Raw genomic sequence first — 447,747 nt, 5'->3', positions numbered from 1 at the left:
AAGACTTCGGCCACGAAGAACGGCTGGGACAGGAAGCGCTGGATCTTACGAGCGCGCGATACCAGCTGCTTGTCCGACTCGGACAGCTCGTCCATACCGAGGATGGCGATGATGTCCTTCAGTTCCTTGTAACGCTGCAGCACGTACTGAACGCCACGAGCGGTCTCGTAGTGTTCGTTGCCGATGACGTTCGGGTCCAGCTGACGGCTGGTGGAGTCCAGCGGGTCAACGGCCGGGTAGATACCCAGCGAAGCGATGTCACGGGACAGTACCACGGTGGCGTCCAAGTGGGCGAAGGTGGTCGCCGGGCTCGGGTCGGTCAGGTCGTCCGCGGGAACGTAGACGGCCTGGATCGAGGTGATCGAGCCTTTCTTGGTGGAGGTGATGCGCTCCTGCAGAACGCCCATCTCTTCGGCCAGGGTCGGCTGGTAACCTACTGCCGACGGCATACGGCCGAGCAGTGCGGATACTTCGGTACCGGCCAGGGTGTAACGGTAGATGTTGTCGACGAACAGCAGTACGTCGCGACCTTCGTCACGGAACTTCTCGGCCATGGTCAGGCCGGTCAGCGCCACGCGCAGACGGTTGCCTGGCGGCTCGTTCATCTGACCGTAAACCAGGGCTACCTTGTCGAGAACGTTGGAGTCCTTCATCTCGTGGTAGAAGTCGTTACCCTCACGGGTACGCTCGCCCACACCGGCGAACACGGAGTAACCGCTGTGCTCGATGGCGATGTTACGGATCAGTTCCATCATGTTCACGGTCTTGCCGACGCCGGCGCCACCGAACAGACCGACCTTACCGCCCTTGGCGAACGGGCAGACCAGGTCGATTACCTTGATGCCGGTTTCCAGCAGCTCGTTGCCGCCGGCTTGCTCGGCATAGCTCGGCGCAGCGCGGTGGATTTCCCACTGCTCTTCTTCGCCAATCGGGCCGGCTTCGTCGATCGGGTTGCCCAGCACGTCCATGATCCGGCCCAGGGTCGCTTTACCGACCGGTACCGAGATGGCCTTGTGGGTGCGGGTGACGTCCAGGCCACGCTTGAGGCCTTCGGTCGAACCCATCGCAATGGAACGCACCACGCCGTCGCCCAGCTGCTGCTGGACTTCCAGGGTGGTTTCGGCGCCGACTACTTTCAGCGCCTCGTATACGGCTGGCACCTGATCACGCGGGAATTCCACGTCGATAACGGCGCCGATGATTTGAACGATACGTCCGCTACTCATCTTTGGTTCCTCTGAATATTTGAACCGTTCTTAAACCGCGGCAGCGCCGCCGACGATTTCCGAAATCTCTTGGGTGATCGCTGCCTGACGCGCCTTGTTGTAGATCAGCTGCAAATCGCTGATCAGTTCACCGGCGTTGTCGGTGGCGTTCTTCATCGCGATCATCCGCGCAGCCTGCTCGGCCGCGTTGTTCTCGACCACCGCCTGGTACACCTGCGATTCGACGTAGCGAACCATCAGACCGTCGAGCAGCTCCTTGGCATCGGGCTCGTACAGATAGTCCCAGTGATGCTTGAGCTCTTGATCCGGATCGGCCACCAGCGGAATCAGCTGTTCCACCGTCGGCTTCTGCGTCATGGTGTTGATGAACTTGTTCGAGACCACGGACAGACGGTCGATACGCCCTTCGAGGTAGGCATCGAGCATGACCTTGACGCTACCGATCAGGTCGTTGATCGACGGTTCCTCGCCGAGGTGGCTGATCGCAGCGACGACATTGCCACCAAAGTTGCGGAAGAATGCCGCGCCCTTGGAGCCAATCACGCAGAGATCGATCTCCACGCCTTGCTCGCGATCTTTCGCCATGTCCCTGACCAGGGCCTTGAACAGGTTGGTGTTCAGACCACCGCACAGACCGCGGTCACTGCTCACCACCACATAACCGGCACGCTTGACTTCGCGCTCGACCATGAAGGGATGGCGGTATTCCGGGTTGGCGTTGGCCAGATGACCAATCACCTGGCGGATACGCTCCGCGTAGGGACGGCTAGCTGCCATGCGCTGTTGTGCCTTGCGCATCTTGCTGACCGCCACCTTTTCCATGGCGCTGGTGATCTTCTGCGTGCTTTTGATGCTCGCAATCTTGCTGCGAATCTCTTTTGCGCCTGCCATTTGACACCTATCGGGTTAGCAGGCGGGCGTCTCGCGACGCCCGCTGCGGCTTACCAGGTTTGGGTGGCCTTGAACTTCTCGATACCAGCCTTGATGGCGGCGTCGATTTCGTCGTTGAAGTCACCTTTCACGTTGATCTTGGCCATCAGATCGGCCAGCTCACGGTTGAAGTAGCCCAGCAGGGCCGCTTCGAAGGCGCCAACTTTGTTCACTTCCACGTCGGTCAGGAAGCCGCGCTCGGCAGCGTACAGCGATACGGACATGTCGGCGATCGACATGGGCGCGTACTGCTTCTGCTTCATCAGTTCGGTGACACGCTGACCGTGCTCGAGCTGCTTGCGGGTGGCTTCGTCCAGGTCAGAGGCGAACTGGGCGAAGGCCGCCAGTTCACGGTACTGAGCCAGGGCGGTACGGATACCACCGGAGAGCTTCTTGATGATCTTGGTCTGCGCGGCACCACCGACACGGGATACCGAGATACCGGCGTTGACGGCCGGACGGATACCCGAGTTGAACATGGCCGATTCCAGGAAGATCTGACCGTCGGTGATCGAGATCACGTTGGTCGGAACGAACGCGGAAACGTCGCCAGCCTGGGTTTCGATGATCGGCAGAGCGGTCAGCGAACCGGTCTTGCCAGTCACGGCGCCATTGGTGAACTTCTCGACGTACTCTTCGGAAACGCGGGAAGCGCGCTCCAGCAGACGGCTGTGGAGATAGAACACGTCGCCCGGGTAGGCTTCGCGGCCCGGCGGACGGCGCAGCAGCAGGGAGATCTGACGGTAGGCCACGGCCTGCTTGGACAGGTCGTCGTACACGATCAGGGCGTCTTCACCGCGGTCGCGGAAGTATTCGCCCATGGTGCAACCGGCGTACGGCGCGAGGAACTGCAGGGCCGCCGATTCCGAAGCCGAAGCCGCCACCACGATGGTGTTGGCCAGGGCGCCGGCTTCTTCCAGCTTGCGCACCACGTTGGCGATGGTCGATTGCTTCTGACCGATGGCCACGTAGACGCAGCGGATGCCGCTGTTCTTCTGGTTGATGATGGCGTCGACGGCCAGGGCGGTCTTGCCGATCTGACGGTCGCCGATGATCAGCTCGCGCTGGCCACGGCCGACCGGGATCATGGCGTCGACCGACTTGTAGCCGGTCTGTACCGGCTGGTCGACCGACTTACGCCAGATCACGCCCGGAGCGACTTTCTCGACGGCGTCGGTGGCTTGAGCGTTGATCGGGCCTTTGCCGTCGATCGGGTTGCCCAGGGCATCGACCACGCGGCCCAGCAGTTCCGGACCAACCGGGACTTCCAGGATGCGGCCGGTGCACTTGGCGCTCATGCCTTCGGCCAGGCTGGTGTAAGCACCCAGCACGACGGCGCCGACGGAGTCTTGCTCCAGGTTCAGCGCCATACCGTAGACGCCGCCCGGGAACTCGATCATTTCGCCGTACATGACGTCGGCGAGACCGTGAATGCGCACGATGCCGTCGGAGACGGACACGATGGTGCCTTCGTTGCGGGCTTGGGAGGCGACGTCGAGTTTCTCGATGCGCCCCTTGATGATTTCACTAATTTCGGAAGGATTGAGTTGCTGCATAGCTCTGCTGCCCCTTCAAACTCAAGATTTCAATGCTTCGGCCAGCTTCGCGAGTTTGCCGCGAACTGAGCCATCGATAACCAGGTCGCCGGCGCGGATCAGTACACCACCGATCAAGGTGGCATCTTCCGCGGCGTGCAGACGCACTTCTCGGCCGAGCCGTGCACTGAGAACCTTGGCGAGTTTGTCTTGCTGTTCATCGCTCAATGCGAAGGCACTGGTGACATCCACGTCGATCGACTTCTCCTGCTCGGCCTTGTACAGCTCGAACTGGGCGAAGATGTCCGGCAACAGGGCCAGACGGTCGTTCTCGGCGACGACATGGATGAAGTTCTGTGCCTGGGCGTCGAACTTGTCGCCACACACCTCGATGAAGGCGGTGGCCTTTTCTGTACTCGTCAGACGCGGGGCCTTGAGCACGCGCTGCATGGTGTCGTCGAGCGACACCGCTGCAGCCAGGCCGAGCATGGCTGACCAATTGGCCAGTTGCTGGTGGGCCTGGGCGTGCTCGAAGGCAGCCTTAGCGTAAGGTCGGGCCAGCGTGGTCAGTTCTGCCATGATCGCGCCCTCGCTTAAATTTCGGCTGCCAGTTTGTTAACCAGCTCCGCATGCGCGCTTTGGTCGATGGATGCGCCCAGGATCTTCTCCGCACCGCTGACCGCCAGGCTGCCCACTTGGGCGCGCAGGGCGTCTTTGATGCCGTTGATTTCCTGTTCGATCTCGGCCTGAGCCTGAGCCTTCACACGGTCAGCTTCGCCACGGGCCTGATCACGGGCTTCGTCGACGATCTGCGCCGCGCGCTTCTTGGCCTGCTCGATGATTTCGGCAGCCTGACCTTTGGCGTCGCGCAGTTGCTGGGCCACTTTCTCGTGGGCCAGCTCCAGATCACGAGCCGCGCGGTTGGCAGCGTCCAAGCCGTCTGCGATCTTCTTCTGGCGTTCCTGCAGAGCCGTAATGACCGGAGGCCATACGAACTTCATGCAGAACAGCACGAAGATGAAGAAGGCAACGGACTGGCCAATCAGGGTTGCATTAATGTTCACGCCAACACCTCGCTCGTTCGTTGTCCGTCACACCAATTCACTCGAAAGCGAGTGAATCAGCCTGCGATTTGACCAACGAAGGGGTTCGCGAAGGTGAAGAACAGTGCGATACCAACACCAATCATGGTCACGGCGTCGAGCAGACCGGCGACGATGAACATTTTCACTTGCAGCATCGGAACCATTTCCGGCTGACGCGCGGCGCCTTCCAGGAACTTGCCACCCAGCAGACCGAAACCGATGGCGGTACCCAGGGCACCCAGGCCGATCAGCAGTGCAACGGCGATAGCGGTCAAACCAACTACAGTTTCCATTTTTCCTCCCGACTTACAGTCGTATTGGTTAAGGTTTTTGTTGAAGCGGTAAAGCGAAATCGTTTGTTTACAGCGGCCCCGAGGCCGTGGCCGCGGGGTTTGTCCTGGCAGGCGCCGCCTGGGGCGACGCCGCGGAACTTGTTACGGCTTAGTGGTTATCTTCGTGGGCCATCGACAGGTAGACGATGGTCAGCATCATGAAGATGAACGCTTGCAGCACGATGATCAGGATGTGGAAGATGGCCCAGGCCAGCTGCAGCACACCGCCCAGACCGCCGAGCAGCAGGCCGCCGCTGTACATGATGGCGATCAGGATGAAGATCAGTTCGCCGGCATACAGGTTGCCGAACAGACGCAGGGCCAGGGACACCGGCTTGGCGATCAGGGTGACGAACTCGAGCAGGAAGTTCACCGGCACCAGCAGAATCTTCACGGCGATGTTCTTGCTGCTGAACGGGTGCAGGGTCAGTTCGCCGAGGAAGCCGCCGATGCCTTTGACCTTGACGCTGTAGAACAGGATCAGAGCGAACACCGACAGGGCCAGGCCCAGGGTGGCGTTCGGGTCGGTGGTCGGTACCACGCGGAAGTACAGGTGCGGATCGCCGGCGATGGTAGCGGCCAGCATCGGCAGCCAGTCGACCGGGATCAGGTCCATGAAGTTCATCAAGAAGACCCAGACGAAGATGGTCAGGGCCAGCGGGGCGATCAGCGGGTTACGCCCGTGGAAGGTGTCCTTGACGCTGCCGTCGACGAACTCCACCAGCACTTCGACGAAGTTCTGCAGGCCGCCCGGTTGCCCGGAGGTCGCTTTCCTCGCCGCCAGGCGGAACAGAAGAATGAAGATCAGGCCAAGCACCACCGACACCGCCAGGGTGTCGACGTGGAAGGCCCAGAAACCCATTTCCTGGGCTTCCTTTGCGGAGTGGGCGAAACTCCAGCCATTCACCGGATGCTGACCGAAGGTCAGGTTCGTCAGGTGGTGCTGGATGTAACCCGAAGCGGTATCTGCTGCCATTATTTGCCTCGAACGCTTTAAGGTCTTGAAAATTTTGTTATCAGCAACGGGGCGAACCAGCTGACCAGCAGGGTCAGCAGGTAGACGCCGAACAGAACCGGCGCCTCCAGGGGTTTCACGCCCGCAAACGTCAGTGCAAACAGCACGAACGTCAGAATCAGTTTTCCCGCTTCGCCCGCATAGAACGAACGGACGATCTCTCGAGCCGCCCGCGCGCCGCTGAAGCGGAACGCCTTGTGGGCGAAATACAGATTCGGCAACCAGGCGATCATGCCGCCCAACAGCGCCGAATATCCGGCAACGCTCCCCAGCGCTTGCCAGGACACCACTGCGGCCAACAGCAGCACGATCAACTGTGCCAGCAGAACCGGGAACACCGGCAGACGATGGAAGGGCCGGCGCTTCGGCATACGGCGTTCCATCAACTGGGTTCCTCGACTCTCGACCGCTTTAAATCAATGAATTGGCATAAAAAGTGCCAACAAAATTGCGCGCAGAGTATAGGGGGCCTATCCCCCCCATTCAACTGCCGGGTAGTGATTTCCGACCGTGCGCTACATGGCCAGATGTGGCCAATTGTTTCAGCGGATATGGGCGAGCACGCCCTGCAATTCGTCGAGGGAGTTGTAGCGGATCACCAGCTGACCCTTGCCCTTGCTGCCGTGTTTTATCTGCACAGGCGAGCCTAGACGCTCCGCCAGGCGCTGTTCGAGGCGACTGATGTCCGGATCGGCCTTGGCCTTGGTCGGCGCCGGCTTGGCCGTCAGCCACTGGCGCACCAGGGCCTCGGTCTGACGAACGGTGAGGCCGCGTGCGACAACGTGTCGCGCCGCTTCCACCTGCTGTTCCAGGGGTAAACCGAGCAGCGCACGGGCATGGCCCATCTCCAGGTCGCCGTGCGACAGCAGGGTCTTGATCTCCTCCGGCAGGGCGATCAGGCGCAGTAGGTTGGTGATGGTGACGCGCGACTTGCCGACGGCATCGGCGACCTGTTGCTGGGTCAGCTCGAATTCCTGCTGCAGGCGCTGCAGGGCCACGGCTTCCTCGATCGGGTTGAGGTCTTCGCGCTGGATGTTCTCGATCAGCGCCATGGCGATGGCGGCTTCGTCCGGCAGCTCGCGGACCATGGCCGGGATCTTGTCCTGGCCGGCCAGCTGGCTGGCGCGCCAACGGCGTTCGCCGGCGACGATCTCGAAGCGACCGCCGCCGATGGGGCGCAGGACTATGGGTTGCATCACGCCCTGGGCGCGGATCGAGGCGGCGAGTTCTTCCAGGGCGGTCTGGTCCATGTCGCGGCGCGGCTGGTACTTGCCGCGCTGGATTAGCTCCAGCGGCACGTATTGCAATTCGCGCGTATCGACCTGGGCGGCTTCTTCCTGCAGCGCGCTGACGGTGTTGCCGCCGAGCAGGGCGTCCAGGCCTCGGCCCAGACCTCGTTTCTTCGCAGCCATGCGGATGTTCCTTAAGCGGTAGCGGTTTTCGCGGCGGAGCGCTGACGACGCACCAGTTCACCGGCCAGCGCCAGGTAGGCGATGGCGCCGCGGGATTGTTTGTCGTAGACCAGCGCCGGCATGCCGAAGCTCGGCGCCTCGGCCAGGCGCACGTTGCGCGGGATCACCGCGTCGTACAGCTTGTCGCCGAAGTGTTCCTTGAGCTGGGCGCTGACGTCGTTGGTCAGGCTGATGCGCGGGTCGTACATGGTGCGCAGCAGACCTTCGATCTGCAGCTTGGGATTGAGCAGCTGGGCGATGCGCTGGATGCTGTTGACCAGATCCGAGAGGCCCTCGAGCGCGTAGTACTCGCACTGCATGGGGATGATCACGCCATCGGCGGCGACCAGGGCGTTGATGGTCAGCATCGACAGCGACGGCGGGCAGTCGATGAGGATGTAGTCGTAGTTCTCGCGGATCGGCGCCAGGGCGTAACGCAGCCGACTCTCCTTCATCTTCATCTCGAGCAGGGCGACTTCCGCGGCGGTGAGGTCGCGGTTGGCCGGCAGCAGCTGGTAGCCGCCGTGCTCGGAGAACTGCATGGCCTGGCCGAGGTCGCATTCGCCGATCAGCACGTCGTAGATCGAGTGCTCCAGCCCGTGCTTGTCGACGCCGCTGCCCATGGTCGCGTTGCCCTGCGGGTCGAGGTCGATCAGCAGCACGCGGCGCTTGGTCGCCACCAGCGAGGCGGCCAGGTTGATGCACGTCGTGGTCTTGCCCACCCCGCCTTTCTGGTTGGCGATCGCGAATACCTTGGCCATCTTCTTTCCCCTTAGACCGAGCGACGCAGTATCAACAGATGGCGTTGGCCTTGGCAACCGGGAACCCGCAGCACGTGGGTGGCGCTGAGACGGAAGTCCGCCGGCAGGGCCTGCAGCTCGTCGTCCGGGTGCACGCCTTTCATCGCCAGCCAGTGGGTGTCGACGCTGCCGAGGTGGCGGGTCCAGTCGCTGAAGTCCTGCAGGCTGCTGAAGGCGCGCGAGCTGATGCCGTCGAACGGCCGCTCGGGCCGATACGCCTCGACCCGGCTGTGGACAACTTCGAGGTTGGCGAGTTTCAGCTCCAGCTTCACCTGGATCAGGAAACGGGTCTTCTTGCCGTTGGAATCGAGCAGGGTGAAACGCCGCTCGGGGAACATGATCGCCAACGGAATGCCGGGCATGCCGCCACCGCTGCCGACGTCCAGCCAGTTGTCCCCACGCTCGGCGACGAAGGGCAGCACCGACAGGCTGTCAAGCAGGTGGCGCGACACCATCTCGTCGGGATCGCGCACGGCGGTGAGGTTGTAGGCCTTGTTCCACTTGATCAGCAGGCCCAGGTAAGCGAGCAGTTGTTCCTGCTGGCGGGCGCTGAGCTCGATGCCCTGTTCGCGGGCGCCCTGCAGCAGTTCTTCGGCGTGACGCTGAGTGACCGACATCAGGCGCTGTGCTCCAGCTTCTGCCCGGCGCTGCGCTTTTTCAGGTGAATCAGCAGCAGGGAAATCGCCGCCGGGGTGACCCCGGGGATGCGCGAGGCCTGGCCGAGGGTCGCCGGGCGGGTGTTGCCGAGCTTGAACTGGATCTCCTTGGACAGCCCGGAGATCGAGGCATAGTCCAGATCATCTGGCAGCTTGGTGTCCTCACTGGCGCGCAGCTTGGCGATTTCGTCCTGCTGGCGGTCGATATAGCCGGCGTACTTGGTCTTGATCTCGACTTGCTCGGCCACCTGGTTATCCACAACCGGCGCGTCGGTCAGCTCGACCAGGGTGGCGTAGTCGATCTCGGGACGCGCCAGCAGGTTGAGCAGGTTGTATTCGTGGGCCAGCGGCGTACCGAAGCGCGCGGCGATGGCATCGCCCTGCGGCGTACCCGGGCGCACCCAGGTGCTCTTCAGGCGCTGCTCCTCCTGGACGATGCCCTCGCGCTTGGCCTCGAAGGCGGCCCAGCGCTCGTCGTCTATCAGGCCCAGCTCGCGGCCTTTTTCAGTCAGGCGCAGGTCAGCGTTGTCCTCACGCAGGATCAGCCGGTATTCGGCGCGCGAGGTGAACATGCGGTAGGGCTCCTGGGTGCCCAGGGTGATCAGGTCGTCGACCAGCACGCCGATGTAGGCTTCGTCGCGGCGCGGGCACCAGGCCTCCTTGCCCTGCGCGCGCAGCGCGGCATTGCAGCCCGCCAGCAGGCCTTGAGCACCGGCTTCTTCGTAGCCGGTGGTGCCATTGATCTGGCCAGCGAAGAACAGCCCGCCGATGACCTTGGTTTCCAGGCTGTACTTGAGGTCGCGCGGGTCGAAGTAGTCGTACTCGATGGCGTAGCCGGGACGCACGATATGGGCGTTCTCCATGCCACGGATGCTGCGCACGATCTGCAGCTGCACGTCGAACGGCAGCGAGGTGGAGATGCCGTTGGGGTACAGCTCGTGGGTGGTCAGGCCCTCGGGCTCGATAAACACCTGGTGGCTGTCCTTGTCGGCGAAGCGGTGGATCTTGTCTTCGATCGACGGGCAGTAGCGCGGGCCGACGCCTTCGATCACGCCCGAGTACATCGGCGAGCGATCCAGGTTGGCGGCGATGATCTCGTGAGTACGCGCGTTGGTGTGGGTGATCCAGCAGCTGATCTGTTTGGGCTGATGTTCACGCTTGCCGAGGAAGGACATCAGCGGCGTCGGGGTGTCGCCCGGTTGCTCGGTCATCAGCGAGAAATCCACCGAGCGGCCATCGATGCGCGGCGGGGTGCCGGTCTTCAGCCGGCCGACACGCAGTGGCAGCTCGCGCAGACGCTGAGCCAGGGCGATGGAGGGCGGATCGCCGGCGCGACCGCCGGAGTAGTTCTGCAGGCCAATGTGGATAAGTCCGCCGAGGAAGGTGCCTGTGGTCAACACCACGGAATCCGCGTGGAACCTGAGTCCCATCTGGGTGACCACGCCTTTGACCTGGGCGTTTTCCACAATCAGGTCATCGGCTGCCTGTTGAAAAATCCACAGGTTGGCCTGGTTTTCCAGAATCTGGCGAACAGCTGCTTTGTAGAGCACACGGTCGGCCTGGGCGCGGGTGGCGCGCACTGCCGGGCCCTTGCGGCTGTTGAGCACGCGGAACTGGATGCCGCCCTTGTCGGTAGCGGTGGCCATGGCCCCGCCCAGGGCATCGATCTCCTTGACCAGGTGGCTCTTGCCGATGCCGCCGATGGCCGGGTTGCAGCTCATCTGGCCGAGGGTCTCGACATTGTGGGTGAGCAGCAGGGTCTTCACGCCCATGCGTGCGGCAGCCAGGGCTGCCTCGGTACCGGCATGACCGCCGCCGATCACGATCACGTCAAAACGGGAAGGGAAATCCACCACGCACCTCGTGCCTGTTGAGAAAGGGGGTTTTCAGAAAGGCGGCAAGTATAGGGACTTCGGCCTCTTGAATGAAGCCTTCTGCACAAAAAATAGCCAGCCTGGTACAGCCGGTTTGGCCTGGATGCCTATGCCCTCTCACAGCTCTCGCTCGGCTTTGAGCGCTGTGAGCTTATAAAGAAAAGAAAGAGAGATTTTTTATAAAGCTTGTTCTTTATGTTTATGTATAGCGCAGGGCCTTTCTGTGGATAACAGGCTGTAGCCCTTGCCATTCCTGCTGTACAGCCAATGATAAGTCTGTGCCGTTCCTGCAGGGTTCCACTGGGAAAGCTGGTCATCCGCTGTGGGTGAAACAGCAGGTTACCCACAGGGGGATTTACGCCCAGCTTTGTCAGCGGGTTATGGGCAGGGCTTAGGGGCTGTTTTCCACAGGGTTCAATGGGCTGTAGATAGTGAAAAGGAGGTTTGCAAGTCGAGAACCAGACGGGCTGCCTTGGGAGCTGCCCGTCTGTCGATGGGAGGTGTTCGGTGGGGGCTATCGATCGCTGCTGAGGCGTGGGGACGGAATATTGTCGGCGGCTCAGGCAAAGCCGTCCGCGGTTTGCTGCAGCCAGTCCAGCTCGCCTGCCCAGTGCAGGCGCTCGGCGGCCTCTCGCTCGAACAGCGCCGGCGTCTTTTCCAGCACCAGGGTATAGGGCCGTCCGCTGCGCCGGGTCTCGTGGCGCACGGGGAGTTCGTAGCGCTCGATGAGCTGGTGGATAAGCTGCCGCTTGCTCTGAGCCAAGGGCCATTCCAGGCGTTGCTGCGCCGGCGCGCTGAGAAACCGCGCCAGGGGCGGACCAAGCTCCGCAATCCGGGCGCACTCGGCCGGTGGCGGGATCGACCAGTCATCGGCGGCACGAGCTGGCCGAGCCAGCCGAGCGGTCAGTATCTGCCTGCAATGGGCATGCAGCGGCGCCAGGCCCAGGTTCGGCGCATCCGCCAGGTTCGCGGCCGCCGCGTGCAACACGCCGAGCGCCATCTGCAAGGGCAGATCGGCGCTGCGCAGGAAGTCGATGATCTGCTGCTGCAGTTCAGGGCGGCGGGCGTCGCAACCACCGCGAAGCAATCCCAGCAGAGCGCCGCACGCGTCTGTCACAGCCTGGATCAGAGCGCCGGGGCGGGTATGCTGCGTCAGTGTCTGCTCGAGGTGTGTCTGTAGCCAGTTCCAGCGTTCTGCCAGCAAGGTGGCGGCCAGCACCGAACCATCGTTGACCTGCGCGACGCTCCAGGCATGGGTCAGTGCCGGCAGTGTCTGCGCCAGCCAGTCCAGTTGGCCGGAGGATGCCGGGTCATGCCCTGCCCACTGACGGAGGCGCTCTGCGCACCAGGGCGATCCGTGGCGTTCGAGCAGGCGCAACAGCCATGGCGACATCGGGGGTGTCAGTTGCTGCAGCGAGAAGGGGGCCAGCAGACCTGCGGCAGCCTGCTCGTTATCCAGCGCCGCGGCCACGGCCAGGGTGTCGCCCAGCAAGGCATAGTCCCGTGCCACGCCAGGGTGCCAGATGGGCAGCAGGGCCTGCGCCCATTCCAGCGCCTGCGCCGGATCATCGGCAGCGAGCCGCTCGGCGATCCGGGCGATGGCCCAGCGCGGTGACTGCCGGGCGCGAATGACGAAGGCGCGTTGGCGCGGCCACAGCACGACGGCCGCGCGGTGATACCAGCGATCGACGGTGTTGCCGTAGTTGCCCATGTAGCCTTCGTGCTCGGACTGGAACGGCGTGCAGTCGGCCGATGCTCGGGTGAGGCACAGCTCGCCATGGGCAACGCTATTGGCGGTCTCCGACGCCAGCGCCTCGCCATCGAGGGCGAGCCAGTGGCGCAGTTCGACTTCGCTGTCGATCAGTTCTCCCAATATCGGGTCACCGGTGTCGTCCTCAGCCTCGTCTTCTTCCTCGTCCGCATAATCCCAATGGCCGTAGTACTGATAGTCGTCCTCGGCCGACCAGGTTTCATGCACGTCGGCCAGGGCCAGGAAGATCTCCGCATCCAGTTGCTCGGCCACCTTGCGCAGTGCCGCGACGCGCAAGGCGTCGGCGCCCTTGAGGTGGGTCCAGGACAGGCCGCTCTGGGTGTACTGGTGATCGAGCAGGTAGACCAGCCGATCCGGCGACTCGCCCGCCTCATCGCCGGGCCAAAGCGGCGGCGCAGGGCGATGCCAGAAGGCATGCACGGCATCGGCCAAGGCGCCGATCTTCTCAGCCGGCAGCTCGGCGACTGGTCCCTGGTGCTGCGCGATCAGGTTGTAGGTCAGCGCGACTCGATAGCCCTGCTTGACCGGACGCACTTCGTGATGGCAATCGGCATAGAACGCGATCAGGCTCAACCGGCTCTCGGAGCCACGGGCACGCAGCGTCTGGCCTTGGTGCGAGACGACGAACTCGCCGCCGGTGAAGCGCGAAGGCAGGCTGATGACCAGCGTTCCCAGCATGCCCTCGGCCTTCTCCGAATCCTGATGCACGGCGAAGAACTGACCCGGCGCATACACCAGCAGATTGTGCAATTCGGCCTTGAGTCGAACGTCGGATGGTAGACCCAGGTCGCGCCGGGTGCGTAGCAGTGCCTGATCGAGCACGGACGCCCACTGCGGGGAATCGAAGCGTATGGCACCGGCTGGAATTTCCCAGGTATCGCGTACACGGGGATCGAGCCGCGTCTCATCCTTGTAGCCATGGTATGCCGGCTGCGCTACCGCGCACAGGCGATGGGCGGTATGGATGCTTATTGGCAGCGATACGCTGCCGACCCCGTCGATATGCAGGCGTGGATCGGCTTGCAGGGTGAAGCGGGTGGCGAAGTTGTCGGCGCCACCCAGCGTGGCCAGCAGCGAGGAAAGTGCTTGGGCGGGCGTGCTCATTTTTTCTCCATGTAGAGTCAGGCACGTATTGAACTGACCCGGTAGCTGCCGGATCCTAGTGTCGCGTCAACCATGAGATGTCGGGTCAGTGTGGGTTAGCGGTGCCCCCCGTCTCGCGCATCTGGGCGATGGACCGAAAAGGTTCGCAAGGAGTATCTGGCGGGCATCTATCCGTGCCTCGCCTCGAAACCCGGATCGATGAAGGTTCAAACGCCAGCAGTTCGCCGACGCCCATCAGGGCCCCGTTTCGCCTCCTGCACCACCACCTTGTCCCGCTCGATGATCTGTCGAAACGACTCACTGGTGGTTGCCCAGTCGACAATATCCACCTTCCAGGGCAAATCCGATTCGGAAAAATCGTCGGCCAGCGCCGCGCTGACGGACAATGGCAGTGGGGTGTCGGTGACGATGGCCAGATCCAGGTCGGAATAGGGCTTGGCCGACCACTTGGCCCGTGAGCCGAAGGCCCAGACGGCGTAGTGCGGTACAGACCTGTGCAGAATGTCGCGGACGATTGCCCAGTGATCGGGGCGAATGTCGATGGCCGGGGTGGATAGGCTGGTTCCGGTCACGCTTGGGCATCCTGCAACTGTTCAAGGAGATAGGTCGCTTCGCGTTGGAAGTCGGGAATGCTGGCCACCACTTGCAGGGCGATGTCTTCGTCGTAGGTGTGGCTGGTCTTACCGCGCATATCGCGGAAGCGGCGCCACTCTGGCCAACTGCTCAGCAGCAAGCCGCGCTCGTTGCCCGTGCGAATCAAGTCCGGAAAGTTCATGCTGTCGAACTCTGCGGGGCTTGCCGAGGTGGCTTCGAGGTGGCGCTTGAGCATCTTGTGGCTGATTTCGTAGGTGAACTCGAAGCGCTGGATCAGGCCATCGCGAATCTGCGTGTCGCTGATGTCCAGTTGATAGCGCTTCCAGCCTTCGTCCAGGCGCTGAATGGCGCGTTCCAGCGGGGTCAGGTCAAGGGTTTCGTCTGCCATGGTCGTGCTCCGCTCAGAAACCGAGTGCTTACAGGTTTGTCTGGATGGCGTCATTGATCAACTGCTGCTCGATGCGTTTGGCAGCCACCTCGGGTTCTCGAAAGGCGCCGTACAGGCTGTCGCCTTCGCCGCGTATCATCCACATCCGTGTCACACGAACCTCACAGATTTTCAGAGTAGAGCGGGGTGATGAAGTGTCCTACTTTACGGCACTGCTCGACATCATCAAGTTTCACTTGCCGATGCAGAAGCTGGAGAAGATCCGCCCCAGCAGGTCGTCCGAGCTGAAGGCGCCGGTAATCTCGCCCAGGGCCTGCTGGGCCAGGCGCAGGTCCTCGGCGAGCAGTTCTCCGGCGCCCATCAGGGTCAGCTGGTGGCGGCCGTGCTCGAGGTGCTGCTCGGCCTGGTGCAGCGCCTCGAGATGACGGCGCCGCGCACTGAAACCGCTCTCTGCGGTTTGTTGATAACCCATGCAGGCCTTGAGGTGCTCGCGCAGCAGATCCAGGCCGTCCGCCGACTTGGCCGACAGGGCGAGGGTGACATGACCGTCGGCGCAGGTCTGCAGCGCCACGGTTTCGCCGGACAGATCGGCCTTGTTGCGGATCAGGGTGACCCGCGTCGGATCGGGACGCTGCTCGAGAAATTCCGGCCACAGGGCGAAGGGGTCGGCGGCTTCCGGCGCGGTGGAATCCACCACCAACAATACGCGGTCTGCCTCGCCGATGGCCTTGAGCGCGCGCTCCACGCCGATGCGTTCGACCTGATCGTCGGTGGCACGCAGGCCGGCGGTGTCGACCACGTGCAGCGGCATGCCATCGATGTGGATATGTTCGCGCAGCACGTCGCGGGTGGTGCCGGCGATCTCGGTGACGATGGCCGCCTCGCGTCCGGCCAGGGCGTTGAGCAGGCTGGACTTGCCGGCATTGGGCCGGCCGGCGATGACCACGGTCATGCCGTCGCGCAGTAGGGCGCCCTGACCGGCCTCGCGCAGCACTGTGGATAAGTTTGCGCGCACGCCGTCGAGCTGGCTCAGCACATGGCCATCGGCGAGAAAATCGATTTCCTCCTCGGGAAAATCGATGGCGGCTTCGACGTAGATGCGCAGCTGGATCAAGGATTCGGTCAGCGCATGCACGCGTTTGCTGAACTCGCCCTGCAACGAGCGCAGGGCATTGCGCGCGGCCTGTTCGGAGCTGGCCTCGATCAGGTCGGCGATGGCCTCGGCCTGGGCCAGGTCGAGCTTGTCGTTGAGGAAGGCGCGCTCGCTGAACTCGCCGGGGCGAGCCAGGCGTGCACCCAACTGCATGCAGCGGCGCAGCATCAGGTCGAGCACCACCGGGCCGCCATGGCCCTGCAGTTCGAGCACGTCTTCGCCGGTGAAGGAGTTAGGCCCGGGGAAGTAGAGCGCCAGGCCTTCGTCCAGCGGCAACTGCTGCTCGCCGAAAAACGGGCCGTGGTGGGCGAAGCGCGGCTTCAGCTCGCGTCGGCAGATGGCGCTGGCCAGTTGCCCGGCCAGCGGCCCGGACACCCGCACTATGCCGACGCCCCCCCGGCCCTGGGCGGTGGCGACGGCGGCGATGGTGTCTCGGGCGTTGTGCATGGGTAACGGTCTCTGTTGGCTGTCCTGGGTAGGAGCGGCTTTAGCCGCGAAGAGGGAGTTGCGCGGTTCGTGGTTGAAGCCGCTCCTACGGGATCTGGTGAATAGCAAAACGCCCCAATCATGGGGCGTCTGCTTGCAACTGGGAAGCCTTGGCCAATCAGGCGCTAGCCATCTTCGCGGCTGCTTCGATCTTGCGGGTGATGTACCACTGCTGGGCGATGGAGAGGATGTTGTTGACCACCCAGTACAGCACCAGACCGGCCGGGAACCACAGGAAGAAGAAGGTGAAGATGATCGGCATCAGCTTCAGCACGCGCGCCTGCATGGGGTCCGGCGGCGTCGGGTTGAGCTGCTGCTGGATGAACATGGTGGCGCCCATGATGATCGGCAGGATGAAGAACGGATCCTTGATCGACAGGTCGGTGATCCACAGCAGCCACGGGGCCTGACGCATCTCCACGGATTCCAACAGCACCCAGTACAGGGCGAGGAACACCGGCATCTGCACCAGGATCGGCAGGCAGCCGCCCAGCGGGTTGATCTTCTCCTTCTTGTACAGCTCCATCATCGCCTGGGACATCTTCTGACGATCGTCGCCGAACTGCTCCTTCAGTGCCTGCAGTTTCGGCGAAACGGCGCGCATGCGGGCCATGGAGCGGTAGCTGGCGGCCGACAGCGGGAAGAAGATCAGCTTGATGATGATGGTCAGCACGATGATCGACCAACCCCAGTTACCCAGCAGGCCGTGGATCACTTCCAGCAGCCAGAAGATCGGCTGGGCGAGGAACCACAGGAAGCCGTAGTCGACGGTCAGCTCCAGACCCGGCGACAGGGTGCCCAGGTGCTCCTGCAGCTTGGGACCGGCATAGAGGATGGCGCCGGTCTCGCCCTGACTGCCGGCGGCGACCTGCACGGCCGGGCCGGTGAAGCCGACGATGTAGTTGCCCTGGCTGTCCTTGCGGGTCTGCACCAGGTTGCTGCTGTCCTTGCTCGGCACCCAGGCGGTGACGAAGTAGTGCTGCAGCCAGGCGACCCAGCCGCCCTGCACGGTTTCCTTGAAGGGCTGCTTGTCGATGTCCTTCATCGACACCTTCTTGTACGGCTCCTCGCTGGTCCACAGCGCCGCGCCCAGGTAGGTGGCGGTGCCGGTGGCGGTGGTGGAGGACGGATCGCCGCTGCTGTCGCGCTTGAGCTGGGCGAACAGGTTGCCGCTCCAGGCCTGATCGCTCTGGTTGTCGATCAGGTAACGCACGTCGACCTGATAGGCGGACGGATCCACGCAACCGGGTTTCTTCAGCTGCTGCTCACGCGCCGAGCACTGCGGGTTGAGGCCGCGCTTGAAGCTGTAGCGCTTGATGTAGCTGACCCCGTTCTCGCTGTAGGTCAGGTCGACCACCAGGCTGTCCTGGCCGTCGGCCATCGCGTAGCTGGTTTTCTCGCTCGACCACAGCGCGCGACCGCTGGACTTGTCCGGGGCGTTCTGGCCGATCAGGCCGCTCTGCGCCAGGTAGGTGCGTTCGCCGCCATTGTCGAACAGCTGGAAGGGCACGTCCGGGCGATCCTGACGCCGCGGGTACTGTGGCAGGCGCAGTTGCACCACGTCGCCACCGCGCGGGTCGATGGCCAGCTCGAGCACGTCGGTCTTGACCCGGATCAGCTCGTCGCTGGCGGCTGCAGTCGGCGCGACGGCTGCGGCGCTGGGTTCGGCCACGGCAGTGGGGATGTCGTCGCCGGCGGTTGCGGCAGTGGCCGGGGTGTCCGGCAGGGCGGGCGTCGCGGCGGTCGAGGACTGTACCTCGGCCGGCAGGGCGGCCTGGCCGTAGTCCTCGTTCCATTGCAGGACCATGAGGTAGGACACGACTGCCAGGGCGACGATCAGGATCGAACGTTGGATATCCATGATTATTCGGCCATCGAAGGGGAACGGGAGGTTTTCGCGGGAGGCACCGGGTCGAAGCCGCCGGCATTCCAGGGGTGGCAGCGACCGAGCCGGCGCGCCGCCAGCCAGCCGCCACGCAGGAAGCCATGTTGCTCGATGGCTTCGTAGGCGTAGCAGGAACAGCTGGGATAGAAGCGACAATGACTGGCCATCAGCGGGCTGATGGCGTAGCGATACACCTGGATACAGGCTAGGGCCGCTTTACGCATGGGGATTGTCGCTTGTCCCGGGGGAGGCATCTGCGTCGCGACTGGGCCGGCTACGGGCCAGGCGTCTCCAGAGCTTGCCGAACTGCTGCGCGAGTTCGCCATTCTGCAGATCGCCGAGGCCCTTGCGGGCGACCACCACGATGTCCCAGCCGATCAGGTCGTCCTGGTTCAGGCGGAAGGACTCGCGGATTTGACGCTTGATGCGGTTGCGCTCGACGGCGAGCTTGACGCTCTTCTTGCCGATCACCAGACCCAGGCGGGGATGATCGAGTTGGTTGTCGCGCGCCAGCAGCAGGACACTTTTGCCCGGAGCTTTGCCGCTTGGGGAGTCGAAGACTGCCTTGAATTGCCGGGGGGTCAGCAGACGCTTTTCCCGGCCGAAGCCTCGACTCACCACCTGTCTGGATGAATTAGACAGTCAGACGCTTGCGGCCCTTGGCGCGACGACGCGACAGGACGGCACGGCCGTTCTTGGTGGCCATGCGGGCACGGAAACCGTGGGTACGAGCGCGCTTGATGGTGCTGGGTTGGAAAGTGCGTTTCATGGTGCGTTACCTGGGTGATCGAACTAGGGTCGGAATGACCCTGGTTTAAAGAGACCGGCAATTCTAGAGAAAGCCGCGCGGCAGGTCAATTTCCAACCAGCCTTTTCGCCAAATAGGAATAGAAAGAAGGAAAGGTTTAAAGCTCTTTTTCTATGTTGATGATGATTAGGCCGGCCTCTGCCTGTGGAGAACTGCCCGCAGCGCCCGCCATTCGCGGCCTTGCCGGGATGATAAGGCTGTCAGGAAAGGGTGCCGGGCCTGTGTGTCCCCTGCGCACAGGCTGGGGGCAATTTGACCGGTTACCCACAGGCAGGTTATCCGCTGTCCTGTCCCCAGGCTTTTACAACGACTTCGCGGGGCCTTATCCACAAGCTTGGACATGGCCCTGATAAGCCTGATGAATGCCAATAAGGCTTTGATTTTACTTGGCCATCTGCTCTGCGCCGTGTGGATAACTCCGCCTTGGGCGGCTACAATGACGGCTGTTTTTTGCATCGCCGCCTGGAAAGGGGATAGTCAGTGTCAGTGGAACTATGGCAGCAGTGCGTCGAGCTTCTGCGCGACGAATTGCCGGCCCAGCAATTCAACACCTGGATCCGTCCTCTGCAGGTCGAAGCCGAAGGCGACGAGTTGCGCGTCTATGCGCCCAACCGCTTCGTGCTCGACTGGGTCAACGAGAAGTACCTGAGTCGCCTGCTCGAGCTGCTCGGCGAGCGTGCTAACGGCCTGGTGCCGGCGCTCTCTCTATTAATAGGCAGCAAACGCACTGCCGCGGCGCGGGTGGCGCCGAACGCGCCCTTGCCGGCGGCCGCCCGAGCCGCCCAGGTACAGGCGGCCGCCGCGGCGAGCAAACCGCCGGCGCCGCCCGCGCAGGAGGAACCTTCGCGCGCCAGCTTCGACTCCATGGCCGGGGCTGCCCCGCAGGCGCCGACGCCGGCGGTGGCGCCACGCACGGAGCGCACCGTGCAGGTCGAAGGCGGTCTCAAGCACACCAGTTACCTCAATCGCACATTCACCTTCGACAACTTCGTCGAGGGCAAGTCCAACCAGCTGGCTCGCGCCGCGGCCTGGCAGGTGGCGGACAACCCCAAGCACGGCTATAACCCGCTGTTCCTCTATGGCGGCGTCGGCCTGGGCAAGACCCACCTGATGCACGCGGTGGGCAACCACCTGCTGGCGAAGAACCCCAACGCCAAGGTGGTCTACCTGCATTCCGAGCGCTTCGTCGCCGACATGGTCAAGGCGCTGCAACTCAATGCGATCAACGAGTTCAAGCGCTTCTACCGTTCGGTGGACGCGCTGCTGATCGACGATATCCAGTTCTTCGCCAAGAAGGAGCGCTCCCAGGAGGAGTTCTTCCACACCTTCAACGCCCTGCTCGAAGGCGGCCAGCAGGTGATCCTTACCAGCGACCGCTACCCGAAGGAGATCGAGGGCCTGGAAGAACGCCTGAAGTCGCGCTTCGGCTGGGGCCTGACCGTGGCGGTGGAGCCGCCGGAGCTGGAAACCCGCGTGGCGATCCTGATGAAGAAGGCCGACCAGGCCAAGGTCGAACTGCCACACGACGCGGCGTTCTTCATCGCCCAGCGCATCCGCTCCAACGTGCGCGAGCTGGAAGGCGCACTGAAGCGGGTGATCGCTCACTCGCACTTCATGGGCCGCGACATCACCATCGAGCTGATTCGCGAATCGCTCAAGGACCTGCTGGCCCTGCAGGACAAGCTGGTGAGCATCGACAATATCCAGCGCACCACCGCCGAGTACTACAAGATCAAGATCACCGATCTGCTCTCCAAGCGCCGCTCGCGCTCCATCGCCCGGCCGCGCCAGGTGGCCATGGCGCTGTCGAAGGAGCTGACCAACCACAGCCTGCCGGAAATCGGCGTGGCCTTCGGCGGCCGCGATCACACCACGGTGTTGCACGCATGCCGTAAGATTGCTGAACTTAGGGGATCCGACGCGGACATCCGCGAGGACTACAAGAACCTGCTGCGCACCCTGACTACCTGATACCGCAGCTCCACGAGGCAAGGGACTAGACCATGCATTTCACCATTCAACGCGAAGCCCTGTTGAAACCCCTGCAACTGGTCGCCGGCGTCGTGGAACGCCGCCAGACCCTGCCGGTGTTGTCCAACGTCCTGCTGGTGGTCGAAGGCCAGCAGCTGTCGCTCACCGGTACCGATCTGGAAGTCGAACTGGTCGGCCGCGTCACCCTGGAAGAGGCCGCCGAGCCAGGCGAAATCACCGTGCCGGCGCGCAAGCTGATGGACATCTGCAAGAGCCTGCCGTCCGACGCGCTGATCGACATCCGCGTCGACGAGCAGAAGCTGCTGGTCAAGGCCGGGCGCAGCCGCTTCAGCCTGTCCACCCTGCCGGCCAACGACTTCCCCACCGTCGAGGAAGGTCCGGGCTCGCTGACCTTCAACCTGCCGCAAGCCAAGCTGCGTCGCCTGATCGAGCGCACCAGCTTCGCCATGGCGCAACAGGACGTGCGTTACTACCTCAACGGCATGCTGCTGGAAGTGCAGAGCGGCCTGCTGCGTGCGGTGGCCACCGACGGTCACCGCCTGGCCATGTGCTCGATGGAGGCGGCGATCCAGCAGGACGGCAAGCACCAGGTCATCGTGCCGCGCAAAGGTATTCTCGAACTGGCCCGCCTGCTCACCGAGCAGGACGCCGAAGTCGCCATTGTCCTCGGCCAGCACCACATTCGCGCCAACACCGGCGAGTTCACCTTCACCTCCAAGCTGGTCGACGGCAAGTTTCCCGATTACGAGCGCGTGCTGCCGCGCGGCGGCGACAAGCTGGTGCTGGCTGATCGTCAGGGCCTGCGTGAAGCCTTCAGCCGGACCGCGATCCTGTCCAACGAGAAGTACCGCGGCATCCGCCTGACCCTGGCCGCCGGCCTGCTGAAGATCCAGGCCAACAACCCGGAGCAGGAAGAAGCCGAGGAAGAGATCGTCGTCGACTACAACGGCGCCAGCCTGGAGATCGGCTTCAACGTCAGCTACCTGCTCGACGTGCTGGGCGTGATGGGCACCGAGCAGGTGCGCCTGATCCTCTCCGACTCCAACAGCAGCGCCCTGCTGCAGGAAGCCGACAACGACGATTCCGCCTATGTCGTCATGCCGATGAGGCTCTAAGCCTTTCAATGTCTCTTAGCCGTATCACGGTCACCGCGGTGCGCAACCTGCACCCGGTGACCCTCTCCCCCTCCCCCCGCATCAACATCCTTCACGGCGCCAACGGCAGCGGCAAGACCAGCCTGCTGGAAGCCATCCATCTGCTCGGCCTGGCCCGCTCCTTTCGCAGCTCCCGTCTGCAGCCGGTGATCCATTACGAACAACCGGCCTGTACCGTGTTCGGTCAGGTACAGCTGGCCGAAGGCGGCAACAGTAACCTGGGTATTTCCCGCGACCGCCAGGGCGAGCTGCAGATTCGCGTGGATGGACAGAATGCGCGCAGCGCAGCGCAGCTGGCCGATTTGCTGCCGTTGCAGCTGATCAATCCGGACAGTTTTCGTCTGCTCGAGGGGGCGCCGAAGATTCGCCGGCAGTTCCTCGACTGGGGCGTGTTCCACGTGGAACATCGTTTCCTCGGCGCCTGGCAGCGCCTGCAGAAGGCCCTGCGGCAGCGGAACTCGTGGCTGCGCCATGGTACACTTGACGGCGCTTCGCAGGCCGCGTGGGACCGCGAACTGTGCACTGCCAGCGCGGAGATCGACAGCTATCGACGGGCCTATATCCAGGCGCTGAAACCGGTATTCGAACGTACCCTGGCAGAGCTGCTGCAACTCGAAGGGCTGACCCTGAGCTACTACCGCGGCTGGGACAAGGAGCGTGAGCTGAGCGAAGTGCTCGCCGCCTCCCTCCTCCGCGACCAGCAACTCGGGCATACCCAGGCAGGCCCCCAGCGCGCCGATCTGCGCTTGCGGCTGGCCGGGCATAACGCCGCGGAGATCCTTTCGCGAGGGCAACAGAAATTGGTGGTGTGCGCGTTGCGCATCGCCCAGGGCCACTTGGTCAACGAGGCCAAGCGTGGCCAATGTATCTATCTGGTCGACGACCTGCCGTCGGAACTGGATGAGCAGCACCGGATGGCATTGTGCCGGTTGCTGGAAGATTTGCACTGCCAGGTGTTCATCACCTGTGTAGACCATGAATTGTTGAGGGGCGGCTGGCAAACGGATACGCCGGTTGCCATGTTCCACGTGGAACATGGCCGTATCACCCAGACCCACGACCACCGGGAGTGAAGGCATGAGCGACAACCAAACGTACGACTCCAATAACATTAAGGTCCTCAAGGGCCTGGATGCCGTACGCAAGCGGCCTGGCATGTACATCGGCGATACCGACGATGGCAGCGGTCTGCACCACATGGTGTTCGAGGTGGTCGACAACTCCATCGACGAGGCCCTGGCCGGGCATTGCAGCGAGATCGTCATCACCATCCATCCGGACGAGTCGATCAGCGTGCGCGACAACGGCCGCGGCATTCCGGTGGACATCCACAAGGACGAAGGGGTCTCCGCCGCCGAGGTCATCATGACCGTGCTGCACGCCGGCGGTAAGTTCGACGACAACAGCTACAAGGTTTCCGGCGGCCTGCACGGCGTGGGCGTCTCGGTGGTCAACGCACTGTCCAAGGAGCTGGTGCTGACCATCCGTCGCAGCGGCAAGATCTGGGAACAGACCTACGTGCATGGCGTGCCCCAGGCGCCGTTGGCCGCGGTTGGCGACACCGAAGGCACCGGCACGCAGATCCACTTCAAGCCGTCGGAAGAGACCTTCGCCAATATCCATTTCAGCTGGGACATCCTGGCCAAGCGCCTGCGCGAACTGTCCTTCCTCAACTCCGGCGTCGGCATCCTGCTCAAGGACGAACGCAGCGGCAAGGAAGAGCTGTTCAAGTACGAGGGTGGTCTGCGCGCCTTCGTCGAGTACCTCAACCACAACAAGACCACGGTCAACCAGGTGTTCCACTTCAACGTGCAGCGCGACGATGGCGTCGGCGTGGAAGTGGCCCTGCAGTGGAACGACAGCTTCAACGAGAACCTGTTGTGCTTCACCAACAACATTCCCCAGCGCGACGGCGGCACCCACCTCGCCGGCTTCCGCTCGGCGCTGACGCGTAACCTCAATACCTATATCGAGCAGGAAGGCCTGGCCAAGAAGTTCAAGGTCAGCACCACCGGCGACGATGCCCGCGAAGGCCTGACCGCGATCATTTCGGTCAAGGTGCCGGATCCGAAATTCAGCTCGCAGACCAAGGACAAGCTGGTCTCCAGCGAAGTGAAGACCGCGGTCGAACAGGAAATGGGCAAGTACTTCGCCGACTTCCTGCTGGAGAACCCCAACGAAGCCAAGGCCGTGGTCGGCAAGATGATCGACGCCGCCCGTGCCCGCGAAGCCGCGCGCAAGGCCCGCGAGATGACCCGCCGCAAGGGCGCGCTGGATATCGCCGGGCTGCCCGGCAAACTGGCCGACTGCCAGGAAAAGGACCCGGCGCTGTCCGAACTCTACATAGTGGAGGGTGACTCCGCGGGCGGTTCTGCCAAGCAGGGCCGCAACCGCAGGACCCAGGCGATCCTGCCGCTCAAGGGCAAGATCCTCAACGTGGAAAAAGCCCGCTTCGACAAGATGCTCTCCTCCCAGGAAGTCGGCACCCTGATCACCGCTCTCGGCTGCGGTATCGGGCGCGAGGAGTACAACATCGACAAGCTGCGTTACCACAACATCATCATCATGACCGACGCTGACGTCGACGGTTCGCACATCCGCACCCTGCTGCTGACCTTCTTCTTCCGCCAGCTGCCGGAGCTGATCGAGCGCGGCTACATCTATATCGCCCAACCGCCGCTGTACAAGGTGAAGAAGGGCAAGCAGGAGCAGTACATCAAGGACGACGAGGCCATGGAAGAGTACATGACCCAGTCGGCCCTGGAAGACGCCAGCCTGCACGTCAACGAAGGCGCTCCCGGCCTGGCCGGCGAGGCGCTGGAGAAGCTGGTGGGCGAATACCGCGGGGTGATGAAGACCCTCAATCGCCTGTCGCGTCTGTACCCGATCGAGCTCACCGAACACTTCGTCTACCTGCCGCGCGTCAGCGTCGAGCAACTGGCCGACCAGGGCGCCATGCAGGCCTGGCTGGCCCTGCTCGATACGCGCCTGAAGGTCATGGAGAAGTCCGGTCTGGTGTACAAGACCAGCCTGCGCGAAGACCGCGAGCGCCACCTGTGGCTGCCCGAGGTGGAGCTGATCTCCCACGGCGTCTCCAGCTACATCACCTTCAACCGCGACTTCTTCGCCAGCAACGACTACCGCACGGTGACCGCGCTCGGCGAGCAGCTCAACAACCTGCTGGAAGATGGCGCCTACGTACAGCGCGGCGAGCGCAAGAAGCCGGTCGCCAGCTTCAAGGAAGGCCTGGAATGGTTGATGGCGGAAAGCACCAAGCGCCACAGCATCCAGCGCTACAAGGGCCTCGGCGAGATGAACCCGGAGCAGTTGTGGGAAACCACCATGGATCCGGAAGTGCGCCGCATGCTCAAGGTGACCATCGAGGACGCCATCGCCGCCGACCAGATCTTCAACACCCTGATGGGCGATGCCGTGGAGCCGCGCCGCGACTTCATCGAATCCAACGCCCTGGCGGTGTCCAACCTGGACTTCTGATCGGCATGTCGACGGGCAGGTTAATTGGCATGATTTAACGAGTTATTGTCATGACAATTTCTGTCACTACCCCGGCCTAGCGCCGGGGTTTTTCTTTGTAGATCAGGCTTTTAGGCATAGCCACATAACCATGCATAGGCGAGTTGTGTAGTGAAGCTACAAGGAAGAGGCGGAAAATCTCGTTTTGGCGTGGGCGAATTCTGGGAGATTCGGTGGGGCAGCTAGGGCGCTTCAATTTATGCCAATCAAAAGGGCATCGCCCATCAAGTCATCACTGATGGGCAGTACGATGCGACACGCTTGCTGCTTCTTTAAAACGAACCGCATGCTGATGTGCCTGCCACCCTGCCACCCTGCCACCCTGCCACCCTGCCACCCTGCCACCCTGCCACCCTGCCACCCTGCCACCCTGCCTGGAGGTGGGCAAAGTTATTTGCCCATTCGGACAAAGTTAGGTGGTTCGGCCAAAGTTAATGGGCCATTGCCCCGCTGGCAAACCCCGGTTGACTGAAAGGTCTGCCGGGGTTTTGTCGTTCAGGGGGAAGTGATTTTTCGGGCTTCAAGTGGCGTTGACTTGTAGAATCGAGCCCACATTTTTTCTGATGCGCCTAGGCGGCATGGCAGCAATCGCCAGGTGCTGGGCGTCGTGCTTTGTATAGGGATTGATTTACCCATGGCTGACAAGCTGTCACTCGAAACGCTGGAGTCCTGGCTCTGGGAGTCCGCCAACATCCTGCGCGGTTCCATCGACTCCTCCGACTTCAAGAACTACATTTTCGGCCTGCTCTTTCTCAAACGTTACAACGACGTGTTCGAAGAGCGTATTGCCAAGCTGATGAAGAGCGAAGGCTTGAGCTTTGGCGATGCTCAGGACGAGATTGAGGACAAATGGGGCAAGTTCCCGATCAGTGCCCGTTGGTTCGATTTGATCTCGCGCACCGAGAATATTGGTGAAGCCCTCGACAAGGCCTTCGCGACCATCGAGGCCAACAACCCTGAACTGCAACATGTGTTGACCGCTACGCAGTACGGCGATAAGCGGGTGCTGTCGGATGCCACTTTGCAGCGTCTGCTGCGCCACTTTAACCAGTACAAGTTGGGCAATGATGACCTGTACAAGGCCGACATGCTGGGCGATGCTTATGAGTATCTGATCAAGCAGTTTGCCGACGACGCGGGTAAAAAAGGTGGCGAGTTCTATACGCCTAAGGCTGTGGTGCAATTGGTGGTTGAGCTAATTGACCCGCAACCCGGTCACAGCGTGTATGACCCCACCTGCGGCAGCGGCGGCATGCTGGTAGAGAGTGCCCATCATGTATCCGCTTTGCCCAATGGCACTCTGATGGGCAAGCCTAATGTTTTGCTGTATGGGCAGGAAAAGAACCTGGGGACTTGGGCCATCGCCAAGCTCAACCTTTACCTGCACAACATGCGTGCGGAAATTGAACGCGGCGATACGTTAGTCGAGCCCAAGCACCTCGACGGTGATTACCTGAAGACCTTCGACCGGGTGATCGCCAATCCGCCGTTCTCGGCCAAGTCTTGGTGGACTCCGCTGGAGTTAAGCAAAGAGAACGAGCAGGAGAGCGGCAAGAAGGCCAAAGCTCCCAACTATAAATTGGTCAGTGATCCTTATGGCCGGCTGGTCTATGGTATCCCACCACGCGGTTATGCCGACCTCGCCTTCGCTCAGCATATGCTGGCCAGCCTCAAGGCTGATGGCCGCATGGGTATTATCCTGCCCCATGGTGTGCTGTTCCGCAGTGGCGAGGAAGGCAAGATTCGCGAGGGGTTGCTGTTCGGCACCGACGCCGCTAGTGGCAATCAGCCGGGCGATTTGATCGAGGCCATCGTTGGCCTGCCCTCTGCCCTGTTCTACAACACCGGTATCCCGGCCTGTGTACTGGTTTTGAACAAGAACAAACCGCGCGGTCTTAAGGGAAAAGTCATCATTATTGATGCCAGCCGTGACTACTTAGAAGGCAAGGCGCAGAACAGCCTACGCGTTGAAGACATCACGCGCATTATCAGCACACATAAGGCGGCATTAGAGCAGCAAGTCGAGGTCGAGAACTACTGCCGCGTGGTGCCGCTGGAGGAAATTCGCAGCAACAACGGCAACCTCAACATCGTTCGGTATATCGATAACGGCGAAACCGAAGAGACCGTGGACGTGTATGCCACACTGGCGCAATTGTCAGCTCTGGCCAATGAAGAAGCGAAAATCGATGCGCGACTGAATGGATATCTGATGGAGTTGGGGTTGCTGGAGGCCAAGGAATGAATGCTCCTCAACACCTGGAGATACTGCCTCAAGACTGGCGGCTTCAACGCCTATCTTCCTTGACCAATAGCTATGCTGGGGGGACTCCAGACAGGAGTAAACCTGAATACTTTGGTGGCAATATTCCTTGGGTAAAATCCGGAGAAGTTAATCTTAGAAGTATTACGAAAACAGAGGAGAAAATTTCGGAAATTGCTCTCTCAGAGTCAGCGGCAAAAATAGCTGAAAGTGGCTCTGTACTGGTCGCAATGTACGGCGCAACAGCTGGAAAGGTTGCTCGGTTGAAAATCGATGCTGCTATCAATCAAGCAGTGCTCTCTATTCGAACTGTGGGATACGACCTCGACAATGATTATCTGTTCTGGGTGATGGAAAACAGCGCGGAAAAGCTGCTCTCGATGTGTCAGGGCGCTGCGCAACCTAACTTGAGCAAGGGGCTTATTGACGGATTAGAAATTGCCACCCCACCACTCCCAGAACAACAGAAAATCGCAGCCATCCTTACAGCGGTGGATGACAAGCTAGACATAATTGCCCACCAGATTGAAGTCACCCAGACCCTAAAAAAGGGCCTGATGCAAACCCTGTTCAGCCGTGGCGTGGGCACCCAAGATGCTACTGGTCGTTTAAATCCGCGCACTGAGTTCAATGACGGTGAGCTGGGGGCGATTCCTGAGCGATGGTCTGTAAAGGAAATTGGTGAAGTCTTAAGCGTTGTAGAACGCCCTATCAAAATGGCAGACGATCAGCTTTACCGGAGAGTGACGGTGAAGCGGCGTTATGGTGGGGTCGAGCTTAGGGATGAGTTACCTGGAGCAAATATCAAGGTCAAGAACCAGTTTCTTCTTGAAGCAGGAGACTTCCTTATCTCAGAGCGTCAGATTGTCCATGGCGCGTGTGGAATTGTTCCCGAGCACCTTGCGGGCGCATTGGTTTCAAACGAGTATCTTGTGCTTCAAGCAAAAGAAGGATTTGACGTAACCTATTTCAGCTATCTGGTTCAGTTACTGAAATATGCAAAGCTGTTTCTTGTTTGTAGTCAGGGTGTGGACATCGAGAAGTTTCTCTTCAAACCCAAGGACTGGCTGAAAAAGCGGATTCCTGTACCTCCGCTCGCGGAGCAGCAACGAATCGCTGAGATATTGGGAGCCAGCGAAGAGAAAACTAGTGCCCTGCAAAGGAAGCGGTCTGAGTATCAAAACCTCAAGCGTGGCCTGATGCAAAAACTGCTAACCGGCGAATGGCGGGTCAAGCTCGATAGCCCTAGTGGCATAGCCTGAGCATTTCTTCATGGACGAAATCATCCCCCTACCCTCAGATCCTGTGCCTGAGCTTCAGCGCACCGTGCAGCGCAAGCTCGGGCGCTGCATGTTGCAGTTGCAGCAGTACGAGCGGTTGCTCAAGGCCATGGTGGCCCATAGTGAGTTGAGTGGCCCTCCAGAACGACTTCAGGCGATTCGTGACGAGAAGGTCGCCTGCGCCCATAAGAAGACCTTGGGCACCTTGGTGGGGATGCTGACCGAGAGCTATCTGAAACTGCCGGATTTAGCTGACGAGTCAGAGCAGGTTGAGCCTATTGAACAGATATGGGTTAGCTTCCGATGTCAGATGGAGTTACCCGAGGAGCGCTACGCCGAAACCAAAACTGCGCTCAAGGAGTTGGTTAACCTGCGTAACGAGTTGGTTCACCACTTTCTTCAGCGCTTCGACCTTTGGAGTGTCGATGGCTGTATAGACGCAGATTCTTATCTCGATGAAAGTTACGAAACCATCGACGGCCACTACCTGACACTGCGCGATTGGGCCAAATCCATGGATGAGGCTCGACAGCTCATGGTGTCTTTTATGCAGACCCCGGAGTACAGGGATTTCGTTATCAACGGTATTGGGCCGGGTGGCACCGTACACTGGGCTAGCAGCGGTATAACCAACTGCTTACGTGAAGCGGAAACCAAGCTGGCTCAGGCAGGGTGGACACCCCTTTTTGAAGCCATTCACTGGATAGCCAAGACCTACCCCGAGCAGACGCCCAAGCGCTATGGCTGCGGAAGCTGGCGTCATGTCATCCATGAGTCCCAGCAGTTTGAAATTCGTAAGCAAAGCCAAGCCGATAAAGGCGCTACGGTGGTTTGGTATCGCAGTCGTCCGAGGGAAACCTCCAAGGAACAGGAGTAAGCAATGAGCCAGTCACCAGAGAAGGTCGGGGTCGAGCTGCCCGCTATCAACTGGCTGATCAAGCTGGGCTACACCCATCTGCCTGGTACCCAGGTACAGGTGGAGCATCGCCATCTGGCTCCGGTACTGGATGATGTGTTGCAGGCTCGGTTGCTCATCCTCAACCCATGGCTGGCGAGCGCCCCCGGTGGTAGCAGCGCGGCGTTGATCGAGCTGCGCAAGCGCGTCAATGATGAGCTGTTGCCTGCCAATAAAGCGTTCTGGGAACAGGTGATTCACCGTTCGGATATTCAGGTGAAGGATGTCGAGGGTAAGCCGCGCAGTGTGCGTTTCTTCGATGCCAGTGATGCCAGCAACAACGACTTTCATGTGGTCGATCAGTACGTGGGGCGCAATGCGGATGGGGATGTTTTCCGCCCAGACCTGCTGTTGTTTGTGAATGGCTTGCCGCTCGCCATCATCGAATGCAAAGCCAGCCATCACCGTTTGGACGAAGCCTTGGGCCAGTTGGATGGCTACCAAAACACCTTCCCTACCCAGTTTGTATTCAACCAAGTCTGTGTTGGGCTTAATCGGCGTGAAGGGCTGTATGGGGCGATCCTAACCAAGCCTGCCTATTACGCCCGCTATCGTTTGCAGGCGCTGGAGACTGCCGCTGTTACCGCCCTGTTAGGAGAAGCGCCAAGTGAGCAGGACAGTCTCCTGTGGGCCTTGTTCGAGCCGAGCCGCTTTCTGCAACTGATCACCCATTTTGTGCTGTTCGAAACCCGCGACGGCAAGACCGTGAAGAAGCTGCCGCGCTATCAGCAATGGCGGGCCGTACGCAAAACGGTAGACCGGCTGTGCGCGCCGAAACCCATGGGAGGTGTTGTTTGGCATACCCAGGGTAGCGGCAAGTCACTGACCATGGCCCTGCTCGCGCGCATGCTGCGGGCCGATAGCACGGGTTTGAACAATCCTACTGTGCTGGTACTGACCGACCGTAAAGACCTCGACAAACAGATTTTAGATACCTTCCATGCAGTAGGTATCACGGCAGCTCAGGCCGTGTCGGTTGATGGCTTGCTGAAGATGCTGTCCAACGACTACGGCAGCGTGTTCACCAGCACTGTGCAGAAGTTCCAGGAGAACGATCAGCCCAGTGAGCAGGCCGCTGAGACTCCGGACGAAGAAGATGATGCCCTGCAAGCGACTCGTCACCGGCGGATTCGTGAGGAAAAGGACTTCTTCATCGTGCATGAGCGCAACGTTCAACACCTGGCGGTGGATGAGAACGGTGCTTCGGTAAAAGCCAAGTGGGAAGAGATCAGCCGGGAGAAGGTGCACTTCCGCGTACTGAGCACCAAGCCCAACTTCTATGTGCTGGTCGATGAAGCTCACCGTAGTCAGTACGACTTCCTCGCCGCATTTATGCGTGCCAGCTTGCCCAACGCAAAGTTCATCGCCTTTACCGGTACGCCTTTGTTGCAAGAGGACAAACACACGCTGGGCGAGTTTGGCGGTGGCGAGTACATCGACGAATACCGCCTGCATGAAGCGGTGGCGGATGGCGCAACCCTGCCAATCAAATACCAGGATGCCTGGGTGGCGCTGTCAGCCAATTCTGATCTGGATGCCGCGTTCAAAGAGCAGTTCGCCGACCAGAGTGAAGTTCGCCAGCACGAGTTGAAGCGTGAGCTGTTGCGCCGCTGGCGTCAGGCCGGTGACCGCATGGAGCAGGTCGCCGAACATCTGGTTGAGCATTTCCTCAGCAGCGTAAAGACCAAAGGTTTGAAGGCCATGCTGGTGTGCGATGGCCGCGACATGGCGGTGCGCTATAAGGATCTGCTCGATGCGATCATGGTCGAACGGGCGAGCAAGGGACTGCCCACTTTTGACAGCAAGGTGGTGATATCCCTTGCCAGCATCACCTCTTCCCGTACGGGCGCTTCTGCCATGGAAGAGGCGGCAGCGTACGAGATTGAGACCGACAAAATTCGCAGTATCGAGGAGCGTATCAAGGCTGAGTTGAAAGCCGGAAAGTCCCCGGTGGCCATGCCGTCTGAGCAGATCGGCAATTTCGTCAGCAAGCTGTTTCCCCTGCCCTACGGGGAAGAAAGTAAAGGGCTTGATGGTAAGCCGCAGGCGAACAATGTCGGGCTGATCATCGTTTCTGACATGCTGCTGACCGGGTGGGATGCCCCAATTGTCGGCACCATGTACCTTGATAAGCCGTTAAAAGAACACACCCTGTTGCAGGCCATCGCACGAGTGAACCGCACCCTGCCTGGCAAGAATGCTGGCTACATCGTGGATTACCATGGGGTGGTTGATCACCTTGATCACGCCCTGAAAATTTATGGCGGCGAGGTGAAACCTTCGCAGGTCTGGGAAGGTGTTGAAACCGAACTGCCTAAACTGCAAGCCACGCTCGACCGCATCCTCAAGTTGCTGCCGAAAAAACATGACCCAGTGGCGCAGCGCGAGGCCTACAAAGACGACGCCGAGCGCTTCCTTGATCCTGCCACCCGGCTGGACATGGTCGAAGAGTTCCTCGATTTGGTGAAGCAGTTCAACCGCTCAGTGGACATCATCCTGCCGGACGTACGTGGCGTACCGTTCAAGCCCTATTTCACCCTGCTAGGTGAGATTCGCCTGATGCTGCGCGACAAACTGCCGGGTAATACCTACAAGGAACGCATCACCAAACTGGAGTCCGCGCTGCTGCAACAGCTGCTGGATGAGTACATCGCGGCCAGTCCGGCCAAAAGCCTACTGGGTCATGAGGTGTCGATTCTGGATGCCAGTGATATGGAGCGTTTAAAGAAACTGGCGAGCCCCGGTAGCCGTGCTCTGGTGATGAAAAACCAGCTGAAGCAAACCATCGTCACCGGCAAGGACAAGGATCCTGCATTCTTCGACAAGATAGCTGAGGAGCTGGAAAAGCTGCTGGAAGAAGAAAAGGCGGGTCGCATTACCCAAGCCAAGTTTCTGGAGCAACTGGAGCTCTTCAGCCAGCGCATTCAGGACAAGGACAAAACTGGTTTTGAAAAGCCCGCACACTCGGCGGTCTACCACTACCTTGCCGCCCAACTGGCCGAGGACACGGCAAGAGTGGCAACGACCAAGCTGTTCGAAGATGAAATGCTGAGCCGTGCGTTGGCGACTGAAAACTGGAAGAAAATGCCAGATACGCACCCTGACTTTCGAGACCACCTGCGTGGGGTATTGATGCCTCTGGCAGGCTGGGAGCGTTCAGTGGCGCGTGATCACGCCAAACGTATCTTCGATATCTTGCTGAAAAACTGAAGCGGCGCCATCCATGCCAGTATTGAATTACGGCCAAACGGCTATCGAGTGGTACTTCCAGCTCGATAGCAAACTCAAGCGCCATTACGTGACCGTAGAACGGGGTCGGCCTGTTCTATTGCGTGGGCCGCAGGTGGATGAGCGTGAGCAAGAGGCTTTGGTGCTGCGCCGCGCACGCTGGATTCGGGAAAAATTGGCGCAGGTGAATCAGCCTCTGGCTAGTGAGCCTATCGTGACGGGTAGCCGCTTACGCTATGCAGGGCGCACCTATTACACCGAAGTTCGTCATGTGCCAGACGCCCTCAAACCTCGGTTGGCCTTCACTGCGTCACGCTTCATCGTTGATAACCCTGAAGGCTTGAGTATTCATCCCGACGCACTGATGCCCTTGCTGGAGCGGTTCTATAGGGATCGGGCGTACGAGAAGCTGCCGCTACGTGTTCGCCACTGGCAACGCGAGACTGGACTCCTGGCTGCGGGGGTACGTATCCGTCATTTCCAAAGCCGTTGGGCAAGCTGCGATGCGAACCACATCCTGGAGTTTCATCCTCGGGTAATGGAGCTACCGGCCAGAGTGCAGGACTACGTCATCGTCCATGAGCTGTGCCATACGGTGGAAAAGAATCATACCAAGGCCTTTTGGGCGCTAGTGGCCAGCCATATGCCGGATTGGCAGAGGCAGCATCAGGTGTTGGAACAGGCGGTGTTTGGGGATGCAGTGTGATGTTCAGTACAGACTTTGTAGTTCTTTACTCAGTGGAAAGTTAGCGTGTAGACACTCTGAAATAGCTTTGGCTGGAGAAACGCATGGAGCAGAAAACCGCGTGGGAGTCGGCAGTCGAGGTTGAGGCTAAAACAGAATCCGAACGTTATCTGGCAAAGCTGGCCCGCCGAGCGTTCCTCAGCCTATGGAGCTATTCCAACGTACACACCGATGAGGGACGTTCGCAGGGAAAAGGTGATGGCAAAGAGTTGTGCGACCTACTGGTTGTGTTCGGCAACGACGTCCTGATTTTTTCTGACAAAGCGTGTGAGTTTCCTGATCATCCAGACATACAGGTGGCCTGGGGACGCTGGTACAAGAGTGCAGTTGAAAAATCCGTACGGCAGCTCATCGGTGCGGAGAAATTCCTAAAGTCCCATCCAGGACGTATCTTCCTGGACAAGAATTGTTCCGTCCCCTTCCCCTTCCAGCTTCCTGACCCAACCTCAGCCAGGTTTCATCTGATAGCTGTGACGAGAGGGTCATATGCTGCTGCCCATGAGTATTGGGATAAGCAAAGTTCTGGCAGCTTGATGATCGACACTAGCCTGGAGGGACGAGCTCATTTGCAGGAGCCGTTTCGCATTGGTTGGCCTGCCGGTAAGAAGCGCTTCGTCCATATCCTGGATGAAATGACTCTGGACATTCTCCTAGAGGAACTCGATACCGTTCCTGACTTAATTGCCTATTTCGATGCCAAGGAGCGTTTTCTAACCTCTGTTCCTCTGGTTACGGTTGCGGGGGAAGAACAGCTGATTGCACGTTACCAAATGAGTTTTGAGGACGGTCAGCACGTTCTACCCGCAGTTCCCGATGGAGTTAATTATGTAGCCTTAGTGGAGGGTGACTGGGAGCACTATCATGCAAGCCAGCAGCGAGCTCGTTGTCAGGCCGATGCAGGGAGCTACATGTGGGATGCGCTTATCGAGTATCAGAGTCGATTCATTCGGTCTGGAGAGGCGGGCTCCCCATTCTTCGAGAGCGCTTCAATTGATGACCACGAGCGTGTGGTGCGGGCTCTAGCTGGTGAGACACGTTTTTCTAGGCGCATCCTCGCAGAGGCGTTCAGGTATGCATTGAGTCAGTCTAAGCCTGGGCATAAATTTGCCAGGATAATGCCCAGTGCTGCCCACCCCCATCGCCAGTACGTGTTTCTGACCGTTCCTAGGGTAGCCACACTCGATTATCAGGACTATCGCGCTGCTCGTGTGGAGTTGCTGCTGACCTACTGCAATGGATTGAAGCTTAAGTTTCCCGACACTCTTGAGGTTGTAGGTATCGCTTCAGAGCCGTTGGTTGAAAAAGCATCTTCGCAAGATTTTCTGTTCGTTTCCCTAGACCAACCACTGATCCCAGAGGAAGAGCGTGCGCTAAGAGAAGCATGTGATGAGGTGGGTATTTTTCAAGACTCCACCATGGTGGCGAAGCCATTCCAAGCGTTTGAGTATCCCCAAGCCTCTCGCCCCACTATGTCAGCGGATCTGGGACAGCCAGCATTCATGAATCGCGCAATGCGCAGGGCTTATGAGAGCCAGCAGAAGAGAGCAAAAGGTAAGCCTAAGAGGGGGCGCTGATCGGGTTGTCTTGCTGGGATAAGAGCCTTGGACGGCGCCATCGCCCATGGCTGTCTCTATGACAGAAAACCATACCAAGGACGTTCAGTTTGCGCGCGGACGGCAGGACGACAGGTGGAAAGGCACTCGCATGCTGAAGCAAGCTGCTCTCGGGTGAGCATTCAGCGTGATAAACTTGATTAAACTTGATTTTTCTGAGCCGGGCACTACACTGGCCAGCTATGCAAAATACCCTTCATGTTGAGTCGCTCCGTGCGGCTCTAGCCCAGCGTGGCTGGACACAAAAATACCTGGCAGAACAGTTGGGGGTTTCGGCGCAGTCCGTAACCAACTGGTTCAACGGTAAGGACTTCCCGCGTCCTGATAAGCTGCTCAAGCTGGCGACAACCTTATGTCTGTCTTTTGCTGAGTTGGTGGAGCCGCCGAAGGATCAGCCCGTCGTGGCTTTCCGCAAGCGGGCTGGCACCAAGACCACGGATGAGCACATTGCCAAAGCCATCGGCATCGGAGGCCTGCTTAAGCCCCTCGTGGACTTCTTGCCAAAACTGCCGACCTTGCGTACCCAGATTTCTTCGCCTTCTACGTCTTATGCGCGGCTGCAAAGTGATGCGTTGCAGGTGCGCAGTAAACTGGGAATTGGCGAGCGCAGCGTCCTTGGCTATCAAGCGCTGATTGGCGAGTTCAAGTCGTGTGGTGCTGTGCTTGTGCCCGTGCTCTGGGGGCAAAAGCAGCAGCACAAGAATGCTCTGCATATCTTGCTACCGTCTTCAGACGTGACGTTCGTGTTCGTTAACCTGGACACGAAGCTGGAAGACTTCAAATTTTGGATGGCCCATGAGCTGGCGCATGTCTATACCCCAGAACTGGCTGGCAGTGACGAAGGGGAAGATTTTGCGGATGCCTTAGCAGGTACGGTGCTATTTCCGGAAGCCTGCGCTGAGTTAGCGTATGCCGAAGCGGCGAAAGCGTCTGGCGCTGCGGGGGAAATTCCTGTCCTGCAAAAATACGCGACACAGCATCAGATTTCGTTGAATACCGTGTTCCAGCAGGTGCAAGCCTATGCACGGGAGCATCAACGCCAGCCGCTACGCGTGGCTGACAAGACCATTCATGCGGTGCGCAACAGTTCTGCACCTCAGTGGGTGAGCGCGGCCTTGTTTGACCCCGCTCCGCCGAAGCCCGAACAGTACATAGCAGCCGCAGAAAACGTTTTCCAGTCGGCGTTTTTCCATGCGCTGAAGTGCATGATTCACGAGCACGGCACGGGCGCCTCGTATGTTCAGCAAATTATGGACATTTCTCTTGTGGATGCAGTGGGGATCCATGAGGAACTGGCGAGTTGAGTTCTGCGCAGACGCTGGTACTGCTGGATACGAATGCCTATCTCCGTCTCGCTAAGCGTGTTAGGCCGATGCTTGGCGTCGCGTTTGGTCAAAAAAACTATGCACTGACCATTCTTAAAGACGTAGAGACGGAAGTGCATCGCAATGGTGCGCTGAGGTTTAAGTACCCCTGGTTTGACGGCGAGGAGGTTGCTGCTGAACGGGGTGCGAAGCAGGTACGCCTCAAGGCAGAAGAAAAGGCCCAGCTGGATGCAGCGCAAAGCGTGCTGCACGGTTGGGTCTTGATGAACCCAGTCCCCTATACCACGCTAAAGCGCTCTCCACCGTCCACCACAGACTGTCGCGTGTTGGCCTTCGGTCAAATCAGAAATGCCATTGTGGTCACTGATGATCTGGGGATGCATCAGCTGGCCACCGTCTTTGGCATTACGGTCTGGCATGGCCATGAGTTGCTGAAAAAAATGCTCACGGCGAAATTGATCACCAACGATCAGGTTAGGGAAATTTTTGAAGCCCTTGAACTCAATGGCGATTTGACCGAAACCTGGCGCGAAGCCAAGCATTCAAGCTTTTCCAAGCTCTTTGGTAAGGCTTAAAAAGCGAGTCCTTAAAGCCTCGTCTGACGTATGTGGAATCTGCTGAGGCAGATGCGGCTGGCGGCAAAGTCAGCGGCCTGAGGAGCCCATGGCGCTATCAGCAGCGAATTTACAGCTCTACCGTCAGCGCCTTGATCCCTATCCCTGCACAAAACCGGCCCACCGCCGTCAGCGAGCGCCACAGCCGCACTGGTTCGCGCCGCGAGCGCACCGGTAGCCATTTCACCCCGAGGCGAAGCTCCAGGCGCCAGGCCTCCCCTTCGCGCAGCACGCGAAACTCTCGCGCCGCCCCAGTCTCGACCAGTGCTTGCAACGTCTCCTGCTCGATGGCTCGTTTCATGACCTACCCCTGCATCCGCAGCCAACCAGTCCCCTGGTCTCTGGTATAGCGCAGAGCCGTAGTCCGGTGACCGCAGTAGGCCGAGCGGTCACCGATCCAGGGTCAGATGAGGGGGCGAATTGAACAGAACGTCCTATTACGCGCAGTCCTGCGGATCATGCACGGCTACAGGCCGAGATCGACCTCCAGGGCGCCGCGCCTTTCAACTGGGCTTGCGTTAGCCTCTTCGCCCACGGCCTTGATACGGGATTGGACGACTTCGCGGAACAGTCGGCTTTTGGTGGGATGCTTCGGCAGCTTTAACAGCGGACGTAAGGCCACCAACTCGCCAGAGGGTTGCCCATCGGCAGCCTCTATCGAGCAGTACAACTCCGCCCGCTCAATCAGCCCTGCGCCAGTCCGAAGCTGTTTGATCAGTTGGGTGAAGTACTGTTCGAACAGCACCTCTAGCACGCCATGGTCGTCGAAATGCGCCAAGTACAGCCACTGCCCTTTGGGGTCATAAGGTGAACCGCCCCAATGCAGGCTCAGTTCGGCCAGGCGCTGGAGTACCACGTTAGCCCGCTCGAACACACACCAGATGTGCGGTGCCACCGCGCGTTGCGACAGCGCGTGCTCATAGAGCTCCCGTGCTGCGGTGGCTGGATCGCGCCACGCACCCGGCTGAATGCATAGCACCACGCAGGTGAGCTTGCCTTTAGCGTTGTACACATAGTAACCACCTGGAGCGCCCAAGGTGCTGCGCCGACGTAGCACGCGCCCTTGGTAGGCATCAAACGCGTACAGGTCTGAGGCGCTAAAAAAGTCTTCCATGCGCTGGTACAGCGCGTGTTTAGAGGCGGTCGCGCGGAGGGGGCGTAGAGCTGGATTTTCCGCTGTGGTGGTAGCCTGGTTGCGAACCAGTGCTTCGAGATCATGCAATTTCAGCTGGTTGCTCAGTACCGCATGGAGTACCTCTTGCGCGACCTCGGGGGCAATCGATCCCAGCTTGGCCAGGCGCTCTAGGGGAGCATAACCGCAGTGCAGGCTGGCCCTGTCAAAGGCCGGTGTGAGTCCATCCAAAAAGCGCCCGGCGATTTTGATGCGTGACCAAGTCTTGGGTTTCAGGCCCAGTTGAGTGGCGACTTCCGGATCGCTGAAGCGCTGTTCGCGGGGTTGCTGCTCCAAAGCGATGCCCTCTTGGTAGGTGTCATACCAACTGGTGTCGACGCGGCGGCCCATAGCGGATTCTCTGGTTTAAGTTGGACGGTCATTTAAATTTGTTGACAACCCTACCAAGGTTGACTATGAATGTAAATGTCCTTTCTAGGAGATTCCACTAAAAATGCCTTCCAGAGCCAAAAACCGTAAACCTTTCCGCGATGTAGCCAAGCGCGTTAAGCGTGGCCACAAGGCCTATGTCGTGCCAACACCGCGTAATGACGCGGGTTGGGTTGCAGGTCAAAGCTTTCTGGAGCGCAACCACCTGCTGCTGTTGAGCGTGCAAGTGGGAATCAAGCGGCTGTGCGATCAGGCGGTGTGCATCGATCTGGACAATGAGACTCTGGTGGATCGTCTGGCTGACTTGCCCAAGCGTGGAGGGAAAACTGTCAGACGCTACACCGTCGACAGCGCATACGAGCGCGACGATGGCCAGCAGGGTGTGTGTGAGAGCAAGCCACGTGCGTTTCTGGAGCAGCATGCGGAGAAGCACGCGCTGGCCGAAAAAATCCTCAACAAATATGGCCAGTCGTTCACCACGTTGACGGAGGAACAGTTCACCCCGGTTTTCATCTCGAATATCGAAAATCTACTTAAGGCTAGCAGTGAGGGGCAGCGGCGCCACGCCACGGTAGCGATTGAAAAACTCCACCGGGCTCTGGCGCAGCAAGAGCGTTGGCTAACCCTGGAGCTCAAGCAATCTGCCGGTTTGTCTAGCGCCGACATCTTTTTTGGCTTGGCTCATGGCGTGCTGCGCGCCGATCTGCGTCAGTCCCTGTTTAGCAGCAGCAGTTGCGTTGAAGCGGCACATGGCAGCCTCGATCACCTGATGTTCGTGGAGCTGTGATATGGCCGTAGTCAATGACAGCTATCTCAGTCCACGGCGCTATAAAGTCGATGGTCTCGTTGCCGGTAGTGATGGCCGGCAGTACGTCATTGCGAACATCCACACTAAGGCGCGCCAAGTCGTACTGCTTGGCCCGGTGGGTGAGACGTACGTTTTTGAAAGCGATGAGTTCCGCAATAAGGTCGCAGCGGGTGAGCTTCGACTGGTGGTCTGCAAGCAGAACGCCGAAGGTGTCGAAGAAGTTTTCGAGCCCCGGAAACTCATGGGCAATGAAAGTAAAGTGCTGGAGGAGCGTCAGCAGTACATCGAGATTATTCTGAAATACATCGATAACAGCACTTGGGATTATATCTACGAGAAAATTAAGGAGGAATACGGCGGCAAGCGAAAAATTCCAGGGCGGCGGAGTATTGAAAGATACTGGCAAATCTATAAGCAGGCTAAGTCACCAAGTTGTCTAGCGCCCAAATATTCACTTCGAGGTGTACACCGCTCGTTGTCGCTGGATCCACATGTTGAAGACATCATCATCAATGTGTTGGAAGAGAAATACTGCAATAGCTCAGGGTTCAGTGTTAAAGACATTGTCGAAACCATTAATATTCGGTGCGACAAAAAATCCTCTGAGTTAAATGTTGAATTGGGCGGTATTTCACGGCGCGCAGTCGGTCGAATTATTGAAAGCCTCAATATTAAGCAATTGAAAGGCCGACTGAACCAAAAGACGTTTCGTTTGATCATGCGCAATGCCTTGCACTTTTTCGATGTGCAAGAGCCTTATGCGCGAGTTGAACTGGACTCAACCGTATTGGATATTTTGCTCGTCGATGCGTTCGGTAACATCATCGGAAGTCCGACTCTTTACGCGCTTATCGACACTGCGACGCAGACGATTGTCGGTATTTTTCTGACCATTCAGCCGGCCAGTCAGATCGGCGTTCTGCAAGCTCTCCAGTTTGCTTTTTCACCGAAAGGTGAAGCGTTTCGTCAACAGCACGGTTGTATTCACTTGTGGCCTGCTCCCGCTGATATCCGCACCTTGGTAATGGATAACGGCGCCGATTGCCATGGCCCGATGGTCGTAAAGGCAGCCCGTTATTTGTCGATGATGCTCGAATACTGCATCGCTGGCGCCCCCTACCAAAAACCCTTTATCGAACGGTTTTTTGGCACCTTGCACACGATGTTGATCAAAAAATTGCCTGGCGCGAAATACTCGCATGACAAGCGTGAAGAGCATGCCTTAGAGAATTCTGAGAAAACGGCAAAGCTCACACTCGATGAATTGAATTCGCTGATTATCCGCTGGATCACGGACACGTATCACCTAAAAAATAGCGACCGTCTAACGAGTAAGTTTAATCGTGCTTGCTCCCCGGCTCAGGCGCTAGAGATCTTGAGCCAGCAATATGTGCTATTTCCAGCGCCCTCAGCCGAAGAGCTGCTGGAAGCCTGCCGTCATCATCTAGAGGTCAAACTCAATGTGACGCGGGAAGGCCTAAACTATCAATGCCAGCAATATCAGAGTGAATATATTTCTGGTCTCTATAAGACAAATGGCAGGCAGAAAGTTGAAGCGTATGTGAATCCTATCGATTGCAGTGCAATTCATGTTCTAGATAGCGACAGCAAAAACTGGCATGTGGTGCCGAACAAAAATCCGCATATGCCGGCGATGAGTTTTGAGCAGGCCAAGTATTACCGCAGTTTGAACTACAAAACGGATCTTGAGATTTCAAGAGCCGAGTATGTACAGAGTCAACACCAGATTATCGAAGACGCCCATGCCAGCAAGAGCAAACGGGGGCGTATTAACCGCAATCGCCAGGCCGAGCGCGACATCGAGCGCGCTCAAGCGGCAATTGCGACATCCGCTCAGCAGCCGGTGGTTGATGTGCCGCTGGTATCGCCTGAACCCAGCGAGGCGGCAGTGAAACCCCACCGGAGGAAAAAGTAATGACGAATCTGGCGACGAAGGTGGTGCGTTCGGAGGGCTTTTTCCACGGCCATCTGCTGCGAGCGTATGAGCGCGGTCGCGGGGTGATTGAACAATCGCTGCGGGGAGAGCGCCTGATTTTTGCAATGTTTGGTAGCGCGGGTGTGGGCAAGACCGAGACGGTTACGGGTTGGGTATCCGAGTTCCCTCAACAGCAGTCGGCGCAAGGCAAGATCACCAGGCCGGTGATCCACGTGATCTGCCCTGTAGAGCCCAATCAGCGATCCATGGCTTTGAGCATTATTCGAGGCCTTCAAGGCCGAACGTTGAGTAGAAGTAGCACCACGGACGTAGTTGAGCAGGCAGTTGCGCAACTGAAGGTCGCTGAGGTCAAGACGATCATCTTCGATGAAGTTCAACACCTCGCCGAAAACCTCAGTGCTGCGAAAATGAAAATTGCAGTGAACTTTCTGCAATTCATCCTTGATCAGTGTGACATCTCTTTGATCCTGGTGGGATTACCAACGGCCCAGCGCTTTATCAATGTTGACCCTGCGTTTCAACGGCGTTGCCTGGCTACGGAGCTGATTTATCCGTACGCCTGGAGCAGTGATAGGCATCGCCAGGACTTTGCCGAAGGGGTGTCGTTAATTGCGGAGGCGTATCGCGAGCATGGCTGGAAGACCGTGCTTGATGACCCTGATTCACTTAAGTGCCTATACGCCGCGTGCATGGGGCGGTTTGGTGTCCTGATCGACTTCCTCAGCCATGCCGAGACAGACAACCCCCGCAAAGTAATCGACCTGAAATGTCTGGCCAAGGCTTACGCGCATGGCATTAACCATCAGCCCTTCACCGGAAATCCGTTCTCGCCGAGCACTCACATCTCGGAGCAGGAGCTGAATGCGGAGTACATGAAAGTGCTCCAACAAGCGCACCTGCCGATTCCTAAGTTGTAAGGAGGCGACGCCATGTCATTTTTTCAGAGTGTCAACCTCAAGCCTGGTGAAAGCTTGAACTCCTTGCTGATGCGCAAAGCCGAGCTAAATGGTTACGGAACGGCGCATGCACTGCTAGCAGATGTCGGCATGACCATGAAGGTCAGCTATCTACCGGAAGAGCCGGAGCGACTTCGAGCATGCTTTGAGCTGACTGAGCATGACCTGATGCCAGCGAGTGCAGGCCAGGCGCCCTACCTGGGACAAAAAGCGTTTTTGCGCAGCCAATGTTCGCCTGTCTGCCCTCAATGCCTGGCTGATGAGGGAGTGGCACAAGAGGCGTGGTCTCATGTGCTGGTAATCGCCTGCCATAAGCATCAGACAGAATTGCTCAGCCAATGCCCGCAGTGTGCAGAGCCGATCTGTCTGACGCGCCGAGCGTTGATGCACTGTGACTGCGGCTATGAGTATTGCCATGCCATCAGTGAGCCTGCGTCAGCGTTTTCTGCTGGGCTTTCAGCCCTGTTGGAGAATGTGGATGCACCAAGCCGGCAGGCGCTACCCCTGCCCCTTCACCAACTGAGCTTTGAGCCTTTGCTACCCGCTTTTTTGCTGATGCTGGCGAAAGCGCAGGGGCGCATGAGTGATCAGCTTCCCCCCAAATTTCGCTTTGCTGCCAGCTCCTCTTTTGAAGACTCCGTGGCGATGGTGGGGTATTTGGAGTCGCTGTTGGGTGAGTGGCCTCATTGTTTCGATGACGTTTTGGAAGACCTCCTCATTCAGGGTGAAGGGGTCAGCTTGGCCGGGCGAATCGGTACTTGGTACAGGGAACTTTTCAGTACCTATGCGGCGCCGAGCTTTGATTTTCTGCGGGATCGCTTCAAGGCACAGGTGGCTGAGCACTTCGATGGGAGGCTGGGCGTCAGCGCACGCGCCCAGATGTTTGGGGCTGGCAACGCAGATGCCATGCAGTGGTTCTCGGCGGCAGAAGCTGCACGGCTGCTAGGCGTGGCTCCCGACATCCTGGCCAATTTGGTGATTACGCAGCAGATTCAGGGAAAGGTTCATCAGGAGGGGAAAAGTCGTTTTATTGTCGTCCACCGCGCAACCCTCGACCAGATTGCCGCTGATCGAGCGAGCTATCTCTCTGCGACGGAAGCCCGTCAACGCCTGAACGTCTCGAAGAATTTCTTCGAGCGGTTTATCCAGGCTGGTGGTTTGCGCCGCTACAAGCGCAGCGAGCGACCGGTACTCGTGGCCGGCGAATTCCGAGTCGCAGATGTCGATCAGGTGATTCAGCAACTAGTGGGATGTGTCCGCAAAAAGCCCAGAGCAGCACAGCTGATCGGCATTCAAGACATCTCCGCCAAGCATGGCATTTCTAACAGCAAGATCGCGTCGGTATTGCAGGACATCCTGCAAGGGATTGTGCGGCCCGTGGCTCACATCAGCTCACTCGCGGGGCTGGCCGGCTTGCAATTCAACAAGACGGAGATCGAGCAACGGGTTCGCGACAACGACCCTGACGTAGTGCTGAGTGTCGATGAACTGGCTCAGGTGTCTGGCTGGAAACCTGGTGTGATCAAAAAGTGGATCCAGGGTGGATACCTCAAAAGCATCGTTCAGACGCATGGCAGAGCCGAGCGTGATGTCATCCAGGTATCAGCGTTGATCGAGTTTTTGCTGACTTACAGCCCCACCGCTGAGCTCTCCAAGCAGCTCAAGACCAAGACCCTGTACCTGACGAAGACGTGGCGTTCCGCCAAGATTGAAGTCATCACGCCACCTCAGGATTCGGTGGGTGGCCAGCGAGGGTTGTTGGTACGCAATGCAGACTTGGCGCTTACGGCGCAGCTGCGCAAGCCCACGATCCGGGAGCTCGCTGACCAGTATGAGGATTCCACATGCTGACGCTACTCAAGAAAGCCAAGCTGGCCGACGCCTTGCTGGATGATTACCCCGAAGTCATCACGGGTTACATCGTCGACGCCACGGTGGTGTCCGGATGTCTGGTCGGGGAGGCATACAAAACCTGGGGCTATGCGACGGGGGAAAAGCTGATCTCCGGGAGCATTACTCAGATCATCGACTGCGGCTCGCGCTGGCTGATCAAAACGCGCGAGCAGGATTGCCTGGTCGTTGTGAATTTTTCCCGTGGGGGGCGGCAGGCGCTGCTGCACCTGATCGATCTTTTTGATTCCGCGCGCCTTGCCCAATCGCGGCGTTGTCTGCACTGAGGAGCGACGGAAATGAAGCCTTTAAAGCAACGTTTCAGTGACATCAAAGCCAGCCCGGCAAGCAACTGGATTGTCGATGTTGCCATTCTCCGTACAACTGACGGTCTGCTGCATTGCGCACTTGTTCAAGACCTCAAAACCGAGCGAGTGCTGGGCTGGTCGACGGCACTTGAGGCTGATCCGACGCTGATGATGCGCGCTATCGAACTAGCAAGCGCGCGGTATATCAGGACGCGCCCGACCAACCTCTTTCTCTATCAGATCAGCGAGAACATTGCTCCAGATGTAGTGGCGTCTTTGCTGTGTCAGGAGTTTCAGCTTCGGTACATCAATACTCCTGATTACAGCCTGGCCTTATCGATGGATCGCTTCTGGGCGGAACTTCAATGTCTTTTCAGTCAGCCGTTGTCAAGGCCGGCCCAGTTTCAAGACGATCTGGATGACTGAGGGCAGTGCCATGGACGACCTCCAAACGATCACTGACCTGCTTTTTAGTCCTGGCGAGCCCATGACCGGCTCGCCGATGACGGATGAGCAGGCCCTGGTTTTTGCGCGTGAGCGCTTCCCCTATTCCGTATTTTGTCTTGTCCGCGGCTGGCGTTGGATCGATCTCGATGTGAGCGAAGCCCAGCGCATCGAACTGGAAAAAACGCAGCGTCAGCCGGTGATCTTGTATGCCCACAGTGTGGTGTACGACTCGTCCCGCAGGTGGGACGTGGGCGATGTTGTGCGTACCTCTCCTCTGTCGGTTTTGGAGGAGGGTTTCCTGTTCAGATCGTTGAACACCACTTATCTGATGTTGGGCGATGGCCAGCGCAAACGCGCGGCCTTGGAGACGGTGGGCCGCATCCGTTTCTGAGCCAGGCCTTCCTTGGGGGATTCGAACCGGGCTTCGCATAACACCGGATCCGTTAAAGGGCGGGACGACCCAGGGTCGCCGAATTCGCCCAGGACATGAGGAGTGACCGTGATGAGTGAGCAAGGCCAGAGTGATTCCGACATCCGTTGCGCCGTGTGTGGAGGCGCCACGCGTGTACCGGGTTACGGCCAGCAATTCGGTACCTTGCAGGCGTTGTGGGGGTATGGCTCGCAGCATGATGGCGAGCGGTACCAGGTACTTCTTTGTGAATCCTGCTTCTTCGGTGCGTTGGCCTATCTGCGCCAGGAGCGGCGTATCCACTCTTTGTTTGATGACGATCAACCAGCAGACGACCAAGTGTTTGGTCGGATTGCGCGCGATGACTTTTTCGGCGAGTCGTAACTCACTTTCAACGCCATGGACATGACGATGCGTATCCACTTGCTGTCCGATCTGCACAATGAGTTCAGCGCATTTACCCCGCAGGTGCTGGACGCTGACGTGGTCATCTTGGCCGGTGACATCGATGTCAAAACGCGTGGAGTGGCGTGGGCCAAACAGACCTTCTCTGGCCCTGTTCTATACGTGCCGGGTAACCACGAATATTACGGTGGCCATCTGAGTCGCACCCTAGAAAAGATGCGTATGGCTCAGGATGAGCGGGTGCGGGTGTTGGATCGAGATGAGGCCATCATCGCGGGTGTCCGGTTTCTCGGCGCAACGATGTGGACGGATTTTGCGGCCACTGGCAATCCACCCATCGCGTCCTTCAGTGCGCAAAATGCGATGAACGATTTCCGGCAGATCCGTACGGATAACTACCGCCGTATCCGGCCCGCTGACTTGGTGGAGCAGGCCGTGAAAACCCGCGATTGGCTGCGCACCAAGCTGGCTGAGCCTTTTGACGGGCTCACCGTGGTAATCACCCATCACGCTCCTACCCTGCGTTCTCTCCAGGACAACCCCCATGCTGGGGGGCACATGGATGCTGCGTATGCCAATCGTTGGGAAGACCTGATGGGGGACGACCAGGTGGCATTGTGGGTTCACGGTCATTCGCACACGGCAGTCGACTATGACGTGGCGGGTACTCGCGTCGTGTGTAACCCCAGGGGATACCCCGGTGAGGACACGGGCTTCAATCCAGGTTTGGTACTTACTTTGCCAGCAAGGGGACAAGTCGCATGAGTCCCACATCGCCATACGCGGCGCGACGCTTGGCCCAGGCATTTAACTATCCCTTCTGTGAGCCTGTGACCGCATATCTAACCGAAGTAATGGTGGTCGCCTGTTGTGGTTTTGGTGTGATGTTCCGGCATAGCAAAGCGGATCCGTTTGGGCGCTTTCAAGACGGCCATCGATTGAGAACATCCGACATCCTTCGTGCGGAACAGCACGGATCGTTTTGGGTGTTGCGTACACGTAGCGGTAGCTTTTACGTGATTGCCAGCTTCCATCTGCATGGCGGTCGTCAGTCACTCCAGGCGTTTCTCAAGCTTCAAGAAAAAGGCGTGTATCTGACTCCTCGGCATGTTCAGTAGTCCGGTCTTTCAGGGCAAACCTAGATGCAGGTGTATGTGTGCTCACCAGCAGAAGGAGCTATCTAATCCTGGTATTGAGGGGTAATGCACCATGGCCATTAGGACGCTGTACCTCGACACAGAATTTACGAGCCTCAGCATCGCCAGGGAGTTGATTTCTCTTGCGCTGGTATCTGCTGATGACGCCGAGTTCTATGTCGAGCTGCTGGACGGTTGGTCGGAAGACGCATGCAGTGATTTCACACAGAAAACGGTCTTGCCTCAGCTTGATTTAGATAGGTACGGAGTAAGCCGAAAGGAGGCCTCGCCCAGGTTACAGGCATTCCTGCTGCAACAAGGATTCGTCGAGATCGTGGGAGATGCGCTGAATTGGGATTGGCCCTTGCTGCTTGAGCTGCTTGGATCTTCAGGGCTTCCGGAGAATGTGGTGGGTTGTCGTGAAGTGGATATGGCAGCCCACGTTGGTGACGCTGATCCAGAAGCGCCTCCACACCATGCGCTTTTGGATGCGCGTCTGATCTGTCGAGTTGCATCCAGGGGGAAGGATTCTTGAACAGGTGTTGATTGCGAATACTCACACGTACTCGTTCGAGCCCTAGTGTGCCCTGGGGCAAATCAATCGGTAGGTGGGTCAGCTTTCAATCGGCGCGAACACGGGTGTGAGTAAGGGGTTACCCAGATGGCCACGTTGGCGGGGGTGAAGCCAATGGTGCACCCGCCGCAGGTTTTGAAGTGGGATTCATTAAGTTCGAATCAAGTGAGGATCCGATGCTTCATCGCCCTATCTACGACGAAGTCATGAGCCGAGCTGCACGCTGGGCAAATGGCTGCCATCCCTCAGTAGCAGAGCGCTATGCCAATGAGCTGGCACGATACGCACGACTAACGTCCGCGTGCGACGCGCTGGAGTGCTTCATGGGGTGTCGTCCACTTGCGGATGAGGATGTCTTCAGCACACTCGCGCAACGTCGCAGCCAGATCGCTGATCTACTCGCACAGGCTAATCTCGAAGCCTTCGAGCAGGAGGCAGAGCCAGGGATCTATCTGACTATTCCTTACTTCTTGCGCTGCTCTGACAAACAGCCTGTGTGGCTGTTGAATCGTACTGCACAGCAAGTTACTTACATCCGACGATCTTTGTACGCTTATGCGAGCACAGACGACGGTGTCGACGAATACCAGGAGTCTGGCAGTGCATTCGCCGATGGCATCGCTGCGGGTGCAGTGATTGAGCCCGGTGAAAAACTTCAGATCGACGAGTACTCCATGAGCTGGGACGGGGACTTTGTCAGCAATCGACGGATTGTGTTGTTAGCTGAGGGCGAGCGCGGAGAATGGTTCGCAAGCATTTCAAAGCTAGCAGGCTATTTGTGGGATGAGCAGTTGCATGGGCTGCATATGCTGAAAATGGTTAAGAGTCTTTAAGCCGCTATGCAAATGCGCGCGACACGTACGGCATGGCGCACCGAATACTTCAGGGGCTTGCACCCGCTGTAGTGCCGTTTCTATCCAGCGATGGAGGCCTCTGCAATGAGAGAAGAGTACGACCGCGCCCACCTGTTAGATGAGGTCTGGGCTGAGCCGGTGACGCTGGTTGCCCCACGCTATGGATTGTCTGATGTTGGACTTAAAAAGCTCTGTCGGCGTTTGCAGGTGCCAACACCGGCGCGTGGGCACTGGGCCAAGGTAAAGTCAGGGCGAAGCATTCCCCCTAAACCACGGCTTAAAGCCTACAACGGCGATCCTCGGTATTTGCTGAAGCCATTGAAAGTCCATCGCCCTCGTTCGGAGGCGACAGAACTGGTTGATGAACGATTGGCCACCGTAATTGCCTACGAGCAGGATCCTGCACATCTCATCAACGTGCCGACACGCGGTACGCGTTGGCATCCGCTTGTCGCTGCCACACGTGATGGCTTTCAGGCCAAATATAAAGACAGCCGGGGTCTGCCGTTGCCTGGTGGCAAGGGGCTCAATATTGCTGTCTCAGACGAGCAACGTCCGCGTGCATTGCGCATCGCCAATGCACTGGTGAGGGCCTTGGAGAAGCGCGGGTATTCTTTGGTGCCGGGCGAGCATCACCTGGATGTACAAATGTTTGGTGTATGTCTGTCTCTGAGCATTTTTGAAGCGACGAAGCGCTCGGACTATGTGCCTAGTGATGCAGAGCGTGCGGCCAAAGCGCGGGGCGACTGGGCGTACTGGCCGCGCTATCGCTATACCCCGTCTGGACGATTGGAGATTCGCAGCGGTGGAGGTTATGGCGGCTCGGTCAAAGATGGCTCGCACCAGGTTGTGGAGGATCAGCTGAACAAACTCATCATCTGGATGGCCAAACGGGCTCTGAGCATCTTGCAGTTCCGCGAAGAGTGCGCGCGCGCGGAGGAGCTGAGACAGGCTCAGCGACGTGAGGCATTGGCACAGAAAGCCATGCAGGATGCAGAGAAGGAGAAGCTGGAGGTTCTCAAGGTGGCCGCGCTTCGCTGGCAGCAAGCGCAGGTGATTCGGTCTTATCTGTTGGCCATGGAAAACCGGGCGGCTGGCGACACCGGGTTGAATGATGAGCAACGTGAATATTTGTCTTGGGCTCGGGCCAAAGCGGACTGGCTGGATCCGCTGGTGGCGCAGCCGGATGCCGTTCTGGATCAAAAGATAGTGATTCCTTACTGATCCTTCAGCGAAGGGTTTGATGGGCGCAGGTATGACTGTTGTGAAAGCAGGGGATCACACCCCAAGAGGCTAGAAGGGATCGCGATGAATGGGCCGTGTCAGACTTTGCGACTTCCGTAAGAGCCTATTCAGTTTCTCTTACCCAATCATTGAGACGAGCCTGGATGTAGTCTTGATTGAGGAACTCCTGCTCCAGGCGTCCGATACCGTATTTGCCATTGAGCAATCCCTCAAATAAGCGGCGCTCATCTGGCAACAATCCAGTCTCTGGTAGTGCAGCTGGCTCAGGCTCGGGCCCACCTTGGTCACGGTGTACCGATAAAGTTGCGTCATCCATCATCAAGGCTTGTAGATTGGGATGTACCTGGCGCGCCTCGGCGAGAATTCGGAGGCCCCACGTGTCCAGATCACCCCAGTAGGCTAAATGCCGGCCTTTTAGCCAGGATGCCTGTAACCAACGTGTATTGCGCCCACCGCCGAAGACCGCGACAGTGTCAGGTAGATCAGGCAGGGCGTACCCAGCTTGAGTATTCTCTACCACCAGTACGCGCCTGCCCGGCAGAGGTTGCTCCAGAAGTTGTTCCAGCGGCAGTTGCAGAATCGTGAACCCCCCCATCTGCTGGCATATATTCGCGCACAGTGGTCGGACGTAGATCCAGTTACTTGGCGTCGCCCGGCACCCCAGCCAGGCTTCCAAGCCACCGGCAGCGGTGACTGCCCCATCATGCAAGGCATCAAGCAGTACACTGAGCAATGCCTGGTAGGTCTCCAGGAACTTCGTATCTATCCCCCGCACAGAAAGTGCGCGCAGGTATCGCCCCTCGCCCATATCCCTTTTTAGCTGTAGTAGTACCCCGGCCAAGCGTTCGACCTCATTGATAGCTAAGGTTTCAAGAAGGTGGATATGCCGGATCAGTGTCTCGTAAAGGCTCTTGTCCAGTGTTAGCAACGGTTGCATGCGAACCTGCCAGCCGTGGGCACGTTGTACGGCTTCAGCACCGAGCGCTTCGATCAGGGCTTGCACAGAGTTGAGCTCCACTCGTTCGGGAACCTCAATCTCGCCACCCAGGGCCCGATACTGTCGGGTTATCCAGATCACCTGCTCCTGCTTAGGCCAATGCCGCCAGGCATCGATCCAGGCATGAAAGTGGTTGATATCAGTCAGTGCGTGGCTAGCGGTGGGCGGTTTCAGCGGCTGACTGATCGGGAAACCACGAAGGCCCAGCAGGCGATCTCTCAGACGGCCAGCGTTATCCCATTCGAGCCGCCGGAGATCTTGAACCACATCCGATGGTAAGCGTCCCCAGTTACGCATCAGATCGACCCTACCTCGATGCCCAGATCTGCGGCGGCCTTGGCTTGTCGCGCCGCTTTTCGAGCGGCCTGCTGATGATCCAGTTCTTCCCAGGTAATTTGGCTCAACCGACTTTCGTGCCGCTCGGCATCGCGTTCGGCGATCAAAAGTGATCGTGCCGAGTCTCTTGCCAGGTTGAGGTTCTTATAGGGAGTGATCAAGTTGACGTGAATCTTCAGTTCGCGGAATACCCGGAGCACCCGACGACTGACCGCCTCTGCGGTATTGGAGAAGGCTTCATCGAGGAACACCGTGCAGTACACCGGATGACTGCTGCCATCTGGAGTCAGTACATAGGCGAGGCTAGCGGCAACGATGATGCCGGCGAAGGACTCCTTCTCACCACCGGACTTACCGGAGGAAGACTCCAGTACGTCGCGTACCCGCAGAGTATCCTTCTCAACCTCCTCAGCAAAAAATGACATGCGGTAGCGCGAATCGAGTAGGCGCAGACTCTCCAGGTTGCTGGCAGTGGCTGAGTTGGTGGCCTTCTCCAGTTTCTCGACCAAGCTGCGGAGCTCCTGAAAGCGCCATTCGTGGTCGGGGCTAGTGGCATGCTTCAGTACTTGGCCCAACTGGTCGGTAAACGCCTTAACGTGCGGGTAGCTTTCATTGCGGATTCCCAACCGCAGAAAGGTGCCACGTCGGAAATCGGTGCGTTCCAGTACATCATTGATTGTCTCGATTCGATCCTGGATGTCCTCTCGCTCGTCATCAATGGCGCGTTGCATGCGCCCGAGCGACTGGGTGGTGTTCGTGTTCAGGCGCTCCTGGAAGCGCTCCACAAGTACTGGTAGGCCTTCATGATCTAGTTGCTCAAGGTAGTCGATGTAGTCCTGCCGACCATCAACACTGTCCACCCAATCATTAGCTACCAGCGGCCAATTGGTCTTAAAGGTGGTAATCACGCTTGTAATCTTGCCAACCAGCCGACCCTCCCGGTTGCTCACCGAGCGCTGGGCTTCGCCTAGGTATTCGCGCTGCTGATTCTCCAGTGCATCAATTCGTTCCAGGTCATCCAGATTCAATTGCCCTACTCGCAGGCTGAGCGACGCTCGGACGCTATCTTCAAGTGCGATCTGGGCAGCACTGAAGGCCACTTGGCGTCGCTTGTTCGCTTCCTCGATGTCACGCCCAAGGGCTCCGACCTGTTGAAAGTTGTGTTTCTGTGCAGCGCGTACGGACTCGCGTTCGTCCTTTGCTGCCTCCCAGAGTTTTTTCGCTTGAGCCAAGTCGCTATCCGGTTGCTCTAGGGCTTCCAGGTCAGCCTTCAATGATTCATGCCTGGCCTGCGCCGAGTTGACGTCGATCTTTTCCCACTGCGTGTCCAACAAGCGCTTCCATGAGCTTTCCGACTCGGTCAGGTTGTCCAGCGCCTGGCGTGTTTCGTTTTCAAGTTTCCTGGTGACGTCAAGGTCTTCCCGCAGGGCCAGGCCATCACTTTTAAGCGCTGCCAGGCGATGTGCGTTATTGAAGCCCAGGTACCAATTACGGCGATCATCGACGTGCGTCTGATCTTTCTTCTCGAATCGACCCTTCTCCATTTGTACCAAGCCCTCACGGGTCATAGAGAAAGGTGTGTCGTTGAGAGCGTCGGCAGAATCAACGCAGTGCAGATCAAAGCGGGCCAGATGCTGTTTCAGCCAGTCGCGATAGGGGTGCTCTTTCCATTCTAATTTCCGCAAGAAACCATCACCGAGGAACTCTGCGCTGCGCTCGATCCTGTTCACCACCTGAACCCGCACATGTAGACCTGTATGGCGTCCGTTTAACCAGCCAGTAACCAGGCGGTACTTAGACTCAGGTACCAGTAGGGTGGTACGCAGGCCACCGAGGGCCCGCTCAATGGCGCCGCGCCAACGTGCTTCGTGATCACGCACATCGAGCAGTTCGCCGATGAACACCACCCCGTTCTTGTCCAGTTGTAAGCTGTCCACCAATTCGTCGCGCAGCTTCTGGAATTTCGGGTCGATGTTTGAGTTTGGGCGCCGCTCGATTTCCTGGATTTGCTCTTCAAGCGTCCGGATCTGTTTGAGGATTGCGCTTAGAGAGCCTTTGGCCTCGCCGAAAGCGTTCTGGGCTTCGTATATTTGTGCAGGCAAGTCGTTCAGGACTTGCTGAGCCTTGTCCAGGTTGGAACGGACAACAGCAATGCTCAGGGCGTCTGGCAGACCGAGGTCGCGTGCGTCCATTTGGTAGGCGCGTGCCGAGCTGGCTGTTTCTTTATAGGCATGTTCTGCCTCGCGCAGTTCGCGACGCAGGCTTTCGAGACGCTCCCCTCCCTGCATCTGGTAGGCCTGGTAGAGCGAATCAACCCGTTCGTTGGCCTGGATCTCTAGCTCCTGAAGCCGGGCCTCCTCTGCTTTCAGATTGGACTGCGTCTTTTCCAGCTGTTCACTGCGTAGGCCCCATAGGCGATACCCCAGCTCGCCAAAGAAAGCCGAAAGGCCGGTGCTCTCGGCCTGAACCCGCAGTCCTTCCTCGCGCACCTTGTTGAATTGCTCGCTGAGCTCCGGCAGCGGCTCCAGTACTTCCCGCTGTTGGCGGGCAGTGATCAACTCGGTATGGATGCTGATCAGGTCGTCAAACTCTTTCACCACCCCAGCAGCCATTTCTCGAATTTTGCTCGGCTCTAGCACCAGGTCGCGGATAAGGCTGGTGAGGTCGTCGATTTTCTTCAGGCCAAGTGCGCGCTGTAGCAGGGCTGGTGCGTTGCTGTTTTCCATACGTAGCAGGCGTGCGTAATACTCCTGGTAGGCAGTGAAGCTGTTATCGAAGTGCTTGAGCATCGGGTCAGCCTCGACATACTGCTTGAGGTGGCGCAGATTCACTTCGCCGAACTCTCTAATTAGTTCCTCCAAGTGCAGGTTGCGTTTGCCGACCACGTAGAAGCGCTTGAGGTCACCCAGTGAGTTGCCGGCGTGGTGGATCCAGAAAAGCACCGCGAGAGTGATCTGTGACCCATCGTCAGCCTGGTACAGCGCGCGTAAACCGGTCAGGGTGGCCCCATCCCGCTTCAGCAAGTTTGCAGTTTGTGTTCCGTCATGAGCCTTGCCGAAGTTGCCTCGGATATAGGACATCAGTGTGCGATCCGAACGGTCGCCCTGTGCTGCTGCAATGTTGAAGGTTGTCTGGGTAGGCCGATTGAGCAGGGCCATGTGGCCGTCGATCAGGGTTGATTTACCCGCACCGTTGTCGCCGGTGACCAGCGTGCCATCCGGATCGAAAGTCGCAGTGTGCAGGCCATGGAACGAGCCCCAGTTATACACGGAGAGTTCGGCTAGACGGATTTGCCCGGTGCTGAATAGCTCACTCAGGTTGGTATTGGTCATTTCAGACATCTTCGCCAACCTCTTGTTGCAAAGCGCCGCTCTGTGCGGCCAGTTGTTCATATTCGCTGAGCAACTTAGTTAGAAAATCGGCATTCACGACGTAGCGAATCACCGGGGTGATCTCGACCCGATCATCGCTGCCGCGTATCGAGGCCAGCAGGCGTTTTTCCCGCATCAGCCTGAGTGAGCCGTTGAGTTGCTTACGTTCCAGGGCGCTGTTGTTGGTCAGCTTGACGAAGGGGGTGAGCAGCGCCGCGATGCTATCGATGTCGATAACAACCTTCTGCTCGCCGGCGCTTTCGCGTTCCTGGTAGTACTTGCGCAACACCAGCAGTAGGAGGGTGTCATACAGGCTGAGGGTACGCTTGCCGACCAGGCCCGAGCCCTCGTCTTCATCTTCTTCATCACTATCGGGGTCAGTTACCTCCTGCTCTAGGAGGATGGCTATGCCAGCTTTCTGGTCGAGCAGCATGTATAGGTACATGTTGCCGAGATGCTCGCCGATCAGCTTCTCGTGGCGGCACAGGCTCTCGAAGGTCAGTCGCTTCTTTTCTTCCCTCACCACACCAGTGTTGAGTAAGTAGCGCATTGCTCGACGGGCATCACCCGGCATGCTCCCGGTTTCACTCTTGCAGGTGATCAAGGGTTCAGTGGTATCGAGCTCCTCGTCTTCATCTGCCAGCGCGGCGTCGTCCTCCGGCAGGCGGATATCCAACTCTTCGGCGGGGTTCTCCCATTCAGTTGCTGCTGGCGCCTCGGCTGGGCGGAATTGGTCGAATAGCGACGGGGCCGTGGCAATCTGGTCGTCTTTATCACTCATAGGGCGAGCGTCTCCAGATCCTCGGGAAATTGATCAGCGCTAAGCAGCAACTGGGGGATGCTGGCAAGAATCTGTTGGCCATCACGGTCTCTCACCAGAACCTGTTCGCGGTCTTCCAGTGTTATGGCGTCGACTGCTTTAGCGATGCGTATATGGGCAACCAACTCTTCCAGGCCACCTTGAATGGGCCTGTGCCAGAGCAGTTGGCCTACAGTCATCGGCCCGTTGGCATCAAGTAGTACGCGTAGGCCCGTTGCGACCTCCAGGATCTTCACCGTCTCTAGGCTTTCGAGCATGGTGTCGCTGGCGCTACTACTGTTGGTGTGTGCGACTACCTTGCTGGTATCCAGGCGTTCTCCTGGCAAGCGCAGGCGAATGCTTGAAGGTGAGCGCACCGTGAAGCTGCCGCTCGGTAAATACACTGCCAGTGGGGTGCGCAGGCCGACCTCTTGATCCTTGAACGTCACCGCCAGCTTTTCCAGTTGCCGCAACACGCGCTCCACCGCTCGGCGCTCCTGCTGGGTGCCACTCTCGATGAAGGCGCGCAAGCTTTCCTGGGTGCGTCGACGCACGGCGATCACTCGCTGGCTTTCGCCACTTAGCTCGCGCACCAAGTGGGCGAGAAAGTACGTCTCATCGTGGTCAAGATGCTGATGAGCCGCAGGCCTTTCCAAGATCGACCGCAGCTGTTCGCGGAATTCGACGCTACGGTGCTCATCGCAAAGCAGCCGGAAGAAGCCGTCAAAGGCTTGCCCCGCATCGGTTTGGAGCAATATGTCTTCACGGTCGAGCAGTGCCTGGAGCACTGTACCCCGTCCTCCTTCGGACTCGATCATCTGCACTCGCAGGTTCTGATCTAGCAAGCGAATCTCATCTTCCAGGCGCCGGAAGTCGCCGGTCAGCACCGAGGCTAGCTGATAGATCCCTCGAATCCGCTCACGCTGTTCCGAGCTGGACAGCTCTGGCACTACGCCGGCCTTTAGCAGCCTGATCTCTTCATTCAGTTCGTCCACCCGGCTTTCCAGCACGCGCAAGCGCTCTTCCGGATTTGGGCTGAGTGCTACAGACAGATCTCGCACTGCATCTTGGACGATGCGCAGGTGTGAGGCAGTGGCACTGCTGTCCCGTTGTTCCAAACCGTGGACAAAGCGCAACGCCTGTTCAAAGGCATCGGTGCAGGTTAAACGGTCATCGTGCTCACGTAGCCAGCCGGCATGAATCCAGTTACGCAGGTAGGTGTTGGCGTTGTCCTGCATGCCGTAGGCTTCGTGCCAGGCTGGTAGCTCTGCTTCCAGAGCAACCCTCGCCTTGGTGTAAGACACCTCCTGTTCGGAGAACAAGTCATCAAGGAATGCCAAAATGATTGGTGCGGAGTCAGCGCGCAACAGCCGCCAAGACGCCTGCTCGCCATGCAGTCTTCGGTAGCGCGCTTGCTTTTCATAAAGGCTCATCGTGCTTCCCTACTCGATGGTGCTCAAATTTAGAATTAAGTCTTAAACATAGTCTGGGTCAGGCATTCAGACCAATGAGCTCACAATGCCTCTATTTGAACTTGGCCCTTGCACAGGTGGAGTCTATCTTCCAGGTTGCGTCCTGCCGGATCCCTGCCCTGAGTCAAATTCAGTCGGCAGAGTGGTCGAGATTTTCTTAACAGGATTGTTAATAAATTCCTGAGCAGCTCGGTGGCAGGTATGAGCCTCATGCCCGTCAATGAATCGTGATCGAGCGGTTGCCAAAAAAACGTAAGAGTGTCATTGTAATGACGAATGTCTTTACGTGGAGGCCGCTACCATGGCTTCGATCAATATCCGCATCGACGATGAGCTGAAAGTCCGCGCGTATCGGGAACTGGAGAAGCTTGGCGTCACCCCTTCTGAGCTGATGCGCCAAGCCCTGCAATACGTGGCCGAACGCGGTCAGCTCCCCTTTCGCCCGGTACTGATGACCGAGGAAGATGAGGCTCTAATTGCCACGGTGCGTGAACGCCTTGCTGCTCCGCAGCGCGTGAAGGTTACGCTGGATGACCTATAGCCTCGAATTTGATGCGCGGGCACTGAAGGAGTGGCACAAGCTGGGGGACACCGTCCGCGAGCAGCTCAAGAAAAAGCTCGCGGAGGTGCTGGTCAACCCGCGCGTCGAGGCGAATCGCCTTCACTCACTACCCGACTGCTACAAGATCAAGCTGCGTAGCAGTGGTTATCGCCTGGTGTACCAGGTGATTGACCATGAGGTGGTGGTGTTTGTGGTCGCGGTGGATCGGCGTGACCGTGAGCAGGCGTACCGCAAGGCCGCTGAGCGGCTCAAATAACGCGTAGCCTGCGTCATACAGAGTCTGGTTCCGATGCGATGAGTGATGACGATCTGCTTGAGCAACTGCGGGCTGAGAATGCTCGTCTGATTGCATTGCTGGAAACGCATGGCATTGAGTGGCGGCTACCGGCTGAGCAACCAAAGCCTGAACAGACCGTGGCGCTGCCACCGCTAGTCCCGGTTCTGGATACCAATGAGAAGCTGGCGCTGTTCAAGCGTCTGTTCCGAGGGCGTGCCGATGTCTTTCCCTTGCGCTGGGAAAGTAAGGCCGGGAAATCCGGTTACTCACCTGCATGTGCGAATGAATGGCGCCCAGGTGTGTGCGAGAAGCCCAGGATCAAATGTGGCGATTGCTCGTACCGGCAGTTGCTACCGCTGACCGACCAGGTGCTCTACAAGCATTTGGCCGGAGAGATCGTCGTTGGCGTTTACCCACTGCTGCCGGATGACACCTGTTACTTCCTGGCGGTGGACTTTGACGAGGCTGACTGGCGTGAAGATGTCATGGCCTTTGCCCAGTCATGTCGCGAGTTGGGTGTGCCGGTCGCGGTGGAGGTTTCTCGCTCAGGCAACGGTGCCCATGCCTGGATATTCTTCGAGAGTAACGTCTTGGCCTCCGAGGCGCGGTTGCTCGGCTCGGCGATTATCAGCCACACCTGTGAGCGCACCCGGCAGCTGACACTGGGCTCGTATGATCGGCTCTTCCCTAATCAAGACAGCATGCCCAAGGGCGGTTTTGGCAACTTGATTGCCTTGCCCTTGCAGAAGCGGGCTCGCGCTCAGGGCGGCAGTGTTTTTGTCGATGAGAAGCTGGTGCCCTATCCCGATCAGTGGGCATTTCTGGCCAGTGTCCAACCTATGCCGGCGAGGGACATTGCACCGGCTACGCTGCGAGCCAGTGGCGGTCGCCATCCGTTGGGTGTCGCTGACCTAACAGATGATGATGGTGCTAAGCCTTGGCAGCGTACACCGGAAAAGACTCAGAAACTGACCTGTCCGTTGCCAGCATCAGTGAGCGCCACCTTGGCCAACCAGATCTATTTCAGCAAGTCCGAGCTACCCCAGCCCTTGGTCAACAAGCTCATTCGGCTGGCGGCATTTCAGAATCCGGAGTTTTACAAGGCTCAGGCCATGCGCCTTCCTGTATGGAACAAGCCCCGCATCATCGGATGTGCCGAAAACTATCCGCAGCATATTGCCCTGCCGCGCGGATGCTTGGATGACGTCCAGACTCTGCTGGATGAGAACAAGGTAGAGCTGGTGCTGAACGATGAGCGCTTCGCTGGGGAGCCCATCGATGTCCATTTCGTCGGCAAATTACGCCCTGATCAGGAGGCAGCACTGGCGGGCATGCTAGTGCACGACACCGGCATCCTTTGTGCTCCGACCGCATTCGGCAAAACTGTTACGGCTGCCGCGCTGATTGCCCGGCGTGGTGTGAACACGCTGGTGCTGGTTCACCGAACGGAATTGCTCCAGCAGTGGAAGGAACGGTTGCAGGCGTTTCTGGGGGCTGACAAGAAGACAGTTGGTAGCATCGGTGGTGGTAAGGCCAAGCCGACCGGCATCATCGATGTGGCGGTCATGCAGTCGCTATCGCGGCAGGGCGAGGTCAGCGAACAGGTAAAGAACTACGGGCAAATCATCGTAGATGAATGCCATCACCTGTCGGCGTTTTCGTTTGAGGCCCTTCTCAAGGCGGCCCCTGCGAGATATGTGCTGGGGCTGACCGCAACGCCCATCCGGCGCGATGGTCAACAGCCGATCATTTTCATGCAGTGCGGGCCAATTCGACATACCGCAGCGAGGCCTGAAAGTGCGCCTGCTGACTTGACGGTGATCCCTAGGTGGTTGCCCCATTCTATCCTCATGCCAGAAGGCGCTGGTATTCAGGATGTCTTCTTGCAGGTGTGCAGCGATGCGGAGCGGACAGACAAGATTGTGGCTGAGGTCGAAGCCGCTTTGGGGCAGGGGAGAAAGATTCTGCTGCTGACGGAGCGAACGGATCACCTCAGTTCCATTGAAGAGAGGCTGGTTGGTCGGGTCGAAAACCTATTTACCCTTCATGGGCGGATGTCCAAGAAGCAACGTGCTGCGCTAATCAGTGAGTTGGAAGCATTGCCACCCGATGCAGCCAGGGTGATCCTGGCCACTGGAAAATTGGTCGGGGAGGGATTCGATCATCCTGCGCTGGATACCTTGGTACTGGCGATGCCGGTGTCCTGGAAGGGCACCCTTCAGCAGTATGCAGGTCGCCTGCATCGGGAGCATTCAGATAAGGCGGATGTTCGCATCATCGATTTCATCGACTCCGGACATCCAGCCTTGCTACGGATGTGGAGCAAGCGCCAGGCCGGCTACAAGGCAATGGGCTATGAATTTGCCGATTCATCCAGCTCAATGGAGCTTCTTGCGCAGGACTGACACGGTCTTGAAACCTGCGACGGATGGGGATTCCGCAAAGCTAGGAACCCCGTTACGCTGCTTGCATTGACACTTTGGCAATCCGCTTAGCCCAGCATGCTCCTGGTGTGGAGGCCACGCTTTTTCAGGCTTGTAGTGCCCGGAATGCAGGGCATACGGAAAATGCCATTTATTCCGGTCATTTCGACGGAAAATGCCACTTTATGTGGCTCAAGCATGCCAATAATGGCGCCCATTTATTTTCGTAACTCATTGATTTAATTGGATCTACTGGTGGTGCCGAATGCCAGGTTTGTCGCCCGTCGACACGGCAGCAAGATCAGGCCAAGCAGATGATTGGCCGCGTCGTAAACGGAAAGCCCCGGCTGAAAACAGCCGGGGCTTTCGTTTAACAGGATTTTGTTGAATGCACTTTAAGTTGCTCGGTGACTATCGAGTTGCATAAAGCATTAGATGTAGGCATCGTAAATACAGTTGTCACTACGTCGAGGGGCCACTCATGGCTACCATCAATATCCGCATCGACGATGAACTTAAAGCGCGTGCTTACCGTGAGCTGGAAAAGCTCGGTGTCACCCCTTCCGAACTGATGCGCCAGGCTTTGCAGTATGTGGCCGAACACGGCCAACTACCCTTCCGTCCGGTGCTGATGACCGAGGAAGACGAGGCATTGATTGCCACCCTGCGCGAACGCTTGGCCGCTCCCCAGCGCGTGAAGGTTACGCTGGATGATCTATAGCCTCGAATTCGACGCACGGGCACTGAAGGAGTGGCACAAGCTGGGGGATACCGTCCGCGAGCAGCTCAAGAAAAAGCTCGCGGAGGTGCTGGTCAACCCGCGCGTCGAGGCGAATCGCCTTCACTCGCTACCCGATTGTTACAAGATCAAACTGCGTAGCAGTGGTTATCGCCTGGTGTACCAGGTGATTGACCATGAGGTGGTGGTGTTTGTCGTGGCGGTGGATCGACGTGACCGTGAGCAGGCTTACCGCAAGGCTGCTGAGCGGCTCAAATAACGAGCTGCCTGCGCCATACAGAATCTGGTTTCGATGCGATGAGTGATGGCGATCTGTTGGAGCAACTGCGGGCTGAGAATGCTCGCCTGATCGCATTGCTGGAAACGCACGGCATTGAGTGGCGGCTACCGGCTGAGCTGCCAAAGCCTGAACAGGCCGTGGCGCTGTCACCGCTAGTCCCGGTTCTGGACACCAATGAGAAGTTGGCGCTGTTCAAGAGTCTGTTCCGGGGGCGTGCCGATGTCTTTCCTCTGCATTGGGAAAGTAAGGCTGGGAAGTCCGGCTACTCACCTGCATGTGCGAATGAATGGCGCCCAGGTGTGTGCGAGAAGCCCAGGATCAAATGCGGCGATTGCTCGTACCGGCAGTTACTACCGCTGACCGACCAGGTGCTCTACAAGCATTTGGCCGGGGAGATCGTCGTTGGCGTTTACCCACTGTTGCCGGATGACACCTGTTTCTTCCTGGCTGTGGACTTTGATGAAGCCGACTGGCGTGAGGATGTCACGGCCTTTGCCCAGTCATGTCGTGAGTTGGGGGTGCCGGTTGCGGTAGAGGTTTCTCGCTCCGGTAATGGCGCGCATGCCTGGATATTCTTCGAGAGTAACGTCTTGGCCTCCGAGGCGCGGCTGCTCGGCTCGGCGATTATCAGCCACACCTGTGAGCGCACCCGGCAGCTGACACTGGGTTCGTATGATCGGCTCTTCCCTAATCAGGACAGCATGCCCAAGGGCGGTTTTGGCAACTTGATTGCCCTGCCCTTGCAGAAGCGGGCTCGCGCTCAGGGAGGCAGTGTTTTTGTCGATGAGAAGCTGGTGCCCTATCCCGATCAGTGGGCATTTCTGGCCAGTGTCCAACCCATGCCGGCGAGGGACATTGCACCGGCTACGCTGCGAGCCAGTGGCGGTCGCCATCCGTTGGGTGTCGCTGACCTAACAGATGATGACAGCGCGAAGCCTTGGCAACGCACACCGGAAAAGACACGGAAACTGACCTGTCCGTTGCCAGCGTCGGTAAGCGTGACCCTGGCCAACCAGATCTATTTCAGCAAGTCCGAACTACCCCAGCCATTGGTTAACAAGCTCATTCGGCTGGCGGCATTTCAGAATCCCGAGTTCTATAACGCTCAGGCCATGCGGCTGCCGGTATGGAACAAGCCCCGGATCATCGGCTGTGCCGAAAACTATCCGCAGCATATTGCCTTGCCGCGAGGATGCCTGGATGACGTCCGGGCACTGCTGGGTGAAAACAAAATAGATCTGGTGCTGCATGATGAGCGCTTCGTAGGAAAAACCATCGATGTCAGATTCGTGGGCAAATTGCGCTCGGATCAGGAGGTTGCACTGGCGGCTATGCTGAGGCACGACACCGGCATCCTCTGTGCTCCGACCGCATTCGGCAAAACTGTCACTGCTGCTGCACTGATTGCCCGGCGCGGCGTGAGCACGCTGGTGCTGGTTCACCGCACGGAACTGCTTCAGCAGTGGAAGGAGCGATTGCAGGCGTTTCTGGGGGCGGACAAGTCGACTGTCGGTAGCATAGGCGGTGGTAAGGCCAAGCCGACCGGCATCATCGATGTTGCGCTCATGCAGTCGTTATCGCGGCAAGGTGAGGTTAGCGAGCAGGTGAAGAACTACGGGCAAATCATCGTGGATGAATGCCATCACCTGTCGGCGTTCTCCTTTGAGGCCCTTCTCAAGGCGGCCCCTGCGAGATACGTGCTGGGGCTGACCGCAACGCCCATTCGGCGCGACGGCCAGCAGCCGATCATTTTCATGCAGTGCGGGCCGATTCGGCATACCGCATCGAGGCCCGAGGGTGCCCCCGCAGAGTTGACGGTGATCCCTAGGTGGTTGGCCAGGCCTATCTTCATGCCAGAAGGCGCTGGTATTCAGGACGTCTTCTTGCGCGTATGCAGCGATGCGGAGCGGACAGACAAGATTGTGGCTGAGGTCGAAGCCACTTTTGGGCAGGGGAGAAAGATTCTGCTGCTGACAGAGCGAACGGATCACCTCAGTGCCATTGAGGAGAGGTTGGTTGGTCGGGTCGAAAATCTGTTTACCCTGCATGGGCGGATGTCCAAGAAGCAACGTGCTGCGCTAATTAGTGAGCTGGAAGCACTGTCGCCGGATGCACCCAGGGTAATCCTGGCCACTGGGAAATTGGTTGGCGAGGGTTTCGACCACCCGGCACTGGATACCTTGGTGCTGGCGATGCCGGTGTCCTGGAGGGGCACCCTCCAGCAGTATGCGGGTCGACTGCATCGTGAGCATTCAGATAAGGCGGATGTTCGCATCATCGATTTCATCGACTCCGGACATCCAGCCTTGCTGCGTATGTGGAGCAAGCGCCGGGCGGGCTACAAGGCAATGGGCTATGAATTTGCCGATCCAGCTAGCTCAATGGAGCTTCTGTCGCAGGACTAATAATCCCTTGAAACCCTCGGTGTAGGGCTGCAAACCTTACAAGCCAGGATGTTAGCCCTGCCCTGTTCCTAAAAAACTTATGCCCGGCCGCAGCGAAACCGCCTCAGAGAAAAATATCAATAAAAATCAAATAGCTGCCTGAGAAAATGGCGCCTTGCCGGTATTTCGCCCACAGCTTATCCACAGCGGACCGGTCAGACCTGCTCGGCAAGGCTGGCCAGTTGCGGCGCGGCGCCGCGTAGTTCGGTCTGCCGTTCGCAGACCCAGGCGAAGGCGCGTTCGTTGAGTTCGGCAATGGCGCGCGGGCCCTCGCCTTCGGCGTGCATCGGCGCGCCGATGATCACCTGCACGGTGCCGGGGCGCTTGCCCCAGCCCTGCTTGGGCCAGAACTCGCCGGCGTTGTGGGCGACGGGCAGCAGCGGCAGGCCGGCGTTCACCGCCAGCGACGCGCCGCCGCGGGAGAACTTGCCGATCTGGCCCGGCGGAATGCGCGTGCCCTCGGGGAAGATCAGCACCCAGGCGCCCTGCTTGAGGCGTTCGTCGCCCTGCTTGGCCAGTTGCTTGAGCGCCGCCTTGGGGTTGCTGCGGTCGATGGCGATGGGCCTGAGCAGGGCCATCGCCCAGCCGAAGAACGGCACGCGCAGCAGCTCGCGTTTGACCACCTGGCTCAGCGGCTCGAACAGCGCGGAGAGGAAGAAGGTCTCCCAGGTGCTCTGGTGGTTGGCCAGCACCACGCAGGGGCGCTCGGGAATATGTTCGAGGCCGCGCACCTCGTAACGAATGCCGACTATGACCTTGGCCAGCCATACCGCGCAGCGGCACCAGTTCTGGATGACGAAGCGGTAGCGCCGGCGAAACGGCAGGAAGGGCGCCGCCAGCACGCTGACGATGCACCAGAGAAAGGCGCTGGACGACAGGAGCAGGTAGAAGAGTGTGGTTCTGAGGGCCTGCGTCATGGAGTCTTGCACCTTAAGAAAGCAGTTGATCGGCGACGGCCGCCAGATCATCGAATACCAGGGTTCCCGGCGGCAACGGTTTGCCCAGGGTACGTTCGCCCTTGCCGGTCTTCACCAGCACGGGCTGACAATCGACGGCTTGCGCGGCCTGCAGGTCACCGCTGCTGTCGCCGACGAACCATACGCCTGCCAAGGGCGTGCCGTAGTGCGCGGCAATGCCGTGCAGCAGGCCCGGTTTCGGCTTGCGGCAGGCGCAGCCGTCGTCCGGGCCGTGCGGGCAGTGGAGGATCAGGCCGAGGTCGCCGCCCTGCTCCGCCACCAGTTCGCGCAGGCGCGCGTGCATGGCTTCGAGGGTGGCCAGGTCGTAGTAGCCGCGGGCGATACCGGACTGGTTGGTGGCCACCGCCACGGTCCAGCCGGCGCGCGACAGGCGGGCGATGGCGGCGATGGACGAAGGGATCGGAATCCATTCGTCCAGGTTCTTGATATAGGCGTCGGAGTCCTGGTTGATGACGCCGTCGCGGTCGAGAATCAGCAACTTCATAGCTACAAGCTCCAAGGCGCAAGCTCCAGGTCAGAGCGGACAGCTTGCCGCTCGACGCCTGGAGCCTGCCGCTGCCGGGCGTCAGCCCAGCACCGAGATATCCGCCACGCCGAGGAACAGCCCGCGCAGGCGGGCCAGCAGGGCGTAGCGGTTGGCGCGCACCTTGGCGTCTTCGGCGTTGACCAGCACCGCCTCGAAGAAGGCGTCCACCGGCTCGCGCAGGCTGGCCAGCTGGCTCAGCGCCTGGCTGTACTGACGCGACGCGGCCAGCGGTTGCACGGCCTGGTCGGCCTGCTGGATCGCGGCGTTGAGGGCGAATTCGCTGGGGCTGTCGAAGTAGTGCGCCTCGACCTGGGCGGCGATGCCGCCTTCGGCCTTGCTCAGCAGGTTCGACACGCGCTTGTTCGCCGCGGCCAGGGCGGCGGCCTGCGGCAGCGCGCGGAACGCCTGCACCGCCTGCACGCGCTGGTCGAAATCCAGCGGCGAGGTCGGGCCGACCGCGCGCACCGCCTGGTACACCGCGACCTCGACGCCTTCGTCTTCGTAGCGGGCGCGCAGGCGGTCGAAGATGAACTCCAGCACCTGATTGCCCAGCCCATCGGCCTTGATCTTGTCCGCGAACTGCTCGATGGCGAAGGCCACGGCGGCGGCCAGGTCCAGATCCAGGCCCTTCTCGATCAGGATGCGCAGCACGCCGAGGGCGGCGCGACGCAGGGCGTAGGGGTCTTTCGAGCCGGTCGGCAGCATGCCGATGCCGAAGATGCCGACCAGGGTGTCGAGCTTGTCGGCCACCGCCACGGCGGCGCCGGTCAAGGTGCTCGGCAGTTCGGCGCCAGCGCCGCGCGGCATGTACTGCTCGTTCAGGGCCAGGGCGACGTCCTGCGGCTCACCGTCGTTGAGCGCGTAGTAGTAGCCGGCGATACCCTGCATCTCGGGGAATTCGCCGACCATCTCGGTGGCCAGGTCGCACTTGCTTAGCAGGCCAGCACGGGCGGCACGCTGGGCGTCACCACCGACTTCACGAGCGATGAAACCGGCCAGGGCCGATACCCGCTGGGCCTTTTCAAATACCGAACCCAGCTGGGCCTGGAACACCACGTTGGCCAGGCGTTGATTGAAGCCTTCGAGCTTCTGCTTCTTGTCCTGCTTGAAGAAGAACTCGGCGTCGGTCAGGCGCGGGCGCACCACCTTCTCGTTGCCCGAGACGATCTGTGCCGGGTCCTTGGACTCGACGTTGGCCACGGTGATGAAGCGCGGCAGCAGCTTGCCGTTCGCATCGAGCAGGCAGAAATACTTCTGGTTGTCCTGCATGGTGCTGATCAGCGCCTCCTGCGGTACCTCGAGGAAGCGTTCCTCGAAGGAGCAGACCAGCGGCACCGGCCATTCCACCAGGGCGGTGACTTCGTCCAGCAGCGCCGGCGGCACGATGGCGCTGCCCTGCTCGGCGGCAGCCAGTTCGTCGACGCGGCGGCTGATGAGCTCGCGGCGTTCGGCGAAGTCGGCCAGCACGAAGGCGCTGCGCAGGTCCTCGGCGTAGTTGGCCGGGCTGCTGATGCGCACGTCGCGGTTGGCGTGGAAGCGGTGGCCACGGGACACGCGACCCGCTTTCTGCGCGAGGATCTCGCAGTCGACCACGGCGTCACCGAAGAGCATCACCAGCCACTGGGTCGGACGCACGAACTCGTCACGGCGGGCGGCCCAACGCATACGCTTGGGAATCGGCAGGTCGTTCAGCGAATCCTGCACGATGGTCGGCAGCAGGTTCACCGCCGGCTGGCCAGGGATGTGCTGGGCGAAACGCAGTTTCGCGCCGCTGCGGTCGATCTCGGCGATGTCCACACCGCACTTGCGGGCGAAGCCCAGGGCGGCCTGGGTCGGGTTGCCGTCGGCGTCGAAGGCGGCCTGGATGGGCGGACCGTCGAGGTTCATGCTGCGGTCGGCCTGCTGCTCTTCGAGCTGCTCGACCAGCACCGCCAGGCGGCGCGGCGCGGCGTACACGCGGCTGGCGGCGTAGTTCAGGCCAGCGGCCTTGAGGCCTTTCTCGATACCGGCGAGGAAGGCGTCGCCGAGGCTTTTCAGCGCTTTCGGTGGCAGCTCTTCGGTACCCAGTTCGACCAGGAAATCTTTCGCACTCATGCTTGTGCCTCCAGCTTGGCCAGTACTTCGTCACGCAGTTCGGGGGTGGCCATGGGGAAGCCGAGCTTGGCGCGCGCCTGCAGGTAGCTCTGCGCCACGGCGCGGGCCAGGGTGCGCACGCGCAGGATGTACTGCTGGCGCGCGGTCACCGAAATGGCGCGACGGGCGTCGAGCAGGTTGAAGGTGTGCGAGGCCTTGAGCACCATCTCGTAGGTCGGCAGCGGCAGCTCCAGCTCGATCAGGCGGTTGGCTTCGCTCTCGTAGAAATCGAACAGCTCGAACAGCTTCTCGACGTTGGCGTGCTCGAAGTTGTAGGTGGACTGCTCCACTTCGTTCTGGTGGAACACGTCGCCGTAGGTCACGGTGCCGAACGGGCCGTCGGTCCAGATCAGGTCGTAGACCGAGTCGACGCCCTGCAGGTACATGGCCAGGCGCTCCAGGCCGTAGGTGATCTCGCCGGTCACCGGGTAGCACTCGATGCCACCGACCTGCTGGAAGTAGGTGAACTGGGTGACTTCCATGCCGTTGAGCCAGATCTCCCAACCCAGGCCCCAGGCGCCGAGGGTCGGCGATTCCCAGTTGTCCTCGACGAAGCGGATGTCGTGCACCAGCGGGTCGATGCCGATGGCCTGCAGCGAGCCGAGGTACAGTTCCTGGAAGTTCTCCGGGTTGGGCTTCAAGACCACCTGGAACTGGTAGTAGTGCTGCAGGCGGTTGGGGTTCTCGCCGTAGCGGCCGTCGGCCGGGCGGCGCGAGGGCTGCACGTAGGCGGCGTTCCAGGTCTCGGGACCGACGGCGCGCAGGAAGGTGGCGGTGTGGAAGGTGCCGGCGCCCACTTCCATGTCGTAGGGCTGCAGCACTACGCAGCCCTGCTCGGCCCAGTAGTTCTGCAGGGCCAGGATCAGGTCCTGGAAGGTGCGCACGGCAGGCTTGGTCTGGCTCACGAAAAATTCACCTGTTGAGGCTGCGACGGAAAGCCGGGGAGTATATCGAAACTGGGCGCAGGCCGCAGGATCAGGCGCGCCCGGCTTTGCGAGGCTGTATTTATATCCAGCTATTTTGCCGCTATAGTCCGGGCCATCTCCCGCGACCGAGGCCGAGACCATGCCCCGCTGCTTCTGGTGTACCGACGACCCGCTGTACCAGGCCTACCACGACGAGGAATGGGGCGTGCCGCTGCGCGAGCCGCGCGCGCTGTTCGAGCTGCTGCTGCTGGAGGGCTTCCAGGCCGGGCTGTCGTGGATCACCGTGCTGAAGAAGCGCGAGCGCTACCGCCAGGTGTTGCACGGCTTCGATCCCGAGCGCCTGGCGCGGCTGAGCGACGAGGAGATCGAGGTACTGATGCAGGACCCCGGCATCATCCGCAACCGTCTCAAGCTCAAGGCCGCGCGGCAGAATGCCCGTGCCTGGCTGGCCCAGGACGATCCGGTGGCGCTGCTCTGGTCGTTCGTCGGCGGCGCGGCGAAGATCAACCACTTCGCCGAGCGCGGCCAGGTGCCGGCGGTCACGCCCGAGGCCGAGGCGATGAGCCGCGCGCTGAAGAAGGCCGGCTTCACCTTCGTCGGCCCGACCATCTGCTACGCGCTGATGCAGGCCAGCGGCATGGTCATGGATCACACCCGCGACTGCGACCGTTATGCCGAACTGGCCGGTGCCTAGGCTGGCTTGAGGCGCGCAGCGACGAAGCCCACCAGAGCTCTGTAGCCCGGATGCAATCCGGGAGCGCCCGGGCAGGACATCCCCGGATTGCATCCGGGCTACGCCGTCTGGCCATGACGGGTACAATGGCGGCCTTTCCCGCAACGCCTGGAGTGATCCGTGGAAGCATTCAAAGGCCGCCTGGTGGTCGGCTTTCTCCGTCTGTTCGCCCTGCTGCCCTGGCGCGCCGTGCAAGCGGTGGGCAACGCCATCGGCTGGCTGATGTGGAAGCTGCCCAATGGCTCGCGCGACGTGGTGCGCATCAACCTGGGCAAGTGCTTTCCCGAGCTGAACCAGGCCGAACTGGATCGGCTGGTCGAGCAGAGCCTCAAGGACATCGGCAAGACCCTCACCGAGAGCGCCTGCGCCTGGATCTGGCCGGCGCAGAAATCGCTCAAGCTGATCCGCGAGGTGGAAGGTCTGGAGGTGCTGCAGCAGGCGCTGGCCTCGGGCAAGGGCGTGGTCGGCATCACCAGCCACCTGGGCAACTGGGAGGTGCTCAACCACTTCTACTGCAACCAGTGCAAGCCGATCATTTTCTACCGCCCGCCGAAGCTCAAGGCGGTGGACCAGCTGCTGCAGCGGCAGCGTGTGCAGATGGGCAACCGCGTGGCGCCCTCGACCAAGGAGGGCATCCTCAGCGTCATCAAGGAAGTGCGCAAAGGCGGTGCGGTGGGCATTCCCGCCGATCCCGAGCCGAGCCGCTCGTCCGGGGTGTTCGTGCCCTTCCTCGCCACCACCGCACTGACCAGCAAGTTCGTGCCCGGCATGCTCGCCGGCGGCAAGGCGGTCGGCGTGTTCCTGCATGCGCTGCGCCTGGAAGATGGCAGCGGCTACAAGGTGATCCTCGAGGCGGCGCCCGAAGGCATGTACAGCGAGGATGTCGAGCAGGGCGTGGCAGCCATGAGCGAGGTGGTGTCGCGCTACGTGCGCAGCTATCCGAGCCAGTACATGTGGAGCATGAAGCGCTTCAAGAAGCGACCCGAGGGCGAGGCCAAGTGGTACTGAAGCAAGGCGCCGCGATGGCGCCTTTTTTCCGCTAATCCTTGGGGTTTGCCGAGGTTTTGCGTTATTAAAGGCGGCATCCTCCGCGCCGAATGGAAGCCCCGCCATGTCGAATCAGCGTCACCAGGTACGCACCCCGATCAAGTGCCGGATCAAGATCTGCCACCCCAGCTTCGGCGAATTGGTGGCGCAGACCCGCGACCTGTCCGACAGCGGCGTCTACGTGCGGCATCCGCAGATGGCGGCGCTGAGCGTCGGCGACCGGGTCAGCGGCCAGGTGCAGGACCTGCCGATCGAGGCGCCGGTGCTGCAGATGGAGGTGGTGCGGGTGGATGGCGAAGGGGCCGGGCTGCGCTTTATGCAGGCCTGAGCGCTGTACAAGAAATGACCGCCCGTCCGCCCTGGGTTAAAAACTTACCCTGCGAGTCAGGAAATCGCTAGAATGCCGGCCGCCGCGCCAGGTCGCGGCCCGACCATGGGTTCCCTCACCCCATCGCCCTCAAAAAGGATCGACATGCACAGCCTCACCCCTTCGGCCCGCCGTGCGGCGCTGGCCGTTCTGATCGCCTTCCATATCCTCATCATCATCGCCAGCAACTACCTGGTGCAGCTGCCCATGAGCCTGTTCGGCTGGCAGACCACCTGGGGCGCGTTCAGCTTTCCCTTTATCTTCCTCGCCACCGACCTGACCGTGCGCCTGCTCGGCAAGGGCCCGGCGCGCCAGGTGATCGCCCGGGTCATGCTGCCGGCGCTGCTGGCGTCCTACGTGGTCTCGGTGCTGTTCCACGAGGCGCGCTTCGCCGGCTTCGCCGCCCTCGGCGAGTTCAACGCCTTCGTCTTCCGCATCGCCCTGGCCAGTTTTCTCGCCTATGTGCTGGGGCAGCTGCTGGATATCCAGGTGTTCGACCGCCTGCGCCAGCTGCGCCAGTGGTGGGTGGCGCCGGCCGCCTCGACCCTGCTGGGCAACCTGCTGGACACCTACGCCTTCTTCTCCATCGCCTTCTGGCGCAGCGGCGACGCCTTTATGGCCGCCAACTGGGTGGAGATCGCCACGGTGGACTACGCGATCAAGCTGGCCATCAGCCTGATTCTGTTCGTGCCGCTGTACGGCATGCTGCTCGGCGCCATCGGCCGGCTGCTGCCGCGCCGGATCGCCAACGCCTGAGGCGAGCCCGGTGCGCGTGGCCTGGGCGGCCCCGCGACACCCTACAACGCGGGGCGCTCAGCGCCCCTTGTCCAGCTTGCGCAGAAACACCGTCATTTCCTTTTCCGCCTGCTTGTCGCCCTTGGCCTGCGCGGCGGCTATGCCCTGCTGCCAAGCCTGGCGCGCGCCGTCGTGGTCGCCTGCGGCCTGCAGGGCCTTGCCCAGCAGTTTCCAGGCCGCCGAGTAAGCCGGGTCGAACTCGACGCAGCGGCGCAGGTGTTCGGCGGCCTGGGCGGCCTGGCCGCCATCCAGCTGGGCCTTGCCCAGGCCGAAGCGCAGCAGGGCGTTGTCCATGCCCTTGGCCAGCATCTTTTCCAGTGCCTCTGTGCTCATCGACCTTCTCCGGGCTACGACTTGATTCAGAAGAACGTCAGGCCGGCCTGGAACAGGCGCTCGACGTCGCGGATGTACTTCTTGTCGACCAGGAACAGGATCACATGGTCGCCGGACTCGATCACCGTGTCGTCGTGGGCGATCAGCACTTCCTCGTCGCGGATGATGGCGCCGATGGTGGTGCTCGGCGGCAGGGCGATGTCCTCGATCATGCGGCCGATCACCTTGCTCGACTTGGCGTCGCCATGGGCGATCACTTCCAGCGCCTCGGCCGCGCCGCGGCGCAGGCTGTGCACGCTCTCGATATCGCCGCGGCGCACGTGGGTCAGCAAGGTGCCGATGGTGGCCAGCTGCGGGCTGATGGCGATGTCGATCTCGCCACCTTGCACCAGGTCGACGTAGGCCGGGTTGTTGATGATGGTCATCACCTTGCGCGCACCGAGGCGCTTGGCCAGCAAGGACGACATGATGTTGGCCTCGTCGTCGTTGGTCAGGGCGAGGAAGATGTCGGCGTCGTTGATGTTCTCTTCCACCAGCAGGTCGCGGTCCGAGGCGCTGCCCTGCAGCACTATGGTGCTGTCGAGGGCTTCGGACAGGTAGCGGCAGCGCGCCGGGTTCATCTCGATGATCTTCACCTGGTAGCGGCTCTCGATGGCCTCGGCCAGGCGCTCGCCGATATGCCCGCCGCCGGCGATCACCACCTTCTTGTAGCTGTCCTCGAGGCGGCGCATCTCGCTCATCACCGCGCGGATGTGGGCCTTGGCGGCGATAAAGAACACCTCGTCGTCGGCCTCGATCACGGTGTCGCCCTGCGGCATGATCGGCCGGTTGCGGCGGAAGATCGCCGCCACCCGGGTGTCGACGTTGGGCATGTGCTGGCGCAGCTGGCGCAGCTGCTGGCCGACCAGCGGGCCGCCGTAGTAGGCCTTGACCGCCACCAGCTGCGCCTTGCCCTCGGCGAAGTCGATCACCTGCAGGGCGCCGGGGTGTTCGATCAGGCGCTTGATGTAGTTGGTCACCACCTGCTCGGGGCTGATCAGCACGTCGACCGGGATCGCCTCGTTGTCGAACAGGCCGCTGCGGGTCAGGTAGGCCGCCTCGCGCACCCGGGCGATCTTGGTCGGGGTGTGGAACAGGGTGTAGGCCACCTGGCAGGCGATCATGTTGACTTCGTCGCTGTTGGTCACCGCCACCAGCATGTCGGCATCGTCGGCGCCGGCCTGGCGCAGCACGGTGGGGAAGGAACCCTTGCCCTGCACGGTGCGGATATCCAGGCGGTCGCCGAGGTCGCGCAGGCGGTCGCCGTCGGTGTCGACCACGGTGATGTCGTTGGCCTCGCTGGCCAGGTGTTCCGCCAGGGTGCCGCCGACCTGGCCGGCGCCGAGAATGATGATCTTCACTGATGGGCTCCGTTAGCCGCGCGCGGGCGCGGCAGTCTTGCTCAGCTTGGCATAGTAGAAGCCGTCGTGGCCGTCCAGCTGTGGCAGCAACTGGCGACCGTGGGCCGGTTGCAGGCCGAAGTCGCCGGCGATGGCCGCTTCCTGCGCATCCGGGGTGCGGGCGAGGAAGGCGGCGATGGTTTCGCTGTTCTCGGTCGGCAGCACCGAGCAGGTGGCGTAGAGCAGCACGCCGCCCGGCGCCAGGGTCGGCCACAGGGCGTCGAGCAGCTCGCCCTGCAGCTGGGCCAGGGCGGGAATGTCCTCGGGCTGGCGGGTCAGCTTGATATCCGGATGGCGGCGAATCACCCCGGTGGCCGAGCAGGGCGCATCGAGCAGGATGCGCTGGAACGGCGTGCCGTCCCACCAGGCTGCGGTGTCGCGGCCGTCGGCGGCGATCAGGGTGGCGTCGAGCTGCAGGCGTTCGAGGTTTTCGCGCACGCGCGCCAGGCGCTTGGCTTCCAGGTCGACGGCCACCACTTCGGCCAGCCCAGGTTCCACTTCGAGCAGATGGCAGGTCTTGCCGCCGGGCGCGGCGCAGGCGTCCAGCCCCCGTTGGCCGGGGGCCAGGTCGAGCAGCTCGGCGGCCAGCTGCGCGGCCTCGTCCTGCACGCTGACGCGGCCTTGCTGGAAGCCGGGCAGCGCGGTCACGTCGCAGGGCTGCAGCAGGCGCACGCCGTCGCGACTGAAGCGGCACGGCTCGGCTTTGATGCCGGCGCCGCGCAGTTCGTCCAAGTAGGCGTCGCGCGAACCGTGGCGGCGATTGACCCGCAGGATCAGCGGCGGGTGGGCGTTATTGGCGGCGCAGATGGCTTGCCAGTGCTCGGGCCAGTGCGCCTTGAGCGCCTTCTGCAGCCAGCGCGGGTGGGCGGTGTGTAGCACCGGGTCGCGCTCCAGTTCGGCGAACAGCGCCTCGTGCTCGCGCTGGGCGCGGCGCAACACGGCATTGAGCAGGCCCTTGGCCCAGGGCTTCTTCAGCGCGCCGGCGCAGCCGACGGTCTCGCCGATGGCCGCGTGTTCCGGGATGCGGCTGTGCAGCAATTGGTAGAGGCCGATCAGCAGCAGCGCCTCCACGTCCTTGTCGGCGGCCTTGAAGGGTTTTTCCAGCAGCTTGTCGGCCAGCAGCTGCAGGCGCGGCTGCCAGCGCGCGGCGCCGAAGGCCAGGTCCTGGGCCAGGGCGCGGTCATGGTGTTCGACCTTGTCCAGCTGCGGCGGCAGGCTGCTGCCCAGCGAGGCCTTGCCGGACAGTACGGCGGTGAGGGCGCGGGCGGCGGCCAGGCGTGGGTTCATTGACCGAGCACCAGGCCGGCGGCGAACTGCTCGCGGCGGCTGTTGTACAGATCGCTGAAGGCCAGCGGCTTGCCGCCGGGCAACTGCAGGCGAGTCAGGCGCAGCGCGCCCTCGCCGCAGGCCACGGTCAAGCCGCGCTTGTCGGCGACGAGGATGCTGCCGGGCGCACCGCTGCCCTCGCCTATCTCCGCTGCGTGGACTTTCAGGGCATCGCCCGCCAGCGTGGTATGGCAGATCGGCCAGGGATGGAAGGCGCGCACCAGGCGCTCCAGCTCCTCGGCCGGGCGACTGAAGTCCAGAAGCGCCTCGTCCTTGTTCAGCTTGTGCGCGTAGTTGGCCAGGGCATCGTCCTGCACTTCGCCGACCAGGGTGCCGCCGGCCAGGCCGTCGATGGCGGCAAGCACGGCCTGCGGGCCGAGCTGGGCCAGGCGGTCATGCAGGCTGCCGCCGGTATCCTCAGCACTGATCGGCGTGCTGACCTTGAGCAGCATCGGCCCGGTGTCCAGGCCGGCTTCCATCTGCATCACGGTGACGCCGCTCTCGCTGTCGCCGGCTTGCACCGCGCGCTGGATCGGCGCGGCGCCGCGCCAGCGCGGCAGCAGCGAGGCGTGGCTGTTGATGCAGCCCAGGCGCGGGGTGTCGAGCACCGCCTGCGGCAGGATCAGGCCGTAGGCCACCACCACCATCAGGTCCGGCTGCAGCGCGGCCAGCTCGGCCTGGGCCGCTTCGTTGCGCAGGCTGGCCGGTTGGTAGACGGGGATGCCGTGCTCCACGGCCAGTTGCTTGACCGGGCTGGGCGCAAGCTTCTGGCCACGGCCGGCCGGGCGATCCGGCTGGGTGTAGACGGCGACGATTTCATGCTGGCTGGCCAGCAGGGCCTTGAGGTGCTCGGCGGCGAATTCCGGGGTGCCGGCGAAGACGATGCGCAGGGAGTCAGACATGGGGGCTCGCTAAAAGAAAAAGGCTTGCCGCGGCAAGCCTTTAGGAATCTGGTGGATCAAGCCCGCTGGCGGTGCTGTTTTTCCAGCTTCTTCTTGATCCGGTCGCGTTTCAGGCTGGACAGGTAGTCGACGAACAGCTTGCCGTTGAGGTGATCGCATTCGTGCTGGATGCACACGGCGAGCAGGCCTTCGGCGATCAGCTCGAAGGGCTGGCCGTCGCGGTCCAGCGCCTTGATCCTGACCTTCTGCGGGCGGTCGACGTTCTCGTAGAAGCCGGGCACCGACAGGCAGCCTTCCTGGTACTGATCCATTTCCTCGGTCAAGGACTCGAACTCGGGATTGATGAATACCCGCGGCTCGGACTTGTCCTCGGACAGGTCCATCACCACCACGCGCTTGTGCACGTTGACCTGGGTCGCCGCCAGACCGATACCGGGCGCGTCGTACATGGTCTCGAACATGTCGTCGACCAATTGACGGATGGAGTCGTCCACGACGTCCACCGGTTTGGCGATGGTACGCAGGCGTGGATCAGGAAATTCGAGGATATTCAGGATCGCCATATGCGTTTGTGATGCACTTGTGGAATAAAGTCAAAATCCGCTGCTAAGATGATGAACAGCATTGAAAAACGGCTTCAGGCCGCGGATTCAGCGGGTTTGGACGCGGCGCTAGGGCGCTTCACGTGAAGACACATAATAAAGGGATTCACCGTATGAGGAAATCACTACTCGCCCTGCTGCTCGTGGCAGCCGGCGGTTTGGCCCAGACCGGCCTGGTCCAGGCCGAAGTGCAACTCAAGGACGGTCACCCGGACCGCTACACCGTGGTCAAGGGCGATACCCTCTGGGATATTTCCGGCAAGTTCCTGAGTCAGCCGTGGAAGTGGCCGGAAATCTGGCATGCCAACCCGCAAGTCGCCAACCCGCACCTGATCTACCCCGGCGATACTCTCAACCTCGTCTATGTCGACGGCCAGCCGCGCCTGATGCTCAACCGCGGCGAGTCGCGCGGCACCATCAAGCTGTCGCCGCAGGTGCGCAGCACGCCGATGGCCGAGGCGATCCCGACCATCCCGCTGGAAGCGATCAACAGCTTCCTGCTGTCCAACCGCATCGTCGACACCCCCGAGCAGTTCGCCGGCGCCCCCTACGTGGTGGCCGGTAACGCCGAGCGCGTGGTCAGCGGCGCCGGCGACCGCGTCTACGCCCGCGGCAGCTTCGACGAAAGCGCGCCGGTGTACGGCATCTTCCGCCAGGGCAAGACCTACACCGACCCGGACACTCAGGAGTTCCTCGGCATCAACGCCGACGATATCGGCACCGGCGAGATCGTCGCCGAGGAAGGCGATATCGGCACCATGCTGCTGAGTCGCTCGACCCAGGAAGTACGCCTCGGCGACCGCCTGTTCCCCACTGAGGAGCGCGCGATCAACTCCACCTTTATGCCCAGCGAACCGGCCGGCGAGATCAACGGCCTGATCCTCGACGTGCCGCGCGGCGTGACCCAGATCGGCCAGTTCGACGTAGTCACCCTGAACAAGGGCGCGCGCGACGGCCTGGAGATCGGCAACGTGCTGGCGGTGTACAAGACCGGCGAAACCGTGCGCGACCGCATCACCGGCGACAGCGTGAAGATTCCGGACGAGCGCTCCGGCCTGCTGATGGTGTTCCGCACCTACGACAAGCTCAGCTACGGCCTGGTGCTGGGGGCGACCCGCTCGCTGGCGATCATGGACAAGGTGCGCAACCCGTAATCCCGACAAGCCCCGCGAATGCGGGGCTTGTGCTTTCTGCCGGTGCCGCCAGGACGGCGGCACCAACGATCACGGACGATCTGCCATGCCTACTCCCGCCTCGCTTTCTCCCGCCGTCTCTCCCGCCGTCTCTCCCGCCGAGCTCGAAGCCCGTCTGCGTCTGCACCTGTTGCCGGAGCTGGGGCCGCGGCGTTTTCGCAAACTGCTCAGTGCCTTCGATAGTGCGTCTGCTGCCCTTAGCGCGCCGGCCAGCGCCTGGCGTGCCCTGGGTCTGCCGGCCGGGTGCGCCGAGCCGCGCCGTAGCGCCGAGATCCGCGAGCGCGCCGCGGCGGCGCTGGCCTGGCTGGAACAGCCCGGACAGCAGCTGCTGATGTGGGACGATGCGCGCTACCCGGCGCTGCTGGCCGAACTGGCGGACGCCCCGCCGCTGCTGTTCGTCGCCGGCGATCCGGGCATTCTCGAGCGCCCGCAACTGGCCATGGTCGGCAGCCGGCGCGCGTCGAAGCCGGGCCTGGATACCGCCCATGCCTTCGCCCGCAGCCTGGCCGGCGGCGGCTTCGTCATCACCAGCGGCCTGGCCCTGGGCATCGACGGCGCCGCCCACCAGGGCGCGCTGGATGCGGGCGGGGCGACGGTGGCGGTACTCGGCACCGGCCTGCAGTGCCTGTACCCGGCGCGGCACCGGCGCCTGGCGGCGCAGATCGCAGAGCAGGGCGGCGCGCTGGTCTCCGAGCTGCCGCTGGACTGCCCGCCGCAGGCGAGCAACTTCCCGCGGCGCAACCGCATCATCAGCGGCCTGTCGCTGGGCGTGCTGGTGGTCGAGGCCAGCCCGTCCAGCGGTTCGCTGATCACCGCGCGCCTGGCCGCCGAACAGGGGCGCGAGGTCTATGCCATTCCCGGTTCCATCCACCATCCCGGGGCGCGCGGCTGTCATCAGTTGATCCGCGACGGCGCGACGCTGGTGGAGAGCATCGAGCATATTCTCGAGGCCCTGCGCGGTTGGCATGCGCCCGTGCCGAGCCCTGCCCCGGCGGTGGCCGTGCATCCCCTGCTGGAGTTGCTGCATGCCGCGCCGCAGAGCAGCGAGGCGCTGGTGCAGGCCAGTGGCTGGGCGCTGAGCGAGGTGCTGGCGGCACTGACCGAACTGGAGCTGGATGGACGGGTGTGCAGCGAGGCGGGACGCTGGCTGGCGCGCAAGCCGTAGCCGCATGCATCCGGGCTACAGTCGCATGGCCGACTTGGATAGACTGCCGGCCATTGATTCAGCGGGAGACAGTCGATGGCCGGCAACTGGCAGGTGCAGCAAGCGGCGCGCGTGGTGCGCGAGGGCGGGGTGATCGCCTATCCCACCGAGGCGGTCTGGGGCCTGGGTTGCGATCCGTGGAACGAAGAGGCGGTGGATCGCCTGCTGGCGCTTAAGGAGCGGCCGATGCACAAGGGCCTGATCCTGGTGGCCGAGGATATCGAGCAGTTCGACTTCCTCCTGCAGGACCTGCCGGCGATCTGGCAGGAGCGTCTGGCCGGCAGCTGGCCGGGGCCCAACACCTGGCTGGTGCCGCATCAGGAGCGCCTGCCCGAATGGATCACTGGCCAGCACGACAGCGTCGCCCTGCGCGTCAGCGATCATCCGCTGGTGCGCGCGCTGTGCCGCCACACCGGGCCGCTGGTGTCGACCTCGGCCAACCCGGCCGGGCGCCCGGCGGCGCGCTCGCGGCTGCGCGTCGAGCAGTATTTCCCCGGCGAACTGGACAAGGTGCTCGGCGGCGCCCTCGGCGGGCGCAAGAATCCCAGCCTGATCCGCGACCTGCGCACGGGCGACGTGATTCGCCCGTCCTGAAGAGAAAAAACTCGCGGCTAAAGCCCCTCCCACAGCCGACACAAGCGTGGGAGGGGCTTTAGCCGCGTTGGCCTGTGCGCCGTAGCCCGGATGCAATCCGGGAATGTGGGCCTGAATCGGCCCCGGATTGCATCCGGGTAACGGGCTCTTAAGGCAGCAGAATGGTCGAGCCGGTGGTCTGCCGGGCGCTGAGGGCGTCCTGGGCGGCGGCGGCGTCCTTCAGCGCATAGCGGTTGCTGATCTCCACCTGCAGCTGGCCGCTTTCGATCATGGCGAACAGCTCGTCGGCCATGGCCTGCAGGCGCTGCGGCGTATCGGCGTAGCCGGCCAGGGTCGGGCGGGTGACGTACAGCGAGCCCTTCTGCGCCAGGATGCCGAGGTTGACCCCACTGACCGCGCCGGAGGCGTTGCCGAAGCTGACCAGCAGGCCGCGTGGCGCCACGCAGTCCAGCGAGGTTTCCCAGGTGTCCTTGCCGACGCCGTCGTAGACCACCGGGCACTTGGCGCCGTCGGTCAGCTCCAGCACGCGCTGGGCGACGTTCTCATGGCTGTAGTCGATGGTCGCCCAGGCGCCCTGCTCTTTCGCCCGCGCCGCCTTCTCGGCCGAACTCACCGTACCGATCAGCTTGACCCCCAACGCCCGCGCCCACTGACAGGCGAAGGAGCCGACGCCGCCGGCCGCGGCGTGGAACAGGATGGTCTCGCCGCCCTTGAGCTCATAGGTCTGGCGCAGCAGGTACTGCACGGTGAGGCCCTTGAGCATCACCGCGGCGGCCTGCTCGAAGCCGATGCCGTCCGGCAGCTTGACCAGCCTGTCCGCCGGCAGCACGTGCAGCTCGCTGTAGGCGCCGAGCGGGCCGGTGGCGTAGGCGACGCGGTCGCCGACGGCGAAGCCGGTCACCTCGCTGCCCACCGCCTCGACCACCCCGGCGCCTTCGGTGCCCAGGCCCGACGGCAGCGCCGGCGGCAGATAGAGGCCGCTGCGGAAATAGGTGTCGATGAAATTCAGGCCGATGGCGCGGTTGGCCACCCGCACTTCGCGCGGGCCGGGGGCCGCCGGCTGGTAGTCGCGGTACTCCAGCACCTCGCTGCCGCCGTGCTGGCTGAACTGGATACGCTTGGCCATTTCGGATTCCTTCTCTGATCGAGCCGCCGAGGGGCGGCGAAAGGGTCTATCCAACCGCCCCGATCGACCGGCGTCAACTGCGAAGGCGCGCCCGTGAGTGCTATGCTGCCCGCCGATTTCGATTCGCTCCCGCTCAAGGTGCCGCCGTGACTGACCGTACCGAGGCCGTGAAGGCCTACCTGCTCGACCTGCAAGACCGCATCTGTGCCACCCTCGAGGCCGAAGACGGCCAGGCCCGGTTCGCCGAGGACGCCTGGCAGCGTCCGGCCGGCGGCGGCGGGCGCACGCGGGTGATCGAGAACGGCGCGCTGATCGAGAAGGGCGGGGTCAACTTCTCCCACGTGTTCGGCGACAGCCTGCCGCCCTCGGCCAGCGCCCATCGCCCGGAGCTGGCCGGGCGCGGTTTCCAGGCCCTCGGCGTGTCGCTGGTGATCCACCCGGAAAACCCCCATGTGCCCACCTCCCACGCCAACGTGCGCTTCTTCAGCGCCGAGAAGGAGGGCGAGGAGCCGGTCTGGTGGTTCGGCGGCGGCTTCGACCTGACCCCTTACTACGCCAATGAGGAAGACTGCGTGCACTGGCACCAGGTGGCCCATGACGCCTGCGCGCCGTTCGGCGCCGAGGTCTATCCCAGGTTCAAGGCCTGGTGCGACCGCTACTTCCACCTCAAGCACCGCGGCGAGCCGCGCGGCATCGGCGGGCTGTTCTTCGACGACCTCAACCAGTGGGACTTCGACACCAGCTTCGCCTTTCTGCGCGCCATCGGCGACGCCTACCTGGCGGCCTACCTGCCGATCGTCCAGCGCCGCAAGCTGACCCCCTTCGGCGAGCGCGAGCGCGAGTTCCAGGCCTTCCGCCGCGGCCGCTACGTCGAGTTCAACCTGGTGTTCGACCGCGGCACCCTGTTCGGCCTGCAGTCCGGCGGACGCACCGAGTCGATCCTCATGTCGCTGCCGCCGATGGTGCGCTGGGGCTACGACTGGAAGCCCGAGCCGGGCAGCGAGGAAGCGCGCCTGACCGAGTATTTTCTGACCGATCGCGATTGGCTCTCGAAGCTGTCGTGAACGCGTAGCCCGGATGTAATCCGGGGCAATTTACCGACCGCCCCCGGATTTCATCCGGGCTACGGACTGGCGCCTACACAAACAGGATTTCTCATGGACCGCTACTGCGTCTTCGGCAACCCCATCGGCCACAGCAAGTCGCCGCTGATTCACCGCCTGTTCGCCGCGCAGACCGGCCAGCAGCTCAGCTACGAGGCGCTGCTGGCGCCGCTGGACGACTTCGCCGGCTGTGCCCGCGCCTTCTTCGCCGAGGGCCTGGGCGGCAACGTCACCGTGCCGTTCAAGGAAGAGGCCTTCCGCCTCGCCGACCAGCTGAGCGAGCGCGCCCGCCGCGCCGGTGCGGTGAACACCCTGAAGAAGCTGGAAGGCGGTCGCCTGCTCGGCGACAACACCGACGGCGCCGGGCTGACCCGCGACCTGCAGGACAACGCCGGCTTCGCCCTGGCCGGCCAGCGCATCCTCGTGCTCGGTGCCGGCGGCGCCGTGCGCGGCGTGCTCGAGCCCTTCCTGGCCCAGCGCCCGGCGCTGCTGGTGATCGCCAACCGCACGGTGAGCAAGGCCGAGCAGCTGGTGCGCGAGTTCGCCGACCTCGGCCCGCTGGTGGCCGCCGGTTTCGACTGGATCGATGCGCCGGTGGACCTGATCGTCAACGGCACCTCGGCCAGCCTCGGCGGCGAGCTGCCGCCGATCGCGCCGAGCTTGATCCAGCCGGGGCACACCGTCTGCTACGACATGATGTATGCCAAGGAGCCCACCGCCTTCAACCGTTGGGCGGCCGAACAGGGCGCGGCGCGCTGCCTGGACGGCCTCGGCATGCTGGTCGAGCAGGCCGCCGAAGCCTTCGAACTGTGGCGCGGCGTGCGCCCGGACACCGCGCCGGTGCTGGCCGAACTGCGCCGCCAGTTGGCGGCCGGATAACGAGGAACGGGACATGGGCGACGACGCGCTGCCGCGGATCAAGGGCTACCACGCCCATGTCTACTTCGACGCCGCCAGCCTGGAGCAGGCCCGCGCGCTGTGCGAGGCGGCGGCACGGCGTTTCCCGCTGAAGATGGGCCGGCTGCATGAGCGCCCGGTCGGCCCGCACCCGGACTGGAGCTGCCAGCTGGCCTTCCGTCCCGAGCTGTTCGGCGAGCTGCTGCCCTGGCTGCTGCAGCATCGCGGCGGGCTCAACGTGCTGGTGCATCCCATCACCGGCGATGAGCTGCGCGACCACCGCGACTGGGCGCTGTGGTTGGGCCAGTCGCGCCCGCTGGATCTGAGCGTGCTCGACGCCGACCCAGACTGAACCCTTGCCCCGCGGCTTGCACCGTCGGTAGGTGCGTCGGTAGCGCGCTGATCGGGGCGTTGGTTGGTGCGTAGGTTGGCGCTGAGCGCAGCGAAGCCCAACAGGGAGCACACCGTGCTCCGCCCGACGATCTGACCTCCCGCCACGCCGCCAATCCGCCGCCCCATACACCCCTGTTGGGCTTCGTCGCGGGCTCCTCAACCCAACCTACGGAGCGCGGTCACTCCTCGAACTGCACCGGGCAGCGTTCGGCGCCTTCCAGCTTGAGAATTTCCTCCACCACGCGGCCGCGCCTGGTGCGTAGGTTGGCGCTGAGCGCAGCGAAGCCCAACAGGGAGCACGCCGTGCTGACCTCCCGCACGCCGCCAATCCGCCGCCCCATACACCCCTGTTGGGCTTCGTCGCAGGCTCCTCAACCCAACCTACGGAGCGCGGTCATTCCTCGAACTGTACCGGGCAGCGTTCGGCGCCTTCCAGCTTGAGGATCTCCTCCACCACCTGCGGCCGCGCCTGGCGCAGCACCAGGCTGCGCTGCAGGGCCTGCAGGCGGCGCGCCTCCTGGTGCAGCATCTCCACCCCGGCGTAGTCGATGAAGTTGATATGCCGCGCGTCGATCACCAGGCGCTGGCCGCGGCTGCGCTGCAGCAGCTGCTGGAGGTAGTGGCAGGCGCCGAAGAAGATCGAGCCGTCGATGCGCAGCACCTCGTCGTCGCCGTCGTGCCACAGGCGCACGCGCGGCTGCGAGGTGCGCTTGAGGTAGAAGAACAGCGAGGCCAGCACCCCGGCGTAGATCGCCGTCTGCAGCTCCAGCAGCAGGGTCGCCGCCAGGGTCAGCAGCATCACCGCGAACTCGGCGCGACTGACCCGGCGCAGCGCGCGGATCGCCGCCAGGTCGACCAGGCCCGAGCAGATCAGCAGGATGCCGGCGGCCATCACCGGCAGCGGGATATGCGCCAGCAGCGCGGCGCCGAACAGCGCGAACAGCGCCACCAGCAGCGCCGAGAACACCCCGGCCAGTGGCGTGCGCGCGCCGGCCTGCAGGTTCAGCGCCGAGCGGGTGAAGGAGCCGGCCGACAGCGAACCGGCGAACCAGGGCCCGAGCATGTTCGACAACCCCTGGGCGCGTACCTCCTGATTGGCATCGAGGAACTGCTGCGACTTCACCGCCAGCGCGCGGGCGATGGACAGGCTGGTGACCAGCCCGAGCATGCCGCAGGCCACCGCCGCCGGCAGCAGCTGCAGCAGGCTGGTGAGGTCGAACTGCAGCGGCGTGAAGGGTGGCAGGCCGCCGGCGAAGGCACTGACCAGGGCGATCTCGCCGACCAGCCGCGGCGGCAGCAGCCAGACCAGCAGGCTGCCGCCGACCAGGCCCAGCAGCAGCGCCGGCGCCTTCGGCCACAGCCGGCGTATGCCCAGGCTGAACAGCAACGTGCCGGCCGCCACGGTCAGGCTCGGCCAGTGCGCGTCGCCCAGGTGCTGGCCGATCTGCAGCAGGCTGGCCAGGGCGGTGGCCTGGCTGGCCACTGCCACGCCGAGCAGGTTGGGCAACTGGCCGATGGCGATCACCAGCGCCGCGCCGAGGGTGAAGCCGAGCACCACCGACTGCGAGACGAAGTTGACCAGGGCGCCGAAGCGCAGCAGGCCGAGCAGCCACTGGAACAGTCCGGCGAGAAAGGTCAGCAGCAGGATCAGGGCGATGAACTGCTCGCTGCCCACCGCGGCCATGGGACTGACGCTGGTGAACAGGACGATGGAGATGGCCGCCGTCGGCCCGCAGATCAGGTGCCAGGACGAGCCCCACAGGCAGGCGATGATCACCGGCACTATGGCCGCGTACAGGCCGTACTCGGCCGGCAGCCCGGCGATCAGCGCATAGGCCAGCGACTGCGGCAGGGCCAGCACGGCGCCGGTCAGGCCCACCAGCAGATCGTTGCCGAGGGTCTTGCGGCCGATACCGGGCAGCCAGCGCAGGAATGGCAGCAGTGTCTGGAGGTCGGGTAGCGGCATCGAGATCAGGCTCGGCAGGGTGGGCAGGCTGGCCCCACCCTACGCAATTGCCCCGGCTATTTCAAAGTCGCGCCTTGACCGCGGCCAGACCGTCGCCGCCGTCGCGGCTGGTGACGCCGTCCAGCCAGGCATCGAGCACCTGTGGGTTGGCCTGCAGCCAGGCCTTGATCGCCTCGGCGTTGCTGGCCTGCTTGCTGAGCACCCGATCCATGATGCTGTTCTCCATCTCTTGGGTGAACCTGAGGTTACCCAGCAGCTTGCCGGCATTGGGGCACTGCTGGGCATAGCCCTTGCGCGCCAGGGTGTTGACCTGGCCGCTGGCGCCGAAGTACTTCTCGCCGCCGCGCAGGTAGTTCATGGCGTACTGCACGTTCATCGGGTGCGGGGTCCAGCCGAGGAACACCACGAACTGCTCGCGCTTCACCGCGCGGCCGACCTGCACCAGCATGGCCTGCTCGCTGGACTCCACCAGGGTCCAGTCGCCCAGGCCGAACTCGTCGGCGGCGATCATCTGCCTGATCGATTCGTTGGCCGGCGAGCCGGAGGCGATGCCGTAGAGCTTGCGGCCGAACTTGTCGGCATGCATGTCGAGGTCGGCGAAGGTGTTCACCCCGGCCTCATAGGCATAGGTCGGCACGGCCAGGGTGTACTCGGTGCCGTGGAGGTTCTGCGCCAGCTGGTCCACCTCGCCGCTGGCGACGAACTTGTCGTAGTTGCTCTGCTGCGCCGGCATCCAGTTGCCGAGGAAGACGTCGATCTGCCCCTTCTGCAGCCCGGCGTAGATGATCGGCACCGCCAGGGTCTGGCTCTGTGTCCGGTAGCCGAGGCCCTCGAGAAGGAAGCTGGCGATGCCGTTGGTCACGGCGATGTCGCTCCAGCCCGGGTCGCCCAGCTTGACCGTGGCGCAGGCCGCGTCCTCGGCCCAGACGTTGGTGGTGGCGGACAGCGCCCCGGCCAGTAGCAGCGCATTGAGTCGGTTCATCGGGTCTCTCCTTCTTCTTCTGGTTGGCGGCGACGATGTTTCAAACCTGGGGAAAACGGGCGCGGCGTTCCAGATCGTCGAGGTCGATATGGTTGCGCATGTACTGCTGGCTGGCGTCGACCCAGGGCTGGTGGTCCCAGCTGGTCAGCTTGCCCTGGCTCAGGGCTTCGGCCACCAGGCGCCGACGACGCTGGCTGGCCAGGGTGGCGGCGTGGATGGCCGGGATATTCCAGCGCGCCCGCGCCTCGGCGAGAAACTCGGCCAGCACGCCCTGGTGATCCGCCGACTGGGCGAGGTTTTCGCGTTCCTGCGGATCGCGGGCCAGGTCGAACAGCAGCAGCGGGTCCTGCTCCGAGTAGACGAACTTCCACGGCCCGCGGCGGATCATCATCAGCGGGCTGGTGCTGCCCTCGGCCATATATTCGCCGAGCACCTCGTCGTGGCCGCCCGCGCCTTGCAGGTGCGCCAGCAGCGAGCGGCCGTCCAGCGCCAGGCCGGCGTCCACTTGGCCGCCAGCCAGCTCCACCAGGGTCGGCAGTAGGTCGAGGGTGGACACCGACTGGCTCACCCGGTGCGCGGCGAAGCGTTTGGGCGCATGCACCAGCAGCGGCACGCGGGCGGCCATCTCGAACCAGTGCATCTTGTACCAGAGGCCGCGCTCGCCGAGCATGTCGCCGTGGTCGCCGGAAAACACCACGATGGTGTCCTCGGCCAGGCCGCACTCCTCCAGGGTCCTGAGCAGCTTGCCAATATTGTCGTCGATATAGCTGCAGGCACCGAAGTAGGCGCGTCGCGCGTCGCGGATCTTGTCCGCCGGCAGCGGCTGGTCCCACAGGTCGATGACCTTGAGCAGGCGCTGCGAATGCGGGTCCTGCTCGGCCTGGTCGAGGCTCTGGCGCGGCAGGGGAATCTCCACGCCCTCGTAGCGATCCCAGTATTCGGCCGGGATGGTATAGGGGTCGTGCGGGTGGGTCATCGACACGGTCAGGCAGAACGGCTGCTGCGGGGGCAGGCGCACGTGGTCGTAGAGGTACTGGCGGGCCTTGAACACCACCTCCTCGTCGAAATCCAGCTGGTTGCTGCGCACGCAGGGGCCGGCCTGCAGCACCGAGGACATGTTGTGGTACCAGCTGGCGCGCACCTCCGGCTCGTCCCAGTTCACCGCCCAGCCGTAGTCGGCCGGGTAGATGTCGCTGGTCAGGCGCTCCTCGTAGCCGTGCAGCTGGTCCGGGCCGCAGAAGTGCATTTTGCCCGACAGCGCGGTGCGGTAGCCGAGGCGGCGCAGGTAGTGGGCGTAGGTCGGCACGTCGGCGGGAAAGTCGGCAGCGTTGTCGTAGGCGCCGATCTGCGACGGCAGCCGCCCGCTAACCAGGCTGAAGCGCGACGGCGCGCACAGCGGGCTGTTGCAGTAGGCCGAGTCGAACACCACGGCGTGTTCGGCCAGCTTCATCAGGTTGGGCATCTGCACCGGCGAGGCGGCGTCATGCAGCGGCAGAATCGGCGCGGCCATCTGGTCGGCCATGATGAAGAGGATATTGGGGCGGCTCATGGCGGCGGCTATTCCATACTGTGGGTTTATGCGACAGTGCGGGCTTCATGATTCCGCTAGAACGGCGACGGGGTAAACCCGCCTCAAAGACATGACTCGGATAACTTCAGCTTATGCATAAGGCACTCGACGGCGTGGCCCTGGATGCCCTGCGGGTGTTCGAGTCGGCGGCGCGCCAGCTCAGCTTCACCGCCGCCGCCAGCGAACTGGGCAGCAGCCAGCCGGCCATCAGCCAGCAGATCAAGCGTCTCGAGCAGCAGCTGGCGACGCGCCTGTTCGATCGGGTCTACCGCGGCATCGTCCTCACCGAGGCCGGCGAGCTGCTGCTCGGCCACGTGCAGGAGGGCCTGGCCAGCCTCGACGCGGGGCTCGCCGCGGTCACTGCGCGGCAGCAGCACGAGGTGCTGCAGGTGGCCACCGACTTCGCCTTCGCCGCCTACTGGCTGATGCCGCGCTTGCAGCGCTTCAACCGCCTGTACCCGGAGGTGGACGTCAGCCTGATCACCAGCGAGCGCGACCCGGCCAGCGTGCCCAGCGATATCGACGTGGCCATTCGCTTCGGCGACGGCCGCTTCAAGCACGGCGAGGCGCACCTGCTGTTTCGCGAACAGGTGTTCCCGGTGTGCAGCCCGCGCCTGCTCGGCGCGCGCCAGCCGCCGCTGCCGGCGTCGGTGCTGGCCGAGCTGCCGCTGCTGCACCTGCGCCCCGAGCACCGCTCGCGCTGGTTCGACTGGGACGGCCTGTTCCGCGCCCTGGGCATCGCCGCGCTGCCGACCCCCGGGGCGCTGCGTTTCGACAACTACACCCTGCTGATCCAGGCGGCCATCGCCGGCCAGGGCGTGGCCATCGGCTGGCGCCATCTGGTCGACGAGCTGCTGACCCAGGGTTTGCTCTGTCGCTTGACTGAAGCCGAGGCGCACTCGGCGCTGGGCTATTACCTGGTGCTGCCCGAGCGCAAACGCCGCCAGCGCCTGACCGCGCGTTTCGTCGACTGGCTGCAGGCCGAGCTGGAATCGCCGGCGCAAAGCCTCTGAGCGGGCCATACTGCAAGAGCGTGCGGCGAGTCCCTATACTGGGCGCCGCCGCATTCGCGGCCCCTCTACTCAACCGGTGAAGTGAACCGTGAAACTCCGTCATTCGATTTTGGCCCTGCTGCTGTGCGGCGGCCTTGCAGTTTCGAACCTTGAGGCCGCCCCGGCCAAGCCCCAGCAGGAACTGGCCGCCGGCAGCGCGTTGCTGGTCGACCTGAAGACCGGCCAGGAACTCTACGCCAGCAACCCCGACCTGCGCCTGCCGGTGGCCTCGGTGACCAAGCTGATGACCGCCATGGTGGTGCTCGACGCCAAGCTGCCGCTGGACCAGGTACTGCCCATCACCATCCGCGACACCAAGGAAATGCAGGGCGTCTATTCGCGGGTGCGCATCGGCAGCGAGGTCAGCCGCCGCGACATGCTGCACATGGCCCTGATGGCCTCGGAAAACCGCGCCGCCGCCAGCCTCGCCCATCACTATCCGGGCGGCCACGCGGCCTTCGTCGCGGCGATGAACGCCAAGGCCAAGGCGCTGGGCATGCACAGCAGCCGCTTCGTCGAACCCACCGGCATGTCCGAGCAGAACGTCGCCACCGCCCGCGACCTGGCGCTGATGATCAAGGCGGCGCAGCAGTACCCGCTGATCGGCCAGTTCAGCACCGATTCCGAGGCCACCGTGAGCTTCCGCAAGCCCGCCTACAGCCTGGGCTTTCGCAACACCAACGCGCTGGTGCGCAAGGCCGACTGGGACATCGACCTGAGCAAGACCGGCTTCACCAACGCCGCCGGCCGCTGCCTGGTAATGCTCACCTCGATGAACCACCGCTCGGTGGCCTTCGTCGTGCTCGGCGCCTTCGGCAAGTACACCCATATGGCCGACGCCAACCGCCTCAAGCGCTGGATGGAGACCGGCAAGGTCACCCCGGTGCCGGCCGCCGCGCTGAGCTACAAGCGGCAGAAGCTGGCGGAGTGGAACCTGCAGGCCGGGCAGTGAAGCAAGGGCGACTCGATGAGTCGCCCTTTTTCGTTGGCTTCTGATAGGTCGATGCGGCGTCCCTTACCTGCGGTTGACGCCGCGCGCCGGGTTGTAGGGTGCGCCGTGCGCACCGGCCATTCGCCGCCGGTTGCTAGCCGTGACTGCCCAGCCGCTCGCTCAGGAAATCCAGGAAGCAGGTGATGCGCGAGGCCAGCGCGGTGTTGCGGTAGTACACCGCATTGATCGGCTGGCGCACCTCGACCCGCTGCTCGGCCAGCACCTCGACCAGATCGCCCCGGGCGCGATCTTGCTCGGTCATAAAGTCCGACAGGCACACCAGGCCCTCGCCGGCCAGCGCCAGTTCGCGCAGGGTGTCGCCGCTGGAGGCGCGCAGGCTCGGGCTGATCCGCCAGCGCTCGCCGAGCGCATGACGCAGCGGCCAGTCGTTGAGCCCGTCCGGCTCGGTGAAGCCGATCAGGCTGTGCCCGCTCAGGGCCTCGACGCTGTCCGGCGTGCCGTGGCGCGCGAGATACCCCGGGCTGGCCAGCACCCGTCGGCGGCTGTGGCACAGCGGCCGGGCGTGCAGGCTGGAGTCCGGCAGCGGGCCGATGCGGATGGCCAGGTCGGTGCGCCGCTCCAGCAGGTCGATGATGCGGTCGTCGCTGTGCAGCTCCAGCTCGATCTGCGGGTAACGCGCGCGAAATTCGCCGATCAGCGGGACGATGACGTGCAGCATAAAGGGCGAGGCGGTATTGACCCGCAGCCGCCCGGCCGGCGCCTGGCGGCGCAGGGCCATCTGCTCTTCGGCCTCCTCGACGCTGGCGAGGATGCGCCGCGCCTGGGCGAGAAACAGCTCGCCCTCCTCGGTCAGCTCCAGACGCCGGGTGGTACGGCGCAGCAGGGTGACGGCGAGCTTTTCCTCCAGCCGGCTCAGCGCGCGGCTCACCCCGGAGGCGGTCTGTTCCAGCTGCGCGGCGGCGGCGCTGATCGAGCCGCTGTCGACCACGCGGACGAAGGCGAGCATTTCTTCCAGGCTGGTTTTCATTGTTGATCTTCGGGCAAGGGTCTTGGCGCACTGGCGGCATACGTGCAGGAGTCTGGCGTGCATGGGCCGCGCCGGCAATCGCGCGGCGGTCAGCGTCCGCCGGCGATATCGACCAGCGCGCCGGTGGTGTAGCTGGCCTTGTCGTCGAGCAGCCAGAGGATCGCCTCGGCCACCTCTTCGGCCCGCCCGGCGCGGCCCAGCGGGGTCGCCTTGCCCAGGCGCTCGGCACGATCCGGCTGGCCGCCGCTGGCGTGGATCTCGGTATCGATCAGCCCGGGGCGCACGGCGTTGACCCGCACGCCCTCGCCGCCCAGCTCCTTGGCCAGGCCGCGGGTCAGCACGTCCATGGCGCCCTTGGCGCCGGCGTAGTCGACGTACTCGAAGGGCGAACCGAGGCTGGCCGCTACCGACGACACCAGCACCATCGCACCACCCTGGCCGCCGCGGCTGCGGGCCATGCGCCGGGCGCCTTCGCGCGCGGTGAGGTAGCTGCCCAGCACGTTGACCTCGAACATGCGCCGCAGGCGCTCGCCGCTCATCTCCAGCAGCGGCAGGGGCGGCGCGACTATGCCGGCGTTGACCACCAGGCCGTGTAGCGGGCCGAGTTTGTCCATGTCCTCGAACAGGCGCAGTACGTCCTCTTCTATGGCCACATCACCGGGCAGGGCGACGGCTGTGCCGCCCATGGACTCTATCTGCGCCACCACCTCATCGGCGGCGGCGCGGTCGCTACGGTAGTTGACGCCGACCGTCCAGCCGCCAGCGGCGGCCAGCAGGGCGGTGGCGCGGCCGATGCCGCGGCTGGCACCGGTGATCAGCAGGTTCTTGCGCATGGGACGAGACTCCGGGGTTACGGATGCCGCGGTGATAGCACGGCGCGTACGTTCGGGCCAAGCCCGTCGATCCCGGCAGCGCGGTGCGACTGGGCAGAGAACCGCCGCGGGGCGCGACAGATGTTGCAATCATTGCTTTATGGAATCGATCTTGATGCTTTGATAGTGTGCGTCGATTGTTTTTTCGCCTCAGCCGCCCCGGCGTGCCCGGTCGGCCCCTGAATCAAGGAGGTGCCATGGAGCACAACATCTCCCTTATCAGCATGCTCGCCGGCGGCTTCGGCATGGCGTTGATCTGCGGTTTTCTCGCCGAGAAGCTGAAGCTGCCGGCGCTGGTCGGCTACCTGCTCGCCGGTATCGTCATCGGCCCGGCGACCCCAGGCTTCGTCGCCGACATGGAGCTGGCGCCGCAGCTGCTGGAAATCGGCGTGATGCTGCTGATGTTCGGCGTCGGCCTGCACTTCTCGCTCAAGGATCTGCTGGCGGTGAAGAAGATCGCCCTGCCCGGCGCGGTGGTGCAGATGGGCCTGGCCACGGCGCTGGGCATCGGCGTCGCCAGTTGGTGGGGCTGGACCTTCGGCGAGAGCCTGCTGCTCGGCCTGTCGCTGTCCTGCGCCAGCACCGTGGTGCTGCTCAAGGCCCTGGAAACGCGCGGCATCCTCGATTCGATGAACGGCCGCATCGCCGTCGGCTGGCTGGTGGTCGAGGACCTGGCCACGGTCTTGGTGCTGGTGCTGCTGCCGCCGCTGGCCGGGGTGCTGGGCGGCAATCCGGCCACCGGCAGCGGCGATGCGCCGCTGTGGCAGGTGCTCGGCGTGACCCTGCTGCAGGTGGCCGGCTTTATCGCCCTGATGCTGCTGGTCGGGCGCCGGGTATTGCCCTGGCTGCTGCTGCAGGTGGCCAGGACCGGCTCGCGCGAGCTGTTCACCCTGTCGGTGGTGGCCGCGGCCATCGGCATCGCCTACGGCGCCTCGGTGCTGTTCCACGTGTCCTTCGCCCTCGGCGCCTTCTTCGCCGGCACGGTGATGCGCGAGTCGGACCTGTCGCACCGCGCGGCGGAAGAGTCGCTGCCGCTGCGCGACGCCTTCGCCGTGCTGTTCTTCGTCTCGGTCGGCATGCTGTTCGACCCCGCCGTGCTGCTCGACGAGCCGCTGCGGGTGCTGGCAGTGGTGGCGATCATCGTCCTCGGCAAGGGTCTGGCGGCCGCCGTGCTGGTGCTGGCCCTGCGCTACCCGCTGAACACCGCGCTGACCGTGGCGGCCAGCCTGGCGCAGATCGGCGAGTTCTCCTTCATCCTCGCCGGGCTGGGCTTGGCCCTGGGCCTGCTGCCGCAGGAGGGCATGAGCCTGGTGCTGGCCGGCGCGCTGATCTCCATCGCCCTCAACCCGCTGCTGTTCGCCTGCATCAAGCCGTTCAAGGCCCTGGCGCTGCGGCGCTCGGCTTTGGCGCGGCGCCTGGAGTTCCGCGAGGACCCGCTGGCGGTGCTGCCGGCCAGCACCGAGCTCAAGTACCTGGAAGGCCAGGTGGTGGTGGTCGGCTACGGCCGGGTCGGTCGGCGCATCGCCGCGGCCCTGCTGGCGCGCGGCATACCCTTCGTGGTGGTGGAGCAGAACCGCGAGCGGGTCGAGCAGATTCGCGCCCAGGGCCTGGTCGCGGTCAGCGGCGACTCGGCCGAGCCGGGCAGCCTGATCCAGGCGCATATCGCCAAGGCGGCGATGCTGGTGATCGCCACGCCCGACCCGCTGCACGTGCAGCGCATGGTGGAGATCGCCCGCACGCTGAACCCGCAGATCGAGGTGGCGATCCGCACCCACAGCGCCGACGCGGTGGAGATCTTCCGCCGCGAAGGCCTCGGTGCGGTGTTCTTCGACGAGGAAGAGCTGGCGCGCGGCATGCAGGAGCATATCCTCGCCAAGTTCGCCCCGGCCGCCGCCGGCGGCCACTGAGGGCGCACGAAAAAGCCGCTGGCGGAGCGATCCGGCAGCGGCTTTTGTTTGCCCGTGGCGTTAGCGCCGGGCGCCGCGCACCCCATCGGCCAGCTCGCGGCACAGGCCAAGCACGCCGTCGATGGCCTGCTGCGGGCTTTGCGCCGCGGCGATCTTGTCGATCAGCGCCGAGCCGACCACCGCGCCCTCGGCGCGCTTGGCCACTTCGGCGGCGTGCTCCGGGGTGCGGATGCCGAAGCCGATGCACACAGGCAGGTCGGTGTGGCGACGCAGGCGCGCCACGGCTTCTTCGACGTGATCGAGGGTCGCCGCTCCGGCGCCGGTGACACCCGCCACCGACACGTAGTAGACGAAGCCGGAGCTGCCGGCGAGCACGGTGGGCAGGCGCGCGTCGTCAGTCGTGGGTGTCGTGAGGCGGATGAAGTCGATGCCTGCGCTCTGCGCCGGTTCGCACAGCTCGTCGTTATGCTCCGGCGGCAGGTCGACCACGATCAGGCCGTCGACGCCGGCGGCCTTGGCGTCGGCGATGAAGCGCTCGACGCCGTAGACGAAGATCGGGTTGTAGTAGCCCATCAGCACCAGCGGCGTGCTCTGGTTGCCGGCGCGGAATTCGCGCACCATCTGCAGGGTCTTGGCCAGGGTCTGCTTGGCCCCCAACGCGCGGATATTGGCGAGCTGGATGGCCGGGCCGTCGGCCATCGGGTCGGTGAACGGCATACCCAGCTCAATGACGTCGGCGCCAGCGTCCGGCAGGCCCTTGAGGATGCTCAGCGAGGTGGCGTAGTCGGGGTCACCGGCGGTGATGAAGGTCACCAGCGCGGCGCGGTTTTCCGCTTTCAGTTCGGCAAAACGGCTGTGCAGGCGGCTCATGCGTGCTTCTCCTGGTTGTCCTGCATGTGGTGCATCACGGTCTGCATGTCCTTGTCGCCACGACCGGACAGGTTGACCACCATCAGGTGGTCCTTGGCCAGCTTGGGTGCGCGCTTGAAGGCTTCGGCCAGCGCGTGGGCGCTTTCCAGGGCCGGGATGATGCCTTCCAGGCGGCAGCACTGGTGGAAGGCCTCGAGGGCTTCGTCATCGCTGATCGGCACGTACTCGACGCGCTTGATCTCGTGCAACCAGGCGTGTTCCGGGCCGACACCGGGGTAGTCGAGGCCCGCCGAGATCGAGTGGGCGTCGGTGATCTGGCCGTCGTCGTCCTGCAGCAGGAAGGTGCGGTTGCCGTGCAGCACGCCCGGTGCGCCGCCGGCCATGCTCGCCGCATGCTTGCCGGTGTCGATGCCATGGCCGGCGGCTTCGACGCCGACAATCGCAACGCCCTGATCGTCGAGGAAGGGGTGGAACAGGCCGATGGCATTGGAGCCGCCGCCGATGCAGGCCACCAGCGAGTCGGGCAGGCGGCCTTCCTTCGCCAGGATCTGCTCGCGCACCTCGTTGCCGATCACCGACTGGAAGTCGCGCACCATGGCCGGGTACGGGTGGGGACCTGCGGCGGTGCCGATCAGGTAAAAGGTGTTGTGGACATTGGTCACCCAGTCGCGCAGGGCTTCGTTCATGGCGTCCTTGAGGGTGCCGGTGCCGGCGGTGACCGGGATCACCTCGGCGCCGAGCAGCTTCATGCGAAAGACGTTGGCCTGCTGGCGATCGATGTCGGTGGTGCCCATGTACACCACGCACTGCATGCCGAAGCGCGCCGCGACAGTCGCCGTCGCCACGCCATGCATGCCGGCGCCGGTCTCGGCGATGATGCGCTGCTTGCCCATGCGCTTGGCCAGCAGGATCTGGCCGATGCAGTTGTTGATCTTGTGCGCGCCGGTGTGGTTGAGGTCTTCGCGCTTGAGGTAGATCTTCGCCCCGCCGAAGTGCTCGGAGAGGCGCTCGGCGAAATACAGCGGGCTGGCGCGGCCGATGTAGTCGCGCTGGAAGTAGGCCAGCTCGTCGAGGAAGGTCGGATCGTTCTTGGCCTTCTCGTATTCGGCGGCCAGCGAGTTGATCAGCGGCATCAGGGTTTCGGCGACGAACTGGCCACCGAAGCGGCCGAACAGGCCGCGGGCGTCGGGGCCGGTGCGAAATGAGGTCATGACATGCTCCTGCTTGGGCTCCCCGCTCGAGGGGGAAGGGATGAGCGATGGCGCCATTCTACCCCTGGCGGGCCCGCTGAAAAGCGATTAGATTGCCCAGACATGTCAGGAAAAGTCACGTATTTATGAGCCGCGAACTGCCCCCGCTGAATGCCCTGCGCGCCTTCGAGGCCGCTGCCCGCCTGCAGAGTGTCAGTCGTGCGGGTGAGGAGCTGCACGTCACCCATGGCGCGATCAGTCGGCAGATTCGTGCGCTGGAAGAACAGCTCGGCGTCAGCCTGTTCGACAAGGACGGCCGCGGCGTGAAACTCACCGATGCCGGCATGCGCCTGCGCGATGCGGCCAGCGACGCCTTCGAGCGCCTGCGCGGCGTCTGTGCCGAGCTGCGCCAGCGTCAGGACGGCGCGCCCTTCGTTCTCGGTTGCCCCGGCAGCCTGCTGGCGCGCTGGTTTATCCCGCGCCTGGATCGCCTCAACCGCGAGCTGCCGGAGCTGCGCCTGCAGCTGTCGGCCAGCGAGGGCGAGCTGGACCCGCGCCGGCCCGGGGTGGACGCCACCCTGTGCTTCGCCGCGCCGCCCTGGCCGGCGGATATGCAGGTGCACGAGCTCGATATCGAGCGGATCGGGCCGGTGCTGAGCCCGCGCTTTGCCGGCTATGCGCGCCTGCAGGGCGCGCCCGCCGCGGCGCTGCTCGACGAGCCGCTGCTGCACACCGCCTCGCGCCCCCAGGCCTGGCCGCAGTGGGCCGCGGCGCAGGGCCTGGAGCCGGCGCGGTTGCAGCAGGGCCAGGGCTTCGAGCATCTCTACTACCTGCTCGAGGCGGCCGCCGCCGGTCTCGGCGTGGCCATCGCGCCGCAGCCGCTGGTGGCCGACGACCTGGCCGCCGGCCGCCTGGTCGCGCCCTGGGGCTTCGTCGCCACCGAGGCGCGTCTGGCGTTGTGGGTGCCGGGGCGCGTCCGCGATCCGCGCGCCGAGCGCCTGGCCGCCTGGTTGGCGCGCGAGCTGCAGGCCTAGCACACGACGCGGCGCAACCCCCGCGGCGCTGGTCTAGGCTTGCTGCAGGCCCACTGCGGAGCGCACAGCATGTCCGACCATCGCACCTACAAGAAGATCGAAATCGTCGGCACCTCCAAGATCAGCATCGAGGACGCCATCCAGAACGCCCTGGCCGAATGCGCCAAGAGCGTGCGCAATATGGACTGGTTCGAGGTCATCGACACCCGCGGGCATATCGTCGACGGCAAGGTGGCGCACTACCAGGTCGAGCTCAAGGTCGGCTTCCGTCTGAGCGGTAGCTGATGCCCTGCGCGGCGAGGAAGGCGAGGAAGGCTTCGCGGCTGGAATAGCGCGGCTGGTAGCCGAACTCCTGCTTCAGCCGCTGGTTGGCCAGCACCGGCCGGTAGCGCAGGAAGTCCAGCTGCTCCGGACCGTACTGGCTCAGCCCCAGCGGCTTGAGCAGGCGCAGCGCGCCGCCGAGCAGCGCCGCCGGCAGCGGCCGGTAGGGCTTGCCGAGGATCGCGGCGATCTCCTTGAGGCTCAGCGCGCCGTCGCCGGCCAGGTTGTAGATGCCTTCGCGAGCCTCCTCCAGGCCCTGGCGGATGATGCCGACCACGTCCTGCTCCCAGATGAACACGAAGCGGCTGGCGTGACCGCGCACGCCGAGCACCGCGCGTTTCTTGAACAGGTCGCTGATCGGGTTGTTCAGCCGCTTGCCGAGGATGGTGCCGGGGCGCAGCACCAGTTGGCGCAGCTGCGGATGTTGCTCGCGGCAGCGCGCCAGCAGTTGCTCGATCTCCAGCTTGTGCTTGGCGTAGGCGAAATGCGGGTGGCCGCGCAGCGGCTGGTCTTCGTCGATCCACTCGGCGTTGTCCGCGGCGTAGCCGTAGGCGGCGCCGGAGCTGGTCACCACCAGCTGGCGCACGCCGTTGGCGACGGCGCTGTCCACCAGGCACTGGGTGCCGCCGACCTCGATGGCGTGCAGGTGCGCCTCGCTCATCTCGCGCGGCGGGCGGATCACCGTGGCCAGGTGGACGATGGCGTCCGGCTTCCAGCCGCTTATGCAGGCGCGCACCTGCGCCGGGCGGCCCATGTCCAGCAGCACCGGCTCGACGTTGGCCTTCAGCCCGCGGCTGTCGAGCGGGCGGATGTCGGCGGCGATCAGCGTCCAGTCGGGATGCTGGATGGCCAGCTCGTCGAGCAACTGATGGCCGATAAAGCCGGCGGCGCCGGTGATCAGAACGCGCATAGCAGTCTCCCGGCGGATCGCGGCATCCGCCCTGGCCCGTTCAACTGCCGAAAGGGCCCCGCCGCGACGGGCGTGGCCCCTTGATAAACGGGCCTTGTGGTTATTGTTTTCAGCCCGGCGCCAGGCTAGGCATCGGCTCGCCGTCTGGCAGTGGCGGAACCCGCCAGCGGCCGTGGCGATTCACGCCAGCGGGACGAATGGTGTGGCGCCGCGCACAGCCGGGGCGGCCGCGGCTGGCGGGGCGTGGGCGGATCGGGCAAGCTGGCGGGGCTTATTCAGGGAGGAAAGCCATGTTCAGGATGCTGCTGGTGTTGTTCGCCGCGTTGTCGCTCGGCGGTTGTTTCGACAGCGAACCGCCGCTCGCCGAGGAGCGCCGCCTGCTGCTCAGCGCCGCGGATTTTGCCGCCTACCAGGCGCCCGCCGCGGGGCGTTACGAGAAGCTGGTGAGCTACGCCGCGCGCAGCATCGACCTCAGCTTCGAGAGCGCCGGCAGCGACTGGTTCTACCTCTACAGCGGCGTCTCGCTCTACCCGCGCGCCAGCGATGCGCTGATGACCAGCTACGCCGAGACCTTCGGCGCCTCGTTCGGCTTGCGCGACAGCGGCCTGGTCGAGCAGGAGCTGGAATTCGAGCTGGAGCTCGCCAGCCGCGCCAGCCTCAAGCTGCTGACCGAGGACGGCGAACCGGTGGGCAACCTGTTCTATGCCACGGTCGGCAACAAGTCGCTGTTCGCCATCTTCACCGGCGTCTACTTCGAGCGCGGCGAAGACTTCGCCGCCTTTATCGCGCCCAAGCTCGCCGCGTTGCGCGCCTACCGGCACACCGACCCGCTGTTGAGCTGGGCCGGCAGCACGCTCGGTTTCGCCGAATGAGCGGCCTCAGCCGAAGAACCAGTAGGTCACGCCGATAGCCGCCACCACCCCGGCCAGCTCGGCCAGCAGGGCGCAGCCCACGGCGTGACGCACGCGCTGGATGCCGACCGCGCCGAAGTACACCGCCAGCACGTAGAAGGTGGTTTCTGTGCTGCCCTGGACGGTCGCCGCGGCCAGCGCCGCGAAGCTGTCGACGCCGTGGGTCTGCATGGTTTCGATGAGCATGGCGCGCGCCGCGCTGCCGGAGAACGGCTTGACCAGCGCGGTGGGCAGGGCGTCGACGAAGCGGGTGTCCCAGCCGCCCCACTCGACCAGCCAGCGAATGCCGTCGAGGCCCAGCTCCAGGGCGCCGGAGGCGCGCAGCACGCCGATCGCGCAGAGCATGGCGACCAGGTAGGGCAACAGGCTCTTGGCCACGTCGAAGCCCTCGCGGGCGCCTTCGACGAACTGTTCGTAGACCGCCACCTTCTTCAGCGCGCCGACCAGCAGGAAGGTCAGGATCACGCCGAACAGGGTCAGGTTGCCGAGCAGCGAGGACAGCGCCGCCAGCGCGCTGGCGCTGAGGCTGGCGAGCAGCGCCATGAAGCCGCCGAGCAGCAGCGCGCCGGGAATCAGGTAGGCCAGCACCACCGGATGCCACAGGCGCAGGCGCTGCATCAGCGCCACCGACAGCAGGCCGACCAGGGTCGAGGCGCTGGTGGCGAGCAGGATCGGCAGGAACACCAGGGTCGGGTCGGCCGCGCCCTGCTGCACCCGGTACATGAAGATCGACACCGGCAGCAGGGTCAGCGACGAGGCGTTGAGCACCAGGAACAGGATCTGCGCGTTGCTCGCCGTGGTGCTGCTGGGGTTGAGCTCCTGCAGGCTGCGCATGGCCTTGAGGCCGATCGGCGTGGCGGCGTTGTCCAGGCCCAGGCCGTTGGCGGCGAAGTTCATGGTGATCAGGCCGAGCGCCGGGTGGCCGCGTGGCACCTCCGGCATCAGCCGGGCGAACAGCGGGCCGAGCAGCCGCGCCAGGGCATCGACCAGGCCGGCCTGTTCGGCGATGCGCAACAGGCCGAGCCACAGGGTCATGGTGCCGAACAGCAGCACCATTACCTCCACCGACAGCTTGGCCATGGCGAACAGGCTCTCGACCATGGCGCCGAACACCGCCGGGTCGCCGCCGAGCAGCCAGCGCGAGAAGCCCGCCACCGCTGCCACCAGGAAAAAGCTCAGCCATAGGCCGTTGAGCATCTCGGTCCCCCTTAGCTCGAAAGTCGCGACGCCCTCCTGGCTGTCCCTCTCCCGACGGAGACGGTGGCGCGCAAGGGCATGCCGTTATGGCGGGGGATGATAACGCGGCGGCGGCCGGCCCGGGGCCGCCGTCGTGAGCCTCAGAACCAGTTGGGGTCGCTGCGCAGCTGTTCCTCGAGCAGCCGGCGCACTTCCTCGTCCGGCTCGCCCAGCCAGCGCAGGCTGGCGTGCTCGCTCGGCGCGCGGTCTTCCGGCAGGTTCTCGGGCACCTGCACGTAGAGCGCGTAGGCGTTGTCCTTGTCCCAGTCGAAGGCGAGGTAGAGACGCTGGTTGAAGCAGTTGTGCGCCTCGCACAGCTGGCCGACCAGGAAGCGGTCGTTGGCGCTTTCCACCGCCTGCATCGGCGTCGACGGGCCGCTGAGGTTGAGCAGCCAGTCGGGCAGGCGCTGCTCGTCCTCCACCAGTTCCTGCCAGGCGGCGCGGTACCCGTCGTCGCTGCTCAGCAGTTCGCCGGGGTGGAAGGTCGCGTCGCGGTCGGCGGCCTGGGCCGCCAGGGCGCCGCCCAGCAACAGGGCGGCGGCGATGGCGTGAATGCGCATGCAGACCTCCTTACAGACGTGGGCGACGGCCCATGACGAACGAGATGATGAACAGCACCAGGAACACCACGAACAGAATCTTGGCGATGCCCGCAGCGGTGCCGGCGATGCCGCCGAAGCCCAGCACGGCGGCGACGATGGCGATGATCAGAAAGGTCAGTGCCCAGCTCAACATGGCGTTTCTCCCGTTGCGATGGAGGCCGATGGCGCGGGTTCGTGCGCATCAGGCCCTTTTCTTGGCATTGCGACCGGAACGACTCCGGCCACCCGCGAGGGTCGTTGCAGCGCCCGTGCCAGCTCCTGGGTCAGGGTAAAAATCTTGAAAATCAGTGATTTGCGATATCAGGAAAATGACGGCGGCGGGCATCCTGCCCGACGGGGCCGCTGGCGGTCGTGCGTTTTGCCCGACAGCCCAGGCGCCACGCCGCCCGCGCGGCCGCCAGAGTGGTCGCCCGCCGACCGCTCAGTCGGTATACTCGCAGCGCCCGCGTGCCGCGCGGGTTCCGCGCCCAGAACAACAACCGCGCCGCGAGCCTCGAGCCGATGAACGACTACGAACAGGAAGACCCGATCCCCCAAGGCGACCTGGCCTTGCAGATCACCGCGTTGCCGCGCGAGACCAATGGTTTCGGCGATATCTACGGCGGCTGGCTGGTGTCGCAGATGGACCTGGCCGGCACCGCCATGGCCAGCAAGGTCGCCGGCGGCCGCGTCGCCACCGTGGCCATCGACCGCATGGCCTTCCTGGTGCCGGTGGCGGTGGGCGCGCAGCTGTCGTTCTACACCCAGGCCCTGGAAGTGGGGCGCAGCTCGATCCAGATGATGGTCGAGGTGTGGAGCGACGACCCCTTGTCCAACGAATGGCGCAAGGTCACCGAGGCGGTGTTCGTCTTCGTCGCCATCGACGGCAGCGGCCGCACCCGCCCGGTGCCGCCGCGCCGCGGTTGAGCGCAACGCCCGCAGCAATGAAAACGCCGGCTAGCAGCCGGCGTTTTACTGTGCGCTGAACGCTTAGCCGCGGATGTTGTAGATGTCCTTCTCGTTGAGCTCCGCGTAGTCGTACAGGCGCTTGAGGTAGGCCTTCTGGTGTTCCCAGACCTTGGCGGCAGCCGGGTCGGCGGCGGCGCTGGCGTCGACCACCTCGGCGGCGACCTCCTTCAGGCGGGCCAGCACCTCGTCCGGCAGGCGGCGCACGTCCACGCCGTCGGCCTTGAGCTGCTCCAGGGCTTCCATGTTCTTGGCGTTGTAGTCGTCGAGCATGTCGCCGTTGACGTCGCGGGCGGCGGCGCGAACGATGGCCTTGAGGTCGGCCGGCAGGGTGTCCCAGGCCTTGAGGTTGACGTCCAGCTCGAACAGTACGCTCGGCTCCTGCCAACCCGGGGTGTAGTAGTACTTGGCCGCCTTGTGCAGGCCCAGGGCCAGGTCGTTGTACGGGCCGATCCATTCGGTGGCGTCGATGGCGCCGGTCTGCATGGCGGTGAAGATCTCGCCGGCCGGCATGTTGACCACGGTGCCGCCCATCTTGGTCAGCACTTCGCCGCCCAGGCCCGGGGTGCGCATCTTCAGGCCCTTGAAGTCGTCGACCGAGTTGATTTCCTTGTTGAACCAGCCGGCGGTCTGCACCCCGGTGTTGCCGCAGGCCATCGGCAGCACGCCGAACGGCTTGTACACCTCTTCCCACAGCTGCTGACCGCCGCCGCGGTGCAGCCAGGCGTTCATTTCCTGGGCGTTGGGGCCGAACGGCGAGGCGCAGAAGAACTGCGCGGCCGGCACCTTGCCTTTCCAGTAGTAGGGCGCGCCGTGACCCATCTCGGCGGTGCCGCGGGACACTGCATCGAACACTTCCAGGGCCGGCACCAGTTCGCCGGCGGCGTAGACCTTGACCTTCAGGCGGCCGTTGCTCATTTCCTCGACCAGCTTGGCGAAGCGCTCGGCCCCCACGCCGACGCCGGGGAAGTTCTTCGGCCAGGAGGTGACCATCTTCCAGTTGAAGGTCTGGGAACTCGAGCCCTCTTGGGGCGCAGCGGTGCTTTTCGCCTCTTCTTTGCAGCCCGCCAGTGCGGTGGCTGCGAGGCCGACGCCTGCTGCGGCGAGTATGTCGCGACGTTTCATGCAATGCTCCTTCTTGTTGTATTGGTCTGACCACGGGATCGCCGAAGGTAGACCGGGCGTGAATAACATAGGGGGTCGTGACCCTCAAGCCTAGCTGCTACGACTAAAGTTGTATGAGCATTGCTGCATCGCCAGCAGCCTGCCTAGAATCGCCGGCCCGCGACCCACAAGGATGCGAGCGGCGTGACGTGCGACCGACCGGGCCGGCGTCCTGTCCCCCTACCCATAACGATAAAGGACTCACTATGTCCGACAAGCCATCGCTTCCCCTCGCGCTTGCGTACCTGATCGATGCTCTCAACGCCTGGTTCGGCAAGGCCTGTGCCTGGTTGACCCTGTTCCTGGTGCTCGGCACCGCCGTGGTCGTGGTGCTGCGCTACGGCTTCGGCATCGGCGCCACCGCCCTGCAGGAAGCCGTGCTCTACGCCCACGCCCTGGTGTTCATGGGCGCCACCGCCTGGGTGCTGCAGCGCAACGGCCACGTGCGCGTGGACATCTTCTTCCAGAACTTCAGTGGCCGCCGCCAGGCCCTGGTGGAGATCTTCGGCAACCTGCTGTTCCTGTTGCCGGTATGCCTGTTCCTCGGCTGGGCCAGCTGGGACTACGTGAGCAGCTCCTGGGCGACCCTGGAGGCGTCCAGCGAGTCCGGCGGCCTCAAGTTCGTCTACCTGCAGAAGAGCATCATCCTGGTGCTGGTGGTCGGCCTGGTGCTGCAGGGCATCGCCAACCTGATCAAGGCGCTCTACGTCATCAGCGGTCGCCTGCCGGCTCCGGAGGTGAAACATGGCTGAGTTGATGGCGATTCTGCTGTTCGTCGGCATCTGCCTGGCGTTGATGGCCGGTTACCCGGTGGCCTTCACCCTGGCCGGCGTATCCTTGCTGTTCGCCGGTATCGGCGTGTTCACCGGCACCTTCGACGCCGGCTACCTCAGCGCCCTGCCCAACCGCCTGTTCGGCATCATGAACAACCAGACCATGCTGGCGGTGCCGCTGTTCGTGTTCATGGGGGTGATGCTGGAACGCTCGCGGGTGGCCGAGGACCTGCTCGAGTCGATGTCGCGCCTGTTCGGCACCCTGCGCGGCGGCCTGGCGATCTCGGTGTGCGTGGTCGGTACCCTGCTGGCCGCGTCGACCGGTATCGTCGGCGCCACCGTGGTGACCATGGGCCTGCTGGCGCTGCCGACCATGCTGCGCCGCGGCTACGACCCGGCCATCGCCACCGGCACCCTGGCCGCCACCGGCACCCTGGGGCAGATCATCCCGCCGTCCATCGTCCTGGTGCTGCTGGGCGACGTGATGTCCAGCGCCTATCAGCAGGCGCAGCTGAAGATGGGCATCTTCTCGCCGAAGACCGTGTCGGTCGGCGACCTGTTCGTCGGCGCCCTGCTGCCCGGCCTGCTGCTGGTCGGCCTGTACATTCTCTACATCATCGCCACCGCGATCTTCCAGCCGAAGAAGCTGCCGGCGCTGCCCAAGGAGGAGCTTGGCGATGTCGAATGGGGCAAGCTGCTGCGCGCCCTGGTGCCGCCGCTGATCCTGATCGGCGCGGTGCTCGGCTCGATCCTCGCCGGCTACGCCACGCCCACCGAAGCGGCCGCCCTCGGCGCCGTCGGCGCCATGCTGCTGGCGCTGAGCAAGCGCAAGCTGAACTTCACCCAACTCAAGGAAGTGGCCTACGGCACCACCGAGATCAGCGCCATGGTCTTCATGATCCTGATCGGCGCCTCGCTGTTCTCCCTGGTGTTCCGCGGCTTCGGCGGCGAGGCGCTGATCGAGGACGTGTTCGCCCAGCTGCCCGGCGGCGTGCTCGGCGCCTTCTTCCTGGTGATGCTGGTGATCTTCCTGCTCGGCTTCATCCTCGACTTCATCGAGATCACCTTCGTGGTGGTGCCGATCGTCGGGCCGGTGCTGCTGGCCATGGGCCTCGACCCGATCTGGCTGGGGGTGATGATCGCGCTGAACCTGCAGACCTCCTTCCTCACCCCGCCGTTCGGCTTCGCCCTGTTCTATCTGCGCGGGGTGACGCCGAAGTCGGTGGCCACCAGCACCATCTACAAGGGCGTGCTGCCGTTCATCCTGATCCAGCTGCTGCTGCTGGTGATCGCCTACATCTTCCCGGGGCTGATCACCTGGCTGCCGGAGCAGGTCTACGGCAAGTAAGGCCGATCCATGGCAAGCAAAACGCCCGTCCTCGCGACGGGCGTTTTGCTTTGTGCGCCATCCGGGGTTCCAATAGAGGCAAGCCCTCTGTCGCGAGAATGCCGTCATGAACACTGCCCAAGTCGAACGCGTGGAACTGGACCAACTGACCTGCTGGCGCGTGCGCACGGCGCATGCCGAGCTGCTGGTGGCCCAGCAGGGCGCGCAGATCCTCAGTTACCAGCCCGACGGCCAGCCGCCGCTGATCTGGCTCAGCGAGCAGGCCGCCTACCAGCGCGGGCAGAGCGTGCGCGGCGGGGTGCCGGTGTGCTGGCCCTGGTTCGGCGACCTGCGCTGCAATCCGCCCGCCGTGCAGGCCGCCTATCAACCCGGGCTGGCGCCCAGCCATGGCCTGGTGCGCGACCTCGACTGGCAACTGCTGGGGATCGACGAGGACGGCGATGCGGTGACCCTGCGCTTCGTCTTCGACAGCCGCCAGCACCTGCTGCCCGGCTGGCCGCATGCCGCCCGCCTGCAGCTGGACATCCGCCTCGGCGAGGACCTCGCGCTGACGCTCGAGACGCATAACCAGGGCGACGAGCCGCTGGTCGTCAGCCAGGCGCTGCACAGCTACTTCGCCGTCAGCGACGTGCGCCAGGTCGGCGTCGAAGGGCTGGACGGCTGTCGCTACCTCGACACCCTCGACGACTGGCGCGAGCGCCGCCAGGACGGCGCCCTGCAGTTCGCCGGCGAGACCGACCGCATCTACCTCGGCACCCCGGCGCGGCTGAGCATCGTCGATCCGGGCTGGGGCCGGCGCATCCACCTGGACAGCAGCGGCTCGCGCTCGGCGGTGCTGTGGAACCCCTGGATCGACAAGGCCAGACGCCTGTCGCAGTTCGCCGCCGAGGCCTGGCAGGGCATGCTGTGCATCGAGACGGCCAACGTCATGGAGGACGTGGTGCGTCTGGCCGCCGACCAACGGCATGCTCTGCGACTGCGCCTGTCCAGCGAGGCCCTGGCCGGCTGAGCCATTGCCAGGTCGAGCGAGTGGTTGCGCCCGGCCTGGCACAACGGCGTCCGGCGAACAGTGGCCAAAGTCACAAAAGACACTATCAAAGTGCCATTAATTGTGATGCGCCACTAATTTGCCAGTAAGACATTTCCTACAAGTTCGAAACAACTTCTCCTACAGTCGAAACACCGATAGCAACTTGCTCTGTGGGCGCGACAAATTAGCGGAACTGACGTTCCAGTAATAATTTGTAAGATGTCGTCGAATGTTAGGTATTTCACACTTCGGGCGGTTGCCCACCTGCTGGCATATGGCTAGGATGCCCGTCCCATAAGGATCTTGCGCAAGTTGTTGCACAAACAACTGCGCAAAAAGTTGCGCACTGCGGTGTTTTGGCAAAGGCCGGATGGCCATTTGCACGGCCGTGGAAGTTGCCCACTTAATTATTTGAGTCATGGAATGACCTACTCCAGCAAGCTCACTGCGCATTATCTCAATCTGGCCAAAACCCCTATTAATGAAGGGAACTTCGCCGGCGAAGACGTGCGTTATTCCAGCGAATACGAAATGCTGGAAACCGAGCTGGGCAAGGCCGCTTCCTTGCATGAAACCGGCGCCATCGACTGGCAGAAAGTGCGCGAGGGCAGCGAGAGCCTGCTGACCAGCCAATCCAAGGATCTGCGCGCCGCCACCTGGCTCACCTGGGGCCTGTTCCAGCGCGAATCCTTCGCCGGCCTGCAGGCCGGTCTCAACCTGCTGCACTACCTCTGCGAGCAGCACTGGAGCGAACTGCACCCGCGCAAGCCGCGTACCCGCGCCGCCGCCATCAACTGGCTGCTGCCGCGCCTGGAGCAGGCGCTGGCCGAGCACGTGCCGATCGGCGAGCAGCTACCGTTGTTTCGCAAGCTGCTCGAGGACCTGCGGGGCCTGGATGAAAGCCTGTTTGCCCAGCTTGGCGATGATGCGCCACTGCTGAAACCACTGTGGCGGCGCCTGGACGAGCAGATCAAGCGCGCCAGTCAGGGCCAGGCCGAACCCGGTGCGGTGGGCGCCGCCATCGCCCAGGTCAAGCAGGTCGCCACCCAGATCATCACCGGCAACGGCCCCATCGAGAGCGAGAAGGACGCGCACAAGGCCCTGCGCGCCCAGCAGGATGCCGCCCGCCCGCTGTGCGCCTGGTGGCTGAAGAACAAGGCCACCGACCTCAAGCCGCTGCGCCTGGCGCGCACCCTGCTGTGGCTGCCCATCGAGTCGCTGCCCGAGCGCAACGCTGAACAGATCACCGCCCTGCGCGGTTTGCCGGCCGACAAGCTGGCCTCCTACGCGGAGCGCTTCGCCCAGGGCGCCTACGCCGACCTGCTGGCGGATCTGGAAGCCAGCATCGCCCGCGCGCCGTTCTGGCTCGACGGCCAGCGCCTGGTCTGGGAATGCCTGCAGGAGCTCAAGGCCGAACAGGCCATGCGCGAGGTGGAGATCCAGCTCGCCCTGTTCCTGCAGCGCGTACCCGGCCTCGACGAGCTGCGCTTCCACGACGGCGTGCCCTTCGCCGACGGCGAGACCCGCGCCTGGATCGGCGCCTACGTGCTGCCCCATCTGCAGGCGCCGGAAACCGAGAAGAAGCCCGCCGCCAGCGAACAGGGCGCCACCCCGCCCTGGGAAGAAGCCTTGCAGCAGGTGCTGCCCGGCCTGCGCAAGGACGGTCTGAAGGCCGCGGTGCAGCAGCTCAAGCAGGGCCTCAATCGCGCGCGCGGCGGCCGCGAGCGCTTCTTCTGGCAACTGACCCTGGCCCGCCTGTGCTTCGCCGCGAAGAAGTACGAACTGGCCAAGACCCAGCTCGAATCGCTCGACCAGACGCTGCAGGCTTCCGGCCTCGGCGAGTGGGAACCCGATCTCGCCCTGGAAGTGCTGCGCCTGCTGCACAACTGCTGCGAGCTGCTGCCGCAGAACCATGCGGTGCGCGACAGCAAGGACGAGATCTATCGCAGGTTGTGCCACCTCGACCTCGAGGTGGTGCTGGAGTAAGGCGCCAACACGCCAATCAAGGCCCCCGGGCCATCAACGCAAAGGAGAACACCCATGGCCAAAGAAGGCTCGGTAGCCCCCAAGGAACGCATCAACGTCACCTTCAAACCCGCCACCGGCGGTGCCCAGGAAGAAATCGAACTGCCCCTGAAGCTGATGGTGCTCGGCGATTTCACCCAGCGTGCCGACGAGCGCAAGATCGAAGACCGCAAGCCCATCAGCATCGACAAGAACAGCTTCGACGAGGTGCTGGCCAAACAGGAACTGAACCTGACCTTCGCCGTACCGAACCGTCTGCAGGACGAGCAGGAAGGCGACGAGCTGGCCGTACAGCTGAAGATCAACTCCATGAAGGACTTCAACCCGGCCAACCTGGTCGAGCAGGTACCGGAGCTGAAGAAACTGATGGAACTGCGCGACGCCCTGGTCGCCCTCAAAGGCCCGCTGGGCAACGCCCCGGCCTTCCGCAAGGCGATCGAGAGCGTGCTCTCCGACGACGACTCGCGCGACCGCGTGCTCGGCGAACTGGGCCTGGCCGCCCAAGACAAACTGGATTCCTGATTCCCACCGACAAGGACGCATATTCATGAGCACGACTAGCGCAGCCGTAGAAAGCAGCCACAGCGCCGCCGACCTCGGCATCCTCGACCGCATCATCGCGGAAACCAAGCTGACTCCGGACGACGAGGCCTACGACATCGCCAAGCGTGGCGTGTCGGCCTTCATCGAAGAGCTGCTCAAGCCGCAGAACGAAAACGAGCCGGTGAAGAAGGCCATGGTCGACCGCATGATCGCGGAGATCGACGCCAAGCTCAGCCGGCAGATGGACGAGATTCTCCACCACCAGCAGTTCCAGGCCCTGGAATCCTCCTGGCGCGGCCTCAAGCTGCTGGTGGACCGCACCAACTTCCGCGAGAACATCAAGCTGGAGATCCTCAACGCCTCCAAGCAGGACCTGCTCGATGACTTCGAAGACAGCCCGGAAATCGTTCAGTCCGGCCTGTACAAGCACATCTACACCGCCGAGTACGGCCAGTTCGGTGGCCAGCCGGTCGGCGCCCTGATCGCCAACTACTTCTTCGACCCGAGCGCCCCGGACGTCAAGACCCTGCAGTACGTCGCCTCGGTGGCCTGCATGTCCCACGCCCCGTTCATCGCTGCCGCCGGCCCGAAATTTTTCGGCCTGGAGACCTTCACCGGCCTGCCGGACCTGAAGGACCTGAAAGACCACTTCGAAGGCCCGCAATTCACCAAGTGGCAGAGCTTCCGTGAGCAGGAAGACGCCCGCTACGTCGGTCTGACCGTACCGCGCTTCCTGCTGCGCAACCCGTACGACCCGGAAGACAACCCGGTGAAGACCTTCGTCTACAAGGAAAACGTCGCCAACAGCCACGAGCACTACCTGTGGGGCAACACCGCCTACGCCTTCGCCAGCCGTCTGACCGACAGCTTCGCCAAGTTCCGCTGGTGCCCGAACATCATCGGCCCGCAGAGCGGTGGCGCGGTGGAAGACCTGCCATTGCACCACTTCGAGAGCATGGGCGAGATCGAGACCAAGATCCCCACCGAAGTGCTGGTGTCCGACCGCCGCGAGTACGAGCTGGCCGAAGAAGGCTTTATCGCCCTGACCATGCGCAAAGGCAGCGACAACGCCGCGTTCTTCTCCGCCAACTCGGCGCAGAAGCCGAAGTTCTTCGGCATCAGCGAAGAAGGCAAGAACGCCGAGCTGAATTACAAGCTGGGCACCCAGCTGCCGTACATGTTCATCGTCAACCGCCTGGCTCACTACCTGAAAGTGCTGCAGCGCGAGCAGATCGGCGCCTGGAAGGAGCGCACCGACCTCGAGCTGGAGCTGAACAAGTGGATTCGCCAGTACGTCGCCGACCAGGAGAACCCCAGCGCCGAAGTGCGTAGCCGTCGTCCGCTGCGTGCCGCCCAGGTCATCGTCAGCGATGTCGAAGGCGAGCCGGGCTGGTACCGCGTCAGCCTGAACGTGCGCCCGCACTTCAAGTACATGGGTGCCGACTTCACCCTGTCCTTGGTCGGCAAGCTGGACAAGGAGTAAGCACGCATGGCCTACGGCAGCCTGTTCGAGCGCCTCGGTGGCGAGGCCGGCCAACGTGCCGGCTGGAGCCGCGAGGTCGCCGCCATGGCCTCGGTGGCTGCCCATCTGGCCAAGATGCTCAGCACCCGTGCGGGCAGCGTGCAAACGCTGCCCGACTACGGGTTGCCCGATTTGAACGATATGCGCCTGTCGCTGCACGACTCGCTGCAGCAGGCGCGTATCGCCATCGAACGCTTTATCGAAGCGTACGAACCCCGTCTGACCCAGGTGCGCGTGATTTCCCTGCCGCGCACTCATGACCCGCTGCGTCAGGCCTTCGCCATCGACGGCCTGCTGGAAATGGACGGCATCAAGCGTCACGTCAGTTTCTCCGCGAGCCTGGATGGCAGCGGTCAGGTCAAGGTCAACCCAGGAGCCTCACATGTCCGGTAAACCCGCAGCCCGCCTCGGCGATCCCACCGCCTGCCCGATTCCCGGCCACGGCAGCAACCCGATCGCCGCCGGCTCGCCCGACGTGCTGTTCGACAGCCTGCCCGCCGCCCGCATGGGCGATGCCTCCGCCTGCGGCGGCGCCATGGCTGGCGCGGTGATTCCTACCCTACTGATCAACGGCATGCCGGCGGCGGTGGTGGGCTCGGTGGGGAGCCACGGCAATGTGGTGATTGGCGGATCGGGGACGGTGATTATTGGGACTAGTGGGGGTGGTGCTTCGTTTGTCTCTCCTGCTCCTGTGGATATCAAAGGTGTGTTCGATGAGTTTTTCGTCCTGCTCGACCAAGACTCCGGGGCCCCACTGAGTGGGGTTTCGTATGTGCTCCGCAGCGCATCTGGCAAAGAGATCCATGGGACCACCGGTGTGGACGGGAGAACCGACAAACTCCGCTCTTCGAGTGGAGAAGCCATTGAGCTAGTTATCGCCGAACAGTCCGAAGTAGTGATTGCCTGACTGCGTGGAGAACTGCACATGTCCGATATCGTCCTGAAATCCACGCTCACACCAAGTTCGCAAAACTCACAAGGAACGACCGCGCAGGTTCGTCTGTTCAAGATCACGGATATTCCAGCAGCCATGGACAAAATGGGCTGGCCGATTTCCGCGAAGCTTATGCGGCACTGGTTCCAAGGAAAGCCCTGGGGCACACCCAGCGGCGGTATGACAGCCGAGGTGAAGAGCCATGTGCAGATGCCCCCTCCTCAATATATGGAGGAGACCATAGTCACGTACAAATGGTTGATGGGGTTTCCGCGGGTGGTGAGGGCCCGCAACGAACTAAGAACTGCCTGGAACAATCCCCAGGCGACCAAACTCATCCGTAGAAACATCCTCAGGGAGTTCGGTCAGCACTCTGGCGGATGCTTCCCGTTGTCGTTCAATGGCCAAGGCAGCAAAGCCGAGGCTTTCGGTTACGCCAACAGCCGTTCGGTCACTTTCGACACCTTTGGCGATGAGCTCAATGATCTGCGCGGCGCACTGGCCAACTTCAATCTGCGAGTCACAGTCGAGGGTATCGTCAACGCGTTCCCGGACAAGGTGACCTTCATCGCCGAGCGCATTGGGTTCTATGCCGAAGATGCATATGACTTTAACGATGAGGGTCTGCTCAGCCAGCCACTCGGCTACTGGAACTTCGATGGTATTGCACAGGGCGTGGCAGACAGTCTCAGCAACAACGCCAATATCGATTACGAAAAAGCGAAGGTGGTTGCCACAGCGCCGTTCACCGGCGATGACGTTGACCAGCGTTTCAAGGATTTAGAAAGCAAACGCTATTTCTTGATCACCAACGGCCACTTTGTGGAATACCGCTCAAGGCATAAGAAAGGCGGCGACTTCGTCGTCTATTCCAATATCGGCTACGAAACTATTACTCCAGTTGCCTTTGAGTTTAAGAAATGAATATTCGAAAGCTCTCTGTGGCGCTGCTGTTGCCAATATCCCTCCTGCTCCTGCTTTTTTGGGGGGCTGTTCACCTCGCCACCACTCAGAAAGCGCAGTACTCGTATCCGAGCCCCTCGGGAAGATTCATTTTGCAGAGCGTGTTGCTGGCACCTTGGCTCGGATCTTGGAGCGATCTCGCCTATATCCGCGTCATCGACACCCATGCACCGGGCTCCACCTTCCGTACGCCGCTCTACGACAAGCACTACACGGACATGCGTTCGCACGAAGATGACAGAACCGTAGGCATTGTTTGGTTCGACTTCGACAAGCAGCAGCAGACCTTTGAGATCGGCGTGCCGGAATGGCAAGACAGCTGGCTGAACCGGTTCATCAGCAATACCCCTTACAGAATTATCGAGAATTGACGCCGTGGCCGTTAATCCGCAAAACCAGTTCGGTTTTCCTACCCAGCCAAAGATGAGTGCGCCTCTACTCCTAGCAGCGCTAACTACACTCGGTGCCTGCGTCCCCTATCCACATTCGGTGACCCGAAGCCCTGCCATCGAGGGCCGAGTGCTGTCTGCCGAAACGGGGCGGCCCGTGATGGGCGCCAAAATTGAGCTGGAAATCGGCAGCGACGAATTCTGGGGCGATGAAACGGTCAGCGACGCCGAAGGCCGTTTCGCCTTTGCCGAGCAACGCGACTATCGCCTGATTGCCCTGCTGGCCGATGCGCCACGCTGCTGGACCAGGCTTTCGGTCAGTGCCCCCGGTTATCACACGCGTCGCTGTGGCTCGATCAGCATGCATGGGTGTTCGTCAGTACCGATGAAGCTGCCGCATCTGACTCTGCAGCCGGACTACCTCGCCGACCTCGAAGAAGAGGCGCCAGACAACCTCTGGCATTGCATCGAATCGGCCATGGAGAAGGCCAACTAATGTCTTTCAACCACTACTACCAAAGCGAACTCACCGCCCTGCGCCAACTGGGCAAGCGTTTCGCCGAGCGCAGCCCTGCGCTGGCGCCGTTCCTCGGGCAGGCCGGGCGTGACCCGGACGTCGAGCGCCTGCTCGAAGGTTTCGCCTTCCTTACCGGGCGCCTGCGGCAGAAGCTCGACGACGAGCTGCCGGAGCTGACCCATTCGCTGATGCATCTGCTGTGGCCGAACTACATGCGCCCGCTGCCGGCTTTCAGCATGCTGCAGTTCGACCCGCTGACCCGCCCCGGTCCGGCGCTGCCGGTTGGTCGTGGCACGCCGGTGGAAGCCAAGGCCATCGAGGGCGTCACCTGCCGCTTCCGCACCTGCTACCCCACCGAGGTGTTGCCGCTGGCGCTGAGCGGCCTGGACTACTCGGTGAAGGGCGACGGCGCGCTGCTCAGCCTGCGCCTGGGCATGAGCGCCGACGGCCATATCGGCGAGATCGGCCTGAACAAGCTGCGCCTGCACCTGGCGGGGGAGCGTTATATCGGCCAGATGCTCTACCTGGCGCTGCTGCGCAACCTCGGCGGTATCCAGCTGGTGCTGCTCGATGCCGCCGGCAAGCCCATGCAGGATGCCTTCGGCCAGACCCTCGGCACCCTGCAGCTCAAGCCCGAGCAGGTGCAGCCGGTGGGTTTCGCCGAAGACGAGGCGTTGATCCCCTACCCGCTGAATACCTTCCGCGGCTACCGCTATCTGCAGGAATACTTCGCCTTCCAGGACAAGTTCCTCTTCGTCGACCTGCTCGGCCTGGATGCCATTCACAGCTTGCCCGAGGATCTGCTCAAGCAGGCGCGCGGCCTGGAGCTGCGCTTCGATATCCACAAGGCCGGCGTGCAGCGCATCCGCCCGACCCTGGAGAACGTGCGTCTGTATTGCACACCGGTGGTCAACCTGTTCCAGCACGACGCCATCCCGATCCGCCTCGACGGCAAGCAGGATCAATACCTGCTGCTGCCGGCCGAGTACGATTCGCAGCATTGCGGGGTGTTCTCGGTGGACCGCGTCACCGGTTGGAAGCCGGGCGGCATGGGCTACGAAGAGTACGTGCCGTTCGAGTCGTTCGAGCACGACCCCAGCTTCGACGTGCCGGTGGCGCGCCCGCACTACAGCGTGCGCCAGCAACCCTCGATGCTCGGCGATGGTCTGGAAACCTGGCTCAGCTTCGGCCTGCGCAACCTCGACCAGCACGAGACGCTGTCCATCGAGCTGACCTGCACCAACCAGAATCTGCCGCGTCAGCTGCGCCTGGGCGATATCTGCCTGCCCAGCGAGGACACCCCGGATTTCCTCAGCTTCCGCAATATCAGCGCCGTTACACCCAGTTATGCACCGCCGTTGCACCGCGACTTCCTGTGGAAGCTGATTTCCAACATGTCGCTGAACTACCTGTCGCTGGCCAACGTCGAGGCGCTCAAGGTGATCCTCGAGACCTACGACCTGCCGCGCTACTACGACCAGCACGCCGAGCGCGTCAGCAAGCGCCTGCTCGGCGGCCTCAAGAGCATCGGCCACCGCCATGTCGACCGCCTGCACCGCGGCCTGCCGGTACGCGGCGTGCGCACCGAACTGAGCATGAACCCGGAAGGGTATCTGGGCGAGGGCGACCTGTTCCTCTTCGCCTCGGTACTCAATGAGTTTTTCGCCCTCTACGCCAGCCTCAACAGCTACCACGAGCTGCACGTACAGAGCACACAGGGAGAGTTGTACAAATGGACGCCACGTATGGGGCAGCAGCCCCTGCTCTGAACCGGCTCAGCCGGGGCATCCGCGAGTACAGCCTGTTCCAGGCCGTACAGCTGGTGCTGGAGCGCCTCAAGGTCGCTCATCCTGAACTGAAGGACGAGGAGCGCCTCTACGAGTACCTGGAGTTCCAGGCCAACCCGAGCCTGGGCTTTCCCGGCAGCGATATCGATCGCGTGCAGTTCTTCGAGGAGCACGGCGAGCTGCGCGCGCGCATGCGCGTCAACCTGGTCGGCCTGTTCGGCGGCGGCTCGCCATTGCCGGCCTTTTACAGCGAGCAGGCCCTGGGCGACAGCGAGGACGGCAACCCGACCCGCGACTTCCTCGACCTGTTCAACAGCCGCCTGCAGCGCCTGTTGCTGCCGATCTGGCAGAAGTACCGCTATCGCGCCAGCTTCCAGAGCGGGGCGATGGACCCCTTCTCCGCGCAGCTGTTCGCCCTGATCGGCCTGGGCAGCGAGCAGATCCGCCAGGCCCAGGAGCTGAACTGGAAGCGCCTGCTGCCCTACCTCGGCCTGCTCAGCCTGCGCGCCCACTCGGCGGCGCTGATCGAGTCGGTGCTGCGTTACTACTTCAAGCACGCCGAGCTGTTCATCGAGCAGTGCCTGGAGCGCCAGGTGGTGGTGCTGGAAGAACAGCGCAACCGCCTCGGCCGCGCCAACAGCCTGCTCGGCGAAGACACCGTGCTCGGCGAGCGCGTGCGCGACCGCGGCGGCAAGTTCCGCATCCACGTGCGCCAGCTGGGCTGGACGCGCTTTCACGAGTTCCTGCCGATCGGTACGGGTTACCAGCCGCTCTGCGCGCTGGTGCGCTTTACCCTGCGCGATCCGCTGGACTACGACATCCGCCTGGAGCTGCGTCAGGACGAAATCCGCGACCTGCGCATCGGCGAAGGCAACCCCTGCCTGCTGGGCTGGACCACCTGGCTCGGTCGCGAGAACGCCGACGGTCTGGTCACCCTCGGCAGCAAGATTCATTAAGGACAGATGAAATGATCAACGTCGACCTGCAACAACTGGTTCAAGCCCTGGACGCCGCGAGCAAGCGCGACCTGGAGATGGCCGCCGAACGCTGCGTGGTACGCGGCGGCAACAAGATCCTCGTCGAGGATCTGCTGCTGGGCCTCCTCGAGCGCCCGCAAAGCCTGCTGGCGCGCGCCCTGCAGGATGCCGAGATCGATGCCTTTGATCTGGCCCAGGCGCTGCAGCCGCGCGGCGAGCACAGCGAGTCGCGCAACCCGGTGTTTTCTGCCGAGCTGGTGCAGTGGCTGCAGGACGCCCTGCTGGTGGCCAACCTGGAGCTGGGTGCCAGCCAGATCGACCAGGCCGCGCTGATCCTCGCCCTGCTGCGCAACCCCATGCGCTACGCCGGTAGCCGTTACCAGGCGCTGCTGAGCACGCTCAATGCCGAGCGTCTGCGCGACTTCGCCCTTAGCCAGCAACAGACGCAGCCATCCGGCAAGCCGGCGACGGGTGGCGAGTCCAATCTGGCGCGCTTTACCCACAACTTCACCCAGCAGGCCCGCGACGGCAAGCTCGACCCGGTGCTGTGCCGCGACGGCGCGATCCGCCAGATGGTCGATATCCTCGCCCGCCGGCGCAAGAACAACCCCATCGTGGTCGGCGAGGCCGGCGTGGGCAAGACCGCCATCGTCGAGGGCCTGGCCCTGCGCATCGCCACCGGCGAGGTGCCGCAGGTGCTCAAGGGCGTCGAGCTGCTGTGCCTGGACCTCGGCCTGCTGCAGGCCGGCGCCAGCGTCAAGGGCGAGTTCGAGCGCCGCCTGCAGGGCGTGATCGACGAGGTCAAGGCCTCGCCCAAGCCGATCATCCTGTTTATCGACGAGGCCCACACCCTGATCGGCGCCGGTGGCCAGGCCGGTAGCGGCGATGCCGCCAACCTGCTCAAGCCGGCCCTGGCCCGTGGCGAGCTGCGTACCATCGCCGCCACCACCTGGAGCGAATACAAGAAGTACTTCGAGAAGGACCCGGCGCTGGCCCGTCGCTTCCAGCCGGTGCAACTGCACGAGCCCACTGTCGACGAGGCGGTGACCATTCTTCGCGGCCTGGCGCCGGTGTACGAGAAGAGCCACGGTATTTACCTGCGCGACGACGCGGTGGTTGCCGCCGCCGAGCTGTCGGCGCGCTACCTGGCTGGTCGTCAGCTGCCGGACAAGGCGGTGGATGTGCTCGATACCGCCTGCGCCCGCGTACGCATCAGTCTGGCCGCCGCACCCGAGGCGCTGGAGCGCCTGCGCGGCGAGATCGCCGAGGGCGAGCGTCAGGGCGAGGCGATGCGCCGCGATCTGGACGCCGGGCTTGCCATCGACGGCGAAGCGCTGGATGCCCTGGAAACCCGCCTGGTCGCCGCCCGCGCCGAGCTGGAGCAGGTGGAAACCCGCTGGGCCGTGCAGCGCGACCTGGCCGAGCGCCTGCTCGAGCAGCGCAAGCATTGCGCCGCGGCGCGTCTGGGTAACGATGTAGAGGCTAGCGACGAACCCCGCCCGAGCCTGGAAGAGCTGGAAGCCGAACTGCGCGCCCTCCAGGCCGAGCTGGCGGCGGCTCAGGCCAGCGAGCGCCTGGTCACCTTCGAGGTCTGCCCGCGCCTGGTGGCCGAAGTGATCAGCCATTGGACGGGCGTGCCGCTGAGCCAGCTGGCGCGCGAGCACAATACCAAGGTCATCACCTTCGCCGCCGACCTGCGCCAGCGCGTGCGCGGTCAGGAGCAGGCGATCCAGGCGCTGGACAAGGCCATGCGCGCCACCGCCGCCGGCCTCAACCGGGCCGATGCGCCGGTGGGCGTGTTTCTCCTGGTCGGCCCCAGCGGCGTGGGCAAGACCGAGACCGCCCTGGCCCTGGCCGACCTGCTGTACGGCGGCGAGCGCTTCCTCACCGTGATCAACATGTCCGAGTTCCAGGAAAAACACACCGTTTCGCGCCTGATCGGCGCGCCGCCCGGCTATGTCGGTTACGGCGAGGGCGGCATGCTCACCGAAGCCGTGCGGCAGAAACCCTACTCGGTGATCCTGCTCGACGAAGTCGAAAAAGCCGACCCGGACGTGATGAATGTCTTCTACCAGATCTTCGACAAGGGCGTGGCCAACGACGGCGAAGGGCGCGAGATCAACTTCCGCAACTGCCTGATCCTGATGACCAGCAACCTGGCCAGCGAGCGCATCGCCAGTCTGTGCGCCGGCGGCGAGCGCCCGGCCGCCGAGGACCTGGAGCTGGCCATCCGCCCGCAGCTGAGCCAGCACTTCAAGCCGGCCCTGCTCGGGCGCATGCGCGTGGTGCCCTACTACCCGATGGACGGCGATCTGCTGCGCCAGCTGGTCGGCCTCAAGCTGGCCCGTTTCGGCGAGCGCCTGGCCCGTCGTCAGCTCGCCTTCAGCCACTGCGACGGCCTGGTCGAGCACCTGGCCGAGCGCTGCACCCATGGCGACAGCGGCGCTCGCCTGATCGATCACCTGATCGACCAGCACCTGCAGCCGCTGGTGGTCGACCGCCTGCTCGATGCCATGGCTGCCGGCGAAAGCCTGCAGCGCGTGCACGCCACCCTGGACGCCGACTCGGCGGTGACCTGCGAGTTCGCCTGAGGTGCTGCCGATGTTCGCCGAAGTCCCGCAACCGCTGCGTTACGCCGAAGCCCTGCTCGGCCGCTACGCCACGCTGGCCGGCGCCGCCAGCAGCGAGCGCCTGCTCGCCGAGCTGGTGCGCGCCGCCGCCGAACTGGCCGACTGCGCGCTGGGCCAGCTGTATCTGCTGGACCATACCAACACCCGCCTGACCCTCTCGGCCGAGTGGCTCGACGGCCTGCTGCAACCGCGCGAGGCGGCCAGCCTGCCCAGCGACTACGACGGCGAACAGCTGCTGCAGTACTGCCTGTGCCAGAACCAGGTGCTGTGTATCGATGAGCTGGACAGTGGCCTGCACAGCATCGCCTGCCTGCCGGAAGGCGGCCGCGCCTGGCGCAGCCTGCTGTGCCTGCCGCTGCACGACGGCGCCGGCCATACCCGCGGCCTGCTGCTGGTGGCCAGCCATGAGCGGCGAATCCTGCAGGGCTTTGCCGCCTCTTTCGCCCAGCTTGGCAGTTTCGCCTTGGCTCAGCTGCAGCTGTTGCAGCGTCTACGTGCACCGACTGTCGATGGTGCCGCCAATGCTGCAAGCGTCTCGTCTGTTCCAGGCACGCCCTGCGCCAGCGGCTATGGCCTGCTCGGCCAGAGCCAGGCCATGCGCCGCGTCTACCAGTTGATCGGCAAGGTGCTGCACAGCCCGGTCAGCGTGTTGCTGACCGGCGAGACCGGCACCGGCAAGGAACTGGTTGCCCGCGCCATCCACGATTGCGGCGCGCGGCGCAGCAAGGCGTTTATCGTGCAGAACTGTGCGGCGCTGCCGGAGAACCTGCTGGAGAGCGAACTGTTTGGCTATCGCAAGGGCGCCTTTACCGGCGCCGACCGTGACAAGCCCGGCCTGTTCGATGCCGCCGACGGCGGCACGCTGCTGCTCGACGAGATCGGCGATATGCCGCTGACGCTGCAAGCCAAGCTATTGCGCGTGCTGCAGGAAGGCGAGGTGCGCCCGCTGGGCAGCAGCGAGACGCACAAGGTCGACGTGCGCATCGTCGCCGCCACCCACCAGGAACTGCGCAAACGTGTCGAGGAAGGGCGTTTCCGCGAAGACCTGTTCTATCGACTGTCGCACTTCCCCATCGAGTTGCCGCCGCTGCGCGAGCGCGACGAAGACATCCTGCTGCTCGCCCGTCACTTCGCCAGCACCGCCAGCGGCCTGCTGCAGCGCGACGCCTGCCGCTGGAGCGATGCCGCCCTGGAGCACCTGGCCGGCTACGCCTTCCCCGGCAACGTGCGCGAGCTCAAGGGCCTGGTCGAGCGCGCCGTACTGCTCTGCGAGGGCGGCGAGTTGCTGCCCGAGCACTTCAATCTGGAGCAGACCCAGAGCGAAGGCAGCGAACCGCTGAGCCTGCGCGAGCGCATGGATCGGCTCGAGCGCAACCTGCTGCTCGACTGCCTGCGCAAGAACCGCGGCAACCAGACCAATGCCGCCAACGAGCTGGGCCTGCCCCGGCGCACCCTGCTGTACCGCATGCAACGGCTGAAGATCAGCCCGAGCGAGGTCTGAGCATGCCCGTCCCTCTTCCCTTCACTTCCACCCAAGGAGCGCATTCCATGCTGCATCGCTACCGGACCGCCGCCCTGCTGGCCCTGGCCATCGCCCTGGCCGGCTGCACCGGCAACTACAAGTTCAGCGACGACCAATACCGCCCGCTGGGCGATCCGCAAGCCGAGAAGCGCGGCCACTGACCGCGAGGAGCACAGTCACCATGGAACTGGTATTCGAGATGGTCAGCGCACAGCAGTTCGTGCCGGGTCTGTTGACCACCAAGACCTTCAAACAGGCCGGCGGCGTGATCGGCCGCGCCGAGGAGTGCGACTGGGTGATCCCCGATCGCAAGCGCATCCTCTCCAGCCGCCACGCCGAGGTCAGCTATCGCGATGGTGCGTTCTTCCTGACCGACACCAGCAGCAACGGCATCGCCCTTAAGGACAGCGGCGCCAGCCTGGCCAAGGGCCGCCCGCAGCGTATCGAACATGGCAGCGTGTATTGCCTGGGCGACTTCGAGATCCGTGCGCGGCTGGTGCGCGACCCGGCCATGTTCGAAGGCGATGTCGGCCTGCCCCAGGCGGCCGGCAGCATCATCCCCGACGACGCCTTCCTCGACCTCGACCCGCTCACCGCGCTGGAGCAGCAGGAGCGCGTCTACGCCGAGGTGGACGATCTGACCGCCGTGCTGCGCCCCAGCATGGCCCAGGCGCAGCAGCGCGACTACGCGCAGATCGACGAGGAAAACCTGCTGGTGCCCGAGCTGGTGATGCCCACGCCCGCGCCGCAGCCCAAGCCGGCGCCGGAGCCCGAGCGCCTGCCGCCGAGTTTCTGGGAGAAGTTCGCCGATGCCCTCGGCGTGCGCCTCGACGATCTCGATGACGATGCCCGCGAAGCCCTGGCGCTGAATGCCGCCAAGCTGCTCAAGCAGAGCGTCGCTAGCCTGCAGCAGGCCCTGCGTACCCGCGGCGAGCTGAAGAACGAGCTGCGTCTGGCCCTGACCACGGTGCAGGGCGCCGGCAACAACCCGCTCAAGCACGGTCTGGACTCCGGTGAGACATTGACCGCCCTGCTGCGTGGCGGCAAACCCGGTCAGCTGCCTGCCGAGCAGGCCATCAGCCGCGGCTTTCGCGACCTGCAGGCGCACCAGGTGGCGCTGCTCGCCGCCAGCCGCGCGGCGGTCAAGGGCATGTTCGAGCAGTTCGCCCCGGAGCAACTGGCCATGCGCTTCGAACGCAGCGGCCGCAAGCCGCTGCTCGCCACCGCCGGCAGCCGCTGGCGCGCCTACCGTCGTCTGCATGCGGACCTGCAGCAGAACGACGATTGGAGCGAGCGCCTGTTCACCCGCGATTTCGCCAGCGCCTACGAAGAGCAGGTTCGCCTGATCGCCACCCTCAATACCGACCTTCAAGGATGATGCCCATGCCTCGCCTGCTTTCCCTCGCCTTCATCGCCGCGCTGCTGAGCCTGGCCGGCTGCGCCGCGCTGTCGCCCTACTCGAGCATGACCAAGCTGGACCTGAGCCTGGCCGGCAGCGACCAGCTCAACCCCGATCTCAACGGCCGCCCCTCGCCCATTGTGCTGCGCCTGATGGAGCTCAAGCATCCGGTGGCCTTCGAGAACGCCGATTTCTTCTCCCTCTACCAGCGTCCCAAGGAGGCCCTGGCGCCCGATCTGGTGACCCTCGAGGAACTGGAGCTGCGCCCGGGCGAGACCCGTGAACTGAAGGTGTCGGTGGCCGAAGGCAGCCGCTACGTCGGTGTGCTCGCCGCCTACCGCGACCTGCCGGAAGCCAGCTGGCGCTACGTCATCGCCATCGACGCGCAGCAACGCAACGTGGCCAACCTGCGCCTCGACGAGCGCGGCATCCGCAACCTCGACGCCGAGCAGGAGCCCAGCCGATGAGCCAGCACAAAGTCATCTGGCAGGAGGGCATGCTGCTGCGCCCGCAGCACTTCCAGCAGAACGATCGTTACTTCGAGTACCAGCTCAAGGTGCGCACGCAGAAGCTCGACAGCTACGCCTGGGGCTTCTTCGAGCTGGAGATCGACCGCCAGTTCCTCAACATGGGCAAGCTGGTGGTGAGCAAGGCCAGCGGCGTGCTGCCAGACGGCAGTCTGTTCGACCTCGGCGCCGAGCGCGAGCCGCTGGGCCTGGACGTGCCGCCGAATACCGGCAATACCCCGGTGTACCTGGCGCTGCCGCTGGTCACCGGCAACCACATCGAGAGCCGCCGCCCGGAGCAGAAGGACGTGCTGGCGCGCTACGTCGCCTTCGACGAGGAAGTCGCCGACTGCAACGCCGGCGACAGCAGCCACAGCCAGGTCAGCACCGGCCGCCCGGATTTTCGCCTGCTGCTCGGCGAGCAGCAGAGCGACCAGGCCTACGTCAAGCTCAAGCTGTGCGAAGTGCTCGACACCACGCCGGACGGGGTGATCAGCCTCGACCCCGAGTTCAGCCCGACCTACGTCAACTTCCAGGCCTCCGGCTACCTGCTGAGCTGCCTCAAGGAAGTGATCAGCATGCTCGCCCACCGCGGCGACATCCTCGCCGAGCGCATCCGCGCCACCGGCAAGGTGGGCGGCGCCGAGGTCGGCGACTTCATGATGTTGCAGCTGATCAACCGCTACGAGCCGATCCTGCGCCACCACCTGGGCGTCGAGCAGGTGCACCCGGAGCAGATCTACCGCGAGCTGGTCGGCCTGCTCGGCGAGCTGGCCACCTTCTCCAGCGAGACCAAGCGCCCGCGCCTGGAAGGCCGCTACCTGCACAGCGACCAGGGCATGAGCTTCCGCAAGCTGATGGACGCCATTCGCCAGGTGCTGTCGATGGTGCTCGAACAGCACGCCATCGAAATGCTCCTGCAGCAGCGCCAGTACGGCATCCAGGTATCGCCGCTGCACGACCACAAGCTGCTCGGCACCTCCAGCTTCGTCCTCGCCGCCAGCGCCCAGTGCGACTCCGAGGAGCTGCGCCAGCGCCTGCCGGCGCACCTCAAGGTCGGCCCGGTGGAGCGCATCCGCCAGCTGGTCAACCTGCACCTGCCGGGGATCAAGGTCAAACCGCTGCCGGTGGCGCCACGGCAGATTCCCTTCCATTCGGGCAAGACCTACTTCGCCTTGGAGCTCAGCTCCGAGGAGCTGGCGCAGCTGGAACGCTCCGGCGGCTTCGCCTTCCACGTGTCCGGCGAGTTCTCCGGGCTTGAGCTGAAATTCTGGGCGATCAGGAACTGACCATGACAACCAAGGAAATGGAATACGGCCAGGATGACAAGACGGTCATCCTCAACCGCAAGGGTGAATCGCGCGCAGAAAGCCCGCTGACCGACTTCAGCGCGCCGCCGAAATTCGAGCAGCTGGAAGAGCGCATGATCTTCGCCGCGCGCTTGCGCCCGGCGGAGAGCTTCAACATCAGCCTCAACCCGCTGGTGGCAGCGGCGTCCTCGCTGCTCTCGGAAGTGGTGCGCCTCAAGCACAGTTTCGACAGCGAGGACATGGATGCGCTCAACCAGCGCCTGACCCGCGAGATCAAGGTGTTCGAACACCGTGCCCTGCACGATGGCGCCGAGAGCAGCCAGGTGATGGCCGCACGCTACGTGCTATGCACCGTGGTCGACGAAGCGGTGGTGACCACGCCCTGGGGCAACGAGAGCCAGTGGTCGCAGATGAGCCTGCTGTCCTCCTTCCACAACGAGACCTTCGGCGGCGAGAAGTTCTTCCAGCTGCTCGAGCGCCTGTCGCGCAACCCGGTCAAGCACCTACCGATGCTGGAGCTGATGTACCTGTGCCTGTCGCTCGGTTTCGAGGGCAAGTACCGCGTGCTGCCGCGCGGCATGCTCGAACTGGAAGCGGTGCGCGACAGCCTCTACCGGCAGATCCGTCAGCTGCGCGGCGACGTGCCGCGCGAAGTCTCGCCGCACTGGCAGGGCCTCAAGGACACCCGCCGGCGCCTGGTGCGCATCGTGCCCTGGTGGCTGGTGGCGCTGTTCACCCTGATGTGCCTGGTGATGATGTACGCCGGTTTCGCCTGGGTGCTCGGCGAGCAGCGCGACACCGTCCTCAAGCCGTATCAGCAACTCGACCCGGCCTCGGGTGTCAGCATGGATGACGTGAAATGAAGAGCTTCTTCGCCAAATTGGGCGCCTTTTTCCGCAAGACCTGGGTCTGGAGCCTGCTGCTGGTGCTGGTCCTCGCCCTGCTGGTGTGGTTCGTCGGCCCGCTGCTGGCGGTCGACGACCATAAGTTCTGGGAGTCGGCCACCAGCCGCCTGCTGACCATCAGCCTGCTGTTCCTGCTCTGGGGCCTGGCCATGGTGTTCGCCAGCTGGCGCGCCACCGCACGCAAGAAGGCCGAGGAGAACGACGCCGACGCGCAGGAGCGCCTGCGCCGCGAGGGGCAGATCGGCGAGGAACAGGCCGAACTGCGCCACCGCTTCAAGGACGCCCTGCGCACCCTCAAGCGCTCCAGCCTGTACCGCGGGCGCAGCGAGAAGTGGCGCAACGACCTGCCCTGGTACCTGCTGCTCGGCCCGCAGGGCAGCGGCAAGACCAGCCTGCTGGACTTCTCCGGCCTGGACTTCCCGCTCAACCGCGGCGACAGCCAGCGCCTGACCAAGGACGTGTCCGGCACCCGTTATGCCGACTGGTACTTCGCCGACCACGCCGTGCTGATCGACACCGCCGGGCGCTACCTGACCCAGCCCGACGCGCAGGTCGACGGCCGCGCCTGGGGTACTCTGCTCGGCCTGCTGCGCCAGCGCCGCGCGCGCCCGCTCAACGGCGTGCTGGTGAGCATTCCGGTCGAGCAGCTGCAGGGCGGCAGCGAGGTGGAGCTGGAAACCCTGGCCCGCCAGACCCGCCAGCGCCTGCACGAGATCCATCAGCGCCTGGGCGCCGACGTGCCGGTCTACCTGGTGCTGAGCAAGGCCGACCAGGTGCTGGGCTTCGACGAGTTCTTCGACCAGCTGTCGCGCGAGGAGAGCGAGCAGGTGCTCGGCGCCAGCTTCCGCAAGGAGCAGAACGCCAGCGACGTGGGCGTGGTGCGCCAGGAATTCGAGGAACTGCTGCGCCGCCTCAACAGCCAGGTGATCCTGCGCATGCACCAGGAGCGCGACACCCAGCGCCGTGGTCGCATCCTCGACTTCCCGCACCAGCTCGGCCAGATCGGCGAGCGCCTGTGCCTGTTCATCGAACTGGCCTTCGCCGGCAATCGCTACCAGCGCGCCAGCAAGCTGCGCGGCTTCTACCTGACCAGCGCACCGCAGCTGGGCGAACAGCTCGACCCGCTGACCGCCGGCATCGGCCGCAACCTCGGCCTGGCCGGCAGCGCGTTGCCGACCTTCCGCAGCGGTCGTGCACGCTTCATCAACCAGCTGCTCAGCCGGGTGATCTTCCCCGAAGCGGAGCTGGCCGGGCTCGACCAGAAGGAAGTGCGCCGCATCGACTGGGGCCAGCGCGCCATGTATGCCACCGCCTTCGCCGTGCTGGCGCTGTTCGGCGTGCTCTGGGCCAGCGGTTTCTCGGCCAACCACGGGCGCCTGGAACAGCTGCGCGAGATCGCCCAGAAGCTCACCCGCGAGCACCAGGCGATCAACCCGCAGGACGACGCCCTGCAGACCCTCAAGGCGCTGGACAGCAGCTACGCCGCCACCCTGGTGTTCCCGCCCAAGGGCGAGGTGTCCTACCTGCAGCGCACCGGCCTGTTCCAGGGCGAGGCGGTCAACCCGCCGCTGTATTCGACCTACCGCGCCGAGCTGGAAAACCTGCTGCTGCCGCGCGTGGCGCGTCAGCTGGAAGCACAGATCCGCGCCAACCTCGGCGACCGCGAGCGCCTGCTCGGCAGCCTGCGCGCCTACCTGATGCTCAACCTGGAAGAGCGCCGCGACGCCGCCTTCCTCGAGGAGTGGGTGGCCGCCGACTGGTCGCTGCGCTACGCCGGCAACAGCCCGGCGCAGCATGGCCTGAACACCCATTTCGCCCGTCTGCTCGACGAGTCCTTCGCGCCCTATGCGCTCAACGCCCAGCTGGTCGCCCAGGCGCGCCAGGTGCTGCGCAGCGAGTCGTTGGCGGCCGTGGTCTATCGCATGCTGCGCGAACAGGCACGCAGCCTGCCGGACTACCGCCTGAGCCAGAAGCTCGGCCCGCAGGCCGGGCTGATCAACGGCAGCGACTACGCCATTCCCGGTTTCTACACCCAGAACGGCTACAGCAAGACCTTCACCGCCCAAGGCGGCAACCTGGTGCGCGAGATTCTGCGTGACAACTGGGTGCTGGGCGAGGGCGAGACCCTCAGCGCCGGCGACCTCGGCCGTCTGATGGTGGAGCTGGAGCAGCTGTACTTCCGCGACTACGGCAACTACTGGGGCGAGGCCGTCGCCCAGCTCAGCCTGGAGCCGATCGGCAGTGCCGGCCGTGGCGCCGCCCTGCTCGGCGGCCTGACCGCGGCCAATTCGCCGCTGCTGCAGTTGCTGGTGGAAGTGCGCGACAACACCCGCTTCAAGGGCCTGGCCGAGGCCGCCGACGATGCCGGCGCCGCCGCCGAGGCGCTGGAAGGCGCCAAGGGCAAGCTGGGCAAGGCTGCCAAGCTGGCCAGCGCCGCCGCCGAACAGACGCAGCAGGCGCTGGCCAAGAACACCCCGGACACCGCGCGCAAGACCCTGGAGCGCCGCTTCGAGGTGCTGCACAAGCTGCTCGACGACAACGGCGGCGCCGGCGTCGACCTGGCCGCCAGCCTGCAGGCATTGGACGAACTGCAGCGCCAGCTGGCCAGCCTGGCCAATGCCGGTGCCAGCGACCAGGCTGCGTTCGAGATGGCCAAGGCGCGCATGGCCGGCAAGCGCGATGCGATCAACCAGGTACGCAGCGCCGCCGCGCGACTGCCGCAGCCGGTGGGCAACTGGCTGGCGCTGCTGGCCGAGGACAGCTGGACCCTGGTGCTCAACGACGCCTACCACTTCCTCAACCAGCGCTATCAGAGCGAGCTGTACGCCGCCTACGACAACTCGCTGAAACAGCGTTACCCCTTCAGCGCGCACAGCGAGAGCGACGTGGCGGTGGCGGATTTCCGCGAGTTCTTCAAGGCCCAGGGCATCGCCGAGCGCTTCTTCGACAGTTACCTGCGCCCCTTCGTCAGCGGCAGCGCCGACGAGTATCGCCTGCGCCGCGTCGATGGCCGCGGCCTGCCGCTGTCGCGCGAGTTCCTCCTGCAGATGAGTCGCGCCCAGGTGATCCGCCGCAGCTTCTTCGCCGAGAATCCGGCCGAGCCGCAGGTGCTGTTCAAGCTCGAGCCCTACTCGCTGGACTCCAGCCTGAGCCGCGCCGACTTCCGCTTCGGCAAGCAGCAGCTGGAATACCGTCACGGCCCGATCGTCGCCACCGCCTTCCGCTGGCCGGCGGCGAGCGAGGAGGATCGCACCAGCCTGGTGGTCGAGGAGCTGGGCGGCCGCCGCGTCGGCATCGAGAAGAACACCGGCCCCTGGTCGCTGTTCCGCCTGCTCGATCTGATGGACGTGGACTATCACAGCGGCCGCGACGTGCTGATCCTCAAGGCCGACCTGGGCGGTCTGCGCGCCAACTACCTGCTGCACAGCCAGCGCTCGCCGAACCCGTTCGACATCGGCCTGCTGCGCAGCTTCAAGCTGCCGGCGACGCTCTGATGCCGGCAGTCGCCAGCGCCTGGCGCAGCGCCGCGCGCACCGATACCGGCAAGGTGCGCGCACGCAACGAGGACGCCTTCCTGGCCCTGCCCGAGCAGGGCCTGTGGGTGGTGGCCGACGGTATGGGCGGGCACCAGAACGGCGCCCTGGCCAGCCGCCTGGTCGTCGAGCAACTGGCCGAGCTGGCGCAGGGCAGTCTGGAGCAGCGCCTGGTGGAGTTGCGCCAGGCGCTGCACCGGCTCAACCATCGTCTCGGCCAGGAGCTGACGGTGACCGCCGAGCGCCCGGACACGCTGATCGGCAGCACCGTGGTCGCCCTGCTGCTCGACGGCGACCGCGCCGCCTGCGTCTGGGCCGGCGACAGCCGCTGCTACCTGTGGCGTGGCGCGCGGCTGTACCAGCTCAGCCGCGATCATTCGCTGCTGCAGCAACTGATCGACGAACAGGGCCTGACGCCGCAGGAGGCCGCGCGCCATCCGGCGGCGCATGCCCTGACCCGCGCCATCGGCGCCAGCGAGACCCTGCAGCTGGATATCCTCGAACTCGACGTGCTGCCCGGCGACGTCTTTTTGCTGTGCAGCGACGGCCTCTACCAGGGTGTGTCCGCCGACGAGCTGGGCGCCTGCCTCAACCTGCCTTCGCCGCACCTGGCCGTGGAGCGCCTGTTCCAGCGCGTGCTCGACGGTCCGGCCCGTGACAACCTCAGTGCCGTGGTGATCCGCCAATGATCGAAGCCGCCGAAGCCAGCGACCTCACCTACTTCGCCCTGGCCGCCACCGCCGCCAGGGAGCCCGTGCGCGAAACGCCGCGCCAGGCACCCGGCGAGCTGCCGGAGGTGCTCGGCGGCCGCTACCGGATCGAGCGTCTGCTCGGCGTCGGCGGTATGGGCGCGGTATATCGCGCCCGCGACCTGCTGCGCGAGCAGTTCGGCGACCCCGAGCCCTATGTCGCGCTGAAGACCCTCAGCGACGACTTCGCCGAATACCCGGACGCCAACGCCCTGCTCTACAGCGAGTTCGCCCTCACCGCGCGGCTCAGCCACCCCAACGTGGTGCGCCTGTTCGGCTTCGAGGTGGACATACCCAGCCAGCGCGCCTTTATCACCCTGGAACTGCTGCGCGGCCTGACCCTCGATCAACTGCTCTGCGAACGCCCCGAGGGCCTGCCCTGGGACGAGCTGCGCGGTATCGCCATCCCGCTGCTCGAAGCCCTGTGCTATTCGCACCAGCTGGGCGTGCTGCATGGCGATCTCAAGCCCAGCAATGTGATGCTGGCCGAAGACGGCCTGCGCCTGTTCGACTATGGTCTCGGCCAGCCCGTGGAGGGCCTGCTGCCCGGTCTGCCACGCCTGTGCCGCAGCCGCATCGCCGCCTGGACACCGCGCTACGCCGCGCTGGAGTTGCTCGAAGGCGCGCCGCTGTCGGCGGCTGCCGATGTCTACGCCCTGGCTTGTGTGCTGTACGAGCTGGCCAGTGGTCGCCATCCGTTCAACCGCCTCAGCGCCAAACAAGCCAAGGCCATGGAGCTGAACCAGAAGCTGCAACGCCCCGGGCAGTTACCGGCACATTGCTGGCCCGCTCTGCGTACTGCGCTGGCGTTTGAGGAGGCGCAGCGCAGCATCAGCTGCGCGCAGTTGCTTGAGGTATTTCGCCAACCTACGTCTAGCGGCTGGCGGCACTGGTTCCGACGCCGCAACTCGTAGGTTGGCGCTGAGGCACGAAGCCCAACGGCTCTTCGCGGCATCAATGGATGATCTCTTCACAAGGAAATGACTATGTTCAACCCGGCCAACGAAACCCATTTCAGCCTGACCATCGAAGGCCTCGAGCACGACCTGCAGGTGCTCGAATTCAACGGCCGCGAGGCCATCAGCCAGCCCTATCGCTTCGACGTCGAGCTGATCAGCGAACGCCCGGATCTCGATCTGGCCAGCCTGCTGCATCAGCGCGCCTTCCTCGCCTTCAGCCCCAGCGGCGATGGTATCCACGGGCTGATCCACCGGGTCGAACAGGGCGAATCCGGCAAGCGCCTGACCCGCTATCGCCTGGCCATCGTGCCGCAGCTCGCCTACCTGGCGCACCGCACCAACCAGCGCATCTTCCAGCACCTGACGGTGCCGCAGATCGTCGCCCAGGTGCTGGAAGAACACGGCATCGTCGAGGGTAGCTACCAGTTCCAGCTCGGCCCCAGCGTCTACCCCCAGCGCGAGTACTGCGTGCAGTACGACGAGAGCGACCTGCATTTCGTCCAGCGCCTGTGCGAGGAGGAAGGCATTCACTACCACTTCCAGCACGGCGAAGACGGCCACGTGCTGACCTTCGGCGACGACCAGACTGCCTTCGCCAAGCTCGGCCAGCCTACGCCCTATATCCAGGACAGCGGCATGACCGCCGACGATCCGGTGATCAAGCGCCTGGCCCTGCGCCTGGAAACCCGCACCCGCAGCACCACCCGCCGCGACTATGACTTCGAGCAGCCGCGCCTGCTGCTGGAGGCGACCTACCAGGGCGAACAGGCCGGCGAGAACGACGGCCTGCCCGATCTGGAAGACTACGACTATCCCGGCCGCTACACCGACCGCACCCGCGGCAAGCACCTGGCCAAACGCGCCCTGGAACGCCACCGCGCCGACTACCAGCAACTGCAAGGCCAGAGCGACCAGCCGCGGCTGGTCACGGGGCATCTGCTGGAAATCTCCGAACACCCGCGCCGCGAATGGAACGACCTGTGGCTGCTCACCGAAGTGCTGCACGAAGGCAAGCAACCGCAGGTGCTGGAGGAGTCGGTACTTAATCTCTCCTCTCCCATTCATGGGAGAGGAGCCGGGGGAGAGGCTGCATCAGGCGACGCCGACTTCCACCAAGGCTACCGCAACCGCTTCCTCGCCACCCCCTGGAACGTGCCCTACCGCCCGCCACTGGAACACCGCAAACCCAAGGTACTGGGCAGCCAAACCGCCGTGGTCACCGGCCCTGCCGGCGAAGAAATCCACTGCGACCAATATGGCCGGGTGAAGGTGCAGTTCTTCTGGGATCGCGAAGGTCAGGCCGACGACAAGACCAGCTGCTGGCTGCGCGTCAGCTCCAGCTGGGCGGGTGATCGCTACGGCGCCATCAGCATCCCGCGCATCGGCATGGAGGTGCTGGTCACCTTCCTCGAAGGCGACCCCGACCAGCCCCTGGTCACTGGCTGCCTGTACCACGCCGAACACGTCGTGCCTTACGACCTGCCGGCTAACAAGACCCGCAGTGTATTCAAGACCCTGAGCAGCCCTGGCGGTGGCGGCTACAACGAACTGCGCATCGAGGATCGCAAGGGCGCCGAGCAGATCTATATCCACGCCCAGCGCGACTGGGACGAGAACATCGAACACGACCAGAAGATCCGCGTCGGCAACGAACGCCACGACACCGTCGAGGCCAACAGCTACACCGAGCTAAAGGCCGAGGAACACCTCACCGTCACCGCCGAGCGCAAGGTCGAGGTCAAGCCGCAGGATCACCTGACGGTGGCGACCGACCAGCACATCAAGCTGGGCACCGCGCAACTGACCAAGGCCGGCCGCGAGATCCACCTCAAGGCCGGGCAGAAAATGGTCATCGAAGCGGGTATCGAACTGACCATCAAAGCCGGCGGCAGCTTTATCAAACTCGACCCCGGCGGCATCACCCTCAGCGGCCCGCTGGCCAGGATCAACGCCGGCGGCTCGCCGGGCAAGGGCTCGGGGCTCAAGATCAAACCGCCCGTGCTGCCGGGGATGGCCGATAGCGACAAGGCGGGGAGTTTGTTGGAGCAGGCGCAGCCGGGCGAGTTGGCCAGTACGCCGCTGAAGCGTAAACGGACGCTCAACTTCTCCGGTTAAGACAGGGATAAACGCCGGCCGCCCAGACAGCCGGCAGTCAAGGTAAAGGACGGATTTAAGATGGCCGAGAACAAACCGATCAATTGGGCTTATCCTTTTCCCAGCAAGGAAACGAGCAGCAATCCGCTGCAGCTTCTTACCCATATGGCCAAGGCCAAGGGCGGCTACTACCCGACTGGCGAAAATGGCCTGTGGCATGGCGGGGTACATTTCGATGAAGGCACTGCAGCCGTATTCGATCAGTCGAGTGTGCGTTGCATCGCCGATGGTGAAGTGATTGCTTACCGTATCGACGAGCGCTATCCGATCAGCGAGTTCACTGATGAAATTCCAAGAGTCAAGCGGGCGCTATTTTCCACAGGATTCGTTCTGGTCAAACACATTCTTCAGCCGCCACAACCCAAGAAAGCCGAGGGCGACGCAACTGATGAGCAAATACCTCCGAGTCTGACTCTCTACAGCTTGTACATGCATTTACAGGATTGGGAGAGCTATCAGGCTAAACTCGATCTGCCACGACCAGCCTTTTGGGAGGCCAAGAGCTATATCGTCAATACCCAAAGTGGAGGCTTGGGCGTCCGTGCTAACCCTGACGCCAACTCCACTAGATTGTCCGAACTCTCCAAGGGTGCAGAAATCACGGTGAGCGCCGCAGAGGGTGGTTTTGTCAAACTTGTCAGCATCATCAGCGGCGCAGCAAGCTCAGCCCTTACGGCCGATGGTGAAGGCAATCTACCTGGCTATGTTTCCTCCAAATTTCTGACCCCTCGGAGTGAGCCCAAAGATCCAGGCACGCTCGTCATCCTAGGCGAAGGCATCTCGATCAAGGCGGGCGAACTGATTGGCCACCCTGGGATTTATCAGAATCACAATGGATCAGCTCATCCTCTCGTCCATCTCGAAGTCTTCAGTTGCGACGATGTGCCTGGTTTTATCGCGCAGAGCCGCGCCTGGGCCAATCGGTTGCCCGCAGATCAGAAAACCCTGCTCAAGGTCTATAAGGGCGCGAGTAAATTGATTGCCCATCGTGATGACATCAATGCGGGCAACCCACCCAAGCTAAGCGACAACGGCAGCCAGATCGGCGTCGACCTGATCATTCCCCAGGCACTGCTGGATGGCCTACCAGCGGCGAACAAAATTCAAGTCAAAGCTTCTGTTGGAGGCGGCATCACGCCTAGCACAACCTCCTGGTGGCGGCTGGATGGATTGTTCGCTGACGAGAATGGCAATTCCATCGACGGCTGGTTAGCCGAACAAGACATGATCACCACTCGTCATAGCCCTTGGGAATGGCTGGATTTCCAATGGGTTGAGGACACCGGAACACCCTTGGAGAAACTGGCCTATGCCTTCAACGCCAGGGGCATGCTGAGTACGGACGAACAGCACAACTATCGTGCCCAGATCAGCAAGGCTGATGGCGGCCCTATCGTGGCGCTTGCTCGACTCTACGATATCGTCGACACCGATGAAGATGGTGTATTGACCAGCGATGAAATCCGAGCAGCGCTGGCCAGGCCTTGGCATGCCCAAGTGCTCGGGCAGTTGATCGTCAAGTATGAAAGCGAGTGGTTCTGGAATAAGGCCAAATGGGATGAGCTTGATCCGTTGCTGGCGGAAGAGCCGGGTAAGCCGAATCCGATCTGGGAAGTTGAAAAGCAGCGGATCGAGAAGCTGAGTTGGTGGAAAGAGTTGGCGGGGAAGCATGGGATTAGTGGGGGTGGGAAGGCTTGGTATTTTCAGCCTATAGATCTAATTGCGAATTTACACACGCACAAACAGCTACTTGTTTCAAGGAAGGTGCTCGCTGCAATAATGTTGTCTGCTTCAGAAGAAACAATAGACAAATACCTAGCCCCAATTAATCACACATTAAATGTCTTCGAAATAAATACACCGCTCAGAATTGCTCATTTCTTGGCTCAAGTAGGACATGAAACCGGAGAATTAAAATTTTCAGAAGAGCTAAGTTCAGGAACGCAATACGAAGGCAGGGCGAGCTTAGGGAATAGCCAATCGGGTGATGGCCCAAGGTTTAAAGGACGAGGCCTCCTTCAAGTTACAGGGCGTGCCAATTACTCAGAGTGCGAGGCATATCTGAAAACTTTATCAGAATATGCGGATCTAGATATAACATCCTCAACAGAGAAAGCCGAGCAACTATCTACGAATCCTGAGTTGGCTGCACTCGCCTCAGGTTATTACTGGGCCAAACTAAAGCCAAAACTAAACGCCGTAGCGGATGCAGATGATTTATTCTGGGTCTCAGTCTATGTAAATGGATGGCAAGCTCAGGTGAATCCGTTTTACCCTACTCGTCCCAAAGAACCAAATAATATGCACCATCGATCACTAATGCTAGATCGAGCTAAAAATGCACTTGGAATAACGCCATGAAGAAAAGTATTTTTTATTTAATGTTTTTTCTACCGCTCAACTCTTTAGCAGGGGATTTAGAGATAAGTGAGATCATCGCCTATGGCGGAACCATTTCCAACAAAAATATAATCATGACACTGAGCGCCCAAAAAGGAAACGTGAGCGGGGATTATTTCTACAGCAAATATAAAGTGTCAATTCCTCTACATGGCAGTATTTCAGACTCAAAGCTACACCTCGTAGAAAAAACTCTTAATGGCGACGCATATATTGACGCAGAGAAAAAAGAAGGCACCATAGACGGAACATGGGAGCTCAATGGGAAAGCACATAAAATTCATGCCCAAGCACTAAGCAAATCATACGAGGATATAATTAAGGGGGTTGATGTTACGAAGCAAGACGATCCGAACAAGACCCTGAACATAATTTTCAAAAACGGTATAAATCAAAGCATAGATATTTCAACATTAGAAGATTCAACACTAATCATTTTTGAAGACTTCACCTTCGACGGTTATCCTGACATGCGAGTTCTTGAACTTGAGGCCGGAGGAAATAGTTCATTTATATATTTTGAGTACGATGTCACAACTGGAACGTACGTAAATTCTTCCGCCGAAATAAGAGATTTAGTCAACCCCAGGATCATTCACAGTGAAAATACCATAATGTCGACCTCAAGAGATGGTTGCTGTGTTTATTATGTAAAAAAGATACTACCTAAAGAATCTCATTTTGCCATTTATGACTTTGAATCAAAATCTGGACATGTAACTATAACTAACAAAGCAACAGGAGATGTGTCAACAAAGCCAATAGGGAAAGATTATTTTGAAGATAATTACCTGAGTTTCACTGGCTCTATAAAATCAAGCCGCGACCAGTAGACCAGCTAATGAACCATCCCCTCCTACCCTGACGCTTTACAGCCTGCACTTGCAGGATTGGGCGGGTTATCAGGCCAAATTCGATCTGCCACGACCAGCCTTTTGGGAGGCTAAGGGAAAATGTTTCTCGTTGTATCAGGCCAAAATAGAAAGTGACCACAAATATATCCAGGACAGCGGCATGACCGCCGACGATCCGGTGATCAAGCGCCTGGCCCTGCGCCTGGAAACCCGCACCCGTAGCACCACTCGCCGCGACTATGACTTCGAGCAGCCGCGCCTGCTGCTGGAGGCCTCCTATCAGGGCGAACAGGCCGGCGAAAACGACGGCCTGCCCGATCTGGAAGACTACGACTATCCCGGCCGCTACACCGACCGCACCCGCGGCAAGCACCTGGCCAAGCGCGCCCTGGAGCGCCACCGTGCCGACTACCAGCAACTGCAAGGCCAGAGCGACCAGCCGCGGCTGGTCACGGGGCATCTGTTGGAAATCTCCGAACACCCGCGCCGCGAATGGAACGACCTGTGGCTGCTCACCGAAGTGCTGCACGAAGGCAAGCAACCGCAGGTGCTGGAAGAGTCCATCACGAACGATCTACGCGGAACGGCTCCCTCGCCCCTCCGGGGAGAGGGCTGGGGAGAGGGGGCGGAGGGTGACACCGATTTCACCCAAGGCTACCGCAACCGCTTCCTCGCCACCCCCTGGAACGTGCCCTACCGCCCGCCACTGGAACACCGCAAACCCAAGGTACTGGGCAGCCAGACCGCCGTGGTCACAGGCCCTGCCGGCGAAGAAATCCACTGCGACCAATATGGCCGGGTCAAGGTGCAGTTCTTCTGGGACCGCGAGGGCCAGGCCGACGAAAAGACCAGCTGCTGGCTACGCGTCTCCAGCAGTTGGGCCGGTGATCGCTACGGCGCCATCAGCATCCCGCGTATCGGCATGGAAGTGCTGGTCACCTTCCTCGAAGGGGACCCCGACCAGCCCCTGGTCACTGGCTGCCTGTACCACGCCGAACACGTCGTGCCTTACGACCTGCCGGCTAACAAGACCCGCAGTGTATTCAAGACCCTGAGCAGCCCTGGCGGTGGCGGCTACAACGAACTGCGCATCGAGGATCGCAAGGGCGCCGAGCAGATCTATATCCACGCCCAGCGCGACTGGGACGAGAACATCGAACACGACCAGAAGATCCGCGTCGGCAACGAACGCCACGACACCGTCGAGGCCAACAGCTACACCGAGCTAAAGGCCGAGGAACACCTCACCGTCACCGCCGAGCGCAAGGTCGAGGTCAAGCCGCAGGATCACCTGACGGTGGCGACCGACCAGCACATCAAGCTGGGCACCGCGCAACTGACCAAGGCCGGCCGCGAGATCCACCTCAAGGCCGGGCAGAAAATGGTCATCGAAGCGGGTATCGAACTGACCATCAAAGCCGGCGGCAGCTTTATCAAACTCGACCCCGGCGGCATCACCCTCAGCGGCCCGCTGGCCAGGATCAACGCCGGCGGCTCGCCGGGCAAGGGCTCGGGGCTCAAGATCAAACCGCCCGTGCTGCCGGGGATGGCCGATAGCGACAAGGCGGGGAGTTTGTTGGAGCAGGCGTTCGCCAATCTGCTCAACCCCAGCAAGAAAGTGAAGAGAACCATGAATTTTTCGGGCTGAACCAAACGATGAATACCAGGATCAAGAAACACCCCTTGCAACGCCGCGCAGGCCAGGCACTGTTGTTCATCCTGTTCTGTGGGTACTTGGCGGGTTGCGCCGCCCTCGAACTCGAACCCATCACCTACCAAGAAGCCGTCACCCAGTACCAGGAAGGGGGCGGCATCGAGAACTACCGTTGCGCGCTGGTACCGGCCGATGAGCACTACGGGGCGCTGCCCGGCGCCCAGCCGATCGCCGTGGAAATCGACGAGGTGCTATTCGTCAAGATCGCCGGCACCGTCCAGGAACTGCAACAGACCGAGATCACCGAGACCGGCGCGGCATACGCCCATGCCGACATGAGCGCCACGCTCACGACCGTCGGGCAGTTCAATCACTCGGAATACAACGAGTCGGATGACCGGCACGTCGACCTCACCTTCGACTCGGGCGGCAAGACAGAGACATACAAGACCTTCGGAGCGGCCTGCGGCCTCTGACCGTTCAACACGATTAAAACCCAGGACAAGACATGACAAGGCGTCGCTACAAAATCGTTGAAAGTGTTGGAAAGCGCATTGAGGACGTGAACCGCTACGAAGACCTCGCTAAGCACCATCCCTCCAAAGAGCGCGAAGCCAACCGAGACTATGAGGTCATCAACGGAAAGCTTGAAGAGGTGCGTTATATCGGTGGGCGCACACTTATCAAGAAGGATTTCGTGCTGCTGGTTGATGGCAGTAACCGATCTGTCCCGGTTCCCAGCCCGTTGTCAGGCTACGCCAAGACCAGCCGCTCCTTCGGCACATTGAAGATCTACGATGCGCCCAGAAACGGCCAGTTGCTCGGGCAAATTCTGCACCTTCATCCTACGTTTAAGGTCAACGATGGCGATGCCATCACTTATGGCCAGCACATAGGCATTCAAGCTACAACAGATAGATCGGGGGAACAGGTAGGCGCCATCCACGTTCATGCCGAGCTCGAGGAAGGCGATTTCAAACGCTACATCGCTGACATGGTCAGCGGCACCCTCAACCCGGACGAGGAAAAACCGGACGTTGTCGGTGGCGGCGAAAGCGCAGCCAAGGGGGACTGGTGCTACCCATGCACGGCGTCCGCCGGCCATGCGCTGCAACACCTGACCGCCTTGAGCAAGGCCAGGGCCGGGTTCTACCCCATCGGTGGAAACGGCCTATGGCACGGCGGCATCCACCTGGACAAGGGCACCTCTGAAGTATTCGATCAGCGCCGTGTCAACTGCATGACCCATGGTGAAGTGGTCGCTTATCGCATCGACGACGAATACCCCGTCAGCACCTACGCCGGCCGGCCACCGCTGCAGGTCAGGGCGCCGTTCTCCACCGGCTTCGTTCTGGTCAGGCATACGCTGCAGCCCAAGGTACCCGCAACCGCTGACGAGTCGAAGCCCAAGCCGCCGGCGCTGACCCTCTACAGCCTCTACATGCACCTCAAATGTTGGAAAGACTACCGACAGGACGAGAAGCTGGAGCGGCCAGCCTTCTGGGGTTCCGGCATCTATACCGTCAACACCCGCAGTGGCGAACTCAACGTCAGGGCCGAAGCCCGCAGTAATGCGCCGATCATCGGCAAACTCAGTAAGGGCGCCCAGGTTCGCGCCTCGGGCGAGGGCGCCTTCCTAAAGCTCGAACAGGTGATCAGCGGCAATGACCAGGCCGCCCTCACGCCAAGAGAGGACGGCAGCCTGCCGGGCTATGTCGCCTCCTCCTTCCTGACGGCTCAATCGCAGCCCAAGGCCACGGGCTCGGTGGTACTCCTCGATCCGCCCGCGCCGATCAAGGCCGGCGACCTGATCGGCCATGTCGGTAAGTACCAGAATCAGAGCGACGGTTCGCTTCAGGAACTGCTGCATCTGGAAGTCTTCAGTTGCGAGGACGTGCCTGCGTTCGTCAGCCAAAGCCGCAGCTGGGCGCAGAGCCTGCCGGACGAGGAAAAGACCCTGCTCAAGATCCACGCCGGAGCCAGCAAACTCATTGCGCACCGCGATGACATCAAAAGCGATAATCCGCCGAAACTGAGCGATGAAGGTACTGAGATCGGCGTCGACCTGATCCTGCCGCAGAGCCTGCTGAATGCGATCCCGGCCGAGGCCAGGGTTAAGGTTCCTGCCAGCAACACAGCAACCGGCTGCACGCCCGAAGTCCACTGGTGGCGACTCGACGATCTGCTGGCCGACAAGGACGGTAAGCCGATCAACGGCTGGCTGGCGGAGCAGGAACTGATCACCACCCGCCACAGCCCATGGGAATGGGAAGGCTTCGATTTTCTTGAAGATGCCGATCCCCCCAGCTCGGGGCTGGCCTACTACCTCAATGCGGCTCGCCGCCTCTCCGAGGATGAACAGGCAAGCTACCAGGGCGCCATCGACCAGTCCGACAAAGGCCCGGTGCGCAGCCGTCTTTACGACATCATCGACACCAACCGCGACGGCAAGATGACCTCCGAAGAAGTCAAGGCAGCACTGGAAAAGCCCTGGCATGCCCAATCCATCTCGCAGCTCGTCACGCGCCATGACAGCGAGTGGTTCTGGGATGCTGCGCGTTGGGACGAACTCGACGATCTGATGGGCCACGCAGCCGATGACCCCAACCAGGACTGGGTCGAAGAGAAGAAGCGCATCCAAGCCCTGAGCTGGTGGAGCGATGTGGCTGGGAAATATGGTATTAGCACGGACGGAAAAGCATGGCACTTGCAAGCTCTCGCTCTTATCGGTGCGTTTAGTACAGCCGAAAAAGTTATCCCCACGATTAAAGAAGGGCAAATAACGTTTGACGCTGAAGGGAATAATATTCCAACTTCTCCATACTTCAGTCGTGTCATTCACTGGCCAGGAAACGATCTGTCAGGGGTAACTCTGGGGCGCGGTTATGATATGGGTTCCAGAACCGAGTCAGAAATCTACAGCCATATGAAAAATGCCGGAATCAAGGATGATCAGGCAACGAAAATTTCTCAGGCTTTCGGGAAGAAAGGCGCGGCTGCTCAGCAATTTGTAAGAGAGAATAAGGCAAGCATTGGGGAAATAACCGTAGAGCAGGAAATTATTCTCTTCAATACAATTTATCCAGACTATGTAGAGCGTGCTATTAAAAACTACAATTACTGGACTTCGATCGAGTCGAATAGGGTCGAATGGAGCGCTCTTGACCAAGCTATCAGGGATGTGCTGGTGGATTTTGTTTATCAAGGCTTTACTAAGGGGCCAAATCCGATGAAGGCCGGGATGAAAAATGACAAGGAAGAATTGATTCGCTATATAGAAAACACACCTGCTATTAGTCAATACGAACCGGGAAGAAATAGAGTCCGCTATCTCAGGAATAATTAGAGCTCTTAGTATGAAAAAAATATATCCATTTCTCTTGCTATTTTGTACATTTCCAGCGCTCAGCAACACCGTTGAAGATCCATGTGAAAGAGTTGAAGCCTCTCAACAGATCGCGCAGTGTGCAGAATATAGAAAAATTATATCGGATAAGCTTCTGAATTCAGCCTACAAGGCTGCCCTTGATCGAATCAGACATCAGTACATGCAAGCGCCATCGTTGGCGGATCAATATATTTCTCTGCTGAGGGGAGCGCAGCGAGAGTGGATAAAACTACGAGACGCCGATTGCAAACTTGAGGCTTTTGAAATAGAAGAAACTGCAGAAGCGTATCGGGTAACGATTGACAACTGCCTGTCAAGGATGAGTAACGATAGGGCGGATTATTTGAAACGCATCGCGCCTGACATATGAGCACCGCTAGCATCCATGGATAGGGTAGTTACACCTGCTATTACTCGATACATGAGCTGTGAATAAAATTCCAGGGGCACATATGCCAAGATTGCATGGAAGTAAACGTGACAGCCGATATTTGGCGCTCACCTCCATCCTGATGCTGGCCGGTGCCCTGGCCCACGCCGAAACGATACGCCACGAAGGCTTGTCCGCGCTGCAGGAGCTGCGCATTGCAGAGGGTGATAGAGGTGAACAGCACCTGCTGATCACCGATCACGCGGGCGCGTTGGTGCTCGACACGGACAAGGCCCTGCCACGTATCGAGAACGCATACTCGCCCCACAGCTACGACGGCTACATGGCGGACCTGCTCGCCGAACGCCAGGGCAAGTCGACGGTGATCGATCTGCAGGGTGAACGCCATACCCTGCTTTCACCCGTGAACAAGGCCGGGGATTACCTGCTGCTGACCACCCGTGAAGAGGGCAATGGCGCCTACAACTTCAACCTGAAGTTCAGATACGACAGCTCCGCGAAATCCTTCGACCTGACCCAGATACTGCTCAACGAGAACGACACCCAGTGCGACCAGTCTCTGCTGAGCAGCTATGCGATCGACAGCAAGGCCCTTGGCATCACGTCGATCACCGATCTCGATGGCGCCCTTGCCTTCGGCGCATTGAGGGCGTTGCGCCTGGCGCATCAGACATCATCGGCAGTCACGGCGGAGAAACTGATGCCGGAGACGGTCGCCAGCAACTTCGACGCGGCTCTGAAGGCCTACAAGGCCGGTAACGAGCAGGAACTGAAGACCCTCGTCGGCTACTTTCTCGCCGGCGATGAGGACGGCGCCTGCGCGCCCGGCAACTACGTCGTCGAGAAATACTACTTCCCGCAAAGAGTCGGCTGGTCGAACGACCTGGGCTTCCTGTTCGAGCAGGCCGGTCATTACCCGGAGGCGGTCGAACTGCTGAAACACATCACCCGTAAACACCCGGACAGGGTCGTTGCCTACCTCAACCTGGCGGATGCCTACTGGGCGCTGGACGAGCGGGAGCAGGCCGGGGAAGCCTACAACCAGTACTACGAGAAAATGCTCGCCGCCCAGAAGCAGTCGAGGATTCCGCCGCGCGTGCTGGAGAGAAAGTAGCGCGCTGCGATCAGTGCAGCTCTGCGGCCAATGCCTGCTCCAACGCGCCCGCCTCCTTGAACTTCCGCTGCGCCACCAAGCGCCCATCTTGCAACTGCAACCACAGCACATCGCCCTCGCCAGTCGGGTAGCGCGGGGCGATGCGCGTGTCGCGGTCGAGGAGGATGCGGTAGTCGTAGTCGCGCGTCTTCGGCAGCGCGACAAGGGTGGCGATGACGCTGGGCATGCGGCTGATGCCGGCGAGGAAGACCGCCTGGCGTTCGTCCAGATAGCCCTCGGACTTGCCTTCCAGAGCGGTGTTGACCAGCTTGGCGCCGTCCATGTCGCGGGCGACCAGCAGGATGCGGGTTTCCTCGTTCAACGTGTAGGGCACATCGAACTGATCCAGCAGCGTCCAGGGTGCCAGGCGCTCGCCGGGTTCCAGAGCCAGCGCAGCGGTGGAGAGCAGGCCCAGCAGCAGGAGCGTGATGATTTTCATGTGCGGCGGCTCAATAAAGGTCTTCGTCCGTCACCAGCCGCACTTCGCCCGCCTCCATGGCATAGGCCGCATCGGCCAGCTCGTTGCTGACCTTCTCCACCTTCAGCGTGCCGCTGACCCACAGCGGGGCGTAGATGTCGTCGAGGGGGATGCCCTTGGGGTAGCGCACCAGCACCAGTTGGTTGGGCGGCGGTGGCGGTACGTGGATGCAGGCGCCTGGATAGGGCACCAGGAAGAACAGGGTGCTGTTGCCCTGCTCGTCGTTTTCCAGCGGTACCGGGTAGCCGCCCAGGCGGATGGCCTTGCCGTCCAGGCCGGCCACGGTTTTGCTCGAGTACATCACCGCCGGCAGGTTCTGCTCCTGCTGGCGCAGGCCGCCCGGGGTATAGAAGGTGCTGTCGCCCTCCGGGCCCTGGTGCTGGAGTTCGGGCATTTCTTCGAGAGCCTGGCGGTCCTCGGCGGGCATTAGGTCGAGCCAGTCGGTTTCCGGCAGTTCGGCATGGGCCAGACCGGTGAATAGCAGCAGGGCGAGTAGCAGATGACGCATGGTGCATGGAGTCTCGTGACGGCGGAAAGCCAGAGCCGGCTAAGCTGGCGATTGTCGATGGCAACACGCTGGCCAACCGGCTCCTACAGAACGGGTGGCTAGCCCTTCTTGATCGCGCCGTAGATTATCAGCAGAACGATGGCGCCGATCACCGCGCCGACGAAACCGGCCGCCTGGCCGGCCTGGTAGATGCCCAGCGCCTGGCCGCCGTAGGTGGCGGCGATGGAGCCGCCGATGCCGAGCAGGATGGTCATGATCCAGCCCATGCTGTCGTCGCCCGGCTTGAGGAAGCGGGCGATCAGGCCGACGATCAGGCCGATGAAGATGGTGCCGATGATACCCATGTGGCGTTTCTCCTTGAGGGGGCCGCGCGTGCGGCAGACGTGCATGAGACAGGCGCGAGGCGCTGTCAGTTCGCCATGTCCGGCGCCGGTACGCCGTAACGGTGGTAGATCAGGCTGATTTCGCCCTGCTCGCGCATGCGCTGGAGTTCCTCGCCCAGGCGCTCGTAGAGGGCGTGGCGGTCGCTGCGGTAGCGCTTGAGCGAGGCGCCGAAGTGGTTGCCGAGCAGCTGTTGGTGGGCGTACTGCGCGTAGCTGTAGTCGTGGAACTTCATCGCGGCGAACTGCGCCTCGATGGCTGCCGGGTCGAGAATGGCCAGGGCGTCCAGGCGGCCGGCGCGGAACATCGCCGCGAGCTGCGCGTCGTCGCTGGCGTAGACGCGACCGAGTCGGTCGTCGCTGTCGAACGGCTCGAAATAGGCGGTGCCGCGTTTGACCCCCAGGTTCTGCTGGTACAGGTCGGCGTAGCGCGCCAGTTCGGCTTCGCGTCCCGGGCGGACGATAAAGCGCACGTTCAGCCGCTGGCTGCCAATGCTCGGCAGGTAATGGATATAGGCGCGACGTTCTTCGGTGAGCAGCACCCGCGGCACCAGGTCGACGCGCCCCGAGCGCAGGTCGTCGAGGCTGCGTAGGAAGGGCGCCTGGCGCCAGTGCAGGCGCACGCCGAGGCGTTGTGCGGCGGTTTCCAGCACGCTGATCAGCGGGCCGCTGGGCAGGCCGTCGACGGCGCGCATCTCCGGCGGGCGCTCGCGGAAATCGACGCGCAGCACCTCCTGTGCAGCGACGCCGGTCATGGCGAACAGCAGGGGCAGCAGGGCGAGCAGGCGCTTCATGGAGGGGGCTCTTGGACGACGGCCGTCGTCCAAGAGCTTAGTCGCCAATCGCCGTTTCAGCCCTTGGCGATCAGCGCTTCGACGGCCGCGATGCCGGCGTCGAGACTGGCGCGGTCGGCGCTGCGCAGGGTGGCGTGGCCAACCTTGCGGCCGACCTTGAAGGCCTTGCCGTAGTGGTGCAGATGGCAGTCGGCGACGGCGATCACCTTGTCCACCGGCGGCACAGTGCCGATAAAGTTGAGCATCGCGCTTTCGCCCAGCTTGGCGGTGGAGCCCAGCGGCAGGCCGGCGACGGCGCGCAGGTGGTTCTCGAACTGGCTGCACTCGGCTCCTTCGATGGTCCAGTGCCCGGAGTTGTGCACGCGCGGGGCGATCTCGTTGGCCTTGAGGCCGCCGTCCACCTCGAAGAACTCGAAGGCCAGCACGCCGACGTAGTCGAGTTTCTCCAGCACGCGGCCGACGTAGTCCTCGGCCAGCGCCTGCAGCGGATGCGCGCTGCTGGCGACGGAGAGGGCGAGGATGCCGCTGTCGTGGCGGTTGTGCACCAGCGGGTAGAAGCGCGTTTCGCCGTCGCGGGCGCGCACGGCGATCAGTGACACCTCGCCGGTGAAGGGCACGAAACCCTCGAGGATGCACGGCACGCTGCCCAGCTCGGCGAAGGCGCCGACCACGTCATCGGGCTTGCGCAGGACCTTCTGGCCCTTGCCGTCGTAGCCCAGGGTGCGGGTCTTCATCACCGCCGGCAGGCCGATGGCGGCCACCGCGGCGTCCAGATCGGCCTGCGACTGGATATCGGCGAAGTCCGGGGTGGGAATGCCCAGGTCCTTGAACATGGATTTTTCGAACCAGCGGTCGCGGGCGATGCGCAGCGCCTCGGCCGAGGGGTAGACCGGCACGAACTGGGAGAGGAAGGCCACGGTCTCGGCCGGCACGCTCTCGAACTCGAAGGTGACCAGATCGACCTCGTCGGCCAGCTGGCGCAGGTGATCCTGGTCGCCGTAGTCGGCGCGGATATGTTCGCCGAGGGCCTGGGCGCAGGCGTCCGGCGCCGGGTCGAGGAAGGCGAAGTTCATCCCCAGCGGGGTGCCGGCCAGGGCCAGCATGCGGCCGAGTTGGCCGCCGCCAATTACACCGATCTTCATCGCATCAGGCCTCGCGCGGGTCCGGATTGTTCAGCACGGTCTCGGTCTGCTCGTCGCGGAACTGCTTGAGCGCCGCGTGGAACTGCGGGTGCTGGTGGCCGAGGATGCTGGCGGCGAGCAGGGCGGCGTTGACCGCACCGGCCTTGCCGATGGCCAGGGTGGCGACCGGGATGCCGGCCGGCATCTGCACGATCGACAGCAGCGAGTCGACGCCCGAGAGCATCGACGACTGCACCGGCACGCCGAGCACCGGCAGGTGGGTCTTGGCCGCGCACATGCCGGGTAGGTGGGCGGCGCCGCCGGCGCCGGCGATGATCACCTGGATGCCGCGTTCCTCGGCCTGTTCGGCGTACTGGAACAGCAGGTCCGGGGTGCGGTGGGCGGAGACCACCTTGACCTCATGGGGGATGCCCAGCTTGTCCAGCATCTCGGCGGTGTGGCTAAGGGTGGACCAATCGGACTTGGAGCCCATGATCACGCCAACCAGTGCGCTCATCGTCGTGCCTCTTCTCTCGGGCGCCTTGCGGCGCGGCAAATATCGGCGCCTTGCGGCGCGTTAACTATCGGCGCCATGCGGCGCGTCAAAAACCAACAAGCCACGCGGGCGGACCGGCGTGGCTTGTGAGCGACAGGTGGCCGGGTGCAGCCGGCCGAAGGCCGCGCAGTATAACGCAAAGCCGCGGCTGGCGGGCAGCTGCCATGACCGTCCGTCATGCGCCGCTCGGGCCGCGACGCAAGCCGCCCGAACATTGCTCTGGAGCAATGCCGGCGCGCCCAGGCGGCGCACACTGCTGGTTCCGCATCGACAGGAGCAGAGCATGAACCAGAGCATGAAAGCCGCGGTGGTGCACGCCTTCGGCGAGCCGCTGCGCATCGAGGAAGTGAAGACGCCGCTGCCCGGGCCCGGGCAGATTCTGGTCAAGATCGAGGCCTCGGGCGTCTGTCACACCGACCTGCACGCCGCCGAGGGCGACTGGCCGGTGAAGCCCAGCCTGCCCTTTATCCCCGGTCACGAGGGCGTCGGCTACGTCGCCGCGGTCGGTCGCGGGGTGACCCGGGTCAAGGAGGGCGACCGCGTCGGCGTGCCCTGGCTGTACAGCGCTTGCGGTTGTTGCGAGCACTGCCTGACCGGCTGGGAAACCCTCTGCGAGAGTCAGCAGAACACCGGCTACTCGATCAACGGCGGCTACGCCGAATACGTGCTGGCCGACCCCAATTACGTCGGCATTCTGCCGAACAACGTCGATTTCCTGGAAATGGCGCCGATCCTCTGTGCGGGGGTGACGGTGTACAAGGGCCTCAAGGTCACCGGCGCGCGGCCCGGCCAGTGGGTGGCGATCTCCGGCATCGGCGGTCTCGGCCACGTCGCCGTGCAGTACGCCAGGGCCATGGGGCTGCACGTGGCGGCGGTGGATGTCGACGACGCCAAGCTGACGCTGGCGCGCAAGCTCGGCGCCAGCCTGACGGTGAACGCGCGCCAGGAGAACCCGGCCGAGGTGATCCAGCGCGAGATCGGCGGCGCCCATGGCGTGCTGGTCACCGCGGTGTCCAACGCTGCCTTCGGCCAGGCCATCGGCATGGCGCGCCGGCGCGGTACCGTGGCCCTGGTCGGCCTGCCGCCGGGCGATTTCCCCACGCCGATCTTCGACGTGGTGCTCAAGGCCATCAGCATCACCGGCTCCATCGTCGGCACCCGTGCCGACCTGCAGGAGGCGCTGGACTTCGCCGGCGAAGGTCTGGTCAAGGCGACCGTGCACGGCGACAGCCTGGATAATATCAACGCCGTCTTCGAGCAGATGCGCGGCGGGCAGATCGAGGGACGGGTGGTGCTGCAGTTCTAGCCTGCGCAGACCGCGGTGCTGCCGCGGTCTATACTGCGCACTCTTCACCCGTACAAGGACGTATCGCCATGAAACAGCACGTTTCGTTGTTTGCCCTTGCGCTGCTCTCGCTGCCGGCCGCCGCCCTGGAGCTGGCCAAGCACCCGCAGGCGTTCGACGCCGGCCAGGGCGTCAGCCTGATCCTCGCCCCCAGCGCCGACGGCCGGCAGGCCCTGGTGCAGGTCAGGGGCATCAATCATCCGCTCGACGAGGTGGTGCTGCTCACCCAGGTGCGCGAGTTGGGTCACGAGCAGCGCGACTACGCCATCCGCCTCGACGGCCGCGACTACAACCTGGTCAACCGCCGCCGCGCCTGGGGCGGCGAGAGCTATCAGCTCAATCTGCCGGACACTCCGGGTTTCGAGCTGGGCTACGACCAGGCGCAGACCCGGGCGCTGAATCTCGACGAGCTGCTGGCGCTGTATCAGCGCCAGGAAAAGGCCGGGCTGCAGGCGCGCTTCGCCGCTTTCGACCGCAAGAAGCGCCTGCAGGACTACAGCCAGCGCCTGCAGCAGATGGATCGCGAGGCCTCGCAGGCCTGCGACACGCCGCTGGCGACCCGGGTGGACTGGAACGCCATCGACGACGAGCGCTTGATGAGCCTGAGCGTGCCGCACTTCTGCGGCGAGGTGGTCAGGCAGCTCGCCTACCTGTGCGAGCGCGCCGCGCCGTACAAGGCCGAGGCGCGCAGTATCAAGGGCGTCGAATGCCGCTTCGGCGAGGCGATGAAACTGCGCGAGGACAACGGCCAGCTGCTGTTCACCACGCGCAAGGACGAGCCGAACCAGGGCGACTTCATCAACGCCATTCTGCGCAATCGCTGATAGCCTCCGACGGGTAGAACCCGCCCCCGCGGCATGCTTCTTGCGTTCGTTCGCTGACCTGCGCCAACGGAACGCCCCATGCTGCACGCCCACCTGACCACCCTGCACGTGGTCGCCCTGATCCTGCAACGCTTCGCCACGCAGCCCGAGCTGATCCCGCGGCTGCTCGACGGCAGTGGTATCGCACCGGAAGATCCGGGCAGCGGCGAGGCGCGCATCACACGGGTGCAGGAGCTGCAGGTGTGCGCCAATGCCCTGGCCCTGCGCGCCGACCTCGGCCTGGAACTGGGGCGCAGCCTGCATGTGTCGTCCTACGGCCTGCTCGGTTACGCCGCGCTCTCGGCTGCCACCTTTGGTGACGCCTGGCGCCTGCTGCTGCAGTACCCGGCGCTGCTCGGCACCTACTTCGACCTGCAACTGCAGGTGGAGGACGGCCTGGCCTGGGTCAGCGCCGGCGACTACCGCGACGCCGCCGCGCTGGAGGTGTTCAACGTGGAGATGTGCCTGGCCTCGCTCAAGCTGATCGGCGACGAGCTGCTCGGCCGGCCGCTGCCGCTGGTGCGCGCCGAATTCCGCCATGCCCGCCCGGCCTATGTGGCGCGCTACGCGCCGAGCTTCGACTGCCCGCTGGGCTTCGGCGCCGCGCGCAATGCCTTCGCCTTTCCCGCCGAACTGCTGACCCGGCGCCTGCCGCTGGCCGACCCGGTGACCCACTGCGAGGTGGTCGAGCGCTGCCGCCGGCAGAACGCCGAATTCACCAGCCGCCAGGCCTGGCTGGAGCGGGTGCGCCAGGCGCTCGCCGCGCAGCTGGCCGCGCCGCCGGGGCTGGAGGCGCTGGCGCAGCAGCTGCACTGCTCGCCGCGCACCCTGCGCCGTCACCTGCAGGAGCTGGGCACCAGCTACCAGGGCCTGCTCGACGAGCTGCGCTTCGAGCGCGCCAAGGCCCTGCTCGGCCAGCAGGACTGGCCGGTGTACCGCATCGCCGAGGCGCTCGGCTTCAGCGAGACCGCCAGCTTCCGCCATGCCTTCCAGCGCTGGAGCGGCGTGCCGCCGAGTCGCTTTCGCGCGTAGCCGCAGGGTGTGCTGTGCGCACCGGGGCGATTGTCAGGCGGTGCGCGCGGCGCACCCTACGGGGCGTAGCGGCCATCCGGGCTACGACGGCAGGGCCAGCGCAGTTTGGCCATTTCGATCCCCTTTTGGCCGTTGCCAGTGTTTTCCGCCGGGGCGCGGCGGGCGAACAATTGAGGCTCGACAACAAGACCGGAGCCGCCTCGCATGCTCACCTACTACAGCGACGACCACCACCTGCACCACGGCAAGTGCGAGCTGATCGACGGCCAGCTGATGCCCTGCTTCGAGAAGCCGCAGCGCGCCGACCACATTCTGGCCCGCGTGAAGAATCGCCAGCTCGGCGACGTCCGCGCGCCGAAGGATTTCGGCCTGGCGCCCATCGAGCGCATCCACAGCACCGCCTACCTCGATTTCTTCCAGGGCGCCTGGCGCCGCTGGCAGGAACAGGGCGGCCAGGGCGACCTGCTGCCCTTCACCTGGCCGGCGCGCACGCTACGCCGGATGATCCCCAACGACCTGCACGGCCAGCTCGGCTACTACAGTTTCGACGGCGGCGCGCCGATCACTGCCGGCACCTGGCAGGCCGCCTACAGCGCCGCGCAGGTGGCGCTCAGCGCCCAGGCCGAGATTGCCGCCGGCGCGCGCAGCGCCTTCGCCCTGTGCCGGCCGCCGGGCCACCACGCCGCCGGCGACCTGATGGGCGGCTACTGCTACCTGAACAATGCCGCCATCGCCGCCCAGGCCTTCCTCGACCAGGGCCGCAGCAAGGTGGCCATCCTCGACGTCGACTACCACCACGGCAACGGCACCCAGGACATCTTCTACCGCCGCGGCGACGTGCTGTTCGCCTCGATCCACGGCGACCCGGCCGAGGAGTTCCCGTTCTTCCTGGGGTACGCCGACGAGCATGGCGAGGGCGACGGCGAGGGCTGCAACCACAACTACCCGCTGCCCATGGGCAGTTCCTGGGAGGTATGGAACCAGGCGCTGGAGCAGGCCTGCCGGCGCATCAAAGAGTACGGCGCCGAGGTGCTGGTGGTGTCGCTGGGCGTCGACACCTACATGGAAGACCCGATCTCGCAGTTCAAGCTGGACAGCCCGGACTACCTGGCCATGGGCCGGCGCATCGCCGCGCTGGGCCTGCCCACCCTGTTCGTCATGGAGGGCGGCTACGCGGTGGAGGCCATCGGCATCAACGCGGTCAACGTGCTGGAAGGCTTCGAGGGCGCGTAGGGCGGCCCGCCCGGCCAAGGGTGGACAAGGCTGCGCCATGTCCACCCTACGAATTTCATAACGTCTGCAAGGGTGAATACGATGACAACGATCAAACACCTGCTCGGCGCCGCCCTGTGCGGCGCCACCCTGCTCAGCGGCGCGCTGCAGGCCCAAGAGCTGCGCGTCTACAACTGGGCCGACTACATCCTCCCGGAGGTGCCCAAGGACTTCCAGAAGCAGTCCGGCGTGCAGATCACCTGGGACACCTTCGAGACCAACGAGGCACTGGAGGCCAAGCTGCTCACCGGCAACTCCGGCTACGACCTGGTGATCCCCTCCAACCAGTTCCTCGAAACCCAGATCAGGGCCGGCGTGTTTATGCCGCTGGACAAGTCCAAGCTGCCCAACTGGAAGAACCTCGACCCGGTGCTGCTCGGCCTGCTGGAGAAGAACGACCCGGGCAACCAGTACGGCGTGCCCTACATGTACGGCACCGTGCTGCTCGGCTACAACCCGGACAAGGTCAAGGCCGCGCTCGGCGAAGACGCGCCGGTGAACAGCTGGGATCTGGTGTTCAAGCCCGAGTACATGGAGAAACTGAAATCCTGCGGCGTGGCCATGCTCGACTCGCCCACCGAGATTATCCCCATCGCCCTGCACTACTTGGGCCTGGACCCCAACAGCGCCAACCCGGCCGACTACGACAAGGTCACCGAGCTGCTGCTCAAGGTGCGCCCCTACGTGGCCTATTTCCATTCGGCCAAGTACATGACCGACATCGCCAACGGCGACATCTGCGTGGCCATCGGCTACTCCGGCAGCTTCTACCAGTTCGCCAACCGCGCCAAGGAAGCCGGCAACGGCGTGGTGATCAACTGGCGCCTGCCCAAGGAAGGCGCGCCGATCTGGTTCGACACCTGGGCCATCCCCAAGAGCGCGAGCAACGTCGACGAGGCGCATGCCTTTATCAACCACCTGCTCGAGCCCCAGGTGATCGCGCCGATCAGCGATTTTCTCGGCTACCCCAACCCCAACGTGCCGGGCATGCAGCTGGTGGGCAAGGCGATCGCAGGCGACGCCGACCTGACCCCGACCCCGGAGCTGCAGCAGTCGCTGTACGTGGTGCAGCCGCTGCCGCAGAAGATCGAGCGGGTGCGCACGCGGGCCTGGACCTCGATCAAGTCGGGCAAGTGACGATAAGTCGCTATAAGCTCGCGGCTAAAGCGGAATGCCGCCCAGCCGCTCCTACGGAACACCGCACAACCTGTAGGAGCGGCTTCAGGCGCGAATGCCTTGCTGCCCGTAGGGTGCGCCGTGCGCACCGCCAGACAGCCGGTGCGCGCGGCGCACCCTACCGAGCAGCGCTCAGCCACCCACCTCGCCCGTCTCCAGCTTGCGCCACAGCAGGCGCACCGCGGCCTTGCGCACCAGGGCGCAGCGGTACAGGCGGATCTCCAGCGGCACCTGCCACTGCTCGCCGCCGCACACGGCCAGCTCGCCGCGGGCCAGCTCGGCGGTGACCGACAGGCGCGGCACCCAGGCCACGCCCATGCCCTGCAGGGCCATGCTCTTGAGGCTGTCGGCCATGGCGGTCTCGTACACCGTGGTCGAGCGCAGCGCGCGCTGGCGCAGCAGCAGGTTGACCGAGCGGCCGAGGAAGGCGCCGGCGCTGTAGGCCAGCAGCGGCACGCTCTGCCCGCCGTCGAGGTCGTACAGCGGCGCGCCGGCCTCGTCCACCGCGCACACCGGCAGCATCGAGGTGGTGCCCAGGTGCAGCGAGGGGAAGATCTGCGGATCCATCTGCAGCGCGGCGTCCGGGTCGTAGTAGGCGAGGATCAGGTCGCAGGCGCCCTCGCGCAGCGAATGCACCGCCTCGCCGACGTTGGTCGCCACCAGTCGGGTGTTCAGCGGCAGGCCCTCGCGGCGCAGGCGGGCGATCCATTCGGGGAAGAAGCCCAGGGTCAGCGAGTGGGCGGCGGCGATCGACAGCACCTCGCCTTGCTGGCCTTCCAGGTTGTGCAGGTGGCGCACCACCTCGCCGAGCTGCTCGACCAGGCTGCGCGCGGTGACCAGAAACAGCCGGCCGGCCTCGGTCAGCTCGATGGGCGTGCAGCTGCGGTCGACCAGGATCAGGCCGAGCATGGCCTCCAGGCTGCGGATGCGCCGGCTGAACGCCGGCTGGGTGACGAAGCGCTTTTCCGCGGCCTGGGAGAAGCTGCGGGTGGCGGCCAGGGCGATAAAGTCCTCCAGCCATTTGGTTTCCAGGTTCATCACAGGCTCCCGAGGATTGACCCGATAGATAGGGCGCGAACCGTGGGAGGCGCTTCAGCGGCGAGCGGTCGCGGCTGAAGCCCCTCCCACGGCGGTCGCGCACGCCGCAACGACGGCCGGCGTCACACCGGCATTATGCCGATTGTGCATAGGGCAGCAAGCAACGGCATTGGCCGAGTTAGTGGCTGAGCCCATAGTCTATGGGCATCGCGGCGCTCGCCGCATTTCCCAAGAGTCATCGCTATCATGTCCTCTGCTGCATCTGTTCGCGTCGAAAAAGACCTGCTCGGCACCCTCGAAGTCCCCGCCGATGCCTATTACGGCATCCAGACCCTGCGCGCCGTGCAGAACTTCCGCCTGTCCGGCGTGCCGCTGTCGCACTACCCGAAACTGGTGATCGGCCTGGCCATGGTCAAGCAGGCTTCGGCCGACGCCAACCGCGAGCTGGGCCATCTGTCCGCCGCCAAGCACACGGCGATCAGTACCGCCTGCGCGCGCATCATCCAGGGCGAGTTCCACGAGCAGTTCGTGGTCGACATGATCCAGGGCGGCGCCGGCACCTCGACCAATATGAACGCCAACGAGGTCATCGCGAACATTGCGTTGGAGGCCATGGGCTTTGAGAAGGGCGAGTACCAGCACCTGCACCCGAACAACGACGTGAATATGGCGCAGTCGACCAACGATGCGTATCCGACCGCCATCCGCCTCGGCCTGCTGCTCGGCCACGACAGCCTGCTCGGCGCGCTGGACAAGCTGATCCAGTCCTTCGCCGCCAAGGGCCTGGAGTTCGGCCATGTGCTGAAGATGGGTCGCACCCAGCTGCAGGACGCCGTGCCGATGACCCTCGGTCAGGAATTCCGCGCCTTCGCCACCACCCTCGGCGAAGACCTGCAGCACCTCAAGCTGCTGGCGCCGACCCTGCTCACCGAGGTCAACCTGGGCGGCACCGCCATCGGCACCGGCATCAACGCCGACCCGAAGTACCAGGCCCTGGCGGTCAAGCGCCTGGCCATCATCAGCGGCCACCCGCTGATCCCGGCCGCCGACCTGATCGAGGCAACCAGCGACATGGGCGCCTTCGTGCTGTTCTCCGGCATGCTCAAACGCACCGCGGTCAAGCTGTCGAAGATCTGCAACGACCTGCGCCTGCTCTCCAGCGGCCCGCGCACCGGGATCAACGAGATCAACCTGCCGCCGCGTCAGCCGGGCAGCTCGATCATGCCGGGCAAGGTCAACCCGGTGATCCCCGAAGCGGTCAACCAGGTGGCCTTCGAGGTGATCGGCAACGACCTGGCGCTGACCATGGCGGCCGAGGGCGGCCAGCTGCAGCTCAACGTGATGGAGCCCTTGATCGCCTACAAGATCTTCGACTCGATCCGCCTGCTGACCCGCGCCATGGACATGCTGCGCGAGCTGTGCATCGACGGCATCAGCGCCAACGAGGCTCATTGCCGCCAGCTGATGGAGAACTCCATCGGCCTGATCACCGCGCTCAACCCCTATATCGGCTACGAGAACGCCACCCGCATCGCCAAGGTCGCCCTGGACAGCGGGCGCGGCGTGCTGGAGCTGGTGCGCGAGGAAAAGCTGCTGGACGAGGCCACCCTGGCCGACATCCTGCGCCCCGAGAACATGATCGCCCCGCGCCTGGTTCCGCTGCAGGGCTGATCTTCCTGGCAACACCCGCGCCGCCCTCCTTCGAGTGCGGCGCGTTTCTTTCCGCCCTAGCCTGCCGGGCGGCACCGCTCAAGGCCGCATAGACGGCCCCACAACAACGACAATCCGGGTGATAACCATGAGTCAGAGCACTACCGCTTCCCTCTCCCTCCTTGCGCGCGTGCCGCTGTGGCAGCAGATCCTCGTCGGCCTGGCCCTCGGCGTCGCCGTCGGCATGCTGTTCAAGGGCGGCGCCCAGGCGCTGGCGCCAATCGGCGCGCTGTTCCTCAACGCGATCAAGATGCTCATCGTGCCGCTGGTGTTCGTCTCCCTGGTGGCGGGCATTACCGCCATGAGCGACAGCGCCAAGCTCGGCCGCATCAGCGTCAAGACCATCGCCATCTACCTGATCACCACCGCCTTCGCGGTGAGCATCGGCCTGCTGTTCGGCGCCCTGTTCAGCCCCGGCGAGGGCATGCAGATGGTCGCCAGCGGCAGCCAGGAGGCCAAGCAGGCGCCCTCGCTGGTGCAGATCCTGGTGGGCCTGGTGCCGACCAACCCGGTCACCGCCTTCGCCGAGGGCAATATCCTGCAGATCATTGTCTTCGCCATCGCCCTGGGCGTGAGCATGAACCTGATCGGCGACAAGGCCGCGCCGGCGGTCAAGCTGTTCGACAGCCTGGCCGAGGTGTTCTACAAGCTCACCGACCTGGTCATGCGCCTGGCGCCCATCGGCGTGTTCGCGCTGATCGCCGGCGTGGTCGCCGCCCACGGCATCGAGGTGCTGCTGCCGCTGGCGAGCGTGATCGGGGTGATCTACCTGGCCAGCATCGCCCATATGCTGCTGGTCTACGGCGGCCTGATCGGCGGCCTGGCGCGCCTCAGCCCGCTGCGCTTCTTCAAGGGCATCGCCCCGGCGCTGGCGGTGGCCTTCAGCACCTCGAGCAGCGCCGGCACCCTGCCGGTGTCCATCGAGTGCGCGCGCAAGAACCTCGGCGTGTCGCAGGGCGTGGCCGGCTTCGTGCTGCCGGTGGGCGCCACCATCAACATGGACGGCACCGCCATCTACCAGGGCGTGCTGGCGCTGTTCATCGCCCAGGCCTTCGGCGTCGACCTGAATGCCGGCCAGTACCTGATGATCATCCTCACCGCCACCCTGGCCTCGATCGGCACCGCCGGCGTGCCCGGCGCCGGGCTGATCATGCTCGGCCTGGTGCTGACCTCGGTTGGCCTGCCGCTGGAAGGCGTGGCGCTGATCGCCGGTATCGACCGCATCCTCGACATGGCGCGCACCACGGTCAACGTCGCCGGCGACCTGATGACCACCACCCTGGTGGGCAGCAGCGAGAAGGAGCTGGATCGCGAGGTCTACAACAGCGACAACGCCGCCTGAGCAACCGCTTTCATAGGAGGCCTTCACCAGCCTCAACCTTCAGGGATGGCTTTGGCCATCCCTTTTTTTGCGCGGCGTTCTGGGGGCGTTAGATGCGATACGCCAGTCGCGGCTCAAGCCCCCTCCCACAAGGCGCTATCCCGGCGGCCTGCCAAGGATGTTCTGAAAAAACCATCTATCGTCACTCCCGCGAAGGCGGGAGCCCAGGTGATTCGCAGGTTCTGGATGCCCGCCTGCGCGAGCATGACGGCTTTTACAGCGTTTCCCTAAAGCTTCCAGGCCTGCCTGAGCCGCTGCAGCGCCTCGACGATCTGCGCCTCGGGCACCGCAGCAAAACCCAGCACCAGCCCGGCGCGGGCGTCCTCGGCCGGCTCGCTGCCGGGCAGCCAGTAATCGCTCAAGGGGTTCATCTCGATGCCGGCTGCGCGTGCGGCGCCGATCAGCTCACGCTCACGGGCCAGGCTCTCGACCCTGATGCTCAGGTGCAGACCGGCCTCCACGGCCGGTAACGGCGAGCAGCCGCGGATCGCCTTCGGCCAGGCCGCGAGCAAGGCGTCGCGGCGGCTGCGCGCGGCCTGGCGCATGCGCCGCACATGGCGCTGGAAGTGCCCGGCGGCGATGAACTCGGCCATCACCGCCTGGGCGCCCACCTCCGAATGACGCATCTCCAGCGCCTGGCGCCTCGCGAAGCGCTCCGCCAGCGCCGGCGGCAGCAGCAGATAACCCAGGCGCAGCGCCGGGAAGGCGAGCTTGCCGAAGGTGCCGACGTAGATCACCCGCTGCTGCTCGTCCAGCGCGGCCAGCGGCGCCAGCGGCGTGCCGCTGTAGCGGTACTCGCCGTCGTAGTCGTCCTCGACGATCCAGCCGTTTACCCGCTTGGCCCACTCCAGCAGCGCCAGGCGCCGCGGCAGCGACAGGGTCACGCCGGTGGGGTACTGGTGCGCCGGGGTGACATAGGCCAGCCGGCAGTTTTCCAGGCGCTGCAGGGCGGTGACGTCCAGGCCTTCGCCGTCCACCGCCACGCCGCACAGCTGCGCGCCGGCCACGGCGAAGGCATGGCCGGCGGCGCGGTAGCCGGGGTTTTCCACCGCCACCCGCTCGCCCGGTTGCACCAGCAGCCGGGCGCACAGGCTGATGGCCTGCTGCGAGCCGCAGGTGATCAGCACCTGGTGCGCCTCGCAGGCCAGGCCGCGGCTGTTGCGCAGGTAGGCGGCGATCAGCTCGCGCAGCCGCGGGTCGCCGGCCGGGTCGCCATAACCCAGCCGTTCCGCCGCGGGCTTGCGCCAGAAGCGCGCCTGCAGGCGGGCCCAGGTCTCGAAGGGAAACAGGTCGAAGGCCGGTACGCCGATACGGAAGGCACGCGGCGCGCCGCTCGGCGGCAGCGGCAGGTGGTGCGCTTGCAGGCGCTGCAATGCCGGGTCGAGTGCCGCCGGCGTAACGGTTGGCGATGGCGTGGGGCGACTGCGCGGCAGTTCGGCGACGTAGGTGCCATCGCCCACGCGCCCGGCCACATAGCCCTCGGCATAGAGCTGGTCGAGTGCGCGGGTCACGGTATTGCGCGAGATGCCCAGCCGCGTCGCCAGCTCGCGGCTGGCGGGCAGCCGTGCACCACCGCCCAGGCGGCCATCGAGGATGCGCTCGCGCAAGGCCTGGTAGAGCTGGCGCGCCAGGCCCCGGCCGGGTTGCAGACGAATGCCGGAAAGGTCGAAGGGGAGCGAAGGCGAGCGGCTCATGGTGGCTACGATTGGCTCTATTGAAGTCGTATGAAATGGATCTTACATCAGGCCAATCCCCTGCCTAGCATGGCCCCATCCCGCCAGGAGACGCCGCCATGTACTGCCCCGCCGCCTTTCGCCAGGACGATCTGGCCAGCCTGCATGCGCAGATCCAGGCCTGTGGCCTGGCGCTGCTCAGCAGCGCTGGCGCCCAGGGGCTGCAGGCCAGCCATCTGCCGCTGCTGTTGGAGCCGGGCGAGGGCGAGTTCGGCACGCTCTACGGCCATTTCGCCCGCGCCAACCCGCACTGGCGCGACCTGGCCGACGGCGCCGAGGCACTGGTGGTGTTCAGCGGGCCGGACGCCTACGTGCATCCCGGCTGGTACCCGGCCAAGGCCGAGCACGGCAAGGTGGTGCCGACCTGGAACTACATCGCCGTGCACGCCTGGGGCCAGGCCGAGCTGTTCGACGAGCCCGAGCGTCTGCTGGCGCTGGTCACGCGTCTGAGCGAGCGCCACGAACGGGGCCGCGCCCAGCCCTGGGCGGTCGGCGATGCGCCGCGCGAGTACCTCGACGCCATGCTGCGCGCCATCGTCGGCTTCGCCCTGCCGATCCGCCGCCTCGAGGGCAAGTGGAAGCTCGGCCAGAACCGCTCGGCGGCCGACCAGGCCGGCGTGCGCGCCGGCCTGGCCGCATCGGCCAATCCGCGCGAGCGCGAGCTGGCCGCGCGTATATGAGGCGCCGCGCTACTCCAGCACGAACAGGCCGTCGTGCAGCTGGGTGCCGGACAGGCGCTGGCGGATGTCGTCGTCGATCCGCGCGTCGTCCGGGGCGTAGAGCATCAGCTGGCGGTAGGCGTTGACCCGGTTGATCTCGTTGCCCAGGTATTGCCAGACCACCCGGGTGCAGGCCGGGGTGCGCCGGTCGCCGCTGGACACCCCGGTCTTGATGCCGTTGAGGCGGGTGATGCGGCTCTTGAAGCTGGGGATGAGGATGGTCTGGCTGATCTCGTTGCCGGTCAGCGACTCGTAGTCGATGAGGAACAGGCGGTCCTGCAGGTAGAAGGCCGCGCCCAGGTAGCGGCAGCGCACCCAGTCCTCGGCGCCGCCGCGGGTGCGTTCCTGACGCTCCTGGCGTTCCTGACGCTCGAACAGGTAGTTGCCGCGCTCCTCGCGCAGCTGCACCAGCGACAGCAGCACCTGGCCCGGTACCGACATGCAGTTGGAGTATTCGAAGTAGTAGCCGCAGTAGCGGCCCATCGGGCTGGCCTGCTGGCGCAGCGGCTCGAACAGTTCCAGCAGCGGGTCGCTGCCGGCCTGCGACTGGGCGTCGGGGCTGCGCGCGCCGACCAGGCGGGCGAACTGCTCGCTGGGCATGGCCAGCTCGAAGGGTTCGACGCCGAAAAAGTCGCAGATGCGCTTGAGGTTGTGCGCGGTCGGCCGGCTCTGCCCGGCCAGGTAGCGGTTGAACTGGGCGCGGTTGAGCGACAGTTTGCGGCACACCTCGGCGATCGAGCGGTAGTGGCTGCACAGCAGTTTCAGGTTGGCGCCGAGGGCATCGGACATGGGGGCGTACCGGCTGATGCAAGTGACGCGATTCTAGCATCAACTCGCGTCAGGTTGCCGCGACCCGCGAAATTGTCTGGCAAGGCCCCAATCGCCAACCATTCGCCAGCCGCCCGGCGGGGCTGCATTCCCATTCAGAACAACAAGAGAGAAAGCCTCCCATGCTCGATCTTCTCAACGACCTTATCTGGAGCAAGCTGCTGATCGTGATGCTGATCGGTCTCGGCCTGTACTTCACCGTCGTCTCGCGTTTCGTCCAGTTCCGCTACTTCAGCAGCATGTTCCGCATCTTCGCCGAGGCCTTCCAGCGCCAGCCCGGCCAGCTCAGCTCGTTCCAGGCGCTGATGCTGTCGGTGGCCGGCCGCGTCGGCGCCGGCAACATCGCCGGCGTATCGGTGGCGATCATGCTCGGCGGCCCCGGCGCGATCTTCTGGATGTGGGTCGTGGCCCTGGTCGGCATGGCCACCAGCTACTTCGAGTGCTCCCTGGCGCAGCTGTACAAGCGCCGCGAAGCCGACGGCAGCTACCGCGGCGGTCCGGCTTTCTACATCCAGCACGGCCTCGGCCAGCGCTGGCTGGGCATCGTCGTGTCGATCCTGCTGCTGGTGACCTTCGGCTTCGGCTTCAACGCCGTGCAGTCCTTCACCGTGGCCAGCTCGTTGCACGACACCTTCGGCCTGCCGACCATCGTCAGCGGCCTGATCCTGACCGCGGTGATCGGCCTGATCATCTTCGGCGGCATCAAGCGCATCGCCAGCATGGCCGACGTGCTGGTGCCGGTGATGGCCTTCTCCTACATCGCCATGGCGCTGGTGGTGATCGGCCTGAACCTGCCCGAGGTGCCGGCGGTATTCGCCCTGATCGTCAAGAGCGCCTTCGGCCTGGAGCCGGCCTTCGCCGGCGGCATCGGCGCGGCGATCATGATGGGCGTCAAGCGCGGCCTGTTCTCCAACGAGGCGGGCCTCGGCAGCGCGCCGAACGTGGCCGCCGTGGCCGAGGTCAAGCACCCGGCCGCGCAGGGCATCGTGCAGTCGCTCAGCGTGTTCATCGACACCCTGCTGGTGTGCACCAGCACCGCGCTGATCATCCTGCTCTCCGGCGTCTATCAGCCGGGCAGCGAAATGGCCGGCGTGGTCCTGACCCAGACCGCCCTGGCGGCCGTGGTCGGCGAGTGGGGCCGGGTGTTCGTCAGCCTGGCGCTGCTGCTGTTCGTCTTCACCACCCTGATCTACAACTACTACCTCGGCGAGAACGCCCTCGGCTTCTTCAGCCAGAAGCGCGCGCCGGTCATGGTCTACCGCGTGCTGGTGGTGTGCCTGGTGCTGTGGGGTTCGGTGCAGGACCTGGGCACCGTGTTCGCCTTCGCCGACGTCACCATGGGCCTGCTGGCCATCTGCAACCTGGTGGCCCTGGCGCTGCTGTTCAAGGTCGGCCTGCGCCTGATGCGCGACTACGACAGCCAGATCAAGGCTGGTGTAGAGTCGCCGGTATTCGACGCCAAGCAGTTCGCCGACCTGGACCTCGACCCGGCGGTGTGGAACGGCCAGGCGGCCAAGCCTGCCGTCGCCGCGAACCCGGCCGAGATCGGCGACCGGGTGCACCAGCGTTGAGTTGACCCAAGCAAGGAAGGAGGGGGCCAAGGCCCCCTTTCTTTTGCCCGTGATTTGCGAGGAGAGCCCATGGCGACCCCTGAGAAACTGCTGGTGCTGTACACCGGCGGCACCATCGGCATGCAGATGAGCGCAGACGGCCTGGCGCCGGCCTCCGGCTTCGAGGCGCGGATGCGTGCGCAGCAGGCCGAGGAGGCGCAGGGCGAGCTGCCGCAGTGGCAGTTTCGCGAGCTGCTGCCGCTGATCGACAGCGCCAACATGAACCCGGGCCACTGGCTGGCCCTGCGCGACGCCATAGTCGCGGCGGTCGAGGTCGACGGCCATGACGCCGTGCTGGTGCTGCACGGCACCGACACCCTGGCCTACAGCGCCGCGGCGCTGAGCTTCTTGCTGCTCGGCCTGGGCGTGCCGGTGCTGCTCACCGGCGCCATGCAGCCGGCCGGGGTGGCCGGCGGCGACGCCTGGCCCAACCTGTTCGGTGCCATGCGCGCGCTGCGGCGCGGCGTGGCGCCGGGCGTGCACCTGTACTTCAACGGCCAGCTGCTGCACGGCGCGCGCTGCTCCAAGCTGCGCAGCGACGCCTTCGACGCCTTCCAGGTGCTGCCGCGTCGGCGCCAGGCCGAGCGCGCCGCCATCGACGCGCGCATCGACTATCGCCAGCCGCGCCAGGCGGCCAATCTGGCCGTGCTGCCGCTGCACCCGGCGCTGCAGGCTGCCCATCTGCGCGCCCTGCTCGATAGCGGCGTGCAGGGGCTGCTGCTGGAATGCTACGGCAGCGGCACCGGGCCGGCCGGCGACGCCGAGCTGCTGGCGGTGCTGGACGAGGCGCACGCCCGCGGCGTGGTGCTGGCGGCGATCAGCCAGTGCCCGCAGGGGCATGTCGAGTTCGGCGTGTACGCCGCCGGCAGCCGCCTGGCCGGGGCCGGCCTGGTGTCCTGCGGCGGCATGACCCGCGAGGCGGCGCTGGGCAAGCTGTTCGCCCTGCTCGGCGCCGGGCTGGCGCCGGCCGAGGTGGAACACTGGCTGGCGCGCGATCTCTGTGGTGAGATGAGCGACTGACGTCTCACGCCAACCAGGAGGGAAGCCATGAGCCTCGAGATCCGCCCCGTCAGCGCCGCCGACCACGCCGCCTGGCTGCCGCTGTGGCAGGGCTACCAGCGTTTCTACATGACCGAGATCGCCGCCGAGACCAGCGCCGTGACCTGGCAGCGCTTCCTCGATCCGGCCGAGCCGATGGGTGCGGCGCTGGCCTGGCAGGGCGATGAGGCGGTCGGCCTGGTGCACTGGGTGATCCACCGCTCGACCTGGACGGTCGGCGACTACTGCTACCTGCAGGACCTGTTCGTCGCCAAGGGCCAGCGCAGCGGCGGCATCGGCCGCCAGCTGATCCAGCACGTCTACCAGCAGGCGCGCGCAGCCGGCTGCTCGCGGGTGCACTGGCTGACCCACGAGAGCAACAGCCAGGCCATGCTGCTCTACGAACGCATCGGCGAGCGCTCCGGGTTCGTCCAGTACCGCAAGTTGCTCTGACCGTCCAGGCGACGCGCGGCCGTAGGGTGCGCCGTGCGCACCAAGGCGGTACGGCTTAGAACACCGACCAGCCGATGCGCTGGCTGAGCAGTTCCAGCGCCTTCATTCCGGCCAGCGAGTTGCCGGCGGCGTTCAGTTCCGGCGACCACACGCAGACGCTGAAACGCCCCGGCACCACCGCGACTATGCCGCCGCCGACCCCGCTCTTGCCCGGCAGGCCGACCCGGTAGGCGAAGTTGCCGGCCTCGTCGTACAGCCCGCTGGTGGCCATGATGGCGTTGATCTGCTTGCTCTGCCGCGGCGACAGCACCTGCTCGCCGCTGTGCTGGCAGAAGCCCTGGTTGGCCAGGAAGCCGAAGGCGCGGGCCAGGTCGACGCAGCTCATGCGCAGCGCGCAGCAGCTGAAATAGCTGCGCAGCACCGCCTCCACCTCGTTGTGGAAGTTGCCGAACGACTGCATCAGGTAGGCCGCCGCGGCGTTGCGCGCGCGGTGCTGGTATTCCGACTCGGCGACCTGGTTGTCCACCGTCACCTCGGGGTTGCCCGACAGGCGCCGGACGAAGTCGCGCATCGACAGCGCCGGCGCGGCGAAGCGCGACTGGTTGATGTCGCAGATCACCAGCGCGCCGGCGTTGATAAAGGGGTTGCGCGGCTTGCCGCGCTCGAATTCGAGCTGTACCAGCGAGTTGAACGGCTGCCCGGACGGCTCGTGGCCGAGGCGCTGCCAGATGGCCTCGCCGCTGTGGCCGATGGCCTGCACCAGGCTGAACACCTTGGAGATGCTCTGGATCGAGAACGGCGTACGCGCCGCGCCGGCCACGTGCAGCTGACCGTCGTTGCCGTACACGGCGATGCCCAGCTGGTTGGCCGGCACCCCGGCCAGGGCGGGAATGTAGTCGGCCACTTTGCCCTGGCCGATCAGCGGGCGGACTTCATCGAGTATCTCGTTCAACAGCGCTTGCATGCTCGGGCTCGCGGCAGAGCCGGGCGAGGCCCGGCGTACCGCAGCTAGACGCCGGCCGGCGGCCGGGAATCACAGGCGCTCAGCGCTCCTGCGGCAGCTGCAGCTCGACGCCCAGTTGCTGCGACAGGCAGGGCCAGCGTTGCCAGGCGGCGACCGTGCCCGGCGCGGCGAGGCGCTCGCGGTAGGCCTGCACCGAGGGCTGGGCGAAGCTGGCATCGTCGAGCAGGCCGGCCAGGGCGTGATGCACCGCCTCGTCCAGCTGGTTGGCGAAGGGCTCGCCGATCAGCTGGTGGGCGATCAGGTTGGCGCGGGTGGTGTCCAGCGGGATCAGCGGCTGGCCGAGGTGGCCGATGTAGCGGTCGTTGACCTCCTCGACCAGGCGGTGGGCCAGGTAGGCCTCGTCGAGCAGGCCCTCGAGGCCGTTGTGCCCGTTCAGCAGCGCCGGCGGTTGCAGGAAGAACTGCTCGGCCAGCTGCAGCACCGGCCCGACCGCCGCCTCGATGCCGGCCTCGCGCGCCACCGCGGCGGCGGCGTCGAGCACGTCCGGCACCTGCTCGATATAGGCGACGACAAAGGCATTCAGGGTAGCGCCGGCGTTCTCGGCGGGCAGGCGGATGGCCGGGTGCAGGCGCTCCAGCTGGGCCTGCAGGAACTGCGCGAGGGGCTGGCTGCCGGCCTCGTGCTGGCGGGCCCGGTCGATCAATTGGCGGATGGCGGCGGTGTTCATGACTGCTCCTACGATTTGAGGACATGGACGTGAACCTTAGCCGGCGCGTGTGCCTGGCTAAGACGCGATTGTCATAACTTTTTAATACTTATGCGAGCTCGCTATATGGGAACTCGCCGATCTTTCTCCAGTCCTTTCCAGCCGGGGCGTTTAGGACAAGGCTTGCGTGGCTTCGGCCATTTTCGCGGTCACGTTGCGAGCTGAAAGTCGCCGTCTATACTCGAGTTCGAAAGGCAGTACCTGATGGAACCGGACGGGCTTAGGCACGGAGAGGTTTCGACAGCAGTCGCCAGCAGTCAGGGGCACCAGCGCAGGCAGTGAAGGCTAGCGTGGGCGTTCCGTACGGCAGTCGATCCCTTAGCCGCAGGCTCCGCCGGCGGGATAACAAGAATCATAAGGGGAACCCGCAATGATGCGACATCCACGAGTCTGGATGGGCCTCCTGCTGTGGCTGGCATTGGGCTCGGCGCACGCCGAGTGGGCGGTCAATATGGCGCCCGGTGTCACCGAGGTCAGCCGCTCGGTCTTCGACCTGCACATGACCATCTTCTGGATCTGCGTCGTGATCGGCGTGGTGGTGTTCGGCGCCATGTTCTGGTCGATGATCGTCCACCGCCGCGCCACCGGCCAGGAGCCCGCGCACTTCCACGAAAGCACCACGGTCGAGATCCTCTGGACCGTGGTGCCGCTGGCGATCCTGGTGCTGATGGCGATTCCGGCGACCAAGACCCTGATCGAGATCTACGACACCTCCGAGTCGGAACTGGATATCCAGGTCACCGGCTACCAGTGGAAGTGGCACTACAAGTACCTGGGCCAGGACGTCGAGTTCTTCAGCAACCTTTCCACGCCCAAGGCGCAGATCGACAACCGCGCGGCCAAGGGCGAGCACTACCTGCTGGAGGTGGACGAGCCGCTGGTGGTGCCGGTGGGCACCAAGGTGCGCTTCCTGATCACCGCCGCCGACGTCATCCACTCCTGGTGGGTGCCGGCGCTGGCGGTGAAGAAGGACGCCATCCCCGGCTTCATCAACGAATCCTGGACGCGCATCGACGAGCCCGGCATCTACCGTGGCCAGTGTACCGAGCTGTGCGGCAAGGACCACGGCTTCATGCCGGTGGTTGTCGAGGCCAAATCCAAGGAGGACTTCGCCGCCTGGTTGGCCGAGCGCAAGGCGGCAGCTGCCGCCGAACGCGAGCTGACCAGCAAGGAGTGGACCCTGGACGAGCTGATGGCGCGCGGCGAGAAGGCCTACGGCACCGCCTGCGCCGCCTGCCACCAGGCCGGTGGCGAGGGCCTGCCGCCGATGTTCCCGGCACTCAAGGGCTCGGCCATCGCCACCGGGCCGGCCGCAGGCCATATCGACATAGTGGTCAACGGCAAGCCGGGCACCTCCATGGCCGCCTTCGGCAAGCAACTGTCGGAGGTCGATCTGGCCGCCATCATCACTTACGAGCGCAACGCCTGGGGCAACAAGGTCGGCGACATGGTCACGCCCAAGGACATCCTCGACTTCAAGAAGGCTCAGGAGTAAGGACATGAGTGCAGTGATCGATTCCCATGGCCATGCCGCGCATGACCATCACCACGGCCCGGCCAAGGGTCTGATGCGCTGGGTGCTGACCACCAACCACAAGGACATCGGCACCATGTACCTGTGGTTCAGCTTCGCCATGTTCCTGCTCGGCGGGACCATGGCCATGGTGATCCGCGCCGAGCTGTTCCAGCCCGGCCTGCAGATCGTGCAGCCGGAGTTCTTCAACCAGATGACCACCATGCACGGCCTGATCATGGTGTTCGGCGCGGTGATGCCGGCCTTCGTCGGCCTGGCCAACTGGATGATCCCGCTGATGGTCGGCGCGCCGGACATGGCCCTGCCAAGGATGAACAACTTCAGCTTCTGGCTGCTGCCGGCGGCCTTCGGCCTGTTGATCAGCACGCTGTTCATGGAGGGCGGCGGGCCCAACTTCGGCTGGACCTTCTACGCGCCGCTGTCGACCACCTACGCGCCGGAGTCGGTGACCTTCTTCATCTTCGCCGTGCACCTGATGGGCATCAGCTCGATCATGGGCGCGATCAACGTGATCGCCACCATCCTCAACCTGCGCGCCCCCGGCATGACCCTGATGAAGATGCCGCTGTTCGTCTGGACCTGGCTGATCACCGCCTTCCTGCTGATCGCGGTGATGCCGGTGCTGGCCGGCTGCGTGACCATGATGCTGATGGACGTGCACTTCGGCACCAGCTTCTTCAATGCCGCCGGCGGCGGCGACCCGGTGTTGTTCCAGCACGTGTTCTGGTTCTTCGGCCACCCCGAGGTGTACATCATGATCCTGCCGGCGTTCGGCGCGGTCAGCTCGATCATCCCGGCCTTCGCGCGCAAGCCGCTGTTCGGCTACACCTCGATGGTCTACGCCACGGCGTCGATCGCCTTTCTGTCGTTCATCGTCTGGGCGCACCATATGTTCACCGTAGGGATACCCCTCACGGGCGAGCTGTTCTTCATGTACGCCACCATGCTGATCGCCGTGCCCACCGGGGTGAAGGTGTTCAACTGGGCCAGCACCATGTGGCAGGGCTCGATGACCTTCGAGACGCCGATGCTGTTCTCGGTGGCCTTCGTCATCCTGTTCACCATCGGCGGCTTCTCCGGGCTGATGCTGGCCATCGCCCCGGCGGACTTCCAGTACCACGACACCTACTTCGTGGTGGCGCACTTCCACTACGTGCTGGTGCCCGGGGCGATCTTCGGCATCTTCGCCTCGGCCTACTACTGGCTGCCGAAGTGGACCGGGCACATGTACGACGAGACCCTGGCCAAGCTGCATTTCTGGATGAGCTTTATCGGCATGAACCTGGCGTTCTTCCCGATGCACTTCGTCGGCCTGGCCGGCATGCCGCGGCGCATCCCCGACTACAACATGATGTTCGCCAACTTCAATATGGTCTCGAGCATCGGCGCCTTCATGTTCGGCGCCACCCAGCTGCTGTTCCTGTTCATCGTCATCAAGTGCATCCGCGGCGGCAAACCGGCCCCGGCCAAGCCCTGGGACGGCGCCGAGGGGCTGGAGTGGACGGTGCCCTCGCCGGCGCCCTACCACACCTTCAGCACGCCGCCGGACGTGAAGTAGGAGGCCGGCCGTGAGCGAAGTGATCGGCACCCGTCGTCTGGTCGTACGCCTGCTGCTGGTGGTGGTGGCGATGTTCTGCTTCGGCGTGTTCGTCCTGCCGCCGTTCTACGACGCCATGTGCAAGGTGTTCGGCATCAACGGCAAGACCGCCGGCGCCTACCAGGGCGAACAGGCGGTAGACGCGGCGCGCCAGGTGCGCGTGCAGTTCCTCGCCACCAACGCCGCCGGCATGGTCTGGGAGTTCGGCCCGCAGGCCGACGAGATCCTGGTTCACCCCGGCGAGCCGCGCGACATGCTGTTCGTCGCCTACAACCCGAGCAGCGAGCCGATGACCGCGCAGGCCGTTCCCAGCGTGTCGCCGTCCAAGGCGGCGGCCTTCTTCCACAAGACCGAATGTTTCTGCTTCACCCAGCAGGTGCTGCAACCCGGCGAGCGTATCGAGATGCCGGTGCGCTTTATCGTCGACAGAGATTTGCCCGACGACGTCAAGCACCTGACCCTGGGCTACACCCTGTTCGATATCACCGCGCGCAAGCCGCCCGTGGCGCAGGCTCCATAAGGAGAACAACAATGTCGAGTCACGAGAATCACGAAAACTATTACGTGCCCGCGCAGAGCAAGTGGCCGATCATCGCCACCCTCGGCATGCTGGTCAGCGTCTACGGCGTGGGCACCTGGTTCAACGACATGAGCGCCGGCCGCGACGGCTCCAATGGCCCGCTGATCTTCTTCGTCGGCGGCCTGATCCTGGCCTGGATGCTGTTCGGCTGGTTCGGCAACGTGATCAAGGAGAGCCGCGGCGGCCTGTACAGCGCGCAGATGGATCGCTCGTTTCGCTGGGGCATGAGCTGGTTCATCTTCTCCGAGGTGATGTTCTTCGCCGCCTTCTTCGGCACCCTGTTCTACATCCGCACCTTCGCCGGGCCCTGGCTCGGCGGCGAGGGCGACAAGGGCGTGACCAACATGCTCTGGGAAGGCTTCGAGTACAGCTGGCCGTTGCTGCAGAACCCCGATTCCAAGCTGTTCCCGCCGCCCACCGCGGTGATCGATCCCTGGCACCTGCCGCTGATCAACACCATCTTGCTGGTGACTTCCAGCTTCACCGTGACCTTCGCCCACCACGCGCTGAAGAAGAACCGGCGCGGCCCGCTCAAGGCCTGGCTGGCGGCCACCATTCTGCTCGGCGCGGTGTTCCTGTTCTTCCAGATCGAGGAATACATTGAGGCCTACACCGAGTTGGGCCTGACCCTCGGCTCGGGCATCTACGGCGCCACCTTCTTCATGCTCACCGGCTTCCACGGCGCCCATGTGACGCTCGGCGCGATCATCCTCACGGTGATGCTGGTGCGCATCCTGCGCGGGCACTTCGACGCCGACCAGCACTTCGGTTTCGAGGCCGCCGCCTGGTACTGGCACTTCGTCGACGTGGTCTGGCTGGGGCTGTTCGTCTTCGTCTATGTGCTTTGAGGCAGCAGCACGCCACAGGCTTCAAGCGGCAGCTAGAGGCTGCCGCTACCAGCTGACATGAGACACCAGTTGCCCCGAGTAGAAGCCCCAGGCGACCAGGGCGACGGTGATGGCGGTCAGCCCGACACGGACGGTCAGGGCGTTGACCACGCGGGAACCACGGCCTTCGTCCTTGACCAGGAAGACCAGGCCGCTGAACAGGCTGACCAGGGTGGCCAGCAGCATGAGGACGATCGCAGCCTTGAGCATGCGAGACTCCGGGGGAGTGGGCGATGTATTGCAGTATAGCCAGCCAGCACCTTGTCCGTGGGGAGGCCGCATGAGCGCCTTCCGTCCCGGCTGGCTGCCCAGCCTGCTGGTGGCCCTGCTGCTGCCCGGGTTGCTCGGCCTGGGCAGCTGGCAGTTGCAGCGCGCCGAGGACAAGCGCGCCCTGCTGGCCAGCTTCGAGGCCCGCCGCCAGGCCGCGCCGGTCGTCGTCGACCGGCTCGAGCGCGGCCGCGACCCGGCCTACCGGCGCGTGCGCCTGTACGGCCAGTTCGACGCCGCGCACAGCCTGCTGCTGGACAACCGCATGCGCGACGGCCGCGTCGGCGTGGAGCTGCTGCAACCCTTCTACGACCAAGCCAGCGGCCTCTGGGTGCTGCTCAACCGCGGCTGGCTGCCCTGGCCGGATCGGCGCCGGCCGCCGCAGTTCGCCACCCCCGAGGATGCCTTGGCCCTGACCGCCTGGGTCTATCTGCCGTCCAGCGGCGGCCTGCAGCTGGCGGACGCGGCGCCGGCGCAAGGCTGGCCGCGGCTGATCGGCGCGGTCGAAGTCGAGGCGCTGTGGCGCCAGCTCGGTCGCGGCGGCCTGCCCTTCGAGGCGCGCCTGGAGCCGGGCCCGGCGAGCTACCGGGTGGACTGGCCGGTGGTGGCCATGAGTCCGGACAAGCACACCGGCTACGCCGTGCAATGGTTCGCCCTGGCCGCGGCGTTGCTCGGCCTGTTCATCTATCTTGGAATACACAATGCACGGGAGAGTCGTCATGAACCCAGCCATCGCCCTGCCTGAGACCCCGCGCAAGGCGCGCGGCCGCTGGCAACTGCTGTTGCTGCTGGCCATCGCCATCGGCCCCATGCTGCTGGCCAGCGCCATGTACCAGTGGCGGTTCTGGGTGCCGGAGACGCGCAGTTACCACGGCGTGCTGGTCGGCACCGGGCAGACCCTGGCCGACCTCGGCGTACAGGGCGAGCTGGCGCCGCGCTGGCAGATCCTGGTCACCGCCCCCGCTGCCTGCGCCGCCGACTGCCAGCAACTGGTCTACCTGGCGCGGCAGATCCAGATCGGCCTCAACCGCGAGATCCTCCGCGCCAGCCATGGCCTGGCGGCGGGCGCAGCGCTGATGGCCGACTACGCCGCGCTGCTCGATCGCGAGTACCCGCAGCTGGGCCGCTACGGCCTGGATCGCCAGGCCTACGACCGGGCCACCGAGGCCCTGCCCGGCGCCTGGCTGTGGCTGGTCGACCCGCATGGCAACCTGGTGCTGCGTTACCCGGCCGGCAGCGACGGCAAGGCGATTCTCGACGACCTGCGTTTCCTGCTGAAGATTTCCCAAATCGGTTGAGGCTGACCCGCAGGCGCTTGCCTGCTAAGGATCGACGATGCGCAAACCCGGTTACCGCCTCGCTCTCTGCGCCACCCTGCTGGCCGCCGTGGTGGTGCTGCTCGGCGCCTACACCCGGCTGACCCACGCCGGCCTGGGTTGCCCGGACTGGCCCGGTTGCTACGGCTTTCTCGGCGTACCGATGAGCGAGCACAAGCTGGCCCTGGCCGAGGCGCGGTTCCCCGAGGCGCCGGTGGAGGTGGCCAAGGGCTGGTACGAGATGATCCACCGCTACTTCGCCGGCGCCCTCGGCCTGGTCATCCTCGGCCTGGCGGCGCAGGCGCTGCGCCGCCGCGGCGAGCCGGGCCAGCCGCTGAAGCTGCCGCTGGCACTGCTGGCGCTGGTGATACTGCAGGGCGCCTTCGGCATGTGGACGGTGACCCTCAAGCTCTGGCCGCAGGTGGTCACCGCCCATCTGCTCGGCGGCTTCGCCACCCTCAGCCTGCTGGCGCTGCTGTGCCTGCGCCTGTCCGGGCGCTTCGCCCCGCTGCAGCTGCCGGCGCGCCTGCGTGCCCTGGCGGCGGCCTGCCTGCTGCTGGTGATCGGGCAGATCGCCCTGGGCGGTTGGGTCAGCTCCAACTATGCGGCGGTGGCCTGCGTCGACCTGCCCACCTGCCACGGCGAGTGGTGGCCGGCGATGGATTTCGCCAACGGCTTCCACCTGACCCAGCATATCGGCCCCAATTACCTGGGCGGGCAGCTCGACAGCGACGCGCGCACCGCCATCCATATGAGCCACCGCATCGGCGCACTGATCGTCAGCCTGGCCCTGCTGCTGCTGGCCTGGCGGCTCAAGGCCGCCGGCCTGCCGCGCCTGGCCGGCCTGCTGCTGCTGGCGCTGGCGTTGCAGGTCGGCCTGGGCATCAGCAACGTGATCTTCCACCTGCCGCTGCTGGTGGCCGTGGCGCACAACGCCGGCGGCGCGGCCCTGCTGCTGACCCTGGTGCTGGTCAACTACCGCCTGCGGGCCAGTGCCCGCGCGGCTCGGCTCGCCGACGAACCCTGCGCCGGCGCGATGGCGCCGACGTTCGGCAAATAACGATAAAGAGGAGAAACGCCATGGCTACTGCGCTACGAGCCCACTCCGAACCCGCCAGCTGGCGCGACTACCTGGAGCTGACCAAGCCCAAGGTGGTGCTGCTGATGCTGATCACCTCGCTGGTCGGCATGTTCCTCGCCACGCGCGCCGGCGTGCCCTGGACCGTGCTGCTGTTCGGCAACCTCGGCATCGGCCTGTGCGCCGGGGCCGCGGCGGCGGTCAACCATGTGGTGGACCGGCGCATCGACTCGATCATGGCGCGCACGCACAAGCGCCCGGTCACCGCCGGGCGGGTCTCGCCGGCGGCGGCGCTGAGCTTCGCCCTGCTCCTGGCCGTGGCCGGTATGGCCCTGCTGCTGCTGTTCACCAACGCCCTGGCGGCCTGGCTGACCCTGGCCTCCCTGCTCGGCTACGCGGTGATCTACACCGGCTTTCTCAAGCGCGCCACGCCGCAGAACATCGTCATCGGCGGCCTGGCCGGCGCCGCGCCGCCGCTGCTCGGCTGGGTGGCGGTGACCGGGCATATGTCCGCCGAGCCGCTGTTGCTGGTGCTGATCATCTTCGCCTGGACCCCGCCGCACTTCTGGGCCCTGGCCATCCACCGCAAGGCCGAATATGCCAAGGCCGATATCCCCATGCTGCCGGTGACCCACGGCGAGCACTACACCAAGGTGCATATCCTGCTCTACACCCTGGTGATGTTCGCGGTGACCCTGCTGCCCTACGCCATCCACATGAGCGGGCCGCTCTACCTGGTCTGCGCGCTGCTGCTGGGCGGGCGCTTCCTGCACTGGGCCTGGGTGCTGTACCGTGACAGCAAACCGCACGCGGCGATCAATACCTTCAAGTACAGTATCTGGTACCTGTTCCTGCTGTTCATCGCCCTGCTGGCGGACCACTACCTGCTGCTGAATATCTAAAGGCTGTCATGACCCGCACCCAAATCACCGTTTTCGTCCTCGTCGCCATAGTCGCCCTGGTGCTGGGGCTCACCGTCAACAAGGTGCTGACCGCCAAGGGCCAGGGCGACCCCACCGCGCTGCTCGACGCCGGCATCGTGCTGCTGCCGCAGAGCCGCAGCCTGCCGGCGCTGAGCCTGACCAATCAGGATGGCGAAAGCGTGGCGGTGGATCAGCTCAAGGAGCAGTGGAGCCTGCTGTTCTTCGGCTACACCTTCTGCCCGGACATCTGCCCGGCCACCCTTGCCCAGCTGCGCCAGCTGCAGGGCCAGCTGCCCGAGGAAGCCCGCGCGCGGCTGCGCCTGGTGCTGGTCAGCGTCGACCCCAAGCGTGACACCCCGGAGCAGTTGAAGAAGTACCTGGCCTATTTCGATGCCGGCTTCGTCGGCCTGACCGGCGAGGAAGCGACGCTGCAGAAGTTCGCCAACGCGGTGAGCATCCCCTATATCCCCGCCGATACCAGCCAGGACAACTACACCGTCGATCACAGCGGCAACCTGGTGATCATCGGCCCGGACGGCACCCAGCGCGGCTTTATCCGCGCGCCGATCAACAACGCCAAGCTGGCCGAACAGCTGCCGGGGCTGGTTTCAGGCTCGTAGGGTGCGCCGCGCGCACCGGCTAGCGGTCGAAGGCATTGGCATTGGTGCACACGGCGCACCCTACGGGGCGTGGCCTACAGCGCGAACGGCAGCGCCAGCTCGACCCGCTGGCGCTGCGCCAGGCGGCGCTGGAACTCGCCCGGATCGTGGATCAGCACTTCCTGCCCGGCGAAGGACTCGGCTGCGATCAGCCGCGATAGCCAGAAGCGCACGCAGGCGATGCGCAGCATGGCCGGCCACAGCTCGGCCTCGGCAGCCGTGAACGGCCGCAGCGCGGCGTAGGCGCCGAGCAGCGCGCGGGCGCGGGCGCCGTCCAGGCTGCCATCCTCGTGCGAGCACCAGTCGTTCAGGCAGATCGCCAGGTCGTAGAGCATCGGCCCCGAGCAGGCGTTGTAGAAGTCGATCACCCCGGCCAGATGGTTGCCGTCGAACAGCACGTTGTCGCGGAACAGGTCGGCATGCAGGTTGGCCCGCGGCAGGGCGAGGATGCGGGCTTTCAGCGCGGCGATCTCGGCCAGTGCGTCGCGCAGCAGCGGCAGCTCGGCTTCCGGCAGCCTGAGCGCCAGGCTCGGGCCCTCGGCCAGCATCCAGTCCAGGCCGCGGTCGCTGCGCCGCTCCAGCGGCCGCTCGCGGGTGGCCAGATGGATACGTGCCAGCAGGCTGCCGACCTCCTGGCAATGGTGGGCGTTGGCCGCGTGCACGTGCTTGCCGGCCAGGCGCGGCTGCAGCAGCGCCGGCTTCTCCGCCAGGCTGCGCAGCGCCTGGCCATCCTCCGTGCGCAGGGCGTAGGGCACCGGCAGACCGGCGTCGTGGAGCACGTCGAGCAGTTCGATGAAGAACGGCAGGTCGGCCAGCGGGCCGCGCTCGACCAGGGTCAGGACGTACTCGCCCCGCTCCAGGCTGACGAAGAAGTTGCTGTTTTCGCTACCCGCGGCGATGCCCTGGAAGTCACGTAGGCGGCCGAGCCCGTAGGGCGCCAGGAAGACTTCGAGCTCGTGACGCTCCAGGGGGGTGAATACCGACATATCAGACCTTAATTGCCTTACCAGCTAAAGATTTCCCAGGAGGGGATCAACATGTCCGGATCGTCCGAACGCACGAAGTTGCCGTCGCTGCCGTCGGCGCGCACCAGGAAGTAGGGTTTGCCGTTTTTCGGAATCACCTTGATCGCGTAGAGAAAACCGTTGACCCGGTATTCCTGAATGGTGCGGTCGCCGTCCTGGCGGATGGTCACGTCCGGGTCGCCGGAGACCGGATCTTCGGCGTGAGCGGCGAGGGGGACGCAAGCCAGCAGGCCGACCAGCAAAAGGCGTTTGACTGTACCCATGGTAACCTTGCTCCTTCGTTTTCAATGATGCGGTCATTCTAGCGCCGCACCCGCCGAAAAGGTTGATCCCGCTCATGAGCCAAGCCCCGCTGATCCTGGTCGACGGTTCCTCCTACCTGTACCGCGCCTTCCACGCCCTGCCGCCGCTGACCACCTCCAAGGGCCTGCCCACCGGGGCGGTGAAGGGCGTGCTGAACATGCTCAAGAGCCTGCGCAAGCAGTACCCGAACAGCCCCTTCGCCGTGGTCTTCGACGCCAAGGGCGGCACCTTCCGCGACGAGCTGTTCGCCGAGTACAAGGCCAATCGCCCGTCCATGCCGGACGAGCTGCGTGTCCAGGTCGAGCCGCTGCACGCCAGCGTGCGCGCCCTCGGCCTGCCGCTGCTGTGCGTCGAAGGCGTGGAGGCCGACGACGTGATCGGCACCCTGGCCCGCCAGGCCGCCGGCGAGAAGCGCGACGTGGTGATTTCCACCGGCGACAAGGACATGGCCCAGCTGGTCTGCCCGCACGTTACGCTGGTCAATACCATGACCGGAAGCGTCTACGATGCCGATGGCGTAAAGGAGAAATTCGGTGTCGGTCCCGAGCTGATCATCGACTACCTGGCGCTGATGGGCGACAAGGTCGACAACATCCCCGGCGTGCCCGGGGTCGGCGAGAAGACTGCCCTCGGCCTGCTGGTCGGCATCGGCGGTGGCCTCGACGTGCTCTACGCCAACCTCGACAAGGTGCCCGAGCTGCCGATCCGCGGTGCCAAGGGCTTGCCGGCCAAGCTCGAAGAGCACCGCGAGATGGCCTACCTGTCCTACCAGCTGGCCACCATCAAGACCGACGTGGCGCTGAATATCGAGATCGAGTCGCTGCATCCGGGCGAGCCGGATCAGGCCGCGCTGGTCGAGCTGTACGGCGAGCTGGAGTTCAAGAACTGGCTCGACGAGCTGCTGCGGCAGAACAAGGCGCTGGCCACCAAGGCTGCTGCGCCGGCCGGCGACCTGTTCGCCGAACCGGCCGGCGACAGCGCCGAGGAAGTCGCCGAAGCGCTGCCGCCGAGTGCCGGCGACTACCAGCTGGTATTGGAGCAGGCGCAGTTCGACGCCTGGCTCAAGAAGCTGGAACAGGCCGAACTGATCGCCTTCGACAGCGAGACCACCAGCGTCGATGCCCAGCAGGCGCAGCTGGTTGGCCTGTCCTTCGCGGTCAAGGCCGGCGAGGCCGCCTATATCCCGCTGGCCCACTCCTATATGGGGGTGCCGCAGCAACTCGACCGCGACACTGTGCTCAAGGCGCTCAAGCCGATCCTCGAAGACCCGGCCAAGGCCAAGGTCGGCCAGCACGCCAAGTACGACATCAACGTCCTGGCCAATGCGACGACGCCGATTGCCGTGCAGGGCGTGGCTTTCGACACCATGCTCGAATCCTATGTGCTGGACTCGACAGCCACCCGCCACGACATGGACAGCCTGGCGCTGAAGTACCTCAATCACAGCACCATCCGTTTCGAGGACATCGCCGGCAAGGGCGCCAAGCAGCTGACCTTCGACCAGATCGCCCTGGACCAGGCCGGCCCCTACGCCGCCGAGGACGCCGACGTCACCCTGCGCCTGCACCAGGAGCTGTGGGGCCGGCTCGAAGCCGTGCCGTCGTTGGCCAAGGTGCTACGCGAAATCGAAATCCCGCTGGTGCCGGTGCTGGCGCGTATCGAGCGCAACGGCGCATTGGTCGACGCCAAGCTGCTCGGCGAGCAGAGCGTCGAGCTGGGCGACAGGCTGGTGGAGCTGGAGCGCGAGGCGTTCGCCATCGCCGGCGAGGAGTTCAACCTGGCCTCGCCCAGGCAGCTCGGCGTGATCCTCTACGAAAAACTCGGCTACCCGGTGATCAGCAAGACCGCCAAGGGCCAGCCCTCCACCGCCGAGGCGGTGCTCGCGGAGCTGGCCGAGCAGGACTTCGAGCTGCCCAAGGTGCTGATGCAGTACCGCTCCTTGAGCAAGCTCAAGAGCACCTACACCGACAAGCTGCCGGAGCAGATCAACCCGCGCACCGGGCGCATCCACACCAGCTACCACCAGGCGGTGGCGGCCACCGGCCGGCTGTCGTCGAGCGACCCGAACCTGCAGAACATCCCGATCCGCACCGCCGAAGGAAGGCGCATCCGCCAGGCCTTCGTCGCGCCGCAGGGCTACAAGATGATGGCCGCGGACTACTCGCAGATCGAGCTGCGCATCATGGCCCACCTGGCCAAGGACGAAGGCCTGCTGGATGCCTTCCGCCACGACCGCGACGTGCACAAGGCCACCGCCGCCGAGGTGTTCGGTGTGACGCTGGAGCAGGTGAGCAGCGATCAGCGGCGCAAGGCCAAGGCGATCAACTTCGGCCTGATCTACGGCATGAGCGCCTTCGGCCTGGCCAAGCAGATCGACGTCGACCGCAAGCAGGCGCAGGCCTATATCGACCGTTACTTCGCCCGCTATCCGGGCGTGCTGAGCTATATGGAACGCACCCGCGCGCAGGCCGCCGAGCAGGGTTATGTGGAGACGGTCTTCGGCCGCCGCCTGTACCTGCCGGAAATCCACGCGCAGAACCAGGCCATGCGCAAGGGCGCCGAGCGCGCGGCGATCAACGCGCCGATGCAAGGCACCGCGGCGGACATCATCAAGCGCGCCATGATCGCCGTGGACGCCTGGCTGCAGGACAGCGGCATCGATGCGCGGATCATCCTCCAGGTGCACGACGAACTGGTGCTGGAGGTGCGCGAGGAGCTGGTCGAGGAAGTCGGCGTGCAGATCAAGGCGCTGATGGGCGGCGCGGCGGAACTGGACGTGCCGCTGCTGGTGGAAGTGGGCGTCGGCGCCAACTGGGACGAGGCGCACTGAGTTCGGGTACTGCCTGGGCGTAGGCTGCGCTGTGCGCACCAGCGAAGGGTGTGTCGGTCGGCGCACCCACAAGCAAGGCTTCTGGGAATCAGCGCGCCGCGGCTTATTGCGAATGGTTTTTAAAAAAAGGATGAACTTTCCGCGAGGGCGCCCGGTCAGAGTTCTTGAATGGCCGTTAAGCCTTTCAATGCTCCTATGTTGTGTTAAGTGTTGGCAGACATCTGAACCCCGCCCTAGCGGTTCAGACCTTAAACCCCGAACTTCTCCCTCCCCATACGAAGCTCGGGGTTTTTTTTGCCTGTAGAAAGCTGCCGCTAGCGGCACTCTGCTGACCCTCTCCCGTTTATGGGAGAGGGTGCCCGAAGGGCGGGAGAGGGCTGCTTCGATGCGCTCTCAAGTCAAACAGGGCGGCTGCAGTCCCGTAGGGTGCGCTGTGCGCACCGAATACTCCCTACGGAGCCGGTGCGCACAGCGCACCCTACGCTTCAGGCCTCAGCGTTTTCTTCGTCCTCTTCCGGCAGCAGATCCAGCCAGCCGGCCAGCACCAGCTGCGCCTCTTCCACGCCCATGCGCTTGGGCGCCGAGAACAGCTGGATGCCGATGCCCTCGCCCCACTGCTTGCGGATTTCCTGCTGCACTTTGAGCAGGGCGTTCTTCGCCGCGCCGAAGGCCAGCTTGTCGGCCTTGGTCAGCAGGATGTGCAGGGGCATGCCGCTTGCCACCGACCAGTCCAGCATCATGCGGTCGAATTCGGTCAGCGGGTGGCGGATGTCCATCATCAGCACCAGGCCGCAGAGGCTCTCGCGGCTGCCCAGGTAGGCCTCCAGGTGCTTCTGCCAGTGCTGCTTGAGCGGGATCGGCACCTTGGCGTAGCCGTAGCCGGGCAGGTCGACCAGGCGGCGCTCGTCGTCCAGGCGGAAGAAGTTGAGCAGCTGGGTGCGCCCCGGGGTCTTCGAGGTGCGCGCCAGGCTGGCGTGGGTCAGGGTGTTCAGCGCACTCGACTTGCCGGCGTTGGAGCGGCCGGCGAAGGCCACTTCCAGGCCGCTGTCCTCGGGGCACTGATCGACCTTGGCGGCACTGATGAGGAAGCTGGCCTGCTGGCACAGACCGATGATGGGGTTCTTCGGGAGCATGGGGGTATCCGGTGGGCGCCCCGCACTCGCCAGCTGGCGTTCGGGGACTTGCGACATTTCCGCGCACCTGCGGCACGCCAGGTGGCGCGGCAAGCGGCGTCGTTTCCGTTTCAGCGTTGCCAGTATATAATGCCGCAGATTTTGTGTGCGCTTTGTCCCACCCGCAGGAACCCGATTGCCGGGAACGATTAACCAGGCTGCTCGCTAGAAAGCAGAACGTTCCCCTCCCTGATGAGGTAGATCTGATGAAGAAAATGCTGCTCGCGGCTGCCGTAACCCTGCTGTCCTTCAACGGCCATGCTGCCCAAGATCCGCAAGCTGTATACGACCGTGCCTGTGGCGTTTGCCATAACGGCCAGATTCCCACGGCCCCGCTCAAAGGCGACAAGGCCGCCTGGGAACCGCGTCTGGCCAAGGGCATGGACGCACTGGTACAGAGCGTCACCAATGGTTTGAATGCCATGCCGCCCCGCGGGTTGTGCATGGACTGCACGGCGGAGGACTACCAGGCGGTCATCAAGCTGATGACCGAATGAGTGGGCCCGGCCGATAACCCTTATCTCTCTTAGCCGTAGTTGGATTAGCTGATGAACAAAGTACTCGTGAGTCTGCTGTTGACCCTGGGCCTCACCGGCCTGGCACAGGCTGCCGGCGATGCCGCAGCCGGTCAGGGCAAAGTCGCCGTCTGTGGCGCCTGCCATGGCGCCGATGGCAACAGCCCCGCGCCAAACTTCCCCAAGCTGGCCGGTCAGGGCGAGCGCTACTTGCTCAAGCAGCTGCACGACATCAAGTCCGGCAACCGCCAGGTGGTCGAGATGACCGGCATGCTGGATAACCTCAGCGACCAGGACATGGCCGACATCGCCGCCTACTTCGCCAGCCAGCAGATGAGCGTCGGCGCCGCCGACCCCAAGCTGGTCGGGCGCGGCGAAGCGCTGTTCCGCGGCGGCAAGCTGGAAGAAGGCATGCCGGCTTGCACCGGTTGCCACTCGCCGAACGGCGCCGGCCTGGACGCCGCGGGCTTCCCGCAGCTGGGCGGCCAGCACGCCACCTACGTGGCCAAGCAGCTGACCGACTTCCGCGAAGGCAATCGCACCAACGACGGCGACGCGATGATCATGCGTGCCATCGCGGCCAAGCTGAGCAACAAGGATATCGAGGCGGTTTCCAGCTTTATCCAGGGTCTGCATTGATCGACCGCTGTTGCAGTTGGTAAGACAAAGGGTGGCTGCGGCCACCCTTTTTCGTATGCGCCGCGGCTACAATGGCCGGAACCTGCCCCCGGGCGACGAGTCCTAGTATCGATTCGCCATTGGGCGACGCTTACCAGCCAAGGAGTACTCCATGCGTAACCTGATTTTCGGCGCCGCTCTGGCCCTCAGCAGCCTGTTCGGCGTCGCCGCCCATGCCGAACCCGTCGCCGGCCAGCACTATGTCGAGCTGAAGAGCCCGGTACCGGTGTCCAAGCCCGGCCAGATCGAGGTGGTGGAGCTGTTCTGGTACGGCTGCCCGCACTGCTATCAGTTCGAGCCGACCCTCAATCCCTGGGTCGAGCAGCTGCCCGAGGACGTCAACTTCGTGCGCATCCCGGCCCTGTTCGGCGGCGTGTGGGACAAGCACGGGCAGATGTTCATCACCCTGGAAAGCATGAAGGTCGAGCAGAAGGTGCACGACGCCGTGTTCGCCGCCATCCACCAGGACAAGAAGCAGCTGGCCAGCCCCGAGGAAATGGCCGAGTTCCTCGCCACCCAGGGCGTGGATCAGGACGCCTTCCTCAAGACCTATAAGTCCTTCGCCGTCAAAGGCCAGATGGAAAAGGCCAAGAAACTGGCCATGGCCTACCAGATCACCGGCGTACCGGTGCTGGTGGTCAACGGCAAGTACCGCTTCGACATCACCTCCGCCGGCGGCCCGCAGCAGACCCTGGAAGTCGCCGACCACCTGATCGCCAAGGAGCGCGCCGCGCTCTGAGCGGCCGCTGCCGCCGACCATGTTGCGCCGCTGGCGACAGACCCGCGCGGTTGGCCTGTGCGATCCACAGGTCAACCCGCAGTGCGCCGCTGACACCCAGTGGCCCGCCGACGGCCTGCTGCGCCTGCTCAGCTTCAATGTCCAGGTCGGCATCAACACCCAGCGTTACCATCACTACCTGACCCGCAGCTGGCAGCACCTGCTGCCGCATGCCGGGCGCAGCGGCAACCTGCAGCGCATCGGCGACCTGCTCGCCGATTTCGACTTGGTGGCGTTGCAGGAGGTCGACGGCGGCAGCCTGCGTTCCGGCTACGTCAATCAGGTCGAGTACCTGGCCCAGCAGGGCGCCTTTCCCTACTGGTACCAGCAGCTCAACCGCAACCTCGGGCGTCTCGCCCAGCACAGCAACGGCGTGCTCAGCCGTCTGCGTCCGACCCTGCTGGAGGATCATCCGCTGCCCGGCCCGCCGGGGCGCGGGGCGATCTTCCTGCGCCTGGGCGAGGGCGAGCAGGCGCTGGGGGTGGTGATGATGCACCTGGCCCTCGGCCCGCGCACCCGTACCCGCCAGTTGGCCTACATTCGCGAGCGGGTCGGCGGGTTCCGCCACCTGGTGCTGATGGGCGACATGAACACCCACGCCGGCGACCTGCTGGAGAACTCGCCGCTACGCGACCTCGGCCTGATCGCGCCGCAGGTCCAGGCGACCTTCCCCAGCTGGCGGCCGCAGCGCTGCCTCGACCATATCCTGCTCAGCCCGGGGCTCGAACTGGGGCGGGTCGACGTGCTCAGCCAGCCGATCTCCGACCACCTGCCGGTGGCCGTGGAAATCCGCCTGCCGCGCGCTCAGATTAGTGGCCAAACGCCTATGCTGAAGGCGCCCTCCCGTGGATAAGCAGGCCGTATGAGCGATGACGCGCAACGCTGGAAAGACAAGTACCTGAGCAGCCTGGAGCAACAGGAAAAGCTCGAGCGGCGCTGGGAGCTGCGCCTCGACCTGCTGCGCCGCGGCCTGGTGCGCAGCAGCCTGGCCGCCGAGGGCGCGGACAAGGCGGTCGACCAGTGCATGCAGGAGATGCGCGACATCCTCCGCCGCGACGACATGGACGCGGCGCTCGGCGGCCTGATCCCGCGGCTGGAGAAGGCCGTGCTGGATTCCGAGCTGCGTCGCCAGCAGCGCGCCGGCGAGGCCACCGCGGCGCTGACCCGGCTGGTCGAGCAGCTGCAGCAGCTGCAACCGCCGCGCGAGGTGCGCAAGGCGCTGAAGGCGCTGGCCAAGCAGTTGCACGAGGCCACTGGACAGACCCATCAGCTGCCGGCGCTGCTCAGCCAGCTGAGCCGCCTGCAGGGGCAGACGCTGGAGCTGCTGCGCACGCCGGCGGCCGAGCAGCCCGGCCTGCTGCAACGCTTGTTCGGCAGTCGCGGCGAGGCGGGCGGCGCTGGCGAGGCGTCCGAGCCGGCACCAGCGCCGGTCGAGGTGGCGCCGCTGCCCGTCGCCAGCACGCCTGCTGCGTCGCCGGCCGCGGCGCCCTTGCCGGCGCTGGACAGCCTGCCGCTGCCGCCGGGGCTGCTGGCGCAGGGCGAGGACGAGACGCAGCGTTTCGCCCTGCCCGGCAGCGAGCCCGGCTACAGCGCGGTGGCGCCGCATATCGCCGAGAGCCTGCTGGGCCTGCTCGCCGAGCTGGAGCTGCCGGCGCGTCACCAGCCGCAGGGCGAGGCGCTGCGCCAACGGGTGCAGGGCCAGCTGAACTGGTACGAACTGGTGCCGGTGCTGGACGACCTGGCGGTGCTGGTGCTGGCGGTGAGCGACAGCGGCCAGCGCGAATTCGCCGGCTACCTCAAGCAGCTCAACGAGCGCCTGGCGGCCTTTATCGGCACCCTGAGCGAGGCGCACGAGGGCTACAGCGAATCGGTCGAGAGCGCGCGCGACTTCGACCGGCAACTGCGCGAGCAGGTCAGCGGCCTGCAGCACAGCGTGCAGAGCGCGGCGGATCTGGAGGCGCTCAAGCAGGCCCTGGAACAGCGTCTGGACGGTCTGCTGCAGACCGTCAGCAGTCACCAGCGCCAGCGCGACGGCCGCGAGGCCGAGGTGGCCCAGCGCCTGCAGAGCCTGGTGCAGCGGGTCGCCGAGATGGAGCGCGAGGCCCAGCAATTTCGCGAGCATATCGAGGAGCAGCGGCAGAAGTCCCTGCTCGACCCGCTTACCGGCCTGCCCAACCGCGCCGCCTGGAGCGAGCGCCTGGAGCTGGAGACGGCACGCCGCCTACGCTACGGCGGCGAGCTGCTGCTGGCGGTGCTCGACGTCGACCATTTCAAGCGGATCAACGACGGCTACGGTCACCTGGCCGGCGACCGGGTGCTGAAGATCATCGCCGGCGAGCTGCACAAGCGCCTGCGCAAGACCGACTTCATCGCCCGTTACGGCGGCGAGGAGTTCGTCCTGCTGATCCCGGCGACGCCGCTGGACGGCGGCGTGCAGCTGCTGGAGACGCTGCGCACGGCGATCGAGGCCTGTCCCTTCCACTTCAAGGGCGAGCCGGTGACCATCACCCTCTCCGCCGGGCTCGCCGAATTCCGCGGCGAGGAAGCCGCCGAAGCGGCGTTCGAGCGCGCCGACCAGGCCCTGTATCGGGCCAAGGCCGGCGGGCGCAACCGCATCGAACTGGGCTGAGCGGCTCAGTGCTCCGTCAAGGCCGCCTGGCGCCGGGGCTGCGGCTCGCCGTGCGGGCCCTCCTCATCCACTAGCGGCACCTCGTTGCCCTCCACGTCGTACAGCTTGCCGCCGACGAAGTGGTCGCCGTCGTGCAGGGCGGCGATGTCGCGGTAGCGCAGGCTGCGCTCGGTGCCGGCGACGAACACCGACTGCTGGTCCGAGTTGCCGGCGGTGAAGTGGTTGAACAGCAGGTTGAGCAGAATCGCCATGATCGCCGCCGAACTGATGCCGGAGTGGAAGATGGTCTCGAACCAGGCCGGGAAGTGGTGGTAGAAGCTCGGCATGGCGATCGGGATCATGCCGAAGCCGATCGAGGTGGCGACTATCACCAGGTTCATGTTGTTGCGGTAGTCGACCTTGGCCAGGGTGCGGATGCCGCTGGCGGCCACGGTGCCGAACAGCACCACGCCGGCGCCGCCGAGCACCGAGGTGGGCACCGCGGCGATGATCCGACCCATGATCGGCAGCAGGCCGAGGGTGACCAGGATCAGCCCGCCGGTGGCCACCACGTAGCGGCTCTTGACCCCGGTGACGGCGACCAGGCCGACGTTCTGGGCGAAGGCGCTCTGGGTGAAGGAGCCGAACAGCGGCGCCAGCGCACTGGCGATCATGTCCGTGCGCAGGCCGTTGCCGAGGCGCTTGGAGTCGACCTTGGTGTCGATGATGTCGCCGACGGCGAGGATGTCGGCCGAGGTTTCCACCAGGATCACCATCACCACGATCAGCATCGAAACGATAGCCGCCAGCTCGAACACCGGCATGCCGAAATGCAGCGGCGTGGGGAAGGCCAGCACCGGGCCTGCGCCGACCTTGGAAAAGTCGGCCATGCCGAAGGCCAGGGCCACCAGGGTGCCGATCACCATGGCCAGCAGGATCGACAGGCGCGAGATGGTGGCGCTGCCGACCTTGCTCAGCAGCAGCACGGTGGCCAGGGTGAACGCGGCCAGGCCGATATTGGCCATGCTGCCGAAGTCCGCGGCCTGGCTGTTGCCGCCCATGGCCCAGCGCGCGGCCACCGGCATCAGGGTCAGGCCGATGGTGGTGATGACGATGCCGGTCACCAGCGGCGGGAAGAACTTGGTGATCTTGGAGAAAATCGGCGTGATCAGCAGGCCGATCAGCGCCGCCCCGATCACCGCGCCGAACACCACCGGCAAGCCGCCTTCGCCGCCATTGGCGCCGACTATGGCGACTATGGTGGCGACGCTGGCGAAGGACACGCCCTGCACCAGCGGCAGCTGACAGCCGAAGAACGGCAGGCCGAGGGTCTGCAGCAGGGTGGCGGCGCCGCCGACGAACAGCGAGGCGGCGATCAGCAGGCCGATGTCGGCGGGCGACAGCCCGGCCGCCTGGCCGACGATCAGCGGCACCGCGACGATGCCGCCATACATGGTCAGCACGTGTTGCAAGCCATAGAGGAGATTGGCGCCGATGCCGAGATTCTCGTCCTCGGGACGCGTGGCAGGAGCGCTGTTGGGGATGGACGTCATGGTGAGGCTACTCGCTGTTGTTCTTGTCTGGTCAATGTAGACAACTTTTTATTATTTTGGCTACTACTTTGTATACATTCTTACGAGGGGCGTTTCCCGAAACGATTGCCGGTGTTTCGGTCACAAAAGCGGCGTTTTCAGCATCTTCGCTGCGATCTGACTGCCGCGCCGGCTCGCGGCGAAGCCCCGCCAGGCCCTAGACTGTCAGCCAGACCCACTGGAGACGCCCATGGATATCTTCAGCATCGCCGTGCTGATCTTTCTGGTCACCGACCCCTTCGGCAATATCGCCATCTACATCGCCGCGCTGAAGAACCTCGAGCCGCGCCGCCGGCTGTGGATCGCCGCGCGCGAGCTGCTGTTCGCCCTGGCCCTGCTGCTGCTGTTTCTCACCTTTGGTGACAAAGTCCTCAGCAGCCTGGGCCTGTCGCGCGAGGCAACCGCCATCGCCGGCGGTATCATCCTGTTCGTCATCGCCATGCGCCTGATCTTCCCCAGCCCGCAGGGCCTGCTCGGCGACGTGCCGGACGGCGAGCCGATGCTGGTGCCGCTGGCCACCCCGGCGGTGGCCGGGCCCTCGGCCCTGGCGGTGCTGATGACCCTGCGCAACACCCATACTGGGCCGCTCTGGGAGCTCTACCTGGCGCTGCTGCTGGCCTGGGCGGCGACGGCATTCATCCTGCTGCAGGCCTCGTTCCTGCAGCGGTTTCTCGGAACCCGCGGGTTGACGGCGGTGGAGCGACTGATGGGCATGCTGCTGATCATGCTCAGCGTCGACATGCTGCTGGACAACCTGCAAAGCGTATTTGGTCACGCATGAAAGCAGTTTGCATCGCCCTTTTCCTGGCCCTGCTCGGCGGTTGCAGCGCTGGGTTGCGCATCGACGACAGCCATACCGCAACCGGGCAGAACAGTCGGGTGCAGTACGTGGTGCTGCACTACACCTCCACCGACCTGGCGCGCTCGCTCAAGCTGCTCACCGAGACCGAGGTGAGCAGCCATTACCTGATCGGCGACGCGCCGCCGACCGTCTACCGTCTGGTGGATGAGAATCGCCGGGCCTGGCACGTCGGCGTCAGCGAGTGGCAGGGGCGCACCTGGCTCAACGCCTCGACCATCGGCATCGAGCTGGTCAACCAGGGCTACTACGAGACTCCGGCCGGGCGCTATTGGCAGCCCTTTGCCCCGCAGCAGGTCGACAGGCTGATCGTGCTGCTCAAGGACATCGTGCAGCGTCATCAGTTGCCGCCGGGGTCGATCATCGCCCACAGCGACGTGGCGCCGCAGCGCAAGGTCGACCCGGGCCCGCTGTTTCCCTGGAAGCGCCTGGCCGACGAGGGCCTGCTGCCCTGGCCGGACGAGGCGGCGGTGGCGCGCCAGCAGGCGCTGTTCGCCGCCAGCCCGCCCAGCGTGCAGTGGTTCCAGGAGCAGCTGGCGCGCCAGGGCTACGCGGTGCCGCAGCACGGCGAGCTGGACCAGGCCACGCGCAACGTCATCGCCGCCTTCCAGATGAAGTACCGCCCGGCCGACTACGCCGGCCAGCCCGATGCGGAGACCGCCGCGCGCCTGCTGGTGCTTAACCAGCAGTCTGGATAGTTGGATTGAGGCCGCGTTCGTGCGCGGCCTGCTCCCTCTCCCATTTATGGGAGAGGGCTGGGGAGAGGGTGGCTCAGGCGACTCGGAGTTACCGGGTAGACCCTCTCCCCCGCCCCCTCTCCCGCAAGCGGGAGAGGGGAGACAAACCTCCCTACAACGGCAACGCCAGGTAGAAGCGGCTGCCCTGGCCCGGTTGCGACTGCACGGCGATCTGTCCGCCGTGCAGCTGGACGATCTCCTTGCACAGCGCCAGGCCCAGGCCGGCGCCGCCCTTGCGCCGGCCGACCTGGACGAAGGGCTCGAAGATACGCGTCTGCTGGCCGTAGGCGATGCCTTCGCCGTCGTCCTCGACGCCGAGGATCAGGCGTTCGTCCTGGCGCCGCGCCTGCAGGCGGATCTGCCCGCCCGGATGGCTGTGGCGCAGGGCGTTGCCGAGCAGGTTGTCCAGCACCCGCTCCAGCTGCAGGCGGTCGGCGCGCAGGCGCGGCAGCGGCTCGTGCAGCTCCAGGCCCAGGTCGATCTCGCGTTCGGCGGCCTGGGCGGCGAAGCGCAGCTGCGCCTGCCGGAGCAGTTCGGCGGCGTCGCAGGGCGCCAGTTCCAGCTGCTGCAGGCCGTTCTGGTAGCGCGAGAAATTCAGCAGGTCGTTGATCAGGCGCAGCAGGCGTTGCATCTCCTCGTCGACGGTGCGCAGCAGGTCGGCCTCGCGGCTGCCTGCGGCGAAGTGCAGGCGTTCCTGCAGCAGGGCGAAGGCCATGTGCATGCCGGTGACCGGGGTGCGCAGCTCGTGCGAGGCGCGCAGGACGAACTCGCGGCGCACCCGCTCGAAGGCGCGCTGCTCGGTGACGTCGCGCAGCACCATCACCGCGCCGAGCAGCGGCCCCTGCTCGTGGCACACCGGGGTCAGGCTGTAGGCCAGCAGACGGGTCTCGCCAGCGGCCTCGATGGCCAGGTCGTCCGGCGCCCGCTCGGGGCTGACCCCGGCCAGCACCAGCTGCAGCTGTTCGTTCAGTTCCGGGCGCTGCAGCGCCTGGCCGAGCGACTGGCCCCTGGGCACCGCGTCCCAGCCCAGCTGCCGCTGCGCCACCGGGTTGCCGTGTTCCAGGCGGCCCTGGCGGTCGAGGATCAGCAGGCCGTCGTCGATGCTGTCGAGCACCGCCTGCAGGCGCCGCTGCTGGCCGACCAGGGCCTCGACGTTGGTCGCCTGGAACTGGCGCAGGGCCTCGGCCATCAGGCCGAAGCGGCGGCTCAGGGCGGCCATTTCCGGCAGCGGCGAGAGCGGCAGGGTGACCTGGAAGTCGCCTTGGCCGATCTGGTCGGCGGCGCGCGCCAGCGCCTCGATCGGCCGGCCGAAGCGCTGCGCCAGGCTGTGCGCGGTGACGAAGCCGATCAGCAGCACGGCCAGGCCGATCAGACCGAGCAGACCGGCGATCAGCCAGGCGCGCTGGCGGGTGCTCGCCTCGGCCTCGTCGACGGCGGCGACGTAGCGGTTCTGCAGGGCGTTGATGCGTTCGCGCAGGGCCTCCTCGGCCTGGCCGAGGGCGTCGCTCTTGAGCAGCTCGCGGCGCACCGTCAGCGGCTTGGCCAGCAGCGCGTCGAAGCGCGCGTAGGCGCTCTCCACCTCGGCCAGGGCCTGGTGGTCGCCGGCGGCGCGGACGTTGGCGTTGGCCTGCTGCAGCCATTGCCGGAAGCGCGTGTCGGCGGCCTGCAGCGCCTCGCGGTCGAGCTGCTCGGCGAGCAGCAGGCCGACCTGCTTGCCCAGCTCCTGGCGCATGCCCAGGCTGGCGTCGATGATCTGCAGGTTGCGGGTCATCGCCTGGCTCTGCTGCTGGGTCAGCTGCAGCACGCTGAACATGCCCAGCAGCAGGCCGAGCAGGGCCACGGTGAGCAGCGCGCTGCTGCCGAGGAACAGCCGGGTGCGCAGCTTCACAGGCCGAACTGCTTGCGCTTGCGGTACAGCGTCGAGGCGTCGATGCCGAGGGTGCGCGCGGCCTGGTCGAGGGTCTCGCTGGTCGCCAGCACCGCGGTGATATGGGCCTTCTCCAGCGCCTCCAGGCTCAGCGCGGCGCCGATGCGCGGCGCGCCGTTCTCGACCGGCTCGCCCAGGCCGAGGTGCTCGGGTTCGATCAGCTCGGCGTTGCAGATGATGCTGGCGCGCTCGATGACGTTGCGCAGCTCGCGGATATTGCCGGGCCAGGCGTAGCCCTGCAGCGCCTCGCGCGCGGCGTCGCTGAAGCCGTGCACGGGGCGCGCGTATTCCTTGACGAAGCGGGCGAGGAAGCCCTCGGCCAGCTGCAGCACGTCCTCGTTGCGCTCGCGCAGCGGCGGCAGGGTCAGGGTGATGACGTTGAGGCGATACAGCAGGTCTTCGCGAAAGCGCCCCTCGCGGACCATCTCGTCGAGGTCGAGGTTGGTCGCGGCGAGGATGCGCACGTCGGCGCGGCGCGTCACCGGGTCGCCGACCCGCTCGTATTCCTTGTCCTGGATGAAGCGCAGCAGCTTGGGTTGCAGCGGCAGCGGGAAGTCGCCGATCTCGTCGAGAAACAGGCTGCCGCCGTCGGCCTGGTTGACCCGCCCCAGGGTGCTCTCGCTGGCGCCGGTGAAGGCGCCGCGGCTGTGGCCGAACAGCTCGCTTTCCATCAGCTCGGCGGTCAGCGACGGGCAGTTGATGGTCACGCAGGCCTTCTTCGCCCGCTTGCTCCAGCCGTGGATGGCGCGCGCCAGCTCGCCCTTGCCGGTGCCGGACTCGCCGAGGATAAGGATATTGGCGTCGGTGCCGGCCACCTGCCGCGCGGTTTCCAGCACCGCCATCAGCGCCGGGCTGCGGCTGTCCAAGTGGGCGCCGGGTTGGCGCACCTGATCTTCCAGGGCTTCCAGGCGCGCCGCCAACTGGCGCACCTCGAGCTGCTTGGCGGCGGCCAGGCGCAGCTGCTCGGGGCTGCACGGCTTGACCAGGTAATCGGCGGCGCCGGCCTGCATGGCGTCCACCGCGGTGTCCACCGCCGAGTGCGCGGTGACTATCACCACGCGCATCCAGGGCGCCTGCACGCGCATCTGCGCCAGCAGGTCGAGGCCGTTGTCGTCGCCCAGGCGCAGGTCGAGGAAGCACAGGTCGAACACCTGGCGCCGCAGCAGCGCCTCGGCCTGCGCCGCGCTGCTGGCGCCGGCGACCTCGTAGCCCTGGTCCTCCAGGCAATAGCGGAAGGTGCGCAGGATCGCCGCCTCGTCGTCGACCAGGAGGATGCGCCCGCTGTGTCCTGAATCTGCCATCGTCGTGCTCCATCTGACTGGGTGTCTGGCATTAGTCAGGGAAAAATCATGCAAGTTGCACGGCGATTTCGCCGCGGCCCTGCAGCCTGCATGCCGATGAGTTTTTTCGACATCTATTAAGTCATTGTTTTTATTGAGTTTGTTTGGGTTGGAAAAGCTGGCATAGGGCTTGCGAAAGTCCTGGCAACTATTGCTTTGCCGAGGACCTCGCCATGCCCCCGTTCAAGACCCTGATGCTGGCCGGCAGCACCGCCCTGCTGCTGAGCCTGACGCCGCTGGCCAGCCAGGCCGCCGAGGGCGAGCTGAGCCAGCAACTGGCGGCGGCGCGCCAGGAAGGCTCGATCTGGACCGCCTTCGCCCTCAATCGTCACCTCAACCCGTTCCGCCTCGACATCGCCGTGGAAGACGGTCGTGCCCGCCTCGAGGGTCGGGTGGAGAGCGCGGTGCAGAAGGAGCTGGCCGAGCAGGTGGCGCTGAGCGTCGAGGGGATCGAGGCGGTGGACAACCGCATCGAGGTCGACGCCGCGACCGCCGAGGGCGAGCCGCCGGGCCTGGTGCAGCGCCTGGAGGACGCCAGCCTGGCGGCCACGGTGAAGTCCAAGCTGTTGTGGAACAGCAATACCCGCGGCCTGGACATCCAGGTCAAGAGCCAGAACGGCGCCATCACCCTCAGCGGCCACGCGCAGACCCCGGCGGCCAAGGAGCTGGCCGGCCAGCTGGCGGCCAATACCGACGGCGTGCGCGAGGTGTTCAACCACCTCAGCATCAGCACCGCCGACAGCAGCGCCAGCGAGATCGAAGTGGCCGCCGAGGAGGCGCGCGAGGCGATCGGCGACGGCTGGATCACCAGCAAGGTCAAGGCCAGCTTCGTCTATAGCCGCAACCTGGATGCGCTGAACATCGCGGTGAGCACCGAGGACGGTTTCGTCAGCCTGCGCGGCAGCGTGCTGAGCAGCGCCGAGAAGCGCCTGGCGGTGGACATCGCCCGCAATATCCGCGGCGTGCGCGGCGTCGACGCCGATGCCCTGCGCATCGACGGCTGAACGCCGGACGCCGCATTCGCCAGTCCCATAGCCGAGGAGAACCGCCATGAGCAGCAAGACCGCACAACTCAACGAACTGATCGAGATCACCCGCGACGGCCAGCGCTTCTACGAGCACGCCCACGACGAGGTCAAGGACATCCGTCTGCAGGCGCTGTTTCGCGACATGGCGCGGGCCAAGACCGAGGTGATCGACGCCCTGGCGCGCAGCGTGGCGGCCAACCACAGCCAGCCGGCCAGCGGCGGCACCCTGCTGGGCAAGCTGCGCCAGCTCTACGCCGATACCCGCGCCACCCTGGCCAAGGATGAGGACGCCACCTACGTGGCGCAGCTGGAGGAGAGCGAGGACCGCATCCTGCACGCCTTCGAGGACGCCCTGGAGGGCGCGGACCAGGATCTGCGCGTACTGCTGGCGATGGAAATGCCCAAGGTGCGCGCCTGTCACGCGCGCATGCGCGCCCTCAAGCACAGCCTGCAGTAGGCGCGCCGCTGCGTCCCGCCAGGCCCCCGTGCGCGTTGCGTGCGGGGGCCTTGGCCGTGGCGCGCGCAAATTCGCCGACGTTCACGCAACTGTCATATTCGCTTCATAGAGTGTTCACGTGGCCTGCAGATACTTGGGCCCGTTCCATCCAACACTAATCCTGCTAGGAGCAAGGCATGAAACTGAAGCGTTTGATGGCGGCCCTGACTTTCGCCGCCGCTGGCGTAAGCGCCGTATCTGCTGTAGCCGCCGTCGACCCGGCTCTGCCAGCCTATGAAAAGACTTCCGGCGTATCGGGCAACCTGTCCAGCGTCGGTTCCGACTCGCTGGCCAACCTGATGACCCTGTGGGCCGAAGAGTTCAAGAAGCAGTACCCCAACGTCAACATCCAGATCCAGGCTGCCGGCTCCTCCACCGCGCCGCCCGCCATGACCGAAGGCACCGCCAACATGGGCCCGATGAGCCGTCCGATGAAGGACAGCGAGATCCAGGCCTTCGAAGAGAAGTACGGCTACAAGCCGACCGCGGTGCCGGTGGCCATCGACGCCCTGGCCGTGTTCGTGCACAAGGACAACCCGATCAAGTCGCTGTCCATCGAGCAGGTCGACGCGATCTTCTCCAGCACCCGCCTGTGCGGCAACGACAAGGACATCAAGACCTGGGGCGACGTCGGCCTGACCGGCGAGTGGGCCGGCAAGCCGCTGCAGCTGTTCGGCCGTAACTCGGTCTCCGGCACCTACGGCTACTTCAAGGAAGAAGCCCTGTGCAAAGGCGACTTCAAGGCCAACGTCAACGAGCAGCCGGGTTCGGCCTCGGTGGTGCAGTCGATCTCCAGCACCCTGAACGCCATCGGTTACTCGGGCATCGGCTACAAGACCTCCAGCGTCCGTGCCGTACCGCTGTCGAAGAAAGGCGGCGAAGCCTTCGAAGCTTCCGAAGAGAACGCCCTGGCCGGCAAGTTCCCGCTGTCGCGCTTCTTCTACGTCTACGTCAACAAGGCGCCGAACCAGGCCCTGAGCCCGCTGGACGCCGAGTTCATCAAGCTGATGCTGTCCAAGCAGGGTCAGGAAGTGGTGATGAAGGACGGTTACATCCCGCTGCCGTCCAAGGTGGCCGCCAAGACCCTGAAGGAACTGGGTCTGTAAGCCTGGCCTCGCGCTAGAGGCTGTAAGCGGCGCGGCCCGCCCTCTTCGGAGTGGCGGGCTTCGTCATGTCAGCTGGCTGTAACCTTTCTGTCATACAAGCCCGCTAGATTGGCAAGCCTGGGCAGCCGCATGCGCTGCAAACAAGCTCGCGCAGAGATTTCTCGCATGAATGACTTGGCAAACGACACCGTGAACCGCGCACAGAACCCCCTGGGGATCGACTTCAATACCCCCGCCCTGCAGCGCAAGCGCCGTCTGCGCGCGCTGAAGGACCGCATGGCGCGCTGGTACGTCTCCATCGGCGGCCTGGCGGTGCTCGGTGCGATCACCCTGATCTTCTTCTACCTGGCCCATGTGGTGCTGCCGATGTTCCAGGGCGCCGAGATGAGCGCGCGCAAGGCCCAGCAACCGGCCTGGCTGGCCGAGGCGCAAGCGCCGCTGCTGCTGGCCATGGAGGAGCAGAACCAGGTGGCCATGCGCCTGGATCGCGCCGGCATGGTGCAGTTCTTCGACCTGAAGAACGGCGAGGCGATGAACTCCGTGCAGTTGCCGCTTGGCGAAGGCGTCAGCGTCGCTTCGGTCGGCCAGGACCAGCCGGGCAGCCGCCGCGTCGTCCTCGGCCTGTCCAACGGCCAGGTGCTGGTGCTGCAGCACAACTACAAGGTCAGCTACCCGGACAACGTGCGCACCATCGCGCCGCAGATCGATTTCCCCTACGGCGAGACGCCGATCGCCCTCGACCCGCAGGGCCGCGCCCTGGAGCACGTGGCGCTGAACCTCAACAGTGGCACCCTGATGTTGGCCGGCTCCACCGGCAGCGAGCTGCACCTGATCGCGCTGAGCCGCGAAGAGAACCTGTTCACCGGCGAGGTCAGCCTCGGCGAAGACCGCATCGCTCTGCCGCAGATCGCCGAGCCCATCCAGGAGCTGATCCTCGACCCACGCCAGCTGTGGCTGTACGTGGTCAACGGCGAGTCCACCGCCGACGTCTTCGACCTGCGCAAGCGCAGCCTCAACGGCCGCTACGAGCTGCTCAAGGACGCCTCCAACCGCATCACCAGCGCCACCAGCCTGCTCGGCGGCATCTCGATCATGCTCGGCGACGCCAAGGGCGGCATCCAGCAGTGGTTTATGGTGCGCGACGCCGACGGTAAATCCACCTTCCAGCCGGTGCGCAGCTTCCAGCTGGAAGGCAGCGCCATCACCCAGATCATTCCCGAGGAACGCCGCAAGGGCTTTATGGCCCTGGACGAGGCGGGCAACCTGGGCATCTTCCACAGCACCGCGCACCGCACCCTGCTCAAGCAGCAGGTGGCCGACGGCGCCGCCATCGCCGCCCTGTCGCCGCGCGCCACCCGCGTACTGGTGGAGCGCGAGGGCCAGCTGCAGCGCTTCGTGGTCGACAACCCGCACCCGGAAATTTCCTGGAGCGCGCTGTGGGGCAAGGTCTGGTACGAGAGCTACCCGGAGCCGGACTACGTCTGGCAGTCGACCTCGGCCAACACCGATTTCGAATCCAAGCTGAGCCTCTCGCCGCTGGCCTTCGGCACGCTCAAGGCGGCCTTCTACGCCATGCTCCTGGCCGCCCCGCTGGCGGTGGCCGCGGCGATCTACACCGCCTACTTCATGGCGCCGCGCATGCGCACCAAGGTCAAGCCGGTGATCGAGCTGATGGAGGCGCTGCCGACGGTGATCCTCGGCTTCTTCGCCGGCCTGTTCCTCGCGCCGTTTCTGGAGAACCATCTGCCCGGCATCTTCAGCCTGCTGCTGCTGACACCGGTGGGCATCCTGCTCAGCGGCTACCTGTGGACCAAGCTGCCGGAAAACCTGCGTCACCGCGTGCCGGACGGCTGGGAAGCGGCGCTGCTGATCCCGGTGGTGATCGCCGTGGGCTGGTTCTCCCTGGCCATCAGCGGCCACCTGGAGAACTGGCTGTTCGACGGCAACATGCGCCTGTGGCTGAGCAACGACCTGGGGATTCCCTTCGACCAGCGCAACGCCCTGGTGGTCGGCCTGGCCATGGGCTTCGCGGTAATTCCGAACATCTACTCGATCGCCGAAGACGCCGTGTTCAGCGTGCCCAAGAGCCTGACCTTCGGCTCCCTGGCCCTCGGCGCCACGCCCTGGCAGACCCTGACCCGGGTGGTGATCCTCACCGCCAGCCCGGGCATCTTCTCCGCGCTGATGATCGGCATGGGCCGCGCCGTGGGCGAGACCATGATCGTGCTGATGGCCACCGGCAACACGCCGATCATGGACATCAACATCTTCGAGGGCATGCGCACCCTGGCGGCCAACGTGGCGGTGGAAATGCCCGAGTCGGAAGTCGGCGGCACCCACTACCGTGTGCTGTTCCTCGCCGCGCTGGTGCTGCTGCTGTTCACCTTCGTGATGAACACATTGGCCGAGCTGATCCGTCAGCGCCTGCGCACCAAGTATTCGTCGCTCTAAGGTTTTGGAAGGTATATGTCCGTGAAACAGAACAACCTGAAATCCTGGTACAAGAGCGGCGCCCCGGGCGTATGGATGAGCGGTGGCGCGGTTGCCATCGCCATCATCATGACCCTCGGCCTGCTGGCGGTGATCGCCACCCGCGGCCTGGGCCACTTCTGGCCGGCCGACGTGATCGAGGCCGACTACCAGGTGCCCGGTCAGGAAGCCCGGGTGATGGCCGGCGAGGTCACCCAGATCGAGGAAGTGCCGCGCGCCCGTCTGGCCGCCGCCGGCCTGCCGGTGGCCGAGGAAGGCGGCGAGTTCATGACCCGCGAGCTGCTCAAGGTGGGCAACCGCGAGCTGTTCGGCGCCGACTTCGCCTGGGTCGTCGGCGAGTGGCTGAGCAACCCGCGCACGCCGGCCGAGATCACCGTGCTGGAGCGCCGCGAGTGGGGCAACTTCTACGGCTACCTGGTCAACGTCAAGGAGAACGGCCAGGTCATCGCCGCGGGCGAGGCCGCCTGGCCGGCGCTGCGCGAACGCATCGAGCGGGTCGAGCAGCTGCACGCGCAGCTGGTGCGCCTGGAGAAGAAGGACATCGGCCGGATCAACCACGGCCTCGAGCGCATCCGCCTGGAAAGCCGCAAGCTGCAGCTGCAGGGCAAGCTGGACGCCGCCGCCCAGGCCGAGCTGGACGCGCGCCGCGCGGTGCTGGACGCCGACTACAAGGTGCTCGAGGCGCAGATGGTCGAGCTGTTCGGCCAGGTCAACCGCGACAGCGTGACCCTGCGCATCAGCGACGGCCGCGAGAGCGAGATCGCCCTGGGCAAGGTGGTGCGTGCCTTCCGCCCCAACGCCATGGGCATCGGCGACAAGCTCGGCTTCTACGCCATGAAACTGTGGGAGTTCGTCAGCGACGAACCGCGCGAGGCCAACACCGAGGGCGGCATCTTCCCGGCGATCTTCGGCACCGTGCTGATGGTCATGCTGATGGCGGTGATCGTCACCCCGTTCGGCGTGATCGCCGCGGTCTACCTGCGCGAATACGCCCATCAGGGCGCGCTGACCCGGATCATCCGCATCGCGGTGAACAACCTGGCCGGCGTGCCGTCGATCGTCTACGGCGTGTTCGGCCTGGGCTTCTTCGTCTACGTGCTGGGCGGTTCGATCGATAGCCTGTTCTTCCCCGAATCGGCGCCGGCGCCGACCTTCGGCACCCCGGGCCTGATGTGGGCCTCGCTGACCCTGGCGATCCTCACCCTGCCGGTGGTGATCGTCGCCACCGAGGAAGGCCTGGCGCGCATCCCGCGCGCGGTGCGCGAAGGCTCGCTGGCGCTCGGTGCGACCAAGGCCGAGACCCTGTGGAAGGTGGTGATTCCGATGGCCAGCCCGGCGATGATGACCGGCCTGATCCTCGCCGTGGCCCGCGCCGCCGGCGAGGTGGCGCCGCTGATGCTGGTGGGCGTGGTCAAGCTGGCGCCGAGCCTGCCGCTGGACGGCAACTACCCCTACCTGCACCTGGATCAGAAGATCATGCACCTGGGCTTCCACATCTACGACGTCGGCTTCCAGAGCCCCAACGTCGAGGCCGCGCGGCCGCTGGTGTACGCCACCGCGCTGCTGCTGGTGATCGTCATCGCCCTGCTCAACCTGACCGCGGTGTATATCCGCAACCACCTGCGCGAGAAGTACAAGGCGCTGGACCACTGATTCCCTTAGCTACAGGCCGCGCGTCCCGGCGCGCCGCTTGCAGCTTGTAGCTACGAATGGAGTGAAACGATGCAACACGAAGCCCATACCCACGGTATCGACCTGGCCGCCCTCGGCCGCGACAAGCAGAGCCTCAACCTGGCCAGCGAGACCACGGCCATCGCCGTGCCGGGGCTGAACCTCTATTACGGCGAGAAGCAGGCGCTGTTCGACGTCAAGATGGACATCCCGCGCCAGCGCGTCACCGCCTTTATCGGCCCGTCGGGCTGCGGCAAGTCGACCCTGCTGCGCACCTTCAACCGGATGAACGACCTGGTCGACGGCTGCCGCGTGGACGGCGAGATCAACATCGACGGGCGCAACATCTACCGCAAGGGCGAGGACGTCGCCGAGCTGCGCCGTCGCGTCGGCATGGTGTTCCAGAAGCCCAACCCCTTCCCCAAGAGCATCTACGAGAACGTGGTGTATGGCCTGCGTATCCAGGGCATCAACCAGAAGCGCGTGCTCGACGAGGCGGTGGAGTGGGCGCTGAAGAGCGCGGCGCTGTGGGACGAGGTCAAGGACCGCCTGCACGACTCGGCCCTGGGCCTGTCCGGCGGTCAGCAGCAGCGCCTGGTGATCGCCCGTACCGTGGCGGTGCAGCCGGAAGTGCTGCTGCTCGACGAGCCCTGCTCGGCGCTCGACCCGATCTCCACGCTCAAGGTCGAAGAGCTGATCTACGAGCTGAAGAGCAAGTACACCATCGTCATCGTCACCCACAACATGCAGCAGGCGGCGCGGGTGTCCGACTACACCGCGTTCATGTACATGGGCAAGCTGATCGAGTTCGGCGACACCGACACCCTGTTCACCAACCCGGCCAAGAAGCAGACTGAAGACTACATCACCGGTCGTTACGGCTGATGGCCATGTCAGAGTGCGCTGGACTGCGTCGGCGGAACTTGCCGTACTACCTGTACTGTCTGCGTTCCGCCTCCTTGCCCAGCACCCTCTGCCAAAGCCCATCCCTTAACAACCAGTAGGGTGCGCTGTGCGCACCATAGCCATCCAAGCTGGCAGCTTTCGCGGAGCGAAACATGATCAACAAAGACAATCTTACCCAGCACATCTCCCAGCAGTTCAACGCCGAACTGGAGGAAGTGCGCAGCCACCTGCTGGCCATGGGCGGCCTGGTGGAGAAACAGGTCAACGACGCCGTCACCGCGCTGATCGAGGCCGACTCCGGCCTGGCCCAGCAGGTGCGCGAGATCGACGACCAGATCAACCAGATGGAGCGCAACATCGACGAGGAGTGCGTGCGCATCCTCGCCCGGCGCCAGCCGGCGGCCTCCGACCTGCGCCTGATCATCAGCATCTCCAAGTCGGTGATCGACCTCGAGCGCATCGGCGACGAGTCGACCAAGATCGCCAAGCGCGCCATCCAGCTGTGCGAGGAAGGCGAGTCGCCCAAGGGCTACGTCGAGGTGCGGCATATCGGCGACCAGGTGCGGCGCATGGTGCAGGAGGCGCTCGACGCCTTCGCCCGCTTCGACGCCGACCTGGCGCTGTCGGTGGCGCAGTACGACAAGACCGTCGACCGCGAGTACAAGACCGCGCTACGCGAGCTGGTCACCTACATGATGGAAGACCCGCGCTCGATCTCCCGCGTGCTCAACGTGATCTGGGCGCTGCGTTCGCTGGAACGCATCGGCGACCACGCGCGCAACATCGCCGAACTGGTGATCTACCTGGTGCGCGGCACCGACGTGCGGCATATCGGCCTGACGCGCATGCGCGAAGAGGTCGAGGGCAAGTCCGGCGCCTGATTGGCCCGTGCATCTGCGGAGCGTCCGGAGGTCCTTGTAGCCCGGATGCAATCCGGGAGGCGCGCGCCGTTCTCCCGGGTTGCACCCGTTCGACCGATCAGTCGTGCCGCGCGCTTTTCCGTTGGCCTTTGGCCACTGGCCATGACTATGCTTAACGCCATTCGTACAGGAGAGGCCGATGAGCAAAGTCAGTGTGCTGGTGGTGGACGACGCGACCTTTATCCGTGATCTGGTCAAGAAAGGGCTGCGCGATCACTTCCCCGGCGTGCAGATCATCGAGGCGATCAACGGGCGCAAGGCTCAGCAGCTGCTGGGCCGCCAGCCGGTCGACCTGATCCTCTGCGACTGGGAGATGCCGGAGATGTCCGGCCTCGAGCTGCTGACCTGGTGCCGCGAGCAGGACAGCCTGAAGACCACGCCCTTCATCATGGTCACCAGCCGCGGCGACAAGGAAAACGTGGTGCAGGCGATCCAGGCCGGCGTTTCCGACTACATCGGCAAGCCCTTCTCCAACGAGCAGCTGGTGACCAAGGTGAAGAAGGCGCTGAGCCGCGCCGGCAAGCTGCAGGCCCTCGCCGCCAGCGCCCCGCCGAAGATGCTCAGCAGCGGCGCCTTCGCCAACGACTCGCTGGCCGCCCTGACCGGCGGCAAGGCCGAGGTGGTCAAGCCCAGTGCGCCAACGCCGGCAGCCGCCGCCCCCGCCGCAGCGAGCGCCGCGCCTGCGCCCGCTGCTGCAAGCAAGGCACCGGCCGGCCGCGGCCAGGGCCAGCTGCGCCTGCCCGGCGGCAGCATGGCCTGCGTGATCAAGGCGCTGAGCCTCAAGGAGGCGCTGCTGGTGGTCAAGCGCACCGAGCAGCTGCCGCAGGTGCTGGAGAGCGCGGTGCTCGACCTGGAACAGGGCGAGGCGGCCGAGACCGCCCGGCTCAACGGCTACCTGCATGCCGTGGCGGCGCTGGAGCCTTCGCCTGCCAGCGAATGGCTGCAACTGAGCTTCCGCTTCGTCGACCGCGACCCGCAGAAGCTCGATTACCTGTCGCGCCTGATCGCCCGCGGCACCGCGCAGAAGCATTTCGTCCCCGGCGCGTAGGGTGGACATGGCGTAGCCTTGTCCACCTTTGCCGGCGATGTGGCGGACAAGCCCGCGGCCTGTCCAGCCTTCCCCTGCAGCCATCGCGCCGCCCGGATGCAATCCGGGGATCGATGCGGCGCTTGCCCCGACATGCCCGAGCCATGCCGACCGACGGCGGTGAGCCGGTTCACAGCCCGGGGCTCGGCGCCTGGCACGGCCGCGCAGGCGCTGCTAGCCTTGCTAACCCGGATATCGAAAAGCCATAAGATCCGAGTCGTTATGCTAGGGCGTCTGATTTTCCTCTGCAGCCTGCTGGTCCTGTGCGGCCAGGCCGCTGCCCTGACCATCTACAAGTACGTCGACCCGAACGGCGTGGTGACCTATAGCGACCAGGCGGCGCCCGGCGCCCAGGTCTTCGTGTTCCGCGACCGCATGGTCGAGCGCCTGGACAATCAGGTGAAGCTGGAGACCAAGCAGCACGAGGCCGGCGAGACCCTGCTGGTGCGCAACGACCTGTACGCCCCGGTGGAGATCGAGCTGCGCCTGGAACAGGTGGAGAACGCCGTCGGCGCGCCGGACAAGCCGATCCGCTGGGTGCTGCCGCCGCGCAGCAAGATCCGCCTGGCCACCCTGGCGCCGCGCGAGGCCGGCCAGCCGCTGCGCTACAAGCCCAGGCTGCGCTACGCCCTCGGCGACCCGCGCCTGCAACCGAGCATCCACCGCTACCCGCTGCCCTGGCGCGGCGGCCCGTTCCGCCTGACCCAGGGCGCCGGCGGCAAGTACAGCCATTTCACCCCCAAGGGCCGCTACGCCATGGACATCGCCATGCCCGAAGGCACGCCCATCGTCGCCGCGCGCGGCGGCGTGGTGGTGAAGACCGAGAACCAGCAGAGCGGGCGCGGCAACAACCCGGCCGGCAACTTCGTGCGCATCCTGCATGACGACGGCACCATGGGCGTCTACCTGCACCTGATGAAGGGCTCGGTGGGCGTGCGCGAGGGCCAGCGGGTGGAAACCGGCAGCCTGCTGGCGCGCTCCGGCAACACCGGCAACAGCACCGGCCCGCACCTGCACTTCGTGGTGCAGCGCAACGTCGGCCTGGCGGTGGAGTCGATTCCCTTCAGCTTCCGTCAGCCGGTGGACAGCCTGCCCAACTTCGCCGTCGGCGGCGAATAGCGCCGCGCCAATAAGAACGGCGACCCGAGGGTCGCCGTTGCGGTGAAAGCGAAGCGCGCTCAGCCGATCTCGATCATCTCGAAATCCATCTTGCCGACGCCGCAGTCGGGGCACAGCCAGTCTTCCGGCACGTCTTCCCAGCGGGTGCCGGCGGCGATGCCTTCGTCAGGCCAGCCCTGGCTCTCGTCGTATACCAGTCCACAGACCACGCATTGCCACTTTTTCATATAAACCTCAGGCCAATCTCACGGTGTTGCGCGACGCAAGCTACCGCAATTGCACTGACGCGCCAAGCCGGCCGGCGGCAATCGCCGCCAGCCAGGGACCAACCAAAGTCGGGTCGCGCAGCGCACGACCCGTCAGAGGTCAGCGACTGCTCATCAGCGGATCGGTCAGCGCCATGCCGTACATCGCCACCAGCGCGATCAGGCCGGCTGCAGCGAGGTAGTAGAGCGTCGGCAGAATGGTCTTGCGCAGGGTGATGCCTTCGCGTCCGAGCAGACCAACGGTCGCCGAGGCCGCTACCACGTTGTGGATGGCGATCATGTTGCCCGCCGCGGCACCGACCGACTGCACCGCCACCATCATCGCCCCGGATACGCCGATCAGCTCGGCAGCATTGAGCTGGAACTGCGACAGCATCAGGTTGGATACGGTGTTGGAGCCGGCGATAAAGGCGCCCAGCGCGCCGACCGCCGGCGCGAAGAACGGATATACGCTGCCGACGCTGTCGGCCACCAGTTGCGCCATCGCCACCGGCATCGACATCAGGTCGCTGCCGTTGACCCCGGAGTTGATCAGGATGCGCACCATGGGGATGGTGAAGATCAGCACGAAGCCGGCGCCGAGCAGGGTCTTGCTCGATTCGCCCACCGCCGCCTTGAGCTCGGCGAAACGCATGCGATGGAGCAAGAAGGTGGCCAGCACCACCATGCACAGGATGCCGCCGGGCAGGTACAGCGGCTCGATGGTGCCGGACACGCCGGTCTCGCCGAGGATGTCCTTCCAGCCGAAGCTCAGGCTCATCATGGCCGCCTTCACTTCAGGGAAAGTACGCGAGATCACCAGGAACACCGCCAGCAGCAGATACGGCGCCCAGGCCATGGGCACCGAGATCGGCGCCTTGCCGGCCACCTCATCCAGCTTCATCTCGATCTTGCCCATCCAGTCGGACGGCCAGTCCTTGGGATCAGCGAAGTCCCAGCTTTCCTTCGGCAGCAGGAATCCGGCCTTGGCCGCCGGTACCACGATGGCCAGGCCAACCAGGGCGCCGATCATCGACGGGAATTCCGGGCCGAGGAACACGCCGGCGGCCATGTACGGCAGGGAGAAGGCGAAGGCGGTGAAGATGGCGAACGGCGCGATGGCCAGGCCTTCCTTCCAGCTCTGATTCTTGCCGAAGAAGCGCGTCATGATCATCACCATGATCAGCGGCATCAGCAGGCCGATCAGGCCGTGGGTGATGGCCACCCGCGAGTAGATCAGGTGGAAGAAGGTTTCCCAGGTGCTGCCGGTGGCCACCAGTTGTTCGGTGATGCCGGTTCTATCCAGGCCGGCGCCGACACCCACCAGGATCGGCGTACCGACCGCACCGAAGGACACCGGTGTGGACTGCACCATCATCCCCAGTACCACCGCGGCCAGTGCCGGGAAGCCCAGGGCTACCAGCAGCGGTGCGGCCACGGCAGCCGGGGTACCGAAACCGGAGGCGCCCTCGATGAAGCAGCCGAACAACCAGGCGACGATCAGCGCCTGTACGCGGCGATCCGGGCTGATATTGGAGAATCCCCGGCGGATCGCCGCGATGCCTCCGGAGTGCTTGAGGGTGTTCAGCAGCAGGATCGCGCCGAAGATGATCCACAGGATCGAGGCCGTAAGAATCAGCCCCTGCAGGCTGGAGGCGATGACCCGGTTGAGGGTCATGTCCCAGGCCAGCAGGCCGATCAGGGCGGTGAGGACGAACACCAGCGGCATCGCGTACTTGGCCGGCCAGCGAAAGCCGATCAGCAGTACACCCGCTAGCACCAATGGCACGAAGGCCAGGATGGACAGCAGCGTTTGACTCATGGGTTGGTTCCTTCTTTTTCTTGTGAACCACAGTTTTCCGGGGACACCCGGCGCCACGCATCTGGAAGGGCCGGGCACCACGGCACCGGCCTTTCCGTGAGGCGCGACGGCAGGGATTCCCCATCGCCGCGCTCATGCTCGAAAGCCCCGACGGCCAGAAACCGTCAGGGCTTGCTACTGCTCAGTGGGAGGGGCTTCAGCCGCGAGCTGTTTGTAGTGGGTTTGTCGCGGCTAAAGCCCCTCCCACAGTCGTTCAAACCTCCTCTTTAAAGCGCAAACGCCAGGCATGCAGCAGCGGCTCGGTGTAACCGGACGGCTGCTCGCGGCCCTTGAACACCAGATCACTGGCGGCGCGGAAGGCGTGGGATTGCTCGAAGTTCGGTGCCATCGGGCGGTAGGCCGGATCACTGGCGTTCTGCCCGTCGACCACCTGCGCCATGCGCTGCAGCGTCTCGCGTACCTGGGTCTCGCTGACCACGCCGTGGTGCAGCCAGTTGGCGATATGCTGAGCCGAGATCCTCAATGTGGCGCGGTCTTCCATCAGGCCGACGTTGTGGATGTCCGGCACCTTGGAGCAGCCGACGCCCTGCTCGACCCAGCGCACCACGTAACCGAGGATGCCCTGGCAGTTGTTGTCCAGTTCCTGCTGGATATCGCTGGCGCTCCAGGGTCGTTCGGCGCTGACCGGTACGCTGAGCAGATCGTTCAGCAGGCTGTCGCGTTGGCTGGCCAGGTCGATCAGCTCCAGCTCGCTCTGCACCGCCTGCACGTCGATCTTGTGGTAGTGCAGGGCGTGCAGCACGGCGGCGGTTGGCGACGGCACCCAGGCGGTGTTGGCGCCGGCTTTCGGGTGGCCGATCTTCTGTTCGAGCATGGCCGCCATCAGGTCCGGCATGGCCCACATGCCCTTGCCGATCTGCGCCTTGCCGCGCAGCCCGCAGGCCAGGCCGACCAGCACGTTGTTGCGCTCGTAGGCGGCGATCCAGGCGCTGGATTTCATGTCGCCCTTGCGCAGCATGGCGCCGGCCTGCATGGCGCTGTGCATCTCGTCGCCAGTGCGGTCGAGGAAGCCGGTGTTGATGAAGGCAACACGCGCGCTGGCCGCCTCGATGCAGGCCTTGAGGTTGACGCTGGTGCGCCGCTCCTCGTCCATGATGCCCATCTTCAGGGTGTTGGCCGGCATGCCCAGCAGCTGTTCGACGCGACCGAACAGCTCGTTGGCGAAGGCCACTTCGAACGGGCCGTGCATCTTTGGTTTGACGATATAGACGCTGCCGCTGCGCGAGTTACCGCGACGCTTGAGGTCGTGCAGGGCGATCAGGCTGGTGACCACCGCATCGAGGATGCCTTCGGGAATCTCATGACCTTCGCCATCGAGAATCGCCGGGTTGCTCATCAGATGGCCGACGTTGCGCACGAACAGCAGCGAGCGGCCGTGCAGGCTCAGTTCGCTGCCATCGGCGGCGGTGTAGGTGCGATCCGGGTTGAGGCGGCGAGTGATGCGCTTGCCGCCCTTGTCCAGCTCCTCGGCCAGGTCGCCTTTCATCAGGCCCAGCCAGTTGCGGTAAATCACCACCTTGTCGGCGGCGTCGACGGCAGCCACCGAGTCCTCGCAGTCCATGATGGTCGACAGCGCCGCTTCCATCAGCACGTCCTTCACACCGGCGGCATCAGTGCGGCCGATGGGGCTGCCCGCGTCGATCTGGATCTCGAAGTGCAAACCGTTGTTCTTCAGCAGCACGGCGCTCGGCGTGGCAGCCTCGCCCTGGAAACCGACGAACTTCTCCGGTTGCGCCAGGGCGCTCTGTGCGCCGCTGCTCAGGGTTACCTGTAGCTGGCCGGCGACCACGGCATAGGCGCTGGCGTCTGCATGCGAACCCTGGGCCAGCGGTGCGGCCTGGTCGAGGAAGGCGCGGGCGAAGGCGATCACCTTGGCGCCGCGTACTTCGTTGTAGCCCGGGCCCTTGCTGGCGCCGCCCTCTTCGCTGATCGCATCGGTGCCGTACAGGGCGTCGTACAGCGAGCCCCAACGGGCGTTGGCGGCGTTCAGCGCGTAACGTGCATTCATCACTGGCACCACCAGTTGTGGGCCGGCCTGGGTGGCGATTTCGCTGTCGACCTTGGCGGTGGTCGCCTTGACCTTCTCCGGCTGCGGCAGCAGATAGCCAATGGCGCCGAGGAAGGCGCGGTAAGCGTTCATGTCGCGGATCGGACCGGGGTTGGCGCGGTGCCAGGCATCCAGCTCGGTCTGCAGACGGTCGCGCTCGGCCAGCAGGGCACGGTTGCGTGGTGCCAGGTCATGCACCAGCGCGTCAAAACCACTCCAGAAGGCCGCAGCCTCGACACCGCTGCCCGGCAGCACTTCGCTTTCGATGAATTGCTTGAGCTCGGCGGCTACCTGCAGGCGCTGACATTGCACGCGTTCGGTCATTTTCTGTTCTCCTGTCTGCATCCGCCCATGGTGGTGCGGTTCGATCAATGTGTTGTAGGAGCCCCGCCCCGGGGCGAAGCTCTTCAGATCCATTTCGCCGCGGGGCGCGTGCGTCAGCGCTTACAGCGCCGCAATACCCGCCTTGGCCACCTGCGCATCCTGCTCGGCCTTGACCCCGGATACGCCGACGGCGCCGATCACCTGGCCATCCACCAGCACCGGCACGCCACCCTCCAACGAAGTAATCAGCGGTGCGCTGATAAAGGCCGTGCGCCCGCCGTTGACCATGTCCTCGTAGCCCTTGGTTTCGCGACGGCCTATGGCGGCGCTGCGCGCTTTCTCGGTGGCGATGTAGGCGCCGATGGGCGCGCAGCCGTCGAGGCGTTCCAGGGCCAGCGGATGACCGCCGTCGTCGACCACGGCGATGGCCACGGCCCAGCCCTGTTGCTGAGCTTCGCTGCGGGCCGCCTGGAGGATCTGGGCGACTTCGTTCTGGCTGAGTACGGCTTTGTGTTGCATGGCTTACCTCGTGTCTCGTGGCCTGGGGGCTTGCGGTTTCGGGTGTCCCCGGATTGCATCCGGGCTACGTGTTTGTCTTCCCTCTCACTTATGGAAAGGGGTTGCGTAGGTTGGGCTGAGCGCAGCGAAGCCCAACGCGATTCGCCGGGTCGTCTGCCCGTTGGGCTTCGCCGCTGCGCGACTCAACCCAACCTACGGGCGGCAGCTGTCGGGCTTATTCCATCGCCTCCTCGACCAGCTCGATCCAGTGCCGCACCGGCGTGCGCCCGGCACCATCGAGGTGGGTCTGGCAGCCGATATTGGCGGTGACGATGGCATCGGGTTTGCCGCTTTCCAGGGCGTTCAACTTGTTGTCGCGCAGCTGCCGCGAGAGCTCTGGCTGGGTCAGCGAATAGGTGCCGGCCGAGCCGCAGCACAGGTGGCCATCCGGCACGGCGGTCAGGCCGAAACCGAGGCGCTTCAGCACGCCCTCCACCGCACCGCCGAGCTTCTGCGCATGCTGCAAGGTGCAGGGGCAATGGAAGGCCAGGCGCTGTTCGGCCCTTACCTGCAGCGTCTCCAGTGGCTCGCTTTGCAGTACCTCGACCAGATCCTTGGCCAGGGCGCTGACCCGCGCCGCCTTGCTCGCATAGGCCGAATCGCCAGCCAGCAGATGGCCGTAGTCCTTGACGAAGGCGCCACAGCCGCTGGCGGTCTGCACGATGGCCTCAATGCCGGCTTCGATGGCCGGCCACCAGGCGTCGATGTTCTGCCGGGCGCGTTGCAGGCCCGCTTCCTGGGCGTTCAGGTGATAGTCCACGGCGCCGCAGCAGCCGGCTTCGCGGATCGGCGTGACGCTGATGCCGAGGCGATCCAGCACGCGCGCGGTGGCGGCATTGGTGTTGGGCGACAGCCCCGGTTGCACGCAGCCTTCGAGCATCAACACGCGGCGCGTGTGCTGCTGCGTCGGGCGTGGCTTGGCCGGGCGAATCTCGCGCGGCAGCTTGGCCTTGAGCGTGGCCGGCAGCAGCGGGCGCAGGGCCAGGCCAGTATGGGTCAGCGTCTTGAACAGCGCCGTTCGTGGCACCACGGCGCGTAGGCCCTGACGCAGCAGGCGTTCGTTCAGTGGCCGCGGCACCGCCTGCTCGACCACTTCGCGGCCGATATCCAGCAGGTTGTGGTACTGCACGCCGGATGGGCAGGTGGTTTCGCAGTTGCGGCAGGTCAGGCAGCGATCCAGGTGCTGTTGGGTCTTGGCCGTGACTTCGTTGCCTTCGAGCATCTGCTTGATCAGGTAGATGCGCCCACGCGGGCCGTCCAGCTCGTCGCCGAGCAACTGATAGGTCGGGCAGGTGGCGTTGCAGAAGCCGCAATGCACGCAGGAGCGCAGGATGCGTTCGGCTTCCCCGGCGCGCGGCAGGCGTTTGGCCTGTTCACTCAAATTGGTCTGCACGTCTTATACCTCGGCGTACATGCGGCCAGGGTTGAAAATACCCTGGGGGTCGAGCTGGTTCTTCAACTGGCGCTGGTAGCGCAGCAGTGGGGCGGCCAGCGGCTGGAAAGGTTGTGCCTGGCCGGCAGCGAAGCAGGTGGCATGGCCGCCTAACTTGGCCGTTACGCGCTGAATCAGCTCGCTATCGGCGTCGGTCTTGAGCCAGCGCTGCGCGCCGCCCCAGTCGATCATCTGGCGACCGGGCAGGTCGAGCAGACCACTGTTGGCTGGCAGCGACAGACGCCACAGTGTGCCGCTGGCGCTGAAGAACGGCAGGCGCTGTTCGCGCAGTTGCTGCCAGTAGCCGTTGTCGATCTCTTCGCCACCGAGGCGTTGGCGCGCGGCCAAAACCGAACCTTCGCCACCCTCCAGGCGCAGGTGCAGCGCCGCACCGTCGTGGCTGGCGGCGCTGATCGGCAGTGGCTGCTGGCCCCATTCGGCGAGCTTGTTCAGGGCATGCAGGGCGTCCACCTCCAGGCGCAGGCTGAGCACCTGACGCGGCTTGGGCAGCACCTTGAGCGACACCTCGGTGAGTAGCCCCAGGCAGCCGAAGCTGCCGGCCATCAGGCGCGACAGGTCGTAGCCGGCGACGTTCTTCATCACCTCGCCGCCGAAGCGCAGCAGCTTGCCCTGGCCGGTGATCACCCGGGTGCCGAGCACCTGATCACGCACTGAGCCGGCCCAGGGGCGGCGCGGGCCGGATAGCCCTGCGGCAACCATGCCGCCCAGGGTGGCGCCATCGCCCAGATGCGGCGGTTCGCACGGCAGCATCTGGTCATTCGCCTCCAGCGCCGCCTCGATCTCGGCAAGCGGCGTGCCGGCGCGGGCGGTCAGCACCAGTTCGGTGGGGTCATAGCTGACGATGCCGCGGTGGCTGCGGGTATCCAGCACCTCGCCGCTGGTGGCGCGGCCCAGATGGGCCTTGCTGCCGCTGCCCTGGATGCGCAGCGGGGTGGCGCTATTGAGCGCGTGGTTGACCTGTTCCAGCAACGCGGCGCTGGCGTCGAAATCATGCGACATCAGAAACGCTCCAGTTCCGGGAAGGGCAGTTGGCCGTGGTGCACGTGCATGGCGCCGAACTCGGCGCAGCGGTGCAGGGTGGGGATGTTCTTGCCCGGATTGAGCAGGCCGCTGGGATCGAACGCCGCCTTCACCGCATGGAACAGGGTGATTTCGTCGCTGTTGAACTGCGCGCACATCTGGTTGATCTTCTCGCGGCCGACGCCGTGCTCGCCGGTGATGCTGCCGCCGACCTTGACGCAGAGTTCGAGGATCTTGCCGCCGATGGCCTCGGCGCGCTCCAGCTCGCCAGGCACGTTGGCATCGAAAAGAATCAGCGGGTGCATGTTGCCGTCGCCGGCATGGAACACGTTGGCCACGCGCAGGCCGTACTCCTCGGACAGCTCGGCGATGCCGCGCAGCACGCCGGGCAGCTCGCGGCGCGGGATGGTGCCGTCCATGCAGTAGTAGTCCGGCGAGATGCGCCCGACTGCGGGGAAGGCGTTCTTGCGCCCGGCCCAGAATTTCACCCGCTCGGCCTCGTCGCGAGCCAGGCGCACTTCGGTGGCTCCGGCCTTTTCCAGCACCTCACGCACGCGCTCGCAGTCGTCGGCGACGTCGGCCTCTACGCCGTCCAGCTCGCAGAGCAGAATGGCTTCGGCCTCCACCGGGTAGCCGGCGTGGATGAAGTCTTCAGCCGCTCTGATCGCCAGGTTGTCCATCATTTCCAGGCCGCCGGGGATGATACCGGCGGCGATGATGTCGCCCACGGCGCGGCCGGCCTTTTCCACCGAGTCGAAGGCCGCCAGCAGCACCTTGGCCACCTGCGGCTTGGGCAGCAGCTTGACCGTCACTTCGGTGACGATGCCAAGCATGCCCTCGGAGCCGGTGAACAGTGCCAGCAGGTCGAAGCCCGGCGCATCCAGGGCATCGCTGCCGAGTGTCATGAACTCGCCTTCGACGGTGAGGATGTCGACCTTGAGCAGGTTATGCACGGTCAGGCCGTACTTCAGGCAATGCACGCCGCCGGCGTTCTCGGCGACGTTGCCGCCGATGGAACAGGCGATCTGCGAGGACGGATCAGGGGCGTAATACAGATCGAACGGCGCGGCGGCCTGGGAAATCGCCAGGTTGCGCACGCCGGGCTGTACCCGGGCGAAGCGGCCTTCGCGGTTGATCTCGAGAATCTGGTTGAAGCGCGCCATCACCAGCAGGATGCCCTGCTCCAGCGGCAGCGCGCCGCCGGACAGGCCGGTGCCGGCGCCGCGCGCCACCACCGGCACGCCGCGGGCGTGGCAGAGCTGCAGCAGCTGCTGCACCTGCTCGATGCGCTCGGGCAGCACCACCAGCATGGGTGTAGTGCGGTAGGCGGACAGGCCATCGCACTCATAAGGCTTGAGGTCTTCCTGGGTGTGCAGGATGTCGAGGTCGGGCAGGCACTGGCGCAACTCCGCCAGCAGGGCGGCCTTGTCGACTTTGGGCAGCGCGCCGTCGATGCGCTCGTCGTACAGAATGCTCATGGCAGGCTCGATTCGGGAACGTAATTGTTATCAAGGGTCAGGCTGCGACCATGGGCCGCATGTTTAGGTCTGCCTCGCTCCTGCGTCCACCTTCTTGGGCGCTGGTAGGACCAGTTTCTTGCGCCAGGCCTTCGCCCAGGATTGGCCTAAGGTCTTATCCGCCGCGGCTTGCCTCTGGGCGTGCGCGCGATCTAAGGTGGCCCTTAGAAATTGGTACGACCAGTGCGGTGGAGGTGGCGAATGGACGGGCAACAGGGCGCGGCGCGGCGCCAGGTCAGCGACGTGGTGGCCGAGCGTATCGAGCGGTTGATCGTCGATGGCGTGCTCAAGGTGGGCCAGCCGTTGCCGTCGGAGCGGCGCCTGTGCGAGAAACTGGGCATCTCCCGTTCGGCGCTGCGTGAAGGGCTCAAGGTCCTGCGTGGACGCGGCATCATCGACACCGCGCAGGGTCGCGATTCACGGGTGGCCAAGCTCAGCGGCGAGCGCGACGCCAGCCCGCTGATGCATCTGTTCAACTCGCAGCCGCGCACCCTGTATGACCTGCTGGAAGTGCGCGGCCTGCTCGAAGGCGAGTCGGCGCGCCTGGCGGCGCTGCGCGGCACCGAGGCGGATTTCGTTCTGCTGACTAGGCGTTACGAAGAGATGCTGGCGGCCCATGCCCAGGAAAATCCGGTCGACCCGCGCGAACATGCGCGTCTCGACCATGCCTTTCACCTGGCCATCTGCGAGGCCTCGCACAACCCGGTGCTGGTGCACACCCTGCAGTCGCTGACCGACCTGATGCTGAGCACCGTATTCGCCTCGGTGAACAACCTCTACCACCGCCCGGCGCAGAAACGGCAGATCGACCGCCAGCACTCGCGGCTGTATCACGCGGTGATCGAACGCCTGCCGGAACAGGCGCAGCGCGCGGCGCGCGACCATATCCACAGCATCCGCGACAACCTGCAGGAGATCGAGCAGGAGGAGCAGCGCCTGGTGCGCGCGACCATGCGCCTGGAGGGCTGGGGCTAGCTCGGTTCTGCGCGGCCTGGCGCAGCGGCTGGATCCTGGTGCTTGTCGTGAGTAACGGCGCCTGGTGTATAAGGGACGGGCAGCCGTATCCGCCGCCGGAGGATTGCCCGTGAACCAACCCATCGAGACCGATAGCGCGGTCTACAAGACCCTGCTCGAATCGACCAAGGCGATCCCCTGGAAGATCGACTGGAAGACCATGACCTTCGCCTATATCGGCCCGCAGATCGAAAGCCTGCTGGGCTGGGCGCAGTCCAGCTGGGTCAGCGCCGAGGACTGGGCGGCGCGCATGCACCCGGAGGACCGCGAGCAGGTGGTGGCCTTCTGCGTGGCGCAGTCGCAGAACGGCGTCGACCACGAGGCCGACTACCGCGCGCTGACCGCCGCCGGCGACTACGTGTGGATCCGCGACGTGGTGCACGTGGTGCGCGACGACAAGGGCGAGGTGGATTCGCTGATCGGCTTCATGTTCGACATCAGCGAGCGCAAGCAGACCGAGCAGCAGCTGCTCAGTCTGCAGCAGCAGCTCGAGGAACTGTCCTACAAGGACGGCCTGACCGGCGTGGCCAACCGGCGCATGTTCGACTCGGTGCTGGCCAGCGAATGGGCCAACGCCCAGCGCAGTCGCCAGCCGCTGTCGCTGATCCTGCTGGATATCGACCACTTCAAGCAGTACAACGACCACTACGGGCATATCCAGGGCGACGACTGCCTGAAGAGCGTCGGCCAGGCGCTGAGCGGCGCCGCCAGCCGGCCGCGGGATTTCGTCGGCCGTTTCGGCGGCGAGGAATTCGTCCTGGTGCTGCCGGAAACCGACGCCGCCGCCGCCCGCCATATCGCCGAGCGCTGCCGCCAGCTGGTGCGCCAGCGGCGCATCCCCCACGAGAAATCCACGGTGGCGCCGCTGCTGACCATCAGCCTCGGCGTCGGCACCACGGTGCCCGCGGCCCAGGATCGCGCGGTGGACTTCCTCAACGCGGTGGACAAGCTGCTCTATCGCGCCAAGCAGCGCGGCCGCGATCGCCTGGAAATGGCGCCGGCGCAGGGTCAATCGTTGCCCGAGCAGGAGCGCGGCTCGGGTTAGCGCCGCGTCCTGGTGCAATCGTTAACCTCAGCGTAACTATCGAGCGACCTGCTTGATTGATGACCACCAGGTCACGCCCCTAAGGTGCCTCCACGACAGCGGAACTCGTGGAGTCATCGATGACAACAACAATATCCCCACCGCCGCAGTGGTCGCGTCGTCGCGCTGAAAAGGCCCGGCGACTCGATCAGGTGCGCACCCTCGCCGATGGCGTGGTCCTGCCCAGCGACAAGATCGTCGCGGCCCTCGAAGCGTTGATCGCCCCCGGCGATCGCGTGGTGCTCGAAGGCAACAACCAGAAGCAGGCGGATTTTCTCTCCCGCTCGCTGGCCAAGGCTGACCCCGGCCGCCTGCACGACCTGCACATGATCATGCCCAGCGTCAGCCGCGCCGAGCACCTCGATTTGTTCGAACGCGGCATCGCCCGCAAGCTCGATTTCTCCTTCGCCGGGCCGCAAAGCCTGCGCATCGGCCAACTGCTCGAAGACGGGCAGATGGAAGTCGGCGCCATCCACACCTACATCGAACTGTATTCGCGCCTGCTGGTGGACCTGATCCCCAACGTCGCCCTGGTCGCCGGCTTCCAGGCCGACCGCCACGGCAACATCTACACCGGCCCGAGCACCGAGGACACTCCGGCGCTGGTCGAACCCACCGCCTTCTCCGACGGCATCGTGATCTTCCAGGTCAACGAGATCGTCGACCAGCTGCCGCGGGTGGACATCCCCGCCTCCTGGGTCGACTTCGTGGTGGTGGCGGACAAGCCCTTCTATATCGAACCGCTGTTTACCCGCGACCCGCGCCATATCAAGCCGGTGCACGTGCTGATGGCGATGATGGCGATCCGCGGCATCTACGAGAAACACAAGGTGCAGTCGCTCAACCATGGCATCGGCTTCAACACCGCCGCCATCGAGCTGATCCTGCCGACCTACGGCGAGTCGCTGGGCCTGAAGGGCAAGATCTGCCGCAACTGGACGCTCAACCCACACCCGACGCTGATCCCGGCCATCGAGACCGGCTGGGTCGAGAGCGTGCACTGCTTCGGCACCGAACTGGGCATGGAGAACTACATCGCCCAGCGCCCGGATGTGTTCTTCACTGGCCGTGACGGCTCGATGCGTTCCAACCGCATGATGTGCCAGCTAGCCGGGCAGTACGCGGTCGACCTGTTTATCGGTGCCACCCTGCAGGTGGACGGCGATGGCCATTCTTCGACCGTGACCCGTGGCCGCCTGGCCGGTTTCGGCGGTGCGCCGAACATGGGCCACGATCCGCGCGGTCGGCGTCATTCGACGCCTGCCTGGCTGGACATGCGCCCAGGCGACAGTGAAGCGCCGCTGCTCGAGCGCGGCAAGAAGCTGGTGGTGCAGATGGTCGAGACCTTCCAGGAGGGCGGCAAGCCCACCTTCGTCGAGCAGCTCGATGCGGTAGAGGTGGCGAAGAAGGTCGGCATGCCGCTGGCGCCGATCATGATCTACGGCGACGACGTTACCCACCTGCTCACCGAGGAAGGCATCGCCTACCTGTACAAGGCGCGCACCGTGGAAGAGCGCCAGGCGATGATCGCCGCGGTGGCCGGCGTCACCGCCATCGGCCTGCGGCATAACCCGAAAGACACCGAGCGCATGCGCCGCGAAGGGCTGATCGCCCTGCCTGAAGACCTCGGCATCCGTCGCACCGATGCCAGTCGCGAACTGCTCGCGGCCAAGAGCATCGCCGAGCTGGTCGAGTGGTCGGGCGGCCTGTACAACCCGCCCGCCAAGTTCAGGAGCTGGTGATGAATGCACTCACTGCAATTCAGCCGCAGCTTTCTCTGAGCGATTGGCTGGCGGATCTGGTCGTCGACGCGCTGATCGACGAGGCCGACCTGTCGCCCAAGCCGGGCCTGGTCGACCGTCGCGGCAGCGGCGCCCACACCGATCTGCACCTGGGCCTGATGCACGCCTCGGCGCTGGCGCTGTGGCCGAGCTTCAAGGCCATGGCCGAGGCCGCGCAGCAACGCGGTGCCATCGACCAGGCACTGCGTGAGGACGTCGGCCGCATCGGTCGCGAAGGTGAGGTGGAGATGCTGCGCGTCACTGGCGGCGTCAACACCCATCGCGGCGCGATCTGGGCGCTCGGCTTACTCAGCAGCGCAGCGGCGCTGGACGTGAACATGCTGGCGCCCGCCCAGGTCGCGGTGCGCGCCGCACGCCTTGCCCTGCTCAACGACCGCGCCGCGCCCGTCACTGGCGACAGCCATGGCGCCCAGGTCTGCCGCTTGTACGGTGTGCATGGCGCCCGTGAGGAAGCGCAGCTTGGTTTTCCCGCAGTGATCCAGCAGGCGCTGCCGCAACTGGCGCGCAGCCGCGCCGCCGGGGCAGGGGAGCAGAACGCTCGCCTGGATGCGCTGCTGGCGATCATGACCCAGCTGGCCGACACCTGCGTGCTCTACCGCGCCGGCATGGCCGGGCTGACCCGCATGCAGAGCGGCGCCCGTGCGGTGCTCGCCGCCGGCGGCTGTGCCAGCCTCGACGGCCGTCGCCATTTGCGCGACCTCGAACGCGACATGCTGCGCCTGCGTGCCTCGCCTGGCGGCGCTGCCGATCTGCTTGCCGCCACCCTGTTCCTCGACCGCCTGCAGCATGGCCTGCCGGCGCAGCTTGGGAGTCTGTGAAATGGAAACCCTGTCTTTTCAATTCCCCGCCGGGCAACCGGCCAAGGGCCGCGCGCTGGTGGGCTGCGTTGGCTCCGGCGACCTGGAAGTGCTGCTCGAACCCGGCCAGGCCGGCACCCTGGCCATCGAAGTGGTCACCTCGGTCAACGGCAGCGCGCCGCGCTGGCAACTGCTGTTCGAACGCATGTTCCGCGAGCAGCAGCTGCCCGCGCTGAACATCGCCATTCATGATTTTGGCGCCACGCCCGGCGTGGTGCGCCTGCGCCTGGAACAGGGCCTGGAGGAACTGAACCATGGCTGAGCAAAACATTGCGCGCCTGTTGGCGCAGCGCAGCTTCACTGAACTCGGTGCCCGCGAGCGGGCTCGCGCACTGCTCGATGCCGGCAGCTTCCGCGAGCTGCTCGATCCGTTCGCCCGGCTGATGTCGCCCTGGCTGCCCAAGCAGGGCATCGTGCCGCAGGCCGATGACGGCGTGGTGGTGGCCAAGGGCCTGATCGACGGCCAGCCTGCGGTGGTGATCGCCATCGAAGGTGCCTTCCAGGGCGGCAGCCTCGGCGAAGTGGGTGGGGCGAAGATCGCCGGCAGCTTGGAGCTGGCCGCCGAAGACAACCGTAACGGTACGCCGACCCGCGCCGTGCTGCTGCTGGAAACCGGCGGCGTGCGTCTGCAGGAGGCCAACCTGGGCCTGGCGGCCATCGCCGAGATCCAGGCTGCCATTGTCGAGCTGCGCCAGTATCAGCCGGTGATCGGCCTGGTGGCCGGCCCGGTCGGCTGCTTTGGCGGCATGTCGATCGCCGCCGGGCTGTGCAGCTACCTGCTGGTGACCCGCGAGGCGCGCCTGGGCCTCAACGGCCCGCAGGTGATCGAGCAGGAAGCCGGGCTGGACGAATACGACTCGCGCGACCGCCCCTTTATCTGGAGCCTGACCGGTGGCGAGCAGCGTCACGCCAGCGGTCTGGTCGACGGCTATGTGAGTGATGACGTGGAGGCGATCCGCGGCGAACTGCATGGGCTGTTCGCCCAAGGCAAACCGGCGCTGGAACGCAGCCGTCGCCACGCCTGGTTCCTGCAGCGCCTGCGCGCTGTCGATACCGCCGTCCAGGCCGATGCCGCTGCCGTGCGCAGCGCCTACCAGGGAGCATGAACATGACAACTGCACAGCAACAACGCGGCCTGCACTGGTTCCAGGCCCTGGCCGGCGCTGCCCAGCCGCAACAGGGTTTGCCTGCCTCGCTGCGGGTGGCCGATGGCGAGCTGGCCGGCCAGGCGGTGCGCTACATCGCCGTGATCGCCGACGCCAACAATCCCTTTCCCCGCGCGCGCAATGGCGAGGTCGGCCTGCTCGAAGGCTGGGGCCTGGCCCAGGCCGTGGATGAAGCCATCGAGGCCGACCGCGATCAGGCGCACAAGCGCGCGTTGATCGCCATCGTCGACGTACCGAGCCAGGCCTATGGCCGCCGCGAGGAAGCCTACGGCATTCATCAGGCGCTGGCCGGCGCGGTGGATGCTTACGCCCGTGCCCGCCTGGCCGGTCACGCGGTGATCGGCCTGCTGGTGGGCAAGGCCATGTCCGGCGCCTTCCTCGCCCACGGCTACCAGGCCAACCGCCTGATCGCCCTGCGCGATGCCGGGGTGATGGTGCACGCCATGGGCAAGGCTGCCGCCGCGCGCATCACCCTGCGCAGCGTCGACGAGCTGGAGGCGCTGGCCGCCAGCGTGCCGCCGATGGCCTACGACCTGGACAACTACGCCTCGCTCGGCCTGCTCGCGGAGGTGCTCGATGTGGAGCAGGTGACGCAGCCGACGACGGCCGACCTGGCCCGCGTGCAGGACGCTCTGGGCCGTACCCTGAGCGATATCGCCGCCAGCCCACGTGATCTGCGCAACCGTCTGGGCGCCGCCAACCGCGCGGCATCCAGCCAGGTGCGCGAGGCCTTGCGCGCGCAGTGGTGAACAGGTTGCGCACGGCCACCGTAGGGTGCGCCGCGCGCACCATTAACCGAATCGGTGCGCACGGCGCACCCTACGTCCGAGAATCATTCGATGCATCACACCCCCCGGCCACATGACCTGCTCTGGGGCCTGCGCCCCGAGCACCTGCCGCAGGAGGCGCCGGCCTGGGCTCGTGCCGCCCTGGGCGGGCATGTGCCGGTGGTGGTGCGCCGTGCTCCCGCTGAGCCCGGTTGGGTTGCGGTCGGTATCCGTGGCGCGGCGCGTGAACAGCGACATGCCACCTGGATGCGCCTGAGCGATATCAGCCGTCTGCTCAGTCCGCAGGCGGTGGCCAGGGCCGGGCGCTGGCGCAGCCACGCGCAGCCGCAGTGGCCGGCGTTGCATGCTCTGAGCCAACTGGCGCCGCGTCTCGATGCCCTCGGCCTGGCCTGGGGCGTCACCGGCAGCCTGGGCTTCGAACTGGCCAGCGGTATCAACGCCGCGCACCCGGATAGCGATCTCGACCTGTCGCTACGTGTGCCCCATCCGCTTTCGCGCGCGGCGGCGCGGACATTGTGCGCGCTATTGGATCAAGCGCCGGGCCGTATCGACCTGCAGCTGGAAACCCCATACGGCGCCGTGGCGCTGCGCGAATGGGCCAGCGAGGCGCCGCGCGTGTTGCTGAAAACCCAGAACGGGCCGCTGCTGGTTGGCGACCCTTGGCAGCAGCAGGTGGCGGCATGAGCACGCTCTGGGCCTTCCCCGGCCAGGGCGCGCAGCAGCCCGGCATGCTGCAGGTATTGCCCGATGCGCCGGTGGTACAGGCCTGTATCGAGCAGGCCAGCGCCGCGCTGGGTGAGGACGTACGCCTGCTGGATTCGGCCGAAGCCCTGCAAAGCACCCGCGCCGTGCAGCTCTGCCTGTTGGTTGCAGGTGTCGCGGCGTCGCGTTTGCTGAGCGAACGCGGGCATCGCCCGGACTATGTCGCCGGCCTGTCCATCGGCGCCTACGCTGCCGCGGTGGTGGCCGGTGCGCTGGATTTTGCCGATGCCGTGCGCCTGGTCGCCCTGCGTGGCGAACTGATGCAACGCGCCTACCCCAGCGGCTACGGCATGACCGCTATCCTCGGCCTCGACCAGGCCAGCGTCGAGCGCCTGCTGGGCGAAGTCGACGGCCCGGTGTACCTGGGCAATATCAACGCCGAAACCCAGCTGGTGATCGCCGGCAGCGATGCCGCCATGGCCGCCGTGGCCGAGCGCGCGCGCGCGCTTGGTGCCGGCGGCACCAAACGTCTGGCCATAAGCGTGCCGTCGCACTGCGCGCTGCTCGATGGCTCGGCGCGTGCGCTGGCCGAGGCTTTCTCGGGCGTCGAACTGCGTACCCCGCGGGTGCGTTACCTGAGCAGCAGCTCGGCGCGGCTGATCCGTGATCCCCAAACCCTGCGCGACGACCTGGCTTACAACATGAGCCGCGTCGTCGACTGGCAGGCCACGCTCGTCACCGCCTATGAACGCGGTGTGCGCCTGCACCTGGAACTGCCGCCCGGCGGCGTGCTGAGCGGGCTCGCCCGGCGCATCTTCGACGCCGGCCAGGCCATCGCCTTCGAGGGCGCACGTCTGGATACACTCGACGCCATGTTGCGTCAGGAGGTAAGCCGCGACCGCTGAGCCGTAGCCTTTACCGAAGCACAAGAACAACAACTTCGATACGTAAGACGAGGACAACAACAATGATTATCTACGGTGTCGCCTTCCTGGCGTTCTGCACCCTGGCAGGCATCTTTATCGGTGAACTGCTGGGCAAACTCATCGGCGTACCCGCCAACGTCGGCGGTGTCGGTATCGCCATGATCCTGCTGATCTTCCTCGGCAGTTACCTGAACAAGCGCGGCCTGCTCACCGGCAAGTCGGAACAGGGCGTGGAGTTCTGGAGCGCCATCTATATCCCCATCGTGGTCGCCATGGCCGCCCAGCAGAACGTCTACGGCGCCCTCAGCGGCGGCCCGATGGCGATTCTCGCCGGCACCGCCGCCGTCGCCATCGGTTTTGCACTGGTCCCCGCATTGAGCCGTATCGGGCAAAAGAAGCCTGAAACCGACGTTGCCCCCTCCCTGAACAAAGCGCCACGGTGACTGCCATGTACGAATCCTTGATGAAGGTCATTACCGGCTACGGCCTGCTCAGCGGCTTCGCCATCATCGGCATCACCATGTGGCTGTCGTACTGGATTTCCGACAAGTTCACCAAGGGCCGCCTGCACGGCTCGGCCATCGCCATTCTGCTCGGCCTGCTGCTGTCCTATATCGGCGGCGCCTATACCGGCGGGCAGAAGGGCCTGGTGGACATCCCGCTGTTCGCCGGCATCGGCCTGCTCGGCGGCGCCATGCTGCGTGACTTCGCCATCGTCGCCACCGGCTTCGGCGTCAGTGTCGAGGAGCTCAAACGCGCCGGTTTCGCCGGGGTGCTGGCGCTGTTCGTCGGCGTCTTCGCCTCCTTCGTGGCCGGTGTCGGGGTAGCCATGGCCTTTGGTTACACCGACGTGGTCAGCCTGACCACCATCGGCACTGGCGCGGTGACCTACATCGTCGGCCCGGTGACCGGTGCCGCCATCGGCGCCAGCTCCGACGTGATGGCGCTGTCGATTGCCGCCGGGCTGATCAAGGCGATCCTGGTGATGGTGGCGACGCCCTTCGTCGCCCCCTATATCGGCCTGAACAACCCGCGCAGTGCGGTGATCTTCGGCGGCCTGATGGGCACTTCCAGCGGGGTGGCCGGCGGCCTGGCGGCAACCGATCCGAAGCTGGTGCCATACGGTTGCCTGACTGCCGCCTTCTACACCGCCCTGGGCTGCCTGCTCGGCCCATCCTTGCTCTACTTTCTGATGCGCGGCCTTCTAGGCTGACCTTTGCCCGCCGTCATGGCGGGCTTTTTATTCGGGCTGAACGCGCTGCCCTGTGGGAGGCGCTTCAGCGGCGACGCTTGCGACTACGACTGCCGGCTATACATCCGGCATTCGGCGAGCAGCGCCAGCAGGTTGGGGTCGCGTTCCTTGGCCTTGAGAAAGACCACGCCGATATGCTGCTGCAGGTGGTACTTGGCCTGCAGCGGGATCAGCTTCACCCGGTTCTCGTATACCGCCGCCACGCGCCCGGGTAGCAGGGCATAACCGACGCCCGAACTGACCATGCTGAGCAGGGTGAAGATGTCCTTCACCTGCATCGCCACCTTGGGCTCGAAGCCGGCCTGCTTGAACACGCGCTCGCCGTCGCGGAAGGTGGCGTAGCCCTGGGTCAGAGTGATGAAGGTCGAATCGCGCAGATCGGCCAGGTCCACCTCGGCGTGATCGGCGAAGGGCGAGTCGTTGGGCGCGGCGAGGAAGATGTCGTCGGAGAACAGCGCCAGCTGCTCGCAATCCGGGTCGCTGACGCTGTCGTCGAGGGCGATGAGGATGGCGTCCAGCTCCATGTTCTTCAGCTTGTACAGCAGGTCGACGTTGGAGCCGAGCACCAGGTCGATGTTCAGCTCGCTACGGCGCAGCTTCAGGCCCATGATCAGTTGCGGCACGGTCTTCACCGTCAGCGAGTAGAGCGCACCGAGTTTGAAACGCTCGGCGCCGAAGCCCGCCGCTTCGCGGGTCAGGCGCACCATCTCCTGGGCATCCTGGATCAGCTTCTGCGCCTTCTCTTCCAGCACATAGGCGCTTTCCAGTGGAATCAGGTTGCGCCCCTCGTGCTTGAACAGCGGGCAGCGCAGCGCGCTTTCCAGCGAATGGATGGCGCGGTGCACGCTGACGTTGCTGGTCTGCAGCTCACTGGCGGCCCGCGCCAGGTTGCCGCTGCGCATAAAGGCCAGGAAGACTTCCAGCTTCTTCAGGGTCAGTTCTTCGTCGATCAGCATCGGGGGCGCGGCCTGTTTGGAGCGATAGCCGATTGTGCCGCATCTGGCGGCATGTGGGGCGCCCGCCGCCGCCTTGCGCTACAACGATCAAACGCGCGCCATCGCTGGCGCGCGTCTGGCTCGCTGCGGCAGGCGCGGACCTCAGTTGCCGGCTTGCGCCTGGCTCTCCTGCACCGCCTGGATGATCACCTTGGCCACCTCCTCGGGGCGCGATTGCTGCGGTACGTGGCTGGCGGCGAGCTCGGTGGTGTGGGCGCCGATCTTTTTGGCGAAATCGCGCTGCATCTGCGGCACGATCATGCGGTCGTCGCTGGCGACGATGTACCAGGACGGCTTCTGCTGCCAGGCGGCGACGCTGGTGCGCTCCTCGAAGGCGGCGGCGCGGATCGGGCCCTGGGTGGCGCTCATCACCGCGGTCTGCGCGGGTGGCAGCTCCTGGGCGAAATCCTTGGCCATGCCCTGCGCGGTCAGGTACAGATAGCCGTTGTTGGCGGCGGCGATCTGGCTGGCGCCGGGCGGCGCTGCTCCACGGCATCGGCCGCGCTTCGGTGGCCAACCGCATCTGGAACCTGCCGGGGCCGCTGCTCGCCGGTGACCTGGAGCCGGTACGCCTGGTGCCCTACTGGACCCAGCGCGCCTGCGCCCACACGGACGGCCTGGTCGAAGCGGGCCAACTGGCCGCGCATGCCTACGAGCGGCTCGATGGCAGCGGCTACTTCCGCGCCCTCGCCGGCGATGCGCTGCAGGCCGAGCACCGCCTGCTGGCCGCCAGCCTGGCCTGGCAGGCGCTGCGTGGCGCACGCCCCTGGCGCCCGGCGTTCAGCGAGGAACAGGCCGCGCGGTTGTTGCAGGACGAGGCGCAGCAGGGCCGCTTCGACCCGCTGGCTTGCCAGGCGGTGATCGCCACGGCGCGCGGCGAGCAACGGCCAATCGCTGCCAGGGCGGGCAACGGCTTCTTGAGCGAGCGCGAGACGCAGATCCTGCGGCGCATCAGCAGCGGGGCGAGCAACAAGTAAGTGGCGCGCGACCTGGGCATCAGCCCGAGCACGGTGCGCACCCATGTCGAGAGCCTGTTCCGCAAACTGCAGTGCTCCACCCGCGCCGCCGCGACCTTGAAGGCGCTGACCTTGGGAGTGATCTGAGCCCTGTGTGGACGGCCCGAACAAAAGAAAAGGCCCCAGGTTTGCACCTGGGGCCTTTCGCTATCTGGCGCATCCGGCGGGATTCGAACCCACGACCTTTGCCTTCGGAGGGCAGTACTCTATCCAGCTGAGCTACGGATGCGTTGCGGGGCGCAATCATACGCATCTCGGCCCTGGGCGTCCATGCCCGCCCCGTTCGCGATATCGAACGGACGTGCAAAAGCCGTCGGTGCCTGTGCCGGTGCATTATGGCACTGAATATTTCGTTAATTTTTTCGAACAGGCTCTTGCCCTTTACCCCCTTCGACCCTAGGATTCGTTTGAGATTTCAAACGGGCTGCTGGCTTATCCGGAACAACCGGCCTGGCGGCGGCTCCTAACCCTTGAGACGTGCGCTCGCAGCGCTTCCCGGGCCTTGCCCACGACTTACGCCGACGCCTGGGTGTCGGGACTGAAGGAGACTGCCATGCAACTGAAAGACACCCAGCTGTTCCGCCAGCAGGCCTATATCGACGGCCAGTGGCTGGATGCCGACAGCGGCCAGACCATCGCGGTGAACAACCCGGCCACCGGCGAGATCATCGGTCATGTGCCGAAGATGGGCCGCGCCGAGACCCGTCGTGCCGTCGAGGCCGCCGAGCAGGCGCTGCCGGCCTGGCGCGCACTGACCGCCAAGGAGCGCGCCAACAAGCTGCGCCGCTGGTTCGAGCTGCTGATCGAGAACCAGGACGACCTCGGCCGTCTGATGACCCTGGAGCAGGGCAAGCCGCTGGCCGAGGCCAAGGGCGAGATCGCCTACGCCGCCTCCTTTATCGAGTGGTTCGCCGAGGAAGCCAAGCGCGTCTACGGCGACGTGATCCCCGGCCACCAGCCAGACAAGCGCCTGATCGTGATCAAGCAGCCGATCGGCGTCACCGCGGCCATCACCCCGTGGAACTTCCCCGCTGCGATGATCACCCGCAAGGCTGGCCCGGCCCTGGCCGCCGGCTGCACCATGGTGATCAAGCCGGCCTCGCAGACGCCGTTCTCCGCCCTGGCCCTGGTCGAGCTGGCCGAGCGCGCCGGCATTCCCAAGGGCGTGCTCAGCGTGGTCACCGGCAGCGCCGGCGAAGTCGGCGGTGAGCTGACCAGCAACCCCATCGTGCGCAAGCTGTCGTTCACCGGCTCCACCGAGATCGGTCGCCAGCTGATGGCCGAATGCGCCCAGGACATCAAGAAGGTGTCGCTGGAGCTGGGCGGCAACGCGCCGTTCATCGTTTTCGACGACGCCGACCTGGATGCGGCCGTCGAAGGCGCGCTGATCTCCAAGTACCGCAACAACGGTCAGACCTGCGTCTGCGCCAACCGTATCTACGTGCAGGACGGTGTCTATGACGCCTTCGCCGAGAAGCTGGCCGCCGCCGTGGCCAAGCTGAAGATCGGCAACGGCCTCGACGAGGGCACCACCACCGGCCCGCTGATCGACAGCAAGGCCGTGGCCAAGGTCGAGGAACATATCGCCGATGCCCTGAGCAAGGGCGCCAAGCTGGCCCTGGGCGGCAAGCCGCATGCCCTCGGCGGCACCTTCTTCGAGCCAACCATTCTGCTCGACGTGCCGAAAACCGCCGCGGTGGCCAAGGAAGAGACCTTCGGCCCGCTGGCGCCGCTGTTCCGCTTCAAGGACGAGGCCGAAGTGATCGCCATGGCCAACGATACCGAGTTCGGCCTGGCCTCCTACTTCTATGCCCGCGACCTGGGCCGCGTGTTCCGTGTGGCCGAGGCGCTGGAGTACGGCATGGTCGGCATCAACACCGGGCTGATCTCCAACGAAGTGGCGCCGTTCGGCGGGGTCAAGGCCTCGGGCCTGGGCCGCGAAGGTTCCAAGTACGGGATCGAGGACTATCTCGAGATCAAATATATGTGCCTGGGCGGCATCTAGTCGCTGCTGCACTCGGCCGGGCGTTGTTGGCGGAACCGGGAAAATGCTCATTGGCTGCAGCCAACTGCGCCTTTCCCGATCCCGCCGCCTCGCCCGGCCATCGCTCGCGACGCGCCTAGCGCTTTGCTCTAGGCTGTAACGAGCCCGAATTCACCGAGCCTCCGCGGCCGTGGCAGTCGATCATCGCATGCTGCCCTGGCCAATCCGGGGGCGTTTCATCCTTTACCTGCGCCGCGATGACGGCCATGAGGACACCATGAGCAAGACCAACGAATCCCTGATGCAACGCCGCACCGCCGCCGTCCCGCGTGGCGTGGGGCAGATCCACCCGATCTTCGCCGACACGGCGGAGAATGCCACGGTTACCGACGTCGAAGGCCGCGAATTCATCGACTTCGCCGGTGGCATCGCCGTGCTCAACACCGGCCACCTGCACCCGAAGATCATCGCCGCCGTGCAGGAGCAGCTGACCAAGCTGACTCACACCTGCTTCCAGGTGCTGGCCTATGAGCCCTACGTGGAAGTGGCGGAGAAGGTCGCCGCGCGCGTGCCGGGCGACTTCGCCAAGAAGACCCTGCTGGTCACCACCGGCTCCGAGGCCGTCGAGAACGCCGTGAAGATCGCCCGCGCCGCCACCGGCCGCGCCGGGGTGATCGCCTTCACCGGCGGCTACCACGGTCGCACCATGATGACCCTGAGCCTGACCGGCAAGGTCAACCCCTACTCGGCCGGCATGGGCCTGATGCCCGGCGGCGTGTTCCGCGCCCAGTATCCCTGCGCGCTGCACGGCGTCAGCGTCGACGACGCCATGGCCAGCATCGAGCGCATCTTCAAGAACGATGCCGAGCCGCGCGACATCGCCGCGATCATCATCGAGCCGGTGCAGGGCGAGGGCGGTTTCTACGTCGCGCCCAAGGAATTCATGCAGCGCCTGCGCGCCCTGTGCGACCAGCACGGCATCCTCTTGATCGCTGACGAAGTGCAGACCGGCGCCGGTCGTACCGGTACCTTCTTCGCCATGGAGCAGATGGGCGTCGCCGCCGACCTGACCACCTTCGCCAAGTCCATCGCCGGTGGCTTCCCGCTGGCGGGCGTGTGCGGCAAGGCCGAATACATGGATGCCATCGCCCCCGGCGGCCTGGGTGGCACCTACGCCGGTAGCCCGATCGCCTGCGCCGCGGCCCTGGCGGTGATGGAGGTATTCGACGAGGAGAACCTGCTGGATCGCTCCAAGGCGGTCGGCGAGCGCCTGGTCACCGGCCTCAAGGCCATCGCCGCCCAGCACAAGACCATCGGCGACGTGCGCGCGCTGGGTTCGATGATCGCCGTCGAGCTGTTCGAAGGCGGCGACCTGCACAAGCCGAACGCCGCGCTGACCGGGCAGATCGTCGCCAAGGCGCGGGACAAGGGCCTGATCCTGCTGTCCTGCGGCACCTATGGCAACGTGCTGCGCGTGCTGGTGCCGGTGACCGCGCCGGACGCCCAGCTGGACAAGGGCCTGGCGATCATCAAAGAGTGCTTCGACGAGCTGGCCTGACGCTTCCACGCAGTCCGGATGCTGTACCCAAGACCCGCGCAAGCGGGTCTTCTTGTTTGGGGCTCCCACAACCCCTAGGCCTGGCGCGGGAGCGTTCCCGGATGGCATCCGGGCTACAGGTCCATCGGCTCTGCAAGCATCGCGGCTAAAGCCCCTCCCACATTTTCTTCGCGCAGAAAAAAGCCCGCACGAGGCGGGCCAAAGGGTGACAAGCAACAGGAATCTCTACTTGGCCTGCTCGAAGATCACGTAGACCTTGCGGCAGGCTTCCAGCACTTCCCAGGTGCCGGAAAAGCCGGCGGGGATGACGAAGCGGTCGCCGGCGCGCACGGTCTTGGCGTTGCCCTCGGCGTCGCGCAGCACCGACACGCCCTGGAGAATCTCGCAGTATTCGTGCTCGGTGTAGTTCACCGTCCACTGGCCCACCGCGCCCTCCCAGATGCCGGCGTTGAATTGGCCGCAGGGGCTGGCGTAGTGGTTGCGAACGCTCTGCTCGGGGTCGCCCTTGAGCACCTTCTCCGGCGCCGGGCGGTAGTGCTCGGCGGCGCTGGCGGCCTGGGCGAAGTCGAGGATCTGCTCGATTTTCATCTTCTGCTTTCCGTGGGTGGGGGTCAGTGGGCGGCCTGGCGGATGGCGTCGGCGAGCTTCTCCACCAGGCTGTCGATATGCGCCTTCTCGACGATCAGCGGCGGCGACAGGGCGATGGTGTCGCCGGTCACCCGCACCAGCAGGTCGTCCTGGTAGCAGCGCTCGAACACCTGGTAGCCGCGTTTGCCGGCACCGGCCTCGCTCGGCGCCAGCTGCACGCCGCCGACCAGGCCGACGGCGCGGATGTCGATGACGTTGGGCAGCTCGCGCAGGCTGTGCAGGCCGTCCTGCCAGTAGCTTTCCAGTTCGATGGCCTGCTCGAACAGACGCTCGTCCCGGTAGATATCCAGGGTCGCCAGGGCGGCGGCGCAGGCCACCGGATGGCCGGAGTAGGTGTAGCCGTGGAACAGCTCGATGCCGTCCGGGCCCTGCATAAAGGCGTCGTGAATTTTTTCATCGACCAGCACCGCGCCCATGGGGATGGCGCCGTTGGTCAGGCCCTTGGCGCAGGTGATGATGTCCGGGGTGACGCCCCAGCGCTGCGCGGCGAAGGCCTGGCCGACGCGGCCGAAACCGGTGATCACCTCGTCGAAGATCAGCAGGATGCCGTGCCTGCGGGTGATCTCGCGCAGGCGCTGCAGGTAGCCCACCGGCGGCAGCACCACGCCGGCCGAGCCGGACATCGGTTCGACTATCACCGCGGCGATGTTCTCGGCGCCGTGCAGGGTCACCAGGCGCTCCAGTTCGTCGGCCTTGTCCACGCCGAACTCGGGCAGGCCGCGGCTGAAGGCGTTGCGGGCGATGTCCAGGGTGTGCGGCAGGTGGTCGACGCCCGGCAGTTGCAGGGGGAAGGCGCGGCGGTTGTTGACCATGCCGCCGACCGAGATGCCGCCGAAGCCGACGCCGTGGTAGCCCAGCTCGCGGCCGATCAGGCGGGTGCGGCTGCTCTGGCCGATGGCGCGCTGGTAGGCCAGGGCGATCTTCAGCGCGGTGTCGGCCGACTCCGAGCCGGAGTTGGTGAAGAACACCTTGTTCAGCCCGGCCGGGGCGATCGAGGCCAGGCGGCTGGCCAGCTCGAACGGCAGCGGGTGGCCCATCTGGAAGGTGGGGGCGAAATCCAGCTTGGCGATCTGCTTGCTCACCGCCTCGGTGATCTCGCGGCGGCCGTGGCCGGCGTTGCAGCACCACAGGCCGGCGGTGCCGTCCAATACCTGGCGCCCGTCACTGGCGGTGAAATACATGCCCTCGGCGCTTTCCAGCAGGCGCGGCTTGGCCTTGAATTGGCGATTGGCGGTAAAGGGCATCCAGAAATCATCGAGCCGGGTGTTGTCTATTGTCATGGCAGCTACCGAAACGCGAGGTGAGGAGGGTGCGCGTGGCGGCAGTCTATGTTTAATAAAATGAACATGACAAGGGGGTTTTCCTGTCCTTTGTCAAAAATATTGAAAAGGTGCAGCCCTCTGGTTTAGTGTGGCGCACAGGATTTGGCCACTTCGTTGGCCTTGCAGAATTATTTACAGTGCGCGTCTCGGCGAGGCGCCACTTCCACCCTAGAGGATGCCGGAATGACTAGCCTGACTCGTGCCGACTGGGAACAGCGCGCCAAGACCCTGACCATCGAAACCCGCGCCTTCGTGCATGGTGAGTACCGCGCGGCGGAGTCCGGCGCCACCTTCGAATGCATCAGCCCGGTGGACGGTCGCCTGCTCGGCCTGGTCGCCAGCTGCGACGCCGCCGACGCCGAGATCGCCGTGAGCGATGCCCGCGCCGCCTTCGACTCCGGCGCCTGGTCGCGCCTGGCGCCGGCCAAGCGCAAGCAGGTGATGATCCGCTTCGCCGAACTGATCGAGCAGCACGGCGAGGAGCTGGCCCTGCTGGAAACCCTGGACATGGGCAAACCGATCAGTGACTCGCTGAACATCGACGTGTCCAGCGCCGCCAACGCCTTGCGCTGGAGCGGCGAGGCGATTGACAAGATCTACGACGAAGTGGCCGCCACCAGCCACGACCAGCTGGGCCTGGTGACCCGCGAGCCGGTCGGCGTGGTTGCCGCCATCGTGCCGTGGAACTTCCCCCTGCTGATGACCTGCTGGAAGCTCGGCCCGGCGCTGTCCACCGGCAACTCGGTGGTGCTCAAACCGTCGGAAAAATCGCCGCTGACCGCCATCCGCATCGCCCAGCTGGCCATCGAGGCCGGCATCCCGGCCGGCGTGTTCAACGTGCTGCCGGGCTTCGGCCACACCGTCGGCAAGGCCCTGGCCCTGCATATGGACGTCGACACCCTGGTGTTCACCGGCTCGACCAAGATCGCCAAGCAGCTGATGATCTACGCCGGCGAATCGAACATGAAGCGCGTCTGGCTGGAGGCCGGCGGCAAGAGCCCGAACATCGTCTTCGCCGACGCCCCGGACCTGCAGGCCGCCGCCGAAGCGGCCGCCGGTGCCATCGCCTTCAACCAGGGCGAGGTGTGCACCGCCGGTTCGCGCCTGCTGGTGGAAAACTCGATCAAGGACAAGTTCGTGCCCATGGTGGTCGAGGCGATCAAGAGCTGGAAGCCGGGCAACCCGCTGGACCCGGAAACCAACGTCGGCGCACTGGTCGATACCACCCAGATGAACAACGTGCTGAGCTACATCCAGGCCGGCCACGACGATGGCGCCAAGCTGGTGGCCGGCGGCAAGCGGGTGCTGGAAGAGAGCGGCGGCACCTACGTCGAGCCGACCATCTTCGACGGCGTGAGCAACGCCATGCGCATCGCCAAGGAAGAGATCTTCGGCCCGGTGCTGTCGGTGATCGGCTTCGACAGCGAAGAGGAAGCGGTGGCCATCGCCAACGACACCGTCTACGGCCTGGCGGCGGCGGTGTGGACCAGCAACCTGTCCAAGGCGCATCTGGTGGGCAAGGCCCTGCGCGCCGGCAGCGTGTGGATCAACCAGTACGACGGCGGCGACATGACCGCGCCGTTCGGCGGCTTCAAGCAGTCCGGCAACGGCCGCGACAAGTCGCTGCATGCGTTCGACAAGTACACCGAACTCAAGGCTACCTGGATCAAGCTCTAACGGTAGCGGGACGATCTCCTGGCCGTCGGCCATACGGCGTTGCGTCCTCGCTTTTAATGCTCACGTACTGCAGTACGCTGCGCTTGAAAGCTCCGGGGCGCCTGCCTGGCCTTAGCCCAGAAGATCTTTTTCGGCGCTGGATTTGGCCGAAAATCTGTTTGTGGGGAGAGCGTTTCTGTTCTCCCTTTAGGTCAGCCCCCGAACTGAGGGGCCGGCTCCCTGCGAGCCACACCTGCGGCCGGGTTCCCCTGGAACCCGGCCGCCTTGCATTTGCGCGCCGGGCATTGCGACCGGCGCCGCGCGCGCCATGGACTGGAGTGGAACGATGAACTGGATGACCTATTTCGCCGTCAGTGCGGCGGTGGTGATAGTCGGCCTGGCGCTGGGGGTGACCCTGCCGCTGGTGTCCCTGCGTCTCGAGGCCTGGGGCTACGGGCCCTTCGCCATCGGCGTGATGGCGGCGATGCCGGCCATCGGCGTGCTGCTCGGCGCGCGCCTGACCGGCCGCCTGGCCGGCTGGTTCGGCTCGCCGCAGACGCTGCGCCTGTGCCTGCTGGCCAGCGCGGTGTCGGTCAGCCTGCTGGCGGTGTGGCCGAGCTACCCGCTGTGGCTGCTGCTGCGCCTGCTGATCGGCGTGTCGCTGACCGTGGTCTTCGTGCTCGGCGAGAGCTGGATCAACCAACTGGTGGAAGATCGCCTGCGCGGCCGCCTGGTGGCGCTGTACGGCACCGGCTTCGCCTTGAGCCAGCTGTGCGGGCCGCTGCTGCTGACCGCCCTGGGCACCGCCAGCGACCGCGGCTTCTGGGTCTCCGCCAGCCTGCTGGTGGCCGGCAGCCTGCTGCTGATCGGCCGCACCGGGGCGCCGGCGGTGGATGCCCACAGCGCCTCGGGCAAGGGCCTGGGGCTGTTCTGCCGCAAGTTGCCGGCGATTGCCTGGGCGGTGGTGCTGTTCGCCGCGTTCGAGGCCATGGTGCTGACCCTGCTGCCGATCTACCTGCTGCGCGAGGGCTTCGCCCAGCAGATGGCGCTGATCATGGTCAGCACCGTGGTGGTGGGCGACGCCGCGCTGCAGCTGCCGATCGGCTGGCTGGCCGACCGCGTGCCGCGGCAGGCGCTGATGCGCGCCTGCGGGGTGATCCTGCTCGGCTCCAGCCTGTGCATCCCGGCGGCGCTGCACACGCCGCTGATCTGGCCACTGCTGCTCAGCTTCGGCGCCAGCGCCGGCGGCCTCTACACCCTGTCGCTGATCCTGGTCGGCCAGCGCTACCGCGACGATGCGCTGGTGCGCGCCAATGCCCATATCGCCCTGCTGTGGGGCGTCGGCTGCCTGCTCGGGCCGCTGTCCACCGGCGCCGCCAGCCAGTGGCTGAGCGGCCACGCGCTGCCGCTGCTGATGGCCCTCGGCGCGCTGGTGTTCATCGTCCTGGCCTGGCGCCGCGGTGCCTTCAGCGAGGTCGAAACCGGCAACGAGGCCATGCCGGGGGCCGCCCCGCGCTGATTCAGGGGGCTTCGGCGAGCAGCTCGGCGATGGTCGCGCCGACCTGGCGCACGGCCGCCTCGATGGCCGCGCTGGGCGGCTCGGCGTAGTTCAGGCGGATGCAGTTGCGGTACTTGCCGGCGGCGGAAAAGATGCTGCCCGGCGCCACCTGGATCTTGTGCGGCAGCAGCGCGCGGTTGAGCCGCTGGCTATCGAAGCCGCTGGGCATCTCCACCCACAGCATAAAGCTGCCCTGCGGCCGGCTGGCGCGGGTGCCGGGCGGAAAGTAGCGGCACACCCAGTCCACCATCAGGTCGCGGCTGCGCAGGTACTGGGCGCGCATGCGCCGCAGGTGCGGCTCGTAGTGGCCGGCCTCGAGGTACTCGGCCAGCGCCAGCTGCGGCAGTTGGGCGGTGCTGCCGGTGCCCAGGTACTTCATGTGCAGCACCTGCTCCAGGTAGCGCCCGGGGGCGATCCAGCCGACCCGCAGGCCCGGCGCCAGGGTCTTGGAGAAGGAGCTGCAGAGCAGCACGCGGCCGTCCTCGTCATAGGACTTGATGGTGCGCGGGCGCGGGTAGGCGTAGGCCAGCTCGCCGTACACGTCGTCCTCGATGATCGCCACGTCGTGGCGCTGCGCCAGCTGCAGCAGGGCGCGCTTGTTGGCCTCGGGCATGATGTAGCCGAGCGGGTTGTTGCAGTTCGGAGTGAGCTGGATGGCCTTGATCGGCCACTGCTCCAGGGCCATCTCCAGGGCCTCGAGGTTGATCCCGGTGAGCGGGTCGGTGGGCAGCTCCAGGGCCTTCATGCCGAAGCCCTTGAGCGCCTGCATCACCCCGTGGAAGCTCGGCGAGTCCACCGCGACTATGTCGCCGGGCTGGCAGATGGCACGGATCGCCGCCGACAGCGCCTCGTGGCAGCCGGTGGTGATCACCAGGTCCTCGGCGGGGATGCAGCAGCCGGAGTCGAGCAGCAGCCGCGCGATCTGCTCGCGCAGGCGCAGCTCGCCGCGGATGCAGCCATAGGTCAGCACCTCCGGGTCCTGGCGCCGCGCCTGGCGCGCCAGCATGCGCAGCAGCGGCTTGAGCGTCGGGCTGCCGATATCCGGACGGCCGCGGCCGAGCTGCAGCAGCTCGCGCTGCGGCGAGCTGCTGATCAGCGCCAGCACGTGATCCCACTGCGACACCTCCACCGGCCGCTGCGCCGCCCGGCTGACCTGCGGCAGCGCCGGCACCTGGCGCTCGGCCGGGACGAAGTAGCCGGACTTCGGCCGCGGCGTGGCCAGACCCTGATCCTCCAGGTGGCGGTAGGCCTGCTGCACCGTGCTCAGGCTGACGCCGTGCTCCTGGCTGAGGCTGCGCACCGAGGGCAGGCGGTCGCCGGGACGGTACAGGCCCTGCTCGATGCGCGCGCCGAGCAGTTCGGCCAGATTGAGGTAGAGGGTCATGACAGTTGCCTCGTTCAGGAATGCAGTGACCGGTACAGATGCCGGCGAAAATTCCGATTCAGCCGGGATTCGGCGAAAACTGTATGGAGTAAATAAGGTTTTATTGAATCTGTCATGGCTTTTTCCCCCGGGTCATCCTGAGTTCCCATGAGCACTGGCGGCAGGAGAGGACGATGAACGGCTTCAGCGAGATAGGTATCGACAGGGCGCGGCGGGCTGCGCCGCCACAGGCGACGGGCGCGCTGCGCCATTTCGGCCGCGACTGGCCGGCGTTCTGGCGCCGCCTGCACACCCGCCGCGCCCTGCTGCGGCTCAACGAGCGCCAGCTCGCCGATATCGGCCTGAGCCGCGCCGAGGCCGAGCGCGAGGCGCGCCTGCCGTTCTGGCGGCTGTAGCGCCTCAGGCCGCGGCGTGCTCCTTGCGCCAGCTGCCGGGCGGCTGCCCGTAGTGCTGGCGGAAGGCGCGGTTGAGCGCGGCCTCCGAACCGTAGCCGATGTCGTAGGCGATCTGCGCCAGGCTGCGCCCTTCGCGCAGCTGCGCGGCGGCCAGTTGCAGGCGCCAGTGCGCCAGGTAGCGAATCGGCGGCTGGCCGATCAGGCGGCTGAAGCGTTCGGCGAAGGCCGAGCGCGACAGGCCCACGGCGCGGGCCAGGGCCTCGGTGGTCCAGTGTTCGGCCGGGCGTCGGTGTAGCAGCGCCAGGGCCTTGCCCACCTGCGGGTCGCACAGGCCGGCGAGCCAGCCGTGGCGGTCGCTCGGCAGCGCCTCCAGGTACCGCCGCACCGCCTCGATAAATAGCAGCTCGGCCAGCTTGTTCAGCGCCGTGCCGGCGCCCTGGCGCTGGCCGGCGCTCTCCACCGCGGCGAGGCGAAAGGCCTGTTCGATCCAGGCGCCGCCCGGGCTGTTGCCGACCTGCAGCTTGAGCACGCTGGGCAGGGTCTGCACCAGCGGGTTGTCCGGCACCGCGCAGCCGAGAAAGCCACAGATCAGGTGGGTCCTGGCGCCGCCGCCGCCGTGACGCAGGCTGGCCAGGCCGCTGCCCTGAGCGGGCGACTGGATCAGGTGGTCGATCACCCGCGCCGGCAGCCCGCTGGCACTGGCCAGCAGGTGCGGGTCGTTGCGCGGCAGCAGGACGATCTCGCCGGCCTCCAGCGGCAGCAGCGGGGCGTCGTCGATCCCCAGCAGCAAGCGTCCGTCGAGCACGTAGTGATAGGCCATCAGGTGTGCCGGCTGGCCGCCGGCCAGGCGGCAGTCCTCGGCGTTGACCTGGGCGCGGATGCACCAGGGCGCGCTGAATTCGGCGTGCAGGAAGGCCCCGGCCGACAGATGGACGGCGGCGAGTACGTGAGAAAGTGCGTCCATTGATCCTCCGGGCGGCGGCTGGATCAAGAATGACGGCGGCCGGGCTATATCCGTCCCTCCCGGTCCCTCTTACCGTAGCACCGGTGTGAAGCCGCAGCCCGGCAGTCGGCGGCGTCCGCGATGACCGGTAGACAACCAGCAGAGGACAGCCATGAACAGCCTGCGCGACAACCTGGGCCTGAACCTGAGCGGCGCCGACCCGCACAGCCTGGAACACTACGAAAGGGGGCTGGCCCAGTTCCAGTGCTATGCCGGCGATCCGCTGGCCGCGGTCGAGGCGGCCCTGGCGCTGCGTCCGGACTTCGTCATGGCCCATGTCCTGCGTGCCTACCTGCACCTGCTGGGCACCGAGCCCGAGGGCCTGGCGGTGGCGCGGCAGTGCCTGCAGCAAGCCCAGGGCCTGCAGGCCGATGCCCGCGAGCGCGGCCACCTGGCCGCCATCGCGGCGCTGCTCGACGGCCACTGGAGCCGCGCCGGGCTGATCCTCGAAGACGTCGCCATCGACGCGCCACAGGACATCCTGGCCCTGCAGGCCGGGCACCAGGTGGACTTCTTCAGCGGCCACTCGCGCATGCTGCGCGACCGCATCGCCCGCGCCCTGCCGCACTGGCGGATGGGCATGCCCGGCTATCACGCGTTGCTCGGCATGTACGCCTTCGGCCTGGAGGAGAACGGCGATTACGCCGCGGCCGAGGCCACCGGGCGCAGCGCGGTGCAGCTGCAGCCGCGCGACGGCTGGGCGCAGCACGCCGTGGCCCATGTGCTGGAGATGCAGAACCGCCAGCGCGAGGGCATTGCCTGGATGCGCGGCAACCAACAGCACTGGACCGGCGACAGCTTCTTCCAGGGCCACAACTGGTGGCACCTGGCGCTCTACTACCTGGATCTGGGCGAGGTCGACGAGGCGCTGGCGCTGTTCGACGGGCCGATCTTCGGCGCCCGTTCGAGCCTGGTGCTGGATCTGGTGGACGCCGCCGCGCTGCTCTGGCGCCTGCACCTGCAGGGCGTCGAACTGGGCACGCGCTGGCAGGCGGTGGCCGACGGCTGGACGCCGCTGGCCACGGCCGGCCAGTACGCCTTCAACGATGCCCACGCGATGATGGCCTTCGTCGGCGCCGGCCGCGACGAGGCCGCCGAAGCGCTGCTCGCCGCACAGCAGCGGGCCCTGCAGGGCGACGCCGACAACCGGCGCTTCACCGCCGAGGTCGGTCAGCCGCTGTGCCTGGCGCTGCAGGCGTTCGGCCAGGGCGACTACCGCCGCTGCGTCGAGCTGCTGCGGCCGATCCGCTCCATCGCCCAGCGCTTCGGCGGCAGCCACGCGCAGCGCGACCTGCTCGACCTGACCCTGCTGGAAGCGGCCCTGCGCGGCGGCCAGCTGGCCCTGGGCCGGGCGCTGGCAGCCGAGCGCCTGCAGGCCAAGCCGCACAACGGCGTAGCCCGGCGCTACAGCCAGCGCGCCGCCGAGCTGGCGGCCTAGGGTGCTGTCTCAGCGTTATGTTTTGGTGACTCCGGTTCGTAAGGTGCGCCGTGCGCACCAGGCCCGCGGTTGTCAGCGGTGCGCACAGCGCACCCTACACAGGCCAGCCGGCGCTTCCAGCGCGCCCCTGGGCCCGGATGCAATCCGGGGAAATCGTCCTGTCTGGCGAGCCGCTCCCGGATTGCATCCGGGCTACGTTCTGGCCGGTGACAGGGCCTACAGCAGCTCCTTGAGCCGATGCCAGGCCATGCCGAGGGCCAGCAGCGGCGAGCGCAGGTACTTGCCGCCGGGGAAGGTCATATGCGGCACCTGGGCGAACAGCTCGAAGCCGCGGCTCTCCTGGCCGGCGATGGCCTCGGCGAGCAGCTTGCCGGCCAGGTGGGTGGCGTTGACCCCGTGGCCGGCGTAGGCCTGGGCGTGGAACACGTTGGCCTGATCCTTGAGTCGGCCGATCTGTGGCAGGCGGTTGGCGCCGATGCCGATCATGCCGCCCCACTGGTAGTCGATGCGCACGTCGGCCAGCTGCGGGAACACCTTGAGCATTTTCGGCCGCATATAGGCGGCGATGTCCGCCGGATCGCGCCCGGAATAGTGGCAGGCGCCGCCGAACAGCAGGCGCCGGTCGGCCGAGAGGCGGTAGTAGTCCAGCGCCACGCGCTGGTCGCACAGGGCCATGTTCTGCGGAATGAGCGAACGCGCCTGGGCCTCGGACAGCGGCTCGGTGGCGATCACGTAGCTGCCGGCCGGCAGCACCTTGCCGCTCAGGGTCGGCTCCAGGCCGTTGATATAGGCGTTGCAGGCCAGCACCAGGTACTTGGCGCGCACCTGGCCGCGGGCGGCGTGCACGCGCACCTCGCGGCCATGGTCGATGCGGCTCACCGGCGAGTCCTCGAACAGCTGCACGCCCAGGCTCGCCGCCGCCGCCGCTTCGCCCAGGGCCAGGTTGAGCGGGTGCAGGTGGCCCGAGCCCATGTCGATCATGCCGCCGACATAGTTGTCGGAGCCGACCACCTCGTGCATCTGCTCCGGCTGCAGCAGGCGCAGCGGGTGGCGGTAGCCGAGGCTCTCCAGCTCGGCCTTGTCCTCGGCGAAACCGGCCAGGTGCTCGGGTTTGTTGGCCAGGTCGCAGTAGCCCCAGGTCAGGTCGCAGTCGATCTGGAACTCTTCGACGCGCCGGCGCACCAGCTCCACCGCCTCCAGGCCCATCAGCTTGAGCTCACGCACGCCATCGGCGCCTATCAGGTTCTCGAACTGCTCGACGCCGTGGCCGACGCCGCGGATCAGCTGGCCGCCGTTACGCCCGCTGGCGCCCCAGCCGATCTTGTGCGCCTCCAGCAGCGCCACCGTCAGGCCCTTGCGCGCCAGCTCGATGGCGGTGTTCAGGCCGGAAAAGCCGCCGCCGACTATGCACACGTCCACCTGCAGCTCGCCGCCCAACGGCGGGTAGGCCAGCTGGCGATTGACGCTGGCGGCGTAGTAGGAGGCGGCGTGCTGGGGGCCGTGAACCGGCTGGTGAACGCGGGCGTTCATGTGTGAAATCCTGATTTTTGTGTGTGGAAAATTCAACGCAGCATAAGCGCGGAATCTGCATGACGCCAAGGGGGGGCGCCGGAAAAATCGATGTAGGAGCGGCTTTAGCCGCGAACATGACGCGTAGTTTCGCGGCTGAAGCCGCTCCTACAGCACCTGCCCGCGCGGCGCAGTACACTGCCGGCATCGTTTCCCGGATGCCCGAACATGAGCTGCACCGACCGCAAGATCGACCACCTGCGCCGACAGATCCCGCGCTTCGCCTGCGTGCCCGGCTGCCACGACTGCTGCGGGCCGGTCACCGCCTCCGCGGAGGAACTGGCGCGGCTGCCGGTGAAAAGCATCGCTGCGCACGACGCGGCGCTGGCCGAGTACAACTGCGTGCACCTGGGGCCGAACGGCTGCGAGGTGTACGAGCAACGCCCGCTGATCTGCCGGTTGTTCGGTACCACGCCGAACCTGCCCTGTCCGCACGGTCGCGGCCCCGAGCAGCCGATCGAGCCGGCGGTGGAGCGCCAGGTGCATCGGCTGATCGCCACGACCCGCCAGCGGCTCGTGTAGGGTGCGCTGTGCGCACCAGCTTTCCGCGCAATAGGGCGGCAAGCGCCACCTAAGCCAGGTGCACCGGCGTTCCAGGCATTGGTGCGCACGGCGCACCCTACGAGGTTTTCACTCCGGCACCGGCAGCGCCAGGCTCTCCTTCACCTCTTCCATGACGATATAGCTCTTCGACTCGCGCACGTGCGGCAGCTTGAGCAGGATGTCGCCGAGCAGCTTGCGGTAGCTGGCCATCTCGTTGATCCGCGCCTTGACCAGGTAATCGAAGTCGCCGGACACCAGGTGGCATTCCAGCACGTGCGGCAGCTTGAGCACGGCGCGGCGGAATTCCTCGAAGGTGTCGCCGGACTTGTAGTCCAGGCTGATCTCGACGAACACCAGCAGGTTGGCCTTGAGGTTCTGCGGATTGAGCCGGGCGTGATAGCCCATGATGATCCCCTCGCGCTCCAGGCGCCGTACCCGCTCGGTGCAGGGCGTGGTCGACAGGCCCACCCGCTCGCCCAGTTCGGTGAAGCTGATGCGCCCGTCCTCCTGCAGGATGCGGAGGATGTTGCGGTCGATCTTGTCCAGTTCGCGACGACTCTGATGCTGGGTTCTCATGGGGAATCCGCCTCTGTAAAAGCGATTTTTGCCAAGAATTCTCGCCAAATATAGCTGTGTATATGGTGAAAAGCACTGCGCGGCTCTCCCTATACTGCGCCCCAACGACAACTCTGGTCTTTGACGTCCGTGCTCTGGCGCGGCGGGGAGAAAAGCATGCGTGTTCTGGTTCTCGGCAGCGGTGTGATCGGTACCGCCAGTGCGTACTACCTGGCCCGTCAGGGCTTCGAGGTGGTGGTGGTCGACCGTCAGAACGGCCCGGCCCTGGAAACCAGCTTCGCCAACGCCGGCCAGGTCTCCCCCGGCTACGCCTCGCCCTGGGCCGCCCCGGGCATCCCGCTGAAGGCCATCAAGTGGCTGCTGCAGCAGCACGCGCCGCTGGCGATCAAGGCCACCGGCGACATCGACCAATACCTGTGGATGGCGCAGATGCTGCGCAACTGCACCGCCAGCCGTTATGCGGTGAACAAGGAGCGCATGGTGCGCCTGTCCGAGTACAGCCGCGACTGCCTCGACGAGCTGCGTGCCGAGACCGGCATCGCCTACGAAGGTCGCCAGCTCGGCACCACCCAGCTGTTCCGCAGCCAGGCCCAGGTCGATGCCGCGGCCAAGGACATCGCCGTGCTGCAAGCCTCCGGCGTGCCCTTCGAGCTGCTCGACCGCGACGCCATCGCTCGCGTCGAACCGGCCCTGGCCGGGGTCAAGCACAAGCTGGCCGGCGCCCTGCGCCTGCCCAACGACCAGACCGGCGACTGCCAGCTGTTCACCGCCAAGCTGGCGGAGATGTGCATCAAGCTGGGGGTGGAATTCCGCTTCGGGCAGAACATCCAGCGCCTGGACGCCGTCGGCGACCGCATCAACGGCGTATGGATCGACGGCAAGCTGGAAACCGCCGACCGTTACGTGCTGGCGCTGGGCAGCTACAGCCCGCAGCTGCTCAAACCGCTGGGCGTGCGTGCGCCGGTCTACCCGCTCAAGGGCTACTCGCTGACCGTGCCGATCGTCAACGCCGAGATGGCGCCGACCTCGACCATCCTCGACGAGACCTATAAGGTGGCGATCACCCGCTTCGACGGCCGCATCCGCGTCGGCGGCATGGCCGAGATCGCCGGCTTCGACCTGAGCCTCAACCCCAAGCGCCGCGCCACCCTGGAAATGATCACCGCCGACCTCTATCCCGAGGGCGGCGACCTCAAGCAGGCCGAGTTCTGGACCGGCCTGCGCCCGGCCACCCCGGACGGCACGCCGATCGTCGGCGCCAGCGCCTACCGCAACCTGTTCCTCAACACCGGCCACGGCACCCTGGGCTGGACCATGGCCTGCGGCTCCGGTCGCCTGCTGGCGGATCTGATCGGCAACAAGCGCCCGCAGATCAGCGCCGAAGGCCTGGATATCTCGCGTTACTCGGGCAAGACCCGTGAGCTCGAGGCCGCGCTGCAGCCGCTGCGCACCTGATAGGCTGCGCGTCCCGTAATCGAAGGAGCTTTACCCCTATGTCGATCCAGCGCCTGCATGTGGAAAAACGCTACAGCGAAGTGGTGATCCACAACGGCACCGTCTACCTCGCCGGCCAGCTGGCCGACGATTACAGCGGCGACATCCGCCAGCAGACCCGCGAGACCCTGGCCAATATTGACCGCATGCTGGCCGAGGCCGGCAGCGACAAGAGCAAGATTCTCTCTGTGACCATCTACCTCAAGGACATGGACGCCCACTACGACGGCCTCAACGCCGAGTACGACGCCTGGGTCGCCGAGGGCGCCGCCGCGGCCCGCGCCTGCGTCGAGGCGAAGATGTACAAGCCCGAGGTGCTGGTGGAGATGATGGTGGTGGCGGCCCTCTGAGAGCAGGCTCGACTCGAATTGTGTTGGCTTTTCGCCCGGCTGTCCCGCCGGGCTTTTTTTGACTGGTAGCGCGTAGCCCGGGTGGCATCCGGGCTACGCCAAACACCTCGCCTCGGCGAAGCATCGAGAGACCGCGAACCATGCGTCCCGCCCGTGCCCTGATCGACCTCGACGCCCTGCGTCACAATTACCAATTGGCCCGCGAACTGAGCGGCGCCCGCGCCCTCGCCGTGGTCAAGGCCGATGCCTATGGGCATGGCGCGGTGCGCTGCGCCCAGGCCCTGGAGCGCGAGGCCGACGGCTTCGCCGTGGCCTGCATCGAGGAGGCGCTGGCCCTGCGCGAGGCCGGCATCCGCGCGCCGATCCTGCTGCTGGAGGGCTTCTTCGAGGCGGCCGAGCTGGCGCTGATCGAGCAGCACCAGCTGTGGTGCGTGGTCCACGCGCTGTGGCAGGTCGAGGCCATCGAGCAGGCGAGTCTGGGCACACCCTTGAATGTCTGGCTCAAGCTGGACTCGGGCATGCACCGCGTCGGCCTGCACCCGGCCGACTACCCGGTTGCCTACCGCAGGCTGCTGGCCAGCGGCAAGGTGAGCAAGATAGTGCTGATGAGCCACTTCGCCCGCGCCGACGAACCCGATTGTCCGCGCACCGCCGAGCAGCTGGCGGTGTTCCAGCAGGCCCGCGAGGGCCTGACCGCCGAGGTCAGCCTGCGCAACTCGCCGGCCGTGCTCGGCTGGCCACAGGTGCCCAGCGACTGGGTGCGCCCCGGCATCATGCTGTACGGTGCCACCCCCTTCGAGCAGGCGCAGGCGCAGGCGGCGCGGCTCAAGCCGGTGATGACCCTGGAGTCGAAGGTCATCAGCCTGCGCGAACTGCCGGCCGGCGAGCCGGTGGGCTATGGCGCGCGCTTCGTCAGCGAGCGCCCGACCCGCGTCGGCGTGGTCGCCATGGGCTACGCCGACGGCTATCCGCGCCACGCGCCGACCGGCACGCCGGTGGCGGTGGACGGCCAGCTGACCCGGCTGATCGGCCGGGTGTCGATGGACATGCTTACCGTCGATCTCACCGACCTGCCGCAAGCCGGCCTCGGCAGCCGCGTGGAGCTGTGGGGCAAGCAGGTGCTGGCCAGCGACGTGGCCCTGGCCGCCGGCAGCATTCCCTATCAGCTGTTCTGCAATGTGCGGCGGGCGCCGCTGCTCTATCTCGGCGGCTGAGAGCCTGTTCAAAGGCTGCTGCGCGTCGGCCCTGCTGCGTTAAAAACAGGCTCGGAATGCTCATTTACAACTCGTAAACTCCGCTTCCTCGCCTGTTTTTGCCTTGCATGGCTCTAGCTCGCGAGCCTTTGCATAGGCTCTAACGGGGGCGGTGTAGGCGAGCGCGAACGCCAGTGTTGTAAATTCCGAACGCTGTGCCATGATACGGACACTTTTTCCGCATCTGCCCCAGGGGGGACACCAGCATTGGACGTCGGCGTTCGACTGCAATCGATTCGTAAGCTCAAAGGCCTTTCCCAACGTGAACTCGCCAAGCGTGCGGGGGTCACCAACAGCACCATCTCGATGATCGAGAAGAACAGCGTGAGCCCTTCGATCAGCTCGCTGAAGAAGGTGCTCGGCGGCATCCCCATGTCGCTGGTGGAGTTCTTCTCCCTCGACCTGGAGCAGGAGAACCAGGCCCAGGTGGTCTACCGGGCCTCGGAACTGACCGATATCTGCAGCGGCGCCATCACCATGAAGCTGATCGGCAAGGCCCACCCGAGCCGTGCCATCGCCTTCCTCGACGAGACCTACCCGGTCGGCGCCGACACCGGCGACGAGATGTACGCCCACGAGGGCGAGGAAGCCGGCATGCTGGTCGAGGGCAAGCTGGAACTGACCGTGGGCAGCGAGGTGTTCATCCTCGAACCGGGCGACAGCTACTACTTCGAGAGCAGCAAGCCGCACCGCTTCCGCAACCCCTTCGACGCGCCGGCGCGGCTGATCAGCGCCACCACGCCGGCGAATTTCTAAAAAAGCAGCTACAAGCCGCAAGCTTCAAGCGACAAGTAAAAGCATGCGCAAGCCTCCAGCTTGTGGCTTGTGGCTGTTCTCCTGCGACAATCTGGGTTGTTTCGGCCCGGGCGGCTTGCCGTTATACTGTCGCCCGCTCGCGAAACCGTGGCCGCGGGCGTGACTAGCCACGATGAGGGTGTACCGTGAATCTAATTAAGAAAATGCTGGTGGCACCGGCTGCCGTATTGGCCCTGTGGGCAGTGACTGCTCAGGCCACGACCGATGAAGCCATCGCCGAACGCCTCAAGCCGGTCGGCGAAGTGTGCATCATGGGCGAAGAATGCAAGGGCGTCGGCGCCGTTGCCGTGGCCGCCGGCGGCGCGCGCAGCACCGACGACATCATCGCCAAGCACTGCAACGCCTGCCATGGCGCCGGCGTGCTGGGCGCGCCGAAGATCGGCGACACCGCCGCCTGGAAAGAGCGCGCCGACCACCAGGGCGGCCTCGACGGCATCCTGGCCAAGGCCATCTCCGGCATCAACGCCATGCCGCCGAAAGGCACCTGCGCCGACTGCTCCGACGACGAGCTGCGCGACGCGATCAAGAAGATGTCCGGTCTGTAAGACCCGGCGCTCGATAAAAAAACCGCCTCTTGCAGGCGGTTTTTTTATGGCTGCTGTCCAGCCTTGTGGATGACGCTTTTTCATCCACCATCAGCGCCGCCATGGTGGATCGGTGAAGCGCGATCCACCCTACGTCCGGCCAGGCCAGCGGCCCGCGCCTGCGATCTAGTCGAGAAAGCGCACCTGGCCATTTTCCAGGGCGGCGACGCGCGCCAGCGACTCGACCCGGTAGCCTTCGCTCTCCAGCAGCGTGCGGCCTTCCTGGAACGACTTCTCGATGACGATGCCGATGCCGGCGATCCGCGCGCCGGCCTGCTGGATCAGGTCGATCAGCGCCTTGGCGGCGTGGCCGTTGGCGAGGAAGTCGTCGATCACCAGCACGGTGTCGGCGGCGGTGAGGTGGCGCGAGGAAATAGCGATGGTGCTCTCGGTCTGCTTGGTGAAGGAGAACACCTTGGAGATCAGCAGGTCGTCCTTGAGCGTCAGCGACTGGAACTTGCGCGCGAAGATCACCGGAATGCCCAGCTCCAGGCCGGCCATGATCGCCGGGGCGATGCCGGAGGCCTCGATGGTGACGATCTTGCTGATGCCCTGGCCGGCGAAGCGCCGGGCGAACTCGTGGCCGATCTGCTGCATCAGCGCCGGGTCGATCTGGTGGTTGAGAAAGGCGTCGACCTTGAGCACCTGCTCGGACAGTACGATGCCTTCGTCGCGAATCTTCTGTTTTAGCGCTTCCACGCGGTTGTCCTCATGCTGAACGTAGCCCGGATGCAATCCGGGACGGTTTCCCCGGATTGCATCCGGGCTACGAAGTGACGCTATTCGATGGCCTTGCGGGCCGTCGCCGGGCGCCGGTCATTTTCTTAGCAGCGCCCGCATATTGGCCAGCGCGTCGTTGCCGCGCGCGGTCTTGACCTCCACCGGCGCCTCCTCCTGGCCTTCCCAGACCAGATCCTCGGGCGGCAGCTCGTCGAGGAAGCGGCTCGGCGAGCAGTCGATCACCTCGCCGTACTGCTTGCGCTTGGCGGCGAAGGTCAGCGCCAGGTTGCGCTTGGCGCGGGTGATGCCGACGTAGGCCAGGCGCCGCTCCTCCTCGATGGTGTCGGCCTCGATACTGGAACGGTGCGGGAGAATCTCCTCCTCGAAGCCGATGATGTACACCGAGGGAAATTCCAGGCCCTTGGAGGCGTGCATGGTCATCATCTGCACGCCCTCGGCGCCTTCTTCCTCCTCCTGCTGGCGCTCGAGCATGTCGCGCAGCACCAGCTTGCCGATGGCGTCCTCGATGGTCATGTCGCCGTCTTCGTCGCGCTCCAGGGTGTTCTTCAGCGCATCGACGAGGAACCAGACGTTGCCCATGCGCGCGTCGGCGACCTTGTCGCTGGAGGCGTTCTGCCGCAGCCAGTTCTCGTAGTCGATGTCCATCACCATGCTGCGGATCGCGGCGATCGGGTCGTTCTGCGCGCACTGCTGGCGCACGCCGTCCATCCAGCGCTTGAAGCGCGCCAGGCGCTCGGTGTAGCGGCTGTCGAGCTGTTCACCGAGGCCGATCTCGTCGCTGGCGGCGTACATGCTGATCTGGCGCTCGGTGGCGTAGTTGCCGAGCTTTTCCAGGGTGGTCGAGCCGATCTCGCGGCGCGGCACGTTGATCACCCGCAGGAAGGCGTTGTCGTCGTCCGGGTTGACCAGCAGGCGGAAGTAGCTCATCAGGTCCTTCACCTCCTGGCGGGCGAAGAAGCTGGTACCGCCGGACAGGCGATAGGGAATCTGGTGGTGCTGCAGCTTGAGCTCCATCAGCTTGGCCTGGTAGTTGCCGCGGTAGAGGATGGCGAACTCGCTGTAGGGGCGCTGGGTGCGCAGGTGCTCGGTGAGGATCTCCAGCGCCACCCGTTCGCACTCGGCGTCTTCGTTGCGCGTGCGGATCACGCGGATCTCGTCGCCCACGCCCATCTCCGACCACAGCTGCTTCTCGAACACGTGGGGGTTGTTGGCGATCAGCACGTTGGCGCATTTGAGGATGCGGCTGGTGGAGCGGTAGTTCTGCTCCAGCATCACCACCTTGAGCGACGGATAGTCCTCTTTCAGCAGCATCAGGTTTTCCGGGCGCGCGCCGCGCCAGGCGTAGATCGACTGGTCGTCGTCGCCGACCACGGTGAACTGGTTGCGCATGCCCACCAGCATTTTCACCAGCAGGTACTGGCTGGCGTTGGTGTCCTGGTATTCGTCGACCAGCAGGTAGCGGATGCGGTTCTGCCATTTTTCCAGGATGTCGGCGTGCTCCTGGAAGAGTTTCACCGGCAGCAGGATCAGGTCGTTGAAGTCCACCGCGTTGTAGGCCTTGAGCGTGCGCTGGTAGTGCAGATAGACGATGGCGGCGGTCTGTTCCTTGGGATTGCGCGCCTTGGCCAGGGCCTCGTCGGGCAGGATCAGGTCGTTCTTCCAGCTGTCGATGTAGTTCTTGATCTCGTCGGCGCCGTCGTCTCCGGCGTACTCCTTCTGCATGATGTCCGACAGCAGCGCCTTGATGTCGCCGTCGTCGAAGATCGAGAAGCCGGGCTTGTAGCCCAGGCGCGCGTATTCCTTGCGGATGATGTTCATGCCCAGGTTGTGGAAGGTGGACACGGTCAGGCCGCGTGCCTCGGCGCCCTTGAGCAGGCTGCCGACGCGCTCCTTCATCTCGCGCGCGGCCTTGTTGGTGAAGGTCATGGCGACGATATGACGGGCCTGGATGCCGCAGTTCTGCACCAGGTGGGCGATCTTGCGCGTGATCACGCTGGTCTTGCCGGAACCGGCACCGGCGAGCACCAGAAGCGGGCCGCCGACGTAGTTCACGGCCTCTTGTTGCCGGGGGTTCAGTCGGGACATGGGATCGTTCGCAGGAAAAAGGCCGCGCATTTTAACAGGCCTGGCCGGTTCTGCCGCGACCGTCCGGAACTGTGGCCTGGCGCACGCAATCGCCGCTCGCCGCGCTTGGTTATTCGGTCGATTGCAGTACTCTGGTACCACTTGCCGGTTTTTTGGCTATACCTCAGGATGTGCACTACCTTTCACATGGATGTGTTTGATTAGACGTCGATTACGACGCGCTCAGGCGACGCGATTCGCCATCATTCTGTGGTCATTGGGGGAGGTTGCTTGTCCACGCTCGTCGAACCCTTGCGGTTGGTTCTGCTGGCGGAAACGCCGGACTGGGCCGAATTGTTGCGCGAGCAGCTGAGCGCCCTGGGCAGCCCGTCCCCGTTGATCACTGCGCCGTCCTGGGAGGCGGCCAGCAACCTGTTCGACGACCACGCCAGCGGTTTGCTGCTGAGCACCACCGCACGCCTGCCCGCGCCGGGCCAATGCCCGTTGCCGGTGGTGCTGCTGCTCGACGAGGAACCTGCCGAAGAGCCCAGCGGCGTCAGCGACTGGCTGGTGCGTGGCAGCCTCAACCTCGACGTGCTGCGCCGCTGCCTGCGCTACGTGCGCGAGCAGGGCAATCTCAAGCAGACCCTGCAGCGCCTGGCCGAGCAGGACCCGCTGACCGGCATCGCCAACCGCCAGGGCTTCCAGACCCTGCTCGCCGCGCGCCTGGCCGAGTGCGGTGGGCGCGGCCTGGTGCTCGGCCATCTCGACCTGGACAACTTCCGCCACGCCAACGACGCCCTCGGCTACCAGGCCGGCGACCGCCTGATCCTGCATGTGGTGGCGCGCCTGAAGAGCCTGCTGCAGCCCTGCGACCAGCTCGCGCGGCTGGGCAGCGACGAGTTCGCCCTGCTCCTCGACACCCGCCGCGACCCGCAGCGCGGCGAGCGCCTGGCCGAACGCATCACCGAGGTACTGGCCGAGCCCTACTGGGTCGACGGCGAGAGCCTGCTGATCGGCTGCAGCCTGGGCCTGGCCCATGCCCGCGCCGGCGAGGGCGCCGACCCGCTGCTGTGGCACGCGCATATCGCCATGCAGCAGGCCAAGAGTCAGCAGGGCTGCGTGTTCCATGTCTACGACGAACGCCTCAACCGCAGCGCCCGCAGTCAGGCCGATCTGGAAAGCGAGCTGCGCCGCGCCCTGCGCCGCGACGAGCTGGAGCTGCATTATCAGCCGCGCCTGTGCCTGCAGAGCGGGCGCATCGTCGGCCTGGAGGCGCTGGTGCGCTGGCAGCACGGCGAGCGCGGCCTGCTGGCGCCCAACGAGTTCGTGCCGCTGGCCGAGGAGACCGGGCTGATCGTGCCGCTCGGTTACTGGGTGATTTCCCGCGCCCTGCGTGACATGCAGTGGCTGCGTGGGCGCGGCCTGCCGGCGCTGCACATGGCGATCAACCTGTCGTTCCGCCAGTTCCAGGACAGCCAGCTGCTGCCCACCCTCAGCCGCCTGATCGAGGAGCGCGGGGTGGACGCGCAGTGGCTGGAGTTCGAGCTGACCGAGACCGCGGTGATGCGTCGCAGCGACCAGGTGCAGCAGACCATGCTGGCCCTGGGGCGGCTCGGCGTGCGCTTCTCGCTGGACGACTTCGGTACCGGTTTCTCCTCCTTCGTCCACCTCAACAACCTGCCGATCACCCTGCTGAAGATCGACAAGAGCTTCGTCGGCGGCATGGGCGAGCGCGCCGAGAACCGCCAACTGGTGCGGGCGATGATCAACCTGGCGCACAACCTCAACCTCGAGGTGGTCGCCGAAGGGGTGGAGAATATCGAGCAGCTGGACATGCTGCGTCAGTTCGGCTGCGACCAGGTGCAGGGCTACCTGATCAGCAAGGCCGTGCCGCTGGCCGAGCTGGCGCGTTTCCTGGTGTTCGGCCAGCGCCAGCCGCTGCTGACCGGTACGCCCTCGTAGGGTGCGCCGTGCGCACCAGCCGTTACGACAGACAGGCCTCGCCTTCCTCAACCTGCGGCCGCTGCAACTGCGCCGTCTTCCACTGAAAGCCCAGCACCAGGCCACTCGCCGTCACCGCCAGGCCGGCCGCCAGTCCCCACCAGACACCCTGCGCTCCCCAGCCGAGGGCGAAGGCGAGCAGCCAGGCCAGCGGCGCACCGACGCACCAGTAGCCGGCCAGGCCGATCAGCAGGGTGGTGCGGCCGTCGTTCAGCCCGCGGATCGCGCCCATGGCGATGCTCTGCAAACCATCGAACAACTCGAACCAGGCGGCGATCGCCAGCAGGCTCACCGCGAGAGTGACGATCTCGGCGAAGGCCGGATCGTGGCGGTCGAGGAACAGGCCGATGATCCATTCCGGCAGCAGCCAGAACAGCAGGGCGAACAGCAGCATCAACGCCGCGCCCAGGGCCATGCCCAGATGGCCGCTGAGGCGCGACAGCGGCAGGCGCCCGGCGCCGTAGTGCAGGCCGACGCGGAAGGTCACCGCGTAGGACAGCCCCTGCGGCACGATAAAGGCCAGCGCCACCGTCTGCATGGCGATCTGGTGCGCCGCCAGCTGCACGCCGCCCAGCGCGCCCATGCACAGGGTGGCGAAGGTGAACAGCCCTTGCTCGGCGGCATAGGTGCCGCCGATGGGCAGGCCCAGGCGCAGCAGGGCGCGCAGCTCCGCGCGCTGCGGACGGCCCAGGCCGCCGCGCAGCTTGTAGCGGCGGTAGTGCGGCGCGAGCAGGATATACAGCGCCAAGGCCAGGGCCATGCCGCTGCTGACCAGCGCGGTGGTCATGCCGATACCGCCCAGGCCCAGGCTGGGCAGGCCGAACCAGCCCTCGATCAGCGCATAGTTGATGACGAAGTTGGCCGCCGTGCCGACGATGCTGATGGCCATCACCGGGCCGGGATGACCGATGGCGCTGGTGAAGCCGCGCAAGGCCATGAAGCACAGGTAACCGGGCAGGGCCAGCGACAGTGGGCGCAGCAACTCCATGGCCAGGCTGGCGGCGTCAGGCGCCTGGCCCAGGTGCGGCAGCAGCGGGCCCAGGCCGTTGAGGCACAGCGCGCTGACCATGCCCAGCAGCAGCGCCAGCCACAGGCCGTTGTGCAGCAGGCGGGCGACGCCGCCCGGGTCGCCGGCGCCGTGGCGGATGGCGACCAGGCTGCCCACCGCGGCGATCACCCCGCTGCAGAAGATCGAGAAGATGAAATAGCAGGTGGCGCCCAGCGCGCCGCCGGCCAGTTGCTGCGGGCCGAGCATCGCCATCATCAGCGTGTCGGTGAAAATCATCAGCGCGTGGGCCAGCTGGGCGGAAATCAGCGGGCCGGCCAGGCGCAGCAGCGCGCCCAGCTCGTGGCCAAGGGCATTCTTCATGATGAGTAAAACTTCGGCAGGATAAGCTTCCCCAGACTGTCTAGGGATAAGCGATGACCGTTATTCTCTGGCTTGATCCGCTTGTCCACAAAAGGAAAATAGCCATGCCAGACATGATTAAAACTCATGGTTTGACGCGATGAACCGGCGTCTGCCGCCGCTCTATGCCCTGCGCGCCTTCGAGGCGGCGGCGCGGCATGCCTCCTTCACGCGCGCGGCCGAGGAACTGGCCATCACCCAGAGCGCGGTGAGCCGGCATATCCGCACCCTCGAGGCGCATTTCGCCTGTCGCCTGTTCGAGCGCCACGGCCGCAGCCTGCAGCTGACCGACCCGGCGCGCGCCCTGCTGCCCGGCCTGCGCGACGGCTTCGAGGCGCTGGAACGGGCCTGCGCCGCGCTGCGCGCCGACGACGGCGTGCTGCGCCTGAAGGCGCCCTCGACCCTGACCATGCGCTGGCTGCTGGCGCGGCTGTCGCACTTTCGCCTGGCCCACCCGGACAGCGAGGTGCAGCTGACCAGCGCCTGGATGGACGTGGACAAGGTGGATTTTCGCCACGAACCCTTCGACTGCGCGGTGCTGCTGGCCGGCGGCCAGTTCCCGGAGGAATGGGACAGCGTGCTGCTGTTCGAGGAATGGCTGATCCCGGTCTGCGCCGCCGCCGATGTCGCCGCCGGGCCCTGGCCGCTGGCGCGTCTGCAGGCCGCCGAGCAGCTGCACCCGACCCCGGACCGCCGCGACTGGCGGCGCTGGTTGCAGGCCACCGGCCTGAGCGAGCAGGTGCCGCTGAAGAGCGGCCAGCTGTTCGACATGCTGGAGCAGGGCATAGTCGCCGCCGCCCGTGGTTATGGCGTCTCGATTGGCGATCTGCTGATGGTGGCCGAGGACGTGCAGGCTGGCCGCCTCGGCCTGCCCTGGCCAAGTGCGGTGCGCAGCGGCGACAGCTACTACCTGGTGTGGCCCCGGGCGCACCGCGCCCAGGCGCGCCTGCAGCGGCTGCGCGACTACCTGCTGGCGGAGGTGGCGGCGATGCGCCTGCCGCAGGTGCAGCGGTTGTAGGAGGCACGATGCAACGCATCCCTGGTGCGCGCGGCGCACCCTACGGAGCCCGCTCCATCGCGTAGGGGTCGCGGGGCCGCCTAGGCCGCGCGCACCGGGAAGTCCTCACCCCGTCCCCGGCCGATATTGCAGGGCCTCGGCCAGATGGCCGCGGACGATCTGCGGCTCGTCCGCCAGGTCGGCCAGGGTGCGTGCCACCTTGAGCACCCGGTGCGCGGCGCGCAGCGACAGGCCGAGGCGCTCGCAGGCGCTTTCCAGCCAGTGGCGATCCGTTTCGCTCAAGGCGCAGTGCCGACGCAGCCCCGGCAGGTCGAGAAAGGCGTTGGCCACGCCCTGGCGCCGCAGCTGGCGCTGGCGCGCGGCGGCCACCTTGGCGGCGGCCTCTGCGGTGCTTTCGCCGTCCGCCACCGGTACCTGCAGCGCGGTGCTTTCGCGCGCCACGGTCAGGTGCAGGTCGATGCGGTCGAGCAGCGGCCCGGACAGCTTGGCGCGGTAGCGCTGGATCTGCTCCGGGGTGCAGCGACAGCGGTTGCTGGGGTCGCCCAGGTAGCCGCAGGGGCAGGGGTTCATCGCCGCCACCAGCTGGAAGCGCGCGGGGAAACGCACCTTGTCGCGGGCCCGGGCGATGACGATATGGCCGCTTTCCAGCGGTTCGCGCAGCACCTCCAGGACCTTCCTGTCGAACTCGGGGAGCTCGTCGAGAAACAGCACGCCCTGATGCGCCAGGGTGATCTCGCCGGGTTGCGGGCGACTGCCGCCGCCGACCAGCGCCGGACCCGAGGCGCTGTGGTGAGGGGTTCTGAAGGGGCGCTGCGGCCAGTGCTGCAACGGCGTATGGCTGGCCACCGAGTGGATCGCCGCCACCTGCAGCGCCTCGCTTTCGTCCAGCGGCGGCAGCAGGCCGGGCAGGCGGCTGGCGAGCAGGGTCTTGCCGGTGCCGGGCGGGCCGCTGAGCAGCAGGTTGTGCGAGCCGGCGGCGGCCACCAGCAGGGCGCGCTTGGCCGCCAGCTGGCCCTGCACTTCGGCCAGGTCGGGGTAGGGCAGGCTCTGCCGGAGCAGGCCCCGGGCCGCATAGGGTTCGAGGGGGGCGGTGCCGTTGAGGTGCGCGGCGATCTGCAGCAGATGCTCGACGGCGATCACCCTGAGCCCGGAGGCCAGGCTGGCCTCTTCGGCATTGGCCGCCGGCACCAGCAGGGTGCGCCCGGCTTCGCGGGCGGCCAGCGCCGCCGGCAACACGCCCTGCACCGGGCGCACGGCGCCGGATAGCGCCAGTTCGCCGAGACATTCGTATTCATCGAGAGATGGGGCCGGTACCTGACCGCTGGCGGCGAGAATGCCCAGGGCGATGGCCAGGTCGAAGCGCCCACCGTCCTTAGGCAAATCGGCGGGGGCCAGATTGAGGGTGATGCGTTTGCTGGGAAATTCGAAGGCGGCATTGAGGATAGCGCTGCGCACGCGGTCCTTGCTTTCCTTGACCGCGGTTTCCGGCAGGCCGACCAGGGTCAGGGAGGGCAGGCCGTTGGCCAGGTGCGCCTCGACGGTGACGGCCGGCGCTTCGACGCCGACCTGGGCGCGGCTGTGGACGAGGGCCAGGGACATGATCGCTCCTTGATCGGTCCCGCCGCTGAATCAGTCGGCGGGTGGGTTGAGCTTGGCTTCCAGCTCGGCAACCTTGGCTTCCAGCGCCTCCAGGCGCGCGCGGGTGCGGGCCAAGACCACCATCTGGCTGTCGAACTCCTCGCGGCTGACCAGCTCGAGCTTGCTGAAGCCGCTCTGCAGCAGGGCCTTGAACTGGGCCTCCAGTTCCGCGCGCGGCAGCGGGCTGTCGCCGCCGAACAGACGCGAGGCGTGGCTACTGAGGGTGTCGAGCAGGGCTTTGGGCGGCAGCATGGTCGGGTTCCGAGTACAGACGGCCGGCAGTGTAGCACGCGGTCGGCGGCGGGGCGCCGCCCCCGGCAGTTGCACGATTTTTGCGCACGGTCGGCGCGCATGGCGCACCAATCTTGTGCGTAAGTGCCGTCGCGGGCTCGCCCCGGCTGCCCCAGACTGCAGGTAAAACCCTGAATCGCGGCGCTTTTATGGGAGCTGGCAAGCTTTCTGCTTAGGGCCTAGCGACTCATGCACCGATGCAGTACCGGTGCGTCGGACGGAGCGGGGGAGTGTTTCGTCGGGAGCGGTTGGTGGGTATCGGCCACGCCAGGCTGGGGCGGTCGGTGCATTACAAAAGCCAGACACTGCGCTTAGACTTGAGCCGGGTTCGCAATTCCTGGGGCAAGTCCACCTTACACGGGAGAAAGTTTCATGAAGCTAGTCACTGCCATCATCAAGCCGTTCAAGTTGGACGACGTGCGCGAGTCGCTGTCGGAGATCGGCGTGCAGGGCATTACCGTCACCGAGGTCAAGGGCTTCGGCCGCCAGAAGGGCCACACCGAGCTGTATCGCGGCGCCGAGTACGTGGTCGACTTCCTGCCCAAGGTGAAGATCGACGTGGCCATCGCCGACGATCAGCTCGATCGCGTCATCGAGGCCATCACCAAGGCGGCCAACACCGGCAAGATCGGCGACGGCAAGATTTTCGTGGTCAATCTGGAACAGGCGATCCGCATCCGTACCGGCGAAACCGATACCGACGCGATCTAAACCCTCCGAACCCCACGCCCCAGGAGTAAACCCATGACTCTGCGAACTTTCGCAGGGCTAGGAGCCCTTTTGCCCTCGATTTGCGGCCTCGCGCCGCTGTCGACGACGAATGCCGGTGTCGGCGAAGTCCTCGCCGCCCCGCTGTGCCTGACCCTCGCAGGTCTCGCGCTCCGCGATGGGAACGCCTGGTCGCCTTGCGGTGCAAGGGGTTCAGCGATCCAGATCGAGCGTGGCAACTACCTGTAAAGCATACGGAACGCGTCCGGCGCCAACCCGGGCGTCTTAACCGAACAGCGCACAATAAGCGCCGGCAAGAGGTGAAAAATGGACAACACAGCATTGACTGCACTGCAGTACGGCTTCGATACCTTCTACTTTCTGATCTGCGGTGCCCTGGTGATGTGGATGGCGGCAGGCTTCGCCATGCTCGAATCCGGCCTGGTCCGCGCCAAGAACACCACCGAGATCCTGACCAAGAACATCGCCCTGTACGCGGTGGCTAGCGTGATGTACCTGGTGATCGGTTACCACATCATGTACTCCAGCCCGGAAGGCGGCATCTTGCCGAGCCTGGGCTTCCTGATCGGCGACGAGAACAGCGTCGACTCGGTACTTGCCGGCGGCGACGATGCGCCCTACTACTCGGCCCGTTCCGACTTCTTCTTCCAGATCGTGTTCGCCGCGACCTGCATGTCGGTGGTTTCCGGTGCGGTGGCCGAGCGCATGAAGCTGTGGGCCTTCCTCGCCTTCGCCGTGGTCATGACCGGTTTCATCTACCCGGTGCAGGGCTTCTGGAAGTGGGGCTCGGGCTTCCTCAACGAAGCCGGCTTCCTCGACTTCGCCGGCTCCGGCGTGGTGCACATGGCCGGCGCTTCGGCGGCCCTGGCTGGCGTGCTGCTGCTCGGTGCGCGTAAGGGCAAGTACGGCGCCAATGGCCAGGTCAACGCCATCCCCGGCTGCAACCTGCCGCTGGCCACCCTCGGCACCTTCATCCTGTGGATGGGCTGGTTCGGCTTCAACGGCGGTTCGCAGTTGAAGATGAGCACCATCGAAGACGCCAACGCCGTGGCCCAGGTATTCGTCAACACCAACATGGCCGCTGCCGGTGGCCTGATCGTGGCGATGATCGTGGCGCGCATCCTGTTCGGCAAGGCCGACCTGACCATGGCGCTGAACGGCGCCCTGGCCGGCCTGGTCGCCATCACCGCCGAACCGCTGACCCCGAGCGCCCTGCAGGCGACCCTGATCGGCGGCGTCGGCGGCCTGCTGGTGGTGTTCTCCATCCTCGGCCTGGACAAGCTGAAGATCGACGATCCGGTCGGTGCCATCTCGGTGCACGGCGTGGTCGGCATCTGGGGCTTGCTGGCGGTGTGCCTGACCAACGGCGACGCCACGCTGGGCGCCCAGCTGCTGGGTATCGCCAGCATCTTCGCCTGGGTCTTCGGCGCCAGCCTGATCGTCTGGAGCATCATCAAGGCGGTGATCGGCCTGCGCGTCAGCGAAGAGGAAGAGTACGAGGGCGTGGATATCGCCGAGTGCGGTATGGAGGCCTACCCGGAATTCACCAACAAGTGATTTTCCCGGTAATCGCAAAGGGCGCCTTCGGGCGCCCTTTGTTTTTTCTGACGGCGCGCTAGAATGCGCGCGCTGGAGCCATCGGGAGCGAGAGTCGGATGTGGCAGCAACGCACCCTCAGCCTGCGGCCGCGCAGTCGCGGTTTCCACCTGGTGACCGAGGAACTGCTGGCCGCCTTGCCGGAACTGGCGCGTTATCGCGTCGGTCTGTTGCACCTGTGGTTGCAGCACAGCTCGGCGTCGCTGAGCGTCAACGAGAACGCCGACCCCGCGGTGCGCCGCGATTTCGAGCGTTTCTTCAACCGCCTGGTGCCGCAGGGCGAGGGCGGCTACGAACACGACGACGAAGGCCCGGACGACCTGCCGGCGCACTTCAAGGCCAGCCTGCTGGGCTGTCAGCTGCAGCTGCCGATACACAACGGGCACCTGGCGCTGGGCAGCTGGCAGGGCATCTACCTCGGCGAGCACCGCGACCATGGCGGCGCCCGGCGGGTGCTGGCGACCTTGCACGGCGAGGTCATTTGAATTTTTTCCGGTCGGGCAGTGAAGCCTGCGCGACTGGGCTATAACTAACCTGCTTTTCGCAAGTCATGAGGTTGAACATGAGCGACGAAGACCTGGAACAAGACGACCTGGAAGGGGCCGACGAGGACGACGGTGAGGAGCTGGCGGCTGCCGACGACGGCGACAGCGGCGACGAGGGCGACGGCGAAGTCGTAGCCAGCGGCAAGAAGAGCAAGGCCAAGGCCGTCGAAGTCGACGAGCTGCCGAGCATCGAAGCCAAACAGAAAGAGCGCGACGCGCTGGCCAAGGCGATGGAGGATTTCCTCGCGCGTGGCGGCAAGGTGCAGGAGGTGGAACCCAACGTGGTCGCCGATCCGCCCAAGAAGCCCGACAGCAAATATGGCAGCCGTCCCATCTGAGGACGGCACGCTGCAAGGAACCCGCCCCTGTGGCGGGTTTTTTGTTGCCCACCATCCCTGGCGGCAACCCTGCGGGCCGTCGCTACGCGACGTCAAAAATCGCTCCCGGCGATTTTTTGTGTTCGGCGGTGTGGCATCGAAGGGTGCGCCGTGCGCACCAGGTCACGAGCCCGTAGCCCGGATGAAATCCGGGGAATGCTGGTTGGGACAGTCCCGGATCGCATCCGGGCTAGGGCTTACCAGCTAGCGAGCAGCGCCGGCAGTTCGGCCAGGCTGGCGATCTGCGCGTCCGGCGTGGCCTCGGCCTGCCAGCTCAGCCCCTGCGGGTTGAACCAGATCGCGCGCAGGCCGGCGGCCTGGGCGCCGGCGATATCGTCGCTGGGGTGGTCGCCGATATGCACCGCCTGCTCGGCCGCCACCCCGGCGCGCCTGAGCGCCTCGCGGAAGGGCTTGGGGTCGGGCTTGCCGACGCCCAGCTCCTCGGCGCAGAGGGCGAAGCGGAAGTATTCCGACAGCCCCAGGCGGCGCACGTCGGCGTTGCCGTTGGTGATCACGCCGAGCTGGAAGCGCTCGGCCAGGGCTTCCAGCGTGGGGTGCACCTCGGCGAACAGCTCGACCTGGTGGCGCGCGTTGAGAAACACCTGGAAACCCGCCTCGGCCAGTGCCAGGGCCTCGCCATGGCTGTAGCCGGCACCTTCCAGGGCATGCAGGAGGATGCGCCGGCGCAGTTCGCTGAGACGGTGCTTGAGCATCGGCTCGGCGCTCAGCAGGCCGCTGCGGATCTGCCACAGGTGTTCCACCGGCACCGCGCCCAGGCGCGGCGCGTGCAGCGCCAGCCAGTTGCGCAGGGCGGCCTCGGCGTCCTGCATCACCGGAGTGACGTCCCACAGGGTGTCGTCGAGGTCGAAGGTGATCAGCTCAATGCTCATGCGGAACCGCCTTTGCGCTTGGCGCGCGGATGGGCCTGGTCGTAGACCTTGGCCAGGTGCTGGAAATCCAGGTGGGTGTAGATCTGCGTGGTGGCGATATCGGCGTGGCCGAGCAGCTCCTGCACCGCGCGCAAATCCTGCGAAGACTCCAGCATATGGCTGGCGAAGCTGTGGCGCAGCATGTGCGGGTGCAGGTGCTGGCCCAGTTCGCGCACGCCGGCCTGGCGTACCCGCAGCTGCACCGCGCGGGCGCCGAGGCGGCGGCCTTGCTGGCTGACGAACACCGCGCCGTCGCCGGGATTGGCCAGTTTGCGCAACGCCAGCCACTGCTCCAGCGCCTGGCGTGCCATACGGCCGACCGGCAGCTCGCGCACCTTGTTGCCCTTGCCGCGCACCCGCACCAGGCCGGCGGCCAAGTCGAGGCCGTCGAGATCCAGGCCGACCAATTCGGACAGGCGCAGGCCGGAGGAATAGAACAGTTCGAGCATGGCCTGGTCGCGGCGGGCGATGAAGTCGTCCTCCACCGCGCCGTCGAGCAACTGGGCGCTGCGGTCGGCGTCCAGGGTGCGCGGCAGGCGCCGTTCGCGCTTGGGCGGGCTCAGGCCAGTGGCCGGGTCGTGACGACACAGGCCTTCGCGCAACAGGTACTGGTACAGGCCGCGGGTGGCCGAGAGCAGGCGCGCCAGGCTGCGGCTGGCCAGGCCCTGCTGGTGCAGGCGGGCGATCAGGCGGCGCAGGTTGCGGGTATCCAGCGCGGCCCAGTCGCTCAGGCCTTCCGCCTCGCAGAAGGCCAGCAGCTTGCCGAGGTCGCGGCGGTAGCCGTCGAGGGTGTGCGGCGATACCTGGCGCTCGCGGCGCAGGTATTCGAGGTAGGCGTCAAGGGCAGCGGCAAGCTTCAAGCTTCAAGCTCCAAGTGAATGAATCGCAGCGCACGCTTCAATCAGCCTTTGCTTTTCTTGCAGCTTGAAGCTTGCGGCTTGCAGCTGCTTCAGCGTACCGAGCGCAGCGGCGTGGCGAAGCCGGGCAGCACGCGCGCCAGTACCTCGGCGATATAGCCGAGGAACAGGGTGCCCAGCGAGCTCTTGTAGTGTTGCGGATCGAGGCTGCCGATGGCCAGCACGCCGTGCAGGCCCTGATGGCTGAGCGAAACCACGGCGGCCGAGCCGACCCGGGCGGCGTCGTCCTTGCCGAAGAGGAACTCCAGCTCGTGCGGACGCAGCACGCCGCAGACGGTCTTGCCACCGCTGAGCAGGCCGCCGATCTGCGCATGCGCTTCGGCCAGGGTGGCCGAGCGGCCGACCGGCAGCTTGTTGTCGCTGAACAGGATCAGGCCGACGAAGGGCACCTGGAACTCGTGGCGCAGGCTGTCTTCCACCGCGCCGACCACCTCTTCCAGGCTGCCGGCGTCGAGCAGGTCGAGCACCAGGCGACGGGTCTTGTCGAACAGGCGGTCGTTGTCGCGCGCCACGTCCATCAGCTGGCCGAGGCGGTGACGCATCTCGATGTTGCGTTCGCGCAGCAGCTTGACCTGGCGCTCGACCAGCGACACGGCGTTGCCCGGCTGGTGGGGGATACGCAGCTCGGGAATGAGTTCTTCATGGTCGATAAAGAACTCCGGGTGCAGGCGCAGGTAGGCAGCGACCGTCTCCGAGTCGAGCGGTTTGGGGGAGTCCTGCTGGTCAGTCATAGGCGAACCTGTCCTTCGTATACGCGCGCAGCGGGCCCGGTCATCATAACCGGCTGCCCTTCGCCTGCCCACTCGATGGACAGCTTGCCGCCCGGCAGCTCCAGCTGCAGCGGCGAATCCATCCAGCCCTGGCGGATCGCCGCGACCGCCGCGGCGCAGGCGCCGGTGCCGCAGGCCTGGGTTTCGCCGGCGCCACGCTCCCACACGCGCAGGCGCGCATGCTGGCGGTCCTGCACCTGCAGGAAGCCAACGTTGACCCGCTGCGGGAAGCGTGGGTGGTGCTCCAGCTTCGGCCCCAGCTCATGCACCGGCGCGGCGTCGACGCTGTCGACGCGCAGCACGGCATGCGGGTTGCCCATGGACAATGCGGCCAGCTCGACCTCTTGGCCATCCACCTCGACGCGATAGCTGAGCGCCGCCTGTTCGGCCTGGAACGGCACCTGCGCCGGCTGTAGGCGCGGCGCGCCCATGTCGACGCAGACCTGGCCGTCGCTCTGTACGCGCAGCTCGATCACGCCGCTCTTGGTCTCGACGCGGATCACCTTCTTGGTGGTCAGGCGCTTGTCCAGCACGAAACGGGCGAAGCAGCGCGCGCCGTTGCCGCACTGCTCCACTTCCGAGCCGTCGGAGTTGAAGATGCGGTAGCGGAAGTCGACGTCCGGGTGGCTCGGCGGCTCGACGATCAGCAGCTGATCGAAGCCGACGCCGGTGTGGCGGTCGCCCCATTGCTTGGCGTGCTTGGGCTGCACGTGGGCGTGCTGACTGATCAGGTCGAGGACCATGAAGTCGTTGCCCAGGCCGTGCATCTTGGTAAAGCGCAATAGCATGGCGTCGCCCTCAGGCCGGCAGCAGGCTTTCGCCGGCATAGAGCTCTTGGACGGTCTCGCGCCGACGCACTTCATAGGCCTGCTCGCCGTCCACCAGCACCTCGGCGGCGCGGCCGCGGGTGTTGTAGTTGGAGCTCATGACGAAGCCGTAGGCGCCGGCCGAGCGCACGGCCAGCAGGTCGCCTTCGGCCAGCACCAGTTGGCGATCCTTGGCCAGGAAGTCGCCGGTCTCGCAGATCGGCCCGACCAGGTCGTAGTTGCGCGGCTCGCCGGCGCGCGGCTGCACCGGCGCGACGTCCATCCAGGCCTGGTACAGCGCCGGGCGGATCAGGTCGTTCATCGCCGCATCGACGATGGCGAAGTCCTTGTGCTCGGTGTGCTTGAGGTATTCCACCTGGGTCAGCAGCACGCCGGCGTTGGCGACGATGAAGCGGCCCGGCTCGAATACCAGGGCCAGGTCGCGGCCCTTGATGCGCTCGCGCACGGCCTTGATGTAGTCGCCGGCCAGCGGCGGCTGCTCGTCGCGGTACTGCACGCCGAGGCCGCCGCCCAGGTCCAGGTGGCGGATGTGGATGCCGCGGCCGGCCAGCTTGTCGACCAGCAGCAGCAGGCGATCCAGGGCATCGAGGAAGGGCTCGAGGGTGGTCAGCTGCGAGCCGATATGGCAGTCGACGCCGATCACTTCCAGGTTCGCCAGTTCGGCGGCGCGGGCGTAGACCGCCTCGGCCTGCTCGATGTCGATGCCGAACTTGTTTTCCTTGAGGCCGGTGGAGATGTAGGGGTGGGTGCCGGCGTCCACGTCCGGGTTGACCCGCAGCGAAACCGGCGCCTTGACGCCCAGTTCGGCCGCCACTTTTTGCAGGCGTTCCAGCTCGACGCTGGATTCGACGTTGAAGCAGTGCACGCCCACTTCCAGGGCGCGGCGCATGTCGTCGCGGCTCTTGCCGACGCCGGAGAAGACGATGCGGCTGGGTTCGCCACCGGCGGCCAGGACGCGCTCCAGTTCACCGCTGGAGACGATGTCGAAACCGGCGCCGAGGCGCGCCAGCACGTTCAGCACGCCGAGGTTGGAGTTGGCCTTGACGGCGAAGCAGACCAGGTGCGGCAGGCCGGCCAGGGCATCGGCATAGGCGCGGTACTGCGCCTCGATATGGGCGCGCGAGTAGACGTAGGTCGGTGTGCCGAAGCGCTGGGCCAGCGCGGACAGGGCGACACCTTCCGCGAACAGCTCGCCGTCGCGGTAGGTAAAGGCTTCCATGGGGTGCTCCTTCAGAGTTCGAAACGGTCTCGGCTGTTACCGGCGTTTTCGTCGCCCGGCAGGTACAGCGGGCCTTTCTGTCCGCAGCCGGCCAGCAGGCAGACGGCGGCGAGGAGCGCGAGGGTCAGTCGCTTCATGGGACGGTCCTTGAAATAAGCGTGAATTGCGCCGGAGTATACCGACCCCCCGCCCCCTTGCCTATGCGCCAGGCGCCCGCCTGGCGGGGGCTGGCTCGATCCGTGCGTGCCCCTGGCGCCTGCTCGCGCGGCGTTTGCCGACGCCTGGGTTAGCATGGGGCAAGCCCAAGGAGCCTCGATGGACAATCCCGCCACACTGGCCAGTTCGGTCTCGGTCGCCTACCTGCAGGGCCTGGTCGATCACCTGCAGCGTCAGGGCATAGCCCCTGCGGCGCTGCTCGCCCATGCCCAACTGACCCCCGAGGTGCTCGGCCAGCGCGACCAGCGCATCGCCGCCAGTGCCTACCTGAGCCTGCTCGGCGAGGGCGTGCGGCTGAGCGGCGACGACTGCCTCGGCCTGCACCTGGGCGAGGCGGTACGGCCGGGCTACTACGGCGTGCTCGGCTACCTGATCATGAGCTGCGCGACCCTGGCCGACGCCCTGCATCGCCAGGCGCGTTATGCCGCCCTGGTCGGCAACCTGGGCCTGGTCGGCCTCGACGACGAGCCGCCGCGCCTGGGGTGCGAGGCATTGGTGGCGCACAGCTGGCAGCCGCTGCTGGCGCAGCAGCAACGCCAGCTCAGCGAGGAGACCCTGGCCGGTTGGGTCAGCTTCGGCCGCTGGATCAGCGGCCTGGACATCCCGCCCAGCGAGGTGCGCTTTCAGCACCCGGCGCCGGCCGATACCTCCGAGCACGCGCGGATCTTCCGCTGCCCGGTGCTGTTCGGTCAGGCCGACAACGCCCTGGTGTTCCCCAAGCGCCTGCTGGCGGTGCCGCTGGGCCAGGCCGATGCCCAAGTGCGGCTGACGCTCGACGCCTACGCCGATCGCCTGCTCGGCGAACTGCGTCAGGGCCACAGCGTGCTGGATCGGGCGCGGCTGGAGCTGGCGCGCCAGCTACCCGAGCAGGGGCCGGATCTGCAGGCCATCGCCGGCGCCCTGGCGCTCAGCCCGCGCACCCTGCAGCGGCGCCTGCGCGAAGGCGGCTTGTCGTTCAGCCAGCTGGTCGACGAGACGCGCCAGCAACTGGCGCTGAACTACCTGCGCGACCCGGCGCTGGAGCTGGCGGAAATCGCCTTTCTGGTCGGTTTCAGCGAGCCGGGTTCGCTGGCCCGCGCCTTTCGCCGCTGGACGGGAGCCAGCCCGGGCGAGTACCGTCGCCACCTTCTCGGCTAGGCCGGCTACCCCGGTCCGGCGTTTTCGCCTATTTTTCTGCAGTCGCTGCACCTTGTGAGGACACCCCGATGAGCCTGAGCGAAGCCCGCTTCCACGACCTGGTCGATGCCACCCAGCAGGCGGTGGAAGACATCTTTGACGACAGCGGTCTGGACGTCGACCTGGAGAACAGCGGCGGAGTGCTCACCGTGCGTTTCGACAACGGCAGCCAGCTGATCTTCAGCCGCCAGGAACCGATCCGTCAGCTGTGGCTGGCGGCGCGCTCCGGCGGCTTCCACTTCGACTTCGACGAAGCCAGCGAACGCTGGATCTGCGACAGCAGCGACGAACAGCTGGGCGAGATGCTGGTGCGCATCACCCTCGAGCAGAGCGGCACCGAGCTGGAGTTCGATGAGCTCTGAGCCCGCCTCGGGCAACGCGGCGCCGCAGGCCTCGCCGTGCCGGCGCCAGTGCTGCCTGGACGACGGCGACGTCTGCCTCGGCTGTGGCCGCAGCCTGCAGGACATCCTCGACTGGGGCGCGGCCGACGACGCCCGGCGCCGGCAGATCTGCCGCGACGCCGAGCAGCGCCTGCGCCAGCGCCAGCGCAAGGCGGCGCCCTGACCGGGCGGTCTTGTTTATTTGCCCGGCTGTGTTAGGGTCGGCCTAACGTTTCGCAAAACCCCGCCTTCGGGCGGGGTTTTGCTTTTTCTGCGTTCAGTACGAGGAGTCAGGCCGCCATCATGAGCAACACGCCCGCTATCACCATTACCCGTCTCGACCTGCAGCGCCTCGAGCGTCTGCTCGACAGCCTGGAGGATTTCGGCCCCGGCGCCGCTGCGCTGCAGGCCGAGCTGGATCGTGCCGAGGTGGTCGGCCACGACGAGGTACCGGCTGGCGTGGTGACCATGAACTCGCGCGTGCACTGCCGCGAGGAAGGTAGCGGCAAGGATTACCACCTGACCCTGGTCTACCCGCAGGACGCCGGCGGCGAGGGCACCGTCAGCATCCTCGCGCCGATCGGCTGCGCCCTGCTCGGCCTGTCCGTCGGCCAGCATATCGACTGGCCGGCGCCCGGCGGCAAGCTGCTCAAGCTGACCCTGCTGGCGGTGGAATACCAGCCGGAGGCGGCCGGGGAGTATCAGCTGCGCTGATCGGTTTACGGCCGTAGGTTGGCGCTGAGCGCAGCGAAGCCCAACAGGGAGCGCAAGGCGCTCCGCTCGACGATCGCGCTCCGCCCGGCTATTGCCGTCGGCCACGATGCTCCGCCCGGCGTCCCTAAATCGCCGATGCCCGGCCTGGCCGTTGTGTCCAGCATCCCCGTTGGGCTTCGTCGCGGGCTCCTCAGCAGGGAGCGCAAGGCGCTCCGCTCGACGATCGCGCTCCGCCCGGCGCTTGCCGTCGGCCACGACGCTCCGCCCGGCGTCCATAAATCGCCGATGCCCGGCCTGGCCGTTGCGTCCAGCATCCCCGTTGGGCTTCGTCGCGAGCTCCTCAGCCCAACCTACGACTGACCCTGCTGGCGGTGGAATACCAGCCGGAGGCCGCCGGGGAGTATCAGCTGCGCTGATCGGTTTACGGCCGTAGGTTGGTGCTGAGCGCAGCGAAGCCCAACAGGGAGCGCAAGGCGCTCCGCTCGACGATCGCGCTCCGCCCGGCGCTTGCCGTCGGCCACGCCGCTCCGTCCCTAAATCGCCGATGCCCGGCCTGGCCGTTGCGTCTACCATCGCCCGTTGGGCTTCGTCGCGGGCTCCGCAGCCCAACCTACGCGCTCTGCAGCGCGGCGTTCAGCGCGTCTTCCAGCTCGCTCTTGTAGCGCAGGTAATGCACGGTCTGCGCCTGCTGCCCGGCGAGCAGGGCGGACAGGTCGAGGTCGGTGATGTAGCAGGGGTAGCGCTCGCCACCGGCGCGCTGGGCGAGGATATGCCGGGCCACGGCGCGGTACAGTTCGCGGCCGTATTCCAGTTCGGAAAACTCGCGGTGGTTGCAGTACAGGGTGACGTGCGGCTGGCGGCCGTCGCCCGGTTCGAGGATCGCCTGCACGTCGTAGAACGGGTGGCTGACCGGCGCCTGCGGCGGCGGCCGGCGTTCCAGGCGCTGGGCGCGCAGCGGCGCGGCGGGCAGCAGTTGGTAGTAGAGGATTTCCAGCGCCGGCCCGGCATCGCCGCTGTCCAGCGGCAGCATGGCGTTGCGCCGGTACAGCAGCGACTGCAGGAAGCGCTGCAGCGGGGTGAGCAGGCTCTGTTCGTCGCGAAACGGCAGGCGCCGGCGCCACAGCGCGTTGTGCTCGTCGAGCAGGGTCAGCTCGGCTTCGCCGCTGCTCTCGTGCAGGCGGTAGAACAGCTGGATGCACTGCGGCCGGCCCATGGGCAGGATTAGCGCCAGGTCGTCGCCGTCCAAGGCATGGCGATCCAGGTGCAGCGGGCTGTACCGCCCCTGCTCGCCGCCGAGGTGATCGAGCAGCGCCGGCAAATCGCCGAGCACGGCATGGCTGACCTGGCCCGGGGTCAGCTGCAGTACGTGGTAGTGCTGGCGGATCTGCACCAGATAGCGCGCCTGGCGGCCCTCGGCGTAGGTGGCGAGCAGGTCGCGCAGCAGTTCCTCGACCCGCTCGGCGATGGCCGTCGCGCGGTTGCGGCAGAAGCAGCGCACCTGCACCTGAGGTTGCGCGGCGTCCGCCGGCAGGCTGTTGAGCAGGTCGCGCAGGCAGTCGAGCAGGGCGTCGGCGCCGTCGTAGCGGCTGACCTGCAACTCGTTCCAGCTGTTGAGGACGATCTGGTCGAGGGTCAGCACCAGATTCTCGCGTACCCCGGAATAACCCAGGGCGTCGGTGCGTCCGCTGGTCATGTGCAGGTTCATCTGGCTGTGCTGCGGCAGCGGGTCGACGCCGACGTTGACCAGCAGCAGCACCCGGCTGGGTCGGCTGGCGCGCAGCAGGGCGGCCTCCGCCACGCTGGGCAGCGGCAGGGGGAAGGCCTGCTGCAGGCTGGCGATCAGGTTGGACAGTTCGAACTCGCTGAGATCGCTGCCGCCCGGGTGCAGCGACAGCCGCGTGCTGGCGTCGATCACGCCGTTGCGGTGGCACCAGGCGAGCAGTTCGATCAGCTCGCGGGCGCGTTTGAGCGGGGCGAAGTCGGGCCACTCCTGGCTGCCCAGGCTGCCGTTGAACAGTGCCCACTGATGTTCCTCGGGCGATTCCGGGCTGGGGTGGCGCACCAGGGTCAGGGTGTCCTCGGCCAGGTCCGGGGCGATGCCCGGGTTGATGAACTCGACCTTGCCGGCCTTGCGCTCGAAGGCGGCGTACAGGCGCCGGCCGAGCACGTTGAGGTCGCGGTTGTTCAGCGAACTGCCGGTCTGTGCGCTGCGGGCGAACTGGGAGAGGAAGCGGTAGCTGTAGGTCAGTTCGTTGACCAGCACGCGCCGTTCGGCGCCGACCTGGCGCACCTTCCACTGGCTGCGGCTGTCGAGCAGGGCGAGCTGGCGCGCATCCCAGCCCCACTCGCCGGTCAGGCGTTCGAGCAGCAGGCGCTGCCAGCTCTTGGCGCGGCCGCGGGCCGGCGGCCGGCTGATCTTCTTGTTCACCTTCAGGTACAGGCAGCGGCGCACCAGCTCCAGGCGCTCGCGGTCGCCGCGCGCGCTCAGGTACTCCTCCAGGCGCCGGTAGACGACGATATAGGGGTCGAGCTCGTCGAGGTCGAGGCGGCCCTCGAACACCGCCTGCTTGAAGCGCAGCGACAGGCACTCGACCCTGGGGTGCTCGCTGGCGTAGACCTCGGTGAGCAGCAGCTTGAGCACCGACTTGTAGGGCGACTCGATGCCCTTGTACAGCTGCCACATGCCGGCGCCGATGAACTCCTCCGGCGGGATGTGCGCCAGGTGGCCGAGGTCGAGCACGTCCTCGGCGCGCACGAAGCGCTTGCTCAGCAGGGTGCGGCAGTAGTCGTGGTAGCGCGGCTCCTCGTAGACCGGCACCAGCCACCAGATCGGCGTGCGTCCGCCGAGCCAGATCGCCGTGCGGTAGAACTCGTCAAGCAGCAGGTAGTGCTGGGTGGTGCCGCAGTCGTCGGAGCTCAACTGCGCCTCGCGCGCGCCTTGGGCGAAGCGCTGCGGGTCGACCAGGAACAGGTGCACCTCGGCGCCCTGGGTGGCGGCCCAGCTTTCCAGCTGGTCGCACTTCTTGCGCAGGTCCTGCAGTTCCTGCGCGGTGAGATTGGGCGAGTGGCATAGCCACAGGTCCATGTCGCTCTGCTCGGCCTGTGCCACGGTGCCCAGGCTGCCCATCAGGAACAGGCCGTGCAGCGGCGCGGCGCCTTGGCCGCGGCGCGGCTTGTAGGCGAAGGAGCGGGTCAGGCGCTGGACTTCGGCGAGCACCTCGTCGTCCGGCTCGAAGCCGCTCAGGCCCGCCGGCGCGCTGGCCGACACGTAGCCCGGCAGCAGCGGATGGTTGACGTGCAGCAGCAGTGGCAGCAGCTTGAGCACCAGCTGCTGGCGCGTCGACAGGCCCTGCCGCGCACGCTGCAGGCGGCCCTGGTTGATCTGCAGAAAGCGCGCGCGCAGCTGCGCCAGCACCTTGCGGTCGATGCCGTCGTCGATGTCCGGGCGAATTTCCAGGGTGCGCGTCATGCTCGAGCTCTACGGGGAATGGTGCAAGCCTATCAGCGGCGCGCATCCACTGCAGTGCCTGACGCTATATCGCCCGCCGCGCCCGATAGTGTAGGGCGGCGGGCGAAGGATTTTGCTTAAGCGGGGGTCTTGCTGGTGCTGAGAATGGTCAGCAGGCTCTGCGCGTGTTCGGCGGCATCGATGCCCAGGCTGGTCAGGTAGCCGCCGTCGGCCTGGCTGACCAGGCCCTTCTCATGCAGGCGAGTGATGGCGCCCTGGGCCTTGAACGAGGCGTTGTTGTGCACCTTGAGCCCCTCCTGGTGATTGTCCAGGTTGTACAGGGCGAGGATTTCCAGCTCGTCGATCAGTTCGGGGGTAAAGGATTTCATGGCGACTCCGCTCTTGTTGTTATGGGCCCGACGCGACTGCCGGGCTTGGGTCTATGCAGTGTAGTGAGGGATTGGCGCGCTCGCCTGTGCGACCTTCGCCGCATTCAGTCCTGCTGCTCGGGCAGCTCCGGCAGGGCGCGCAGGGCCTGCTCGTACCAGGCGGCGTCGAACGGGCGGTCGTCGCGCAGCATGGCGTCGACCTCGTGGGCCAGCACCAGGGCCATCAGCTGGAGGATTTCCTCGCGCGCGTAGCCGACCAGGCTGAGCTTGTTGTACACCGCCTGCGCGGCGGCCGGCTCGCCCGCTTCCAGCTGGTTCTCGATGGCCTGGACCAGGGTGGCTTCGGCGAAGTCTTCTTCGTTGTCGTCGTGGTCGCTCATGCGGGGGGAGTCTCCGGTGTTAGCTAGTCGAGCAAGGCGAGCATCGCCCAGGCGATGAGACCGAGCAGGCAGGCGCCGCCCAGTAACTGCAGGCGGCGTGCGCCGACCTGGCGATCCAGGTCGGCCGGCCACCAGGGCATGCGCGGGCGTTGGCCCAGGCTGAGGCCGCGCAGCGTCAGCCAGCCCAGGCAGTAAGTCAGGCGGTTGAACAGCAGGTCCAGTGCGCCCTCGACGATCAGCCCGATGGCCATGCGCAGCAGCGCCAGGAGGCCCTGCAACAGGCGTCCGAGCAGGTTGCCCAGGCCATCGAGGTCGTCGATCACGGGGCGCTCAGCGTGCCGCCAGCAGTTCGCGGCCACGCACCACGGCGGCGCGCACCTGGTTCGGCGCGGTGCCGCCGATATGGTCGCGGGCATTCACCGAGCCTTCCAGGGTCAGCACGGCGAACACGTCCTGCTCGATCTGGTCGCTGAACTGGCGCAGCTCGTCCAGGCTCATCTCGGCCAGGTCCTTGCCGCTGTCCACGCCGTATTTCACCGCATGACCGACAATCTCGTGACAGTCGCGGAATGGCAGGCCCTTGCGCACCAGGTAGTCGGCCAGGTCGGTGGCGGTGGAGAAGCCGCGCAGCGCCGCCTCGCGCATGATCGCGCGCTTGGGCTTGATCGCCGGGACCATGTCGGCGAAGGCGCGCAGCGAATCGCGCAGGGTATCGGCGGCGTCGAACAGCGGCTCCTTGTCTTCCTGGTTGTCCTTGTTGTAGGCCAGCGGCTGGCCCTTCATCAGGGTCAGCAGGCCCATCAGCGCGCCGAACACCCGGCCGGATTTGCCGCGCACCAACTCCGGCACGTCCGGGTTCTTCTTCTGCGGCATGATCGAGCTGCCGGTGCAGAAGCGATCCGGCAGGTCGATGAACTGGAACTGCGCGCTGGTCCACAGCACCAGCTCTTCGGAGAAGCGCGACAGGTGCATCATCGCCAGGGAGGCGGCGGCGCAGAATTCGATGGCGAAGTCGCGATCCGACACGCCGTCCAGGGAGTTGCCGCCAACGGCGTCGAAACCCAGCAATTGTGCGGTGATCTCGCGCTGGATCGGGTAGGTGGTGCCGGCCAGCGCGGCGCTGCCCAGGGGCATGCGGTTGGTGCGCTTGCGGCAGTCCACCAGGCGCTCGTAGTCGCGCGACAGCATCTCGAACCAGGCCAGCAGGTGGTGGCCGAAGGTCACCGGCTGGGCGGTCTGCAGGTGGGTGAAGCCGGGCATGATGCAGTCCGCCTCGGCTTCGGCCAGACCCAGCAGGCCCTGCTGCAGGCGGGTGATCTCGGCGAGGATCAGGTCGATCTCGTCGCGCAGCCACAGGCGGATGTCGGTGGCCACCTGGTCGTTGCGCGAGCGCCCGGTGTGCAGCTTCTTGCCGGTGACGCCGATGCGCTCGGTCAGGCGCGCCTCGATATTCATGTGCACGTCTTCCAGGTCGACGCGCCAGTCGAAGCTACCGGCTTCGATCTCGGTCTGGATCTGCCCCAGGCCGTCGACGATCGCATCGCGCTCGGCATCGGTCAGCACGCCGACCTTGGCCAGCATGCTGGCGTGGGCGATGGAGCCCATGATGTCGTGGCGATACAGGCGCTTGTCGAATTCGACCGAGGCGGTGAAGCGGGCGACGAAGGCGTCGACGGGCTCGCTGAAGCGGCCGCCCCAGGATTGGTTGGTTTTTTCGCTGCTCATGGCACGTGCTCTGGATCGGGCGGGCCGCTTGCGGCGGCCGGCGTGGCGGACAAAGTGCGCCGATAATAACAGGGTCGGCGGCCCTTTCGCCGCGCCGCGTTTGCCGCCGGCGGGCGCCGGCGCTGTCGGCTGCTTCACAGTTTTGTCGCGCAAGCGGCATTTCGGTGCTTTATTTTGCCCGGCCGGAGCCGTCTGGCTTGCCGGCCCGCCGGGCGACACGGAAACTGCGTCGATGCCAAAACAAGTCCCTGCCAAGAACCACCACAACGCGTCTGCCGACGACTTCTTCGTCCCCGAACTGTGCCAGCCGGAAGCGCTGCTGAGCATGGTGCTGCTGGCCGAGCTGCTGGTGTTGGTGCTGGTGCTGTCCGAGCCGATGCTGCCCGGCTTCGACTGGGTGCGCCTGGCGCTGACCTCGCTGTTCGTGCAGTGGATCGTGCTGCTTTCGGCGGCGCTGCTGTGCCGCCTGCGGCCGCTGCTGGCGCGTCTGCGCCCGGCGCTGGCCGGCGGCCTATGCTGCGCCCTGGTGCTGCTGCTGACCCTGGGCTGCACGGCGGTGGCCGACTACTACGAGCTGGGCGGGCCGCTGCCACGCAGCGGCGAGGTCAATCTCTATCTGCGCCATGCGCTGATCGGTCTGATCATGTCTGCACTGCTGCTACGCTATTTCTACCTGCAGAGCCAATGGCGGCGGCAGGAGCAGGCCGAGCTGCGCGCACGCATCGAGTCGCTGCAGGCGCGCATTCGCCCGCATTTTCTGTTCAACAGCCTGAACAGCATCGCCAGCCTGGTGACCGTCGACCCGTCCAAGGCCGAGCAGGCGGTGCTGGATTTATCCGACCTGTTCCGCGCCAGCCTGGCCAAGCCCGGCAGCCTGGTCCCCTGGAGGGAGGAACTGGAACTGGCGAAACGATATTTGTCCATCGAGCACTATCGGCTCGGCGAGCGACTACAGTTGCAATGGGAGGTCGAGGGCGTGCCGGAGGATCTGCCGATTCCCCAGCTGACCCTGCAGCCGCTGTTGGAAAATGCGTTGATCTATGGCATTCAGCCGCGCATCGAGGGTGGCTTGGTGCGGATCGAGGCGGATTACCAGGATGGTGTGTTCAGCTTGTGTGTCAGCAATCCGTATGAAGACCGGGGCGAGCAGCACCCGTCGCGGGGAACGCACCAAGCGCTGAGCAATATCGACGCGCGCCTGGCGGCACTTTTCGGGCCGCGCGCCAGTCTCAGCGTGGAGCGCCGTGACGGCCGCCATTACAGCTGTCTACGCTATCCTTGTGCGAGACTCACGCAGGAAGCCAGAGCAATATGAATGTCCTGATCGTCGACGACGAACCCCTCGCCCGCGAGCGCCTCAGCCGCATGGTCGGCGAACTCGAGGGCTACCGGGTCCTGGAGCCCGCCGCCAGCAATGGCGAGGAGGCCCTGACCCTGATCGATAGCCTCAAGCCGGACGTGGTCCTGCTGGATATCCGCATGCCCGGGCTGGACGGTCTGCAGGTCGCCGCCAAACTGTGCGAGCGCGAGGCGCCGCCGGCGGTGATCTTCTGCACGGCGCACGACGAATTCGCCCTGGAAGCCTTCCAGGTCAGCGCGGTCGGCTACCTGGTCAAGCCGGTGCGCGCCGAGAGCCTCAGCGAGGCGCTGAAGAAGGCCGAGCGGCCCAACCGGGTGCAGCTGGCGGCGCTGACCCGTCCGGCCGCCGAGAGCGGCAGCGGCCCGCGCAGCCATATCAGCGCGCGCACGCGCAAGGGCATCGAGCTGATCCCGCTGGATCACGTGGTCTATTTCATCGCCGATCACAAGTACGTGACCCTGCGCCACGAGGGCGGCGAGGTGCTGCTGGACGAGCCGCTGAAGGCCTTGGAAGACGAGTTCGGCGAGCGTTTCGTGCGCATCCACCGCAACGCCCTGGTCGCCCGCGAGCGCATCGAGCGCCTGCAGCGCACGCCGCTGGGGCACTTCCAGCTGTTCCTCAAGGGGCTGGAGGGCGATTCGCTGGTGGTCAGCCGGCGCCATGTGGCGGGGGTGCGCAAGCTGATGCAGTCGCTGTAGCGCCGGGTGCCGGCTGCGGCCGATAGCCGCCACCCATCAGCTGGCACCGGGCGAGCCTGTTATGATTCGCGGCAATCCGTTTTCTGGAATTTGCCCCATGTCCCGCGAAATCCGTATCGCCACCCGTAAGAGCGCCCTGGCCCTGTGGCAGGCCGAGCACGTCAAAGCCCGTCTCGAAGCGGCCCACCCTGGCCTCAAGGTTAGCCTGGTGCCCATGGTCAGCCGCGGCGACAAACTGCTCGACGCGCCGCTGGCGAAGATTGGCGGCAAGGGCCTGTTCGTCAAGGAGCTGGAAAACGCGCTGCTGGAGAATCAGGCCGACATCGCCGTGCACTCGATGAAGGACGTGCCCATGGACTTCCCCGAGGGCCTGGGCCTGTACTGCATCTGCGAGCGTGAGGACCCGCGCGACGCCTTCGTCTCCAACCGCTACGCCAGCCTCGATGCGCTGCCGGCCGGCAGTGTGGTCGGCACTTCCAGCCTGCGCCGCCAGGCCCAGCTGCTGGCGCGCCGGCCGGACCTGAAGATCCAGTTCCTGCGCGGCAACGTCAACACCCGCCTGGCCAAGCTGGATGCCGGCGAGTACGACGCCATCATTCTCGCCGCCGCCGGGCTGATCCGCCTCGGCTTCGAGGAGCGCATCCGCAGCTCGCTCAGCGCCGAGGACAGCCTGCCGGCCGGCGGCCAGGGCGCCGTCGGCATCGAGTGCCGCAGCGCCGACGCCGAGATCCACGCCCTGCTGGCGCCTTTGCACCACCGTGAGACCGCGCTGCGGGTCACCGCCGAGCGCGCGCTGAACAAACGCCTCAACGGCGGCTGCCAGGTGCCCATCGCCTGCTACGCCCTGCTCGAAGGCGAACAGCTGTGGCTGCGCGGCCTGGTCGGCCAGCCCGACGGCGGCCAGCTGCTGCGCGCCGAGGCGCGTGCCGCCGCCGGCGACGCCGAAGCGCTCGGCGTGCAGGTGGCCGAAGCGCTGCTGGCGCAGGGTGCCGAGGCCATCCTCAAGGCGGTCTACGGCGAGGCCGGTCACCCGTGAGTGCCTGGCGCCTGCTGCTGACGCGGCCGGCCGAGGAGTGCGCGGCGCTGGCGCAGACCCTGGTCGAGCGCGGCATCGACAGTCACAGCCTGCCGTTGCTGGCCATCGAGGCACTGCCGGAAACGCCCGCGCAGCGCGCCGCCATCCTCGAGCTGGCGCGCTACAGCGCGGTGATCGCGGTGAGCAAGCCGGCCGCGCGCCTGGGCCTGGCCCTGCTCGAACGCCACCGCGTGCCGGCGCCGGCCGAGCAGCCCTGGTTCGCGGTCGGCGCGGCGACCGCCGCGGTGCTCGCCGAGCATGGCCTGAACGCCCACTGCCCGGACGACGGCGACGACAGCGAGGCGCTGCTGGGCCTGCCGCGCCTGCAGCAGGCGCTGGCCGCCGCGTCGGCGCCGCGGGTACTGATCCTGCGCGGCGAGGGTGGCCGAGAATTCCTCGCCGAACGCTTGCGCGGCCAAGGTGCGACGGTCGACTATCTGCCACTGTACCGCCGCCTGCTACCCAGCTATGCGCCGGGCGAGCTGGCCGCGCGGGTGCGCGCGCAGCGCCTGAACGCCCTGGTGGTCAGCAGTGGGCAGGGGCTCGAACACCTGCTGCAGCTGGCCGGCGCTGACTGGCCGACGCTGGCTCGGCTACCCTTGTTCGTACCCAGCCCGCGGGTCGCCGAGCAGGCACGCCATGCGGGAGCACAGATCGTCGTGGACTGTCGCGGTGCCAGTGCCGCGGCCTTGCTGGCAGCGCTGGAGCGACACCCGGCCGCAGCCCTCTAGAAAGGATGGATACGTGAGCGAAGCAGCCACCCCGCAAGACCAAACGCCGGCCAGCGAGGCCACCGCCACTCCCCCTGCAGCCACTGCCAAGGCCCCGCGCAGCGCCGGCCGCGGTCTCGCCGCGTTCGCCCTGCTGGTCGGCCTGGGCGGCGTCGGCGCCGGTGGCTGGAGCCTGTGGCAGCTGCAGCAGTTGCAGCAGCAGGATCGGCAGCAGCGCGAGCAGCTGCAGAGCGCGCGCGCCGAGAGCGGCAAGGTCGGCGAACTGATCGGGCAACTCGAAGGCCGCCTGAACCAGCTGCCCAGCGCCGATGAGCTGGACGAGCGCCGGCGTCTGCTGGCTAACCTGCAGGGCGATCAGCAGCGCCTCAGCCAGCGTCTGGAAAGCGTGCTCGACGGCAGCCGCCAGGACTGGCGCCTGGACGAGGCCGAGCACCTGCTGCGCCTGGCCACCCTGCGTCTGTCCGCGCTGCAGGACGTGGCCAGCGCCGAGGCCCTGGTGCTGGCCGCCGACGAGATCCTCCGCGAGCAGGACGACCCCGCCGCCTTCGCCGCCCGCGAGCAGCTCAGCCGCAGCCTGGAAGCGTTGCGCACCACCCAGCGGCCGGATCGCGTCGGCCTGTTCCTGCAACTGGGTGCGCTGCGCGAGCAGGCCGCCAGCCTCAACCCGCTGGCGCCGAGTTTCGCGGGGCAGGGCGACGTGCTCGCCGACCTGGCGGCCGAGGGCGACGGCCGTGCCTGGTGGAGCGAATGGCTGGCGACCCTGGCGCAGTACTTCCGCATCGAGTTCGACGCCGACCGCAACATCCGTCCGCTGCTCTCCGGGCAGAGCCTGAGCCAGGTGCGCCTGAGCCTGTCGCTGGCTCTGGAGCAGGCGCAGTGGGCCGCGCTGCATGGCCAGAGCGGGGTCTATCGGCAGGCGTTGAAGCAGGCCGGGGAGATCCTCGACGCCCATTTCAATCTGGACAACCCCGATAGTCGCGCCCTGCGTCAGCGCTTCGCCGAGCTGGCCGACGAGCGGGTCGAGGTGCAGGTGCCGGACCTGAGCGAGTCGCTCGAGGCGCTGCAGGCCTACCTGCAGCGCAAGCAGGCGCAGCGCCGGCAGGGGGCCGCCGCGGCCGGGGAGGCGCAATGAAACGCCTGCTCTGGTTGCTGCTCCTGCTCGCCGTCGGCGGCCTGCTGTATCTGCTCGGCCTGGCGATCCAGGCCGACCGCGGCTACGTGCTGTTCGCCTATCAGGGCTTCCGTTACCAGTCCGGGCTGTGGGCCTTCCTCGCCCTGGTGCTGGTGGTCGGCCTGCTGATCTACCTGCTGCGCGCCAGCCTGCGCCTGCTGCTCGCCTCGACGCGCCTGGCCAACCCCTGGTCGCGCCTGCATCGTCACCGCCGGGCGCGGCTGGCCTCGCAGCAGGGCCTGCTCGACCTGGCCGAGGGCCGCTGGGCGCGTGCGTTGCGCCAGCTGGAGCGGGCCGCCGAAGACGAACCGCAGCCGCTGATGTACTACCTCGGCGCCGCCCGCGCGGCGCACAAGCTGGGTCAGCACGAACAGAGCGACGCCATGCTCGAGCGCGCCCTGGCGCGCCAACCGCAGGCCGAACTGGCCGTCGCCCTGGCCCATGCCGAACTGCAGCAGGGTCGCGGCGAGAGCGACGCGGCGTTGGAGACCCTGCAGGCGATGCGCGAGCGTCATCCCGGCCATCACCTGGTGTTGCGCCAGCTGCAGCGCCTGTACCTGCAGCGCCAGGATTGGTCGGCGCTGCTCGGCCTGCTGCCGGAGCTGCGCAAGGAGAAGGCTCTGCCGGCCGCCGAGCTGGACGAGCTGGAGCGCGCGACCTGGCGCGGTCGCCTGGGCGATGCCGGGCACGCCGGTCTGGGCCATGGCGAAACCGCTCTGCAGCCGCTGACCCAGGCCTGGCAGCAGCTCTCCGCGCCGCTGCGCCAGGAGCCCGAGCTGATCGCCGCCTACGTCGAGCAACTGCGGCGCCTGGGCGCCCAGGATGAGGCCGAACAGGTGCTGCGCAGTGCCCTCAAACGCGCCTACGACAGCCGCCTGGCGCGCTTCTACGGCGTGCTGCGCGGCGCCGACCCGGCGCAGCAGCTGCACACCGCCGAGCTCTGGCTCAAGCAGCATCCGCAGGACCCGGCGCTGCTGTTGAGCCTCGGTCGCCTGTGCCTGCAGAACCAGCTGTGGGGCAAGGCGCGCGACTACTTCGAGACCAGCCTGAAGCTGGAGCGCCACCCGGAGACCTGCGCCGAGCTGGCGCGCCTGCTGGCCCAGTTGGGCGAGCTGGAGCGCAGCAACCAGCTGTTGCAGGAGAGCCTCGGCCTGCTCCATCAGGGCCTGCCGGCGCTGCCGCAGCCGCAGGGCGTGCGCGCCTGAGCTGCTGCGGCCGATCGTCGCGCAGCGGACGAAGGGGCGCGCTGCCTGGACGAATAGCGCGCGGCAGCACGTGAGGCGCCTTGAAAGGCGCCCGCGCTTTCCTCTACCGTAACTGCCCTCGATTTCTCTCCCTCGGAGCCTCCATGTACCTGGCCAGTCCGCGTCCCCTGTTCTTCCTGGCATTCGTCGGCTGTCTGCTGCTGATGGCGGCGGCCCTGTACCTGGAACACGTGGTCGGCCTGGAACCCTGCCCGATGTGCGTGCTGCAGCGCATCTGCGTGATCGCCTTCGGCCTGGTCTGCCTGGTGGCCGCCGTGCACGGCCCGGCGCGCCTCGGCCGGCGGGTCTATGCGCTGCTGGCGCTGCTGTTCGCCGCTGCCGGCGCCGCCACGGCCGGTCGGCAGATCTGGCTGCAGAGCGTGCCGGCCGACCAGTTGGAGGCCTGCCTGCCGAGCCTGGAATTCATGATGCAGGCCCTGCCGATGCAGGACATTGTGCGCCTGGTGTTCCAAGGCAGCGCCGACTGCGCCGAGGTCAAGTGGAGCCTGTTCGGCATGAGCATTCCCGAGTGGAGCCTGCTCGGTTTCGTCGCCATGCTCGGTTTCTGCCTGTTCCAGTTGCTGCGCCGCAGCTGATTGCGGCCCATCGCCCAGGCCACGGCTGTCGCGGGGTGTCGATTAAACGCTCGTATGAAATTATCTCCCGGCGGTGCCTTGATGGCGCCTGCCCACGGGCATAATCTGGCTCGCACGCACCGCCGGAAAAACGCCGTTTCGCGGTTGCCTTCGCAAAGCCAAGCCCCGGTTGACAAAAAAGCGTCGGGGGCGATTTGTGGCGTCGAATGCGACGTCCCGCAGGCTGGCCGCCAGGGAGGCTAGGCCACAGAAAATCGTCTCGGGAACGGACGTATAACAGGCATCAGCGATAAGGGAAGCGAGGTCCATCATGCTCGAAAGTTGCCAGAACGCACAGGAACGCTGGGGTGGGGTCCACCAACTGATCGATCGCTGGCTGGGCGAGCGCCATGAACTGGTGCAGGCCTATAGTGCCCTGGTCGAGTCGCCACAGGCGCCGGCGGCCAACGGCGAGGCCCTGCAGGGCTTCTGCGAAATCCTGGTGGATTACGTCTCGGCCGGTCACTTCGAGGTCTACGAGCAGCTCACCAGCGAGGCCAAGGCGTTCAACGACCAGCGCGGCCTGGAGCTGGCCAAGCAGATCTACCCGCGCATCGAAGCCATCACCGAGGTGGCGCTGGCCTTCAACGATCACTGCGACAACGGCGACTGCCGCGACAGCGTGTCGCTGGTGGCCGAGTTGGGTCGCCTGGGGCAGTTGCTGCACGAACGCTTCGAGCTGGAAGACTGCCTGATCGAGGTGCTGCACAACGCCCACCAGGAGCAGGCCGCGCCGGCGCTCTGAGCCTGCGGCGGCCGCGTAGCCCGGATGCATTCCGGGCAACAGGTCGACGGCCCTGGCTTGCATCCGGGCCAGAATCTGTCTGCCGGGCCGACGCTCAGTCGGTCACGTCGAGCAGCTCCAGATCGAATACCAGCGGCGCATGGGGCGGAATCAGATCGCCCGCGCCCTCTTCCCCGTAAGCCTGATCCGACGGTACCACCAGGCGCCAGCGTGCCCCGGTGGGCATCTGCAGCAGCGCGCTGCGCCAGCCGGCGATCAGGCTGTCCAGGCGAAACCACTGCGGTTCGCTGCTCTCGTCGAACGGGCTGCCGTCGGCCAGGGTGCCGCGGTAACGCACCTGCACCCGGCTGCCGGGACCGGGCTTGGCGCCGCTGCCGGCGCGCAGCTCGCTGACCAGCACGCCGCCCTCGATCACTCGCACATTGGGGCGGATCCGCTGCTCGGCGAGAAAGCGTCGCTGCGCGGCGATGGCCTGGGCATGGCGCTGCGGGTCGGCGGCGATGCGCGCCTCGTGCTGGTCGAGCAACGCTTCGATGCGCGCCTCTTCCAGGCGCAGCGGCTGGCCGGCGTAGGCCTGGCGCAGGCCTTCCAGCAGGTCGCTCAGCGGCAGTTGCGGCACTTCCTCGCGCAGGCGTTCGCCCAGGCGTGCGCCGAGGCTGTAGGCCAGATCCTGCTGGTGACTGTCGGCCTGTGCCGCGAGGCTTGCGCAGAGAACGAAGAGGGCGAAGGCGGCGCGGCTCATGGCGATGTCTCCCGATCAAGATGGCGGCGATTATGCCAGCCCGCGCGGCTGCCTGCCCGGGTCGCCAAAAGGCCTATGGCGGGGCCAGGCGCGGGCGTCTAGTATGGGCGCATCCACATCCGCCAGGAGGCGCGCCATGTCGGCCAAGAAGAAGACCATCAGTACCCCTTTGCACCTGCTGCACCAACTCTCCACCAGCCTGCTCGAGCACCTGGAAAACGCCTGCTCGCAAGCGCTGGTCGATGCCGAGAAACTCCTCGCCAAGCTGGAGAAGCAGCGCGGCAAGGCCCAGGAAAAACTGCACAAGGCACGCAGCAAGCTGCAGGACGCCGCCGTCGCCGGCAAGGCCAAGGCACAGGCCAAGGCCAAGGACGCGGTGGCCGAGCTGGAAGAACTGCTCGATGCCCTCAAGGCCCGTCAGAGCGAGACCCGCGCCTATATCCTGCAGCTCAAGCGCGACGCCCAGGAGAGCCTGAAGCTGGCCCAGGGCGTGGGCAAGGTCAAGGAAGCCGCCGGCAAGGTGCTGGATGGTCGCGAGGCCAAGGCCGCAGCGCCGGCCGCCAAGCCGGTTGCGAAGGCCGCCGCGGTGAAGAAGGCGCCGGCCAAGCCCGCCGTCGCCAAGCCTGCCGCCAAACCGGCGCCGGCTGCCAAACCCGCGGCCAAAGCGGCTACCAAGCCGGCTGCGGCGAAGAAGCCGGTGGCCGCCAAGGCTGCGGCCAAGCCGGTTGCCAGCAAATCCGCCGCCAAGCCGGTAGCCAGCAAGGCGGCGGCTAGCAAAGCGGTTGCGAGCAAAGCCGCGGCAACTAAGACCGCGGCGAAACCCGTGGCCGCCAAAGCCGCTGCCAAGCCTGCTGCCGGTAAACCCGCCGCCAAAGCACCGGCCAAGCCTGTCGCCAAGCCGTCTGCCGCCAAAGCGGCGACCAAGACCGCACCTGCCAAACCGGCAGCCAAGGCCGCCAGCAAGCCGGTCGCGGTGAAGAAGCCGGCGGTGCCCAAGGCCGCTGTGAAGAAGGCTCCGGCCAAGCCCGCGGCGAAACCGGCAGCCGCCGCAGCCGCTGCCGCGCCGGCCAAGCCGGAGGTCCCGACAGCCGCCGTGGCACCCGTCGCCGGCAATGGCGCGACGGCGCCGAGCGGCTCTTAAGAATCGGCGGCGCCGCGCAGCACCTGCAGCGCGGCGCTGTCGTCTCCCGCCAGGCGACTCAGCCAGTCGTCTTCGCCGTCCTCGCTCGGCCAGTTCTGCGCCAGCGTCTCGATCCGCTGCAACAGCAGCCGTTCGGCTTCCAGCTCCAGCGTCTTGATCCGTTCGCGCAGCGTCGCCAACTCGGCGTCCGCGGCAGCGGTCGTGCGCCAGTCGCGCCGCAGCTGGCGCAGCGGCGCGACCACCTCGCGCTGCCAGGGTTCGGCCAGCGCCTGCAGCGCCTTGAGGTAGGGCTCGCGACAGGGCACGCCGCGGCGTTGCAGCCAGGCGCCGGCGAGCAACAGGCAGACGTCGCCGCCACCCTCCTGCAGCTGCAGGCAGGCGTCTTCCACGCCCGGTCGGGCATAGAGCCGTACGGCGAAATTCCACAGATCCTGCACGCGGCCTCCAGGGCGATTTGGTAGACTCCGCCGCCATTATGATCCGACTCCAGAACCTCACTCTACAGCGTGGTCCGCAGCGCCTGCTCGAAGGCGCCGAGCTGACCCTGCACGCCGGCCAGAAGGTCGGCCTGATCGGCGCCAACGGCGCCGGCAAGTCCAGCCTGTTCGCCCTGCTGCGCGGCGAGCTCGGCCCCGACGCCGGCGACTGCCGGCTGCCGGCCAACTGGCGCATCGCCCATATGCGCCAGGAGGTGGACAACCTCGAGCGCCTGGCGGTGGACTACGTGCTCGACGGCGACCTGCACCTGCGCGCGATCCAGGCCGAGCTGGCCGGGGCCGAGGCGGCCCACGACGGCGCCGCGATCGCCCGCCTGCACACCGAACTGGACAACGCCCAGGGCTACACCGCCGACGCCCGCGCGCGCAAGCTGCTGGCCGGCCTCGGCTTCACCGCCGAGCAGATGGACAGGCGCGTCGGCGACTTCTCCGGCGGTTGGCGCATGCGCCTGAACCTGGCCCAGGCGCTGATGTGCCCGTCCGAGCTGCTGCTGCTCGACGAGCCGACCAACCACCTGGATCTGGACGCCATCCTCTGGCTGGAGGACTGGCTCAAGGTCTATCCCGGTACCTTGCTGCTGATCTCCCACGACCGCGACTTCCTCGACGCCGTGGTCGACCATGTGGCGCACCTGGAGCAGCAGAAGCTGACCCTCTACCGCGGCGGCTACTCGGCCTTCGAGCGCACCCGCGCCGAGCGCCTGGCGCAGCAGCAGCAGGCCTTCGAGAAGCAGCAGGCGCAGCGCGCGCACATGGAGAAGTACATCGCCCGCTTCAAGGCCCAGGCGACCAAGGCGCGCCAGGCGCAGAGCCGAATCAAGGCCCTGGAGCGCCTGGAGGAACTGGCCCCGGCGCACGTCGACTCGCCGTTCGACTTCGTCTTCCGCGAGGCCGACAAGGTCTCCAGTCCGCTGCTCAACCTGTCCGAGGCGCGCCTCGGTTACGGCGACAAGGTGGTGCTGGACAAGGTCAAGCTGAGCCTCGCCCCCGGCGCGCGCATCGGCCTGCTCGGGCCCAACGGCGCCGGCAAGTCGACCCTGATCAAGACCCTGGCCGGCGACCTCGCCGCGCTCGGCGGCGAGCTGGCCCGCGGCGAGAACCTGGCCATCGGCTACTTCGCCCAGCACCAGCTCGACGCCCTGGACCCCAAGGCCAGCCCGCTGCTGCACGTGCAGCGCCTGGCGCCGAGCGAGCGCGAGCAGACCCTGCGCGACTTCCTCGGCGGCTTCGATTTCCGCGGCGAGCGCTGCGACGAGCCGGTGCTGAATTTCTCCGGCGGCGAGAAGGCGCGCCTGGCCCTGGCCCTGATCGCCTGGGGCAAGCCCAACCTGCTGCTGCTCGACGAACCGACCAACCACCTCGACCTGGAAATGCGCCTGGCCCTGACCATGGCGTTGCAGGAGTTCGCCGGCGCGGTGCTGGTGGTGTCGCACGACCGCCACCTGCTGAAGAGCACCACCGACGAATTCCTCCTGGTGGCCGACGGGCGCATCCAGCCGTTCGAGGGCGATCTCGACGACTACGCGCGCTGGCTGATCGACTTCCGCGCCCGCCAGCAGCCGCCGAGCGCGGCGACCCCGGCGGCGGACAAGACCGACAAGCGCGCCCAGCGCCAGGCCGCCGCCGCCCTGCGCCAGCAGCTGGCGCCGCACAAGAAGCAGGCCGACAAGCTCGAGCAGGAGTTGAACAAGCTGCACCAGGCCCTAGCCAAGGTGGAAGCGCAGTTGGGCGATAGCGGCCTGTACGAGGCGGCGCGCAAGGACGAGCTGCGCCAGCGCCTGGCCGAGCAGGCGACGCTCAAGGCGCGCGAAGCCGAGCTGGAGGAAAGCTGGCTGCTGGCCCTGGAGACGCTCGAAGCGCTGCAGCAGCAACTGGAGGAGGCCGAGTGATGGAGTCGCTGGAACTGCTCACGGCCTGGCGCGAACCGCTGATCCGCGCCGGCCAGGTGCTCTTGATCCTGCTGCTGGCGTGGCTCGCCCAGCGCATCCTGACCCGCGCCATCAGCCGCCTCGGCGCGCGCTACAGCCTGCTGCCGCAGGAGGTGCTGCTGCCGCTGCGCGGTCTGCTGCGCTGGTTGATCCTGGGCAGCGCCTTCATGCTGGTGCTCGAGCGCCTGGGCGTGTCGGCCACGGTGCTGTGGACCGCCATCACCGGCTTCACCGCCGTGGCGGCGGTGGCCTTCTTCGCCATCTGGAGCGTGCTGTCGAACATGTTCTGCGCGCTGCTGATCTTCGCCATGGGGCCGTTCCGCCTGGGCGATACCGTGGAGGTGATCGACAGCGCCGACAAACCGGGCGTGAAGGGGCGGGTGCTGGCCATCAACCTGTTCTACACCACGCTGCAGGATGTCAGCGAAGAGGCCGCCGGCGCGCTGCTGCAGGTGCCCAACAGCCTGTTCTTCCAGAAATCCGTGCGCCGCTGGCGCTAGGTTTTGCACGAAAGCTGCCCCGCCTGCGGCACCTTTCCTACACAACCTGAACTCATTGGAGCATCCCTGAATGGAATGGCTGAGCAACCCGGAAATCTGGGTCGCGTTTCTGACCCTGACCGCCCTGGAAATCGTCCTCGGCATTGACAACATCATCTTCATCTCGATCCTGGTCAGCCGCCTGCCGGTCGAGCAGCAGCCGAAGGCACGCTTCTTCGGCCTGGCCCTGGCCATGGGCACGCGCATCCTGCTGCTGCTGTCGATCACCTGGGTGATGCGCCTGACCGACGACCTGTTCCACGTCTTCGAGCAGGGCATTTCCGGGCGCGACCTGATCCTGTTCTTCGGCGGCCTGTTCCTGCTGTTCAAGAGCACCGCGGAGATCTACCACAGCCTGGAAGGCGCCGAGGAGGCCGCGCAGGGCGGGCCGAAGAAGAGCTACGGCTTCATGGGCATCATCATCCAGATCGCCATCATCGACATCGTCTTCAGCCTCGACTCGGTGATCACCGCCGTCGGCCTGGTGCAGCACGTGCCGGTGATGGTGGCGGCCATCGTCATCTCGGTGATCGTCATGATGCTGTCGGCCGGCACCATCAGCGCCTTTATCGACAAGCACCCGAGCCTGAAGATGCTGGCGCTGTCGTTCCTCATCGTGGTCGGCACCGTGCTGATCGCCGAGAGCTTCGGCGTGCACGTGCCCAAGGGCTACGTCTACTTCGCCATGGCCTTCTCGCTGGCCGTGGAGGCGATCAACATCCGCCTGCGCAGCGCCCAGGCGCGGGCGCGCCAGGAGGAGATGGAGCCGGTGCAGCTGCGCAAGGGCTCGCCGGATTGAGCGGCCGGGAGTAGGCTGTAGGGCCTGCTCCCGCTCTTCCCTCCCGAGGTAATTCGCCATGGCCCTGGAAACCTGGCTCGCTTTCTTCGTCGCCTGCTGGGTGATCAGCCTGTCGCCCGGCGCCGGTGCCGTGGCCTCCATGTCCGCCGGCCTGCAATACGGTTTCTGGCGCGGCTACTGGAACGCCCTCGGCCTGCAACTGGGCCTGGCCCTGCAGATCGCCATCGTCGCCGCCGGCGTCGGCGCCATCCTCGCCGCCTCGGCGCTGGCCTTCAGCCTGATCAAGTGGTTCGGCGTCGCCTACCTGGTGTACCTGGCCTACCGGCAGTGGATCGCGCTGCCCAGCGACCTCGCCACCGGCGCCGCCGAGCGCCCCAGCGGCCGGCCGCTGACCCTGGTGCTGCGTGGCTTTCTGGTCAACGCCAGCAACCCCAAGGCGATCGTCTTCATGCTCGCCGTGCTGCCGCAGTTCATCGCCCCGCAGCAGCCGCTGCTGCCGCAGTACCTGCTGATGGGCGCGACCATGATAGTGGTCGACCTGATCGTCATGGCCGGCTACACCGGCCTCGCCTCGCGCGTGCTGCGGGTGCTGCGCACGCCGCGTCAGCAGCGCCTGATGAACCGCAGCTTCGCCGCGCTGTTCGTCGCCGCCGCCGGGCTGCTGGCCACGGTCAAGCGCGCCGCGGTGTGACGCCTGCCCCCGTTCGGCCGCCGCAACGGCGGCCGACGGCGGCGATGCGGCCGCCTTCCGCGCCCAGCGCAGCCATCCGCCGCTGCAGCAGCGCAGCCCGCAGGCGCTGATCGACTACAGCCGCAGCACCCTGCAGAGCAGCCTGGCGGCCTATCGCGCGGGCGACCGGGAGCAGGCCTACGACCTCGCCGTCGGCGCCTACCTGGAAGGCTTCGAGCTGGTGGAAAGCGCCCTCGACAACCTCGACGCCGTCCAGCGCAAGACCACCGAGCGCGCCTTGCTGGCCTACCGCCAGACGCTGCAGGACGGCGCCAGCGTGGCGCAGGCGGCGCAGGCGCTGGAGCGGGCCAGGGTGGAGCTGGACAAGTCCGCCGCGCTGCTGGCCGACGGCGCCATGGATAACACCTTGAGCTTCTTCGCCAGCCTGCTGATCCTGCTGCGCGAGGGCCTGGAGGCGATCCTGGTGCTGGCGGCGATCCTCGCCTTCCTGCGCAACACCGGCCAGCCGCAGGCGCTGCGCAGCGTGCATATCGGCTGGGGCCTGGCGCTGCTGGCCGGCCTCGCCACCTGGGCGGTGGCGGCCTACCTGATCGACATCGGCGGCGCCCAGCGCGAACTGCTGGAAGGCGCCACGGCGTTGTTCGCCAGCGCGGTGCTGCTGTGGGTCGGGGTGTGGATGCATGACCGTCGTCATGCGGCGGCCTGGCAGGACTACATCAACAGCAGCCTGATCGGCGGCGGCCGCTTCGGCTTCGCCGTGCTGGCGTTCTTCGCGGTCTATCGCGAGCTGTTCGAGGTCATCCTGTTCTACCAGGCGCTCTGGCTGCAGGCCGGGCCGCAGGGCCACGGCGCGGTGCTGGCCGGTGCAGCGGCGGCGCTGGTGCTGCTGCTCGGCCTGGCCTGGGCGATCCTGCGCGGCTCGCGCAGGCTGCCGCTGGCGACCTTCTTCGGCGTCAACGCGGTGCTGCTGTGCCTGCTCTCGGTGGTGTTCGCCGGCCACGGCGTGGCGGCGCTGCAGGAGGCCGGGGTGCTCGGCACGCGGCCGCTGGCCTTCGTCGAGTTCGACTGGCTGGGCATCCACGCCGACGCCTGGAGCCTGTCGGCCCAAGGCCTGGCGCTGGCCGCCATCGCCCTGCTCTACGGGCGCAGCCGGCTGGCCGAGCGGCGTCGGCAACCCTGCTAAAGCAAGAGGCGGCCCGTAGGCCGCCTCCGTTTCAGCGCAGAATCACCGGCGCCTCGTCCGCCGGCAGCGGGCTGCCACCGGGCGGGTTGCCGAAGTCTGCCGGACGGTTGCCGAGCAGTTGCTCCTGCAGCTGCGCGGCGACGTCTTCGCCCAGCGCCTTGGACACCTCGCGCACCACGCGCCCGCGGTTGGGGGTGACGCGGATGTCTTGGCCGTTGACCAGCTTGACGTCCTGCGCCTCGCCCATGGCGGTGAACGCCGAGGTGATCTCGTAGGTGCGGGTGTTGATCAGGCTGAAGTCCGCCACCAGGGTCAGGCCAAGCACCTTGGAGTAGCTGTCGGTGTTGGCGATGTCGTTGAGGTCCTGGCGGAAGTCGATGTCCGCCAGGGTGCCGAACAGCACGTAGTCGGCGCCCCGGAAGTGGCCCTGCTTGATCCGCGCGATCACGTCGTAGAGGCCTTCGTTCTCCTTGGCGGTATAGGGCTTGCCCTGGATCAGCTGGAACATCCGCGACTTGAGGATCTCGCCCTTGATATCGCCGGTGAACTTGCGCAGCTCGCCACGCTCGACGTAGCTGTAGGTGCCCTCGATCTCGTTGTAGCTGGACGAGGCGCTGGCGGCAAAGCCGCTGGCCTGGGCCTGGCTGTGCGCGCTGACGATGCGGATGTACTCGCGTACCCGCTCCTCGTAGGCGAGATCGGTGACGGCGACCTTGGGCGCGGCCTGGGCCAGGCCGGCGAGGCCGAGTAGCAGCAATGCGATCAGCTGTTTCATCTCAGCGCTCCGTGGTCTTGCGGATTTCTTTCTCGTCCATCCACTCGGCCAGGCCGCTTTCGACCTCGATCAGCTGCAGGCTGAACTTGTAGAACACGTCCTTGTAGTCGCTGCTGCGCTTGACGATGGAGCTGATAGAGCCTTCCAAGCGGTACTGCGCGGCGACCATGTTGCCGGTCTTGGCGACCGTGGCGTTCTTGTACAGGCCGCTCTGGTTCTGCAGCTTGAGCTGATCGATCTGGCTCTGCATGTCGACGTTGTCGCTGGCGAAGCGGGCGACGCCGCTCTTCATCAGCTGGGTCTTGATCGAGGTGGTGATCTCGCGGGTGTCGATGTACTCGCTGGTCTTGTTCTTCACGTCGTACACCTGCACCACCGGGCGGCCCTGGAGCACGCCGGACTGGGCCAGCGAGCGGGTCATCGACTCGGCGATCAGCTGCAGGTCGGTGGAGCCGAATTCGTTGGTGATCAGCTCCACGGCCTTGCTGTCGCCGTAGCCGATGTTGCCGCCGCCGAGCACCGGCGAGGAGGTGGAGGCGCAGCCGCTGGCCAGCAGGGCGAGGGCGGCGACGAAGGAAAGGCGTGCAAACAGCATGGTGGTCTCTCTCAGCGGAACAGGTTGACGGTGTTTTCGGGGGTTTGCACTTCCAGGCGGAAGTCGGTGGCCTGCGGCACCGGGGCGATGGCCGGCAGGTAGGTGGTCTGGGTGCCGTACAGGGTCAGGCTCTTCCAGCTCTCCTCGGCGGCGACCGGGAAGCCGTCGTTGCCCAGCCAGGCGAAGCGGTAGTACATCGACTTGTTCTTGTGGCTGCTGTTGCTCAGTTCCACCTTGACGGTGAGGAAACCGTTCTCGCGGGCTACGCGCATGGCGCCGACCTCGATGTGCTGCATGCTGCCGAGCGACACTACCTTGCTCGCGGCGCTGCCGGGGGCCGGCGGCGGCGGGGTGGCGCAGCCGGCCAGCAGGGCCAGGGCGAGGATGGCGAAAAGCGGACGGGACATCGTCTAACTCCTTACAGACTGTTGGCCTGGGCCACGGTGGGCAGCGGCGCGAGGGGGATCAGGTTGGCGGCGGTGCCGCTGGTGAAGACCTGGTTACCGACCAGGCGCAGCGGCACGACCTGATAGTCCTGCGCGATCGTCAGACGCAGCTGGGCGCCGGGCAGCTGCAGCTGGTGCTCGCCCTTCTTCAGGCGCAGGCGCACGATCCGCGTGCTGTCGGGCAGGGTGCGCCAGGTGCGTTCGTCGGCGCCCTCGGTGATGGCCGAGGCGATACCCAGGGCCAGGCCGGCCAGCGGGTTGACGTCGTTGAGCTGCTTCTGCGCCACGCTGCGGGTGGCGGCGCGCACGCTGGTGCGCAGGATGATGCCGGGCATGTCGTCGCGCAGGGCGCGGCGCGACATGGCCTCGGTGCTGTTGAGCTCGGTGAGGGGCAGCTCCTCGCCGTTCAGCGCCAGGCTGTCGAGCACGGCGGTGGAGGTGTCGTCCCTGATCACCGGGAAGGACAGCGGGGTGATGATCAGGCCGTTGCTGGTGGGGATCGGCAGGGGAATGCGCACCGAGTCGCGCGCCGGCGCCAGGCCGGTCTGCAGCACCAGCAGCACGTCGCTTTCGTCGGCGCCGCGGGCGCCCGGGTTGTCCAGGTCGAGCAGGGCCTGTTCCAGCAGCGGGGTGTCGGGGCGCAGTTCGGCGGCCTTGCGGTAGCCCGGCGCGGCCATGCCGCGTTCGCCCAGGGCCTCGTAGACGAAGCCGGAGAGGTAGTGGCTGAAGGCGCTCTGGTAGCTGTTCTTCAGGCCGATCACTTCCGGGGCGTTGAGCGACTCCACGGGGTAGCCCTGCAGGTCCTTGAGCTCGGCGGTGATGCCCTGCTTCTCGGCTTCCTCCTCGCGCTTGAGGTATTGCTGGTCGCGCAGTTCGGCGATCAGCGCCTCGCGCTCGTGGGTTTTCTTGATCTCGATGCGTGCGGCCTCGAAATCGCCCAGGGCCAGGTGATTGATCGCCATCTGGGTGGTCAGCATGACCTTTTCGTAGTCGTAGCCTTCGTAGCGGCGCACGCGGTCGTTGACCAGGACGCTGCCGAACTCGCCCAGGTACTTGGCCGGGTCGCCGCGCACCGCCTCTTCCCACTCGAATACCTGGCGGTCGGCCTGAGCCCAGGCCTCCAGGCTGCCCTGCAGGTCGCCCTTGCTGCGCAGCAGTTCGCCCTTCTCGAAGTAGTAGAGAAGGTCCTTGTTTTCCCCGCCGTTGTGCTTTTCCAGCAGCGCGATGGCCGCGTCGATATCGCCGGACTGCAGGTGGAGGTTGGTTTGTGTCAGCTCGCTTTCATAGCTGCGGAAGGCCGCGCAGCCACTCAGGAGCAAAGCGCCGCACAGCATGAGCGCGACTAGGGCACGAGATTGCATCGGAGACTCACATATCCATAGGGGTTCGAAGAAGCTGCCGACTCTTGCGGTCGGCTGGACGAGGTCCGCTTGGCATGCATGGCTTTTGGCTATCCTGCCAATCCCTCATAAAGCTGAGGGCCAAAATACCTTTTGGGCATATATGGTGGGGGCGTGAGTATATTCACAATTCCGTCATGAGTGATGGCCACTTATCATTATTTTGATATCAAAAAGATGTTGTATGGCCAGCTTGCTGGCAGGCATCCCGGCATTCGCCTGCGGATTGCCGCGACAGAGCGTGAACCGCCGCCACGACAGCCGGTCTCAGTGCGCCTAGGCTGATCCGATTTCCTTCCGGCGAGTGCGCGCATGTCCTCCACCATTCATTCCACCCATTACGCCGACAGTCCCGACCTGGCGCTGGCGGCGTTGCGTCATCCGCCGCTGGAGCAGGCGCTGGCGGCTGCCTGTGCCGAGTTGGCGGTGCAGCAGGCTTATCTGGCGGCGCTGCGCGATCCGGCCATCGGCTCGCAGCCGCGCCTGCTGCTGGCGGTGGCCGGCGCCGATGTGCGGGTGCAGCGGCGCCTGGCGGCGCTGGTGGCCGAGCTGCTGCCGGACGAGGTCGAGCTGGATCTGATCGAACTGGCCGACGACAACCTGTCGCGCGCGGTGCGCGAGCGCTGCCAGGCCTTCTACCCGGCCTGAGTCACCAGGGAATCGGCTGGCCGTCCCAGGCCCAGAAGCTGCCGCTCTGCTCAGGGCCCTGGCGTTCCAGCACGGCGAGCAGGCGTTCGGCGGCGAAGACCGGGGTGAACAGTTTGTCCGCCGGCACGTTGGCCTGGAATGGCCGCGACAGCTCGGTGTCGGTGGTGCCGGGGTGCAGGGCCAGCACGCAGCTCTGCGGGTTGAGCCGGCGCAGTTCGATGCTGGCGCTGCGCAGTAGCTGGTTCAGCGCTGCCTTACTGGCGCGGTAGCTGTACCAGCCGCCGAGGCGGTTGTCGCCGATCGAGCCGACCCGCGCCGACAGCGCCGCCACGGTGCAGGGATGCTGGCCGCGCAGCAGCGGCAGCAGGTGCTTGAGCAGCAGGATGGGGGCGAAGGTATTGCGCTCGAAGGTCGCCTGCAGGCCGGCCAGATCGAGTTGGGCGAGGTTCTTCTCGGCACGGCTGGCGCCTTCCTGCAGGGTGCCGACGCTGCACAGCAGCAGGTTCAGGCGTACCTCGGCGTTCTGCAGGTGGCGGCTCAGGCTGTGCAGTTCGTCCTCGTCGCAGGCGTCCACGTCCAGGCATTGCAGGCGTTCGCCGTGGCGCCCGGCGAGGTCGTCGAGCGGCGCCGAGCGGCTGGCATGGCGCGCCAGCGCCCACACCCGGGCGACGTCGCCACGTGCCAGCAATTGCTCGGTCAGGGCCAGGCCGATGCCGCGGCTGGCGCCGCAGATCAGCACTTCGGCGGGGGCGGACAGGCGCTGCCAGAACGTCATGGGGTGCTCCTGCTGATGGGCGCGCAGCTGGCATACTGGCCGCTGGCTTGTTCAGGATAGTGCAGCATGCGCGTGTGGATCGATGCCGACGCCTGCCCTCGGGCGGCGCGGGACCAGGTGGTGAAGTTCGCCCTCAAACGGGGGTTCGAGGTGGTGCTGGTGGCCGGGCAGGCGGTGGTGCGGCCGAATTTCGCCTGCGTCAAACTGATCGTGGTGCCCAGCGGCCCGGACGCCGCCGACGATCATCTGGTCGAACAGGCCCAGCCCGGCGAGCTGGTGATCTGCAGCGACGTGCCGCTGGCCGACCGCCTGGTGAAGAAGGGCGTGGCGGCGCTCGATCCGCGCGGCCGCGAGTTCGACGAGCGCAACATGGGCGAGCGCCTGGCGGTGCGCAACCTGTTCACCGACCTGCGCGAGCAGGGCCAGGTCGGCGGTGGTCAAGCGCCTTACGCGGAGAAGGACCGGCAGGCCTTCGCCAATGCGCTGGATCGGATCCTGACCCGCTTGAGCCGGTAACTCGTCCCGGCTTGCATCCGGGCTACGGACTGCTTCGGTGGGAGGCGCTTTAGCGGCGATCGAGGTGGAGCCAGTCGCGGCTAAAGCCCCTCCCACAATGCTTGGACATCGCTACCCACACAGATAGGTGCCGGTGCCCACCGCCACCAGGCTGCCGTCGTCGCTATGCAGCTCCATGCGCACCACCGCTACCTTGTTGCCGGCGCGCAGCGGCATGGCGGTGGCGGTGAAGCGCTGGCCACGGCCGGGGCGCAGGTAGTCGATGCGCAGGTCGATGGTGCCCAGCTTGGACAGCTTGGCCATGCGTTCGGCGGCCGGCAGGTGCTGGTGCTTGGCGAAGGCGCCGATCAGCGCCATGGCACCGCCGCAGACGTCGAGCAGCGAGGAGATCACCCCGCCGTGGAGGATGCCGTGGACGAAGTTGCCGATCAGCTCGGGCTTCATCGGCAGGTGCATGGTCACCCGCTCCAGGCTCAGCTCGTCCAGTTCGATGCCGAGCACCTGGTTGAACGGGATGCGCTGGAAGAAACCGGCCACCGCTTGCTGCAGTTCGGCGCTGAGAACGAAGGGCTGGGACATGGCGGAGGCTCCGGGAAGGCGTGTCGCCACGCTGCCGCAATGCGATGGGCTTGGCCAGGGGCGCGGCCGGAGTGCCGCGGGCATTGGCCGGATCGGCCTGGGAAGCTCGCTGGCAGCCGGTAGGGTGGGCCGGGCGGCGTTCCGCTTTAGCCCGCCAATGGTGCTCAATGTGGGCTAAAGCCCACCCTACAGGGCCCCGGCGCCAATCAAAGCGCAACGCCACCCAGGTCAGTGGTGAGCCAGCTCCAGCACCCGGTCGACCAGCTTGTTGATGCCCGACGCCGCCTCGGCGATGGACTGGGCGAGCATGTACGCGGGGGTGGTGACCAGCTTGCGCGCGTGGTCCTCGACGATTTCGCTGACTTCGCACTCATGGTGCTCGGCGCCCATCTGGGTCAGCGCGGCGGCGGTGTCGTGGTCGGTGCCGATGGTGCAGACCACCCCGGCGCCGAAGATCTTCGCCGCCAGGGCCGGGGCGATGCAGATCAGGCCTAGCGGCTTGCCGGCGCTGGCGAAGGCCTTGCACGCGGCCAGCACGTCGGGCTGCACGCTGCAGGCGGCGCCGCTGATGGCGAAGTCGGAGAGGTTCTTGGCCACGCCGAAGCCGCCGGGCAGGATCAGCGCGTCGAAGTCGGCCACGTGCAGCTCCTTGACGTCCTTGATCTGGCCGCGGGCGATGCGCGCGGACTCCACCAGCACGTTGCGCGTCTCGTCCATCTCGTCGCCGCTGTAGTGATCGACCACGTGCAGCTGCGTCACGTTGGGGGCGAAGCACTGCACCGTGGCGCCGCGCTGGTCGAGGCGCAGCAGGGTGATCACGCTTTCATGGATTTCGGCGCCGTCGTAGACGCCGCAGCCGGACAGAATCACTGCGACTTTTTTGTTCATGCTCGACTCCTGGTGAGGGTAAACGCCGCCCGCGCCGGCACCTGGGTGCGGCGGGCGGCGGTTGTTGCCAATGCGGGGTGGCGGCGAGGCGTGCGCATGCTGTCGTCAAATGCCGCTCAGACTGTCATTTGCCGCCGCGAGCCGCGGCGGTCCGGGGACTAGGATGAATAACAGACTAGCCCCAAGACAAGCACAACGATACGGCTCGGCCATGAATTACGTCCTCTATGCGGTGCCCTTCTTCTTTCTCCTGATCGGCCTGGAGCTGCTCGCCGATCGCTGGCGCGGCATGCGCAGCTATCGCCTGGCCGATGCCGTCAACAGCCTCAGCACCGGGGTGCTGTCGCAGGCCACCGGGCTGCTGACCAAGGCGGTCGGCCTGCTCACCTACGCCTTCGCCTGGGAATGGCTGGCGTTGTTCGAACTCGCCGAAGGCAGCCTCTGGGTGTGGGTTTTCGCCTTCGTCCTCTACGACTTCTGCTACTACTGGAACCATCGCCTGGGCCACGAGCGCAACGTGCTGTGGGCGGCCCATGCGGTGCACCACCAGAGCGAGGACTACAACCTCTCCACCGCGCTGCGCCAGACCAGCACCGGCTTCGTCTTCGGCTGGCTGTTCTACCTGCCGCTGGCGGTGGCCGGCGTGCCGCCGCTGGTGTTCCTCACGGTGGCGGCGCTCAACCTGCTCTATCAGTTCTGGGTGCATACCCGGCATATCCCCAAGCTCGGCTGGCTCGAGTGGCTATTGATCACCCCGTCCAACCACCGCGTGCATCATGCGCAGAATCCTGTGTACATGGATCGCAATTACGGCGGCGTGTTCATTGTCTGGGATCGAATTTTCGCCACCTTCCAGGAGGAGCTGGACGAGCAGCCGGTGATCTTCGGCGTGACCACGCCGCTGGCCAGCTGGAATCCGCTATGGGCCAACCTGCAGGTTTACGCGGGGCTCTGGCACGACGCGCGGCGGGCCAGCTCCTGGTGGGACCGGCTGCGCATCTGGTTTATGCCCACCGGCTGGCGCCCGGCCGATGTGGCGGCGCGCTACCCGCAGGAGAAGCCGGACCTGAGTCGCTTTCGCAAGTTCGAGGTGGCGCTGGGGCGCGGTGCGCAGCTCTATGCCTGGCTGCAGTTCGTCTGCTACCTGCTGGCCGGGGTGTGGCTGCTGGCGCAGGGCGATTCGCTGGCAGTGGGCGGCGTGCTGCTGGCGTGTCTGTGGCTAGGCCTGGGGCTGTGCAGCATCGGCCTGTGGCTGGAGAATCGCGGCGGGGCCGTGCGCCTGGAGTGTTTGCGGCTGGGATTGAATCTGCCGGCGTTCTGGCTTGCCGAGGCGCTCGGTTTGCTGCGCATGGACCTGGCCGCCTGGAGCGGGCTGGCCGCCTACAGCCTGGCCAGCCTGCTGGGGATGTGGCTGGCGCGCTCGCGCGGCTCAGCCACTGCGGCGCTGGCGCCACCGGTATAGCCAGGTCAGCGTCAGCAGCAGGGCCAGGCCGCCGAGCAGGTACAGCTGGTAGCGGCGCAGCTCGTCGAGCAGGCCTTCCACGGCGTGGCCCAGGCTGTAGGCCAGCAGGCTCAGGCTGCCAGCCCAGAGCCCGGCACCGATGGCGTCGAGCAGCAGGTAGCGGCGCCAGGAGTAGCCGGACAGGCCGATGGCCAGCGGCATCACCGTGCGCAGCCCGTAGAGGAAGCGAAAGCCCAGTACCCACAGGTCCGGATGGCGCCTGAGCAGGGCGCTGGCACGTTCGCCCAGCGGCTGCCAGCGCGGCCGCCGCTGCAGCAGCGTGCGGCCGTGACGGCGGCCGAGGTGGAACCACAGCTGGTCGCTGGCGAAGGTGCCGAGGAAGGCGCACAGCGCCACCCACTCGATCTGCAGCAGGTCGCGCACCGCCAGGTAGGCGGCCAGCAGCAGCGACACCTCGCCTTCGAGGAAGGTGCCGAGGATCAGCGCCGGGTAGCCGAACTGGCGGATCAGGTCGTGCAGCATGGACGGTCTGCGCCTAGGGGAAAGGCGCTCAGCCTACTCCTGCCGCGTTGCGCCCGAAAAGCGCCGGCGCATGCCACAATGGCCGGCAAAGCGTGCGACCCGCCGTCGCATCCGGTCATCCGGCTGTCATCATTTGGTCATAATGGCCGCTTATAACCGTCACACTGGCCCGCCCGTGCGGGCTCTGGAGTCTGCCGTGAGCGTTACCCCCGCCAATCGCCTGTTCCCCGCCACCCGCCTGCGCCGCAACCGCCGCGACGAATTCTCCCGCCGCCTGGTGCGCGAGCATCGCCTGAGCGTCGACGACCTGATCCTGCCGGTGTTCGTCCTCGACGGCGACAACCGCCGCGAGGTCGTGCCGTCGATGCCGGGCGTCGAGCGGCTGTCCATCGACCTGCTGCTGCAACAGGCCGAGCACTGGGTGGCGCTGGGCATTCCGGCGCTGGCGCTGTTCCCGGTCACCCCACTGGAGAAGAAGTCGCTCGACGGCGCCGAGGCCTGGAACCCGGACGGCATCGCCCAGCGCGCGATTCGCGCCCTGCGCGCCAGATTCCCCGAGCTGGGGGTGATCAGCGACGTGGCCCTCGATCCCTTCACCACCCACGGCCAGGACGGCATCCTCGACGAGTCCGGCTACGTGCAGAACGACATCACCGTCGATGCCCTGGTCAAGCAGGCGCTGTCGCACGCCGAGGCCGGCGCCCAGGTGGTCGCCCCCTCGGACATGATGGACGGCCGCGTGCAGGCGATCCGCGAGGCGCTGGAGCTGGCCGATCACCCCAACGTGCGCATCATGGCCTACTCGGCCAAGTACGCCAGCGCCTACTACGGCCCGTTCCGCGATGCGGTGGGCTCGGCCGCCAACCTCGGCAAGGGCAACAAGCTCGGCTACCAGATGGACCCGGCCAACGGCGACGAGGCGCTGCACGAAGTGGCGGCGGATCTCGCGGAGGGCGCCGATATGGTCATGGTCAAGCCCGGCATGCCCTACCTGGACATCCTCTGGCGGGTGAAGGACGCCTACAAGGTGCCGACCTTCGTCTACCAGGTCAGCGGTGAGTACGCCATGCACATGGCGGCTATCCAGAACGGCTGGCTGTCCGAGGCGGTCATATTGGAATCGCTGACCGCCTTCAAACGCGCCGGCGCCGATGGCATCCTCACCTATTTCGCCGTACGTGCGGCAGAACTCTTGCAACAGGGGCGCTGACGCCCCCAGGAACCCAGCAATGAACACCGAAGGACTCAGTAGCGAATTGCTCGACGCACCCCTGGTGCCGGCGGAGGTGGCGGTCGAGCCGCCCGTGGTGGAAAGCCCGCCGCCGGCGCCGGTGGTGGTGCCCAGCCTGGACGACAGCAGCCTGTACATCCACCGCGAGCTGTCGCAGCTGCAGTTCAATATTCGCGTGCTGGAGCAGGCGCTGGACGAGTCCTACCCGCTGCTCGAACGCCTGAAGTTTTTGCTGATCTTCTCCAGCAACCTCGACGAGTTCTTCGAGATCCGCGTCGCCGGCCTGAAGAAGCAGATCAACTTCGCTCGCGAGCAGGCCGGCGCCGACGGCCTGCAACCGCACCAGGCGCTGGCGCGCATCAGCGAGCTGGTGCACGAACAGGTCGAGCGGCAGTACGCCATCCTCAACGACACCCTGTTCCCGGCCCTGGCCAAGCACCATATCAACTTCATCCGCCGGCGCTTCTGGACCACCAAGCTCAAGGCCTGGGTACGGCGTTATTTCCGCGACGAGATCGCGCCGATCATCACCCCCATCGGCCTCGACCCGACGCACCCCTTCCCGCTGCTGGTGAACAAGAGCCTGAACTTCATCGTCGAGCTGGAGGGCGTCGATGCCTTCGGCCGCGATTCCGGTCTGGCGATCATCCCGGCGCCGCGCCTGCTGCCGCGGATCATCCGCGTGCCGGAAGAGGTCGGCGGCCCCGGCGCCAACTACGTGTTCCTCTCCTCGATGATCCATGCCCACGCCGACGATCTGTTCCAGGGCATGAAGGTCAAGGGTTGCTACCAGTTCCGCCTGACCCGCAACGCCGACCTGTCGGTGGACACCGAGGACGTCGAGGACCTGGCCCGCGCCCTGCGCGGCGAGCTGTTTTCCCGTCGCTACGGCGATGCGGTGCGCCTGGAGGTGGTCGACACCTGCCCGAAACACCTGCGCGACCACCTGCTCAAGCAGTTCGGCCTGACCGAGCACGAGCTGTACCAGGTCAACGGCCCGGTCAACCTGACCCGGTTGTTCAGCATCACCGGCCTGGACAGCCACCCGGAGCTGCAGTACACGCCGTTCACCCCGGTGATCCCCAAGCTGCTGCAGAACGCCGAGAACATTTTCAGCGTGGTCAGCAAGCAGGACATCCTCCTGCTGCACCCCTTCGAGTCCTTCACCCCGGTGGTCGACCTGCTGCGCCAGGCCGCCAAGGACCCGCACGTGCTGGCGATCAAGCAGACCCTGTACCGCTCCGGGGCCAACTCGGAGATAGTCGATGCCCTGGTGGAAGCGGCGCGCAACGGCAAGGAGGTCACCGCGGTGATCGAGCTGCGCGCGCGCTTCGACGAGGAGTCCAACCTGCAGCTGGCCAGCCGCCTGCAGCAGGCCGGCGCGGTGGTGATCTACGGCGTGGTCGGCTTCAAGACCCACGCCAAGATGATGCTGATCCTGCGCCGCGAGAACGGCGAGATCGTCCGCTACGCCCACCTCGGCACCGGCAACTACCACGCCGGCAACGCCCGCCTGTATACCGACTACAGCCTGCTGACCGCCGACGTGGCGCTCGGCGAGGACGTGGCCAAGCTGTTCAGCCAGCTGATCGGCATGGGCAAGACCCTGCGCATGAAGAAGCTGCTGCACGCGCCCTTCACCCTGAAGAAGACCCTGCTCGACCTGATCGCCAAGGAGACCGCGGCCGCCGCCGAGGGCAAGCCGGCGCAGATCATCGCCAAGTTCAACTCGCTGACCGACCCCAAGGTGATCCGCGCGCTGTACAAGGCCAGCCAGACCGGGGTGAAGATCGACCTGGTGGTGCGCGGCATGTGCTGCCTGCGCCCGGGCATCGCCGGGGTGTCGCACAACATCCAGGTGCGCTCGATCATCGGCCGCTTCCTCGAGCACACCCGGGTGTTCTACTTCCTCAACGGCGGCGACGAGAAGATCTACCTGTCCAGCGCCGACTGGATGGAGCGCAACCTCGACAAGCGCGTCGAGACCTGTTTCCCGGTGGAGGGCAAGAAGCTGATCCTGCGGGTGAAGAAGGAGCTGGAGGCCTACCTGACCGACAACACCCAGGCCTGGGTGCTGCAGCCCGACGGCCGCTACCAACGCCTGCAGCCCACCGGCAACCAGAACCCGCGCAGCGCCCAGTCCGGGCTGCTGGACAAGCTCACCGCACCGCTGATCAGCGCTCGCTAAAAGCGGCTGCTTGCAGCCATCTGATGACCCTCTCCCGCATGCGGGAGAGGGTGCCCGCAGGGCGGGAGAGGGCTAGGGCCTCGTGGCCCCGGTTCAGCAGTGCTGGCGGGCTGCTGGCGTAGGGTGCGCCATGCGCACCGCATAATCAGCTGACGCTCAGGTCCAGGTCGATGCGCTTGAGCCAGGCCGCTTCGGCCTCGAAGTCGGCCTGGGTCAGCGGGTTGGCCGCCAGCCAGCCGCCGGGGAAGTGAATCTCCAGGCTGCTGTCGCCGGCCTTGAGCTGCACCTGCGGCATGTCCTGGCTGCCGCGGATATGGTGGAAGAGGATGGCGAAGCGCAGCAGCACGCACAGGCGCATCAGCTTGACGCCTTCCTCGCCGAACTCGGCGAACTTGTCCTTGGGGATGTTGCGCCGGTGGCCGCGCACCAGCAGGGCGAGCATCTGCTGATCCTGGCGGGAGAAGCCGGACAGGTCGGAGTGCTCGATCAGGTAGGCGCCGTGCTTGTGGTATTGGTAGTGGGCGATATCCAGGCCCACCTCGTGCACCTTGGCGCCCCAGCTCAGCAGTTCGCGGTGCCAGTCGTCGTTCAGCCCCCAGTCGGCGGCCACCTTGTCCAGCGCCGACAGCGCCTTGGCTTCGACCCGTGCGGCCTGATCCAGGTCGACGTGGTAGCGCTCCATAAAGGCCGACAGGGTGCGCTCGCGCACGTCCTCGTGCTGGTGACGGCCGAGCAGGTCGTAGAGCACGCCTTCGCGCAGCGCGCCCTCGGAGTGGCTCATGCGCTGGATCTCGCAGGCGTCGAAGATCGCCTCGAGGATCGCCAGGCCGGCGGGGAAGATGCTGCGCCGGTCCGGTTTGATCCCGTCGAGTTCGAGCTTGTCCACCTCGCCCAGCTTGAACACCTTGCGCTTGAGCCAGGCCAGGCCCTCGGCGTTGACCTCGCCGTTGCCCAGGCCGGCGGCCTTGACGGTCAGGCCGATGGCCTTGATGGTGCCGGAGGCGCCGACGGCGTCCTCCCAGCCCAGGCGGCGCAGGCCCTGCTCGATGCCCATCAGTTCCAGGCGCGCCGCGGTATAGGCCTGGGCGTAGCGCGCCGGGGTGATCTTGCCGTCCTTGAAATAGCGCTGGGTGTAGCTGACGCAGCCCATCTGCAGGCTCTCGCGCAGCAGCGGCTCGAAGCGCTGGCCGATGATGAACTCGGTGCTGCCGCCGCCGATATCGGCGACCAGGCGCCGGCCGGGGGTGTCGGCGATGCTGTGCGACACGCCGAGGTAGATCAGCCGCGCTTCCTCGCGGCCGGAGATCACCTCCACCTGGTGGCCGAGAATCTCCTCGGCGCGACGGATAAATACCGCGCGGTTGCGCGCCTCGCGCAGGGCGTTGGTGCCGACGATGCGCACCGCGCCTTCCGGCAGGCTGGCGGTGAGCTGGGCGAAGCGGCGCAGGCAGTCGAGCCCGCGTTGCATGGCTTCTTCGCTGAGCTGGCGCTCGTCGTCGATGCCGGCGGCCAGCTGCACCTTGTCGCCGAGGCGCTCGAGGATGCGGATCTCGCCATGGTCGGCCTTGGCCAGCACCATATGGAAGCTGTTCGAGCCCAGGTCGATGGCGGCGATCAGGGGAAAACTCTCGGTGGGGGCTTGGGGCATGGTGGCGGCATCTCGGTCGATATCCGCGCCATCCTGCCACGACTGAGCGGATGAGCCAACGCATACGGATGTCGCATGAAACTGGTCTAGACCGCTGGCGCCCCGAGCGCCAGCGCCAGCAAGGGCTGCCGCAGGCGCTGCTCGTCGCAGTTGAACCCGGCGCCGCCGCGATCCACCACCAGGAAGCGCCCGGGGCGCTCCAGGCACAGCAGCGGGTGGTGCCAGGTGCCGCGGGCGTAGTTGACGCCCTGCTCCGGTGCGCTGACGAAGGCGCGGATCTGCGACTCGTCCAGCGCGCCGGGCGGGGCGACGACGATCAGCATGCGCGCGCCGTCCACCGGGTAGAAGGCCTGGCTGCCCAGCGGGGGGCGTTCGAGCATGCGGATGGCGATGGGCGCGTGCCAGGCCTGGCCCTCGAACAGGCTCAGCAGCACCCGCGATGCGCTCCCGGCCGTCTCGATGCGGGCCAGGTCGTGATAGCGGGTGGTGGTGCCGGCGTTGATCGCAAAGGATGTGGCGCCGGCCGTTTCGATCACCTCGCCGAAGGGCGCGAAGGCTTCGCGGCTCAGCGGCTCGATGCGCAGCGCCAGGGGCGCCGGCGCGTTCACTGGTTCACCGAGCCGATAAAGTTGCGCAGCTCCTCGGTCTGTGGCGCGGCGAACAAGGCTTTCGGGTCGCCGATCTCGTGCACCTTGCCCTGGTGCATAAACACCAGCTTGTCGCCGACCTCGCGGGCGAAGCGCATCTCGTGGGTGACCATGATCAGGGTCATGCCCTCGCTGGCCAGCTGCTTGACCACCGCCAGCACCTCGTTGACCAGCTCGGGGTCGAGCGCCGAGGTGATCTCGTCGCACAGCAGCACCCTGGGCGACATGGCCAGGGCGCGGGCGATGGCCACGCGCTGCTGCTGGCCGCCGGACAGGCGCTCGGGGTAGGCGTCGAACTTCTCCGCCAGGCCGACCCGTTCGAGCATCTGCCGCGCGACTTGCTCGGCTTCGGCACGCGGGATCTTCTTCACCACCTGCGGCGCCAGCATGACGTTCTCGCCGACCCTCAGGTGGGGGAACAGGTTGAACTGCTGGAACACCATGCCGACCTTCTGCCGCAGGCTGCGCAGGTCGGCGCGGGCGGCGTCGATGTAGTTGCCGTCGACCTCGATCACCCCGTTGTTGATCGATTCCAGGCCGTTGAGGGTGCGCAGCAGGGTGCTCTTGCCCGAGCCGCTGCGGCCGATGATGGCGACCACTTCGCCTTCCTCGACCGCCAGGTCGATGCCCTTGAGCACGTGGTTGTCGCCGTAATACTTGTGCAGGGCGGTGACGTTAAGCAGTGACATTCAGCCTCCTTTCCAGGCGGTATGCGGCGAGCGAGAGCGGGTAGCAGAGCAGGAAGTAGCCGAGCGCCACCAGGCCGTAGACCATGAAGGGCTCGAAGGTGGCGTTGGCCAGCATGCTGCCGGTCTTGGTCAGCTCGGTGAAGCCGATGATCGAGGTCACCGCGGTGCCCTTGACCACCTGCACCGAGAAGCCCACGGTGGGCGCCACGGCGATGCGCAGCGCCTGCGGCAGCACCACATGGCGCAAGGTTTCCAGGCGGCTCATGGCCAGGCTTTCGGCGGCCTCCCACTGGCCGCGGCCGATGGCCTCGACGCAGCCGCGCCAGATCTCGGCCAGAAAGGCGCTGGTGAACAGGGTCAGGGCGCAGGCGGCGGCCAGCCAGGGCGACACGTCGATGCCGAGCAGGGCGATGCCGAAGAACACCAGAAACAGCTGCATCAGCAGCGGCGTGCCCTGGAACAGTTCGATATAGCCACGGGCCAGGACGCGCGGCGCCGACAGCGGCGACAGCCGCGCCAGCAATACCAGCAGGCCGGCGATGCCACCGCAGACGAAGGCCACCAGCGACAGCAGCAGCGTCCATTGCAGGCCGGTGAGCAGGTTGCGCAGGATGTCCCAGAGGGTGAAGTCCATCAGCGCTCTCCCATGACGATGCGGCGGCCGATCCAGGCCAGCAGTTGGCGAATCAGGATGGCCATGAGCAGGTACAGCGCGGTGGTCAGCAGGTAGGTTTCGAAGGCGCGGAAGTTGCGCGACTGGATGAAGTTGGCGGCGAACGACAGTTCCTCGGTGGAAATCTGCGAGCACACCGCCGAACCCAGCATGACGATGATGATCTGGCTCGACAGCGCCGGCCACACCTTGCCCAGGGCCGGGCGCAGCACCACGTGGCGGAAGGTCTCGAAGCGGCTCATGGCCAGCGCCGCCGCGGCTTCCAGCTGGCCGTGGGGAATGGCCTGGATGCCGGCGCGGACGATCTCAGTGGAGTAGGCGCCGAGGTTGATCACCATCGCCAGTACCGCGGCTTCCCACTCGCTCAGGCGCACGCCGAGCGAGGGCAGGCCGAAGAAGATGAAGAACAGCTGGACGATAAACGGCGTGTTGCGGATCAGCTCCACGTAGACGCCGAACAGGCGGTCGAACGGGCGGATGCGCCAGGCGCGCAGCACCGCCCCGACTATGCCCAGGCCGACGCCGAGCACTGTGCCGACCGCGGTCAGGCCGAGGGTGAAGGCCGCGCCCTGCAGCAGCAGGTCGGCCTGCTGCAGGACGGCGGCGAAGTCGAACTGGTAGGTCATGGCTCAGCGCTCCGCGCGGCTCAGAGGCCGGCCGGCAGCGGCTGCTTCAGCCACTTCTGGCTGATCGCCTCGAGGCTGCCGTCGGCCTTGGCGGCGGCGATGACGGCATTGACCTTGTCCAGCAACGCGGCCTGGTTCTTGTTCACGCCGACGTAGACCGGCGAGTCCTTGAGCTTGAGTTTCATGCTCGGAATGCGCTTGGGATTGCGTTCGGCGATGGCCACCATCACCACGTTGCCGCTGGCGATCAGCTCGACCTGGCCGGAGAGGTAGGCGGCGATAGTCGAGTTGTTGTCCTCGAAGCGCTTGAGGGTGGCGCCTTGCGGCGCGACCTTGCTCAGTTCGATGTCCTCCACCGAGCCGCGGGTGACGCTGATGGTCTTGCCGGTCAGGTCGTCGAGGCCGGCGATGGCGGCGTCCTCCGGGCCGAACACGCCGAGGTAGAAGGGCGCGTAGGCGGCAGAGAAGTCGATCACCGCCTCGCGCTCCGGGTTCTTGCCGAGGCTGGAAATCACCAGGTCGACCTTGCCGGTGGTGAGGAAGGGAATGCGGTTGGTGCTGTTGACCGGGGTCAGCTCCAGCTTCACCGCCAGCTTGTCGGCCAGCAGCTGCGCGGTGTCGATATCCAGGCCGCGCGGCTGCAGGTCCGGGCCGACCGAGCCGAAGGGCGGGAAATCCTGCGGCACGGCGACCTTCAGCACGCCGGCCTTGCCGATGTCGTCGAGCGCATCGGCGTGAACGGTGCTGGCGCCGAAGGCCAGGGCGGCGAACAGGGTAGCCAGCAGGGTGCGGTGAAATGTGCGCATGTCGAACTCCCGATGAATAAACGAAAACTGCAGCGTTTTGCTGGGTTCGTGCAGTGCATCGCCTGTGCCAAATTCAATAAAATCGGGGCTTGCGTCGCTGCAGGCGAGTGGAAACAAGGTCTTACTGGTCTGAACAGTTGGCGTAGCTGACCAATTGGTCAGAAGGGTTTCTGGACCATCTCGGTGCGTTCGCGCGGAGTGCTGTTCCACAAGGGGGCGTCGCTTGCCTGGAGTGGGCGTCTGGCCGTACAAAGGCGGCTTCACTGGACTGACCGGCCCGAACAGTCATGCACGCCACCGCTCCCCGCGCCGTACCCGAATACGCCCTGCAGGCGATCCGTCAGCTGATCGAGAGCGAGGGCTATCGCCCGGGCGATGCGCTGCCGTCGCAGCGCGACCTGGCCGAGCGCCTGGGGGTCAGTCGCGCGTCCTTGCGCGAGGCGCTGTCCTCGCTCAGCGCGCTGGGCCTGGTCAGCGTGCAGGCCGGCAAGGGGGTGTTCGTGCAGGAGCCGGCCAAGGCCGAGGCGGCGAGCGGCTTCGTCTGGCCCTTCGACGCGCAGGTGTCGGCGGCCGATACCTTCCAGCTGCGCTTCGCCCTGGAGGGCTTCGCCTGTGGCCTGGCCGCCGGGGTGCTGACCGCGCAGGAGCTGGATCTGCTCGAAGACAACGTCGAGCAGATGCGCCGCGAGCTGCGCGCCGGCGATTTCGAGCGCGCCGCGCGGCTGGACTTCGAATTCCACCAGCGCATCCTAGCCGCCAGCGGCAACCAGGCGATGTTCGCCCTGGTGGCCTCCAGTGCGGAGATCTTCCTGGAAAGCCAGAAACTGCCGTTTATCCGCCCGGAGCGGGCCATGGAGACCTGGCAGGAGCATCGCAAGATCCTCAAGGCCCTGGCCCGGCATGCCGCGGGGCCGGCGCAGAAGGCCATGCAGCAGCACATTCGCGCCGCCGCGCTGCGCACCGGCATCGCCTTCATCACACTTGGTGATTGAAACTATTGAGTGACTCAATTGTCCGCGCCTTTCGGTGTCACTCAAGCCGGGCTATGATGGCGCCACTTTTTGGTTGCCGGCCATCCCTGGCGGCAACCCTTCGGGCCGTCGCAAGCGACGTCAAAAATTCCTCCCGGCAATTTTTTGCTTCCGAATATACGGAGACTCCCCATGAGCGAATTCATCACCAACGTCAGCGATGCCAGCTTCGACCAGGATGTCCTCCAGGCCGAGGGTCCGGTTCTGGTCGACTACTGGGCTGAGTGGTGCGGCCCGTGCAAGATGATCGCCCCAGTGCTCGACGAGATCGCCAAGGACTACCAGGGCAAGCTCAAGGTGTGCAAGCTGAACATCGACGAGAACCAGGAAACCCCGCCGAAGTTCGGCGTGCGCGGCATCCCGACCCTGATGCTGTTCAAGAACGGCAACGTCGAGGCGACCAAGGTCGGCGCGCTGTCCAAGTCGCAACTGGCGGCCTTCCTCGACAGCAATATCTGAGGGGGCTGAAGAAGTAGGGTGGGCTTCAGCCCACCGAGCTGGTTGCAGTTGGCGTGGTGGTGGGCTGAAGCCCACCCTACCGCTCTGAAGAAGCCCTGCCCTGTGCGGGCTTTTTTCGTTTTTCGGGCTAGACGCTGATTTTTCACGGTGTTAAATTCGGCCTCGCTGCGTTTCCTACGCAGCCCTCTGCATGCCGTCGCCGACTCATTCCTATACGAACTCGTTCGCGATCCTGTCGCCTTCCCTGCGGCGCGGCCTCTCAAGCTAACAGCTTTCTTCTCCTCTCGATGATCACGTCATTCCTATGAATCTGACCGAACTCAAGCAAAAGCCGATTGCCGAACTGCTGGACATGGCCGAACAGATGGGCCTGGAAAACATGGCTCGTTCGCGCAAGCAGGACATCATCTTCGCCCTGCTGAAAAAGCATGCCAAAGGCGGCGAGGAAATTTCCGGCGACGGCGTGCTGGAGATTCTCCAGGACGGTTTCGGCTTCCTCCGTAGCGCCGATTCCTCCTACCTGGCCGGCCCTGACGATATCTACGTCTCGCCCAGCCAGATCCGCCGTTTCAACCTGCGTACCGGCGACACCATTGTCGGCAAGATCCGCCCGCCGAAGGAAGGCGAGCGTTACTTCGCCCTGCTCAAGGTCGACAGCATCAACTTCGACCGTCCGGAAAACGCCAAGAACAAAATCCTGTTCGAGAACCTGACGCCGCTGTTCCCCAACAAGCGCCTGACCATGGAGGCCGGCAACGGCTCCACCGAGGACATCACCGGCCGCGTGATCGACCTCTGCGCGCCGATCGGCAAGGGCCAGCGCGGCCTGATCGTCGCCCCGCCGAAAGCGGGCAAGACCATCATGCTGCAGAACATCGCCTCGAACATCACGCGCAACAACCCGGAAGTGCACCTGATCGTCCTGCTGATCGACGAGCGCCCGGAGGAAGTGACCGAGATGCAGCGCACCGTGCGCGGCGAAGTGGTTGCCTCCACCTTCGACGAGCCGCCGACCCGCCACGTGCAGGTCGCCGAGATGGTGATCGAGAAGGCCAAGCGCCTGGTCGAGCACAAGAAGGACGTGGTCATCCTGCTCGACTCCATCACCCGCCTGGCGCGTGCCTACAACACCGTGATCCCGAGCTCCGGCAAGGTGCTCACCGGTGGTGTCGACGCCCACGCCCTGGAGAAGCCGAAGCGCTTCTTCGGCGCCGCGCGTAACATCGAGGAAGGCGGCAGCCTGACCATCCTCGCCACCGCGCTGATCGAAACCGGCTCGAAGATGGACGAGGTGATCTACGAGGAATTCAAGGGCACCGGCAACATGGAGCTGATCCTCGACCGTCGCGTCTCCGAGAAGCGCGTGTTCCCGGCGATCAACATCAACAAGTCGGGCACCCGTCGCGAAGAGCTGCTGACCGGCGAGGAAGAGCTGTCGCGCATGTGGATCCTGCGCAAGCTGCTGCACCCGATGGACGAGATCGCCGCCATCGAGTTCCTTATCGACAAGCTGAAAGCGACCAAGACCAACGACGAGTTCTTCCTGTCGATGAAGCGCAAGTAAGCGTCGCGTCTTGTCATGAGGCCGGGGAAACCCGGCCTTTTGCTATCTGCGCTCCCGCCGCGCCTTCTGAAAGCCCGACTTCGGCGCTAAACTTTGCGCCCGACTCCAGCCAGCCCGACACGAGGCTCCTGCATGCAGTATCGCGATCTACGCGACTTCATCCGCGAACTTGAACAGCGCGGCGAACTCAAGCGCATCCAGACCCCGGTTTCGCCCATCCTGGAAATGACCGAAATCTGCGACCGCACCCTGCGCAAGGGCGGCCCGGCGCTGCTGTTCGAAAAGCCCAGCGGCTTCGACGTGCCGGTGCTCGGCAACCTGTTCGGCACCCCAAAACGGGTGGCCCTGGGCATGGGCGCCGAGGATGTGAGCGAGCTGCGCGAGATAGGCCGGCTGCTGGCCTTTCTCAAGGAACCGGAGCCGCCCAAGGGGCTCAAGGATGCCTGGAGCAAGCTGCCGATCTTCAAGAAGGTCATTGCCATGGCGCCCAAGGTGGTCAAGGACGCGCCCTGCCACGAGGTGATCGAGGAGGGCGACGAGGTCGACCTGAGCCAGCTGCCGATCCAGCACTGCTGGCCGGGCGACGTGGCGCCGCTGATCACCTGGGGCCTGACCATCACCAAGGGGCCGAACAAGGAACGGCAGAACCTCGGCATCTACCGCCAGCAGGTGATCGGCCGCAACAAGCTGATCATGCGCTGGCTCAGCCACCGCGGCGGCGCGCTGGATTACCGCGAGTGGTGCCAGAAGCATCCGGACAAACCCTATCCGGTCTGTGTCGCGCTGGGTGCCGATCCGGCAACCATTCTCGGCGCGGTCACCCCGGTGCCGGATACCCTGTCCGAATACGCCTTCGCCGGCCTCTTGCGCGGTCATCGCACCGAGCTGATCAAGGCGCGTGGCAGCGAGCTGCAGGTGCCGGCCAGCGCCGAGATCGTGCTCGAAGGGGTGATCCATCCGGGCGAGACCGCGCCGGAAGGCCCCTACGGCGACCACACCGGCTACTACAACGAGGTCGACAGCTTCCCGGTGTTCACCGTCGAGCGCATCACCCGCAGACAGCAGCCGATCTACCACAGCACCTACACCGGGCGGCCGCCGGATGAGCCGGCGATTCTCGGCGTGGCGCTGAACGAGGTGTTCGTGCCGATCCTGCAGAAGCAGTTCCCCGAGATCACCGACTTCTACCTGCCGCCCGAAGGCTGTTCCTACCGCATGGCGGTGGTGACCATGAAGAAGCAGTACCCGGGCCACGCCAAGCGCGTAATGCTGGGGGTGTGGTCGTTCCTGCGACAGTTCATGTACACCAAGTTCGTTATCGTCACCGACGACGACATCAACGCACGGGACTGGAACGACGTGATCTGGGCGATTACCACGCGCATGGACCCCAAGCGCGACACGGTGATGATCGACAATACGCCGATCGACTACCTCGACTTCGCCTCGCCGATCTCCGGCCTGGGCTCGAAGATGGGCCTGGACGCCACCCACAAGTGGCCGGGCGAGACCAGTCGCGAATGGGGTCGGGTGATCGAGAAGGATGCGGCCGTGGTGGCGCGCGTCGACGCACTCTGGGGCGAGCTGGGAATCGATTGATGAAGGTCACCCTGCAACCCTCCGGCGTCACCCTCGCCCTGCAGCCGGGCGAACGCATCCTCGACGGCGCCCGCCGCCTCGGCTACGACTGCCCGCAGAGCTGCCGCAACGGCAACTGCCATATCTGCGCCGCCTTGCTGGTGGACGGGCGGGTGCGGCAGAACGGCGCCGAGCTGGATCACGGCGAGCTGTTCACCTGCCTGGCCGAGCCGCTGCAGGACTGCGTGCTGCACTGGGATGGCGTGCTGGCGCCCGGCGAGCTGCCGGTGCGCGAACTCAGCTGCCAACTGATCGAATGCCAGGACGTCGGCGGCGACGTGTTCCGTGTGCGCCTGCGTGCGCCGGCCGGCAAGGCGCCGCGCTACCACGCCGGGCAGTACCTGCTGCTGCAGCGGCACGACGGCGAACTGGCGGCCTTCTCCCTGGCCTCGGCGCCGCATGGTGGGCGCGAGCTGGAGCTGCATATCCTGGCGCGCGACGACAATACCCGGACGCTGCTGGCGCACCTGCGCGCGCAGGGCTTCGCCCGCGTGCAGCTGCCGTTCGGCGACACCCACCTGGCCGAGCTGCCGGACGGGCCGCTGGTGCTGATCGCCGCCGGCACCGGCATGGCGCAGATGCACAGCCTGATCGAACACTGCCGCGCCGCCGGCTTCGCCCATCCGGTGCACCTGTACTGGGGCGCGCGCCGGCCCGACGATTTCTATGAGCTGCCGCACTGGAGCGACTGGCAGCGCCTGACCAACCTGCACCTGCATCAGGTGGTCAGCGATTCGGGCGTCTGGGCGGGGCGCTGCGGCCTGTTGCACGAGGCGGTGCGCGAGGATTTCGCCGACCTCAAGACGCTGCACGTCTATGCCAGCGGCTCGCCGGCGATGGTCTATGCCACGCTGGATGCCCTGGTCGAAGCCGGCATGGACGCCCACCAGATGCGCGCCGACGTATTCGCCTACGCGCCGCGGGGCTGAACTGAAAAAGCCGCCCGAGGGCGGCTTTGCTCATGTCGGCGTGCGCATCGAGCCGGGCTCGGTGCGCATAGCGCACCCTAGCGAACCTGCACCACCACCTTGCCCACCGCCTTGCGCTGGCCGAGTGCATTGATCGCTTCGCCGCCGCGCGCCAGCGGGAAGCTCTGCGACACCAGCGGCTTGAGTTTGCCTTCGGCGTGCCAGGCGAACAGCTGCTGGAAGTTCTCGGCGTTGTCCTGCGGCTGGCGCTGGGCGAAGGAGCCCCAGAACACGCCGACCAGCGATGCGCCCTTGAGCAGCGGCAGGTTGGCCGGCAGCGCCGGGATGCCGCCGCCGGCGGCGAAGCCGACCACCAGGAAGCGGCCGTTCCAGGCGATGCTGCGGAAGGCCTCCTCGAACAGCGTGCCGCCCACCGGGTCGTAGATCACGTCGACGCCCTGACCATTGGTGAGCTTCTTCACCTCGTCCTTCAGGCTCTGCTCGCTGTAGTTGATCAGCTGGTCGGCGCCGGCCTGGCGCGCCACCTCCAGTTTCTCCGCCGTGCTGGCCGCGGCGATCACCTTGGCGCCCATGGCCTTGCCGATTTCCACCGCCGCCAGGCCGACGCCGCCGGAGGCGCCGAGCACCAGCAGGGTTTCGCCCGGCTGCAGGTTGGCGCGCTGCTTCAGCGCGTGCATCGAGGTGCCGTAGGTCATGCCGAAGGCGGCCGCGGTGGTCAGGTCCATGCTCTTGGGTACCGGCAGCACGTTGTAGGCCGGCACCGCCACTTCCTCGGCGAAGCCGCCCCAACCGGTCAGCGCCATCACCCGGTCGCCGGCGCGCAGGTGACTGACCTTCTCGCCCACCGCCTTGACCACGCCGGCCGCCTCGCCGCCCGGGGCGAAGGGGAAGGGCGGCTTGAACTGGTACTTGCCCTCGATGATCAGGGTGTCGGGGAAGTTGACCCCGGCGGCGTGAACCTCGATCAGCACCTCGTTCTTTTTCGGCTCGGGGCTGGCGATCTCTTCCAGCACCAGGGTTTCGGCGGGGCCGAAGGCTTTGCACAGCAGGGCTTTCATCGGATGGCTTCCTTTACAAAGGTGGCTTGCAGTGTAGGAGGGTGTCCGGGGCGGTCAACGAGCATGCTCGCGCCTGATAGGCCGGCATAAGCCTTGGGTGCGGGCGTGCGGATGGCTATGCTAGGCGCACCCCCGATGGAGTGATTGCCCGTGAAACTGATGAGCGCCCTGTTGCTGAGCCTGTCGCTGTGCCTGCCCGCCCTGGCCGAGGAGGCGCAGAAAGAAGAAGCGCCGCAGACGCTCTATTACAACCTGGTGCCGGCACTGATCGGCAACCTCGGCGACGGCGGCAATCGGCTGAAGTTCTTCAAGGCCGACGTGGCCCTGCGCGTCAGCGGCGCCGAGGCCGAGGCGCGGATCAAGCACCACGACCCGCTGATCCGCCATCAGCTGGTGCTGCTGTTCTCCGCCCAGACCAGCGAAACCATCAACGCCCCCGACGGCCGCGAGAAGCTGCGCCAGCAGGCGCTCACCCAGGTGCAGCAGGCGCTCGAGGCGGAGGAGGGCAAGCCGGTGGTGGAAGACCTGCTGTTCAACAACCTGATCATCCAGTAGCGCTCATTCCGGCGCCGCCGCGGGCTGCCACAGGCAGGTGCGGTTGCGCCCCTCGTGCTTGGCCCGGTACAGCGCCTGGTCGCCCTGGGCGAGCAGCTCGCCGGGCGCCTCGTCGCTGACCGGGTCGACCACGGTCAGGCCGATGCTCAGGCTCAGGCGGCCCAGCGGGCTGCCCGGGTGGGCGATGTCGAGGCGGGCGATGGCCGCGTGGATGCGCGCGGCGACGTGCTCGCCGCCCTCCAGACCGGTGTTGGCGAGGATAATGGCGAACTCCTCGCCGCCGTAGCGGCAGGCCACGTCGCCCTCGCGTTGCAGGCTCTCCTGCAGCACCGTGCTGACCCTGCGCAGGGCGTCGTCGCCGGCCAGGTGGCCGAGCGCGTCGTTGTAGGCCTTGAAGTGGTCGATATCCAGCATCAGCAGCGCCAGCGGCGCGCCGATGCGCCGCAGGCGGCGCCATTCGGCCTGTAGCTGCTGGTCGAAGTAGCGCCGGTTGTACAGCCCGGTCAGGCCGTCGAGCTGCGACAGGCGCTGCAGCTGGGCCTCCAGTTGCAGGCGCTCGCTGTTGTCGCGCGACACCGCGATCAAGTACTCGCGGCCGTGCAGCTGCACCAGCTGGGTGTTGATCTCGGCCGGCTGGCGGCTGCCGTCGCGGCGGATCAGCTCGCGCTGGAAGATTCGCGAGAGGTTGTCGCGCTGCGCCTGGCGCGCCTGCTCCAGCCAGCGGTGAAAGCCGGGCAGGAGTTTTTCCGGGTCGTCGCGCAGCAGCTGGGCGAACTGCTCGGGGCGATAGCCGAGGCTGGCGTAGGTGGCCTGGTTCATATGCAGCAGCTCGCGGCTGGCGCTGTCGAAGATGAACAGGCCGTCGTGGCTGGAGTCGGTCAGGTCGAGCACCAGCTGCAGGCGTTCGCGGTTCTCCGACAGGCGCTGCTCGGTTTCCTCGCGGCGCGTCGCCTCCACCTTGAAACGCCGGTTGGCCGCCTGCAGGGCGTGGGCGCGCTGGCTGTTCTCCAGGGCCAGGGCCAGGGCGGCGACCAGCAGCAGGCTGATCGCCAGGCCGGCGCCGAGCACCACGCCGGGCAGCGGCGTGTTCAGCTGGGCGAGCAACTGATCGGTAGGGCTCAGGCGCAAACTGAAGCCGCGGTTGTTGAGCAGCTGCAGCTCGACTCGCTGGCTCAGCCCTGGCGTGGCGTCGACCTGGCCGTGGCGAAACAGGCTGTGGCCGTTTTCCAGCAGCTCCAGGTTGAAGGCGTCGCGGTCGATCTGGCCGAGCAGCTGCAGCATCAGCGGCTCGACGCGAAACACCCCCTGGAGGAAGCCGTCGAATACCCGCGCGCCGCCCTCGTCGCGGTACAGCGGGGTGTAGAGGACGAAGCCGCGGCCGCCCTGGACCAGCTCGAAGCTGTTGGAGAAACGCTGTTCGCCGCTGTCGCGCGCCTGCATGGCCAGCGGGTAGTTGGGGTGCTCGGGAAACAGACGGAAGTTGCGCGCCGCCTCGTTACCGGCCAGTGGCAGCAGCCAGCGCATGCGCAGGTCGTCGCCGACCCATTGGATCGACTGATAGGCGGGGAAGCCGCGCAGCGCGTGGGCCACCTCCTCTTCCCAGCTGGCGCGCGGCAGCCGACCCAGGCTGTTCCACAGGCGGGCGATGCGTTCGAGGCTGGCCACTTCCAGGTGCAGGGTGCTTTCCAGCTGCCGGGCCAGGCTGCGCGCCTGGTAACCGAGGCGCTCGTCCAGGCGCTGCCGCTGCTCGCCTTCGAGCTGACGCCAGAGCAGCACGCTGGCGCTGCTCAGCACCACGAGGAGGAGGGCCAACGCCAGGCGCGCCGGCCAGGCGGAAGGTGCCGGCATGGGCGGACTCCGAAGGCTTCCCTGTGGTGATAGCACAGTGCCGGCTGCGACTCAACGCATGGCGAGAATCGCCGCCCATTCGGCCGCGCCCACCGGCATCACCGACAGCCGGCTGCCGCGCTGCACCAGCGCCAGTTCGGCCAGCAGTGGATTGTTCTTCAGCTGCGGCAGCGGCAGCACTTCGGCGAAGGCCTCGACGAACTCGACGTCCAGTGCGCTCCAGGGATTCTTCTCGGCACTGGCCTTGGCGTCGAAGTAGTGGCTGTCTGGCTCCAGCGCGGTGGGATCGGGGTAGACCGGCCCGGCGATGCGGCCGATGCCGGCGATGCCCGGCTGCGGGCAGCTGGAGTGGTAGAAGAAGAACAGCTCGCCCGGCGCCATGGCGCGCAGGAAGTTGCGCGCCTGGTAGTTGCGCACGCCGTCCCAGCGCGCGCGGCCCAGGCGCTGCAGGTCGTGGATGGATAATTCGTCGGGTTCGGACTTCATCAGCCAATAAGGCATGAACTTTGCTCCTGCAGACCGGTCCGTAAGCGGACGCTCGTTTGAGTGGAGATCTCCGACGGCCGGTTGGCGCCGGAAATTGCACAGTGCTCGGCACTGGCGGAAAATGCCCGGCTTAACGCTTGGCGACGTCGGATTGCATAAAACAATAACGCCGCGATCAACGTGCGCAGTTGCCTTGAAGGGGGAGGCAATAGATGAAACGCAAGCCAGATCTTTTGTGGGTTCTCGTAGTACTGTTCAGCCTGGGCGTGGTTACCACGGGTTACACCCAGAGCCTTTGGGAGCGTCAGCAGGACGTCCCGGTCAACGTGTCGCAGCAGCCCTGAGTTTCGGGTCGCCCGCCTCCAGCGCCGCAGGGAACGCGGTGCCACTTCCCCCAGGTAGGGTGCGCCGCGCGCACCGTGATCAGCCTAACCTCCAGCCTTCGATCTAGTACCAAGCCCTGTCCGTTACCGTCGCCTGCAAGGGCACGTCCCAGCTGGCCAGCGTCAGTTCGTCCACCCGCTGACATTCGTGCGCCAGACCCAATAGCGTCGGCTTGTGCCAATTTTTGCGCCTGTGCAGGTAGGCCAGGCTGCGGTCGTAGAAGCCGCCGCCCATGCCCAGGCGGCCGCCACGCGCGTCGAAGCCCACCAGCGGCAGCAGCACCAGGTCCAGCGCCCAGACCTTGCGTTGGCGCGCCGGCTGCGGGCGTGGCTCGAGGATGCGGAAGCGATTGCCGGCCAGCTTCTCGTGCCGATCGATGCGCTGGAACACCATCTTGGTGCGCGGCCAGGCGCTGAGCACCGGCAGGTAGGTGCGCTTGCCGCGCTGCTGCGCCGCGGCCAGCAGCGGTCGCGGATCGATCTCGCCGTCGCTGGGCAGGTACAGGGCGATATCGCGGGCGCGGCGAAAGCGCGGGTGTTGCGCCAGCTGGCGATACAGATTGCGCGCCGCCAGGCGTTGCTGGCTGCGGCTAAGCGCGCGGCGGCGCTGGCGCAGCAGGCGGCGCAATTGCGGGCGACTGGGGGCGGCGCTGGCGGTCATGAAGGAAGGCTGCGGAGCGAGGCGCAGCGGCCCGGGTGGGCGCTGGCTGAAAGGATGACTTCCCGGCGTGCCGCTGTCGGTTTAGCCCTTGAACCCGAAAGTTCAAGGTGGAGGATGCAGGAGGCGTTAAGGCTTTCCGTCAGGCGGACATGCACACCGGCCCCAACATGCAACCCCCGTGGTTGTGCGTATCGGCTCAGGGACATCCCCAACTGGCGCACACCCCAGGAAGTGGCGGCCAGTATACCCGAAGCCCACGGCCGAGGGGCGGCCTGCGACGAAGTGGCAGGCATGGCGGCTCAGGAGGCCTGGTCGTCGGTCAGCGCCTGGTCGACGCGGTCGAGCAGGTCGCGCACCTGCTGGCGCGTCGAACTGGCGTCCTGATCCAGGCGCTGCTGCTTGTGCAGCAGGTCGTGGGTGATGTTCAGCGCGGCCATCACCGCCACGCGGTCGGCGCCGATCACCTTGCCGCTGGTGCGGATCTCGCGCATCTTGCCGTCCAGATAACGGGCGGCGCTTTCCAGGTTGGCGCGTTCGTCCTGCGGGCAGGCGATGCAATATTCTTTGTCCAGGATATGGACGGTCACGGTGTTCGACTGGGTCATGTGTCCTGCTCCAGGGCTTTGAGGCGCGAAATCATCGATTCGACCTTGTGCCGGGCCAATTCGTTCTTTTCGATCAGATGGGCGCGTTCCTCGCGCCAGGCCTGTTCATTCGCCAGCAGGAGTCGGTTGTGAGCCTTGAGCTGCTCGACGCGCTGGATCAGCAGTTCCAGCTTGGCGGTCAATACGTGCAGATCGGCGTCTTCCATGGGCTCTCGCTTCGGGAGGGAATGGCTGGACTATATAGGCGTGTCGCGGCGGCGGGTCAAACCCTGGCGGCCGCGGCGTGACCAGCACGTCGCTGGCGCCCCGGCGGCCTCGGATGGTCTTGGCGCGCCTGCCGGTGCTAGGATACGAGGCCTCCATTCTAGAGATTGCGCCGTCTGGCGCCTAGCTATCTATGTCGACTCCCAGCTCCCCTTACGCCGCCTTCGCCGCCCTGCTGAGCAGCGCCGGGCATTCCGTTTCTCCCGCCGAACTGCACGGCCTGCTGCTTGGCCGCAGTTGCGCCGGCGCCGGCTTCGACGCCGAGGCCTGGCTGCTCGACGCCGCCGAGTTGCTCGGCAGCGAGCCGCAGGACAACGTGCGCCAGGCGCTGATCGGCCTGCAGGAGATGGTCAAGGGCGAGCTGTGCAGCGAAGACGTCACCCTGGTTCTGCTGTTGCCGGACGACGAGGCGCCGCTGGCGCAGCGCGCCGTCGCCCTCGGCCAGTGGTGCCAGGGCTTTCTCGGCGGCTTCGGCCTGACCGCCCGCGACGGCGCGCTGAGCGGCGAGGCCATGGAAGTGTTGCAGGACCTGTCCGCCATCGCCCAGGTGCAGAGCGCCCTGGAGGAATCCGAGGATGGCGAGAGCGATTACATGGAAGTCATGGAATACCTGCGCGTGGCACCGCTGCTGCTGTTCGCCGAGTGCGCCAAACCTGCGGCGCCCGCGGCCAAACCCTCCCTGCACTGAGTTCTTCCGGAGCCCGTCTTGATCAGCATCCCCAAGTCCGAATATGCCCGTCGGCGCAAGGCGCTGATGGCGCAGATGGAGCCCAACAGCATCGCCATCCTGCCGGCGGCGCCGGTGTATATCCGCAACCGCGACGTCGAGCACGTCTACCGCCAGGACAGTGACTTCCAGTACCTCACCGGCTTCCCCGAGCCGGAAGCGGTGATGGCGCTGATCCCCGGTCGCGAGCATGGCGAGTACGTGTTGTTCTGCCGCGAGCGCGACCCCGAGCGCGAGCTGTGGGACGGCCTGCGCGCCGGCCAGGACGGGGCGATCGCCAACTACGGCGCCGACGACGCCTTCCCCATCGGCGATATCGACGACATCCTGCCCGGCCTGATCGAGGGGCGCGAGCGGGTCTACTACGCCATCGGTTGCAACCAGGAGTTCGATCACCGGCTGATGGAGTGGATCAACCATATCCGCGCCAAGGCTCGCCAGGGCGCCACGCCGCCCAACGAGTTCGTCGCCCTCGACCACCTGCTGCACGACATGCGCCTGTACAAGTCGGCCGCCGAAGTGAAGGTGATGCGCGAGGCCGCCGAGATCAGCGCGCGCGCCCACGTGCGTGCCATGCAGGCCAGCCGCGCCGGGCTGTTCGAGTACCACCTGGAAGCCGAACTGGATTACGAGTTCCGCAAGGGCGGGGCGAAGATGCCGGCCTACGGCAGCATCGTCGCCGCCGGCAAGAACGCCTGCATCCTGCACTACCGCGAGAACGACGCGGCGCTCAAGGACGGCGATCTGGTGCTGATCGACGCCGGTTGCGAGATCGACTGCTACGCCAGCGACATCACCCGTACCTTCCCGGTCGGCGGCAAGTTCTCCGCCGAGCAGAAGGCCATCTACGAGCTGGTGCTGGCCGCGCAGGAGGCCGCCTTCAAGGAGATCGCCCCGGGCAAGCACTGGAACGAGGCGCACGAGGCCACCGTGCGGGTTATCACCGCCGGCCTGGTCGAACTCGGCCTGCTCGAGGGCGAGGTCGAGGCGCTGATCGCCAGCGAGGCCTACAAGGCCTTCTACATGCACCGCGCCGGCCACTGGCTGGGCATGGACGTGCACGATGTCGGCGACTACAAGGTCGGCGGCGAGTGGCGCGTGCTCGAGCCGGGCATGGCGATGACCGTGGAGCCGGGCATCTATATCGGCGTGGACAATGAAAAGGTCGCCAAGAAGTGGCGCGGCATCGGCGTGCGCATCGAGGACGACGTGGTGGTGACCAAGAGCGGCTGCGAGATTCTCACCCACGGCGTGCCCAAGACCGTCGCCGAGATCGAGGCGCTGATGGCCGCCGCGCGCAGTCAGGCCGCCTGAGCCGATGAGTCGCGTGCAGCTGGCGATCATCGACGGTGGGGCTATGGATGGAGCGCTCGGCGCGAGCCTGGCCCAGGTGGTGGAGACGTGCCGATGACGCGAGTGCAGTTGGCCATTATCGGCGGCGGCCTGGTCGGCGCGAGCCTGGCCCTGGCGCTACAGGACACGGCGCGCCAGCGCGGCTGGCGCATCGCCCTGATCGAGCCCTTCGCCCCCGGCAGCAGCTATCAGCCCAGCTACGACGCGCGTTCCACCGCGCTGTCCTACGGCAGCCGGCTGATCTACGAACGCCTGGGCCTGTGGCAGGCCATCGCCCAGCGCGCCGAGGCGATCCAGCAGATTCACGTCTCCGACCGCGGCCGTTTCGGCGCCGCGCGCCTGCAAGCCATCGAGGAGGGCGTGCCGGCGCTCGGCTACGTGGTGGAGAATGCCTGGATCGGCCACTGCCTGTGGCAGGCGCTCGACGCCGAGGTGGTGCAGTGGTACTGCCCGGCCGAGGTCACCGCGTTGCAGCGTCTGGACGACGGCTACCGCCTGAGTCTGAGCGACGAGCGCCAGCTCGACTGCGACCTGGCCGTGCTGGCCGATGGCGGCCGTTCCGGCCTGCGCGAGCAGCTGGGCATAGGCGTTAGCCTCAAGCCCTACGGGCAGAGCGCGCTGATCGCCAATGTCACGCCGCTGGAGGCCCATCGCGGCCAGGCCTTCGAACGCTTCACCGACGACGGGCCGATGGCCCTGCTGCCGCTGGAAGGCAACCGTTGCGCCCTGGTCTGGACCCGCGCCAGCGCCGATGCCGAGCGCCTGCTCGAGCTGAGCGACGCGGCCTTTCTCGCCGAGCTGCAGCAGGCCTTCGGCTACCGCCTAGGCGCCTTGCGCCAGGTCGGCGCACGCCATCTCTATCCGCTGAGCCTGGTCGAGGCGCAGGAGCAGGTGCGGCCGCACCTGGTGGTGTTGGGCAACGCCGCGCACAGCCTGCACCCCATCGCCGGGCAGGGCTACAACCTGTCGCTGCGCGACACCCTGGCGCTGGCCGAGGCGCTGCAGGCCGCCAGCGCGCCGCTCGGCGACTTCGCCACCCTGCAGGGCTACCTGCAGCGCCAGCAACTGGACCAGCAGCTGACCGTCGGCTTCTCCGACCGGGTCACCCGGCTGTTCAGCAATGCCCAGCCGTTGCTCACCGCCGGGCGCAACCTCGGCCTGCTCGGTCTCGACCTGCTGCCGCCGGCCAAGCGCTGGTTCGCTCGCCAGGCCATGGGCCTGGGGACTCGTAGTCTGTGAGAGCGCTGCATGACCTGCTGTGCGCCGGTTCTACTAGGCCTGAAATGCCGGCGCATCGATGCATTCGGGGCTGTGTAGGGTGTGCCGTGCGCACCGTGGTTTCGAGGATGGTGCGCACAGCGCACCCTACGGATTGAGAAAATGGATATGCGCGCGGATCTGATCATCGTCGGTGCCGGTATGGTCGGCAGCGCCCTGGCGCTGGCCCTGGAGCACAGCGGCCTGGAAATTCTGCTGGTGGACGGCAGCCCGTTGCGCCTGGCGCCGTTCGACCCGGCTGCCGCCTTCGAGCCGCGGGTCAGCGCCCTGTCCATGGCCAGCCAGCGCATCCTTGCGCGCCTCGGCGCCTGGGACGGCATCGCCGCGCGGCGCGCCTGCGCCTATGGCGAGATGCGCGTGTGGGACGGCAGCGGCACCGGCAGCATCCATTTCGCCGCGGCCAGCGTGCATGCCGAGGCGCTCGGCCACATAGTCGAGAATCGTGTGGTGCAGGACGCCCTGCTCGAACGCCTGCACGACAGCCAGCTCGGCCTGCTGCCCGGCGCACGTCTGGAGCAGCTGCGCCGCAGCGGCGACGACTGGCTGCTGACCCTGGAGGGCGGCCGCCAGCTGCGCGCGCCGTTGCTGGTGGCGGCCGATGGCGGCAACTCGGCGGTGCGCCGCCTGGCCGGCTGCGCCAGCCGCGAGTGGGATTACCTGCACCACGCCATCGTCACCAGCGTGCGGGTCGAGCGCCCGCACCAGGCCACCGCCTGGCAGCGCTTCACCGACGACGGCCCGCTGGCCTTCCTGCCGCTGGCAGGGCCTGCCGGCGAGCACTGGTGCTCGATCGTCTGGTCCACCGTACCGGCCGAGGCCGAACGCCTGATGGCGCTGGACGACGACGGCTTCTGCGTCGAGCTGGGCAAGGCCTTCGAGCACCGCCTCGGCCAGGTGCTGCATGCCGACCGCCGCCTGTGCATCCCGCTGCGTCAGCGTCACGCCAAGCGTTACGTCGAGCCGGGGCTGGCGCTGATCGGCGACGCCGCGCATACCATCCACCCGCTGGCGGGGCAGGGGGTCAACCTGGGCTTTCTCGACGCCGCGGTGCTGGCCGAGGTGCTGCTGCACGCCGCCGGGCGTGGCGAGAACCTGAGCGAGGAGCGCGTGCTGAGCCGCTTCGAACGTCGGCGCATGCCGCACAACCTGGCGATGATGGCGGCGATGGAGGGCTTCCAGCGCCTGTTTCAGGCCGACCCCTTGCCGCTGCGGCTGCTGCGCAACGTCGGCCTCGATCTGGTCGACGGCCAGGCCGAGGCCAAGGCGCTGTTCGTGCGCCAGGCGCTGGGGCTGAGCGGCGACCTGCCGGCGCTGGCGCGTGCCCTGTAACACTCGTTGACTTTTGTTGATGTGTTTACGTTGAGAAGGCAAATAACATTCACTACTATTCAGCCACTTTGTTCACCCACAAGAGGCTGATCCCATGAAGGCTCGCAACGCACTACTCGCTGCATTCACCCTCGGCACCCTGGCAACCGCCGTCCAGGCCGCAGACGAGGTGGTGGTCTACTCCGCCCGTATCGACGAGCTGATCAAGCCGGTATTCGATCTCTACACCGAGAAGACCGGGGTCAAGGTGAAGTTCATCACCGACAAGGAAGCCCCGCTGATCGCCCGTCTCAAGGCCGAAGGTGCCAACACCCCGGCTGACCTGCTGATCACCGTCGACGCCGGCAACCTCTGGCAGGCCGAGCAGGAAGGCGTGCTGCAGCCGACCAAATCCGATGTCATCAGCGCCAATATCCCCGCCCAGTACCGTTCCAGCAGCGACAGCTGGACCGGCCTGTCGCTGCGCGCGCGGACCATCTTCTACTCCACCGAGCGGGTCAAGCCGGAAGAGCTGTCCACCTACGAGGCGCTGGCCGACAAGAACTGGGAAGGCCGCCTGTGCCTGCGCACCAGCAAGAAGGTCTACAACCAGTCGCTGACCGCCACCCTGATCGAGACCCACGGCGCCGAGAAGACCGAGCAGATCGTCAAGGGTTGGGTGAACAACCTGGCCACCGACGTGTTCGCCGACGACACCGCGCTGCTGCAGGCCATCGACGCCGGCCAGTGCGACGTCGGCATCACCAACACCTACTACTACGGCCGCCTGCACAAGCAGCAGCCGGATCTGAAGGTCAAGCCGTTCTGGCCGAACCAGAACGACCGTGGCGTGCACGTCAACCTGGCCGGCGCCGGCGTGACCAAGCACGCGCCGCACCCGGAGCAGGCCCGCAAGCTGCTGGAGTGGATGACCACCGCGGAAGCGCAGAGCATCTTCGCCGGCGTCAACCAGGAGTTCCCGGCCAACCCGGCAGTTGCGCCGTCCGAGGAAGTGGCCGCCTGGGGCAGCTTCAAGGCCGACTCCATCGCCACCGAAGTGGCCGGCAAGCGCCAGGCCGAAGCGACCATGCTGATGGACCGCGCCGGCTGGCAATAAGCGGCAAGCCGCAAGCGTCAAGCTGCAAGAGGGCCGGCTCTTTTGTAGCTTGAAGCTTGTGGCTTGAAGCTTACGGTTATACTGCGACGCCCCGCCTAGCCGGGGCGTCGTCTTTTCCGCCGTCGAGGAATCCACGTGCCGCATCCCGTCCAGCGTCGCTGGTACCCCATCGTCTTCGCCGTCGTCCTGCTGGTGCTGCTGCCGCTGTCGGTGTTGCTGCTCAGTTGGCACGAGGTGGACCGGCAGATCTGGACGCACCTGTGGCAGACGCAGATGGCGCGGCTGATCGGCAATACCCTGACCCTGGTGCTCGGTGTCGGCGTCGGCGTGACCCTGCTGGGCGTCAGCCTGGCCTGGCTCACCAGCCTCTGCGAGTTTCCCGGGCGGCGCTGGCTGGACTGGGCGCTGATGCTGCCCTTCGCCATTCCCGCCTATGTGCTGGCCTTCGTCTTCGTCGGCCTGCTGGATTTCGCCGGGCCGCTGCAGACCCTGCTGCGCGACTGGTTCGGCAGTGGCCTGCGGCTGCCGCGGGTGCGTTCCACCGGCGGGGTAATCGTCGTTCTGGTGCTGGTGTTCTACCCCTACGTCTACCTGCTCGCCCGCGGCGCCTTCCTGGCCCAGGGCAAGGGCTTGATGGAGGCCGCGCGGGTGCTCGGCCAGAGCCCCTGGCAGGCCTTCTGGCGCGTCGCCCTGCCCATGGCGCGGCCGGCCATCGGCGCCGGCCTGGCCCTGGCGATCATGGAGACCCTGGCCGATTTCGGCGCGGTCTCGGTGTTCAACTTCGACACCTTCACCACCGCCATCTACAAGACCTGGTACAGCTTCTACAGCCTGACCAGCGCCACCCAGCTGGCCAGCCTGCTGCTGCTGGCGGTGGCGCTGGTGCTCTACGGCGAGCGCCGCGCCCGCGGCGCCGCGCGCCCGGCCAACGAACGCCCGCGCGGCCAGGCGTTGTACCAGTTGCACGGCTGGCGGGCCTTCGCCGCCAGCGCCTGGTGCGGCCTGGTGTTCGCCTGCGCCTTCGTCATCCCGCTGCTGCAGCTGTTGGTGTGGTTCTGGCAGCGCGGCCGCTTCGACCTCGACGAGCGCTACGCCGGGCTGATCCTGCATACCCTCTACCTGGGCGGCATGGCGGCGCTGATCACGGTCGCGGTGGCCATGCTGCTGGCCTTCGCCCGGCGCCAGGCGCCGACCCGCGGGGTGCGCGTCGGCGTGGCCCTGGGCAATATCGGCTACGCCCTGCCGGGCTCGGTGCTGGCGGTGGCGATCATGCTGGCGTTCAGTTTCCTCGACCGCGAGCTGGTGATCCCGCTGTCCGGCGCCCTCGGCGGCGCCGGCAAGCCGCTGCTGCTGGGCAGCCTGGCGGCGCTGTTGGTGGCCTACCTGATCCGCTTCATGGCGGTGGCCTTCGGCCCGCTGGAAACCAGCCTGGCGCGTATCCGCCCGTCGCTGCCGGAGGCTTCGCGCAGCCTCGGCGTCGGCGGCATCGGCCTGTTCTTGCGGGTCTATCTGCCGCTGCTGCTGCCGGGCACCCTGTCCGCCGCGCTGCTGGTGTTCGTCGACGTGCTCAAGGAGATGCCGGCCACCCTGCTGATGCGCCCCTTCGGCTGGGACACCCTGTCGGTGCGGGTATTCGAGATGACCAGCGAGGGCGAGTGGGCCCGTGCGGCGTTGCCGGCGCTGACCCTGATACTGGTCGGCCTGCTGCCGGTGATCCTGCTGATCCGCCGTTCGGCGCGGCGGATCGGCTAACCGAGGGCGACCTTCGGTCAGGATGACCCCTGCCGACCTTGCGGCTACAATGCGCGCCATTCGCGAGCCGGGGTAACCGGCAGGTGTGTCGAGAAGCGTCAGCGAGGCGGCCAGTGCAAGGCGCAGACAGGCGAGAAAGCGCAGTGTGCTTTTGCACATGAGCATTTTGAGCCTGGCTGCAACGCAGCAATGGCAACGCAGCCAGCTTCTCGGGGGCCTGAATCGCTTCGCCAAGCCCGGAAGGAGAAACCCATGGGACAGCGTACCCCCCTCTATGACCTGCATCTGGCGCTGGGCGCCAAGATGGTCGATTTCGGCGGCTGGGACATGCCGCTGCACTACGGCTCGCAGGTGGAGGAGCATCATCAGGTGCGCCGCGAGTGCGGCGTGTTCGACGTCTCGCACATGTGCGTGGTGGACGTCGCCGGCAGCCAGGCGCAGGCCTATCTGCAGCGCCTGCTGGCAGGCGACGTGGCGCGCCTGGAGGGCGTCGGCAAGGCGCTGTACAGCGCCATGCTCAACGAGCAGGGCGGGGTGATCGACGACCTCATCGTCTACCTCACCAGCTCTGCTGCCCAGGAGCAGGGCTACCGCCTGGTGGTCAACGCCGGCACCCGTGACAAGGACCTGGCCTGGATGCACGCCCAGGCCGGCGACTATGAGGTCGAACTGCGCGAGCGCCGCGACCTGGCCATGCTCGCCATCCAGGGCCCGCGCGCCCGTGCCCGCGTCGCCGAGCTGACGACCCAGGCGCGCGCCGCGCTGATCCACGAGCTCAAGCCGTTCCAGGGCCTGCCCGAGGGCGACTGGTTTATCGCCCGCACCGGCTACACCGGCGAGGACGGCCTGGAGATCATCCTGCCGGCCAGCGAAGTCGTCGCCTTGCTCAACGAACTGGTCGGCGCCGGCATCGCCCCCATCGGCCTCGGCGCGCGCGACACCCTGCGCCTGGAGGCGGGGATGAACCTCTACGGCCAGGACATGGACGAGAGCGTCTCGCCGCTGGCCGCCAACCTGGCCTGGACCATCGCCTGGGAACCGGCCGCGCGCGATTTCATCGGCCGCGCCGCGCTGCAGGCGCAGCGCGCCGCCGGTTGCCCGAGCAAGCTGGTCGGCCTGGTGCTGGAGGAGCGCGGCGTGCTGCGCGCGCATCAGGTGGTGCGCGTCGAGGGCATCGGCGACGGTGAGATCACCAGCGGCAGCTTCTCGCCGACGCTGAACAAGTCCATCGCCCTGGCCCGCGTGCCGGCGGCCACCGGCGAGCGCGCCGAGGTGGAGATCCGCGGCAAGTGGTACCCGGTGCGGGTGGTCAAGCCGAGCTTTGTACGTAACGGCAAGACCCTGATCTGAATCCCCTGACCGCGGCGCGGACTTTCGCTCCCGCCGCGGCCTGCTAAATTGTCCTGACGGCCCGCTTGCCGTCATCGCTTACGAGGAAGCACACATGAGCAATATTCCCGCCGATCTGCGTTACGCCGCCAGCCACGAGTGGGCGCGCCTGGAGGCCGACGGCAGCGTGACCGTGGGCATTTCCGACCACGCCCAGGAAGCCCTCGGCGATGTGGTGTTCATCGAGCTGCCGGAGATCGGCAAGCAGCTGGACGCCGGCCAGGAAGCCGGGGTGGTGGAGTCGGTCAAGGCCGCCTCCGACATCTACGCGCCGATCGGCGGCGAGGTGATCGCCATCAACGAGGCGCTGGCCGACAGCCCCGAGAGCGTCAACAGCGACCCCTACGGCAGCTGGTTCTTCAAGCTCAAGCCGAGCGATGCCAGCGAGCTGAACAAGCTGCTCGACGCCGCCGCCTACCAGGCCGCTGCCGACGCCGATTCCTGATCGGCGGCAACGCCCAGAGAACCCGCTTCGGCGGGTTTTTGCGTTTATGGCGGTACATCCGGGCTAGGCCTTGACCGTTGGTCGTCGTGGTTAACACTTTTCAAAAATACAATATATAAAAATACATATTGTATTTGTCTAAGGTGTAGCCATGAGCGATGCCCTCGATATCCAGCAGCTGCGCGCCAATGCCGATGCCGCCGGCCAGCTGCTCAAGGCCCTGGCCAACCCGGACCGTCTGCTGCTGCTGTGCCAGCTGGCCCAGGGCGAGCGCAACGTCAGCGAGCTGGAGGCCTTGCTCGGCATCCAGCAACCGACCCTGTCGCAGCAGCTGGCCGTGCTGCGTCGCGAGGGGTTGGTGGAAACCCGTCGCGACGGCAAGCAGATCTTCTATCGCATCAGCAGCCCGGCGGCGCTGGCGGTGATCGAGACGCTGTACCGGCTGTTCTGCGAGGGCCAGGAGCAATGAGCATCGACTGGAACGCCTTCACCCCCTGGAGCGCGCTGGCCGGCGGCGCGCTGATCGGCCTGGCGGCGGCCCTCTTCGCCCTGGCCAACGGCCGCATCGCCGGCATCAGCGGCCTGCTCGGCAGCCTGCTGCAGCCGGGGGCGCAGGGCCGTGGCGAAGCGGCGCTGTTTCTTCTCGGCCTGTTGCTCGCGCCGCTGCTGTGGGGTCTGTTCGCGGTCTTGCCCGAGATTGAGTTCGCCAGCGGTGCCCTTGGCCTGATCGCTGCCGGCCTGCTGGTCGGTATCGGCACGCGCTACGGCTCGGGTTGCACCAGCGGCCATGGCGTGTGCGGCGTTTCGCGCCTGTCGCCGCGCTCGTTGGTGGCGACCCTGTGCTTTATGGCCGCGGGTTTCGCCACGGTATTTGTCCTGCGTCATCTGTTGGGGGGCTGAACATGGCCAGACTCAGTGCATTCGCCTGCGGCCTGTTGTTCGGCCTGGGGTTGCTGCTGGCCGGCATGGCCAACCCGGCCAAGGTGCTGGCCTTTCTCGACCTGGCCGGCGCCTGGGACCCCTCGCTGGCGCTGGTGATGGTCGGCGCCATTGCGGTCGCGGCCCTGCCCTTGCACCTGGCGGGCAAACGTTCCCGTACGCTGCTGGGCGCTGCCATGCAGCTGCCGACGCGGCGCGAGCTGGATGCCCGGCTGATCGGCGGCAGCCTGCTGTTCGGTGCCGGCTGGGGCATCGCCGGCGTGTGCCCGGGGCCGGCCGTGGCCATTCTGCTCAGCGGGCACTGGCAGGCGCTATTGTTCGTCGCCGCGCTGCTCGCCGGGATGCTGATCTTTGCCGTGCTGGAGCGCCGACGCGGCCGCTGACCGAGGAGGTCGTCATGCAACGCAATGTGGGAAAGTTCGACCGCAGCCTGCGCATCGCCGCCGGGCTGATCCTGATCGGCCCCAGCCTGTCCGGCGTCATCGGTCTGCTGCCGCTGGCCAGCGAAATCTTCCGCTTCTGTCCGGCCTATCCGCTGTTAGGCGTCAATACTTGTAAGTCCAAATCCTGAATCGCAAGGGGCGGGCGACTCGCCGTCGCCCGCCCGGGAGCCGGCATGTCGCCCGTCATCACCCCCTTCTTCGATCCCGCCACCTTCACCTACAGCTATGTGGTCGCCGACCCGCTCAGCCGGCGCTGCGCCATCGTCGATTCGGTGCTGGATTACGACCCGGCCGCCGGGCGCACCTCGCCTGCCGGCGCCGCCCGCATCGTCGCCCACGTGCGCGAGCAGGGCCTGACGGTGGACTGGCTGCTGGAAACCCATGTGCACGCCGACCACCTGTCGGCCGCGCCCTACCTGCAGCGCGAGTTGGGCGGCCGGCTGGCCATCGGCGAGCGCATCACCCAGGTGCAGAACACCTTCGGCCAGCTGTTCAACGCCGGCCGCGAGTTCGCCACCGACGGTTCCCAGTTCGACCGCCTGCTGGGCGACGGCGAGCGCTTCCGGATCGGCGCCATCGAGGCCTGCGCCCTGCACACCCCGGGGCACACGCCGGCCTGCATGAGCTACGTGATCGGCGACGCCGCCTTCGTCGGCGACACCCTGTTCATGCCGGACTACGGCACGGCGCGCTGCGATTTCCCCGGCGGCGATGCGCGCAGCCTGTACCGTTCGATCCGCCGCCTGTTCGCGCTGCCGGACGCCACCCGGCTGTTTCTCTGCCACGACTACAAGGCGCCGGGGCGCGCCGATTTCTGCTGCGAGACCACGGTGGCCGAGCAGCGCGCGCACAACCTGCACGTGCGCGAGGGCATCGGCGAGGACGCCTTCGTCGCCATGCGCCAGGCGCGCGATGCCACGCTGGAGATGCCGGCGCTGATGCTGCCGGCGGTGCAGGTCAATATGCGCGCCGGGCAGCTGCCGCCGGCCGAGGACAACGGTGTGCGCTACCTGAAGATTCCCCTGGACCGCCTATGAAAGCCTCGTCGCTGCGCCGCTGGCTGCCCTGGCTGGAGTGGGGCCGGCACTACGACCGGCAGACCGCGGCCGGCGATGCCCTGGCGGCGCTGATCGTCACCCTGCTGCTGATTCCGCAGAGCCTGGCCTACGCCATGCTCGCCGGCCTGCCGCCGGCCGCCGGGCTCTATGCCAGCATGCTGCCGCTGCTGGCCTACGCCTTGTTCGGCAGCAGCCGCAGCCTGGCCGTGGGCCCGGTGGCGGTGGTCTCGCTGATGACCGCGGCGGCCCTGCAGCCGCTGTTTCCCGCCGGCAGCGCCGAGTACGCCGGCGCCGCCCTGCTGCTGGCGCTGCTGTCCGGCGCGCTGCTCTGCGGCATGGCGCTGCTGCGCCTGGGCTTTATCGCCAACTTCCTCAGCCACCCGGTGATCTCCGGCTTTATCAGCGGCGCCGCGCTGCTGATCGTCCTCGGTCAACTGGCGCCGCTGCTCGGCATCGCCGCCGCCGGCGCCACCCTGGCTCAGCTGCTGCCGGCGCTGGCGCGGGGCCTGCCGGCCAGTCACGGGCCGACCCTGCTGCTCGGCCTCGGCTGCCTGGGGCTGCTGTTCTGGGCGCGGCGCGGCTTGCCGCCGCTGTTGCGCCGCTGCGGCCTGGACCAGGCCTGGGCCGGCAACCTGAGCCGGGCGGTGCCGGTGCTGGCGATGATCCTGGCCACCGGCGCGGTGTGGCTGTGGCAACTGGATGAGCGCGGCGTGCGGGTGGTCGGCAGCATCGCCGCCGGCCTGCCGCTACCGAGCCTGCCGCCGCTGGATTTCGAGCTGGCGCGGCAGCTGCTGCCGGCGGCGCTGCTGATCAGCCTGGTGGGTTTCGTCGAATCGATGGCGGTGGCGCAGACCCTGGCGGCCAGGCGGCGCCAGCGCATCGAGCCGGACAGCGAGCTGCTCGGCCTCGGCGCGGCCAACCTGGCGGCGGCCTGCAGCGGCGGCCTGCCGGTGACCGGCGGCATCGCCCGTTCCCAGGTCAACTTCGAGGCCGGCGCGCGCACGCCCATGGCCGGGGTGTTCAGCGCCGTCGGCATCGCCCTCGGCGCGCTGCTGCTGGCGCCGCTGCTGCAGCGGCTGCCACAGGCGGCGCTGGCGGCGATCATCGTCGTCGCGGTGTGGGGGCTGATCGACCTGCGCGGGCTGGCGCGCACCTGGCGCTATTCGCGGCAGGACGGCGCGGCGCAGGCGGCGACCCTGGCCGCGGTGCTGCTGCTCGGCGTCGAGACCGGCATCGTCCTCGGCGTCGGCCTGTCGCTGCTGCTGTTTCTCTGGCGCACCAGCCGCCCGCATATGGCGGTGGTCGGCCAGGTGCCGGGCAGCGAGCACTTTCGCAACGTCGAGCGTTTCCAGGTGATCGAGAGCCCCAGCGTGCTGTCGCTGCGGGTCGACGAGAGCCTGTACTTTCCCAATGCGCGCTATCTCGAGGACCGCGTCGCCGCGCTGGTCGCCGCGCGGCCGCAGGTGCGTCACCTGGTGCTGATGTGCCCGGGGATCAACCTGATCGACGCCAGCGCCCTGGAGTCGCTGGAGGCCATCGCCGAGCGCCTGCGCGCCGCCGGGGTGCAGCTGCACCTGTCGGAGGTCAAGGGGCCGGTGATGGACCAGCTCGGCCGTTCGGACTTTCTCCAGCGGTTCGGCGGCCAGGTGTTCGTCAGCCACTACCAGGCGCTGCGCCAGCTGGACCCACTGAGCACCCGGCGGGCGTTGCAGGCGGGCCGTTGAGCGCGGCCCGCCCGAAACTTCAGCGCCCTTGCGGCGCCGGCTGCTGCTGGGTGATGCAGTGGATATTGCCGCCGCCGAGGAGGATCTCGCGGCCGGGCACCATCACCACGCGGTGGGCGGGGAAGAGCTTTTCCAGGATGGCGCGGGCCTCGGCGTCCTTGGCGTCGTCGAAGCTCGGCGCGACGATGCCGCCGTTGACGATCAGGAAGTTGACGTAGGAGCCGGCCAGGCGGATCGACGGATCGCGCGCCTGGCTGCCCTCGGCGGCGTCGACGCCGGCGCATTCTTCCTCAGTGGCGTGGATCGGTCCGGGGATCGGCATCTTGTGCACGATCAGCTGGCGGCCCTTGGCGTCGCGCGCGCCTTCCAGCACGCGCATGGCGGCCTGGCAGCGCGGGTAGTTGGGATCGTTCTGATCGTCGGTCCAGGCCAGCAGCACCTCGCCGGGGCGCACGTAGCAGCAGAAGTTGTCGACGTGGCCGTCGGTCTCGTCGTTGTACAGGCCGTCCGGCAGCCAGATCACCGTATCGATGGCCAGCTGCTCGCGCAGCACCGCCTCGATCTGCTCGCGGGACAGGTGCGGGTTGCGGTTCTGGTTGAGCAGGCATTCCTCGGTGGTGATCAGGGTGCCTTCGCCGTCGACGTGGATCGAGCCGCCTTCGAGCACGAAGCCTTCGGTGCGGTAGCGCGGGCAGCGTTCGATCTCGAGGATCTTGCGCGCCACCTGGTCGTCGCGCTGCCAGGGCCAGTACAGGCCGCCGTCGAAGCCGCCCCAGGCGTTGAAGGTCCAGTCCACGCCGCGCACTTCGCCGGCGGCGTCGGTGACGAAGGTCGGCCCGGTGTCGCGCACCCAGGCGTCGTCCGTGCTGATTTCCACCAGGCGGATGCGCGCGTGATCCAGGCGCGCGCGGGCGTTGTCGTACTGGCCGGCGGACACGCAGACGGTCACCGGCTCGAACTCGGCGATGGCGCGGGCCACCGCGGCGAAGGCGGCCTGCGCCGGCTTGCCGCCGAGGCGCCAGTTGTCCGGGCGCTCGGGCCAGACCATCCAGGTCTGGCTGTGGGGTTCCCATTCGGCCGGCATGCGGAAACCGTCGGCGCGTGGAGTGGTGTTCAGGGTGGTCATAATGGCTACCGGGGGCTGTGGTTCGGGCTCCCTCTCCCGCTTGCGGGAGAGGGTCGGGGAGAGGGTGGTTGAGACCTGGCCCTCTCCCCCAGCCCCTCTCTCATAAATGGGAGAGGGGGGTTAGGGCGTTTACGCCGACGGCAGCTCGCCGTCGAGGGTCGCCAGCGGCCAGTATAGGTTCGGTCGGCGGTCGCGGAACACGCCCCAGGCGCTGCGCACCTTCTCCAGTTCGGTCAGGTCGAAACTGTGCACCAGCACGCCTTCCTCGTTCTGATCCAACTCCTCGACCTTCTCGCCGAACTGGTTGGCGATAAAGGAACTGCCGTAGAAGCTGATGGCGTAGCCGTCCTGTTCCTCGCGGCCGATGCGGTTGCTGGCCACCAGCGGCATCAGGTTGGCGCCGGCGTGGCCCTGCTGCACGCGCTGCCAGTGCTCGCGCGAGTTGATGGCCGGGTCGTGCGGCTCGCTGCCGATGGCGGTGGGGTAGAAGAGGATCTCCGCGCCCATCAGCGCCATGCTGCGCGCGCATTCGGGGAACCACTGGTCCCAGCAGATGCCGACGCCGATCCTGGCGTAGGCGGTGTCCCACACCTTGAAGCCACTGTCGCCCGGGTTGAAATAGTACTTCTCGTGGTAGCCGGGGCCGTCGGGGATATGGCTTTTCCGATAAATCCCGAGGTTGCTGCCGTCGGCGTCGATGATCGCGATGCTGTTGAAACGGGCGCGGCCGGCGCGCTCGAAGAAGCTGATCGGCAGCACCACTCGCAGTTCCGCGGCGACCTGCTGGAAGTGCAGGATCGCCGGGTTCTCCTCCACCGGGGTGGCCAGCTGGGTGTAGTCGGCATTGGGCTTCTGGCAGAAGTAGGGGGTCTCGAACAGCTCCTGGATCAGGATGATCTGCGCACCCCGGGCGGCGGCCTGGCGCACCAGCTTCTCGGCGTTGGCGATATTGCCGGCGACATCCCAGGAGCAGGCCATCTGGGTCGCGGCGACGGTGACGATACGGGACATACAGCACCTCTTGGACGTGTGGACAGGCGTCTCCGCGCTCGCGGAGGCCTGTTCGGGAAGCCATGCAAGGACATCGGTCATGGCGAGATGTTCGATTTATATCCGATAAAAATCGAATTTAGAAGATGCTGGCGGGATTAAACCGAAAATATTTCGGATTTTTATCGAATAAATATCCGGCACGCTGAGTCTTGCTTGGGCCCGCATGGGGTAGGCGCGGATTTATCCGCGAGAAGGGCCGAGCGCCGGACCAGGGTCCTTCGCGAATAAATTCGCTGCTACAGCGCTGTGGGCGGCGCCGGCGCACCCAAGGTGTCGGCGGTGCGCGCGGCCTAGGTGGTCCCGCGACACCCTACGCCAGCGGCGCGGGGCGTTTCGGCAGGGCGGCGGGCAGGTACAGGCCGAGGTAGGCGTCGAACACGCGCATGCCTTCCTCGGCCAGGCGCGGAGTGATGGCGCCGTGCAGCTGCACCGAGCGGGCGTAGACGCGGTCGCCCAGCTCCATGGCCAGGGCGAACACCTCGATATCGTCCGGCAACTGCGGCAGGGGGAAGTGGCGGTCGAACAGCGCCTGCATCAGCCGGCCCAGTTCCACATCGTGCTGGCGGTCGGCCTGGGTCACCTCGGCCAGGCCGTGCTGGGCGAGGATCAGCTGGCGCGCGGCGGCATCCTGGGCGTAGATCGCCAGCATGCGCTGCTCGACGATGCGCGACAGGTCGTGCCAGCTGCCCAGCGCGGCGTGTTCCACCGGCTGCTGCAGGCAGGCGCGGAAGGCGGCGTGGACGTCGGCGGTGAGGCCTTCGAGCAGCGCCGGCACGCTGGCGAAGAAGTGGTAGACCGAGGACGGCGGAATCGCCGCACGCTCGGCCACGGCATAGATCGACAGGTTGGCCACGCCCTGTTCGGCCAGCAGCTCGCGCGCGGCCTGGAGGATCACGGCGATCCGCGCCTGGCTGCTGGCGCGCAGTTTGCGGGGGCTGGCGGGGCGCGACATGACGAACTCCGGGGTCGAGGAGGCGCTATTGGATGCCAGGCGGTGCTGCCGAGGCAAGCCGTTCGCGGCAGCAATGTGCGTCACTCGAGCCGCGGTTGTGCCTGGCTCCGGCGTCAGCCCTTCAACTGCCGGCGCGAAAGCGCTGCCAGACCCGGTCGCGCACTTTGGCGTGCTTCTCCGGCAGCACCTCCACGGCGTGCAGGCGGCGCTTGGTGTCCTGGTCCGGGTAGAGCCCGGGCTGATTGAGCAGGGCGGCGTCGAGGAACTGCGCGGAGTCGGCGTTGCCGTTGGGGTAGAGGGTCTCGGCGGTGATCAGTGCGGCCACCTGCGGCTGCATCAGGTAGTCGATGAACCTGTGCGCTAGGTCGGCGCGGCGTGCGCTGCTGGGAATCACCAGGTTGTCGATAAACAGCACCGAACCTTCCTCGGGCACCAGGAAACGCACCGGCTGGCCGGCATCGGCGGCGGCCAGGGCATCGCCGACCCAGGCCATGGCCAGGCACAGACGGCCATGGTTGAGGTCGTCGATATAGCGTTCGCTGTCGACGTAGCGCAGGTGCGGGCGCAGGTTCTCGAGCAGGTTTCCGGCGCGTTCGATGCGGCTCGGTGCGCTGCGTGCCAGGCTGCGGCCCTGGTAGTTGAGCAGCAGCGCCAGGGTCTCGTCGGGCGCGTCCAGCACGCTGATGCCGCAGCTGGCCAGGCGCGCGCTCTGCGCGGCGTCGAACAGCAGGCTCCAGCTGTCCGGCAGCGGCCCGCCATAGGCGGCCTCGGCCTGCGGCACGTTGATCGCCAGGCCGACCGCGCCCCACAGGTAGGGCACGGCGTGACGGTTCTGCGGGTCGACCGCGGCCAGCTTGCTCAGCAGCTGCTTGTCCAGGTGCTTGCGGTTGGGCAACAGGCGCAGGTCCAGCGGCTGGAGGCCGCCGGTGGCGATCAGCGCCGGCAGGTCGTTGTGCGAGGGCACCGCGACGTCGATGGGCTCGCCGCTGGCCAGGGCGTCGGCCAGCTCCTCGGCGCTGCTGAAAGTGCGGTACTCCACGGCGATGCCGGTATCGCGGGTAAAACTCTCCAGCACTTGCGGGGCGATGTAGTCGTTCCAGTTGTAGACGCGGATGCTGTCGGCGGCAACCGTCAGTCCAGGGGCGAGGGCCAGCAGTAGCGGAGCGAGAACGCGGAACATGACGACCTCCTCGAGGCATGGCTTCGCCGGTCCGCGCAGCGTGGGCGGCTCGGCAGAGCGTGAGTGGCAGATAGAACGACGCCGGCACTGGGGCCGGCGTCGGGCATTGCGTCAAACGGTATGCAGGTACCAGTTGTATTCCAGGTCGGAGATAGTGGTCTCGAACTCCTGCAGCTCGGCTTCCTTGCAGGCGACGAAGATGTCGATGTAGTCCGGGCTGATGTACTTGTTCAGCACCTCACTGTCGTCCAGCTCGCGCAGCGCGTCGCGCAGGTTGTTCGGCAGGCTGGGTTCCAGCTGTTCGTAGGCGTTGCCTTCGATCGGCTCGCCCGGCTCGATCTGGTTGGTCAGGCCATGGTGGATGCCGGCGAGGATCGAGGCCAGCATCAGGTAGGGGTTGGCGTCGGCGCCGGCCACCCGGTGTTCGATGCGCACGGCGTCGGCGCTGCCGGTGGGCACGCGCACGGCCACGGTGCGGTTGTCCAGCGCCCAGCTCGGCGCGTTGGGCACGTAGAACTGCGCGCCGAAGCGGCGGTAGGAGTTCACGTTGGGGCAGAGGAAGGCCATGCTCGCGGCCATGGTGTCGAGAATGCCGCCGATGGCGTGGCGCAGCGGCTGGTTCTGCAGCGGGTCGTCGGAGGCGAAGATGTTCTTGCCGGTCTTCTTGTCCAGCAGCGAGATGTGCACGTGCAGGCCGTTGCCGGCCTGGCCCGGGTAGGGCTTGGCCATAAAGGTGCTGTCCATCTCGTGGTCGTAGGCGATGTTCTTGATCAGGCGCTTGAGCAGCAGCGCGTAGTCGCAGGCCTTGATGGCGTCCTCGACGTGGTGCAGGTTGACCTCGAACTGCGCCGGGGCGCTTTCCTTGACGATGGCGTCGGCCGGGATGCCCTGTTCCTTGGCGGCTTCGAGCATGTCCTGCAGGCAGTCGACGTATTCGTCGAGGTCGTCGATCAGGTACACCTGGGTCGAATGCGGGCGCTTGCCGGAAATCGGCGAGCGCGGCGGTTGCGGCCGGCCGTTCACGTTCTCCTGGTCGATCAGGTAGAACTCCAGTTCGAAGGCGGCGCAGATCTTCAGGCCCATGTCGTCGAACTTCTGCACCACCTGGCGCAGCACTTCGCGCGGGTCGGCGAAGAAGGGGGTGCCATCCAGTTCGTGCATGGTCATCAGCAGCTGCGCGGTGGGGCGCTTCTGCCAGGGTTCGTTACACAGGGTGCTGGGGATGGGGAAGCAGATGCGGTCGGCATCGCCGATGTCCAGGCCCAGGCCGGTGCTCTCCACGGTGGCGCCATTGATGTCGAGGGCGAACAGAGACGCCGGCAGGTTGATGCCTTTCTCGTACACCTTGTGCAGGGCGTTACGGTCGATGCGCTTGCCGCGCACCACGCCATTCATATCTGCAATAAGAAGGTCGACGAACAGGACCTCAGGATGTTCCTTAAGGAACGCGTTCGCTTCGTTAAGCTGAACGGCACGCGGGGGTACCGACATGATGCAACACCTTTATTGTTAAAAATATCAATCATGCAACTGCATGGGTGTGAGTCAATCGGAAACACCCATGGCTGTCAAGAGAGCCCTATGATGCCCTAAAAGAGGGCTGTACGGCCAGTTTTGGGGCGTTTCAGGGCATTGCGCCCGGCTGAAACGCCTGGCCCGCCGGGGTGCTCAGTCGGGTGTGTTCAATTTTTTACAGAGCTATTGTGTAATAAAATGAACAAGGCTAAGCTCGGCTCAAACCCATAACAGCAATAAAACGGGTGTCCCATGTCTCGCCTGCCGATAGTCGGCGTCAGTGCCTGCACCAAGCAGATCGGTCACAACCTCTATCACACCGCGGGTGACAAGTACCTGCAGGCCGTTGTGTACGCCGCCGGCGGCATGCCGATCATTATCCCGGCCCTGGGCGACTCGCTCGATCAGGAGCGCCTGCTGGACATGCTCGACGGCCTGGTCTTTCCCGGTTCGCCGTCCAATGTCGAGCCCCATCACTACAGCGGCCCGGCCAGCGAGCCCGGCACCCTGCACGATGCGGCCCGCGACAGCACCACCCTTCCCTTGATTAAAGCAGCAATTGCCCGGGGCATTCCGTTGCTCGGCATCTGCCGCGGCTTTCAGGAGATGAACGTGGCCTTCGGCGGCACCCTGCACCAGAAGGTGCAGGAAGTCGCAGGCTATATGGACCACCGCGAGCCCGAAGGGCTGCCGGCGGATCAGCAATACGGCCTGCGCCACCTGCTGCAGGTGCAGCCGGGCGGGCTGCTCGACGGCATCGGCTTGCCGAGCGAGTTCCTTATCAATTCCATTCATGGCCAGGGCGTTGAGCGTCTGGCGCCGGGCCTTCGCGTAGAAGCACTGGCGCCTGACGGGTTGATCGAAGCCTTCTCCGTCGAGGGTGCCAAAAGCTTTGCCTTGGGGGTGCAATGGCACCCCGAATGGCAGGTACGATCCAACCCGAATTATCTCGCCATCTTCCAGGCCTTTGGTGAGGCTTGCAGGGAGAGGGCGGGGCAACGCTGAACCGACTATATCTAGTCGGATTCTCCAACCCTGAGGTCTCTATGAGTACCAAGCTAGACCAGCTCACGAGCTGGCTGAAAGAACGCAAAATCACCGAAGTCGAATGCCTGGTCAGCGACCTGACCGGCATTGCCCGCGGCAAGATCTCGCCGACCAACAAGTTCCTCGACGAGAAGGGCATGCGCCTCCCCGAGAGCGTGCTGCTGCAGACCGTCACCGGCGACTACGTCGAGGACGACATCTATTACGAGCTGCTCGACGAGGCGGACATCGACATGTTCTGCCGCCCCGACGAGAACGCCGTGTTCCTCGTGCCCTGGGCCATCGAGCCGACCGCAATGGTGATCCACGACACCTTCGACAAGCAGGGCAACCCGATCGAGCTGTCTCCGCGCAACATCCTCAAGAACGTGCTCAAGCTCTATGCCGACAAGGGCTGGCGGCCGATCGTCGCGCCGGAGATGGAGTTCTACCTGACCAAGCGCAACAGCGACCCGGACTTCCCCCTGGTGGCGCCGATGGGCCGCTCCGGGCGCCCGGAAGTGGGCCGGCAGTCGTTCTCCATCGACGCCGCCAACGAATTCGATCCGCTGTTCGAGGACGTCTACGATTGGTGCGAGCTGCAGGATCTGGATCTCGACACGCTGATCCACGAAGACGGCCCGGCGCAGATGGAAATCAACTTCCGTCACGGCGAGGCCCTGCACCTGGCCGACCAGATCACCGTGTTCAAGCGCACCATGCGCGAGGCCGCGCTCAAGCACGACGTGGCGGCGACCTTCATGGCCAAGCCGATCACCGACCAGCCGGGCAGCGCCATGCACATCCACCAGAGCGTGGTGGACATCAAGACCGGCAAGAACATCTTCTCCAACGACGACGGCAGCATGAGCGAGCTGTTCATGCAGCACATCGGCGGCCTGCAGAAGTACATCCCCGAGGTGCTGCCGCTGTTCGCGCCGAACGTCAACTCGTTCCGCCGCTTCCTGCCCGATACCTCGGCGCCGGTCAACGTCGAGTGGGGCGAGGAGAACCGCACCGTGGGCCTGCGCGTGCCGGAAGCCGGGCCGCAGAACCGCCGGGTGGAGAATCGCCTGGCCGGCGCCGACGCCAACCCCTATCTGGTGCTGGCCGCCTCCCTGCTGTGCGGCTACATCGGCATGGTCGAGGGCATCAAGCCCAGCGCGCCGGTCAAGGGCCGCGGCTACGAGCGGCGCAACCTGCGCCTGCCGCTGACCATCGAGGCGGCGCTGGAGCGCATGGAGGCGTGCAAGGCCGCCGAGAAGTACCTGGGCGAGAAGTTCATGCGCGGCTATGTCGCGGTGAAACGCGCCGAGCACGAGAACTTCAAGCGCGTGATCAGTTCCTGGGAGCGCGAGTTCCTGCTGCTGTCGGTGTAGTTTCCCGGCGCTTCTCAGGCCTCTGTGGGAGGGGCTTCAGCCGCGACAATCGCCGCTGAAGCGCCTCCCACGAGGAATGGGCAGCCCACAGATAAGGTGTTGGTAATGAGCAAGCACGTGAACAACCCGAAAACCGCCCAGTGGCAGGCCATGAGCCGCGCCCATCACCTGGCGCCGTTCAGCGACTACAAACAGCTGGCCGAGAAGGGCCCGCGCATCATCACCGAGGCCAAGGGCGTGTACCTGTGGGATAGCGAGGGCCACAAGATCCTCGACGGCATGGCCGGGCTCTGGTGCGTGGCCGTCGGCTACGGCCGTGAGGAGCTGGTCGAGGCGGCGGCGACGCAGATGCGCCAGCTGCCGTTCTACAACACCTTCTTCCAGACCGCCCACCCGCCGGTGCTGGAACTGGCCCAGGCCATCGCCGAACTGGCCCCGCCCGGCATGAACCACCTGTTCTTCACTGGTTCCGGCTCGGAGGGCAACGACACCATGCTGCGCCTGGTGCGCCACTACTGGGCGTGCCAGGGCCAGCCGAACAAGAAGATCATCATCGCCCGCGAGAACGGCTACCACGGCTCCACCGTGGCCGGTGCCAGCCTCGGCGGGATGAAGGGCATGCACGAGCAGGGCGACCTGCCGATCCCCGGCATCACTCATATCCCGCAGCCCTACTGGTTCGGCGAGGGTGGCGACAAGTCGCCGGAGGAGTTCGGCCTGTGGGCCGCCGACCAGCTGGAGGCGAAGATTCTCGAGCTGGGCGTGGAGAATGTCGCGGCCTTTATCGCCGAGCCGATCCAGGGCGCCGGCGGCGTGATCATTCCGCCCGAGAGCTACTGGCCGCGGATCAAGGAGATCCTCGCCAAGTACGACATCCTGTTCGTCGCCGACGAGGTGATCTGCGGTTTCGGCCGTACCGGCCAGTGGTTCGGCAGCGACTACTACGGGCTCAAGCCCGACCTGATGACCATCGCCAAGGGCCTGACCTCGGGCTACGTGCCCATGGGCGGACTGATCGTCGGCGACAAGGTGTTCGACGCCATCGAGGCGCACGGCGACTTCAACCACGGTTTCACCTATTCCGGCCACCCGGTGGCGGCGGCGGTGGGCCTGGAGAACCTGCGCATCCTCAAGGAGGAGGGCATAGTCGAGCGGGTCAGGGCGGAAACGGCACCCTATTTGCAGAGTCGTCTGCGCGAGCTGGCCGAGCATCCGCTGGTGGGCGAGGTGCGCGGCGTCGGCATGCTCGGCGCCATCGAGTTGGTGCGGGACAAGGCCACGCGCACGCGCTACCCGGATGAGGTGGCGGCGGGCATGGTCTGCCGCGGACACTGCTTTACTAATGGTCTGATCATGCGCGCCGTGGGCGACACCATGATCATCGCGCCACCGCTGGTGATCAGCCGTGCGGAGATCGACGAACTGGTGGAGAAGGCGCGCAAGTGCCTGGACCTGACCCTGCGTGACCTGTCGGCCTGAGTGGCCGATGGCCACGGAAAGTTGTCAGCGGTGCCATGACCTTGCCAGACTGCGCCAGTGCGTTGGCCAGCCTCACCGGAAGGGCCTGCGCACCTTCCGGAATACCGACACAACAACAGGAGCTGTACGCATGAAAACATTCGGCAAAACCCTTCTAGCGTTGTCCCTGGCCGCCGCCGTGGCCGGCACCGCTCAGGCCGATGACAAGGTGCTGCACGTTTACAACTGGTCCGACTACATCGCCGAGGACACTCTGGACAACTTCCAGAAGGAAACCGGCATCAAGGTGGTCTACGACGTCTTCGACAGCAACGAAGTGCTGGAAGCCAAGCTGCTCTCCGGCGGCTCGGGCTACGACGTGGTGGTGCCGTCCAACCAGTTCCTCGCCAAGCAGATCAAGGCCGGCGTATTCCAGAAGCTGGACAAGTCCAAGCTGCCCAACTGGCAGAACCTCAACCCCGACCTGATGAAGGCGCTGGACAACGCCGACCCGGGCAACCAGTACGCCTTCCCCTACCTGTGGGGCACCACCGGTATCGGCTACAACCCGGAGAAGGTCAAGGCCGCCCTCGGCGTGGACACCATCGACTCCTGGGACGTGCTGTTCAAGCCGGAGAACATGGAGAAGCTGAAATCCTGTGGCGTGGCCATGCTCGACGCTCCGGACGAAGTCTATGCCGCCGCGCTGCACTACCAGGGCCTGAATCCCAACCCGACCAGCACCGACGACGTGGCCAAGGCCGAAGAGCTGCTGATGAAGGTGCGCCCGTACATCACCTACTTCCACAGCTCCAAGTACATCTCCGACCTGGCCAACGGCAACATCTGCGTGGCCCTGGGCTGGTCCGGCGACGTGTTCCAGGCGCAGGCCCGCGCCGAGGAAGCGAAGAACGGCGTGCCGGTGGCCTACGCCATTCCCAAGGAAGGCGCCGCCTCCTTCTTCGACATGATGGCCATCCCCGCCGATGCCAAGAACGTCGAAGCCGCGCACACCTTCCTCAACTACATCCTGACCCCGGAAGTGATCGCGCCGATCTCCAACTACGTCGCCTACCCCAATGGCAACGCCAAGGCCACGGAGCTGGTGGACGAGGAAATCCGCAACAACCCGGGCATCTACCCGACCGAGGAAGCCTCGAAGAAGCTCTACACCTTCTCCGAGCTGAGCCCCTCGGTGCAGCGCGCCATCACCCGCAGCTGGACCAAGGTCAAGTCCGGCCGCTAACGGCAGCAGCAACCCCCGTCTGCGGTGGGCATGCCCGCCGCAGACCCTAACAATAAAAGGAAGCTTGTATGCGTTGTTCGACCCTTGCGGCGGGCCGTCTGGCCGAGCCGATCGGAATGTCCCTGTGCGACCCGGCAGTCGTTTCCCGCGCGGGATAGCGCCCTGCGCGAAACGCTGAACAGGACGGATATTTCCGCTAAAGTGCCGGCCCTTTTTCGGGCGGCCCGATAGAAAGAGGATCTGCGTGTGCGAATTTCCTGCGGCAAGACCCTGATCACCAGTGCCCTGGCGCTGGGCCTGAATACCCTGGCCCAGGCGGCGGGGACGGTACACATCTACAACTGGAGCGACTACATCGGCGAGGACACCCTGGCCCAGTTCGAGGCGGCCACCGCCATCAAGCCGCTGTACGACGTGTTCGACTCCAACGAGACCCTCGAAGGCAAGCTGCTCGCCGGCCGCTCCGGCTACGACATCGTGGTGCCTTCCAACCATTTCCTCGGCAAGCAGATCAAGGCCGGCGCCTTCCAGAAGCTGGACAAGGCCAAGCTGCCGAACTGGAGCAACCTCGACCCGGCGCTGCTCAAGCAGCTGGAAACCAACGACCCCGGCAACCAGTACGCCGTGCCCTACCTGTGGGGCACCAACGGCATCGGCTACAACGTCGAGAAGGTCAAGGCGGTTCTGGGCGTCGAGCAGATCGACTCCTGGGCGGTGCTCTTCGAGCCGGAGAACATGGCCAAGCTCAGCCAGTGCGGCGTGGCCTTCCTCGATTCGGCCGACGAGATGATCCCCTCGGTGCTCAACTACCTGGGCCTCGACCCCAACAGCACCAATCCGGATGACTATGCCAAGGCCGAGGCCAAGCTGCTGGCGGTGCGTCCCCATGTCACCTACTTCCACAGCTCCAAGTACATCGGCGACCTGGCCAACGGCGAGATCTGCGTTGCCGCCGGCTTTTCCGGCGACATCCTGCAGGCCGCCGATCGCGCCGAGGAAGCCGGCAAGGGCATCGAGATCGCCTACAGCATTCCCAAGGAAGGCGGCAACCTGTGGTTCGACATGCTGGCCATTCCGGCCGACGCAGCGAACGTCGAGCAGGCCCATGCCTTTATCGATTTCCTCCTCCAGCCGCAGGTGATAGCCGAAGTCAGCGACTACGTCGGCTACGCCAACCCCAATACCCAGGCGGGCGCGCTGATGGACCAGGAGGTGCGCAACGACCCGTCCGTGTACCCGCCGCAGGCGGTACTGGACAAGCTGTTCATCTCGGCCGAATTGCCGGTCAAGGTGCAGCGCCTGATGACCCGTAGCTGGACCAAGATCAAGTCGGGTCAGTAATCCTTCTCGCCCGGCCGTGGGGGCCGGGCGCAATCTTCCGGGAGTTTTCCAATAATGGCTGTTGCCTCCAGCGCCTACAAAAAAGCCCTCGAGGGGGACCAGACACCGAAAGAGGTGCTGGTCAAGATCGATCGGGTGACCAAGAAGTTCGATGAGACCATCGCCGTCGACGACGTTTCGCTGACCATCAACAAGGGCGAGATCTTCGCCCTGCTCGGCGGCTCCGGCTCGGGCAAGTCGACCCTGCTGCGCATGCTCGCCGGCTTCGAGCGGCCCACCGAGGGACGCATCATCCTCGATGGCGTCGACATCACCGACATGCCGCCCTACCAGCGGCCGATCAACATGATGTTCCAGTCCTACGCGCTGTTCCCGCATATGAGCGTGGCCGACAACATCGCCTTCGGTCTCAAGCAGGACGGCCTGCCCAAGGCCGAGATCGAGGCGCGCGTGGCCGAGATGCTCAAGCTGGTACACATGACCCAGTACGCCAAGCGCAAGCCGCACCAGCTGTCCGGCGGCCAGCGTCAGCGCGTGGCCCTGGCCCGCTCGCTGGCCAAGCGCCCCAAGCTGCTGCTGCTCGACGAGCCCATGGGCGCGCTGGACAAGAAGCTGCGCTCGCAGATGCAGCTGGAGCTGGTGGAGATCATCGAGCGGGTCGGCGTGACCTGCGTGATGGTCACCCACGACCAGGAAGAGGCCATGACCATGGCCCAGCGCATCGCCATCATGCACCTCGGCTGGATCGCCCAGACCGGCAGCCCGGTGGACATCTACGAGACCCCGGCCAGCCGCCTGGTGTGCGAGTTCATCGGCAGCGTCAACCTGTTCGACGGGCAGATCAGCAGCGACGAGGCCGACCACGCCATCATCGACTGCCCGCAGCTGGACAAGCCGATCTACATCGGCCATGGCGTCACCACCCGCGCCGAGGAGAAGAAGGTCAGCTACGCCCTGCGTCCGGAAAAACTGCTGATGGCCAGCGAGCTGCCGGCCGATCACGAGCACCCCGAGTACAACTGGAGCCGCGGCCACGTGCACGACATCGCCTACCTCGGCGGCCACTCGGTGTACCACGTCAAACTCACCTCCGGGCAGATCGTGCAGTGCTTCATCGCCAACGCCGAGCGCCGCGGCAAGCGCCCGACCTGGGACGATCCGGTGGTGGTGTACTGGGAAGACGACAGCGGCGTGGTACTGCAATCATGAAACTGGCCAAACTCTCGCGCTACCTGCCCAAGGGGCGGCATGCCGTGATCGGCGTGCCCTTTCTCTGGTTGTTCCTGTTCTTCCTGCTGCCCTTCGTCATCGTGCTGAAGATCAGCTTCGCCGAAGCCGACGTGGCGATTCCGCCCTACACCGAGATCTACAGCTGGGCCAACAACCAGTTGCAGATCGTGCTGAACCTGGGCAACTACATCTTCCTCACCGAGGACGCGCTGTACCTGTCGGCCTACCTCGGCTCGCTGCAGGTCGCCTTGTTCAGCACCCTGCTGTGCCTGCTGATCGGTTATCCCATGGCCTACGCCATCGCCCGCGCGCCGAAGGAGCACCAGACGGTGCTGCTGCTGCTGATCATGATGCCGACCTGGACCGCGATCCTGATCCGCGTCTACGCCTGGATGGGCATTCTCGGCAACAACGGCCTGCTCAACAGCCTGCTGATGGGCATCGGTCTGATCGACACGCCGCTGCAGATCCTCAATACCAACGTGGCGGTCTATATCGGCGTGGTGTACTCGTATTTGCCATTCATGATCCTGCCGCTCTACGCCAACCTGGTGAAGCACGACCTCAGCCTGCTGGAGGCGGCGTCGGACCTGGGTTCGAGCAACTTCAACAACTTCTGGAAGATCACCGTGCCGCTGTCGAAGAACGGCATCATCGCCGGCTCCATGCTGGTGTTCATTCCGGTGGTCGGCGAATTCGTCATCCCCGAACTGCTCGGCGGCCCGGAGACCCTGATGATCGGCAAGGTGCTGTGGCAGGAGTTCTTCAACAACCGCGACTGGCCGGTGGCCTCGGCCCTGGCGGTGGTGATGCTGGCGATCCTGATCGTGCCCATCATCCTGTTCAACCGTAACCAAGCCAAAGAGCTGGAGGGGCGGCCATGATCCCCAATCGCAATGCCCCCAGCATTCTGTTCAACCGGCTTTCCAACCAGAAGCGGGGCGAAAGAACTGGAGGGGCGGCCATGACTCGTTCACTCACGATGAGCCCATCATTCTGTTCAACCGGCTTTTTAACCAGAAGCGTGGCCAAAGAACTGGAGGGTCGCCCATGAAGCGCTTCAGTTTCTCCAACATCATGCTCTGGGCGGGCCTGCTGTTCATCTACCTGCCCATGGTCATCCTGGTCATCTACTCGTTCAACGCCTCGCGCCTGGTGACGGTGTGGGGCGGCTGGTCGCTGAAGTGGTACGTCGGCCTGCTCGACAACACCCAGCTGATGAACTCGGTGATGCGCTCGCTGGAGATCGCCCTGTACACCGCCATCGCCGCGGTGGCGCTGGGCACCCTGGCGGCCTTCGTGCTGACCCGGGTGACCCACTTCAAGGGCCGCACCCTGTTCGGCGGCCTGGTCACCGCGCCGTTGGTGATGCCCGAGGTGATCACCGGTCTGTCGCTGCTGCTGCTGTTCGTGCTGATGGCGCAGCTGATCGGCTGGCCGGCGCAGCGCGGCATGACCACCATCTGGATCGCCCACACCACCTTCTGCTCGGCCTACGTGGCGGTGGTGGTGTCGGCGCGCCTGCGCGAGCTGGACCTGTCCATCGAGGAGGCGGCCATGGACCTGGGCGCCAAGCCGTGGAAGGTGTTCTTCCTGATCACCGTGCCGATGATCGCGCCGTCGCTGGCGGCGGGGGCGATGATGTCCTTCGCCCTGTCGCTGGACGACCTGGTGCTGGCCAGCTTCGTCTCCGGCCCCGGCTCCACCACCCTGCCGATGGAGATCTTCTCCGCCGTGCGCCTGGGGGTGAAACCGGAGATCAACGCGGTGGCCAGCCTGATCCTGCTGGCTGTGTCCTTCGCCACCTTCCTCGCCTGGTTCTTCGCCCAGCGCGCCGAGGAACGGCGCAAGAAGGCCCTGCAGCAGGCCATGGACGAGACCGTCTGGCAGCCGGCCGATAGCCGCAGCTAAACGACCGCTAGCGATAAAGAACGGGCCCGATGGGCCCGTTTTTTATGGCTGTGTCTGAGTGAGCTGTGGCCAGGCGCTCCGGGGCAGGCTCGGGGGCCTGGCGATCCGCCTTAGCCCAGGCTGATCAGCGTTGGTGGGCTGAAGCCCACCCTACGGGACTGCATTGCGGCGTAGCGCACCCGCTGCCGGATGTCGCGGGGCCGCCTTGCGCCAAGGCAAAAAAAGCCCGGCGCTAAGGCCGGGCGGAGTGGGTACACAAAGTACCAAAGTAGCAGCGTGGATACGGCCTAGCTCATGCCCAGCCAGTTCGGCAGGGCCAGGGACACGGCCGGGATGTAGGTGATCACCATAAGGAAGCCGATCAGCATCATCAGCCACGGCAGGGCGGCGCGGATCACGTGGGTCAGCGGCATGCCGGTCACCGCCGAGGTGACGAACAGGTTGAGCCCCACCGGTGGGGTGATCAGACCGATCTCCATGTTCACCACCATGATGATGCCCAGGTGGATCGGGTCGATGCCTAGCTGGATGGCGATGGGGAACAGGATCGGCGCGAGGATCAGGATGATCGCCGAGGGCTCCATGAAGGCGCCGGCGATCAGCAGCACGATGTTCACCACCAGCAGGAACTGCCAGGGCTGCAGGCCCAGGTCGACCACCCAGGCGGTGATGGTCTGCGGGATCTGCTCGGTGGTCAGCACGTGGGCGAAGAGCATGGCGTTGGCGATGATGAACATCAGCATGATGGTCAGCTTGCCGGACTCCAGCAGCACCTTCGGGCACTCGCGCCAGGTCAGGTCCTTGTAGATAAACAGGGCGACGAAGCCGGCATAGACCGCGGCCACCGCGGCCGCCTCGGTGGGGGTGAACATGCCGCTGTAGATACCGCCGAGGATGATCACCATCAGCGACAGGCCCCAGATCGCCTCGCGCGCCGAGCGCAGCCATTCGCGCAGGCTGGCGCGCGGCAGGGCCGGCAGCTTCTTGACCCTTGCGACTATGTAGATCGCCACCATCAGCGCCAGGCCGAGCATCACGCCCGGGATCACCCCGGCCATAAACAGCTTGCCCACCGACTGCTCGGTGGCGGCGGCGTACACCACCATGACGATCGACGGCGGAATCAGGATGCCCAGGGTGCCGGCGTTGCAGACGATGCCGGCGCCGAACGCCTGCGGGTAGCCGGAGCGCACCATGCCGGCGATGGCGATGGAGCCGACCGCGGCCACGGTGGCCGGCGACGAGCCGGACAGCGCGGCGAACAGCATGCACGCCAGCACCGCGCCGATGGCCAGGCCGCCGCGAATATGGCCGACGCAGGCGTTGGCGAAGTCGATCAGGCGCTTGGCCACGCCGCCGGTGGTCATGAAGGCGCCGGACAGCAGGAAGAACGGAATCGCCAGCAGGGTGTAGTGCTCGCTGGTCTCGAACAGCTTGATCGCCAGCGAACGCACCGAGTCGGGGCTGAACAGCATGATGGTGACCGAGCCGGCCAGGCCGAGCGAGGCGGCGATCGGCACGCCGATGAACATCAGCAGGAACAGCAGGAGGAAGAGGAACAGAACGGTCATTTCTTGGGCTCCTCGTGCTCATTGATCTTCAGGGCGTCGGCGGCTTCGTCGGCCAGGCCCAGGCCGGTCTGCTCGTTGCGCAGGATGCGCACGAAGATTTCCAGGAAGCGGACGAACACCATGGCGTAGCCGAAGGGCACGATCATCGCGATATGCCATTGGGCGATGCCGTAGTGGCCGAGGTCTTCGGCACCGATGCCGGCGATGAACAGGGTGCGTACCCAGTCGAAGCTGCCGACCGCGATCAGCCCGGCGTAGCCCAGGCAGCACAGGCAGGCGACTATGCCGATGGCGCGCTGCACCGGCCGGCTGGCCAGTTTGACCAGGGCGTCGACGCCGATATGGCCGGCGGTGCGCACGCCGTAGGCCAGGCCGAAGAAGATCAGCCAGCCGAACAGGGCCTTGGTCAGGGCGTTGCTCCAGGTCATCGCCTGGGCCATGTCGAGGATGGCGTCGCCGATACCGAGCAGAAACTCGTTGCCGCCGAAGCTGTCGCCCAGCCAGTAGAAAACGGTGTAGAGGTTGTTGAGGATCACGTAGACGAAGGTGATCAGCGTCATGGCCGCCAGGAGAAAGGCGATAAAGCCTTCCTCGAAGTGCTCCCAGACGCGCCGCAAGGCGTTCATGGTCGGTTCTCCCGAATGGAAAGGGCGTAGGGCGGGGCGGCCATGTGCGGCCGACCCACCGGTTGCAGCGTGGCGATGCCCAGTGGGCATCGCGGTGGGCTGGCGCTGGTCGCGGCGTCGCCCACCCTACGGCTCTCCGGCCTAAGAGCCAGTTTGTGATCTGCTGCGCGTCGGCCCTGCGGCGTTAAAAACAGGCTCGGAATGCTCATTTACAACTCGTAAACTCCGCTTCCTCGCCTGTTTTTGCCTTGCATGGCTCTAGCTCGCTAGATCGCAAACAGACTCTTACTGCTGGTTGGCGGCCTGAGCGGCTTTGATCAGGTCGGCACCGATCTCGCCTTCGAACTTCTTCCACACCGGCTGCATGGCGTCGCGCCACAGGGCACGCTGCTCCGGGGTCAGGGTGAGGATTTCGGTGGTGCCGGCCTCGAGGATGCGCTGCTTGTCGCCTTCGTTGAGGGCGTCGGCCTGCTTGTTCACCTCGACGGTGACCTCGGCCATGATCTTGCTCAGCTCGTCACGCACGTCCGCCGGCAGACCGTCCCAGAACTTGGTGTTGGTGATCACCATGTAGTCGAGCAGGCCGTGGTTGGACTCGGTGATGAACTTCTGCACCTCGTGCATCTTCTGGCTGTAGATGTTCGAGTAGGGGTTCTCGGCACCGTTGACCACGCCGGTCTGCAGGCCCTGATAGACCTCGGCGAAGCTCATCTTGCGCGGGTTGGCGCGCACCGCCTTGAACTGCTCTTCCAGCACCGCGGAAGCCTGTACGCGGAACTTCAGGCCGCGGGCATCCTTGGGCTCGAGCAGCGCCTTGTTGGCCGACAGCTGCTTGAGGCCGTTGTGCCAGTAGCCCAGGCCGGTGATGCCCTTGTCGGTCATGGAGGTCAGCAGCTTCTGGCCTTCCGGGCCCTTCTGGAAGCGGTCGACCGCGGCCATGTCGTCGAACAGGAACGGCAGGTCGAAGATCTGGATCTGCTTGGTGTAGTGCTCGAACTTGGCCAGCGACGGGGCGATGATCTGCACGTCGCCGAGCAGCAGCGCTTCCATTTCCTTGCCGTCGCCGAACAGCGAGGAGTTCGGGTAGACCTCCACGCGCACCTTGTCGCCCAGGCGCTCTTCGGCCAGTTGCTTGAACAGCAGCGCACCCTGACCTTTCGGGGTGTGCTCGGCAACCACGTGGGAGAACTTGATGACAATGGGGTCGGCGGCCTGGGCCATGCCGGCGATGGACAGGGACAGGGCGCAAGCCAGTGCCTTGGCAGTCAGTTTGAACATGCGGATGCTTCCTCTTGTTGTGTTTATCGCATTGGCGCCAGGGGCGCTGCTGACGAACGGACAAGAGCAAGTCTAGGCGGCTTGGGGGAAAACGCCGGCTGAGGGCAGCGAGGCCTGGACTTGTACTTGTGGGTTCGCTTGGGCATTGCCTAGAGCAACCCTTGTGCCAGGCTGCCGTAGGCGATCGCGCGGTAAGTCGGGGGGAAGGCGCCAGGGCCCGTGGTCAGGGGCCTGTCTGGCGTTGCGTGAGCGGCCGGCGCCGGCGGCCGGCGGCTGCAAATGGCGGTGGGCGAGGCTGGCGTTGGCGGTTTCTCGCCAGTCAGTCGAAGTCCTCTGGCGAGCTTCCGCCAGCGCCGGAGAAATGCAGGCCGTGCTTGCGTAATTTGTCGTGCAGGGTCTTGCGCGGCAGGCCGAGGGCCTCGGCCAGGCTGCGCAGCGAGCCGTGCGGGCGGCTGAGTTCGGCGGCGATCAGCGCCCGCTCGAAGGCTTCGACCTGTTCACCGAGGCCGCCGCTGACCGGCGGCAGGTTCGGCGCGTTGCTGTCCAGCGCCAGCTCCAGGCCGAGGGCGAAGCGCTCGGCGGCGTTCTGCAGCTCGCGCACGTTGCCCGGCCAGGGGTGGCGCAGCAGCAGGGCGCGCTGTCCCGGCTGCAGTTCGCGGGACGGCAGGCCGTGACGCGCGGCGGCGCCTTCGGCGAAGTGCTGGAACAGCAGCAGGGCATCCTCGCCGCGCTCGCGCAGCGGCGGGATGGACAGCGGCGCGACGTTCAGCCGGTAGTACAGGTCGGCGCGGAAGCGCCCGGCATCGGCGGCCTGGCGCAGGTCTTCCTTGGTCGCGGCGATCACCCGGATGTCCAGCGGGATCAGCTGGTTGCCGCCGAGGCGCTCGACCACCCGTTCCTGCAGCAGGCGCAGCAGCTTGACCTGCACGTCCAGGCTCATGCTCTCGATCTCGTCGAGAAACAGGGTGCCGCCATTGGCGAACTCGAACTTGCCGATGCGACGTTTCTGCGCGCCGGTGAAGGCGCCGGCCTCGTGGCCGAACAGCTCGCTTTCCACCACCGACTCGGCCAGGGCGCCGGCGTTGATGGCGACGAAGGGGCCGTCGCGGCGGCTGGACAGGTCGTGCAGGGCGCGCGCCACCACCTCCTTGCCGGCGCCGGTTTCACCGAGGATCAGCACGTCGGTGGCGATCCCGGCCAGGGCGCCGATCTGCTCGCGCAGGCGCTGCATCGCCGGCGACTGGCCGACCAGGCGTGCGGCCAGCTGCTGGCGATCGGCCAGGGCCAGGCGCAGGCTGCGGTTGTCCAGCACCAGGCGGCGCAGGTCGAGGGCGCGGCGCACGCTATCGAGCAGGTCGTCGTTGGCGAAGGGCTTTTCCAGGAAATCGTAGGCGCCGGCGCGCATCGCCTGCACCGCCAGCGGCACGTCGCCGTGGCCGGTGATCAGCAGCACCGGCAGCTCGGCGTCGCGCTCGCGCAGCTGTTCGAGCAACTCGAGGCCGTCGATGCCGGGCATGCGGATATCGCTGACCACCACCCCCGGCCAGCCGGACGGAATGCGCGCGGCCAGGCCCTGGGCGTCGCCCAGGCTGAGCACCTTGAGCCCGGCCAGGTCGAGGGTCTGGCTGAGCGCCTGACGCAGGTGGGCGTCGTCGTCGATCAGCAGGACCTGGATGCGGCTGTCGATGGCGCTGTCGCTGGTCATGGCGAGGGATCCTCCGGGGGTTGCAGGTTGACGCCGGGGCTGGCCAGACGCAGGCGCAGGGTGATCTGCGCGCCGCCGTCCGGGTGGTTGGCCAGCAACAGCTCGCCGCCCAGGGCGCGCATCAGGCTGTCGCAGATGGCCAGGCCCAGCCCCAGGCCCTGGGCGCTGGTCTTGGTGGTGAAGAAGGGCTCGCGGGCGCGGGCCAGGGATTCGGCGGAGAAGCCCGGGCCATTGTCGCGCAACAGCAGTTCGAGCTGGTCGTCCTGCTGCCTGGCGCTGATCCAGATGCGCCGCGGCGGCGCCTTGCCGGCGAGGGCGTCGAGGGCGTTGCCGAGCAGGTTGCCGAGCACCTGGCGCAGGCGCGTCTCGCCGGCCTGGACCCACAGAGTGGCGTCCGGCAGGTCGCGGATCAGCTCCACGTCCATGGCCCGGCGACGCTTGGCCAGCAGCGCCAGGGCATCGTCCAGCGCCGGCTGCAGGGCCACCCGCTCCGGGGCGTGGTGGTCGCGGCGGGCGAAGGCGCGCAGGTGGGCGATGATCGAGGCCATGCGCTCGGTCAATTCGCTGATCAGCTTGAGGTTGGCGCGGGCGTCCTCGCCGCGCTGGTGGTCGAGCAGGGTGGCGGCGTTCTCGGCGTAGCTGCGGATCGCCGCCAGCGGCTGGTTGAGCTCGTGGCTGATGCTCGCACTCATGGTGCCGAGGGCCGACAGCTTGCCGGCCTGGACCAGCTCGTCCTGGGCGCGCACCAGTTCCTGCTGGGCCTGTTCGCGTTCCAGCACCTCCTGCTTGAGGCGGCTGTTGAGCAACTCCAGGTCCTGGGTGCGCTCGGCCACGCGCTGCTCCAGTTCGGCCTTGGCGCGGCTGTCCAGGGCGATGCGTTCGAGGTAGTGGCGACGGCGCTGCATCAGCAGGCCGAGCAGCAGCAGCAGCGCCAGCAGCGCCGCGGCACCGACCGCCACGGCGCTGCGCACCGGGCGATCGAGGAGGAGGCGCGGGGCGAGGATGCTCACCGTCCAGCCGGTTTCCTCCAGCGCGCGGCTCTGCGTCAGCCAGGTGCCGGGGTCGAGGTTCAGCGCCGGCGGCGCTTGGGTCGGGTAGGGCTGGTTGGCGGCGATGGCGGCCTGCTCGACCCGGTCCAGCGGGCGGCTGGCGTGGAAGCGCCAGTCCGGGCGCGAGGTGAGGATCACCACGCCGTTGGTGTCGGTCACCAGCAGCTGTTCCGGGGTGTTGCCCCACAGGGTTTCGGTGTGGTCGAGGTCGACCTTGACCACCAGTGCGCCGATGTTGTGCCCCTCCTCACGCACCGCGTAGGCGAAGTAGTAACCGCGCTTGCCAGAGGTGGTGCCGAGGCCGAAGAAACGCCCCAGGCGGCCGGCCAGTGCCTCGCGGAAGTAGGGGCGGAAGGCGAAGTTGCCGGCGACGAAGCTGTCCGGCTTGTCCCAGTTGGAGGCGGCCAGGGTGACGCCGCGCGGGTTCATCAGGTAGATCACATCGGCACCGGTCTGCTCGCGCACCCGCGCCAGCAGGCGGTTGGCACCGTCCAGCGCGGCGGGGTCGTCGGGGGCGTGCAGGGCGGCGCGCAGGCCGGGCAGGTCGCCGAGGATCTGCGGCAGCACCTCGTAGCGACGCAGGGTGCCGAGCAGGTTGGCGACATAGAGGTCGAGGGTCTGCCGGTTCTGCTCGATCAGCACGCCGCGGTAGTAGCGCTCGGCCAGGTAATGCACCGGCCACAGCAGCGGCGCGAGCAGCAGCGCCAGCAGCAGCAGGCTGCGCCAGCGCGGGCGGCGAGGAGTGGTGGGGGTCGTGCTCATGGAAAACTGCGCCGGGATGATCGGCGCATTATGCACGTTCCGCCGGGAGCCTTCAGTTCATGCGCTGCAGGCAGGCGTCCAGCGCCGCCTGCCAGTCGGGCAGGCGCACCTGCCAGTCGCGCGCCAGCTTGGCGCCGTCCAGTCGCGAGTTGAGCGGCCGGCGCGCCGGCGTCGGGTAGTCGCTCGACGGAATCGGCAGCAGCTCGGCGCAGGGCTTGCCGGCGGCGCGCAGGCGTTCGCCGATGGCCTGGGCGAAGCCGAACCAGCTGGTCTCGCCCTGGCAGCTCAGGTGATAGGTGCCCCAGTGGCGGTTGCCCGCCTGCCAGGCCACTATCAGCTCGGCGCTGGCGGCGGCGATGCTGCCGGCCCAGGTCGGCGCGCCGATCTGGTCGGCGACCACCCTTAGCTGCTCGCGCTCCTGCAGCAGGCGCTGCATGGTCAGCAGGAAGTTGCGCCCGTGGCGGGAATAGACCCAGCTGGTGCGCAGGATCAGGTGGTCGCAGCCGCTGGCCGCCACCGCCCGTTCGCCGGCCAGCTTGCTGGCGCCGTAGACGCCCAGCGGGTTGGGTGCGTCGCTCTCGACGTAAGGCGCACCTTTGCTGCCGTCGAACACGTAGTCGGTCGAGTAGTGAATCAGCGGGATACCCAGCTCGGCGCAGGTCTGCGCCATGACCCCAGGCGCCTCGGCATTGATGGCGAAGGCCAGCTCGCGCTCCTGCTCGGCCTGATCCACCGCGGTATGGGCGGCGGCGTTGATCAGCAGCTGTGGACGTTCGCGCAGGATGGTCTCGCGCAGGCTGGCCGGGCGCGCCAGGTCGAAATGCTGACGGCCCAGGCTGAGCAGCTTGTGGCCGGCGAGGGTGCGCTGCAGCTCGCGGGCGACCTGGCCGGTGTGGCCGCTGATAAGGATCTTCATGGGAAGGTCTCGGCGTCCTGCAGGCTCAGGCCCTGCTGGTCCTTGGCCGACAGTTGCGGCGTCAGGCCATCCAGCGGCCAGTCGATGGCCAGGCTGGCATCGTCCCAGCGAATGCAGCGCTCATGGGCCGGGGCGTAGTAATCGGTGGTCTTGTAGAGGAACTCGGCGTATTCGCTGAGCACCAGGAAACCGTGGGCGAAACCTTCCGGCACCCACAGCTGGCGCTTGTTCTCGGCCGACAGGTGCACGCCGACCCACTGGCCGAAGGTCGCCGAGCTGCGGCGGATATCGACGGCGACATCGTAGACCTCGCCGGCGCTGACCCGCACCAGCTTGCCCTGGGCTTGCTGCAGCTGATAGTGCAGGCCGCGCAGCACGCCGCGCGCCGAGCGCGAGTGGTTGTCCTGGACGAAGTCACGGTTCACCCCGGTGGCCTCGGCGAAACGCCGGGCATTGAAGCTCTCGTAGAAGAAGCCGCGTTCGTCGCCGAACACCTGGGGTTCGAGGATCAGCACCTCGGGCAGGCGGGTCTGGATCACGCGCATGCTCATTCCTCCGCCAGCTGGTACAGGTACTGGCCGTAGCCGGTCTTGCCGAACGCCTTGGCGCGCGCGAGCAGCTGCTCGCGGTCGATCCAGCCGTGCTGGTAGGCGATCTCCTCGAGGCAGGCGACCTTCAGGCCCTGGCGGTGCTCGATGGTCTGCACGTACTGCGAGGCGTCCAGCAGGCTGTCGTGGGTACCGGTGTCGAGCCAGGCGAAGCCGCGGCCGAAGCGCTCCACGCGCAGGTCGCCGCGAGCCAGGTAGGCATTGTTGACGTCGGTGATCTCCAGTTCGCCGCGCGGCGAGGGCTTGACCGCCTTGGCGATGCGCACCACGTCGTTGTCGTAGAAGTACAGGCCGGTGACCGCGTAGCTGGACTTCGGCTGGCTCGGCTTCTCCTCGATCGACAGGGCGTTGCCGGCGGCGTCGAACTCCACCACGCCGAAGCGCTCGGGGTCGCTGACCCAGTAGCCGAACACCGTGGCGCCGCTGTCATGGCTGGCGGCGCGCAGCAGCATCTCGGTGAAGTGCTGGCCGTGGAAGATGTTGTCGCCGAGGATCAGGCACACCGAATCGTTGCCGATAAAGGCTTCGCCGATCAGGAAGGCCTGGGCCAGGCCGTCCGGCGAGGGCTGCTCGGCATACTGCAGGCGGACGCCGAACGGGCTGCCGTCGCCGAGCATCTTCTGGAAGTTGGGCAGGTCTTCCGGGGTGGAGATGATCAGGATCTCGCGGATGCCGGCGAGCATCAGCACCGACAGCGGGTAGTAGATCATCGGCTTGTCGTAGATCGGCAGCAGCTGCTTGGACACGCCGAGGGTGATGGGGTGCAGCCGGGTGCCGGAACCGCCGGCGAGGATGATGCCTTTCATGGGTATTGCTCCTTAGAAGGTGCCGAGTCGTTGTCCCTGATAGCTGCCATCCTGCACGCGGCGGCACCAGTCGAGGTTGGCCAGGTACCACTGCACGGTCTTGCGCAGGCCGGACTCGAAGGTCTCCTGCGGCACCCAGCCCAGTTCGCGCTGGATCTTGCCGGCGTCGATGGCGTAGCGCAGATCGTGCCCAGGCCGATCCTGCACATAGGTGATCAGCTCGGCGTAGTGCGCCACGCCGGCCGGCTTGCTGGGGGCCAGTTCTTCCAGCAGGGCGCAGATGGCCTGCACCACCTCGAGGTTCTTCTGTTCGTTGTGGCCGCCGATGTTGTAGGTCTCGCCGACCTGGCCTTCCGTCACCACCTTGAGCAGGGCGCGGGCGTGGTCTTCGACATAGAGCCAGTCGCGCACCTGCTGACCGTTGCCGTACACCGGCAGCGGCTTGCCCGCCAGGGCATTGAGGATCATCAGCGGGATCAGCTTCTCGGGGAAATGGTAGGGGCCGTAGTTGTTCGAGCAGTTGGTGAGCAGCACCGGCAGGCCGTAGGTGCGCTGCCAGGCGCGCACCAGGTGATCGGACGCCGCCTTGCTCGCCGAATAAGGCGAGCTGGGCGCGTAGGGAGTGGTTTCGGTGAAGAGGTCATCGACACCATGCAGGTCGCCGTACACCTCGTCGGTGGAAATATGGTGGAAGCGAAACGCCGCCTTGCGTTCCTCGCTCAGGCCGAGCCAGTAGGCGCGGGTGCTTTCCAGCAGGGCGTAGGTGCCGACGATATTGGTCTGGATAAAGGCGGCGGGGCCGTCGATGGAGCGGTCGACGTGGGATTCGGCGGCCAGGTGCATGATCGCGTCCGGCTGAAATTCGGCCAGGGTCTGCGCCACCTGCTCGCTGTCGGCGATATCGGCCTGGACGAAGCGGTAGCGCGGGCTGGCGGCCACTTCGGCGAGCGACTCCAGGTTGCCGGCATAGGTCAGCTTGTCGAGATTGAGCACCTGGTGCTCGGTGTGCTGCAACAGATGACGGATCAGAGCCGAGCCGATAAAGCCGGCGCCGCCGGTGATCAGGATGCGCATGTACTCGTCCTCTAGTTATACAGCCTTCGCTATAAGAGCTTGCGGAACCAGGAAACGTAACGAGCAAGCTACAGAAGATTGGTCGCTGCAAAAATGAAAAAGGCCTGCATCGATGCAGGCCTAGGATACTAAGTGGTGCCGGCACCAGGAGTCGAACCCGGGACCTACTGATTACAAGTCAGTTGCTCTACCAGCTGAGCTATACCGGCGCAGAAGGGCCGCCATTATATCCATTCGCCAGGGCGAGTAAAGCTTGTGCGGGGCGCTTGGTTGCGGGCTCGGCTATCAGCAGGGTTTCGCTTATGCACAATGGCGATGCACTTGATACGCTCGTGCACGGTCTCTGTGCGGTGCGTCACGGATTTATGCAAGTTATTGTTTTTACTGGGCTAAAAATACTGATCAATAAATGATCAGTCGTTTCCGGGGCCATTCGGCAGGGCGCTTGCGGCATTTGCCCAGAAAGCATCAACAGAGTTATCCACAGCTTCTGTGAGCAACTCAGGTACGCTCGGCCAGCAGCAGCAGGTTGCGCGGGCTCAGCCGGTAGTCGCAGAAGCTGCCCAATCTCACCGCGTAGCCCTGCTCCTGCAGATACAGGGCGCGGTCGAGCAACAGCCATAGCTCCAGCGGGCGGCGGAACAGGTTGCGCAGCAGCTCCAGGTTGCGTACCTCGGCCAGGCGCTGCCAGCCGCGGGCTTGCAGTTCGGCCCAGTCCTGCTCGCCGGGTGCTGGCACGCCGCGCAGGGCGGCGAGATCGCGGCAGAAGCTGGAGAAGGGCTTGGCCAGCCAGTCGGCGGCCAGCGGCGGGGTGGGCAGGTATTGATCGACGCCGCGCAACTGGCGCTGCAGCAGGTCGAAGGCCAGGCGCCAGGCCATTGACTGGTCGCGCTGGCGGCGCACGCGGGCGCCGGCGGTGACGGTTTCGCTCAGCGGCAGACCGAGGTCGTCGCGCGACAATTGCAGGGGCGAGGCCTGGGCAGTCGTGGACAGCGGCTGGTAGTGCGGCGTGGCGATGCGGTTGTAGCAGCAGGGCGCCAGCGCCAGCTGTCGGCAGCCACGCGCGCTGGCCAGTTGCAGCAGGCGCACGTGCAGGTCGCCGCAGGCGTGCAGGGCCACCGGCGTATGTTCCGCCAGCACGCGCTCGCTGCAGTTTGCCGCGAGCACATCCTGTTGCAGGTGGCGGGCATCCAGGCCCTGGCGGTGACTCAGGGCGGCGCCGGACGCCACCAGTGCGGGGTCGTATTCCAGGCAGGTCAGACGCTGGCCCTCATGCGCCAGCCAGCGGCCGAGGTGGCCCTTGCCTGCGCACCAGTCGAGCCAGTGGCTGGCCAGCGTGGCGAACTGCAGGCGGCTGGCGAAGGCCTGGATCTGCTCCAGCTTGCGTCCGGGCACGTCGACGCCAAGGCGGGCCGGGCGCGCGTCGACTGGCGTCTGCGGCAGCTCGCCCAATGCGGCGAGCGCCTTGGCCTGGGCCGCCAGTGCGGCGAAGGGCGCCGGTGCGTCCAGCTCCCAGGGCCTGCCGTGGCTGGCTTCGGCCTGCTGCAGCGTGCGCGTGCGCAGCCAGGCGGCCAGTTGCGGCAGTTCGCGCTCCCAGGGCAGTTGCAGCTGGACGAAGGGCTTGGGCCGCCACAGCGCCTGGTGACGGACGAGAAAGACGTCCAGCGCCTGGAAGCGGGCGAGCAGCTGCTCGGTGGAGAGGATGGGCTCGGTCATGGTGCGCGGCGGGCGGAACCGGGAGCCGCGGATTCTAGGTTTTGCGCGGCGGGCCGTCGAGGGGCGACGGCCCGGCGCTGCTCAGCGGCCCTGGCAGGCGTCGACGCGCAGCCAGCGTTCCAGCAGGCGGAAAGCGCGTACCAGGACGAAGGCGATGGCCAGGTAGAACAGCCCGGCGGCGAAGAAGATCTCCACCGGCAGGTAGGTGCGGGCGATGATGGTGCGTGCCATGCCGGTCAGCTCCAGCAGGGTCACGGTGCTGGCCAGGGCGCTGGCCTTGAGCATCAGGATCACCTCGTTGCTGTAGGCCGGCAGGCCGATGCGCGCGGCGCGTGGCAGGACGATGTAGAACAGGGTCTTGGCCCGCGACATGCCCAGCGCGCGCGCGGCCTCCACCTCGCCCGGCGGCACCGCCTGGATGGCGCCGCGCAGTATCTCGGCGATATAGGCGGCGGTGTGCAGGGTCATGGTGATGATCGCGCACCAGTAGGGGTCGCGCAGGTAGGGCCAGAGCGGGCCCTGGCGCACGGCGTCGAACTGCGCCAGGCCGTAGTAGACCAGAAACAGCTGCACCAGCAGCGGCGTGCCGCGGAAGAAGAAGATGTAGCCGTAGGGCAGAGCGCGCACGTACCAGTGCTTGGAGGCGCGAGCGATGCCCATGGGCAGGGCGAGGATCAGACCGGCGACCACGGCGATGGCCACCAGCTCCAGGGTCAGCAGCGCGCCTTCGGACAGGCGTGGCAGCCACTTGAGGATGACTTCCCAGTTCATCAGGCGCTCCGGACGAAGCCGCGACTGGCGCGCTTCTCGAGGAAATGCAGGCCGATCATGGCGAGAATGGTCAGGCCCAGGTAGATGAAGGCGGCGACCATATAGAAGGTGAAGGGCTCTTTGCTGGCGGTCACGGCGATCTGCGAGCGGCGCATGATCTCTTCCAGGCCGATCACCGAGACCAGCGCGGTGTCCTTCATCAGGATCATGAACAGATTGCCCAGGCCGGGCAGGGCGATGCGCCACATCTGCGGCAGGATCAGCTTCCAGAGGATGCGTCCCTTGGACATGCCGAGGGCCAGGCCCGCTTCGCGGTGGCCCTTGGGAATGGCCAGGATGGCGCCGCGGAACACCTCGGTGGCGTAGGCGCCGAAGCACAGGCCGAGGGCGATGGTGCCGGCGGCGAAGGCGGAGAGTTCGAGGCTCTCGACACCGAGCAGGTCGGCCAGGGTGCGCATCAGGTTGACCGTGCCGAAGTAGATCAGCAGCACCCAGAGCAGTTCGGGCACGCCGCGCACGATGGTCGAATAGCTGCCGCCGAGCCACTGCAGCGGCTTGTACGGCGAAGTCTTGGCCAGCGCGCCGAGCAGGCCGAGCACCAGGCCCACCGCCAGCGCGGAGAGCGCCAGTTGGATGGTCATCAGGGTGCCGGCGGCCAGGGCGGGGCCGAATCCGTGGAGGTCGAAAATCATCGGAGGGCTCGGGCCGCTGCGCCGCCTGCTGGCGGCGCAGAGCCGTCAGGTCATCAGTAGATGCTGAACGGGAAGTACTTGTCGTTGATCTGCTTGTAGGTACCGTCTTCGATGATGGCCTGCAGCGCAGTGTTCAGCTTCTCGCGCAGCGGGTCGCCCTTGCGCACGGCGATGCCGATCTTGTCGTTGTCGAACACCGGGTCGCCCTTGAACTCGAAGTCCTTGCCGGCGTCGCTCTTGAGCCATTCCCAGTTGACGAAGGTGTCGGCCAGCACGCCGTCGAGACGGCCGGAAGCCAGGTCGAGGTAGGCGTTCTCCTGGGTGTCGTAGAGCTTGATGTCGACCACCTTGTCCAGGTTGTCCTCCAGCCAGGTGCCGGCGATGGTGGCGCGCTGGGCGCCGATCACCTTGCCCTTGAGGCTGGCTTCGTCGGTCTTGAAGTCGGCCGACTTGGGCGCGATGAACTGCAGCTTGTTGGTGTAGTAGGGCTCGGTGAAGTCCACCGCCGCCTTGCGCTCCTCGGTGATCGACATCGAGGCGATCAGGAAGTCGAACTTCTTGGCGTTCAGCGCCGGGATGATGCCATCCCAGTCGGAGGTGACCACCTCGCACTCGGCCTGCATCTTGGCGCACAGCGCCTGGCCGATTTCCACGTCGAAGCCGGTGACCTTGCCGCTGGCGTCGATCAGGTTGAAGGGTGGGTAGGCGCCTTCGGTACCGAGTTTCAGCTTGTCGGCGGCGACAGCGCTGGTGCCGAAGGCCAGGGTGGCGGCCGCGGCCAGCAGGATCTTCTTATAGTTCTGCATGCATGTTGCTCCGTGTTAGCGATTGCTGGACATGAATTGTTTACAGCGTGCCGAAAGCGGGTTGTCAAATACCTGGGCCGGTGGCCCCTGTTCTTCGACCAGGCCCTGGTGGAGGAACACCACCTCGCTGGAGACCTGGCGGGCGAAGCCCATCTCGTGGGTGACCAGCAGCATGGTGCGACCCTCTTCGGCAAGCGCGCGGATCACATTAAGCACTTCTTGTACCATCTCCGGGTCGAGCGCCGAGGTAGGCTCGTCGAACAGTATCACCTTCGGCTGCATGGCCAGGGTGCGGGCGATGGCCGCGCGCTGCTGCTGGCCGCCGGACAGCTGGTTGGGATAAACGTGACGTTTGTCGGCGATACCGACCTTGGCCAGCAGCGCTTCGGCCACCTCGATTGCCTCGGCCTTGCTCTGGCCGAGCACGCGGCGCGGCGCCTCGATGATGTTGTCGAGCACGCTCATGTGCGGCCACAGATTGAAATTCTGGAAGACGAAACCGATCTCGCTGCGCAGGCGGTTGATCTGCCTGTTGTCGGCGGCGACCAGGTCGCCGTTCTTCGCGGCCTTGAGCTTGAGCTCCTCGCCGGCGACGAAAATCTGCCCCTGGTGCGGGTTTTCCAGCAGGTTGATGCAGCGCAGGAAGGTGGACTTGCCGGAGCCGGAGGAGCCGAGAATGGAGATGACGTCGCCGTCTTTGGCCGTCAGGGAAATGCCCTTGAGCACTTCGAGGTCGCCGTAGCGTTTGTGCAGGTTGCGGATTTCCAGCGCGGGCGTCGCCTCGGCCATGGGGTGTGATCCTCTTCTTCTTCGAAAGCGCTCCGGCGTGCAGCGGGCCATCCTGGCTGGCGGCCAAGCTAGCATAGCGTTTCCGTGACCGCCAAGCCGTTTGCTGGCCTATGGCTTGCTCTATGGTCAGGGTGTCGCCTGGCTGCAGCAGGTTGTCGCGCAGATGCAATTTGCCGGCATCGGGCGGCCGCTGAGGCCGACCGAGTGGCGTGTGGAGCCTATTGGCTGCGTGCCAGGTTAAGCGTCAGCAGGCGCCGGAGGATTTCTTCGTCGCTCATCTCCGCGCTGTAGTCCTGCCAGCCGTAGGCCTTGGCTACGGCCAGGTCTAGGGCTTTGTGGGCATTGTCCAGCCAGGCCGGGCGGGCGTTGTAGAGATTGGTCAGGGTGCGTTTCTTCAGTTCGGCGGCGTATTCGGGCTTGGCCAGGATGCGTTCCGGGTAGCCGGCCACCACTTCGGGCACGCGCTCGACCCATTCGGCCGGGTTCAGCCAGTTTTCCCGCAGGCTATGCAGGCGCTGAGCGGCAGCGGCGATGGCGTGCGCCGCCGGCAGATAGTCGGCAGCCACCGGCGGCAATTGCACCTCGCCTTCGGCCTGCGGTTGGCCTCGGGTGTCGGCTGGCGTCAGTCCCTCGGGAAAAGGGAAGGTCTCGAAGGTGCTGCTCGGCGTATAGCGCGGGTCATTGCCAACGCCGAGAAAGGTGCAGAGACCGAGCGACCAGAGTTCGTGGAAGCGCGAGTGCAGGATACCGAAGGTGGTGTCGTCGGCGCGAATGATCGCCACGCACAAGTTTTCAGGAATCTGCTTCTCGGGGAGCCAGGTAAAAACCCGATGCTTGGCAACCATCGGTGTTGTGATAAACCGGCCGATACCATGCACTGAACGCTTGAGTGCCGGGCGTGGATCACCAAAACACCACCAGTGGGTGCGATGCCATTCTCGGCGTAGATGCACACGAGTGGGTTTGACCCTGGCAGTCACATGTTCGAACGGTTTTTCATAAAGCGATGCTTCGTCTTCAGACATTTTGCCGAAGTCGATTACCCATGTGTCCGAGGGGCGTCGAGTAATGTCTAGGCCATTTGCCCATCGACGGATTACATCACTATTCGGTTTGTTATTTGGGTTGGGTAGCGTCAACCATGCTCGCGCAATGTCGCCTGGAAGGTCAAAAGGACCATTTTTCTGCGTGCCAATAAACGACGTTTCGGCGTTTTCCGATAATTTCTGAGCCTGTGTCAGATCCAGTGAGTGCTCGCCTGTCTCTGCGGCGCTGGTTAAATCTGCATTGATTCGCTTGACTGGGTGGCCGTCGAGCCACGCCAATGCTCGGTGCTCGGTGCTCGGTGCTCGGTGCTCGGTGCGAAGCTGACCAGCGAGACTCTCACCGCCGCACCATCATTGATCCAAGACTCATCACTCCAGGCATTGAAGATCGCCAGTTGATCGGCAATGGCATCCAGTACCTTGCGGTTGGCGCCGCCACGGATGGAGTTGGTGGATACCAGCCCGGCGCGTTGCGTCTGGCCGGCCTGGATCTGCTGGCGAGCCTTGAGAAACCAGTAGCAGACCAGATCGGCACCACCCGGTACGCGGCCGTCGTAGAGCTTTCGCAAGGCCTTTGTATAGGGTTCGCCCAGTTCCCGGATCATCTTTCGATCACCAAGAAACGGCGGGTTGCCAATGATCACGTCCGCCGTCGGCCACTGCGCCTCGCTGCCGTCGTCGTTAATCAGCGCGTCGCGGTGTTCGATGCTGTCGAGCGAGCGCAGGATGGGGTTCTGCGCAATCGGCCGGCCATTGCGCTGGCTCCACTGCAGGTCGCCGATCCATACGGTGACCCGCGCCAGCTCGGCGGCGTACTCGTTGATCTCCAGGCCGAGCACGTTGGCCGGCCCGGTTTCGACATGCATCTGGCGGCCGAAGCCGAGCAGTTCCAGGTCGATCTGTGCGGCATGCTCCAGGTCTTTCAGGGCATGCAGGGAGAGGTAGAGGAAGTTGCCGGAGCCACAGGCCGGGTCGAGCACGCGAAAGTTGCGCAGGCGCTCGAAATAGCCTTGGTAGGCCGCCACTGCGGCCTTGTACGGAGCGCTTTTCACGCCCTTGCCCTGGGCTTTCTCCAGGGTCGGTTTAATGGCCGCCCACTCCGCGGCCAGCGGCTCGACGATCAGCGGCTCGATCAGTTTGGCGATGGTGGCGGTGTCGGTGTAGTGCGCGCCCAGCGGCGCGCGGGCGTTGGGGTCGAGGCCGCGTTCGAACAGGGTGCCGAAGATGGTCGGGTCGATGGCGCGCCAGTCGAGGCTTTCGGCGGCCTGACGCAGCACGGCCAGGTCGTCGCCGGTCAGTGCGGGAATGTCGATGGTCTTGAACAGGCCGCCGTTGAACCAGGCGATATCGTCGTTGCCGTAGGCGCCGCCGTTCTGCATGGCGGCGAACAGGTTGGCGATGCGTTTGCCGGCGCGTTCGACATCCTCGCGAGCGCTTTTCAGGATGCTGGTGAAAATTTGCGGATTGTCGCTGCTGCCCTGGTGCAGCAGGCCCTCGTCCTCGGCGTACATGCAAAAGATGCACTGGATCAGGAAGTGTGCGACTTGCTGACTATCCAGCCCGCGCTGGCGCATGGATTCGGCCACGCGGGCGAATTCGCCCGCGGCCTCGGCGGTGATGGCGGCATTGGACTTGAGCGGACGCAGCTTGTGGACGTCCTCGCTGGAGAACAGCCAGCGCAGGGCGTTGAGATTGTCGGGTTGGCCGATATCGTCCAGGGCAATGATGCGTGGGGCTCCTGGATAGCCAATGAAGCGGGGGTGCAGTTCGATGCGTTCGCGGTTGCACACCACCAGCACCGGTGGATTGTCCAAGGCTCCTTCATAGTGTTTCAGCTGTATCAATGCCGGGCCAAGATCCTTGTCCGGGCCTTTGTTTTCCCAGGCGAAGCAACCGCGTTTCCAGACGTCGGCAAAACCCTTGCCGCCAAGCAGTTTCTCCAGCCCCTGCTCGTAGCAGTAGTCGCCGCTCTGGCGTGGTGGCTCGACGCCGAGCAGCCGGCAGAGATCTTCGAAATGCGCCTGGGCACCGCCCTTTTCGGAAAGCGAGTTGTTTTTCCAGGTGGCAATGAATTTTTCAGGAGTCACGGACGGCACCAAATTGGGCTGCCGGGTCTGGCGGGGGTAGGCGATTGCGACACTTCCCTTTGGCCCTGGCAGTACGTCTAGGTCGCAATGCGCGGCGATTATCGGCCTATCGCGGCTGCTTGTGGTAGCCCCGGGATGGGCGATAGCTGCTGCGGGGCACTCCCGGATTATTCGGGGCGCCTGCGCGGTAGCTGCCGCTGCAGTTGTTCGAGGCTCTGCAGGTCGGCGGCGTCTGCGTTTTGTCGCTCGGTTTCGCGGCGCTGGCTGTCGAACTGCTGGTAACGCTCCTGGGCCAGTTGCTCGGCGACCTTGGCGCTGATACTGCCGGCGTGGTCGAGCAACTCGCGCTCGTTGAAGCTGAGGAAGGCGTCGAGCTTGCTGGCCCAGTCCTGCATGGTCATGGTCTTGCCGCGGCGGGCTTGGTCTTCGGCGTAGTCGAGGTACATCACCACGATACGGTCGAGCTCGCGGACTTCGTCGTTGCTCAGGTAGTTCTTGGCGGTGGTGACGTCCTTCTTGCGCACCCGACTGCCTTCCCAGGTGGTGAGGCCCATATTCGGCAACTCGGGGTTGGCACGCTGGCTGATCAGCTCGGCGGCGGTGTGCCCGGTAACGGCCCAGAGCATCTTGTTCTGCACCTTCTGGAAAAACAGGCGGGCGGCTTCGCTGCTGCTCTGGTAATCCACTGCGGTGGCGTAGAGATCGCGAATCTTCTGGTAGAAGCGCTTCTCGCTGGCGCGGATCTCGCGGATGCGCTCCAGCAACTCGTCGAAGTAGTCCCAGCCACCGGGATTCTTCAGGCGCTGATCGTCCATGACGAAGCCCTTGACCAGCAGCTCGCGCAGGTGGGTGGTGGCCCACTGGCGGAACTGCGTGCCACGCGGCGAACGCACCCTGTAGCCGATAGCGAGGATCATGTCGAGGTTGTAGAGCTGGGTGCGGTAATTCTTGCCGTCGCTGGCAGTTGTCAAGGATTCCTTGACAACTGCCTCGGCTAGTTCGCCTTCGGCAAGAATATTGCGGATATGCAGGCTGACGTTCTGTTTGCTGCTGGCGAACAGCTCGGCGATTTCCAGCTGGCTGAGCCATACCGTGCCGTCGCTGGCGCGCAGTTGCAGCGTGACTTTGCCGTCGTCGGTGCGGTAGATGATCAGATCATGCATGGCAGCGGGCGTCCTTGGTGGCTGACGGTGCTGAACATGGCGCAGGGCGAGCGAGGTCGCCAGTTTTTTCTGCAGATAGAAAAAAGGCCCACATCGCTGTGAGCCTTTGATCAATATTCATGGTGCCCAGGGACGGAATCGAACCGCCGACACGGGGATTTTCAATCCCCTGCTCTACCAACTGAGCTACCTGGGCCAACGGGGCGCTATTAGACGGATTTGCAGGATCAGTGTCAAGCGCAGGTTTGAAAAATATTTAATTATTTCGGGCGCTTAGGTTCGCGACGGGTAGGGTGCGCCGCGCGCACCGCGCTCAAGCGCCTGGTGCCTGGCATGCAGGGTTACCAGCACGCTGTCGCGGCTGAAGCCCCTCCCACAAGCATTCTTATTCGCTCGGCGGCACGTAGCCTTCGGCCTGGGCGTATTCCTCGCCAGAGAGGAACTTGTCCATCTCGGTCTGCAGGAACTTGCGGTCCTCGGCGTTCATCATGTTCAGCCGGCGTTCGTTGATCAGCATGGTCTGGTGCTTTTGCCACTCGTCCCAGGCCTGCTTGGAAACGTTGGTGAAGATGTCTTCGCCCTTGGGGCCGGGGTAGGGCGCGCGATCCAGGCCGGGCAGTTCCTGTTTGTATTTGCGGCACAGCACGGTGCGGGTCATGTCGGTTCTCCAGCATTGATGGCTTGCGCCGCGCGTTTCAGCAGCTTCTTCACCGGGGCGGCGAGGCCCAGGCGCGGCGGGGTGGCGAGGTTATACCAGAGCCAGTCGGCCTCGGCCACGCGACTCGGCTGCTCGGTCACCTGCACCAGCCAGGGTTCGATGGCCAGCTGGAAATGGCTGAAGGTGTGGGTCAGGCCTTCCAGTTCGCGGCGTTGGCCCAGTTCGAGCTGCTGTTGCTGGCCGAGGCCTGCGAGCTGTTCGAGGTCGTCCAGCTCCGGCAGGCTCCACAGCCCGCCCCACAGGCCTGTCGACGGGCGGCGATAGAGCAGTATGTCGCCGGCGGCGTTGACCAGCAGCGGCATCAGCGTGCGCTTCTGCGGCAGTGCCTTGCGCGGTTTGGCTATCGGGTAGCGGATTTCCAGGCCGAGCAGATGCGCCTGGCAGCCGCTGCGCACCGGGCACAGCAGGCAGGTGGGTTTGCTTCGTGTGCAGAGGGTGGCGCCGAGGTCCATCATCGCCTGGGTGTAGTGGTTGACGCGTTCATGCGGGGTGAAGCGCTCGGCCACGTCCCACAGCTGCTTGGCCACTTTCGGCTCGCCTGGGTAGCCCTCCTGCGCCACGTAGCGCGCCAGCACACGCTTGACGTTGCCGTCGAGGATCGGCGCACGCAGGCCCATGCTCAGGCTGGCGATGGCGCCGGCGGTGGAGCGACCAATGCCGGGCAGTTCGGCCAGCGCCTCGACGCTGCGCGGGAACTCGCCACCGTGCTCACGCATGACGATCTGTGCGGTCTTCTGCAGGTTGCGCGCGCGGGTGTAGTAACCCAGGCCGGTCCACAGGTGCAGTACTTCATCCTCGGGAGCTTCGGCTAGGTCGCGTACCGTGGGTAATGCGGCCATAAAACGGTCGAAGTAGCCGAGCACGGTGCTGACCTGGGTCTGCTGCAGCATGATTTCCGACACCCAGACACGGTAGGGCGTGATGTTCTGCTGCCAGGGCAGATCCTTGCGCCCGTGCTGGTCGTACCAGGCCAGCACGGCGCCGTTGAACTGCTCGGGGCTCATCGGTTGAACAGGCCCTTGAGTGCGTCTTTCAGATCCGGGCTGACCTTGTCGCCGAGCTTCTCTTCCAGCTTCTCGGTCAGCTTGTTGCCGGCCAGGCGCGCGGCGATCTTGCCGAGGCCATCCTGGTCCAGGCGGCAGGCCTTGGCGCCCAGCTCCAGCGGGCCGCGGCAGCGCAGCGGCCATTCGATGCCGACGTAGCGCTCGTTGACCTGGCAGGCCGGGTCGGGCATTTCGCGCTGGTCGCCCTCGAGGGTGATGCCGACCTGGTAGTCGAGGCCGAGCACGCGCAGGTCGAGGTCGCCCTTGCCGCTAACCGCCAGGCCCGGTACCAGCGCCTTGAGATCGGGGTTGTGGGCGACGCCGTCACGCACGTTGAGACTGCCCTTGAGTTCGCGGAACGGCGTGTCCTTGCCGGTCGGCGGGTTGCTCGGCACCTTGCGGTTGAGGGTGGCGATGCCGCGGCACAGCTGCTGTTCGAGGTTGGCGTCGACCAGCACGCCGTCGTTGAGGACGAAGCTGGCGTTGCCGTTGAGCGCTTCGATCCAGGCTTTCTGGCTGTTGCCGCGGCTGTTGAACTTGGCGTCCAGGTCGAGCAGGCCCTTGATCGGCGAGGGCTGGCCGTCCTTCTTCAGCAGCGGCTCCAGCGGCATACGGCTGAGGCGCTGCTCCAGGCTGAGCATCGGCTCGGCCTGGCGCACGTCGATGCGGCCGGTACTGACGAAGCTGCCGCCCTGCAGCTTGCCGCGGGCCTCTTCCAGGCTGATCAGGCCGCCGCGGCCGTTGGCCTTGATGCGGACGTCCGCGAACTGCTGCTTGTCGTAGGTGAGCTGGCCCAGGCTGAGCGCCAGTTGCAGGTCGAGCTTGCGCAGCTGGTCCACCGGCAGCACCTTCTCGTCGCTCCAGGCCTGCTGGGTGGGCGCCTTGGGCAGCGGCGTGGTGCCGTTGCCGCCGGCGCTGGCAACGCTTTCCTTGACCTCGGCCTTACGTGCGGCGCCGGCGCTGTCCTGGGTTTTCGGCGGCAGGTAGCGGTCGAGGTCGAGCTTGTCGCCCTTGAGGTCGGCGCGCAGCGCCTGGCGGGCGAAGTCGGCCACGCCGAGGCTGCCGGTGAAGGTGCTGCCGTCCAGCTTGAGGTTGAGTTCTTCCAGCATCACGCCCTTGGTCGAGCCGCTCAGGCGGCTGGCCAGCTCGAACTGGCCGAGGCTGCCGGCGTCCTGCATGGCCGGCAGTTCGACGCCGATGCCGGTGAGAAATTCGCGCAGGTTGAGCGGGGCGATGGACAGGCCACCGGCCAGCTTGGCGTCCTTGTCCAGCTCGCGCAGTTTCAGCTCGCCGAGCGCGCGCAGCTGGTTGGCGGACAGTTTCAGGCCGTTCCATTCGGCGACGTTGGCCGCCAGGTCGACCAGCAGCTGCCCCTGGGCGGCGAAGTTCAGCGTCTTGCCCTTGAGTGGCTCGCCCGAGGCTTCGCCGGCCAGCTTGAGGTCTTCGAACTGGTAGCGCTTGAGCGCGCGGTCGAAGCGCAGCTGGCCCTCCAGCTCGCTGCGCGCGCGCAGCAGCGGCTGGTTGGTGCCGAAGAAGGCGCCGAGCTTGAGCGGGATGGCTGCGCCCTCGCGGATGGCGCCGGTCTTCAGCTCGATGTTTTCCAGGGTGAACTGCTGGTCCTGCTGCGCGTCGTGGTAGTCGATGCGCGAGTTGCTCAGGGTCAGGCTGTCGATATCCAGCTTGATCGGCTGGCCGGCGGGCTTGTCGGTCGTCGTCTCGCTGGCGGCGTCGCTGGCTGGCGGCTGTTCGCTCGGCGTTTGCGCCGCTGCGCTGGCCTGCGCCGGCTTGCCGATGCCTTCCCAGTTGCCGCGGCCCTTGGCGTCGCGTTGCAGGTTGAGGTTGAGGCCGTCGACGCGGATATCGCTCATCTGCACTTCCTTGCGCAGCAGCGGCAGCACCCGCACCGACAGGCCGAGCAGGCGCAGGTCGGCGAACGGCTGCTCCGGGGTGTCGGCGCTGGCCAGGGTGGCGTCGGTCAGCTCCAGGCCCAGCCAGGGGAACAGGCTCCAGCCGATATCGCCGTTGAGCTGCAGCTCCAGGTTGGCCTTGTCGCGGGCCAGCTGGCGGATCTCGTCCTTGTAGTCGTTGGGGTCGAACAGGTGGGTCAGGGCGAACAGCAGCGCCACTATGAGCAGCAGCAGCCCGAGGAGGAAGAGACCCAGGATCTTGCCGAGCGCTTTCATGGACGAGTCCTTGTTTCGATTACGGATTGCGGGCGGCCTGCGCGCCGGGCGCGGGCGGCCGTCGATAATGGGCGCCGAGTATAGCGTTACAGGGCCGCGGCGACCCGTTCGGCGATGGCCAGGCTGGCGGTCAGCCCCGGCGACTCGATGCCGAACAGATTGACCAGGCCGGGCAGGCGGTGATCGGCAGGGGTTTGGATCAGGAAGTCGGCGGGCGGTTCCCCCCGGGCCGCTGAGCTTGGCGCGCACGCCGGCGTAGCCGGGCTGCAGGCGCGCCGGATCGAGCGCCGGGAAGTAGCGACCGATGGCGGTGGCGAAGGGCGCGCGCAGGCGCTCGTCGACCCGGTAGTCGAGGGCGTCCAGCCAGTGCACGTCGGGGCCGAAGCGCAGCTGGCCGGCCAGGTCGAGGGTGGCGTGGATGCCCAGGCCGGCGGTGTTGGCTTCCGGCATGGGGTAGATCAGCCGGGAAAACGGCGAGCGGCCGCTGTAGCCGAAGTAGCGACCCTGGCACAGGTGCAGCGGCGGCACCGGCAGGCCGTCGATGGTGGCGGCGAGGCGCTGGGCGAACGGGCCGCCGGCGTTGACCACCCGTTGCGCGCGCAGCTCGAACGGCTCGCCGGCGCTGTGGCCGCTGGCGAGCCAGGCGTCGTCGTCGCGGCGCAGGCGCTCGACGCGGCTGTGCAGGATCAGCTGCGCGCCGCGACTCTCGGCCACCGCCAGCAGCGACTGCAGATAGGCGTGGCTGTCGATGATCCCGGTGCTCGGCGAGAGCAGCGCGCGCACGCCGCGCAGCGCCGGTTCCAGCTCGCGCAGGCGGGCCTGGTCGACGGCCTGCAGGTCGCGCACACCGCAGGCCTCGGCGTTGGCCGCGAGGGCGTCGAGCCTGGCGATCTCGTCTTCTTCCACCGCCACCAGCAGCTTGCCGATACGCCGCTGCGCCACGCCGTGCTGCGCGCACCAGGCGTACAGGCGCTCGCGACCCTCCAGGCACAGCTCGGCCTTGAGCGAGCCGGGCGGGTAGTAGAGGCCGGCGTGGATCACCTCGGAGTTGCGGCTGGAGGCGTGGCTGCCGATCAGGCCCTCGGCTTCGAGGATCAGCGTGTCGCGGCCGGCTTCGGCCAGGCGCGCGGCGCAGGCCAGGCCGAGGGCGCCGGCGCCGATGATCAGGGTGTCGATGCTGTGCATGGCGTGTTCGGTGCTGCTGTTTGGCGGGTTTGGCTGCCGCGCGGGCGGCGTTCGCGGATTAGGCTGGCAGCATAACAAGAAGCACGAGGTGGCCATGAACGTCGCGGTACTCGCCTTGCCCCTGTACATCCTGCTGATCCTGCTGGAGCTGGCCTACGAGCGGCACAGCGGCCGCCACACCTGGCGCCTGGCCGACGCCGCCACCAGCGTCAACACCGCGGTGCTGCGCCTGCTGCTGGAGGGGCCGCTGCGCCTGTTGCTGATCCTGCCCTATGCCTGGCTCTATGAACATGCGCGGCTGTGGACGCTGGACGCGAGCTCGCCCTGGACCTGGCTGCTCGGCTTCGTCGCGGTGGACCTGTGCTTCTACTGGGCGCACCGCAGCCTGCATCGCTACAACCTGCTGTGGGGCGCGCACCAGCCGCATCATTCCAGCGAGGACTTCAACCTCTCCACCGCGCTGCGCAAGGGCGCTTTCCAGACCGCCTTCGACTGGCCCTTCTACCTGCCGCTGGCGCTGCTCGGCCTGCCCCTGCCGCTGTTCCTGCTGCTGCTCGGCGTGCAGCTGGGCTATCAGTTCTGGATTCACAGCCAGCACGTCGGCCGCCTCGGCTGGCTGGAGCGGGTGCTGGTCACGCCCTCGCTGCATCGCGTGCACCACGGGCAGAACGACTGCTACATCGACAAGAACCACGGCGGCGTATTTATCCTCTGGGACAAGCTGTTCGGCACCTTCGCCGAGGAGCGCGAGCCGGTGCGCTACGGGGTGACCACGCCGGTGCGCACCTTCGACCCGATCCGCCTGCAGTTCTCCTGGTGGCGCCTGCTCTGGGCCGATGCGCGGGCCACCCGCTCCTGGTGGGATCGCCTGCGCCTGTGGTGGATGCCCACCGGCTGGCGCCCGGCCGACGTGCGCCAGCTGCCCTGGCCGAAGATGGGCGCGGAGAAATTCGACTGCGCCTACCCGGCCGCGCTCAGGGCCTACGCCCTGGTGCAGTTCCTGCTGATCAACGCGCTGGCCCTGGGCTTTCTGCTCAGCCTGGCGCGCGCCGCGTTCTGGGAGCCCTGGCTGTTGGCCGGGCTGAGCCTCGCCGGCTGCGTCAGTCTCGGCCTGCTGTTCGAGGGGCACGCCTTCTGGCGCCTGGAGCTGGCGCGCCAGCTGGCCATGGCCGCGTTGGCGCTGGTCTGGGCGCAGTGGCTGGCGCCGGGGCAGTGGGGCTGGGCGCTGGCGGTCGCGCTCGCTGGCCTGGCCAGTCTGGGCTGGCTGTGGCGCTTGCTGGCGCGGCCGCTGCGAGTGCGTCTGCCTGATTGAGGGCCATTGGTGCGCGCGGCGCACCCTACATGACTGGTCACGACTGGCGATTGCGCCCCTGGCCTGGCGATCCGACCGCCGCCGGTAGCCGCGCGGCCCCTGGCCCGCCTATAATGCTGGCCTTTTTCCGTTGGCAATTTGTGGAGCTGGTGATGGCCGAACGTACGGCATTCGTCGAGCGCAACACCCTGGAGACCCAGGTCAAGGTCTCGATCAACCTGGATGGCAGCGGCAAGGCGCGCTTCGACATCGGCGTGCCCTTCCTCGAGCACATGCTCGACCAGATCGCCCGCCATGGCCTGATCGACCTCGATATCGAGTGCAAGGGCGATCTGCATATCGACGACCACCACACCGTCGAGGACGTCGGTATCACCCTCGGCCAGGCCTTCGCCAAGGCCATCGGCGACAAGAAGGGCATGACCCGCTACGGCCATTCCTACGTGCCGCTGGACGAGGCGCTGTCGCGCGTGGTGATCGATTTCTCCGGTCGTCCCGGCCTGCAGATGCACGTGCCCTTCACCCGCGCCGTGGTCGGCAACTTCGACGTCGACCTGTTCCAGGAATTCTTCCAGGGCTTCGTCAACCACGCCCTGGTCAGCCTGCACATCGACAACCTGCGCGGGCACAACACCCACCACCAGATCGAAACCGTGTTCAAGGCCTTCGGCCGCGCGCTGCGCATGGCCGTGGAGCTGGACCCGCGCATGGCTGGGCAGATGCCGTCGACCAAGGGTTGTTTATAAATGCAGACCGTAGCCGTAATCGACTATGGCATGGGCAACCTGCACTCGGTGGCCAAGGCGCTGGAGCACGTCGGCGCCGGCCGGGTGCTGGTGACCTCGGACGCCAAGGTGATCCGCGAGGCCGACCGCGTGGTGTTCCCCGGCGTCGGCGCGATCCGCGACTGCATGGCCGAGATCAAGCGCCTGGGTTTCGACGAGCTGGTGCGCGAGGTCAGCGCCGACCGTCCCTTCCTTGGCATCTGCGTCGGCATGCAGGCGCTGCTCGAGCGTAGCGAGGAGAACGACGGCGTCGACTGCATCGGCCTGTTCCCCGGCCAGGTGCGCTTCTTCGGCAAGGACCTGAGCGAAGACGGCGAGCGCCTGAAAGTGCCGCATATGGGCTGGAACGAGGTGGCGCAGGCGGTCAAGCACCCGCTCTGGCACGACATTCCGGATCACGCGCGCTTCTACTTCGTGCACAGCTATTACATCGAGGCCGGCAAGCCGCAGCAGGTGGTCGGTCGCGGTCACTACGGCAAGGACTTCGCCGCCGCGCTGGCCGAGGGTTCGCGCTTCGCCGTGCAGTTCCACCCGGAGAAGAGCCATACCCACGGCCTGCAGCTGCTGCAGAACTTCGCCGCCTGGGATGGCCGCTGGTAATGGCGCGCAGCAAGGTCCCCAGCCTGGCGCTCGAGCCTGCCCAGGAGCAGGCCGCGCTATTGCTGCTGCAGCGCTTTCTCGACCAGCGTTTCGAGCTCGAGCTGGGCACCTTCGAGGTGCAGGAAGTGCTCGACCTGATCACCCGCGAGCTGGCACCGCACTACTACAACAAGGCGATTCTCGACGTGCAGGCGCACCTGAAGGACAGGTTCGACAGCATCGAGAGCGACCTCTGGGCGCTCGAGAAGAGCTGAGCGCCTTTTTCCGAATTCCAAGACTTGAGCAGGTTCAACCGATGCTGATTATCCCCGCTATCGATCTGAAGGACGGCGCCTGCGTGCGCCTGCGCCAGGGCCGCATGGAAGACTCCACGGTGTTCTCCGATGACCCGGTGAGCATGGCCGCCAAGTGGGTCGAGGGCGGTTGCCGTCGTCTGCACCTGGTCGACCTCAATGGCGCCTTCGAGGGGCAGCCGGTCAACGGTGAAGTCGTCACCGCCATCGCCAAGCGTTACCCGAACCTGCCGATCCAGATCGGCGGCGGCATTCGCACCCTGGAAACCATCGAGCACTACGTGCGCGCCGGGGTCAGCTACGTGATCATCGGCACCAAGGCGGTCAAGGAACCCGAGTTCGTCGCCGAGGCGTGCAAGGCCTTCCCCGGCAAGGTCATCGTCGGCCTGGACGCCAAGGACGGTTTCGTCGCCACCGACGGCTGGGCTGAAGTGTCCAGCGTGCAGGCCACCGACCTGGCCAAGCGTTTCGAGGCCGACGGCGTCTCCGCCATCGTTTATACCGACATCGCCAAGGACGGCATGATGCAGGGCTGCAACGTCGAGGCCACCGCCGCCCTGGCCGCCGCGAGCAAGATTCCGGTGATCGCCTCCGGCGGCATCCACAACCTCGGTGATATCGAGAAGCTGCTGTTGGCGCGCTCGCCCGGCATCATCGGCGCCATCACCGGCCGCGCCATCTACGAGGGCACCCTGGACGTGGCCGAGGCGCAGGCCTTCTGCGACAGCTTCAAGGGCTGAGAGTTGGGCAGGGTGCGCCGTGCGCACCCCTGACGGGTTACCGGTGCGCACGGCGCACCCTACGAGAGAAGTCGCCATGGCACTGGCCAAACGCATCATCCCCTGCCTCGACGTGGACAACGGCCGCGTGGTCAAGGGCGTCAAGTTCGAGAATATCCGCGACGCCGGTGACCCCGTCGAAATCGCCCGGCGCTACGACGAGCAGGGCGCCGACGAGATCACCTTCCTCGACATCACCGCCAGCGTCGACGGTCGCGACACCACCCTGCACACCGTCGAGCGCATGGCCAGCCAGGTATTTATCCCGCTGACGGTGGGGGGCGGGGTCAGGACCGTGCAGGATATCCGCAACCTGCTCAATGCCGGCGCCGACAAGGTTTCGATCAACACCGCCGCGGTGTTCAACCCCGAGTTCGTCGGCGAGGCCGCGGCGCGTTTCGGCTCGCAGTGCATAGTCGTCGCCATCGACGCCAAGCGGGTTTCCGCGCCGGGCGAGCCGGGCCGCTGGGAAATCTTCACCCATGGCGGGCGCAAGCCCACCGGCCTGGATGCCGTGGAGTGGGCGCGCAAGATGGAAGGCCTGGGCGCCGGCGAGATCCTGCTCACCAGCATGGATCAGGACGGCGTCAAGAGCGGCTACGACCTCGGCGTGACCCGCGCCATCAGCGAGGCGGTGCGCGTGCCGGTGATCGCCTCCGGCGGCGTCGGCAACCTGCAGCACCTGGCCGACGGCATCCTCGAAGGCAAGGCCGACGCGGTGCTGGCGGCGAGCATCTTCCACTTCGGCGAGTACACAGTGCCGGAGGCCAAGGCCTATCTGGCCAGCCGCGGCATCGTCGTGCGCTGATCTCCTGCTGGCCGGCGTTCTGCCGGCCAAAGCTGCGGGCGAGTCGACGGCACAATGCCATCGATGGCGCTAGCATGGCGCCCCTGCGCCCAGGCCCTTCGGCCGCCGCCCGGTGCGGCTGCGCGCCCTGCATCCCGAACTTTCCCGACACGGAGTCCCTATGTCCGCTTTCCGGCTATTTGCCGTTGTTTTCCTGTTCTGCGGCGCCAGTCTGGCGCGCGCGGAGGCGCTGGTGCTGCTTACCGAGAACCTGGCGCCGTTCAACATGTCGGTTAACGGCAGCAACTTCGCCAAGGGCGAGGGGGTCAGCGGCATCAGTGCCGATATCCTGCGCGCGGTGTGCCAGCGCGCCGAGGTCGAGTGCCAGCAGATCCTGCGCTTCCCCTGGCAGCGGGTCTACCAGCAGACCCTCGAGGACGGCGGCTACGGCCTGTTCTCCACCGCGCGCACCCAGGAGCGCGAGGCGCTGTTCAAGTGGGTCGGCCCCATCGCCACCAATCACTGGGTGCTGCTGGCCAGGGGCGACAGCCCGATCCAACTGGCCAACCTGCAGGACGCCGCGCGTTACCGCATCGGCGGCTATAAGGGCGATGCCAAGACTCAGTTCCTCCTCGACCGCGGCCTGAGCGTGCAGACCACGCTGCGCGACAACGAGAACGCCCGGAAACTGGACAAGGGGCAGATCGACCTGTGGGTCACCTCCGACCAGGCGGGGCGCTACATGGCCCGTCAGGAAGGCATCGACAACCTCAGGGTGGTGCAGCGCCTGCATACCGCCGAGCTCTACCTGGCGCTGAACAGGCAGACCCCCGACGAGCTGGTGCAGAAGTTGCAGACGGCTCTGGACGCGTTGCGCGCCGAGGGTGTGCTGCAGGCCATCGAGGCCCGGTATTGAGGCAATTTGCCAGGATTGTCACGCCGGCACTGTGCTGCGGCATAAGTGCTGGTTATTCTGGCGGGGTCTGCCTTTTCAGAAGAACGAGAAGATCTATGTTCAAACGCCTGCTCCTCGCGCTTGGCGGCACCCTTGTGGTGCTGACCGCTGCCGCGCGCGCCGAAGTGGACCCGGACTACAGCGTGGTACTGCTGACCGAGAATTTCCCGCCCTACAACATGGCCATCAACGGCAAGAACTTCGCCCAGGAAGACAATATCGACGGCATCGCCGTGGATATCGTCAGGGAGATGTTCCAGCGTGCCGGGGTCAAGTACAGCCTGACCCTGCGCTTCCCCTGGGATCGCATCTACAAGCTGGCGCTGGAGAAACCCGGCTACGGCGTGTTCGTCACTGCTCGTTTGCCCGAGCGCGAGCAGCTGTTCAAGTGGGTCGGCCCGATCGGTCCGGACGACTGGGTGATGCTGGCCAAGGGCGACAGCCCGATCAGCCTGAACAACCTGGACGAAGCCAAGCAATACAAGGTCGGCGCCTACAAGGGCGACGCCATCGCCGAACACCTGGTGGAGAAGGGCCTGCAGCCGCTGACCGCGCTGCGCGATCAGGAGAACGCCAAGAAGCTGATGGCCGGGCAGATCGACCTCTGGGCCACCGGCGATCCGGCCGGGCGCTACCTGGCCAAGCAGGAAGGCATCTCCGGGCTGAAAACGGTGCTGCGCTTCGACAGCGCCGAGCTGTACCTGGCGCTGAACAAGGAAATGCCCGACGAGCTAGTCGCCAAGCTGCAGGCCGCGCTGGACCAGATGCGCGCCGAGGGCTTCGTCGACGATATCCTCAATAGCTACCTGTAAGACCCTGCGACCGGCCAAAAGCCGGTCGCTTGCCATGGACGGCAGAACCTTCGAGTGCCAATCACCGGACTCGGGTCCACGCAAGGATGTCGCTAGCCATAACCACAAATCATGCGAGCGGTACGTCTTATGCTGAACACTCTGAAGAAAAGCCTGTTTGTCGCCCTGCTGCTCGGCAGCAGTTTCGCCCATGCGCAGCTGCCGCCGGACTACAAGGTGGTGCTGCTGACCGAGAACTTCCCGCCCTTCAACATGGCGGTGGACGACAAGAACTTCGCCCGCGACGACGGCATCGACGGCATCAGCGCCGATATCGTGCGCGAGATGTTCAAGCGTGCCGGCATCGACTACACCCTGACCCTGCGTTTCCCCTGGGATCGCCTCTACCGCCTGACCCTGGACAAGCCCAACTACGGCCTGTTCTCCACCACCTTCACGCCCGAGCGCCAGCCGCTGTTCAAGTGGGTCGGGCCGATCGCCAAGACCGGCTGGGTGCTGCTCGCCGCGCCCGGCAACAACCTCAGCGTGGCCAGCCTCAAGGACGCCGCGCAGTACCGCATCGGCGCCTACAAGAACGACGCGGTCAGCCAGCACCTGGAGAGCCAGGGCCTGCAGCCGGTCAACGCCCTGCGCGATCAGGAGAACGTGAAGAAGCTGGTGCGCGGGCAGATCGACCTGTGGGCCACCACCGACCCGGTGGGCCGCTACCTGGCCAAGCAGGAAGATGTCAGCGGCCTGACCACCGTGCTGCGCTTCAACGACGCCGAGCTCTATCTGGCGCTGAACAAGGACACCCCGGACGAGGTGGTCGAGCGCCTGCAGAAGGCCCTGGACGAGCTGCGCGCCGAGGGTTATATCGACGACATCACCGAGAACTACCTGTAACGCTCGGCTCGGAACCTAGGGTGCGCCGCGCGCACCAGCCGTTTTTCGGTGCGCACGGCGCACCCTAGGACAAAGCCAAGAAAAAAGCCCGGACAGGTCCGGGCTTTTTCATTTCGCCGCTTCGCCTTAGCCGCCGCGGGTCACGCTCAGGCCCTTGAGCAGGTTGAGCGCCTGGCTCAGCTGGTAGTCGTCGTCCTGCGGGCGCTGCGGTTGGGCCGCTTTGGCCTTGCTCGGGCGGTCGGCGCCGCCGTTGCCGTTGCCCAGGTGGCCCTGCAGGTCGGCTTCCTTGATGCCCTCGTTGTCCTGTTCGCGGGTCAGCTTGGCGCGCGCCACCTCGATATCGGGAACGATGCCCTGGGCCTGGATCGAGCGGCCGTTGGGGGTGAAGTACAGCGCCGTGGTCAGTTTCAGCGCGCGGTCGTTGTTCAGCGGCAGCACGGTCTGCACCGAGCCCTTGCCGAAGCTGTCGGTGCCCATCAGCACCGCGCGCTTGTGGTCCTGCAGGGCGCCGGCGACGATCTCCGAGGCCGAGGCACTGCCGCCGTTGATCAGCACCACCAGCGGCACGCCTTCGCTGGCGTCGGCCGGGTCGGCGTTGAAGCGCAGCTCGGAGTTGGCCAGGCGGCCCTCGGTGTAGACGATCAGGCCCTTCTTGAGGAAATGGTCGGTGACCTCCACCGCCGCCTGCAGCACGCCGCCGGGGTTGTTGCGCAGGTCCATGACCAGGCCGCGCAGCTTCTTGTCGCCGTTGTCCTTGCGCAGCCTGTTCAACGCCTTGCCGACTTCCTCGCCGGTGTTGACCTGGAACTGCGAGATGCGCAGGTAGCCGTAGCCGTCCTCGAGCATCTGGCTCTTGACGCTGCGCACCTTGATCACCGCGCGGGTCAGGGTCAGGTCGAAGGGGCGGCCGCCGTCGCGCACCAGGGTCAGCTCGATCTTGCTGCCGGCCTTGCCGCGCATCTTGTCCACCGCTTCCATCATCGACAGGCCCTTGGTCGGCTGGCCGTCGATCTTGACGATCAGATCGCCGGGCTGGATGCCGGCCTTGGAGGCCGGGGTGTCGTCGATCGGCGAGACCACCTTGACGAAGCCGTCTTCCATGCCGACCTCGATGCCCAGGCCGCCGAACTCGCCGCTGGTGCTCTCCTGCAGTTCGAGGAAGGCTTCCGGCTCGAGGTAGGCCGAGTGCGGGTCGAGGTTGCTGAGCATGCCCTTGATGGCGTTCTCCAGCAGGGTCTTGTCGCTGACCGGTTCGACATAGGCGGCCTTGATCCGGTCCATCACCTCGGCGAAGGTACGCAGGTCGTCCAGCGGCAGCGGCGCCTTGCTGCTCGCCGCCGCGGGGGCGGGCTCGGCCGCCTGCAGGGCGGGCGCGCCGAGCAGCAGGCCGAGGGCCAGGGCCAGGCAGGTGGGACGGAAGCGATGCGACATGTCGAACTCCTAATTAGCGGAAAACGGCGCCTATCCCTGCGCGCGGCACCATTGCGCCGGGTCGCTGGGGCGACCCTGCTGGCGAATGGCGAAATACAGTGCCGGCGTATCCTGGCCGCCGCTGGTACCCACGGTGGCGATGGCTTCGCCGGCCTTGACCAGGTCACCGGCATTCTTCAGCAGGTTCTGGTTGTGGCCGTAGAGGCTCAGGTAGCCGTTGCCATGGTCGAGAATGACCAGTAGACCGGCGCCGCGCAACCAGTCGGCGAACACCACGCGGCCGCCGTGTACGGCGCGCACCTGGCTGCCGGCCGGCGCTCCGATCAGCACGCCGTCCCATTTAGTACGAGCGTCGCCGCCGCGCGGGGTTCCGTAGCGTGCCACCAAACGGCCATCGACCGGCCAGGGCAACTTGCCGCGGGCGTTGGCGAAAGGCCCGCCATAGGTGGCGCCGGAGCTGACCTGCGGGCCGCTCGGCTGCGGGTTGCCCGGTCGCGGTTGCTCTGCCTGCTGCGCCAGCAGAGCGCGTTTGCGCGCCTCCTCGGCCTCGCGCGCCTGACGCGCCAGGGTCTCTTCGATGGTCTTCAGCACGCGGCCCAGCTCGGCCTGTTCCTGCTGGCGCGCCTTGAGCCGCTGGTCGCGGCTGGCGAATTCGCTGTTGAGCTTGGCCAGCGCCTGCTGGCGCTCCTTGCGCGCCTCGGCGAGCTTGGCGTGGCGCTCGTCGAGGCCGGCCTTCTGCGCCTGCAGCTGGGCCTGGTGGTTGGCGATTTCCTGCTCGACGTTGGCCAGCTGGCGCAGGGTCTCGTTGAACGCCGCGAGCTGTTCCAGGCGCGCCTGGCTGAGATAGTCGTAGTAGGTCAGGGTGCGCGAGAACTTTTCCGGGTTCTGCTGGTTGAGCAGCAGCTTGACGTACTCCTGGCGGCCGCTCTGGTAGGCGGCGCGGGCCTGGATGGCGATCAGCCGCTGCTGTTCAGTGCGTGCGCTCTGGAGTTTTTTTTTCTCCTGATCCAGGCGCTGGATTTCCTGTTCACTGCCCTTGAGTTCGCGCTGCAGCTCCTTGACCTGGCCTTCCAGCGCGCCCATCTCGGTTTCGGTCTTCTTCAGCTGTTGCTGCACGCCGGATTTCTCCTGCTGCAGTTTCTCCAGCAGCTTCTTCAGCTCGGCCACGTCCTGGCGTGCGGCTTCCAGCTGGCGCTGGGTGTCGGCGCGCTGGTCGGCAAGGGCGGGGGCGATCAGGCTGCTGAGCAGGATCAGGGCGAGGATGCGGAGCATGGGTGGGGCGACACCTGGCGGTGGAATGGGCCCTAGTATGCCCGCGCCGCCGGGCAAAAAAAACGCCCCAGGCCTCAAGGCGCGGGGCGTTTGGCGGATTATCGAGGTTCAGTCGAGCAGGACGATGGAGGTGCCGGTCATTTCCGCCGGTTTTTCCAGGCCCATCAGGCTCAGCAGGGTCGGCGCCACGTCGGCCAGCACGCCGCCTTCGCGGATGCGCGCCGGGCGCTTGCCGACGTAGATGAACGGCACCGGCTCGCAGGTGTGCGCGGTGTGCGCCTGGCCGGTGCACTCGTCCTCCATCTGCTCGACGTTGCCGTGGTCGGCGGTGATCAGCGCTTCGCCGCCGACCTTGTCCAGCGCTTCGACGATGCGGCCGACGCAGGCGTCGAGGCATTCCACGGCCTTGACCGCGGCCTCGAACACGCCGGTGTGGCCGACCATATCGCCGTTGGCGTAGTTGACGACGATCACGTCATAACGCTGCTGCTCGATTGCCTCGACGATCCTGTCGGTGACTTCCGGCGCGCTCATCTCCGGCTTGAGGTCGTAGGTGGCGACGTTCGGCGAGGGGATGAGGATGCGTTCTTCGCCCGCGAACGGCTCTTCGCGGCCGCCGGAGAAGAAGAAGGTGACGTGGGCGTATTTCTCGGTTTCGGCGATACGCAACTGGGTCTTGCCGTGCTTCGCCAGGTATTCGCCGAGCACGTTGGTCAGCGCCTCGGGGGCGAAGGCGGCCGGTGCCGGGATGCTCGCCGCGTACTGGGTGAGCATGACGAAGCCGACCTGCGGCGCGCGCTGGCGCGCGAACTCCTTGAAGGCGGGCTCGACGAAGGTGCGGGTCAGCTCGCGCGCGCGGTCGGCGCGGAAGTTCATAAACACCACGGCGTCGCCGTCTTCCACCCGAACCGGCGCGCCGATGCTGGTGGCCTTGACGAACTCGTCGCTCTCGCCGCGTGCGTAGGCGGCGTTCAGCCCTTCCACGGCGCTGGCGGCGCTGAACTGGGCGTTGCCCTCGACGATCAGCTGGTAGGCCTGCTCGACGCGGTCCCAGCGGTTGTCGCGGTCCATGGCGAAGTAGCGGCCGATCAGGCTGGCGATGCGGCCCTTGCCAAGTTTGGCGAAGGCGGCGTCGAGCAGCTCGATGGGGCCCTGCGCGCTTTTCGGCGGGGTGTCGCGGCCGTCGAGGAAGGCGTGCAGGTAGATCTTCTCGGCGCCGCGGCGCACGGCCAGCTCGGCCATGGCCACCAGGTGGTCCTGGTGGCTGTGCACGCCGCCGTCGGACAGCAGGCCGAGGATATGCACGGCCTTGCCGGCGGCCACGGCCTGGTCCACCGCCCGGTTGATCGCGGCGTTGTCGAAGAACTCGCCGTCGCGGATGGCCTTGGTCACCCGGGTGAAGTCCTGGTACACCACGCGGCCGGCGCCGAGGTTCATATGGCCGACCTCGGAGTTGCCCATCTGTCCGTCCGGCAGGCCGACGTCCATGCCTGAGCCTGAGATCAGGCCGTGCGGATAGCTGGCGCGCAGGCGGTCGTAGACCGGCGTGTTGGCGGCGTGGATGGCGTTGTGCTCGGGGTTGTCGCTGTGACCGAAGCCGTCGAGGATGATCAGAACCAAGGGTTTGGGCGTGGCGCTCATTAAGCTGGCTCGCTCTGGGTCGATGGGCGGGAAACAAGGCCGGGCATTTTACGGTCAAGCGCCTGGCGCGTCACTGCCGGACGGGGTTTGGCCGACCTGTGGGCCTGTGTATACTGGCCGGCATTTTACCGTCCTGGGTCATATAGATGCTCGCCAACCTGATTGAATTCGTCGTTAACCACTATGTATTGAGCGGATTGTTCGTCGTCCTGCTGGTGGCGCTGATCGTCACCGAGATGCGCAAGGGCGGGCAGAACCTGTCCAGCCGCGAACTCACCGCGCTGGTCAACAGCGAGCAGGGCGTGGTGCTCGACGTGCGTGCGCAGAAGGACTTCTCCGCCGGGCATATCGTCGATTCCCTGCATATTCCCTATGAAAAGGTGTCGGCGCGTATCGCCGAGCTGGAGAAGCACAAGGCCAAGACCATAGTGGTGGTCGACGCCATGGGCCAGCACGCCGGCAGCATCGCCCGCGAGCTGAAGAAGGCCGGCTACACCGCGGCCAAGCTGTCCGGCGGCATCGCCAGCTGGCGTGGCGACAACCTGCCGCTGGTGAAGTGACATGACAGGCGTGGTCATCTATTCCAGCGACTGGTGCCCCTACTGCATCCGCGCCAAGCAGCTGCTGGCACGCAAGGGCGTGGACTTCGACGAAGTGCGCGTCGACGGCCAGCCCGCGCTGCGCGCCGAGATGACCCGCAAGGCCGGGCGCAGCTCGGTACCGCAGATCTGGATCGGCAGCACCCATGTCGGTGGCTGCGACGACCTCTACGCCCTGGAGCGCGCCGGCAAGCTCGATGCGCTGCTGCAGAGCCCCGCATAAACCTCAAGACAAGCAGGCAAAGGCCATGACCGAACAAGCAAACAACGGCGCCGCCGAACAGCAGAACCCGCAATTCTCCCTGCAGCGCATCTACGTCAAGGATCTGTCCTTCGAGGCGCCGAAGAGCCCGGAAATCTTCCGTCAGGAGTGGACGCCGAGCGTCGGCCTGGACCTCAACACCCGGCAGAAGACCCTGGACGGCGATTTCCACGAAGTGGTGCTGACCCTCTCGGTCACCGTGAAGAACGGTGAAGAAGTGGCCTTTATCGCCGAAGTGCAGCAGGCCGGCATCTTCCTGATCAAGGGCCTGGACGCCGCCTCGATGAGCCACACCCTCGGCGCCTTCTGCCCGAACATCCTCTTCCCCTACGCCCGCGAGGCGCTGGACAGCCTGGTCATCCGCGGCTCCTTCCCGGCGCTGATGCTGGCCCCGGTGAACTTCGATGCGCTGTACGCCCAGGAGCTGCAGCGTCAGCAGCAGGCGGCGCAGGGCGAAGCCACCGCGCACTAAGCGCGCTAGGCCGCACGGAAAAAGCGCCCCACGGGGCGCTTTTTCGTAGGGTGCGCCGTGCGCACCATCAATACGATGCCGGTGCGCACAGTACACCCTACGCCCCGGCGAAGCCGTTCTGCCGCCAGGCCTCGTAGACGGTCACCGCCACGGTATTGGACAGGTTCAGGCTGCGGCAGCCGGCGCGCATCGGCAGGCGCAGGCGTTGCTCGGGCGGCAGGGCGTTGCGCACCTCCTCCGGCAGGCCGCGGCTCTCCGGGCCGAACAGGAAGGCGTCGCCGGGCCGGTAGGCGACCTCGTGAAAGGCGTGCGAACCCTTGGTGGTGAAGGCGAACAGGCGCGGCTGGCCGAGGCTGGCCAGGCAGCTCGACAGATCCGGGTGGCGCTCGAGGGTGGCGTACTCGTGGTAGTCCAGACCGGCGCGGCGCAGGCGCTTGTCGTCCAGCTCGAAGCCCAGCGGCTCGATCAGGTGCAGCTGGCAGCCGCTGTTGGCGCACAGCCTGATAATGTTGCCGGTGTTGGGCGGGATTTCCGGTTGAAAGAGGATGACGTGGAACATGCAGGGCTCCGAGCACAGGGACGACCGCCATTCTACGCCGGTCGAGGACCCCAGGCCGCGACTTCGCTGGCGCTTCATGGCCTCGCTGGCGTTGCTGGCCTTTCTCCTCGGCAGCCTGCTCGGTCGCCTGTTCGAGCCGGCGCCGCTGCGCATCGAGGGCGCCGAGCCCTGGGCCGCGGGCCTGCAGGTCTGGTTCAACCGTGAGCCGCAGGCGCTCGCCGAGCACGTCCAGGGCGCGCTGAGCTATCGCTTCGTCGATGCCTACGGCCGCGAACGCCAGGGTCGCCTCGACCTGGACGGCACCCCGGTCAACTGGCGGATTCAGCGGGAGGGACGGGATCTGCGCCTGATGCTGGTGGCGGCCCGCCCGTTGGGCGGGGCGTGGCGCGGTGCGGAGGTGGATGGGCGCTGGCGGGTACGTCTGACCCTGCGCCGCGAATAAAAGAGGGGATTCCCCGGCCTGCCTGTACCAAGGTCCCCGAAACTGGGCTTGCCTTAGCTTATGCAGGCTGTGTGCCAATTTTGTTACCAAGGCCGAAAGCCGCGGTTTTGCTGGGCTGGCCGGTCGGTTGCGGCGTTTCGCGGCGCCGCCGGCACGCCTCAGTAGGGTGCGCCCTGCGCACCGAATGGTGCACGCGGCGTCGAATCGCGCGCGTATGCCGTCGGGCAGGGCGGACCCGCGTCACGCTGTCCGCCCTGCCTCCGCTAGCCGCTATCGGCCGCCCTCAGCGCGTAGGGCGGACATGTCGAAGGCTTGTCCGCCAGGTGCGGCGGCGGATCAGCGTCGCGCTGTCCGTCCTGTCTCCGCTAGCCGCTATCGGCCGCTCTCAGTGCGGCAGCAGGCGCAGCGTGCCGCGACTGTGCGCCGCCACGTCCGCGTCGCTCAGGTGCTGCGGCTGGTACTGGCCGGCCACGTGGGCGGCGGCCTGGTCGTCGTAGTGGGCGTCGAAAGGCACGCCGCTCTGCCCCACCGGAATGCCGCCGAGGGCGCGCTCGGCATCGGCCAGATCGACCAGGCGCCGGGTCGAGGGCCCGTAGACCACCGGCCAGGGCGCCGGGCCGACCTTGTGCGACAGGTTGTTCGGCATCTCGTGGCCGCCCGGCGCGGCGAACGGGCCGACGTTGAGCAGCCTGGCCAGCAGCGGCTGCTGGCCCAGCGGGTGGCCGTGGGTCAGGGTATGGGCGCGGCCCCAGGCCCAGTCGCCGGGGTCATCGCCGAACTGGCCGCGCAGGTGCTCGAGGCTGGCGCGCCAGGCGTCGGCGACTATCTGCGCGCGGCTCTCGCGCGTTGCGCTGCCCTGGCGGTTCCACCAGGGCGAGTCGGCGTCGCCGCTCAGGCGCGGCAGGGCACTGTCCAGCACGCGGGTGTACAGCAGGCTGTCGAAGAAGGCTTCGCCCAGCTCGTCGGCCATGGCTTCGCGGGCCAGCTGGTAGGTCAGCTGGTTGAACAGGGTGGCGGCCAGCGAGTCGAGGCGGTGGTCGCCATCCCAGGCCGCCAACTGCTCGACCAGCGCGCGCTCGCGGTCGTTCGCCGCGGCCGCACGCAGCTCGCCCAGGATCGGCGCCAGCAGGCGCGGGCCGTAGCCGCTGCCGCTGTCGAGCTGCAGCGCCTGGCTGTTGGCGCTATCCCATTTCACCGCGGCGTCGCTCAAATGCCGGTCCAGGCGCTGGCCGCGGTCGGCCAGGTTGTAGTAGCCGGGAATCTCGATGTCGCTGGCCGCCAGCGGCTGGTAGTTGGCCGAGAGGATATAGCCGCGCGCCGGGTTCTCTTCCTGCGGGTTGGCGCTGAACGGATGCCAGCCGGGCTTGTCCGCCTCGCCGCTGGCGCCGTCGAGGATAAAGCTAGGGTTGACCCCGGCCGGGCGCAGCGGCAGCTTGGCCGCGGCCCACCAGCCGATATCGCCGGCGGCGCTGGCCCAGATCACGTTGAGCCCGGGCGCCTCGATCAGCTCGGCGGCGGCGCGGGCCTTGTCCAGGCTGTCGGCGCGGTTGAGCTGGTAGAAGGCGTCGAGGATCGGGTTGTCGGTCTCGAGGAAGGCCCACCACAGGGCGATCGGCGTGCTGCCGGCGGTCTGGCCGAGGGCGTCGTTGACGATCGGCCCGTGCGGCGAGCGGCGCAGGCTCAGCTCGACCGGCGCGGCGCCCTTGACCGCGATACTTTCCGTGCGGCGTTCGAGCTCCACCCAGCGCCCCTGGTACCAGACCTGTTCGGGGTTGTCCGGGTTGACCCGCTCGGCGATCAGGTCGAGGTCGTCGTTCTGGAACATGGTCAGGCTCCAGGCGAAGTCGCGGTTGTGGCCCAGCGAGGCGACCGGGTTGAGCGCCTGGTGGTAGCCGTACAGCTCGAAGCCGGGCGCCTGCAGGTGCGCCTCGTACCACACCGCCGGCACGGCGAAGCGGATATGCGGGTCGCCGGCCAGCAGCGGCTTGCCGCTGGCGGTGCGGCTGCCGGCCACGGCCCAGGCGTTGCTGCCTTCGAACTGCGGCAGGCCGCTGCCTTCCAGTGCCGCGTGGCTGAGGCGGGCGACGGCGGCCAGGTCCTGCCAGTCGCCGGCGGCCAGCGGCGTGCCGACCACGCCCTGCGGGTGCCAGTCGAGGTCGAAGACCTTGAGGTAGTCGGCGCCGAGGCGCTCGCGCACATGGCTCAGCACCGGCTCGGTGCGGAAGGCGGCGGCGAAGCTGTAGGCCATATAGCCGGCGACGCTGAGGGTGTCGGCGACCGTGAAGGGGCGCGGCTCGATGCCCAGCAGGTCGAATTCCAGCGGCCGCGGGCGGCTGGCCTGGTACTGGTTGATGCCGTCGAGGTAGGCCAGCAGGGCGCGGCCGGCCGGGCTGTCGCCGTCGAAGCGGCCGGCGTAGTCGTCGGCATGGGCGCGAATGCCCAGGGTGCGGAACAGGCGGTCGGTATCCACCAGCTGTTCGCCGAGCACCTCGGCCAGTTCGCCGCGGGCCAGGCGGCGCAGCATTTCCATCTGGAACAGGCGGTCCTGGGCGTGCACGTAGCCCAGCGCGCGGTACATATCGGCCTCGTGCTCGGCGCGGATATGCGGCACGCCGCGCTCGTCAAAGCGCACCGTGACCGGCGCCTGCAGCGCACTCAGGCGCAGTTCGCCGTCGCGCAGCGGCTGCTTGCCGTGCAGGTACCAGGTCAGGCCGCCGGCTGTGGCGGCGACCAGCAGGGCGAGGGCAGTCAGGGAGCGTTTCATCGCAGGCGATCCTTGTTGTTATGGTCGGCCCGCATTCTGCGCAGGCGCGGCGCTCGCGGCATTGACCAAATGCCGCAGCACTGAAAGTCTATGGTCAATCAGCGCATGGAGACGTCATGAGCGAAGCCCCCCGGGTCGCCCTGACCCACTCCTCGACCCTGCGCCGCCTGCTCTACGAGGCGCTGGCCGAGCTGGGCCTGGACCCTACCGACACCTACCGCCGCGCCTATGCCGGTGCGCCATTGACCGCGCCGCTGCTGGAGGCGCGCGAGGAGCATGACAACGCGCCGCGCTTCTGGCAGGCGCTGGAAGGCATCAGCGGCGACGCCGATATCGGTCTGCACCTGGGCGAAGTGATGCGCCCGCGGCCGATGGACGTGGTCGGCTACCTGCTGCTGGCGGCGCGCGACCTGCGCCAGGGGCTGCAGGCCTTCGTGCGCTTCCAGCACATCCTTTCCGGCGGCTTCGCCGCGCGCCTGGAGGAGGAGGGCGACGAAGCGCGCCTGGTGATCGACCTCAACTACCGCGGCGTCGGCTCGCTGCGTCAGCAGATGGAATGCCTGGCGGTGTTGCTGCCGAAGATGCTGGCGGCGGCCGGCGGCGAGCTGCCGCTGCGCGGCGTCGACTTTCGCCATGCCGCGCCCCGGCGTGTGCACGAGCACCGCCGCCTGCTCGGCGTCGCGCCGCGCTTCGCCCAGGCCCACGACGCGCTGATCCTGCCGCGGGCGTTGCTCGCGCGGCCGTCGCGCAGCGCCAGTCCGCGGCTGTTCGAGGTGCTCGGCGCGGAAGCCGAAAGGCAGCTGGCCGAGCTGGTGGAAAACCAGTTGCTGGCCCGCGTGCGCTACTGGCTGGAGCTCAATCTGGGCGGCGCCGGCTGCAGTTTGACGGCCTGCGCTGGCGCCCTGGACAGCAGCCGCGGCGCCTTGCAGCGGGCGCTGAGCGAGCAGGGCAGCAGCTTTCGCGCGCTGCACGACGAGGTGCGCCGGCTGCGCGCCCTGCGTCTGCTGGAGCAGGGCCTGGGTGTGCGCGAGGTGGCGCGGGCCTGCGGCTTCGCCGAGCTGTCGCCCTTCTACCGCGCCTTTCGCCGCTGGCAGGGCGGCACGCCGCGCGGCCTGTATCGCGCCGCGGAGCAACTGGCGGGTGAAGGGCGCTCGTAGGCTGGGTTAGCCGCCTGTCGCACTGATCGGGCGTTTCGCCCTGTTGGCTGCGGCGTAACCCGGCATCGGCGCCATGCGCTCTATCCTCTGCTGGGCTACGCGACGCTCGACGACCGCGGTGTCTGTTCGTCCGCGTCCGCGTCGCTAACCCAGCCTACGGGTTCAGTCGTTGCCGGGCTCGGCCCAGTCGCAGAAGCAGCCCACCGCCAGGGTATTGCTGGCGTCGACTGTGCGTCCTGCGGCCAGGGCCTCGAGAATCGGCTCGATAAAGCTGTTGCTCGAGTTGCAGGTCAGGCCTTCGCTGTAGGGGCCGAAGTAGGCCAGCCGGCCCTGTTTGTCCCAGATCGCCACCGCCGGGCTGGCGGGCAGGCCGGCGCTGCCGGGCAGGGCCGCGAGCGGTTCGAGCGCGGCCAGTTCGGCCGGCAGGCGGCCCTGGCTGCCGGGCTTCTGCACGGCATGGAACTGGACGCCGCGCGGCGCGTAACGCGCGACCAGCTCGGCCAGGTGCTGCTGGTTGCCGACGTTGCATGGGCAGGCCGGGTCCCAGAAGTGCACCAGGCGGATTGCCCCGGGGCCGGCCAGTTCGGCCGGCAGACGCAGCTCGGCGCCGGAAAACAGCGCGGCGCGCTCGTCGAAGGGGCGCAGGTAGCGCGCCTCGAACCACCAGAAGGCCAGCAGCATGCCGCCCAGCCAGACGAGGGCGAGCAGGGTGGCGAGCAGGGTCTTGGGTGAGGGACGAGGCATGGACGGCGGCGGGCGAAAAGGGCGTGTAGCTTGCCACGCCGCGTGTGGCAGCTGAAGATCGACCTTTCGAGGAATGCCCCGCGGTTCGCCCCGCGCTCTAGGGAAGGCCCCATGCCAGAGCCGTTTCACCCCGAACAACTGCGCCCCCTGCTGCGACCCTTGGCCGCAGCGCGCCTGGAGCTGCCGGCGGTGCAGGCCTACCGCAGCTTCTACGGCCTCGACCTGGGCGGCCGCCACGCCGGGCTGGATCATCGCCTCGGCAGCTTCGCCGCCGCCGGCTACCAGATCGCCGTGCAGCTGTGGGCGCCGGCCGAGCCGCGCGGCACCCTGCTGCTGCTGCACGGTTACTACGACCATATGGGCCTGTACCGCCACGTGATCGACTGGGCGTTGGCGCTGAATCTGGCCGTGCTGGCCTGCGACCTGCCCGGCCATGGCCTGTCCAGCGGCGCGCGCGCCAGCATCGGCGACTTCGCCGAGTACCAGCGGGTGCTTGCCGGGCTGTTCGAGCAGGCCGCCGAACTGCAGCTGCCGCAGCCCTGGCATCTCTGTGGGCAGAGCACCGGCGGGGCGATCCTGCTGGACTACCTGCTGACCGGCGAGCCGCGTCCCGAACTGGGCCAGGGCATCCTGCTGGCGCCGCTGGTGCGGCCGCGCGCCTGGGCCTGGTCGCAGCTCAGCTACCGCCTGCTGCGCCCCTTCGTGCGCGAGATTCCGCGGCGCTTCAGCGAGAACTCCAGCGACGCCGCGTTCATCGACTTCGTCCATAACCTCGACCCGCTGCAGCCGCGCAACCTGCCCACCGCCTGGGTCGGCGCCCTGGCGCAGTGGGTGCCGCGCATCGAGGCGGCGCCGCGCAGCGCGCACAGCCCGCTGATCGTGCAGGGCGAGGCGGACATGACGGTGGACTGGCGGCACAACCTCGAGGTGCTGCAGGACAAGTTCAGCCGGCCGAGCATCCTGCGCCTGCCCGAGGCGCGCCATCACCTGGCCAACGAAAGCGAGGCGCTGCGCCGGCGTTATTTTGAGTTCCTGGGCGAGCGGTTGGCGTAGGTTGGGCCGGGCGGCGATCCGTTGAGCGCAGCGAATCCCAACGGGGAGCGCGTAGCGCTCCGCCCGGCGTCCGCTCGACGGGCGCCCGCTCTGCCAGGCGATATACCGGCGTGCGCCAGCGCTGGGTTACGGCGCAACGGATGGTTCGGTGCATCGACGATAGCGACAGGCGCCTAACCCAGCCTACAGGTCTGCGTGAGCGGTTGGCGTAGGTTGGCGCTGAGCGCAGCGAAGCCCAACGGGGAGCGCGTAGCGCTCCGCCCGGCGTCCGCGTGACGGGCGCCCGCTCCGCCCGGCGATATACCGGCGTGCGCCATCGCTGGGTTACGGCGCAACGGATGGTTCGGTGCATCGACGATAGCGACAGGCGCCTAACCCAGCCTACAGGTCGCGTGAGCGGTTGACGTAGGTTGGGCCGGGCGGCGATCCGCTGAGCGCAGCGAAGCCCAACGGGGAGCGCGTAGCGCTCCGCCCGGCGTCCGCTCGCCAGGCGATATACTGGCGTGCGCCATCGCTGGGTTACGGCGCAACGAATGGTTCGGTGCATCGAGGGCAGCGGCAGGCGCCAACCCAGCCTGGCTATCGTCTGCCTTGCGCCGGTGCCGCTTTAGATCCCCTGCGGCGCCGGCTCCAGCTCGGCGGTGCTCATGCCCACCGCCAGCCCGGCTCGCAACGCTTCCAGCGCGGCCTGGTAGTAGGCCTGGCCGTCCGCCGACTGGGCGAACTCGACGAACTGCTCCAGCTCCGGATCGCTCAGCTCGCGGTAGACGTGTAGCAGGGTGTTGTCGAGATCCTGTTCGATCTGCGCCATCAGGCGTTGGCGCTGGCCGTTGAGCAGGCTCTGCGCCTGGGCGCCGCCGAGCAGGCCGGGGAGCATCTGGCTGAGGCTGTCGGCGGCGACGCCGGCCAGCGCCAGGCTGACCTCGGCGCCGGCCTCCTTGGCCGGCAGGGCCTGGGCCAGGTGCCGGATCAGCAGGCGCCGGGTGGCGTCGGCCTCGCTGCGCGGCAGGCCGTCGGCGTAGCGCGCCAGCTGGTCGCTGCGGGTGGCCAACTGCTCGGCGGCGACTATCTTGCGCCCCAGTTCGGACTGGAAGAAGGCCAGCGCCGGCTGCGGATCGGCCAGCTGCATGCGCAGGCTGTGCTGGGCGCGGCGGTCGATGGCGGCGGCGTCGAAGCGGCGGTTGCTGTTGTCCACCAGCGCCTGATACACCGCCGGCGGCAGGCTGCTGCGGTAGCGCTGCTGGGCGGCGTCGAGGGCCTGGTTGAAGTGCTCGCGTTGTTGCGGCCAGCCGGCCGCCTGGTACAGGCGCAGGTGGTCGTCGGCCAGGCTCGGCAGGGCCAGGCCGAACAGCAACAGGGCAAACAGAAGGCGCATCGAGAACTCCTTGGCAAACGGGCCTGGCCGTCCGCTGGGGGCAGCGGGCGGCTATTTTCGGCGGCCGGCCGGGGCTTGTCGAGCGGGCTGGCTGGCGCTGATACAATCGCCGCCATGACCGAGTCCAGCCAGCACCACTGCTTCGCCAGCCTTATCGACGACCTCGCCAGCCGGGGCTGGTCGCAACGGGCGCTTTTCGCCCCCGAGCTTCTGACCCGCGAACTGGCCGCCGAGTGCCGTAGACGTGCGCAGACTGGTGAACTCAGCGCCGCCGGTGTCGGCCGCGGCAGCGCCCAGCAGGTGCAGGAGGGGATTCGCGGGGATCGCATCCAATGGCTGGAGCCTGGCCAGAGCGACGCCTGCGACCAGTATCTGCAGCTGATGGACGGTTTGCGCCGGGCGCTGAACCAGGCGCTGTATCTGGGCCTCGAGGACTACGAGAGCCACTTCGCGTGCTATGCGCCGGGCGCCTACTACCAGAGGCACCTGGACCGCTTTCGCGACGACGACCGCCGCAGCGTGTCGGCGGTGTTCTACCTCAACGAGGATTGGCAGGCCGAGCAGGGCGGCGCGTTGCGCCTGTACCTGGCCGACGGCCGCGAGCATGACGTGCTGCCGCAGGCCGGCACCCTGGCGTTGTTCCTCTCCGCCGAGATGCCCCACGAGGTGCTGCCGGCCACGCGCGAGCGGCTGTCGCTGACCGGCTGGTTCAGGCGCCGCGGTGGTGACCCGATCTGAGGACTCGCTCCGCTCAGTGGCCCCAGACCTTGATGGTGCCGTTGATATCGCGGATATCGCGCAGGGCGACGTTGCCGATGCTGGTGTCGCCGATATACAGGTCGCTGGCCACGCGGGCTCGGATCATCAGCTTGCCCAGCGGACCGAGCTGCTGGTTGATCGCGGTGAGGTTGGGCAGCTTGAGCTGCAGCTGGCTCTGGCCGTTGCCGCCCTTGACCACGTCCACCTCCAGGGTCGGCACCTCGATGCCGAGGATCGGCACGCTGGCGCCCAGCTGTGCCGGGCCCAGGGCATAGCCGTCGCAATCGCCGGGTTTGAGGCAGCCGTTGTCGATCTTGACGTTGCGCAGCGACAGGCTGCCGCCGTCGTCCTGCCAGCGCACCTCGTCGATGCGCGCCATCAGGTCGAGGCGGATGCTGATGCCGGCCTGGCCGCTGATCTGGCTCAGGCTGTCGTCCTCCAGCGCCTGCAGGGCGGCCTGGGCCGAAGGGGCAAGCAGTACCGCACTGCACAGCAGTGGCAGGACGAACGTACGAAGCGGATGGGACATGAGCGGTAACCTCCCTGGTTGGCCGCGTCAGTCTGCTGGGACGCTGCCCGCTGCGCCATGGGGCAATGCCGTTTCCCGCCGAAGGATAGGCCGCCAGGCCCGGAAAACGGCGGCGTGCGGCCGCTTTGCCGAGTGTCGGAGCGAGGGCTGACGGCGCTGTTACCGGCGGTTACTCTGGTGGCGGCAATGGAGAGAGTCGATGCACAAGATATTGGTCAGTCGCTGCCTGCTCGGCCATCGGGTGCGTTACGACGGCGGCGCCCATGGTCCCTTCGACCAGCTGCAACGCTGGCTGGACGAGGGCCGGGTAGTGGCGCTGTGCCCGGAGGTGGCCGGCGGCCTGCCAACGCCGCGGCCGCCGGCGGAAATCCGCGGCGGTCAGGGCGCCCTGGTGCTGGACGGGCAACTGCCGGTGCTGACGGTGGAGGGCGCGGACGTCACCGCCGCTTTCGTCAGTGGGGCCGAGCAGGCGCTGGCGCTGGTGCGCGAGCACGGCATCCGCCTGGCCCTGCTCAAGGCGCGCAGCCCGTCCTGCGGCAATCTGGAGAACTACGATGGCAGCTTCGGCGGCGTGCGCGTGCCGGGCGAAGGCGTGACTGCCGCCTTGTTGCGCCGTGCCGGAATCAAGGTGTTCAACGAGGCGCAACTGGATGAGGCCGCCGCCGAGCTGGCGCGGCTGGAGCAGGCGTGATGTAGCCCGGATGCGATCCGGGGCACGAAACGATCGCCGTCCGTAATTGGTGCGCACGGCGCACCCTACGGTCCCATGAACAAGGGAGACCGAAGTCTCCCTGTGTCTTGCCGCTTGTGGCTTGAAGCTTGCGGCTGCTCTTTTAGAACAGCACGCGGCTGCGGATGGTGCCGTTGACGTGCTGCAGCTTCTCCAGCGCCAGGTCGGAGTACTCGGCGTCTACGTCGATCACCACGTAGCCGACCTTGTCGTTGGTCTGCAGGAACTGGCCGGAGATGTTGATGCCGTTGTCGGCGAACACCTTGTTGATCTCGCTCATCACGCCCGGAATGTTGGCGTGGATGTGCAGCAGGCGGTGTTTGCCCGGATGCGCCGGCAGCGCCACTTCAGGGAAGTTGACCGAGGACACCGAGGTGCCGTTGTCGCTGTACTTGACCAGCTTCTCGGCCACTTCCAGGCCGATATTGGCCTGCGCTTCGGCAGTCGAGCCACCGATGTGCGGGGTGAGGATCACCCGATCCAGGCCACGCAGCGGGCTCTCGAACTCTTCGTCGTTGGACTTGGGCTCGACCGGGAACACGTCGATGGCGGCGCCGATCAGGTGCTCGTCCTTGATCGCCTGGGCCAGGTGATCCAGCTCGACCACAGTGCCGCGCGCGGCGTTGATCAGGATGCCGCCCTTCTTCATGGCGCGGATTTCCTTCTCGCCGATCATCCACTGGGTGGACGGCAGCTCCGGCACGTGCAGGGAGACGATGTCGCACAGGCCCAGCAGCTCGTACAGGTCGCCGATCTGCGTGGCGTTGCCCAGCGGCAGTTTGGTCACGGTGTCGTAGAAGAACACCTGCATGCCGAGGGCCTCGGCCAGCACCGAGAGCTGGGTGCCGATGGAACCGTAGCCGATGATGCCCAGCTTCTTGCCGCGGATCTCGAAGGAGTTGGCCGCCGACTTGATCCAGCCGCCGCGATGGCAGGAGGCGTTCTTCTCGGGGATGCCGCGCAGCAGCAGGATGGCCTGGGCCAGTACCAGCTCGGCCACCGAGCGGGTGTTGGAATAGGGCGCGTTGAACACGGCGATGCCGCGCTCGCGGGCGGCGTCCAGGTCGACCTGGTTGGTGCCGATGCAGAAGCAGCCGACGGCGACCAGCTTCTTCGCGCAGTCGAAGACCTCGGCGGTCAGCTGGGTGCGCGAGCGAATACCGATGAAGTGGGCTTCGGCGATCTTTTCCTTGAGCTCTTCGCCCGACAGCGCGCCCTTGAGGTACTCGATGTTGCTGTAGCCGGCGGCCTTCAGGGTGTCCACGGCATTCTGGTGGACGCCTTCGAGAAGAAGGAACTTGATCTTGCTCTTGTCGAGAGAGGTCTTGCTCATCGGAGTACCTGTTGTCCCAGGGATGTTTTCAGGGAAGGGCCGAGAAATTCAGCCAGCGCCCGTAGATCGCTGCATGGCTCGATTCACGGGGTGCGTATGCTAGCATGTTCGCCTTTTTCAATGCTCGGTCGCGACCTGAATGGTTCTCAGGGCGACCATGAATCCTTTGAGAGTTCCGTAGATGACCACCCCTGCCCAGATCGAAGAGCTGAAGACCCTGGTTGAGCCCGGCAAGGTGTTGACCGACGCCGATTCCCTCGAGGCCTACGGCAAGGACTGGACCAAGCATTTCGCCCCGGCGCCTTCGGCCATCGTCTTCCCCAAGAGCATCGAACAGGTGCAGGCCATCGTCCGTTGGGCCAATGCGCACCAGATCGCCCTGGTGCCCTCGGGTGGTCGCACCGGCCTGTCGGCGGCCGCGGTGGCGGCCAATGGCGAGGTGGTGGTGGCGTTCGACTATATGAACCAGATTCTCGCCTTCAACGAGTACGACCGCACCGCGGTGTGCCAGCCGGGCGTGGTGACCAAGCAGCTGCAGCTGTTCGCCGAGGACAAGGGCCTGTACTACCCGGTGGACTTCGCTTCCTCGGGTTCCAGCCAGATTGGCGGCAATATCGGTACCAATGCTGGCGGGATCAAGGTGATTCGCTACGGCATGACCCGCAACTGGGTGGCCGGCCTGAAGGTGGTCACCGGCACCGGCGAGCTGCTGGAGCTGAACCGCGACCTGATCAAGAACGCCACCGGCTACGACCTGCGCCAGCTGTTTATCGGCGCCGAAGGGACGCTGGGCTTCGTGGTCGAGGCGACCATGCGTCTGGACCGGGCGCCGAAGAACCTCACCGCGATGGTGCTCGGCACCCCGGATTTCGACTCGATCATGCCGGTGCTGCACGCCTTCCAGGGCAAGCTGGATCTGACCGCCTTCGAATTCTTCTCCGACAAGGCCCTGGCCAAGATCCTCGCCCGTGGCGACGTGCCGGCGCCGTTCGACAGCGAGTGCCCCTTCTACGCCCTGCTGGAATTCGAGGCGACCACCGAGGAGGTGGCCAACCAGGCCTTGGAGACCTTCGAGCACTGCGTCGAGCAGGGCTGGGTGGTCGACGGCGTGATGAGCCAAAGCGAGCAGCAGCTGCACAACCTGTGGAAGCTGCGCGAGTACATCTCCGAGACCATCAGCCACTGGACGCCGTACAAGAACGACATCTCGGTTACCGTCAGCCAGGTGCCGGCCTTCCTCAAGGACATCGACGCCATAGTCGAGGCCAACTACCCGGACTTCGAGGTGGTGTGGTTCGGCCATATCGGCGACGGCAACCTGCACCTGAATATCTTGAAGCCCGAGAACCTGTCGAAGGACGAGTTCTTCGCCAAGTGCGCAGTGGTCAACAAGTGGGTGTTCGAGACCGTGCAGAAGTACAACGGCTCGATCAGCGCCGAGCACGGCGTGGGCATGACCAAGCGCGATTATCTGCACTACAGCCGCAGCGAGGCCGAGATCGCCTGCATGAAGGCGGTCAAGGCGGTGTTCGACCCCAACGGCATCATGAACCCCGGCAAGATCTTCCCGGTTTGATCCCTTAGGGTGCGCTGTGCGCACCAGCGATCAGGCACAGAACGCGTTTTGGTGCGCACGGCGCACCCTACTGATCAGGAGTCCCCGATGAGCTATCAGCACCAGTACGTCGACGGAACCACCGTCCACTTTCCCCTCGGCAAGGTCGTGTGCATCGGTCGCAACTACGCCGAACACGCCAAGGAACTGAACAACCCGGTGCCCAGCGAACCGCTGCTGTTTATCAAGCCGGGCTCCTGCGTGGTGCCGCTGGACGAGGGCTTCGCCATTCCCGACGACCGCGGCGCGGTGCACTACGAGGCGGAAATCGCCGTGCTGATCGGCAAGCCGCTGTCGAAGAAGCCGGACGCCGAGGAAGTGCGCGACGCCATCAGCGGCTTCGCCCCGGCCCTGGACCTGACCCTGCGCGACCTGCAGAGCAAGCTCAAGGAGAAGGGCTACCCCTGGGAAATCGCCAAGAGTTTCGACGGCGCCTGCGTGCTGGCACCCTTCGTGCCCGGCGATGCCATCGAGGACCTGGCCGATATCGGCATTCGCCTGTCGATCAACGGCGAAACCCGTCAGGACGGTAACAGCCGCGACATGCTCAACCCCATAGTCGCGATGATCCAGCACATGGCCGGGCACTTCGCCCTGCAGCCGGGCGACGTCATCCTCACCGGCACCCCGGTGGGCGTCGGCGCGCTGCACAAGGGCGACGAGCTGGTGCTGGAGTTGCTCGGTCACAGCAGCTTCACCAGCCGCGTGCTATAGAACGCGCTCCGCCGCCCGACGGGCGGCGGAACTCCATTCGACAGCGGATGTCGGATTGCCATCAAGCAGCCGAGCCGTCGCCCATGTCCTCTCGCCGTTCCCCCCTGTTCCGTCCTCGCTACTGGCTCGCCGGCGCTGCCGCGGCAACGCTGGCGCTGGCGGTGCATGCCCTGCACTGGGACGACCGCGCGCTGCTCTGGTGGCAGGAGGGCCGCACGCCCCTGGTGGATCGTCTGGCCAGCGTCTGGCTGCCCGGCTACCGCGCGGTGATCCAGGCCAAGACGCTGGCCGGCCTGGAGGAGGACGAAACCTCCGGGCTGACCTACAACCCCGCCACGGGCACCCTGTTCACCGTCACCGGCAGGCATCCGCTGCTGGTCGAACTGTCACGCGAGGGCGAGGTGCTGCGGCGCATCGAGCTGACCGGCTTCGCCGACCCGGAAGGGGTGGAGATGCTCGACGGCGGGCGCATGGCGATCATCGACGAGCGCCGCCGCCAGCTCACCGCCTTCACCCTCGGCGAGGACGAACTGAGTCTGGACGCCGCCGACTTCCCCGGTTTCGACCTGGGTTTCGTCGATGCCGGCAACAAGGGCTTCGAGGGCATAGCCTGGGATGCGCGCAGCCGCAGCCTGCTGCTGGGCAAGGAGCGCAGCCCGCTGGGCCTGTTCAGCCTGCCGTTCCCCGGCGAGGACGGCGCCGCCGGCGTACTGCAGCCGCTGAGCTACCAGCACCTGGGCATGCGCGACATCTCCTCGCTGAGCATCGATGCGCGCACCGGCCATACCCTGGTGCTGTCCGACGAATCGCGCATGCTGCTGGAGCTCGACCGCGCCGGCCAGCCGGTCAGCTTCCTCAGCCTCAGCGGCGGCCGCAATGGCCTGGAGCGGGCCATCGAGCAGGCCGAAGGGGTGACCATGGACGAGCAGGGCAACATCTATATCGTCGCCGAGCCCAACCTGTTCTATGTGTTCAGCAAGTCGGCGCCGGACGCCGGCTGAGCCGTTCAGCTTGGCTTAAGCGCCGATTCAGTCTGGCTTCAGCTTGCCGCCCTAATCTGACCCCGTCACTTACGAACAACGAGGTCAACACCATGAAACCTACCGCTCTCGCTCTGCTGGTTCTGCCGCTGCTCAGCTCCGCCGCCTTCGCCACCGGCTACACCGGTCCGGGCGCCACGCCGCAGGTCACCAGCGTTTCCGCCGCGCTGCAGGCGGCCGACGACACCCAGGTGGTGCTCGAAGGCCAGATCGTCAAGCGTCTGCAGGACGAACTCTACGAATTCAAGGATGCCAGCGGCACCATCCAGGTGGAGATCGACGACGAAGACTGGCCGAACCAGACCGTCTCGGAAACCGCCAAGGTGCGCCTTACCGGCGAAGTGGACAAGGATTTCAACAGCCGCGAGATCGATGTCGACCGCGTCGAGCTGATCAACTGATCGAAGGTTTTCTGCTAACCCGCCACGGCCCGCTCCGTGGCGGGCTTTTTCGTTGTCGTCAGAGAGAGTCGTCATGCGCCGTCTGCTGAGTTTCCACCCCTGGCTCTACGTCCTGCTGTTTGTGCTGTTGGTCGGCGCCGTGCTGGGCCAGCAATACCGTCTGTTCGAGCGCGCCTGGTTCCTGGTGCAGGAGTGGCGGCACGGCGGCGAGTGGCGCGAGCGCTCGCTGTGGCTGGGCGACTACCGGGTGGTGATCGACGCCAAGCCGATCGGCGACATCAGCGACGTCTCGGCGCTGACCTACGACCCGGATCGCGCCAGCCTGTTCAGCGTCACCAACAAACCGGCGCGGGTGATCGAGCTGAGCCTGGACGGGCAGCTCAAGCGCAGCATCGACCTGCAAGGCTTCGGCGACCCCGAGGCCATCGAGTACGTGGCGCCGGGCACCTACGTGATCGCCGACGAGCGTGAGCAGCGCCTGGTCAAGGTGCGCATCGACGACGCCACCCGGGTGCTCGACGCCGGCGATTTCCAGCAGCTGTCGCTGGGCATTGGCGCGGGTGGCAACAAGGGCTTCGAGGGGCTGGCCTACGACGCCAAGAACCAGCGCCTGCTGGTGGCCAAGGAGCGCGACCCGGTGCGCATCTTCGAGGTGCTCGGCTTCCCCCATGTCGATACGGGCAAGCCGCTGGCGCTGCAGGTTAACACCGACCCCAAGCGCGATGCGCGGCTGTTCGTGCGCGACCTGTCGAGCCTGGATTTCGACAGCGCCAGCGGCCACCTGCTGGCGCTGTCGGACGAGTCGCGCCTGGTGATCGAGCTGGACGCTCAGGGCAAGCCGGTCAGCACCCTGTCGCTGCTGGCCGGCCAGCATGGCCTGCAGCGCGGCGTGCCGCAGGCCGAGGGGGTGGCCACCGACGACGCCGGCAACCTCTACCTGATCAGCGAGCCGAACCTGTTCTATCTGTTCAGGAAGGCAGCCGATTAGGCCGTCTGATCGTCCAGCGCGGCGTCCGGCGCGTTCTTCTGCACCGATTCGATGCCGTTCTGGCAGCTGGCGGCGCTGGCGTACATCTGGCTCTGGCCGACCACCTGGCCGTTAGTGGCCTTGAGCACGAAATGGTGCTTGTCGTTGCTCGCGGTCTTGCTCTCGAAGGCGCCGGCGCGCTGCGCGTTCTTGCGCACCGAGTCGATGCCGTTCAGGGCCGAATCCTTGGCCTTGTACAGCTCGCTGGTGAGGATGACCTGGCCGTTGCCGGCCAGCAGGTTGAAATGGAACTGGCCGTCTTTGGCCTTCTTCAGCTCGAACTTGCCGGACATGAGGCACTCCTGGTGTGGGGGATTCGGCTTTAGCCTAGCCCCTCCTGCCTATCCGACCAGTTTCAGCGGCTGATGCGCTTGACGCCCTCGGCGGTGCCGAGCAGCAGCAGGTCGGCCGGGCGCGCGGCGAACAGGCCGTTGGTGACCACCCCGACTATGGCGTTGATGTCCGCCTCCAGCTTCACCGGGTCGACGATGCTCATGTTGTGCACGTCGAGGATGATGTTGCCGTTGTCGGTCAGCACGCCCTCGCGGTACACCGGGTCGCCGCCCAGCTTGACCAGCTCGCGCGCCACATGGCTGCGTGCCATGGGGATCACCTCCACCGGCAGCGGGAAGGCGCCGAGCACCGGCACCAGCTTGCTGGCGTCGGCGATGCAGATGAAGGTGCGCGCCACCGCGGCGACTATCTTCTCGCGGGTCAGCGCGGCGCCGCCGCCCTTGATCAGGTTCAGGTGCTCGTCGCTCTCGTCGGCGCCGTCGACGTAGAACTCCAGTTCGCTCACCGTGTTCAGGTCGTACACCGGGATGCCGTGGCCCTTGAGCCGCGCGGCGGTGGCTTCGGAGCTGGCCACCGCGCCATCGAATTCCATCCGGTGCTTGGCCAGGGCGTCGATGAAGAAGTTAGCGGTGGAGCCGGTGCCCACGCCGATGACGCTCTTGCTGTCGAGGCGGGGAAGAATGTGGTCGACGGCGGCCTGGGCCACGGCCTGTTTCAGCTGATCCTGGTTCATCGCGGGGGTGCGCCTGGCAAGGGAGGGAAAAGAGCCGCGAATTATAGCCGCATGGCCGGCAAAAACCCCGCACTCTCTGTGGTCGCACGGCGAAGCGCTGGGGTAGACTCGGCAGTCCCCTCCAAGCCCGACCGCCTGCGAACCCGCCATGCTCGAACAGTACGTGAAGAAGATCCTCACCTCGCGCGTCTACGACGTCGCGGTGGAAACCCCGCTGCAACCGGCCCGCCAGCTGTCCGAGCGGCTCGGTAACCAGATTCTGCTCAAGCGCGAGGATCTGCAGCCGGTGTACTCGTTCAAGATTCGCGGCGCCTACAACAAGCTGGCCCAGCTGTCGGCCGAGGAGCTGGAACGCGGCGTGGTCACCGCCTCGGCCGGCAACCACGCCCAGGGCCTGGCCCTGGCGGCCAAGCACCTGGGGGTGAAGGCGACCATCGTCATGCCGCGCACCACGCCGGAATTGAAGGTGCAGGGCGTGCGCTCGCGCGGCGGCAAGGTGGTGCTGCACGGCGACGCCTTCCCCGAGGCGCTGGCGCATTCGCTCAAATTGGTGGAGGAGAAGGGCTACACCTATATCCACCCCTATGACGACCCACTGGTGATCGCCGGCCAGGGCACCGTGGCCATGGAGGTGCTGCGCCAGCACCCGGGCCAACTGGACGCCATCTTCGTGCCGGTGGGCGGCGGCGGCCTGATCGCCGGCATCGCCGCCTACGTCAAGTACCTGCGCCCGGAGATCAAGGTGATCGGCGTCGAGCCGGACGATTCCAACTGCCTGCAGGCCGCCATGGCCGCAGGCTCTCGGGTGGTGCTGCCGAGCGTCGGGCTGTTCGCCGACGGCGTGGCGGTGGCGCAGATCGGCGCGCACTGCTTCGACATCTGCCGGCAGCATGTCGACGAGGTGATCACCGTCAGCAGCGACGAGATCTGCGCGGCGATCAAGGACATCTACGACGACACCCGCTCCATCACCGAGCCGGCCGGCGCCCTGGCCGTGGCCGGGATCAAGAAGTACGTCGAGCGCGAGCGCGCCCAGGGCAAGGTGCTGGTGGGCATCGACTCGGGCGCCAACGTCAACTTCGACCGCCTGCGTCACGTCGCCGAGCGCGCCGAGCTGGGCGAGAAGCGCGAGGCGATCATCGCCGTGACCATCCCCGAGCAGCCGGGCAGCTTCAAGGCCTTCTGCGAGGCCATCGGCAAGCGCCAGATCACCGAGTTCAACTACCGCTACCACACCGACCGCGAGGCGCACATCTTTGTCGGCGTGCAGACCCACCCCGACAGCGACCCGCGTGCGGCGCTGGTCGAAGGGCTGCGCGGCCAAGGCTTCCCGGTGCTGGACCTGACCGACAACGAGCTGGCCAAGCTGCATATCCGTCATATGGTCGGCGGCCACGCGGCGCGGGTCAGCGACGAGATGGTGTTTCGCTTCGAATTTCCCGAGCGCCCCGGCGCGCTGTTCAACTTCCTGCAGAAACTCGGTGGGCGCTGGAATATCTCGATGTTCCACTACCGCAACCACGGCGCCGCCGACGGCCGCGTGGTGGCCGGCCTGCAGGTGCCGGACAGCGAGCGCCACCTGGTGGCCGAGGCGCTGGACGCCATCGGCTACCCCTATTGGGACGAGAGCGACAACCCCGCCTACAGCCTGTTCTTGGGCTGAACAAGGAGCACGTGATGGAACACTACCTGCTGGTCCGCATTCTCCACGGCGCCCCGGGCATCCTGCTGCTGCTCGGCCTGATCGCCCACGCCGTGATGCTGTTCAAGGCGCAGCGCGCAGGCGATGCCGCCGTGCTGGCGCGCAAGCTGCGCGTGACCCTGCTGTACAGCCTGCCGGCCTTCGCCGTGCTGGCGCTGAGCCTGCCGCTGACCGGCTGGTGGCTGGTGGACAACGTCGGCTGGCCGCTGGGACAGACCTGGCTGCTGCTGGGCAGCATCCTCTACGCCGTGCTGATGCTGCTCGGCCTGCTGCTGGCCGGGCGTCTGGCCGCCTGGCGCGCGCTGGGCGACGCCCCGGCGCCCTCTTCGCTCAAGCGTCTGTGTTTGATCTATGCCGGGCTGATTCTGCTGCTGCTGATCGCCATCATGGCGCTGATGGGCGCCAAGCCGGCTTAAAAACAGCCGCCATGGCGGCTTCTGATGACCCTCTCCCTGCCCGCAGGGCGGGAGAGGGATTGTGGCGCTATGCGCCTCGTGTAGCGCGCGCGGGGCCGCCCAGGCCGTGCGCACCGGCTACGAATGATGTAAACCGTGGTGCGCACGGCGCACCCTACGTCATTGCGCGATCCGGCTTGCGCTTAGCGCAGCGAAATCACCGGCCAGCCGCGTTCGACGGCGGTGGCGCGCAGCACCTCGTCCGGGTCCACCGCCACCGGCTGGCTGGCGACTTCCAGCAGCGGCAGGTCGTTGCGCGAGTCGCTGTAGAAATAGCTGCCGTCCAGGCTGTGGCCGGTCTGCGCCAGCCACTCGTTCAACCTGGTCACCTTGCCCTGCTGGTAGCAGGGGATGCCGGCAATCTGCCCGGTGTAACGGTCGCCTTGCATGCCGCATTCGGTGGCGATCAGCGTCTCGACGCCCAGGCGCGCGGCGATGGGCGCGGTGACGAAACGGTTGGTGGCGGTGATGATCACCAGCTTGTCGCCGGCCTTGCGGTGTTCTTCCAGCAGCGCCTCGCCCTTGGCCAGGATGATCGGCTCGATCACCTCGGCCATGAACTCGCGGTGCCACTGCGCCAGCTGTTCCATGCCGGTGCGACCGAGAATCGCCTGGCTGAAGTTCTGGTAGGCCACCACGTCCAGCTTGCCGGCGCAGTAGTCGGCATAGAAGGCATCGTTGCGCGCCTGGTATTCGTCGGCGTCGACCAGGCCGCGCTGGCAGATGAAGTCGCCCCAGCTGTGATCGCTGTCGCCGGCGAGCAGGGTATTGTCGAGATCGAATAGGGCCAGGCGCACCTTGAGTACCTTCGTGGGAAACCGGTTGGGCGCGCCAGAATAGCGGCTTTGCACGACCTTTCCTACCGCGCCGCCGGCCGCGTTGCCGCTGTCGCCGGCTTTGTGGAACAATGCCGGAACTTGCGCGTACGAGGTTGCTTGCCGTGATCGATTCTGATGGTTTCCGCCCGAATGTCGGCATCATCCTGACCAATGATGTCGGCCAGGTGCTCTGGGCGCGGCGCATCAACCAGGATGCCTGGCAGTTTCCCCAGGGCGGGATCAACGACCGCGAATCGCCGGAAGAGGCGCTGTACCGCGAACTCAACGAAGAAGTTGGCCTCGAGGAGCAGGATGTGAAGATCCTCGCCTGCACCCGCGGCTGGTTGCGTTATCGTCTGCCGCAGCGCCTGGTGCGCACCCACAGCCAGCCGCTGTGCATCGGCCAGAAGCAGAAGTGGTTCCTGCTGCGCCTGACCGGCGCCGAAGAGCGGGTGCGCATGGACCTGACCGGCAAGCCCGAGTTCGACGGCTGGCGCTGGGTCAGTTACTGGTATCCGCTGGGTCAGGTGGTCACATTCAAGCGCGAGGTGTACCGCCGCGCCCTCAAGGAACTCGCGCCGCGCCTGCTGGTGCGCGACTGATACGGACTAGAACCGAGCATGCTCAATACGCTGCGCAAGATCGTCCAGGAAGTTAACGCCGCCAAGGATCTCAAGGCGGCGTTGTCGATCATCGTGCAGCGGGTCAAGGAGGCCATGGGCAGCCAGGTGTGCTCGGTCTACCTGCTCGACCCGGAAACCAACCGCTTCGTGCTGATGGCCACCGAGGGCCTCAACAAGCGTTCCATCGGCAAGGTCAGCATGGCCCCCAGCGAAGGTCTGGTCGGCCTGGTCGGCACCCGCGAGGAGCCGTTGAACCTGGAAAACGCCGCCGACCACCCGCGCTACCGCTACTTCGCCGAGACCGGCGAGGAACGCTACGCCTCCTTCCTCGGCGCGCCGATCATCCACCACCGGCGGGTGATGGGCGTGCTGGTGGTGCAGCAGAAGGAGCGCCGCCAGTTCGACGAGGGCGAGGAAGCCTTCCTGGTCACCATGAGCGCCCAGCTCGCCGGCGTTATCGCCCATGCCGAGGCCACCGGTTCGATCCGCGGTCTCGGCCGTCAGGGCAAGGGGGTACAGGAGGCCAAGTTCGTCGGCGTGCCGGGCGCCCCCGGCGCCGGCGTCGGCACCGCGGTGGTGGTGCTGCCGCCGGCCGACCTCAACGTGGTGCCGGATCGTGCGGTGGACGACATCGCCGCCGAACTGGAGCTGTTCGACAAGGCCCTGGGCTGGGTGCGCGAGGACATGCACGAGCTGTCCGCCAAGCTCGCCACCCAGCTGCGCAAGGAAGAACGCGCGCTGTTCGACGTCTACCTGATGATGCTCGACGACGCCGCCCTGGGTAACGAGGTGCGCAAGGTCATCAAGACCGGCCAGTGGGCGCAGGGCGCCCTGCGCCAGGTGGTGCTCGACCACGTGCAGCGTTTCGAGCTGATGGACGACGCCTACCTGCGCGAGCGCGCCAGCGACGTGCGCGACCTCGGCCGGCGCCTGCTCGCCTACCTGCAGGAGGAGCGCAAGAGCGCCCTGGTCTACCCCGACAACACCATCCTGGTCAGCGAGGAGCTGTCGCCGGCGATGCTCGGCGAGGTGCCGGAGGGCAAGCTGGCCGGCCTGATCTCGGTGACCGGCTCGGGCAACTCGCACGTGGCGATCTTCGCCCGCGCCATGGGTATCCCCACGGTGATGGGGGTGGTCGACCTGCCCTATTCGAAGATCGACGGCATCAAGCTGATCGTCGACGGCTACCACGGCGAAGTGTTCACCAACCCCAGCGAACTGCTGAGCAAGCAGTACGCCGACGTGGTCGAGGAGGAGCGTCAGCTTACCGAGGGCCTCGACGCCCTGCGCGCGCTGCCCTGCGAGACCCTCGACGGCCAGCGCATGCCGCTGTGGGTCAATACCGGGCTGCTCGCCGATGTGGCCCGTGCCCAGCAGCGTGGCGCCGAGGGCGTCGGCCTGTACCGCACTGAAGTGCCGTTCATGGTCAACGAGCGCTTCCCCAGCGAGAAGGAGCAGCTGGCCACCTACCGCGAGCAGCTGCAGGCCTTCCACCCGCTGCCGGTGACCATGCGCACCCTGGATATCGGCGGCGATAAGGCGCTGTCCTACTTTCCGATCAAGGAAGAGAATCCCTTCCTCGGCTGGCGCGGCATCCGCGTCACCCTCGACCACCCGGAGATCTTCTTGGTGCAGACCCGCGCCATGCTCAAGGCCAGCGAGGGGCTGAACAACCTGCGCATCCTGCTGCCGATGATTTCCGGTACCCAGGAGCTGGAGGAGGCGCTGCACCTGATCCACCGCGCCTGGGGCGAGGTGCGCGACGAAGGCACCGACGTGCCGCTGCCGCCGATCGGCGTGATGATCGAGATTCCCGCCGCGGTCTACCAGACCCGCGAGCTGGCGCGCCAGGTGGACTTCCTCTCGGTCGGCTCCAACGACCTGACCCAGTACCTGCTGGCGGTGGACCGCAACAACCCGCGGGTCGCCGACCTCTACGACTTCCTCCACCCGGCGGTGCTGCAGGCGCTGCAGAAGGTGATCCACGACGCCCATGCCGAAGGCAAGCCGGTGAGCATCTGCGGCGAGATGGCCGGCGACCCGGCCGCCGCCGTGCTGCTGCTGGCGATGGGTTTCGACTCCTTGTCGATGAACGCCACCAACCTGCCCAAGGTCAAGTGGCTGCTGCGCCAGATCACCCAGAGCAAGGCCAAGGAGCTGCTCGGCCAGGTGATGACCATGGACAACCCGCACCTGATCTACAGCACCCTGCACCTGGCCCTGCGCAACCTCGGCCTGGGCCGGGTGATCAACCCCGCGTCGAATATCCAGGCCTGAAAAAAGTAGCTGCAAGCTACAAGCGTCAAGAAAAAACCGGTGATGCCCCAAACGTCGGCGTCATCGTAGGGTGCGCCGTGCGCACCAGCGGCCCCTCCGCCTACGCTGCTCATTCACCGTTTATGTGGATGGATTAAGCGTCATCCACCCTACGCCCCGCCTACCGGCGTACGGCAACCTCGCCCAGCGGCCTGCCCTGCGGACCGAAGCTGCGTTCGACCAGTTCCCAGCTGTCGTCGGCGTTGAGCAGCAGCGCGGTGCTGGCGCGGGTGCCGTAGTTGGCGCTGGCGATAAAGGCGGTGGCCAGCAGGCGCTCCACCGCCGGGCCGACGCCGGTATCGGGCAGCAGGTGCTCGGGCGGTTGCGTGGTGTCGGCCAGCAGGGCCAGCAGACGCTGGCTGTCGGGCGCGTCGAGACAGTTCTCCAGCGTCGCCTTGGCCCGCTGCAGCTTGGGCCAGGGGCTGTCGAGACTGGCGTTCGACAGGCCATAGAGCCCTTCCGCCAGGGGGCGCGGCTCGCCCTCGCGGCTGTTGTAGTACCAGAGCTGGCGCGCATCGCCGAGCAACAGGTTGAAGCCGCCGTAGTCCCCGGCCCTGGCCGCGAGCTGCGCGAGGTAGGCCTGCGGCGTCGCCTGGCCACGCAGGAAGGCCACCGGCAGCTCGCCGCGCGAGCGCTGGCCGGGCTCCTGGCCAGGGTCGCGGATATTGGTCAGCGCGGCGAAGCGGCCGTCCGCGCTCATCCCCAGCCAGGTGCCGCCGGCCTGCAGGTCACGCCCGGCGAACAGCCCCGGCGCATCGTCCCACTCGCGCAGCGGCCAGCTGGGGCGGGCGTAGAACTCGTCGCGGTTGGCCGCCAGCAGCAGCGGCTGCGGGTGATCCGGGCGCCAGGCGAAAACGATCAGGCACATGGGACGATCCTTGTACGGAGTTTGCCTTGCAGGCTAGCACGAAGCCGAAACGGCGGAGTAAATCCGCCCCGGCGCACCGTGGCCGACGCCCGGAACCTGCCGCTGTCGGGGCAATTCCGCTACCATGCCGCTTTGTTTTCGGGGGTATCGATGGAACTGCTGCTCTACCTGCTGCTAGGCGCGGCCGCCGGCGTGCTGGCCGGCCTGTTCGGCGTGGGCGGCGGGTTGATCATAGTGCCGGTGCTGGTGTTCAGCTTCGCCGCGCAGGGTATGCCGGCGGAGATTCTCACCCACCTGGCGGTGGGCACCTCGCTGGCCACCATCGTCTTCACCTCGATCAATTCCGCGCTCGAGCATCAGCGTCGCGGCGCGGTGCGCTGGCCGCTGTTTCGCTGGCTGAGCCTGGGCATCCTGTTCGGCGCGGCGCTGGGCGCGCTGACCGCGGCGGCCATCGAGGGCGACTGGTTGCAGAAGATCATCGGTGTGTTCGCCCTGGTGATCGCCGCGCAGATGGCGCTCGATCTGAAACCCAAGGCCGAAGGCGCTGTCCCAGGCAGGCCGCTGCTGACGGCGGCCGGCGGGGTGATCGGCTGGGCCTCGGCGATCTTCGGCATCGGCGGCGGCTCGCTGACCGTGCCCTTCCTGGTCTGGCGCAGCGTGCCGATGCAGCAGGCGGTGGCCACCTCGGCGGCCTGCGGCCTACCGATCGCCATCGCCGGTGCGCTGAGTTTCATGTTCACCGGCTGGGAGAATCCGAATCTGCCGCCGTGGAGCATCGGTTTCGTGTACCTGCCGGCGCTGGTCGGGATCGCCGTGACCAGCATGTTTTTCGCCCGCTTCGGCGCGCGCCTGGCCCATCGCCTGTCGCCGCGTCTGCTCAAGCGTCTGTTCGCCCTGCTGCTGTTCGGCGTGGGCCTGAGTTTTCTGATCTAAGGAGTGATTGATGCTGCCTTACCCGCAGATCGACCCGGTGGCCATCGCCCTGGGCCCGCTGAAAATCCACTGGTACGGCCTGATGTACCTGGTCGGCATCGGTGGCGCCTGGTGGCTGGCGTCGCGCCGGCTGGCCCGCTTCGACGCCGGCTGGAACAAGGAGAAGCTCTCCGACCTGGTGTTCTGGGTGGCCATGGGGGTGATACTCGGCGGTCGCCTGGGCTACGTGTTGTTCTACGACTTTGCGGCCTATATCGCCGAACCGGCGAAGATCCTGCGGGTGTGGGAGGGCGGCATGTCGTTCCACGGCGGGCTGCTCGGGGTGATGCTGGCCAGCTGGTGGTTCGGCAAGCGCAACGGCAAGAGCTTCTTCGAGCTGATGGACTTTATCGCGCCTCTCGTTCCGATTGGGCTGGGTGCGGGCCGGATCGGCAACTTTATCAACGCCGAGCTGTGGGGCAAGGCCACCGACCTGCCCTGGGCCATGGTGTTCCCCACCGACCCGCAGCAACTGGCGCGGCATCCCTCGCAGCTGTACCAGTTCGCCCTGGAGGGCGTGGCGCTGTTCGCCATCCTCTGGTTCTACTCGCGCAAGCCGCGCCCGACCATGGCGGTGTCCGGCATGTTCGCCGCCTGCTACGGGCTGTTCCGCTTTATCGTCGAGTTCGTCCGCGTGCCGGACGTCCAGCTCGGCTACCTGGCCTGGAACTGGCTGACCATGGGCCAGGTGCTGTGCCTGCCGATGATCCTCGGCGGTATCGGCCTGATCGCCTACGCCTACAAGCGCCAGCCCGTACAAGGAGCCGCCCGATGAAACAGTACCTCGACCTGATGCGCCACGTGCGCGAGCACGGCACCTTCAAGGAAGACCGCACCGGCACCGGCACCTACAGCCTGTTCGGCTACCAGATGCGCTTCGACCTGGCCGACGGCTTCCCCCTGGTCACCACCAAGAAATGCCACCTGCGCTCGATCATCCACGAGCTGCTGTGGTTCCTGCAGGGCGACACCAACATCCGTTACCTGAAGGAAAACGGCGTGTCCATCTGGGACGAATGGGCCGACGAGAACGGCGACCTCGGCCCGGTGTACGGCTACCAGTGGCGCAGCTGGCCGGCGCCCAACGGCGAGTCGATCGACCAGATCGCCAAGCTGATCGCGATGCTCAAGAGCAACCCGGACTCGCGCCGGCTGATCGTCTCGGCCTGGAATCCGGCGCTGGTCGAGCAGATGGCCCTGCCGCCGTGCCATGCGCTGTTCCAGTTCTACGTGGCGAACGGCAAGCTCAGCTGCCAGCTGTACCAGCGCTCGGCCGACATCTTCCTGGGCGTGCCCTTCAATATCGCCAGCTACGCGCTGCTGACGCTGATGGTGGCTCAGGTGTGCAACCTGCAGCCGGGCGAGTTCATCTGGACCGGCGGCGACTGCCACCTGTACGCCAACCATATCGAGCAGACCGACCTGCAGCTGACTCGCCAGCCGCTGCCGCTGCCGACCATGCAGCTCAACCCCGCGGTGAAGGATCTGCTGGCCTTCAAGTTCGAGGACTTCGAGCTGGTCGGCTACCAGGCCCACCCGCATATCAAGGCGCCGGTGGCGGTGTAGGGCCCGCTTGGGGGCCGATTATCGCGCGTTCAATCCCCGGGTATCGCTACGCTCAACCCAGGCTACGGACCTCACCGTAGCCTGGGTTAGCCGAAGGCGTAACCCGGGAGTGCAGTCGTTTACTTTTTCAATGAAAAACGTTGCGCGATTTCCTCGACGACGTCGCCTGGCCCGCTGATTTTCCACTCCAGCCAGTTGTCCCACTCCAGATTTAGCTCGTCCCGCCCACGACGCAGCCGGTAGCTGTCGTGATCGATGCCTTTGTCGAAAGCCAGCGGACTGTACTGCGCGACCTGTCTCCAACCCTCGGCTTTCAGATTATCCAGAATCCCGTTGCCGACCTCGGTGTCGATCATCTCCAGCGTCACATGGTCCGCCGTCCAAACCGGTTCGCGTTCAAGCCGCCGCCGCTCCAGCCATTGGCGAAATCCTTTTATCCACTCCGTCATGTCGATGAGCGCTCACGATTGAAATGGTCGCTGCGCGACCCTACGTGAATGGTCTGTGCGCGCTTCGCTCCTCGGTTCTCGAGCCGCTCGGCTATGAGACGGATGTGCATATCAAGGGACCGGTGGTGTGTTCTTGCTCAGGCGTCACTTGCGTAACGCCCTATAGACTTTTTTCAGCAGGTGCTCGGAGGCCAGATCGCGGAAATCGCCATCGGCCATCAGCCGGGTGAAGATTTCCTCGTTGCCCTCCATGCGGTCGATCACCAAGCCCTCGAAGGCCTTGCGGAACACATAGCCGAAGTCTTCCAGCGAGTTGGCGTTGACCGCCTTTTCCAGGTCCTCGTTGGCAATGGCCTCGGCTTCGATCTGGTCGAAGAACAGCTGATCCGCCTCGGTGAAGTTGGTGCCGAAACGCTCGTTCAGCGCCTTGACCAGCTCCGATAGCGGCACTTCCTCGTCGCCCGGTCGGCCGGTGCCGACATCGCTGGGGCCCTTCAGCGCGGTGGCTTCGCCTTGGGTCAGGTCGATGCTGCCCTCGCTGATTTTCTGCAGCCGGTAGTACTCCAGGGTGACTTCATCATCCACCTGGTAGCCGGGGCCGCTGGCATCTCGCGGCAGCTTGGTCAGCAGGAAGCGTAGGTAGGTGTACAGGCGCTCCAGCTCCGAGTCCTGATAGGGCATCACCTGGGAGAGAAAGCCATACAGGTTGCGGAAGTTGACCAGCAGCCCCTTGCATTCCAGCTGATCTTCCTCGTCGAGACGCTTGAAGCGCTCCACCGCCAGATCGAGGATGCCGTTCATCCTGGCCTGGTCGTGCACGCTCTCCTTGCGCTTGCCGGCGAAGTACAGCGCACAGTAGTCGTGCACCTCGTCGGCGTAGATCAGCTGCAGTTCCTCGATCTGGTGCTGCAGGCGGTACAGGTGCTGCGGATCGGTCAGCTCCTCATAGGGCGTCTCGCCGTAATAGGGCTTGAACGCCGCGAAGATTTCCTCGGGCTTGTTGCGGAAATCCAGCACGAAGGTGTCTTCCTTGCCCGGCGCCATGCGGTTGAGGCGCGACAGGGTCTGCACCGCCTGGATGCCTGAGAGCTTCTTGTCCACGTACATGCTGTGCAGCAGCGGCTGGTCGAAGCCGGTCTGGTATTTCTCCGCCACCAGCAATACGCGGTATTCCTCGCCGGCGAAGGTTTCCGGCAGCTCGCGCTCGGAAATACCGCCGTTCATGCTCACTTCCGTGTAGGTCTTGTCCTTGAAGTCCGGGTCTTCCACGCTGCCGGAAAAGGCCACCAGGGACTTCACGTCGGTGTAGCCCTTGCTGGCGATATAGGCATCGAAGGCCAGCTTGTAGCGCACCGCGTGCAGGCGCGAGTCGGTGACTACCATGGCCTTGGCCCGCTGGCCTATCTTGTGCCGCACGTGGGTGCGGAAGTGCTCCACCATCACCTCGGTCTTTTGGTTGATGTTGTGCGGGTTCAGGGTCAGGAAGCGCGCCAGCGCCAGCGCCGCCTTCTTGCGCTGCACCTGCGGGTCGTTGACGGCGGATTGGGTCAGCTTGTAGTAGGTCTGGTAGGTCGTGTAGTGCGCCAGCACATCGAGGATGAAGCGTTCTTCGATGGCCTGGCGCATACCGTACTTGTGGAAAGGCGCCGTGCCGCTTGGCCCCGGCTCGTCGAACACGTGCTTGGTCTTGTACTTGGGCGTGGCGGTGAAGGCGTAGAAGCTGATATTGGCCTGGCGGCCGCGCTTGAGCATCTCGCGCAGCACACCATCGTTCTCCTCGTCGGGGTTCTCCGCACGGTACTGCGCGGCGGCTTCCTCGATGCCGTGCTGGTTGAGCACGTACTTCATGTCCATCGCCGTTTCGCCGGACTGCGAGCTGTGCGCCTCGTCGATGATCACCGCGTAACGCTTGCCCTGGGTGCTGATCGCCAGGGTGTTCGGGTTGCCCTGCTGGTTGAGCTTTTCCAGGGTTTCGCTGACGAAGGGGAATTTCTGCAGCGTGGTGATGACGATCGGCGTGCCGCCGGCCAGCGCCTGCACCAGCTGCTTGGTGTCCTCGTTGATCTTCTGCACCACGCCCTGTTTGTGCTCGAACTGGTAGATGCAGTCCTGCAGCTGCTGATCCAGCACTCGGCGGTCGGTGATCACCACCACCGAGTCGAACACCTTGGCGTCACGGGCGTCATGCAGGCTGGACAGACGGTGGGCCAGCCAGGCGATGGAGTTGGACTTGCCCGAACCGGCCGAATGTTCCACCAGATAATTGCGCCCGCTGCCATGCCGGCGGCTGTGATCGATCAGCCGGCGTACCGCATCGAGCTGGTGGTAGCGCGGGAAGATCATGGTCTCCTTGCGGATCTTCTTGATCGCACCATCGACGACGATGCGCTTCTCGTCCTCCTGCAGGTGCATGAACTGGCCGACGATATCCAGCAGGCTGTCGCGTTGCCACACCTCGCGCCACAGGTAGCTGGTGCGGTAGCCGCCGTCGGCGGCCGGTGGGTTGCCGGCGCCGGTTTCCGTCGGGGTGATCGGGCAACCCAGGTTGAACGGCAAAAACACCGTCTTGCCGCCGGACAGGCGGGTGGTCATAAAGGCCAGGTCCTGATCCACGGCGAAATGCACCAGGGCGCGCTTCTTGAACTCGAACAGCTTCTCCTGCGGGTCGCGCTTGTGCTTGTACTGCAGCTTGGCGTCTTCGACGCTCTGCCCGGACAGCGAGTTTTTCAGCTCGGCGGTGACGATGGGCAGGCCGTTGATAAACAGCACCAGGTCCAGCGACTTGTTGTCCTTCTCGGAGAAGTACAGCTGGCGGGTCACCGATACGCGGTTCTGCGCATAGAGCGCCAGGGTGTCGGGGTTGAGGCCGTTGCTCGGCGCGAAGAAAGCCACCCGCAGCAGCTTGCCGTAGCACTTGAAGCCATGGCGCAGCACCTTGAGCATGCCCTTGGTGTCGAGCTCCTTGCACAGGCCATCGAGCACCAGGGCGCCGGCGCCTTCGCCTTGGATGGCTTGCAGCGCCTGCCACACCTTGGGCTGGGTGCGCTGGATAAAGTCCAGCACCTGGATCGGCTCCAGGGCGCGGGCGGGATCGAAATCCTGGCTGTGGCCCTGGCTCAGCCCGCCCTCGTGCAACAGGGAGTACTCGATGGCGTCTTCGAACTGCGCTTCGCTGTGCTTCTTGGCCACGGTCGATCCTTCTGTGAGCTTGGATGGCGCTTTCTTACATAGCGCACATTATGTGTAAGGCTGGTCGTTTGATCCTTACATACATAAATACATATGTAAGGTTGAATGCCTGTTTCTTACATATGAATTTCTGTGTGTAAGCCAGCTTGGGCTGTTAAGGAAGCTCTGAGAAAGCCGTCATTCCCGCGCAGGCGGGAATCCATAACCTGCGGATTTCCTGGGCTCCCGCCTTCGCGGGAGTGACGATAAATGGCTTTTCCAGATTATCCTTAAGCCATAAACAGGTCGAAATAGCGCTGGAACAGGTAAAGCCGGTTGCGCCCATAGCCGGTGGTTTCAACCAGGATGTCCAGGCTTTCCAGTTGCTTCACCAAGGCAGTGGCGCTCGGGTGCGTCAAACCTAGTATCTCCGTGACATCGCCAATGCTGACCATGGGCCGCTGGTACAGGTGCAGCAGCAGCTTCTTGGCGTTTTCCGCCCGTTTGCCCAGGGTCAGAATCTGGTGCTCCACCTCATGGCGCAGGGTCATGATCGCCATAAAGGTGTTCTTGCTGCTGGTGGCGGTCTCCACCACGGCGGTGAGGAAGAAGCGCAGCCAGTGCAACAGGTCGTTGGAGCTGCGCACCACGGTCAGCGCGTCGTAATAGGCGCCGCGGTTACGCTCGAAAAAGTCCGACAGGTACAGCGCCGGCTTGTGTAGCAGGCCCTTGTCCACCAGATACAGGGTGATCAGCAGACGGCCGATCCGCCCATTGCCGTCGAGAAAGGGGTGGATGGTCTCGAACTGGTAATGGCTCAGGGCGATGCGGATCAGGTCCGGCACCTGCACCTGCTCGTTGTGCCAGAACTTCTCCAGGTCGCCCATCAGCTCAGGTACTTCCTGTGGATGCGGCGGCACGAACACGGCATTGTTCAGGTTGCTGCCGCCGATCCAGTTCTGCGAGCTGCGAAACTCCCCCGGCAGCTTGTGATCGCCGCGCACGCCCTGCATCAGCACCGCATGGGTCTGCTTGAGCACGCGGATGGACAGCGGCAACTGCTTGAGGTCCTCGACGGCGGTATTGATCGCCTCGATATAGTTCTGCACCTCCTGCCAGTCGTCGCGCTTCTCCGGCGCCACCTGCTCCTTGCGCATCAGCGCCTCGTCCATCTGCGTCTGGGTGCCCTCGATGCGGCTGGAGGTGTTGGCCTCCTTGGCGATATGCATACGGATAAACAGATCCACGTCCGGCACCATCAGCGACAGCGCATTGAGCTCCGCCAACGCCCGCGAGGCGCGTTCCAGCAGGGTGTTGAGCTGCGGGTCTAGCCACTGCCATTCGCAGTTGATCGGCGTCGGCGAAAAGCTCTTGTACTGGTATTGCTGCAGCCAGTGGCCGGAGCTGAACTGTTCGACTTGCATCAGGCGACTTCCTTGTCCTGCTCGGACGCTTCGGCGGCTGCCGGCGCCTGCCAGTCGCGTATATCGATCTGGCCGGTCACGGCGGCGGTAATTAGGGCGGTGCGGTATTCCTGGAGGCGGGCAATGGCAGCTTCTGCGTGCTGTATGAGAGAGAAACATCTTCCTTCAATACATTTTATTTTGGACACGATCTTTTCGGCTTCCCGGCTCTCAGGCAGACACACAGGGATATTGTGAACCTGCTCTACACGCAGATGAGTCACTGTGCTACCAGAAGACTCAGCCTCTATATATTGCTGAAATTTATTGCTCATCAGGAAGTACAGGATGAACTCCGTCATTGCATGATCATCAATGATGAAGTTCATCATCCTTTGGCCAAGGCACAATTTTATCTCGGCAGGAACTAGGCAGACCTCCCCTGCAGGAGCTTCACGAGTGAAAAGAATGCTCCCCGCTGGCGGTATGCCGCGCTTCGTCCACTCTTCAAAGTTCTCTTGATCAGTATGGAGCGCAGGTTCCGTGAGGAGTTCTCCATTTCGCACGTTGCTAGTTCTGACTACCAAATATTCTCCATCGGGAAAATATTCAGGAGTTCTATTCTTGCAATCTACAATTGTTGACTCAAATTTAAGCTTGCTGGTTCTCCAGTGCGCAGGTATAGCCCCCAGCCATTCAATGTCAGGGTCTTTCATCGTCACTCCATTTTCTATGCCGCTAGTTACGGCATGAGTAATGAAGGCACGCCTCATCTCTTGGAGTTTTCCGATAAATTCCTGCTTTTTCTCGATCAGGCGGTCGACTTGTGCGGTTTTGTGGTCGAGGAAGTTGGCGATCGCTTTTTGTTCATTAAGGTACGGATAGCAAAGCAAATAGTTCCCAAGGTCGTACTGGGTAATGCTGGGAAGCGCTGTTTGAGTGGCTAGTTTTTCGTACTGAAAGATTGTCGAAAAATAGTACAAGTAGCGACCAAAAACATCTTGGCTGATGATGCTGTAAAACATCGTATCCACGGTCCAAAACTTGCCGTTGATATGGAGCGGTTTATCAATGGTGCCCTTTCTGCCAAAGAGCACGGACTCTCCGTCGTATAAAAATTCAGAGGCAAATGTGAACTGGCCACCAGAGCCTATAACCGGAAACCCCTCATCGCTCTCGACTTCTTTGTAGTCGCGACCATTCTGAATGTTCGCCATGAACTTCAGACGGCGAATTTCCCAGTGCTTAGGAATAGCGGACAACCACTCAACCCCCGACTCCTTATATTCCGGATACGCCCTATACCCCATCAAACCACCTCACTGAGCATGGCCATAATCTCGCCTTCCAGCGCCTTGATCTCCGCTTCGATCTCGGCCAGTGGGCGCGGGGCTTCATACTCATAGAAGTGGCGATTAAAGGGGATTTCGTAGCCGACCTTGGTCTTGTCGAAGTCGATCCAGGCATCCGCGCGGTAGGGCAGCACCTCGCGGGCCAGGTAGTCTTGGCAGTGCTGGTGCACCAGTCTAAGCAGAGCGCTTTTATCCACCTTGCCCTTGTTGGCGTTGCTTTCGTAGTCCAGCGGCAGGGGCAGGGCGATACCGGCGGGCAGGCTGACATTCTCGGTATCGCGCAGGTCGGCATCCGGTTCGGGGTTGCCCTTGGCATCCAGGCAGATATCCGCCTCGGGGTCCTGCTCGCCCAGGGCGCCCTTGGCCAGCAGGGCCTTCTTCAGCGGCGCGCTCCAGCCGATAGCGCTGCCCTTAAAGGCGGCTTTCAGCAGTTTCTCGAAGTGGTCGCGGTTGCGGATCACTTCGCCTGCGGCGAAGCGCGGCTTGAGCCCTTCGAGGATGGCGAGGATTTCCGCCTGCTGGGCCTTGCCGGCGGCGATTTCGGCGGTGCTGCCGGCCAGGTCCTTGCGCTTCTTGCTGCTGGCCAGTCCGGTAAAGAAGCTGCCTTCCTTCACCTGATCGATACGCACATCGGTCACCGCGAAGTTAAGGCGCAGCGGGCGCTCGACGGTGATCTTCAGGTAGCCGAAGTCGCGGTTGTCGAAAACCTTGCTGACCAGCACGCTCTTGTTCGGGTCGCGCTTCTTCTTGCGATCCGGCTCGATATTGGTCTGGATCTCATTGATGCGCAGGCGCTGGTCGTGCTGGAACTCGCCATGGATGCGGGTCAGCGCGTCGATATGATTGGGCTCGAAGCTGCCGTTTTCGCTCTCACCCTCGCCGAGCTTCTTGCGCTTGTCGCCCAGGCTTTTCTTCATCTTCCAGGCGAAGTCGGCGGCGTTGATCAACTGCACCTTGCCCTTGCGCTTGGCGCTCTTGCGGTTGGTCACTATCCAGATATAGGTGGAGATGCCGGTGTTGTAGAACAGCTGGTCGGGCAGCCCGACCACGGCTTCCAGCCAGTCGTTCTCGATGATCCAGCGGCGGATATTGCTCTCGCCGCTGCCGGCGTCGCCGGTAAACAGCGGCGAGCCGTTGAATACCACGGCAATGCGCGAGCCGCCACCTTCGGCCTCGCTCGGCACGCGCTTGCTAAGCATATGCTGGAGAAACAGCAGGGCGCCGTCGTTGATGCGCGGCAGGCCGGCGCCGAAGCGGCCGTTGAAGCCGAGCTTGTTGTGCTCGTGAGTGACGTAATCCTGCTCGGGCTTCCACTCCACGCCGAACGGCGGGTTGGCCAGCATGTAGTGGAAGGTCTCGTCAGGGTGGCCGTCGCCGTCGACCACGCCTTCTTTGCCGCGCCCGGTGCCGAGGGTGTCGCCGAAGACGATGTGGTTGGTGTCTTCGGCCTTGATCATCAGGTCGGAGCCGCAGATGGCGAAGGACTCGGGGTTGTATTCCTGGCCGTAGAGCCTGACGTCCGCCCGCGGGTTTGCGGCGAGGATGTATTTTTCCGACTCCGAGAGCATGCCGCCGGTGCCGCAGGTGGGGTCGTAGATACGTAGGTGCTTGCCTTCGGCGTAGACCTCTTCCTGGCCGTTGAACAGCAGGTTGACCATCAGCTTGATCACTTCGCGCGGGGTGAAGTGATCCCCTGCTTCCTCGTTGGCCTGTTCGTTAAAGCGCCGCACCAGGTCTTCGAAGATGTAGCCCATGGCCATGTTCGGCACGCGGCCGGGGTGCAGGTCGATGGCGGCGACCCGCATGATGACTTCGAACAGGCGGTTGGCGTCTTCGAGCTTTTCGATCTCGATGCCGAAGTTGAACTTGTCGAGAATCCGACGAGCCTTGCTGGAGAAACCGGCGAGGTAATGGGCGAGGTTGCGCGCCAGGTTATTGGGGTCGGCCAGCAGCTTTTTGAAGGTGAATTCGCTGGTGTTGTAGAAGTTCAGGCCGAACTTGCGGCAGATGATGCCTTCGATCATCTCCTCGTCGAACTTGGTGCTCATCTTGCGCAGCTTGTACTCGGCCAGCACTTCATCCTTGCTGGCCTCCAGCACGCAGTCCAGGCGGCGCAGCACGGTCAGCGGAATCATTACCCGGCGGTATTGCGGCGGGCGGTAGGGGCCGCGCAGCAGGTTGGCGATATCCCAGATGAAGTCGCTGTGTTTCTTGAAGAGATCCTGGTGTTCCACTGCTGATCCTTGGACGGGGCTGTCTGCGTAATGGCGGTGATTCTACTGCGCTTTGGCCATGGCCGGGCACGGCTGGGGTGGTCTTAAACGCTGTCGCGGCTAAAGCCCCTCCCACGGTGACAGCGGTCTGCCTGTGGGAGGGGCCGGGCGGCGTTCCGCTTTAGCGAACCTCTGAAATAGTCGGGCGCAGGCGTGACAGCGGCTTCATCGCTGAACAGCGCTTGCGTCGGCCCGGAGGGAAATAATCCAGATCCTCCGTAGTACCTGGGCTCCCGCCTTCGCGGGAGTGACGGTATATGGCTTTTTCAGAACTTCCTTAGCTGCGCCGCCTGAAAAGAGCTAGGGAAACTCTGAATTAACCGTCATTCCCGCGCAGGCGGGAATCCAGAACCTGCGTAGTCCCTGGGCTCCCGCTTTCGCGGGAGTGACGATAAATGGCTTTTTCAGAACCTCCCTAGAGCAACTCCGCCGCCAAGCGCTGCAGCTGCTCCTGGCGTTCGCCGTCTTCCAGACGAGCACCGGGGTTGAGCGACGACCATTCGGGATGGGCGCGTGCCAGGTTCAGCGGCTGCGGCAGCTTGCCCTGGCGCCATAGCGCTTCCTGCGGCGCGCTGAGCTGGATCGCCTCCATCGCCGCATGGCCGCGGGCGTCCAGGGCGCGCAGCAGTTGCTGCTGGCGCAGGGCGAGCAGGCGTAGCACGGCGTCGTCGACGGTCAGTTCGCGCTGGCCCTTCAATTTGCCTTTAAGCCTTTGCCCGTAATTGCGCAGGGTCTGTGCGCTGCCGCCGATCACCGCGCCCAGCGCGGCGGCCGCCCCCAGGGTGAGGCCGCCGACCAGCAGATCGACGCCGACGCCGGTGGCCGCACCCGCCGCCATGCCGCCGCCGACCTTGATGCCGAGCTGCTTGAGGGTTTCCGGATTGAACAGGTCGTCGCCCCAGCGCCCGTCCAGCAGCGGCAGATCGGCCGCCTTGGCGTCGCTGCTGCGGAAGGCGTAGAGGCGCAGCAGGGCCTCGACGCAGCGTTGCTCGCGCTGGCGGATGGTTTCGCGCAGTTCGGCGATGGCGCCCTGTTCCAGCACTGGCTGGGCGGCGACGCTGCGGCGGCAGGCGGCGCAGTCGAGCAGCAGTTCGGCGATCAGCCGCGCGCCGGCCTGGCGCCGCGCCCGGCGCTGCGCCTGGTGATCCTCGATCAGGCGCTGCAATTGCGGGCGCGAGCGCTCCAGCAGCAGGGCTAGGCTCTCGTACAGGCGGCGTTCGCCGTCCTCGGGCGGGGCCACGCTGTCGAAGGCCACCAGGGCATGCAGGCCGAGACGGGCCAGGGCCTCGCGCCAGTCGGCAGCGCGGTGTTCGCCGCTGGCGACGAAGTTCAGCACCGGCAGCAGCGGCCGGCCGCACATGGCCAGCACCGCCAGCTCGTCGCGGTACTTGGCCAGCACCGGCTCGCGCACGTCGATCACGTACAGCCCCGCGTCGGAAGCCAGCAGCTGGCGCAGCACCTTGGCCTCCTGCTCGTAGCGCTGGCGCGCCTCGCTGCTCTCGAGAAAGCGGGCCAGGCGCGCCGGGCCGTCCAGGCGCTCGCCGGGGCGGTCGAGGCGCTCCAGGTGGTCGAGCAGGGCGATGGCGTCTTCCAGGCCGGGGGTGTCGTACAGCTCCAGCAGCGGCTCGCCGTTCACCGACAGCCGCGCGCCCTCGACATGGCGGGTGGTGCTGGCGCGCGGCGACACCTCGCCGAACTCCACGTCGCGGGTCAGGGTGCGCAGCAGCGAGGTCTTGCCGACGTTGGTGTGGCCGACCAGGGCGAGTTTCAGCGGTTTAACCATAAGACCCTCTCCCCAGTCCTCTCCCATAAATGGGAGAGGGGGCGGTTTGTGCCAGCCAGGTAGCCCGGATGCAATCCGGGGAGGGGATAAGGGCCATTCCCGGATTGCATCCGGGCTACGGATCTAATCATGCCCGCTCTCCAGCCAGTTCAACGGCGCCGTATCGCCGTGCGCCAGTTGCAATTTGTCCAGCGCCTGGTGCCAGTCGGCCAGGCGTGCGCTGTCCAGGGTTTCGCCGGGCGCGGGCGGCAGCAGCCAGATGCGCGTGGCGCAGGCCGAGCGCGCCAGTTCGCCGAGCAGCGCCAGGCTGCCGCGGTCCGGCGAGCGGCGCGGGTCGCAGGCGATGGCCAGGCGCTCGGGGGGAAAGCGGGTCAGCTGTTCGAGCAGCTGGCGGCGCTGCTCGCGGCTGTCGATCACCCCGGCGTCCAGCACGCCCTTGGGCAGCTGAGCCGGCGGCCAGGGGCGGCGCTCGTCCAGCTCCAGGCCGAGCAGCAGGGCGCCGCTGCCGCCGTCCGGGTGGGCGCCGCCTGCCGGCTGGTGCAGGGCCGCCGGCGCCAGGTCGCAGACGCCGAGACGCTCGCTGTCCGGCTGCAGGCGCTGGCGCAGCAGGCCGTAGCCGGGCAGGTCGAGGTCCAGGCGCAGCGCCGCCTTGCCCGATTGCCAGCGCCACAGGCACAGCAGCATCAGCAGCAGGCGCGGCAGCAGGCCGTAGACCAGCACCACGCCGACCAGCCAGCCGGCCCAGCTCTGCCGCGCGGCCTCGTCGAGCAGGGCGGCCTCGCCGCTGGCGCGGATCAGCTCGGCGTCCGGCAGGCTGAAGCCGAGCAGGGCGGGCAGGGCGCCGAGGGCCTGGGTCAGGGCGATAAAGCTGTCGCCGCCGAGGATGGTGGTTTCCCAGACGAAACCGTAGCGGCGGGTGGCGAGCAGCAGCAGCAGGCTGGCCAGTGCGGCGAGCATGGCCAGGGCCCACAGGCCATGCACCAGCACGCCGAGGCCCCAGCGGCTCAGGCGCCGACGTTGCAGGAGCAGCAGCAGGGCGGGGGCCAGCTGCACGGCGGCGGCGTCGCGGGCGAGTTTTTCGCTGAGCCACAGCCACAGACGAGCGAGGGCACCGGCGCTGTCGCGGGCCGGCAGCAGGCCGAGCAGCCAGCCGAGTAGCAGCAGCAGGTTGAGGCCGAGCAGGCTGCCCAGGGCCCAGAACACGTTGACCGGCCGGCTGCCGTCGCCGAGGCCGGCCAGGGCCAGGCCGATACCGCTGAGCAGGGCCAGGGCGGCGAGGGCGAAGAGGGCCAGGCGGGCGCCCTGCAGCCAATGCAGCAGGGCCTGCCACTGGCCGTCGCGGCGCGCCAGCAGCAGGGCGCGTTGCTGGATACGTGCGCTCAGGTCGCCACCGCTGGCGCGGGCCAGGCGATTGGCCTCGGCGTCGTCCAGCGCGCCGGCGTGTTCCTCGCGCAGGCGGATCGCCTCGCTGAGCCAGAGGCGCTGCAGGGTGTCGGGTTGCGGGGCGGCGTCAGTCACGCGGCGTCTCGTCGGCCAGATCAGGGCCTGAGGATAACCCCTGATCCGGTCGGGTGCGAATGGCCGGAACTGCTGCGCTGGGCTGTCGGCCCCTCGAGGTCAGTTGCCCTCGCGCAGACGCACGGCGATATCCGGCTGGTCGATAAACAGGCCGTCGATGCCGCTGGCGAGGAAGGCGCGCAGCTCGGCCTCGATATCGCCGCGCTCGGCCGGTTCGCCGCCGCTGCGCAGGTCGGTCGGCAGGAAGGCGTTCTCGGCGCGGAAGGTGTAGGGGTGGACCTTGAGCTTGGCGGCATGGGCGTCGCGCACCAGGCTGGTCGGCGTGGTCAGCTTGCCGGTGGCGTCGCGCGGGATGACCATGCCCTTCTCCGGGCCGATGCCGCTGGCGTAGCGGGCGATGGCTTGCAGGCCCTGGGGCGTGATCATCTGCGCGTAGCTCAGGCCGCTGCCGAGCACCTGCTGGTCGTAGGGCTGGCCCTCGGTCCACAGCAGCTGCACCAGGCGTACCGGCGTCAGACGGCTGAGGGTCTTGAGGTTCTCCACCTCGAACGACTGGATATACACCGGCGCCTTGGCGCTGTGGTAGCCGTTGCGCTTGAGCACCTTGACCAGCGGCCGCTCCATGGCCAGGCCGAGCTGTTGGAAGTGGGTCGGGTGCTTGGTCTCCGGGTACAGGCCGATCACCCGTTGCTGGCTGAGCTGCAGGCTCTTCACCAGGTCGATGATCTCCTGCAGGCTGGGAATCTCGAACTGGCCGTCGAAGCGCGTGTTGCCCGGGCGCAGCTGCGGGATGCGCTCGATGGCGCGCAGGGTCTTGAGTTCGGCCAGGCTGAAGTCCTCGCTGAACCAGCCCTCCAGGCTGACGCCGTCGACCGTCTGGGTGCGCTTGCGACTGGCGAACTCGGGGCGCTGGGCGACGTCGGTGGTCAGCCCCAGCTCGTTGTCGTGGCGCGCCACCAGCTGGCCGTCGCGGGTCATCACCAGATCCGGCTCGATATAGTCGGCGCCCTGCAGCACGGCCAGGGCGTAGGCCGCCAGGGTGTGCTCGGGCACGTAGCCACTGGCGCCGCGGTGGGCGATGACCAGCGGCCTGGCCTCGCCGCGGGGTTTGCCCTGGTGGGCGCCGGGCTGCTGCTGGGCCCAGTCGATGGCGGCCTGCACGCTATCGGGCGTGGCGGGCGCGGCGAGGCTCAGGCTCGGTAGCAACAGACCGGCACAGAGCAGCCAGCTGCGAAGCGGTTTGGTCAACATGGCGGTACCTCCTTGCACAGGGATGGAGTCCCCAGCCTGCACCGGCGAGGGTGACGATGTTGCTACAGAGGTCCAAGCCTAGACGGTTCTGTGCGTTGGTCGGCACCGCTGCAGCCGGGCTGCGTCCGTGCCGAGCGCTCTGCTATGCTCCCAGCCATGAAAACGACTCTTCCCCTCTGCCTGATCGCGGCCCTCGCCGACAACCGCGTGATCGGTCGCGACAACCAGCTGCCCTGGCACCTGCCGGCGGACCTCAAACACTTCAAGGCCCTGACCCTGGGCAAGCCGATCATCATGGGGCGCAAGACCTGGGATTCGCTCGGTCGGCCGCTGCCGGGTCGGCTCAATCTGGTGGTCAGCCGCCAGGCAGATCTTCGGCTCGACGGCGCTGAAGTCTTTCCGACTCTGGACGCGGCGATTACACGCGCCGACCAATGGGCACGCGAGCAGGGCATGGACGAGCTGATGCTGATTGGTGGTGCCCAACTCTACGAGCAGGGCTTGGTTCTGGCCGAGCGCCTCTACCTGACGCGGGTTGGCCTGCGTCCGATCGGCGATGCCTGGTTTCCCGAATTTAGTGAAGCCGAGTGGACGCGCGAGGCCCATGAGGAACATCCGGCCACGGCAGAGTCGCCGGCCTACGATTTCGAGGTGTGGGAACGGCGTTCGGCGCAATGACATTGGTGCGCGCGGCGCACCCTACGCCAGATCGATGTGCTCCACGCGGATCTGCCCATTTTCAAGATGCAGCAGCGCCAGGCAGATCGGCAGCTTGAAGCGCCGCGGCCCGGCGCTGCCGGGGTTGACCAGCAGCAGGCCGGCGCGCGCTTCCACCAGCGGCTTGTGGCTATGGCCGCAGACGGCCAGGCGAACCCCGCGGCTGGCCAGGTCGCCGGGCAGCTGGGCGGCGTCGTGAGTCATGAACAGACGCACCCCGGCCAGGTCCAGCTCGAGCGATTGCGGCAGTTCCGTCGCCCAGTCCAGGCCCTCGTCGTTATTGCCGCGCACCGCGCTGAGCGGCGCAATTTTGCCTAATGCGTCGAGAATCTCCGGCTTGCCGATATCGCCGGCATGCAGGATGTGATCGCAGCCCTGCAGGGCATCCAGCGCCTCGGGGCGCAGCAGGCCGTGGGTGTCGCCGATCAGGCCGATTTTCATGCGCCTCGCTCCGTAGGGTGCGCCGTGCGCACCGAATGCGTCTGGTGCGCACGGCGCACCCTACAAAGCATGAGCCCGGCGCAGGGCCGGGCTCATGGAGTGTTGCCGTGCCTTATTGGTCCAGCATCGCCTTGTTGCGCACCGCGCCCTTGTCGGCGCTGGTGGCGAGCAGGGCGTAGGCCTTGAGCGCCGTGGTGACCTTGCGCGGACGCTGTTCCACCGGCTTCCAGCCCTTCTTGTCCTGGACGTGGCGGCGGTGCGATAGCTCTTCATCGCTGACCAGCAGTTGGATGGTGCGATTGTGGATGTCGATATGGATCTTGTCGCCGTCTTCCACCAGCCCGATGGCGCCGCCGGCCGCGGCTTCCGGCGAGGCGTGGCCGATGGACAGGCCGCTGGTGCCGCCGGAGAAACGGCCATCGGTGAGCAGGGCGCAGGCCTTGCCCAGTCCCTTGGATTTCAGGTAGCTGGTCGGGTAGAGCATTTCCTGCATGCCCGGGCCACCTTTCGGGCCTTCGTAGCGGATGATCACCACATCGCCGGCCTTGACCTCGTCGGCGAGAATGCCTCTCACGGCGGCGTCCTGGCTCTCGAAAATCTTCGCGGTGCCTTCGAACACGTGGATCGATTCATCCACGCCGGCGGTCTTCACCACGCAGCCGTCGAGGGCGATATTGCCGTACAGCACCGCCAGGCCGCCTTCCTGGGAGTAGGCGTGCTCGACGCTGCGGATGCAGCCGTTCTCGCGGTCATCGTCCAGGCTCGGCCAGCGGGTGCTCTGGCTGAACGCGGTCTGGGTGGGGATACCGGCCGGGCCGGCCTTGAAGAAGGTGTGCACCTGCTCGTCGCGGGTCTGGGTGATATCCCACTGCGAAATCGCATCCGCCATGCTCGGGCTGTGCACGGTGGCCACGTCGGTGTGCAGCAGGCCGCCGCGCGCCAGCTCGCCGAGGATGCTGAAGACGCCGCCGGCGCGGTGCACGTCTTCCATGTGGTACTTCTGGATGTTCGGCGCCACCTTGCACAGCTGCGGCACGACGCGGGACAGGCGGTCGATATCGCGCAGGTCGAAATCGATCTCGGCTTCCTGGGCGGCGGCCAGCAGGTGGAGGATGGTGTTGGTCGAGCCGCCCATGGCGATGTCCAGCATCATGGCGTTCTCGAACGCCTTGAAGTTGGCGATATTGCGCGGCAGCACGGAGTCGTCGTTCTCGCCGTAGTAGCGCTGGCACAGCTCCACCGCCAGGCGCCCGGCGCGCAGGAACAGCTGCTCGCGGTCGTTGTGGGTGGCCAGGGTCGAGCCGTTGCCCGGCAGCGACAGGCCGAGGGCCTCGGTCAGGCAGTTCATCGAGTTGGCGGTGAACATGCCGGAGCAGCTGCCGCAGGTCGGGCAGGCGCTGCGCTCGTACTCGGCGACCTTCTCGTCGGAGGCGCTGTCGTCGGCGGCGATGACCATGGCGTCGACCAGGTCGAGGCCGTGGTTGGCCAGCTTGGTCTTGCCGGCTTCCATCGGCCCGCCGGAGACGAACACCACCGGGATGTTCAGGCGCAGGGCGGCCATCAGCATGCCGGGGGTGATCTTGTCGCAGTTGCTGATGCAGACAATCGCATCGGCACAATGGGCGTTGACCATATATTCCACCGAGTCGGCGATGATCTCGCGGCTCGGCAGCGAATAGAGCATGCCGTCGTGGCCCATGGCGATGCCGTCGTCGACGGCGATGGTGTTGAACTCCTTGGCCACGCCGCCGGCTTTCTCGATCTCGCGGGCGACCAGCTGGCCCATGTCCTTCAGGTGCACGTGGCCGGGCACGAACTGGGTGAAGGAGTTGGCGACGGCGATGATCGGTTTCTTGAAGTCTTCGTCCTTCATCCCGGTGGCGCGCCACAGGGCGCGGGCGCCGGCCATGTTGCGGCCTTGGGTGGAGGTTTTCGAGCGGTAATCGGGCATGACACGGTTCCTGCGGCTGATCAGGTGATGTTCGTATGGTGAGCGTCGACTGAACCGGATGCAAACGGGAGATGGCCGTGCGTTCGGCGGGGTCACCGGACGTCGCGGGGTGGCCGCGCGTCTGACCCGTGCTCAGGGCCCGCCAGGGGATGGATGGCGAGAAATGCCACGATTCTACGCCCGCCGTCGCCGCCGAGCCAAGGCGCGGGCGATTGCCGGCGTAGCCGCACGTGGCTCAGTGCGGAATTTCGATGCCGCGCAGGCGCTCGGCGCGGCGGCGCAGCAGTTCGATGGTCACCAGCAGGGCGATGGACACCAGGATCAGCAGGGTGGCAATGGCCAGGATGCTCGGGTTGATCTGCTCGCGCAGGCCCGAGAACATCTGCCGCGGGATGGTGCGTTGCTGCGGGCCGGCCATGAACAGGATCACCACCACCTCGTCGAAGGAGGTGATGAAGGCGAACAGCGCGCCGGAAATCACCCCGGGGCGGATCAGCGGCATGATGATGTCGAAGAACACCTTGACCGGCGTGGCGCCGAGGTTCAGCGCGGCGCGCGCCAGGCTGTAGTCGAAGCCGGTGAGGGTGGCGGTGACGGTGATGATCACGAAGGGCGTGCCGAGCGCCGCGTGCGCCAGGATCACCCCCAGGTAGCTGCCGGCCAGGCCGAGGTTGGAGTAGAAGAAGAACATGCCGGCGGCGGTGATGATCAAGGGCACGATCATCGGCGACAGCAGCAGCGCGGTGATGAAGCGGCGATAGGGCATGTCGTCGCGGGCCAGGCCCACCGCGGCGCAGGTGCCCAGGGCGGTGGCGATGACGGTGGCGAGAATGCCGATGAAGAAGCTGTTCTGGATCGCCAGGATCCATTTCGGGTCGTTGAGGATCTGCTCGTACCAGCGCAGCGAGTAGGCCTCCGGCTGCAGGGTGAGCATGCCCTCGGTGAAGCTGAAGAAGGGCTCGGCGTTGAACGACAGCGGCACGATGACCAGGATCGGCAGGATCAGAAACAGCAGCACCAGCCAGGAGCTGGCCTTGAGCAGCCAACTGCCGAGGTGATGCCAGAAGCCGTAGTAGGCGGGGGTCTTCATCCTGTGTTTATCCCAACTTGATATTGCTGGCGCCGACGAAGCGGTCGTAGACCCAGTACAGCAGCAGGATCAGCCCCAGCAGCAGCGAGCCGAGCGCGGCGGCCAGCTCCCAGTTGTTCGAGCGCTGCATGTGGAAGGCGATGATGTTGCTGATCATCTGGCCGTCGGTGCCGCCGACCAGCGCCGGGGTGATGTAGTAGCCCACCGAGATGATGAATACCAGCAGCGCGCCGGCGCTCAGGCCGGGCAGGGTCATCGGGAAGTAGATGCGGGCGAACGCCGGGATCGGCTTGTCGCCCAGGCTCAGGGCGGCGCGCAGGTAGCTGGGGTCGATGCCGCGCATCACGCTGTACAGCGGCAGGATCATGAACGGCAGGAGGATATGGGTCATCGCCACGACTGTGGCGAACGAGGTGTAGAGCATCTCGAAGGGCTGGCCGATGGCACCGATGCCGATGAGGAAGGAGTTGATCACGCCGTTGGTCTGCAGCAGGGCGATCCAGGCGGTGGTGCGTACCAAGAGCGAGGTCCAGAACGGCAGCAGCACCAGCACCAGCAGCAGGTTGGCGCGGTTTTCCGGCAGCTGCGCCAGGTAGTAGGCCAGCGGGTAGCCGAGCAGGGCGCAGAGCAGGGTGATGACCAACGCCATGTTCAGGGTCTTGGAATACAGCTGCAGGTAGATCTGCGTGTCCTCGCGCACCTGGATGCCCTGCTCAGGGTGCAACTCCAGGTCCAGCGCGGTGAGGTAGTAGTCGTAGGTGTAGACCTGGCCGGCGCGGGCGATGGCGTACCACAGCTCGGGCTTGCTCCAGTTCTTGTGGGCGCCGAGCAGGGTCTCGACGCCGCGCTCCGGCAGGGCCTCGGCATCCAGCCGGCCGATGCGCCGGGCGCTGGACTTGACCACGCTGGACATGCCGGCGAAGGCGCGGTTGAACTCCTCGGCCAGCTTGCCGGACAGGCGCTGCTCGTCGAGGCTGTGCAGCTCGCCGGCGAACACCCGCAGGGTCTGTTCGTCCGGCAGTTGCCTTTGATCTTCCCAGCGCTCGAGTTCGGCCAGGGTCAGCGGAATCAGTTCGGCCACGGTCGGGTGGTGCACGCTGCGCCACAGCATGCTGCCGATCGGGGCGACGAAGGTCAGCAGGATAAAGGCCAGCAGCGGCACCACGAAGAGAAAGGCGGCGAGGCGTTTCTTGCGACGGGCGCTGGCGGCTTGGCCGGCTTCGCTGGTGGTAAGAGAGGTCAAGGCGTTACTCCGGTATCAGCACCTGCTCCGTTGAACCTCGGTACCCGTGGGAGGGGCTTCAGCCGCGACCGTCGCCGCTGAAGCGCCTCCCACAGGTGGCCCGTGGGGATGGTGGGGTGCTTACTTCAACAGCCACTCGTTGAACTTCTCGCCGAGCGATTCGCCGTAGTCGGCCCAGAACTCCGAGCCGGCCTGGATGCCCTTGTCCAGGTGCGCGGTGGGCAGGTGCGGCGTGGCGCTCTGGTCGGCCAGCGGCATGGACGACTTGCGGGTCGGGCCGTAGGCCACGTCCGGCATGCCGGCCAGCGGCTTGGAACCGGTGGCGTACTTGATGAACTCCATCGCCAGGTCCTTCTTCTTCGAGCCCTTGACGATGGCCCAGGCGTCGAGGTCGTAGACGTGGCCGTCCCAGACGATCTCGAACGGCTTGTTCTCGCGCACGATGGAGTCGTAGAAACGCCCGTTGGCCGACTGCACCAGCACCGCGCCGCCGTCGTTGAGCAACTGCGGCGCCTGCGACCAGGAGTCGAACCAGACGATGTCCTTCTTGATGCTGGCCAGCTTGTCGAAGGCGCGTTGCTGGCCTTCCGGGGTGGCCAGCACTTCGTAGACCTCTTCCGGGGCCACGCCGTCGGCCAGCAGCGCCCACTCCAGGTTCACCTGCGGACGCTTGCGCATGGCGCGCTTGCCGGGAATCTTGGCGGTGTCGAAGAAGTCCTCGATGCTCGCCGCCTTGGTCGCGCCTATGGTGTTCTCGTTATAGGCGAACACCACCGACCAGACGATATTGCCCACCGCGCATTCGCTGGCCAGGGCCTCGGGGATGAAGTCCTGGGCGGCTGCGGTGCCGTCGATGCCCGGCGGCAGGGCGCCGTGGTCGAGGCTTTCCAGCAGGCCTTCGGAGCAGGCGCGCTCGAGGTCGATCACCTCGAAGTCGACCACGTCCCACTGGATATTGCCGGACTCGACCTGGGCCTTGATCTCGGCCACGCCGCCGGAATAGTCCTCGAACAGCACCTTGACCCCGCTGTCCTTCATATAGGGATCGATCACGTGTTTCTGCTGCGCCGCGCCGTAGGCGCCGCCCCAGGAGACCACGGTGAGGCTGTCCTGGGCGCTGGCGCTGCTCGCCGCCAGGCCCAGGGCCGCCACCAGGGCGAAGGTGGAAAAGCTGGTAGTCAGTGATCTAGCCATTGCTGTGCTCCATTTGCTTCTAGTTGTGGGGTCAGGGCGTCGTCGGCACTGCGGGGCGATCCAGGGCCTGGCTGTCTTCCGGCAGCCAGGCCAGATCGACCTCTTCCTGGGCGCTGAGCCTGGGGGCTGAACTGTCGTTCAGGTTCTTCACCACCAGCTCGCTGCCGCTGGCGGTCTGGAAGTGGTAGCGGATGTACTCGCCGACGTAGTGACGGGTGACGAAGCGCGCCTTGACCTGGTTGCCGGCGCCGCCCAGGCGGTCGGTGAAATTGAGCTTCTCCGGGCGCACCGACACCGTGGTCGGCTGGCCGACCTCGGTGCAGTTGGCCTTCAGCGTGCTGACCAGGCCGCCGTCGGCCAGGCGCACCTCGACGCGTTCCTCGCCGACGCTCTCGATCACCCCGGCCAGCTTGTTGCTCTCGCCGATGAAGTCGGCGACGAACAGGTTGGCCGGGCGCTCGTAGAGCACGTGGGGCGGCGCACACTGCTGCACCACGCCGTTGTTGAACACGGCGATGCGGTCGCTCATGGTCAGCGCTTCGGTCTGGTCGTGGGTGACGTAGATCACGGTGAAGCCGAGCTGCTCGTGCAGGCGCTTGATCTCGAACTGCATCTGCTCGCGCAGCTTCTTGTCCAGGGCGCCGAGCGGCTCGTCCATCAGCACGATGTCCGGGGCGAAGATCAGCGCGCGGGCCAGGGCCACGCGTTGGCGCTGGCCGCCGGAGAGCTGGCCGGGGTAGCGGCCGCCGAAGGCCTGCAGCTCGACCAGGGCGAGGTAGTCCTCGACCTTGGCGCGGATCTCGTCCTTGGCCAGCTTGCGGATCTTCAGCGGGTAGGCGAGGTTCTCGCGGATGGTCATGTGCGGGAACAGCGCGTACTGCTGGAAGACCATGCCGATGTTGCGGTCGTAGGGGGCGATGCTGGTGACGTTGCGGCCGTTGATCAGGATCTCGCCGCTGGTCACGTCCTCGAAGCCGGCGAGCATCATCAGGCAGGTGGTCTTGCCCGAACCGGAGGGGCCGAGCAGGGTGATGAACTCGCCCTTGGCCACGTTGAGGTTGAAGTCCTTGACCACCAGCGTCTTGTGGTCGTAGGTCTTCTTCACATTGGTGAATCGCAGGAACGCGTCGTTCCCAGCCTGCGCAGCCATAGTCCTCCCCATTGCCCATCAAGACCGGCTTGGCTCGTGGCCTCGCCCGTACTGCTTGAGTCGATTCGTCCCTGTCGTGTGGTCCGATCGTTATGTAAATAACCAAAAGCAATAAGCACGCCAGCCGACGAACGGCTGACCGGCGGCGCTCTGCTCCGCAGGTTAAAGCCTAGTCCAGCCTGGGCGGGATGCGAGGACGGTGTGGGGGGAGGTAACAGCGAGCGGGGCGGGCGGCACCTGCCGACACGCACTCGGCAGGTGCACGCCGCTCGAACGTTGGGCGGCGGGGCGCTGATCGGTACGACGCGTGATCGCGTGGTGGGCGATGCGGCGCACCCGCTTGGCCCGCCGCGCCGCCTGTGTGGCCCGGTAGGTTGGCGCTGAGCGCAGCGAAGCCCAACGGGGAGGCCGATCCGGACGAACTGCGCGACCAGGTTGGGCTTCGCCCGACGCTCCCTGGCTCCCCGATCACCCCGTTGGGCTTCGTCGCAGGCTCCTCAGCCCAACCTACGCCCGTGCAAGTCGCACGCCCGCCACGCCACATGCGCGGGGTAGGTTGGCGCCGAGCGCAGCGAAGCCCAACAGGACGCCCGAAGGGCTTCGCCCGGCGAGCCCAGGCGTCCCGATAATGCTCCGTTGGGCTTCGTCGCAGGCTCCTCAGCCCAACCCACGGCCGCATTGCTCAGCTGTTGGGCAGCAGGCGCACGGTCAGGCTCTTGATGTAGCGGGTCTCGGCGATGGCCGGGTGCACCGGGTGATCCGGGCCCTGGGCGCCGCGTTCGAGCAGCTGGATATTGCGGTCCAGGTGGCGGGCACTGGTCAGCAGGATGTTCTGCAGGTCGTCCTCGGGCAGGTGCATGGAGCAGCTGGCGCTGACCAGGATGCCGTCCTTGCTGAGCAGGCGCATGGCGGTCTCGTTGAGGCGCCGGTAGGCGGCCTCGCCATTTTTGAGATCCTTCTTGCGCTTGATGAAGGCGGGCGGATCGGCGATCACCACATCGAAGCGCTCCTCGGCGCTCTTCAGCTCGCGCAGGGCGGCGAAGGCGTCGCCCTCGACGCAGGTGACCCGCTCGGCCACGCCGTTGAGCGCGGCGTTGCGCTCGACGCCGTCGAGGGCGAAGGCCGAGGCGTCGACGCAGTACACCTCGCTGGCGCCGAAGGCCGCGGCCTGCACGCCCCAGCCGCCGATATAGCTGAACAGGTCGAGCACCCGCTTGCCCTTGACGTAGGGTGCCAGGCGCGCGCGGTTCATGCGGTGGTCGTAGAACCAGCCGGTCTTCTGCCCCGCGATCACCGGTGCCTCGAATTTCACCCCGTTCTCTTCCAGGGCGACCCATTCCGGCACCTGGCCGTAGGCGGTTTCCACGTAGCACTGCAGGCCCTCGGCGTCGCGCGCGCTGGAGTCGTTCTTGAACAGCACGCCGCTGGGCTTGCACACCTGGATCAGCGCGGCGAGCACCTCGTCCTTGTGCGCTTCCATGGTGGCCGAGGCCAGCTGCACGACGAGGATGTCGAAGAAGCGGTCGACCACCAGCCCCGGCAGCAGGTCGGAGTCGCCATACACCAGGCGGTAGCAGGGCTGCTCGAACAGGCGCTCGCGCAGGCTCCGGGCGACGTTGAGCCGGTGCACCAGCAGGGACTTGTCCAGCAGGTGCTTGGTGTCGCGCGACAGCAGGCGGGCGCAGATCAGGTTGTTCGGGCTCATGGCGACCACGCCCAGCGGTTTGCCGCCGGCGGCTTCGAGCACGGCCTGGTCGCCGGCGGCAAAGCCGTGCAGCGGGGTGGCGGCGACATCGATCTCGTTGCTGTAGACCCACAGGTGGCCGGCGCGCAGGCGTCGATCGGCGTTGGCTTTCAGGCGCAGGCTGGGCAGGGACATGGGCGGGCTCCGGGGAAAAGAGCGGGATTATAGCGGCTCGCGCGGGCGCCCGGCAGTTGCAAAAGTCGGCTGCGGGGGACCCGGTGCTTTGGCTAAACTGTGGCGCATTTCTCACTTGGCACCTGCGTCCCATGGCCTACGAACTCACCGCCGAACAGATCCAGCAAGTCCTCCAGGGCATCAGCGTGCCGCCGCAGCCGCAGATCATGGTGGACCTGCAGATGGAGCAGGTCATGCCCAACCCGGATCTGAAGAGCATCGCCAAGCTGATCAGCCAGGACCCCGGGCTGTCCGGCGCGCTGTTGAAGATCGTCAACTCGCCGCACTTCGGCCTGGCCAACCGCATCGCCTCGATCCAGCAGGCGGTCAACCTGCTCGGCTGCCACACGGTGATCAACCTGATCAACGCGCAGTCGATCAAGGGCGAGCTGACCGACGAGGCGATCCTGGTGCTCAACCGGTTCTGGGACACCGCCCAGGACGTGGCCATGACCTGCCTGACCCTGGCCAAGCGCCTCGGTTACCACTCGCCGGACGAGGCCTACACCCTCGGGCTGTTCCACAACTGCGGCATCCCGCTGATGATCAAGCGCTTCCCCAGCTACATGACGGTGCTGGAGGAGGCCTACGCCAGCGCCAGCGACGAGCGCCGCGTGGTCGACACCGAGAACCGCCTGCTCAACACCAACCATGCGGTGGTCGGCTACTTCACCGCACGCTCCTGGCGCCTGCCCGAAGCGCTGTGCGAGGTGATCGCCAACCACCACAACGCGCTGTCGATCTTCGCCGACGAAACCGGCCGCGACGCGCCGCTGAAGACCCTGCTGGCGATCCTCAAGATGGCCGAGCACATCTGCGAGAGCCACCGGGTGCTCGGCGGCCAGCCGGAGGACCTGGAGTGGCGGCATATCGAGCAGCCGATCCTGGAGTACGTGGGGCTGTCCGCCTACGACTTCGAGAACCTGCGCGAAAGCATTCGCGACCTGGCGGTGCTGTAGCGCCGTTGCCCGTAGGGTGCGCCGCGCGCACCGGGGCCAATAGCCCTGCAACAGCCGGTGCGCGCAGCGCACCCCACCGGTACCGGCATATCGCCGGCCGGGTAGGCTCGACGGGCTGATGATGTAGGGTGCGCCGTGCGCACCTGAATTGTCGCCGGCCCAGTGGCATACCTACCGTTGCACGCGCCGCTCCTGCTAAGGTGGCGCTCCGCCGTTCTCCCAGCCGTACTGCCATGCCCGAACTGCCCGAAGTCGAAACCACCCGCCGCGGTATCGCCCCCTATCTCGAGGGGCAGCGCGTCAGCCGCGTGATAGTGCGCGAGCGCCGCTTGCGTTGGCCTATCCCCGAGGATCTGGACGTGCGCCTGTCCGGCCAGCGCATCGAATGCGTCGAGCGGCGCGCCAAGTACCTGCTGATCAAGGCCGAAAGCGGCAGCCTGATCGGCCACCTGGGCATGTCCGGCAGCCTGCGCCTGGTCGAGTGCGGCCTGCCGGCGGCCAAGCACGAACACGTCGATATCGAGCTCGAATCGGGCCTGGCCCTGCGCTACACCGATCCGCGGCGTTTCGGCGCCCTGCTGTGGTGCGAGGACCCGCTGCACCACGAACTGCTCAGCAAGCTCGGCCCGGAGCCGCTGGGCGCGGCGTTCGACGGCGAGCGCCTGTTCCAGCTGTCGCGCGGGCGCAGCATGGCGGTCAAGCCGTTCATCATGGACAACGCCGTGGTGGTCGGGGTCGGCAATATCTACGCCAGCGAGGCGCTGTTCGCCGCCGGCATCGACCCGCGCCGCGCGGCCGGCTCGATCTCGCGGGCACGCTACCTGAAGCTGGCGGAGGCGATCAAGCGCATCCTCGCCCACGCCATCGAGCGTGGCGGCACCACCTTGCGCGACTTCGTCGGCGGCGATGGCCAGCCCGGCTATTTCCAGCAGGAGCTGTTCGTCTACGGTCGCGGCGGCGAGTTCTGCAAGCTGTGCGGCAGCAGTCTGCGCGAGGTCAAGCTGGGCCAGCGCGCCAGCGTCTACTGTCCCAAGTGCCAACGCTGAGCGCTGCTCGTCGGCGTGTAATAACAACAAGAAATACCGAGGTTGATCGATGTCCGCTAACTACCTGCCGCGCAATCCGGCCGCCGAGTGGCTGGGGCGCAGCGTGCTGAAGCTCATGGGCTGGCGCATCGAGGGGCAGTTGCCTGCGCTCGACAAGTTCGTCGCCATCGGCGCCCACCACACCTCCAACTGGGACTTCGTGATCTTTATCGCGCTGAAGTTCGTCCTGCGCCTGAACGCCCGCTGGTTCGGCAAGCACAGCCTCTTCCGCTGGCCGTTCGGCGGCCTGATGCGCGCCTGGGGCGGCATCCCGATCCGTCGCGACCGCCAGCTCAATACCGTGGAGCAGGCGGTGCAGGCGTTTCGCGACAACCGCGAATTCATCCTGGTGCTGTCGCCCGAGGGCACGCGCAAGAAGGTCGAGCGCTGGAAGATGGGCTTCTACCATATCGCCCTGGGCGCGGGCGTGCCCATAGTGCTGGGCGCGCTGGACTACCAGAACCGCCGCGTGGTGATCGGCCCGACCTTCCAGCCCAGCGGCGACGAGCAGGCCGATCTGGCGGCAATGCTGGCGTTTTTCCGCCCCTACGTGCCGAAAAAGCCGCAATACGCCTTTCATGGCGATTGACGCCCGTCACGCTGACAATTGCCAATGCGCTGTTATAGTTACTGGCACTTTCCCGAATAACCTGAAGGATCGCCCCATGAAACCGTTTCGCACGACCGCTGCTGTCCTGGCGCTGACCTCTGGCCTGCTGGCGCTGCCGGCGCAGGCGGAAGTGGTGCAGCAGAACGTCAGCGGCGACCCCCTGTATACCGTCGAGGCGCCCAAGGCCTTCTCCATGATCGGCGACCTGGTGATCGCCCGTCCTCTGCTGATCGGCGCCACCGCCATCGGCGCCGTGGCCTTCGTCGTCAGCCTGCCGTTCACCGCCCTGGGCGGCAACGTCGGCGAGGCGGCCGAGGCGCTGGTGGTCGAGCCGGGCAAGGAAGCCTTCGTGCGCTGCCTGGGCTGCACCAGCAGCGGCTACAAGCACGACTGATTCTTCGGCAGTACCATCGCGGCCTCTCGCTCCCTAACGGGGCGAGGGGCCGTTTGCGTTAGGGAGGGCGGGCGATGCGTTATCTGCGCGGGGTGACCCTGCTGCTGGTGGTGCTGGGGCTGGCGGCCTCGTTCTGGTTCAGCGGCGGCTGGCTGCAGCTGTGCGCCGGGCTGGCGGTGTTCCTCTTCGGCATGCAGTGCCTGGAGGAGGGGCTGCGTCAGCTGGCCGGCAGCAAGCTGGAGCAGATCCTCGGGCGCAGCACCGCGACGCCCTTCAAGAGCCTGCTGTTCGGCGTCGGCGGCACCCTGCTGCTGCAGTCCAGCACCCTGGTCTCGCTGCTGACCATCGCCTTTATCAGCACCGGGCTGATCCAACTGGCCGGCGGCATCGCCATCCTGTTCGGCGCCAACCTCGGCGCCACCAGCGGCATCTGGTTGCTGGCGCTGGCCGGGCAGAACCTCAGCCTCAGCCCCTTCGCCTTGCCGCTGCTGGTGTTCGGCGTGCTGGCCGGCTTCGCCGGGCCGAAGAGCAAGGCGGCCGGGCGCATCGTGCTGGGCGTCGCCTTCATCTTTATCGGCATCGACCAGATCAAGGACGGCTTCGCCAGCTTCGGCGACGGCCTGGACATGAGCGGCTATCAGGCCAGCGGTCTGCGCGGCGCGCTGCTGTTCACCGCCATCGGCCTGGCGATCACCGTGGTGCTGCAATCGAGCCACGCCGCCCTGATGCTGACCCTGGCGGCGCTGGCCGGCGGCCAGCTGGAGCTGGGCCAGAGCCTGGCGATCGCCATCGGCTCCAATATCGGCAGCAGCGTCACCACCGCCTTCGTCGGCTCGCTGGGCGGCAACCGCAGCGGTCAGCGTCTGGCCCTGGCCCATGTGCTGTTCAATATCACCACTGGCATTCTCGCTTTTTGTCTGCTCGGCCCGCTGACCTGGCTGGTGCAGGCCCTGGCCGAGCCCCTGGGCCTCGGCGACAACAGCCTGATCCAGCTGGCGATGTTTCACACCCTGTTCAACGCCATGGGCGTGGCGCTGTTCTGGCCGCTGCAGGGACGCCTGGCGCAGCGGCTGATCCGCTGGCTGCCGGAGCGGGCCGAGCCGCAGGTGCTGATCACCGAACTGGCGGCCGAGCCGGTCGCCGAGCCCGAGCGCACCCGCGCCCGCTACCTCAGCGAGCGCGCCCTGGATTCGGTGGACGCCGCCTCCGGCGCGGTGGTGCAGGAGCTCGGCCACCTCGGCCGGCTGAGCCTGGAGGTGATCTGTCACGCGCTCTACCTGCCGGTGGATCAGCTGGCGCGCAGCCGGGTCGACGACCAGTTGCTGCAGGCCGGGCCGGCGCGCGGCGGCTTCGATGCCGAGCACCTCTACCAGTTCCATATCAAGGGGGTGTACGGCGACCTGCTGAGCTTTATGGGGCGCATGGAGCTGCCGATGGACGAGGCGCACCAGCGCTTCTGGGTCAGCTGCCAGCTGGCCGCGTTGCAACTGGTGGACGCGGTCAAGGACGCCAAGCACCTGCAGAAGAACCTCGGCCACTACCTCGATGCGCCGCCCTCGGCGGTGCGCGAGGCCTATGTGGAACTGCGTCGCCACCTGCTCGTCACCCTGCACGAGGTGCGCGAGCTGGCCCGCTCGGAGCTGCCCGAGGAGGCCTGGCAGGCGCGCCTGCGCTGGCTCGACGAGCAGGCGGCGGAGTTCGACGCGAAGTTTCGCCAGCGCCTGTTCGCCGAGGTGCGCAGCGGTCGCCTGGACGGCCTGCAGACCAGCTCGCTGATGAACGACCTGGGCTACGTCAGCCGCATCTTCCAGAGCCTGCGCAACGTGCTGATGCTCGGCGACGAGCAGGCGTTGTTCCGCGAATTGCGGCGGCTGGGGGACGAGGAGGAGAGCCTGATCAGGCTCTCCTGACATGATGCTCGGTAGCCCGGATGAAATCCGGGACCTTCGGACCTCGTCACCCCGGATTTCATCCGGGCTACGGCCACATTCGGTCGGTGTGCATCAAGGGATCGCCGTTCCAATCCCGCGAGGATCGCTCGCGGCCTGCACCTCGCCGCTGACCTTGTCCCACAGCAGCACCTGCTGGTTGCCGTACTGCCGCTCCAGTGCCTTGAGCTGGTGGCCGCGGGCCTGCAGCGCGGCGATCTGCGCGGCGCTGAAGGTATCCGGTTCGTGCTCGATCACATCCGGCAGGAACTGGTGGTGGTAGCGCGCCACCGCCGGCCAGCGCGCGATGGGCTGGCCGTCCAGGTACTCGAGCATGGCCAGCAGCACCATGCTGGGGATGCGGCTGCCGCCCGGCGTGCCGAAGGCGGCGAAGGCCGCGTCGCTCTCGATAAAGCTCGGGCTCATGGACGACAGCGGCCGCTTGCCGGCGGCGATGGCGTTGGCCTGGCTGCCGGCCAGGCCGTAGGCGTTGGCGCCCTGGATATCGGCGGCGAAGTCGTCCATCTCGTCGTTGAGCAGCACGCCGGTACCGGGCACGGTGAAGGCGGCGCCGAACGGCAGGTTGATCGACAGGGTGGCGGCCACCGCATTGCCCTCGGCGTCGAGCACGGCGAAGTGGGTGGTGTGGTCGCCTTCGTGCCAGGTGCCGGCCGGCGGCAGGCTGGCGCTGGGGGTGGCGCGTTCGGGGTCGATGCTGCCGGCCAGCACCGCCAGGTGGCCGGGCGACAGCAGTTGCTCCAGCGGGTTGGCGACGAAATCCGGATCGCCCAGCAGGCCGCGGTCGCGGTAGGCGCGGCGTAGCGCCTCGACCACATAGTGCACGCGCTGCAGCGGCTCGGCCTCGCGCCAGGGCAGCTGACCGAGAATCGCCAGGCTCTGCGCCAGGGCCACGCCGCCGGCCGAGGGCGGCGGCGCGCTGATCAGCTCGCGACCGTCTTCCAGGGGGAAACGCAGCGGTGCGCGGCGCACGCTGCGGTACTCCCTCAGATCGTCCAGGCTCCAGATGCCGCCGGCCTTGCGCACGCCGGCGACCAGGCGCTCGGCCAGGTGGCCGGAGTAGAACCCGGCGTGGCCCTGGGCGGCGATCGTCTGCAGGGTGGCGGCCAGCTCCGGTTGGCGCAGCCGATAGCCCTCGGCCGGCACTTCGCCGCGGTCGAGGAACAGCCGCGCGCTTTCACTATCGTCGCGCAGCGCCGCCAGGCGCCAGGCGGCGCGTTCGCGGTAGACGCGGTCGACGGCGAAGCCTTCGTTGGCCAGGGCAATGGCCGGGGCCAGGCTGGTTTTCAGTGGCAGGCGGCCGTGGCGTTCGGCCAACTCCACCAGTGCCGCCGGCAGCCCCGGGATGGCGGCGGCCAGGGCGCCGTTGAGCGACAGCTCGCGCTGCGCCTGGCCTTGGCGCTGGTACATATCGGCCTTGGCCTGCAGCGGCGCGCGTTCGCGGGCGTCGAGAAAGTCGTAGCTCGGCCTGTCGCCGGCCGTGCGCAGGAGGAAGAAGCCGCCGCCGCCGAGGCCCGAGCCATAGGGCTCGACCACCGCCAGGGCGGCGCTGGCCGCCACCGCGGCATCGAAGGCGTTGCCGCCGGCGTCCAGCATCTGCTGCGCGGCGGCCGTGGCGGCGGGGTGGGCGGTGGCGATGGCGGCCTGCTGCGGCGCGGCCTGGGCCAGCAGGCTGGCGGCGAGCAGCAGGGTCGAGAGCAGGAGGGGGCGCAACATGCGATCTACCGAAGGCGGCTGGGGAAAGGGCGAAGCTTAGCAGCCTTGGTTTGTCGTGCGGGCGAACCGCTCGCGCGGCGGTTCGCCCAGTGGGCGGTCAGGCCTTGCCGGTGATGATCCGGTACTTCTGCATCAGCTCGTCCTTGCTCTCGACGTTGTTCTCGTCGAGTGGGATGCAGTCCACCGGGCACACCTGCTGGCACTGCGGCTCGTCGTAGTGGCCGACGCATTCGGTGCACAGGTTGGGGTCGATCACGTAGATCTCCTCGCCCTGGGATATCGCGCCGTTGGGGCACTCGGGTTCGCAGACGTCGCAGTTGATGCAGTCGTCGGTGATGATCAGGGACATGGAACAACTCCTGTCGAGGCGGGACGCCGCGACACTATCGGACAACGGTAGGCGAATTGTGCCGGATTGGGCGGTGGCGCGCCATGTGCTGGGCGAAAGGCGGAGTCTGTGGGCGCGGCCTTTGTGGGAGCGGCTTCAGCCGCGAGCGGCCGAGTCATTCGCGGCTGAAGCCGCTCCCACAGGGCTGGTCAGCGCTGGCGAAAGCGCTCGTTCAGCGCAGCGGCCACGGCCGGATGGACGAACTTGGAGATGTCGCCGCCGAGGGCGGCGATCTCGCGCACCAGGGTCGAGGAGATAAAGGAGTATTTCTCCGACGGGGTGAGGAACAGGCTTTCCACGTCCGGCGCCAGCTGGCGGTTCATATTGGCCAGCTGGAATTCGTACTCGAAGTCGGACACCGCGCGCAGGCCGCGCAGCAGCACGTTGGCGCCCTGTTCCTTGGCGAAGTGCGCGAGCAGGGTGGAGAAGCCCACCACTTCGACGTTGGGCAGGTGCTTGGTGACCTCGCGGGCCAGCTCGACGCGTTGTTCCAGGGGGAACAGCGGGTTCTTCTTCGGGCTGGCGGCGACGGCGATGATGACGTGATCGAACAGGCGCGCGGCGCGCTCGACCAGATCGCCATGGCCCTTGGTGATGGGGTCGAAGGTGCCGGGGTATAACACTCGATTCATCGGGACGTCCTGGCGGGTCGAAAGGGAGTCGGATGGTAGCGCAGCGCTTCCCTCGGGGCCAAGCGCGACGACGGCTCAGCCGCTGCGCAGGTGCAGGACGAGTGCGGGCAGCAGGCAGGCGAGGGCGATCCAGTCGGCGCTCACCACGCGGCGCAAAGCCTCGTTGTAGACGGGGGCGCTCCATGCCAGCAGGAGGAAGGCGAGGACGCTGACCAGGCCGCCGATCAGAGCCGCGCCGCGTAGCGTCGGGACGAACGCCGCGGCGACCAGTAGGGCGCCGAGCAGGCCGAACAGCACGGCGCGGTGGCGCATGAGAATCTGCAGGTTGGGCTCGTCCAGGGCGATGCCGTACAGCGCGTTGAGGCGTTCGCCGCCCACAACGCCGATCAGCGGCAGCAGATGGATGACGCCCGCCACCAGCAGCAGAGCGGCGATCAGCTTGCTCATCTCAGGCCTTCAGGCGTTCGCCCAGCAACGTGGCGAGCTTGGCGGTCAGGCCGTAGATCGACAGCTGCGGGTTGGCGCCGATGCTGGTGGGGAACAGCGAACCGTCGTGGATCGACAGGTTGGCCAGCTGGTGATGCCGGCCGAGGCTGTCGACCACCGCCTGCTGCGGGTCTTCGCCCATGGCGCAGCCGCCCATCACATGGGCGCTGCCCAGGCGGGTGCGGTACAGCGCCAGGTCGAGGTTCTCGATCATGGCCTTGGCCTCGTGCCAGGAGCTGACGAACTTCGCATCGGCGTGGGTCGGCATCACCGCCTTGGCACCGGCGGCGAACTGGATTTCGGCCATGCTCAGGTAGGCACGGCGCACGCCGTCCCAAGTGTAGTCGGTCATCCGGTAGTCGAGCACCGGGCTGCCGTCGCCGCGCAGCTCCACCCGGCCTTCGGCGCTCTCGGGGTGGAAGCCGTCGCGCAGCAGGGCGAGCATGACGTTGGTGTGCGGCAGCTGCTCCATGCGCAGGGCGTTGTCGCGGCCGAAACCGCCGAGCAATGTGGCGGTCAGCGCCGGTTGCAGCGGCGGTACCTCCAGCTTGTAGGAGAGGCGTCCGGCGGTGCCGTCGTCCCATTGGAAGTGGTCGGAGTAGAGCGACTGCGGCGCGCCATAGAAGGGGTTGATCACCTGCTCGAACTGCGCGGCGGAGAAATTCACCAGATGCAGGTAGGTGCGCCGGCCCACGCGCTGGTGCGGATCGGGCGCGTTGGAACGCAGCAGGATGCCGGGGGTGTTGATGCCGCCGCCGGCCAGCACGTAGTGCCGCGCCTTGACCCGGATGCGCTTGCCGTTGGGCGTCACGCAGCGCGGGTCCATGCCCAGGCAGTCGAGGCCGATCACCTTATCGCCTTCGATCAGCAGCTTGTCGGCGCGCGCCAGATAGAGCAGCTCGCCGCCGGCGTCGAGGGTGGCGGGGATGGTGGTGACCAGCATCGACTGCTTGGCGTTGGTCGGGCAGCCCATGCCGCAGTAGCCGAGGTTCCAGCAGCCGCGCACGTTGCGCGGGATCGCCGCCCAGTGGTAGCCGAGCTTGTCGCAGCCGGCGCGGATCACCTCGTTGTTGGCGTTCGGCGGCACCGCCCAGGGGGCGACGCCCAGGCGCCGTTCCATCTGCTCGAACCAGGGCGCCATGGACTCGGCGTCATGCCCCTCGACGCCGTGCACCTCGGCCCAGTGCGCCAGGGTCTGCGCCGGGGTACGGAAGCTGCTGGTCCAGTTGACCAGGGTCGTGCCGCCGACGGCGCGGCCCTGGAGGATGGTGATGGCGCCGTCCTTGCTCATGCGGCCGATGCCTTCCTGGTACAACGACGGGTAGGCCTCGGCCTCCTGCATCCTGAAGTCGTCGCTGGTCTTCAGCGGGCCTTCCTCGATCAGCAGCACCCTGTAGCCGGCGGCGCTGAGGATTTCCGCGCTGGTGCCGCCGCCGGCGCCGCTGCCGACTATGGCGACATCGGCTTCCAGGGTCAGGTCGGCCTCCAGGCGCGAGCCGTCGTATGTCTTCCAGCCGCGGGCCAGGCCTTGCTTGAACAGATCGGGTACGGGCATTTCACGTTCTCTTGTGGTCAGAGAGCAGACGGCCCTGACTGGCCGCGGTTGCGTAGGGTGCGCCGCGCGCACCGTGAAGTGGGGATGAGGCCGCGGTGCGCATGGCGCACCCTACTGAGCGACCGTCAGACTTTAGGCGGCCCCGGATAACCGCAATGGGCCCAGGCCTCCTGGCGGCTGTACCAGGCCATCATCACCAGCTGCAGCAGCGAGGCATGGCCCATGCGCAGCAGGCTCAGGCTGCTGTTCTGCCAGCGCGCGAGGAAGTTGCGCACGTCGTCGGCGCTGGCGTTGTCCCAGCTGCCCCAGACCCCGGTCAGCGGGCCGCGGGTGACGGGCAGGGCCAGCACGTCGAACAGCTGCACCGTCAGTTTGAGCATCTCCGGCGACAGGTGCGCCAGGCTGTTGTCGAGGCTCTTCAGCGTGCCGTCGATGGCCTGCGGCATCTGCTGTGCGGTCACGGCACCGTCGAGCATCACCGGGATCAGCGCGCGTAGAAAGGGCATGTCGCTGCTGCGCAGGATCAGGTAGCCGCTGGCCGGCGTGCTGGCCGAGCAGCCGCTCAGGCTGGCGGTCAGCCCGGCGGTGCCGAGCAGCGCGGTGCCCAGCAGGCCGACCTTGAGCAGGCCGCGCCGCGACAGCTGCGGCGCGTTTAGGGTGGTGTCGTTCATTGTTGTTGTCACCAGGAAGTAGGCGAGGGATCAGCGTACGAACAGCTTGTAGACCAGCTTCTGGATCGCCTTGCCGTAGGGTGGGTAGATCAGCCGCGCGGCGTTGAAGCGCTGCTTGATAAATACGCCCTTGGCCTTGCTGAAGGTCAGGAAGCCCTCGTGGCCGTGGTAGTGGCCCATGCCGGACGGGCCGATGCCGCCGAACGGCATGTCGTCCTGGGCCACGTGCAGCAACGTGTCGTTCAGGCACACGCCGCCGGAGTGGGTCTCGTGCAGCACGCGCTGCTGCTCGCGCCTGTCGTAGCCGAAGTAGTACAGCGCCAGCGGCCGCGGGCGCGCGTTGACGTAGGCGAAGGCGTCTTCCAGGCGGTCGTAGGGCACCACCGGCAGCAGCGGGCCGAAGATCTCGTCCTGCATCAGCTTCATCTCGTCGTTGACGTCCAGCACCAGGCTCTGCGGCAGGCGCCGGCCCTGGGCCTCGGGGTACAGCGGGACGATGCGCGCGCCCTTGGCCTGGGCGTCCTGCAGGTAGCCGTTGAGGCGGGCCAGCTGGCGCTCGTTGATGATCGCGGTGTAGTCCGGGTTGTCCTTGAGCGCCGGGTAGAAGCGCTGCACCGTCTCGCGGTAGGCGCTGACAAAGCCCTCCACCCGATCCCTCGGCACCAGCACATAGTCCGGTGCCACGCAGGTCTGCCCGGCGTTGAGGGTCTTGCCGAAGGCGATACGCTCGGCGGCGTCCGCCAGCGGCACGTCGGCGCTGACGATGGCAGGCGACTTGCCGCCCAGCTCCAGGGTCACCGGGGTGAGGTTCTCCGCGGCCGCGCGCATTACATGTTTACCGATGCTGGTGGCGCCGGTGAACAACAGGTGGTCGAACGGCAGCTTGGAGAAGGCCATGCCGACTTCCGCCTCGCCCAGGGCGACGCTGACCAGGTCCTCGGGGAAGATCCGCGCCAGCAGGTCCTTGAGCAGCTGCGAGGTGGCCGGGGTGGACTCGCTCATCTTGATCATCACCCGGTTGCCGGCGGCCAGCGCGCCGGTCAGCGGGCCGATGGCGAGAAACAGCGGGTAGTTCCACGGCACGATGACGCCGACCACACCCAGCGGCTGGTAGACGACCTGGGCCGCGGCGGGCATGAACTGCAGGCCGACGCTGCGCCGCGACGGCTTCATCCATTTCCTGATGCGTTTGCTCGCGTAGTGGATGCCATGCAGGCTGGGCATCAGCTCGGCGAGCAGGGTTTCGTCGGCGGAACGGTTGCTGAAGTCTGCGGAGATCGCCGCCACCAGCGCGTCCTGCTGCTCGGTCAGCAACTCGCGCAGGGATTTCAGCCACTGCATGCGCTGTTCGGCAGGCGGCATGGGGTTGGCGGCGAAGGCCGCGCGCTGCAGGGCGAAGGTGGCGTCCAGCTGGTTGATCTGCTGTTGGCTGTGCTGCAGGTAGGCGATGTCGGCGACCATGGGGTTCTCCTCGACGGTCCAGCTGGGCGATGCGCGACGCGGCGCGTGGGTGTGCTGGATTTTTAGAGCAATTGCTCTAATGTGTCAAATAGCATGCCGCGCCATGCGCGTTGCCGCAGCCTAACCAAAGGTCAGCCGGTGTTTATCGCCTGCTGGCGGGGTAACACTTCCACCGCTTCTGCCTGTACCTTTGCCGCTTTCCCACTTTGAGACCGAGCCGCGCCATGGCGCCACCCAAGACCCGCGAGCGCATCGTTCAAGCCAGCCTGGAGCTGTTCAACAGCCAGGGCGAACGCAGCGTCACCACCAACCATATCGCCGCGCACCTGGGCATTTCGCCGGGCAACCTGTACTACCACTTCCGTAACAAGCAGGCGATCATCGCCGAGCTGTTCGCCCAGTACGAGGCGCAGGTCGACGGCTTCCTGCGCCGGCCCGAGGGGCGCGCGCTGACGGTGGAGGACAAGACCTACTATCTGGAGGCGCTGCTGGCGGCGATGTGGCACTACCGCTTCCTGCACCGCGACCTCGAACACCTGCTGGATGCCGACGCCGAGCTGGCCGCGCGCTACCGCGCCTTCGCCCGCCGCTGCCTGGTGGGGGCGCAGTCGATCTACCAGGGCTTCGTCGAGGCCGACATCCTGCTGATGAGCCCGGCGCAGATCGAGGCGCTGACCCTCAACAGCTGGATCATCATGACCTCCTGGGTGCGCTTTCTCTGCACCGCAGGCGCCAGCCCGGACAACCTCAGCCAGGACATGCTGCGCCGCGGCATCTATCAGGTGCTGGCGCTGGAAGGCGGCTATATCGCCCCCGCCGCGCGCGAGGCGGTCGAAGCGCTGTACGGCCGTCTGCACGTGCCGCTGGAGCAGGTGTTGGGGTGATCGGCTCGGCGCCGATCTGCGCTACCTCGGTTTCCCGGGGCGCGCGCACGGCCTCTGTGGGAGGGGCTTTAGCCGCGAGCTTTTCGCCGCTACAGCGCTTCCCACAATCTGCAGCGATCGTTGTAGTCCGGATGCAATCCGGGCTACGGCAGGTCAGGCGCCCAGTGCTGCCAACCACTCGGGAATCCGCCGTTCCAGGTAGTACCCGGGCCGGCGCGGGCTGCCGTCGACGAAGCCGACATGGCCGCCCTTGGTATGTAGTTCGAACTCGGTGCCGGGCGCCAGTTCGCCGGCCTCCGGCAGGCTGTGGCGGAAGATGAAGGGATCGTCCTCGGCCTGGATGATCAGCGTGCGCGTGCGGATGGCGCCGAGGTAGAAACGGCTGGAGGCGCGCCGGTAGTAGTCCTGGGCGTCGGCGTAGCCGTGCAGCGGGGCGGTGACGCGGCCGTCGAAGTCCCAGAAGGTGCGCATGCCGTGCAGCGGGCCGAGGCGTTCCAGCACCGACAGGCGTTCGCCCTGGCCCTGGGCGGCGAACAGGCGCTGCTTGTTGCTGACGTAGGCGACCATCTCGCGCATGAAGTGCGCCTGGTACACCCGCGAAAAGCCCAGGCCGATGCGGTCGGCGCACTGATCCAGGCGAAACGGCACCGACACCGCCACCGCGCCCTGCACCTGGCTTTGCGCGCCGCTCTCGCCGAGGTACTTGAGCAGCACGTTGCCGCCCAGCGAATAGCCCACCGCATAGAGCGGCGCCATCGGCCGCTGCGCGCGCAGATGGGCCACGGCGGCGGCCAGGTCCTCGCTGGCGCCGGAATGGTAGCCGCGCGGCAGCAGGTTGGGCTCGCCGGAGCAGCCGCGCCAGTTCAGCGCCACGCTGGCCCAGCCGCGCGCGGCCAGCGCCTGCTGCAGACCCAGCACGTAGAGCGAGCTGGAACTGCCGGTCAGCCCGTGCAGCACCAGCACCAGCGGCGTGCGGGCCTCGTGCGGGCCGTGCCAGTCGAGGTCGAGAAAATCGCCGTCGTCCAGCCACAACCGCTCGCGCCGGCGCTCCAGGTGTGGCGGCTTGCGGCACAGCGGGTTCCACAGCGTCTGCAGATGCGGGCCGGGGAGCCACCAGGCTGGTTGGAAGGTTGTGGGCATGGAGCGTGTCTGCAAGCTGAAATCTGGCCGCTAATGTGATCCGGAGCGACGTTTCCGAATTGTGCCCGCCGCTCCGAACTCGCGGCAATGCCGGCGTCTTCAGGGCCGTAGGTTGGGCTGAGCGCAGCGAAGCCCAACAGGGGGGCGTGGGTTGCCGACGTTGGGCTTCGTCGCTGCGCGACTCAACCCAACCTACAGGTTTCACCGCCGACGCGTGCGCAGTATGCGCCAGGTGCACCAGGCCATTACCAGTAGGGCGGCGATGCGCTGGTTGGTCAGGCCGATGGCGATCCCGCACGCTGCCATAGCGCGTAATGCACCTGGCCGGTGTGCTTCTCGCGGTGCAGGCGCCAGTTGCCGGGCAGGCCGAGGGTCGAGGGCGCCGTTTCGCTTTCGGTGTAGACCCAGGCGGCGTCGGCCAGCCAGCCCTGGCTTTCCAGCAGCTTGCAGGCATTCTGCAGCAGGTCCTGGTGGAACGGCGGGTCGAGCAGGACGATATCGAAACGCCGCGGCGCCGGGCGGGTCAGCAGCTGCAGGGCGTCGCCCTGCTGGATCTCGCCATCCGTGCACTGCAGCGTCGCCAGATGGCCGCGCAACGCCGCCACCGAGGCCGGGTTGAGGTCGCAGGCCAGGCCGCTGGCGGCGCCGCGCGACAGCGCCTCGAGCAGCAGGGCGCCGCTGCCGGCGAAGGGGTCGAGCACATGAGCGCCCTCGACATGGGGCGCCAGCCAGTTGAACAGGGTCTCGCGCACCCGGTCCGGCGTCGGGCGCAGGCCCGGGCCGTCGGGGAAGGCGAAGCGCCGCGAGCGCCACTGGCCGCCGATGATGCGCAGCTGGCCCTGGCCGCCGTGGGGCTTGGCGGCCGGCTTGGGCGGAGTGCGGCCGCGCATCAGTGCGGCACCGCGCTGGGCAGCTCGGCCGGCTTGTCGCTGGGCGGCGGCAGTTCCTGCTGGGTCACGGTCGGGCCGGCCGTCACCACCAACAGCGCCTCGGGGTCGAGGTGCTTGGCCATGGCCGCTTTCACCTGTTCGACGCTCAGCGCCTGCACGTCGCGCATAAAGTCGTCCAGATAGCTCAGCGGCAGGTCGTAGAAGCCCATGCTGGCCAGCTGGCCGACGATATCGGCGTTGCTCGCGGTCGACAGCGGGAAGCTGCCGGCCAGCTCGCGCTTGGCGTTGTCCAGCTCGTCCTGGGTCGGGCCGCTCTGCAGGTAGTCGGCGAGCAACTGCTTGACCAGCGCGAGGGTGCCTTGGCTCAGCTCGGCGCGGGTCTGCAGGTTGATCATGAACGGGCCGCGCGCCTGCATGGCGCTGAAGCCGGAGTAGACGCCGTAGGTCAGCCCGCGCTTCTCGCGCACCTCGCTCATCAGGCGGGTGCCGAAGCCGCCGCCGCCGAAGATCTGGTTGCCCAGGTAGAGCGCGGCGTAGTCCGGATCGCGGCGGTCGATGCCGAGCTGGGCGATCATCAGGTGGGTCTGGTTGGAGGGGAACTCGATATGGCTGGGGCCGGGCGCCGGCTCCTGCGGCTGGGCGATGCGCGGCAGCGCCGGGCCCTGCGGCAGGGCGGCGGAGACCTGCGCGGCGATGGCCTCGGCCTGCTCGCGCGACAGGTCGCCGACCAGGGCGATCACCGCGTTGCCGGCGGCATAGGCGCGGGCGTGGAAGGCGGCGAGCTGCTCGCGCTCGATCGCCGGGATGGACTCGGCGTTGCCGTCGCTCGGGTGGGCGTAGGGGTGTTCGCCGTACAGGCGCTGGAACAGCTCCAGGCTGGCCAGCTTGCCGGGGTTCTGCTTCTGGAACTCGAAGCCGGCCAGCAGCTGGTTCTTGATCCGCGCCAGGGCGTCGGCGGGGAAGGTCGGCTGGCCGAGCACCTCGGCGAACAGCGCCAGCGCCGGCTCGCGCTGCTCGGCGGCGCTCAGGCTGCGCAGGCTGGCCACCGCCATGTCGCGGTAGGCGCCGTTGCCGAACTCGGCGCCGAGGCCCTCGAAGCCGGCGGCGATGGCGCCGACGTCCTTGCCCGGCACGCCCTCGTTGAGCATGGCGTTGGTCAGCATGGCCAGGCCGGGTACGCCGTCGTCCTGGCTGCTGCCGGCGGCGAAGGTCAGGCGCAGGTCGAACATCGGCAGCTCGCGGGCCTCCACGAACAGCACCTTGGCGCCCTGTTCGGTGTGCCAGGTCTGGATGTCCAGGCTGCGCCGGGTCGGCGCCTGGCCGTTCAGCCCGGCGAGCGACTCCAGCTTGGCCGGCTCGGCGGCGCTGGTCGTCGCCTTGGCTTCATCGGGTTGCGGGCCGCAGCCGCTCAGGGCCAGGGCGCTGCTCAGGGCCAGGCCGAGCAGGGCGCTGCGCAGGTGCTCAGTCTTCATGGCGAGACTCCTCATGGCGAGCGTCCTCGGGCAATACATGGGCGACGCTCAGGCGGTCGCGGACGAAGAAGGTGCGGGCGGCCTGCTGGATATCCTCGGGGGTGACGGCTTCCAGCTCGGCCAGCTCCTGGTCGATCAGCTGCCAGGACAGGCCGACGGTTTCCAGCTGGCCGATGCTGGTGGCCTGGCTGGTGATGGAGTCGCGCTCGTAGACCAGCCCGGCGATCACCTGGGCGCGCACCCGGGCCAGCTCCGCGGCGGACGGCGGATTGCTCTTCAGCTCTTCCAGCTCGCGCCACAGGCCGGCCTCGGCCTCGGCCAGGCTGCGCTGTTTCTGCACATTGGGCGTGGCGCTGAGGACGAACAGGCTGTCGCCGCGGGCGAAGGCGTTGTACCAGGCGCTGGCGCCGGAGACCAGCTCCTCGCCGCGCTCCAGGCGGCTGGACAGCCGTGCGCTGTAGCCGCCGTCGAGCAGGGCCGCGGCCAGGCGCAGGGCATGGGCCTGGCGTGGCGTTTCGGCGGTGGCCAGGCCCGGCACGTTGAAGCCCATCAGCAGGCTCGGCAGCTGGGTCTTCAGATACAGCGTGGTGCGCCGCTCGCCGGCGGCCGGCAGTTCCAGCGGCAGCTTGGCGCTGGGCACCTCGCGGCGTTCGATGGTGCCGAAATAGCGTTCGGCGAGAATCTTCACCTCGGCGGCGCTGACGTCGCCGACCACCACCAGGGTGGCGTTGTTCGGCGCGTACCACTGCCGATACCAGGCGCGCAGCTCGTCGATCTGCATGCGCTCGAGGTCGGCCATCCAGCCGATGGTGGGGATGCTGTAGCCGCTGGCCGGATAGGCCATGGCCTTGAAGCGCTCGAAGGCCAGCGAGGAGGGACGGTCGTCGGTGCGCAGGCGGCGCTCCTCCTTGATCACCTCGATCTCCTTTTCGAACTCCGCGGCCGGCAGCTGCAGGCTGGCCAGTCGGTCGGCCTCCAGCTCCAGGGCGACGCCCAGGCGGTCGCGCGCCAGCACCTGGTAGTAGGCGGTGTAGTCGTCGCTGGTGAAGGCGTTCTCCTCGGCGCCCAGTTCGCGCAGGATGCGTGAGGCTTCGCCGGGGCCGAGCTTGCGGCTGCCCTTGAACATCATGTGCTCGAGGGCGTGGGACAGGCCGGTGGAGCCGGCGGTCTCGTAGCTGGAGCCGACCTTGTACCAGAGCTGACTGACCACCACCGGGGCGCGGTGATCCTCGCGGACTATGACCTTGAGGCCGTTGTCCAGGCTGAATTCGTGGGTCGGTTGGGCGGCGGCGGCCAGCGCCGTCAGGGGCACGCAGAGGGCGCCGAACAGCAGGCCGAGAGAGCGGCGGGCAATGGCATTCATCGAGAGTCTGACCTGTCGGATGGCCTGGGCGGTCGTACCGCCGGCGGGCGAAGAGGTGCTAGGATACCCCATCCTTTTCCGGGGCGGCGCAGCCGGGCGTATCAGGCTGTAAGCGACCGCCCCCTTGAGATGCAAGCGACCCATGTTTGGTTCCAATGACGACAAGAAGTCGCCGGCCGCGGCCGGCGCGCAGACCCCGCCTGTGACCGAAGAAAAGAAATCCCTGTTCGGCTGGCTGCGCAAGAAGCCGGCCGAGCCCGCCGCGCCCGCCGCCGAAGCGCCCTCGAACGCGCCAGATGCGGTGCCGGCGCCGAGCATCGAGTCGCTCGCCATCGAGCCGCAGGCCCCCGCCCAGCCGGCGGCCGAGCCCGCGCCGCTGCCGGTCGCCGAAGCGCAGCCGCAAGCGCCGGCCGAACCGGTGCCTGTCGAAATTGCGCCCAGCCTTCCTACGCAGCCCGCCGCCATCGACGAAGCGGCCGCCGGCGCAGCCTCTGCGCCGCGCGCCGACGACAAGCCCGGCTTCTTCTCGCGCCTGCTCGGCGGCGACAATGCCCCCGTGCCGCCGGCTGCCGAGGCGCCCGTCGCCCCTGAGCCGGTGGCCGTACCCGTTGCTGCGCCCAGCGAGCCAGCGGTCGCCGCGCCGCTGCCGGCGACCCAGGACAAACCCAGTTTCTTCGCTCGCCTCAAGCAGGGCCTGAGCAAGACCAGCGCCAGCCTCGGCGAGGGTATGGCCAGCCTGTTCCTCGGCAAGAAGGCCATCGACGACGAGCTGCTCGACGAGCTGGAGACTCGCCTGCTCACCGCCGACGTCGGCGTCGAGGCCACCACCGCGATCATCGGCAACCTGACCAAGCGTGTCGCGCGCAAGGAGTTGGCCGACAGCGGCGCGCTGTACAAGGCGCTGCAGGAGGAGCTGGTCGGCCTGCTCAAGCCGGTCGAGCAGCCGCTGGCGATCGACGTCGCCAAGCAGCCCTACGTGATCCTGGTGGTCGGGGTGAACGGTGTGGGCAAGACCACCACCATCGGCAAGCTGGCCAAGAAGCTGCAGCTGGAAGGCAAGAAGGTCATGCTCGCCGCCGGCGACACCTTCCGCGCCGCCGCCGTGGAGCAGCTGCAGGTCTGGGGCGAGCGTAACAACATCGCGGTGATCGCCCAGCACACCGGCGCCGACTCGGCCTCGGTGATCTTCGACGCGGTGCAGGCCGCCAAGTCGCGCGGCATCGACGTGCTGATCGCCGACACCGCCGGGCGCCTGCACACCAAGGACAACCTGATGGAAGAGCTGAAGAAGGTCCGTCGGGTGATCGGCAAGCTGGACGACACGGCGCCGCACGAGGTGCTGCTGGTGCTCGACGCCGGCACCGGGCAGAACGCCATCAACCAGGCCAAGCAGTTCGACCAGACGGTGAGCCTCACCGGCCTGGCGCTGACCAAGCTGGACGGCACCGCCAAGGGCGGGGTGATCTTCGCCCTGGCCAAGCAGTTCGGCCTGCCGATCCGCTATATCGGCGTCGGCGAGGGTATCGACGACCTGCGGCCGTTCCAGGCGCAGGCGTTCGTCCAGGCACTTTTCGAGGAGCGCGAACAGGGATGATCCGATTCGAGCAGGTCGCCAAGCGTTATGCCAATGGCCATGTCGGGCTGCACGAGCTGAGTTTTCGCGTTCGCCCCGGCGAATTCCTCTTCGTCACCGGTCACTCCGGCGCCGGCAAGAGCACCTTGCTGCGCCTGCTGCTGGCGATGGAGCGGCCCACCAGCGGCAAGCTGATGCTGGCCGGGCATGACCTCTCCACCATCACCAATGCGCAGATTCCCTTCCTGCGTCGGCAGATCGGCGTGGTGTTCCAGAACCACCAGCTGCTGTTCGACCGCAGCGTGTACGACAACGTCGCCCTGCCGCTGCAGATCCTCGGCCTGGCCAAGCCGGAGATCGCCAAACGGGTCGGCGCCGCGCTGGAGCGGGTCAGCCTCAGCGACAAGGCCGCGCAGGCGCCCGGCGATCTGTCCACCGGCCAGCAACAGCGCGTCGGCATCGCCCGCGCCATCGTCCACCGCCCGGCCCTGCTGCTGGCGGACGAACCCACCGGCAACCTCGACCCGCGCCTGGCCGCGGAGATCATGGGGGTGTTCGAGGATATCAACCGCCTGGGCACCACCGTATTGATCGCCAGCCACGACCTGGCGCTGATCGCGCGCATGCGCCACCGCATGCTCACCCTGCAACGCGGTCGCCTGATCGGCGACGGGGAGGCCGCCTGATGAGCGCGTCGAAGATGCCGCCACCGCAGCCGGCCGAACGGGTCGGCGCGGCGCCACGCAACAAGGTCAGCGACCAGCTGCCGGAAGACGGCCCGGATTTTCGCACCCTGCTGCATGCCTGGCTGGAAAGCCACCGCGCCAGTCTGGTCGACAGCCTGCGCCGCCTGGCCCGCCAGCCCATCGGCAGCTTCTTCACCTGCCTGGTGATGGCCGTGGCGCTGAGCCTGCCCATGGGCCTGGCGCTGCTGCTGGACAACGTCGAGAAGCTCGGCGGCTCCTGGCAGCGTGCGGCGCAGATTTCCCTGTTCCTCGAACTGGAGGCCGGCGAGCGCGAGGGCCAGGCCCTGCGCGAGCAGATCGCGGCGCTGGATGACGTCGCCGAGGTCGAGTGGATCAGCCGCGAGCAGGCGCTGGAGGAGTTCCAGCAGCTCTCCGGGCTGGGCGAGGCGCTCAAGGAGCTGCCGCAGAACCCGCTGCCGGGAGTGATCCTGGTGACCCCGGTGGAGGTCGACAAGGCCAAGCTGGAGGCCCTGCGCCTGCGCCTGGCCGAGTTGCCGCGGGTGCAGCAGGCGCAGCTCGACCTGGTCTGGGTCGAGCGCCTGACGGCCATCCTCAAGCTCGGCGACCGTTTCGTCTTCGGCCTCAGCCTGCTGCTGATCCTCGCCCTGCTGTTGGTGATCGGCAACACCATCCGCCTGCATATCGAGAACCGCCGCGCCGAGATCGAGGTGATCAAGCTGGTCGGCGGCACCGACGGCTACGTGCGCCGGCCCTTCCTTTATATGGGTGCGCTGTACGGCAGCGGCGCCGGCGTATTCGCCTGGCTGCTGCTGGCTTTCGGCCTGGATTGGCTGAACGATGCGGTGGTACGGTTGGCCGGCTTGTACGGCAGCGATTTTGCCCTCGGCGGGGTGCCCCCGTCCGATGGTCTATCCCTGCTGCTCGGCGCCTTACTCTTGGGCTATATTGGCGCCTGGCTGGCCGTGGCGCGTCATCTCAACGAATTGGCGCCGCGGTGATAAGCCATTGTTTTCATTGATATCGACTATCTGTAACGGAACTTATCCACAGGCTCCGCGTCAGATGGCGCAGTGCTACACTGCGCGAGTTTCGTGAATCGGAGGATTCGAATGTCCACTTCCTTGCAACCTGTTCATGCTCTGGTTCCAGGCGCCAACCTGGAGGCTTACGTGCATGCGGTCAACAGCATCCCGCTGCTGACGCCGGAGCAGGAGCGCGAGCTGGCCGAGAGTCTTTACTACCAGCAGGATCTCGAGGCCGCCCGGCAGATGGTGCTGGCCCACCTGCGGTTCGTCGTGCATATCGCCCGCAGCTACGCCGGCTACGGCCTGGCCCAGGCCGACCTGATCCAGGAAGGCAACGTCGGCCTGATGAAGGCGGTCAAGCGCTTCAACCCGGAGATGGGCGTGCGCCTGGTGTCCTTCGCCGTGCACTGGATCCGCGCCGAGATCCACGAGTTCATCCTGAAGAACTGGCGCATCGTCAAGGTCGCCACCACCAAGGCGCAGCGCAAGCTGTTCTTCAACCTGCGCAGCCAGAAGAAGCGCCTGGCCTGGCTGAACAACGACGAAGTCACCGCCGTGGCCGAGAGCCTGGGGGTCGAGCCGCACGAAGTGCGCGAGATGGAAAGCCGCCTGACCGGCCAGGACATGGCCTTCGACCCGGCGGCCGACGCCGACGACGACAGCGCCTTCCAGTCGCCGGCGCATTACCTGGAAGACCACCGCTACGACCCGGCCCGCCAGCTCGAGGACGCCGACTGGAGCGACAGTTCCAGCAGCAACCTGCACGAAGCGCTGGAAAGCCTCGACGAGCGCAGCCGCGACATCCTCTATCAGCGCTGGCTGGCCGAGGAGAAGGCGACCCTGCACGACCTGGCCGCCAAGTACAACGTCTCCGCCGAGCGTATCCGTCAGCTGGAGAAGAACGCGATGAACAAGCTCAAGGGCTCCATCGCCGCTTGAGTCATGCACGCGAATCAAGCCGCACCCGGGTGCGGCTTTTTTCTGCCTGGAGAAAATACCTGTGAACAGAGCGCCCCTGAAAGCGCAGCACTGGCTGCTGTTCGGCCTCGTCGCCGCGCTGTTCTTCGCCTGGGGCGCCTGGCTGATGCGCAGCGGCGAGGTGACGCCGCTGGCCGATCTGCCGGGGTGGCGCGACGCCCTGCTGCAGCCGCTGGCGGAAGAGCGCCTGGCGCTGCGCGAGGTGCAGGCGCTGGCGCCTGGCGAGCTTTGGCTGCAGCTGCGTCTGGATGGCGCCCGTGTGCTCTATCGCGCCGAGCTGGATGGCGAGGAGGGCGGCTGGGTGCTGGAGACGGAGCTGGCGCTCAGCGAGGCCCAGCGCGACAGCCTGCTTGCCGCCCAGGGCCTGCGCGCCGGCGATGCCGAGCAACTGCTGGGTGCGGCGCTGGCCGAGCAGATGGCGGGTTTTGCCGTACGCGCGGTGAGTCTCAAACCGCCGGCTGCTCTGGCCGCCGAGCGCGTGGCGGCGACGCTGGGTCAGCCGCGGCTGAGTCTGGAACTAGCCGCGGGACAGGCCTGGGTCTATCCACAATGGGGGCTGACGGTGCATCTGCAGGGTGATGAGGTCGAACTGCTGCATGCCGTGCCCAAGCGCGCGTTCGCGCCGCGCCCGTAGAGCGCCACGGGGCGCCTAGGCAGTGCGCACCGGCAAAGCGGCGACACCCCGGTGCGTACGGCGCACCCTAAGCGTGGCGCTCCGGTGGGGCGGTGGCCCGTAGGGTGCGCCGCGCGCACCGATAGTCCAGCGTCACCTCAGGTGCGCACGGCGCACCCTACATCGATCGTGAGCGTTTGAAGAGCTACAGCCAGTTCGGCCACCAATGCGGCCTGACCGGCTTGAGCCGATTGAGGTAGTGCCCGCCGCCCAGCTGCGTCATCTGCTGGCGAATCCAGGCGGCGCGGCGGGCGACATAGCGATCCGGGCGGCCGGCGCTCCAGCGCAGCGGGTTGGGCAGCACCGCCGCCAGCTGGCTGGCCTGCTGGCGATTGAGGTAGGGCGCGCCGACGCCGAAGTGATGCTGCGCGGCCGCCTCGGCGCCGAAGATACCGTCGCCCCATTCGACGCTGTTGAGGTAGACCTCGAGGATGCGCTCCTTCGACCAGAGCAGCTCGATCAGCGCGGTGAACCAGGCCTCCAGGCCCTTGCGCAGCCAGCTGCGGCCGGACCAGAGAAACAGGTTCTTGGCCACCTGCTGGCTGAGGGTGCTGGCGCCGCGCAGCGAGCCGCCGCCCTGGTTGTGCGCCAGCGCGGCCTGGATGGCGCCGAGGTCGAAGCCCCAGTGTTCGGCGAATTTCTGGTCTTCGGCGGCGATCACCGCCATCTTCAGGTGATCCGGCAGCTGCTTCCAGGGCCGCCACTGGCGCTTGAGCTCCAGCGCTTGGCCGCGGTCCCAGGACTCGATCTTGCGCTCGAGCATCAGCGCCGTGCCGGGCGGCGGCAGCCAGCGCAGGGCGAGCACCAGCAGCGCGCTGGCCAGCATCAGCCAGAGCACGAGTTTCAGCAGGCGGCGGGTCAGGGTGCGGAGCATGAGTGGCTGGC

Annotated in this window: 421 protein-coding genes, 3 tRNA genes, 1 other RNA gene and 5 pseudogenes (1 of these 430 running past the window's edge); 240 read left to right on the top strand and 190 right to left on the bottom strand. The window is 65.8% G+C overall.

Annotated elements, in window-relative coordinates; all coding sequences use genetic code 11:
• The 20 genes from atpD to rpmH form a co-directional block, all read right to left on the bottom strand.
• Positions 1 to 1,226 carry the 5' portion of a F0F1 ATP synthase subunit beta gene (gene atpD / locus ACIGKL_RS14605; protein WP_021442424.1) on the bottom strand. It extends 151 nt beyond the left edge of the window, so 1,226 of the gene's 1,377 nt are visible here — the first part of the coding sequence; its start codon is at positions 1,224 to 1,226; its stop codon lies off the left edge, out of view.
• Between the two features lie 30 nt (positions 1,227 to 1,256).
• On the bottom strand, positions 1,257 to 2,117 hold the full coding sequence (gene atpG / locus ACIGKL_RS14600) for a F0F1 ATP synthase subunit gamma (RefSeq protein ID WP_021442425.1): 861 nt from the start codon (positions 2,115 to 2,117) through the stop codon (positions 1,257 to 1,259).
• Between the two features lie 50 nt (positions 2,118 to 2,167).
• On the bottom strand, positions 2,168 to 3,712 hold the full coding sequence (gene atpA / locus ACIGKL_RS14595) for a F0F1 ATP synthase subunit alpha (RefSeq protein ID WP_397487332.1): 1,545 nt from the start codon (positions 3,710 to 3,712) through the stop codon (positions 2,168 to 2,170).
• Positions 3,713 to 3,733: 21 nt separating this feature from the next.
• Complete coding sequence (locus tag ACIGKL_RS14590; RefSeq protein WP_021442427.1) at positions 3,734 to 4,270, bottom strand: F0F1 ATP synthase subunit delta; 537 nt, start codon at positions 4,268 to 4,270, stop codon at positions 3,734 to 3,736.
• A 14-nt stretch (positions 4,271 to 4,284) separates the two neighbouring features.
• Entirely contained in the window at positions 4,285 to 4,755 is a 471-nt protein-coding gene (locus ACIGKL_RS14585; protein ID WP_021442428.1) for a F0F1 ATP synthase subunit B, read from the bottom strand.
• A 56-nt stretch (positions 4,756 to 4,811) separates the two neighbouring features.
• A complete protein-coding gene (gene atpE, locus ACIGKL_RS14580) occupies positions 4,812 to 5,069 on the bottom strand; it encodes a F0F1 ATP synthase subunit C (RefSeq protein WP_003097235.1) in 258 nt (85 codons plus the stop codon).
• A gap of 148 nt (positions 5,070 to 5,217) precedes the next feature.
• Positions 5,218 to 6,084: a F0F1 ATP synthase subunit A gene (gene atpB / locus ACIGKL_RS14575; RefSeq protein WP_397487331.1), complete on the bottom strand. Its 867-nt coding sequence runs from the start codon at positions 6,082 to 6,084 to the stop codon at positions 5,218 to 5,220.
• A gap of 17 nt (positions 6,085 to 6,101) precedes the next feature.
• Complete coding sequence (locus ACIGKL_RS14570) at positions 6,102 to 6,506, bottom strand: F0F1 ATP synthase subunit I (RefSeq protein WP_397487330.1); 405 nt, start codon at positions 6,504 to 6,506, stop codon at positions 6,102 to 6,104.
• A 159-nt stretch (positions 6,507 to 6,665) separates the two neighbouring features.
• Positions 6,666 to 7,535: a ParB/RepB/Spo0J family partition protein gene (locus tag ACIGKL_RS14565; RefSeq protein WP_397487329.1), complete on the bottom strand. Its 870-nt coding sequence runs from the start codon at positions 7,533 to 7,535 to the stop codon at positions 6,666 to 6,668.
• Positions 7,536 to 7,546: 11 nt separating this feature from the next.
• Complete coding sequence (locus tag ACIGKL_RS14560) at positions 7,547 to 8,335, bottom strand: ParA family protein (RefSeq protein ID WP_397487328.1); 789 nt, start codon at positions 8,333 to 8,335, stop codon at positions 7,547 to 7,549.
• Between the two features lie 11 nt (positions 8,336 to 8,346).
• The gene (gene rsmG / locus ACIGKL_RS14555) at positions 8,347 to 8,994 is read right to left on the bottom strand and encodes a 16S rRNA (guanine(527)-N(7))-methyltransferase RsmG (RefSeq protein ID WP_397487472.1); all 648 of its coding nucleotides are present in this window, start codon (positions 8,992 to 8,994) and stop codon (positions 8,347 to 8,349) included.
• A complete protein-coding gene (gene mnmG / locus ACIGKL_RS14550; RefSeq protein ID WP_397487327.1) occupies positions 8,991 to 10,883 on the bottom strand; it encodes a tRNA uridine-5-carboxymethylaminomethyl(34) synthesis enzyme MnmG in 1,893 nt (630 codons plus the stop codon). The genes rsmG and mnmG overlap by 4 nt, the downstream gene beginning before the upstream one ends.
• 580 nt (positions 10,884 to 11,463) lie before the next feature.
• Positions 11,464 to 13,779, bottom strand: a complete 2,316-nt coding sequence (locus tag ACIGKL_RS14545) for a 2OG-Fe(II) oxygenase (protein WP_397487325.1) — start codon at positions 13,777 to 13,779, stop codon at positions 11,464 to 11,466.
• Positions 13,780 to 13,985: 206 nt separating this feature from the next.
• On the bottom strand, positions 13,986 to 14,351 hold the full coding sequence (locus ACIGKL_RS14540; RefSeq protein WP_397487324.1) for a nucleotidyltransferase family protein: 366 nt from the start codon (positions 14,349 to 14,351) through the stop codon (positions 13,986 to 13,988).
• Positions 14,348 to 14,761, bottom strand: a complete 414-nt coding sequence (locus tag ACIGKL_RS14535) for a nucleotidyltransferase substrate binding protein (protein WP_397487323.1) — start codon at positions 14,759 to 14,761, stop codon at positions 14,348 to 14,350. The genes ACIGKL_RS14540 and ACIGKL_RS14535 overlap by 4 nt, the downstream gene beginning before the upstream one ends.
• Positions 14,762 to 14,993: 232 nt before the next feature.
• The gene (gene mnmE / locus ACIGKL_RS14530) at positions 14,994 to 16,361 is read right to left on the bottom strand and encodes a tRNA uridine-5-carboxymethylaminomethyl(34) synthesis GTPase MnmE (RefSeq protein ID WP_397487322.1); all 1,368 of its coding nucleotides are present in this window, start codon (positions 16,359 to 16,361) and stop codon (positions 14,994 to 14,996) included.
• A 157-nt stretch (positions 16,362 to 16,518) separates the two neighbouring features.
• Positions 16,519 to 18,261, bottom strand: coding sequence for a membrane protein insertase YidC (gene yidC / locus ACIGKL_RS14525; RefSeq protein WP_397487321.1), 1,743 nt, complete (start codon positions 18,259 to 18,261; stop codon positions 16,519 to 16,521).
• 2 nt (positions 18,262 to 18,263) lie between these two features.
• Complete coding sequence (gene yidD, locus ACIGKL_RS14520) at positions 18,264 to 18,509, bottom strand: membrane protein insertion efficiency factor YidD (RefSeq protein WP_106737949.1); 246 nt, start codon at positions 18,507 to 18,509, stop codon at positions 18,264 to 18,266.
• On the bottom strand, positions 18,502 to 18,906 hold the full coding sequence (gene rnpA, locus ACIGKL_RS14515; RefSeq protein ID WP_397487320.1) for a ribonuclease P protein component: 405 nt from the start codon (positions 18,904 to 18,906) through the stop codon (positions 18,502 to 18,504). Before rnpA ends, yidD begins: the two co-directional genes overlap by 8 nt.
• Positions 18,907 to 18,919: 13 nt before the next feature.
• Positions 18,920 to 19,054 (bottom strand): 50S ribosomal protein L34, encoded by a 135-nt coding sequence (rpmH, locus tag ACIGKL_RS14510; RefSeq protein WP_003246698.1) that lies wholly within the window; start codon positions 19,052 to 19,054, stop codon positions 18,920 to 18,922.
• Positions 19,055 to 19,573: 519 nt separating this feature from the next.
• Here rpmH and dnaA point away from each other — a divergent pair.
• The 12 genes from dnaA to ACIGKL_RS14450 all read left to right on the top strand — a co-directional run bounded on the left by dnaA (position 19,574) and on the right by ACIGKL_RS14450 (position 37,757).
• Entirely contained in the window at positions 19,574 to 21,064 is a 1,491-nt protein-coding gene (dnaA, locus tag ACIGKL_RS14505) for a chromosomal replication initiator protein DnaA (protein WP_122109583.1), read from the top strand.
• Between the two features lie 32 nt (positions 21,065 to 21,096).
• A complete protein-coding gene (gene dnaN, locus ACIGKL_RS14500) occupies positions 21,097 to 22,200 on the top strand; it encodes a DNA polymerase III subunit beta (protein ID WP_397487319.1) in 1,104 nt (367 codons plus the stop codon).
• Between the two features lie 8 nt (positions 22,201 to 22,208).
• Positions 22,209 to 23,312, top strand: a complete 1,104-nt coding sequence (recF, locus tag ACIGKL_RS14495; protein WP_397487318.1) for a DNA replication/repair protein RecF — start codon at positions 22,209 to 22,211, stop codon at positions 23,310 to 23,312.
• 4 nt (positions 23,313 to 23,316) lie between these two features.
• A complete protein-coding gene (gene gyrB, locus ACIGKL_RS14490) occupies positions 23,317 to 25,734 on the top strand; it encodes a DNA topoisomerase (ATP-hydrolyzing) subunit B (protein ID WP_397487317.1) in 2,418 nt (805 codons plus the stop codon).
• Positions 25,735 to 26,407: 673 nt separating this feature from the next.
• A complete protein-coding gene (locus ACIGKL_RS14485; RefSeq protein WP_397487316.1) occupies positions 26,408 to 28,018 on the top strand; it encodes an N-6 DNA methylase in 1,611 nt (536 codons plus the stop codon).
• The gene (locus ACIGKL_RS14480; protein ID WP_397487315.1) at positions 28,015 to 29,298 is read left to right on the top strand and encodes a restriction endonuclease subunit S; all 1,284 of its coding nucleotides are present in this window, start codon (positions 28,015 to 28,017) and stop codon (positions 29,296 to 29,298) included. The genes ACIGKL_RS14485 and ACIGKL_RS14480 overlap by 4 nt, the downstream gene beginning before the upstream one ends.
• Positions 29,299 to 29,308: 10 nt before the next feature.
• Positions 29,309 to 30,193: an OST-HTH/LOTUS domain-containing protein gene (locus ACIGKL_RS14475; protein ID WP_397487314.1), complete on the top strand. Its 885-nt coding sequence runs from the start codon at positions 29,309 to 29,311 to the stop codon at positions 30,191 to 30,193.
• A 3-nt stretch (positions 30,194 to 30,196) separates the two neighbouring features.
• A complete protein-coding gene (locus ACIGKL_RS14470) occupies positions 30,197 to 33,481 on the top strand; it encodes a type I restriction endonuclease subunit R (RefSeq protein ID WP_397487313.1) in 3,285 nt (1,094 codons plus the stop codon).
• Between the two features lie 13 nt (positions 33,482 to 33,494).
• Entirely contained in the window at positions 33,495 to 34,205 is a 711-nt protein-coding gene (locus ACIGKL_RS14465) for a SprT family zinc-dependent metalloprotease (RefSeq protein WP_397487312.1), read from the top strand.
• Between the two features lie 83 nt (positions 34,206 to 34,288).
• Positions 34,289 to 35,818 carry a hypothetical protein gene (locus ACIGKL_RS14460; RefSeq protein ID WP_397487311.1) on the top strand — a complete coding sequence of 510 codons (1,530 nt, stop codon included), beginning with the start codon at positions 34,289 to 34,291 and terminating at the stop codon, positions 35,816 to 35,818.
• A 221-nt stretch (positions 35,819 to 36,039) separates the two neighbouring features.
• Positions 36,040 to 37,161: a helix-turn-helix domain-containing protein gene (locus tag ACIGKL_RS14455; RefSeq protein ID WP_397487310.1), complete on the top strand. Its 1,122-nt coding sequence runs from the start codon at positions 36,040 to 36,042 to the stop codon at positions 37,159 to 37,161.
• The gene (locus ACIGKL_RS14450; protein WP_397487309.1) at positions 37,158 to 37,757 is read left to right on the top strand and encodes a hypothetical protein; all 600 of its coding nucleotides are present in this window, start codon (positions 37,158 to 37,160) and stop codon (positions 37,755 to 37,757) included. The genes ACIGKL_RS14455 and ACIGKL_RS14450 overlap by 4 nt, the downstream gene beginning before the upstream one ends.
• A gap of 109 nt (positions 37,758 to 37,866) precedes the next feature.
• On the opposite strand, the gene ACIGKL_RS14445 is transcribed toward ACIGKL_RS14450, so the two are convergent.
• Complete coding sequence (locus ACIGKL_RS14445) at positions 37,867 to 38,097, bottom strand: hypothetical protein (RefSeq protein ID WP_397487308.1); 231 nt, start codon at positions 38,095 to 38,097, stop codon at positions 37,867 to 37,869.
• Between the two features lie 165 nt (positions 38,098 to 38,262).
• Positions 38,263 to 39,318 (bottom strand): hypothetical protein, encoded by a 1,056-nt coding sequence (locus tag ACIGKL_RS14440; RefSeq protein ID WP_397487307.1) that lies wholly within the window; start codon positions 39,316 to 39,318, stop codon positions 38,263 to 38,265.
• 103 nt (positions 39,319 to 39,421) lie between these two features.
• On the opposite strand from ACIGKL_RS14440, the gene ACIGKL_RS14435 reads away from it, so the two are divergent.
• The 13 genes from ACIGKL_RS14435 (at position 39,422) to ACIGKL_RS14375 (ending at position 50,325) form a co-directional block, all read left to right on the top strand.
• Positions 39,422 to 40,144: a hypothetical protein gene (locus ACIGKL_RS14435; protein ID WP_397487306.1), complete on the top strand. Its 723-nt coding sequence runs from the start codon at positions 39,422 to 39,424 to the stop codon at positions 40,142 to 40,144.
• A gap of 1 nt (position 40,145) precedes the next feature.
• Positions 40,146 to 42,101, top strand: a complete 1,956-nt coding sequence (locus ACIGKL_RS14430) for a transposase (RefSeq protein ID WP_397487305.1) — start codon at positions 40,146 to 40,148, stop codon at positions 42,099 to 42,101.
• The gene (locus ACIGKL_RS14425; protein WP_397487304.1) at positions 42,101 to 43,039 is read left to right on the top strand and encodes a TniB family NTP-binding protein; all 939 of its coding nucleotides are present in this window, start codon (positions 42,101 to 42,103) and stop codon (positions 43,037 to 43,039) included. The genes ACIGKL_RS14430 and ACIGKL_RS14425 overlap by 1 nt, the downstream gene beginning before the upstream one ends.
• A gap of 12 nt (positions 43,040 to 43,051) precedes the next feature.
• Positions 43,052 to 44,929, top strand: coding sequence for a TniQ family protein (locus ACIGKL_RS14420; protein ID WP_397487303.1), 1,878 nt, complete (start codon positions 43,052 to 43,054; stop codon positions 44,927 to 44,929).
• The gene (locus ACIGKL_RS14415; protein ID WP_397487302.1) at positions 44,923 to 45,255 is read left to right on the top strand and encodes a hypothetical protein; all 333 of its coding nucleotides are present in this window, start codon (positions 44,923 to 44,925) and stop codon (positions 45,253 to 45,255) included. The genes ACIGKL_RS14420 and ACIGKL_RS14415 overlap by 7 nt, the downstream gene beginning before the upstream one ends.
• A 12-nt stretch (positions 45,256 to 45,267) precedes the next feature.
• A complete protein-coding gene (locus ACIGKL_RS14410) occupies positions 45,268 to 45,702 on the top strand; it encodes a hypothetical protein (RefSeq protein ID WP_397487301.1) in 435 nt (144 codons plus the stop codon).
• A gap of 10 nt (positions 45,703 to 45,712) precedes the next feature.
• Positions 45,713 to 46,114 carry a DUF6957 family protein gene (locus ACIGKL_RS14405; protein WP_397487300.1) on the top strand — a complete coding sequence of 134 codons (402 nt, stop codon included), beginning with the start codon at positions 45,713 to 45,715 and terminating at the stop codon, positions 46,112 to 46,114.
• Positions 46,115 to 46,225: 111 nt separating this feature from the next.
• A complete protein-coding gene (locus ACIGKL_RS14400) occupies positions 46,226 to 46,516 on the top strand; it encodes a hypothetical protein (RefSeq protein WP_397487299.1) in 291 nt (96 codons plus the stop codon).
• Positions 46,517 to 46,543: 27 nt separating this feature from the next.
• Positions 46,544 to 47,302: a metallophosphoesterase gene (locus tag ACIGKL_RS14395; protein ID WP_397487298.1), complete on the top strand. Its 759-nt coding sequence runs from the start codon at positions 46,544 to 46,546 to the stop codon at positions 47,300 to 47,302.
• Positions 47,299 to 47,655: a hypothetical protein gene (locus ACIGKL_RS14390; RefSeq protein WP_397487297.1), complete on the top strand. Its 357-nt coding sequence runs from the start codon at positions 47,299 to 47,301 to the stop codon at positions 47,653 to 47,655. The genes ACIGKL_RS14395 and ACIGKL_RS14390 overlap by 4 nt, the downstream gene beginning before the upstream one ends.
• A 91-nt stretch (positions 47,656 to 47,746) precedes the next feature.
• Positions 47,747 to 48,208 (top strand): hypothetical protein, encoded by a 462-nt coding sequence (locus ACIGKL_RS14385; RefSeq protein WP_397487296.1) that lies wholly within the window; start codon positions 47,747 to 47,749, stop codon positions 48,206 to 48,208.
• 179 nt (positions 48,209 to 48,387) lie between these two features.
• Positions 48,388 to 49,080: a hypothetical protein gene (locus ACIGKL_RS14380; RefSeq protein WP_397487295.1), complete on the top strand. Its 693-nt coding sequence runs from the start codon at positions 48,388 to 48,390 to the stop codon at positions 49,078 to 49,080.
• Positions 49,081 to 49,185: 105 nt separating this feature from the next.
• On the top strand, positions 49,186 to 50,325 hold the full coding sequence (locus ACIGKL_RS14375) for a hypothetical protein (protein WP_397487294.1): 1,140 nt from the start codon (positions 49,186 to 49,188) through the stop codon (positions 50,323 to 50,325).
• Between the two features lie 124 nt (positions 50,326 to 50,449).
• Here the strand turns inward: ACIGKL_RS14375 and ACIGKL_RS14370 are convergent, their stop codons facing one another.
• The 4 genes from ACIGKL_RS14370 to ACIGKL_RS14355 are packed head-to-tail and all read right to left on the bottom strand — an operon-like array spanning position 50,450 to position 57,282.
• On the bottom strand, positions 50,450 to 51,640 hold the full coding sequence (locus ACIGKL_RS14370) for a DUF3322 domain-containing protein (protein ID WP_397487293.1): 1,191 nt from the start codon (positions 51,638 to 51,640) through the stop codon (positions 50,450 to 50,452).
• Positions 51,640 to 55,020, bottom strand: coding sequence for an ATP-binding protein (locus ACIGKL_RS14365; protein WP_397487292.1), 3,381 nt, complete (start codon positions 55,018 to 55,020; stop codon positions 51,640 to 51,642). Before ACIGKL_RS14365 ends, ACIGKL_RS14370 begins: the two co-directional genes overlap by 1 nt.
• Complete coding sequence (locus ACIGKL_RS14360; protein WP_397487291.1) at positions 55,013 to 55,831, bottom strand: DUF4194 domain-containing protein; 819 nt, start codon at positions 55,829 to 55,831, stop codon at positions 55,013 to 55,015. The genes ACIGKL_RS14365 and ACIGKL_RS14360 overlap by 8 nt, the downstream gene beginning before the upstream one ends.
• Complete coding sequence (locus ACIGKL_RS14355; RefSeq protein ID WP_397487290.1) at positions 55,828 to 57,282, bottom strand: DUF3375 domain-containing protein; 1,455 nt, start codon at positions 57,280 to 57,282, stop codon at positions 55,828 to 55,830. Before ACIGKL_RS14355 ends, ACIGKL_RS14360 begins: the two co-directional genes overlap by 4 nt.
• Before the next feature lie 340 nt (positions 57,283 to 57,622).
• On the opposite strand from ACIGKL_RS14355, the gene ACIGKL_RS14350 reads away from it, so the two are divergent.
• From ACIGKL_RS14350 to ACIGKL_RS14325, 6 genes are all read left to right on the top strand, one after another.
• The gene (locus ACIGKL_RS14350; RefSeq protein WP_397487289.1) at positions 57,623 to 57,862 is read left to right on the top strand and encodes a type II toxin-antitoxin system RelB/DinJ family antitoxin; all 240 of its coding nucleotides are present in this window, start codon (positions 57,623 to 57,625) and stop codon (positions 57,860 to 57,862) included.
• The gene (locus ACIGKL_RS14345; protein ID WP_125897923.1) at positions 57,852 to 58,139 is read left to right on the top strand and encodes a type II toxin-antitoxin system RelE/ParE family toxin; all 288 of its coding nucleotides are present in this window, start codon (positions 57,852 to 57,854) and stop codon (positions 58,137 to 58,139) included. Before ACIGKL_RS14350 ends, ACIGKL_RS14345 begins: the two co-directional genes overlap by 11 nt.
• A gap of 38 nt (positions 58,140 to 58,177) precedes the next feature.
• Complete coding sequence (locus tag ACIGKL_RS14340; RefSeq protein WP_397487288.1) at positions 58,178 to 60,565, top strand: TOTE conflict system archaeo-eukaryotic primase domain-containing protein; 2,388 nt, start codon at positions 58,178 to 58,180, stop codon at positions 60,563 to 60,565.
• A gap of 499 nt (positions 60,566 to 61,064) precedes the next feature.
• On the top strand, positions 61,065 to 61,304 hold the full coding sequence (locus ACIGKL_RS14335; protein WP_397487287.1) for a type II toxin-antitoxin system RelB/DinJ family antitoxin: 240 nt from the start codon (positions 61,065 to 61,067) through the stop codon (positions 61,302 to 61,304).
• On the top strand, positions 61,294 to 61,581 hold the full coding sequence (locus ACIGKL_RS14330; protein ID WP_143496206.1) for a type II toxin-antitoxin system RelE/ParE family toxin: 288 nt from the start codon (positions 61,294 to 61,296) through the stop codon (positions 61,579 to 61,581). Before ACIGKL_RS14335 ends, ACIGKL_RS14330 begins: the two co-directional genes overlap by 11 nt.
• Positions 61,582 to 61,619: 38 nt before the next feature.
• The gene (locus ACIGKL_RS14325) at positions 61,620 to 64,007 is read left to right on the top strand and encodes a TOTE conflict system archaeo-eukaryotic primase domain-containing protein (protein ID WP_397487286.1); all 2,388 of its coding nucleotides are present in this window, start codon (positions 61,620 to 61,622) and stop codon (positions 64,005 to 64,007) included.
• A 194-nt stretch (positions 64,008 to 64,201) separates the two neighbouring features.
• Here ACIGKL_RS14325 and ACIGKL_RS14320 read toward each other — a convergent pair whose 3' ends face one another.
• The 4 genes from ACIGKL_RS14320 to glyQ form a co-directional block, all read right to left on the bottom strand.
• Positions 64,202 to 65,014, bottom strand: coding sequence for a lysophospholipid acyltransferase family protein (locus ACIGKL_RS14320; protein WP_397487285.1), 813 nt, complete (start codon positions 65,012 to 65,014; stop codon positions 64,202 to 64,204).
• Positions 64,977 to 65,507: a D-glycero-beta-D-manno-heptose 1,7-bisphosphate 7-phosphatase gene (gmhB, locus tag ACIGKL_RS14315; protein ID WP_397487284.1), complete on the bottom strand. Its 531-nt coding sequence runs from the start codon at positions 65,505 to 65,507 to the stop codon at positions 64,977 to 64,979. The genes ACIGKL_RS14320 and gmhB overlap by 38 nt, the downstream gene beginning before the upstream one ends.
• An 81-nt stretch (positions 65,508 to 65,588) precedes the next feature.
• Positions 65,589 to 67,643 (bottom strand): glycine--tRNA ligase subunit beta, encoded by a 2,055-nt coding sequence (gene glyS, locus ACIGKL_RS14310; protein ID WP_397487283.1) that lies wholly within the window; start codon positions 67,641 to 67,643, stop codon positions 65,589 to 65,591.
• Positions 67,640 to 68,587 carry a glycine--tRNA ligase subunit alpha gene (glyQ, locus tag ACIGKL_RS14305; protein ID WP_397487282.1) on the bottom strand — a complete coding sequence of 316 codons (948 nt, stop codon included), beginning with the start codon at positions 68,585 to 68,587 and terminating at the stop codon, positions 67,640 to 67,642. Before glyQ ends, glyS begins: the two co-directional genes overlap by 4 nt.
• A 160-nt stretch (positions 68,588 to 68,747) precedes the next feature.
• Between glyQ and ACIGKL_RS14300 the strand changes: the two genes are divergently transcribed.
• From ACIGKL_RS14300 to ACIGKL_RS14285, 4 genes are all read left to right on the top strand, one after another.
• Entirely contained in the window at positions 68,748 to 69,302 is a 555-nt protein-coding gene (locus ACIGKL_RS14300; protein WP_397487281.1) for a DNA-3-methyladenine glycosylase I, read from the top strand.
• Positions 69,303 to 69,461: 159 nt separating this feature from the next.
• Positions 69,462 to 70,349, top strand: coding sequence for a lysophospholipid acyltransferase (locus ACIGKL_RS14295; RefSeq protein WP_397487280.1), 888 nt, complete (start codon positions 69,462 to 69,464; stop codon positions 70,347 to 70,349).
• 103 nt (positions 70,350 to 70,452) lie between these two features.
• Positions 70,453 to 70,716 carry a PilZ domain-containing protein gene (locus tag ACIGKL_RS14290; protein ID WP_397487279.1) on the top strand — a complete coding sequence of 88 codons (264 nt, stop codon included), beginning with the start codon at positions 70,453 to 70,455 and terminating at the stop codon, positions 70,714 to 70,716.
• 144 nt (positions 70,717 to 70,860) lie between these two features.
• On the top strand, positions 70,861 to 71,511 hold the full coding sequence (locus ACIGKL_RS14285; protein ID WP_397487278.1) for a 7-cyano-7-deazaguanine/7-aminomethyl-7-deazaguanine transporter: 651 nt from the start codon (positions 70,861 to 70,863) through the stop codon (positions 71,509 to 71,511).
• A 57-nt stretch (positions 71,512 to 71,568) separates the two neighbouring features.
• On the opposite strand, the gene ACIGKL_RS14280 is transcribed toward ACIGKL_RS14285, so the two are convergent.
• From ACIGKL_RS14280 to def, 5 genes are read right to left on the bottom strand one after another with little or no spacing between them, the layout of a single operon-like run.
• Entirely contained in the window at positions 71,569 to 71,883 is a 315-nt protein-coding gene (locus ACIGKL_RS14280; protein ID WP_397487276.1) for a tetratricopeptide repeat protein, read from the bottom strand.
• Positions 71,884 to 71,909: 26 nt separating this feature from the next.
• Positions 71,910 to 73,283: a Trk system potassium transporter TrkA gene (gene trkA / locus ACIGKL_RS14275; RefSeq protein ID WP_021445362.1), complete on the bottom strand. Its 1,374-nt coding sequence runs from the start codon at positions 73,281 to 73,283 to the stop codon at positions 71,910 to 71,912.
• 12 nt (positions 73,284 to 73,295) lie between these two features.
• On the bottom strand, positions 73,296 to 74,609 hold the full coding sequence (rsmB, locus tag ACIGKL_RS14270; RefSeq protein WP_397487275.1) for a 16S rRNA (cytosine(967)-C(5))-methyltransferase RsmB: 1,314 nt from the start codon (positions 74,607 to 74,609) through the stop codon (positions 73,296 to 73,298).
• Positions 74,606 to 75,550 (bottom strand): methionyl-tRNA formyltransferase, encoded by a 945-nt coding sequence (gene fmt / locus ACIGKL_RS14265; RefSeq protein WP_397487274.1) that lies wholly within the window; start codon positions 75,548 to 75,550, stop codon positions 74,606 to 74,608. Before fmt ends, rsmB begins: the two co-directional genes overlap by 4 nt.
• Before the next feature lie 56 nt (positions 75,551 to 75,606).
• Positions 75,607 to 76,113: a peptide deformylase gene (def, locus tag ACIGKL_RS14260; RefSeq protein WP_397487273.1), complete on the bottom strand. Its 507-nt coding sequence runs from the start codon at positions 76,111 to 76,113 to the stop codon at positions 75,607 to 75,609.
• Between the two features lie 152 nt (positions 76,114 to 76,265).
• On the opposite strand from def, the gene ACIGKL_RS14255 reads away from it, so the two are divergent.
• From ACIGKL_RS14255 to ACIGKL_RS14245, 3 genes are all read left to right on the top strand, one after another.
• On the top strand, positions 76,266 to 77,306 hold the full coding sequence (locus tag ACIGKL_RS14255; protein WP_397487272.1) for a LysM peptidoglycan-binding domain-containing protein: 1,041 nt from the start codon (positions 76,266 to 76,268) through the stop codon (positions 77,304 to 77,306).
• Positions 77,307 to 77,391: 85 nt separating this feature from the next.
• A complete protein-coding gene (dprA, locus tag ACIGKL_RS14250; protein WP_397487270.1) occupies positions 77,392 to 78,510 on the top strand; it encodes a DNA-processing protein DprA in 1,119 nt (372 codons plus the stop codon).
• A 75-nt stretch (positions 78,511 to 78,585) separates the two neighbouring features.
• Positions 78,586 to 79,143, top strand: coding sequence for an L-threonylcarbamoyladenylate synthase (locus ACIGKL_RS14245; protein ID WP_397487269.1), 558 nt, complete (start codon positions 78,586 to 78,588; stop codon positions 79,141 to 79,143).
• 148 nt (positions 79,144 to 79,291) lie between these two features.
• On the opposite strand, the gene ACIGKL_RS14240 is transcribed toward ACIGKL_RS14245, so the two are convergent.
• The gene (locus tag ACIGKL_RS14240) at positions 79,292 to 80,269 is read right to left on the bottom strand and encodes an NADPH:quinone reductase (RefSeq protein WP_397487268.1); all 978 of its coding nucleotides are present in this window, start codon (positions 80,267 to 80,269) and stop codon (positions 79,292 to 79,294) included.
• A gap of 146 nt (positions 80,270 to 80,415) precedes the next feature.
• Here ACIGKL_RS14240 and hemF point away from each other — a divergent pair, with 146 nt between their 5' ends.
• The 3 genes from hemF to ACIGKL_RS14225 all read left to right on the top strand — a co-directional run bounded on the left by hemF (position 80,416) and on the right by ACIGKL_RS14225 (position 82,621).
• On the top strand, positions 80,416 to 81,333 hold the full coding sequence (gene hemF / locus ACIGKL_RS14235; protein ID WP_397487267.1) for an oxygen-dependent coproporphyrinogen oxidase: 918 nt from the start codon (positions 80,416 to 80,418) through the stop codon (positions 81,331 to 81,333).
• 93 nt (positions 81,334 to 81,426) lie between these two features.
• On the top strand, positions 81,427 to 82,251 hold the full coding sequence (gene aroE, locus ACIGKL_RS14230; protein WP_397487266.1) for a shikimate dehydrogenase: 825 nt from the start codon (positions 81,427 to 81,429) through the stop codon (positions 82,249 to 82,251).
• Between the two features lie 13 nt (positions 82,252 to 82,264).
• Positions 82,265 to 82,621, top strand: coding sequence for a DOPA 4,5-dioxygenase family protein (locus tag ACIGKL_RS14225; RefSeq protein ID WP_397487265.1), 357 nt, complete (start codon positions 82,265 to 82,267; stop codon positions 82,619 to 82,621).
• 220 nt (positions 82,622 to 82,841) lie between these two features.
• On the opposite strand, the gene ACIGKL_RS14220 is transcribed toward ACIGKL_RS14225, so the two are convergent.
• The 4 genes from ACIGKL_RS14220 to betC all read right to left on the bottom strand — a co-directional run bounded on the left by ACIGKL_RS14220 (position 82,842) and on the right by betC (position 87,159).
• Entirely contained in the window at positions 82,842 to 83,003 is a 162-nt protein-coding gene (locus ACIGKL_RS14220) for a hypothetical protein (RefSeq protein WP_397487264.1), read from the bottom strand.
• Positions 83,004 to 83,056: 53 nt separating this feature from the next.
• A complete protein-coding gene (locus tag ACIGKL_RS14215; protein ID WP_397487263.1) occupies positions 83,057 to 84,628 on the bottom strand; it encodes a SulP family inorganic anion transporter in 1,572 nt (523 codons plus the stop codon).
• Positions 84,629 to 84,689: 61 nt separating this feature from the next.
• Positions 84,690 to 85,610, bottom strand: a complete 921-nt coding sequence (gene choX / locus ACIGKL_RS14210) for a choline ABC transporter substrate-binding protein (RefSeq protein WP_397487262.1) — start codon at positions 85,608 to 85,610, stop codon at positions 84,690 to 84,692.
• A gap of 40 nt (positions 85,611 to 85,650) precedes the next feature.
• Entirely contained in the window at positions 85,651 to 87,159 is a 1,509-nt protein-coding gene (betC, locus tag ACIGKL_RS14205; protein ID WP_397487261.1) for a choline-sulfatase, read from the bottom strand.
• 113 nt (positions 87,160 to 87,272) lie between these two features.
• Here betC and ACIGKL_RS14200 point away from each other — a divergent pair, with 113 nt between their 5' ends.
• The gene (locus tag ACIGKL_RS14200) at positions 87,273 to 88,193 is read left to right on the top strand and encodes a choline sulfate utilization transcriptional regulator (protein ID WP_397487260.1); all 921 of its coding nucleotides are present in this window, start codon (positions 87,273 to 87,275) and stop codon (positions 88,191 to 88,193) included.
• Positions 88,194 to 88,281: 88 nt separating this feature from the next.
• A complete protein-coding gene (gene pbpG, locus ACIGKL_RS14195) occupies positions 88,282 to 89,184 on the top strand; it encodes a D-alanyl-D-alanine endopeptidase (RefSeq protein WP_397487259.1) in 903 nt (300 codons plus the stop codon).
• 133 nt (positions 89,185 to 89,317) lie between these two features.
• Here the strand turns inward: pbpG and ACIGKL_RS14190 are convergent, their stop codons facing one another.
• Positions 89,318 to 90,211, bottom strand: coding sequence for a LysR substrate-binding domain-containing protein (locus tag ACIGKL_RS14190; protein WP_397487258.1), 894 nt, complete (start codon positions 90,209 to 90,211; stop codon positions 89,318 to 89,320).
• A gap of 89 nt (positions 90,212 to 90,300) precedes the next feature.
• The gene (locus ACIGKL_RS14185; protein ID WP_397487257.1) at positions 90,301 to 91,044 is read right to left on the bottom strand and encodes an SDR family oxidoreductase; all 744 of its coding nucleotides are present in this window, start codon (positions 91,042 to 91,044) and stop codon (positions 90,301 to 90,303) included.
• Positions 91,045 to 91,280: 236 nt separating this feature from the next.
• Between ACIGKL_RS14185 and ybaL the strand changes: the two genes are divergently transcribed.
• The gene (gene ybaL / locus ACIGKL_RS14180) at positions 91,281 to 92,990 is read left to right on the top strand and encodes a YbaL family putative K(+) efflux transporter (protein WP_397487256.1); all 1,710 of its coding nucleotides are present in this window, start codon (positions 91,281 to 91,283) and stop codon (positions 92,988 to 92,990) included.
• Positions 92,991 to 93,050: 60 nt separating this feature from the next.
• Here the strand turns inward: ybaL and trpA are convergent, their stop codons facing one another.
• A complete protein-coding gene (gene trpA, locus ACIGKL_RS14175) occupies positions 93,051 to 93,860 on the bottom strand; it encodes a tryptophan synthase subunit alpha (RefSeq protein ID WP_397487255.1) in 810 nt (269 codons plus the stop codon).
• Positions 93,857 to 95,071: a tryptophan synthase subunit beta gene (gene trpB, locus ACIGKL_RS14170; protein ID WP_397487254.1), complete on the bottom strand. Its 1,215-nt coding sequence runs from the start codon at positions 95,069 to 95,071 to the stop codon at positions 93,857 to 93,859. The genes trpA and trpB overlap by 4 nt, the downstream gene beginning before the upstream one ends.
• Positions 95,072 to 95,196: 125 nt before the next feature.
• Here trpB and ACIGKL_RS14165 point away from each other — a divergent pair, with 125 nt between their 5' ends.
• Complete coding sequence (locus ACIGKL_RS14165) at positions 95,197 to 96,084, top strand: LysR family transcriptional regulator (protein WP_397487253.1); 888 nt, start codon at positions 95,197 to 95,199, stop codon at positions 96,082 to 96,084.
• 69 nt (positions 96,085 to 96,153) lie between these two features.
• The gene (locus ACIGKL_RS14160) at positions 96,154 to 96,369 is read left to right on the top strand and encodes a dodecin (RefSeq protein ID WP_196474294.1); all 216 of its coding nucleotides are present in this window, start codon (positions 96,154 to 96,156) and stop codon (positions 96,367 to 96,369) included.
• Here the strand turns inward: ACIGKL_RS14160 and ACIGKL_RS14155 are convergent.
• Positions 96,338 to 97,315, bottom strand: coding sequence for an NAD-dependent epimerase/dehydratase family protein (locus tag ACIGKL_RS14155; protein WP_397487252.1), 978 nt, complete (start codon positions 97,313 to 97,315; stop codon positions 96,338 to 96,340). The genes ACIGKL_RS14160 and ACIGKL_RS14155 overlap by 32 nt on opposite strands.
• A 290-nt stretch (positions 97,316 to 97,605) precedes the next feature.
• Here ACIGKL_RS14155 and ACIGKL_RS14150 point away from each other — a divergent pair, with 290 nt between their 5' ends.
• Positions 97,606 to 98,187 (top strand): hypothetical protein, encoded by a 582-nt coding sequence (locus ACIGKL_RS14150; protein ID WP_397487251.1) that lies wholly within the window; start codon positions 97,606 to 97,608, stop codon positions 98,185 to 98,187.
• Positions 98,188 to 98,193: 6 nt separating this feature from the next.
• On the opposite strand, the gene ACIGKL_RS14145 is transcribed toward ACIGKL_RS14150, so the two are convergent.
• The 3 genes from ACIGKL_RS14145 to ACIGKL_RS14135 form a co-directional block, all read right to left on the bottom strand.
• Complete coding sequence (locus ACIGKL_RS14145; RefSeq protein ID WP_397487250.1) at positions 98,194 to 99,423, bottom strand: nucleoside recognition domain-containing protein; 1,230 nt, start codon at positions 99,421 to 99,423, stop codon at positions 98,194 to 98,196.
• Positions 99,424 to 99,563: 140 nt separating this feature from the next.
• Entirely contained in the window at positions 99,564 to 100,022 is a 459-nt protein-coding gene (locus ACIGKL_RS14140) for an inhibitor of vertebrate lysozyme family protein (RefSeq protein ID WP_397487249.1), read from the bottom strand.
• 10 nt (positions 100,023 to 100,032) lie between these two features.
• Positions 100,033 to 100,197 (bottom strand): DUF1328 domain-containing protein, encoded by a 165-nt coding sequence (locus ACIGKL_RS14135; RefSeq protein WP_021442734.1) that lies wholly within the window; start codon positions 100,195 to 100,197, stop codon positions 100,033 to 100,035.
• Positions 100,198 to 100,565: 368 nt separating this feature from the next.
• Here ACIGKL_RS14135 and ACIGKL_RS14130 point away from each other — a divergent pair, with 368 nt between their 5' ends.
• On the top strand, positions 100,566 to 100,970 hold the full coding sequence (locus ACIGKL_RS14130; protein WP_021442733.1) for an acyl-CoA thioesterase: 405 nt from the start codon (positions 100,566 to 100,568) through the stop codon (positions 100,968 to 100,970).
• A gap of 63 nt (positions 100,971 to 101,033) precedes the next feature.
• Here the strand turns inward: ACIGKL_RS14130 and ACIGKL_RS14125 are convergent, their stop codons facing one another.
• A complete protein-coding gene (locus ACIGKL_RS14125) occupies positions 101,034 to 102,134 on the bottom strand; it encodes a TRAP transporter substrate-binding protein (protein WP_397487248.1) in 1,101 nt (366 codons plus the stop codon).
• A 245-nt stretch (positions 102,135 to 102,379) separates the two neighbouring features.
• On the opposite strand from ACIGKL_RS14125, the gene ACIGKL_RS14120 reads away from it, so the two are divergent.
• From ACIGKL_RS14120 to ACIGKL_RS13970, 31 genes and pseudogenes are all read left to right on the top strand, one after another.
• A complete protein-coding gene (locus tag ACIGKL_RS14120) occupies positions 102,380 to 102,925 on the top strand; it encodes a TRAP transporter small permease subunit (protein ID WP_397487247.1) in 546 nt (181 codons plus the stop codon).
• Positions 102,918 to 104,294 (top strand): TRAP transporter large permease subunit, encoded by a 1,377-nt coding sequence (locus ACIGKL_RS14115; protein WP_397487246.1) that lies wholly within the window; start codon positions 102,918 to 102,920, stop codon positions 104,292 to 104,294. The genes ACIGKL_RS14120 and ACIGKL_RS14115 overlap by 8 nt, the downstream gene beginning before the upstream one ends.
• Before the next feature lie 106 nt (positions 104,295 to 104,400).
• Positions 104,401 to 105,303: a D-hexose-6-phosphate mutarotase gene (locus ACIGKL_RS14110; protein ID WP_397487245.1), complete on the top strand. Its 903-nt coding sequence runs from the start codon at positions 104,401 to 104,403 to the stop codon at positions 105,301 to 105,303.
• Between the two features lie 444 nt (positions 105,304 to 105,747).
• A complete protein-coding gene (gene tssA, locus ACIGKL_RS14105) occupies positions 105,748 to 107,310 on the top strand; it encodes a type VI secretion system protein TssA (RefSeq protein ID WP_397487244.1) in 1,563 nt (520 codons plus the stop codon).
• A 54-nt stretch (positions 107,311 to 107,364) separates the two neighbouring features.
• The gene (tssB, locus tag ACIGKL_RS14100; protein WP_397487243.1) at positions 107,365 to 107,871 is read left to right on the top strand and encodes a type VI secretion system contractile sheath small subunit; all 507 of its coding nucleotides are present in this window, start codon (positions 107,365 to 107,367) and stop codon (positions 107,869 to 107,871) included.
• Positions 107,872 to 107,896: 25 nt separating this feature from the next.
• Complete coding sequence (tssC, locus tag ACIGKL_RS14095; protein WP_397487242.1) at positions 107,897 to 109,375, top strand: type VI secretion system contractile sheath large subunit; 1,479 nt, start codon at positions 107,897 to 107,899, stop codon at positions 109,373 to 109,375.
• Positions 109,376 to 109,381: 6 nt separating this feature from the next.
• Complete coding sequence (tssE, locus tag ACIGKL_RS14090; protein WP_397487241.1) at positions 109,382 to 109,807, top strand: type VI secretion system baseplate subunit TssE; 426 nt, start codon at positions 109,382 to 109,384, stop codon at positions 109,805 to 109,807.
• On the top strand, positions 109,797 to 110,321 hold the full coding sequence (locus tag ACIGKL_RS14085) for a PAAR domain-containing protein (RefSeq protein ID WP_397487240.1): 525 nt from the start codon (positions 109,797 to 109,799) through the stop codon (positions 110,319 to 110,321). Before tssE ends, ACIGKL_RS14085 begins: the two co-directional genes overlap by 11 nt.
• Before the next feature lie 18 nt (positions 110,322 to 110,339).
• Positions 110,340 to 111,272: a DUF6402 family protein gene (locus ACIGKL_RS14080; protein WP_397487239.1), complete on the top strand. Its 933-nt coding sequence runs from the start codon at positions 110,340 to 110,342 to the stop codon at positions 111,270 to 111,272.
• Positions 111,269 to 111,682 (top strand): hypothetical protein, encoded by a 414-nt coding sequence (locus ACIGKL_RS14075; protein WP_397487238.1) that lies wholly within the window; start codon positions 111,269 to 111,271, stop codon positions 111,680 to 111,682. Before ACIGKL_RS14080 ends, ACIGKL_RS14075 begins: the two co-directional genes overlap by 4 nt.
• 148 nt (positions 111,683 to 111,830) lie before the next feature.
• Positions 111,831 to 112,196 (top strand): carboxypeptidase-like regulatory domain-containing protein, encoded by a 366-nt coding sequence (locus ACIGKL_RS14070; protein ID WP_397487237.1) that lies wholly within the window; start codon positions 111,831 to 111,833, stop codon positions 112,194 to 112,196.
• On the top strand, positions 112,196 to 113,986 hold the full coding sequence (gene tssF / locus ACIGKL_RS14065; RefSeq protein ID WP_397487236.1) for a type VI secretion system baseplate subunit TssF: 1,791 nt from the start codon (positions 112,196 to 112,198) through the stop codon (positions 113,984 to 113,986). Before ACIGKL_RS14070 ends, tssF begins: the two co-directional genes overlap by 1 nt.
• Positions 113,950 to 114,960: a type VI secretion system baseplate subunit TssG gene (gene tssG / locus ACIGKL_RS14060; protein WP_397487235.1), complete on the top strand. Its 1,011-nt coding sequence runs from the start codon at positions 113,950 to 113,952 to the stop codon at positions 114,958 to 114,960. The genes tssF and tssG overlap by 37 nt, the downstream gene beginning before the upstream one ends.
• An 11-nt stretch (positions 114,961 to 114,971) precedes the next feature.
• Positions 114,972 to 117,572, top strand: a complete 2,601-nt coding sequence (tssH, locus tag ACIGKL_RS14055; RefSeq protein ID WP_397487234.1) for a type VI secretion system ATPase TssH — start codon at positions 114,972 to 114,974, stop codon at positions 117,570 to 117,572.
• 10 nt (positions 117,573 to 117,582) lie between these two features.
• Entirely contained in the window at positions 117,583 to 119,112 is a 1,530-nt protein-coding gene (locus tag ACIGKL_RS14050; protein ID WP_397487233.1) for a sigma 54-interacting transcriptional regulator, read from the top strand.
• Positions 119,113 to 119,159: 47 nt separating this feature from the next.
• A complete protein-coding gene (locus ACIGKL_RS14045; RefSeq protein WP_017676356.1) occupies positions 119,160 to 119,294 on the top strand; it encodes a hypothetical protein in 135 nt (44 codons plus the stop codon).
• 20 nt (positions 119,295 to 119,314) lie between these two features.
• A complete protein-coding gene (gene tagH, locus ACIGKL_RS14040) occupies positions 119,315 to 120,511 on the top strand; it encodes a type VI secretion system-associated FHA domain protein TagH (protein WP_397487232.1) in 1,197 nt (398 codons plus the stop codon).
• A gap of 5 nt (positions 120,512 to 120,516) precedes the next feature.
• Positions 120,517 to 120,999 (top strand): type VI secretion system lipoprotein TssJ, encoded by a 483-nt coding sequence (gene tssJ / locus ACIGKL_RS14035; protein ID WP_397487231.1) that lies wholly within the window; start codon positions 120,517 to 120,519, stop codon positions 120,997 to 120,999.
• A complete protein-coding gene (gene tssK / locus ACIGKL_RS14030; protein ID WP_397487230.1) occupies positions 120,996 to 122,327 on the top strand; it encodes a type VI secretion system baseplate subunit TssK in 1,332 nt (443 codons plus the stop codon). The genes tssJ and tssK overlap by 4 nt, the downstream gene beginning before the upstream one ends.
• 2 nt (positions 122,328 to 122,329) lie before the next feature.
• On the top strand, positions 122,330 to 123,211 hold the full coding sequence (gene icmH, locus ACIGKL_RS14025; RefSeq protein ID WP_397487229.1) for a type IVB secretion system protein IcmH/DotU: 882 nt from the start codon (positions 122,330 to 122,332) through the stop codon (positions 123,209 to 123,211).
• Entirely contained in the window at positions 123,208 to 126,747 is a 3,540-nt protein-coding gene (tssM, locus tag ACIGKL_RS14020) for a type VI secretion system membrane subunit TssM (RefSeq protein WP_397487228.1), read from the top strand. Before icmH ends, tssM begins: the two co-directional genes overlap by 4 nt.
• Entirely contained in the window at positions 126,747 to 127,475 is a 729-nt protein-coding gene (locus ACIGKL_RS14015; RefSeq protein ID WP_397487227.1) for a PP2C family protein-serine/threonine phosphatase, read from the top strand. The genes tssM and ACIGKL_RS14015 overlap by 1 nt, the downstream gene beginning before the upstream one ends.
• Positions 127,472 to 128,449, top strand: coding sequence for a serine/threonine-protein kinase (locus tag ACIGKL_RS14010; protein ID WP_397487226.1), 978 nt, complete (start codon positions 127,472 to 127,474; stop codon positions 128,447 to 128,449). Before ACIGKL_RS14015 ends, ACIGKL_RS14010 begins: the two co-directional genes overlap by 4 nt.
• 72 nt (positions 128,450 to 128,521) lie before the next feature.
• A complete protein-coding gene (gene tssI / locus ACIGKL_RS14005; RefSeq protein WP_397487471.1) occupies positions 128,522 to 130,609 on the top strand; it encodes a type VI secretion system tip protein TssI/VgrG in 2,088 nt (695 codons plus the stop codon).
• Positions 130,610 to 130,669: 60 nt separating this feature from the next.
• The gene (locus tag ACIGKL_RS14000; RefSeq protein WP_397487225.1) at positions 130,670 to 133,009 is read left to right on the top strand and encodes a hypothetical protein; all 2,340 of its coding nucleotides are present in this window, start codon (positions 130,670 to 130,672) and stop codon (positions 133,007 to 133,009) included.
• Positions 133,006 to 133,881 carry an XAC2610-related protein gene (locus ACIGKL_RS13995; protein WP_397487224.1) on the top strand — a complete coding sequence of 292 codons (876 nt, stop codon included), beginning with the start codon at positions 133,006 to 133,008 and terminating at the stop codon, positions 133,879 to 133,881. The genes ACIGKL_RS14000 and ACIGKL_RS13995 overlap by 4 nt, the downstream gene beginning before the upstream one ends.
• Positions 133,882 to 134,044: 163 nt before the next feature.
• Positions 134,045 to 135,550: pseudogene (gene tssI, locus ACIGKL_RS13990) on the top strand (type VI secretion system tip protein TssI/VgrG); the annotation flags it as partial.
• Between the two features lie 8 nt (positions 135,551 to 135,558).
• Positions 135,559 to 136,032: a hypothetical protein gene (locus tag ACIGKL_RS13985; RefSeq protein WP_397487223.1), complete on the top strand. Its 474-nt coding sequence runs from the start codon at positions 135,559 to 135,561 to the stop codon at positions 136,030 to 136,032.
• A gap of 32 nt (positions 136,033 to 136,064) precedes the next feature.
• Complete coding sequence (locus ACIGKL_RS13980; protein WP_397487222.1) at positions 136,065 to 138,902, top strand: pesticin C-terminus-like muramidase; 2,838 nt, start codon at positions 136,065 to 136,067, stop codon at positions 138,900 to 138,902.
• Positions 138,903 to 138,912: 10 nt separating this feature from the next.
• On the top strand, positions 138,913 to 139,314 hold the full coding sequence (locus ACIGKL_RS13975) for a lysozyme inhibitor LprI family protein (protein ID WP_397487221.1): 402 nt from the start codon (positions 138,913 to 138,915) through the stop codon (positions 139,312 to 139,314).
• A gap of 82 nt (positions 139,315 to 139,396) precedes the next feature.
• Positions 139,397 to 140,449 (top strand): tetratricopeptide repeat protein, encoded by a 1,053-nt coding sequence (locus tag ACIGKL_RS13970; RefSeq protein WP_397487220.1) that lies wholly within the window; start codon positions 139,397 to 139,399, stop codon positions 140,447 to 140,449.
• Positions 140,450 to 140,459: 10 nt separating this feature from the next.
• On the opposite strand, the gene ACIGKL_RS13965 is transcribed toward ACIGKL_RS13970, so the two are convergent.
• The 6 genes from ACIGKL_RS13965 to purE form a co-directional block, all read right to left on the bottom strand.
• The gene (locus tag ACIGKL_RS13965) at positions 140,460 to 140,927 is read right to left on the bottom strand and encodes an FAD/FMN-containing dehydrogenase (RefSeq protein WP_397487219.1); all 468 of its coding nucleotides are present in this window, start codon (positions 140,925 to 140,927) and stop codon (positions 140,460 to 140,462) included.
• A gap of 10 nt (positions 140,928 to 140,937) precedes the next feature.
• A complete protein-coding gene (locus ACIGKL_RS13960) occupies positions 140,938 to 141,474 on the bottom strand; it encodes a DUF3299 domain-containing protein (RefSeq protein ID WP_397487218.1) in 537 nt (178 codons plus the stop codon).
• A gap of 98 nt (positions 141,475 to 141,572) precedes the next feature.
• Positions 141,573 to 141,818 carry a GlsB/YeaQ/YmgE family stress response membrane protein gene (locus tag ACIGKL_RS13955; RefSeq protein ID WP_397487217.1) on the bottom strand — a complete coding sequence of 82 codons (246 nt, stop codon included), beginning with the start codon at positions 141,816 to 141,818 and terminating at the stop codon, positions 141,573 to 141,575.
• 65 nt (positions 141,819 to 141,883) lie between these two features.
• A complete protein-coding gene (locus tag ACIGKL_RS13950; protein ID WP_397487216.1) occupies positions 141,884 to 142,648 on the bottom strand; it encodes a substrate-binding periplasmic protein in 765 nt (254 codons plus the stop codon).
• Between the two features lie 56 nt (positions 142,649 to 142,704).
• On the bottom strand, positions 142,705 to 143,790 hold the full coding sequence (locus tag ACIGKL_RS13945) for a 5-(carboxyamino)imidazole ribonucleotide synthase (protein ID WP_397487215.1): 1,086 nt from the start codon (positions 143,788 to 143,790) through the stop codon (positions 142,705 to 142,707).
• Between the two features lie 4 nt (positions 143,791 to 143,794).
• Positions 143,795 to 144,286 carry a 5-(carboxyamino)imidazole ribonucleotide mutase gene (gene purE / locus ACIGKL_RS13940; protein ID WP_397487214.1) on the bottom strand — a complete coding sequence of 164 codons (492 nt, stop codon included), beginning with the start codon at positions 144,284 to 144,286 and terminating at the stop codon, positions 143,795 to 143,797.
• 322 nt (positions 144,287 to 144,608) lie between these two features.
• Here purE and adhP point away from each other — a divergent pair, with 322 nt between their 5' ends.
• From adhP to ACIGKL_RS13915, 5 genes are all read left to right on the top strand, one after another.
• Positions 144,609 to 145,631 (top strand): alcohol dehydrogenase AdhP, encoded by a 1,023-nt coding sequence (gene adhP / locus ACIGKL_RS13935; RefSeq protein ID WP_397487213.1) that lies wholly within the window; start codon positions 144,609 to 144,611, stop codon positions 145,629 to 145,631.
• A gap of 68 nt (positions 145,632 to 145,699) precedes the next feature.
• Entirely contained in the window at positions 145,700 to 146,494 is a 795-nt protein-coding gene (locus tag ACIGKL_RS13930; protein WP_397487212.1) for a hypothetical protein, read from the top strand.
• A gap of 78 nt (positions 146,495 to 146,572) precedes the next feature.
• Positions 146,573 to 147,565: an AraC family transcriptional regulator gene (locus ACIGKL_RS13925; protein ID WP_397487211.1), complete on the top strand. Its 993-nt coding sequence runs from the start codon at positions 146,573 to 146,575 to the stop codon at positions 147,563 to 147,565.
• Positions 147,566 to 147,769: 204 nt separating this feature from the next.
• Positions 147,770 to 148,798, top strand: coding sequence for a histone deacetylase family protein (locus ACIGKL_RS13920; protein ID WP_397487210.1), 1,029 nt, complete (start codon positions 147,770 to 147,772; stop codon positions 148,796 to 148,798).
• 81 nt (positions 148,799 to 148,879) lie between these two features.
• Positions 148,880 to 149,974 carry a polyamine ABC transporter substrate-binding protein gene (locus ACIGKL_RS13915; RefSeq protein ID WP_397487209.1) on the top strand — a complete coding sequence of 365 codons (1,095 nt, stop codon included), beginning with the start codon at positions 148,880 to 148,882 and terminating at the stop codon, positions 149,972 to 149,974.
• A gap of 171 nt (positions 149,975 to 150,145) precedes the next feature.
• Here ACIGKL_RS13915 and ACIGKL_RS13910 read toward each other — a convergent pair whose 3' ends face one another.
• Positions 150,146 to 151,051: a LysR substrate-binding domain-containing protein gene (locus ACIGKL_RS13910; RefSeq protein WP_397487208.1), complete on the bottom strand. Its 906-nt coding sequence runs from the start codon at positions 151,049 to 151,051 to the stop codon at positions 150,146 to 150,148.
• A 246-nt stretch (positions 151,052 to 151,297) separates the two neighbouring features.
• On the opposite strand from ACIGKL_RS13910, the gene ACIGKL_RS13905 reads away from it, so the two are divergent.
• Together ACIGKL_RS13905 and ACIGKL_RS13900 are read left to right on the top strand one after the other, a co-directional pair.
• On the top strand, positions 151,298 to 152,722 hold the full coding sequence (locus ACIGKL_RS13905; RefSeq protein WP_397487207.1) for an aspartate ammonia-lyase: 1,425 nt from the start codon (positions 151,298 to 151,300) through the stop codon (positions 152,720 to 152,722).
• A gap of 127 nt (positions 152,723 to 152,849) precedes the next feature.
• A complete protein-coding gene (locus ACIGKL_RS13900; protein WP_397487206.1) occupies positions 152,850 to 154,103 on the top strand; it encodes a dicarboxylate/amino acid:cation symporter in 1,254 nt (417 codons plus the stop codon).
• A 266-nt stretch (positions 154,104 to 154,369) separates the two neighbouring features.
• Here the strand turns inward: ACIGKL_RS13900 and ACIGKL_RS13895 are convergent, their stop codons facing one another.
• Entirely contained in the window at positions 154,370 to 155,836 is a 1,467-nt protein-coding gene (locus ACIGKL_RS13895) for a PLP-dependent aminotransferase family protein (RefSeq protein ID WP_397487205.1), read from the bottom strand.
• Positions 155,837 to 155,934: 98 nt separating this feature from the next.
• Between ACIGKL_RS13895 and ACIGKL_RS13890 the strand changes: the two genes are divergently transcribed.
• The gene (locus ACIGKL_RS13890; RefSeq protein WP_397487204.1) at positions 155,935 to 156,555 is read left to right on the top strand and encodes an FMN-binding negative transcriptional regulator; all 621 of its coding nucleotides are present in this window, start codon (positions 155,935 to 155,937) and stop codon (positions 156,553 to 156,555) included.
• A gap of 9 nt (positions 156,556 to 156,564) precedes the next feature.
• Here the strand turns inward: ACIGKL_RS13890 and ACIGKL_RS13885 are convergent, their stop codons facing one another.
• Positions 156,565 to 157,383 (bottom strand): helix-turn-helix domain-containing protein, encoded by an 819-nt coding sequence (locus tag ACIGKL_RS13885; RefSeq protein WP_397487203.1) that lies wholly within the window; start codon positions 157,381 to 157,383, stop codon positions 156,565 to 156,567.
• 161 nt (positions 157,384 to 157,544) lie between these two features.
• Between ACIGKL_RS13885 and ACIGKL_RS13880 the strand changes: the two genes are divergently transcribed.
• The 3 genes from ACIGKL_RS13880 to ACIGKL_RS13870 all read left to right on the top strand — a co-directional run bounded on the left by ACIGKL_RS13880 (position 157,545) and on the right by ACIGKL_RS13870 (position 160,523).
• A complete protein-coding gene (locus ACIGKL_RS13880) occupies positions 157,545 to 158,993 on the top strand; it encodes an alanine/glycine:cation symporter family protein (protein WP_397487202.1) in 1,449 nt (482 codons plus the stop codon).
• A 69-nt stretch (positions 158,994 to 159,062) separates the two neighbouring features.
• Entirely contained in the window at positions 159,063 to 160,052 is a 990-nt protein-coding gene (locus ACIGKL_RS13875; RefSeq protein ID WP_397487201.1) for an asparaginase, read from the top strand.
• 27 nt (positions 160,053 to 160,079) lie between these two features.
• Entirely contained in the window at positions 160,080 to 160,523 is a 444-nt protein-coding gene (locus tag ACIGKL_RS13870; protein ID WP_397487200.1) for a GNAT family N-acetyltransferase, read from the top strand.
• Between the two features lie 55 nt (positions 160,524 to 160,578).
• On the opposite strand, the gene glsB is transcribed toward ACIGKL_RS13870, so the two are convergent.
• On the bottom strand, positions 160,579 to 161,487 hold the full coding sequence (glsB, locus tag ACIGKL_RS13865) for a glutaminase B (protein ID WP_397487199.1): 909 nt from the start codon (positions 161,485 to 161,487) through the stop codon (positions 160,579 to 160,581).
• Positions 161,488 to 161,566: 79 nt separating this feature from the next.
• A complete protein-coding gene (locus tag ACIGKL_RS13860; RefSeq protein WP_397487198.1) occupies positions 161,567 to 162,214 on the bottom strand; it encodes a hypothetical protein in 648 nt (215 codons plus the stop codon).
• Between the two features lie 409 nt (positions 162,215 to 162,623).
• Here ACIGKL_RS13860 and coxB point away from each other — a divergent pair, with 409 nt between their 5' ends.
• From coxB to ACIGKL_RS13840, 4 genes are read left to right on the top strand one after another with little or no spacing between them, the layout of a single operon-like run.
• A complete protein-coding gene (coxB, locus tag ACIGKL_RS13855) occupies positions 162,624 to 163,748 on the top strand; it encodes a cytochrome c oxidase subunit II (RefSeq protein WP_397487197.1) in 1,125 nt (374 codons plus the stop codon).
• 4 nt (positions 163,749 to 163,752) lie between these two features.
• Positions 163,753 to 165,345: a cytochrome c oxidase subunit I gene (gene ctaD, locus ACIGKL_RS13850; RefSeq protein WP_397487196.1), complete on the top strand. Its 1,593-nt coding sequence runs from the start codon at positions 163,753 to 163,755 to the stop codon at positions 165,343 to 165,345.
• Positions 165,346 to 165,355: 10 nt separating this feature from the next.
• Positions 165,356 to 165,904 carry a cytochrome c oxidase assembly protein gene (locus tag ACIGKL_RS13845; RefSeq protein ID WP_397487195.1) on the top strand — a complete coding sequence of 183 codons (549 nt, stop codon included), beginning with the start codon at positions 165,356 to 165,358 and terminating at the stop codon, positions 165,902 to 165,904.
• A gap of 11 nt (positions 165,905 to 165,915) precedes the next feature.
• Complete coding sequence (locus ACIGKL_RS13840) at positions 165,916 to 166,812, top strand: cytochrome c oxidase subunit 3 (protein ID WP_397487194.1); 897 nt, start codon at positions 165,916 to 165,918, stop codon at positions 166,810 to 166,812.
• A 45-nt stretch (positions 166,813 to 166,857) separates the two neighbouring features.
• On the opposite strand, the gene ACIGKL_RS13835 is transcribed toward ACIGKL_RS13840, so the two are convergent.
• Entirely contained in the window at positions 166,858 to 167,061 is a 204-nt protein-coding gene (locus ACIGKL_RS13835) for a twin transmembrane helix small protein (protein ID WP_021443181.1), read from the bottom strand.
• A gap of 70 nt (positions 167,062 to 167,131) precedes the next feature.
• Here ACIGKL_RS13835 and ACIGKL_RS13830 point away from each other — a divergent pair, with 70 nt between their 5' ends.
• From ACIGKL_RS13830 to ACIGKL_RS13810, 5 genes are read left to right on the top strand one after another with little or no spacing between them, the layout of a single operon-like run.
• A complete protein-coding gene (locus ACIGKL_RS13830) occupies positions 167,132 to 167,863 on the top strand; it encodes an SURF1 family protein (protein WP_397487193.1) in 732 nt (243 codons plus the stop codon).
• Positions 167,838 to 168,416 carry a hypothetical protein gene (locus tag ACIGKL_RS13825; RefSeq protein ID WP_397487192.1) on the top strand — a complete coding sequence of 193 codons (579 nt, stop codon included), beginning with the start codon at positions 167,838 to 167,840 and terminating at the stop codon, positions 168,414 to 168,416. The genes ACIGKL_RS13830 and ACIGKL_RS13825 overlap by 26 nt, the downstream gene beginning before the upstream one ends.
• Positions 168,417 to 168,453: 37 nt before the next feature.
• Entirely contained in the window at positions 168,454 to 169,494 is a 1,041-nt protein-coding gene (locus ACIGKL_RS13820) for a heme A synthase (RefSeq protein ID WP_397487191.1), read from the top strand.
• A gap of 20 nt (positions 169,495 to 169,514) precedes the next feature.
• On the top strand, positions 169,515 to 170,414 hold the full coding sequence (gene cyoE, locus ACIGKL_RS13815) for a heme o synthase (RefSeq protein ID WP_397487190.1): 900 nt from the start codon (positions 169,515 to 169,517) through the stop codon (positions 170,412 to 170,414).
• Between the two features lie 8 nt (positions 170,415 to 170,422).
• Positions 170,423 to 171,055 (top strand): SCO family protein, encoded by a 633-nt coding sequence (locus tag ACIGKL_RS13810; RefSeq protein ID WP_397487189.1) that lies wholly within the window; start codon positions 170,423 to 170,425, stop codon positions 171,053 to 171,055.
• 74 nt (positions 171,056 to 171,129) lie between these two features.
• Here the strand turns inward: ACIGKL_RS13810 and ACIGKL_RS13805 are convergent, their stop codons facing one another.
• Positions 171,130 to 172,080 carry a homoserine kinase gene (locus ACIGKL_RS13805; RefSeq protein ID WP_397487188.1) on the bottom strand — a complete coding sequence of 317 codons (951 nt, stop codon included), beginning with the start codon at positions 172,078 to 172,080 and terminating at the stop codon, positions 171,130 to 171,132.
• Positions 172,081 to 172,097: 17 nt separating this feature from the next.
• Positions 172,098 to 172,382 carry a DUF2782 domain-containing protein gene (locus ACIGKL_RS13800; protein WP_397487187.1) on the bottom strand — a complete coding sequence of 95 codons (285 nt, stop codon included), beginning with the start codon at positions 172,380 to 172,382 and terminating at the stop codon, positions 172,098 to 172,100.
• A 74-nt stretch (positions 172,383 to 172,456) separates the two neighbouring features.
• Between ACIGKL_RS13800 and polA the strand changes: the two genes are divergently transcribed.
• Positions 172,457 to 175,252, top strand: a complete 2,796-nt coding sequence (gene polA / locus ACIGKL_RS13795) for a DNA polymerase I (RefSeq protein ID WP_397487186.1) — start codon at positions 172,457 to 172,459, stop codon at positions 175,250 to 175,252.
• 485 nt (positions 175,253 to 175,737) lie between these two features.
• Here polA and yihA read toward each other — a convergent pair whose 3' ends face one another.
• The gene (gene yihA, locus ACIGKL_RS13790) at positions 175,738 to 176,385 is read right to left on the bottom strand and encodes a ribosome biogenesis GTP-binding protein YihA/YsxC (RefSeq protein WP_397487470.1); all 648 of its coding nucleotides are present in this window, start codon (positions 176,383 to 176,385) and stop codon (positions 175,738 to 175,740) included.
• Between the two features lie 245 nt (positions 176,386 to 176,630).
• Between yihA and ACIGKL_RS13785 the strand changes: the two genes are divergently transcribed.
• The 5 genes from ACIGKL_RS13785 (at position 176,631) to ACIGKL_RS13765 (ending at position 181,024) form a co-directional block, all read left to right on the top strand.
• Positions 176,631 to 176,921, top strand: a complete 291-nt coding sequence (locus ACIGKL_RS13785; RefSeq protein ID WP_397487185.1) for a c-type cytochrome — start codon at positions 176,631 to 176,633, stop codon at positions 176,919 to 176,921.
• Positions 176,922 to 176,972: 51 nt separating this feature from the next.
• Positions 176,973 to 177,578: a c-type cytochrome gene (locus ACIGKL_RS13780; RefSeq protein ID WP_397487184.1), complete on the top strand. Its 606-nt coding sequence runs from the start codon at positions 176,973 to 176,975 to the stop codon at positions 177,576 to 177,578.
• A gap of 151 nt (positions 177,579 to 177,729) precedes the next feature.
• Positions 177,730 to 178,356: a thiol:disulfide interchange protein DsbA/DsbL gene (locus ACIGKL_RS13775; protein WP_397487183.1), complete on the top strand. Its 627-nt coding sequence runs from the start codon at positions 177,730 to 177,732 to the stop codon at positions 178,354 to 178,356.
• A 19-nt stretch (positions 178,357 to 178,375) separates the two neighbouring features.
• Positions 178,376 to 179,248: an endonuclease/exonuclease/phosphatase family protein gene (locus ACIGKL_RS13770; protein ID WP_397487182.1), complete on the top strand. Its 873-nt coding sequence runs from the start codon at positions 178,376 to 178,378 to the stop codon at positions 179,246 to 179,248.
• A gap of 9 nt (positions 179,249 to 179,257) precedes the next feature.
• A complete protein-coding gene (locus ACIGKL_RS13765) occupies positions 179,258 to 181,024 on the top strand; it encodes a GGDEF domain-containing protein (protein ID WP_397487181.1) in 1,767 nt (588 codons plus the stop codon).
• Positions 181,025 to 181,029: 5 nt separating this feature from the next.
• Here ACIGKL_RS13765 and ACIGKL_RS13760 read toward each other — a convergent pair whose 3' ends face one another.
• Positions 181,030 to 182,556 (bottom strand): nucleobase:cation symporter-2 family protein, encoded by a 1,527-nt coding sequence (locus ACIGKL_RS13760; protein ID WP_397487180.1) that lies wholly within the window; start codon positions 182,554 to 182,556, stop codon positions 181,030 to 181,032.
• Between the two features lie 229 nt (positions 182,557 to 182,785).
• Between ACIGKL_RS13760 and ACIGKL_RS13755 the strand changes: the two genes are divergently transcribed.
• Positions 182,786 to 183,376, top strand: a complete 591-nt coding sequence (locus ACIGKL_RS13755; protein ID WP_397487179.1) for a MarC family protein — start codon at positions 182,786 to 182,788, stop codon at positions 183,374 to 183,376.
• The gene (locus ACIGKL_RS13750) at positions 183,373 to 184,152 is read left to right on the top strand and encodes an N-acetylmuramoyl-L-alanine amidase (RefSeq protein ID WP_397487178.1); all 780 of its coding nucleotides are present in this window, start codon (positions 183,373 to 183,375) and stop codon (positions 184,150 to 184,152) included. The genes ACIGKL_RS13755 and ACIGKL_RS13750 overlap by 4 nt, the downstream gene beginning before the upstream one ends.
• 151 nt (positions 184,153 to 184,303) lie before the next feature.
• On the opposite strand, the gene ACIGKL_RS13745 is transcribed toward ACIGKL_RS13750, so the two are convergent.
• Together ACIGKL_RS13745 and algB are read right to left on the bottom strand one after the other, a co-directional pair.
• On the bottom strand, positions 184,304 to 186,079 hold the full coding sequence (locus ACIGKL_RS13745) for an ATP-binding protein (protein WP_397487177.1): 1,776 nt from the start codon (positions 186,077 to 186,079) through the stop codon (positions 184,304 to 184,306).
• The gene (gene algB / locus ACIGKL_RS13740) at positions 186,076 to 187,419 is read right to left on the bottom strand and encodes a sigma-54-dependent response regulator transcription factor AlgB (RefSeq protein ID WP_397487176.1); all 1,344 of its coding nucleotides are present in this window, start codon (positions 187,417 to 187,419) and stop codon (positions 186,076 to 186,078) included. Before algB ends, ACIGKL_RS13745 begins: the two co-directional genes overlap by 4 nt.
• A 212-nt stretch (positions 187,420 to 187,631) precedes the next feature.
• On the opposite strand from algB, the gene ACIGKL_RS13735 reads away from it, so the two are divergent.
• The 9 genes from ACIGKL_RS13735 to ACIGKL_RS13695 all read left to right on the top strand — a co-directional run bounded on the left by ACIGKL_RS13735 (position 187,632) and on the right by ACIGKL_RS13695 (position 198,281).
• The gene (locus ACIGKL_RS13735; protein WP_397487175.1) at positions 187,632 to 188,462 is read left to right on the top strand and encodes a BON domain-containing protein; all 831 of its coding nucleotides are present in this window, start codon (positions 187,632 to 187,634) and stop codon (positions 188,460 to 188,462) included.
• Positions 188,463 to 188,508: 46 nt separating this feature from the next.
• Positions 188,509 to 188,943 carry a PA2169 family four-helix-bundle protein gene (locus tag ACIGKL_RS13730; protein ID WP_397487174.1) on the top strand — a complete coding sequence of 145 codons (435 nt, stop codon included), beginning with the start codon at positions 188,509 to 188,511 and terminating at the stop codon, positions 188,941 to 188,943.
• 176 nt (positions 188,944 to 189,119) lie between these two features.
• On the top strand, positions 189,120 to 190,088 hold the full coding sequence (locus ACIGKL_RS13725; RefSeq protein ID WP_397487173.1) for a PstS family phosphate ABC transporter substrate-binding protein: 969 nt from the start codon (positions 189,120 to 189,122) through the stop codon (positions 190,086 to 190,088).
• A 165-nt stretch (positions 190,089 to 190,253) separates the two neighbouring features.
• Entirely contained in the window at positions 190,254 to 192,539 is a 2,286-nt protein-coding gene (locus tag ACIGKL_RS13720; protein ID WP_397487172.1) for an ABC transporter permease subunit, read from the top strand.
• 15 nt (positions 192,540 to 192,554) lie between these two features.
• Entirely contained in the window at positions 192,555 to 194,231 is a 1,677-nt protein-coding gene (gene pstA, locus ACIGKL_RS13715; RefSeq protein WP_397487171.1) for a phosphate ABC transporter permease PstA, read from the top strand.
• Positions 194,232 to 194,300: 69 nt separating this feature from the next.
• A complete protein-coding gene (pstB, locus tag ACIGKL_RS13710; protein ID WP_397487170.1) occupies positions 194,301 to 195,134 on the top strand; it encodes a phosphate ABC transporter ATP-binding protein PstB in 834 nt (277 codons plus the stop codon).
• A gap of 173 nt (positions 195,135 to 195,307) precedes the next feature.
• Positions 195,308 to 196,036 (top strand): phosphate signaling complex protein PhoU, encoded by a 729-nt coding sequence (gene phoU, locus ACIGKL_RS13705; protein ID WP_397487169.1) that lies wholly within the window; start codon positions 195,308 to 195,310, stop codon positions 196,034 to 196,036.
• 178 nt (positions 196,037 to 196,214) lie between these two features.
• Positions 196,215 to 197,123, top strand: coding sequence for a response regulator (locus ACIGKL_RS13700; RefSeq protein ID WP_397487168.1), 909 nt, complete (start codon positions 196,215 to 196,217; stop codon positions 197,121 to 197,123).
• Positions 197,124 to 197,384: 261 nt separating this feature from the next.
• A complete protein-coding gene (locus ACIGKL_RS13695; RefSeq protein ID WP_397487167.1) occupies positions 197,385 to 198,281 on the top strand; it encodes a peptidoglycan DD-metalloendopeptidase family protein in 897 nt (298 codons plus the stop codon).
• Positions 198,282 to 198,340: 59 nt separating this feature from the next.
• On the opposite strand, the gene ACIGKL_RS13690 is transcribed toward ACIGKL_RS13695, so the two are convergent.
• The 7 genes from ACIGKL_RS13690 to glcD all read right to left on the bottom strand — a co-directional run bounded on the left by ACIGKL_RS13690 (position 198,341) and on the right by glcD (position 207,288).
• A complete protein-coding gene (locus ACIGKL_RS13690; protein WP_021442321.1) occupies positions 198,341 to 198,508 on the bottom strand; it encodes a rubredoxin in 168 nt (55 codons plus the stop codon).
• 139 nt (positions 198,509 to 198,647) lie between these two features.
• A complete protein-coding gene (locus ACIGKL_RS13685) occupies positions 198,648 to 200,348 on the bottom strand; it encodes an L-lactate permease (protein WP_397487166.1) in 1,701 nt (566 codons plus the stop codon).
• 253 nt (positions 200,349 to 200,601) lie between these two features.
• Complete coding sequence (locus tag ACIGKL_RS13680) at positions 200,602 to 202,779, bottom strand: malate synthase G (protein WP_397487165.1); 2,178 nt, start codon at positions 202,777 to 202,779, stop codon at positions 200,602 to 200,604.
• A 120-nt stretch (positions 202,780 to 202,899) separates the two neighbouring features.
• Positions 202,900 to 203,298 carry a heme-binding protein gene (locus tag ACIGKL_RS13675; protein WP_397487164.1) on the bottom strand — a complete coding sequence of 133 codons (399 nt, stop codon included), beginning with the start codon at positions 203,296 to 203,298 and terminating at the stop codon, positions 202,900 to 202,902.
• 214 nt (positions 203,299 to 203,512) lie between these two features.
• Positions 203,513 to 204,730, bottom strand: a complete 1,218-nt coding sequence (gene glcF / locus ACIGKL_RS13670) for a glycolate oxidase subunit GlcF (protein WP_397487163.1) — start codon at positions 204,728 to 204,730, stop codon at positions 203,513 to 203,515.
• Positions 204,731 to 204,733: 3 nt separating this feature from the next.
• Positions 204,734 to 205,789 carry a glycolate oxidase subunit GlcE gene (gene glcE, locus ACIGKL_RS13665; RefSeq protein ID WP_397487162.1) on the bottom strand — a complete coding sequence of 352 codons (1,056 nt, stop codon included), beginning with the start codon at positions 205,787 to 205,789 and terminating at the stop codon, positions 204,734 to 204,736.
• Entirely contained in the window at positions 205,789 to 207,288 is a 1,500-nt protein-coding gene (gene glcD / locus ACIGKL_RS13660; protein WP_397487161.1) for a glycolate oxidase subunit GlcD, read from the bottom strand. Before glcD ends, glcE begins: the two co-directional genes overlap by 1 nt.
• Before the next feature lie 240 nt (positions 207,289 to 207,528).
• Here glcD and glcC point away from each other — a divergent pair, with 240 nt between their 5' ends.
• From glcC to madM, 11 genes are all read left to right on the top strand, one after another.
• The gene (gene glcC, locus ACIGKL_RS13655; protein ID WP_397487160.1) at positions 207,529 to 208,302 is read left to right on the top strand and encodes a transcriptional regulator GlcC; all 774 of its coding nucleotides are present in this window, start codon (positions 207,529 to 207,531) and stop codon (positions 208,300 to 208,302) included.
• A gap of 109 nt (positions 208,303 to 208,411) precedes the next feature.
• Positions 208,412 to 209,386 (top strand): sensor domain-containing diguanylate cyclase, encoded by a 975-nt coding sequence (locus ACIGKL_RS13650; RefSeq protein ID WP_397487159.1) that lies wholly within the window; start codon positions 208,412 to 208,414, stop codon positions 209,384 to 209,386.
• Positions 209,387 to 209,505: 119 nt separating this feature from the next.
• The gene (mdcA, locus tag ACIGKL_RS13645; protein WP_397487158.1) at positions 209,506 to 211,167 is read left to right on the top strand and encodes a malonate decarboxylase subunit alpha; all 1,662 of its coding nucleotides are present in this window, start codon (positions 209,506 to 209,508) and stop codon (positions 211,165 to 211,167) included.
• Positions 211,167 to 212,045 carry a triphosphoribosyl-dephospho-CoA synthase gene (locus tag ACIGKL_RS13640; RefSeq protein ID WP_397487157.1) on the top strand — a complete coding sequence of 293 codons (879 nt, stop codon included), beginning with the start codon at positions 211,167 to 211,169 and terminating at the stop codon, positions 212,043 to 212,045. Before mdcA ends, ACIGKL_RS13640 begins: the two co-directional genes overlap by 1 nt.
• A gap of 1 nt (position 212,046) precedes the next feature.
• On the top strand, positions 212,047 to 212,346 hold the full coding sequence (locus tag ACIGKL_RS13635; protein ID WP_072423620.1) for a malonate decarboxylase subunit delta: 300 nt from the start codon (positions 212,047 to 212,049) through the stop codon (positions 212,344 to 212,346).
• Positions 212,339 to 213,190: a biotin-independent malonate decarboxylase subunit beta gene (locus ACIGKL_RS13630; RefSeq protein ID WP_397487156.1), complete on the top strand. Its 852-nt coding sequence runs from the start codon at positions 212,339 to 212,341 to the stop codon at positions 213,188 to 213,190. Before ACIGKL_RS13635 ends, ACIGKL_RS13630 begins: the two co-directional genes overlap by 8 nt.
• A 2-nt stretch (positions 213,191 to 213,192) precedes the next feature.
• The gene (mdcE, locus tag ACIGKL_RS13625; RefSeq protein ID WP_397487155.1) at positions 213,193 to 213,999 is read left to right on the top strand and encodes a biotin-independent malonate decarboxylase subunit gamma; all 807 of its coding nucleotides are present in this window, start codon (positions 213,193 to 213,195) and stop codon (positions 213,997 to 213,999) included.
• Between the two features lie 90 nt (positions 214,000 to 214,089).
• Positions 214,090 to 214,722: a malonate decarboxylase holo-ACP synthase gene (locus tag ACIGKL_RS13620; protein ID WP_397487154.1), complete on the top strand. Its 633-nt coding sequence runs from the start codon at positions 214,090 to 214,092 to the stop codon at positions 214,720 to 214,722.
• On the top strand, positions 214,719 to 215,645 hold the full coding sequence (mdcH, locus tag ACIGKL_RS13615; protein ID WP_397487153.1) for a malonate decarboxylase subunit epsilon: 927 nt from the start codon (positions 214,719 to 214,721) through the stop codon (positions 215,643 to 215,645). The genes ACIGKL_RS13620 and mdcH overlap by 4 nt, the downstream gene beginning before the upstream one ends.
• Before the next feature lie 62 nt (positions 215,646 to 215,707).
• Entirely contained in the window at positions 215,708 to 216,109 is a 402-nt protein-coding gene (madL, locus tag ACIGKL_RS13610; RefSeq protein ID WP_397487152.1) for a malonate transporter subunit MadL, read from the top strand.
• A 5-nt stretch (positions 216,110 to 216,114) separates the two neighbouring features.
• Positions 216,115 to 216,879: a malonate transporter subunit MadM gene (gene madM / locus ACIGKL_RS13605; protein ID WP_397487151.1), complete on the top strand. Its 765-nt coding sequence runs from the start codon at positions 216,115 to 216,117 to the stop codon at positions 216,877 to 216,879.
• Positions 216,880 to 216,962: 83 nt separating this feature from the next.
• Here the strand turns inward: madM and ACIGKL_RS13600 are convergent, their stop codons facing one another.
• A complete protein-coding gene (locus ACIGKL_RS13600; protein ID WP_064493755.1) occupies positions 216,963 to 217,874 on the bottom strand; it encodes a LysR substrate-binding domain-containing protein in 912 nt (303 codons plus the stop codon).
• Between the two features lie 141 nt (positions 217,875 to 218,015).
• Positions 218,016 to 218,390, bottom strand: a pseudogene (locus ACIGKL_RS13595) (alpha/beta hydrolase); the annotation flags it as partial.
• Here ACIGKL_RS13595 and ACIGKL_RS13590 point away from each other — a divergent pair.
• Positions 218,387 to 219,016: pseudogene (locus tag ACIGKL_RS13590) on the top strand (HD domain-containing phosphohydrolase); the annotation flags it as partial. The pseudogenes ACIGKL_RS13595 and ACIGKL_RS13590 sit on opposite strands and share 4 nt — an antisense overlap.
• A 65-nt stretch (positions 219,017 to 219,081) precedes the next feature.
• On the opposite strand, the gene ACIGKL_RS13585 reads toward ACIGKL_RS13590, so the two are convergent.
• Positions 219,082 to 219,158 (bottom strand) — tRNA-Arg (locus tag ACIGKL_RS13585).
• A gap of 324 nt (positions 219,159 to 219,482) precedes the next feature.
• On the opposite strand from ACIGKL_RS13585, the gene gabD reads away from it, so the two are divergent.
• Together gabD and gabT are read left to right on the top strand one after the other, a co-directional pair.
• Positions 219,483 to 220,934: an NADP-dependent succinate-semialdehyde dehydrogenase gene (gabD, locus tag ACIGKL_RS13580; protein ID WP_397487150.1), complete on the top strand. Its 1,452-nt coding sequence runs from the start codon at positions 219,483 to 219,485 to the stop codon at positions 220,932 to 220,934.
• Positions 220,935 to 221,190: 256 nt separating this feature from the next.
• Positions 221,191 to 222,471: a 4-aminobutyrate--2-oxoglutarate transaminase gene (gene gabT / locus ACIGKL_RS13575; protein WP_397487148.1), complete on the top strand. Its 1,281-nt coding sequence runs from the start codon at positions 221,191 to 221,193 to the stop codon at positions 222,469 to 222,471.
• A 225-nt stretch (positions 222,472 to 222,696) separates the two neighbouring features.
• On the opposite strand, the gene ACIGKL_RS13570 is transcribed toward gabT, so the two are convergent.
• Positions 222,697 to 223,059: a cupin domain-containing protein gene (locus ACIGKL_RS13570; RefSeq protein WP_397487147.1), complete on the bottom strand. Its 363-nt coding sequence runs from the start codon at positions 223,057 to 223,059 to the stop codon at positions 222,697 to 222,699.
• 23 nt (positions 223,060 to 223,082) lie between these two features.
• A complete protein-coding gene (locus ACIGKL_RS13565; RefSeq protein WP_397487146.1) occupies positions 223,083 to 224,399 on the bottom strand; it encodes an aspartate aminotransferase family protein in 1,317 nt (438 codons plus the stop codon).
• A 225-nt stretch (positions 224,400 to 224,624) separates the two neighbouring features.
• Here ACIGKL_RS13565 and ACIGKL_RS13560 point away from each other — a divergent pair, with 225 nt between their 5' ends.
• The gene (locus tag ACIGKL_RS13560; protein ID WP_397487145.1) at positions 224,625 to 226,118 is read left to right on the top strand and encodes an aldehyde dehydrogenase; all 1,494 of its coding nucleotides are present in this window, start codon (positions 224,625 to 224,627) and stop codon (positions 226,116 to 226,118) included.
• 325 nt (positions 226,119 to 226,443) lie between these two features.
• Complete coding sequence (locus ACIGKL_RS13555; RefSeq protein WP_397487144.1) at positions 226,444 to 227,616, top strand: MFS transporter; 1,173 nt, start codon at positions 226,444 to 226,446, stop codon at positions 227,614 to 227,616.
• A gap of 1 nt (position 227,617) precedes the next feature.
• On the opposite strand, the gene ACIGKL_RS13550 is transcribed toward ACIGKL_RS13555, so the two are convergent.
• A complete protein-coding gene (locus tag ACIGKL_RS13550; protein WP_397487143.1) occupies positions 227,618 to 229,039 on the bottom strand; it encodes a PLP-dependent aminotransferase family protein in 1,422 nt (473 codons plus the stop codon).
• A gap of 173 nt (positions 229,040 to 229,212) precedes the next feature.
• Between ACIGKL_RS13550 and ACIGKL_RS13545 the strand changes: the two genes are divergently transcribed.
• Positions 229,213 to 229,434 carry a DUF1127 domain-containing protein gene (locus tag ACIGKL_RS13545; protein WP_397487142.1) on the top strand — a complete coding sequence of 74 codons (222 nt, stop codon included), beginning with the start codon at positions 229,213 to 229,215 and terminating at the stop codon, positions 229,432 to 229,434.
• A 4-nt stretch (positions 229,435 to 229,438) separates the two neighbouring features.
• Here ACIGKL_RS13545 and ACIGKL_RS13540 read toward each other — a convergent pair whose 3' ends face one another.
• Complete coding sequence (locus ACIGKL_RS13540) at positions 229,439 to 230,398, bottom strand: cupin domain-containing protein (RefSeq protein WP_397487141.1); 960 nt, start codon at positions 230,396 to 230,398, stop codon at positions 229,439 to 229,441.
• 151 nt (positions 230,399 to 230,549) lie between these two features.
• Between ACIGKL_RS13540 and ACIGKL_RS13535 the strand changes: the two genes are divergently transcribed.
• The gene (locus ACIGKL_RS13535; protein WP_397487140.1) at positions 230,550 to 231,875 is read left to right on the top strand and encodes a tetratricopeptide repeat protein; all 1,326 of its coding nucleotides are present in this window, start codon (positions 230,550 to 230,552) and stop codon (positions 231,873 to 231,875) included.
• Positions 231,876 to 232,091: 216 nt separating this feature from the next.
• Here the strand turns inward: ACIGKL_RS13535 and ACIGKL_RS13530 are convergent, their stop codons facing one another.
• Entirely contained in the window at positions 232,092 to 233,405 is a 1,314-nt protein-coding gene (locus ACIGKL_RS13530; RefSeq protein ID WP_397487139.1) for an NAD(P)/FAD-dependent oxidoreductase, read from the bottom strand.
• Positions 233,406 to 233,612: 207 nt separating this feature from the next.
• On the opposite strand from ACIGKL_RS13530, the gene ACIGKL_RS13525 reads away from it, so the two are divergent.
• Complete coding sequence (locus ACIGKL_RS13525) at positions 233,613 to 233,966, top strand: YkgJ family cysteine cluster protein (RefSeq protein WP_397487138.1); 354 nt, start codon at positions 233,613 to 233,615, stop codon at positions 233,964 to 233,966.
• A gap of 108 nt (positions 233,967 to 234,074) precedes the next feature.
• Here ACIGKL_RS13525 and dadR read toward each other — a convergent pair whose 3' ends face one another.
• Positions 234,075 to 234,563 carry a transcriptional regulator DadR gene (gene dadR, locus ACIGKL_RS13520; RefSeq protein WP_017678280.1) on the bottom strand — a complete coding sequence of 163 codons (489 nt, stop codon included), beginning with the start codon at positions 234,561 to 234,563 and terminating at the stop codon, positions 234,075 to 234,077.
• 156 nt (positions 234,564 to 234,719) lie between these two features.
• Between dadR and dadA the strand changes: the two genes are divergently transcribed.
• The 5 genes from dadA (at position 234,720) to ACIGKL_RS13495 (ending at position 239,021) form a co-directional block, all read left to right on the top strand.
• Positions 234,720 to 236,018 carry a D-amino acid dehydrogenase gene (dadA, locus tag ACIGKL_RS13515; RefSeq protein WP_397487137.1) on the top strand — a complete coding sequence of 433 codons (1,299 nt, stop codon included), beginning with the start codon at positions 234,720 to 234,722 and terminating at the stop codon, positions 236,016 to 236,018.
• Positions 236,019 to 236,056: 38 nt separating this feature from the next.
• Positions 236,057 to 236,407 (top strand): RidA family protein, encoded by a 351-nt coding sequence (locus tag ACIGKL_RS13510; protein WP_341435615.1) that lies wholly within the window; start codon positions 236,057 to 236,059, stop codon positions 236,405 to 236,407.
• A 140-nt stretch (positions 236,408 to 236,547) separates the two neighbouring features.
• Entirely contained in the window at positions 236,548 to 237,621 is a 1,074-nt protein-coding gene (gene alr / locus ACIGKL_RS13505; RefSeq protein ID WP_397487136.1) for an alanine racemase, read from the top strand.
• 246 nt (positions 237,622 to 237,867) lie between these two features.
• Entirely contained in the window at positions 237,868 to 238,416 is a 549-nt protein-coding gene (locus ACIGKL_RS13500) for a cupin domain-containing protein (RefSeq protein ID WP_031303843.1), read from the top strand.
• A gap of 185 nt (positions 238,417 to 238,601) precedes the next feature.
• Entirely contained in the window at positions 238,602 to 239,021 is a 420-nt protein-coding gene (locus tag ACIGKL_RS13495; protein WP_397487135.1) for a c-type cytochrome, read from the top strand.
• Between the two features lie 165 nt (positions 239,022 to 239,186).
• Here the strand turns inward: ACIGKL_RS13495 and ACIGKL_RS13490 are convergent, their stop codons facing one another.
• Together ACIGKL_RS13490 and rep are read right to left on the bottom strand one after the other, a co-directional pair.
• On the bottom strand, positions 239,187 to 239,759 hold the full coding sequence (locus ACIGKL_RS13490) for a xanthine phosphoribosyltransferase (RefSeq protein ID WP_397487134.1): 573 nt from the start codon (positions 239,757 to 239,759) through the stop codon (positions 239,187 to 239,189).
• 117 nt (positions 239,760 to 239,876) lie between these two features.
• A complete protein-coding gene (rep, locus tag ACIGKL_RS13485) occupies positions 239,877 to 241,886 on the bottom strand; it encodes a DNA helicase Rep (protein WP_397487133.1) in 2,010 nt (669 codons plus the stop codon).
• 270 nt (positions 241,887 to 242,156) lie between these two features.
• On the opposite strand from rep, the gene ACIGKL_RS13480 reads away from it, so the two are divergent.
• The gene (locus ACIGKL_RS13480) at positions 242,157 to 243,830 is read left to right on the top strand and encodes a putative bifunctional diguanylate cyclase/phosphodiesterase (protein ID WP_397487132.1); all 1,674 of its coding nucleotides are present in this window, start codon (positions 242,157 to 242,159) and stop codon (positions 243,828 to 243,830) included.
• Positions 243,831 to 243,852: 22 nt separating this feature from the next.
• On the opposite strand, the gene ACIGKL_RS13475 is transcribed toward ACIGKL_RS13480, so the two are convergent.
• A complete protein-coding gene (locus ACIGKL_RS13475) occupies positions 243,853 to 245,238 on the bottom strand; it encodes a NorM family multidrug efflux MATE transporter (RefSeq protein WP_397487131.1) in 1,386 nt (461 codons plus the stop codon).
• 139 nt (positions 245,239 to 245,377) lie between these two features.
• On the opposite strand from ACIGKL_RS13475, the gene ACIGKL_RS13470 reads away from it, so the two are divergent.
• On the top strand, positions 245,378 to 246,295 hold the full coding sequence (locus ACIGKL_RS13470) for a LysR substrate-binding domain-containing protein (protein WP_397487130.1): 918 nt from the start codon (positions 245,378 to 245,380) through the stop codon (positions 246,293 to 246,295).
• 105 nt (positions 246,296 to 246,400) lie between these two features.
• Here ACIGKL_RS13470 and ACIGKL_RS13465 read toward each other — a convergent pair whose 3' ends face one another.
• Both ACIGKL_RS13465 and ACIGKL_RS13460 read right to left on the bottom strand, forming a co-directional pair.
• Complete coding sequence (locus ACIGKL_RS13465; protein ID WP_397487129.1) at positions 246,401 to 247,894, bottom strand: YifB family Mg chelatase-like AAA ATPase; 1,494 nt, start codon at positions 247,892 to 247,894, stop codon at positions 246,401 to 246,403.
• Positions 247,895 to 247,924: 30 nt separating this feature from the next.
• The gene (locus tag ACIGKL_RS13460) at positions 247,925 to 248,185 is read right to left on the bottom strand and encodes an accessory factor UbiK family protein (protein WP_397487128.1); all 261 of its coding nucleotides are present in this window, start codon (positions 248,183 to 248,185) and stop codon (positions 247,925 to 247,927) included.
• Positions 248,186 to 248,596: 411 nt separating this feature from the next.
• On the opposite strand from ACIGKL_RS13460, the gene glnK reads away from it, so the two are divergent.
• The 5 genes from glnK to sutA all read left to right on the top strand — a co-directional run bounded on the left by glnK (position 248,597) and on the right by sutA (position 251,432).
• Positions 248,597 to 248,935 carry a P-II family nitrogen regulator gene (gene glnK / locus ACIGKL_RS13455; protein WP_003096476.1) on the top strand — a complete coding sequence of 113 codons (339 nt, stop codon included), beginning with the start codon at positions 248,597 to 248,599 and terminating at the stop codon, positions 248,933 to 248,935.
• A 33-nt stretch (positions 248,936 to 248,968) separates the two neighbouring features.
• Positions 248,969 to 249,181, top strand: a complete 213-nt coding sequence (locus ACIGKL_RS13450) for a hypothetical protein (protein WP_397487127.1) — start codon at positions 248,969 to 248,971, stop codon at positions 249,179 to 249,181.
• Positions 249,182 to 249,259: 78 nt separating this feature from the next.
• Positions 249,260 to 250,510, top strand: coding sequence for an ammonium transporter (locus tag ACIGKL_RS13445; RefSeq protein ID WP_397487126.1), 1,251 nt, complete (start codon positions 249,260 to 249,262; stop codon positions 250,508 to 250,510).
• Between the two features lie 98 nt (positions 250,511 to 250,608).
• The gene (locus ACIGKL_RS13440; RefSeq protein ID WP_397487125.1) at positions 250,609 to 251,034 is read left to right on the top strand and encodes a secondary thiamine-phosphate synthase enzyme YjbQ; all 426 of its coding nucleotides are present in this window, start codon (positions 250,609 to 250,611) and stop codon (positions 251,032 to 251,034) included.
• A gap of 77 nt (positions 251,035 to 251,111) precedes the next feature.
• Positions 251,112 to 251,432 (top strand): transcriptional regulator SutA, encoded by a 321-nt coding sequence (gene sutA, locus ACIGKL_RS13435; RefSeq protein ID WP_397487124.1) that lies wholly within the window; start codon positions 251,112 to 251,114, stop codon positions 251,430 to 251,432.
• A 236-nt stretch (positions 251,433 to 251,668) separates the two neighbouring features.
• Here the strand turns inward: sutA and ACIGKL_RS13430 are convergent, their stop codons facing one another.
• From ACIGKL_RS13430 to ACIGKL_RS13405, 6 genes are all read right to left on the bottom strand, one after another.
• On the bottom strand, positions 251,669 to 252,361 hold the full coding sequence (locus tag ACIGKL_RS13430; RefSeq protein ID WP_397487123.1) for an HAD family hydrolase: 693 nt from the start codon (positions 252,359 to 252,361) through the stop codon (positions 251,669 to 251,671).
• Positions 252,358 to 253,260 (bottom strand): tyrosine recombinase XerC, encoded by a 903-nt coding sequence (xerC, locus tag ACIGKL_RS13425; RefSeq protein WP_397487122.1) that lies wholly within the window; start codon positions 253,258 to 253,260, stop codon positions 252,358 to 252,360. The genes ACIGKL_RS13430 and xerC overlap by 4 nt, the downstream gene beginning before the upstream one ends.
• A gap of 89 nt (positions 253,261 to 253,349) precedes the next feature.
• Positions 253,350 to 254,048, bottom strand: a complete 699-nt coding sequence (locus ACIGKL_RS13420) for a DUF484 family protein (protein ID WP_397487121.1) — start codon at positions 254,046 to 254,048, stop codon at positions 253,350 to 253,352.
• A complete protein-coding gene (gene dapF / locus ACIGKL_RS13415) occupies positions 254,045 to 254,875 on the bottom strand; it encodes a diaminopimelate epimerase (RefSeq protein WP_397487120.1) in 831 nt (276 codons plus the stop codon). The genes ACIGKL_RS13420 and dapF overlap by 4 nt, the downstream gene beginning before the upstream one ends.
• A gap of 10 nt (positions 254,876 to 254,885) precedes the next feature.
• Positions 254,886 to 256,133 carry a diaminopimelate decarboxylase gene (gene lysA, locus ACIGKL_RS13410; protein WP_397487119.1) on the bottom strand — a complete coding sequence of 416 codons (1,248 nt, stop codon included), beginning with the start codon at positions 256,131 to 256,133 and terminating at the stop codon, positions 254,886 to 254,888.
• An 11-nt stretch (positions 256,134 to 256,144) separates the two neighbouring features.
• A complete protein-coding gene (locus ACIGKL_RS13405; RefSeq protein WP_003242379.1) occupies positions 256,145 to 256,270 on the bottom strand; it encodes a lipoprotein in 126 nt (41 codons plus the stop codon).
• A 178-nt stretch (positions 256,271 to 256,448) separates the two neighbouring features.
• On the opposite strand from ACIGKL_RS13405, the gene ACIGKL_RS13400 reads away from it, so the two are divergent.
• The 4 genes from ACIGKL_RS13400 (at position 256,449) to rnk (ending at position 258,619) form a co-directional block, all read left to right on the top strand.
• Positions 256,449 to 257,486, top strand: coding sequence for an AraC family transcriptional regulator (locus tag ACIGKL_RS13400; RefSeq protein WP_397487118.1), 1,038 nt, complete (start codon positions 256,449 to 256,451; stop codon positions 257,484 to 257,486).
• Between the two features lie 68 nt (positions 257,487 to 257,554).
• Positions 257,555 to 257,887 (top strand): iron donor protein CyaY, encoded by a 333-nt coding sequence (cyaY, locus tag ACIGKL_RS13395; RefSeq protein WP_397487117.1) that lies wholly within the window; start codon positions 257,555 to 257,557, stop codon positions 257,885 to 257,887.
• Positions 257,877 to 258,089 carry a DUF1289 domain-containing protein gene (locus tag ACIGKL_RS13390; protein WP_397487116.1) on the top strand — a complete coding sequence of 71 codons (213 nt, stop codon included), beginning with the start codon at positions 257,877 to 257,879 and terminating at the stop codon, positions 258,087 to 258,089. Before cyaY ends, ACIGKL_RS13390 begins: the two co-directional genes overlap by 11 nt.
• A gap of 119 nt (positions 258,090 to 258,208) precedes the next feature.
• Positions 258,209 to 258,619: a nucleoside diphosphate kinase regulator gene (gene rnk, locus ACIGKL_RS13385; protein ID WP_397487115.1), complete on the top strand. Its 411-nt coding sequence runs from the start codon at positions 258,209 to 258,211 to the stop codon at positions 258,617 to 258,619.
• A gap of 610 nt (positions 258,620 to 259,229) precedes the next feature.
• On the opposite strand, the gene ACIGKL_RS13380 is transcribed toward rnk, so the two are convergent.
• The 5 genes from ACIGKL_RS13380 to argH all read right to left on the bottom strand — a co-directional run bounded on the left by ACIGKL_RS13380 (position 259,230) and on the right by argH (position 264,561).
• Positions 259,230 to 262,088: a class I adenylate cyclase gene (locus ACIGKL_RS13380; RefSeq protein WP_397487114.1), complete on the bottom strand. Its 2,859-nt coding sequence runs from the start codon at positions 262,086 to 262,088 to the stop codon at positions 259,230 to 259,232.
• Positions 262,089 to 262,204: 116 nt separating this feature from the next.
• Complete coding sequence (locus ACIGKL_RS13375) at positions 262,205 to 262,456, bottom strand: TIGR02647 family protein (protein ID WP_122109441.1); 252 nt, start codon at positions 262,454 to 262,456, stop codon at positions 262,205 to 262,207.
• A 104-nt stretch (positions 262,457 to 262,560) separates the two neighbouring features.
• Positions 262,561 to 262,836, bottom strand: coding sequence for a hypothetical protein (locus ACIGKL_RS13370; RefSeq protein WP_122109440.1), 276 nt, complete (start codon positions 262,834 to 262,836; stop codon positions 262,561 to 262,563).
• A gap of 23 nt (positions 262,837 to 262,859) precedes the next feature.
• Positions 262,860 to 263,159 (bottom strand): hypothetical protein, encoded by a 300-nt coding sequence (locus tag ACIGKL_RS13365; protein WP_397487113.1) that lies wholly within the window; start codon positions 263,157 to 263,159, stop codon positions 262,860 to 262,862.
• Positions 263,160 to 263,166: 7 nt separating this feature from the next.
• Positions 263,167 to 264,561 carry an argininosuccinate lyase gene (argH, locus tag ACIGKL_RS13360; protein ID WP_397487112.1) on the bottom strand — a complete coding sequence of 465 codons (1,395 nt, stop codon included), beginning with the start codon at positions 264,559 to 264,561 and terminating at the stop codon, positions 263,167 to 263,169.
• Between the two features lie 232 nt (positions 264,562 to 264,793).
• On the opposite strand from argH, the gene ACIGKL_RS13355 reads away from it, so the two are divergent.
• The 8 genes from ACIGKL_RS13355 (at position 264,794) to ACIGKL_RS13320 (ending at position 272,220) form a co-directional block, all read left to right on the top strand.
• Positions 264,794 to 265,876, top strand: a complete 1,083-nt coding sequence (locus tag ACIGKL_RS13355) for a sensor histidine kinase (RefSeq protein WP_397487111.1) — start codon at positions 264,794 to 264,796, stop codon at positions 265,874 to 265,876.
• Positions 265,873 to 266,619 (top strand): LytTR family DNA-binding domain-containing protein, encoded by a 747-nt coding sequence (locus ACIGKL_RS13350; RefSeq protein ID WP_021443294.1) that lies wholly within the window; start codon positions 265,873 to 265,875, stop codon positions 266,617 to 266,619. Before ACIGKL_RS13355 ends, ACIGKL_RS13350 begins: the two co-directional genes overlap by 4 nt.
• A 97-nt stretch (positions 266,620 to 266,716) precedes the next feature.
• The gene (gene hemC / locus ACIGKL_RS13345) at positions 266,717 to 267,655 is read left to right on the top strand and encodes a hydroxymethylbilane synthase (RefSeq protein ID WP_397487110.1); all 939 of its coding nucleotides are present in this window, start codon (positions 266,717 to 266,719) and stop codon (positions 267,653 to 267,655) included.
• Positions 267,652 to 268,425, top strand: a complete 774-nt coding sequence (locus tag ACIGKL_RS13340; RefSeq protein WP_397487109.1) for a uroporphyrinogen-III synthase — start codon at positions 267,652 to 267,654, stop codon at positions 268,423 to 268,425. The genes hemC and ACIGKL_RS13340 overlap by 4 nt, the downstream gene beginning before the upstream one ends.
• 13 nt (positions 268,426 to 268,438) lie before the next feature.
• Entirely contained in the window at positions 268,439 to 269,557 is a 1,119-nt protein-coding gene (locus tag ACIGKL_RS13335) for a uroporphyrinogen-III C-methyltransferase (protein ID WP_397487108.1), read from the top strand.
• The gene (locus tag ACIGKL_RS13330) at positions 269,554 to 270,801 is read left to right on the top strand and encodes a heme biosynthesis HemY N-terminal domain-containing protein (RefSeq protein WP_397487107.1); all 1,248 of its coding nucleotides are present in this window, start codon (positions 269,554 to 269,556) and stop codon (positions 270,799 to 270,801) included. The genes ACIGKL_RS13335 and ACIGKL_RS13330 overlap by 4 nt, the downstream gene beginning before the upstream one ends.
• A gap of 143 nt (positions 270,802 to 270,944) precedes the next feature.
• Complete coding sequence (locus tag ACIGKL_RS13325; RefSeq protein WP_397487106.1) at positions 270,945 to 271,436, top strand: disulfide bond formation protein B; 492 nt, start codon at positions 270,945 to 270,947, stop codon at positions 271,434 to 271,436.
• 310 nt (positions 271,437 to 271,746) lie between these two features.
• Positions 271,747 to 272,220, top strand: a complete 474-nt coding sequence (locus ACIGKL_RS13320; RefSeq protein WP_021444668.1) for an Rsd/AlgQ family anti-sigma factor — start codon at positions 271,747 to 271,749, stop codon at positions 272,218 to 272,220.
• 94 nt (positions 272,221 to 272,314) lie between these two features.
• Here the strand turns inward: ACIGKL_RS13320 and ACIGKL_RS13315 are convergent, their stop codons facing one another.
• The gene (locus tag ACIGKL_RS13315) at positions 272,315 to 272,962 is read right to left on the bottom strand and encodes an FKBP-type peptidyl-prolyl cis-trans isomerase (protein ID WP_397487105.1); all 648 of its coding nucleotides are present in this window, start codon (positions 272,960 to 272,962) and stop codon (positions 272,315 to 272,317) included.
• A gap of 136 nt (positions 272,963 to 273,098) precedes the next feature.
• Here ACIGKL_RS13315 and ACIGKL_RS13310 point away from each other — a divergent pair, with 136 nt between their 5' ends.
• Positions 273,099 to 274,103, top strand: coding sequence for an AlgP family protein (locus tag ACIGKL_RS13310; RefSeq protein ID WP_397487104.1), 1,005 nt, complete (start codon positions 273,099 to 273,101; stop codon positions 274,101 to 274,103).
• Here ACIGKL_RS13310 and ACIGKL_RS13305 read toward each other — a convergent pair.
• Positions 274,100 to 274,540 (bottom strand): TIGR02444 family protein, encoded by a 441-nt coding sequence (locus ACIGKL_RS13305; RefSeq protein WP_397487103.1) that lies wholly within the window; start codon positions 274,538 to 274,540, stop codon positions 274,100 to 274,102. The two genes, ACIGKL_RS13310 and ACIGKL_RS13305, sit on opposite strands and share 4 nt — an antisense overlap.
• Positions 274,541 to 274,578: 38 nt before the next feature.
• On the opposite strand from ACIGKL_RS13305, the gene ACIGKL_RS13300 reads away from it, so the two are divergent.
• From ACIGKL_RS13300 to ACIGKL_RS13280, 5 genes and pseudogenes are all read left to right on the top strand, one after another.
• The gene (locus tag ACIGKL_RS13300) at positions 274,579 to 276,489 is read left to right on the top strand and encodes an ATP-binding cassette domain-containing protein (RefSeq protein ID WP_397487102.1); all 1,911 of its coding nucleotides are present in this window, start codon (positions 274,579 to 274,581) and stop codon (positions 276,487 to 276,489) included.
• On the top strand, positions 276,489 to 277,028 hold the full coding sequence (locus tag ACIGKL_RS13295) for a mechanosensitive ion channel domain-containing protein (protein ID WP_397487101.1): 540 nt from the start codon (positions 276,489 to 276,491) through the stop codon (positions 277,026 to 277,028). The genes ACIGKL_RS13300 and ACIGKL_RS13295 overlap by 1 nt, the downstream gene beginning before the upstream one ends.
• A gap of 70 nt (positions 277,029 to 277,098) precedes the next feature.
• The gene (locus tag ACIGKL_RS13290; RefSeq protein ID WP_397487100.1) at positions 277,099 to 277,866 is read left to right on the top strand and encodes a TerC family protein; all 768 of its coding nucleotides are present in this window, start codon (positions 277,099 to 277,101) and stop codon (positions 277,864 to 277,866) included.
• Between the two features lie 58 nt (positions 277,867 to 277,924).
• Positions 277,925 to 278,557, top strand: a complete 633-nt coding sequence (locus ACIGKL_RS13285; RefSeq protein WP_122109429.1) for a LysE family transporter — start codon at positions 277,925 to 277,927, stop codon at positions 278,555 to 278,557.
• Between the two features lie 16 nt (positions 278,558 to 278,573).
• Positions 278,574 to 279,740: pseudogene (locus tag ACIGKL_RS13280) on the top strand (FTR1 family protein); the annotation flags it as partial.
• A gap of 31 nt (positions 279,741 to 279,771) precedes the next feature.
• Here ACIGKL_RS13280 and ACIGKL_RS13275 read toward each other — a convergent pair.
• From ACIGKL_RS13275 to ACIGKL_RS13260, 4 genes are read right to left on the bottom strand one after another with little or no spacing between them, the layout of a single operon-like run.
• Positions 279,772 to 280,515, bottom strand: coding sequence for a penicillin-binding protein activator LpoB (locus ACIGKL_RS13275; protein WP_397487099.1), 744 nt, complete (start codon positions 280,513 to 280,515; stop codon positions 279,772 to 279,774).
• A 1-nt stretch (position 280,516) separates the two neighbouring features.
• Entirely contained in the window at positions 280,517 to 281,107 is a 591-nt protein-coding gene (lpoB, locus tag ACIGKL_RS13270) for a penicillin-binding protein activator LpoB (protein ID WP_397487469.1), read from the bottom strand.
• A 14-nt stretch (positions 281,108 to 281,121) separates the two neighbouring features.
• The gene (locus ACIGKL_RS13265) at positions 281,122 to 281,517 is read right to left on the bottom strand and encodes a YcfL family protein (RefSeq protein ID WP_397487098.1); all 396 of its coding nucleotides are present in this window, start codon (positions 281,515 to 281,517) and stop codon (positions 281,122 to 281,124) included.
• Positions 281,518 to 281,528: 11 nt separating this feature from the next.
• Positions 281,529 to 282,917: a COG3014 family protein gene (locus ACIGKL_RS13260; protein WP_397487097.1), complete on the bottom strand. Its 1,389-nt coding sequence runs from the start codon at positions 282,915 to 282,917 to the stop codon at positions 281,529 to 281,531.
• 351 nt (positions 282,918 to 283,268) lie between these two features.
• Between ACIGKL_RS13260 and ACIGKL_RS13255 the strand changes: the two genes are divergently transcribed.
• A complete protein-coding gene (locus ACIGKL_RS13255) occupies positions 283,269 to 283,604 on the top strand; it encodes an enhanced serine sensitivity protein SseB C-terminal domain-containing protein (protein ID WP_397487096.1) in 336 nt (111 codons plus the stop codon).
• 1 nt (position 283,605) lies between these two features.
• Here ACIGKL_RS13255 and ACIGKL_RS13250 read toward each other — a convergent pair whose 3' ends face one another.
• A complete protein-coding gene (locus ACIGKL_RS13250) occupies positions 283,606 to 284,379 on the bottom strand; it encodes an SDR family NAD(P)-dependent oxidoreductase (protein WP_397487095.1) in 774 nt (257 codons plus the stop codon).
• Between the two features lie 66 nt (positions 284,380 to 284,445).
• On the opposite strand from ACIGKL_RS13250, the gene ACIGKL_RS13245 reads away from it, so the two are divergent.
• On the top strand, positions 284,446 to 284,895 hold the full coding sequence (locus tag ACIGKL_RS13245; protein WP_397487094.1) for a YaiI/YqxD family protein: 450 nt from the start codon (positions 284,446 to 284,448) through the stop codon (positions 284,893 to 284,895).
• Positions 284,896 to 285,006: 111 nt separating this feature from the next.
• Here ACIGKL_RS13245 and ACIGKL_RS13240 read toward each other — a convergent pair whose 3' ends face one another.
• Positions 285,007 to 285,474, bottom strand: coding sequence for a thioesterase family protein (locus ACIGKL_RS13240; RefSeq protein WP_397487093.1), 468 nt, complete (start codon positions 285,472 to 285,474; stop codon positions 285,007 to 285,009).
• A gap of 228 nt (positions 285,475 to 285,702) precedes the next feature.
• Positions 285,703 to 286,362: an isoprenoid biosynthesis glyoxalase ElbB gene (gene elbB, locus ACIGKL_RS13235; protein ID WP_397487092.1), complete on the bottom strand. Its 660-nt coding sequence runs from the start codon at positions 286,360 to 286,362 to the stop codon at positions 285,703 to 285,705.
• A gap of 211 nt (positions 286,363 to 286,573) precedes the next feature.
• On the opposite strand from elbB, the gene ACIGKL_RS13230 reads away from it, so the two are divergent.
• Positions 286,574 to 287,824 (top strand): sterol desaturase family protein, encoded by a 1,251-nt coding sequence (locus tag ACIGKL_RS13230; RefSeq protein WP_397487091.1) that lies wholly within the window; start codon positions 286,574 to 286,576, stop codon positions 287,822 to 287,824.
• Here ACIGKL_RS13230 and ACIGKL_RS13225 read toward each other — a convergent pair.
• On the bottom strand, positions 287,792 to 288,346 hold the full coding sequence (locus ACIGKL_RS13225; protein WP_397487090.1) for a DedA family protein: 555 nt from the start codon (positions 288,344 to 288,346) through the stop codon (positions 287,792 to 287,794). The two genes, ACIGKL_RS13230 and ACIGKL_RS13225, sit on opposite strands and share 33 nt — an antisense overlap.
• Positions 288,347 to 288,542: 196 nt before the next feature.
• On the opposite strand from ACIGKL_RS13225, the gene hemB reads away from it, so the two are divergent.
• Positions 288,543 to 289,556, top strand: a complete 1,014-nt coding sequence (hemB, locus tag ACIGKL_RS13220; RefSeq protein ID WP_397487089.1) for a porphobilinogen synthase — start codon at positions 288,543 to 288,545, stop codon at positions 289,554 to 289,556.
• A gap of 19 nt (positions 289,557 to 289,575) precedes the next feature.
• Positions 289,576 to 291,765 (top strand): polyphosphate kinase 1, encoded by a 2,190-nt coding sequence (gene ppk1 / locus ACIGKL_RS13215; RefSeq protein WP_397487088.1) that lies wholly within the window; start codon positions 289,576 to 289,578, stop codon positions 291,763 to 291,765.
• A 145-nt stretch (positions 291,766 to 291,910) separates the two neighbouring features.
• Here ppk1 and ppx read toward each other — a convergent pair whose 3' ends face one another.
• From ppx to ACIGKL_RS13185, 6 genes are all read right to left on the bottom strand, one after another.
• Entirely contained in the window at positions 291,911 to 293,413 is a 1,503-nt protein-coding gene (gene ppx / locus ACIGKL_RS13210) for an exopolyphosphatase (protein ID WP_397487087.1), read from the bottom strand.
• 86 nt (positions 293,414 to 293,499) lie between these two features.
• A complete protein-coding gene (locus ACIGKL_RS13205; RefSeq protein WP_397487086.1) occupies positions 293,500 to 294,021 on the bottom strand; it encodes an ureidoglycolate lyase in 522 nt (173 codons plus the stop codon).
• Entirely contained in the window at positions 294,018 to 294,749 is a 732-nt protein-coding gene (locus ACIGKL_RS13200) for an amino acid ABC transporter ATP-binding protein (protein ID WP_397487085.1), read from the bottom strand. The genes ACIGKL_RS13205 and ACIGKL_RS13200 overlap by 4 nt, the downstream gene beginning before the upstream one ends.
• A complete protein-coding gene (locus ACIGKL_RS13195) occupies positions 294,736 to 295,386 on the bottom strand; it encodes an amino acid ABC transporter permease (RefSeq protein WP_397487468.1) in 651 nt (216 codons plus the stop codon). The genes ACIGKL_RS13200 and ACIGKL_RS13195 overlap by 14 nt, the downstream gene beginning before the upstream one ends.
• Complete coding sequence (locus tag ACIGKL_RS13190; protein ID WP_397487084.1) at positions 295,383 to 296,048, bottom strand: amino acid ABC transporter permease; 666 nt, start codon at positions 296,046 to 296,048, stop codon at positions 295,383 to 295,385. Before ACIGKL_RS13190 ends, ACIGKL_RS13195 begins: the two co-directional genes overlap by 4 nt.
• A gap of 20 nt (positions 296,049 to 296,068) precedes the next feature.
• On the bottom strand, positions 296,069 to 296,854 hold the full coding sequence (locus ACIGKL_RS13185) for a transporter substrate-binding domain-containing protein (RefSeq protein WP_397487083.1): 786 nt from the start codon (positions 296,852 to 296,854) through the stop codon (positions 296,069 to 296,071).
• A 287-nt stretch (positions 296,855 to 297,141) separates the two neighbouring features.
• Here ACIGKL_RS13185 and ACIGKL_RS13180 point away from each other — a divergent pair, with 287 nt between their 5' ends.
• The 5 genes from ACIGKL_RS13180 to ACIGKL_RS13160 all read left to right on the top strand — a co-directional run bounded on the left by ACIGKL_RS13180 (position 297,142) and on the right by ACIGKL_RS13160 (position 302,475).
• Positions 297,142 to 297,846 (top strand): FadR/GntR family transcriptional regulator, encoded by a 705-nt coding sequence (locus tag ACIGKL_RS13180; RefSeq protein WP_397487082.1) that lies wholly within the window; start codon positions 297,142 to 297,144, stop codon positions 297,844 to 297,846.
• Between the two features lie 171 nt (positions 297,847 to 298,017).
• A complete protein-coding gene (trxA, locus tag ACIGKL_RS13175) occupies positions 298,018 to 298,344 on the top strand; it encodes a thioredoxin TrxA (RefSeq protein WP_021443362.1) in 327 nt (108 codons plus the stop codon).
• Between the two features lie 304 nt (positions 298,345 to 298,648).
• Complete coding sequence (gene rho / locus ACIGKL_RS13170; protein ID WP_397487081.1) at positions 298,649 to 299,908, top strand: transcription termination factor Rho; 1,260 nt, start codon at positions 298,649 to 298,651, stop codon at positions 299,906 to 299,908.
• 132 nt (positions 299,909 to 300,040) lie between these two features.
• Positions 300,041 to 301,507, top strand: coding sequence for a 4-hydroxy-3-polyprenylbenzoate decarboxylase (ubiD, locus tag ACIGKL_RS13165; protein WP_397487080.1), 1,467 nt, complete (start codon positions 300,041 to 300,043; stop codon positions 301,505 to 301,507).
• The gene (locus tag ACIGKL_RS13160) at positions 301,507 to 302,475 is read left to right on the top strand and encodes a CDP-6-deoxy-delta-3,4-glucoseen reductase (RefSeq protein WP_397487079.1); all 969 of its coding nucleotides are present in this window, start codon (positions 301,507 to 301,509) and stop codon (positions 302,473 to 302,475) included. The genes ubiD and ACIGKL_RS13160 overlap by 1 nt, the downstream gene beginning before the upstream one ends.
• A 77-nt stretch (positions 302,476 to 302,552) precedes the next feature.
• On the opposite strand, the gene ACIGKL_RS13155 is transcribed toward ACIGKL_RS13160, so the two are convergent.
• Positions 302,553 to 303,533, bottom strand: coding sequence for an NADPH:quinone oxidoreductase family protein (locus ACIGKL_RS13155; RefSeq protein ID WP_397487078.1), 981 nt, complete (start codon positions 303,531 to 303,533; stop codon positions 302,553 to 302,555).
• A gap of 150 nt (positions 303,534 to 303,683) precedes the next feature.
• Here ACIGKL_RS13155 and ACIGKL_RS13150 point away from each other — a divergent pair, with 150 nt between their 5' ends.
• Positions 303,684 to 304,088: a flagellar basal body-associated protein FliL gene (locus ACIGKL_RS13150; RefSeq protein WP_397487077.1), complete on the top strand. Its 405-nt coding sequence runs from the start codon at positions 303,684 to 303,686 to the stop codon at positions 304,086 to 304,088.
• Between the two features lie 3 nt (positions 304,089 to 304,091).
• Here the strand turns inward: ACIGKL_RS13150 and ACIGKL_RS13145 are convergent, their stop codons facing one another.
• Together ACIGKL_RS13145 and ACIGKL_RS13140 are read right to left on the bottom strand one after the other, a co-directional pair.
• Complete coding sequence (locus tag ACIGKL_RS13145) at positions 304,092 to 305,936, bottom strand: diguanylate cyclase (RefSeq protein ID WP_397487076.1); 1,845 nt, start codon at positions 305,934 to 305,936, stop codon at positions 304,092 to 304,094.
• A 51-nt stretch (positions 305,937 to 305,987) separates the two neighbouring features.
• On the bottom strand, positions 305,988 to 306,437 hold the full coding sequence (locus tag ACIGKL_RS13140; RefSeq protein WP_397487075.1) for an EVE domain-containing protein: 450 nt from the start codon (positions 306,435 to 306,437) through the stop codon (positions 305,988 to 305,990).
• 197 nt (positions 306,438 to 306,634) lie between these two features.
• On the opposite strand from ACIGKL_RS13140, the gene ACIGKL_RS13135 reads away from it, so the two are divergent.
• Positions 306,635 to 306,766, top strand: coding sequence for a hypothetical protein (locus tag ACIGKL_RS13135; protein ID WP_397487074.1), 132 nt, complete (start codon positions 306,635 to 306,637; stop codon positions 306,764 to 306,766).
• A gap of 103 nt (positions 306,767 to 306,869) precedes the next feature.
• Here ACIGKL_RS13135 and ACIGKL_RS13130 read toward each other — a convergent pair whose 3' ends face one another.
• The 4 genes from ACIGKL_RS13130 to ACIGKL_RS13115 form a co-directional block, all read right to left on the bottom strand.
• Positions 306,870 to 307,466, bottom strand: a complete 597-nt coding sequence (locus tag ACIGKL_RS13130; RefSeq protein WP_397487073.1) for a 5-formyltetrahydrofolate cyclo-ligase — start codon at positions 307,464 to 307,466, stop codon at positions 306,870 to 306,872.
• Positions 307,467 to 307,521: 55 nt separating this feature from the next.
• Positions 307,522 to 307,700, bottom strand: a non-coding RNA gene (gene ssrS / locus ACIGKL_RS13125) — 6S RNA.
• A gap of 65 nt (positions 307,701 to 307,765) precedes the next feature.
• Positions 307,766 to 308,071 carry a cell division protein ZapA gene (locus ACIGKL_RS13120; RefSeq protein ID WP_397487072.1) on the bottom strand — a complete coding sequence of 102 codons (306 nt, stop codon included), beginning with the start codon at positions 308,069 to 308,071 and terminating at the stop codon, positions 307,766 to 307,768.
• Positions 308,068 to 308,277 carry a TIGR02449 family protein gene (locus ACIGKL_RS13115; protein ID WP_004373292.1) on the bottom strand — a complete coding sequence of 70 codons (210 nt, stop codon included), beginning with the start codon at positions 308,275 to 308,277 and terminating at the stop codon, positions 308,068 to 308,070. The genes ACIGKL_RS13120 and ACIGKL_RS13115 overlap by 4 nt, the downstream gene beginning before the upstream one ends.
• A 191-nt stretch (positions 308,278 to 308,468) precedes the next feature.
• On the opposite strand from ACIGKL_RS13115, the gene ACIGKL_RS13110 reads away from it, so the two are divergent.
• From ACIGKL_RS13110 to ACIGKL_RS13045, 14 genes are all read left to right on the top strand, one after another.
• A complete protein-coding gene (locus ACIGKL_RS13110) occupies positions 308,469 to 309,023 on the top strand; it encodes a YecA family protein (protein ID WP_397487071.1) in 555 nt (184 codons plus the stop codon).
• A gap of 18 nt (positions 309,024 to 309,041) precedes the next feature.
• Positions 309,042 to 310,376 (top strand): Xaa-Pro aminopeptidase, encoded by a 1,335-nt coding sequence (gene pepP, locus ACIGKL_RS13105; protein ID WP_397487070.1) that lies wholly within the window; start codon positions 309,042 to 309,044, stop codon positions 310,374 to 310,376.
• A 93-nt stretch (positions 310,377 to 310,469) separates the two neighbouring features.
• A complete protein-coding gene (ubiH, locus tag ACIGKL_RS13100) occupies positions 310,470 to 311,654 on the top strand; it encodes a 2-octaprenyl-6-methoxyphenyl hydroxylase (protein ID WP_397487069.1) in 1,185 nt (394 codons plus the stop codon).
• A gap of 147 nt (positions 311,655 to 311,801) precedes the next feature.
• Positions 311,802 to 313,022: a 2-octaprenyl-3-methyl-6-methoxy-1,4-benzoquinol hydroxylase gene (locus ACIGKL_RS13095; RefSeq protein WP_397487467.1), complete on the top strand. Its 1,221-nt coding sequence runs from the start codon at positions 311,802 to 311,804 to the stop codon at positions 313,020 to 313,022.
• A gap of 94 nt (positions 313,023 to 313,116) precedes the next feature.
• Positions 313,117 to 314,118: an extracellular solute-binding protein gene (locus ACIGKL_RS13090; RefSeq protein WP_397487068.1), complete on the top strand. Its 1,002-nt coding sequence runs from the start codon at positions 313,117 to 313,119 to the stop codon at positions 314,116 to 314,118.
• 135 nt (positions 314,119 to 314,253) lie between these two features.
• The gene (locus ACIGKL_RS13085; RefSeq protein WP_397487067.1) at positions 314,254 to 315,870 is read left to right on the top strand and encodes an ABC transporter permease; all 1,617 of its coding nucleotides are present in this window, start codon (positions 314,254 to 314,256) and stop codon (positions 315,868 to 315,870) included.
• A 252-nt stretch (positions 315,871 to 316,122) separates the two neighbouring features.
• Positions 316,123 to 317,220: a glycine cleavage system aminomethyltransferase GcvT gene (gene gcvT, locus ACIGKL_RS13080; RefSeq protein ID WP_397487066.1), complete on the top strand. Its 1,098-nt coding sequence runs from the start codon at positions 316,123 to 316,125 to the stop codon at positions 317,218 to 317,220.
• A 94-nt stretch (positions 317,221 to 317,314) separates the two neighbouring features.
• Complete coding sequence (gcvH, locus tag ACIGKL_RS13075; RefSeq protein WP_397487065.1) at positions 317,315 to 317,704, top strand: glycine cleavage system protein GcvH; 390 nt, start codon at positions 317,315 to 317,317, stop codon at positions 317,702 to 317,704.
• A 151-nt stretch (positions 317,705 to 317,855) separates the two neighbouring features.
• The gene (locus ACIGKL_RS13070; RefSeq protein ID WP_397487064.1) at positions 317,856 to 318,173 is read left to right on the top strand and encodes a metalloregulator ArsR/SmtB family transcription factor; all 318 of its coding nucleotides are present in this window, start codon (positions 317,856 to 317,858) and stop codon (positions 318,171 to 318,173) included.
• A complete protein-coding gene (locus tag ACIGKL_RS13065) occupies positions 318,170 to 318,604 on the top strand; it encodes a YeeE/YedE family protein (RefSeq protein WP_397487063.1) in 435 nt (144 codons plus the stop codon). The genes ACIGKL_RS13070 and ACIGKL_RS13065 overlap by 4 nt, the downstream gene beginning before the upstream one ends.
• Positions 318,605 to 318,606: 2 nt before the next feature.
• Positions 318,607 to 319,026, top strand: coding sequence for a DUF6691 family protein (locus tag ACIGKL_RS13060; RefSeq protein ID WP_397487062.1), 420 nt, complete (start codon positions 318,607 to 318,609; stop codon positions 319,024 to 319,026).
• A gap of 14 nt (positions 319,027 to 319,040) precedes the next feature.
• A complete protein-coding gene (locus tag ACIGKL_RS13055; RefSeq protein WP_397487061.1) occupies positions 319,041 to 319,214 on the top strand; it encodes a DUF2892 domain-containing protein in 174 nt (57 codons plus the stop codon).
• A 45-nt stretch (positions 319,215 to 319,259) separates the two neighbouring features.
• Positions 319,260 to 320,123 carry an MBL fold metallo-hydrolase gene (locus ACIGKL_RS13050; RefSeq protein WP_397487060.1) on the top strand — a complete coding sequence of 288 codons (864 nt, stop codon included), beginning with the start codon at positions 319,260 to 319,262 and terminating at the stop codon, positions 320,121 to 320,123.
• Positions 320,120 to 321,868 carry a SulP family inorganic anion transporter gene (locus ACIGKL_RS13045; protein ID WP_397487059.1) on the top strand — a complete coding sequence of 583 codons (1,749 nt, stop codon included), beginning with the start codon at positions 320,120 to 320,122 and terminating at the stop codon, positions 321,866 to 321,868. Before ACIGKL_RS13050 ends, ACIGKL_RS13045 begins: the two co-directional genes overlap by 4 nt.
• Before the next feature lie 19 nt (positions 321,869 to 321,887).
• On the opposite strand, the gene aguA is transcribed toward ACIGKL_RS13045, so the two are convergent.
• The 5 genes from aguA to ACIGKL_RS13020 all read right to left on the bottom strand — a co-directional run bounded on the left by aguA (position 321,888) and on the right by ACIGKL_RS13020 (position 327,670).
• Positions 321,888 to 322,994, bottom strand: a complete 1,107-nt coding sequence (gene aguA / locus ACIGKL_RS13040) for an agmatine deiminase (protein WP_397487058.1) — start codon at positions 322,992 to 322,994, stop codon at positions 321,888 to 321,890.
• Positions 322,995 to 323,123: 129 nt separating this feature from the next.
• Entirely contained in the window at positions 323,124 to 324,005 is an 882-nt protein-coding gene (aguB, locus tag ACIGKL_RS13035; protein WP_397487057.1) for an N-carbamoylputrescine amidase, read from the bottom strand.
• A gap of 352 nt (positions 324,006 to 324,357) precedes the next feature.
• Positions 324,358 to 324,999, bottom strand: a complete 642-nt coding sequence (locus ACIGKL_RS13030) for a TetR/AcrR family transcriptional regulator (RefSeq protein ID WP_397487056.1) — start codon at positions 324,997 to 324,999, stop codon at positions 324,358 to 324,360.
• 121 nt (positions 325,000 to 325,120) lie between these two features.
• Entirely contained in the window at positions 325,121 to 326,179 is a 1,059-nt protein-coding gene (locus ACIGKL_RS13025; protein ID WP_397487055.1) for an extracellular solute-binding protein, read from the bottom strand.
• A 111-nt stretch (positions 326,180 to 326,290) separates the two neighbouring features.
• Positions 326,291 to 327,670 carry a glutamine synthetase family protein gene (locus ACIGKL_RS13020; RefSeq protein WP_397487054.1) on the bottom strand — a complete coding sequence of 460 codons (1,380 nt, stop codon included), beginning with the start codon at positions 327,668 to 327,670 and terminating at the stop codon, positions 326,291 to 326,293.
• A 276-nt stretch (positions 327,671 to 327,946) separates the two neighbouring features.
• On the opposite strand from ACIGKL_RS13020, the gene ACIGKL_RS13015 reads away from it, so the two are divergent.
• The 8 genes from ACIGKL_RS13015 (at position 327,947) to ACIGKL_RS12980 (ending at position 337,285) form a co-directional block, all read left to right on the top strand.
• A complete protein-coding gene (locus ACIGKL_RS13015; RefSeq protein WP_397487053.1) occupies positions 327,947 to 328,699 on the top strand; it encodes a gamma-glutamyl-gamma-aminobutyrate hydrolase family protein in 753 nt (250 codons plus the stop codon).
• A gap of 41 nt (positions 328,700 to 328,740) precedes the next feature.
• Positions 328,741 to 330,099, top strand: a complete 1,359-nt coding sequence (locus tag ACIGKL_RS13010; RefSeq protein ID WP_397487052.1) for a glutamine synthetase family protein — start codon at positions 328,741 to 328,743, stop codon at positions 330,097 to 330,099.
• 105 nt (positions 330,100 to 330,204) lie between these two features.
• Positions 330,205 to 331,578: an aspartate aminotransferase family protein gene (locus ACIGKL_RS13005; RefSeq protein WP_397487051.1), complete on the top strand. Its 1,374-nt coding sequence runs from the start codon at positions 330,205 to 330,207 to the stop codon at positions 331,576 to 331,578.
• 130 nt (positions 331,579 to 331,708) lie between these two features.
• Positions 331,709 to 332,803, top strand: coding sequence for a polyamine ABC transporter substrate-binding protein (locus tag ACIGKL_RS13000; RefSeq protein WP_397487050.1), 1,095 nt, complete (start codon positions 331,709 to 331,711; stop codon positions 332,801 to 332,803).
• 246 nt (positions 332,804 to 333,049) lie between these two features.
• A complete protein-coding gene (locus tag ACIGKL_RS12995) occupies positions 333,050 to 334,144 on the top strand; it encodes a polyamine ABC transporter substrate-binding protein (RefSeq protein WP_397487049.1) in 1,095 nt (364 codons plus the stop codon).
• A 54-nt stretch (positions 334,145 to 334,198) separates the two neighbouring features.
• Complete coding sequence (potA, locus tag ACIGKL_RS12990) at positions 334,199 to 335,353, top strand: polyamine ABC transporter ATP-binding protein (protein WP_397487048.1); 1,155 nt, start codon at positions 334,199 to 334,201, stop codon at positions 335,351 to 335,353.
• Positions 335,354 to 335,376: 23 nt separating this feature from the next.
• Complete coding sequence (locus tag ACIGKL_RS12985; RefSeq protein ID WP_397487466.1) at positions 335,377 to 336,258, top strand: ABC transporter permease subunit; 882 nt, start codon at positions 335,377 to 335,379, stop codon at positions 336,256 to 336,258.
• A gap of 166 nt (positions 336,259 to 336,424) precedes the next feature.
• Positions 336,425 to 337,285: an ABC transporter permease subunit gene (locus ACIGKL_RS12980; RefSeq protein ID WP_397487047.1), complete on the top strand. Its 861-nt coding sequence runs from the start codon at positions 336,425 to 336,427 to the stop codon at positions 337,283 to 337,285.
• A gap of 287 nt (positions 337,286 to 337,572) precedes the next feature.
• On the opposite strand, the gene dctM is transcribed toward ACIGKL_RS12980, so the two are convergent.
• From dctM to ACIGKL_RS12865, 23 genes and pseudogenes are all read right to left on the bottom strand, one after another.
• Positions 337,573 to 338,856, bottom strand: coding sequence for a C4-dicarboxylate TRAP transporter large permease protein DctM (gene dctM / locus ACIGKL_RS12975; protein ID WP_397487046.1), 1,284 nt, complete (start codon positions 338,854 to 338,856; stop codon positions 337,573 to 337,575).
• Positions 338,853 to 339,482 carry a TRAP transporter small permease gene (locus tag ACIGKL_RS12970; protein WP_397487045.1) on the bottom strand — a complete coding sequence of 210 codons (630 nt, stop codon included), beginning with the start codon at positions 339,480 to 339,482 and terminating at the stop codon, positions 338,853 to 338,855. Before ACIGKL_RS12970 ends, dctM begins: the two co-directional genes overlap by 4 nt.
• A 285-nt stretch (positions 339,483 to 339,767) precedes the next feature.
• Positions 339,768 to 340,760, bottom strand: a complete 993-nt coding sequence (gene dctP, locus ACIGKL_RS12965) for a C4-dicarboxylate TRAP substrate-binding protein DctP (RefSeq protein WP_021442155.1) — start codon at positions 340,758 to 340,760, stop codon at positions 339,768 to 339,770.
• 319 nt (positions 340,761 to 341,079) lie between these two features.
• The gene (locus tag ACIGKL_RS12960) at positions 341,080 to 342,465 is read right to left on the bottom strand and encodes a sigma-54-dependent transcriptional regulator (RefSeq protein ID WP_397487044.1); all 1,386 of its coding nucleotides are present in this window, start codon (positions 342,463 to 342,465) and stop codon (positions 341,080 to 341,082) included.
• Positions 342,462 to 344,276, bottom strand: coding sequence for an ATP-binding protein (locus ACIGKL_RS12955; protein ID WP_397487043.1), 1,815 nt, complete (start codon positions 344,274 to 344,276; stop codon positions 342,462 to 342,464). The genes ACIGKL_RS12960 and ACIGKL_RS12955 overlap by 4 nt, the downstream gene beginning before the upstream one ends.
• 52 nt (positions 344,277 to 344,328) lie before the next feature.
• Positions 344,329 to 345,192, bottom strand: a complete 864-nt coding sequence (gene rfbD, locus ACIGKL_RS12950; RefSeq protein ID WP_397487042.1) for a dTDP-4-dehydrorhamnose reductase — start codon at positions 345,190 to 345,192, stop codon at positions 344,329 to 344,331.
• Positions 345,189 to 345,737 carry a dTDP-4-dehydrorhamnose 3,5-epimerase gene (gene rfbC, locus ACIGKL_RS12945; protein WP_397487041.1) on the bottom strand — a complete coding sequence of 183 codons (549 nt, stop codon included), beginning with the start codon at positions 345,735 to 345,737 and terminating at the stop codon, positions 345,189 to 345,191. Before rfbC ends, rfbD begins: the two co-directional genes overlap by 4 nt.
• A gap of 2 nt (positions 345,738 to 345,739) precedes the next feature.
• Positions 345,740 to 346,606, bottom strand: coding sequence for a glucose-1-phosphate thymidylyltransferase RfbA (gene rfbA / locus ACIGKL_RS12940; RefSeq protein ID WP_397487040.1), 867 nt, complete (start codon positions 346,604 to 346,606; stop codon positions 345,740 to 345,742).
• A 12-nt stretch (positions 346,607 to 346,618) separates the two neighbouring features.
• Positions 346,619 to 347,680: a dTDP-glucose 4,6-dehydratase gene (rfbB, locus tag ACIGKL_RS12935; RefSeq protein ID WP_397487039.1), complete on the bottom strand. Its 1,062-nt coding sequence runs from the start codon at positions 347,678 to 347,680 to the stop codon at positions 346,619 to 346,621.
• Positions 347,681 to 347,813: 133 nt separating this feature from the next.
• A tRNA-Thr gene (locus ACIGKL_RS12930) sits at positions 347,814 to 347,889 on the bottom strand.
• A 292-nt stretch (positions 347,890 to 348,181) separates the two neighbouring features.
• Positions 348,182 to 349,396, bottom strand: coding sequence for a methyltransferase (locus tag ACIGKL_RS12925; RefSeq protein ID WP_397487038.1), 1,215 nt, complete (start codon positions 349,394 to 349,396; stop codon positions 348,182 to 348,184).
• An 81-nt stretch (positions 349,397 to 349,477) separates the two neighbouring features.
• Positions 349,478 to 350,167 carry an ABC transporter permease gene (locus ACIGKL_RS12920; protein WP_397487037.1) on the bottom strand — a complete coding sequence of 230 codons (690 nt, stop codon included), beginning with the start codon at positions 350,165 to 350,167 and terminating at the stop codon, positions 349,478 to 349,480.
• A complete protein-coding gene (locus tag ACIGKL_RS12915) occupies positions 350,167 to 350,859 on the bottom strand; it encodes an ABC transporter permease (protein ID WP_397487036.1) in 693 nt (230 codons plus the stop codon). The genes ACIGKL_RS12920 and ACIGKL_RS12915 overlap by 1 nt, the downstream gene beginning before the upstream one ends.
• Before the next feature lie 53 nt (positions 350,860 to 350,912).
• A complete protein-coding gene (locus tag ACIGKL_RS12910) occupies positions 350,913 to 351,665 on the bottom strand; it encodes an ABC transporter substrate-binding protein (RefSeq protein ID WP_397487035.1) in 753 nt (250 codons plus the stop codon).
• Between the two features lie 15 nt (positions 351,666 to 351,680).
• Complete coding sequence (locus ACIGKL_RS12905; protein ID WP_397487034.1) at positions 351,681 to 352,454, bottom strand: ABC transporter ATP-binding protein; 774 nt, start codon at positions 352,452 to 352,454, stop codon at positions 351,681 to 351,683.
• Positions 352,455 to 352,672: 218 nt separating this feature from the next.
• Positions 352,673 to 353,479 (bottom strand): type IIL restriction-modification enzyme MmeI, encoded by an 807-nt coding sequence (locus ACIGKL_RS12900; RefSeq protein ID WP_397487033.1) that lies wholly within the window; start codon positions 353,477 to 353,479, stop codon positions 352,673 to 352,675.
• A gap of 251 nt (positions 353,480 to 353,730) precedes the next feature.
• Positions 353,731 to 355,587, bottom strand: a complete 1,857-nt coding sequence (locus ACIGKL_RS12895; protein WP_397487032.1) for a DNA methyltransferase — start codon at positions 355,585 to 355,587, stop codon at positions 353,731 to 353,733.
• 167 nt (positions 355,588 to 355,754) lie between these two features.
• The gene (locus ACIGKL_RS12890; protein ID WP_397487031.1) at positions 355,755 to 356,750 is read right to left on the bottom strand and encodes a virulence RhuM family protein; all 996 of its coding nucleotides are present in this window, start codon (positions 356,748 to 356,750) and stop codon (positions 355,755 to 355,757) included.
• 120 nt (positions 356,751 to 356,870) lie between these two features.
• Positions 356,871 to 356,946 (bottom strand) — tRNA-Phe (locus ACIGKL_RS12885).
• A 189-nt stretch (positions 356,947 to 357,135) separates the two neighbouring features.
• The gene (locus tag ACIGKL_RS12880) at positions 357,136 to 357,408 is read right to left on the bottom strand and encodes an oxidative damage protection protein (protein WP_196476592.1); all 273 of its coding nucleotides are present in this window, start codon (positions 357,406 to 357,408) and stop codon (positions 357,136 to 357,138) included.
• Positions 357,405 to 358,472 carry an A/G-specific adenine glycosylase gene (mutY, locus tag ACIGKL_RS12875; protein ID WP_397487030.1) on the bottom strand — a complete coding sequence of 356 codons (1,068 nt, stop codon included), beginning with the start codon at positions 358,470 to 358,472 and terminating at the stop codon, positions 357,405 to 357,407. Before mutY ends, ACIGKL_RS12880 begins: the two co-directional genes overlap by 4 nt.
• Positions 358,469 to 360,694 carry an AsmA family protein gene (locus ACIGKL_RS12870; RefSeq protein ID WP_397487029.1) on the bottom strand — a complete coding sequence of 742 codons (2,226 nt, stop codon included), beginning with the start codon at positions 360,692 to 360,694 and terminating at the stop codon, positions 358,469 to 358,471. Before ACIGKL_RS12870 ends, mutY begins: the two co-directional genes overlap by 4 nt.
• An 86-nt stretch (positions 360,695 to 360,780) precedes the next feature.
• Positions 360,781 to 361,879, bottom strand: a pseudogene (locus tag ACIGKL_RS12865) (NAD(P)/FAD-dependent oxidoreductase).
• Positions 361,880 to 361,973: 94 nt separating this feature from the next.
• Between ACIGKL_RS12865 and ACIGKL_RS12860 the strand changes: the two are divergent.
• The 9 genes from ACIGKL_RS12860 (at position 361,974) to ACIGKL_RS12820 (ending at position 369,087) form a co-directional block, all read left to right on the top strand.
• Positions 361,974 to 363,191, top strand: a complete 1,218-nt coding sequence (locus tag ACIGKL_RS12860) for a sterol desaturase family protein (protein WP_397487028.1) — start codon at positions 361,974 to 361,976, stop codon at positions 363,189 to 363,191.
• A 152-nt stretch (positions 363,192 to 363,343) separates the two neighbouring features.
• Entirely contained in the window at positions 363,344 to 363,937 is a 594-nt protein-coding gene (gene hisB, locus ACIGKL_RS12855; protein WP_397487027.1) for an imidazoleglycerol-phosphate dehydratase HisB, read from the top strand.
• Positions 363,938 to 364,576 (top strand): imidazole glycerol phosphate synthase subunit HisH, encoded by a 639-nt coding sequence (gene hisH, locus ACIGKL_RS12850; RefSeq protein ID WP_169968912.1) that lies wholly within the window; start codon positions 363,938 to 363,940, stop codon positions 364,574 to 364,576.
• The gene (locus ACIGKL_RS12845; RefSeq protein WP_397487026.1) at positions 364,576 to 364,830 is read left to right on the top strand and encodes a DUF2164 domain-containing protein; all 255 of its coding nucleotides are present in this window, start codon (positions 364,576 to 364,578) and stop codon (positions 364,828 to 364,830) included. Before hisH ends, ACIGKL_RS12845 begins: the two co-directional genes overlap by 1 nt.
• 41 nt (positions 364,831 to 364,871) lie before the next feature.
• Entirely contained in the window at positions 364,872 to 365,609 is a 738-nt protein-coding gene (gene hisA, locus ACIGKL_RS12840; RefSeq protein ID WP_122109694.1) for a 1-(5-phosphoribosyl)-5-[(5-phosphoribosylamino)methylideneamino]imidazole-4-carboxamide isomerase, read from the top strand.
• Between the two features lie 76 nt (positions 365,610 to 365,685).
• Positions 365,686 to 366,456: an imidazole glycerol phosphate synthase subunit HisF gene (hisF, locus tag ACIGKL_RS12835; RefSeq protein WP_004374000.1), complete on the top strand. Its 771-nt coding sequence runs from the start codon at positions 365,686 to 365,688 to the stop codon at positions 366,454 to 366,456.
• Between the two features lie 160 nt (positions 366,457 to 366,616).
• Positions 366,617 to 367,351: an ABC transporter substrate-binding protein gene (locus ACIGKL_RS12830; protein ID WP_021443393.1), complete on the top strand. Its 735-nt coding sequence runs from the start codon at positions 366,617 to 366,619 to the stop codon at positions 367,349 to 367,351.
• Between the two features lie 95 nt (positions 367,352 to 367,446).
• The gene (locus ACIGKL_RS12825) at positions 367,447 to 368,202 is read left to right on the top strand and encodes a substrate-binding periplasmic protein (RefSeq protein ID WP_397487025.1); all 756 of its coding nucleotides are present in this window, start codon (positions 367,447 to 367,449) and stop codon (positions 368,200 to 368,202) included.
• Positions 368,203 to 368,331: 129 nt separating this feature from the next.
• Entirely contained in the window at positions 368,332 to 369,087 is a 756-nt protein-coding gene (locus ACIGKL_RS12820; RefSeq protein ID WP_397487024.1) for a substrate-binding periplasmic protein, read from the top strand.
• Positions 369,088 to 369,213: 126 nt separating this feature from the next.
• Here ACIGKL_RS12820 and ACIGKL_RS12815 read toward each other — a convergent pair whose 3' ends face one another.
• The 3 genes from ACIGKL_RS12815 to gpmI all read right to left on the bottom strand — a co-directional run bounded on the left by ACIGKL_RS12815 (position 369,214) and on the right by gpmI (position 373,431).
• Positions 369,214 to 370,518, bottom strand: coding sequence for a S41 family peptidase (locus ACIGKL_RS12815; protein WP_397487023.1), 1,305 nt, complete (start codon positions 370,516 to 370,518; stop codon positions 369,214 to 369,216).
• A 30-nt stretch (positions 370,519 to 370,548) separates the two neighbouring features.
• Positions 370,549 to 371,790, bottom strand: a complete 1,242-nt coding sequence (locus ACIGKL_RS12810; protein ID WP_397487022.1) for a murein hydrolase activator EnvC family protein — start codon at positions 371,788 to 371,790, stop codon at positions 370,549 to 370,551.
• Between the two features lie 108 nt (positions 371,791 to 371,898).
• Positions 371,899 to 373,431 carry a 2,3-bisphosphoglycerate-independent phosphoglycerate mutase gene (gene gpmI, locus ACIGKL_RS12805; RefSeq protein WP_397487021.1) on the bottom strand — a complete coding sequence of 511 codons (1,533 nt, stop codon included), beginning with the start codon at positions 373,429 to 373,431 and terminating at the stop codon, positions 371,899 to 371,901.
• A gap of 146 nt (positions 373,432 to 373,577) precedes the next feature.
• Here gpmI and ACIGKL_RS12800 point away from each other — a divergent pair, with 146 nt between their 5' ends.
• From ACIGKL_RS12800 to secB, 3 genes are read left to right on the top strand one after another with little or no spacing between them, the layout of a single operon-like run.
• Complete coding sequence (locus ACIGKL_RS12800; RefSeq protein ID WP_397487020.1) at positions 373,578 to 373,991, top strand: rhodanese-like domain-containing protein; 414 nt, start codon at positions 373,578 to 373,580, stop codon at positions 373,989 to 373,991.
• A 1-nt stretch (position 373,992) separates the two neighbouring features.
• Positions 373,993 to 374,253 carry a glutaredoxin 3 gene (gene grxC, locus ACIGKL_RS12795; RefSeq protein ID WP_397487019.1) on the top strand — a complete coding sequence of 87 codons (261 nt, stop codon included), beginning with the start codon at positions 373,993 to 373,995 and terminating at the stop codon, positions 374,251 to 374,253.
• A gap of 25 nt (positions 374,254 to 374,278) precedes the next feature.
• On the top strand, positions 374,279 to 374,764 hold the full coding sequence (secB, locus tag ACIGKL_RS12790; protein WP_397487018.1) for a protein-export chaperone SecB: 486 nt from the start codon (positions 374,279 to 374,281) through the stop codon (positions 374,762 to 374,764).
• Positions 374,765 to 374,861: 97 nt separating this feature from the next.
• Here the strand turns inward: secB and trmL are convergent, their stop codons facing one another.
• Complete coding sequence (gene trmL, locus ACIGKL_RS12785; protein WP_397487017.1) at positions 374,862 to 375,323, bottom strand: tRNA (uridine(34)/cytosine(34)/5-carboxymethylaminomethyluridine(34)-2'-O)-methyltransferase TrmL; 462 nt, start codon at positions 375,321 to 375,323, stop codon at positions 374,862 to 374,864.
• Between trmL and ACIGKL_RS12780 the strand changes: the two genes are divergently transcribed.
• Positions 375,322 to 375,765, top strand: a complete 444-nt coding sequence (locus ACIGKL_RS12780; RefSeq protein ID WP_397487016.1) for a hypothetical protein — start codon at positions 375,322 to 375,324, stop codon at positions 375,763 to 375,765. The two genes, trmL and ACIGKL_RS12780, sit on opposite strands and share 2 nt — an antisense overlap.
• A 385-nt stretch (positions 375,766 to 376,150) precedes the next feature.
• Here the strand turns inward: ACIGKL_RS12780 and ACIGKL_RS12775 are convergent, their stop codons facing one another.
• Positions 376,151 to 378,529 (bottom strand): penicillin acylase family protein, encoded by a 2,379-nt coding sequence (locus tag ACIGKL_RS12775; RefSeq protein WP_397487014.1) that lies wholly within the window; start codon positions 378,527 to 378,529, stop codon positions 376,151 to 376,153.
• 116 nt (positions 378,530 to 378,645) lie between these two features.
• On the opposite strand from ACIGKL_RS12775, the gene ACIGKL_RS12770 reads away from it, so the two are divergent.
• Positions 378,646 to 379,686, top strand: coding sequence for an AraC family transcriptional regulator ligand-binding domain-containing protein (locus ACIGKL_RS12770; protein WP_397487013.1), 1,041 nt, complete (start codon positions 378,646 to 378,648; stop codon positions 379,684 to 379,686).
• A 162-nt stretch (positions 379,687 to 379,848) separates the two neighbouring features.
• Here ACIGKL_RS12770 and ACIGKL_RS12765 read toward each other — a convergent pair whose 3' ends face one another.
• Positions 379,849 to 380,430 (bottom strand): DUF6436 domain-containing protein, encoded by a 582-nt coding sequence (locus tag ACIGKL_RS12765; protein WP_397487012.1) that lies wholly within the window; start codon positions 380,428 to 380,430, stop codon positions 379,849 to 379,851.
• A 111-nt stretch (positions 380,431 to 380,541) separates the two neighbouring features.
• Between ACIGKL_RS12765 and ACIGKL_RS12760 the strand changes: the two genes are divergently transcribed.
• Complete coding sequence (locus ACIGKL_RS12760) at positions 380,542 to 381,483, top strand: alpha/beta hydrolase (RefSeq protein WP_397487011.1); 942 nt, start codon at positions 380,542 to 380,544, stop codon at positions 381,481 to 381,483.
• Between the two features lie 607 nt (positions 381,484 to 382,090).
• On the opposite strand, the gene ACIGKL_RS12755 is transcribed toward ACIGKL_RS12760, so the two are convergent.
• Entirely contained in the window at positions 382,091 to 382,858 is a 768-nt protein-coding gene (locus tag ACIGKL_RS12755) for a hypothetical protein (protein ID WP_397487010.1), read from the bottom strand.
• A 114-nt stretch (positions 382,859 to 382,972) separates the two neighbouring features.
• On the opposite strand from ACIGKL_RS12755, the gene ACIGKL_RS12750 reads away from it, so the two are divergent.
• Complete coding sequence (locus tag ACIGKL_RS12750) at positions 382,973 to 383,596, top strand: 2OG-Fe(II) oxygenase (protein ID WP_397487009.1); 624 nt, start codon at positions 382,973 to 382,975, stop codon at positions 383,594 to 383,596.
• A gap of 13 nt (positions 383,597 to 383,609) precedes the next feature.
• On the opposite strand, the gene ACIGKL_RS12745 is transcribed toward ACIGKL_RS12750, so the two are convergent.
• Complete coding sequence (locus ACIGKL_RS12745) at positions 383,610 to 384,146, bottom strand: DUF6160 family protein (RefSeq protein WP_397487008.1); 537 nt, start codon at positions 384,144 to 384,146, stop codon at positions 383,610 to 383,612.
• Between the two features lie 199 nt (positions 384,147 to 384,345).
• Between ACIGKL_RS12745 and ACIGKL_RS12740 the strand changes: the two genes are divergently transcribed.
• On the top strand, positions 384,346 to 384,837 hold the full coding sequence (locus ACIGKL_RS12740) for a DUF523 domain-containing protein (protein ID WP_397487007.1): 492 nt from the start codon (positions 384,346 to 384,348) through the stop codon (positions 384,835 to 384,837).
• 142 nt (positions 384,838 to 384,979) lie between these two features.
• Here ACIGKL_RS12740 and serA read toward each other — a convergent pair whose 3' ends face one another.
• Positions 384,980 to 386,209, bottom strand: a complete 1,230-nt coding sequence (gene serA, locus ACIGKL_RS12735) for a phosphoglycerate dehydrogenase (protein ID WP_397487006.1) — start codon at positions 386,207 to 386,209, stop codon at positions 384,980 to 384,982.
• Between the two features lie 181 nt (positions 386,210 to 386,390).
• On the opposite strand from serA, the gene ACIGKL_RS12730 reads away from it, so the two are divergent.
• From ACIGKL_RS12730 to ACIGKL_RS12710, 5 genes are all read left to right on the top strand, one after another.
• Complete coding sequence (locus tag ACIGKL_RS12730; RefSeq protein ID WP_397487005.1) at positions 386,391 to 387,785, top strand: FAD-binding oxidoreductase; 1,395 nt, start codon at positions 386,391 to 386,393, stop codon at positions 387,783 to 387,785.
• A gap of 87 nt (positions 387,786 to 387,872) precedes the next feature.
• Positions 387,873 to 388,538: a fumarylacetoacetate hydrolase family protein gene (locus tag ACIGKL_RS12725; protein WP_397487004.1), complete on the top strand. Its 666-nt coding sequence runs from the start codon at positions 387,873 to 387,875 to the stop codon at positions 388,536 to 388,538.
• A gap of 83 nt (positions 388,539 to 388,621) precedes the next feature.
• Positions 388,622 to 389,539, top strand: a complete 918-nt coding sequence (locus ACIGKL_RS12720) for an SdiA-regulated domain-containing protein (protein WP_397487003.1) — start codon at positions 388,622 to 388,624, stop codon at positions 389,537 to 389,539.
• A gap of 92 nt (positions 389,540 to 389,631) precedes the next feature.
• Complete coding sequence (locus ACIGKL_RS12715) at positions 389,632 to 389,979, top strand: NirD/YgiW/YdeI family stress tolerance protein (RefSeq protein ID WP_397487002.1); 348 nt, start codon at positions 389,632 to 389,634, stop codon at positions 389,977 to 389,979.
• A 73-nt stretch (positions 389,980 to 390,052) separates the two neighbouring features.
• On the top strand, positions 390,053 to 390,967 hold the full coding sequence (locus ACIGKL_RS12710) for an SdiA-regulated domain-containing protein (protein ID WP_397487001.1): 915 nt from the start codon (positions 390,053 to 390,055) through the stop codon (positions 390,965 to 390,967).
• Here ACIGKL_RS12710 and ACIGKL_RS12705 read toward each other — a convergent pair.
• Both ACIGKL_RS12705 and rpiA read right to left on the bottom strand, forming a co-directional pair.
• On the bottom strand, positions 390,964 to 391,299 hold the full coding sequence (locus tag ACIGKL_RS12705) for a YegP family protein (RefSeq protein WP_397487000.1): 336 nt from the start codon (positions 391,297 to 391,299) through the stop codon (positions 390,964 to 390,966). The genes ACIGKL_RS12710 and ACIGKL_RS12705 overlap by 4 nt on opposite strands.
• A 62-nt stretch (positions 391,300 to 391,361) precedes the next feature.
• The gene (gene rpiA / locus ACIGKL_RS12700) at positions 391,362 to 392,033 is read right to left on the bottom strand and encodes a ribose-5-phosphate isomerase RpiA (protein ID WP_397486999.1); all 672 of its coding nucleotides are present in this window, start codon (positions 392,031 to 392,033) and stop codon (positions 391,362 to 391,364) included.
• Positions 392,034 to 392,181: 148 nt separating this feature from the next.
• Here rpiA and ilvA point away from each other — a divergent pair, with 148 nt between their 5' ends.
• Both ilvA and ACIGKL_RS12690 read left to right on the top strand, forming a co-directional pair.
• The gene (gene ilvA / locus ACIGKL_RS12695) at positions 392,182 to 393,696 is read left to right on the top strand and encodes a threonine ammonia-lyase, biosynthetic (protein WP_397486998.1); all 1,515 of its coding nucleotides are present in this window, start codon (positions 392,182 to 392,184) and stop codon (positions 393,694 to 393,696) included.
• A 14-nt stretch (positions 393,697 to 393,710) separates the two neighbouring features.
• Positions 393,711 to 394,151 (top strand): DUF2269 family protein, encoded by a 441-nt coding sequence (locus ACIGKL_RS12690; protein WP_397486997.1) that lies wholly within the window; start codon positions 393,711 to 393,713, stop codon positions 394,149 to 394,151.
• 182 nt (positions 394,152 to 394,333) lie between these two features.
• Here the strand turns inward: ACIGKL_RS12690 and ACIGKL_RS12685 are convergent, their stop codons facing one another.
• Positions 394,334 to 394,987: an HAD family hydrolase gene (locus ACIGKL_RS12685; RefSeq protein WP_397486996.1), complete on the bottom strand. Its 654-nt coding sequence runs from the start codon at positions 394,985 to 394,987 to the stop codon at positions 394,334 to 394,336.
• Positions 394,988 to 395,130: 143 nt separating this feature from the next.
• On the opposite strand from ACIGKL_RS12685, the gene ACIGKL_RS12680 reads away from it, so the two are divergent.
• Together ACIGKL_RS12680 and ptsP are read left to right on the top strand one after the other, a co-directional pair.
• Complete coding sequence (locus ACIGKL_RS12680; protein WP_122109670.1) at positions 395,131 to 395,610, top strand: RNA pyrophosphohydrolase; 480 nt, start codon at positions 395,131 to 395,133, stop codon at positions 395,608 to 395,610.
• Positions 395,611 to 395,628: 18 nt separating this feature from the next.
• Positions 395,629 to 397,908 (top strand): phosphoenolpyruvate--protein phosphotransferase, encoded by a 2,280-nt coding sequence (ptsP, locus tag ACIGKL_RS12675; RefSeq protein ID WP_397486995.1) that lies wholly within the window; start codon positions 395,629 to 395,631, stop codon positions 397,906 to 397,908.
• Between the two features lie 160 nt (positions 397,909 to 398,068).
• Here ptsP and ACIGKL_RS12670 read toward each other — a convergent pair whose 3' ends face one another.
• The gene (locus tag ACIGKL_RS12670; RefSeq protein WP_397486994.1) at positions 398,069 to 398,815 is read right to left on the bottom strand and encodes an NRDE family protein; all 747 of its coding nucleotides are present in this window, start codon (positions 398,813 to 398,815) and stop codon (positions 398,069 to 398,071) included.
• A gap of 150 nt (positions 398,816 to 398,965) precedes the next feature.
• Here ACIGKL_RS12670 and ACIGKL_RS12665 point away from each other — a divergent pair, with 150 nt between their 5' ends.
• Genes ACIGKL_RS12665 through ACIGKL_RS12655 form a run of 3 tightly spaced genes read left to right on the top strand, consistent with a single transcriptional unit; the run spans position 398,966 to position 401,353 of the window.
• Entirely contained in the window at positions 398,966 to 399,748 is a 783-nt protein-coding gene (locus ACIGKL_RS12665) for a sulfite exporter TauE/SafE family protein (protein ID WP_397486993.1), read from the top strand.
• Between the two features lie 10 nt (positions 399,749 to 399,758).
• Entirely contained in the window at positions 399,759 to 400,562 is an 804-nt protein-coding gene (gene lgt / locus ACIGKL_RS12660) for a prolipoprotein diacylglyceryl transferase (RefSeq protein ID WP_397486992.1), read from the top strand.
• Positions 400,559 to 401,353: a thymidylate synthase gene (locus ACIGKL_RS12655; RefSeq protein ID WP_397486991.1), complete on the top strand. Its 795-nt coding sequence runs from the start codon at positions 400,559 to 400,561 to the stop codon at positions 401,351 to 401,353. The genes lgt and ACIGKL_RS12655 overlap by 4 nt, the downstream gene beginning before the upstream one ends.
• Positions 401,354 to 401,472: 119 nt before the next feature.
• On the opposite strand, the gene ACIGKL_RS12650 is transcribed toward ACIGKL_RS12655, so the two are convergent.
• The 8 genes from ACIGKL_RS12650 to ACIGKL_RS12615 all read right to left on the bottom strand — a co-directional run bounded on the left by ACIGKL_RS12650 (position 401,473) and on the right by ACIGKL_RS12615 (position 414,550).
• Positions 401,473 to 401,802 carry a hypothetical protein gene (locus ACIGKL_RS12650; protein WP_397486990.1) on the bottom strand — a complete coding sequence of 110 codons (330 nt, stop codon included), beginning with the start codon at positions 401,800 to 401,802 and terminating at the stop codon, positions 401,473 to 401,475.
• 144 nt (positions 401,803 to 401,946) lie between these two features.
• The gene (locus ACIGKL_RS12645) at positions 401,947 to 404,991 is read right to left on the bottom strand and encodes a type I restriction endonuclease subunit R (protein ID WP_397486989.1); all 3,045 of its coding nucleotides are present in this window, start codon (positions 404,989 to 404,991) and stop codon (positions 401,947 to 401,949) included.
• Positions 404,992 to 405,260: 269 nt separating this feature from the next.
• On the bottom strand, positions 405,261 to 406,394 hold the full coding sequence (locus ACIGKL_RS12640; RefSeq protein ID WP_397486988.1) for a Fic family protein: 1,134 nt from the start codon (positions 406,392 to 406,394) through the stop codon (positions 405,261 to 405,263).
• The gene (locus ACIGKL_RS12635) at positions 406,394 to 407,635 is read right to left on the bottom strand and encodes a restriction endonuclease subunit S (protein ID WP_397486987.1); all 1,242 of its coding nucleotides are present in this window, start codon (positions 407,633 to 407,635) and stop codon (positions 406,394 to 406,396) included. The genes ACIGKL_RS12640 and ACIGKL_RS12635 overlap by 1 nt, the downstream gene beginning before the upstream one ends.
• Before the next feature lie 47 nt (positions 407,636 to 407,682).
• On the bottom strand, positions 407,683 to 409,959 hold the full coding sequence (locus ACIGKL_RS12630; protein WP_397486986.1) for an N-6 DNA methylase: 2,277 nt from the start codon (positions 409,957 to 409,959) through the stop codon (positions 407,683 to 407,685).
• 454 nt (positions 409,960 to 410,413) lie between these two features.
• Positions 410,414 to 411,781: a GTPase/DUF3482 domain-containing protein gene (locus ACIGKL_RS12625; protein WP_397486985.1), complete on the bottom strand. Its 1,368-nt coding sequence runs from the start codon at positions 411,779 to 411,781 to the stop codon at positions 410,414 to 410,416.
• Between the two features lie 123 nt (positions 411,782 to 411,904).
• Complete coding sequence (locus tag ACIGKL_RS12620) at positions 411,905 to 413,299, bottom strand: DUF2868 domain-containing protein (RefSeq protein WP_397486984.1); 1,395 nt, start codon at positions 413,297 to 413,299, stop codon at positions 411,905 to 411,907.
• A 99-nt stretch (positions 413,300 to 413,398) separates the two neighbouring features.
• Positions 413,399 to 414,550 carry a glycerophosphodiester phosphodiesterase gene (locus ACIGKL_RS12615; protein WP_397486983.1) on the bottom strand — a complete coding sequence of 384 codons (1,152 nt, stop codon included), beginning with the start codon at positions 414,548 to 414,550 and terminating at the stop codon, positions 413,399 to 413,401.
• Between the two features lie 144 nt (positions 414,551 to 414,694).
• Here ACIGKL_RS12615 and ACIGKL_RS12610 point away from each other — a divergent pair, with 144 nt between their 5' ends.
• On the top strand, positions 414,695 to 415,228 hold the full coding sequence (locus ACIGKL_RS12610) for a dihydrofolate reductase (RefSeq protein WP_397486982.1): 534 nt from the start codon (positions 414,695 to 414,697) through the stop codon (positions 415,226 to 415,228).
• Between the two features lie 21 nt (positions 415,229 to 415,249).
• Here ACIGKL_RS12610 and ACIGKL_RS12605 read toward each other — a convergent pair whose 3' ends face one another.
• From ACIGKL_RS12605 to ACIGKL_RS12575, 7 genes are all read right to left on the bottom strand, one after another.
• A complete protein-coding gene (locus ACIGKL_RS12605) occupies positions 415,250 to 415,708 on the bottom strand; it encodes a metallophosphoesterase family protein (protein ID WP_397486981.1) in 459 nt (152 codons plus the stop codon).
• A gap of 112 nt (positions 415,709 to 415,820) precedes the next feature.
• The gene (gene ilvD, locus ACIGKL_RS12600; protein ID WP_397486980.1) at positions 415,821 to 417,659 is read right to left on the bottom strand and encodes a dihydroxy-acid dehydratase; all 1,839 of its coding nucleotides are present in this window, start codon (positions 417,657 to 417,659) and stop codon (positions 415,821 to 415,823) included.
• 235 nt (positions 417,660 to 417,894) lie between these two features.
• Positions 417,895 to 418,749, bottom strand: a complete 855-nt coding sequence (locus ACIGKL_RS12595) for an ABC transporter permease (protein ID WP_397486979.1) — start codon at positions 418,747 to 418,749, stop codon at positions 417,895 to 417,897.
• A 7-nt stretch (positions 418,750 to 418,756) separates the two neighbouring features.
• Positions 418,757 to 419,992, bottom strand: coding sequence for an ABC transporter permease (locus ACIGKL_RS12590; protein WP_397486978.1), 1,236 nt, complete (start codon positions 419,990 to 419,992; stop codon positions 418,757 to 418,759).
• A 120-nt stretch (positions 419,993 to 420,112) separates the two neighbouring features.
• Positions 420,113 to 421,186, bottom strand: a complete 1,074-nt coding sequence (locus ACIGKL_RS12585) for an ABC transporter substrate-binding protein (protein ID WP_397486977.1) — start codon at positions 421,184 to 421,186, stop codon at positions 420,113 to 420,115.
• Positions 421,187 to 421,217: 31 nt separating this feature from the next.
• Entirely contained in the window at positions 421,218 to 422,336 is a 1,119-nt protein-coding gene (locus tag ACIGKL_RS12580) for an ABC transporter ATP-binding protein (RefSeq protein WP_397486976.1), read from the bottom strand.
• A 682-nt stretch (positions 422,337 to 423,018) separates the two neighbouring features.
• A complete protein-coding gene (locus ACIGKL_RS12575) occupies positions 423,019 to 424,215 on the bottom strand; it encodes a class I SAM-dependent rRNA methyltransferase (RefSeq protein WP_397486975.1) in 1,197 nt (398 codons plus the stop codon).
• Positions 424,216 to 424,400: 185 nt separating this feature from the next.
• Between ACIGKL_RS12575 and ACIGKL_RS12570 the strand changes: the two genes are divergently transcribed.
• The 5 genes from ACIGKL_RS12570 to ACIGKL_RS12550 all read left to right on the top strand — a co-directional run bounded on the left by ACIGKL_RS12570 (position 424,401) and on the right by ACIGKL_RS12550 (position 429,212).
• Complete coding sequence (locus tag ACIGKL_RS12570) at positions 424,401 to 425,213, top strand: HDOD domain-containing protein (RefSeq protein WP_397487465.1); 813 nt, start codon at positions 424,401 to 424,403, stop codon at positions 425,211 to 425,213.
• A 233-nt stretch (positions 425,214 to 425,446) separates the two neighbouring features.
• Entirely contained in the window at positions 425,447 to 426,259 is an 813-nt protein-coding gene (gene mutM, locus ACIGKL_RS12565; RefSeq protein ID WP_397486974.1) for a bifunctional DNA-formamidopyrimidine glycosylase/DNA-(apurinic or apyrimidinic site) lyase, read from the top strand.
• Positions 426,260 to 426,308: 49 nt separating this feature from the next.
• Positions 426,309 to 426,887 carry a lysophospholipid acyltransferase family protein gene (locus tag ACIGKL_RS12560; RefSeq protein ID WP_397486973.1) on the top strand — a complete coding sequence of 193 codons (579 nt, stop codon included), beginning with the start codon at positions 426,309 to 426,311 and terminating at the stop codon, positions 426,885 to 426,887.
• Between the two features lie 76 nt (positions 426,888 to 426,963).
• Positions 426,964 to 427,302, top strand: a complete 339-nt coding sequence (locus ACIGKL_RS12555) for a multidrug transporter (RefSeq protein ID WP_397486972.1) — start codon at positions 426,964 to 426,966, stop codon at positions 427,300 to 427,302.
• A 74-nt stretch (positions 427,303 to 427,376) separates the two neighbouring features.
• A complete protein-coding gene (locus ACIGKL_RS12550; protein ID WP_397486971.1) occupies positions 427,377 to 429,212 on the top strand; it encodes a Na/Pi cotransporter family protein in 1,836 nt (611 codons plus the stop codon).
• Between the two features lie 93 nt (positions 429,213 to 429,305).
• Here ACIGKL_RS12550 and ggt read toward each other — a convergent pair whose 3' ends face one another.
• From ggt to ACIGKL_RS12515, 7 genes are all read right to left on the bottom strand, one after another.
• Positions 429,306 to 430,964, bottom strand: coding sequence for a gamma-glutamyltransferase (gene ggt / locus ACIGKL_RS12545; protein ID WP_397486970.1), 1,659 nt, complete (start codon positions 430,962 to 430,964; stop codon positions 429,306 to 429,308).
• A 97-nt stretch (positions 430,965 to 431,061) separates the two neighbouring features.
• A complete protein-coding gene (locus ACIGKL_RS12540; RefSeq protein WP_004373873.1) occupies positions 431,062 to 431,313 on the bottom strand; it encodes a YfhL family 4Fe-4S dicluster ferredoxin in 252 nt (83 codons plus the stop codon).
• Positions 431,314 to 431,501: 188 nt separating this feature from the next.
• Positions 431,502 to 431,984, bottom strand: a complete 483-nt coding sequence (gene coaD / locus ACIGKL_RS12535; protein WP_397486969.1) for a pantetheine-phosphate adenylyltransferase — start codon at positions 431,982 to 431,984, stop codon at positions 431,502 to 431,504.
• A gap of 75 nt (positions 431,985 to 432,059) precedes the next feature.
• Positions 432,060 to 432,431 carry a phosphopantetheine adenylyltransferase gene (locus ACIGKL_RS12530; protein WP_397486968.1) on the bottom strand — a complete coding sequence of 124 codons (372 nt, stop codon included), beginning with the start codon at positions 432,429 to 432,431 and terminating at the stop codon, positions 432,060 to 432,062.
• A 1-nt stretch (position 432,432) separates the two neighbouring features.
• Entirely contained in the window at positions 432,433 to 434,025 is a 1,593-nt protein-coding gene (locus ACIGKL_RS12525; RefSeq protein WP_397486967.1) for a GMC family oxidoreductase N-terminal domain-containing protein, read from the bottom strand.
• Between the two features lie 125 nt (positions 434,026 to 434,150).
• A complete protein-coding gene (locus ACIGKL_RS12520; RefSeq protein WP_397486966.1) occupies positions 434,151 to 434,696 on the bottom strand; it encodes a twin-arginine translocation pathway signal protein in 546 nt (181 codons plus the stop codon).
• 30 nt (positions 434,697 to 434,726) lie between these two features.
• Entirely contained in the window at positions 434,727 to 436,157 is a 1,431-nt protein-coding gene (locus ACIGKL_RS12515; RefSeq protein WP_397486965.1) for a coniferyl aldehyde dehydrogenase, read from the bottom strand.
• A gap of 224 nt (positions 436,158 to 436,381) precedes the next feature.
• On the opposite strand from ACIGKL_RS12515, the gene ACIGKL_RS12510 reads away from it, so the two are divergent.
• Positions 436,382 to 437,041, top strand: a complete 660-nt coding sequence (locus ACIGKL_RS12510) for a TetR/AcrR family transcriptional regulator (RefSeq protein WP_397486964.1) — start codon at positions 436,382 to 436,384, stop codon at positions 437,039 to 437,041.
• Positions 437,042 to 437,194: 153 nt separating this feature from the next.
• On the opposite strand, the gene ACIGKL_RS12505 is transcribed toward ACIGKL_RS12510, so the two are convergent.
• The 4 genes from ACIGKL_RS12505 to ACIGKL_RS12490 form a co-directional block, all read right to left on the bottom strand.
• Positions 437,195 to 438,181, bottom strand: coding sequence for a hydrolase (locus tag ACIGKL_RS12505; protein WP_397486963.1), 987 nt, complete (start codon positions 438,179 to 438,181; stop codon positions 437,195 to 437,197).
• Between the two features lie 275 nt (positions 438,182 to 438,456).
• Positions 438,457 to 439,071, bottom strand: a complete 615-nt coding sequence (gene rsmD / locus ACIGKL_RS12500) for a 16S rRNA (guanine(966)-N(2))-methyltransferase RsmD (protein ID WP_397486962.1) — start codon at positions 439,069 to 439,071, stop codon at positions 438,457 to 438,459.
• On the bottom strand, positions 439,071 to 440,543 hold the full coding sequence (locus tag ACIGKL_RS12495) for a M16 family metallopeptidase (protein WP_397486961.1): 1,473 nt from the start codon (positions 440,541 to 440,543) through the stop codon (positions 439,071 to 439,073). Before ACIGKL_RS12495 ends, rsmD begins: the two co-directional genes overlap by 1 nt.
• A complete protein-coding gene (locus tag ACIGKL_RS12490; RefSeq protein ID WP_397486960.1) occupies positions 440,533 to 441,906 on the bottom strand; it encodes a M16 family metallopeptidase in 1,374 nt (457 codons plus the stop codon). Before ACIGKL_RS12490 ends, ACIGKL_RS12495 begins: the two co-directional genes overlap by 11 nt.
• Positions 441,907 to 442,048: 142 nt before the next feature.
• Here ACIGKL_RS12490 and ftsY point away from each other — a divergent pair, with 142 nt between their 5' ends.
• From ftsY to ACIGKL_RS12465, 5 genes are all read left to right on the top strand, one after another.
• Positions 442,049 to 443,500, top strand: coding sequence for a signal recognition particle-docking protein FtsY (ftsY, locus tag ACIGKL_RS12485; RefSeq protein WP_397486959.1), 1,452 nt, complete (start codon positions 442,049 to 442,051; stop codon positions 443,498 to 443,500).
• Positions 443,497 to 444,165, top strand: coding sequence for a cell division ATP-binding protein FtsE (gene ftsE / locus ACIGKL_RS12480; RefSeq protein WP_397486958.1), 669 nt, complete (start codon positions 443,497 to 443,499; stop codon positions 444,163 to 444,165). Before ftsY ends, ftsE begins: the two co-directional genes overlap by 4 nt.
• The gene (gene ftsX / locus ACIGKL_RS12475) at positions 444,165 to 445,184 is read left to right on the top strand and encodes a permease-like cell division protein FtsX (protein ID WP_397486957.1); all 1,020 of its coding nucleotides are present in this window, start codon (positions 444,165 to 444,167) and stop codon (positions 445,182 to 445,184) included. The genes ftsE and ftsX overlap by 1 nt, the downstream gene beginning before the upstream one ends.
• A 111-nt stretch (positions 445,185 to 445,295) precedes the next feature.
• Entirely contained in the window at positions 445,296 to 446,150 is an 855-nt protein-coding gene (gene rpoH, locus ACIGKL_RS12470) for an RNA polymerase sigma factor RpoH (protein WP_397486956.1), read from the top strand.
• Positions 446,151 to 446,211: 61 nt separating this feature from the next.
• Positions 446,212 to 446,823 carry a hypothetical protein gene (locus ACIGKL_RS12465; RefSeq protein ID WP_397486955.1) on the top strand — a complete coding sequence of 204 codons (612 nt, stop codon included), beginning with the start codon at positions 446,212 to 446,214 and terminating at the stop codon, positions 446,821 to 446,823.
• A gap of 184 nt (positions 446,824 to 447,007) precedes the next feature.
• On the opposite strand, the gene mtgA is transcribed toward ACIGKL_RS12465, so the two are convergent.
• Complete coding sequence (gene mtgA, locus ACIGKL_RS12460; protein ID WP_397486953.1) at positions 447,008 to 447,736, bottom strand: monofunctional biosynthetic peptidoglycan transglycosylase; 729 nt, start codon at positions 447,734 to 447,736, stop codon at positions 447,008 to 447,010.
• Between the last annotated feature and the right edge of the window lie 11 nt (positions 447,737 to 447,747).

The sequence above is a fragment of the Pseudomonas sp. NPDC077186 genome (assembly GCF_044543505.1).
Lineage (GTDB): Bacteria > Pseudomonadota > Gammaproteobacteria > Pseudomonadales > Pseudomonadaceae > Aquipseudomonas.
Note: the sequence above shows the minus strand (reverse complement) of the source record. Positions and strands in the feature narration are given on the sequence as shown.

Coding starts and splice junctions, on each gene's coding strand:
- ACIGKL_RS13510 (WP_341435615.1), top strand. CDS start 236,057: ATGTCGATCCAGCGCCTGCATGTGGAAAAACGCTACAGCGAAGTGGTG.
- ACIGKL_RS13310 (WP_397487104.1), top strand. CDS start 273,099: ATGTCGGCCAAGAAGAAGACCATCAGTACCCCTTTGCACCTGCTGCAC.
- glnK (WP_003096476.1), top strand. CDS start 248,597: ATGAAGCTAGTCACTGCCATCATCAAGCCGTTCAAGTTGGACGACGTG.
- ACIGKL_RS13720 (WP_397487172.1), top strand. CDS start 190,254: ATGAATGACTTGGCAAACGACACCGTGAACCGCGCACAGAACCCCCTG.
- ACIGKL_RS12575 (WP_397486975.1), bottom strand. CDS start 424,215: ATGTCCCTGCCCAGCCTGCGCCTGAAAGCCAACGCCGATCGACGCCTG.
- gcvT (WP_397487066.1), top strand. CDS start 316,123: ATGGGACAGCGTACCCCCCTCTATGACCTGCATCTGGCGCTGGGCGCC.
- ACIGKL_RS12760 (WP_397487011.1), top strand. CDS start 380,542: ATGCCAGAGCCGTTTCACCCCGAACAACTGCGCCCCCTGCTGCGACCC.
- ACIGKL_RS13875 (WP_397487201.1), top strand. CDS start 159,063: ATGGCGACCCCTGAGAAACTGCTGGTGCTGTACACCGGCGGCACCATC.
- ACIGKL_RS13755 (WP_397487179.1), top strand. CDS start 182,786: ATGGATATCTTCAGCATCGCCGTGCTGATCTTTCTGGTCACCGACCCC.
- ACIGKL_RS13445 (WP_397487126.1), top strand. CDS start 249,260: ATGGACAACACAGCATTGACTGCACTGCAGTACGGCTTCGATACCTTC.
- ACIGKL_RS14375 (WP_397487294.1), top strand. CDS start 49,186: ATGAGAGAAGAGTACGACCGCGCCCACCTGTTAGATGAGGTCTGGGCT.
- ACIGKL_RS14440 (WP_397487307.1), bottom strand. CDS start 39,318: ATGGGCCGCCGCGTCGACACCAGTTGGTATGACACCTACCAAGAGGGC.
- ACIGKL_RS13965 (WP_397487219.1), bottom strand. CDS start 140,927: ATGAAAATCATCACGCTCCTGCTGCTGGGCCTGCTCTCCACCGCTGCG.
- pstA (WP_397487171.1), top strand. CDS start 192,555: ATGTCCGTGAAACAGAACAACCTGAAATCCTGGTACAAGAGCGGCGCC.
- ACIGKL_RS13290 (WP_397487100.1), top strand. CDS start 277,099: ATGGAATGGCTGAGCAACCCGGAAATCTGGGTCGCGTTTCTGACCCTG.
- dadR (WP_017678280.1), bottom strand. CDS start 234,563: ATGAGAACCCAGCATCAGAGTCGTCGCGAACTGGACAAGATCGACCGC.
- recF (WP_397487318.1), top strand. CDS start 22,209: ATGTCTCTTAGCCGTATCACGGTCACCGCGGTGCGCAACCTGCACCCG.
- ACIGKL_RS13390 (WP_397487116.1), top strand. CDS start 257,877: ATGAGCTCTGAGCCCGCCTCGGGCAACGCGGCGCCGCAGGCCTCGCCG.
- ACIGKL_RS14410 (WP_397487301.1), top strand. CDS start 45,268: ATGAAGCCTTTAAAGCAACGTTTCAGTGACATCAAAGCCAGCCCGGCA.
- ACIGKL_RS14130 (WP_021442733.1), top strand. CDS start 100,566: ATGAACGACTACGAACAGGAAGACCCGATCCCCCAAGGCGACCTGGCC.
- ctaD (WP_397487196.1), top strand. CDS start 163,753: ATGAGTGCAGTGATCGATTCCCATGGCCATGCCGCGCATGACCATCAC.
- ppx (WP_397487087.1), bottom strand. CDS start 293,413: ATGCCCCAAGCCCCCACCGAGAGTTTTCCCCTGATCGCCGCCATCGAC.
- ACIGKL_RS12925 (WP_397487038.1), bottom strand. CDS start 349,396: ATGACCGAGCCCATCCTCTCCACCGAGCAGCTGCTCGCCCGCTTCCAG.
- glcC (WP_397487160.1), top strand. CDS start 207,529: ATGGACGGGCAACAGGGCGCGGCGCGGCGCCAGGTCAGCGACGTGGTG.
- ACIGKL_RS13905 (WP_397487207.1), top strand. CDS start 151,298: ATGTCCTCTGCTGCATCTGTTCGCGTCGAAAAAGACCTGCTCGGCACC.
- ACIGKL_RS12585 (WP_397486977.1), bottom strand. CDS start 421,186: ATGGCTAGATCACTGACTACCAGCTTTTCCACCTTCGCCCTGGTGGCG.
- ACIGKL_RS13465 (WP_397487129.1), bottom strand. CDS start 247,894: ATGTCCCTGGCCCTCGTCCACAGCCGCGCCCAGGTCGGCGTCGAAGCG.
- ACIGKL_RS12625 (WP_397486985.1), bottom strand. CDS start 411,781: ATGGTTAAACCGCTGAAACTCGCCCTGGTCGGCCACACCAACGTCGGC.
- trpA (WP_397487255.1), bottom strand. CDS start 93,860: ATGAGCCGCCTGCACAGCCGTTTTGCCGAACTGAAAGCGGAAAACCGC.
- elbB (WP_397487092.1), bottom strand. CDS start 286,362: ATGAACAAAAAAGTCGCAGTGATTCTGTCCGGCTGCGGCGTCTACGAC.
- ptsP (WP_397486995.1), top strand. CDS start 395,629: ATGCTCAATACGCTGCGCAAGATCGTCCAGGAAGTTAACGCCGCCAAG.
- ACIGKL_RS13680 (WP_397487165.1), bottom strand. CDS start 202,779: ATGACCGAACGCGTGCAATGTCAGCGCCTGCAGGTAGCCGCCGAGCTC.
- ACIGKL_RS12960 (WP_397487044.1), bottom strand. CDS start 342,465: ATGACCAGCGACAGCGCCATCGACAGCCGCATCCAGGTCCTGCTGATC.
- ubiH (WP_397487069.1), top strand. CDS start 310,470: ATGACGCGAGTGCAGTTGGCCATTATCGGCGGCGGCCTGGTCGGCGCG.
- ACIGKL_RS14360 (WP_397487291.1), bottom strand. CDS start 55,831: ATGAGTGATAAAGACGACCAGATTGCCACGGCCCCGTCGCTATTCGAC.
- ACIGKL_RS13180 (WP_397487082.1), top strand. CDS start 297,142: ATGCACGCCACCGCTCCCCGCGCCGTACCCGAATACGCCCTGCAGGCG.
- ACIGKL_RS14125 (WP_397487248.1), bottom strand. CDS start 102,134: ATGAAACGTCGCGACATACTCGCCGCAGCAGGCGTCGGCCTCGCAGCC.
- ACIGKL_RS12495 (WP_397486961.1), bottom strand. CDS start 440,543: ATGAAGACTGAGCACCTGCGCAGCGCCCTGCTCGGCCTGGCCCTGAGC.
- ACIGKL_RS14135 (WP_021442734.1), bottom strand. CDS start 100,197: ATGTTGAGCTGGGCACTGACCTTTCTGATCATCGCCATCGTCGCCGCC.
- ACIGKL_RS13555 (WP_397487144.1), top strand. CDS start 226,444: ATGAACTGGATGACCTATTTCGCCGTCAGTGCGGCGGTGGTGATAGTC.
- aguB (WP_397487057.1), bottom strand. CDS start 324,005: ATGTCCCGTATCGTCACCGTCGCCGCGACCCAGATGGCCTGCTCCTGG.
- tssE (WP_397487241.1), top strand. CDS start 109,382: ATGGCCTACGGCAGCCTGTTCGAGCGCCTCGGTGGCGAGGCCGGCCAA.
- rpoH (WP_397486956.1), top strand. CDS start 445,296: ATGTCCACTTCCTTGCAACCTGTTCATGCTCTGGTTCCAGGCGCCAAC.
- tssF (WP_397487236.1), top strand. CDS start 112,196: ATGTCTTTCAACCACTACTACCAAAGCGAACTCACCGCCCTGCGCCAA.
- ACIGKL_RS14075 (WP_397487238.1), top strand. CDS start 111,269: ATGAATATTCGAAAGCTCTCTGTGGCGCTGCTGTTGCCAATATCCCTC.
- ACIGKL_RS14240 (WP_397487268.1), bottom strand. CDS start 80,269: ATGGCCAAGCGTATCCAGTTCAGCCAGCACGGCGGCAGCGAGGTGCTG.
- ACIGKL_RS12650 (WP_397486990.1), bottom strand. CDS start 401,802: ATGACGGAGTGGATAAAAGGATTTCGCCAATGGCTGGAGCGGCGGCGG.
- ACIGKL_RS13895 (WP_397487205.1), bottom strand. CDS start 155,836: ATGAGCCGCTCGCCTTCGCTCCCCTTCGACCTTTCCGGCATTCGTCTG.
- gabT (WP_397487148.1), top strand. CDS start 221,191: ATGAGCAAGACCAACGAATCCCTGATGCAACGCCGCACCGCCGCCGTC.
- ACIGKL_RS12715 (WP_397487002.1), top strand. CDS start 389,632: ATGAAACCTACCGCTCTCGCTCTGCTGGTTCTGCCGCTGCTCAGCTCC.
- mdcH (WP_397487153.1), top strand. CDS start 214,719: ATGAGCACGCTCTGGGCCTTCCCCGGCCAGGGCGCGCAGCAGCCCGGC.
- ACIGKL_RS14465 (WP_397487312.1), top strand. CDS start 33,495: ATGCCAGTATTGAATTACGGCCAAACGGCTATCGAGTGGTACTTCCAG.
- hisF (WP_004374000.1), top strand. CDS start 365,686: ATGGCACTGGCCAAACGCATCATCCCCTGCCTCGACGTGGACAACGGC.
- ybaL (WP_397487256.1), top strand. CDS start 91,281: ATGGAGCACAACATCTCCCTTATCAGCATGCTCGCCGGCGGCTTCGGC.
- ACIGKL_RS14355 (WP_397487290.1), bottom strand. CDS start 57,282: ATGAGCCTTTATGAAAAGCAAGCGCGCTACCGAAGACTGCATGGCGAG.
- ACIGKL_RS13260 (WP_397487097.1), bottom strand. CDS start 282,917: ATGCAATCTCGTGCCCTAGTCGCGCTCATGCTGTGCGGCGCTTTGCTC.
- ACIGKL_RS12490 (WP_397486960.1), bottom strand. CDS start 441,906: ATGAATGCCATTGCCCGCCGCTCTCTCGGCCTGCTGTTCGGCGCCCTC.
- ACIGKL_RS12605 (WP_397486981.1), bottom strand. CDS start 415,708: ATGAAAATCGGCCTGATCGGCGACACCCACGGCCTGCTGCGCCCCGAG.
- ACIGKL_RS14590 (WP_021442427.1), bottom strand. CDS start 4,270: ATGGCAGAACTGACCACGCTGGCCCGACCTTACGCTAAGGCTGCCTTC.
- ACIGKL_RS13640 (WP_397487157.1), top strand. CDS start 211,167: ATGAATGCACTCACTGCAATTCAGCCGCAGCTTTCTCTGAGCGATTGG.
- ACIGKL_RS12870 (WP_397487029.1), bottom strand. CDS start 360,694: ATGAAAGCGCTCGGCAAGATCCTGGGTCTCTTCCTCCTCGGGCTGCTG.
- ACIGKL_RS12980 (WP_397487047.1), top strand. CDS start 336,425: ATGAAGCGCTTCAGTTTCTCCAACATCATGCTCTGGGCGGGCCTGCTG.
- ACIGKL_RS14290 (WP_397487279.1), top strand. CDS start 70,453: ATGTCGAATCAGCGTCACCAGGTACGCACCCCGATCAAGTGCCGGATC.
- ACIGKL_RS14485 (WP_397487316.1), top strand. CDS start 26,408: ATGGCTGACAAGCTGTCACTCGAAACGCTGGAGTCCTGGCTCTGGGAG.
- ACIGKL_RS14545 (WP_397487325.1), bottom strand. CDS start 13,779: ATGAGCACGCCCGCCCAAGCACTTTCCTCGCTGCTGGCCACGCTGGGT.
- rep (WP_397487133.1), bottom strand. CDS start 241,886: ATGTCCCGACTGAACCCCCGGCAACAAGAGGCCGTGAACTACGTCGGC.
- ACIGKL_RS14320 (WP_397487285.1), bottom strand. CDS start 65,014: ATGATCTGGCGGCCGTCGCCGATCAACTGCTTTCTTAAGGTGCAAGAC.
- ACIGKL_RS13530 (WP_397487139.1), bottom strand. CDS start 233,405: ATGAACGCCCGCGTTCACCAGCCGGTTCACGGCCCCCAGCACGCCGCC.
- ACIGKL_RS13135 (WP_397487074.1), top strand. CDS start 306,635: ATGAAACGCAAGCCAGATCTTTTGTGGGTTCTCGTAGTACTGTTCAGC.
- ACIGKL_RS13015 (WP_397487053.1), top strand. CDS start 327,947: ATGTCTCGCCTGCCGATAGTCGGCGTCAGTGCCTGCACCAAGCAGATC.
- ACIGKL_RS13045 (WP_397487059.1), top strand. CDS start 320,120: ATGAAAGCCTCGTCGCTGCGCCGCTGGCTGCCCTGGCTGGAGTGGGGC.
- ACIGKL_RS13700 (WP_397487168.1), top strand. CDS start 196,215: ATGAGCAAAGTCAGTGTGCTGGTGGTGGACGACGCGACCTTTATCCGT.
- polA (WP_397487186.1), top strand. CDS start 172,457: ATGAGCCAAGCCCCGCTGATCCTGGTCGACGGTTCCTCCTACCTGTAC.
- ACIGKL_RS13775 (WP_397487183.1), top strand. CDS start 177,730: ATGCGTAACCTGATTTTCGGCGCCGCTCTGGCCCTCAGCAGCCTGTTC.
- ACIGKL_RS13055 (WP_397487061.1), top strand. CDS start 319,041: ATGCAACGCAATGTGGGAAAGTTCGACCGCAGCCTGCGCATCGCCGCC.
- pstB (WP_397487170.1), top strand. CDS start 194,301: ATGCAACACGAAGCCCATACCCACGGTATCGACCTGGCCGCCCTCGGC.
- potA (WP_397487048.1), top strand. CDS start 334,199: ATGGCTGTTGCCTCCAGCGCCTACAAAAAAGCCCTCGAGGGGGACCAG.
- ACIGKL_RS13230 (WP_397487091.1), top strand. CDS start 286,574: ATGAATTACGTCCTCTATGCGGTGCCCTTCTTCTTTCTCCTGATCGGC.
- ACIGKL_RS14325 (WP_397487286.1), top strand. CDS start 61,620: ATGAGTGATGGCGATCTGTTGGAGCAACTGCGGGCTGAGAATGCTCGC.
- ACIGKL_RS14330 (WP_143496206.1), top strand. CDS start 61,294: ATGATCTATAGCCTCGAATTCGACGCACGGGCACTGAAGGAGTGGCAC.
- ACIGKL_RS14370 (WP_397487293.1), bottom strand. CDS start 51,640: ATGCGTAACTGGGGACGCTTACCATCGGATGTGGTTCAAGATCTCCGG.
- ACIGKL_RS13760 (WP_397487180.1), bottom strand. CDS start 182,556: ATGACGTCCATCCCCAACAGCGCTCCTGCCACGCGTCCCGAGGACGAG.
- tssM (WP_397487228.1), top strand. CDS start 123,208: ATGAAGAGCTTCTTCGCCAAATTGGGCGCCTTTTTCCGCAAGACCTGG.
- ACIGKL_RS14255 (WP_397487272.1), top strand. CDS start 76,266: ATGAGGAAATCACTACTCGCCCTGCTGCTCGTGGCAGCCGGCGGTTTG.
- ACIGKL_RS13695 (WP_397487167.1), top strand. CDS start 197,385: ATGCTAGGGCGTCTGATTTTCCTCTGCAGCCTGCTGGTCCTGTGCGGC.
- ppk1 (WP_397487088.1), top strand. CDS start 289,576: ATGAACACCGAAGGACTCAGTAGCGAATTGCTCGACGCACCCCTGGTG.
- ACIGKL_RS13725 (WP_397487173.1), top strand. CDS start 189,120: ATGAAACTGAAGCGTTTGATGGCGGCCCTGACTTTCGCCGCCGCTGGC.
- ACIGKL_RS12755 (WP_397487010.1), bottom strand. CDS start 382,858: ATGCGCCTTCTGTTTGCCCTGTTGCTGTTCGGCCTGGCCCTGCCGAGC.
- ACIGKL_RS12505 (WP_397486963.1), bottom strand. CDS start 438,181: ATGCCCACAACCTTCCAACCAGCCTGGTGGCTCCCCGGCCCGCATCTG.
- glyS (WP_397487283.1), bottom strand. CDS start 67,643: ATGAGTGCGAAAGATTTCCTGGTCGAACTGGGTACCGAAGAGCTGCCA.
- ACIGKL_RS12750 (WP_397487009.1), top strand. CDS start 382,973: ATGACCGAGTCCAGCCAGCACCACTGCTTCGCCAGCCTTATCGACGAC.
- ACIGKL_RS12555 (WP_397486972.1), top strand. CDS start 426,964: ATGAAACCGTTTCGCACGACCGCTGCTGTCCTGGCGCTGACCTCTGGC.
- ACIGKL_RS13140 (WP_397487075.1), bottom strand. CDS start 306,437: ATGCCTTATTGGCTGATGAAGTCCGAACCCGACGAATTATCCATCCAC.
- gpmI (WP_397487021.1), bottom strand. CDS start 373,431: ATGAGCGCCACGCCCAAACCCTTGGTTCTGATCATCCTCGACGGCTTC.
- ACIGKL_RS13675 (WP_397487164.1), bottom strand. CDS start 203,298: ATGCAACACAAAGCCGTACTCAGCCAGAACGAAGTCGCCCAGATCCTC.
- ACIGKL_RS13925 (WP_397487211.1), top strand. CDS start 146,573: ATGCTGCACGCCCACCTGACCACCCTGCACGTGGTCGCCCTGATCCTG.
- ACIGKL_RS14565 (WP_397487329.1), bottom strand. CDS start 7,535: ATGGCTGCGAAGAAACGAGGTCTGGGCCGAGGCCTGGACGCCCTGCTC.
- ACIGKL_RS14150 (WP_397487251.1), top strand. CDS start 97,606: ATGTTCAGGATGCTGCTGGTGTTGTTCGCCGCGTTGTCGCTCGGCGGT.
- ACIGKL_RS13770 (WP_397487182.1), top strand. CDS start 178,376: ATGTTGCGCCGCTGGCGACAGACCCGCGCGGTTGGCCTGTGCGATCCA.
- mutY (WP_397487030.1), bottom strand. CDS start 358,472: ATGAGCCCCGAGCAGTTCAACGGCGCCGTGCTGGCCTGGTACGACCAG.
- choX (WP_397487262.1), bottom strand. CDS start 85,610: ATGAACCGACTCAATGCGCTGCTACTGGCCGGGGCGCTGTCCGCCACC.
- ACIGKL_RS13370 (WP_122109440.1), bottom strand. CDS start 262,836: ATGAGCGACCACGACGACAACGAAGAAGACTTCGCCGAAGCCACCCTG.
- ACIGKL_RS13070 (WP_397487064.1), top strand. CDS start 317,856: ATGAGCGATGCCCTCGATATCCAGCAGCTGCGCGCCAATGCCGATGCC.
- ACIGKL_RS13525 (WP_397487138.1), top strand. CDS start 233,613: ATGAGCTGCACCGACCGCAAGATCGACCACCTGCGCCGACAGATCCCG.
- gyrB (WP_397487317.1), top strand. CDS start 23,317: ATGAGCGACAACCAAACGTACGACTCCAATAACATTAAGGTCCTCAAG.
- ACIGKL_RS12915 (WP_397487036.1), bottom strand. CDS start 350,859: ATGATTTTCGACCTCCACGGATTCGGCCCCGCCCTGGCCGCCGGCACC.
- ACIGKL_RS13065 (WP_397487063.1), top strand. CDS start 318,170: ATGAGCATCGACTGGAACGCCTTCACCCCCTGGAGCGCGCTGGCCGGC.
- dnaN (WP_397487319.1), top strand. CDS start 21,097: ATGCATTTCACCATTCAACGCGAAGCCCTGTTGAAACCCCTGCAACTG.
- rsmB (WP_397487275.1), bottom strand. CDS start 74,609: ATGAACCCACGCCTGGCCGCCGCCCGCGCCCTCACCGCCGTACTGTCC.
- ACIGKL_RS12615 (WP_397486983.1), bottom strand. CDS start 414,550: ATGTTGACCAAACCGCTTCGCAGCTGGCTGCTCTGTGCCGGTCTGTTG.
- ACIGKL_RS14050 (WP_397487233.1), top strand. CDS start 117,583: ATGTTCGCCGAAGTCCCGCAACCGCTGCGTTACGCCGAAGCCCTGCTC.
- ftsE (WP_397486958.1), top strand. CDS start 443,497: ATGATCCGATTCGAGCAGGTCGCCAAGCGTTATGCCAATGGCCATGTC.
- ACIGKL_RS13000 (WP_397487050.1), top strand. CDS start 331,709: ATGAAAACATTCGGCAAAACCCTTCTAGCGTTGTCCCTGGCCGCCGCC.
- ACIGKL_RS13010 (WP_397487052.1), top strand. CDS start 328,741: ATGAGTACCAAGCTAGACCAGCTCACGAGCTGGCTGAAAGAACGCAAA.
- ACIGKL_RS13830 (WP_397487193.1), top strand. CDS start 167,132: ATGAGCGCCTTCCGTCCCGGCTGGCTGCCCAGCCTGCTGGTGGCCCTG.
- ACIGKL_RS13985 (WP_397487223.1), top strand. CDS start 135,559: ATGAATACCAGGATCAAGAAACACCCCTTGCAACGCCGCGCAGGCCAG.
- ACIGKL_RS13090 (WP_397487068.1), top strand. CDS start 313,117: ATGAAGGCTCGCAACGCACTACTCGCTGCATTCACCCTCGGCACCCTG.
- ACIGKL_RS13130 (WP_397487073.1), bottom strand. CDS start 307,466: ATGACCGCCAGCGCCGCCCCCAGTCGCCCGCAATTGCGCCGCCTGCTG.
- ACIGKL_RS13635 (WP_072423620.1), top strand. CDS start 212,047: ATGGAAACCCTGTCTTTTCAATTCCCCGCCGGGCAACCGGCCAAGGGC.
- ACIGKL_RS14300 (WP_397487281.1), top strand. CDS start 68,748: ATGCCCCGCTGCTTCTGGTGTACCGACGACCCGCTGTACCAGGCCTAC.
- ACIGKL_RS13265 (WP_397487098.1), bottom strand. CDS start 281,517: ATGTCCCGTCCGCTTTTCGCCATCCTCGCCCTGGCCCTGCTGGCCGGC.
- ACIGKL_RS12710 (WP_397487001.1), top strand. CDS start 390,053: ATGCGCCGTCTGCTGAGTTTCCACCCCTGGCTCTACGTCCTGCTGTTT.
- ACIGKL_RS13095 (WP_397487467.1), top strand. CDS start 311,802: ATGCGCGCGGATCTGATCATCGTCGGTGCCGGTATGGTCGGCAGCGCC.
- ACIGKL_RS13805 (WP_397487188.1), bottom strand. CDS start 172,080: ATGTCGGTATTCACCCCCCTGGAGCGTCACGAGCTCGAAGTCTTCCTG.
- ACIGKL_RS14470 (WP_397487313.1), top strand. CDS start 30,197: ATGAGCCAGTCACCAGAGAAGGTCGGGGTCGAGCTGCCCGCTATCAAC.
- ACIGKL_RS14225 (WP_397487265.1), top strand. CDS start 82,265: ATGGGCGACGACGCGCTGCCGCGGATCAAGGGCTACCACGCCCATGTC.
- ACIGKL_RS14455 (WP_397487310.1), top strand. CDS start 36,040: ATGCAAAATACCCTTCATGTTGAGTCGCTCCGTGCGGCTCTAGCCCAG.
- ACIGKL_RS13920 (WP_397487210.1), top strand. CDS start 147,770: ATGCTCACCTACTACAGCGACGACCACCACCTGCACCACGGCAAGTGC.
- ACIGKL_RS13980 (WP_397487222.1), top strand. CDS start 136,065: ATGACAAGGCGTCGCTACAAAATCGTTGAAAGTGTTGGAAAGCGCATT.
- def (WP_397487273.1), bottom strand. CDS start 76,113: ATGGCGATCCTGAATATCCTCGAATTTCCTGATCCACGCCTGCGTACC.
- ACIGKL_RS13145 (WP_397487076.1), bottom strand. CDS start 305,936: ATGCCGGCACCTTCCGCCTGGCCGGCGCGCCTGGCGTTGGCCCTCCTC.
- lysA (WP_397487119.1), bottom strand. CDS start 256,133: ATGGAAGCCTTTACCTACCGCGACGGCGAGCTGTTCGCGGAAGGTGTC.
- ACIGKL_RS14245 (WP_397487269.1), top strand. CDS start 78,586: ATGGCCGGCAACTGGCAGGTGCAGCAAGCGGCGCGCGTGGTGCGCGAG.
- ACIGKL_RS13730 (WP_397487174.1), top strand. CDS start 188,509: ATGAGCAGCAAGACCGCACAACTCAACGAACTGATCGAGATCACCCGC.
- ACIGKL_RS13565 (WP_397487146.1), bottom strand. CDS start 224,399: ATGACAATAGACAACACCCGGCTCGATGATTTCTGGATGCCCTTTACC.
- dprA (WP_397487270.1), top strand. CDS start 77,392: ATGCCTACTCCCGCCTCGCTTTCTCCCGCCGTCTCTCCCGCCGTCTCT.
- ACIGKL_RS12515 (WP_397486965.1), bottom strand. CDS start 436,157: ATGGTCGCCGACATCGCCTACCTGCAGCACAGCCAACAGCAGATCAAC.
- gabD (WP_397487150.1), top strand. CDS start 219,483: ATGCAACTGAAAGACACCCAGCTGTTCCGCCAGCAGGCCTATATCGAC.
- ACIGKL_RS12690 (WP_397486997.1), top strand. CDS start 393,711: ATGGAACACTACCTGCTGGTCCGCATTCTCCACGGCGCCCCGGGCATC.
- ACIGKL_RS13735 (WP_397487175.1), top strand. CDS start 187,632: ATGCCCCCGTTCAAGACCCTGATGCTGGCCGGCAGCACCGCCCTGCTG.
- ACIGKL_RS13285 (WP_122109429.1), top strand. CDS start 277,925: ATGGCCCTGGAAACCTGGCTCGCTTTCTTCGTCGCCTGCTGGGTGATC.
- ACIGKL_RS14350 (WP_397487289.1), top strand. CDS start 57,623: ATGGCTTCGATCAATATCCGCATCGACGATGAGCTGAAAGTCCGCGCG.
- tssB (WP_397487243.1), top strand. CDS start 107,365: ATGGCCAAAGAAGGCTCGGTAGCCCCCAAGGAACGCATCAACGTCACC.
- ACIGKL_RS13860 (WP_397487198.1), bottom strand. CDS start 162,214: ATGAACACCGCCGCCATCCGCCAATTGATCGACCGGGCCCGCCAGCAC.
- ACIGKL_RS14085 (WP_397487240.1), top strand. CDS start 109,797: ATGTCCGGTAAACCCGCAGCCCGCCTCGGCGATCCCACCGCCTGCCCG.
- ACIGKL_RS13430 (WP_397487123.1), bottom strand. CDS start 252,361: ATGAGCATTGAGCTGATCACCTTCGACCTCGACGACACCCTGTGGGAC.
- ACIGKL_RS14400 (WP_397487299.1), top strand. CDS start 46,226: ATGAGTGAGCAAGGCCAGAGTGATTCCGACATCCGTTGCGCCGTGTGT.
- ACIGKL_RS14185 (WP_397487257.1), bottom strand. CDS start 91,044: ATGCGCAAGAACCTGCTGATCACCGGTGCCAGCCGCGGCATCGGCCGC.
- gcvH (WP_397487065.1), top strand. CDS start 317,315: ATGAGCAATATTCCCGCCGATCTGCGTTACGCCGCCAGCCACGAGTGG.
- lgt (WP_397486992.1), top strand. CDS start 399,759: ATGCTGCCTTACCCGCAGATCGACCCGGTGGCCATCGCCCTGGGCCCG.
- atpA (WP_397487332.1), bottom strand. CDS start 3,712: ATGCAGCAACTCAATCCTTCCGAAATTAGTGAAATCATCAAGGGGCGC.
- atpG (WP_021442425.1), bottom strand. CDS start 2,117: ATGGCAGGCGCAAAAGAGATTCGCAGCAAGATTGCGAGCATCAAAAGC.
- dctP (WP_021442155.1), bottom strand. CDS start 340,760: ATGTTCAAACTGACTGCCAAGGCACTGGCTTGCGCCCTGTCCCTGTCC.
- ACIGKL_RS12910 (WP_397487035.1), bottom strand. CDS start 351,665: ATGCAGAACTATAAGAAGATCCTGCTGGCCGCGGCCGCCACCCTGGCC.
- ACIGKL_RS12955 (WP_397487043.1), bottom strand. CDS start 344,276: ATGAGCACGACCCCCACCACTCCTCGCCGCCCGCGCTGGCGCAGCCTG.
- ACIGKL_RS12525 (WP_397486967.1), bottom strand. CDS start 434,025: ATGCCCGTACCCGATCTGTTCAAGCAAGGCCTGGCCCGCGGCTGGAAG.
- aroE (WP_397487266.1), top strand. CDS start 81,427: ATGGACCGCTACTGCGTCTTCGGCAACCCCATCGGCCACAGCAAGTCG.
- ACIGKL_RS13470 (WP_397487130.1), top strand. CDS start 245,378: ATGAACCGGCGTCTGCCGCCGCTCTATGCCCTGCGCGCCTTCGAGGCG.
- ACIGKL_RS14420 (WP_397487303.1), top strand. CDS start 43,052: ATGTCATTTTTTCAGAGTGTCAACCTCAAGCCTGGTGAAAGCTTGAAC.
- ubiD (WP_397487080.1), top strand. CDS start 300,041: ATGCAGTATCGCGATCTACGCGACTTCATCCGCGAACTTGAACAGCGC.
- tssH (WP_397487234.1), top strand. CDS start 114,972: ATGATCAACGTCGACCTGCAACAACTGGTTCAAGCCCTGGACGCCGCG.
- ACIGKL_RS13315 (WP_397487105.1), bottom strand. CDS start 272,962: ATGAGCCGCGCCGCCTTCGCCCTCTTCGTTCTCTGCGCAAGCCTCGCG.
- ACIGKL_RS12595 (WP_397486979.1), bottom strand. CDS start 418,749: ATGAAGACCCCCGCCTACTACGGCTTCTGGCATCACCTCGGCAGTTGG.
- ftsY (WP_397486959.1), top strand. CDS start 442,049: ATGTTTGGTTCCAATGACGACAAGAAGTCGCCGGCCGCGGCCGGCGCG.
- ACIGKL_RS12530 (WP_397486968.1), bottom strand. CDS start 432,431: ATGAGCAAGCTGATCGCCGCTCTGCTGCTGGTGGCGGGCGTCATCCAT.
- ACIGKL_RS12860 (WP_397487028.1), top strand. CDS start 361,974: ATGAACGTCGCGGTACTCGCCTTGCCCCTGTACATCCTGCTGATCCTG.
- ACIGKL_RS13120 (WP_397487072.1), bottom strand. CDS start 308,071: ATGACCCAGTCGAACACCGTGACCGTCCATATCCTGGACAAAGAATAT.
- tagH (WP_397487232.1), top strand. CDS start 119,315: ATGGAACTGGTATTCGAGATGGTCAGCGCACAGCAGTTCGTGCCGGGT.
- ACIGKL_RS14365 (WP_397487292.1), bottom strand. CDS start 55,020: ATGTCTGAAATGACCAATACCAACCTGAGTGAGCTATTCAGCACCGGG.
- ACIGKL_RS14445 (WP_397487308.1), bottom strand. CDS start 38,097: ATGAAACGAGCCATCGAGCAGGAGACGTTGCAAGCACTGGTCGAGACT.
- ACIGKL_RS14570 (WP_397487330.1), bottom strand. CDS start 6,506: ATGGAACGCCGTATGCCGAAGCGCCGGCCCTTCCATCGTCTGCCGGTG.
- ACIGKL_RS12815 (WP_397487023.1), bottom strand. CDS start 370,518: ATGTCGCATCGCTTCCGTCCCACCTGCCTGGCCCTGGCCCTCGGCCTG.
- ACIGKL_RS13765 (WP_397487181.1), top strand. CDS start 179,258: ATGAGCGATGACGCGCAACGCTGGAAAGACAAGTACCTGAGCAGCCTG.
- cyoE (WP_397487190.1), top strand. CDS start 169,515: ATGGCTACTGCGCTACGAGCCCACTCCGAACCCGCCAGCTGGCGCGAC.
- ACIGKL_RS14165 (WP_397487253.1), top strand. CDS start 95,197: ATGAGCCGCGAACTGCCCCCGCTGAATGCCCTGCGCGCCTTCGAGGCC.
- ACIGKL_RS13155 (WP_397487078.1), bottom strand. CDS start 303,533: ATGAAAGCCCTGCTGTGCAAAGCCTTCGGCCCCGCCGAAACCCTGGTG.
- ACIGKL_RS12820 (WP_397487024.1), top strand. CDS start 368,332: ATGCTGAACACTCTGAAGAAAAGCCTGTTTGTCGCCCTGCTGCTCGGC.
- ftsX (WP_397486957.1), top strand. CDS start 444,165: ATGAGCGCGTCGAAGATGCCGCCACCGCAGCCGGCCGAACGGGTCGGC.
- ACIGKL_RS12730 (WP_397487005.1), top strand. CDS start 386,391: ATGACCACCCCTGCCCAGATCGAAGAGCTGAAGACCCTGGTTGAGCCC.
- ACIGKL_RS13330 (WP_397487107.1), top strand. CDS start 269,554: ATGAAACGCCTGCTCTGGTTGCTGCTCCTGCTCGCCGTCGGCGGCCTG.
- ACIGKL_RS14160 (WP_196474294.1), top strand. CDS start 96,154: ATGTCCGACCATCGCACCTACAAGAAGATCGAAATCGTCGGCACCTCC.
- mdcE (WP_397487155.1), top strand. CDS start 213,193: ATGACAACTGCACAGCAACAACGCGGCCTGCACTGGTTCCAGGCCCTG.
- ACIGKL_RS12610 (WP_397486982.1), top strand. CDS start 414,695: ATGCTCCCAGCCATGAAAACGACTCTTCCCCTCTGCCTGATCGCGGCC.
- ACIGKL_RS14145 (WP_397487250.1), bottom strand. CDS start 99,423: ATGCTCAACGGCCTATGGCTGAGCTTTTTCCTGGTGGCAGCGGTGGCG.
- ACIGKL_RS13300 (WP_397487102.1), top strand. CDS start 274,579: ATGATCCGACTCCAGAACCTCACTCTACAGCGTGGTCCGCAGCGCCTG.
- ACIGKL_RS13440 (WP_397487125.1), top strand. CDS start 250,609: ATGTGGCAGCAACGCACCCTCAGCCTGCGGCCGCGCAGTCGCGGTTTC.
- ACIGKL_RS13225 (WP_397487090.1), bottom strand. CDS start 288,346: ATGCTGCACGACCTGATCCGCCAGTTCGGCTACCCGGCGCTGATCCTC.
- ACIGKL_RS12825 (WP_397487025.1), top strand. CDS start 367,447: ATGTTCAAACGCCTGCTCCTCGCGCTTGGCGGCACCCTTGTGGTGCTG.
- ACIGKL_RS14115 (WP_397487246.1), top strand. CDS start 102,918: ATGGCTGAGTTGATGGCGATTCTGCTGTTCGTCGGCATCTGCCTGGCG.
- ACIGKL_RS13960 (WP_397487218.1), bottom strand. CDS start 141,474: ATGCGTCATCTGCTACTCGCCCTGCTGCTATTCACCGGTCTGGCCCAT.
- trpB (WP_397487254.1), bottom strand. CDS start 95,071: ATGACCTCATTTCGCACCGGCCCCGACGCCCGCGGCCTGTTCGGCCGC.
- ACIGKL_RS12745 (WP_397487008.1), bottom strand. CDS start 384,146: ATGTCCCATCCGCTTCGTACGTTCGTCCTGCCACTGCTGTGCAGTGCG.
- ACIGKL_RS13320 (WP_021444668.1), top strand. CDS start 271,747: ATGCTCGAAAGTTGCCAGAACGCACAGGAACGCTGGGGTGGGGTCCAC.
- ACIGKL_RS12830 (WP_021443393.1), top strand. CDS start 366,617: ATGTCCGCTTTCCGGCTATTTGCCGTTGTTTTCCTGTTCTGCGGCGCC.
- ACIGKL_RS13820 (WP_397487191.1), top strand. CDS start 168,454: ATGCGCAAACCCGGTTACCGCCTCGCTCTCTGCGCCACCCTGCTGGCC.
- ilvA (WP_397486998.1), top strand. CDS start 392,182: ATGCTCGAACAGTACGTGAAGAAGATCCTCACCTCGCGCGTCTACGAC.
- hisH (WP_169968912.1), top strand. CDS start 363,938: ATGCAGACCGTAGCCGTAATCGACTATGGCATGGGCAACCTGCACTCG.
- ACIGKL_RS13620 (WP_397487154.1), top strand. CDS start 214,090: ATGCATCACACCCCCCGGCCACATGACCTGCTCTGGGGCCTGCGCCCC.
- ACIGKL_RS13750 (WP_397487178.1), top strand. CDS start 183,373: ATGAAAGCAGTTTGCATCGCCCTTTTCCTGGCCCTGCTCGGCGGTTGC.
- ACIGKL_RS14285 (WP_397487278.1), top strand. CDS start 70,861: ATGCACAGCCTCACCCCTTCGGCCCGCCGTGCGGCGCTGGCCGTTCTG.
- ACIGKL_RS13350 (WP_021443294.1), top strand. CDS start 265,873: ATGAATGTCCTGATCGTCGACGACGAACCCCTCGCCCGCGAGCGCCTC.
- ACIGKL_RS12905 (WP_397487034.1), bottom strand. CDS start 352,454: ATGGCCGAGGCGACGCCCGCGCTGGAAATCCGCAACCTGCACAAACGC.
- adhP (WP_397487213.1), top strand. CDS start 144,609: ATGAACCAGAGCATGAAAGCCGCGGTGGTGCACGCCTTCGGCGAGCCG.
- ACIGKL_RS13020 (WP_397487054.1), bottom strand. CDS start 327,670: ATGTCGGTACCCCCGCGTGCCGTTCAGCTTAACGAAGCGAACGCGTTC.
- purE (WP_397487214.1), bottom strand. CDS start 144,286: ATGAGCGCACTGGTTGGCGTGATCATGGGCTCCAAGTCCGATTGGTCC.
- ACIGKL_RS13785 (WP_397487185.1), top strand. CDS start 176,631: ATGAAGAAAATGCTGCTCGCGGCTGCCGTAACCCTGCTGTCCTTCAAC.
- hisB (WP_397487027.1), top strand. CDS start 363,344: ATGGCCGAACGTACGGCATTCGTCGAGCGCAACACCCTGGAGACCCAG.
- ACIGKL_RS12640 (WP_397486988.1), bottom strand. CDS start 406,394: ATGCAAGTCGAACAGTTCAGCTCCGGCCACTGGCTGCAGCAATACCAG.
- ACIGKL_RS13685 (WP_397487166.1), bottom strand. CDS start 200,348: ATGAGTCAAACGCTGCTGTCCATCCTGGCCTTCGTGCCATTGGTGCTA.
- ACIGKL_RS12920 (WP_397487037.1), bottom strand. CDS start 350,167: ATGAACTGGGAAGTCATCCTCAAGTGGCTGCCACGCCTGTCCGAAGGC.
- ACIGKL_RS13780 (WP_397487184.1), top strand. CDS start 176,973: ATGAACAAAGTACTCGTGAGTCTGCTGTTGACCCTGGGCCTCACCGGC.
- ACIGKL_RS13400 (WP_397487118.1), top strand. CDS start 256,449: ATGGACAATCCCGCCACACTGGCCAGTTCGGTCTCGGTCGCCTACCTG.
- ACIGKL_RS13005 (WP_397487051.1), top strand. CDS start 330,205: ATGAGCAAGCACGTGAACAACCCGAAAACCGCCCAGTGGCAGGCCATG.
- ACIGKL_RS13160 (WP_397487079.1), top strand. CDS start 301,507: ATGAAGGTCACCCTGCAACCCTCCGGCGTCACCCTCGCCCTGCAGCCG.
- ACIGKL_RS13970 (WP_397487220.1), top strand. CDS start 139,397: ATGCCAAGATTGCATGGAAGTAAACGTGACAGCCGATATTTGGCGCTC.
- hisA (WP_122109694.1), top strand. CDS start 364,872: ATGCTGATTATCCCCGCTATCGATCTGAAGGACGGCGCCTGCGTGCGC.
- ACIGKL_RS13835 (WP_021443181.1), bottom strand. CDS start 167,061: ATGCTCAAGGCTGCGATCGTCCTCATGCTGCTGGCCACCCTGGTCAGC.
- ACIGKL_RS13380 (WP_397487114.1), bottom strand. CDS start 262,088: ATGACGCGCACCCTGGAAATTCGCCCGGACATCGACGACGGCATCGAC.
- aguA (WP_397487058.1), bottom strand. CDS start 322,994: ATGACCACCCTGAACACCACTCCACGCGCCGACGGTTTCCGCATGCCG.
- ACIGKL_RS12560 (WP_397486973.1), top strand. CDS start 426,309: ATGTCCGCTAACTACCTGCCGCGCAATCCGGCCGCCGAGTGGCTGGGG.
- ACIGKL_RS13060 (WP_397487062.1), top strand. CDS start 318,607: ATGGCCAGACTCAGTGCATTCGCCTGCGGCCTGTTGTTCGGCCTGGGG.
- ACIGKL_RS12765 (WP_397487012.1), bottom strand. CDS start 380,430: ATGCCTCGTCCCTCACCCAAGACCCTGCTCGCCACCCTGCTCGCCCTC.
- ACIGKL_RS12900 (WP_397487033.1), bottom strand. CDS start 353,479: ATGTCTGAAGACGAAGCATCGCTTTATGAAAAACCGTTCGAACATGTG.
- ACIGKL_RS14480 (WP_397487315.1), top strand. CDS start 28,015: ATGAATGCTCCTCAACACCTGGAGATACTGCCTCAAGACTGGCGGCTT.
- fmt (WP_397487274.1), bottom strand. CDS start 75,550: ATGTCTGACTCCCTGCGCATCGTCTTCGCCGGCACCCCGGAATTCGCC.
- rsmD (WP_397486962.1), bottom strand. CDS start 439,071: ATGCGCGGCCGCACTCCGCCCAAGCCGGCCGCCAAGCCCCACGGCGGC.
- tssK (WP_397487230.1), top strand. CDS start 120,996: ATGAGCCAGCACAAAGTCATCTGGCAGGAGGGCATGCTGCTGCGCCCG.
- ACIGKL_RS13355 (WP_397487111.1), top strand. CDS start 264,794: ATGCCAAAACAAGTCCCTGCCAAGAACCACCACAACGCGTCTGCCGAC.
- rho (WP_397487081.1), top strand. CDS start 298,649: ATGAATCTGACCGAACTCAAGCAAAAGCCGATTGCCGAACTGCTGGAC.
- ACIGKL_RS13420 (WP_397487121.1), bottom strand. CDS start 254,048: ATGACTGACCAGCAGGACTCCCCCAAACCGCTCGACTCGGAGACGGTC.
- ACIGKL_RS13910 (WP_397487208.1), bottom strand. CDS start 151,051: ATGAACCTGGAAACCAAATGGCTGGAGGACTTTATCGCCCTGGCCGCC.
- ACIGKL_RS14395 (WP_397487298.1), top strand. CDS start 46,544: ATGCGTATCCACTTGCTGTCCGATCTGCACAATGAGTTCAGCGCATTT.
- ACIGKL_RS14345 (WP_125897923.1), top strand. CDS start 57,852: ATGACCTATAGCCTCGAATTTGATGCGCGGGCACTGAAGGAGTGGCAC.
- ACIGKL_RS13190 (WP_397487084.1), bottom strand. CDS start 296,048: ATGACCTACCAGTTCGACTTCGCCGCCGTCCTGCAGCAGGCCGACCTG.
- ACIGKL_RS13275 (WP_397487099.1), bottom strand. CDS start 280,515: ATGAAACAGCTGATCGCATTGCTGCTACTCGGCCTCGCCGGCCTGGCC.
- ACIGKL_RS13245 (WP_397487094.1), top strand. CDS start 284,446: ATGCGCGTGTGGATCGATGCCGACGCCTGCCCTCGGGCGGCGCGGGAC.
- ACIGKL_RS13535 (WP_397487140.1), top strand. CDS start 230,550: ATGAACAGCCTGCGCGACAACCTGGGCCTGAACCTGAGCGGCGCCGAC.
- ACIGKL_RS12890 (WP_397487031.1), bottom strand. CDS start 356,750: ATGCATGATCTGATCATCTACCGCACCGACGACGGCAAAGTCACGCTG.
- ACIGKL_RS14435 (WP_397487306.1), top strand. CDS start 39,422: ATGCCTTCCAGAGCCAAAAACCGTAAACCTTTCCGCGATGTAGCCAAG.
- betC (WP_397487261.1), bottom strand. CDS start 87,159: ATGAGCCGCCCCAATATCCTCTTCATCATGGCCGACCAGATGGCCGCG.
- ACIGKL_RS14335 (WP_397487287.1), top strand. CDS start 61,065: ATGGCTACCATCAATATCCGCATCGACGATGAACTTAAAGCGCGTGCT.
- ACIGKL_RS13995 (WP_397487224.1), top strand. CDS start 133,006: ATGAAGAAAAGTATTTTTTATTTAATGTTTTTTCTACCGCTCAACTCT.
- ACIGKL_RS13240 (WP_397487093.1), bottom strand. CDS start 285,474: ATGTCCCAGCCCTTCGTTCTCAGCGCCGAACTGCAGCAAGCGGTGGCC.
- ACIGKL_RS13255 (WP_397487096.1), top strand. CDS start 283,269: ATGTCCTCCACCATTCATTCCACCCATTACGCCGACAGTCCCGACCTG.
- ACIGKL_RS13570 (WP_397487147.1), bottom strand. CDS start 223,059: ATGAAAATCGAGCAGATCCTCGACTTCGCCCAGGCCGCCAGCGCCGCC.
- ACIGKL_RS14385 (WP_397487296.1), top strand. CDS start 47,747: ATGGCCATTAGGACGCTGTACCTCGACACAGAATTTACGAGCCTCAGC.
- ACIGKL_RS14415 (WP_397487302.1), top strand. CDS start 44,923: ATGCTGACGCTACTCAAGAAAGCCAAGCTGGCCGACGCCTTGCTGGAT.
- ACIGKL_RS13560 (WP_397487145.1), top strand. CDS start 224,625: ATGACTAGCCTGACTCGTGCCGACTGGGAACAGCGCGCCAAGACCCTG.
- madM (WP_397487151.1), top strand. CDS start 216,115: ATGTACGAATCCTTGATGAAGGTCATTACCGGCTACGGCCTGCTCAGC.
- ACIGKL_RS14425 (WP_397487304.1), top strand. CDS start 42,101: ATGACGAATCTGGCGACGAAGGTGGTGCGTTCGGAGGGCTTTTTCCAC.
- ACIGKL_RS13955 (WP_397487217.1), bottom strand. CDS start 141,818: ATGGGTATCATCGGCACCATCTTCATCGGCCTGATCGTCGGCCTGATC.
- ACIGKL_RS14120 (WP_397487247.1), top strand. CDS start 102,380: ATGTCCGACAAGCCATCGCTTCCCCTCGCGCTTGCGTACCTGATCGAT.
- ACIGKL_RS12670 (WP_397486994.1), bottom strand. CDS start 398,815: ATGTGCCTGATCGTTTTCGCCTGGCGCCCGGATCACCCGCAGCCGCTG.
- ACIGKL_RS12540 (WP_004373873.1), bottom strand. CDS start 431,313: ATGTCCCTGATCATCACCGACGACTGCATCAACTGCGACGTCTGCGAA.
- rfbA (WP_397487040.1), bottom strand. CDS start 346,606: ATGAAAGGCATCATCCTCGCCGGCGGTTCCGGCACCCGGCTGCACCCC.
- rpmH (WP_003246698.1), bottom strand. CDS start 19,054: ATGAAACGCACTTTCCAACCCAGCACCATCAAGCGCGCTCGTACCCAC.
- atpE (WP_003097235.1), bottom strand. CDS start 5,069: ATGGAAACTGTAGTTGGTTTGACCGCTATCGCCGTTGCACTGCTGATC.
- ACIGKL_RS12725 (WP_397487004.1), top strand. CDS start 387,873: ATGAGCTATCAGCACCAGTACGTCGACGGAACCACCGTCCACTTTCCC.
- madL (WP_397487152.1), top strand. CDS start 215,708: ATGATTATCTACGGTGTCGCCTTCCTGGCGTTCTGCACCCTGGCAGGC.
- ACIGKL_RS12550 (WP_397486971.1), top strand. CDS start 427,377: ATGCGTTATCTGCGCGGGGTGACCCTGCTGCTGGTGGTGCTGGGGCTG.
- ACIGKL_RS13550 (WP_397487143.1), bottom strand. CDS start 229,039: ATGACCCTCTACCTCAATCTGGCCGAACTGCTCGGCGCGCGCATCGAG.
- ACIGKL_RS13825 (WP_397487192.1), top strand. CDS start 167,838: ATGAACCCAGCCATCGCCCTGCCTGAGACCCCGCGCAAGGCGCGCGGC.
- ACIGKL_RS13545 (WP_397487142.1), top strand. CDS start 229,213: ATGAACGGCTTCAGCGAGATAGGTATCGACAGGGCGCGGCGGGCTGCG.
- cyaY (WP_397487117.1), top strand. CDS start 257,555: ATGAGCCTGAGCGAAGCCCGCTTCCACGACCTGGTCGATGCCACCCAG.
- ACIGKL_RS13630 (WP_397487156.1), top strand. CDS start 212,339: ATGGCTGAGCAAAACATTGCGCGCCTGTTGGCGCAGCGCAGCTTCACT.
- trmL (WP_397487017.1), bottom strand. CDS start 375,323: ATGTTCCACGTCATCCTCTTTCAACCGGAAATCCCGCCCAACACCGGC.
- ACIGKL_RS13840 (WP_397487194.1), top strand. CDS start 165,916: ATGTCGAGTCACGAGAATCACGAAAACTATTACGTGCCCGCGCAGAGC.
- ACIGKL_RS13600 (WP_064493755.1), bottom strand. CDS start 217,874: ATGCTGATCGACGAAGAACTGACCCTGAAGAAGCTGGAAGTCTTCCTG.
- serA (WP_397487006.1), bottom strand. CDS start 386,209: ATGAGCAAGACCTCTCTCGACAAGAGCAAGATCAAGTTCCTTCTTCTC.
- glcD (WP_397487161.1), bottom strand. CDS start 207,288: ATGAGCATTCTGTACGACGAGCGCATCGACGGCGCGCTGCCCAAAGTC.
- ACIGKL_RS14215 (WP_397487263.1), bottom strand. CDS start 84,628: ATGCCGCTACCCGACCTCCAGACACTGCTGCCATTCCTGCGCTGGCTG.
- ACIGKL_RS13870 (WP_397487200.1), top strand. CDS start 160,080: ATGAGCCTCGAGATCCGCCCCGTCAGCGCCGCCGACCACGCCGCCTGG.
- ACIGKL_RS13405 (WP_003242379.1), bottom strand. CDS start 256,270: ATGAAGCGACTGACCCTCGCGCTCCTCGCCGCCGTCTGCCTGCTGGCC.
- alr (WP_397487136.1), top strand. CDS start 236,548: ATGCGTCCCGCCCGTGCCCTGATCGACCTCGACGCCCTGCGTCACAAT.
- ACIGKL_RS14045 (WP_017676356.1), top strand. CDS start 119,160: ATGCTGCATCGCTACCGGACCGCCGCCCTGCTGGCCCTGGCCATCGCC.
- ACIGKL_RS13325 (WP_397487106.1), top strand. CDS start 270,945: ATGTACCTGGCCAGTCCGCGTCCCCTGTTCTTCCTGGCATTCGTCGGC.
- coaD (WP_397486969.1), bottom strand. CDS start 431,984: ATGAATCGAGTGTTATACCCCGGCACCTTCGACCCCATCACCAAGGGC.
- ACIGKL_RS14390 (WP_397487297.1), top strand. CDS start 47,299: ATGAGTCCCACATCGCCATACGCGGCGCGACGCTTGGCCCAGGCATTT.
- ACIGKL_RS13185 (WP_397487083.1), bottom strand. CDS start 296,854: ATGCGCACATTTCACCGCACCCTGCTGGCTACCCTGTTCGCCGCCCTG.
- ACIGKL_RS13030 (WP_397487056.1), bottom strand. CDS start 324,999: ATGTCGCGCCCCGCCAGCCCCCGCAAACTGCGCGCCAGCAGCCAGGCG.
- ACIGKL_RS12880 (WP_196476592.1), bottom strand. CDS start 357,408: ATGACCCGCACCGTGCTGTGCCGCAAATACAAACAGGAACTGCCCGGC.
- dctM (WP_397487046.1), bottom strand. CDS start 338,856: ATGACCGTTCTGTTCCTCTTCCTCCTGCTGTTCCTGCTGATGTTCATC.
- phoU (WP_397487169.1), top strand. CDS start 195,308: ATGATCAACAAAGACAATCTTACCCAGCACATCTCCCAGCAGTTCAAC.
- ACIGKL_RS12780 (WP_397487016.1), top strand. CDS start 375,322: ATGCAGGGCTCCGAGCACAGGGACGACCGCCATTCTACGCCGGTCGAG.
- ACIGKL_RS13375 (WP_122109441.1), bottom strand. CDS start 262,456: ATGAAATCCTTTACCCCCGAACTGATCGACGAGCTGGAAATCCTCGCC.
- algB (WP_397487176.1), bottom strand. CDS start 187,419: ATGGCAGATTCAGGACACAGCGGGCGCATCCTCCTGGTCGACGACGAG.
- ACIGKL_RS12845 (WP_397487026.1), top strand. CDS start 364,576: ATGGCGCGCAGCAAGGTCCCCAGCCTGGCGCTCGAGCCTGCCCAGGAG.
- glcE (WP_397487162.1), bottom strand. CDS start 205,789: ATGTCGCATGATTTCGACGCCAGCGCCGCGTTGCTGGAACAGGTCAAC.
- argH (WP_397487112.1), bottom strand. CDS start 264,561: ATGAGCAGCGAAAAAACCAACCAATCCTGGGGCGGCCGCTTCAGCGAG.
- ACIGKL_RS14535 (WP_397487323.1), bottom strand. CDS start 14,761: ATGGCAGACGAAACCCTTGACCTGACCCCGCTGGAACGCGCCATTCAG.
- mdcA (WP_397487158.1), top strand. CDS start 209,506: ATGACAACAACAATATCCCCACCGCCGCAGTGGTCGCGTCGTCGCGCT.
- ACIGKL_RS13540 (WP_397487141.1), bottom strand. CDS start 230,398: ATGGACGCACTTTCTCACGTACTCGCCGCCGTCCATCTGTCGGCCGGG.
- tssJ (WP_397487231.1), top strand. CDS start 120,517: ATGCCTCGCCTGCTTTCCCTCGCCTTCATCGCCGCGCTGCTGAGCCTG.
- ACIGKL_RS14110 (WP_397487245.1), top strand. CDS start 104,401: ATGAACACTGCCCAAGTCGAACGCGTGGAACTGGACCAACTGACCTGC.
- grxC (WP_397487019.1), top strand. CDS start 373,993: ATGACAGGCGTGGTCATCTATTCCAGCGACTGGTGCCCCTACTGCATC.
- ACIGKL_RS13115 (WP_004373292.1), bottom strand. CDS start 308,277: ATGGAAGACGCCGATCTGCACGTATTGACCGCCAAGCTGGAACTGCTG.
- ACIGKL_RS12775 (WP_397487014.1), bottom strand. CDS start 378,529: ATGAAACGCTCCCTGACTGCCCTCGCCCTGCTGGTCGCCGCCACAGCC.
- ACIGKL_RS14200 (WP_397487260.1), top strand. CDS start 87,273: ATGCATAAGGCACTCGACGGCGTGGCCCTGGATGCCCTGCGGGTGTTC.
- ACIGKL_RS13885 (WP_397487203.1), bottom strand. CDS start 157,383: ATGTCCGATGCCCTCGGCGCCAACCTGAAACTGCTGTGCAGCCACTAC.
- ACIGKL_RS13025 (WP_397487055.1), bottom strand. CDS start 326,179: ATGTTCCGCGTTCTCGCTCCGCTACTGCTGGCCCTCGCCCCTGGACTG.
- ACIGKL_RS14010 (WP_397487226.1), top strand. CDS start 127,472: ATGATCGAAGCCGCCGAAGCCAGCGACCTCACCTACTTCGCCCTGGCC.
- mutM (WP_397486974.1), top strand. CDS start 425,447: ATGCCCGAACTGCCCGAAGTCGAAACCACCCGCCGCGGTATCGCCCCC.
- ACIGKL_RS13915 (WP_397487209.1), top strand. CDS start 148,880: ATGACAACGATCAAACACCTGCTCGGCGCCGCCCTGTGCGGCGCCACC.
- ACIGKL_RS13250 (WP_397487095.1), bottom strand. CDS start 284,379: ATGACGTTCTGGCAGCGCCTGTCCGCCCCCGCCGAAGTGCTGATCTGC.
- ACIGKL_RS14190 (WP_397487258.1), bottom strand. CDS start 90,211: ATGAAAACCAGCCTGGAAGAAATGCTCGCCTTCGTCCGCGTGGTCGAC.
- ACIGKL_RS13475 (WP_397487131.1), bottom strand. CDS start 245,238: ATGAAGAATGCCCTTGGCCACGAGCTGGGCGCGCTGCTGCGCCTGGCC.
- tssC (WP_397487242.1), top strand. CDS start 107,897: ATGAGCACGACTAGCGCAGCCGTAGAAAGCAGCCACAGCGCCGCCGAC.
- ACIGKL_RS12810 (WP_397487022.1), bottom strand. CDS start 371,790: ATGCTCCGCATCCTCGCCCTGATCCTGCTCAGCAGCCTGATCGCCCCC.
- ACIGKL_RS12720 (WP_397487003.1), top strand. CDS start 388,622: ATGTCCTCTCGCCGTTCCCCCCTGTTCCGTCCTCGCTACTGGCTCGCC.
- ACIGKL_RS14220 (WP_397487264.1), bottom strand. CDS start 83,003: ATGGGGCGGCGGATTGGCGGCGTGCGGGAGGTCAGCACGGCGTGCTCC.
- yihA (WP_397487470.1), bottom strand. CDS start 176,385: ATGCTCCCGAAGAACCCCATCATCGGTCTGTGCCAGCAGGCCAGCTTC.
- ACIGKL_RS12740 (WP_397487007.1), top strand. CDS start 384,346: ATGCACAAGATATTGGTCAGTCGCTGCCTGCTCGGCCATCGGGTGCGT.
- ACIGKL_RS13900 (WP_397487206.1), top strand. CDS start 152,850: ATGAGTCAGAGCACTACCGCTTCCCTCTCCCTCCTTGCGCGCGTGCCG.
- rfbD (WP_397487042.1), bottom strand. CDS start 345,192: ATGAAGATCCTTATCAGCGGCCACACCGGCCAGGTCGCCCGCGAGCTG.
- ACIGKL_RS12800 (WP_397487020.1), top strand. CDS start 373,578: ATGCTCGCCAACCTGATTGAATTCGTCGTTAACCACTATGTATTGAGC.
- rpiA (WP_397486999.1), bottom strand. CDS start 392,033: ATGAACCAGGATCAGCTGAAACAGGCCGTGGCCCAGGCCGCCGTCGAC.
- ACIGKL_RS13950 (WP_397487216.1), bottom strand. CDS start 142,648: ATGAAGCGCCTGCTCGCCCTGCTGCCCCTGCTGTTCGCCATGACCGGC.
- ACIGKL_RS14460 (WP_397487311.1), top strand. CDS start 34,289: ATGGAGCAGAAAACCGCGTGGGAGTCGGCAGTCGAGGTTGAGGCTAAA.
- ggt (WP_397486970.1), bottom strand. CDS start 430,964: ATGTTGCGCCCCCTCCTGCTCTCGACCCTGCTGCTCGCCGCCAGCCTG.
- glsB (WP_397487199.1), bottom strand. CDS start 161,487: ATGCAAGCGCTGTTGAACGAGATACTCGATGAAGTCCGCCCGCTGATC.
- ACIGKL_RS14430 (WP_397487305.1), top strand. CDS start 40,146: ATGGCCGTAGTCAATGACAGCTATCTCAGTCCACGGCGCTATAAAGTC.
- ACIGKL_RS13810 (WP_397487189.1), top strand. CDS start 170,423: ATGACCCGCACCCAAATCACCGTTTTCGTCCTCGTCGCCATAGTCGCC.
- ACIGKL_RS14280 (WP_397487276.1), bottom strand. CDS start 71,883: ATGAGCACAGAGGCACTGGAAAAGATGCTGGCCAAGGGCATGGACAAC.
- ACIGKL_RS12705 (WP_397487000.1), bottom strand. CDS start 391,299: ATGTCCGGCAAGTTCGAGCTGAAGAAGGCCAAAGACGGCCAGTTCCAT.
- gmhB (WP_397487284.1), bottom strand. CDS start 65,507: ATGAAGTTGCTGATTCTCGACCGCGACGGCGTCATCAACCAGGACTCC.
- ilvD (WP_397486980.1), bottom strand. CDS start 417,659: ATGCCCGATTACCGCTCGAAAACCTCCACCCAAGGCCGCAACATGGCC.
- tssG (WP_397487235.1), top strand. CDS start 113,950: ATGGACGCCACGTATGGGGCAGCAGCCCCTGCTCTGAACCGGCTCAGC.
- ACIGKL_RS12665 (WP_397486993.1), top strand. CDS start 398,966: ATGGAACTGCTGCTCTACCTGCTGCTAGGCGCGGCCGCCGGCGTGCTG.
- ACIGKL_RS13050 (WP_397487060.1), top strand. CDS start 319,260: ATGTCGCCCGTCATCACCCCCTTCTTCGATCCCGCCACCTTCACCTAC.
- ACIGKL_RS12970 (WP_397487045.1), bottom strand. CDS start 339,482: ATGAACGCCTTGCGGCGCGTCTGGGAGCACTTCGAGGAAGGCTTTATC.
- ACIGKL_RS14155 (WP_397487252.1), bottom strand. CDS start 97,315: ATGCGCGTTCTGATCACCGGCGCCGCCGGCTTTATCGGCCATCAGTTG.
- ACIGKL_RS13945 (WP_397487215.1), bottom strand. CDS start 143,790: ATGAAGATCGGTGTAATTGGCGGCGGCCAACTCGGCCGCATGCTGGCC.
- sutA (WP_397487124.1), top strand. CDS start 251,112: ATGAGCGACGAAGACCTGGAACAAGACGACCTGGAAGGGGCCGACGAG.
- rnk (WP_397487115.1), top strand. CDS start 258,209: ATGAGCAACACGCCCGCTATCACCATTACCCGTCTCGACCTGCAGCGC.
- coxB (WP_397487197.1), top strand. CDS start 162,624: ATGATGCGACATCCACGAGTCTGGATGGGCCTCCTGCTGTGGCTGGCA.
- ACIGKL_RS14080 (WP_397487239.1), top strand. CDS start 110,340: ATGTCCGATATCGTCCTGAAATCCACGCTCACACCAAGTTCGCAAAAC.
- ACIGKL_RS14015 (WP_397487227.1), top strand. CDS start 126,747: ATGCCGGCAGTCGCCAGCGCCTGGCGCAGCGCCGCGCGCACCGATACC.
- tssA (WP_397487244.1), top strand. CDS start 105,748: ATGACCTACTCCAGCAAGCTCACTGCGCATTATCTCAATCTGGCCAAA.
- ACIGKL_RS13930 (WP_397487212.1), top strand. CDS start 145,700: ATGAAACAGCACGTTTCGTTGTTTGCCCTTGCGCTGCTCTCGCTGCCG.
- yidC (WP_397487321.1), bottom strand. CDS start 18,261: ATGGATATCCAACGTTCGATCCTGATCGTCGCCCTGGCAGTCGTGTCC.
- ACIGKL_RS13200 (WP_397487085.1), bottom strand. CDS start 294,749: ATGTCACTGCTTAACGTCACCGCCCTGCACAAGTATTACGGCGACAAC.
- ACIGKL_RS13800 (WP_397487187.1), bottom strand. CDS start 172,382: ATGGGTACAGTCAAACGCCTTTTGCTGGTCGGCCTGCTGGCTTGCGTC.
- yidD (WP_106737949.1), bottom strand. CDS start 18,509: ATGCGTAAAGCGGCCCTAGCCTGTATCCAGGTGTATCGCTACGCCATC.
- ACIGKL_RS13880 (WP_397487202.1), top strand. CDS start 157,545: ATGCTCGATCTTCTCAACGACCTTATCTGGAGCAAGCTGCTGATCGTG.
- icmH (WP_397487229.1), top strand. CDS start 122,330: ATGACAACCAAGGAAATGGAATACGGCCAGGATGACAAGACGGTCATC.
- ACIGKL_RS14140 (WP_397487249.1), bottom strand. CDS start 100,022: ATGCGCATTCACGCCATCGCCGCCGCCCTGTTGCTGGGCGGCGCCCTG.
- ACIGKL_RS12655 (WP_397486991.1), top strand. CDS start 400,559: ATGAAACAGTACCTCGACCTGATGCGCCACGTGCGCGAGCACGGCACC.
- ACIGKL_RS14340 (WP_397487288.1), top strand. CDS start 58,178: ATGAGTGATGACGATCTGCTTGAGCAACTGCGGGCTGAGAATGCTCGT.
- ACIGKL_RS13450 (WP_397487127.1), top strand. CDS start 248,969: ATGACTCTGCGAACTTTCGCAGGGCTAGGAGCCCTTTTGCCCTCGATT.
- ACIGKL_RS14000 (WP_397487225.1), top strand. CDS start 130,670: ATGGCCGAGAACAAACCGATCAATTGGGCTTATCCTTTTCCCAGCAAG.
- ACIGKL_RS13460 (WP_397487128.1), bottom strand. CDS start 248,185: ATGCTGCCGCCCAAAGCCCTGCTCGACACCCTCAGTAGCCACGCCTCG.
- ACIGKL_RS12520 (WP_397486966.1), bottom strand. CDS start 434,696: ATGAACGACACCACCCTAAACGCGCCGCAGCTGTCGCGGCGCGGCCTG.
- ACIGKL_RS13975 (WP_397487221.1), top strand. CDS start 138,913: ATGAAAAAAATATATCCATTTCTCTTGCTATTTTGTACATTTCCAGCG.
- ACIGKL_RS14560 (WP_397487328.1), bottom strand. CDS start 8,335: ATGGCCAAGGTATTCGCGATCGCCAACCAGAAAGGCGGGGTGGGCAAG.
- ACIGKL_RS13110 (WP_397487071.1), top strand. CDS start 308,469: ATGTCGACTCCCAGCTCCCCTTACGCCGCCTTCGCCGCCCTGCTGAGC.
- ACIGKL_RS13690 (WP_021442321.1), bottom strand. CDS start 198,508: ATGAAAAAGTGGCAATGCGTGGTCTGTGGACTGGTATACGACGAGAGC.
- rfbC (WP_397487041.1), bottom strand. CDS start 345,737: ATGCGCGTGATCCAGACCCGCCTGCCCGAGGTGCTGATCCTCGAACCC.
- trxA (WP_021443362.1), top strand. CDS start 298,018: ATGAGCGAATTCATCACCAACGTCAGCGATGCCAGCTTCGACCAGGAT.
- ACIGKL_RS14405 (WP_397487300.1), top strand. CDS start 45,713: ATGGACGACCTCCAAACGATCACTGACCTGCTTTTTAGTCCTGGCGAG.
- ACIGKL_RS12510 (WP_397486964.1), top strand. CDS start 436,382: ATGGCGCCACCCAAGACCCGCGAGCGCATCGTTCAAGCCAGCCTGGAG.
- atpB (WP_397487331.1), bottom strand. CDS start 6,084: ATGGCAGCAGATACCGCTTCGGGTTACATCCAGCACCACCTGACGAAC.
- ACIGKL_RS12770 (WP_397487013.1), top strand. CDS start 378,646: ATGAGCGAAGCCCCCCGGGTCGCCCTGACCCACTCCTCGACCCTGCGC.
- ACIGKL_RS14475 (WP_397487314.1), top strand. CDS start 29,309: ATGGACGAAATCATCCCCCTACCCTCAGATCCTGTGCCTGAGCTTCAG.
- dadA (WP_397487137.1), top strand. CDS start 234,720: ATGCGTGTTCTGGTTCTCGGCAGCGGTGTGATCGGTACCGCCAGTGCG.
- ACIGKL_RS13295 (WP_397487101.1), top strand. CDS start 276,489: ATGGAGTCGCTGGAACTGCTCACGGCCTGGCGCGAACCGCTGATCCGC.
- ACIGKL_RS13890 (WP_397487204.1), top strand. CDS start 155,935: ATGTACTGCCCCGCCGCCTTTCGCCAGGACGATCTGGCCAGCCTGCAT.
- mtgA (WP_397486953.1), bottom strand. CDS start 447,736: ATGCTCCGCACCCTGACCCGCCGCCTGCTGAAACTCGTGCTCTGGCTG.
- tssI (WP_397487471.1), top strand. CDS start 128,522: ATGTTCAACCCGGCCAACGAAACCCATTTCAGCCTGACCATCGAAGGC.
- secB (WP_397487018.1), top strand. CDS start 374,279: ATGACCGAACAAGCAAACAACGGCGCCGCCGAACAGCAGAACCCGCAA.
- hemC (WP_397487110.1), top strand. CDS start 266,717: ATGTCCCGCGAAATCCGTATCGCCACCCGTAAGAGCGCCCTGGCCCTG.
- mnmE (WP_397487322.1), bottom strand. CDS start 16,361: ATGCACAACGCCCGAGACACCATCGCCGCCGTCGCCACCGCCCAGGGC.
- ACIGKL_RS12580 (WP_397486976.1), bottom strand. CDS start 422,336: ATGGCTGCGCAGGCTGGGAACGACGCGTTCCTGCGATTCACCAATGTG.
- rfbB (WP_397487039.1), bottom strand. CDS start 347,680: ATGCGCATCCTGATCACCGGCGGCGCCGGCTTTATCGGCTCGGCTCTG.
- dapF (WP_397487120.1), bottom strand. CDS start 254,875: ATGCTATTGCGCTTTACCAAGATGCACGGCCTGGGCAACGACTTCATG.